General features: G+C 52.6%; 368 protein-coding genes, 9 tRNA genes, 3 rRNA genes, 129 pseudogenes and 1 other annotated feature (1 of these 510 only partly in view). Of the genes and pseudogenes, 279 read left to right on the forward strand and 230 right to left on the reverse strand.

Annotated elements, in window-relative coordinates; genetic code table 11:
- Positions 1 to 168: 168 nt before the first annotated feature.
- The 5 genes and pseudogenes from ACWWJF_RS15025 to ACWWJF_RS15045 all read right to left on the reverse strand — a co-directional run.
- Positions 169 to 1905, reverse strand: coding sequence for a SmdB family multidrug efflux ABC transporter permease/ATP-binding protein (locus ACWWJF_RS15025; RefSeq protein WP_455869887.1), 1737 nt, complete (start codon positions 1903 to 1905; stop codon positions 169 to 171).
- Complete coding sequence (locus tag ACWWJF_RS15030; protein WP_455869888.1) at positions 1898 to 3667, reverse strand: SmdA family multidrug ABC transporter permease/ATP-binding protein; 1770 nt, start codon at positions 3665 to 3667, stop codon at positions 1898 to 1900. The genes ACWWJF_RS15025 and ACWWJF_RS15030 overlap by 8 nt, the downstream gene beginning before the upstream one ends.
- A gap of 174 nt (positions 3668 to 3841) precedes the next feature.
- Positions 3842 to 4189, reverse strand: a pseudogene (locus tag ACWWJF_RS15035) (Lrp/AsnC family transcriptional regulator); the annotation flags it as partial.
- A 9-nt stretch (positions 4190 to 4198) separates the two neighbouring features.
- A protein-coding gene (locus tag ACWWJF_RS15040; protein WP_455868696.1) for an IS3 family transposase occupies positions 4199 to 5367 on the reverse strand; the annotation gives its coding sequence in 2 pieces (ribosomal slippage) (positions 4199 to 5112 and positions 5112 to 5367; 1170 coding nt in all).
- A gap of 72 nt (positions 5368 to 5439) precedes the next feature.
- Positions 5440 to 5929: pseudogene (locus ACWWJF_RS15045) on the reverse strand (ABC transporter ATP-binding protein); the annotation flags it as partial.
- A 114-nt stretch (positions 5930 to 6043) separates the two neighbouring features.
- On the opposite strand from ACWWJF_RS15045, the gene can reads away from it, so the two are divergent.
- A complete protein-coding gene (can, locus tag ACWWJF_RS15050; RefSeq protein ID WP_455869889.1) occupies positions 6044 to 6685 on the forward strand; it encodes a carbonate dehydratase in 642 nt (213 codons plus the stop codon).
- Between the two features lie 43 nt (positions 6686 to 6728).
- Here can and hpt read toward each other — a convergent pair whose 3' ends face one another.
- On the reverse strand, positions 6729 to 7265 hold the full coding sequence (gene hpt / locus ACWWJF_RS15055; RefSeq protein ID WP_455869890.1) for a hypoxanthine phosphoribosyltransferase: 537 nt from the start codon (positions 7263 to 7265) through the stop codon (positions 6729 to 6731).
- A gap of 277 nt (positions 7266 to 7542) precedes the next feature.
- Here hpt and ACWWJF_RS15060 point away from each other — a divergent pair, with 277 nt between their 5' ends.
- Together ACWWJF_RS15060 and ACWWJF_RS15065 are read left to right on the forward strand one after the other, a co-directional pair.
- Entirely contained in the window at positions 7543 to 7893 is a 351-nt protein-coding gene (locus ACWWJF_RS15060) for a hypothetical protein (RefSeq protein WP_455869891.1), read from the forward strand.
- Between the two features lie 33 nt (positions 7894 to 7926).
- On the forward strand, positions 7927 to 8166 hold the full coding sequence (locus tag ACWWJF_RS15065) for a hypothetical protein (RefSeq protein WP_455868475.1): 240 nt from the start codon (positions 7927 to 7929) through the stop codon (positions 8164 to 8166).
- On the opposite strand, the pseudogene ACWWJF_RS15070 reads toward ACWWJF_RS15065, so the two are convergent.
- A pseudogene (locus ACWWJF_RS15070) lies at positions 8113 to 8502 on the reverse strand (transposase); the annotation flags it as partial. The gene ACWWJF_RS15065 and the pseudogene ACWWJF_RS15070 sit on opposite strands and share 54 nt — an antisense overlap.
- 22 nt (positions 8503 to 8524) lie before the next feature.
- Positions 8525 to 8904 (reverse strand): annotated as a pseudogene (locus tag ACWWJF_RS15075) (IS630 family transposase); the annotation flags it as partial.
- Between the two features lie 75 nt (positions 8905 to 8979).
- On the opposite strand from ACWWJF_RS15075, the gene ACWWJF_RS15080 reads away from it, so the two are divergent.
- Positions 8980 to 10148, forward strand: a protein-coding gene (locus ACWWJF_RS15080; RefSeq protein ID WP_455868400.1) for an IS3 family transposase whose coding sequence is annotated in 2 segments (ribosomal slippage) — positions 8980 to 9235 and positions 9235 to 10148 — 1170 coding nt in all. Because the reading frame shifts where the segments join, the coding sequence is not laid out codon by codon here.
- A 142-nt stretch (positions 10149 to 10290) separates the two neighbouring features.
- On the opposite strand, the gene ACWWJF_RS15085 is transcribed toward ACWWJF_RS15080, so the two are convergent.
- The 10 genes from ACWWJF_RS15085 to nnr form a co-directional block, all read right to left on the reverse strand.
- Positions 10291 to 11295, reverse strand: coding sequence for an IS110 family RNA-guided transposase (locus ACWWJF_RS15085; protein ID WP_455869464.1), 1005 nt, complete (start codon positions 11293 to 11295; stop codon positions 10291 to 10293).
- Between the two features lie 116 nt (positions 11296 to 11411).
- Positions 11412 to 12401: a protease modulator HflC gene (gene hflC / locus ACWWJF_RS15090; RefSeq protein WP_455869892.1), complete on the reverse strand. Its 990-nt coding sequence runs from the start codon at positions 12399 to 12401 to the stop codon at positions 11412 to 11414.
- A gap of 2 nt (positions 12402 to 12403) precedes the next feature.
- Entirely contained in the window at positions 12404 to 13651 is a 1248-nt protein-coding gene (hflK, locus tag ACWWJF_RS15095) for an FtsH protease activity modulator HflK (protein ID WP_455869893.1), read from the reverse strand.
- A gap of 91 nt (positions 13652 to 13742) precedes the next feature.
- Positions 13743 to 15023, reverse strand: a complete 1281-nt coding sequence (gene hflX, locus ACWWJF_RS15100; protein ID WP_455869894.1) for a ribosome rescue GTPase HflX — start codon at positions 15021 to 15023, stop codon at positions 13743 to 13745.
- 92 nt (positions 15024 to 15115) lie between these two features.
- Positions 15116 to 15415 (reverse strand): RNA chaperone Hfq, encoded by a 300-nt coding sequence (gene hfq / locus ACWWJF_RS15105; protein ID WP_252321358.1) that lies wholly within the window; start codon positions 15413 to 15415, stop codon positions 15116 to 15118.
- 149 nt (positions 15416 to 15564) lie between these two features.
- Complete coding sequence (miaA, locus tag ACWWJF_RS15110; protein ID WP_455869895.1) at positions 15565 to 16509, reverse strand: tRNA (adenosine(37)-N6)-dimethylallyltransferase MiaA; 945 nt, start codon at positions 16507 to 16509, stop codon at positions 15565 to 15567.
- Complete coding sequence (mutL, locus tag ACWWJF_RS15115) at positions 16506 to 18419, reverse strand: DNA mismatch repair endonuclease MutL (RefSeq protein WP_455869896.1); 1914 nt, start codon at positions 18417 to 18419, stop codon at positions 16506 to 16508. The genes miaA and mutL overlap by 4 nt, the downstream gene beginning before the upstream one ends.
- A 42-nt stretch (positions 18420 to 18461) precedes the next feature.
- Positions 18462 to 20141, reverse strand: coding sequence for an N-acetylmuramoyl-L-alanine amidase AmiB (amiB, locus tag ACWWJF_RS15120; protein ID WP_455869897.1), 1680 nt, complete (start codon positions 20139 to 20141; stop codon positions 18462 to 18464).
- Positions 20138 to 20620: a tRNA (adenosine(37)-N6)-threonylcarbamoyltransferase complex ATPase subunit type 1 TsaE gene (gene tsaE / locus ACWWJF_RS15125; RefSeq protein ID WP_455869898.1), complete on the reverse strand. Its 483-nt coding sequence runs from the start codon at positions 20618 to 20620 to the stop codon at positions 20138 to 20140. Before tsaE ends, amiB begins: the two co-directional genes overlap by 4 nt.
- Positions 20617 to 22143: a bifunctional ADP-dependent NAD(P)H-hydrate dehydratase/NAD(P)H-hydrate epimerase gene (nnr, locus tag ACWWJF_RS15130; RefSeq protein WP_455871109.1), complete on the reverse strand. Its 1527-nt coding sequence runs from the start codon at positions 22141 to 22143 to the stop codon at positions 20617 to 20619. Before nnr ends, tsaE begins: the two co-directional genes overlap by 4 nt.
- A 203-nt stretch (positions 22144 to 22346) precedes the next feature.
- Here nnr and queG point away from each other — a divergent pair.
- The 3 genes and pseudogenes from queG to ACWWJF_RS15145 form a co-directional block, all read left to right on the forward strand.
- Positions 22347 to 23321 (forward strand): annotated as a pseudogene (queG, locus tag ACWWJF_RS15135) (tRNA epoxyqueuosine(34) reductase QueG); the annotation flags it as partial.
- A 60-nt stretch (positions 23322 to 23381) separates the two neighbouring features.
- Positions 23382 to 24226 (forward strand): IS5 family transposase gene (locus ACWWJF_RS15140; protein WP_455869899.1). Its coding sequence is split into 2 segments (ribosomal slippage): positions 23382 to 23727 and positions 23727 to 24226, totalling 846 coding nucleotides; the frame shifts between segments, so codons are not numbered across the junction.
- A gap of 10 nt (positions 24227 to 24236) precedes the next feature.
- Positions 24237 to 24404: pseudogene (locus tag ACWWJF_RS15145) on the forward strand (tRNA epoxyqueuosine(34) reductase QueG); the annotation flags it as partial.
- A 429-nt stretch (positions 24405 to 24833) separates the two neighbouring features.
- Here ACWWJF_RS15145 and ACWWJF_RS15150 read toward each other — a convergent pair.
- The 3 genes and pseudogenes from ACWWJF_RS15150 to ACWWJF_RS15160 all read right to left on the reverse strand — a co-directional run.
- Positions 24834 to 25504: pseudogene (locus tag ACWWJF_RS15150) on the reverse strand (methionine ABC transporter permease).
- Positions 25489 to 26283 (reverse strand): methionine ABC transporter ATP-binding protein, encoded by a 795-nt coding sequence (locus ACWWJF_RS15155; protein WP_455869900.1) that lies wholly within the window; start codon positions 26281 to 26283, stop codon positions 25489 to 25491. Before ACWWJF_RS15155 ends, ACWWJF_RS15150 begins: the two are co-directional and overlap by 16 nt.
- A pseudogene (locus ACWWJF_RS15160) lies at positions 26280 to 26441 on the reverse strand (MetQ/NlpA family ABC transporter substrate-binding protein); the annotation flags it as partial. The gene ACWWJF_RS15155 and the pseudogene ACWWJF_RS15160, both read right to left, overlap by 4 nt.
- Positions 26442 to 26565: 124 nt before the next feature.
- Between ACWWJF_RS15160 and ACWWJF_RS15165 the strand changes: the two are divergent.
- Positions 26566 to 27897 carry an IS4 family transposase gene (locus ACWWJF_RS15165; protein ID WP_455869047.1) on the forward strand — a complete coding sequence of 444 codons (1332 nt, stop codon included), beginning with the start codon at positions 26566 to 26568 and terminating at the stop codon, positions 27895 to 27897.
- 5 nt (positions 27898 to 27902) lie between these two features.
- Here the strand turns inward: ACWWJF_RS15165 and ACWWJF_RS15170 are convergent.
- The 3 genes and pseudogenes from ACWWJF_RS15170 to ACWWJF_RS15180 form a co-directional block, all read right to left on the reverse strand.
- Positions 27903 to 28565: pseudogene (locus ACWWJF_RS15170) on the reverse strand (MetQ/NlpA family ABC transporter substrate-binding protein); the annotation flags it as partial.
- 73 nt (positions 28566 to 28638) lie between these two features.
- Entirely contained in the window at positions 28639 to 29670 is a 1032-nt protein-coding gene (locus tag ACWWJF_RS15175) for an isopenicillin N synthase family dioxygenase (RefSeq protein ID WP_455871110.1), read from the reverse strand.
- A gap of 333 nt (positions 29671 to 30003) precedes the next feature.
- Positions 30004 to 30570 (reverse strand): TetR/AcrR family transcriptional regulator, encoded by a 567-nt coding sequence (locus ACWWJF_RS15180; RefSeq protein WP_455869901.1) that lies wholly within the window; start codon positions 30568 to 30570, stop codon positions 30004 to 30006.
- Between the two features lie 83 nt (positions 30571 to 30653).
- Here ACWWJF_RS15180 and ACWWJF_RS15185 point away from each other — a divergent pair, with 83 nt between their 5' ends.
- Positions 30654 to 31406: an MFS transporter gene (locus tag ACWWJF_RS15185; protein ID WP_455869902.1), complete on the forward strand. Its 753-nt coding sequence runs from the start codon at positions 30654 to 30656 to the stop codon at positions 31404 to 31406.
- Here ACWWJF_RS15185 and ACWWJF_RS15190 read toward each other — a convergent pair.
- Positions 31400 to 32608, reverse strand: a pseudogene (locus tag ACWWJF_RS15190) (IS256 family transposase). The gene ACWWJF_RS15185 and the pseudogene ACWWJF_RS15190 sit on opposite strands and share 7 nt — an antisense overlap.
- 72 nt (positions 32609 to 32680) lie before the next feature.
- On the opposite strand from ACWWJF_RS15190, the gene ACWWJF_RS15195 reads away from it, so the two are divergent.
- Positions 32681 to 32926 carry a hypothetical protein gene (locus ACWWJF_RS15195; RefSeq protein WP_455869903.1) on the forward strand — a complete coding sequence of 82 codons (246 nt, stop codon included), beginning with the start codon at positions 32681 to 32683 and terminating at the stop codon, positions 32924 to 32926.
- On the opposite strand, the gene ACWWJF_RS15200 is transcribed toward ACWWJF_RS15195, so the two are convergent.
- Positions 32891 to 34222 carry an IS4 family transposase gene (locus ACWWJF_RS15200; RefSeq protein ID WP_455869904.1) on the reverse strand — a complete coding sequence of 444 codons (1332 nt, stop codon included), beginning with the start codon at positions 34220 to 34222 and terminating at the stop codon, positions 32891 to 32893. The two genes, ACWWJF_RS15195 and ACWWJF_RS15200, sit on opposite strands and share 36 nt — an antisense overlap.
- Positions 34223 to 34566: 344 nt before the next feature.
- Between ACWWJF_RS15200 and argO the strand changes: the two are divergent.
- Both argO and ACWWJF_RS15210 read left to right on the forward strand, forming a co-directional pair.
- Positions 34567 to 35180: pseudogene (gene argO, locus ACWWJF_RS15205) on the forward strand (arginine exporter ArgO).
- Between the two features lie 190 nt (positions 35181 to 35370).
- On the forward strand, positions 35371 to 36096 hold the full coding sequence (locus ACWWJF_RS15210; protein WP_455869905.1) for an oxidative stress defense protein: 726 nt from the start codon (positions 35371 to 35373) through the stop codon (positions 36094 to 36096).
- A gap of 17 nt (positions 36097 to 36113) precedes the next feature.
- Here the strand turns inward: ACWWJF_RS15210 and ACWWJF_RS15215 are convergent, their stop codons facing one another.
- Positions 36114 to 37007, reverse strand: coding sequence for a LysR family transcriptional regulator ArgP (locus ACWWJF_RS15215; protein WP_455869906.1), 894 nt, complete (start codon positions 37005 to 37007; stop codon positions 36114 to 36116).
- Positions 37008 to 37210: 203 nt separating this feature from the next.
- On the opposite strand from ACWWJF_RS15215, the gene rpiA reads away from it, so the two are divergent.
- On the forward strand, positions 37211 to 37867 hold the full coding sequence (gene rpiA, locus ACWWJF_RS15220; RefSeq protein WP_264644488.1) for a ribose-5-phosphate isomerase RpiA: 657 nt from the start codon (positions 37211 to 37213) through the stop codon (positions 37865 to 37867).
- Positions 37868 to 38002: 135 nt separating this feature from the next.
- Here rpiA and ACWWJF_RS15225 read toward each other — a convergent pair.
- A protein-coding gene (locus ACWWJF_RS15225) for an IS3 family transposase (protein WP_455869907.1) occupies positions 38003 to 39171 on the reverse strand; the annotation gives its coding sequence in 2 pieces (ribosomal slippage) (positions 38003 to 38916 and positions 38916 to 39171; 1170 coding nt in all).
- A 257-nt stretch (positions 39172 to 39428) separates the two neighbouring features.
- Between ACWWJF_RS15225 and serA the strand changes: the two genes are divergently transcribed.
- Positions 39429 to 40658 (forward strand): phosphoglycerate dehydrogenase, encoded by a 1230-nt coding sequence (serA, locus tag ACWWJF_RS15230; protein ID WP_455869908.1) that lies wholly within the window; start codon positions 39429 to 39431, stop codon positions 40656 to 40658.
- 150 nt (positions 40659 to 40808) lie between these two features.
- Here serA and ACWWJF_RS15235 read toward each other — a convergent pair whose 3' ends face one another.
- Entirely contained in the window at positions 40809 to 41810 is a 1002-nt protein-coding gene (locus tag ACWWJF_RS15235; protein WP_455869909.1) for a zinc-binding alcohol dehydrogenase family protein, read from the reverse strand.
- Between the two features lie 116 nt (positions 41811 to 41926).
- Between ACWWJF_RS15235 and ACWWJF_RS15240 the strand changes: the two are divergent.
- Positions 41927 to 42838, forward strand: a pseudogene (locus tag ACWWJF_RS15240) (LysR family transcriptional regulator).
- A 225-nt stretch (positions 42839 to 43063) separates the two neighbouring features.
- Positions 43064 to 44781, forward strand: a pseudogene (locus ACWWJF_RS15245) (methyl-accepting chemotaxis protein).
- Between the two features lie 96 nt (positions 44782 to 44877).
- On the opposite strand, the gene ettA reads toward ACWWJF_RS15245, so the two are convergent.
- Positions 44878 to 46545 (reverse strand): energy-dependent translational throttle protein EttA, encoded by a 1668-nt coding sequence (gene ettA, locus ACWWJF_RS15250; protein ID WP_455869910.1) that lies wholly within the window; start codon positions 46543 to 46545, stop codon positions 44878 to 44880.
- A 457-nt stretch (positions 46546 to 47002) separates the two neighbouring features.
- Between ettA and sltY the strand changes: the two genes are divergently transcribed.
- Positions 47003 to 48916 carry a murein transglycosylase gene (gene sltY / locus ACWWJF_RS15255; protein WP_455871111.1) on the forward strand — a complete coding sequence of 638 codons (1914 nt, stop codon included), beginning with the start codon at positions 47003 to 47005 and terminating at the stop codon, positions 48914 to 48916.
- A 98-nt stretch (positions 48917 to 49014) separates the two neighbouring features.
- Positions 49015 to 49344: a trp operon repressor gene (gene trpR, locus ACWWJF_RS15260; RefSeq protein WP_455869911.1), complete on the forward strand. Its 330-nt coding sequence runs from the start codon at positions 49015 to 49017 to the stop codon at positions 49342 to 49344.
- A 72-nt stretch (positions 49345 to 49416) separates the two neighbouring features.
- Here trpR and ACWWJF_RS15265 read toward each other — a convergent pair whose 3' ends face one another.
- A complete protein-coding gene (locus ACWWJF_RS15265; protein WP_455869912.1) occupies positions 49417 to 50448 on the reverse strand; it encodes an IS630 family transposase in 1032 nt (343 codons plus the stop codon).
- A 99-nt stretch (positions 50449 to 50547) separates the two neighbouring features.
- On the reverse strand, positions 50548 to 51072 hold the full coding sequence (yjjX, locus tag ACWWJF_RS15270; protein WP_455869913.1) for an inosine/xanthosine triphosphatase: 525 nt from the start codon (positions 51070 to 51072) through the stop codon (positions 50548 to 50550).
- Positions 51073 to 51123: 51 nt separating this feature from the next.
- Between yjjX and gpmB the strand changes: the two genes are divergently transcribed.
- Positions 51124 to 51774, forward strand: coding sequence for a 2,3-diphosphoglycerate-dependent phosphoglycerate mutase GpmB (gpmB, locus tag ACWWJF_RS15275; protein WP_455869914.1), 651 nt, complete (start codon positions 51124 to 51126; stop codon positions 51772 to 51774).
- Positions 51775 to 51786: 12 nt separating this feature from the next.
- Here the strand turns inward: gpmB and robA are convergent, their stop codons facing one another.
- Positions 51787 to 52653 (reverse strand): MDR efflux pump AcrAB transcriptional activator RobA, encoded by an 867-nt coding sequence (gene robA / locus ACWWJF_RS15280; protein WP_455869915.1) that lies wholly within the window; start codon positions 52651 to 52653, stop codon positions 51787 to 51789.
- Between the two features lie 208 nt (positions 52654 to 52861).
- Between robA and ACWWJF_RS15285 the strand changes: the two genes are divergently transcribed.
- Together ACWWJF_RS15285 and ACWWJF_RS15290 are read left to right on the forward strand one after the other, a co-directional pair.
- Positions 52862 to 53137, forward strand: a complete 276-nt coding sequence (locus tag ACWWJF_RS15285) for a CreA family protein (RefSeq protein ID WP_455869916.1) — start codon at positions 52862 to 52864, stop codon at positions 53135 to 53137.
- Positions 53138 to 53244: 107 nt separating this feature from the next.
- Positions 53245 to 53526, forward strand: a pseudogene (locus tag ACWWJF_RS15290) (CreA family protein); the annotation flags it as partial.
- 84 nt (positions 53527 to 53610) lie between these two features.
- Here ACWWJF_RS15290 and arcA read toward each other — a convergent pair.
- A complete protein-coding gene (arcA, locus tag ACWWJF_RS15295) occupies positions 53611 to 54327 on the reverse strand; it encodes a two-component system response regulator ArcA (RefSeq protein ID WP_455869917.1) in 717 nt (238 codons plus the stop codon).
- Between the two features lie 773 nt (positions 54328 to 55100).
- Between arcA and ACWWJF_RS15300 the strand changes: the two genes are divergently transcribed.
- The 5 genes from ACWWJF_RS15300 to thrC all read left to right on the forward strand — a co-directional run bounded on the left by ACWWJF_RS15300 (position 55101) and on the right by thrC (position 60781).
- The gene (locus ACWWJF_RS15300) at positions 55101 to 55784 is read left to right on the forward strand and encodes a tRNA/rRNA methyltransferase (RefSeq protein ID WP_455869918.1); all 684 of its coding nucleotides are present in this window, start codon (positions 55101 to 55103) and stop codon (positions 55782 to 55784) included.
- A gap of 91 nt (positions 55785 to 55875) precedes the next feature.
- Complete coding sequence (gene thrL / locus ACWWJF_RS15305) at positions 55876 to 55944, forward strand: thr operon leader peptide (protein WP_455871112.1); 69 nt, start codon at positions 55876 to 55878, stop codon at positions 55942 to 55944.
- Positions 55883 to 55999 (forward strand) — a sequence feature (Thr leader region). It overlaps the preceding gene by 62 nt.
- A 97-nt stretch (positions 56000 to 56096) precedes the next feature.
- On the forward strand, positions 56097 to 58556 hold the full coding sequence (thrA, locus tag ACWWJF_RS15310; RefSeq protein ID WP_455869919.1) for a bifunctional aspartate kinase/homoserine dehydrogenase I: 2460 nt from the start codon (positions 56097 to 56099) through the stop codon (positions 58554 to 58556).
- Positions 58557 to 58558: 2 nt separating this feature from the next.
- Positions 58559 to 59488 (forward strand): homoserine kinase, encoded by a 930-nt coding sequence (gene thrB / locus ACWWJF_RS15315; RefSeq protein ID WP_455871113.1) that lies wholly within the window; start codon positions 58559 to 58561, stop codon positions 59486 to 59488.
- Positions 59489 to 59491: 3 nt separating this feature from the next.
- On the forward strand, positions 59492 to 60781 hold the full coding sequence (gene thrC / locus ACWWJF_RS15320) for a threonine synthase (protein ID WP_455869920.1): 1290 nt from the start codon (positions 59492 to 59494) through the stop codon (positions 60779 to 60781).
- 91 nt (positions 60782 to 60872) lie between these two features.
- Here the strand turns inward: thrC and yaaA are convergent, their stop codons facing one another.
- On the reverse strand, positions 60873 to 61646 hold the full coding sequence (gene yaaA, locus ACWWJF_RS15325) for a peroxide stress protein YaaA (RefSeq protein WP_455869921.1): 774 nt from the start codon (positions 61644 to 61646) through the stop codon (positions 60873 to 60875).
- A 183-nt stretch (positions 61647 to 61829) separates the two neighbouring features.
- Between yaaA and tal the strand changes: the two genes are divergently transcribed.
- Positions 61830 to 62783 carry a transaldolase gene (gene tal / locus ACWWJF_RS15330; RefSeq protein ID WP_455869922.1) on the forward strand — a complete coding sequence of 318 codons (954 nt, stop codon included), beginning with the start codon at positions 61830 to 61832 and terminating at the stop codon, positions 62781 to 62783.
- A gap of 203 nt (positions 62784 to 62986) precedes the next feature.
- Here the strand turns inward: tal and ACWWJF_RS15335 are convergent, their stop codons facing one another.
- Entirely contained in the window at positions 62987 to 63184 is a 198-nt protein-coding gene (locus ACWWJF_RS15335; protein ID WP_455869923.1) for a diguanylate cyclase domain-containing protein, read from the reverse strand.
- A 129-nt stretch (positions 63185 to 63313) separates the two neighbouring features.
- Positions 63314 to 64222, reverse strand: a complete 909-nt coding sequence (locus tag ACWWJF_RS15340; protein ID WP_455869924.1) for a GGDEF domain-containing protein — start codon at positions 64220 to 64222, stop codon at positions 63314 to 63316.
- A 190-nt stretch (positions 64223 to 64412) separates the two neighbouring features.
- Here ACWWJF_RS15340 and mog point away from each other — a divergent pair, with 190 nt between their 5' ends.
- Positions 64413 to 65000 (forward strand): molybdopterin adenylyltransferase, encoded by a 588-nt coding sequence (gene mog / locus ACWWJF_RS15345; protein ID WP_455869925.1) that lies wholly within the window; start codon positions 64413 to 64415, stop codon positions 64998 to 65000.
- An 87-nt stretch (positions 65001 to 65087) separates the two neighbouring features.
- Here mog and ACWWJF_RS15350 read toward each other — a convergent pair.
- Positions 65088 to 66256, reverse strand: a protein-coding gene (locus ACWWJF_RS15350; protein ID WP_455869926.1) for an IS3 family transposase whose coding sequence is annotated in 2 segments (ribosomal slippage) — positions 65088 to 66001 and positions 66001 to 66256 — 1170 coding nt in all. Because the reading frame shifts where the segments join, the coding sequence is not laid out codon by codon here.
- 205 nt (positions 66257 to 66461) lie between these two features.
- Here ACWWJF_RS15350 and ACWWJF_RS15355 point away from each other — a divergent pair.
- The 3 genes from ACWWJF_RS15355 to ACWWJF_RS15365 all read left to right on the forward strand — a co-directional run bounded on the left by ACWWJF_RS15355 (position 66462) and on the right by ACWWJF_RS15365 (position 69623).
- Positions 66462 to 67535 carry a PLP-dependent cysteine synthase family protein gene (locus ACWWJF_RS15355; RefSeq protein ID WP_455871114.1) on the forward strand — a complete coding sequence of 358 codons (1074 nt, stop codon included), beginning with the start codon at positions 66462 to 66464 and terminating at the stop codon, positions 67533 to 67535.
- 95 nt (positions 67536 to 67630) lie between these two features.
- Entirely contained in the window at positions 67631 to 68329 is a 699-nt protein-coding gene (gene queC, locus ACWWJF_RS15360) for a 7-cyano-7-deazaguanine synthase QueC (RefSeq protein ID WP_455869927.1), read from the forward strand.
- Positions 68330 to 68454: 125 nt separating this feature from the next.
- Positions 68455 to 69623 (forward strand): IS3 family transposase gene (locus tag ACWWJF_RS15365; protein WP_455869928.1). Its coding sequence is split into 2 segments (ribosomal slippage): positions 68455 to 68710 and positions 68710 to 69623, totalling 1170 coding nucleotides; the frame shifts between segments, so codons are not numbered across the junction.
- Between the two features lie 8 nt (positions 69624 to 69631).
- On the opposite strand, the gene ACWWJF_RS15370 is transcribed toward ACWWJF_RS15365, so the two are convergent.
- The 9 genes from ACWWJF_RS15370 to bolA all read right to left on the reverse strand — a co-directional run bounded on the left by ACWWJF_RS15370 (position 69632) and on the right by bolA (position 80309).
- Positions 69632 to 70060 carry an acyl-CoA thioesterase gene (locus ACWWJF_RS15370; protein WP_455869929.1) on the reverse strand — a complete coding sequence of 143 codons (429 nt, stop codon included), beginning with the start codon at positions 70058 to 70060 and terminating at the stop codon, positions 69632 to 69634.
- 139 nt (positions 70061 to 70199) lie between these two features.
- Positions 70200 to 70523 (reverse strand): ComEA family DNA-binding protein, encoded by a 324-nt coding sequence (locus ACWWJF_RS15375; protein ID WP_455869930.1) that lies wholly within the window; start codon positions 70521 to 70523, stop codon positions 70200 to 70202.
- Between the two features lie 154 nt (positions 70524 to 70677).
- Positions 70678 to 72564, reverse strand: coding sequence for a peptidylprolyl isomerase (gene ppiD, locus ACWWJF_RS15380; RefSeq protein ID WP_455871115.1), 1887 nt, complete (start codon positions 72562 to 72564; stop codon positions 70678 to 70680).
- A 290-nt stretch (positions 72565 to 72854) separates the two neighbouring features.
- On the reverse strand, positions 72855 to 73127 hold the full coding sequence (gene hupB, locus ACWWJF_RS15385) for a nucleoid-associated protein HU-beta (protein WP_195315237.1): 273 nt from the start codon (positions 73125 to 73127) through the stop codon (positions 72855 to 72857).
- 196 nt (positions 73128 to 73323) lie between these two features.
- Entirely contained in the window at positions 73324 to 75711 is a 2388-nt protein-coding gene (gene lon, locus ACWWJF_RS15390) for an endopeptidase La (protein WP_455871116.1), read from the reverse strand.
- 213 nt (positions 75712 to 75924) lie between these two features.
- Positions 75925 to 77199: an ATP-dependent protease ATP-binding subunit ClpX gene (clpX, locus tag ACWWJF_RS15395; protein ID WP_455871117.1), complete on the reverse strand. Its 1275-nt coding sequence runs from the start codon at positions 77197 to 77199 to the stop codon at positions 75925 to 75927.
- 113 nt (positions 77200 to 77312) lie between these two features.
- Positions 77313 to 77936 carry an ATP-dependent Clp endopeptidase proteolytic subunit ClpP gene (clpP, locus tag ACWWJF_RS15400; RefSeq protein ID WP_195315240.1) on the reverse strand — a complete coding sequence of 208 codons (624 nt, stop codon included), beginning with the start codon at positions 77934 to 77936 and terminating at the stop codon, positions 77313 to 77315.
- Between the two features lie 469 nt (positions 77937 to 78405).
- Positions 78406 to 79710 carry a trigger factor gene (gene tig, locus ACWWJF_RS15405; protein ID WP_455869931.1) on the reverse strand — a complete coding sequence of 435 codons (1305 nt, stop codon included), beginning with the start codon at positions 79708 to 79710 and terminating at the stop codon, positions 78406 to 78408.
- 287 nt (positions 79711 to 79997) lie between these two features.
- A complete protein-coding gene (gene bolA, locus ACWWJF_RS15410; RefSeq protein WP_455871118.1) occupies positions 79998 to 80309 on the reverse strand; it encodes a transcriptional regulator BolA in 312 nt (103 codons plus the stop codon).
- 239 nt (positions 80310 to 80548) lie between these two features.
- Between bolA and ACWWJF_RS15415 the strand changes: the two genes are divergently transcribed.
- The 9 genes and pseudogenes from ACWWJF_RS15415 to ACWWJF_RS15455 all read left to right on the forward strand — a co-directional run bounded on the left by ACWWJF_RS15415 (position 80549) and on the right by ACWWJF_RS15455 (position 90344).
- Positions 80549 to 81127 carry a lipoprotein gene (locus tag ACWWJF_RS15415; RefSeq protein WP_222159884.1) on the forward strand — a complete coding sequence of 193 codons (579 nt, stop codon included), beginning with the start codon at positions 80549 to 80551 and terminating at the stop codon, positions 81125 to 81127.
- A 54-nt stretch (positions 81128 to 81181) separates the two neighbouring features.
- Positions 81182 to 82659, forward strand: a pseudogene (gene ampG / locus ACWWJF_RS15420) (muropeptide MFS transporter AmpG).
- Positions 82660 to 82773: 114 nt separating this feature from the next.
- Positions 82774 to 83617: pseudogene (locus tag ACWWJF_RS15425) on the forward strand (IS5 family transposase).
- A gap of 386 nt (positions 83618 to 84003) precedes the next feature.
- On the forward strand, positions 84004 to 84936 hold the full coding sequence (gene cyoA, locus ACWWJF_RS15430) for a cytochrome o ubiquinol oxidase subunit II (protein ID WP_455871119.1): 933 nt from the start codon (positions 84004 to 84006) through the stop codon (positions 84934 to 84936).
- 4 nt (positions 84937 to 84940) lie between these two features.
- Positions 84941 to 86932, forward strand: coding sequence for a cytochrome o ubiquinol oxidase subunit I (gene cyoB, locus ACWWJF_RS15435; protein ID WP_455869932.1), 1992 nt, complete (start codon positions 84941 to 84943; stop codon positions 86930 to 86932).
- A complete protein-coding gene (locus ACWWJF_RS15440; protein WP_455869933.1) occupies positions 86922 to 87545 on the forward strand; it encodes a cytochrome o ubiquinol oxidase subunit III in 624 nt (207 codons plus the stop codon). Before cyoB ends, ACWWJF_RS15440 begins: the two co-directional genes overlap by 11 nt.
- Positions 87545 to 87874: a cytochrome o ubiquinol oxidase subunit IV gene (locus tag ACWWJF_RS15445; protein ID WP_455869934.1), complete on the forward strand. Its 330-nt coding sequence runs from the start codon at positions 87545 to 87547 to the stop codon at positions 87872 to 87874. Before ACWWJF_RS15440 ends, ACWWJF_RS15445 begins: the two co-directional genes overlap by 1 nt.
- 14 nt (positions 87875 to 87888) lie before the next feature.
- On the forward strand, positions 87889 to 88779 hold the full coding sequence (gene cyoE / locus ACWWJF_RS15450; protein ID WP_455869935.1) for a heme o synthase: 891 nt from the start codon (positions 87889 to 87891) through the stop codon (positions 88777 to 88779).
- A gap of 185 nt (positions 88780 to 88964) precedes the next feature.
- Positions 88965 to 90344, forward strand: coding sequence for an MFS transporter (locus ACWWJF_RS15455; RefSeq protein ID WP_455869936.1), 1380 nt, complete (start codon positions 88965 to 88967; stop codon positions 90342 to 90344).
- A 34-nt stretch (positions 90345 to 90378) separates the two neighbouring features.
- On the opposite strand, the gene ACWWJF_RS15460 is transcribed toward ACWWJF_RS15455, so the two are convergent.
- Positions 90379 to 90870, reverse strand: a complete 492-nt coding sequence (locus ACWWJF_RS15460; RefSeq protein WP_455869937.1) for a YajQ family cyclic di-GMP-binding protein — start codon at positions 90868 to 90870, stop codon at positions 90379 to 90381.
- Between the two features lie 210 nt (positions 90871 to 91080).
- Here ACWWJF_RS15460 and ACWWJF_RS15465 point away from each other — a divergent pair.
- The 3 genes and pseudogenes from ACWWJF_RS15465 to ACWWJF_RS15475 all read left to right on the forward strand — a co-directional run.
- Positions 91081 to 91170: pseudogene (locus tag ACWWJF_RS15465) on the forward strand (2-dehydropantoate 2-reductase N-terminal domain-containing protein); the annotation flags it as partial.
- 72 nt (positions 91171 to 91242) lie between these two features.
- Positions 91243 to 92411 (forward strand): IS3 family transposase gene (locus ACWWJF_RS15470; RefSeq protein ID WP_455868696.1). Its coding sequence is split into 2 segments (ribosomal slippage): positions 91243 to 91498 and positions 91498 to 92411, totalling 1170 coding nucleotides; the frame shifts between segments, so codons are not numbered across the junction.
- Positions 92412 to 92417: 6 nt separating this feature from the next.
- A pseudogene (locus ACWWJF_RS15475) lies at positions 92418 to 92666 on the forward strand (DJ-1/PfpI family protein); the annotation flags it as partial.
- Between the two features lie 61 nt (positions 92667 to 92727).
- Here ACWWJF_RS15475 and thiI read toward each other — a convergent pair.
- A complete protein-coding gene (gene thiI / locus ACWWJF_RS15480) occupies positions 92728 to 94176 on the reverse strand; it encodes a tRNA uracil 4-sulfurtransferase ThiI (RefSeq protein ID WP_455869938.1) in 1449 nt (482 codons plus the stop codon).
- A gap of 234 nt (positions 94177 to 94410) precedes the next feature.
- On the opposite strand from thiI, the gene xseB reads away from it, so the two are divergent.
- The 3 genes from xseB to dxs all read left to right on the forward strand — a co-directional run bounded on the left by xseB (position 94411) and on the right by dxs (position 97602).
- Positions 94411 to 94719, forward strand: coding sequence for an exodeoxyribonuclease VII small subunit (gene xseB, locus ACWWJF_RS15485; protein ID WP_455869939.1), 309 nt, complete (start codon positions 94411 to 94413; stop codon positions 94717 to 94719).
- Positions 94716 to 95627, forward strand: coding sequence for a (2E,6E)-farnesyl diphosphate synthase (ispA, locus tag ACWWJF_RS15490; RefSeq protein WP_455869940.1), 912 nt, complete (start codon positions 94716 to 94718; stop codon positions 95625 to 95627). The genes xseB and ispA overlap by 4 nt, the downstream gene beginning before the upstream one ends.
- Before the next feature lie 112 nt (positions 95628 to 95739).
- Positions 95740 to 97602: a 1-deoxy-D-xylulose-5-phosphate synthase gene (gene dxs, locus ACWWJF_RS15495; RefSeq protein ID WP_455869941.1), complete on the forward strand. Its 1863-nt coding sequence runs from the start codon at positions 95740 to 95742 to the stop codon at positions 97600 to 97602.
- A gap of 50 nt (positions 97603 to 97652) precedes the next feature.
- Here the strand turns inward: dxs and pgpA are convergent, their stop codons facing one another.
- From pgpA to nrdR, 6 genes are all read right to left on the reverse strand, one after another.
- Complete coding sequence (gene pgpA, locus ACWWJF_RS15500) at positions 97653 to 98174, reverse strand: phosphatidylglycerophosphatase A (RefSeq protein ID WP_455869942.1); 522 nt, start codon at positions 98172 to 98174, stop codon at positions 97653 to 97655.
- Complete coding sequence (gene thiL, locus ACWWJF_RS15505) at positions 98155 to 99144, reverse strand: thiamine-phosphate kinase (RefSeq protein WP_455871120.1); 990 nt, start codon at positions 99142 to 99144, stop codon at positions 98155 to 98157. The genes pgpA and thiL overlap by 20 nt, the downstream gene beginning before the upstream one ends.
- A gap of 54 nt (positions 99145 to 99198) precedes the next feature.
- The gene (gene nusB, locus ACWWJF_RS15510) at positions 99199 to 99618 is read right to left on the reverse strand and encodes a transcription antitermination factor NusB (protein ID WP_455869943.1); all 420 of its coding nucleotides are present in this window, start codon (positions 99616 to 99618) and stop codon (positions 99199 to 99201) included.
- Positions 99619 to 99642: 24 nt separating this feature from the next.
- Positions 99643 to 100107, reverse strand: coding sequence for a 6,7-dimethyl-8-ribityllumazine synthase (gene ribH / locus ACWWJF_RS15515; RefSeq protein ID WP_455869944.1), 465 nt, complete (start codon positions 100105 to 100107; stop codon positions 99643 to 99645).
- Between the two features lie 138 nt (positions 100108 to 100245).
- On the reverse strand, positions 100246 to 101361 hold the full coding sequence (ribD, locus tag ACWWJF_RS15520; protein WP_455869945.1) for a bifunctional diaminohydroxyphosphoribosylaminopyrimidine deaminase/5-amino-6-(5-phosphoribosylamino)uracil reductase RibD: 1116 nt from the start codon (positions 101359 to 101361) through the stop codon (positions 100246 to 100248).
- 4 nt (positions 101362 to 101365) lie between these two features.
- Complete coding sequence (nrdR, locus tag ACWWJF_RS15525) at positions 101366 to 101815, reverse strand: transcriptional regulator NrdR (protein ID WP_222158287.1); 450 nt, start codon at positions 101813 to 101815, stop codon at positions 101366 to 101368.
- 206 nt (positions 101816 to 102021) lie between these two features.
- Here nrdR and ACWWJF_RS15530 point away from each other — a divergent pair, with 206 nt between their 5' ends.
- The gene (locus ACWWJF_RS15530; RefSeq protein WP_455869946.1) at positions 102022 to 102555 is read left to right on the forward strand and encodes a DUF3251 domain-containing protein; all 534 of its coding nucleotides are present in this window, start codon (positions 102022 to 102024) and stop codon (positions 102553 to 102555) included.
- A gap of 55 nt (positions 102556 to 102610) precedes the next feature.
- Here the strand turns inward: ACWWJF_RS15530 and secF are convergent, their stop codons facing one another.
- From secF to ACWWJF_RS15555, 5 genes are all read right to left on the reverse strand, one after another.
- Positions 102611 to 103579 carry a protein translocase subunit SecF gene (gene secF / locus ACWWJF_RS15535; RefSeq protein WP_455869947.1) on the reverse strand — a complete coding sequence of 323 codons (969 nt, stop codon included), beginning with the start codon at positions 103577 to 103579 and terminating at the stop codon, positions 102611 to 102613.
- A gap of 10 nt (positions 103580 to 103589) precedes the next feature.
- Positions 103590 to 105440, reverse strand: coding sequence for a protein translocase subunit SecD (gene secD, locus ACWWJF_RS15540; protein WP_455869948.1), 1851 nt, complete (start codon positions 105438 to 105440; stop codon positions 103590 to 103592).
- A gap of 27 nt (positions 105441 to 105467) precedes the next feature.
- Positions 105468 to 105797 carry a preprotein translocase subunit YajC gene (gene yajC / locus ACWWJF_RS15545; protein WP_222158291.1) on the reverse strand — a complete coding sequence of 110 codons (330 nt, stop codon included), beginning with the start codon at positions 105795 to 105797 and terminating at the stop codon, positions 105468 to 105470.
- A gap of 114 nt (positions 105798 to 105911) precedes the next feature.
- Positions 105912 to 107057 (reverse strand): tRNA guanosine(34) transglycosylase Tgt, encoded by a 1146-nt coding sequence (tgt, locus tag ACWWJF_RS15550; protein WP_455869949.1) that lies wholly within the window; start codon positions 107055 to 107057, stop codon positions 105912 to 105914.
- Positions 107058 to 107510: 453 nt separating this feature from the next.
- Positions 107511 to 108842 carry an IS4 family transposase gene (locus tag ACWWJF_RS15555; RefSeq protein ID WP_455869047.1) on the reverse strand — a complete coding sequence of 444 codons (1332 nt, stop codon included), beginning with the start codon at positions 108840 to 108842 and terminating at the stop codon, positions 107511 to 107513.
- Positions 108843 to 108966: 124 nt separating this feature from the next.
- On the opposite strand from ACWWJF_RS15555, the pseudogene ACWWJF_RS15560 reads away from it, so the two are divergent.
- Both ACWWJF_RS15560 and ACWWJF_RS15565 read left to right on the forward strand, forming a co-directional pair.
- A pseudogene (locus tag ACWWJF_RS15560) lies at positions 108967 to 109389 on the forward strand (ABC transporter permease); the annotation flags it as partial.
- Positions 109361 to 109570: pseudogene (locus tag ACWWJF_RS15565) on the forward strand (ABC transporter ATP-binding protein); the annotation flags it as partial. The pseudogenes ACWWJF_RS15560 and ACWWJF_RS15565, both read left to right, overlap by 29 nt.
- A 78-nt stretch (positions 109571 to 109648) precedes the next feature.
- On the opposite strand, the gene ACWWJF_RS15570 reads toward ACWWJF_RS15565, so the two are convergent.
- The 10 genes from ACWWJF_RS15570 to ACWWJF_RS15615 all read right to left on the reverse strand — a co-directional run bounded on the left by ACWWJF_RS15570 (position 109649) and on the right by ACWWJF_RS15615 (position 114922).
- Positions 109649 to 110716, reverse strand: coding sequence for a phage integrase Arm DNA-binding domain-containing protein (locus tag ACWWJF_RS15570; protein WP_455869950.1), 1068 nt, complete (start codon positions 110714 to 110716; stop codon positions 109649 to 109651).
- Positions 110694 to 110933 carry an excisionase gene (locus ACWWJF_RS15575; protein ID WP_455869951.1) on the reverse strand — a complete coding sequence of 80 codons (240 nt, stop codon included), beginning with the start codon at positions 110931 to 110933 and terminating at the stop codon, positions 110694 to 110696. Before ACWWJF_RS15575 ends, ACWWJF_RS15570 begins: the two co-directional genes overlap by 23 nt.
- Before the next feature lie 147 nt (positions 110934 to 111080).
- On the reverse strand, positions 111081 to 111242 hold the full coding sequence (locus tag ACWWJF_RS15580) for a protease FtsH-inhibitory lysogeny factor CIII (RefSeq protein ID WP_455869952.1): 162 nt from the start codon (positions 111240 to 111242) through the stop codon (positions 111081 to 111083).
- A 13-nt stretch (positions 111243 to 111255) separates the two neighbouring features.
- Positions 111256 to 111465, reverse strand: coding sequence for a ParE family toxin-like protein (locus ACWWJF_RS15585; protein WP_455869953.1), 210 nt, complete (start codon positions 111463 to 111465; stop codon positions 111256 to 111258).
- Positions 111455 to 111691: a hypothetical protein gene (locus ACWWJF_RS15590; RefSeq protein ID WP_455869954.1), complete on the reverse strand. Its 237-nt coding sequence runs from the start codon at positions 111689 to 111691 to the stop codon at positions 111455 to 111457. The genes ACWWJF_RS15585 and ACWWJF_RS15590 overlap by 11 nt, the downstream gene beginning before the upstream one ends.
- The gene (locus ACWWJF_RS15595) at positions 111684 to 112010 is read right to left on the reverse strand and encodes a hypothetical protein (RefSeq protein ID WP_455869955.1); all 327 of its coding nucleotides are present in this window, start codon (positions 112008 to 112010) and stop codon (positions 111684 to 111686) included. Before ACWWJF_RS15595 ends, ACWWJF_RS15590 begins: the two co-directional genes overlap by 8 nt.
- Positions 112011 to 112019: 9 nt before the next feature.
- Positions 112020 to 112772 (reverse strand): Rha family transcriptional regulator, encoded by a 753-nt coding sequence (locus ACWWJF_RS15600; protein WP_455869956.1) that lies wholly within the window; start codon positions 112770 to 112772, stop codon positions 112020 to 112022.
- Positions 112773 to 112842: 70 nt separating this feature from the next.
- A complete protein-coding gene (locus tag ACWWJF_RS15605) occupies positions 112843 to 113637 on the reverse strand; it encodes a BRO-N domain-containing protein (RefSeq protein WP_455869957.1) in 795 nt (264 codons plus the stop codon).
- A gap of 282 nt (positions 113638 to 113919) precedes the next feature.
- Entirely contained in the window at positions 113920 to 114117 is a 198-nt protein-coding gene (locus ACWWJF_RS15610; RefSeq protein WP_455869958.1) for a DUF1187 family protein, read from the reverse strand.
- A gap of 19 nt (positions 114118 to 114136) precedes the next feature.
- Complete coding sequence (locus ACWWJF_RS15615; protein ID WP_455869959.1) at positions 114137 to 114922, reverse strand: KilA-N domain-containing protein; 786 nt, start codon at positions 114920 to 114922, stop codon at positions 114137 to 114139.
- A gap of 110 nt (positions 114923 to 115032) precedes the next feature.
- Between ACWWJF_RS15615 and ACWWJF_RS15620 the strand changes: the two genes are divergently transcribed.
- Positions 115033 to 115485 carry a coiled-coil domain-containing protein gene (locus tag ACWWJF_RS15620; protein ID WP_455871121.1) on the forward strand — a complete coding sequence of 151 codons (453 nt, stop codon included), beginning with the start codon at positions 115033 to 115035 and terminating at the stop codon, positions 115483 to 115485.
- A gap of 16 nt (positions 115486 to 115501) precedes the next feature.
- Positions 115502 to 115579 (forward strand) — tRNA-Gly (locus tag ACWWJF_RS15625).
- A gap of 59 nt (positions 115580 to 115638) precedes the next feature.
- Here ACWWJF_RS15625 and ACWWJF_RS15630 read toward each other — a convergent pair.
- The 8 genes from ACWWJF_RS15630 to ACWWJF_RS15665 form a co-directional block, all read right to left on the reverse strand.
- Positions 115639 to 116262 carry a lambda exonuclease family protein gene (locus ACWWJF_RS15630; protein WP_455869960.1) on the reverse strand — a complete coding sequence of 208 codons (624 nt, stop codon included), beginning with the start codon at positions 116260 to 116262 and terminating at the stop codon, positions 115639 to 115641.
- Positions 116249 to 116986: a recombinase RecT gene (locus ACWWJF_RS15635; protein ID WP_455869961.1), complete on the reverse strand. Its 738-nt coding sequence runs from the start codon at positions 116984 to 116986 to the stop codon at positions 116249 to 116251. Before ACWWJF_RS15635 ends, ACWWJF_RS15630 begins: the two co-directional genes overlap by 14 nt.
- On the reverse strand, positions 116983 to 117330 hold the full coding sequence (locus ACWWJF_RS15640) for a hypothetical protein (protein ID WP_455869962.1): 348 nt from the start codon (positions 117328 to 117330) through the stop codon (positions 116983 to 116985). The genes ACWWJF_RS15635 and ACWWJF_RS15640 overlap by 4 nt, the downstream gene beginning before the upstream one ends.
- Before the next feature lie 70 nt (positions 117331 to 117400).
- Entirely contained in the window at positions 117401 to 117529 is a 129-nt protein-coding gene (locus ACWWJF_RS15645) for a protease FtsH-inhibitory lysogeny factor CIII (protein WP_222159407.1), read from the reverse strand.
- A 145-nt stretch (positions 117530 to 117674) separates the two neighbouring features.
- Positions 117675 to 117911 carry a hypothetical protein gene (locus ACWWJF_RS15650; RefSeq protein ID WP_455869963.1) on the reverse strand — a complete coding sequence of 79 codons (237 nt, stop codon included), beginning with the start codon at positions 117909 to 117911 and terminating at the stop codon, positions 117675 to 117677.
- Between the two features lie 218 nt (positions 117912 to 118129).
- Positions 118130 to 118405, reverse strand: coding sequence for a hypothetical protein (locus ACWWJF_RS15655; protein WP_455869964.1), 276 nt, complete (start codon positions 118403 to 118405; stop codon positions 118130 to 118132).
- 101 nt (positions 118406 to 118506) lie between these two features.
- Positions 118507 to 118902, reverse strand: a complete 396-nt coding sequence (locus ACWWJF_RS15660; RefSeq protein ID WP_455869965.1) for a hypothetical protein — start codon at positions 118900 to 118902, stop codon at positions 118507 to 118509.
- A gap of 105 nt (positions 118903 to 119007) precedes the next feature.
- Positions 119008 to 119852, reverse strand: a protein-coding gene (locus tag ACWWJF_RS15665; RefSeq protein WP_455869966.1) for an IS5 family transposase whose coding sequence is annotated in 2 segments (ribosomal slippage) — positions 119008 to 119507 and positions 119507 to 119852 — 846 coding nt in all. Because the reading frame shifts where the segments join, the coding sequence is not laid out codon by codon here.
- A 98-nt stretch (positions 119853 to 119950) separates the two neighbouring features.
- Here ACWWJF_RS15665 and ACWWJF_RS15670 point away from each other — a divergent pair.
- Complete coding sequence (locus ACWWJF_RS15670; protein WP_455869967.1) at positions 119951 to 120472, forward strand: hypothetical protein; 522 nt, start codon at positions 119951 to 119953, stop codon at positions 120470 to 120472.
- A gap of 61 nt (positions 120473 to 120533) precedes the next feature.
- Here the strand turns inward: ACWWJF_RS15670 and ACWWJF_RS15675 are convergent, their stop codons facing one another.
- The gene (locus ACWWJF_RS15675; protein ID WP_455871122.1) at positions 120534 to 120581 is read right to left on the reverse strand and encodes a hypothetical protein; all 48 of its coding nucleotides are present in this window, start codon (positions 120579 to 120581) and stop codon (positions 120534 to 120536) included.
- A gap of 37 nt (positions 120582 to 120618) precedes the next feature.
- Positions 120619 to 120990: an antitermination protein gene (locus ACWWJF_RS15680; protein WP_455869968.1), complete on the reverse strand. Its 372-nt coding sequence runs from the start codon at positions 120988 to 120990 to the stop codon at positions 120619 to 120621.
- Positions 120991 to 121281: 291 nt separating this feature from the next.
- Between ACWWJF_RS15680 and ACWWJF_RS15685 the strand changes: the two genes are divergently transcribed.
- On the forward strand, positions 121282 to 121803 hold the full coding sequence (locus tag ACWWJF_RS15685; RefSeq protein ID WP_455869969.1) for an ECs1072 family phage-associated protein: 522 nt from the start codon (positions 121282 to 121284) through the stop codon (positions 121801 to 121803).
- Positions 121804 to 122300: 497 nt separating this feature from the next.
- Here ACWWJF_RS15685 and ACWWJF_RS15690 read toward each other — a convergent pair whose 3' ends face one another.
- Positions 122301 to 122999: a LexA family transcriptional regulator gene (locus ACWWJF_RS15690; protein ID WP_455869970.1), complete on the reverse strand. Its 699-nt coding sequence runs from the start codon at positions 122997 to 122999 to the stop codon at positions 122301 to 122303.
- A 102-nt stretch (positions 123000 to 123101) separates the two neighbouring features.
- Between ACWWJF_RS15690 and ACWWJF_RS15695 the strand changes: the two genes are divergently transcribed.
- The 5 genes from ACWWJF_RS15695 to ACWWJF_RS15715 all read left to right on the forward strand — a co-directional run bounded on the left by ACWWJF_RS15695 (position 123102) and on the right by ACWWJF_RS15715 (position 126730).
- Entirely contained in the window at positions 123102 to 123308 is a 207-nt protein-coding gene (locus ACWWJF_RS15695) for a Cro/CI family transcriptional regulator (RefSeq protein WP_455869971.1), read from the forward strand.
- 203 nt (positions 123309 to 123511) lie between these two features.
- A complete protein-coding gene (locus tag ACWWJF_RS15700; protein ID WP_455869972.1) occupies positions 123512 to 123790 on the forward strand; it encodes a CII family transcriptional regulator in 279 nt (92 codons plus the stop codon).
- 33 nt (positions 123791 to 123823) lie between these two features.
- Positions 123824 to 123988, forward strand: coding sequence for a hypothetical protein (locus ACWWJF_RS15705; protein WP_455869973.1), 165 nt, complete (start codon positions 123824 to 123826; stop codon positions 123986 to 123988).
- Positions 123985 to 124755: a helix-turn-helix domain-containing protein gene (locus ACWWJF_RS15710; protein ID WP_455869974.1), complete on the forward strand. Its 771-nt coding sequence runs from the start codon at positions 123985 to 123987 to the stop codon at positions 124753 to 124755. The genes ACWWJF_RS15705 and ACWWJF_RS15710 overlap by 4 nt, the downstream gene beginning before the upstream one ends.
- Before the next feature lie 100 nt (positions 124756 to 124855).
- Positions 124856 to 126730 carry a toprim domain-containing protein gene (locus ACWWJF_RS15715; protein WP_455869975.1) on the forward strand — a complete coding sequence of 625 codons (1875 nt, stop codon included), beginning with the start codon at positions 124856 to 124858 and terminating at the stop codon, positions 126728 to 126730.
- A gap of 208 nt (positions 126731 to 126938) precedes the next feature.
- On the opposite strand, the gene ACWWJF_RS15720 is transcribed toward ACWWJF_RS15715, so the two are convergent.
- A complete protein-coding gene (locus ACWWJF_RS15720) occupies positions 126939 to 127598 on the reverse strand; it encodes a DUF4145 domain-containing protein (RefSeq protein ID WP_455869976.1) in 660 nt (219 codons plus the stop codon).
- A 185-nt stretch (positions 127599 to 127783) separates the two neighbouring features.
- On the opposite strand from ACWWJF_RS15720, the gene ACWWJF_RS15725 reads away from it, so the two are divergent.
- The 5 genes from ACWWJF_RS15725 to ACWWJF_RS15745 all read left to right on the forward strand — a co-directional run bounded on the left by ACWWJF_RS15725 (position 127784) and on the right by ACWWJF_RS15745 (position 129912).
- The gene (locus ACWWJF_RS15725; RefSeq protein WP_455869977.1) at positions 127784 to 128221 is read left to right on the forward strand and encodes a recombination protein NinB; all 438 of its coding nucleotides are present in this window, start codon (positions 127784 to 127786) and stop codon (positions 128219 to 128221) included.
- Positions 128222 to 128420: 199 nt separating this feature from the next.
- A complete protein-coding gene (locus tag ACWWJF_RS15730; protein ID WP_455869978.1) occupies positions 128421 to 128711 on the forward strand; it encodes a DUF1364 domain-containing protein in 291 nt (96 codons plus the stop codon).
- The gene (locus tag ACWWJF_RS15735; RefSeq protein ID WP_455869979.1) at positions 128708 to 129070 is read left to right on the forward strand and encodes a RusA family crossover junction endodeoxyribonuclease; all 363 of its coding nucleotides are present in this window, start codon (positions 128708 to 128710) and stop codon (positions 129068 to 129070) included. The genes ACWWJF_RS15730 and ACWWJF_RS15735 overlap by 4 nt, the downstream gene beginning before the upstream one ends.
- Before the next feature lie 214 nt (positions 129071 to 129284).
- Entirely contained in the window at positions 129285 to 129419 is a 135-nt protein-coding gene (locus tag ACWWJF_RS15740) for a hypothetical protein (RefSeq protein WP_455869980.1), read from the forward strand.
- A 103-nt stretch (positions 129420 to 129522) separates the two neighbouring features.
- Positions 129523 to 129912, forward strand: coding sequence for an antiterminator Q family protein (locus ACWWJF_RS15745; RefSeq protein ID WP_455869981.1), 390 nt, complete (start codon positions 129523 to 129525; stop codon positions 129910 to 129912).
- A gap of 103 nt (positions 129913 to 130015) precedes the next feature.
- Here the strand turns inward: ACWWJF_RS15745 and ACWWJF_RS15750 are convergent, their stop codons facing one another.
- Complete coding sequence (locus ACWWJF_RS15750) at positions 130016 to 130318, reverse strand: Arc family DNA-binding protein (protein WP_455869982.1); 303 nt, start codon at positions 130316 to 130318, stop codon at positions 130016 to 130018.
- Positions 130319 to 130411: 93 nt separating this feature from the next.
- Here ACWWJF_RS15750 and ACWWJF_RS15755 point away from each other — a divergent pair, with 93 nt between their 5' ends.
- The 40 genes from ACWWJF_RS15755 to ACWWJF_RS15950 all read left to right on the forward strand — a co-directional run bounded on the left by ACWWJF_RS15755 (position 130412) and on the right by ACWWJF_RS15950 (position 163661).
- A complete protein-coding gene (locus tag ACWWJF_RS15755; RefSeq protein ID WP_455871123.1) occupies positions 130412 to 130603 on the forward strand; it encodes an Arc family DNA-binding protein in 192 nt (63 codons plus the stop codon).
- A 20-nt stretch (positions 130604 to 130623) separates the two neighbouring features.
- Positions 130624 to 131406, forward strand: a complete 783-nt coding sequence (locus tag ACWWJF_RS15760; protein ID WP_455869983.1) for a BRO-N domain-containing protein — start codon at positions 130624 to 130626, stop codon at positions 131404 to 131406.
- A gap of 226 nt (positions 131407 to 131632) precedes the next feature.
- Positions 131633 to 131707, forward strand: a tRNA-Asn gene (locus ACWWJF_RS15765).
- Between the two features lie 82 nt (positions 131708 to 131789).
- A complete protein-coding gene (locus ACWWJF_RS15770) occupies positions 131790 to 132044 on the forward strand; it encodes an HP1 family phage holin (RefSeq protein WP_455869984.1) in 255 nt (84 codons plus the stop codon).
- The gene (locus tag ACWWJF_RS15775; RefSeq protein ID WP_455869985.1) at positions 132041 to 132523 is read left to right on the forward strand and encodes a lysozyme; all 483 of its coding nucleotides are present in this window, start codon (positions 132041 to 132043) and stop codon (positions 132521 to 132523) included. The genes ACWWJF_RS15770 and ACWWJF_RS15775 overlap by 4 nt, the downstream gene beginning before the upstream one ends.
- A gap of 153 nt (positions 132524 to 132676) precedes the next feature.
- The gene (locus ACWWJF_RS15780) at positions 132677 to 133888 is read left to right on the forward strand and encodes a tyrosine-type recombinase/integrase (protein ID WP_455869986.1); all 1212 of its coding nucleotides are present in this window, start codon (positions 132677 to 132679) and stop codon (positions 133886 to 133888) included.
- A gap of 50 nt (positions 133889 to 133938) precedes the next feature.
- Positions 133939 to 134349, forward strand: coding sequence for a helix-turn-helix transcriptional regulator (locus ACWWJF_RS15785; protein WP_455869987.1), 411 nt, complete (start codon positions 133939 to 133941; stop codon positions 134347 to 134349).
- A 16-nt stretch (positions 134350 to 134365) separates the two neighbouring features.
- Positions 134366 to 135409, forward strand: coding sequence for a hypothetical protein (locus ACWWJF_RS15790; RefSeq protein ID WP_455869988.1), 1044 nt, complete (start codon positions 134366 to 134368; stop codon positions 135407 to 135409).
- Positions 135402 to 136004 carry an ORF6N domain-containing protein gene (locus ACWWJF_RS15795; protein WP_455869191.1) on the forward strand — a complete coding sequence of 201 codons (603 nt, stop codon included), beginning with the start codon at positions 135402 to 135404 and terminating at the stop codon, positions 136002 to 136004. Before ACWWJF_RS15790 ends, ACWWJF_RS15795 begins: the two co-directional genes overlap by 8 nt.
- Positions 136005 to 136187: 183 nt before the next feature.
- Positions 136188 to 136766: a hypothetical protein gene (locus ACWWJF_RS15800; protein WP_455869989.1), complete on the forward strand. Its 579-nt coding sequence runs from the start codon at positions 136188 to 136190 to the stop codon at positions 136764 to 136766.
- 15 nt (positions 136767 to 136781) lie between these two features.
- Positions 136782 to 137114 carry a hypothetical protein gene (locus ACWWJF_RS15805; RefSeq protein WP_455871124.1) on the forward strand — a complete coding sequence of 111 codons (333 nt, stop codon included), beginning with the start codon at positions 136782 to 136784 and terminating at the stop codon, positions 137112 to 137114.
- Positions 137111 to 139807, forward strand: a complete 2697-nt coding sequence (locus ACWWJF_RS15810; protein ID WP_455869990.1) for a DUF927 domain-containing protein — start codon at positions 137111 to 137113, stop codon at positions 139805 to 139807. The genes ACWWJF_RS15805 and ACWWJF_RS15810 overlap by 4 nt, the downstream gene beginning before the upstream one ends.
- A gap of 569 nt (positions 139808 to 140376) precedes the next feature.
- The gene (locus ACWWJF_RS15815; protein WP_455869991.1) at positions 140377 to 140556 is read left to right on the forward strand and encodes a hypothetical protein; all 180 of its coding nucleotides are present in this window, start codon (positions 140377 to 140379) and stop codon (positions 140554 to 140556) included.
- A 44-nt stretch (positions 140557 to 140600) separates the two neighbouring features.
- Positions 140601 to 140996, forward strand: a complete 396-nt coding sequence (locus ACWWJF_RS15820) for an antiterminator Q family protein (protein ID WP_455869992.1) — start codon at positions 140601 to 140603, stop codon at positions 140994 to 140996.
- 252 nt (positions 140997 to 141248) lie between these two features.
- The gene (locus ACWWJF_RS15825; RefSeq protein ID WP_455869993.1) at positions 141249 to 142439 is read left to right on the forward strand and encodes a phage major capsid protein; all 1191 of its coding nucleotides are present in this window, start codon (positions 141249 to 141251) and stop codon (positions 142437 to 142439) included.
- A gap of 14 nt (positions 142440 to 142453) precedes the next feature.
- Positions 142454 to 143005: an HK97 family phage prohead protease gene (locus tag ACWWJF_RS15830; protein WP_455869196.1), complete on the forward strand. Its 552-nt coding sequence runs from the start codon at positions 142454 to 142456 to the stop codon at positions 143003 to 143005.
- Positions 142990 to 144216 carry a phage portal protein gene (locus ACWWJF_RS15835; RefSeq protein WP_455869994.1) on the forward strand — a complete coding sequence of 409 codons (1227 nt, stop codon included), beginning with the start codon at positions 142990 to 142992 and terminating at the stop codon, positions 144214 to 144216. Before ACWWJF_RS15830 ends, ACWWJF_RS15835 begins: the two co-directional genes overlap by 16 nt.
- Positions 144213 to 144554: a phage head closure protein gene (locus ACWWJF_RS15840; protein ID WP_455869198.1), complete on the forward strand. Its 342-nt coding sequence runs from the start codon at positions 144213 to 144215 to the stop codon at positions 144552 to 144554. Before ACWWJF_RS15835 ends, ACWWJF_RS15840 begins: the two co-directional genes overlap by 4 nt.
- Positions 144547 to 144843 carry a head-tail connector protein gene (locus tag ACWWJF_RS15845; protein ID WP_455869199.1) on the forward strand — a complete coding sequence of 99 codons (297 nt, stop codon included), beginning with the start codon at positions 144547 to 144549 and terminating at the stop codon, positions 144841 to 144843. Before ACWWJF_RS15840 ends, ACWWJF_RS15845 begins: the two co-directional genes overlap by 8 nt.
- Complete coding sequence (locus tag ACWWJF_RS15850; protein WP_455869995.1) at positions 144844 to 145302, forward strand: HNH endonuclease; 459 nt, start codon at positions 144844 to 144846, stop codon at positions 145300 to 145302. It begins immediately after the preceding gene.
- 143 nt (positions 145303 to 145445) lie between these two features.
- Positions 145446 to 145823, forward strand: a complete 378-nt coding sequence (locus ACWWJF_RS15855; protein ID WP_455869996.1) for a phage terminase small subunit P27 family — start codon at positions 145446 to 145448, stop codon at positions 145821 to 145823.
- The gene (locus ACWWJF_RS15860) at positions 145801 to 147468 is read left to right on the forward strand and encodes a terminase large subunit (RefSeq protein WP_455869997.1); all 1668 of its coding nucleotides are present in this window, start codon (positions 145801 to 145803) and stop codon (positions 147466 to 147468) included. The genes ACWWJF_RS15855 and ACWWJF_RS15860 overlap by 23 nt, the downstream gene beginning before the upstream one ends.
- 912 nt (positions 147469 to 148380) lie before the next feature.
- Positions 148381 to 148755: a hypothetical protein gene (locus ACWWJF_RS15865; RefSeq protein WP_455869998.1), complete on the forward strand. Its 375-nt coding sequence runs from the start codon at positions 148381 to 148383 to the stop codon at positions 148753 to 148755.
- Positions 148727 to 148918 carry an Rz1-like lysis system protein LysC gene (gene lysC / locus ACWWJF_RS15870; protein ID WP_455869999.1) on the forward strand — a complete coding sequence of 64 codons (192 nt, stop codon included), beginning with the start codon at positions 148727 to 148729 and terminating at the stop codon, positions 148916 to 148918. Before ACWWJF_RS15865 ends, lysC begins: the two co-directional genes overlap by 29 nt.
- Before the next feature lie 213 nt (positions 148919 to 149131).
- On the forward strand, positions 149132 to 149821 hold the full coding sequence (locus ACWWJF_RS15875) for a Rha family transcriptional regulator (RefSeq protein ID WP_455870000.1): 690 nt from the start codon (positions 149132 to 149134) through the stop codon (positions 149819 to 149821).
- Between the two features lies 1 nt (position 149822).
- Complete coding sequence (locus ACWWJF_RS15880) at positions 149823 to 150002, forward strand: hypothetical protein (RefSeq protein WP_455870001.1); 180 nt, start codon at positions 149823 to 149825, stop codon at positions 150000 to 150002.
- A gap of 80 nt (positions 150003 to 150082) precedes the next feature.
- Positions 150083 to 150316, forward strand: coding sequence for a DUF2560 family protein (locus ACWWJF_RS15885; RefSeq protein ID WP_455870002.1), 234 nt, complete (start codon positions 150083 to 150085; stop codon positions 150314 to 150316).
- A gap of 10 nt (positions 150317 to 150326) precedes the next feature.
- Positions 150327 to 150752 carry a terminase small subunit-like protein gene (locus ACWWJF_RS15890; RefSeq protein WP_455871125.1) on the forward strand — a complete coding sequence of 142 codons (426 nt, stop codon included), beginning with the start codon at positions 150327 to 150329 and terminating at the stop codon, positions 150750 to 150752.
- Positions 150749 to 152167, forward strand: coding sequence for a PBSX family phage terminase large subunit (locus ACWWJF_RS15895; protein ID WP_455870003.1), 1419 nt, complete (start codon positions 150749 to 150751; stop codon positions 152165 to 152167). The genes ACWWJF_RS15890 and ACWWJF_RS15895 overlap by 4 nt, the downstream gene beginning before the upstream one ends.
- 1 nt (position 152168) lies before the next feature.
- On the forward strand, positions 152169 to 154382 hold the full coding sequence (locus tag ACWWJF_RS15900) for a portal protein (protein WP_455870004.1): 2214 nt from the start codon (positions 152169 to 152171) through the stop codon (positions 154380 to 154382).
- A gap of 94 nt (positions 154383 to 154476) precedes the next feature.
- On the forward strand, positions 154477 to 155343 hold the full coding sequence (locus tag ACWWJF_RS15905; protein WP_455870005.1) for a scaffolding protein: 867 nt from the start codon (positions 154477 to 154479) through the stop codon (positions 155341 to 155343).
- Between the two features lie 20 nt (positions 155344 to 155363).
- Positions 155364 to 156614: a P22 phage major capsid protein family protein gene (locus ACWWJF_RS15910; RefSeq protein ID WP_455870006.1), complete on the forward strand. Its 1251-nt coding sequence runs from the start codon at positions 155364 to 155366 to the stop codon at positions 156612 to 156614.
- 38 nt (positions 156615 to 156652) lie between these two features.
- Positions 156653 to 156865, forward strand: a complete 213-nt coding sequence (locus ACWWJF_RS15915; RefSeq protein WP_455870007.1) for a hypothetical protein — start codon at positions 156653 to 156655, stop codon at positions 156863 to 156865.
- The gene (locus tag ACWWJF_RS15920) at positions 156846 to 157307 is read left to right on the forward strand and encodes a packaged DNA stabilization gp4 family protein (protein ID WP_455870008.1); all 462 of its coding nucleotides are present in this window, start codon (positions 156846 to 156848) and stop codon (positions 157305 to 157307) included. The genes ACWWJF_RS15915 and ACWWJF_RS15920 overlap by 20 nt, the downstream gene beginning before the upstream one ends.
- A gap of 8 nt (positions 157308 to 157315) precedes the next feature.
- A complete protein-coding gene (locus tag ACWWJF_RS15925) occupies positions 157316 to 158737 on the forward strand; it encodes a packaged DNA stabilization protein (RefSeq protein ID WP_455870009.1) in 1422 nt (473 codons plus the stop codon).
- Positions 158734 to 159237: a hypothetical protein gene (locus ACWWJF_RS15930; RefSeq protein WP_455870010.1), complete on the forward strand. Its 504-nt coding sequence runs from the start codon at positions 158734 to 158736 to the stop codon at positions 159235 to 159237. Before ACWWJF_RS15925 ends, ACWWJF_RS15930 begins: the two co-directional genes overlap by 4 nt.
- Positions 159238 to 159245: 8 nt before the next feature.
- Complete coding sequence (locus ACWWJF_RS15935; protein ID WP_455870011.1) at positions 159246 to 159692, forward strand: DUF2824 family protein; 447 nt, start codon at positions 159246 to 159248, stop codon at positions 159690 to 159692.
- Positions 159679 to 160284, forward strand: coding sequence for a DNA transfer protein (locus tag ACWWJF_RS15940; protein ID WP_455870012.1), 606 nt, complete (start codon positions 159679 to 159681; stop codon positions 160282 to 160284). The genes ACWWJF_RS15935 and ACWWJF_RS15940 overlap by 14 nt, the downstream gene beginning before the upstream one ends.
- Positions 160285 to 160293: 9 nt before the next feature.
- A complete protein-coding gene (locus tag ACWWJF_RS15945) occupies positions 160294 to 161649 on the forward strand; it encodes a phage DNA ejection protein (RefSeq protein ID WP_455870013.1) in 1356 nt (451 codons plus the stop codon).
- 269 nt (positions 161650 to 161918) lie between these two features.
- Complete coding sequence (locus tag ACWWJF_RS15950; protein ID WP_455871126.1) at positions 161919 to 163661, forward strand: injection protein; 1743 nt, start codon at positions 161919 to 161921, stop codon at positions 163659 to 163661.
- Between the two features lie 17 nt (positions 163662 to 163678).
- Here the strand turns inward: ACWWJF_RS15950 and ACWWJF_RS15955 are convergent.
- Positions 163679 to 163927 (reverse strand): annotated as a pseudogene (locus tag ACWWJF_RS15955) (hypothetical protein); the annotation flags it as partial.
- Positions 163928 to 164014: 87 nt separating this feature from the next.
- Entirely contained in the window at positions 164015 to 164398 is a 384-nt protein-coding gene (locus ACWWJF_RS15960) for a hypothetical protein (protein WP_455870014.1), read from the reverse strand.
- A 132-nt stretch (positions 164399 to 164530) separates the two neighbouring features.
- Between ACWWJF_RS15960 and ACWWJF_RS15965 the strand changes: the two genes are divergently transcribed.
- Positions 164531 to 164896, forward strand: coding sequence for a hypothetical protein (locus ACWWJF_RS15965; protein ID WP_455870015.1), 366 nt, complete (start codon positions 164531 to 164533; stop codon positions 164894 to 164896).
- Positions 164897 to 164909: 13 nt separating this feature from the next.
- Here ACWWJF_RS15965 and ACWWJF_RS15970 read toward each other — a convergent pair whose 3' ends face one another.
- Positions 164910 to 165089: a hypothetical protein gene (locus ACWWJF_RS15970; protein ID WP_455870016.1), complete on the reverse strand. Its 180-nt coding sequence runs from the start codon at positions 165087 to 165089 to the stop codon at positions 164910 to 164912.
- A 101-nt stretch (positions 165090 to 165190) separates the two neighbouring features.
- Here ACWWJF_RS15970 and ACWWJF_RS15975 point away from each other — a divergent pair, with 101 nt between their 5' ends.
- From ACWWJF_RS15975 to ppiA, 4 genes and pseudogenes are all read left to right on the forward strand, one after another.
- The gene (locus ACWWJF_RS15975; RefSeq protein ID WP_455870017.1) at positions 165191 to 166423 is read left to right on the forward strand and encodes a phage tailspike protein; all 1233 of its coding nucleotides are present in this window, start codon (positions 165191 to 165193) and stop codon (positions 166421 to 166423) included.
- Positions 166424 to 166730: 307 nt separating this feature from the next.
- Positions 166731 to 167411, forward strand: a pseudogene (locus tag ACWWJF_RS15980) (ABC transporter ATP-binding protein); the annotation flags it as partial.
- A gap of 33 nt (positions 167412 to 167444) precedes the next feature.
- Positions 167445 to 168221: an ABC transporter ATP-binding protein gene (locus tag ACWWJF_RS15985; protein ID WP_455871127.1), complete on the forward strand. Its 777-nt coding sequence runs from the start codon at positions 167445 to 167447 to the stop codon at positions 168219 to 168221.
- A gap of 216 nt (positions 168222 to 168437) precedes the next feature.
- Positions 168438 to 169028, forward strand: coding sequence for a peptidylprolyl isomerase A (gene ppiA, locus ACWWJF_RS15990; protein ID WP_455870018.1), 591 nt, complete (start codon positions 168438 to 168440; stop codon positions 169026 to 169028).
- Positions 169029 to 169102: 74 nt separating this feature from the next.
- Here the strand turns inward: ppiA and ACWWJF_RS15995 are convergent, their stop codons facing one another.
- Together ACWWJF_RS15995 and ACWWJF_RS16000 are read right to left on the reverse strand one after the other, a co-directional pair.
- On the reverse strand, positions 169103 to 170227 hold the full coding sequence (locus ACWWJF_RS15995) for a polysaccharide lyase (protein ID WP_455870019.1): 1125 nt from the start codon (positions 170225 to 170227) through the stop codon (positions 169103 to 169105).
- 46 nt (positions 170228 to 170273) lie between these two features.
- A protein-coding gene (locus ACWWJF_RS16000) for an IS1 family transposase (protein ID WP_455870020.1) occupies positions 170274 to 170968 on the reverse strand; the annotation gives its coding sequence in 2 pieces (ribosomal slippage) (positions 170274 to 170725 and positions 170725 to 170968; 696 coding nt in all).
- A 193-nt stretch (positions 170969 to 171161) separates the two neighbouring features.
- Between ACWWJF_RS16000 and ACWWJF_RS16005 the strand changes: the two genes are divergently transcribed.
- The 4 genes and pseudogenes from ACWWJF_RS16005 (at position 171162) to ACWWJF_RS16020 (ending at position 175487) form a co-directional block, all read left to right on the forward strand.
- A complete protein-coding gene (locus tag ACWWJF_RS16005) occupies positions 171162 to 171284 on the forward strand; it encodes an IS4/Tn5 family transposase DNA-binding protein (RefSeq protein WP_455870021.1) in 123 nt (40 codons plus the stop codon).
- Positions 171285 to 171352: 68 nt separating this feature from the next.
- Positions 171353 to 172521, forward strand: a protein-coding gene (locus tag ACWWJF_RS16010; protein WP_455870022.1) for an IS3 family transposase whose coding sequence is annotated in 2 segments (ribosomal slippage) — positions 171353 to 171608 and positions 171608 to 172521 — 1170 coding nt in all. Because the reading frame shifts where the segments join, the coding sequence is not laid out codon by codon here.
- 10 nt (positions 172522 to 172531) lie between these two features.
- A pseudogene (locus ACWWJF_RS16015) lies at positions 172532 to 173746 on the forward strand (IS4 family transposase); the annotation flags it as partial.
- An 817-nt stretch (positions 173747 to 174563) separates the two neighbouring features.
- Entirely contained in the window at positions 174564 to 175487 is a 924-nt protein-coding gene (locus tag ACWWJF_RS16020) for an IS5 family transposase (protein WP_455868634.1), read from the forward strand.
- A 69-nt stretch (positions 175488 to 175556) separates the two neighbouring features.
- On the opposite strand, the pseudogene ACWWJF_RS16025 reads toward ACWWJF_RS16020, so the two are convergent.
- Positions 175557 to 175967 (reverse strand): annotated as a pseudogene (locus ACWWJF_RS16025) (DDE-type integrase/transposase/recombinase); the annotation flags it as partial.
- Between the two features lie 189 nt (positions 175968 to 176156).
- Here ACWWJF_RS16025 and istA (ACWWJF_RS16030) point away from each other — a divergent pair.
- Together istA (ACWWJF_RS16030) and istB (ACWWJF_RS16035) are read left to right on the forward strand one after the other, a co-directional pair.
- A complete protein-coding gene (gene istA / locus ACWWJF_RS16030) occupies positions 176157 to 177686 on the forward strand; it encodes an IS21 family transposase (RefSeq protein ID WP_455870023.1) in 1530 nt (509 codons plus the stop codon).
- A gap of 14 nt (positions 177687 to 177700) precedes the next feature.
- A complete protein-coding gene (gene istB, locus ACWWJF_RS16035) occupies positions 177701 to 178456 on the forward strand; it encodes an IS21-like element helper ATPase IstB (protein WP_455868472.1) in 756 nt (251 codons plus the stop codon).
- Between the two features lie 98 nt (positions 178457 to 178554).
- On the opposite strand, the pseudogene ACWWJF_RS16040 reads toward istB (ACWWJF_RS16035), so the two are convergent.
- Positions 178555 to 179315, reverse strand: a pseudogene (locus ACWWJF_RS16040) (IS3 family transposase); the annotation flags it as partial.
- A gap of 9 nt (positions 179316 to 179324) precedes the next feature.
- Here ACWWJF_RS16040 and ACWWJF_RS16045 point away from each other — a divergent pair.
- Positions 179325 to 180287: pseudogene (locus ACWWJF_RS16045) on the forward strand (IS481 family transposase); the annotation flags it as partial.
- A 140-nt stretch (positions 180288 to 180427) separates the two neighbouring features.
- Here the strand turns inward: ACWWJF_RS16045 and ACWWJF_RS16050 are convergent.
- Together ACWWJF_RS16050 and acnB are read right to left on the reverse strand one after the other, a co-directional pair.
- Positions 180428 to 181815, reverse strand: a pseudogene (locus tag ACWWJF_RS16050) (IS3 family transposase).
- A gap of 198 nt (positions 181816 to 182013) precedes the next feature.
- Positions 182014 to 184611, reverse strand: a complete 2598-nt coding sequence (acnB, locus tag ACWWJF_RS16055) for a bifunctional aconitate hydratase 2/2-methylisocitrate dehydratase (RefSeq protein WP_455871128.1) — start codon at positions 184609 to 184611, stop codon at positions 182014 to 182016.
- 443 nt (positions 184612 to 185054) lie between these two features.
- Between acnB and ACWWJF_RS16060 the strand changes: the two genes are divergently transcribed.
- The 4 genes and pseudogenes from ACWWJF_RS16060 to ACWWJF_RS16075 form a co-directional block, all read left to right on the forward strand.
- Positions 185055 to 185615, forward strand: coding sequence for a Tar ligand binding domain-containing protein (locus ACWWJF_RS16060; RefSeq protein ID WP_455870024.1), 561 nt, complete (start codon positions 185055 to 185057; stop codon positions 185613 to 185615).
- A 51-nt stretch (positions 185616 to 185666) separates the two neighbouring features.
- Positions 185667 to 186632, forward strand: a complete 966-nt coding sequence (locus tag ACWWJF_RS16065) for a methyl-accepting chemotaxis protein (protein WP_455870025.1) — start codon at positions 185667 to 185669, stop codon at positions 186630 to 186632.
- Between the two features lie 369 nt (positions 186633 to 187001).
- A pseudogene (locus tag ACWWJF_RS16070) lies at positions 187002 to 187205 on the forward strand (transposase); the annotation flags it as partial.
- Positions 187206 to 187272: 67 nt separating this feature from the next.
- Positions 187273 to 187881, forward strand: a pseudogene (locus tag ACWWJF_RS16075) (IS110 family RNA-guided transposase); the annotation flags it as partial.
- A 26-nt stretch (positions 187882 to 187907) separates the two neighbouring features.
- Here ACWWJF_RS16075 and ACWWJF_RS16080 read toward each other — a convergent pair.
- Positions 187908 to 188939 (reverse strand): annotated as a pseudogene (locus ACWWJF_RS16080) (IS630 family transposase).
- A 102-nt stretch (positions 188940 to 189041) separates the two neighbouring features.
- On the opposite strand from ACWWJF_RS16080, the pseudogene ACWWJF_RS16085 reads away from it, so the two are divergent.
- A pseudogene (locus tag ACWWJF_RS16085) lies at positions 189042 to 189431 on the forward strand (transposase); the annotation flags it as partial.
- Here ACWWJF_RS16085 and ACWWJF_RS16090 read toward each other — a convergent pair.
- On the reverse strand, positions 189378 to 189617 hold the full coding sequence (locus ACWWJF_RS16090) for a hypothetical protein (RefSeq protein WP_455870026.1): 240 nt from the start codon (positions 189615 to 189617) through the stop codon (positions 189378 to 189380). The pseudogene ACWWJF_RS16085 and the gene ACWWJF_RS16090 overlap by 54 nt on opposite strands.
- A gap of 58 nt (positions 189618 to 189675) precedes the next feature.
- Here ACWWJF_RS16090 and ACWWJF_RS16095 point away from each other — a divergent pair, with 58 nt between their 5' ends.
- The 5 genes from ACWWJF_RS16095 (at position 189676) to ACWWJF_RS16115 (ending at position 194414) form a co-directional block, all read left to right on the forward strand.
- A complete protein-coding gene (locus tag ACWWJF_RS16095; protein WP_455870027.1) occupies positions 189676 to 189900 on the forward strand; it encodes a DUF3053 family protein in 225 nt (74 codons plus the stop codon).
- Between the two features lie 192 nt (positions 189901 to 190092).
- Positions 190093 to 190398, forward strand: coding sequence for a DUF3053 family protein (locus ACWWJF_RS16100; RefSeq protein ID WP_455871129.1), 306 nt, complete (start codon positions 190093 to 190095; stop codon positions 190396 to 190398).
- Positions 190399 to 190740: 342 nt separating this feature from the next.
- The gene (locus ACWWJF_RS16105) at positions 190741 to 192642 is read left to right on the forward strand and encodes a PTS mannitol transporter subunit IICBA (RefSeq protein ID WP_455870028.1); all 1902 of its coding nucleotides are present in this window, start codon (positions 190741 to 190743) and stop codon (positions 192640 to 192642) included.
- Between the two features lie 65 nt (positions 192643 to 192707).
- Complete coding sequence (locus tag ACWWJF_RS16110; RefSeq protein ID WP_455870029.1) at positions 192708 to 193856, forward strand: mannitol-1-phosphate 5-dehydrogenase; 1149 nt, start codon at positions 192708 to 192710, stop codon at positions 193854 to 193856.
- 24 nt (positions 193857 to 193880) lie between these two features.
- On the forward strand, positions 193881 to 194414 hold the full coding sequence (locus ACWWJF_RS16115; protein WP_455870030.1) for an MltR family transcriptional regulator: 534 nt from the start codon (positions 193881 to 193883) through the stop codon (positions 194412 to 194414).
- Between the two features lie 117 nt (positions 194415 to 194531).
- Here the strand turns inward: ACWWJF_RS16115 and ACWWJF_RS16120 are convergent.
- Positions 194532 to 196277 (reverse strand): annotated as a pseudogene (locus ACWWJF_RS16120) (methyl-accepting chemotaxis protein); the annotation flags it as partial.
- 105 nt (positions 196278 to 196382) lie between these two features.
- On the opposite strand from ACWWJF_RS16120, the gene ACWWJF_RS16125 reads away from it, so the two are divergent.
- Positions 196383 to 197423, forward strand: a complete 1041-nt coding sequence (locus ACWWJF_RS16125; protein WP_455870031.1) for an IS481 family transposase — start codon at positions 196383 to 196385, stop codon at positions 197421 to 197423.
- Positions 197424 to 197774: 351 nt separating this feature from the next.
- Here ACWWJF_RS16125 and ACWWJF_RS16130 read toward each other — a convergent pair.
- Positions 197775 to 198293 (reverse strand): annotated as a pseudogene (locus tag ACWWJF_RS16130) (helix-turn-helix domain-containing protein); the annotation flags it as partial.
- A 103-nt stretch (positions 198294 to 198396) separates the two neighbouring features.
- A pseudogene (locus tag ACWWJF_RS16135) lies at positions 198397 to 199523 on the reverse strand (IS3 family transposase); the annotation flags it as partial.
- 93 nt (positions 199524 to 199616) lie between these two features.
- On the opposite strand from ACWWJF_RS16135, the pseudogene ACWWJF_RS16140 reads away from it, so the two are divergent.
- Positions 199617 to 200162, forward strand: a pseudogene (locus tag ACWWJF_RS16140) (integrase core domain-containing protein); the annotation flags it as partial.
- Positions 200163 to 200212: 50 nt separating this feature from the next.
- Here ACWWJF_RS16140 and ACWWJF_RS16145 read toward each other — a convergent pair.
- The 4 genes from ACWWJF_RS16145 to fdhD form a co-directional block, all read right to left on the reverse strand.
- On the reverse strand, positions 200213 to 200362 hold the full coding sequence (locus tag ACWWJF_RS16145) for a hypothetical protein (RefSeq protein ID WP_455871278.1): 150 nt from the start codon (positions 200360 to 200362) through the stop codon (positions 200213 to 200215).
- 98 nt (positions 200363 to 200460) lie between these two features.
- Positions 200461 to 201792 (reverse strand): IS4 family transposase, encoded by a 1332-nt coding sequence (locus ACWWJF_RS16150; protein WP_455869047.1) that lies wholly within the window; start codon positions 201790 to 201792, stop codon positions 200461 to 200463.
- Positions 201793 to 202485: 693 nt separating this feature from the next.
- Entirely contained in the window at positions 202486 to 203109 is a 624-nt protein-coding gene (gene sodA / locus ACWWJF_RS16155) for a superoxide dismutase [Mn] (RefSeq protein ID WP_455871130.1), read from the reverse strand.
- Between the two features lie 285 nt (positions 203110 to 203394).
- On the reverse strand, positions 203395 to 204192 hold the full coding sequence (gene fdhD / locus ACWWJF_RS16160) for a formate dehydrogenase accessory sulfurtransferase FdhD (protein WP_455870032.1): 798 nt from the start codon (positions 204190 to 204192) through the stop codon (positions 203395 to 203397).
- 286 nt (positions 204193 to 204478) lie between these two features.
- Between fdhD and ACWWJF_RS16165 the strand changes: the two are divergent.
- The 3 genes and pseudogenes from ACWWJF_RS16165 (at position 204479) to ACWWJF_RS16175 (ending at position 207746) form a co-directional block, all read left to right on the forward strand.
- Positions 204479 to 205848, forward strand: a pseudogene (locus tag ACWWJF_RS16165) (aldehyde dehydrogenase family protein).
- Between the two features lie 352 nt (positions 205849 to 206200).
- A complete protein-coding gene (locus tag ACWWJF_RS16170) occupies positions 206201 to 206653 on the forward strand; it encodes a GNAT family N-acetyltransferase (RefSeq protein ID WP_455870033.1) in 453 nt (150 codons plus the stop codon).
- A 100-nt stretch (positions 206654 to 206753) separates the two neighbouring features.
- Positions 206754 to 207746 (forward strand): acyltransferase, encoded by a 993-nt coding sequence (locus ACWWJF_RS16175; protein ID WP_455870034.1) that lies wholly within the window; start codon positions 206754 to 206756, stop codon positions 207744 to 207746.
- On the opposite strand, the pseudogene ACWWJF_RS16180 reads toward ACWWJF_RS16175, so the two are convergent.
- A pseudogene (locus ACWWJF_RS16180) lies at positions 207743 to 208043 on the reverse strand (FGGY-family carbohydrate kinase); the annotation flags it as partial. The gene ACWWJF_RS16175 and the pseudogene ACWWJF_RS16180 overlap by 4 nt on opposite strands.
- Before the next feature lie 21 nt (positions 208044 to 208064).
- Positions 208065 to 208403: pseudogene (locus tag ACWWJF_RS16185) on the reverse strand (transposase); the annotation flags it as partial.
- A gap of 74 nt (positions 208404 to 208477) precedes the next feature.
- Between ACWWJF_RS16185 and ACWWJF_RS16190 the strand changes: the two are divergent.
- Positions 208478 to 209646 (forward strand): IS3 family transposase gene (locus ACWWJF_RS16190; RefSeq protein WP_455869907.1). Its coding sequence is split into 2 segments (ribosomal slippage): positions 208478 to 208733 and positions 208733 to 209646, totalling 1170 coding nucleotides; the frame shifts between segments, so codons are not numbered across the junction.
- Positions 209647 to 209653: 7 nt separating this feature from the next.
- Here the strand turns inward: ACWWJF_RS16190 and ACWWJF_RS16195 are convergent.
- From ACWWJF_RS16195 to xylA, 7 genes and pseudogenes are all read right to left on the reverse strand, one after another.
- Positions 209654 to 210349 (reverse strand): annotated as a pseudogene (locus ACWWJF_RS16195) (IS630 family transposase); the annotation flags it as partial.
- A 104-nt stretch (positions 210350 to 210453) separates the two neighbouring features.
- A pseudogene (gene xylB, locus ACWWJF_RS16200) lies at positions 210454 to 211608 on the reverse strand (xylulokinase); the annotation flags it as partial.
- A gap of 62 nt (positions 211609 to 211670) precedes the next feature.
- A pseudogene (locus tag ACWWJF_RS16205) lies at positions 211671 to 212712 on the reverse strand (IS481 family transposase).
- Positions 212713 to 212923: 211 nt separating this feature from the next.
- Positions 212924 to 213265: pseudogene (locus ACWWJF_RS16210) on the reverse strand (xylose isomerase); the annotation flags it as partial.
- An 8-nt stretch (positions 213266 to 213273) separates the two neighbouring features.
- Entirely contained in the window at positions 213274 to 214605 is a 1332-nt protein-coding gene (locus ACWWJF_RS16215; RefSeq protein ID WP_455870035.1) for an IS4 family transposase, read from the reverse strand.
- Positions 214606 to 214666: 61 nt separating this feature from the next.
- Positions 214667 to 215996, reverse strand: a pseudogene (locus ACWWJF_RS16220) (IS4 family transposase).
- A gap of 109 nt (positions 215997 to 216105) precedes the next feature.
- Positions 216106 to 217074, reverse strand: a pseudogene (gene xylA, locus ACWWJF_RS16225) (xylose isomerase); the annotation flags it as partial.
- A 57-nt stretch (positions 217075 to 217131) separates the two neighbouring features.
- On the opposite strand from xylA, the gene ACWWJF_RS16230 reads away from it, so the two are divergent.
- The 5 genes and pseudogenes from ACWWJF_RS16230 to xylR all read left to right on the forward strand — a co-directional run bounded on the left by ACWWJF_RS16230 (position 217132) and on the right by xylR (position 222923).
- A protein-coding gene (locus ACWWJF_RS16230; RefSeq protein ID WP_455870036.1) for an IS1 family transposase occupies positions 217132 to 217826 on the forward strand; the annotation gives its coding sequence in 2 pieces (ribosomal slippage) (positions 217132 to 217375 and positions 217375 to 217826; 696 coding nt in all).
- 8 nt (positions 217827 to 217834) lie between these two features.
- A pseudogene (gene xylF, locus ACWWJF_RS16235) lies at positions 217835 to 218823 on the forward strand (D-xylose ABC transporter substrate-binding protein).
- Between the two features lie 85 nt (positions 218824 to 218908).
- A pseudogene (locus ACWWJF_RS16240) lies at positions 218909 to 220448 on the forward strand (xylose ABC transporter ATP-binding protein).
- A pseudogene (gene xylH, locus ACWWJF_RS16245) lies at positions 220426 to 221614 on the forward strand (xylose ABC transporter permease XylH). Before ACWWJF_RS16240 ends, xylH begins: the two co-directional pseudogenes overlap by 23 nt.
- A 130-nt stretch (positions 221615 to 221744) precedes the next feature.
- A pseudogene (gene xylR, locus ACWWJF_RS16250) lies at positions 221745 to 222923 on the forward strand (D-xylose utilization transcriptional activator XylR).
- Positions 222924 to 222963: 40 nt separating this feature from the next.
- Here the strand turns inward: xylR and ACWWJF_RS16255 are convergent.
- On the reverse strand, positions 222964 to 223539 hold the full coding sequence (locus ACWWJF_RS16255; protein WP_455871131.1) for a DJ-1/PfpI family protein: 576 nt from the start codon (positions 223537 to 223539) through the stop codon (positions 222964 to 222966).
- A gap of 488 nt (positions 223540 to 224027) precedes the next feature.
- Between ACWWJF_RS16255 and ACWWJF_RS16260 the strand changes: the two are divergent.
- The 12 genes and pseudogenes from ACWWJF_RS16260 to ACWWJF_RS16315 all read left to right on the forward strand — a co-directional run.
- A pseudogene (locus tag ACWWJF_RS16260) lies at positions 224028 to 224324 on the forward strand (argininosuccinate synthase domain-containing protein); the annotation flags it as partial.
- Between the two features lie 180 nt (positions 224325 to 224504).
- Positions 224505 to 225564 (forward strand): annotated as a pseudogene (argG, locus tag ACWWJF_RS16265) (argininosuccinate synthase); the annotation flags it as partial.
- Between the two features lie 286 nt (positions 225565 to 225850).
- Positions 225851 to 226854 (forward strand): annotated as a pseudogene (locus ACWWJF_RS16270) (IS110 family RNA-guided transposase).
- 280 nt (positions 226855 to 227134) lie between these two features.
- Positions 227135 to 227578: pseudogene (locus tag ACWWJF_RS16275) on the forward strand (YigZ family protein); the annotation flags it as partial.
- Between the two features lie 44 nt (positions 227579 to 227622).
- Positions 227623 to 229074 (forward strand): Trk system potassium transporter TrkH, encoded by a 1452-nt coding sequence (gene trkH, locus ACWWJF_RS16280; RefSeq protein WP_455870037.1) that lies wholly within the window; start codon positions 227623 to 227625, stop codon positions 229072 to 229074.
- 31 nt (positions 229075 to 229105) lie between these two features.
- On the forward strand, positions 229106 to 229645 hold the full coding sequence (gene hemG / locus ACWWJF_RS16285) for a menaquinone-dependent protoporphyrinogen IX dehydrogenase (RefSeq protein ID WP_455870038.1): 540 nt from the start codon (positions 229106 to 229108) through the stop codon (positions 229643 to 229645).
- 401 nt (positions 229646 to 230046) lie between these two features.
- Positions 230047 to 231588 (forward strand): 16S ribosomal RNA (locus ACWWJF_RS16290).
- A gap of 138 nt (positions 231589 to 231726) precedes the next feature.
- A tRNA-Glu gene (locus tag ACWWJF_RS16295) sits at positions 231727 to 231802 on the forward strand.
- Between the two features lie 197 nt (positions 231803 to 231999).
- Positions 232000 to 234906, forward strand: a 23S ribosomal RNA gene (locus ACWWJF_RS16300).
- A gap of 188 nt (positions 234907 to 235094) precedes the next feature.
- Positions 235095 to 235210: ribosomal RNA gene (gene rrf / locus ACWWJF_RS16305) — 5S ribosomal RNA — on the forward strand.
- The 16S, 23S and 5S rRNA genes sit together here with 3 tRNA genes alongside, the layout of an rRNA operon.
- A gap of 47 nt (positions 235211 to 235257) precedes the next feature.
- Positions 235258 to 235334 (forward strand) — tRNA-Asp (locus ACWWJF_RS16310).
- Between the two features lie 8 nt (positions 235335 to 235342).
- Positions 235343 to 235418 (forward strand) — tRNA-Trp (locus ACWWJF_RS16315).
- 79 nt (positions 235419 to 235497) lie between these two features.
- Here the strand turns inward: ACWWJF_RS16315 and ACWWJF_RS16320 are convergent.
- Positions 235498 to 235974, reverse strand: a pseudogene (locus tag ACWWJF_RS16320) (tyrosine-type recombinase/integrase); the annotation flags it as partial.
- A gap of 92 nt (positions 235975 to 236066) precedes the next feature.
- On the opposite strand from ACWWJF_RS16320, the pseudogene ACWWJF_RS16325 reads away from it, so the two are divergent.
- A pseudogene (locus tag ACWWJF_RS16325) lies at positions 236067 to 237025 on the forward strand (IS3 family transposase); the annotation flags it as partial.
- Positions 237026 to 237033: 8 nt separating this feature from the next.
- On the opposite strand, the gene ACWWJF_RS16330 reads toward ACWWJF_RS16325, so the two are convergent.
- A protein-coding gene (locus tag ACWWJF_RS16330; protein WP_455868400.1) for an IS3 family transposase occupies positions 237034 to 238202 on the reverse strand; the annotation gives its coding sequence in 2 pieces (ribosomal slippage) (positions 237034 to 237947 and positions 237947 to 238202; 1170 coding nt in all).
- A 74-nt stretch (positions 238203 to 238276) separates the two neighbouring features.
- Here ACWWJF_RS16330 and ACWWJF_RS16335 point away from each other — a divergent pair.
- The 3 genes and pseudogenes from ACWWJF_RS16335 to epmA form a co-directional block, all read left to right on the forward strand.
- Positions 238277 to 238729: pseudogene (locus ACWWJF_RS16335) on the forward strand (IS5 family transposase); the annotation flags it as partial.
- A gap of 51 nt (positions 238730 to 238780) precedes the next feature.
- Positions 238781 to 238957: pseudogene (locus ACWWJF_RS16340) on the forward strand (IS1 family transposase); the annotation flags it as partial.
- 139 nt (positions 238958 to 239096) lie between these two features.
- A complete protein-coding gene (gene epmA / locus ACWWJF_RS16345; RefSeq protein ID WP_455870039.1) occupies positions 239097 to 240074 on the forward strand; it encodes an elongation factor P--(R)-beta-lysine ligase in 978 nt (325 codons plus the stop codon).
- A 54-nt stretch (positions 240075 to 240128) separates the two neighbouring features.
- Here epmA and mscM read toward each other — a convergent pair whose 3' ends face one another.
- The 3 genes from mscM to rsgA form a co-directional block, all read right to left on the reverse strand.
- Positions 240129 to 243446, reverse strand: coding sequence for a miniconductance mechanosensitive channel MscM (mscM, locus tag ACWWJF_RS16350; protein ID WP_455871132.1), 3318 nt, complete (start codon positions 243444 to 243446; stop codon positions 240129 to 240131).
- A gap of 45 nt (positions 243447 to 243491) precedes the next feature.
- The gene (gene asd / locus ACWWJF_RS16355) at positions 243492 to 244445 is read right to left on the reverse strand and encodes an archaetidylserine decarboxylase (protein ID WP_455870040.1); all 954 of its coding nucleotides are present in this window, start codon (positions 244443 to 244445) and stop codon (positions 243492 to 243494) included.
- Between the two features lie 69 nt (positions 244446 to 244514).
- Entirely contained in the window at positions 244515 to 245570 is a 1056-nt protein-coding gene (gene rsgA / locus ACWWJF_RS16360) for a small ribosomal subunit biogenesis GTPase RsgA (protein WP_455870041.1), read from the reverse strand.
- A gap of 130 nt (positions 245571 to 245700) precedes the next feature.
- Here rsgA and orn point away from each other — a divergent pair, with 130 nt between their 5' ends.
- From orn to ACWWJF_RS16375, 3 genes are all read left to right on the forward strand, one after another.
- A complete protein-coding gene (gene orn / locus ACWWJF_RS16365; protein ID WP_455871133.1) occupies positions 245701 to 246261 on the forward strand; it encodes an oligoribonuclease in 561 nt (186 codons plus the stop codon).
- A 163-nt stretch (positions 246262 to 246424) separates the two neighbouring features.
- Positions 246425 to 246500, forward strand: a tRNA-Gly gene (locus ACWWJF_RS16370).
- An 80-nt stretch (positions 246501 to 246580) separates the two neighbouring features.
- Positions 246581 to 246973, forward strand: coding sequence for an AAA family ATPase (locus tag ACWWJF_RS16375; protein ID WP_455870042.1), 393 nt, complete (start codon positions 246581 to 246583; stop codon positions 246971 to 246973).
- Between the two features lie 281 nt (positions 246974 to 247254).
- Here the strand turns inward: ACWWJF_RS16375 and ACWWJF_RS16380 are convergent.
- The 3 genes and pseudogenes from ACWWJF_RS16380 to ACWWJF_RS16390 all read right to left on the reverse strand — a co-directional run.
- Positions 247255 to 247713 (reverse strand): annotated as a pseudogene (locus ACWWJF_RS16380) (substrate binding domain-containing protein); the annotation flags it as partial.
- 18 nt (positions 247714 to 247731) lie between these two features.
- A protein-coding gene (locus ACWWJF_RS16385; RefSeq protein ID WP_455870043.1) for an IS5 family transposase occupies positions 247732 to 248576 on the reverse strand; the annotation gives its coding sequence in 2 pieces (ribosomal slippage) (positions 247732 to 248231 and positions 248231 to 248576; 846 coding nt in all).
- A gap of 37 nt (positions 248577 to 248613) precedes the next feature.
- Entirely contained in the window at positions 248614 to 248994 is a 381-nt protein-coding gene (locus tag ACWWJF_RS16390; RefSeq protein ID WP_455870044.1) for a LysR family transcriptional regulator, read from the reverse strand.
- A gap of 113 nt (positions 248995 to 249107) precedes the next feature.
- Between ACWWJF_RS16390 and ACWWJF_RS16395 the strand changes: the two are divergent.
- The 3 pseudogenes from ACWWJF_RS16395 to ACWWJF_RS16405 all read left to right on the forward strand — a co-directional run.
- Positions 249108 to 249650: pseudogene (locus ACWWJF_RS16395) on the forward strand (MBL fold metallo-hydrolase); the annotation flags it as partial.
- Positions 249651 to 249774: 124 nt separating this feature from the next.
- Positions 249775 to 251106: pseudogene (locus ACWWJF_RS16400) on the forward strand (IS4 family transposase).
- Positions 251037 to 251576, forward strand: a pseudogene (locus ACWWJF_RS16405) (hypothetical protein); the annotation flags it as partial. The pseudogenes ACWWJF_RS16400 and ACWWJF_RS16405, both read left to right, overlap by 70 nt.
- A 138-nt stretch (positions 251577 to 251714) precedes the next feature.
- On the opposite strand, the gene ACWWJF_RS16410 reads toward ACWWJF_RS16405, so the two are convergent.
- Positions 251715 to 252755, reverse strand: coding sequence for an IS481 family transposase (locus tag ACWWJF_RS16410; protein ID WP_455870045.1), 1041 nt, complete (start codon positions 252753 to 252755; stop codon positions 251715 to 251717).
- A 261-nt stretch (positions 252756 to 253016) separates the two neighbouring features.
- Here ACWWJF_RS16410 and ACWWJF_RS16415 point away from each other — a divergent pair, with 261 nt between their 5' ends.
- The gene (locus ACWWJF_RS16415) at positions 253017 to 253652 is read left to right on the forward strand and encodes a YbhB/YbcL family Raf kinase inhibitor-like protein (protein ID WP_455870046.1); all 636 of its coding nucleotides are present in this window, start codon (positions 253017 to 253019) and stop codon (positions 253650 to 253652) included.
- A gap of 23 nt (positions 253653 to 253675) precedes the next feature.
- Positions 253676 to 254527, forward strand: coding sequence for a helix-turn-helix transcriptional regulator (locus ACWWJF_RS16420; protein WP_455871134.1), 852 nt, complete (start codon positions 253676 to 253678; stop codon positions 254525 to 254527).
- A gap of 23 nt (positions 254528 to 254550) precedes the next feature.
- Here ACWWJF_RS16420 and darE read toward each other — a convergent pair whose 3' ends face one another.
- The 7 genes from darE to ACWWJF_RS16455 all read right to left on the reverse strand — a co-directional run bounded on the left by darE (position 254551) and on the right by ACWWJF_RS16455 (position 265350).
- A complete protein-coding gene (gene darE, locus ACWWJF_RS16425; protein WP_455870047.1) occupies positions 254551 to 255900 on the reverse strand; it encodes a darobactin maturation radical SAM/SPASM protein DarE in 1350 nt (449 codons plus the stop codon).
- 19 nt (positions 255901 to 255919) lie between these two features.
- On the reverse strand, positions 255920 to 256579 hold the full coding sequence (locus ACWWJF_RS16430) for an ATP-binding cassette domain-containing protein (protein WP_455871135.1): 660 nt from the start codon (positions 256577 to 256579) through the stop codon (positions 255920 to 255922).
- Position 256580: 1 nt separating this feature from the next.
- On the reverse strand, positions 256581 to 257777 hold the full coding sequence (darC, locus tag ACWWJF_RS16435) for a darobactin export ABC transporter periplasmic adaptor subunit (protein WP_455870048.1): 1197 nt from the start codon (positions 257775 to 257777) through the stop codon (positions 256581 to 256583).
- A 66-nt stretch (positions 257778 to 257843) separates the two neighbouring features.
- Positions 257844 to 260171: a darobactin export ABC transporter permease subunit gene (gene darB, locus ACWWJF_RS16440; protein ID WP_455870049.1), complete on the reverse strand. Its 2328-nt coding sequence runs from the start codon at positions 260169 to 260171 to the stop codon at positions 257844 to 257846.
- A gap of 247 nt (positions 260172 to 260418) precedes the next feature.
- Positions 260419 to 260694: a hypothetical protein gene (locus tag ACWWJF_RS16445; protein ID WP_455870050.1), complete on the reverse strand. Its 276-nt coding sequence runs from the start codon at positions 260692 to 260694 to the stop codon at positions 260419 to 260421.
- 219 nt (positions 260695 to 260913) lie between these two features.
- On the reverse strand, positions 260914 to 264261 hold the full coding sequence (locus ACWWJF_RS16450; protein WP_455870051.1) for an ankyrin repeat domain-containing protein: 3348 nt from the start codon (positions 264259 to 264261) through the stop codon (positions 260914 to 260916).
- Between the two features lie 72 nt (positions 264262 to 264333).
- Complete coding sequence (locus tag ACWWJF_RS16455) at positions 264334 to 265350, reverse strand: LacI family DNA-binding transcriptional regulator (protein WP_455870052.1); 1017 nt, start codon at positions 265348 to 265350, stop codon at positions 264334 to 264336.
- Positions 265351 to 265576: 226 nt separating this feature from the next.
- Between ACWWJF_RS16455 and ACWWJF_RS16460 the strand changes: the two are divergent.
- The 9 genes and pseudogenes from ACWWJF_RS16460 to ACWWJF_RS16500 all read left to right on the forward strand — a co-directional run.
- A pseudogene (locus ACWWJF_RS16460) lies at positions 265577 to 266613 on the forward strand (PTS transporter subunit EIIC); the annotation flags it as partial.
- A gap of 100 nt (positions 266614 to 266713) precedes the next feature.
- Positions 266714 to 267745 carry an IS630 family transposase gene (locus ACWWJF_RS16465; protein WP_455870053.1) on the forward strand — a complete coding sequence of 344 codons (1032 nt, stop codon included), beginning with the start codon at positions 266714 to 266716 and terminating at the stop codon, positions 267743 to 267745.
- A 13-nt stretch (positions 267746 to 267758) separates the two neighbouring features.
- Positions 267759 to 268181, forward strand: a pseudogene (locus ACWWJF_RS16470) (PTS cellobiose/arbutin/salicin transporter subunit IIBC); the annotation flags it as partial.
- A 29-nt stretch (positions 268182 to 268210) separates the two neighbouring features.
- A complete protein-coding gene (locus ACWWJF_RS16475; protein WP_455870054.1) occupies positions 268211 to 269641 on the forward strand; it encodes a 6-phospho-beta-glucosidase in 1431 nt (476 codons plus the stop codon).
- A 205-nt stretch (positions 269642 to 269846) separates the two neighbouring features.
- Positions 269847 to 270794 (forward strand): VirK/YbjX family protein, encoded by a 948-nt coding sequence (locus tag ACWWJF_RS16480; RefSeq protein WP_455870055.1) that lies wholly within the window; start codon positions 269847 to 269849, stop codon positions 270792 to 270794.
- Between the two features lie 140 nt (positions 270795 to 270934).
- The gene (locus tag ACWWJF_RS16485) at positions 270935 to 271942 is read left to right on the forward strand and encodes a cation diffusion facilitator family transporter (RefSeq protein ID WP_455870056.1); all 1008 of its coding nucleotides are present in this window, start codon (positions 270935 to 270937) and stop codon (positions 271940 to 271942) included.
- Positions 271943 to 271953: 11 nt separating this feature from the next.
- Entirely contained in the window at positions 271954 to 272256 is a 303-nt protein-coding gene (locus ACWWJF_RS16490; RefSeq protein WP_455870057.1) for an ArsR/SmtB family transcription factor, read from the forward strand.
- A gap of 112 nt (positions 272257 to 272368) precedes the next feature.
- Positions 272369 to 273296 (forward strand): annotated as a pseudogene (locus ACWWJF_RS16495) (D-2-hydroxyacid dehydrogenase).
- 171 nt (positions 273297 to 273467) lie between these two features.
- A tRNA-Gly gene (locus tag ACWWJF_RS16500) sits at positions 273468 to 273543 on the forward strand.
- Between the two features lie 166 nt (positions 273544 to 273709).
- On the opposite strand, the gene ACWWJF_RS16505 is transcribed toward ACWWJF_RS16500, so the two are convergent.
- Together ACWWJF_RS16505 and ACWWJF_RS16510 are read right to left on the reverse strand one after the other, a co-directional pair.
- Complete coding sequence (locus ACWWJF_RS16505) at positions 273710 to 274750, reverse strand: IS481 family transposase (RefSeq protein ID WP_455868673.1); 1041 nt, start codon at positions 274748 to 274750, stop codon at positions 273710 to 273712.
- 132 nt (positions 274751 to 274882) lie between these two features.
- Positions 274883 to 275629, reverse strand: a pseudogene (locus ACWWJF_RS16510) (IS4 family transposase); the annotation flags it as partial.
- A gap of 98 nt (positions 275630 to 275727) precedes the next feature.
- On the opposite strand from ACWWJF_RS16510, the pseudogene ACWWJF_RS16515 reads away from it, so the two are divergent.
- Together ACWWJF_RS16515 and ACWWJF_RS16520 are read left to right on the forward strand one after the other, a co-directional pair.
- Positions 275728 to 276854: pseudogene (locus tag ACWWJF_RS16515) on the forward strand (IS3 family transposase); the annotation flags it as partial.
- Positions 276855 to 276957: 103 nt separating this feature from the next.
- Positions 276958 to 277998 carry an IS481 family transposase gene (locus ACWWJF_RS16520; protein ID WP_455868660.1) on the forward strand — a complete coding sequence of 347 codons (1041 nt, stop codon included), beginning with the start codon at positions 276958 to 276960 and terminating at the stop codon, positions 277996 to 277998.
- A gap of 197 nt (positions 277999 to 278195) precedes the next feature.
- On the opposite strand, the pseudogene ACWWJF_RS16525 reads toward ACWWJF_RS16520, so the two are convergent.
- A pseudogene (locus ACWWJF_RS16525) lies at positions 278196 to 278462 on the reverse strand (IS4 family transposase); the annotation flags it as partial.
- 189 nt (positions 278463 to 278651) lie between these two features.
- Positions 278652 to 278954, reverse strand: coding sequence for an IS4/Tn5 family transposase DNA-binding protein (locus ACWWJF_RS16530; RefSeq protein ID WP_455870058.1), 303 nt, complete (start codon positions 278952 to 278954; stop codon positions 278652 to 278654).
- Positions 278955 to 279081: 127 nt separating this feature from the next.
- On the opposite strand from ACWWJF_RS16530, the pseudogene ACWWJF_RS16535 reads away from it, so the two are divergent.
- The 5 genes and pseudogenes from ACWWJF_RS16535 to ACWWJF_RS16555 all read left to right on the forward strand — a co-directional run.
- A pseudogene (locus ACWWJF_RS16535) lies at positions 279082 to 279258 on the forward strand (ABC transporter ATP-binding protein); the annotation flags it as partial.
- Positions 279255 to 279668, forward strand: a pseudogene (locus ACWWJF_RS16540) (serine hydrolase); the annotation flags it as partial. The pseudogenes ACWWJF_RS16535 and ACWWJF_RS16540, both read left to right, overlap by 4 nt.
- Positions 279669 to 279768: 100 nt before the next feature.
- Positions 279769 to 280800: pseudogene (locus ACWWJF_RS16545) on the forward strand (IS630 family transposase).
- 68 nt (positions 280801 to 280868) lie between these two features.
- A protein-coding gene (locus ACWWJF_RS16550) for an IS5 family transposase (protein ID WP_455870059.1) occupies positions 280869 to 281713 on the forward strand; the annotation gives its coding sequence in 2 pieces (ribosomal slippage) (positions 280869 to 281214 and positions 281214 to 281713; 846 coding nt in all).
- 15 nt (positions 281714 to 281728) lie between these two features.
- Positions 281729 to 282835, forward strand: a pseudogene (locus ACWWJF_RS16555) (serine hydrolase domain-containing protein); the annotation flags it as partial.
- 46 nt (positions 282836 to 282881) lie between these two features.
- Here the strand turns inward: ACWWJF_RS16555 and ACWWJF_RS16560 are convergent.
- Positions 282882 to 283705 (reverse strand): annotated as a pseudogene (locus ACWWJF_RS16560) (isoaspartyl peptidase/L-asparaginase family protein); the annotation flags it as partial.
- Between the two features lie 50 nt (positions 283706 to 283755).
- Here ACWWJF_RS16560 and ACWWJF_RS16565 point away from each other — a divergent pair.
- Positions 283756 to 284600 (forward strand): IS5 family transposase gene (locus ACWWJF_RS16565; RefSeq protein WP_455870060.1). Its coding sequence is split into 2 segments (ribosomal slippage): positions 283756 to 284101 and positions 284101 to 284600, totalling 846 coding nucleotides; the frame shifts between segments, so codons are not numbered across the junction.
- 2 nt (positions 284601 to 284602) lie between these two features.
- Here ACWWJF_RS16565 and ACWWJF_RS16570 read toward each other — a convergent pair.
- The 10 genes and pseudogenes from ACWWJF_RS16570 to ACWWJF_RS16615 all read right to left on the reverse strand — a co-directional run.
- A pseudogene (locus ACWWJF_RS16570) lies at positions 284603 to 284761 on the reverse strand (isoaspartyl peptidase/L-asparaginase); the annotation flags it as partial.
- Between the two features lie 14 nt (positions 284762 to 284775).
- Complete coding sequence (locus ACWWJF_RS16575) at positions 284776 to 285597, reverse strand: M55 family metallopeptidase (RefSeq protein ID WP_455871136.1); 822 nt, start codon at positions 285595 to 285597, stop codon at positions 284776 to 284778.
- A 279-nt stretch (positions 285598 to 285876) separates the two neighbouring features.
- A complete protein-coding gene (locus ACWWJF_RS16580) occupies positions 285877 to 286896 on the reverse strand; it encodes an IS110 family RNA-guided transposase (RefSeq protein WP_455869238.1) in 1020 nt (339 codons plus the stop codon).
- Positions 286897 to 287049: 153 nt separating this feature from the next.
- Entirely contained in the window at positions 287050 to 288108 is a 1059-nt protein-coding gene (locus ACWWJF_RS16585) for a DmpA family aminopeptidase (protein ID WP_455870061.1), read from the reverse strand.
- Between the two features lie 7 nt (positions 288109 to 288115).
- Positions 288116 to 289018 carry an ABC transporter permease subunit gene (locus ACWWJF_RS16590; RefSeq protein ID WP_455870062.1) on the reverse strand — a complete coding sequence of 301 codons (903 nt, stop codon included), beginning with the start codon at positions 289016 to 289018 and terminating at the stop codon, positions 288116 to 288118.
- 8 nt (positions 289019 to 289026) lie between these two features.
- A pseudogene (locus ACWWJF_RS16595) lies at positions 289027 to 289458 on the reverse strand (ABC transporter permease subunit); the annotation flags it as partial.
- Between the two features lie 285 nt (positions 289459 to 289743).
- Positions 289744 to 290748, reverse strand: coding sequence for an IS110 family RNA-guided transposase (locus tag ACWWJF_RS16600; protein ID WP_455870063.1), 1005 nt, complete (start codon positions 290746 to 290748; stop codon positions 289744 to 289746).
- Between the two features lie 73 nt (positions 290749 to 290821).
- Positions 290822 to 291238 (reverse strand): annotated as a pseudogene (locus ACWWJF_RS16605) (ABC transporter permease); the annotation flags it as partial.
- 10 nt (positions 291239 to 291248) lie between these two features.
- A protein-coding gene (locus tag ACWWJF_RS16610) for an IS5 family transposase (protein ID WP_455870064.1) occupies positions 291249 to 292093 on the reverse strand; the annotation gives its coding sequence in 2 pieces (ribosomal slippage) (positions 291249 to 291748 and positions 291748 to 292093; 846 coding nt in all).
- A gap of 292 nt (positions 292094 to 292385) precedes the next feature.
- Positions 292386 to 292847: an SRPBCC domain-containing protein gene (locus ACWWJF_RS16615; protein WP_455870065.1), complete on the reverse strand. Its 462-nt coding sequence runs from the start codon at positions 292845 to 292847 to the stop codon at positions 292386 to 292388.
- Between the two features lie 255 nt (positions 292848 to 293102).
- Here ACWWJF_RS16615 and ACWWJF_RS16620 point away from each other — a divergent pair, with 255 nt between their 5' ends.
- From ACWWJF_RS16620 to ACWWJF_RS16630, 3 genes are all read left to right on the forward strand, one after another.
- Positions 293103 to 294122 (forward strand): IS110 family RNA-guided transposase, encoded by a 1020-nt coding sequence (locus tag ACWWJF_RS16620; RefSeq protein WP_455870066.1) that lies wholly within the window; start codon positions 293103 to 293105, stop codon positions 294120 to 294122.
- Between the two features lie 277 nt (positions 294123 to 294399).
- Positions 294400 to 294531, forward strand: a complete 132-nt coding sequence (locus ACWWJF_RS16625) for an entericidin A/B family lipoprotein (RefSeq protein WP_195316105.1) — start codon at positions 294400 to 294402, stop codon at positions 294529 to 294531.
- A 170-nt stretch (positions 294532 to 294701) separates the two neighbouring features.
- The gene (locus ACWWJF_RS16630; protein ID WP_222159796.1) at positions 294702 to 295055 is read left to right on the forward strand and encodes a DMT family protein; all 354 of its coding nucleotides are present in this window, start codon (positions 294702 to 294704) and stop codon (positions 295053 to 295055) included.
- A 58-nt stretch (positions 295056 to 295113) separates the two neighbouring features.
- On the opposite strand, the gene ACWWJF_RS16635 is transcribed toward ACWWJF_RS16630, so the two are convergent.
- On the reverse strand, positions 295114 to 295560 hold the full coding sequence (locus ACWWJF_RS16635; protein WP_455870067.1) for a winged helix-turn-helix transcriptional regulator: 447 nt from the start codon (positions 295558 to 295560) through the stop codon (positions 295114 to 295116).
- 110 nt (positions 295561 to 295670) lie between these two features.
- On the opposite strand from ACWWJF_RS16635, the gene ACWWJF_RS16640 reads away from it, so the two are divergent.
- Positions 295671 to 296897, forward strand: coding sequence for an MFS transporter (locus ACWWJF_RS16640; RefSeq protein WP_455871137.1), 1227 nt, complete (start codon positions 295671 to 295673; stop codon positions 296895 to 296897).
- Positions 296898 to 296944: 47 nt separating this feature from the next.
- On the opposite strand, the gene frdD is transcribed toward ACWWJF_RS16640, so the two are convergent.
- From frdD to ACWWJF_RS16660, 4 genes and pseudogenes are all read right to left on the reverse strand, one after another.
- Positions 296945 to 297301: a fumarate reductase subunit FrdD gene (gene frdD, locus ACWWJF_RS16645; RefSeq protein WP_455871138.1), complete on the reverse strand. Its 357-nt coding sequence runs from the start codon at positions 297299 to 297301 to the stop codon at positions 296945 to 296947.
- 15 nt (positions 297302 to 297316) lie between these two features.
- On the reverse strand, positions 297317 to 297712 hold the full coding sequence (frdC, locus tag ACWWJF_RS16650; RefSeq protein WP_264644411.1) for a fumarate reductase subunit FrdC: 396 nt from the start codon (positions 297710 to 297712) through the stop codon (positions 297317 to 297319).
- An 11-nt stretch (positions 297713 to 297723) separates the two neighbouring features.
- Positions 297724 to 298461 carry a succinate dehydrogenase/fumarate reductase iron-sulfur subunit gene (locus ACWWJF_RS16655; protein ID WP_455870068.1) on the reverse strand — a complete coding sequence of 246 codons (738 nt, stop codon included), beginning with the start codon at positions 298459 to 298461 and terminating at the stop codon, positions 297724 to 297726.
- Positions 298454 to 298789 (reverse strand): annotated as a pseudogene (locus tag ACWWJF_RS16660) (succinate dehydrogenase/fumarate reductase flavoprotein subunit); the annotation flags it as partial. The pseudogene ACWWJF_RS16660 and the gene ACWWJF_RS16655, both read right to left, overlap by 8 nt.
- Positions 298790 to 298867: 78 nt before the next feature.
- Here ACWWJF_RS16660 and ACWWJF_RS16665 point away from each other — a divergent pair.
- Positions 298868 to 299071 (forward strand): annotated as a pseudogene (locus ACWWJF_RS16665) (transposase); the annotation flags it as partial.
- Positions 299072 to 299138: 67 nt separating this feature from the next.
- Positions 299139 to 299648, forward strand: a pseudogene (locus ACWWJF_RS16670) (IS110 family RNA-guided transposase); the annotation flags it as partial.
- Positions 299649 to 299654: 6 nt separating this feature from the next.
- Here the strand turns inward: ACWWJF_RS16670 and ACWWJF_RS16675 are convergent.
- A protein-coding gene (locus ACWWJF_RS16675; protein ID WP_455868740.1) for an IS3 family transposase occupies positions 299655 to 300823 on the reverse strand; the annotation gives its coding sequence in 2 pieces (ribosomal slippage) (positions 299655 to 300568 and positions 300568 to 300823; 1170 coding nt in all).
- Between the two features lie 64 nt (positions 300824 to 300887).
- On the opposite strand from ACWWJF_RS16675, the pseudogene ACWWJF_RS16680 reads away from it, so the two are divergent.
- Positions 300888 to 301973 (forward strand): annotated as a pseudogene (locus ACWWJF_RS16680) (IS4 family transposase); the annotation flags it as partial.
- 8 nt (positions 301974 to 301981) lie between these two features.
- Positions 301982 to 302554, forward strand: a pseudogene (locus ACWWJF_RS16685) (D-serine ammonia-lyase); the annotation flags it as partial.
- A 21-nt stretch (positions 302555 to 302575) separates the two neighbouring features.
- Here ACWWJF_RS16685 and ACWWJF_RS16690 read toward each other — a convergent pair.
- From ACWWJF_RS16690 to ACWWJF_RS16700, 3 genes are read right to left on the reverse strand one after another with little or no spacing between them, the layout of a single operon-like run.
- A complete protein-coding gene (locus tag ACWWJF_RS16690) occupies positions 302576 to 303454 on the reverse strand; it encodes a metal ABC transporter substrate-binding protein (protein ID WP_455870069.1) in 879 nt (292 codons plus the stop codon).
- A gap of 30 nt (positions 303455 to 303484) precedes the next feature.
- Positions 303485 to 304336 (reverse strand): metal ABC transporter permease, encoded by an 852-nt coding sequence (locus tag ACWWJF_RS16695; protein WP_455870070.1) that lies wholly within the window; start codon positions 304334 to 304336, stop codon positions 303485 to 303487.
- A 1-nt stretch (position 304337) separates the two neighbouring features.
- Positions 304338 to 305033 (reverse strand): metal ABC transporter ATP-binding protein, encoded by a 696-nt coding sequence (locus ACWWJF_RS16700; RefSeq protein ID WP_455871139.1) that lies wholly within the window; start codon positions 305031 to 305033, stop codon positions 304338 to 304340.
- A 302-nt stretch (positions 305034 to 305335) separates the two neighbouring features.
- Between ACWWJF_RS16700 and ACWWJF_RS16705 the strand changes: the two genes are divergently transcribed.
- Positions 305336 to 306504, forward strand: a protein-coding gene (locus ACWWJF_RS16705; RefSeq protein WP_455870071.1) for an IS3 family transposase whose coding sequence is annotated in 2 segments (ribosomal slippage) — positions 305336 to 305591 and positions 305591 to 306504 — 1170 coding nt in all. Because the reading frame shifts where the segments join, the coding sequence is not laid out codon by codon here.
- A gap of 7 nt (positions 306505 to 306511) precedes the next feature.
- A pseudogene (locus tag ACWWJF_RS16710) lies at positions 306512 to 306673 on the forward strand (FtsX-like permease family protein); the annotation flags it as partial.
- A gap of 114 nt (positions 306674 to 306787) precedes the next feature.
- Here the strand turns inward: ACWWJF_RS16710 and ACWWJF_RS16715 are convergent.
- Positions 306788 to 307504 (reverse strand): annotated as a pseudogene (locus tag ACWWJF_RS16715) (IS5 family transposase); the annotation flags it as partial.
- A gap of 79 nt (positions 307505 to 307583) precedes the next feature.
- Between ACWWJF_RS16715 and ACWWJF_RS16720 the strand changes: the two are divergent.
- The gene (locus ACWWJF_RS16720; protein ID WP_455870072.1) at positions 307584 to 307823 is read left to right on the forward strand and encodes a hypothetical protein; all 240 of its coding nucleotides are present in this window, start codon (positions 307584 to 307586) and stop codon (positions 307821 to 307823) included.
- On the opposite strand, the pseudogene ACWWJF_RS16725 reads toward ACWWJF_RS16720, so the two are convergent.
- The 4 pseudogenes from ACWWJF_RS16725 to ACWWJF_RS16740 all read right to left on the reverse strand — a co-directional run.
- A pseudogene (locus ACWWJF_RS16725) lies at positions 307770 to 308159 on the reverse strand (transposase); the annotation flags it as partial. The gene ACWWJF_RS16720 and the pseudogene ACWWJF_RS16725 sit on opposite strands and share 54 nt — an antisense overlap.
- 22 nt (positions 308160 to 308181) lie before the next feature.
- A pseudogene (locus tag ACWWJF_RS16730) lies at positions 308182 to 309212 on the reverse strand (IS630 family transposase).
- 106 nt (positions 309213 to 309318) lie between these two features.
- Positions 309319 to 309927, reverse strand: a pseudogene (locus ACWWJF_RS16735) (IS110 family RNA-guided transposase); the annotation flags it as partial.
- Positions 309928 to 309994: 67 nt separating this feature from the next.
- Positions 309995 to 310198 (reverse strand): annotated as a pseudogene (locus ACWWJF_RS16740) (transposase); the annotation flags it as partial.
- A gap of 583 nt (positions 310199 to 310781) precedes the next feature.
- Here ACWWJF_RS16740 and ACWWJF_RS16745 point away from each other — a divergent pair.
- From ACWWJF_RS16745 to ACWWJF_RS16780, 8 genes and pseudogenes are all read left to right on the forward strand, one after another.
- On the forward strand, positions 310782 to 311129 hold the full coding sequence (locus ACWWJF_RS16745) for a YqcC family protein (protein WP_455870073.1): 348 nt from the start codon (positions 310782 to 310784) through the stop codon (positions 311127 to 311129).
- A pseudogene (locus ACWWJF_RS16750) lies at positions 311122 to 311565 on the forward strand (pseudouridine synthase); the annotation flags it as partial. The gene ACWWJF_RS16745 and the pseudogene ACWWJF_RS16750, both read left to right, overlap by 8 nt.
- Before the next feature lie 180 nt (positions 311566 to 311745).
- Positions 311746 to 312093, forward strand: a pseudogene (locus tag ACWWJF_RS16755) (tRNA pseudouridine(65) synthase TruC); the annotation flags it as partial.
- A gap of 55 nt (positions 312094 to 312148) precedes the next feature.
- A pseudogene (locus ACWWJF_RS16760) lies at positions 312149 to 312604 on the forward strand (flavodoxin).
- Between the two features lie 95 nt (positions 312605 to 312699).
- A complete protein-coding gene (locus ACWWJF_RS16765; protein ID WP_455870074.1) occupies positions 312700 to 312891 on the forward strand; it encodes an AbrB/MazE/SpoVT family DNA-binding domain-containing protein in 192 nt (63 codons plus the stop codon).
- Between the two features lie 96 nt (positions 312892 to 312987).
- Positions 312988 to 313110 carry a hypothetical protein gene (locus tag ACWWJF_RS16770; RefSeq protein WP_455870075.1) on the forward strand — a complete coding sequence of 41 codons (123 nt, stop codon included), beginning with the start codon at positions 312988 to 312990 and terminating at the stop codon, positions 313108 to 313110.
- Complete coding sequence (locus ACWWJF_RS16775; RefSeq protein WP_455870076.1) at positions 313107 to 313523, forward strand: type II toxin-antitoxin system VapC family toxin; 417 nt, start codon at positions 313107 to 313109, stop codon at positions 313521 to 313523. The genes ACWWJF_RS16770 and ACWWJF_RS16775 overlap by 4 nt, the downstream gene beginning before the upstream one ends.
- A 135-nt stretch (positions 313524 to 313658) precedes the next feature.
- A protein-coding gene (locus tag ACWWJF_RS16780) for an IS3 family transposase (RefSeq protein ID WP_455871140.1) occupies positions 313659 to 314866 on the forward strand; the annotation gives its coding sequence in 2 pieces (ribosomal slippage) (positions 313659 to 313980 and positions 313980 to 314866; 1209 coding nt in all).
- 109 nt (positions 314867 to 314975) lie between these two features.
- Here the strand turns inward: ACWWJF_RS16780 and ACWWJF_RS16785 are convergent.
- From ACWWJF_RS16785 to map, 4 genes are all read right to left on the reverse strand, one after another.
- Positions 314976 to 315365 (reverse strand): DUF3461 family protein, encoded by a 390-nt coding sequence (locus tag ACWWJF_RS16785; RefSeq protein ID WP_455870077.1) that lies wholly within the window; start codon positions 315363 to 315365, stop codon positions 314976 to 314978.
- Between the two features lie 56 nt (positions 315366 to 315421).
- Complete coding sequence (dapD, locus tag ACWWJF_RS16790) at positions 315422 to 316246, reverse strand: 2,3,4,5-tetrahydropyridine-2,6-dicarboxylate N-succinyltransferase (protein ID WP_455870078.1); 825 nt, start codon at positions 316244 to 316246, stop codon at positions 315422 to 315424.
- Positions 316247 to 316278: 32 nt separating this feature from the next.
- Positions 316279 to 318960 (reverse strand): bifunctional uridylyltransferase/uridylyl-removing protein GlnD, encoded by a 2682-nt coding sequence (gene glnD / locus ACWWJF_RS16795; protein WP_455870079.1) that lies wholly within the window; start codon positions 318958 to 318960, stop codon positions 316279 to 316281.
- A 109-nt stretch (positions 318961 to 319069) separates the two neighbouring features.
- Entirely contained in the window at positions 319070 to 319864 is a 795-nt protein-coding gene (map, locus tag ACWWJF_RS16800; protein WP_455870080.1) for a type I methionyl aminopeptidase, read from the reverse strand.
- A gap of 373 nt (positions 319865 to 320237) precedes the next feature.
- On the opposite strand from map, the gene rpsB reads away from it, so the two are divergent.
- The 20 genes from rpsB (at position 320238) to ACWWJF_RS16900 (ending at position 342696) form a co-directional block, all read left to right on the forward strand.
- A complete protein-coding gene (gene rpsB, locus ACWWJF_RS16805) occupies positions 320238 to 320963 on the forward strand; it encodes a 30S ribosomal protein S2 (RefSeq protein WP_455870081.1) in 726 nt (241 codons plus the stop codon).
- A gap of 110 nt (positions 320964 to 321073) precedes the next feature.
- Complete coding sequence (tsf, locus tag ACWWJF_RS16810; protein WP_455870082.1) at positions 321074 to 321931, forward strand: translation elongation factor Ts; 858 nt, start codon at positions 321074 to 321076, stop codon at positions 321929 to 321931.
- A gap of 309 nt (positions 321932 to 322240) precedes the next feature.
- Positions 322241 to 322966: a UMP kinase gene (pyrH, locus tag ACWWJF_RS16815; RefSeq protein WP_196905961.1), complete on the forward strand. Its 726-nt coding sequence runs from the start codon at positions 322241 to 322243 to the stop codon at positions 322964 to 322966.
- 223 nt (positions 322967 to 323189) lie between these two features.
- The gene (frr, locus tag ACWWJF_RS16820) at positions 323190 to 323747 is read left to right on the forward strand and encodes a ribosome recycling factor (protein ID WP_455871141.1); all 558 of its coding nucleotides are present in this window, start codon (positions 323190 to 323192) and stop codon (positions 323745 to 323747) included.
- 69 nt (positions 323748 to 323816) lie between these two features.
- A complete protein-coding gene (gene ispC / locus ACWWJF_RS16825) occupies positions 323817 to 325010 on the forward strand; it encodes a 1-deoxy-D-xylulose-5-phosphate reductoisomerase (RefSeq protein ID WP_455870083.1) in 1194 nt (397 codons plus the stop codon).
- 204 nt (positions 325011 to 325214) lie between these two features.
- Positions 325215 to 325976 carry a (2E,6E)-farnesyl-diphosphate-specific ditrans,polycis-undecaprenyl-diphosphate synthase gene (gene ispU / locus ACWWJF_RS16830; RefSeq protein ID WP_455870084.1) on the forward strand — a complete coding sequence of 254 codons (762 nt, stop codon included), beginning with the start codon at positions 325215 to 325217 and terminating at the stop codon, positions 325974 to 325976.
- 9 nt (positions 325977 to 325985) lie between these two features.
- Positions 325986 to 326843 (forward strand): phosphatidate cytidylyltransferase, encoded by an 858-nt coding sequence (gene cdsA, locus ACWWJF_RS16835; protein ID WP_455870085.1) that lies wholly within the window; start codon positions 325986 to 325988, stop codon positions 326841 to 326843.
- 13 nt (positions 326844 to 326856) lie between these two features.
- Entirely contained in the window at positions 326857 to 328209 is a 1353-nt protein-coding gene (gene rseP, locus ACWWJF_RS16840) for a sigma E protease regulator RseP (RefSeq protein WP_455870086.1), read from the forward strand.
- Positions 328210 to 328244: 35 nt separating this feature from the next.
- Entirely contained in the window at positions 328245 to 330671 is a 2427-nt protein-coding gene (gene bamA / locus ACWWJF_RS16845; RefSeq protein WP_455870087.1) for an outer membrane protein assembly factor BamA, read from the forward strand.
- A gap of 122 nt (positions 330672 to 330793) precedes the next feature.
- Positions 330794 to 331291 (forward strand): molecular chaperone Skp, encoded by a 498-nt coding sequence (gene skp / locus ACWWJF_RS16850; protein ID WP_455870088.1) that lies wholly within the window; start codon positions 330794 to 330796, stop codon positions 331289 to 331291.
- Between the two features lie 3 nt (positions 331292 to 331294).
- Positions 331295 to 332317 carry a UDP-3-O-(3-hydroxymyristoyl)glucosamine N-acyltransferase gene (lpxD, locus tag ACWWJF_RS16855; protein ID WP_455870089.1) on the forward strand — a complete coding sequence of 341 codons (1023 nt, stop codon included), beginning with the start codon at positions 331295 to 331297 and terminating at the stop codon, positions 332315 to 332317.
- 190 nt (positions 332318 to 332507) lie between these two features.
- A complete protein-coding gene (gene fabZ / locus ACWWJF_RS16860) occupies positions 332508 to 332963 on the forward strand; it encodes a 3-hydroxyacyl-ACP dehydratase FabZ (RefSeq protein WP_195315614.1) in 456 nt (151 codons plus the stop codon).
- 4 nt (positions 332964 to 332967) lie between these two features.
- Positions 332968 to 333756 carry an acyl-ACP--UDP-N-acetylglucosamine O-acyltransferase gene (lpxA, locus tag ACWWJF_RS16865; RefSeq protein WP_455870090.1) on the forward strand — a complete coding sequence of 263 codons (789 nt, stop codon included), beginning with the start codon at positions 332968 to 332970 and terminating at the stop codon, positions 333754 to 333756.
- A 3-nt stretch (positions 333757 to 333759) separates the two neighbouring features.
- Positions 333760 to 334923, forward strand: a complete 1164-nt coding sequence (gene lpxB, locus ACWWJF_RS16870) for a lipid-A-disaccharide synthase (RefSeq protein WP_455870091.1) — start codon at positions 333760 to 333762, stop codon at positions 334921 to 334923.
- Complete coding sequence (rnhB, locus tag ACWWJF_RS16875; protein WP_455870092.1) at positions 334916 to 335512, forward strand: ribonuclease HII; 597 nt, start codon at positions 334916 to 334918, stop codon at positions 335510 to 335512. The genes lpxB and rnhB overlap by 8 nt, the downstream gene beginning before the upstream one ends.
- Before the next feature lie 82 nt (positions 335513 to 335594).
- A complete protein-coding gene (gene dnaE, locus ACWWJF_RS16880) occupies positions 335595 to 339077 on the forward strand; it encodes a DNA polymerase III subunit alpha (RefSeq protein ID WP_455870093.1) in 3483 nt (1160 codons plus the stop codon).
- Positions 339078 to 339089: 12 nt separating this feature from the next.
- A complete protein-coding gene (gene accA / locus ACWWJF_RS16885) occupies positions 339090 to 340049 on the forward strand; it encodes an acetyl-CoA carboxylase carboxyl transferase subunit alpha (protein ID WP_455870094.1) in 960 nt (319 codons plus the stop codon).
- Between the two features lie 105 nt (positions 340050 to 340154).
- Positions 340155 to 340544 (forward strand): VOC family protein, encoded by a 390-nt coding sequence (locus tag ACWWJF_RS16890; protein WP_455870095.1) that lies wholly within the window; start codon positions 340155 to 340157, stop codon positions 340542 to 340544.
- Complete coding sequence (gene tilS / locus ACWWJF_RS16895) at positions 340471 to 341862, forward strand: tRNA lysidine(34) synthetase TilS (RefSeq protein WP_455870096.1); 1392 nt, start codon at positions 340471 to 340473, stop codon at positions 341860 to 341862. Before ACWWJF_RS16890 ends, tilS begins: the two co-directional genes overlap by 74 nt.
- Positions 341863 to 342001: 139 nt before the next feature.
- Positions 342002 to 342696, forward strand: a protein-coding gene (locus tag ACWWJF_RS16900; RefSeq protein ID WP_455870097.1) for an IS1 family transposase whose coding sequence is annotated in 2 segments (ribosomal slippage) — positions 342002 to 342245 and positions 342245 to 342696 — 696 coding nt in all. Because the reading frame shifts where the segments join, the coding sequence is not laid out codon by codon here.
- A 100-nt stretch (positions 342697 to 342796) separates the two neighbouring features.
- On the opposite strand, the pseudogene ACWWJF_RS16905 reads toward ACWWJF_RS16900, so the two are convergent.
- Positions 342797 to 344002: pseudogene (locus ACWWJF_RS16905) on the reverse strand (IS3 family transposase).
- 39 nt (positions 344003 to 344041) lie between these two features.
- Positions 344042 to 344869, reverse strand: a pseudogene (locus ACWWJF_RS16910) (alpha/beta fold hydrolase); the annotation flags it as partial.
- Between the two features lie 378 nt (positions 344870 to 345247).
- Between ACWWJF_RS16910 and ACWWJF_RS16915 the strand changes: the two are divergent.
- Positions 345248 to 345751, forward strand: coding sequence for a GNAT family N-acetyltransferase (locus tag ACWWJF_RS16915; protein WP_455870098.1), 504 nt, complete (start codon positions 345248 to 345250; stop codon positions 345749 to 345751).
- A gap of 49 nt (positions 345752 to 345800) precedes the next feature.
- Here ACWWJF_RS16915 and ACWWJF_RS16920 read toward each other — a convergent pair.
- The 3 genes and pseudogenes from ACWWJF_RS16920 to ACWWJF_RS16930 form a co-directional block, all read right to left on the reverse strand.
- Positions 345801 to 346850, reverse strand: a pseudogene (locus ACWWJF_RS16920) (IS256 family transposase); the annotation flags it as partial.
- An 8-nt stretch (positions 346851 to 346858) separates the two neighbouring features.
- Positions 346859 to 348190 (reverse strand): IS4 family transposase, encoded by a 1332-nt coding sequence (locus ACWWJF_RS16925; protein WP_455870099.1) that lies wholly within the window; start codon positions 348188 to 348190, stop codon positions 346859 to 346861.
- A gap of 70 nt (positions 348191 to 348260) precedes the next feature.
- Positions 348261 to 349120 (reverse strand): IS5 family transposase gene (locus ACWWJF_RS16930; protein ID WP_455870100.1). Its coding sequence is split into 2 segments (ribosomal slippage): positions 348261 to 348775 and positions 348775 to 349120, totalling 861 coding nucleotides; the frame shifts between segments, so codons are not numbered across the junction.
- A gap of 68 nt (positions 349121 to 349188) precedes the next feature.
- Between ACWWJF_RS16930 and ACWWJF_RS16935 the strand changes: the two are divergent.
- The 3 pseudogenes from ACWWJF_RS16935 to ACWWJF_RS16945 all read left to right on the forward strand — a co-directional run.
- A pseudogene (locus ACWWJF_RS16935) lies at positions 349189 to 349533 on the forward strand (DNA-binding protein); the annotation flags it as partial.
- Between the two features lie 123 nt (positions 349534 to 349656).
- A pseudogene (locus ACWWJF_RS16940) lies at positions 349657 to 349791 on the forward strand (hypothetical protein); the annotation flags it as partial.
- 180 nt (positions 349792 to 349971) lie between these two features.
- A pseudogene (locus tag ACWWJF_RS16945) lies at positions 349972 to 350958 on the forward strand (Mu transposase C-terminal domain-containing protein); the annotation flags it as partial.
- Between the two features lie 6 nt (positions 350959 to 350964).
- Here the strand turns inward: ACWWJF_RS16945 and ACWWJF_RS16950 are convergent.
- Positions 350965 to 352296 (reverse strand): IS4 family transposase, encoded by a 1332-nt coding sequence (locus tag ACWWJF_RS16950; protein WP_455870101.1) that lies wholly within the window; start codon positions 352294 to 352296, stop codon positions 350965 to 350967.
- 129 nt (positions 352297 to 352425) lie between these two features.
- Between ACWWJF_RS16950 and ACWWJF_RS16955 the strand changes: the two genes are divergently transcribed.
- From ACWWJF_RS16955 to ACWWJF_RS16990, 8 genes are all read left to right on the forward strand, one after another.
- Positions 352426 to 352902: a Mu transposase C-terminal domain-containing protein gene (locus ACWWJF_RS16955; RefSeq protein ID WP_455870102.1), complete on the forward strand. Its 477-nt coding sequence runs from the start codon at positions 352426 to 352428 to the stop codon at positions 352900 to 352902.
- 72 nt (positions 352903 to 352974) lie between these two features.
- A complete protein-coding gene (locus ACWWJF_RS16960; RefSeq protein ID WP_455870103.1) occupies positions 352975 to 354018 on the forward strand; it encodes an AAA family ATPase in 1044 nt (347 codons plus the stop codon).
- 147 nt (positions 354019 to 354165) lie between these two features.
- Positions 354166 to 354528: a hypothetical protein gene (locus tag ACWWJF_RS16965; RefSeq protein WP_455870104.1), complete on the forward strand. Its 363-nt coding sequence runs from the start codon at positions 354166 to 354168 to the stop codon at positions 354526 to 354528.
- Positions 354525 to 354764: a hypothetical protein gene (locus tag ACWWJF_RS16970; protein ID WP_334469530.1), complete on the forward strand. Its 240-nt coding sequence runs from the start codon at positions 354525 to 354527 to the stop codon at positions 354762 to 354764. Before ACWWJF_RS16965 ends, ACWWJF_RS16970 begins: the two co-directional genes overlap by 4 nt.
- Positions 354751 to 355275 (forward strand): DUF3164 family protein, encoded by a 525-nt coding sequence (locus tag ACWWJF_RS16975; RefSeq protein WP_455870105.1) that lies wholly within the window; start codon positions 354751 to 354753, stop codon positions 355273 to 355275. Before ACWWJF_RS16970 ends, ACWWJF_RS16975 begins: the two co-directional genes overlap by 14 nt.
- Before the next feature lie 111 nt (positions 355276 to 355386).
- Complete coding sequence (istA, locus tag ACWWJF_RS16980; RefSeq protein WP_455868672.1) at positions 355387 to 356916, forward strand: IS21 family transposase; 1530 nt, start codon at positions 355387 to 355389, stop codon at positions 356914 to 356916.
- 14 nt (positions 356917 to 356930) lie between these two features.
- Positions 356931 to 357686, forward strand: a complete 756-nt coding sequence (istB, locus tag ACWWJF_RS16985) for an IS21-like element helper ATPase IstB (RefSeq protein ID WP_455868472.1) — start codon at positions 356931 to 356933, stop codon at positions 357684 to 357686.
- 126 nt (positions 357687 to 357812) lie between these two features.
- A protein-coding gene (locus ACWWJF_RS16990; protein ID WP_455868400.1) for an IS3 family transposase occupies positions 357813 to 358981 on the forward strand; the annotation gives its coding sequence in 2 pieces (ribosomal slippage) (positions 357813 to 358068 and positions 358068 to 358981; 1170 coding nt in all).
- A gap of 319 nt (positions 358982 to 359300) precedes the next feature.
- Here the strand turns inward: ACWWJF_RS16990 and ACWWJF_RS16995 are convergent.
- A protein-coding gene (locus ACWWJF_RS16995) for an IS3 family transposase (protein ID WP_455870981.1) occupies positions 359301 to 360508 on the reverse strand; the annotation gives its coding sequence in 2 pieces (ribosomal slippage) (positions 359301 to 360187 and positions 360187 to 360508; 1209 coding nt in all).
- A 97-nt stretch (positions 360509 to 360605) separates the two neighbouring features.
- Here ACWWJF_RS16995 and ACWWJF_RS17000 point away from each other — a divergent pair.
- From ACWWJF_RS17000 to recD, 6 genes are all read left to right on the forward strand, one after another.
- Positions 360606 to 360710 carry a DUF2509 family protein gene (locus ACWWJF_RS17000; RefSeq protein ID WP_455870106.1) on the forward strand — a complete coding sequence of 35 codons (105 nt, stop codon included), beginning with the start codon at positions 360606 to 360608 and terminating at the stop codon, positions 360708 to 360710.
- A 58-nt stretch (positions 360711 to 360768) separates the two neighbouring features.
- A complete protein-coding gene (locus ACWWJF_RS17005) occupies positions 360769 to 361119 on the forward strand; it encodes a prepilin-type N-terminal cleavage/methylation domain-containing protein (protein ID WP_455870107.1) in 351 nt (116 codons plus the stop codon).
- A gap of 39 nt (positions 361120 to 361158) precedes the next feature.
- Positions 361159 to 364545, forward strand: coding sequence for an exodeoxyribonuclease V subunit gamma (recC, locus tag ACWWJF_RS17010; protein ID WP_455870108.1), 3387 nt, complete (start codon positions 361159 to 361161; stop codon positions 364543 to 364545).
- Positions 364546 to 364607: 62 nt separating this feature from the next.
- The gene (gene ptrA, locus ACWWJF_RS17015) at positions 364608 to 367607 is read left to right on the forward strand and encodes a pitrilysin (protein WP_455870109.1); all 3000 of its coding nucleotides are present in this window, start codon (positions 364608 to 364610) and stop codon (positions 367605 to 367607) included.
- Positions 367604 to 371209, forward strand: coding sequence for an exodeoxyribonuclease V subunit beta (recB, locus tag ACWWJF_RS17020; protein ID WP_455870110.1), 3606 nt, complete (start codon positions 367604 to 367606; stop codon positions 371207 to 371209). Before ptrA ends, recB begins: the two co-directional genes overlap by 4 nt.
- Positions 371206 to 373059: an exodeoxyribonuclease V subunit alpha gene (gene recD, locus ACWWJF_RS17025; protein ID WP_455870111.1), complete on the forward strand. Its 1854-nt coding sequence runs from the start codon at positions 371206 to 371208 to the stop codon at positions 373057 to 373059. The genes recB and recD overlap by 4 nt, the downstream gene beginning before the upstream one ends.
- On the opposite strand, the gene ACWWJF_RS17030 is transcribed toward recD, so the two are convergent.
- From ACWWJF_RS17030 to argA, 3 genes are all read right to left on the reverse strand, one after another.
- Positions 373022 to 373300 (reverse strand): hypothetical protein, encoded by a 279-nt coding sequence (locus ACWWJF_RS17030; RefSeq protein ID WP_455870112.1) that lies wholly within the window; start codon positions 373298 to 373300, stop codon positions 373022 to 373024. The genes recD and ACWWJF_RS17030 overlap by 38 nt on opposite strands.
- Positions 373301 to 373609: 309 nt before the next feature.
- Complete coding sequence (locus ACWWJF_RS17035) at positions 373610 to 374476, reverse strand: SUMF1/EgtB/PvdO family nonheme iron enzyme (RefSeq protein WP_455870113.1); 867 nt, start codon at positions 374474 to 374476, stop codon at positions 373610 to 373612.
- A gap of 174 nt (positions 374477 to 374650) precedes the next feature.
- Entirely contained in the window at positions 374651 to 375976 is a 1326-nt protein-coding gene (gene argA, locus ACWWJF_RS17040) for an amino-acid N-acetyltransferase (RefSeq protein ID WP_455870114.1), read from the reverse strand.
- 400 nt (positions 375977 to 376376) lie between these two features.
- Between argA and amiC the strand changes: the two genes are divergently transcribed.
- On the forward strand, positions 376377 to 377621 hold the full coding sequence (gene amiC / locus ACWWJF_RS17045; RefSeq protein WP_455870115.1) for an N-acetylmuramoyl-L-alanine amidase AmiC: 1245 nt from the start codon (positions 376377 to 376379) through the stop codon (positions 377619 to 377621).
- An 83-nt stretch (positions 377622 to 377704) separates the two neighbouring features.
- On the opposite strand, the gene ACWWJF_RS17050 is transcribed toward amiC, so the two are convergent.
- Together ACWWJF_RS17050 and ACWWJF_RS17055 are read right to left on the reverse strand one after the other, a co-directional pair.
- Positions 377705 to 377777, reverse strand: a tRNA-Met gene (locus ACWWJF_RS17050).
- 46 nt (positions 377778 to 377823) lie between these two features.
- Positions 377824 to 377900 (reverse strand) — tRNA-Met (locus ACWWJF_RS17055).
- Between the two features lie 215 nt (positions 377901 to 378115).
- Between ACWWJF_RS17055 and mltA the strand changes: the two are divergent.
- From mltA to ACWWJF_RS17075, 4 genes and pseudogenes are all read left to right on the forward strand, one after another.
- A pseudogene (gene mltA / locus ACWWJF_RS17060) lies at positions 378116 to 378454 on the forward strand (murein transglycosylase A); the annotation flags it as partial.
- A 75-nt stretch (positions 378455 to 378529) separates the two neighbouring features.
- A pseudogene (locus ACWWJF_RS17065) lies at positions 378530 to 378733 on the forward strand (transposase); the annotation flags it as partial.
- Between the two features lie 67 nt (positions 378734 to 378800).
- Positions 378801 to 379346 (forward strand): annotated as a pseudogene (locus ACWWJF_RS17070) (IS110 family RNA-guided transposase); the annotation flags it as partial.
- A 77-nt stretch (positions 379347 to 379423) separates the two neighbouring features.
- A protein-coding gene (locus tag ACWWJF_RS17075) for an IS3 family transposase (protein WP_455868400.1) occupies positions 379424 to 380592 on the forward strand; the annotation gives its coding sequence in 2 pieces (ribosomal slippage) (positions 379424 to 379679 and positions 379679 to 380592; 1170 coding nt in all).
- An 8-nt stretch (positions 380593 to 380600) separates the two neighbouring features.
- On the opposite strand, the pseudogene ACWWJF_RS17080 reads toward ACWWJF_RS17075, so the two are convergent.
- The 17 genes and pseudogenes from ACWWJF_RS17080 to ACWWJF_RS17160 form a co-directional block, all read right to left on the reverse strand.
- Positions 380601 to 381518, reverse strand: a pseudogene (locus ACWWJF_RS17080) (IS110 family RNA-guided transposase); the annotation flags it as partial.
- Positions 381519 to 381671: 153 nt separating this feature from the next.
- Positions 381672 to 381947, reverse strand: a complete 276-nt coding sequence (locus ACWWJF_RS17085; RefSeq protein WP_455871142.1) for an SDR family oxidoreductase — start codon at positions 381945 to 381947, stop codon at positions 381672 to 381674.
- Positions 381948 to 382599: 652 nt separating this feature from the next.
- Positions 382600 to 384267 carry a terminase large subunit gene (locus ACWWJF_RS17090; protein WP_455869997.1) on the reverse strand — a complete coding sequence of 556 codons (1668 nt, stop codon included), beginning with the start codon at positions 384265 to 384267 and terminating at the stop codon, positions 382600 to 382602.
- Positions 384245 to 384622 (reverse strand): phage terminase small subunit P27 family, encoded by a 378-nt coding sequence (locus ACWWJF_RS17095; RefSeq protein WP_455869996.1) that lies wholly within the window; start codon positions 384620 to 384622, stop codon positions 384245 to 384247. The genes ACWWJF_RS17090 and ACWWJF_RS17095 overlap by 23 nt, the downstream gene beginning before the upstream one ends.
- 143 nt (positions 384623 to 384765) lie before the next feature.
- On the reverse strand, positions 384766 to 385224 hold the full coding sequence (locus ACWWJF_RS17100; RefSeq protein ID WP_455869995.1) for an HNH endonuclease: 459 nt from the start codon (positions 385222 to 385224) through the stop codon (positions 384766 to 384768).
- Positions 385225 to 385521, reverse strand: a complete 297-nt coding sequence (locus tag ACWWJF_RS17105; RefSeq protein ID WP_455869199.1) for a head-tail connector protein — start codon at positions 385519 to 385521, stop codon at positions 385225 to 385227.
- Positions 385514 to 385855 (reverse strand): phage head closure protein, encoded by a 342-nt coding sequence (locus ACWWJF_RS17110; protein WP_455869198.1) that lies wholly within the window; start codon positions 385853 to 385855, stop codon positions 385514 to 385516. Before ACWWJF_RS17110 ends, ACWWJF_RS17105 begins: the two co-directional genes overlap by 8 nt.
- Positions 385852 to 387078, reverse strand: a complete 1227-nt coding sequence (locus tag ACWWJF_RS17115) for a phage portal protein (RefSeq protein WP_455869994.1) — start codon at positions 387076 to 387078, stop codon at positions 385852 to 385854. The genes ACWWJF_RS17110 and ACWWJF_RS17115 overlap by 4 nt, the downstream gene beginning before the upstream one ends.
- Entirely contained in the window at positions 387063 to 387614 is a 552-nt protein-coding gene (locus ACWWJF_RS17120) for an HK97 family phage prohead protease (protein WP_455869196.1), read from the reverse strand. Before ACWWJF_RS17120 ends, ACWWJF_RS17115 begins: the two co-directional genes overlap by 16 nt.
- Positions 387615 to 387628: 14 nt before the next feature.
- A complete protein-coding gene (locus ACWWJF_RS17125; protein WP_455869993.1) occupies positions 387629 to 388819 on the reverse strand; it encodes a phage major capsid protein in 1191 nt (396 codons plus the stop codon).
- A gap of 252 nt (positions 388820 to 389071) precedes the next feature.
- Positions 389072 to 389467, reverse strand: a complete 396-nt coding sequence (locus ACWWJF_RS17130; RefSeq protein ID WP_455870116.1) for an antiterminator Q family protein — start codon at positions 389465 to 389467, stop codon at positions 389072 to 389074.
- Positions 389468 to 389511: 44 nt separating this feature from the next.
- Positions 389512 to 389721: a hypothetical protein gene (locus ACWWJF_RS17135; protein ID WP_455869478.1), complete on the reverse strand. Its 210-nt coding sequence runs from the start codon at positions 389719 to 389721 to the stop codon at positions 389512 to 389514.
- 460 nt (positions 389722 to 390181) lie between these two features.
- Positions 390182 to 392893 carry a DUF927 domain-containing protein gene (locus ACWWJF_RS17140; RefSeq protein ID WP_455871143.1) on the reverse strand — a complete coding sequence of 904 codons (2712 nt, stop codon included), beginning with the start codon at positions 392891 to 392893 and terminating at the stop codon, positions 390182 to 390184.
- Entirely contained in the window at positions 392874 to 393221 is a 348-nt protein-coding gene (locus ACWWJF_RS17145; protein WP_455871144.1) for a hypothetical protein, read from the reverse strand. Before ACWWJF_RS17145 ends, ACWWJF_RS17140 begins: the two co-directional genes overlap by 20 nt.
- 15 nt (positions 393222 to 393236) lie before the next feature.
- A complete protein-coding gene (locus ACWWJF_RS17150; protein WP_455870117.1) occupies positions 393237 to 393815 on the reverse strand; it encodes a hypothetical protein in 579 nt (192 codons plus the stop codon).
- Entirely contained in the window at positions 393812 to 394006 is a 195-nt protein-coding gene (locus tag ACWWJF_RS17155; RefSeq protein ID WP_455870118.1) for a hypothetical protein, read from the reverse strand. The genes ACWWJF_RS17150 and ACWWJF_RS17155 overlap by 4 nt, the downstream gene beginning before the upstream one ends.
- A complete protein-coding gene (locus ACWWJF_RS17160) occupies positions 393999 to 394253 on the reverse strand; it encodes a hypothetical protein (protein ID WP_455870119.1) in 255 nt (84 codons plus the stop codon). Before ACWWJF_RS17160 ends, ACWWJF_RS17155 begins: the two co-directional genes overlap by 8 nt.
- A 136-nt stretch (positions 394254 to 394389) precedes the next feature.
- Here ACWWJF_RS17160 and ACWWJF_RS17165 point away from each other — a divergent pair, with 136 nt between their 5' ends.
- Positions 394390 to 394581, forward strand: coding sequence for a toxin-antitoxin system HicB family antitoxin (locus ACWWJF_RS17165; RefSeq protein WP_455871145.1), 192 nt, complete (start codon positions 394390 to 394392; stop codon positions 394579 to 394581).
- A gap of 570 nt (positions 394582 to 395151) precedes the next feature.
- Here the strand turns inward: ACWWJF_RS17165 and ACWWJF_RS17170 are convergent.
- The 4 genes and pseudogenes from ACWWJF_RS17170 to ACWWJF_RS17185 form a co-directional block, all read right to left on the reverse strand.
- Positions 395152 to 395562 carry a helix-turn-helix transcriptional regulator gene (locus ACWWJF_RS17170; protein WP_455869987.1) on the reverse strand — a complete coding sequence of 137 codons (411 nt, stop codon included), beginning with the start codon at positions 395560 to 395562 and terminating at the stop codon, positions 395152 to 395154.
- Positions 395563 to 395612: 50 nt separating this feature from the next.
- On the reverse strand, positions 395613 to 396824 hold the full coding sequence (locus ACWWJF_RS17175; protein WP_455869986.1) for a tyrosine-type recombinase/integrase: 1212 nt from the start codon (positions 396822 to 396824) through the stop codon (positions 395613 to 395615).
- A 153-nt stretch (positions 396825 to 396977) separates the two neighbouring features.
- Positions 396978 to 397541: an SDR family NAD(P)-dependent oxidoreductase gene (locus ACWWJF_RS17180; RefSeq protein ID WP_455870120.1), complete on the reverse strand. Its 564-nt coding sequence runs from the start codon at positions 397539 to 397541 to the stop codon at positions 396978 to 396980.
- Positions 397538 to 398976: pseudogene (locus ACWWJF_RS17185) on the reverse strand (dipeptide ABC transporter ATP-binding protein); the annotation flags it as partial. The gene ACWWJF_RS17180 and the pseudogene ACWWJF_RS17185, both read right to left, overlap by 4 nt.
- Before the next feature lie 404 nt (positions 398977 to 399380).
- Between ACWWJF_RS17185 and ACWWJF_RS17190 the strand changes: the two are divergent.
- A complete protein-coding gene (locus ACWWJF_RS17190; RefSeq protein ID WP_455870121.1) occupies positions 399381 to 401633 on the forward strand; it encodes a molybdopterin-dependent oxidoreductase in 2253 nt (750 codons plus the stop codon).
- Between the two features lie 91 nt (positions 401634 to 401724).
- Positions 401725 to 402546, forward strand: a complete 822-nt coding sequence (gene tcdA, locus ACWWJF_RS17195; protein ID WP_455870122.1) for a tRNA cyclic N6-threonylcarbamoyladenosine(37) synthase TcdA — start codon at positions 401725 to 401727, stop codon at positions 402544 to 402546.
- 122 nt (positions 402547 to 402668) lie between these two features.
- Here the strand turns inward: tcdA and csdE are convergent, their stop codons facing one another.
- Positions 402669 to 403106 carry a cysteine desulfurase sulfur acceptor subunit CsdE gene (gene csdE / locus ACWWJF_RS17200; RefSeq protein ID WP_455871146.1) on the reverse strand — a complete coding sequence of 146 codons (438 nt, stop codon included), beginning with the start codon at positions 403104 to 403106 and terminating at the stop codon, positions 402669 to 402671.
- Positions 403107 to 403149: 43 nt separating this feature from the next.
- Complete coding sequence (csdA, locus tag ACWWJF_RS17205) at positions 403150 to 404355, reverse strand: cysteine desulfurase CsdA (protein ID WP_455870123.1); 1206 nt, start codon at positions 404353 to 404355, stop codon at positions 403150 to 403152.
- Positions 404356 to 404528: 173 nt separating this feature from the next.
- On the opposite strand from csdA, the gene ACWWJF_RS17210 reads away from it, so the two are divergent.
- The 4 genes from ACWWJF_RS17210 (at position 404529) to rlmM (ending at position 407667) form a co-directional block, all read left to right on the forward strand.
- On the forward strand, positions 404529 to 404750 hold the full coding sequence (locus ACWWJF_RS17210) for a YgdI/YgdR family lipoprotein (RefSeq protein WP_455870124.1): 222 nt from the start codon (positions 404529 to 404531) through the stop codon (positions 404748 to 404750).
- Between the two features lie 456 nt (positions 404751 to 405206).
- Positions 405207 to 406130: a transcriptional regulator GcvA gene (locus tag ACWWJF_RS17215; RefSeq protein WP_455870125.1), complete on the forward strand. Its 924-nt coding sequence runs from the start codon at positions 405207 to 405209 to the stop codon at positions 406128 to 406130.
- Between the two features lie 48 nt (positions 406131 to 406178).
- On the forward strand, positions 406179 to 406574 hold the full coding sequence (locus ACWWJF_RS17220) for a DUF423 domain-containing protein (protein WP_455871147.1): 396 nt from the start codon (positions 406179 to 406181) through the stop codon (positions 406572 to 406574).
- Entirely contained in the window at positions 406567 to 407667 is a 1101-nt protein-coding gene (gene rlmM, locus ACWWJF_RS17225; RefSeq protein WP_455870126.1) for a 23S rRNA (cytidine(2498)-2'-O)-methyltransferase RlmM, read from the forward strand. The genes ACWWJF_RS17220 and rlmM overlap by 8 nt, the downstream gene beginning before the upstream one ends.
- A 177-nt stretch (positions 407668 to 407844) precedes the next feature.
- On the opposite strand, the gene xni is transcribed toward rlmM, so the two are convergent.
- The 3 genes from xni to queF form a co-directional block, all read right to left on the reverse strand.
- Positions 407845 to 408606 carry a flap endonuclease Xni gene (xni, locus tag ACWWJF_RS17230; RefSeq protein ID WP_455870127.1) on the reverse strand — a complete coding sequence of 254 codons (762 nt, stop codon included), beginning with the start codon at positions 408604 to 408606 and terminating at the stop codon, positions 407845 to 407847.
- 66 nt (positions 408607 to 408672) lie between these two features.
- Positions 408673 to 410037, reverse strand: a complete 1365-nt coding sequence (gene ppnN, locus ACWWJF_RS17235) for a nucleotide 5'-monophosphate nucleosidase PpnN (RefSeq protein WP_455870128.1) — start codon at positions 410035 to 410037, stop codon at positions 408673 to 408675.
- Positions 410038 to 410211: 174 nt separating this feature from the next.
- On the reverse strand, positions 410212 to 411063 hold the full coding sequence (queF, locus tag ACWWJF_RS17240; protein ID WP_455870129.1) for an NADPH-dependent 7-cyano-7-deazaguanine reductase QueF: 852 nt from the start codon (positions 411061 to 411063) through the stop codon (positions 410212 to 410214).
- 69 nt (positions 411064 to 411132) lie between these two features.
- Between queF and ACWWJF_RS17245 the strand changes: the two genes are divergently transcribed.
- Positions 411133 to 411483 carry a SecY-interacting protein Syd gene (locus tag ACWWJF_RS17245; RefSeq protein WP_455870130.1) on the forward strand — a complete coding sequence of 117 codons (351 nt, stop codon included), beginning with the start codon at positions 411133 to 411135 and terminating at the stop codon, positions 411481 to 411483.
- On the opposite strand, the gene ACWWJF_RS17250 is transcribed toward ACWWJF_RS17245, so the two are convergent.
- Positions 411475 to 412682, reverse strand: a protein-coding gene (locus tag ACWWJF_RS17250; protein WP_455871034.1) for an IS3 family transposase whose coding sequence is annotated in 2 segments (ribosomal slippage) — positions 411475 to 412361 and positions 412361 to 412682 — 1209 coding nt in all. Because the reading frame shifts where the segments join, the coding sequence is not laid out codon by codon here. The two genes, ACWWJF_RS17245 and ACWWJF_RS17250, sit on opposite strands and share 9 nt — an antisense overlap.
- Positions 412683 to 412774: 92 nt before the next feature.
- Here ACWWJF_RS17250 and ACWWJF_RS17255 point away from each other — a divergent pair.
- Positions 412775 to 413029, forward strand: a pseudogene (locus ACWWJF_RS17255) (SecY-interacting protein Syd); the annotation flags it as partial.
- Between the two features lie 213 nt (positions 413030 to 413242).
- On the opposite strand, the pseudogene ACWWJF_RS17260 reads toward ACWWJF_RS17255, so the two are convergent.
- A pseudogene (locus tag ACWWJF_RS17260) lies at positions 413243 to 413788 on the reverse strand (IS5 family transposase); the annotation flags it as partial.
- Positions 413789 to 413840: 52 nt separating this feature from the next.
- Here ACWWJF_RS17260 and ACWWJF_RS17265 point away from each other — a divergent pair.
- A protein-coding gene (locus tag ACWWJF_RS17265) for an IS1 family transposase (RefSeq protein WP_455870131.1) occupies positions 413841 to 414535 on the forward strand; the annotation gives its coding sequence in 2 pieces (ribosomal slippage) (positions 413841 to 414084 and positions 414084 to 414535; 696 coding nt in all).
- 13 nt (positions 414536 to 414548) lie between these two features.
- Here the strand turns inward: ACWWJF_RS17265 and ACWWJF_RS17270 are convergent.
- A pseudogene (locus ACWWJF_RS17270) lies at positions 414549 to 414734 on the reverse strand (transposase); the annotation flags it as partial.
- Between the two features lie 79 nt (positions 414735 to 414813).
- On the opposite strand from ACWWJF_RS17270, the gene ACWWJF_RS17275 reads away from it, so the two are divergent.
- Positions 414814 to 415053, forward strand: coding sequence for a hypothetical protein (locus ACWWJF_RS17275; RefSeq protein ID WP_455870132.1), 240 nt, complete (start codon positions 414814 to 414816; stop codon positions 415051 to 415053).
- Here ACWWJF_RS17275 and ACWWJF_RS17280 read toward each other — a convergent pair.
- Positions 415000 to 415389: pseudogene (locus ACWWJF_RS17280) on the reverse strand (transposase); the annotation flags it as partial. The gene ACWWJF_RS17275 and the pseudogene ACWWJF_RS17280 sit on opposite strands and share 54 nt — an antisense overlap.
- Positions 415390 to 415491: 102 nt before the next feature.
- On the opposite strand from ACWWJF_RS17280, the pseudogene ACWWJF_RS17285 reads away from it, so the two are divergent.
- The 3 genes and pseudogenes from ACWWJF_RS17285 to ACWWJF_RS17295 form a co-directional block, all read left to right on the forward strand.
- Positions 415492 to 416148, forward strand: a pseudogene (locus ACWWJF_RS17285) (IS630 family transposase); the annotation flags it as partial.
- 74 nt (positions 416149 to 416222) lie between these two features.
- A protein-coding gene (locus ACWWJF_RS17290; protein WP_455870133.1) for an IS3 family transposase occupies positions 416223 to 417391 on the forward strand; the annotation gives its coding sequence in 2 pieces (ribosomal slippage) (positions 416223 to 416478 and positions 416478 to 417391; 1170 coding nt in all).
- A 9-nt stretch (positions 417392 to 417400) separates the two neighbouring features.
- A pseudogene (locus ACWWJF_RS17295) lies at positions 417401 to 417664 on the forward strand (transposase); the annotation flags it as partial.
- A 26-nt stretch (positions 417665 to 417690) separates the two neighbouring features.
- On the opposite strand, the pseudogene ACWWJF_RS17300 reads toward ACWWJF_RS17295, so the two are convergent.
- The 3 pseudogenes from ACWWJF_RS17300 to dctP all read right to left on the reverse strand — a co-directional run.
- A pseudogene (locus ACWWJF_RS17300) lies at positions 417691 to 418299 on the reverse strand (IS110 family RNA-guided transposase); the annotation flags it as partial.
- Positions 418300 to 418366: 67 nt separating this feature from the next.
- Positions 418367 to 418570, reverse strand: a pseudogene (locus ACWWJF_RS17305) (transposase); the annotation flags it as partial.
- 59 nt (positions 418571 to 418629) lie between these two features.
- Positions 418630 to 418953, reverse strand: a pseudogene (dctP, locus tag ACWWJF_RS17310) (TRAP transporter substrate-binding protein DctP); the annotation flags it as partial.
- 148 nt (positions 418954 to 419101) lie between these two features.
- Between dctP and ACWWJF_RS17315 the strand changes: the two are divergent.
- From ACWWJF_RS17315 to ACWWJF_RS17340, 6 genes and pseudogenes are all read left to right on the forward strand, one after another.
- Positions 419102 to 420272, forward strand: a pseudogene (locus tag ACWWJF_RS17315) (IS4 family transposase); the annotation flags it as partial.
- Positions 420273 to 420461: 189 nt separating this feature from the next.
- Positions 420462 to 420614: pseudogene (locus ACWWJF_RS17320) on the forward strand (IS4 family transposase); the annotation flags it as partial.
- An 800-nt stretch (positions 420615 to 421414) separates the two neighbouring features.
- Complete coding sequence (exbB, locus tag ACWWJF_RS17325) at positions 421415 to 422449, forward strand: tol-pal system-associated acyl-CoA thioesterase (protein WP_455870134.1); 1035 nt, start codon at positions 421415 to 421417, stop codon at positions 422447 to 422449.
- A gap of 3 nt (positions 422450 to 422452) precedes the next feature.
- Entirely contained in the window at positions 422453 to 422875 is a 423-nt protein-coding gene (gene exbD / locus ACWWJF_RS17330; protein ID WP_455870135.1) for a TonB system transport protein ExbD, read from the forward strand.
- Between the two features lie 463 nt (positions 422876 to 423338).
- Positions 423339 to 423788 carry a YhbP family protein gene (locus ACWWJF_RS17335; RefSeq protein WP_455870136.1) on the forward strand — a complete coding sequence of 150 codons (450 nt, stop codon included), beginning with the start codon at positions 423339 to 423341 and terminating at the stop codon, positions 423786 to 423788.
- Positions 423789 to 423816: 28 nt separating this feature from the next.
- Positions 423817 to 424482, forward strand: a complete 666-nt coding sequence (locus tag ACWWJF_RS17340; RefSeq protein ID WP_455871148.1) for an NAD(P)H-binding protein — start codon at positions 423817 to 423819, stop codon at positions 424480 to 424482.
- Positions 424483 to 424493: 11 nt separating this feature from the next.
- Here ACWWJF_RS17340 and nrdG read toward each other — a convergent pair whose 3' ends face one another.
- The 3 genes and pseudogenes from nrdG to ACWWJF_RS17355 form a co-directional block, all read right to left on the reverse strand.
- Positions 424494 to 424958, reverse strand: a complete 465-nt coding sequence (gene nrdG, locus ACWWJF_RS17345) for an anaerobic ribonucleoside-triphosphate reductase-activating protein (RefSeq protein ID WP_455870137.1) — start codon at positions 424956 to 424958, stop codon at positions 424494 to 424496.
- A 134-nt stretch (positions 424959 to 425092) separates the two neighbouring features.
- Positions 425093 to 426997: pseudogene (gene nrdD / locus ACWWJF_RS17350) on the reverse strand (anaerobic ribonucleoside-triphosphate reductase); the annotation flags it as partial.
- Positions 426998 to 427784, reverse strand: a pseudogene (locus ACWWJF_RS17355) (IS4 family transposase); the annotation flags it as partial.
- Positions 427785 to 427888: 104 nt separating this feature from the next.
- Between ACWWJF_RS17355 and ACWWJF_RS17360 the strand changes: the two are divergent.
- Positions 427889 to 428929, forward strand: a complete 1041-nt coding sequence (locus ACWWJF_RS17360) for an IS481 family transposase (protein ID WP_455868660.1) — start codon at positions 427889 to 427891, stop codon at positions 428927 to 428929.
- A gap of 57 nt (positions 428930 to 428986) precedes the next feature.
- Here the strand turns inward: ACWWJF_RS17360 and ACWWJF_RS17365 are convergent.
- From ACWWJF_RS17365 to pyrB, 5 genes and pseudogenes are all read right to left on the reverse strand, one after another.
- A pseudogene (locus ACWWJF_RS17365) lies at positions 428987 to 429535 on the reverse strand (IS4/Tn5 family transposase DNA-binding protein); the annotation flags it as partial.
- 126 nt (positions 429536 to 429661) lie between these two features.
- Positions 429662 to 429911, reverse strand: a pseudogene (locus ACWWJF_RS17370) (ATP cone domain-containing protein); the annotation flags it as partial.
- A 471-nt stretch (positions 429912 to 430382) separates the two neighbouring features.
- Positions 430383 to 430769: a 2-iminobutanoate/2-iminopropanoate deaminase gene (ridA, locus tag ACWWJF_RS17375; RefSeq protein ID WP_455870138.1), complete on the reverse strand. Its 387-nt coding sequence runs from the start codon at positions 430767 to 430769 to the stop codon at positions 430383 to 430385.
- Positions 430770 to 430912: 143 nt separating this feature from the next.
- Positions 430913 to 431377 (reverse strand): aspartate carbamoyltransferase regulatory subunit, encoded by a 465-nt coding sequence (gene pyrI, locus ACWWJF_RS17380; RefSeq protein ID WP_195314358.1) that lies wholly within the window; start codon positions 431375 to 431377, stop codon positions 430913 to 430915.
- A gap of 14 nt (positions 431378 to 431391) precedes the next feature.
- The gene (pyrB, locus tag ACWWJF_RS17385) at positions 431392 to 432327 is read right to left on the reverse strand and encodes an aspartate carbamoyltransferase (RefSeq protein WP_455870139.1); all 936 of its coding nucleotides are present in this window, start codon (positions 432325 to 432327) and stop codon (positions 431392 to 431394) included.
- A gap of 165 nt (positions 432328 to 432492) precedes the next feature.
- Here pyrB and ACWWJF_RS17390 point away from each other — a divergent pair, with 165 nt between their 5' ends.
- On the forward strand, positions 432493 to 432732 hold the full coding sequence (locus tag ACWWJF_RS17390) for a hypothetical protein (protein ID WP_455870140.1): 240 nt from the start codon (positions 432493 to 432495) through the stop codon (positions 432730 to 432732).
- Here the strand turns inward: ACWWJF_RS17390 and ACWWJF_RS17395 are convergent.
- Positions 432679 to 433683, reverse strand: a pseudogene (locus tag ACWWJF_RS17395) (IS110 family RNA-guided transposase). The gene ACWWJF_RS17390 and the pseudogene ACWWJF_RS17395 overlap by 54 nt on opposite strands.
- Positions 433684 to 434117: 434 nt before the next feature.
- Here ACWWJF_RS17395 and ACWWJF_RS17400 point away from each other — a divergent pair.
- Together ACWWJF_RS17400 and ACWWJF_RS17405 are read left to right on the forward strand one after the other, a co-directional pair.
- Positions 434118 to 434585 carry a YhcH/YjgK/YiaL family protein gene (locus ACWWJF_RS17400; RefSeq protein WP_455870141.1) on the forward strand — a complete coding sequence of 156 codons (468 nt, stop codon included), beginning with the start codon at positions 434118 to 434120 and terminating at the stop codon, positions 434583 to 434585.
- 243 nt (positions 434586 to 434828) lie between these two features.
- Positions 434829 to 435837 (forward strand): annotated as a pseudogene (locus ACWWJF_RS17405) (LacI family DNA-binding transcriptional regulator).
- A 21-nt stretch (positions 435838 to 435858) separates the two neighbouring features.
- Here the strand turns inward: ACWWJF_RS17405 and ACWWJF_RS17410 are convergent.
- From ACWWJF_RS17410 to argL, 3 genes and pseudogenes are all read right to left on the reverse strand, one after another.
- A pseudogene (locus tag ACWWJF_RS17410) lies at positions 435859 to 436116 on the reverse strand (ornithine carbamoyltransferase); the annotation flags it as partial.
- Between the two features lie 180 nt (positions 436117 to 436296).
- A pseudogene (gene argF / locus ACWWJF_RS17415) lies at positions 436297 to 437046 on the reverse strand (ornithine carbamoyltransferase); the annotation flags it as partial.
- Positions 437047 to 437056: 10 nt separating this feature from the next.
- Positions 437057 to 437122, reverse strand: coding sequence for a putative translational regulatory protein ArgL (gene argL, locus ACWWJF_RS17420; RefSeq protein ID WP_455871149.1), 66 nt, complete (start codon positions 437120 to 437122; stop codon positions 437057 to 437059).
- A gap of 87 nt (positions 437123 to 437209) precedes the next feature.
- Here argL and rraB point away from each other — a divergent pair, with 87 nt between their 5' ends.
- The 3 genes and pseudogenes from rraB to ACWWJF_RS17435 all read left to right on the forward strand — a co-directional run bounded on the left by rraB (position 437210) and on the right by ACWWJF_RS17435 (position 439372).
- Positions 437210 to 437635 (forward strand): ribonuclease E inhibitor RraB, encoded by a 426-nt coding sequence (rraB, locus tag ACWWJF_RS17425; RefSeq protein ID WP_455870142.1) that lies wholly within the window; start codon positions 437210 to 437212, stop codon positions 437633 to 437635.
- A gap of 113 nt (positions 437636 to 437748) precedes the next feature.
- Positions 437749 to 437916: pseudogene (locus ACWWJF_RS17430) on the forward strand (IS256 family transposase); the annotation flags it as partial.
- Between the two features lie 124 nt (positions 437917 to 438040).
- Positions 438041 to 439372 carry an IS4 family transposase gene (locus tag ACWWJF_RS17435; protein WP_455870143.1) on the forward strand — a complete coding sequence of 444 codons (1332 nt, stop codon included), beginning with the start codon at positions 438041 to 438043 and terminating at the stop codon, positions 439370 to 439372.
- Between the two features lie 93 nt (positions 439373 to 439465).
- Here the strand turns inward: ACWWJF_RS17435 and ACWWJF_RS17440 are convergent, their stop codons facing one another.
- Positions 439466 to 439705 carry a helix-turn-helix domain-containing protein gene (locus ACWWJF_RS17440; protein WP_455870144.1) on the reverse strand — a complete coding sequence of 80 codons (240 nt, stop codon included), beginning with the start codon at positions 439703 to 439705 and terminating at the stop codon, positions 439466 to 439468.
- Positions 439706 to 439868: 163 nt separating this feature from the next.
- On the opposite strand from ACWWJF_RS17440, the gene ACWWJF_RS17445 reads away from it, so the two are divergent.
- From ACWWJF_RS17445 to ACWWJF_RS17455, 3 genes and pseudogenes are all read left to right on the forward strand, one after another.
- Positions 439869 to 440435, forward strand: coding sequence for a helix-turn-helix domain-containing protein (locus ACWWJF_RS17445; RefSeq protein ID WP_455870145.1), 567 nt, complete (start codon positions 439869 to 439871; stop codon positions 440433 to 440435).
- A 68-nt stretch (positions 440436 to 440503) separates the two neighbouring features.
- Entirely contained in the window at positions 440504 to 440803 is a 300-nt protein-coding gene (locus ACWWJF_RS17450) for a transposase (RefSeq protein ID WP_455869719.1), read from the forward strand.
- Positions 440804 to 441311: 508 nt separating this feature from the next.
- Positions 441312 to 441662: pseudogene (locus ACWWJF_RS17455) on the forward strand (integrase core domain-containing protein); the annotation flags it as partial.
- A 38-nt stretch (positions 441663 to 441700) separates the two neighbouring features.
- Here ACWWJF_RS17455 and ACWWJF_RS17460 read toward each other — a convergent pair.
- Both ACWWJF_RS17460 and ACWWJF_RS17465 read right to left on the reverse strand, forming a co-directional pair.
- Positions 441701 to 442795, reverse strand: a pseudogene (locus ACWWJF_RS17460) (ATP-binding cassette domain-containing protein); the annotation flags it as partial.
- 94 nt (positions 442796 to 442889) lie between these two features.
- Positions 442890 to 443852: pseudogene (locus ACWWJF_RS17465) on the reverse strand (dipeptide epimerase).
- 402 nt (positions 443853 to 444254) lie between these two features.
- Here ACWWJF_RS17465 and rph point away from each other — a divergent pair.
- Together rph and pyrE are read left to right on the forward strand one after the other, a co-directional pair.
- Positions 444255 to 444992, forward strand: coding sequence for a ribonuclease PH (rph, locus tag ACWWJF_RS17470; RefSeq protein WP_455870146.1), 738 nt, complete (start codon positions 444255 to 444257; stop codon positions 444990 to 444992).
- Between the two features lie 148 nt (positions 444993 to 445140).
- Positions 445141 to 445788, forward strand: coding sequence for an orotate phosphoribosyltransferase (gene pyrE / locus ACWWJF_RS17475; RefSeq protein ID WP_455870147.1), 648 nt, complete (start codon positions 445141 to 445143; stop codon positions 445786 to 445788).
- A gap of 104 nt (positions 445789 to 445892) precedes the next feature.
- Here pyrE and slmA read toward each other — a convergent pair whose 3' ends face one another.
- From slmA to coaBC, 3 genes are all read right to left on the reverse strand, one after another.
- The gene (gene slmA / locus ACWWJF_RS17480; protein ID WP_438814994.1) at positions 445893 to 446489 is read right to left on the reverse strand and encodes a nucleoid occlusion factor SlmA; all 597 of its coding nucleotides are present in this window, start codon (positions 446487 to 446489) and stop codon (positions 445893 to 445895) included.
- Between the two features lie 130 nt (positions 446490 to 446619).
- Positions 446620 to 447078, reverse strand: a complete 459-nt coding sequence (gene dut, locus ACWWJF_RS17485) for a dUTP diphosphatase (protein ID WP_455870148.1) — start codon at positions 447076 to 447078, stop codon at positions 446620 to 446622.
- The gene (coaBC, locus tag ACWWJF_RS17490; protein ID WP_455870149.1) at positions 447047 to 448291 is read right to left on the reverse strand and encodes a bifunctional phosphopantothenoylcysteine decarboxylase/phosphopantothenate--cysteine ligase CoaBC; all 1245 of its coding nucleotides are present in this window, start codon (positions 448289 to 448291) and stop codon (positions 447047 to 447049) included. Before coaBC ends, dut begins: the two co-directional genes overlap by 32 nt.
- Positions 448292 to 448455: 164 nt before the next feature.
- On the opposite strand from coaBC, the pseudogene radC reads away from it, so the two are divergent.
- The 6 genes and pseudogenes from radC (at position 448456) to ACWWJF_RS17520 (ending at position 452738) form a co-directional block, all read left to right on the forward strand.
- Positions 448456 to 449155: pseudogene (gene radC, locus ACWWJF_RS17495) on the forward strand (RadC family protein).
- Positions 449156 to 449393: 238 nt separating this feature from the next.
- Positions 449394 to 449630, forward strand: coding sequence for a 50S ribosomal protein L28 (gene rpmB, locus ACWWJF_RS17500; protein ID WP_455870150.1), 237 nt, complete (start codon positions 449394 to 449396; stop codon positions 449628 to 449630).
- Between the two features lie 11 nt (positions 449631 to 449641).
- Positions 449642 to 449809 carry a 50S ribosomal protein L33 gene (rpmG, locus tag ACWWJF_RS17505; RefSeq protein WP_026738454.1) on the forward strand — a complete coding sequence of 56 codons (168 nt, stop codon included), beginning with the start codon at positions 449642 to 449644 and terminating at the stop codon, positions 449807 to 449809.
- 82 nt (positions 449810 to 449891) lie between these two features.
- Positions 449892 to 450701, forward strand: coding sequence for a bifunctional DNA-formamidopyrimidine glycosylase/DNA-(apurinic or apyrimidinic site) lyase (mutM, locus tag ACWWJF_RS17510; protein WP_455870151.1), 810 nt, complete (start codon positions 449892 to 449894; stop codon positions 450699 to 450701).
- An 89-nt stretch (positions 450702 to 450790) separates the two neighbouring features.
- A pseudogene (locus ACWWJF_RS17515) lies at positions 450791 to 451714 on the forward strand (IS5 family transposase).
- A gap of 226 nt (positions 451715 to 451940) precedes the next feature.
- Positions 451941 to 452738 carry a glycosyltransferase gene (locus ACWWJF_RS17520; protein ID WP_455871150.1) on the forward strand — a complete coding sequence of 266 codons (798 nt, stop codon included), beginning with the start codon at positions 451941 to 451943 and terminating at the stop codon, positions 452736 to 452738.
- Positions 452739 to 452790: 52 nt separating this feature from the next.
- Here ACWWJF_RS17520 and coaD read toward each other — a convergent pair whose 3' ends face one another.
- The 4 genes and pseudogenes from coaD to ACWWJF_RS17540 form a co-directional block, all read right to left on the reverse strand.
- Complete coding sequence (gene coaD, locus ACWWJF_RS17525) at positions 452791 to 453279, reverse strand: pantetheine-phosphate adenylyltransferase (RefSeq protein WP_455870152.1); 489 nt, start codon at positions 453277 to 453279, stop codon at positions 452791 to 452793.
- A gap of 22 nt (positions 453280 to 453301) precedes the next feature.
- Positions 453302 to 454588, reverse strand: a complete 1287-nt coding sequence (waaA, locus tag ACWWJF_RS17530; RefSeq protein ID WP_455870153.1) for a lipid IV(A) 3-deoxy-D-manno-octulosonic acid transferase — start codon at positions 454586 to 454588, stop codon at positions 453302 to 453304.
- Positions 454589 to 455026: 438 nt separating this feature from the next.
- Positions 455027 to 455788: pseudogene (locus tag ACWWJF_RS17535) on the reverse strand (IS3 family transposase); the annotation flags it as partial.
- 296 nt (positions 455789 to 456084) lie between these two features.
- Complete coding sequence (locus tag ACWWJF_RS17540; protein ID WP_455869719.1) at positions 456085 to 456384, reverse strand: transposase; 300 nt, start codon at positions 456382 to 456384, stop codon at positions 456085 to 456087.
- 98 nt (positions 456385 to 456482) lie between these two features.
- On the opposite strand from ACWWJF_RS17540, the pseudogene ACWWJF_RS17545 reads away from it, so the two are divergent.
- Positions 456483 to 457111 (forward strand): annotated as a pseudogene (locus tag ACWWJF_RS17545) (transposase); the annotation flags it as partial.
- A 309-nt stretch (positions 457112 to 457420) separates the two neighbouring features.
- Positions 457421 to 457969 (forward strand): annotated as a pseudogene (locus tag ACWWJF_RS17550) (IS4/Tn5 family transposase DNA-binding protein); the annotation flags it as partial.
- Positions 457970 to 458026: 57 nt separating this feature from the next.
- Here ACWWJF_RS17550 and ACWWJF_RS17555 read toward each other — a convergent pair.
- From ACWWJF_RS17555 to ACWWJF_RS17565, 3 genes and pseudogenes are all read right to left on the reverse strand, one after another.
- Positions 458027 to 459067, reverse strand: coding sequence for an IS481 family transposase (locus ACWWJF_RS17555; protein WP_455868673.1), 1041 nt, complete (start codon positions 459065 to 459067; stop codon positions 458027 to 458029).
- 146 nt (positions 459068 to 459213) lie between these two features.
- Positions 459214 to 460008 (reverse strand): annotated as a pseudogene (locus ACWWJF_RS17560) (IS4 family transposase); the annotation flags it as partial.
- Between the two features lie 126 nt (positions 460009 to 460134).
- Positions 460135 to 461373, reverse strand: a pseudogene (locus tag ACWWJF_RS17565) (mechanosensitive channel MscK); its annotated part runs 1663 nt beyond the window's last position; the annotation flags it as partial.

Genomic DNA, 461373 nt, shown 5'->3' on the forward strand with positions numbered 1-461373 from the left:
GCACACGCAATGCATCAATTTGGTGCATTGCGCGTAATTGCGGTGCATAGGACGGAAAAATGAAAATCATCTGCCTGTTGATGGTGCGCGGATAAAAATCCAGCGCAACAGGCAGTGTGCCCGTGGTCAGATGGCAGAAATGGGTTCATCCTCGCTGGCAGCCAGTTCCTACCCCGCCAGTTGCAGTTGATACATCTGGTAGTAACGCCCCCGACGTTGCAATAATTGCTCGTGCGTACCCTGCTCCACCGTTTCACCATGATGTAGCACCAATATGTTATCAGCCTCGACCACAGTGGAAAGACGGTGCGCAATCACCACCAACGTGGTGTGGCGACGGATAAGACGCAATGCGCGCTGAACCGCTTGCTCGGTACCGGAATCAATGTTGGCCGTCGCCTCGTCGAGAATCAGTATTTTGGGCGGTTTCACCAGCACACGGGCCAGAGAAAGAAGCTGCTTCTGTCCCACAGAAAGCGTATTGCCTTGCTCGCCAATGGTGCTATGTATTCCTTCGGGCAGTGCCGTTGCCAGCGCCGTGAGTTGTACAATCTCCAGCACGCGCCACACTTCATCTTCAGGAATATCACGCCCCAGCGTAACGTTGGCATAAAGTGAATCAGCCAGTACCATGGGGTCTTGTTGCACCATTGCGACATTTTGTCGTAATGCCTGATGGGATAGCGACGTCAGCGGACGGTCATCCAATCGAATAATCCCTTCATCCGGCTGATAATACCCCATCAGCAAACTCGCTAACGTACTCTTGCCGCTGCCGGTGTGCCCCACCAGAGCCACAAAGCCGCGCGCCGGCACCTGAACGCTGATATGGTTCAGGACGCGCTGATTATCCCGATAGGCAAAAGAAACGTTGTCCATCTCAATGCTGCCCGCCGCTAACGGACGTGAATCATAGCCGTAGGACTGCTGCACCGCATCCATCAGTTCAAAGATACGCTCACCGGCCACCACAGCCTGCTGCAACATGGACTGCTGGGTGGTCAGCGCAATCAGCGGCTCGTTAAGACGCCCCAGATAGCTGATAAAGGCATAGAGCACGCCAACGCCTACCGTTCCCACCGAACTAAAACCAAACTGAATCAACAGCCCACACAGCACCATAGCGGAAAACATGCTCAATAGCGGACGCAACAGCACGCCATCCAGACGCAGCGTCTGCATCCGCGCCTGAAAATGCGCACGGCTTGAAGCACCCAGCTTCTCACCAAATCGCGACTGTTGGCGAAATTGCTGGATCACGGACATCCCCGAGATCGCTTCATTAAAACGATCGTTAATATCTGCCAGATAACGGCGCAGACGCCGCACAATCGGCGTACTGAAATGCTGATAGATCGCCATCACAATAGCCACTGCAGGGAAGATCATCACGGCAATCAGCGCCATGCGCCAATCGAGTGTAAACATGGCTACCAGCATGGCACCGATCAGCGCCGTGCTGCGCAGCACGGTGGAAACCACGGTGACATACAGATCGCGCACCACCTCGGTATCGTTGGTAACACGGGAAATCAGTTGTCCCACCGGCTGCGTATCAAAGGTACTCAGCGGTTGACGCAACGCAGCATCCATCACATCAATACGCAATTGTTGCACCACCCCTACCGCAACGCGGTTGAACAACAGCGATTGCACGTAATGCAATAGTGCGGCGGACAATTGCAGCAGGATATAAACCGCCGCCAAGCCCCCTGCCAGAGCCAGAGGAACATTGCCTTTTGCCACCAGGTTATCGATGAAATAGCTTACCAGTGCGGGCCCAGCCACTTCGGCAGCGGCCGCCATCCAGAGCATCACCACGCCCAACATCAGGGATTTCCGCCAGGGGGAACCATACGCCAATAGCCGCTTTAACGTCGGCCATAACCGCTTTGCGTTAGTCAATTGTCATCTCTCCCTTGACCGGCTCTTCATCCAGCGCCGCCTCTAACTGCTGATAGCGAAACATGTCGCGATACCATCCGACTTGCGACGCTAATGCGCCGTGGCTACCGCGCTGCGCCACGCTACCCTGCTGTAAAACCAGAATTTCGTCGGCTTCAGTGAGGGCCGAAAGCCGGTGCGCGCTGATAATCAGGGTGCGTTTTTCTCCCCAACGTTTCAGGTTTTGCAGAATATGGTGCTCAGTGCGCCCATCAACCGCCGAGAGCGCATCATCAAGAACCAATATCTCCGCGTCCAACAGCAGCGCGCGCGCAATGGCAATACGCTGTTTTTGTCCACCGGAGAGCATCACGCCGCGTTCCCCCACTTGGGTTTCATAACCTTGTGGTAAGCGCGTAATGTCGTCATGGACGCTGGCCAGACGCGCAGCATGTTGAATCTGCGCCAGCGTGGCGCTGGGGTTCCCGAGTGCAATATTGTTCGCCACGGTGTCGGAGAATAAAAAGGGCGTTTGCCCGACCACCGCAAAACGTTGGCGAAGGCTATCCAGATTCAGCGTCGCAAGCGGAAGCCCATGAAAGCGAATCTCGCCGTCATCGAGATCGTAATGGCGCAGGATCAAGGCCAACAGCGTGCTTTTACCGGAACCGGTGGGGCCACACAGTCCCAGCATGTTGCCCGGTGCAAGCGAGAACGCCACCCGGTCAAGTACCGGGCGCGATTGTTGCGGATAAGCAAAGGCGCGAATATCAACATCAAGGCTACCGCGGCCCTGAGGCAGAAATGCATCGCCGTCTGCCACCACCGGTACTTCATTCAACAGTTGGCGAATACGCCCATAAGCCGCACTCCCGAGCTCCACGATGTTGAACATCCATGCCAGCGCCAGCATCGGCCAAATCATCAGGCCCAGATACATCACGAAACTGGTCAGTTGCCCTAACGTCAACGTCCCCTGAATAATCATCCAACTGCCGCCGCCAACGGCAAGCAAATGCGAGAAACCGACAGCGATATAAATCGTCGGATCGAAACGCGCATCTACTCGGGCCACGTGCATGTTTTTTTGCCCCGCATCCTCAGCCACTGCCGCAAACCGGTTCGACTGATAATCCTCCAACCCAAAGGCCTTAATCATGCGAATGCTGGTCAGGCTTTCTTGCGCCTGATCGTTAAGCGAAGAGAATGCCGCCTGTGCACCCTTAAAACGCTGATGCAACTGCGTACCATAGTGTTTGATCACCAACGCCATGATGGGCATCGGCAACAGCGCCAACAGCGTAAGCTGCCAACTGATTTGGGTACTCATCACCACCAACACCGCACATCCCATTACCATGGAATCCACCAGCGTCAACACGCCTTCACCAGCAGCAAACACCACACGATCGACATCGTTGGTTGCTCGAGCAATCAGATCGCCGGTGCGATGGCGCAGATAAAAGGCAGGATGCTGGCGGCTCAACTGGCGGTAGAAATCGTCGCGCAACTCCACAGCCAACTGGTATGAAGCACCAAACAAAAAGATGCGCCACACATAGCGCAACAGATACACCATAACCGCGATCAGCAGCATCACGCCGATCCATTTCATCACCGTCGCCGCGGGCATCACGTCGCGCGTAACACCATCCACAATCACCCCAACCAGCTTGGGTGGTAGCAGTTGCAGGATGGCGATGATAATAAGAAGAACCACGGCCCCGAGGTATCGCCGCCATTCTCGACGAAAATACCAGGCCAATTGAGCAAAAAGTCGCACGCTGTTGTTATTCCATTTTTCAGAAAGGGCTGCGAAACATCACAGGGCCATTATACAGAAAGCTTATGCGCGTCATCATTTATACCCGAAATAATTCGGGTTGCAGGACAAAACCTTAACGTTTTGAACAGCGCTTGCTCTGGCCCGAAAGCAGAATCTCAGAGAGGAGATCCATCATGGCACGATCGGGAGTGCGGTGGTGTGCTTTATCCGCTCCATGGCAAAGCTGGAGGTCACATCAATCAGGCCAGGAATGCCGCTGACCAGACGTTTGTAAAAATTATCATAGCTTTTCATGTAGGCGACCTGAACCTGCATCAGGTAATCGTACTCTCCCGCCATGCGATAAAATGACAATACTTCGGGCATATCCGACACCACCTGGGAAAATTTTTCATACCAGGCACTGTTGTGTTGCTGCGTTTTTAATAACACAAAAGCCGTCAACCCAAGCCCCAGACGTTCGTTATCCAGCAGCGCAACGCGAGCACGGATGTAGCCCTCTTCTTCAAGACGTTTTAGGTGTAGTGGTCAACTAATATTGGCCACCGCATTAGACTGTATGTAGAACAGTCGCTCAGATTCGTTTGGAGTTAAGCCGCCGTTATACCAGTGAGGCCGGATAGCGCTGTAATACCCCGTGATGTAGCGGATAATCGCGTCCTGGGCTTCGCTGAAGCTGTTGTAACCCTTTGTCGGCACCCATTCTGTCTTCAGGCTGCGGAAGAACCGCTCCATTGGCGCATTATCCCAGCAGTTACCCCGCCGACTCATACTCTGCTTTATCCGGCAGCGCCACAGGGCTTGCCGGTATTGACGGCTGGTATAGTGGCTGCCCTGGTCGCTGTGGAACATGACTCCTGTTGGTTGTCCCCGGAGTTCCCAGGCCATCTGCAACGCTTTAACTGTCAGCGCCGAGTCCGGCGACGTCGACATGGCCCAGCCCACCGGTTTGCGGGCGAACAGATCTAGCACCACCGCAAGGTAAGCCCAGCATTTGCCCGTCCAGATGTAGGTCACATCGCCGCACCAGACCTGATCCGGCGCGGTAACCGCGAACTGGCGGTTGAGATAGTTCGGTATTTCAACGAGTTCATTGCCGCCGCGTTTGTATTTGTGAGCCGGTCGCTGGCAGCTGGCGATACCCAGCTCCTTCATCAGCTTGCCAGCCAGCCAGCGCCCCATTTTGACACCGGAGCTGCCGGTGACGATGGTCGCGATACTTCGAGCGCCGGCAGAGCCGCCGCTGGCGTTCCAGGCTTCCATGACGCGGCTACACTTAACCACGCGCTCACCGTCGGGTTCATTAGCGGAAGCCTGCCAGTGCCTGTAGCTGCTGCGATGTACCTCAAAAGTTTGGCACAACGCCGTGACCGGGTATCGCGCCCTCAGCCTGTCGACTACCGTGAACCGTTGAGTGAGTCCGACATTAAGAGCGCCGTAGCCTTTTTTAGGATTTCGTTCTCCATTTCAAGGCATTGGACTTTTTTCTTCATCTCACGCAGCTCGAGCTGTTCAGGGGTAAGAGGAAGTCCCGTTGGCGTTTTTCCCTGTCGTTCAAGGCGAAGCTTATTGACCCAGCGACTAATGGCAGAATGGCTGACATTAACCGCCTCTGCGGCCTTAACGTATGTGTAGCCGTGGTCGACAACCAGCTTTGCGGCTTCGAGCTTAAATTCCGCCGTAAAATGTTTACCCATGAGGTCACCTGTCGTGTTGATGAGGTGAGCATATCACCTCCGATCAGGTGGCCAGTATCAGTGTGCCACTACAGTTGGCTCATCAAGGATCAACAGTTTGGGTTCATGCATCAGGGCGCGCGCAATCATCAAACGGCGCTTCATCCCATCGGAAAGCATGCGTGCCTTTTCCTGACGTTTCTCACAGATCGAGCTGCTTGAGATATTTCTCCGCCCGTTGCAGGGCGTCCTGGCGCGACACACCATAGTACCCGGCCTTATGGGTAACGATTTGCAGCACCGTTTCAAACGGGTTGAAGTTAAACTCTTGAGGCACCAGCCCGAGTTGGCGCTTGGCGTTAACGATATCGCGCTCCAAATCGTAGCCGAAAACGCGCACCTTACCGGAAGATTTGTTTACCAGTGAGCTGATGATACCAATCGTGGTCGATTTCCCTGCGCCGTTCAGTCCCAGCAGCGCATAAAAATCCCCAGCCTCCACGCGCAGATCGATACCGCGCACTGCCTTGACGCCCCCTGGGTACGTTTTGGTCAGTTTCTCCAGTTCCAGTGCATATGTCATAACAAGTTAACTAGCCCTATTATCAATGAGTGACTCAGTTTCGATTTTAAAACATTCACGCTTGCCTTATATTACCTTTCACTGCCCTTTTTTTGTCACAGGCCATTTACTTTCATGAAAGATATTGAAACGCTCATCGCCAACAACCAGCGTTGGTCCAACACCATGGTTGAAGAAGATCCGGGTTACTTTGAACGCCTGGCGTTGGCACAAAAACCCCGTTTTTTGTGGATTGGCTGCTCTGACAGTCGCGTACCCGCTGAAAGCCTGACCAGCCTTGCACCCGGCGAACTGTTCGTTCACCGCAATGTGGCAAACCTGGTTATCCATACCGATTTAAACTGCCTTTCCGTGGTGCAGTATGCCGTTGAAGTGCTCGAAGTCGAACACATCATCATTTGTGGGCATTACGGTTGCGGCGGCGTGCAGGCGGCGGTAGAAAACACTGAATTGGGGCTTATCAACAACTGGCTGCTGCACATCCGTGATTTGTGGTACAAGCATAGCTCGCTGTTGGGAGAATTGCCGCCCGAAGAGCGCTTTAACAAACTTTGTGAAATCAATGTTGTAGAACAAGTCTACAACCTGGGCCACTCCACCATCATGCAATCCGCCTGGAAGCGAGGCCAAAAGGTCACGATTCACGGCTGGGTGTATGGCATCAAGGACGGTTTGTTAAGCGATCTGGAAGTTACCGCTACTAGCCGCGAAACGCTGGAACAGCGCTATCGCCGCGCCATCTCTTCCCTGATATGATTTTATAGGGGCACCTTATTGCCCCTCTATCTGGCGCGACAACTTATTCCTGCGGAATCACCTTGCCAATATAAGGCAAATGCCGATAGTGCTGTGCGTAGTCGATGCCGTATCCCACCACAAATTCGTCAGGAATAGAAAAACCGACCCACTCCACTTTCACATCAACTTCCCGACGCTCCGGCTTATCCAGCAGCGTACAGATAGCCAGCGACTCAGGCTCACGCAGACGCAGAATTTCGCGTACTTTGCTCAGGGTGTTTCCGGAATCGATGATGTCTTCCACGATCAGCACATGTTTACCACGGATGTCTTCATCCAGATCTTTGAGGATCTTGACGTCTCGCGTAGAACTGGTACCGCTGCCGTAGCTGGATGCCGTCATAAAGTCCACTTCGTGGGAGACATCGATAGCACGGCATAAATCGGCCATGAAAATAAACGAACCGTGCAGCAGCCCGACTAACACCAGATCGCTGTCACTGCCACGATAGTGCTGGCTGATTTCCTGACCTAATGCGCTCACACGCGCGCGAACGTCCGCTTCGGCAATCATGACGTCCACAGTATGTTTCATCATACACATCACTCGTTTTAAAAAAGGGCGACACCACAGCGCTACGCGGCTTATTCGCAGCCTGTTCACGGTCTCTTTGAGGCGCGCAGTATAACGCCACAGCACAGGGTTCTCAATGACACAGGAAAAGGCTTATGCGCCTCTCATTGCCAGACGATCGCAAAATGACAGGAGTGTAAGTGAAGCGTTATCGCAGCATAAAACTGGGTAAAACACATTGCGCCTCCCTGCCAGAGCGGCTTTGATAAGGCCTGAATTCAGCCAGCGAGAAAGGTCTTTTATGAACATAACGCACCCGCACCCTACTCTTTTGCTTGCCCTGCTGTTAGGGCTCTCTTGGATAGCGCAGGCCGCACCAGACACACCACGGCCACTGCCTATAGGTGCCCCTCACTTTGCCAAAGGCGAACTCTCGCCTCCGCCCCCTGTACCACCGCTGTACGAGGCGTCGATGCAAACCCACCAGCCCGCAGAAGCGCTTGGTAAGCTGATTGCCAATGCCCCACAGGCGGAGAACAAAAACTATGAAGTGAGAGTGATGATTCGCGAGCTGCCAGCGCCACCGGCGGAAGTGAGCAAAGCCGACAAATCTATGGTCACCCCCATTTTTGCAACACTGATCTTTGATTAATGGTGGGCTTGCTTAAATCTATCCGGCGTCTTTATGGCCAAGGATGCCCGCGCCACGATGAGTTTCGCACCTGATATTCCTAAAAAGGCCATCGGCTTCATTGAGCCATTTTCATTTTTTGGTTTTATATCAGGCCGTCAGGCCGTTCATGTCATCAATAATCAGTCTTCGCAAAACCAGATGGGTAACTTCGTTAAATTGCTGACTGTTAGACCAGCATTACTGTTCAAACACGGTATTTCGTGTCGTTATTGCCCAAGCTATTCGAGCTAATTTATTTGCTAATGCACAGCACACAACGCAAGAATGTTTCCTGCCCAACTGAGACCTTACCCAATCAGCTAATCTCCCTGATTGATGGTCAATTCTTAGGATAAATACCCGCGCACATTGAACAAGCAATCGGCGAAGGTTTTTATCTCCACGCTTGCTAATACCCAGCCGAGTATTCTTCCCTCCAGTATTGTATTGGCGGGGTACAAGACCGGTGGAAGCGGCAAAATTACGACTGTTTTCATATTGCTTGCCATCGCCTAACTGTGATGACAAAACGCTGGCTGTTATCGGTCCAACACCAGGGATGGTCATTAAATGCTGGCCAGTTTCATCTAAATAGCTGTTCCTAATACCGCTACACTTTTGCCTGTCCATGTTTTCCACTGGGAAACGGGCTGACGGTTTCCATGAAGCGGCGAACCTTGTTCAGTAACTGCCACATTGAACAGCATTGATGATTGCGGGTAATGGTTTCATGCAACGCCTGCCATAACCGCTCTACATGATTTACCCATGGTGAGTACACCGGCTGATAAATAACCCTGAATTTCGGGTTTTCTTCCAGCCAGCGCTGCGTCTCCCGGCTTTTGTGAATAATGTAGTTATCAACTATCAGCGTGAGCGTTTTTGCCCGTCTGTACGTTGTTCTCAGATGCTCTAACATACTGATAAAAAACACGAACTTTTACTGTTTCCTCCAACATAGCTGACTTTTCCCGTCCCGCTGTGTAATGCACTGTAGTGGCACACTGATACTGGCCACCTGAGCGGAGGTGATATGCTCACCTCATCAACACGACAGGTGACCTCATGGGTAAACATTTTACGGCGGAATTTAAGCTCGAAGCCGCAAAGCTGGTTGTCGACCACGGCTACACATACGTTAAGGCCGCAGAGGCGGTTAATGTCAGCCATTCTGCCATTAGTCGCTGGGTCAATAAGCTTCGCCTTGAACGACAGGGAAAAACGCCAACGGGACTTCCTCTTACCCCTGAACAGCTCGAGCTGCGTGAGATGAAGAAAAAAGTCCAATGCCTTGAAATGGAGAACGAAATCCTAAAAAAGGCTACGGCGCTCTTAATGTCGGACTCACTCAACGGTTCACGGTAGTCGACAGGCTGAGGGCGCGATACCCGGTCACGGCGTTGTGCCAAACTTTTGAGGTACATCGCAGCAGCTACAGGCACTGGCAGGCTTCCGCTAATGAACCCGACGGTGAGCGCGTGGTTAAGTGTAGCCGCGTCATGGAAGCCTGGAACGCCAGCGGCGGCTCTGCCGGCGCTCGAAGTATCGCGACCATCGTCACCGGCAGCTCCGGTGTCAAAATGGGGCGCTGGCTGGCTGGCAAGCTGATGAAGGAGCTGGGTATCGCCAGCTGCCAGCGACCGGCTCACAAATACAAACGCGGCGGCAATGAACACGTTGAAATACCGAACTATCTCAACCGCCAGTTCGCGGTTACCGCGCCGGATCAGGTCTGGTGCGGCGATGTGACCTACATCTGGACGGGCAAATGCTGGGCTTACCTTGCGGTGGTGCTAGATCTGTTCGCCCGCAAACCGGTGGGCTGGGCCATGTCGACGTCGCCGGACTCGGCGCTGACAGTTAAAGCGTTGCAGATGGCCTGGGAACTCCGGGGACAACCAACAGGAGTCATGTTCCACAGCGACCAGGGCAGCCACTATACCAGCCGTCAATACCGGCAAGCCCTGTGGCGCTGCCGGATAAAGCAGAGTATGAGTCGGCGGGGTAACTGCTGGGATAATGCGCCAATGGAGCGGTTCTTCCGCAGCCTGAAGACAGAATGGGTGCCGACAAAGGGTTACAACAGCTTCAGCGAAGCCCAGGACGCGATTATCCGCTACATCACGGGGTATTACAGCGCTATCCGGCCTCACTGGTATAACGGCGGCTTAACTCCAAACGAATCTGAGCGACTGTTCTACATACAGTCTAATGCGGTGGCCAATATTAGTTGACCACTACACATGATGGTCACGACTTGTTTGGTGAAGATTCCTTAACTTTTTTTTCTGCTCTTCAGTGGGATGAATGTTCATAACCATGAAATGGGTATTGTTCATGGAAAATCAAGCATCTTCAATGATTACGAGTATAACATCAGGCCTGATATTCATTGTGATTAGTTGTGATTGACCAGGCTATTCGCGCCAGTTTGTTTGCCAGAGCACAGGCGACAATATTTGAATGTTTGTTATCGAGTTGCCCCCGAACCCATTCAGCAAGCCTGCCCTGCTGATATTCAAGTCGCATCATGAACGAGCGGGCACATTGAACCAGAAGTTTGCGTAAATTTTTATCACCTCGTTTGCTTATCCCCAGCAGAGTCGGTTTGCCTCCTGTGCTGTATTGTCGCGGTACAAGCCCTGTGGAAGCCGCAAAATCCCTGCTACATGAAAATTGTTTTCCATCGCCGAACTGTGATGAAAGTAAGCTGGCAGTAATCGGACCGACGCCTGGAATTGTCATAATTCGCTGTGCAGTATCATCAGCTTTGATTGACTGATTTAATTCTGATTCCAGCGCTGTTATTTGCTCGACAAGGTAAAGATAGTGGGCATGTAACTTCATCAGCAGACGGCTCAGGTATGCGGGGATTTCGTGCTCAGCCAGCACCAGAGACAGTCGCTTTATTACCGCCTCGCCGATTGGCAGGCTTATCCCAAACTCCAGCAGAAAACCGTGGATCTGGTTAGTGGTTTTTACTTTATCTCTGATAAGAGATTCCCTGACCCGATGCAGTGCTCGCATCGCCTGCTGAACCTCCGTTTTCGGCTGAACAAAACGCATTGACGGCCGGGATGCGGCTTCACATATCGCCTCTGCATCAACAAAATCATTTTTATTGCCCTTGACAAACGGGCGCACAAATTGCGGAGAGATAAGTTTTGCTTCATGGCCGCTATCATTGATACGCCGCGCCATAAAGTGTGCACCGGCACAAGCTTCCATAACAACAACCGAGGGCGGGCACGTCGCCAAAAACTGCATTAGCTTTGTGCGCGTAAACTTCTTACGCAGAAGCGCTTTACCTGACTTATCCTGGCAATGAATATGAAAAGAATGTTTACCGAGATCGATACCAATAAGAGTAACGTTTTCCATGATGGCCTCTCCTGAAAGAAAAACACCCTGCCAGCGTACCGCTCACAGAGTGGGGGTGACCATATCATTAAGCCCGTATAACCATACGGGCTTTTGGTGAAAAACGTTAAAGCTAATCAGCGTGCAAGCGACGTCGTTGGCGAACGCATATAGCGGAAGAAATCGCTATCCGGGCTCAATACCATCACGTCCTGATTGTCGTTGAAGCTGGCTTCATAGGCACGCAGGCTACGGATAAAGGTATAGAAGTTCGGGTCTTCGCTAAAGGCATTAGCAAACAGCCGGGCTGCTTCCGCATCCCCTTCACCGCGCATGATCAGCGCTTCACGTTCCGCTTCAGCCAGAGTGCGCGTCACCAAATAATCTGCCGCCGCTTTCAGTTTCTCCGCCTGTTCCTGACCTTGAGAACGGTGACGACGGGCAACCGCTTCACGTTCTGCACGCATACGGGCGAAGATAGCATCCGACACTTCCGTCGGCAAGTTGATCTGCTTGATACGCACATCGATCACTTCAATACCGAGAGCCGCCATACTGTTCGGGTTGATATGCGGCTGCGCACCCTTGGTCTCTTGCTCCACGCGTGCGGCAGCAGAGGCAATGGCGCTATCAGCTTCGGTGGTTTCACCGGTACCGGTATTCAGCGCATCACGCACATCCAACATCAGTCGGCCGCGGGAATCGGTAACAATACCGCGCACGTCCAAACGACCGATTTCAGAACGCAAGCGGTCGCTAAACTTACGTTTGAGCAGCACTTCTGCCTGATAAATGTCACCACCGCCCGTCGCCAGGTAGTAGCGGCTGAAATCACTGATACGCCATTTGATATACGAATCCACGATCAGGTCTTTCTGCTCCGAGGTGATGAAGCGATCGGCCTGGTTTTCCATGGTCTGAATGCGCGCATCCAGCATCTTCACGGTATCAATAAACGGTACTTTAAACTGCAAACCTGGCACGTAGATAACAGGCTTGTTCTCATCATCGCGCAATACTTTGCCGAAGCGCATCACAATGCCGCGCTGGCCTTCCTGCACCACGAACACTGAGGCATACAGCGCCATCAGCACCAGGACGAGGATAAAAACGATAGGCTTACGCATTATTATTCTCTCCCAAAATCACGCTGCGCGTTTGCACGGCGCTGGTCCATGACGGTTCCACCCGTGCTGGTACGGGTTTGTCCGGTGGTTGCTCCGTTGTTGTTCGGTGCAGAGGGCAGACGCATCGGCGCAGCCGTGGTGTTACTGGTCGCGTTACCGCTGGCATTGCCTGTCTGACCGCGCATCAGTTGATCCAACGGCAGCACCATCAGGCTATTGCCTTTGTCATTAACCAACACTTTCCGGGTATGTCCCAGTACGCGCTCCATGCTTTCGATATAGAGACGTTCGCGGGTAATTTCTGGCGCGGCTTTGTATTCCGGCAGAATCTTGGCGAAACGCGCCACTTCACCCTGCGCTTCAAGCGTGATACGAGCGCGATAAGCACGTGCCTCTTCCAGCACACGCTGTGCCTGACCGTTCGCACGCGGCTGCACTTCGTTCGCATAGGCTTCTGCTTCACGAATGTATTGCTGTTCGTTCTCGCGTGCCGCGATAGCGTCATCAAACGCGGCTTTCACTTCCTCTGGCGGACGCGCCGCCTGGAAGTTAACGTCCAACAGAGTTAACCCCATGTTGTACGGACGAATGGTTTCTTCCAATACGTGTTGCGTGTCAGTACGCACGATGGAACGCCCCTCAGTGAGGATTTTGTCCATGGTGTATTTACCGATAACGCCGCGCAGGGCGCTGTCAGTCGCCTGACGCAAACTGTCGTCGGCATTGGTAACGCTAAATAGATAGCGCTCAGGCTCCGTCACACGATACTGAACGTTCATCTCCACGCGCACCACGTTTTCATCCGACGTCAACATCACGCCAGAGGTGGCCAATTCACGCACAGATTCCACGTTTACCGCACGAACAGAGTCGATAAATGTCGGTTTCCAGTTCAGACCTGGACCTACCAGGTGGCTGAACTTGCCAAAGCGTGTCACTACGCCGCGCTCGGCTTCTCGGATGGTGTAAAAGCCGCTCGCGGCCCAAATCACCACGGCCGCTACTGCGACAATACCCACGACCCGACCACCCAGACCGCTGCCAGAGGTGCCGCCGCCATTACCTGAATTTCTGCTTCCGCCCAGTTCGCCCAGCTTTTTGCTCAGCTTGCGGAAGATATCATCCAGATCGGGAGGACCTTGATCCCGGACGCCTTTATTATTGTTTCCGCCAGAGTTGCCGCCTTGATTATTGCTGCTCCCCCACGGGTCGCGGTCCTGTCCGTTATTACCGGGCTGATTCCACGCCATGTTTTAGCTCCATTCTTTTATGATTGGTGTTCTTCAGGTTCAATATCCCAGAGTCCGCAGAACAATGCCGAGATCGACCAACATGTCAGTCTCAAACCACATAATCTGCGAGTTCTTGCTCTTGTTTGCAAAGACGACGCCAGTCCACCATCGGCATACGCACGATAAGACCCACGCGACCGTCTTCCTCAATCCATTCTTTTTCTATTGCCTGAAGCTGGTAAAAACGACTACGAAGGCGTCCTGCCTGCGGAGGAAGGCTCAGAGAATAATGTGCGATGTCCTCTGATAGCCGCTCCGTCAATACCTGAAATAACAAAGAAATACCGTCACCCGTCTGGGCAGAAAGCCATACCCTGACCGGCACATTCTCTTCGTTGCGATCGATACGCGGAACGAAACCGTCCAGCATGTCGATTTTGTTCATCACGAGCAGCACAGGAATTTCATCAGCCTCGATTTCTGCCAGCACTTCGTTTACCGCTGCAATATTCTCGTCGATACGAGGATCGGCAGCATCCACCAAGTGTAACAACAACGACGCCTGACGTGTTTCCTGCAATGTCGCTTTAAACGCCGCCACCAAATCGTGCGGCAAGTGACGAATAAACCCCACGGTGTCAGCCAACACCGTGTCCCCAACATCCACAACATTAATCCGTCGCAACGTAGGGTCCAGTGTGGCAAACAGCTGATCGGCAGCATAAACGCCTGCCGCTGTCATTTCGTTAAACAGGGTAGATTTTCCGGCGTTGGTGTAGCCCACCAGCGCAACCGTAGGCACGCCCGCACGTGTTCTGGCTCGACGCCCTTGTTCACGCTGCTTCTCCACGCGCTCAAGGCGAGAGAGGATTTGGCTGATACGGTTACGCAACAAGCGACGGTCGGTTTCGAGCTGGGTTTCACCCGGCCCACGCAGGCCAATCCCCCCTTTCTGGCGCTCGAGGTGCGTCCATCCCCTTACCAGACGCGTGGCAAGGTGACGCAACTGCGCCAGTTCAACCTGCAATTTCCCCTCGTGAGTACGCGCACGCTGGGCAAAAATATCCAGAATCAATCCGGTTCTGTCGATAACACGGCATTCGCACAAACGCTCAAGGTTACGCTCCTGAGCAGGCGTCAACGCATGATTCAACAACACAACAAAGGCATCGGTAGCTTTCACCGCCTGTGCAATTTCTTCCGCCTTGCCTTCACCCACAAAATATTTGGAGTGCGGTGCCTTGCGGCTACCGGTGATCACCTGCAATGACTCGATACCGGCGGAGGAAACCAGAGATTCAAACTCCAGCAAATTGTCCGTATCTTTGTCTTGCGAAAAATAAATATGAACCAATATGGCCCGTTCACCGGCTTCATAACGGTCAAACAAACGTGCGACCTCTCAAACGAACGAAAAAAACCCTGGTGGCAAGCGCTAGCGATTTGTACAGGCTCCCCACCGGGGTGAAAGCGCAATAAGCGTTATTCCGCGTCATCACTTTCCTGCGCCGACGACTGCTGATTTGCAGACGAACCACCATGGTAGTTGCTGGTGCCAGGGTTATTGCTGTGATGAGAAACCGGACGAGACGGCACCACGGTGGAGATAGCATGCTTATACACCATCTGGCTAACAGTGTTTTTCAACAAGATAACGAACTGATCGAAAGACTCGATCTGGCCCTGCAACTTGATACCATTCACCAAATAAATAGAAACCGGAACACGTTCGCGACGCAGCGCGTTCAGGAACGGGTCTTGCAAAGATTGCCCCTTAGCCATTCTATATTTTCCTTATTTGCTTGTTGTTTGTAACAAAGAACCCCAAGGCTCTAAAATAATGATGTAAAAAAATTGTGCGCTGAGACTCGCCAATTGTACACAATCGGCCACCCTATGCACTAACTATGCGCGTATAATAAACCCGCATATCAAGGTGCCTGTACCACCGCCATCACACGTTCAAACGCATCCTGCGGTTTTTCACTGTCCAACCAATGAACGCCGTCCCACCCGCGCAGCCAGGTCATTTGACGTTTCGCCAACTGACGTGTCGCGCAGATACCACGGAACACCATCTCATCGTAATCACACTCGCCGGATAAATATGACCACATCTGGCGATAACCAACGCAACGAACAGACGGCAAATCCTGATGCAAATCGCCCCGGGCAAAGAGCGAACGGACTTCCGTCTCAAATCCTGCCGCCAGCATCTGCTGAAAACGCAGCGCGACGCGTTCGTGCAACAGCTCACGCGTTACCGGTGCAATGGCAAACTGATGCACACGGTAAGGCAACGCCTCACCCGCTGTTTTTGTCAGCTCTGTTAAAGTGTTACCTGAAACGAAAAAAACTTCCAGTGCCCGGCACAGTCTCTGCGGATCATTTGGATGAATCCGAGTCGCTGCAACGGGATCAATCTCACACAATTGGCGGTGAAGCGCTTCCCACCCCTGCTCACGCGCCTGCGCTTCGATGTGCTGGCGCACGGCCATATCGGCTGACGGCAGCGGTGACAACCCCTCCAGCAGCGCCTTGAAGTACAGCATGGTTCCCCCGACCAGCAAGGGAATACGCCCTGCAGCGGTAATATCCGCCATCTCCCGCAACGCATCGCGGCGAAAATCCGCGGCGGAATAAGCCTGCGTCGGATCGAGAATATTGATCAAACGGTGTGGAGCCTGAGCCAGTTCCTCAGCGCTGGGTTTGGCGCTGCCGATATCCATTTCTTTATAGATAAGGGCGGAGTCCACACTAATCAACTCAACGGGCAACGATTGTCGCAACGTCATCGCCAGCGCGGTTTTTCCTGACGCTGTCGGCCCCATGATAAAAATCGCTGGAGGAAGGATTGCGCTCGATAATTCACTCATACTTTCAAAGCCTTAATGGCATCTTCCACGCTAACCCGCTGCAACAGCGACGCGGGCGGCTGTTTCGGCAGTTCCGGACAAAGTCGCTCTATTTCCGTCAACAGTTGTATCGCCTGCGCCTGGCTCCAACGTTCGTGGTCACTGTGCAGCTGTTCCGACAACCAGGTCGCCAGTTGCTCAGGCGTGCACGCAGGTTGCAACGCAAGATAGCCTAACAGTTCAGAGATCAAGTTTTGTAAATTTTGTTGGCACAATGGTAAAGGTACAGCACGCAGTAGCGCCCTCTGGGACTCCAGCGAGATATCAATACCAAACTGCGCCAATAGCGCCTGATGATGCAGCAGCGCTTCGCGTTCATTTTTTTCCACGTTCAAACGTTGTGGAATCAATAATGGCCGGGGACGTAACCCTTGTTCCTGCGGCAACAACTGCGCACGCTTGAGGTAGCGCTCGGCGTGCGTCAGTGACACCATCGCCAACCCGTGTTGATACTCCACCAGTGCGAAACTGGGCGGAAACACGGTTAACAGACGGCCGAAACCTTGGGCCACGCTGACCGGTTCCAAATCTGGCACAGACGCTGACACGGCGGTGTCGAGGGGGTCTTGAACCGCCTCCGCTATCGACGCGGGTTTTAATAAAGTCTGGTAAAGCTCACCCTGTTTTTTCTGGTAGGGTGCGCCAGCAAGGGGCATCGGCCCTCGCCCTTGTGTTTGAGAAGCGCGTGGCTGATAGGCCGGGGCACTCTCCTTCATCTGGCGTGCCGGAACGTCTGCCGCTTTCGGCGGCGCGTGCTCCACCGGCCGTGCAGGTTGCGCAAACTGGTTTTCCCCTGCAGCGATGCGATTTTCCGGCTGCCACGCAATGGCTTCTCCTGCCACATCGGAGGCCACGGCCGCCAACGGCAACTCAGACGCCTGCTGTAATACGCTCACCACCGCCTGATAGATAAAATCGTGCACCAAACGCGACTCATGGAAACGCACTTCGTGCTTCGCCGGGTGTACGTTGACGTCAACCTGGTGCGGATCCACTTCAAGAAACAGCAGGTAGGCAGGCTGCTGCTCACTGTGCAAACTGTCTTGGTAAGCCTGGCGGATAGCGTGATTAATCAGCCGATCGCGCATCATGCGTTGATTGACGTAGCAATACTGCATGTCGGTCAGTTGCTTTGCGCCCTCGGGATCGACCACCCAGCCGTGGATGGACAAATCGCCGTGCTGCCACGAAATACGCAGCGCGTGTTGCAAAAACAGCGGCCCACAAATACTGCCAACACGGCGTTCATGCTGTGAGGCATCCGGCGCGGCGCGGTATTGGCGGATCGTTTTACCATTATGGTTAAGGGTAAACGTCACATCGAAGCGCGCCAGCGCGATGCGGCGCACCACTTCATCAATATGCGCGAATTCTGTCTTTTCTGTGCGCATGAATTTGCGCCGCGCAGGGGTGTTGTAGAACAGATCGAGCACTTCCAGCGTGGTACCCACCGGATGCGCCGCCGGTTTTACCGTCACCGCCATATCACGGCCTTCCGCATAGGCTTGCCACGCTTCATTCTGCTCCGCCGTACGGGACGTCAGCGTTAAGCGCGAAACTGAACTGATACTCGCCAGCGCCTCACCGCGAAAACCCAGGCTGATAATCGCTTCGAGATCGTCCAGCGTGGCAATTTTGCTGGTTGCATGACGCGCCAGTGCTAAGGCCAGATCGGCTTTGCCAATTCCAGTGCCGTTATCACGAATCCGAATACGTTTTGCCCCGCCGCGATCGATATCGATATCAATTCGGGTCGCCCCGGCATCGAGACTGTTCTCCACCAGTTCCTTCACCACTGAAGCGGGGCGTTCCACCACTTCTCCGGCGGCAATCTGGTTAGCCAGTTGGGGAGGCAAAACCTGAATCGGCATGCGAGTTCCTCTGTTATTGACGCACGCGCGTCGCGAACGGCATCAGGCAGACGGGATAATCAGCGTCTGCCCAAGTTGTACCGTGCCGGACGTCATGTCATTGGCACGTTGGATCTCCTTCATACTTACACCATATCGCATGGCGATGGCACTCAGGCTATCTCCTTTTACCACTTTATGTTTGACCGGAACGGCGGTACGCGGCACCGGAGCCGATGCAGTCGAAGTGCGAGCCCCCGCAGGAATGCGCAATTTCTGCCCCACCCAGACGCCATCTTTTTTCAGATTATTCTCACTGCGCAACGCCGCCATACTGACGCCGTAACGCGCCGCGATACCTGAAAGAGACTCACCACGCGCTACGGTATGGCGCGTGGTCGCTGTACTACTGGATGCCGTGGTCGTGGGCGTTGTAGCCTTACGGTTGACCGGCTGTATGACCGGTCGGTTTTCCTGCTTTGGGACGGATTGTACTGGATGCGCCTGGAAATAGCTGTGCAACCCCCGGTAGATCGCCGTGGCGATTTTATCCTGATAATCGCTGCTTCCCAGCAAACGCTCTTCGGTCAGGTTGCTGATAAAGCCCGTTTCCACCAACAACGAGGGAATATCCGGTGAACGCAGTACGCCCAGGCTGGCGTGTTCCGGACGGCGTTTGTGCAACGACCCGACGCGCTGCATTTCCTGCAACACTTTGACCGCCACGTCATAACCGACGCGCTGAGAGTGACCAAACTGCAAATCCAGCACCGCCTGACTCAGGTAAGGATCGGCACTGTTGTTTGCCAGCAGATCCCCTGCGCCCCCCAACAGTTCCGACTGCTTCTCGTGCTGTTCCAGCCAGTTGGCCATTTCACTATTAGCACGCCGATTGGAGAGCACCCATACGGAAGCACCGGAAGCCCAACGGTTTGGCGCGGCATCCGCGTGAATAGAAACCAGCAGATTGGCGCCTTGCTTACGTGCCACATCGGAGCGCCCCATGACAGAGATGAAGTAATCACCGTCACGCGTCATCACGCCTTTAAAATTAGGATCGCTATTAAGCAAAGTATGCAATTTGCGCCCAATCGCCAGCGTCACGTTTTTCTCGCGCAAGCCAGAAGGCCCTATAGCACCGGGGTCCTGCCCACCGTGTCCGGCATCAATGGCGACGATAACCGGTTCGCTGGCACCGCCAGAGCGCGACGTTGCCGCACGTGCGGAGGCATTGCTGTTCACCACCACGGTAGGTTTGTTGTTAAACGGATTGCCACCCGATTCAACCGGTGCCGTGTTACGGGTTTCGCGCGTAACGGCAGTCGCTGGCGGTGCTTTTGTCACCTTCGCTTTCTGCTGCCCAGCAACGGTAAACACCACGTTAAACCCTGCGCCAGCTTTCTGTGTCGCGGCGCGCGTTTTGGCGGGCTGGGTCAAATCCAGCACAAGTCGCAGGCTCTGTGCATCCTTCGCCTGACTGGTACGAATGCGTTTGATAATGTTTTGCCCACTAAACTCCAGCGGCAGCCCTTGAATCACCCCCGTCTGCCGGATGTCGATCACCACCCTATCCGGGTTGTTAAGCGGGAAAAAGGCATAGATCGGTTGTCCGCTGAAATTCAGGCTGACCGTCGCCTGATTATCACCGTTTTCCACCTTGATATCAGAGAAATTGGCGGCCCAACCCGTACTGGCCAGCAGCAGCCCAGCCCACATCACCAGAGCGAGCATGCGTTTCATCATGGCGTTTCACTCTCCGGCAGGGGAGATATCTGCGCCAAAATACGCTCACCCAGCGCCGATATGGCGATCAACTGCGCGTGCCGCCCTTGCGCTTCATAGTTCAGATGCACTTCAAGATCGGCGCTAGGGAGAATGCCTTCACCCTGCTGCGGCCATTCAATCAGACAGATGGCATCCTGCGTCACGTAGTCGCGGATCCCCATAAATTCCAGCTCTTCTGGATCGGCCAGACGGTAAAGGTCAAAATGATACACCGCCAGCGGTGACAGCGCGTAAGGCTCCACCAGCGTATACGTGGGGCTTTTCACGTTGCCCTGATGGCCACGCGCCTGGAGGAAGCCGCGGCTGAACGTGGTTTTACCTGCACCCAGATCGCCAAAAAGATAAATACTGCATGCGCTGTCGCAGGCCTGCGCCAACGATGCTCCTAATGCGATGGTAGCTGCCTCATCCGGCAGCGGAAAATCTACTTTTTTCATTCTGTCTTTTCTAAGGGTATCCACTCAGGATTAACATAGCGGGACAATACTGGCATCAGATCGGTAGCCAACATCCCTCGCGTGCCGCGATGCTCGGCCAGCGCATCGGCCGCTGCGCCGTGCACCACACAGCCAGCGCAAGCCGCTGCGTAGCGTGACAATTTTTGTCCAAGCAATGCGCCGATAATACCAGATAACACGTCGCCCATGCCGCCGCTCGCCATGCCAGGATTGCCGACATCAACCAGAGCCAACGCATCAGACTCATCGGCAATCACGGTACCCGCCCCTTTTAGCACGACCGTGCCGCCATAGCGTTGTACCAGTTTCTGGGCAGCAAGTAAGCGATCACTTTCAATCTCCGCCACTCGGCAATTCAGCAGACGGGCCGCTTCCCCCGGATGTGGGGTTAAAATACGATTTTGACGTTTAAAAGGGCTCATTGCCAGCAGGTTTAGCGCATCTGCGTCCCACAGCATGGGTTTGTTACAATTTTCCACGGCGCGCAGTGCGCTTTTCGCCCAGCCATCTTGCCCCAGGCCCGGCCCAATCACCACCACGTCGGCCCAGTCAAGCCCTTCGCGGAGGGTGGCATCACTCAGGGCTTGCACCATCAGTTCTGGGCGAGCCATCAGCAACGCCGCATCGTATTGCATGTGAGTGAGCACTCGCACCAATCCCGCGCCACTGCGCAATGCGGCTTCTCCTGCCATCGCAATAGCGCCCCCCATTCCGACATTACCTCCCACCAACAGCAATCGGCCATGATCGCCTTTGTGCGCCAGCGGCGAACGAGGCGTCAGCCAGCCTGGTATATGTTCACGGGATAAACGCCACATCGGCGCGGGATGCTGCTGCAACCAGCCTGAAAGCCCCAAATCCGCACAGTGTAACGCGCCGACACAAGCGCGCGCCCTGCCCGTCAGCAGCCCCGGTTTTAGCGCAATAAAGGTAACGGTACAGGCAGCGACGATCGCCTCTCCTGCACAGGCGCCGGTTTGCGCATTCAACCCGGAGGGAATATCCAGCGCCAGCACTGGCGCTGCGTGAGCGTTAGCGCGAGCGATCAGCGCATCATAGGGAGCACGCGGCACGGAGGATAACCCAGTCCCCAGCAGGCCGTCGATAATCAAATCAATTCCATCAGGCCACGGGGCGTCGGGCGTCAATGCTACATCCCCCGCTTTCTGCCATGTCGCGTAGGCACACTGTGCTTCCTCTGGCAGAGGGCGTGCAGCCTTGCACGCGACCACGGTGGTTTCAATCCCTGCGGCACGCGCAAGCGTAGCCACCACATAGCCATCGCCACCGTTGTTGCCATGCCCGCACAGCACCAGCCAACGGCGCGCATTGGGGTAGCAGCAACGGGCATGTTGGTAAGCCGCTTCTCCGGCACGTTGCATCAACGCATAAAGCGTGATTCCCGTTTGCCGCGCGGCGTCAGGCTCTTCACGGCGCAGCCAGTCGGGTGGATAAACGCCGTCTGGTAGCCTTCGCTGATGAGCAGGTACGGTATGGGGCATGAGTTCCTCCCGGGCAACATAAGCGTTTGTAGCAAAAACGGATAACGCATGGTTATCTTTATGTCTCAACTTAGCAAGGTCTGAAACCGGCTGCCAGAAACCTATCAGGGTAAATGTCGCATGGCGACGGTGCCTTCAGCACACAGACGTCCGTCAGACGATGTGATAAAATGAGAACGTTTATTTCTCCCAAATGGTTCCTCATGACTTATCCCTACGACCTTAACCAACTCGCCCAGAACATCAAACAGTGGGGATACGAATTGGGCTTTCAGCAGGTAGGGATCTGCGATACCGACCTTTCCCATGAAGAGCCGCGGCTTCAGGTGTGGCTGGATAAGCAGTATCACGGTGAAATGGAGTGGATGGCGCACCACGGTATGCTGCGTGCCCGTCCGCATGAACTGTTGCCCGGCACGCTGCGCGTTATCAGCGTGCGTATGAACTATCTGCCCGCTAAAGCGGCCTTCGCCAAAACCCTGAATAACCCGACGCTCGGTTATGTTAGCCGTTACGCGCTAGGGCGTGATTACCACAAGCTGTTGCGTCAGCGGCTGAAAAAGTTGGGTGACCGGATACAGGAACATTGCGGCAACCTGCAATTCCGCCCCTTCGTCGATTCTGCACCGATTATGGAGCGCCCGCTGGCGGCCAAGGCCGGATTAGGTTGGGTGGGTAAACACTCGCTGATCCTCAATCGGGAAGCGGGCTCCTGGTTTTTCCTTGGGGAACTGCTGATCGACCTGCCGTTACCCGTCGATCAACCGTTGGAAGAGCAGTGCGGACGCTGTGTCGCATGCATGACAACCTGCCCTACCGAGGCCATCGTTGCGCCTTACACCGTGGATGCCCTACGTTGTATCTCCTACCTTACCATTGAACTGGAAGGTGCCATTCCCGAAGCGTTGCGTCCGCTGATGGGCAACCGTATTTACGGCTGTGATGATTGCCAACTGATTTGCCCCTGGAACCGTTTTTCCCAGCTTACCGATGAAGATGATTTTAGCCCGCGCGCCGCGCTGCATACGCCTGCGTTGCTGGACCTGTTTCAGTGGGATGAAGCAAAATTTCTGCGCATCACGGAAGGCTCAGCCATCCGCCGCATCGGTCACCAGCGTTGGTTACGTAATATCGCTGTGGCGCTGGGGAATGCCCCCTACGAGGAAAGTGTTGTGCTAGGCTGTGTCCCTTAATCCCATGAGTTATACTAACTGTTTGTTTCTAAATCATTTTTAACTATGGCTCGCTACGACCTTCCCGATGAAGCATGGGCTATCATCCAGCCCTTACTCCCTGCTGAACCAGCAACACCACAGGCCGGACGCCCATGGGCTGAGCATCGCATGATTATCAATGGCATGTTCTGGAGGCTGTGCTCTGGTGCCCCATGGCGTGATTTACCTGAGCGATACGGTCCATGGAAAACCGTTTATAACCGCTTTAACCGATGGTCAAAATCGGGAGTCATTAACATTATTTTTAATAAGTTACTTTCATCACTTGATGCCCATGGCCTCGTGGACTGGTCAGCGACTGCGCTGGATGGTAGCAATATCAGGGCGCTGAAATGTGCTGCCGGTGCTCAAAAAAACATCCCGATATCACCGGAGATAATGGGCTGGGTCGCTCTCGAGGTGGTTTTGGCACCAAAATCCATATGGCTACAGACGGAAGTGGTCTTCCGTTAAACATCGTGTTGAGCCCCGGTCAGGCTCATGAAAGTCAGTTTGCACTACATCTTTTGGACGGTATTGGTGTTCAACGCCAGAACGGCAGTATGAAACGCCGTGGTCATGCGGTACTCGCTGACAAGGCGTACTCCGGGCATGTATTACGTAACGAGCTGAAAAACAGAGGTATAAAAACTGTCATCCCCCGAAAATCCACTGAAAAAATGGCGGTGGATGGTCGTTCAAAGCTCGATCGTGACGCCTACCGCAATCGGAACGTTGTTGAGCGGTGCTTTGGCCGTCTGAAAGAATACCGTCGCATTGCGACACGTTACGACAAAACGGCGAGGAATTATCTGGCAATGTTGAAACTGGGCTGCATCCGCCTGTTTTACCAGAGGTTATGTAATTAAGGGACACAGCCTAGCCTTACAAGCGCGACTCGGGCAGAGCGCACTGATCGATGAGCATATTCGCTGGGCAATTGAGCAACAATTGGCACGCCGTGCCGCTCAGTCTATCGACGTGCAGTTGCCGCAGAAAAAACGGCTTATTCGTGCTATTGAAAAAGGATTACCGCGCGATGCCTGAGGTGTTGCCAGGCGGTCATATCATCCTGGCCCGCCCTGTGCATAAATATAAAACTCCTTGCCAATCAATCCGTGAAGAAAGTGCAAGTGATCGCCTTAACATTTTGATAAGTTATTTTTATCAATAAATATCAGTAAGATATAAAGATACCTTTGACAATCTTGCCAAAGATCATTTTACGCAGGCAAAGAGAAACCTGTGGATAAGTCTGTTAAGAAAATTATGAGATTTTATATTACATGAAACGCAAAAGAGAGGAGTAAGCACTTCGATACCCGAAAACACGCTGCATAAAAAATAGCCTACTGCGCGAGCGGGACGCAATTGTGGACTGGTTAGTCTCGGAGCACAAGCGATTTATCTTTCATCTGCGATTGAACGCCTAAAATATAATCACAGAAACGATCTTGTTCCACACCAACGATCGGATCATCGTCGATGGGCCAACGCGCGTACCAAACGATCGCCGATCGATTGCACGCCCTGAACTAAAATCACCAGAACCACTACCGTACCCGCCATCACCTGATCGTTAAAACGCTGATAGCCGTAGCGGATCGCCAGATCCCCCAGACCACCACCGCCGATCACACCTGCCATGGAAGATAATCCAATCAACAACACCACCGTTAACGTCACGCCTGCCAGGATCGTTGGCAGCGCTTCTGGCAGCAACACTTTGCCGATCACGTGCCAGAGCGATCGCCCCATTGACTGGATCTCCTCAATACGCCCGCGTTCAACCTCATCCAACGCATTTTCCACTACGCGGGAAAAAAAGGAAAAGCCCCGATAGTGATCGGTACGATCGCCGCCGTACTTCCAAGTGTGGTGCCCACGATCAGACGGGTCAACGGGATCAGCGCAATCAACAACACCACAAACGGTAGCGATCGGCCAACGTTGATCAGCGCGCCCAGCCCCCGGTTTAACCAAGGTAAAGGCGCAACCCCGTCAGATCGCGTGATAAACAACACTACACCCAGCGGCAGGCCAATCAGCACGGTAAACAGCGCTGCCAGCCCCACCATGTACCCCGTCTCTAATGTGGCATTCCACATCAGCGCAATAAACTCATCCCAGCTCAGGCGACCTTGCATAAGGCACTACCCTCAATGACGCCGTGACGGCGAAGAAACGCCTGCTCTGCCGCATAATCGGGCAACAACGCTCTGCGTAGCTGCGAATCAGGCGTTGCAAGCAGCGTCGACAGCGCCCCGCTTTCCACGATCTGACCATGCGCCATCAGCGCGGCGTGATCGCAAATGGCTTTTACCACCGACAGTTCGTGCGTGATCAACACGATCGTCACACCTAACTGAAGGTTGATGTCTGCCAGCAGCGCCAACACCGATGCTGTGGTTTCAGGATCGAGCGCGCTGGTCGCCTCGTCACACAGTAAATACCTCGGCTTCGCCGCCAACGCACGCGCAATGCCGACACGCTGCTGCTGCCCACCGAATAACTGCGAAGGGAAGGCGCGCGCTTTATCACTGAGCCCCACCCATTCCAACAACGCGCTGACTCGCGCTTCACGCTCGTGACGCGCAACCCTAGCTATCTCAAGCGGCACGGCAACGTTGTCCTGCACATTACGCGCATGCAGCAGGTTGAAGTGCTGAAAAATCATGCTGGTGCGCTGCCGGTGCTGACGCAACGCCCGTGAAGAGAGTGCGGTAATCTCTTCACCATCCACCACAATCCGGCCCGATGAGGGCCGTTCCAGCAGGTTAAGACAGCGCAGCAGCGAGCTTTTACCCGCACCGCTGCGCCCCAAAATGCCATAAACAGAACCCGCGGGAATAGTCAGCGACACGTCATCCAATGTCGGGCGATCGCACCCTGGGTAACGTTTTCCCACGTGTTCGATGACGATCATGGTTGCTGGCTCGCCACCGGGATCACCGAGCCGTTATAGCGCTGCGCAATAAAATCGGCGATCGCTTTGGATTCCAGATCGGCGGCCAGCTTTTTAATGCGCGGATCGTTTTGCAGGGCGGGCGTCGTCACCAATATGTTGGCATAGGGGTTATGCTCACCTCGTTATACACAAGTCCGCAACGCCTTATATGCCAAGGGTTAGGGGGCTGAAATAGGCAGCCGGTGGGGTTGTAAATGAAGTGAAACCGACGTGTACTATCGCCATTTACGGCGCTGAAAAATGACACGGGATTCAGATGGCTGGGCACACCAAGAACTGGAAGGGGTAAATCTTGGTGACACGAGGCTCAATAAGCGTGCCAAAGGGCTTTTGATACGGCTGGCTGAGAATCCGCAAGCCAGCATTCCGCATGCGTGCCTCGGATGGTCTGAGACGCTGGGTGCTTACCGCTTCATGGAGAACCAAGCATTCGAATGGCGAGACATTCTGCAACCTCACTGGCAGCGTACGCAGGAAAGGATCCGAGAACACGAGGTTGTGCTGTGTATCCAAGACACTACCGAGCTTGACTTCAACGGGCAGCAAATCCAAGGCTTGGGTCCCTTGAACTACGAAGCCAGGCGTGGTCTGTACCTGCATCCGACCTACGCGGTCAGTCCGGATCGCGTGGGGTTGGGCGTACTGGATGCGTGGATGTGGGCAAGAGAGCCGAAGGATGCAGACGGAAAACGCGATGGGCTCAAGGAGAGTACGCGCTGGCTCGAGGGATACGAGCGAGTTGCTGAACTCGCCTCGGAGTTGCCAAACACACGTCTGGTGTACTTAGCCGATCGCGAAGCGGATATCAAGGCGTTGATGCAGCTCGCTGATGACCTTGGCACTCCGGCTGACTGGTTGATCCGCTCGACTCATAATCGCAGTCTGGACTGTAATGAGAAGCTTTGGCAGAAGGTTGGAAAGACCGTGCCGGTGGGAGAAATCCAATTCGTTATGGCGGCTCGCGCGGGGCAGAAGGCGCGTACGGTGAAACAGGCGCTGCGCGTGAAGCGAGTGTCGCTGCGTTGCGGGTTGGCAGTGACTTGTGTGATAGCCAAGGAAATTGAGCCGCCAGCAGGCGTGAAGCCGGTCGAGTGGCGGTTGCTGAGCAATCGCGTACCTGAAGGACGAGAAGATATCGTGGAGCTGATCGACTGGTATCGGGCTAGATGGGAAATCGAGATGTTCTTCAATGTGCTGAAGAACGGCTGCTGTGTCGAAGCGTTACAGTTATCGACCGTGGATCGCATTGAGCGGGCATTGGCGCTGTTCATGATCGTGGCATGGCGCATCGCCTATTTAATGCGTATGGGACGAACCTGTCCAGAGCTGGACGCAATGTTGTTCTTTGATTCCGACGAGACTCATGGCGCTTACCTACTGATGAACAAGCGTATGCCCAAGGGCCGCCCTAAGCTAAACGAAGTATTGCGCTTAGTTGCGCAACTGGGAGGCTTTCTTGCTCGAAAAGGCGACGGTGAACCAGGCGCAAAAACTATCTGGAAAGGCTTGCAGAAAGTCATGACGGCCGCCGAAACGCTACGCGCGCTCAGGCACGAACAGAGATGTGTATAACGAGGTGGGTTATGCTCTGCGCGTTCTAACCCCAGCGCATCTTTGGCCGGAACCAGCCCCGCTTCCAGCGCATAGTTGCCGTTGATCACCGCCAGATCGACATCGTCCAGCGAGCGCGGGATCTGCGCCGCTTCAACTTCCTTGATCTTCAACTTCTTCGGGTTTTCAGCGATATCTTTCGGTGTTGCCTGATCCTTGGCCGGATCGCTTTAGCCTGGTTTCAGCTTCACCAGCCCCTGGCTCTGTAATAAATACAGTGCACGGCTGAGGTTGGTGACATTGTTCGGTACGGCCACCGTGCCGCCTTCCGGCACCTCGCTAAAGCTTTTGTGCTTACGTGAGTAAATACCTAACGGTTCCACATGCACGGTAGCGGCGACTACAAACTGTTTCCCCAACGCTTTTTCCTGATCCCGCAGATAGGGCACGTGTTGGAAATAGTTGGCATCCACATCGCCATGCGCCAGCAGCTCGTTGGCGTTTACACCGCTGGTCAGTTCGATCACTTTCAAGGCGTTCTGTGGATCAATTTTCTGCACCTGTGCCAGGATCTCACTGTGAGGCACTGGATCGGCAGCTACGCGCAGCGCTTGCGACGCGGATGCAGAGAAGGTCACGCTAACGGCTAATGCAACACTGCTGACAAAAAATGCGACACGCTTATTCATACAGGCTTCCTTTTATTGCTTCGTTTTAGGTATTAGGGTTTATGTCTGCCACAAAGGCAGAGACAGAAAAGCGTCAGTGAGCGGCGTGTTCCGCTTTCGCTACCACATCGGCGTAATAACGCTGTGCAACATCAGGATGCGAGCGCAGCCGTCCTTTCAGGTAGTTCCAACCCACATCACGCAACAAGGGATTGTGCGGATCGCTGGTAGGCCCCTGCGCCAGACGCGCCACCTGTGGAGGCAGTTGATACACCGGCACCACCGCATCCAACTGTGCACCGAGGAAAAAGGCGATGGAGAGGCGCTCCTGCCCGGCTGGCGGTGAGACCACACGGTGCACCGTGGCACGCAAATAGCCATTGGTCGCCAGTTCCAGCAGTTCACCGATATTCACGACAAAGGAGCCCGGCAGCGGCGGCGCATCAATCCAACGATCGGGGGCCACCTCGACCTGTAAACCAGCCTGATCATCCTGCAACAGGAAGCTCAGGAAACCTGAATCCTTGTGCGCCCCCACGCCTTGCTGGCTACTCTGCGCCGATTGACCCGGATAACGAATCAGCTTGATATGTTCGTTAGGCTTCTCACCGTACAGTGCATCAAAGGTGTGTGGCGCTAACACCAGCACCTCAGCAAAAGCACGCAACAGTTGCTGGGCCATGGCGGTCATCGCTTGTTGCCAGGTCAGCAGCGTGGTTTTCAGTGCAGGCTGCGCTTCCGGCCACAAATTAGGACCTTGTAACTGCCACCAACGGGGGGATTGCGGTATCAATTGCAGGGCGGTGCGTTCAGCGCCAATGTCAAACTGCTCACACCAGTCGGGTTGGTTGCGCGTCAACTCGGCCCCAGCACGGTTGTAGCCGCGAAAGTGAGGAGAATGGATCATGGCAACGCGCTGTTTTTCCTCATCAGGCAAGGCAAAGAAAGCGCGAGCCTGCTGCTGCAACTGCTGCTGTAGCGTTTCGGGAATACCGTGGTGGGTGAGATAAAAGAAACCGACATCGCGGGCGGCTTCATTGAGCGAGGTTAAAAACGCCCGCCGCTGCTCGGGGTTACCGTGCAGGTGTGATAAATCAAGGAGAGGTAGTCTGTTTATGGTACTCATTGCGTACTCCATCAATTATTCCATGCTCAAACGGAAAATAAATGCAGGAGCCGCAACAACAACGATAGCACGTCATGGTTCACCTCGTCAGGAAGCGGAGTGGTTTCAGAGCGTTCACCTTTATCAGCGCAAAACCCCTACCAGCACAAAGTAAAGAAACCGATGTTTTTCGACATCTGATGCTATTAATCCTGAATTACAGCGACGGGTAAAATACAAAGAGTGGCATAGTTAAGCAGCGCTTTAGCTATGCTACCAACTTTGTCGTTGTGACGAAGGTGATAACCACATGTGACCGGGCGCTATGGGGAGATAACGCCCGATCGTATAGGACTACACGTGTTCTGACGACGTAGCCAGCGCCACCAACAATCGCTGGATATCCTGCGGCGTGGGTGTCTCACGGGTAAATAAAATGCGGTACATCAAGGGGGCAATAATGCGCTCAATGATCTGTTGCGCACTGGCAGGTGCTTCCTGTCGCGCCAGGGCGCGCTCACGAATCACCTCCAACTGCTGCGTGGTGAAACCGGCACACTTGCCCGAACTTTCATGTCCCGGCGTGCCCAACACATCGCGCAGCATCGCCCGGCCCGGCTCCGAGGCCATATCTTCGATGTAAGTATTCAGCCAGATCTCAAGATCGCCGGTGAAAGAACCGGTGTCCTGCGGCTCGGCATCCGGACGCAGTTTTTCCACCGCTACATCGGCCAGCAGTTGGGGCAGATCCCCCCAGCGCCGATAAAGCGTAGACGGTGTCACCCCCGCGCGTGTCGCAATGGCGGGAATGGTGAGCGCCTGGCGCCCCATCTCCTGTTCCAATTCGCGGACCGCCCGCTGAATCGCCGCCTGCACTCGCGCACTGCGTCCCCCCGGCCGCACACCCTGTGTGATCGCCATCTGATACTCCCTGGTCGAACAAAAAACGTTTATTGACACCACTAAAGCAAAATATTTGCTTTAGTGGTGAAATCGCTGTAGCGTTGTTAACGCATAATCTTAGCTTTTATACCACAGGACACGCCATGACGGTTATCAGCAATACCGTGATACGCGCCACACCCCGGCGCAATGCATTCACACTCGCACTACATAGCCTCACGCTGATAGCCTTTATGGCGGTCTCTAGCGTGCCGACACCGCTCTATCAGCTGTATCAGCACGATTGGGGATTTTCCGCGACGCTGCTTACTATTATCTTCGCCGCCTATGCCTTTGCCCTGCTGTGCGCCCTGCTGATCGCCGGTCGACTTTCCGACCACGTGGGGCGACGTCCGGTGATTGCTGCGGCGCTACTGCTTAACATAGTCGCCATGTTCTGTTTTCTCTTTGCATCGCATCCTTATGGGCTTGTCATTGCGCGCATCGTGCAGGGCTTTGCGACCGGACTGGCAACCGTTGCGGTGGGTGCCGCTCTGCTGGATGTGCATCCCGAACGCGTTTCGCTGGTCAATAGCATTGCGCCGCTAACCGGTATGGCCGCTGGTGCGATGTTGAGCTGTGCCCTGCTGGCGTATCAACTGGCACCACTTCACAGCGGCTATCTGCTGCTGCTCGGCGTATTTGTGCTGCTGTTGATCGGTCTGGCGTGTACGCCGGAAACCGGACTGCTCCGCAACGGTGCATGGGCCAGCCTGCGTCCCAGCGTTGCCGTACCCCCGCAGGCCAGAACGGCATTTTGGCGTGTGATGCCGGGGACCCTGTACATGATTCTGTGTAAATGCCTTTCTCAGTAGTGACCGTCCAGGCGGTCACCGAACTCGATAATAAAACGGCTCATTGCCATACGCCAGTCCCGCAGTGGCATCGTCCATTTCTGTGAGGCCGACTGGATTGCCAGTCACACCACCTTTTTCACTGCGTCGTCAGTCGGGAACACCTTGCGTTTTTTAATCGCATGCCGGATCACACTGTTCAGCGACTCGATGGCGTTGGTTGTGTAGATGACTTTGCGGATATCAGCCGGGTAAGCGAAGAACGTTGCCAGATTGCTCCAGTTCGTCTGCCAGCTCCGGCTTATCTGTGGATAGCGGCTGTCCCATGCGCTGGCGAATGCTTCCAGCCCCTGCTGGCCTGCTTCTTCCGTAGCGGCCTGATAGATGGCTTTCAGGTCGCGTGTGACGGCTTTGTAGTCCTTCCAAGAGACGAACCTCAGGCTGTTGCGTACCATGTGCACGATGCACAGCTGGATGCGGGCTTCCGGAGACACCGTGTTGATGGCGTCCGGGAAGCCTTTCAGACCGTCGACACAGGCGATGAGGATATCGTTCAGGCCGCGGTTTTTTAGTTCTGTCAGCACATTGAGCCAGAACTTCGCGCCCTCGTTTTCGGCCAGCCACATACCCAGCAGTTCTTTCTGGCCCTCGATGTTGATACCCAGTGCCAGGAACACGGATTTATTGATGACACGACTGTCCTGCCGGACCTTCAGGATGATACAGTCAAGGTAAACAATGGGATAGACTGCATCCAGTGGACGATTTTGCCATTCAGTAACCTGTTCCATCACGGCGTCGGTGACCTTCGAGACCAGCGCCGGTGAGACATCCGCGTCATACAGCTCTTTGAACGCAGACGCTATCTCGCGGGTGGTCATCCCTCTGGCGTACAGGGACAGGATTTGGTTATCCATCCCGGTGATCCGGGTCTGGTTTTTCTTCACCAGTTGTGGTTCGAAGGAGCCATCACGATCGCGCGGAGTACGTAGTTCCAGAGGGCCATCGCCGGTGGTCACGGTGTTTGTGGAATAGCCGTTGCGGGAGTTGGCCCCCGGTTTGGGCTGATTTTTATCGTAGCCCAGATGGTGGGACATTTCGGCGTTGAGAGCAGCCTCAACGCTGATTTTCTTCAGCAGGCGATCGAATTGTCTGAGAGCGTCAGGGGTTTTGAGATTTTTGGCCAGTTCGTTAGCCAGAGCCTGCAACTGTTTTTCGTCCATAAATTAACCTGTTTTTGATGTTGGATTGAACATATCAAAATCAGGCAATTACACAAATTTATGTACAGGCTCGTGACGGCCTGTGCGCTGCTGTTGCCCGTGATTCATCGAGAGGTTATTCGCCGTTTCCGGCAAGAAAGCCTGCCGGTGTGGGATATCCTATTATTGGTGCTCTATTTCGTTATCGTCGATACCATCGAACACCACCGCTTATTCGCCTTTCTCTTTGTCTACGACACTGCGCGTACGGATTTGCTGGAAGAGCTGTTTGAACTCACCTCGTTATACACATCTCTGTTCGTGCCTGAGTGCGCGTAGCGTTTCGGCGGCCGTCATGACTTTCTGCAAGCCTTTCCAGATAGTTTTTGCGCCTGGTTCACCGTCGCCTTTTCGAGCAAGAAAGCCTCCGAGTTGCGCAACTAAGCGCAATACTTCGTTTAGCTTAGGGCGGCCCTTGGGCATACGCTTGTTCATCAGTAGGTAAGCGCCATGAGTCTCGTCGGAATCAAAGAACAACATTGCGTCTAGCTCTGGACAGGTTCGTCCCATACGCATTAAATAGGCGATGCGCCATGCCACGATCATGAACAGCGCCAATGCCCGCTCAATGCGATCCACGGTCGATAACTGTAACGCTTCGACACAGCAGCCGTTCTTCAGCACATTGAAGAACATCTCGATTTCCCATCTAGCCCGATACCAGTCGATCAGCTCCACGATATCTTCTCGTCCTTCAGGTACGCGATTGCTCAGCAACCGCCACTCGACCGGCTTCACGCCTGCTGGCGGCTCAATTTCCTTGGCTATCACACAAGTCACTGCCAACCCGCAACGCAGCGACACTCGCTTCACGCGCAGCGCCTGTTTCACCGTACGCGCCTTCTGCCCCGCGCGAGCCGCCATAACGAATTGGATTTCTCCCACCGGCACGGTCTTTCCAACCTTCTGCCAACGCTTCTCATTACAGTCCAGACTGCGATTATGAGTCGAGCGGATCAACCAGTCAGCCGGAGTGCCAAGGTCATCAGCGAGCTGCATCAACGCCTTGATATCCGCTTCGCGATCGGCTAAGTACACCAGACGTGTGTTTGGCAACTCCGAGGCGAGTTCAGCAACTCGCTCGTATCCCTCGAGCCAGCGCGTACTCTCCTTGATCCCATAGCGTTTTCCGTCTGCATCCTTCGGCTCTCTTGCCCACATCCACGCATCCAGTACGCCCAACCCCACGCGATCCGGACTGACCGCGTAGGTCGGATGCAGATACAGACCACGCCTGGCTTCGTAGTTCAAGGGACCCAAGCCTTGGATTTGCTGCCCGTTGAAGTCAAGCTCGGTAGTGTCTTGGATACACAGCACAACCTCGTGTTCTCGGATCCTTTCCTGCGTACGCTGCCAGTGAGGTTGCAGAATGTCTCGCCATTCGAATGCTTGGTTCTCCATGAAGCGGTAAGCACCCAGCGTCTCAGACCATCCGAGGCACGCATGCGGAATGCTGGCTTGCGGATTCTCAGCCAGCCGTATCAAAAGCCCTTTGGCACGCTTATTGAGCCTCGTGTCACCAAGATTTACCCCTTCCAGTTCTTGGTGTGCCCAGCCATCTGAATCCCGTGTCATTTTTCAGCGCCGTAAATGGCGATAGTACACGTCGGTTTCTCTTCATTTACAACCCCACTGGCTGCCTATTTCAGCCCGCTAACCCTTGGCATATAAGGCGTTGCGGACTTGTGTATAACGAGGTGGTTTGAACTGCCCTTTATGTTTTCGCTGTTTGCCATTGCGTTCTTACTGCAACGTAATGAAAAGCAGACCGGAACCAAAACAGTGTCAATTTCACATTCTGCATTGCATGATATTCGAAATTAGATTTCCTAATGAATAATTAGAATCTTCAATTTCAATTAATGAAAAAACCGCCTTACACTCCCTCGAATTGTTCATTCGGGAGAGTGTAGGGAACCATGTTTGGTATGTATTGGCAGGGATTTTTTCTGGGCGCGGCGATGATTTTGCCTCTGGGGCCGCAAAACGCTTACGTGATGAATCAGGGGATTCGGCGTCAGTATCACCTGATGATTGCCTTGCTGTGTGCATTGAGCGATGTCATCTTGATTTGTGCTGGCATTTTGGCGGCAGCGCGTTGCTGAGTCAGTCATCGCTGTTGCTGTCATTGATCACCTGGGGTGGTGTGGCGTTTCTGCTTTGGTATGGCTGGCGCGCGTTTAACGTGGTCTTCAAGCGTCAACTCGACGTGGTGAGCGTGGATATCGTACGGCAAAGCCGCTGGCGTGTTATCGCTACGGTGTTGGCTGTCACCTGGCTGAATCCGCACGTGTATCTGGATACTTTTGTCGTGCAAGGCAGCATTGGCGGGCAAATGGCACCCGATGCGCGCAGTTGGTTTGCATTGGGCTCCATTACGGCTTCGTTCCTGTGGTTCTTTGCATTGGCGTTGCTGGCATCCTGGCTGGCAGCGTGGCTGAACACGCCAAAAGCACAGCGCGTGATTAATGTCTTTGTTGGCGTCATCATGTGGAGTATTGCGCTGCAACTCGCACATTCCGGTATGCAATAGTGTTGTAAGTTGACGTTTTTTTACGGGATTCCGGAATTCACCTATAGTTAAGCCAAGCCAGCCTGTGCACTATATTTATCAATAACACCATGTTTATCTATAGCCGTAGGCATATTCATTGCACCGGCGCACCGCCGTCATCGCGGCGTGCAACGGCGCACTATTAAATGGAATCAGGAGAAACGACACTGTGAAGCTAAAAGCACTGGCGATAGCCGCCCTGTTAGGATTAAGCACGCTTCCACTGTCCGGTCAGGCCGCTGAATTGCCGAACGGATCGCATATCGTGACATCGGGAAAAGCGAGCGTGGATGCCACGCCGGATATTGCAAATCTGGCGATTGAGGTCAGCGTTTCATCGAAAGACGTGGCTGATGCTAAAAAGCAGGTGGACGACCGCGTGGCGCAATATTTTGCCTATCTGGAAAAACACGGTATTGAGAGAAAAGATATCAGCGCCGCCAACCTGCGTACCCATCCTGAATACGATTTTCTGAAAGATGGTCGTTCTGAACTGAAAGGGTATCGTGCGGTGCGACAGGTGGCGGTAACTGTACGCCAACTGGATCAGCTAAATGCCTTGCTGGATGGCGCACTGCGCGGGGGGTTGACGGAAATCCGCGGCGTGGAGTTGGGGGTAGCCAACCCGGAAGCCTATCGCGATCAGGCACGTCAGCGGGCAATCGAAACGGCGACCAGCCAGGCGAAAGCATTGGCAACCGGATTCAACGCCAAACTGGGACCGATTTACAGCATCCGCTATCAGGTTGCCAACTATCAGCCCGTTCCCATGGCTCGGATGTTTAAAGCGGCGGGCGTCGCGGCAGAGGCCGATGTGGCGCAGACTTACGAGCAGCAAAGCATCCAGTTTGACGATCAGGTTGACGTGGTGTTCGAACTGCAACCTAATCAGTAACGCCTGACTAACGCGCGTCAGGACTGGCGCAATACGCGATGCCCGTGCGAGAGCAGGGCATCCGTCACCTTTCTCATCATCCGACTTTCTGGCGCGAAGCGGTGCCAATAAAGCATACGGCGCTGAAACAGGCCCGGCGTCAGATCGACCAACTCGCTGTTTGCCAATTCTCTCTCGATTTGCAGGTGCGGGATCATACAGCAGGTGGTGCCCTGTCGTACCAGTTGTACGAACGCTTCTGACGAGTTAATGATATGGCAGGGAACGCTGCCGGGCGAGAGATCGAAATTCTGCTGCAAAAACGCCTGATGCATATCATCCAGATGATCAAAGGCAACCGCAGGGGCGCGCAGCAACGCGGAACGGGTCACGCCGTTCGGGAAGTAGCGTGCGGCAAAATCCGGTGAGGCAACAAACAGATAGTCTAACGCACCGAGCTTATCCACCAAACAACTCGGCAACGGCTGCGGCTGGATACTGACGGCACCAACCACTTCACCACGGCGCAAGCGTTCTTGCGTACGGGTTTCATCTTCCACTTGCAGATTGAGACGAATGGGGGAATCGACCAGTACCGGTTGCAACGCAGGTAACAGCCAGGTTGCGAGACTGTCGGCGTTGACCGCCAGCGACAGCAACAGCGGGATATCGCTGCTGGCATCGTTGCCCAGCCACTCTTCTTCCAGCAACTCCACTTGGTGCAACAGCGCCAGCAATTTTTGCCCTTGTTCGGTGGGACGCGGTGGTATGGTTCTGACCAACAGCGGCTGTCCGAACAGGTTCTCCAACTGCTTGATGCGTTGTGAAACGGCGGATTGCGTGATGCACAATTTTTGCGCGGCGCGTTCAAATCCGCGCTCACGAATGACGGCATCGAGAGCCTGAAGTGTGCGATAGTCCGGTCGTTTCATGAAGGTGCCATTTCCTATGGATAAAACTTGGTCTTTGCACTATGCCACATTTTTCCGACGGAACACGCTAAAAATCTGTCCCATTTCACACTGATGGCCGAAAATAATCGAAGGACGCTCGGCGATTGGCGTCGTTTCCGGTGGCGCTTGCTCTATAATACCCCTCTCTCTTCTCACTGTAATTTGCAGGCACGATACAGACCATGACACAAGATGAACTGAAAAAGGCAGTCGGCTGGGCCGCGTTGGATTATGTCCGCCCGGATACTATTGTTGGGGTGGGGACGGGCTCAACGGCAGCGCACTTCATTGACGCGCTGGGTTCCATCAAACACCAGATTAAAGGCGCAGTATCCAGCTCCGTGGCGTCTACCGAAAAGCTCAAAAGCTTAGGCATTACGGTGTTCGACAGCAACGAGGTTGATGAACTGGATATCTATGTGGACGGTGCTGATGAGATCAACCCGCACATGCAAATGATTAAAGGCGGAGGTGCTGCGCTGACGCGTGAGAAGATCATTGCTGCCATCGCACGTCAGTTTATCTGTATTGTCGATGCCTCCAAGCAGGTGGATATTCTGGGCACATTCCCGCTGCCGGTGGAAGTGATTCCCATGGCCCGGGCGTACGTGGCGCGTGAGCTGGTGAAACTGGGCGGCCAGCCGGTCTATCGTCAGGGCGTAGTCACCGACAACGGCAATGTCATTCTGGATGTGCACAACCTCGATATCTCAGATGCCATTGCCGTAGAAAACCGTATCAATGGGATTGCGGGCGTGGTGACCGTCGGTCTGTTCGCCAACCGTGGCGCTGACGTTGCGTTGGTCGGTACCGCGGACGGTGTAAAAACCCTGAAGTAATTTCTCCCCTGCGCATCGGACGTTGGCATTGAAGGTGCTAACGTCCGATTTTTTTGCTTAAAAACCCCACCATTGTTAAAGTCTCACTTTTGGTACTTAATATCACTTTTTCTTATTTTGTTCCCTTTGTAGTGGTCAACTAATATTGGCCACCGCATTAGACTGTATGTAGAACAGTCGCTCAGATTCGTTTGGAGTTAAGCCGCCGTTATACCAGTGAGGCCGGATAGCGCTGTAATACCCCGTGATGTAGCGGATAATCGCGTCCTGGGCTTCGCTGAAGCTGTTGTAACCCTTTGTCGGCACCCATTCTGTCTTCAGGCTGCGGAAGAACCGCTCCATTGGCGCATTATCCCAGCAGTTACCCCGCCGACTCATACTCTGCTTTATCCGGCAGCGCCACAGGGCTTGCCGGTATTGACGGCTGGTATAGTGGCTGCCCTGGTCGCTGTGGAACATGACTCCTGTTGGTTGTCCCCGGAGTTCCCAGACCATCTGCAACGCTTTAACTGTCAGCGCCGAGTCCGGCGACGTCGACATGGCCCAGCCCACCGGTTTGCGGGCGAACAGATCTAGCACCACCGCAAGGTAAGCCCAGCATTTGCCCGTCCAGATGTAGGTCACATCGCCGCACCAGACCTGATCCGGCGCGGTAACCGCGAACTGGCGGTTGAGATAGTTCGGTATTTCAACGTGTTCATTGCCGCCGCGTTTGTATTTGTGAGCCGGTCGCTGGCAGCTGGCGATACCCAGCTCCTTCATCAGCTTGCCAGCCAGCCAGCGCCCCATTTTGACACCGGAGCTGCCGGTGACGATGGTCGCGATACTTCGAGCGCCGGCAGAGCCGCCGCTGGCGTTCCAGGCTTCCATGACGCGGCTACACTTAACCACGCGCTCACCGTCGGGTTCATTAGCGGAAGCCTGCCAGTGCCTGTAGCTGCTGCGATGTACCTCAAAAGTTTGGCACAACGCCGTGACCGGGTATCGCGCCCTCAGCCTGTCGACTACCGTGAACCGTTGAGTGAGTCCGACATTAAGAGCGCCGTAGCCTTTTTTAGGATTTCGTTCTCCATTTCAAGGCATTGGACTTTTTTCTTCATCTCACGCAGCTCGAGCTGTTCAGGGGTAAGAGGAAGTCCCGTTGGCGTTTTTCCCTGTCGTTCAAGGCGAAGCTTATTGACCCAGCGACTAATGGCAGAATGGCTGACATTAACCGCCTCTGCGGCCTTAACGTATGTGTAGCCGTGGTCGACAACCAGCTTTGCGGCTTCGAGCTTAAATTCCGCCGTAAAATGTTTACCCATGAGGTCACCTGTCGTGTTGATGAGGTGAGCATATCACCTCCGCTCAGGTGGCCAGTATCAGTGTGCCACTACACTTGGCATCTGGCAAGGCGACGCGTTATCCCTATTTTTTACTGTAAAAGGGAGTTTGTGACGCCGTTGGCAGCATCGGGGAAGCAATCGATTGTCTTGCTGCTGGCGTAATTTTTGTTATGTTGGCAGAGGCTGTTTGGCAAATGGGTTCATTGGCATCTGAAGTCTGAAAATAAGGTCGGGAAATGGCAAAGGTATCACTGGAAAAAGACAAGATTAAATTCCTCCTGGTGGAAGGGGTTCACCAGAGCGCGTTGGGAAACCTGCGCGCAGCGGGTTACACCAACATTGAATACCATAAAGGTGCGTTGGATACGGAAGCGTTGAAAGCCTCCATCCGTGACGCGCATTTCGTCGGTTTGCGTTCCCGTACTCATCTGACGGAAGAAGTGTTTGCTGCCGCAGAAAAGCTGGTTGCCGTGGGCTGTTTTTGCATCGGTACCAATCAGGTTGAATTGCCTTCTGCCACCAAGCGCGGCATCCCGGTGTTCAACGCTCCCTTCTCCAATACTCGCAGCGTAGCGGAACTGGTGATTGGCGAAATGCTGCTGTTGCTGCGCGGCGTTCCTACTGCCAATGCCAAAGCGCACCGTGGCGTGTGGCACAAACAGGCTGTGGGCTCATTTGAAGCGCGCGGCAAAAAACTGGGTATCATTGGCTACGGCCACATTGGCACCCAGTTGGGTATCCTGGCCGAAAGCCTGGGGATGCATGTTTACTTTTACGACATCGAGAGCAAACTGCCGTTAGGTAATGCTCAGCAGGTGCGTCATCTGTCCGAATTGCTGAACATGAGCGACGTGGTCAGCCTGCACGTACCGGAAACGGCGAGCACCCAGAACATGATGGGCGCGGATGAGCTGGCGCTGTTGAAGCCGGGTTCTATCCTGATCAACGCCTCACGCGGTACGGTCGTCGATATCCCAGCTCTGTGTGAAGTGCTGCGTAGCCAACACATTGCCGGTGCTGCGATTGACGTATTCCCACAAGAACCAGCAACCAATACTGACCCGTTTGTGTCTCCGCTGCTGGAGTTCGACAACGTATTGCTGACGCCGCACATTGGTGGTTCCACGCAGGAAGCGCAGGAGAACATCGGTACGGAAGTGGCCGGTAAACTGGCGAAGTACTCTGACAACGGTTCGACGCTGTCTGCTGTTAACTTCCCGGAAGTTTCCCTGCCAGTGCAGAGCGATCGCGCACGTTTGCTGCACATTCACGAAAATCGCCCGGGCGTACTGACGGCAATCAACACCATTTTCGCCGAGCAAGGTATCAACATTGCTGCCCAATATCTGCAAACCAGCGCGGATATCGGCTATGTGGTAATCGATGTGGAAACGGATGCAGCGAATACCGCGCTGCAACTGATGAAGGCGATTCCCGGCACCATTCGTGCCCGCCTGTTGTTCTAAGTGCTCGTCGAGCGTTTAATGTCGTGACGCACCTACTTAAAATCGTCATTTCCGGCTTTCGCCGAGGATGACGAGAGGTAAAGTGGCCTTGTCATCAGTCAAACAGCCCCTTTGGGGCTGTTTGCTTAAAGAGGCTGACAACGCGAGGGTTTATAACGCGATAGTCACCTTGCCGCGCATATGCCCTTCCTGCACCTTGGCGTGAGCCTGTTGCAGCGTTTCAACATTTAACCCGTTCAATACTTCACTGGCGGTGCCTTGCAGTTTGCCCGCGTCCACCAGGTGTGCTACTTCTTGCAGAATTCTCCCTTGCTGTTCCATATCCGGCGTTTGGCACATGCTGCGGGTAAACATGAATTCCCAATGCAGCGAGGCACTTTTGCGCTTCAGTTCGTTCTGATCCAGAGGACGTTCGTTTTCCACAATAGTGCAAATCTTGCCCTGCGGGGCGATCAAGGTGCCTATCGCGCTCCAGTGGCCGTCGGTGTCGTTCAGGCAGAAAATATAATCCACTTGGGTGATGCCTGCTTTTTTCAGTTCCTCGACTAAATCGCGATAATCAACCACGAGATCGGCACCGCGCTGACGGCACCAGTCTGCCGAATCAGGACGGGATGCCGTGGCGATGACATTGACCTTGCTGCGCAGTGCCGCCAGTGAAATAGCCAGAGAGCCAACGCCGCCCGCGCCGCCGATAATCAGCAGGTTTTTCCCTGCGTCAGCGTCCTGAATCTCAAGGTGTTCAAACAGTCCTTCCCAGGCGGTGAGCGCGGTCAGTGGCAGCGCAGCGGCGGTGGCCCAGTCAAGGGATACCGGTTTGTGCGCCACAATCCGTGCATCAATGAGTTGATGCGAGCTGTTGCTGCCAGCGCGTGTGATATCGCCGGCATACCACACTTCATCGCCCACCTGAAAACCGCTGACGCGATCGCCAATGGCAAGTACGGTACCACTAGCATCCCAGCCTAAAACGCGCGGCTCAGCCAACCCGTTTTTCCGCAAACCGGCATGGACTTTGGTATCGACAGGATTGATGGATACCGCTTTTACCTCAACCAGCAGATCGTGTGGGCCGGGTTGCGGCTGCTCTTGGGTAATGGCGATAAAACGTTCGGGATGTTGGGGGTCAACGGCAATAGCATGTACGGTCATGATCTGTTCCTCATTGTTTCGATGAGAAAAGTGTAGAACGAACTCATCGTGCTGATAAGATGGACAATCATTAACGAAGTGTTTGTTATAGGCGAACAGTTATGTTTAAACCCTCCATGTTCAGGCAGTGGCAAGATATGGCGCTGTTTGCGCTGGTAGCCGAATGTGGCAGTGTGACACAGGCCGCGCTCAAGGCTGGCATGGCCAAATCCAGCCTCAGCTTGCGTATCAGTCAGCTCGAACAGCAGCTTGGGTTACGGTTGCTAAACCGCACTACGCGCAAGATCAGCCTGACGTTTGCTGGCGAGCGCTATCTGATCCATTGCCAGGAGATGATGCAGGCCAGTGAGCGGGCCGATCTCGCTATTCAACATTTACGTGATAATCCGAGCGGGCGGCTTCGCATCACCAGCCCGGCTGGTTTCGGTGCCACTCTGCTGGCGCGCTTGACTACAGAGTTTCAGCGCCGCTTTCCCGCCGTATCTCTGGAAATTGCCATCTCTGACACGCTGGTGGATTTAGTTGATGAAGGGTTTGACGTGGCATTTCGCACCGGCAAGCCGCTGGATTCGTCTCTGATTGGCAGACCGTTGGGTGTGACGCCGCGTTATCTGGTGGCATCGCCGCACTATGTGGCGGGCCACCCGGCATTGGTGCATCCGCAGCAGCTTCAGTCTCACCAATGCATTGCCCATCGTGCCTGGGCGGAGTGATCATTGCAGCTCGGCAGCGAGGATTATCGCTGGCTGCTTCCGCTGACGCACACCACGGACAATCTGCTGTATGCCCGTGAATGTGCGATGGCGGGCGCTGGCATTACTCTGTTGCCCGCGTTTCTTGTCGATGGCGTCGATCTGCCCCGACCATTGGTACGCGTGTTGCCTGAATGGAGTGCAGAACCTAATGAACTCTATTTGGTTTATCCCAGCAGGAAACTTAATTCTCCCGCAATGGCCTGCTTTATCGAATTTGTGCTGCAACATGATGCGCTGGCGGAATATGTCACGCTGACCACACCTTTATCCTGATAGTGTGACGCGTTATATAATGTGAAAAATCATTTCTTATTTTTAGAAATATAACACCACTTTATTTGAAATGTGATTGTGATCACGACTTAAAGATGGATGTTTTCACGCCATTGCCGATAAAACATGAATCTGACGATGTTTTTTTAGCAACGCCAATGCTGTTCATGGTGCGTTGCGGAAGGGATATCCATACCAGCCGTTGTCGAAGTGAGAAAAACAGTCATGTCCGAATTAAAAGGAAATTCAGGTTATATCAACAAAATCAGACTTGTTACGCTATTTATTAGTCTGTTAACGATTATTTTATTACTGTTCGCTATCTCCATCGGTACGGCGAGTTATTTTCTTAGAACAGAGTAATGATGCATTAGATCGGGCCAACCTGGTTTCTGATGTGCGTGCTGGCATCAGCAGCAGCATGGATCAGTTGCGCGTTGCTCGCCAACTGTTAGTTCAGGCGGCGGCAACTCAACGCGTTGGTGATGCAGAGGGCTATAAAAGCGCACTGACACTGGCGGAAAACCGGGTAAAAAGCTCACAAAAAACGCTTCGATGAATATCTGGCCCGGCCGGATAAATTCAACGCACCCGCTGGATTGGATGATGAACTCGCCGTTAACTACGCGGCGTACCGCGATAACGCGGTCAAACTGATCATCGAGGCGGTGAAGCGAGGCGAATTTGAAGAAGTCATTTCACTGGAAAGCGATGAATCGCGCAAACTGGACGAAAACTACGCGCAATCGGTGCGTAAAGCGGTGCGTTATCTGACAGATAACGCTACGCAAATCAAACAGCACGCCGAGGCCAATTCGCGCCGGGGCTTTATGCTGATGGCGCTCTCCTTTGTGGCTTCCATTGTGATGGCTGCGATCATCTACGTGATTATCCGCAATGCATTACTGGCTCCGCTAGATCGGTTGGTGATGCGCATTCAACGTATTGCCGCCGGGGATTTAACTCAAAGTGCTAGTGAGATGGGGCGTAACGAAATCGGTATTCTGGGACAGAATGTCCAGAACATGCAGGCCGCATTGGCAGAAACGGTTAGTGTGGTGCGCGAAGGGGCAACGGCGATTCATCTGGGGGCCACGGAAATTTCTGCGGGTAACATCGATCTCTCCTCACGCACGGAGCAGCAGGCCGCCGCGCTAGAAGAGACTGCCGCCAGTATGGAACAACTGACGGCTACGGTGAAACAAAACTCCGATAACGCTCACCATGCCAGCCAACTGGCGAAAAATGCCTCAACCAAAGCGGAGAAGGGCGGTGATATCGTGAATAACGTGGTGACCACCATGAGCGATATTTCTACCAGTTCACGCAAGATTGCGGACATTACCTCCGTGATTAACAGCATTGCTTTCCAGACCAACATTCTGGCGCTGAATGCCGCCGTTGAAGCCGCCCGTGCTGGTGAGCAAGGGCGCGGGTTTGCCGTGGTGGCCGGTGAAGTGCGCAGCCTGGCGCAGCGCAGTGCACAGGCGGCAAAAGAGATTGAATCCCTGATCGGTGAATCAGGTCGCCTCGTTGATACCGGCGCGCATCTGGTGTCACAGGCGGGAGAAACCATTGGTGAGATCGTTCAGGCGGTCACCAGCGTGACCTACATCATGGGGGAAATCGCCTCCGCGTCTGATGAACAGAGCCGGGGTATCAGCCAAGTGAGTCAGGCGGTGTCGGAAATGGATAGTGCAGTGCAGCAGAATGCGGCGTTGGTACAGGAGGCCTCTGCGGCGGCGGTATCGCTGGAGGATCAGGCTGGGCGTTTGACGCAGGCGGTTGCGGTATTCCAGATAGCTTCGCCAGCGTCCCCGCGCGCGCTGGCAGCCTCGACGGGCGCTGCTGTTCCAACGTCAGTGCAGAGCAAACCTGCGCTGCCTGCGGCAGGTACAAAACGGGTCAAGCCGGATTACAATCAGAATTGGGAATCCTTTTGATCGCTATTGAGCGGCAATCACCATAAAAAAACGACCCGGCAATAACCGGGGCGTTTGATATGACGAGATATTTTACTACCTTGCGCTAACAGCTCATTACTTCGCGATACGCTTGTACTTGATGCGGTGAGGTTCCAGTGCGTCTGCGCCCAACGTGCGTTTCTTGTACTCTTCGTACTCGGTGAAGTTACCTTCGAAGAACTCCACCTTGCCTTCATCCTGGTAATCCAGAATGTGGGTAGCAATACGGTCAAGGAACCAACGGTCGTGGGAAATGACCATGGCGCAGCCGGGGAACTCCAGCAGGGCGTTTTCCAGCGCGCGCAAGGTTTCAATATCCAGGTCGTTGGTCGGTTCATCAAGCAGAAGCACGTTCCCACCGACTTGCAGCAGCTTCGCCAGATGCAGACGACCGCGCTCACCGCCGGACAGTTCGCCGACGCGTTTGCCCTGATCGGTACCTTTAAAGTTAAAGCGGCCAACATAGGCGCGGCTTGGCATCTCGGTGGTGCCAACACGCATGATGTCCAGCCCGCCAGAGACTTCTTCCCACACGGTTTTGCTGTTGTCCATGCTGTCACGGAACTGATCGACCGACGCTAGTTTTACCGTTTCGCCCAGTTCGATAGTACCGGAATCGGGCTGCTCTTGGCCGGACATCATACGGAACAGCGTTGATTTACCAGCACCGTTCGGACCGATAATCCCAACAATCGCCCCTTTGGGCACCGCGAACGACAGGCCATCAATCAGTTGGCGCTCACCGTAGGCCTTACTCAGGTTGGTGACTTCCACCACTTTGTCGCCCAGACGGGGACCTGGTGGAATGAACAGTTCGTTGGTTTCGTTACGCTTCTGGTATTCGGTGCTGTTGAGCTCTTCAAAGCGAGCCAAACGGGCTTTGCCCTTGGCCTGACGGCCTTTGGCACCCTGGCGCACCCACTCCAGCTCTTTCTCAATGGATTTACGGCGAGCCGCTTCCTGAGAGGCTTCTTGCGCCAGACGTTGATCTTTTTGCTCCAGCCAGGAAGAGTAGTTGCCTTCCCACGGAATGCCTTCGCCGCGGTCCAGTTCCAGAATCCAGCCAGCCACGTTATCAAGGAAGTAACGGTCGTGGGTGATGGCTACCACGGTGCCTTCGAAGTCGTGCAGGAAGCGTTCCAACCAGGCTACGGACTCCGCATCCAGGTGGTTGGTCGGTTCGTCGAGCAGCAGCATGTCTGGTTTTTCCAACAGCAGACGACACAGCGCCACGCGACGGCGCTCGCCCCCGGACAGTTTGGCGATTTTTGCATCCCATTCCGGCAGGCGCAGCGCATCGGCAGCGCGTTCTAACTGGTTATCCAGATTATGGCCATCGTGCGCCTGAATGATCTCTTCCAGCTTACCCTGTTCCGCTGCCAGCTTGTCGAAGTCGGCATCCGGATCGGCGTACAGTGCATACACTTCATCCAGACGTTTGAGCGCACCGACCACTTCCGATACCGCTTCTTCGACGGATTCACGTACTGTGTGTTCCGGGTTGAGCTGCGGCTCCTGTGGCAAATAGCCTATTTTGATGCCGGGTTGCGGGAGCGCTTCCCCTTCGATGTCTTTATCGATCCCAGCCATGATACGCAGCAGGGTGGATTTCCCTGCGCCGTTCAGACCCAGCACGCTAATTTTTGCGCCCGGGAAGAAGCTGAGGGAGATATTCTTTAAAATATGGCGCTTCGGCGGAACCACTTTGCCGACGTGGTGCATGGTATAGACGTATTGAGCCACGTTGCGACTTCGCCTCTCTATGGGTTAAAGGATGCAGTGCGTAGCCCGCGCTGCATCGAGGTTAACGATGAAGGTGGGGCGTCGCCCTCTTCGATTTATCGTTATGCTGATGCGGAGTGTAGCTGGTTTTGCTGTGCGATCCCAGCCATCATCCCTTACTGTCTGTCACTCTGTGAAATGGCTCTAAGGGCTGCGTTTTGGCGCACAGCGTCCTACCCGGAATTTATAAACGGTTATCCTTACGTTGCTTGACATTTTATTCCCTTTTGCGACATATCGCCGCCGCGCATCCTGTGCCACACTGGAGGGCAGCAAATGTCGTCTGGATGATGCAAATTTCGCTGATGCGAACACCCTGTTTGCACCGACGGCGGCATTCTGAGGCGAAATGTATCAGTGATGTGCACATTGCATGTCGATAACCGTTTGGGATGAGGTGGTTTGGATGAAGGGTAACATGGGGCGCTGGGCGCGCATTGCCATCCAGTGTCTGGCGGGGGTTACAAGCTCAGCCATGGCGGATACGCTGGATGCTCAACGCCAGATTTATCAGCAGGTTAAGCAGGCATGGGACAGTAATCAAATGGATACCGTGCAGGCGTTGATGCCAACTTTGCGCGATTACCCGCTTTATCCTTATCTGGAATACCGCGCGTTAACACAATCGCTGGGGCAGGTGAGCAGCAGCGACGTCAGCGCATTCTCGGCGCGTTATCCAACATTACCGCCTGCGCGTAACCTGAAATCCCTGTTTGTGAATGAACTGGCGCGCCGCGAGGATTGGGCGGGCTTGCTGGCCTTTGCGCCCACCTCACCCAAACCGGTTGCGGCGCACTGTAATCACCTCTATGCCCGTTTCGCTACGGGGCAGCGTCAGGGCGTGTGGGATGAAGCAAAGGCCATTTGGCTGACCGGCCGTTCGCTGCCTACCACTTGCGATAAGCTGTTTGCCGTTTGGGAAGCCGCTGGTGAAAAAACGCCGATCGCCGTACTGGAGCGCATTCGGCTGGCAATGAACGAAGGCAGCACCGGGCTGGTTAACTATCTGGTGAAACAGCTTCCGCCTGATTACCGTACCATCAGCGATGCGTTGATTAAGTTACAGAATGACCCCAAAACCGTAGAGCGCTTTGCACGCAGCGTGGGGCCAACCGATTTTACGCGCAATGCCACTCTGGTTGCCTTCCGCCAACTGGTTCGACAGGATGAAGAGGGTGCCCGTGCGCTTATCAGCGTATTGGTGCGGCTGCAAAAAATGAGCGAAGCCGATCGCCGCGAGATGGAAGAAGCGGTGGCTTGGCGTTGGATGGGAACCGGTGCGATGCCAGAACAGGCCGCCTGGCGTGATGCTGTTACGCAGCGCAGCCAATCCACCAGCCTGATTGAACGCAGGGTACGTATGACGCTCGGAGAGGGGGATAAAGCGGGGCTGCGCTTCTGGCTCGCGAAACTTCCGACTGAGGCGTTACAAAAAGATGAGTGGCGCTACTGGCAAGCGATGTTGCTGTTAGATAACGGGCAGCGTCAGGATGGGGAAGTCATACTGCGATCGCTGATGCAGGGACGGGGTTTCTACCCGATGGTTGCCGCGCAGAAGCTCGGTATCCCTTATTCGTTGACCATTACCTCGTCCATCCCGGATAAGACATTGGCACAACGGCCGGAAATTGCGCGCGTGCGCGAATTGATGTACTGGAACATGGACAATCTGGCGCGTAGCGAATGGGGGGAACTGGTGGCGAACAGCGATAAGCCGCGTCAGGGAGCGTTAGCGCGTTACGCGTTTGATCAATGCTGGGCTGACCTCAGCGTGCAGGCGACCATTGTAGCTAAGCTGTGGGACAATCTGGAAGAACGTTTCCCGCTGGCATGGCGCGACACCTTCCAGCGAATGACCCAAGGGCGTGCCATTCAACAGAGCTATGCGATGGCGATTGCCCGCCAGGAAAGCGCCTGGAACCCGCAAGCGCGCTCTCCGGTCGGTGCCTCTGGCCTGATGCAACTGATGCCGGCCACCGCGCAGCATACCGCGAAAAAGGGCAACCTGAGCGGCTATGTCAACAGCAGCCAACTGTTCGATCCCGAAACCAATATTCTGTTGGGCACCACTTATCTGGATGATGTCTATCAGACCTTCAATAACAACCGTATCCTTGCCAGTGCAGCCTATAACGCCGGTCCTTCGCGCGTGAATACCTGGCTGAAAAACAGCGCAGGGCGTCTCGATCCGGTTGCCTTTATTGAAAGCATTCCATTTACCGAAACACGTGGCTATGTGAAAAACGTGCTGGCCTACGATGCTTTCTATCGCTACTTCCTGCATCAGAATGACAGCGTATTGACGTCAGCAGAGTGGGGACAGCGTTACTAGGTGTTGCGTTACCGATGCGATTTTTCGCGCACGATATCGGTGATTTCTCAATGATTATGCTATGCTGCTGTACTCGTCAACGAGTATGGCAGCCCGCTATGACCCCTTTATCACATACCGATCCCGCGTTTTCCGAACACGGCAATGAAGATTGGCTCAAGTTTGTTGAGCTATTGAAGCTCTCCGTGGCGGAGGATCTGCATCACCCTCTATTGCAACTGTTGTTGACGCCGGACGAACGCACGGCGCTTGCTACGCGTGTGCGCATTATTCAGGAGCTGATGCGAGGAGAGATGAGCCAGCGTGAATTGAAAAACGAATTGGGTGCCGGTATTGCTACCATCACGCGAGGATCTAACAGTTTAAAAGCGGCACCGCCTGCACTGAAACAGTGGCTGGACGCACAACTGCTGCCTGAGGGCAAATAGGTCTGTGGGATGTCGTAGAGATTAAGGGGCATCGCGCCCCTTAAACGGGCTAAATAGCTGTACCTAATATCGCTACACTTTTGCCTGTCCATGTTTTCCACTGGGAAACGGGCTGACGGTTTCCATGAAGCGACGAACCTTGTTCAGTAACTGCCACATTGAACAGCATTGATGATTGCGGGTAATGGTTTCATGCAACGCCTGCCATAACCGCTCTACATGATTTACCCATGGTGAGTACACCGGCTGATAAATAACCCTGAATTTCGGGTTTTCTTCCAGCCAGCGCTGCGTCTCCCGGCTTTTGTGAATAATGTAGTTATCAACTATCAGCGTGAGCGTTTTTGCCAGTCTGTACGTTGCTCTCAGATGCTCTAACATACTGATAAACAAACACGATCTTTTACTGCTTCCTCCAACATCGCTGACTTTCCCCGTCCCGCTGTGTAATGCACCCGCCAGATAATATTTCTCGTTCTGGCCCGGCGTCACGATACGTTTCTGCTTCCCGCGAACCTGCCAGTCCGCGCCAATTTTGGGATTCAGATGAATATCCACTTCGTCTTCGTAAAAGACGGGATGTTCCGCGCTGCATTGTTCCAGCGCCATCGCGATGGCCTCCATTTTTTCTTCATTATGCGGGTCGCGGATACGCAGCGTAGGAGCTGCGCGTCGCCACACCAGACCGGCAGAAGGCAACCAACGGCGCACCGTGGAAGCATGCAACTGGCAACCGGTTATCTCATTGATTTTTATCGCTAGCAGTTCCGTGCTCCAGCGCGAACGCTGATAGCCAAAATCATGAGGGGAACGCTTTACGAGCTGGATTAACAGTGCGCAGATCTGTTCAAACGGCCAGCGACGGCCACGACCGGGCCGCAGAGATTTGAGGCCTTCAATGCCGTACAGGGTGAGCCAGTTAATCCATCTGCCGATTGACGAACGGGCGCAGCAAAGCATTCTGGCGACATCGCTCACGCGCTCGCCCCGGTGCAACATCAGGATGGCGGTCAGCCTGCGGGCGTGATTCTTGTCACGCGTTTTATGGAGAGTTTTCTTCATCAGGCGTCGTTCGTTACGGGGTATCGGTGCTATGCTCGACATCGCTCAGTCCGGTTGATGATTTGGGATCTTTATCGATTGATCAGATCGCTCTACTCGGACTGAGTTCCCTTCAGGTGATCTACTATTCGGAACAGTTATTTAGCTCGGCTGGCTGTAAATGGGGTTGTGGAAGGGCACCAAAGCTAACAACAGTGCCTGATAGTAGACGCAGGTGCGCGTCAGTTTACCGTCGGTGAACACGCCAATCGCACCGCCCTGATGTTTAATGTCCTGAATGCCGGTCAAACGTGCCATTTCGTCTCCCAGCTCTCTTCCTTCCTTGATTCCTTGTAATATACTTTCCGGCAGCACCAGGCTGGCGGAGCGTGATTCACCACGCAGATGTGGGTTTTCGATCACCATCCAGGCGAACGTCATGCTCTCTTCAATGCCAGCTTCGACGCCGACCCAGAAATTGGCCTCGGGCCGAACCTGGCGGGTGCGCATAACGCGGTTGCGGGCTCCGGTACGCGTTTCGGTGGAACCCAAGGGCTGATGAGAAACGCCGCTGTCGACATCAACACCTTCGATGCGACAGTTTTCTTCGCCAAAGACATCCGTGAATGCGAGTGTAATAGCCTTAATTTTTGCCGGGTTGGTAGTGGCAGCGACAACATGGTACATAACGGTTCATACTCTTTTAGTTAATTTGACGCAGTATAATGGAAAAAAGCGATGTTACAGGTATATCTTGTTCGCCACGGTGAAACGGAATGGAACGTGGCTCGGCGTATTCAGGGACAATCCGACAGCCCGTTGACCGCACAAGGCGAACAGCAGGCCTATCAGGTTGCGAACCGTGTTAAAACGCTAGGCATCACGCATATCTTTACCAGCGATTTAGGGAGGACGCGCCGCACTACCGAGATTATTGCGCAGTCTTGCCACCACTGTGAAGTGGTTGAAGACCCTAATTTGCGTGAGCTGAATATGGGCGTGCTGGAAATGCGTGACATAGACACGCTCAGTCCGCAGGAGGAAACCTGGCGCAAGCAACTGGTGGACGGTACGCCAGATGGCCGCATTCCCAAAGGGGAATCCATGGCGGAGATGGCAATGCGTATGCATCAGGTGCTCGATCGCTGTCTGGCGCTGCCGCCTGGCAGTCGTCCGCTGCTGGTCAGTCATGGTATGGCCCTCGGCTGCTTGTTAAGCACCATACTTGGGCTGCCTGCCAGCGCGGAACGCCGTTTGCGGTTGCGTAACTGCTCGCTCTCCCGCATCGATTATCAGCAGAGCCCGTGGTTGGCGTCCGGTTGGGTCGTGGAAACCGCCGGGGATGTTTCTCATCTTGATACCCCGGCATTGGATGAACTCCAGCGTTAACGGTGTGCGCGCTTAGCGACGGATAGGGATCAGGTATTCGCAGCGGATCACTTTCGGTGGTCCGTCTTCTTTCGTCCCATTCGGGGTAAAACGCTCTGCGTCACAGCCATCGCGACGCGTCAGCTCGAAGGTGGGCAGACAGGTATCGTACAGGCTGATAATAAAATCCTGTAGCGCATCCGTGGGGCCTTCATAGACGAACAAAGCATACTCGCCGCCGGGGAGCGTAATCGGTTCGCCGGGGTGAACCCCTTCAGAAACGTGCTTCGGCTCCACCGCAGTGGTATAGAGCACATCATGCTCGTCTTCTTTATCCTTGCTCGGACGGGTGTGGTGCAAGCCGTACAGCAAGGGGGGAATGCACTTGGCCTCGCCCAGATACTGCCGCCAGAAGTGCACGCGCATTTCCGTGCGGAAATTACAGATCTGCTCCAGAGAACAGTTGCAGTTTTGCGTGACACCCACAAGTTGCGTATCTGGCAGTGTGACAAATTCGGGCTGCGGCAGCGTAAATTCATCCAGGCGCAACGGGGGGCGAATACCATAGGTATTCCACTCTTCGGCACGGCGGTAAGAGGCTGGCGTCTGTGCAAACTGCTTTTTAAAAGCGCGGGTGAACGTTTGCTGTGAATCGAAGCGGTATTGCAGCGCGATATCAAGGATCGGTCTGCCGGTCATACACAGTGCCATCGCGGCTTTGGTCAACCGGCGTGCACGAATGTACGCGCCGATAGCGTGCCCAGTGACATCTTTGAACATACGTTGCAGGTGCCATTTGGAGTAGCCGGCTTTTGCTGCCACGTTATCCAGGGACAGTGGCTGGTCAAGATGGTTTTCCAGCCAATTGAGCAGGTCACGTATGATACTGGCTTGATCCATAGAACATCCTCGATAGAACACACAAAGCACGAAGCGCATAGAGATCAGTCATCATAGCAACTTTTTGCTGTTGTCACCGCTTAAGATTTTTGAATAATTTATACAAACAATCAGGTGAAATTTGCATGCTTTAGCCCTATATCTAGTAACAGCCTCGTCAGAGGGGGAAAAGCCCCTGTAACTTGTTTCCAGACAGAGAGAAATATTGATGAAAAACGCATTAATCATGGGAGCCTGTTTCGCGTTGTTGGGCGTAGTTTGCGTCGCCAAGGCGGAACAGATTGGTTCTGTAGATACGGTTTTCAAACTGCTGGGGCCAGACCATAAAATTGTGGTGGAAGCCTTTGATGATCCTGATGTTGCGAACGTTACCTGCTATTTGAGCCGTGCTAAAACCGGAGGTATCAAAGGGGGGTTAGGTCATATCGTTATACACATCTTTTGGCCATTTTTTGAACAGGATGCTCAGAACCCCGTGAATTAAGGCATTCAAGCCATCCCATTGGCTTTTTGAGGTTCAAAATGCCACTCTGAGATAAACCCGTAACTCATTGATTAAACAGTGCGTTAGAAAGATGTGTATAACGATATGGGGGGTTAGGTTTGGCAGAAGATACCTCCGATGCCGCCATTTCCTGCCAGCAGGTTGGGCCGATTACGCTGTCGGATAAGATAAAGAAAAGTGATGATAGTGGCACGGTGGTGTTCCAAAAACGCACGTCACTGGTGTTCAAAAAACTTCAGGTGGTCCGTTTCTACGATGAAAAACGCAACGCGCTGGTCTACCTGACCTACTCCGATCGTTTGGTCGACGGCTCGCCAAAAAACGCCTTGAGCGCGGTGCCGATCATTCCCTGGGGCAAGAGCGAGTAGTGTCTTAGGGAATAATCGGTGCTGATATAGAAAAAAGGCCGAAACCAGCAGGTTTCGGCCTTTTTAAGTAACGGGTGGCGTGCGTTAGTCTTCCAGATCGCCGCAGAAACGGTAGCCTTCGCCGTGAATGGTGGCGATGATTTCCGGCGTATCGGCTGTAGATTCGAAATGCTTACGAATGCGGCGAATCGTCACGTCCACGGTGCGGTCGTACGGTTTCAGCTCGCTGCCGGTCATTTTCTTCAACAGCTCGGCACGGGTCTGAATCTTGCCGGGGTTTTCGCAGAAGTGCAGCATCGCACGGAACTCGCTGCGCGGCAGTTTGTACTGCTCACCCGCTGGGCTAATCAGCGAACGGCTGTTGATGTCCAGTTCCCAACCATTAAAACGGTAGCTTTCTACCAGATGACGCTCTTCGCTCACACCGCCCAAATTCATGGTACGGGACAGCAAATTACGTGCACGGATAGTCAACTCACGTGGGTTAAACGGTTTGGTGATGTAATCATCAGCACCGATTTCCAGGCCGAGGATCTTATCCACTTCGTTATCGCGCCCGGTCAGGAACATCAGCGCGACGCTAGCCTGTTCACGCAGTTCGCGTGCCAACAGCAGGCCATTTTTGCCGGGCAGATTGATGTCCATGATCACCAGATTGATATCATGTTCGGACAGGATATGGTGCATCTCAGCGCCGTCAGTGACTTCGTGAACGACATATCCTTCAGCCTCAAAGATGCTCTTGAGGGTGTTGCGAGTTACCAACTCGTCTTCGACAATAAGAATGTGCGGGGTCTGCATGTTTGCTACCTAAAATTGCCAACTAATTATAGAATTCGGAAGTACAGAAGTCGCCATCGGTCTTTTCGTGCCCGCACGCCTGGTGCGAGATTATAGGGCTCTTACCGGAGCTTGAGGCGCAAAGAACACGCTCACTCTCGCAATGTAGACTAAAGTACGCAAATACCTTCCTGGTGCATGCCTGACTTCACCCGATGCGGCACGTTGCTACAGCAACGACATCTCCGCGTATCGGTTGCCTGACGCTGACAAAATTCCGCGTGAATCAGTTGCGCGGGCAGCGCCAGTGCTTTCTACGTGATAACCGGCGATATCAGATGATAATCAGGCTAACTCAACTACGCCTAAAGTGGTGCATAGTTTAACCTTATTAACAGCAACATAACAGTAAGCGCCTATTTTGATCGCTCACAAATCTACGGTTCCGTTGACATATATCAAATTTAATTGTAGCACGTTAACTATTTTGTGAAAAATACTTATAAGATTGACAGCTTAAGTCACAATCTGCCTGATTTGGATACGATTCAGCAGCGCAAGCGACCGCAACGAACACGGAACGCCATCTCGCGATGGTCATTATATAATGCATTGATATTAAGGCATATGTAATGAATTTTTTGGTTTTTATCCCTTTTTAAGCCTGACCCGCATTTTTTACCGTAAGGTGACGCTCGAATGTTTCATTTATGTTAAATTAAACGACGGCGTGGGGGACGGCGCATGCCGGGTATCGCACGTTCGTCAGCCATTTTCTCTTCTTTGGAGGTTTTGTGCAGTTTTTTATTGTGCTGGTCGAGCCAGCTCGCCCAGAGAACGTGGGGGCGGCAGCCAACGCCATGAAAACCATGGGATTTCATTCACTGCGTATTGTTGACAGTCAGGCGCACCTTGAGCCAGGTGCACGCCGCGTGGCGCACGGGGCCGGTGATATTCTGGATAATGTGACCTGCTACCCTACGCTTGCTGACGCGTTGGCCGATGTGGATTTTACCGTCGCGACGACAGCGCGCTCGCGAGCCAGGTTTCACTATTACTGCACGCCGACAGAGTTGCTTGGGTTGATGCAGGAGAAACAGCAGTGGGTCGGTTCGGCAGCGCTGGTGTTTGGCCGTGAAGATTCTGGCCTCACCAACGACGAGTTGGCGCTGGCGGATATATTGACGGGTGTGCCGATGCAGGCAGACTACCCGTCACTGAATTTAGGGCAGGCCGTCATGGTCTATTGTTACCAGTTGGCGCAACTGATGCAGGTGCAGGCAGAGACTGCCGAAGTCGCTCAAGCCGGGCAGTTGGTGGCGCTGCGTCATCGGCTGGAAAAGCTGTTGGTGACGTTGCAGGTAGACGATGACGAGAAACTGCGATATTGGCTACTGCAACGCATCGGGTTGTTACAGCAGCGGGATACCGCCATGCTGCATACGCTGCTGCACGATATTGAGAAGGCACTGAAGTGAGATGAAAAAAAGAAATCCATTGACTTCATGTCTCGATTGCCTTAACTAATAGAGGATAGAAACCGATTTGTTGATCGAGAGTCCTTTACGCATGCGTCAAATCAGCCTGACCACCACCATTATTACCACCACCATTACTACCAGTAACGGTGCGGGCTGACGCGTAGAAAAGAATCTGAAAAAGCCCGCACCTAAACAGTGCGGGCTTTTTTTTACGGCGAAGAGCAGGTTCCGCCGACCCTTGCCGCCAGCGGCGGCAGCCAAAAGCGCACGGCGTGTTTTGGTGACTGAAACTCAGGAGAAGAGATAAAAATGCGAGTGTTGAAATTTGGCGGGGCTTCCGTGGCGAATGCGGCGCGTTTTGCGCGCGTTGCCGATATCATCGAGAGCAATGCGCGTCAGGGACAGGTTGCCACCGTGCTGTCTGCCCCGGCGAAAATCACCAATCACCTGGTGGCGATGATTGATAAAACCGTTGCGGGCCAAGATATTCTGCCGCATATCAATGATGCCGAAACTATCTTTTCTTCTCTGCTAAAAGGGCTGGCAGAATCCCAGCCGGGTTTCCCGTATGAGCGCTTGTCCACGCTGGTACAACAAGAACTGGGCCAGTTGAAACAGGTTCTGCACGGCATTTCACTGTTGAGGCAATGCCCGGACAGCGTCAACGCCAGCATTATCTGCCGTGGCGAGAAGCTCTCTATTGCTATCATGGAAGCGGTATTTCAGGCCTGTGGTTATAAGGTCTCGGTTATCGACCCGGTAAAACGCCTGCTGGCACAGGGGCATTATCTGGAATCTACCGTGGATATCGCGGAATCCACGCGCCGTATCGCCGAGCAAGGCATTCCTTCCGATCACGTGATTCTGATGGCGGGATTCACGGCGGGTAATGATAAAGGGGAACTGGTGGTACTGGGCCGCAACGGCTCTGATTATTCTGCCGCCGTGTTGGCCGCCTGTTTACGCGCTGACTGTTGTGAAATCTGGACTGACGTGGACGGTGTCTACACCTGCGACCCGCGTCAGGTGCCTGATGCGAGACTGCTGAAGTCGATGTCGTATCAGGAAGCGATGGAGCTCTCCTACTTCGGTGCCAAAGTACTTCACCCCCGTACCATCGCTCCCATCGCCCAGTTCCAAATTCCCTGCCTGATTAAAAATACCGAAAATCCCCAAGCGCCCGGCACTCTGATTGGTTTAGACAGCACCGATACCCAATATCCGGTAAAAGGCATCACCAACCTGAACAATATGGCGATGTTTAACGTCTCCGGCCCCGGCATGAAAGGCATGGTGGGGATGGCCGCGCGCGTGTTTGCGGCGATGTCCCGTGCGGGCATTTCGGTGGTGCTGATCACGCAGTCCTCTTCCGAGTACAGCATCAGCTTCTGCATGTCGCAAAGCGAACTGGCGCGTTCCAAGAAAACGCTGGAAGATGAATTCTATCTGGAACTGAAAGACGGTGTGCTGGAGCCGCTGGATATCACCGAACGTCTGGCGATCATTTCCGTGGTGGGCGACGGTATGCGCACGCTGCGCGGCCTTTCTGCCCGTCTGTTCTCCGCATTGGCCAGTGCCAATATCAATATCATCGCGATTGCGCAGGGTTCCTCTGAGCGCTCCATCTCTGTGGTGGTGGATAACGACGTGGCGGTGACTGGCGTGCGTGTGGCGCACCAGATGCTGTTTAATACCGATCAAGTGATCGATGTGTTCGTTATCGGTGTAGGCGGTGTAGGCGGCGCTTTGCTGGAGCAAATTCACCGCCAGCAGCCGTGGCTGAAGCAGAAACATATCGATCTGCGCGTCTGTGGTATTGCCAACTCCAAAGCCTTGCTGACCAATATTAACGGCATTGCGCTGGATTCATGGCGTGAAGCGCTGAATGAGGCACGCGAACCCTTTAATCTGGGTCGTCTGATTCGTCTGGTGAAAGAGTATCATCTGCTTAACCCGGTTATCGTGGACTGTACCTCTAATCAGGTGGTGGCAGATCAGTATGCTGACTTTCTGGCCGATGGCTTCCATGTCGTCACGCCCAACAAAAAGGCTAACACCGGTTCCATGAGCTATTACCAGCAACTGCGCAGCGTAGCCGGTAAATCACGCCGTAAGTTCCTGTATGACACCAACGTTGGCGCCGGGCTTCCGGTGATTGAAAACTTGCAAAACCTGTTGAATGCCGGGGATGAGTTGCTGCGTTTCACCGGGATCCTCTCGGGGTCGCTCTCCTTTATCTTCGGTAAGCTGGATGAAGGCATGAGCTTGTCGCAGGCGACGTTGCAGGCGAAAGCCAATGGTTACACCGAACCCGATCCGCGTGACGATCTGTCCGGCATGGATGTGGCGCGCAAACTGTTGATTCTGGCGCGTGAAGCGGGCTATAAGCTGGAACTGGCCGATATCGACGTAGAGTCGGTGCTGCCGCCGTCCTTTGATGCTTCAGGCGATGTCGAAACCTTTATGGCGCGTTTGCCAGAGCTGGATGCGCAATTCAGTGAAAAAGTGGCGCAAGCGCTGGAAGCAGGTAAAGTGTTGCGTTATGTCGGCGTGATTGAAGAAGGGCGCTGCAAAGTGCAAATTAGCGCAGTGGGCGGTAACGATCCGCTGTTCAAAGTAAAAGACGGTGAGAATGCGCTGGCGTTCTATAGCCAGTATTACCAGCCATTGCCGCTGGTGCTGCGCGGTTATGGCGCGGGTAATGATGTGACAGCGGCCGGTGTGTTTGCCGATCTGTTGCGCACGCTGTCATGGAAGTCAGGAGTATAATGATGGTTAAAATTTATGCGCCCGCGTCGATCGGCAACGTCAGCGTTGGGTTTGATGTACTGGGCGCGGCGGTTACGCCTGTTGATGGCTCACTGTTGGGCGATTGCGTGACCGTAACGGCTGCTGAGAGCTTCAGCTTACGTAATGAAGGCCGTTTTGTCGGCAAACTGCCGAGTGAACAGAAAGAGAATATTGTCTACCAGTGTTGGGAGCGGTTTTGTCAGGAAGTGGGGAAAACCATTCCTGTCGCTATGACGCTGGAAAAGAACATGCCGATCGGCTCGGGTCTGGGGTCCAGTGCTTGTTCCGTGGTTGCCGGTCTGATGGCGATGAACGAATTTTGTGGCAAACCGCTGGATGATACGCGTTTGCTGGCGCTGATGGGTGAACTGGAAGGGCGTATTTCTGGCAGCGTGCACTACGATAATGTTGCGCCGTGCTTCCTGGGCGGTATTCAACTGATGATCGAGCAAAATGGCATCATCAGTCAGCCAGTGCCTGCGTTTGACGATTGGCTGTGGGTTATGGCCTATCCGGGGATCAAAGTGTCAACTGCGGAAGCGCGTGCCATTCTGCCCGCGCAGTATAGCCGCCAGGATTGCATCAGCCATGGCCGTTATCTGGCGGGCTTTATTCACGCTTGCCACACCCGCCAGCCTACGCTGGCGGCGGCGTTGATGCAGGATGTGATCGCCGAGCCGTACCGTACGCGCCTGCTGCCTGGGTTTGCCGAGGCGCGTCAGGCGGCAAAAGATATCGGTGCGCTGGCGTGCGGTATCTCCGGTTCTGGGCCGACGCTGTTTTCCGTATGCGACGATATGGAAAAGGCGCAGCGTCTGGCCAGTTGGCTGCAAGATAACTATTTGCAGAACGATGAAGGGTTTGTTCATATTTGCCGTCTGGACACGACAGGCGCACGTCAATTGGGATAAGGCATGAAACTTTACAACTTAAAAGATCACAACGAGCAGGTCAGCTTCGCGCAGGCGATCAAACAGGGACTTGGACGCCAGCAAGGGCTGTTCTTCCCGCTGGAATTGCCTGAGTTCAGTTCGACGGAAATCGATGACCTGCTGGAACTGGATCTGGTTACGCGCAGCAGCCGCATTCTTTCTGCCTATCTGGGTGATGAGATTGCGCCGGAAACCGTTTATCAAAGTGTTAAAGCGGCATTTACCTTCCCGGCTCCGGTTGCCACGGTCTCTGAAGACATTGCCTCTCTGGAGCTGTTCCACGGCCCGACGCTGGCGTTTAAGGATTTTGGCGGGCGCTTTATGGCGCAAATGCTGGCACAGGTCTCCAACGGAGAAAAAGTCACCATTTTGACGGCAACCTCCGGTGATACCGGTGCCGCGGTCGCGCACGCGTTTTACGGTCTGGAGAACGTGCGTGTGGTGATTCTGTATCCACGCGGCAAAATCAGCTCGTTGCAGGAGAAGCTGTTCTGTACGCTGGGGGGCAATATCCATACCATCGCGATCGACAGCGATTTCGATGCGTGCCAGGCGCTGGTGAAGCAGGCGTTTGACGATGAAGAATTGAAACAGGCTATTGGCTTGAACTCAGCCAACTCCATCAATATCAGCCGCTTGCTGGCACAAATCTGCTATTACTTTGAAGTCGTGGCGCAGTTGCCTGCCGCCGCGCGTCAGCAACTGGTTGTGTCGGTGCCGAGTGGCAACTTCGGTGATTTGACGGCTGGTCTGTTGGCAAAATCCCTCGGCTTACCGATCAAGCGCTTTATCGCTGCCACCAATGCCAATGACACCGTGCCACGTTATCTCAGCAACGGCGAATGGGCGCCTAACCCGACAGTAGCAACGCTGTCTAACGCCATGGATGTCAGCCAACCGAACAACTGGCCGCGCGTCGAGGAACTGTTCCGTCGTAAAAACTGGGCGCTGCCAACGCTGGGATTTGGTGCGGTGAGTGATGACGTGACCAAAGCGACCATGCATGAACTGGAAGCGCTGGGCTATACCTCTGAACCCCATGCGGCGATTGCTTATCGTCTGCTGCGCGACCAACTTCAGCCGGGCGAGTTCGGCTTGTTCCTGGGGACGGCGCATCCGGCGAAATTCAAAGAGAGCGTAGAAGACATTCTGGGTAAAACCCTGGATCTGCCGGAAGCGCTGGCGCAGCGTGCGGATCTGGAATTGCTCTCGCACAACTTTGCACCCGATTTCGCGCAACTGCGTCAGTTCCTGATGGCGTTGCCGGAATAACCCCTGTTGTTATAAGCGTTGTTGTTATAGCCGTCGATGTTATAACAGTCGATGCTCATCGTTCCCCGCGCCGTGCGGGGAACGGTAACCTTCACTGCGCGTGGCGCTTAAAGACAAGCTCGTTCTGGGTCGCGCCATATTCCGCAAAGAAGTAACCTTCCAGATTGAAATCTCGTAGCTGCTCAACCTGCGTCAGCCGGTTTTTGATAATAAAACGGCTCATCAAACCGCGCGCCTTTTTGGCGTAGAAGCTGATCACCTTGAACTTGCCGTTTTTCTCATCCAGAAACACCGGTTTTATCAGCGTAGCGTTGAGCTTTTTGACATTGACGGATTTGAAGTATTCATCTGACGCCAGATTGACGAGAATATCATCCCCCTGCGCCTGTAGTGCCTGATTGAGGTGCTGCGTGATGGTATCACCCCAGAAGTGATAAAGATCTTTGCCAGCCTTGTTCTCCAGCCGCGTGCCCATTTCCAGACGATAGGGTTGCATCAGATCCAGCGGACGTAGTACGCCATACAGCCCGGATAACATGCGCAGATGCTGCTGGGCAAAATCGAAATCCGCCTCGCTGAAATCTTCTGCGGCAAGCCCGGTATACACGTCGCCTTTGAAGGCCAACAGGGCCTGGCGTGCATTGTCGGGGGGGAAATGGGGCTGCCATTCGCTAAAACGTCCCGCGTTGAGATCCGCCAGTTTGTCACTGATGCCCATCAACGAGGCGATCTGTGCCGGTGTGAGCCGTTTACACTGGGCGATCAGTTCGCTGGCGTGGTCCAGCAACGCGGGTTGCGTGTAACGCTCGGTGGCTAACGGGCTGGTGTAATCCAGCGTTTTCGCTGGCGAAATGGTGATCAACATGGCATGGCTCCCCTGTTTTTGTTGCAAGTACTGTAGCAAAAAACACGGAAAAAAGGGGCGATGGCTGCAACAGGAAAAGGCTGTCTTGCGCGGGGGGCGGTGCGTGTTATTATCGAAACATAAGTAATTTATAAGTGCGAAACACAAGACGACGTTCATATACCCACAACGAGATATGCCAACATGACGGATAAACTGACTTCCTTACGCCAACTGACCACGGTCGTGGCTGATACCGGTGATATCGCCGCGATGAAGCTCTACAAACCGCAGGATGCTACCACCAACCCTTCCCTGATTCTGAACGCGGCGCAAATTCCTGAATACCGCTCTTTGATTGAAGACGCGGTGAAATGGGCGCGTGAGCAGAGCAGCAAACGGGAACAGCAGCTTGTCGATGCCACGGACAAACTGGCCGTCAATATTGGTCTGGAAATCCTGAAACTGATCCCTGGACGTATCTCCACGGAAGTGGATGCACGCCTCTCTTATGACACCGAAGCGAGCGTTGCCAAAGCTAAACATCTGATTAAGCTCTATAACTATGCGGGCATCAGTAACGATCGCATCCTGATTAAGTTGGCTTCAACCTGGCAGGGCATTCGTGCCGCCGAGCAGTTGGAAAAAGAAGGCATCAACTGTAACCTGACACTGCTGTTCTCTTTTGCGCAAGCGCGTGCCTGTGCGGAAGCCGGTGTCTTCCTGATTTCTCCGTTTGTGGGCCGTATTCTGGATTGGTACAAAGCCAACACGGATAAGAAAGAGTATGCGCCGCAGGAAGATCCGGGCGTTATCTCCGTTACTGAAATCTATGAGTACTACAAAGCGCACGGTTACGAGACCGTGGTGATGGGTGCCAGCTTCCGTAACAGCGGCGAAATTCTAGAGCTGGCAGGCTGCGATCGCCTGACCATTGCGCCAGCATTGCTGAAAGAATTGTCGGAATCCACCGGCGATGTGCCGCGCAAACTGGCTTATAGCGGTGAGATTAAAGCGCGTCCGGCGAAAATGACTGAAGCCGAGTTCTACTGGCAGCACAATCAGGACCCGATGGCCGTTGATAAACTGGCAGACGGTATCCGCAAGTTTGCTATCGATCAGGGCAAACTGGAAAAAATGATTGAAGGTCTGCTGTAATTAACGTAGAAGGCCGGGTTTTCTCCGGGGGAGCCTTTCCCCTTCGTCATCCTCGGCGAAAGCCGGGGATCTCTGGCAGAAGAAACCGTGTAATCTGTAGGAGATTCCTGCCTGCGTGGGAATGACGGTGAGCGTAGGTCAGTTTGGCAGTAACCTCAAAAGCCGGGTTTCCCCGGCCTTTTTGTTGTTACCGTTTGGTCTGGTTATAGCGCAACGCGGTTACGCTCACGTTTCGCCAGATAGAGTTTCTCATCGGCACGTTTCATCACCTGGGTAAGATCTTCCTGCGCGATGTGATATTCCACCAAACCGATACTCACGGAGAGCTTCATCTTCTGGCCCGAAGACGAGGCGCTGGTGGCGTTGCTCACAGCTACTCTAGCCCATATCGTTATACACATCTTTTGGCCATTTTTTGAACAGGATGCTCAGAACCCCGTGAATTAAGGCATTCAAGCCATCCCATTGGCTTTTTGAGGTTCAAAATGCCACTCTGAGATAAACCCGTAACTCATTGATTAAACAGTGCGTTAGAACGATGTGTATAACGATATGACTCTAGCCCGTTCAGCGACCCAGTAAGCGTCATCCAGCGCGATATTGGGTAGAACGATAGCGAATTCATCGCCGCCGTCGTGGCCCAAGGTATCGTTTACGTTTTTAAAGTGATCGATATCGATCAGGATGACGCAGGTGGGGCGCCGGGTCACATTGGCGATTTGCAGCACCTTGTTGGCCGCATGGTAAAAGGCATCGCGGCGCAGGTAGCCTGTCAAATCGTCGTAGCGGGCGGTGGTGGGCAACTCAATCAGGTATTTTTTTGCAAACAGCGAGAGCACGCTGCCCAGCATGGCAGCGAGTAACGCCATAAATGCGGCAATGAGCAGAAACGAGAACGATATTACGGTCTTATAGAATTTCGGTTCACTCAATACACCAGTTGTGCGTATGATAACGCCGTGCAGCTCGTCCAGCGGCGACATCAGCGGAAAAATGGTGGTGTAGGTTCCTTTGCCGGCATATTGTCCCATCGCGGGCAGCTTGTCTTTGCACAGGCGCAGGATGGTCATGTCATTGAAGGTCAAATCCAATTGTGACAGGTGGGTGATGCATTCCGACTGTGTGTCGCGCGTGTTGAAGCCCAACGTTCTGACGCGCACCTGGGTAAAATCGCCGGTCAAAAAACGAATGTCACTGTCTTTGACTTCGCCGCCGGTGTTATAGGATTGATAAATATTAATAATACTATCAAGGTTATGTCGCTGAGTATCCCATTCAGCCTGACGATCGTGATAGATGACGAACAGGGCGGCAGAAAAAACCACGGAACCAAAGAAGAAGAACGCAGATACCGGATGAGCGATGAGTTTGAGTAATTGATATTTCAGACCGGCCATGAACGTTTCCTTGGTACTCGCGCGTACAGCTGCCGCCAGCAATGCGCTAACATACTCAGTGTCGGCGCTAAGTGGCCGTGACTTTAAATATAAACGCAAACTTTTCCCTTTGGCGGCATAAAAACCCGCTTATTTCACATTATTGCTGATAACCTAGTGCCTTAAACGATGTGCTGCTCTCATGCATGAAAAAGATTGTTAAAATGAGATTTTAACTGACAGAGATGTTGTTATGAATGGATTGCGAATTGGCCTGTTATCCATCTCCGACCGCGCTTCAAGCGGCATATATCAGGATAAAGGCATCCCTGCATTACAGGAGTGGCTTGCTGCTGCGCTGACGACACCCTTTGACGTGGAATCCCGTCTGATTCCCGATGAGCAGCCGTTAATTGAACAGGCTTTGTGTGAGTTAGTCGATGAGCGTCAGTGCCATCTGGTGCTGACAACCGGAGGTACGGGACCGGCACGGCGGGATGTCACGCCGGATGCCACGCTGGCGGTGGCCGATCGAGAAATGCCGGGTTTCGGCGAACAGATGCGCCAGATCAGCTTGCGCTTTGTGCCTACGGCGATTTTATCGCGTCAGGTGGGGGTTATTCGTAAACAGGCATTAATCCTGAACCTGCCGGGTCAACCCAAATCCATCAAAGAGACGCTGGAAGGGCTGAAAGACGATGCGGGAAATGTGGTGGTGCCAGGGATTTTTGCCAGTGTACCGTATTGTATACAGTTGCTGGAAGGACCTTATGTCGAAACCGATCCGCAAGTGATAGCAGCATTTCGCCCCAAGAGTGCAATCCGCGACACAAAAAGCTAAAATTGGGCCATTTTAAACATAAGCTACAGTTTCTCTGGAGTGTAAAAATTTAGCCGTTATAATAATCTTAGCTTTACACTGTAGTGGTCAACTAATATTGGCCACCGCATTAGACTGTATGTAGAACAGTCGCTCAGATTCGTTTGGAGTTAAGCCGCCGTTATACCAGTGAGGCCGGATAGCGCTGTAATACCCCGTGATGTAGCGGATAATCGCGTCCTGGGCTTCGCTGAAGCTGTTGTAACCCTTTGTCGGCACCCATTCTGTCTTCAGGCTGCGGAAGAACCGCTCCATTGGCGCATTATCCCAGCAGTTACCCCGCCGACTCATACTCTGCTTTATCCGGCAGCGCCACAGGGCTTGCCGGTATTGACGGCTGGTATAGTGGCTGCCCTGGTCGCTGTGGAACATGACTCCTGTTGGTTGTCCCCGGAGTTCCCAGACCATCTGCAACGCTTTAACTGTCAGCGCCGAGTCCGGCGACGTCGACATGGCCCAGCCCACCGGTTTGCGGGCGAACAGCTCTAGCACCACCGCAAGGTAAGCCCAGCATTTGCCCGTCCAGATGTAGGTCACATCGCCGCACCAGACCTGATCCGGCGCGGTAACCGCGAACTGGCGGTTGAGATAGTTCGGTATTTCAACGTGTTCATTGCCGCCGCGTTTGTATTTGTGAGCCGGTCGCTGGCAGCTGGCGATACCCAGCTCCTTCATCAGCTTGCCAGCCAGCCAGCGCCCCATTTTGACACCGGAGCTGCCGGTGACGATGGTCGCGATACTTCGAGCGCCGGCAGAGCCGCCGCTGGCGTTCCAGGCTTCCATGACGCGGCTACACTTAACCACGCGCTCACCGTCGGGTTCATTAGCGGAAGCCTGCCAGTGCCTGTAGCTGCTGCGATGTACCTCAAAAGTTTGGCACAACGCCGTGACCGGGTATCGCGCCCTCAGCCTGTCGACTACCGTGAACCGTTGAGTGAGTCCGACATTAAGAGCGCCGTAGCCTTTTTTAGGATTTCGTTCTCCATTTCAAGGCATTGGACTTTTTTCTTCATCTCACGCAGCTCGAGCTGTTCAGGGGTAAGAGGAAGTCCCGTTGGCGTTTTTCCCTGTCGTTCAAGGCGAAGCTTATTGACCCAGCGACTAATGGCAGAATGGCTGACATTAACCGCCTCTGCGGCCTTAACGTATGTGTAGCCGTGGTCGACAACCAGCTTTGCGGCTTCGAGCTTAAATTCCGCCGTAAAATGTTTACCCATGAGGTCACCTGTCGTGTTGATGAGGTGAGCATATCACCTCCGCTCAGGTGGCCAGTATCAGTGTGCCACTACACCCCCAATAAAGAAATTAAAAAGAAAAAAACACCCTTTCAACCATCAATTGAAGTTAAAAAAACAATCCTTTTTTCCGCAAAACCAGATAGGCTATCCCTATAAATGCAAAACAGGTAAAGAGAGCAATATCATGACAACGGCATGGGTGAAACAGGCCATTAGCGCGATAGAAGCGGATTTTCAGCGTTCAGCCGATACCCATCTGATTAGCCTGACGTTACCGCACTATCCTGGGATTTACTTCTATCTCAAAGATGAAAGCACGCACCCAAGCGGCAGCCTGAAACATCGTCTGGCACGATCGCTGTTTCTTTATGGCTTGTGCAACGGCTGGATTAAGGAAGGCACCCCCATTATTGAAGCGTCTTCCGGCAGCACCGCCATCTCGGAAGCCTATTTTGCTCGTCTGTTAGGCCTGCCTTTTATTGCCGTTATGCCCAGTTGTACAGCCAAGCGCAAAGTGGAACAGATTGCCTTCTACGGTGGACACTGCCACTTCGTTGAGCAATCCAGCCAGATCTATGCGGCATCGGAACAACTGGCTCGTGAACTGAACGGACACTATATGGATCAGTTTACCTACGCCGAACGCGCTACCGATTGGCGCGGCAATAACAATATTGCTGACAGTATTTTCCGCCAGATGGCGCGTGAACCCTATCCGGTTCCCGATTACATAGTGATGAGTGCGGGTACTGGCGGCACTTCTGCCACTTTAGGTCGCTATATTCGCTATCAGGGTATCGACTCACAGTTGATGGTGGTCGATCCGCAGAACTCGGTGTTTTTTGATTACTATCATCAACGCGACCGCACCCTGACGGGACACTGTGGCAGTAAAATTGAGGGAATTGGTCGCCCACGCGCAGAACCCTCTTTTATTCCTGATGTGATCGACAGCATGATGCAGGTACCGGATGCAGCCAGCATTGCCACACTGTATTGGCTGGAGAGTATTCTGGGACGCAAGGTCGGCGCATCCACTGGCACTAACGTCTGGGGCATGTTGCAACTGGCTAATCAGATGCGTACTCAGGGTAAACAAGGGGCGATTGTCACCTTGCTGTGTGACAGCGGGGAGCGCTATCTGGATACCTATTACAATGCCGAATGGGTAGCGCAAAACATCGGCGATATCAGCCCTTATCTGGCGCAACTCAACGCGGGGCAATCACAGAATCAACGAGAGCTGATTTTGGCCTGATACCGAGTTAACGCTGAAAACGACGCATTTTTGCTATAGCATGTACCTCTTATGTCACACTGGGCATATCGCCCTTGAGCATCAAAGGTAGAGCAATGACAAAACGCGCGGTTGTCGTTTTCAGCGGCGGACAGGATTCCACCACCTGTCTGATTCAGGCACTCAGCCTGTATGATGAAGTGCACTGTGTCACATTCGACTACGGTCAACGCCATCGGGCGGAAATCGATATTGCGCGCGCGCTTGCAAACCAATTGGGTGCCAAAGCACACAAAGTGCTGGATGTCGGTTTACTCAATGAATTGGCTGTCAGTAGCCTGACGCGCGACAATATTGCCGTACCCGATTACGACGCCTCTGCGTCCGGTATTCCGAGCACGTTCGTGCCCGGACGCAATATTCTGTTTCTTACGCTGGCAGCCATTTATGCCTATCAAGTCGGCGTTGAAGCGGCGATCACTGGCGTCTGTGAGACCGACTTTTCGGGCTACCCAGACTGCCGCGATGAGTTTGTCAAAGCCCTGAATCACGCTATCGTTCTCGGCATCGCCCGTGATATTCAGTTTATTACACCGCTCATGTGGCTCAACAAGGCGGAAACCTGGGCGTTAGCTGACCATTACCACCATCTTGATACGGTACGCAGCCAAACGCTGACCTGCTACAACGGGATTCAGGGCGACGGTTGCGGCCACTGCGCCGCATGTCATTTGCGTGCAAATGGCTTAACGCAGTATCAGCAGGATCGGGTCGGAGTGATGGCATCAATGAAACGTAAAACCGGTTTGCAATAAGGTCAACCGAATAGCGGGGTGAGCGGGCTCACCTCTCCCCCGGCATTCACTATGTAGTGGCACACTGATACTGGCCACCTGAGCGGAGGTGATATGCTCACCTCATCAACACGACAGGTGACCTCATGGGTAAACATTTTACGGCGGAATTTAAGCTCGAAGCCGCAAAGCTGGTTGTCAACCACGGCTACACATACGTTAAGGCCGCAGAGGCGGTTAATGTCAGCCATTCTGCCATTAGTCGCTGGGTCAATAAGCTTCGCCTTGAACGACAGGGAAAAACGCCAACGGGACTTCCTCTTACCCCTGAACAGCTCGAGCTGCGTGAGATGAAGAAAAAAGTCCAATGCCTTGAAATGGAGAACGAAATTCTAAAAAAGGCTACGGCGCTCTTAATGTCGGACTCACTCAACGGTTCACGGTAGTCGACAGGCTGAGGGCGCGATACCCGGTCACGGCGTTGTGCCAAACTTTTGAGGTACATCGCAGCAGCTACAGGCACTGGCAGGCTTCCGCTAATGAACCCGACGGTGAGCGCGTGGTTAAGTGTAGCCGCGTCATGGAAGCCTGGAACGCCAGCGGCGGCTCTGCCGGCGCTCGAAGTATCGCGACCATCGTCACCGGCAGCTCCGGTGTCAAAATGGGGCGCTGGCTGGCTGGCAAGCTGATGAAGGAGCTGGGTATCGCCAGCTGCCAGCGACCGGCTCACAAATACAAACGCGGCGGCAATGAACTCGTTGAAATACCGAACTATCTCAACCGCCAGTTCGCGGTTACCGCGCCGGATCAGGTCTGGTGCGGCGATGTGACCTACATCTGGACGGGCAAATGCTGGGCTTACCTTGCGGTGGTGCTAGATCTGTTCGCCCGCAAACCGGTGGGCTGGGCCATGTCGACGTCGCCGGACTCGGCGCTGACAGTTAAAGCGTTGCAGATGGCCTGGGAACTCCGGGGACAACCAACAGGAGTCATGTTCCACAGCGACCAGGGCAGCCACTATACCAGCCGTCAATACCGGCAAGCCCTGTGGCGCAGCCGGATAAAGCAGAGTATGAGTCGGCGGGGTAACTGCTGGGATAATGCGCCAATGGAGCGGTTCTTCCGCAGCCTGAAGACAGAATGGGTGCCGACAAAGGGTTACAACAGCTTCAGCGAAGCCCAGGACGCGATTATCCGCTACATCACGGGGTATTACAGCGCTATCCGGCCTCACTGGTATAACGGCGGCTTAACTCCAAACGAATCTGAGCGACTGTTCTACATACAGTCTAATGCGGTGGCCAATATTAGTTGACCACTACACTAGGCTAGCGGTGAATCATCGTATGATGGTGGCTGCATAAACGCCTGCAAATGCAACAACAGCTCACCCTCCAGCGGCAATGCCTTTTGCGTCGTCAGATCGATACATACAAAGGTTAAGGTAGCATCGGCCACCGCAGCCTCATCCGTAGTACGCACCATCTTTTGGCTAATCACCCCACTTTTGGCATTCAGGTGCAACAACGCACTTTCGATACGTAACACGTCCCCTAATACCGCCGGGGTACGATAATTGATGTTGATATTGACCACTATAAACGCAATGCCGTGCTGTTGCATCCACTGGAAAGCGGGCAAATTCTCCAGCCATTGCCAACGCACCTCCTCCATAAACTCCAGATAGCGCGCGTTATTAACATGCTGATAGACATCGATATGAAAGCCACGAACGGTAATGAAGGCATGCACCACGTAATGACTCCTAAACAGATTAACGCCACAAACTGGTTGGACCTGATACTAAGATTAGCAGAAAATAACGGCAGTGAATAACCTCACTGCCGCGCAGGTATCGCCCCAGAGAGCTGGATTAGAACGCATCGGACGCTTACAGTGCGAGGCGTGCTCGATTATTATCAATCAGCGTCGGCCCGATGCCAGGCACCTCCTGCAACTGTGCTATGTCGGTAAAAGGACCATTCTCATCGCGATATTGAACTATCGCCTCCGCTCTGCGCGCGCCTATCCCTTGTAGCTGGGTCAATTGTTGTACGGTAGCCGTATTGATATTCACCGTTTCCTGTGCCGAATCCGTTGCCTGTGACGGCGGCGATGAGGCACCACCGTTTGTTACCACCTCTCCCGTTTGCGCCAGCATCCCTGCGGTGAAAGTGGATAAGCCCAGGGCCAGACACAAACACAGCGCAGACATTCCTTTCCTTTTCATACGGTATCTCCCTATTGATTAATTGGCAGGTATAGGGTGCCGAAATAAGGGAGATCGTACAAACCACAGTGTTGAAATGTGGAAAAGGCCGCGAAAGCGGCCTTTTGTTATTACAGCGGATTACAAATTAATGCATAGCTTATTGAGGTTGCTGCTCCTGAGCGGTGGCACCTAATTTGATGGTCGCTTCGGTGCGCAAGCTGGAAACCAAAGTATCAAACAGCGTTGTTACCGCACTCTGCTCAACCTGGCTGGTAAACTGTGCTTTCTGCTCATCAGTGATGGCGTGTGGTTTCACGCCATCCAGCGCAACCAGCACCACATTGCCCGCCTGATCGCGCGTAACACCGTAGCTTACTTTGTCCTGTTGCGGCACAGGCAGGGCAAACACGCTTTCTGCCAATACATTGCCCTGAGAAACCGAGGAGAGCGTCTCTGGCGCGCCAAAGCTGAGGTTGGCCGCTTTCAGCGAGTCATCTTTACCTTGTTTCAGGTCAACCAGGATTTTTTCAGCCTGTAGGTTAGCCTGCTGCTGCGCTTTCTGCACTTTCAGCACCTGTACAATCTCGTCACGCACCTGATCCAGAGGGCGCGGCGTTTCTGCACGGTGATCGGTGATACGCAGCACGATCGCACGATCGCCATCGACGCCGATCACATCGGAGTTGCTGCCCAGTGCACCGTTATCGCCTAACAGGGTACCGCCGAAAATAGCCTGCGTCACCTGCGGGAAGTTCAGTTCAGCAGGCACTTGATCGTGACTAAACCAAGCCGTCTCAGTGGCTTTTTGACCCGCCACCTCTTCGGCTGATGCTAACGACTCATTGTCGTTGCTTGCCGCTTCGCTGATTTTACGTTGCAGGGCAAAGAATTCATCCAGCGCTTTTTCACGTTTTGCTCTGACAGCGATGTCATCACGCACCGCGCTCAACGGTTTAACCTGCGCGGCCTGAATGTCATCCAGACGTACAATCAGATAACCCACAGAGGATTTTACCGGCTCGGAGAGTTGGCCTTTTTCGGTCAGATTTGCCTGCTTCAATTCATCGACCGTGGCATTGGCATCCATCCAGCCCAGATCGCCACCGTTACGGCGCGATACCACATCCTGCGATTTTTCTTTTGCCAGCGCGGCAAAATCGGCACCGTTTTTCAGTTCATCCAACACGGTACGGGCGTCCGCCTCGGTTTTGAGCTGAATCACGCTAAAGCGCTTGCGCTCAGGTTGAGTAAACTCTTGCTTATTCTTCTCGTAAAACGCCGCGATATCAGCATCAGTGATTTTCACACTGTTCATAACGCGTGCGGCATCCAGCAGCAGATAACTGACTTTGAAGGCTTCCGGGTCGATAAAACGGCCTTTGTTGCTGTCGTAATAGCCCTTGACCTCTTCATCCGTCACGTTCAGCGTTTTGGCAATCGCCGCCACGTCAATCGTTGCCGTTCTCACCACACGATCCTGAGCGGCCTGCGCCACCAGACTGTCGATCTCTTTTGGCAGCGAGAATTGCGTCGCGCCCAGCCCCTGAATCAGTTGCTGTGTGACCAGTTGCTTACGCAGCAACTCCGCATAGCGATCCGGTGTCAGGCCCAAACGACGTACCTGATCCAGGTACTTTTCGTTATCGAACTGGTTGTTAGTCTGGAACGCGGGAACAGCGAATATGGCATGTTTGATCTGTGCATCGCTGATGTTAAGCCCAAGCTTACGGGCGTATTGGTCAATCAGCGCCTCATCGATCAGCTGCGAGAGCACCTGCTGACGCATCTGCTGCATATAGCCGTCATTGCCTGCCAGCACGGAAAAGTTTTCTCCCAACTGTTCCTGCATGCGGCTACGCTCGTTTTGCACCGCTTGTTCAAACTGCGCGCGACCTATTTCCTGCCCGTTGACTTTGGCGGCGTAATCTTTAGAGCCGCCGATAAGGTAATAACCCACGCCCGTCAATACGAAGGAGGCGACGATCAAGCCCAGAATAATTTTCAGCACGACGTTATTAGCGGCCGCGCGTAAATTGTCCATCATAATGTGACAACACTCCGCTGTAGTATGAATAACACGCCCTGCGTTGGCTAAAACCACGCTTCCCTGCGCGTCTGGCAAACCGTAAGCCAGAACATGAACTGCCAGAGAGGGAAGCGGTAAAGACGTTACGCCGCAACGCGAGGCCCCGCAGGGTGATGGGCAGTGTTCGCCCGTCATAAAAAAGGCACATCATAAAATGATGCGCCCCTTATCTTACCTTACCGACACCGTGGCGTCAGGTAATGTTTGGTAATGTACTCGGATTACAGCACAAACCTGTGACGAGATAATCAGTTAACGGCGTCTTTCAGCGATTTACCGGCACGGAAGCCCGGTACTTTTGCTGCTGGAATGCTGATTTCCTTGCCCGTTTGCGGATTGCGCCCAGTGCGAGCTGCACGCTCACGCACGGAGAACGTTCCAAATCCTACCAGTGCAACGTCATCCCCTGCTTTCAGAGAATCGGTAACAGAACCAATAATTGCATCTAACACACGCCCTGCTGCCGCTTTGGAAATATCAGCATCTGCGGCAATTTTGTCGATCAATTGTGACTTGTTCACTCTCTCATCCCCTCTGAAATCCTGTTGTCACGCTGAATATCCCAAAACGCGACACGTAGCTTTTTTCAATCCTGTCAAACCTTAGCACAGCGTACTGGCTAAGACTAACAGTGTCATAACTTAGCGGTACAAAAAAACGCTGGCAAGCGCCATTTCTGCTGCCAGCGTGATTTTTCTCAAGGTTTTTTGCGATAGGTCACTCTTTCACGGCCTTAGCGGGCACCGCTTTCGCCTTGGCAGGCTCCGGCTGCATACCGTCTGGCGGGTTTTGTAACGCTAACGCAAGCACTTCCTCGATACGTTTGACCGGGTGAATCTCCAGGTCCGCAATCACATTCGCCGGAATCTCTTCCAAATCGCGTTTGTTTTCGTCAGGAATCAATACCGTCTTAATGCCACCGCGATGGGCTGCCAACAGTTTCTCTTTCAAGCCCCCGATCGGCAATACTAAGCCCCGCAGCGTGATTTCCCCGGTCATCGCGACATCGGCACGCACCGGGTTACCCGTCAGGCAGGAAACCAGCGCAGTACACATGGCGATCCCGGCGCTTGGGCCATCTTTGGGCGTTGCCCCTTCCGGCACATGCACGTGGATATCACGTTTTTCATGGAAATCGGCATTGATACCCAGTCGTTCAGCACGAGCACGCACCACGGTGAGCGCCGCCTGGATAGACTCCTGCATCACTTCCCCGAGTGAACCGGTGTAGGTCAATTTTCCCTTGCCCGGCACGCACGCGGTTTCAATGGTCAGCAAATCACCGCCAACTTCCGTCCAGGCCAACCCAGTGACCTGCCCAACGCGGTTTTCTTCATCCGCGCGGCCGTAGTCAAAGCGCTGAACGCCAAGGAAATCTTTAAGGTTATCGCCCGTAATCTCAATATGCTTAACGGTTTTATCCATCAGCAGCGTTTTTACCGCTTTACGGCACAATTTGGAGATTTCACGCTCCAGACTGCGCACGCCAGCTTCACGCGTGTAGTAACGGATGATCCCGGAGATAGCACTGTCATCAACGGTCAACTCACCTTTCTTCAGTGCATTGCGCTCAATCTGCTTCGGCAGCAAATGGCGCTTGGCAATATTGAGCTTCTCATCCTCGGTGTAGCCAGACAGGCGAATCACTTCCATACGGTCCAGCAACGGCGCAGGAATGTTCATCGAGTTAGAGGTCGCAACAAACATCACATCGGACAGATCGTAATCCATTTCCAGATAGTGGTCGTTGAAGGTGACGTTCTGCTCGGGATCCAATACCTCAAGCAGTGCCGACGCCGGATCGCCACGCATGTCAGAGGACATCTTGTCGATCTCATCCAACAGTAACAGCGGGTTTTTTACCCCAACCTTGGCCATCTTCTGGATCAGTTTGCCCGGCAGTGAGCCGATGTAAGTACGACGGTGACCGCGAATTTCCGCTTCATCACGTACGCCGCCGAGCGCCATACGCACGTACTCACGCCCCGTTGCCTTGGAAATGGACTGCCCCAGTGAGGTTTTCCCCACCCCCGGCGGCCCGACCAGGCACAGAATCGGCCCTTTGATTTTGCTGACACGACTTTGTACCGCGAGATATTCAAGAATACGCTCTTTGACGCGATCCAGACCGTAGTGGTCGGTATCCAGGGTTTCCTGCGCTTTGACCAGGTCTTTTTTCACCTTGCTGCGCGCATTCCACGGCACCTGAACCATCCAGTCGATGTAGCTGCGCACCACTGTCGCCTCAGCGGACATCGGTGACATCATCTTCAGTTTTTGCAGTTCTGCTTCGGCTTTTTCCCGCGCTTCTTTCGGCATCTTGGCCGCTTCAATCTTGCGTTTCAGCGCTTCATGTTCATCCGGAGCGTCATCCATCTCACCGAGCTCTTTCTGAATCGCTTTCATCTGCTCGTTGAGGTAGTACTCGCGCTGGCTTTTCTCCATCTGCTTTTTCACGCGACTGCGAATACGTTTTTCCACCTGCAACAGGTCGATTTCCGATTCCATCATCGCCATCAGATATTCGAGGAGTTCCGTAATATCAGACATTTCCAGCACGGACTGTTTATCAGCCAGTTTCAGCGGCATGTGAGCGGCAATGGTATCCGCCAGACGTGCTGCATCTTCAATGCTGTTCAGTGAGGTCAACACTTCCGGCGGTATTTTCTTGTTCAGTTTGATGTATCCCTCGAACTGATTGACCGCCGTGCGCATCAGGACTTCCTGCTCACGCTCTTCAATCGCTGGTGACGAGAGATATTCCGCCTGGGCAGCAAAATGTTCACCACCGTCAGACAGCGTGGTGATACGCGCACGCTGCAACCCTTCGACCAGCACTTTAACCGTGCCGTCCGGCAGTTTCAGCATTTGCAGAATGGAGGCGACCGTTCCTACCGAGAAAAGATCGTTAATACTGGGTTCATCCGTTGAAGCCTCTTTTTGTGCCACCAACATGATCTTTTTATCGTGATCCATCGCGGCTTCAAGGCAACGAATCGATTTCTCCCGGCCAACAAACAACGGAATGACCATGTGCGGATAAACCACCACATCGCGCAACGGCAATACGGGGATTTCAATGCGTTCGGAACGCTCAGGGTTCATAGAGCTCTCTCTTAGTTTCGTTTCCGCCAGGTTAAAGGAATCTCGTGAAACGCGGATGTCACGGGTTTTGCCAACAAGTATTGGAGTATATGGGGATAAATATTCGACATTCAACGACCAGAACATGCGAAAAAAAGTGGGAGATAAAATCTCCCATTTCAGACTGGTGACAACGACCCTTTAGGTACGTTTGTCAGGTGTGCAATTGACGATTTATTCGCCAGAAGCTTGCTGCGCTTCAGGTTTGCCGTAGATCAGCATGGGCTCAGATTGACCGGCAATCACCGACTCATCAATCACCACCTTATCGACGCTCTCCATGGAGGGCAGGTCGTACATGGTGTCCAACAGCGCCGCTTCCACGATGGAGCGCAAACCGCGTGCACCAGTTTTGCGCGCCATGGCTTTCTTGGCAATCGCTGTCAACGCTTCTTCACGGAATTCCAGCTCAACCCCTTCAAGATTGAACAGCGCCTGATACTGTTTGGTCAGCGCGTTTTTCGGTTCACGCAGGATCTGGATCAGCGCATCTTCGCTCAGTTCTCTCAGCGTCGCAACCACCGGTAAACGGCCAATAAATTCAGGGATCAGACCGAACTTGATCAAATCGCCCGGTTCTACCTGGCCCAGCAATTCGCCTTCGGTAGCCTTTTGTGCCGCACCCTTCACCGTTGCGGCAAAACCAATACCGTGACCAGTATCGACACGTTGCTCGATCACTTTATCCAGACCGGCAAATGCCCCACCGCAGATGAACAGGATCTTGGAGGTATCAACCTGCAAAAACTCCTGTTGCGGGTGTTTGCGCCCACCTTGCGGCGGTACCGCAGCGATGGTGCCTTCAATCAGCTTCAGCAGAGCCTGCTGCACCCCTTCGCCCGACACGTCTCGGGTGATGGAGGGGTTATCGGACTTACGTGAAATCTTGTCAATTTCGTCGATGTACACAATGCCGCGCTGGGATTTCTGTACGTCGTAATCGCATTTTTGCAGCAGCTTATGGATGATGTTTTCTACATCTTCACCCACGTAACCCGCTTCGGTCAGCGTGGTGGCATCCGCCATGGTGAAAGGCACATCCAGGAAACGGGCCAGCGTTTCAGCCAACAGGGTTTTACCGCTTCCTGTCGGGCCAATCAGCAGAATGTTACTCTTGCCCAGTTCGATGCCGTTGCAGCTGTCGCCATTACGTAAGCGCTTGTAGTGATTGTAAACCGCAACCGCCAGAACCTTTTTCGCCTGCTCCTGACCAATCACATAATCATCCAGGTGACGGCAAATTTCATGGGGCGTGGGTAACGCACTGCGTTCACGATGCGGAGTCACTTCCTTGATCTCTTCGCGAATGATGTCATTGCACAGATCGACACATTCATCGCAGATATACACTGACGGCCCGGCAATCAGCTTACGGACATCATGCTGGCTTTTGCCGCAGAAAGAACAGTACAGCAACTTCCCTGAACCGTCTTTGCGCTTATCTGTCATCAGTAAACCTCTTCTTTTATCTCTTGCCCGCAGGCCCAACAGCGATATCACTTCAACCTGAATCACGCGCAAGCGCGCATTCGTGAACCACAGGTACGCTATGGCCGGCGACGTTATTCGCGGTGTGTCATCACGGCGTCAACCAATCCATACTCTACTGCTTCATGGGCAGAGAGGAAACGGTCACGCTCAGTGTCACTCTCTATCACTTCGAGAGGTTTGCCCGTATGTTCAGCCATCAGCTCATTCATACGTTGCTTCACTTTCAGTATTTCACGCGCATGGATTTCGATATCCGTTGCCTGCCCCTGGAATCCTCCCAGCGGCTGGTGAATCATCACGCGCGAATTCGGCAGGCAGAAACGCTTGCCCTTGGCACCGGCAGTGAGCAGGAAAGCCCCCATAGAGCAGGCTTGTCCCATACAGATGGTGCTGACATCCGGTTTAATGAATTTCATGGTGTCGTAAATCGACATCCCTGCGGTAATCACACCACCCGGAGAGTTGATGTACAGATAAATATCTTTTTCCGGGTTTTCAGCTTCCAGGAAAAGCATCTGAGCAACGATCAGGTTGGCCATGTGATCTTCCACCTGACCCGTCAGGAAGATGATGCGTTCTTTAAGCAGTCGGGAAAAAATATCGTAAGAACGTTCCCCGCGCGAAGTCTGTTCTACCACCATCGGCACCAAAGCCATTTGGGGTGCTAATTTTTCTTGTTCGCCACTGTATAACATTCACCTCTCCTCGATAAAATGCTTTTGGTGCCATGTATCAGATTCTACTTGAGATAACGACGGTTGACTATCACGGTCACCCCGACGTCCCCCTTAAGAACGACACCGACTCGCCAAAATCCATGGCCACGCGCCTCTGTTTCTTCTAGTTGGGGCATTGCGCGCTATTTCAAGCTTATACTATCCTTTATTTTAGATTAAAGGGTTATAATGCCCACCGCGTTTACAATGCTTTGCATAGCAAACCGCGTTTTGCATAGAAAATAATATGTCGCACGCCCAAGAAATAATACGGATTTTATCACTCGCGAAACGTTTCAATGCCACACCCACACAGTTTTATCATAGTGCAATCTGGCACATCCGTGGCGATAGCTCTTTTCAAACGTAAATCAGTGATAACAAAAAGCCCACGCCAGAGGCGCGGGCTTTTTTTGGCAAAGATAACCGACCGAAGCCAGACAGCGAATTACGCCGTAGCAGGCTGGTTCATCAGATCGTTGAAGCTGACGGCTTTCTCGACCACTTTCGCCTTAGACAACACCACTTCAACCGCTTGCTCTTCCAGAGCAACGTTGCGCATGTTGTTCATCAGCTCTTTGTTTTTGCTGTAGTAAGCAACCACTTCCTGCGGATCTTCGTAGGCAGAAGCCATCTCTTCGATCAGCGCATTAACGCGATCATCGTCCGCTTTCAGTTCGTTGGTGCTGATCACTTCGCCCAGCAGCAGACCCACGACAACGCGACGTTTAGCTTGCTCTTCAAACAGTTCACGCGGCAGTTCAGCCGCTTGCTTGGCGTTGCCACCAAAGCGTTGTGCCGCTTGTTGACGCAGAACGTCAATTTCGCCGTCGATCAGCGCAGCAGGAACGTCGATATCATTGGCTTTCACCAGACCGTCGATCACCTGAGACTTGATACGGTTACGCACTGCGCCTTTCAGCTCACGCTCCATGTTTTTACGCACTTCAGCGCGCAGACCTTCAACAGAACCATCCGCCACGCCGAAACGTGCGATGAATTCTGCGGTCAGTTCAGGCAGTTCACGCTCTTCCACTTTCTTCAGGACGATAGCGAACTGCGCTGCTTTCCCTTTCAGGTTTTCAGCGTAGTAGTCTTCTGGGAAGGTCACGTCGATAGTGAACTCTTCACCGACTTTGCGACCCACCAGACCTTCTTCAAAGCCTGGGATCATGCGGCCCTGGCCCATAGCCAGAACGAAATCAGACGCTTTACCGCCATCAAACACTTCGCCGTCGATAGTGCCAGTAAAGTCCACGGTTACGCGATCTTCTGCACCAGCGGCAGCATCGGTACCTTTCCAGGTGGCTTGTTGCTTGCGCAGCGTTTCCAGCATGGCATCAACGTCAGCATCAACCACATCAACCAGCGGTTTTTCAACTTCGATGGTGTCCAGGCCTTTCAGCTCTACTTCCGGATAGACTTCAAACTCTACCGCGTAGGTGAAATCGGCATTCAGCTTGTATTCGCCCGGCACATAGTTCGGTGCACCAACGGGATTGATTTTTTCTTTAATGATGGCGTCAACGAAATGACGCTGCATCAGATCGCCCAACACGTCTTGACGCACGGAAGCGCCATAACGCTGAGCGATAACGTTCATCGGCACTTTGCCTTTACGAAAACCGTCAACGCGCGCTTTTTTAGCAACGTTAACCAGCTCTTTTTTTACCGCTTCTTCAATGCTATCAGCAGTGACGGTAATTGTTACGCGGCGACCAAGGCCTTGGGTGGTTTCAACTGAAACTTGCATCTTGTTACCTCAAAAAATCACAGTGCTCGGTCAGCTCCAAAACCATATACGCATGGGTGTCGGTTTGGACATAACCCCCACAGAACCGGGACAGCAACAGCTGGTATCTGAACCCTGTTCCTTGTCGTCAGAAGCGTCCCGATGACATTTCCGGAAAATAAGACGCGGCATTATAGCGGCATAGAGGGAGTGAGTCGAGAAAAGCGCGCAGACTATTATGACAAGATAAGCGCGCTTTGATGTCGGTCACCTCTTATGCGTCTCTTTTTATGCGGCGTTGGCATCTATCAGGCGTCAATGCCAGCACCGCCACAGGCAGGTGATTTCGGGGCCAGGCCCTGCGCATCGGACCACTCTTGCGGCGTGTAAGTATGCAGCGCCAGCGCGTGCAGGCCATTTTCCAATTCAGTCGCTAGCGTGGCATAAACCGCGCGATGACGGCCAATGGTGCGCTGTCCGGTAAAGGTTTCACTCACCAATACCACCTTAAAATGGCTTTGCGAACCGGCAGGCACGCGATGTTGATGGCTTTCATTGATCACATCCAGATGCGTGGGGGCAAAAGCTGCGCGCAATTTCGCCTCAATGGTGGCATGCATGACGTCGTCCTTTGTTACTTGTTGATCTTGCCAGACAGTATATTCCACTGGCAGCAAAATGAGGTGAACACACTATCTGTCAATCCGGCGATCGCGATATCTCACCGCATCGCGCCGAAAAAATGGCCATTTCCAGAGTATTTCCCCTGAATTCGTCCTTTCACCCGCTGCCGGCAATGGTATGATAACGGTAATTTTTTACCAGCGAACCACCCTAATCATTACTGAGAAAATACACAATGTTAAAAAAACTGTTTTTTCCCGTATTGGCCGTGCTGATGCTCGCCGGATGCGCCAATCAAAGCAATACGCTTGATGTCTCTCCTAAAATTAACGTGCCAGCGCAAGACCCAACCCTGATGGGCGTCACTGTCAGCATCAACGGGGCCGATCAGCGTGCCGATCAGGCATTAGCCAAAATCAACCGCGACGGACAACTAATCGTGCTGACTCCTTCACGCGACCTGCGTTTCCTGTTGCAAGAAGCGCTGGAAAAACAGATGTCTGCACGCGGTTACATGATCGGAACCGGTGGCCCGGTTGCGCTGCAAATCGTGGTAAACCAACTGTATGCTGACGTTTCAGAAGGCAACCTGCGTCATAATATCACCGCACGCGCGGATATTTCGATCATCTCTCAGGCGGCCAACGGCAACAAGCAGGTCAAAAATTACCGCTCAACCTATAACGTTCAGGGCGCGTTGACCGCGACCAACGAAAAAATCACCAACGCTGTCAATACGGTATTGGGCGATGTCATCAATGACATGGCACAAGACACCACTGTCAGCAGCTTCATTAAGGCTAACGCCCGATAATTCCCACGCTGTTTTCCTCTATCCTGTTCTGTGGGATAGAGGAAAGGATCTACCATGCTACATCACTTTTTTACCCTTTTTCGTCAGCCGTATTCGCTGTCGCTGCTGCTACTGGGTTTTGCGTCCGGGCTGGCGCTGACCTCTGGTACGTTGCAGGCATGGATGACGGTCGCTAACGTCGATTTGAAAACCATCGGTTTCTTCTCCCTGGTGGGACAAGCCTATGTTTTCAAGTTTATGTGGGCACCGATGATGGACCGTTACACCCCGCCCTTCCTCGGCCGTCGCCGTGGCTGGCTACTGGTCAGTCAGGTGCTGCTGATCGGATTGATTGCCTCAATGGCGCTGCTGGAACCTGGTAAGCATCTGTGGTGGTTAGCCGCGATTGCGGTTTTGGTGGCATTTTGTTCCGCCTCGCAGGATATCGTGTTTGACGCCTACAAAACGGACCTGTTACCCGCCGATCAGCGCGGCTCGGGCGCTGCCATTTCCGTATTGGGTTACCGTCTGGCCATGCTGGTTTCGGGTGGATTGGCGCTGTGGCTGGCCGATAGTTATCTCGGTTGACACGCCACCTATGTGCTGATGGCGCTGCTGCTCTTGCCGGGCATCATTGCCACCTTGCGCGCGCCTGAACCAGTGTTGGATGCTCCGGCACCACGCACCCTTGAACAGGCAATGTTTGCCCCACTGCGCGACTTCTTTTCGCGCAATAACGCCTGGCTGATTTTATTGCTGATCGTGCTGTATAAGTTGGGTGACGCCTTTGCGATGAGCCTGAGTACCCCGTTCCTGATTCGCGGCGTAGGTTTCAATGCGGGCGACGTCGGACTGGTCAATAAAACGTTGGGGTTACTCGCCACCATTATTGGTGCCTTGTACGTCGGGTTGTTAATGCAACGTATGACCTTGTTCCGTGCGTTGCTGCTATTCGGCATCTTGCAGGTCATCTCTAACGCAGGCTACTGGCTGCTGGCGATCACTACCAAACATCTGGTCAGCATGGCAGGGGTTATCTTTCTGGAAAACCTGTGCGGCGGGATGGGCACAGCGGCGTTCGTGGCGTTACTGATGACCTTATGCAACACGTCGTTTTCCGCTACCCAGTTTGCGCTGCTTTCCGCACTCTCTGCCGTGGGGCGCGTCTACGTTGGCCCGATCGCAGGCTGGTTTGTAGAGACCCATGGTTGGGCCTGGTTCTATTTATTTACCATTGCGATCTCGGTGCCGGGATTAGCCCTGCTATTAGTATGCAGGCAAACCCTGGAGTACACCCAGCGTACCGGCACATTTATGGTACGTATGACCTATCCCCGCTATTACCGCTCCGCGCTGCGTTTACTGGCCGCCGGGTGTGCGCTGTTATTCATCTGGCTAACCTTGACCATCGCCCACGCGTTGGGTGCCAATGCAGTTGAAAAAATCGATGATAACCTTCTGATGCCAGGGGTATTTTTGTGATTTCGGGGGCGCTTTTAGGTTGCGTGCTCGACTATTTATCGCTGCGTAATTCACCGTCATCTGAAGCCTGAAAATAGCGATAAACCTGCGTGGTTATCACCGCATCGTATTATTTTTTTTCACTAGGCTGTGTCCCTTAATCCCATGAGTTATACTAACTGTTTGTTTCTACATCATTTTTAACTATGGCTCGCTACGACCTTCCCGATGAAGCATGGGCTATCATCCAGCCCTTACTCCCTGCTGAACCAGCAACACCACAGGCCGGACGCCCATGGGCTGAGCATCGCATGATTATCAATGGCATGTTCTGGGTGCTGTGCCTGGTGCCCCATGGCGTGATTTACCTGAGCGATACGGCCCATGGAAAACCGTTTATAACCGCTTTAACCGATGGTCAAAATCGGGAGTCATTAACATTATTTTCAATAAGTTACTTTCATCACTTGATGCCCATGGCCTCCTGGACTGGTCAACGACTGCGCTGGATGGTAGCAATATCAGGGCGCTGAAATGTGCTGCCGGCGCTCAAAAAAACATCCCGATATCACCGGAGATAATGGGCTGGGTCGCTCTCGAGGTGGTTTTGGCACCAAAATCCATATGGCTACAGACGGAAGTGGTCTTCCGTTAAACATCGTGTTGAGCCCCGGTCAGGCTCATGAAAGTCAGTTTGCACTACGTCTTTTGGACGGTATTGGTGTTCAACGCCAGAACGGCAGTATGAAACGCCGTGGTCATGCGGTACTCGCTGACAAGGCGTACTCCGGGCATGTATTACGTAACGAGCTGAAAAACAGAGGTATAAAAACAGTCATCCCCCGAAAATCCACTGAAAAAATGGCGGTGGATGGTCGTTCAAAGCTCGATCGTGACGCCTACCGCAATCGGAACGTTGTTGAGCGGTGCTTTGGCCGTCTGAAAGAATACCGTCGCATTGCGACACGTTACGACAAAACGGCGAGGAATTATCTGGCAATGTTGAAACTGGGCTGCATCCGCCTGTTTTACCAGAGGTTATGTAATTAAGGGACACAGCCTAGTCTGCTATCAGCCAACGTTATTTTTTTACGTTGGCTCACTTTTTTCTGGCTATTTAATTGTTGGGAAAATGTGTGAGAGGCAATCATGTTGGTTCGATGGAAAATTCCTCTTCAGGCGGGTTGTAATTTTTTTATCCATCCATACCTCTCTACGGGATAAATTTTAATTCACTGTTTTTAATAAATTTTTCCTAACGACAAGGTAATTGTGACATTCAGGGCAAAAATCAGCAACAAAGCGCTGACATAACCTTAATCATGTTTACAGTGCAGTGACCTTACCGTAAAATGCCCGCTCGCATGAAATGACAATAGAGCCCTTGTTATTGAGGTCGCTAGATGAGACTCAGGAAATACAATAAAATTTTTGGGATGTTGTCTTTATTCGCTGCCGCAGCACTACTGAGCGGTTGTGATATGGCATTGATGAATCCCAAAGGACAGGTCGGGTTGGAGCAACGGTCGTTGATTCTGACGGCACTCGGGTTGATGTTGATCGTGGTTATTCCGGTAATCGTGATGACCATCGCTTTTGCCTGGAAGTTTCGCGCTTCCAACACCAAAGCGAAATACACCCCGAACTGGTCACACTCCAACAAGATTGAAGCGGTGGTATGGACAGTTCCCATCATCATCATTCTTATTCTGGGTACCATTACCTGGAAAACCACCCATTCACTGGATCCGTATAAGCCGTTGGTCTCCGAGGCCAAGCCGATTACCGTCGAAGTGATTTCACTCGACTGGAAATGGCTGTTTGTTTACCCGGAATTAGGTATCGCCACGGTCAACGAGTTAGCGTTCCCAACCAATGTGCCGGTGAATTTCAAAATCACCTCCGATACCGTAATGAACTCTTTCTTCATTCCGCGTCTGGGTGGGCAGATTTACGCGATGGCGGGCATGCAAACCAAACTGCATCTTATCGCCAACGAGCCGGGTAAATATGGCGGTATTTCTGGTGGTTACAGCGGGAAAGGCTTCTCCGGCATGAAATTTACTGCCATTGCCACGCCAAGCCAGCAGGAATTCGACCAGTGGGTTGCCACCGTACGTGCCTCCAACAAAACGCTGAACAGCACGGAGGAATTCAATGCTCTGGCCAAACCCAGCGAATTCCACCCGATAGAGTACTTCTCCAGCGTGCAACCTGAGCTGTTTGAAAACCTGATTCGCAAATTCACGCAAAGCGGCGGTGCGCCTGCGCATCACCACGCTGAAGGCGAAACGCAGCAAGGTGGCATGCAACATGGTGACAATATGAACATGAGCGAGCACGCCTCGCACCAAGGCGCCGAGGGATAAGACGATGTTCGGAAAACTAACTCTTGATGCGGTTCCGTATCATGAACCCATTATTATGATTACGGTGGCCGGCATCATCGTCGGCGGCCTCGCCCTTTTGGCGGCCATCACTTATTTAGGTAAATGGAAGTGGCTGTGGGCTGAATGGTTTACCTCGGTAGACCACAAACGCATCGGCACCATGTATATGATCGTTGCGTTTATCATGATGATTCGTGGCTTTGCCGATGCCATCATGATGCGTGGTCAGCAGGTCTTGGCGTCTGCCGGTGAGGCAGGCTTCCTTAATGCCCACCACTACGATCAGATATTTACCGCGCACGGCGTGATCATGATTTTCTTCGTGGCAACGCCGTTTGTGGTCGGTTTGATGAACCTGGCGGTGCCGCTGCAAATCGGCGCACGCGACGTGGCCTTCCCTTTCCTTAACTCGCTCAGCTTCTGGCTATTCGTGGTAGGGGTTGTCCTGATCAACTTGTCGCTGGGTATCGGTGAGTTTGCGCAAACCGGTTGGGTGGCCTATCCGCCGCTTTCCGGCAAGGAGTACAGTCCCGGCGTAGGGGTGGATTACTGGATATGGAGTCTACAGATCTCCGGTCTGGGTACTACGCTGACTGGCGTCAACTTCTTCGCGACCATTATCCGTATGCGTGCACCGGGCATGACGCTGATGAAAATGCCGGTCTTTACCTGGACGGCACTGTGCACCAACGTGCTGATCATCGCCGCCTTCCCGATTTTGACCGTCACCATCGCCTTACTCACTCTGGATCGCTATCTGGGCACCCATTTCTTTACCAACGATATGGGCGGCAACATGATGATGTACATCAACCTCATCTGGGCCTGGGGCCATCCTGAGGTGTACATTCTGGTTCTGCCCATTTTCGGCGTTTACTCCGAAGTGGTTGCCACCTTCTGTAAGAAGCGTCTGTTCGGTTACACCTCGCTGGTGTGGGCGACCATCGCCATTACCGTACTGTCGTTTATCGTCTGGCTGCACCACTTCTTCACCATGGGGTCTGGCGCGAACGTTAACGCCTTCTTTGGTATCGCCACCATGATCATTTCCATCCCGACCGGGGTGAAAATCTTCAACTGGCTGTTCACCATGTATCAGGGCCGAATCCAGCCGAACTCTGCCATGTTGTGGACTACTGGTTTTATCATCACCTTTACCATCGGTGGGATGACCGGGGTGCTGTTGGCGGTGCCGGGTGCCAACTTTGTACTGCACAACAGCCTGTTCCTGATTGCGCACTTCCATAACGTCATTATCGGTGGCGTGGTGTTTGGTATTTTTGCCGGTATTACCTACTGGTTCCCGAAAGCGTTTGGCTTCACGCTGAACGAAACCTGGGGCAAACGCGCGTTCTGGTTCTGGATTATCGGCTTCTTCACCGCTTTTATGCCGCTGTATGTACTGGGCTTTATGGGCATGACCCGTCGCCTCAGCCAACAGATTGATCCGCAATTCCACTCACTGCTGGTCGTTGCCTCTGTCGGTGCCGCACTGATTGGCCTTGGCGTACTGTGCCAATTGATGCAGTTCTATGTCAGTATCCGCGATCGCGACCAAAACCGTGATTTGACCGGTGACCCGTGGGGTGGCCGCACGCTGGAGTGGGCAACCTCTTCCCCGCCGCCTTTCTATAACTTCGCCATCGTGCCGAACGTTCAGGAACGCGATGCCTTCTGGGAACAGAAAGAGCGCGGTGAAGCCTACAAAAAACCGGTCAGCTATGAAGAAATTCATATGCCGAAAAACACCGGCGCTGGCGTGATTATCTCAGCGTTCAGTATGGTGTTCGGCTTCGCCATGATCTGGCATATCTGGTGGATGGCGATTGCCGGTTTCGTCGGCATGATCGTGACCTGGATTGTGCACAGTTTTAACCGAGATGTGGATTACTACGTTCCGGTCAAACAAATCGAAGAGATTGAGAACCAGCACTTCGACAATATCAGCAAAGCAGGTGTGAAACATGACAACTGAAACTCTGACGCATCATCACGCTGCTCATGACGCCCATGCAGAGCATGGGCACCACGACGCCAGCGGCACCAAGGTGCTGGGGTTCTGGGTTTACCTCATGAGCGATTTGATCATTTTCGGCTCATTGTTCGCCACCTATGCCGTGCTGGTAACTGGCACGGCGGGCGGTCCGTCGGGAAAAGATCTGTTTGATCTCAAGTTTGTGCTGGTCGAAACCTTCGCGTTGCTGTTGAGCAGTATCACCTTCGGCATGGCGATGATCGCCATGTACAAATGCAACGTGGCGCGCATCAACACCTGGCTGGCCATCACGTTCCTGTTCGGTCTGGTGTTTATCGGGATGGAAATCTATGAATTCCATCACCTGATCGCAGAAGGATACGGCCCGGATCGCAGCGCGTTCCTGTCGGCCTTTTTCGCGCTAGTCGGCACCCACGGAGTTCACGTAACTTCAGGCCTTATCTGGCTTGTGGTGATGATGATTCAGGTCTCACGCTGGGGCATCACCCCTACCGTGAAAACCCGTTTGATGTGTCTGAGCCTGTTCTGGCACTTCCTTGACGTGGTATGGATTTGTGTCTTTACCGTAGTTTATCTGATGGGGGCGATGTAATGAGTCATTCAACGACCGATCACGGCGCCAGCCACGGTAGCGTACAGTCTTATGTCATCGGCTTTGTAATGTCAGTCATTCTGACCGTGATCCCTTTTGGTCTGGTGATGGCAGGTGCCGCTTCCCCAAGCGTGATTATGGCCGTTGTGGTTGGCTGCGCCGTGGTACAGATACTGGTTCACCTGGTCTACTTCCTGCACCTGAACAGTTCTTCTGAGCAGCGCTGGAACGTGGTAGCGTTGGTGTTCGCCATTCTGATTATCGCTATCGTGGTAGTAGGATCCATCTGGATTATGCTGAGCGCGCACCACAATATGATGATTCCGTAATCGAGCCAGACATGATGATTAAGCAATACCTACAAGTCACAAAACCAGGGATCATTTTTGGCAACCTGATTTCTGTTATCGGGGGATTTCTGCTGGCGTCCAAAGGCAGCATTGATTACCCCCTCTTTATCGCTACCCTGTTTGGGGTGTCGTTAGTGGTTGCGTCCGGTTGCGTCTTCAACAACGTAATCGACCGTGACATTGACAAAAAGATGGAGAGAACCAAAAACAGAGTGATGGTGAAGGGGCTGATTTCGGTCAAGGTGTCACTGAGTTATGCGGCTGCGTTAGGTATTGCCGGTTTTGCGTTGCTCTACGTGGCGGCAAACCCGCTAGCCATGTGGCTTTCAGCAATGGGCTTTGCGGTATACGTTGGCGTCTACAGTCTGTATATGAAACGCCACTCGGTATACGGCACGCTGATCGGCAGCCTGTCCGGTGCTGCACCGCCGGTGATCGGGTATTGTGCCGTAAGCAACCAGTTCGATGCGGGTGCGTTGATCCTGCTGTTGATCTTCAGCCTGTGGCAAATGCCGCACTCCTACTCTATCGCCATTTTCCGTTTCAAGGATTATCAGGCCGCCAACATTCCGGTACTGCCGGTGGTGAAAGGCATTTCCGTGGCTAAAAACCATATTACGCTGTATATCGTGGCGTTTATGGTGGCTACGCTGATGCTGTCGCTGGGTGGCTATGCCGGGTATAAATATCTGGTGGTAGCAGCCTCTGTAAGTATCTGGTGGTTAGGCATGGCACTGTCGGGCTACAAAAAATCCAATGATGACAAAGTATGGGCGCGCAAACTGTTTGTGTTCTCGATCGTTGCCATCACATCATTGAGCGTGATGATGTCTGTAGACTCAATGACGCCGATGCAGGACGTGCTGCTCACCGCACTGCGCTAACGTTTCACCGTTCGCACGTTGAAAAAACAGACGATCCCCATCGTCTGTTTTTTTTCGCCCTTTCCCACATTTGCTGCATTTACTATGTCATTTTATGACCGTGCGCCAAATCAAGTAACAATGCTGCCATTTACGACCCGATGAGTAAGGCACTACAATAGCGCCAACGCGAATTTGAGGTTTTCATGAACGATACATCCCTCACAGACAATATCATGACGCCGCGCGAACGGCGCGCAACCTGGGGCTTAGGTGCGGTTTTTTCCCTGCGGATGCTCGGCATGTTTATGGTGTTGCCAGTGCTAACAACCTACGGCATGGCACTACAAGGAGCCAGCGAATCGCTGATTGGTCTCGCAATTGGTATCTATGGTCTGATGCAAGCGCTGTTTCAGGTGCCTTTTGGTTTACTTTCCGATCGCGTCGGGCGTAAACCGCTCATCGTCATCGGCCTGCTCATGTTTGTGCTCGGCAGCGTGATTGCCGCCCTCAGCGCCACGATCTGGGGCATTATTCTCGGACGTGCGTTACAAGGAGCAGGTGCGATCTCCGCCGCCGTTATGGCGCTGTTGTCCGATCTCACTCGCGAACAAAATCGCACCAAAGCAATGGCTTTTATCGGCATCAGTTTCGGCGTGACCTTTGCCATCGCCATGGTGCTTGGGCCGATCGTTGCGCACGCCTGGGGATTACAGTCGCTGTTCTGGTGCATGGCCCTGCTCGCATCGCTCGGAATTGTAATAACCCTGACGCTGATCCCTAATGCTGCTAGCCATGCCCTCAATCGGGAATCCGCCATTGTGCGCGGTAGCATTCGCCAGGTGCTCGGTAACAGCCGTCTGGTAAAACTCAATATCGGAATTATGTGCCTGCATATCCTGCTGATGTCGAGTTTTGTCGCCCTGCCGCGCGTGCTGGAACAGGCAGGTCTGCCAGCAGAATCACACTGGAAGGTCTATCTGTACACTATGCTGATTTCCTTTGTCTGCGTGCTGCCCTTTATCATTTATGCTGAAGTGAAAAGGCAGATGAAGCGGGTTTTTGTGGGCTGTATCGTAGTGCTGTTAGCCGCAGAGGTGGTTTTATGGATGGCAGGCAGCCAATTGTGGCCTATTGTGGCAGGCATTCAGCTGTTTTTTCTGGCGTTTAATATTATGGAAGCGCTGCTGCCCTCACTTATCAGCAAAGAGGCACCGGCGGGTTACAAAGGCACCGCAATGGGGGTCTACTCCACCACCCAATTTATCGGCGTTGCTATCGGCGGCGGCATGGGCGGCGCACTGTTTCAATTCCACGGTGCAGCCTGGGTGTTTGCAGCAGGAGCGCTGCTCTGCGCGTTATGGCTGATTATCGGCGTCAGCATGAAGGAGCCGCCTTATCTCAGCAGCTTGCGCATTGCACTGCCCGATGACGCATTGGACGACTCCGCGCTAGCACAAAAGATACGCATACACCCTGGCGTAGCAGAAGCCATCGTGGTACCGGAAGAGCGCAGCGCCTATGTCAAAATCGATCGTCAGAAGACCAACCGTCAACAGCTTGAAGCGCTGATCGGACAAGCGTGAGTCACATAGGGCCAGCATCGCTGGCCCTTTACGATTAATCGCGGAAATTGGTGAACTGGAAGGGTTGCCCCAAATTGGCTCCGCGAATCAACGCCATGACGCTTTGCAAATCGTCACGCGCTTTGCCGGTTACGCGCAGTTGCTCACCCTGAATCTGGGTTTGCACTTTCAGCTTACTGTCTTTGATCAGCTTGACGATTTTTTTCGCCTGTTCAGGCTCAATGCCCTGCTTCAGTTTGGCGTTAACGCTGTACGTCTTGCCGCTGTGTTCCATCTCTTCTGGAACCTCCAACGCGCCTGCTTCGATACCGCGTTTCACCAGTTTTTCGCGCAGGATATCAACCAGTTGCTGTACCTGAAAATCTGACTCGCTGGCCACTTTGATCTGTTCGTTTTTCTCATTCAGCTCAAAGCTCGCCGGTACGTTACGAAAATCCCAGCGATTAGTCAGTTCGCGTGACGCATTCTCAACCGCGTTGCGGATTTCCTGCATATCGATTTCGGATACAATATCGAAAGATGGCATAATCAATTCTCCCTGATTTATGCGTAGGAATAGGGTTATGTGGCATGCATGATACCTGTTCTCCGCAGAGAAACAACATCCGCCCGCCTTGGCGCTTGCAGTCCCTTTCTCACGCGCCATAATACGTAATTGTCAGGCAGAATGAATCAATCAAAAGATAACCGCCGCCGTCACACTGCGTACCACGCGCATCGATAAAGGAAACCTCAGATGAAAATTACCGTGCTGGGTTGCGGCGCACTGGGTCAGCTTTGGCTTGCCGCATTACATCAGCAAGGCCAGGACGTTCAGGGATGGATTGTAGTGGCACACTGATACTGGCCACCTGAGCGGAGGTGATATGCTCACCTCATCAACACGACAGGTGACCTCATGGGTAAACATTTTACGGCGGAATTTAAGCTCGAAGCCGCAAAGCTGGTTGTCGACCACGGCTACACATACGTTAAGGCCGCAGAGGCGGTTAATGTCAGCCATTCTGCCATTAGTCGCTGGGTCAATAAGCTTCGCCTTGAACGACAGGGAAAAACGCCAACGGGACTTCCTCTTACCCCTGAACAGCTCGAGCTGCGTGAGATGAAGAAAAAAGTCCAATGCCTTGAAATGGAGAACGAAATCCTAAAAAAGGCTACGGCGCTCTTAATGTCGGACTCACTCAACGGTTCACGGTAGTCGACAGGCTGAGGGCGCGATACCCGGTCACGGCGTTGTGCCAAACTTTTGAGGTACATCGCAGCAGCTACAGGCACTGGCAGGCTTCCGCTAATGAACCCGACGGTGAGCGCGTGGTTAAGTGTAGCCGCGTCATGGAAGCCTGGAACGCCAGCGGCGGCTCTGCCGGCGCTCGAAGTATCGCGACCATCGTCACCGGCAGCTCCGGTGTCAAAATGGGGCGCTGGCTGGCTGGCAAGCTGATGAAGGAGCTGGGTATCGCCAGCTGCCAGCGACCGGCTCACAAATACAAACGCGGCGGCAATGAACTCGTTGAAATACCGAACTATCTCAACCGCCAGTTCGCGGTTACCGCGCCGGATCAGGTCTGGTGCGGCGATGTGACCTACATCTGGACGGGCAAATGCTGGGCTTACCTTGCGGTGGTGCTAGATCTGTTCGCCCGCAAACCGGTGGGCTGGGCCATGTCGACGTCGCCGGACTCGGCGCTGACAGTTAAAGCGTTGCAGATGGCCTGGGAACTCCGGGGACAACCAACAGGAGTCATGTTCCACAGCGACCAGGGCAGCCACTATACCAGCCGTCAATACCGGCAAGCCCTGTGGCGCTGCCGGATAAAGCAGAGTATGAGTCGGCGGGGTAACTGCTGGGATAATGCGCCAATGGAGCGGTTCTTCCGCAGCCTGAAGACAGAATGGGTGCCGACAAAGGGTTACAACAGCTTCAGCGAAGCCCAGGACGCGATTATCCGCTACATCACGGGGTATTACAGCGCTATCCGGCCTCACTGGTATAACGGCGGCTTAACTCCAAACGAATCTGAGCGACTGTTCTACATACAGTCTAATGCGGTGGCCAATATTAGTTGACCACTACACCACCAGCTGTTTCCGGTCGGCAACATGACAGGATAACCCACGCTAAAAGAGAAAATCGCACCAGAAAAATGGATGGATAAGCGCGTGGTATTCGATCCACGCGTTAATCTGCTGACCAGCCAGGGCCCCGGCACCAGCATGGATTTTGCCTTGAAGCTGATTGATTTACTGTCCGGGCGTGCCAAAGAGGCGGAAGTGGCAGCGCAGTTGGTGCTGCCACCGGGCATTTATGATTATCGGGATTGATGCCATCAAACCTCTGTGATTCAGTCATCCTCCGCTCGCACGGAGGATGATGAGCGCGAGGTTAAGGCCGATAGACCTTCACGTTAGTGAACCCCTGCTCACGCAGATACAGCGCCTGCAAACGGCTCATCACACCGCGTTCACAGTACAGCAGATAGGTCTTACCCTGATCAAGATCGCCAAACTGCGTGCTGAGCTTGTAGAACGGCAGCGATTTGATTTCAACACCGGTGAGCGCAAGCGGACGATCGTCTTGCTCATCCACCGAGCGAATATCCAGCAGAATATTGTCAGCAGAAAGCGACGCCACGGTTTCAATTTCCGTGATCTCTTGCGAGGTCTGGGTGGCGATATCGCGGATATCTATATTGCGCGCTTCAAAAATAACCCTGTCCAGAATCTCAAAATCGAACTTGCCTTCTTCCTCTTCGATTTTGGATTTGACCGCTTTTACTGTCGGGCTCTTGGAAATGACCCCGCAATACTCAGGCATGGTCTTGGCAAAATCTTCCGTGCCTAAATGGCGTGCCAGCTTGATGATGTGCTCTTTATCGTGTGAAATCAGCGGGCGCAGAATCAGCGTATCAGACGCATTATCGATGAGACGCAGGTTGGTCAACGTTTGACTGGAAACCTGACCTAACGCTTCGCCGGTTACCAACGCCTGAACGCCATAACGCTCTGCAATGCGCGATGCGGCATGCACCATCATACGTTTAAGCACGACGCCCATCTGGCCGTCATCCACTTTTTCCAGGATCTCGCCCACCACGGGTTCAAAATCAATAGCGACAAAGCGCACGCGATGCGAGCTGCCAAAGCGTTTCCACAAATAGTGTGCGGCCTGTTTAACACCAATTTCATGCGCTGCGCCGCCCAGATTGAAAAAGCAGTAATGCACGCGACAGCCACGGCGGATAAGCATATAGCTAGACACGCCAGAATCGAACCCGCCGGAAATCAGTGACAGTACATTTTCTTGCGTACCGATAGGGAAACCACCGATGCCTTCATAACGCCCTTTAATCAGCAGCAAACGATCCTGTTCAATCTCCAGATGAACCGTGACCTGCGGCGTGGTAAGGTTAACGCGCGCACTGTCGATGTGCTGATTAAGTCCACCGCCCACATAACGCTCTACATCCTGCGATGAGAAGTCGTGCTTGCCGCGCCGTTTCACGCGTACACAGAAGCTTTTTCCTTCTAGCTGTGGACGATACAGCGCCAACGTTTGTTCAAAAATGTCGTGCACGTCGGTGTAAGCGTGGTCTTCAACGTCCAGAATATGATGAATGCCGGGAATACGGGTTAACGCATCGCGAATCTCTTCGCGTTGGCTTTCCTCTTTGGCGCGGACTTCGATATGATCCCAATGACGGACGACGGCCAGTTGGTCGTCATACTGCTTAAGCACGTTACGAATGTTACCGGTAAGTATCTTAATAAAGCGCAACCGCACAGATTGACTCTTGATGGTGATTTCCGGGAACAATTTAATGATAAACTTCATGATGGCTGTCGTTACTTGGTCAAATGGGCGTAAGTGTTAACCCGAGTGCTAGATTCACGTTATCGGTAAACTCGTTCCATAGGGTGATTTTACCAATAGCATCCAGGGCGCGGAGTATATCATCTTCTCGCATGCTGCGCGCAGGAAGGATGTGCTTATCTGTGCGATGGACCAGTAACGATTAACGACACTAAAAGAACAGCATAACTTAGCGATCAGGATGTAAAATAGGTCATGCCTGCAAAAAAAACGTCGCCTCACTCGGAGGCAAACAGCGAAACGCTGAACACCGCTGACTCAGCGCTGAGTTTTGAAGATGCGCTACAACAGCTGGAACAGATTGTCACCCGCCTTGAGTCGGGCGATTTGCCGTTGGAAGCCGCGCTGAGCGCTTTTGAAAATGGCATTCAGTTAGCGCGTCAGGGACAGTTGCAGTTGCAACAAGCAGAGCAACGCGTACAAATCCTGCTAAGCGATGAACCGGATGCCGCGCTGTCCCCTTTCGCTCAGGGCACGACAACCCCGAACAGTAAACCACTATGACGGAATTCGCTGAGCAATTGCGCGCCCATGCTGATCGCGTTAATCAGGCATTGAACCGTTTTATCACCGACTTGCCGTTTCAGGGTAGTCCGCTGGTTGACGCCATGGCCTACGGTGCGCTGCTGGGAGGCAAACGCCTTCGGCCTTTTTTGGTTTATACCTCCGGGCAACTTTTCGGCATTCCGCTGAGCAGTCTGGATACGCCGGCTGCCGCAGTGGAATCTATCCACGCTTATTCGCTGATTCATGACGATTTGCCTGCCATGGACGATGATGACCTGCGCCGTGGTCAACCGACCTGTCACATTAAATTTGGCGAAGCCACAGCGGTTCTGGCCGGGGATGCGCTTCAAACGTTAGCCTTCTCCATTCTGGCTGACGGCTCCATGCCTGAAGTCAGCGACCGCGATCGCCTCTCAATGGTTGCAGAACTGGCGTACGCCAGCGGCGTAGCAGGCATGTGCGGCGGGCAAGCGCTGGATTTGGCGGCAGAGGGTAAGCAAGTCGATCTCACCGCACTGGAGCAAATTCATCGCCACAAAACCGGCGCATTGATTCGCACATCAGTCAGGCTCGGCGCGCTCAGTGCTGGTACTGCGGGTCGGGCGGCACTGCCACACCTCGATCGCTATGCCAATGCTATCGGTCTGGCCTTTCAGGTGCAGGATGACATCCTTGATGTGGTTAGTGACAGCGCCACCACCGGTAAGCGACAAGGGGCCGATCAGCAACTGGGCAAAAGTACCTATCCCGGCTTGCTCGGGCTTGACAGTGCACGGGCAAAGGCGTGCGATCTCTATCAGGAATCACTGGCAGCATTGGATGAACTGCAAGCGGCCAGCGCAACGCCGCTCGATACTACGTTACTACGGGCATTGGCGAATTATATCGTCGAGCGAGATAAATAATTTCAACATCACCCAGTGAATTTCAAGCGTGTCGTACGGTGGCAACGCCCGGATGGATACTGCATTCGCCGCTTGAGAGAGAACGGGGATTACACCTCAGAATGAGTCGCAAATGAGTTTTGATATTGCAAAGTACCCGACACTGGCTTTAGTGGAAACACCTGACGAACTGCGCATGCTGCCGCGTGACAGCCTGCCTAAACTGTGCGATGAACTTCGTCAATATCTGCTGGACAGCGTTAGCCGCTCCAGCGGCCACTTTGCTTCAGGGCTCGGCACCGTTGAACTCACCGTGGCGCTGCACTATGTCTACAACACGCCATTTGACCATCTGGTGTGGGATGTCGGCCATCAAGCCTATCCTCACAAAATCATCACCGGTCGCCGCGATCGCATTTCCACCATCCGCCAGAAAGGCGGCCTACACCCCTTCCCCTGGCGCGGCGAGAGTGAATACGATGTGTTAAGCGTCGGTCACTCCTCCACATCGATAAGCGCCGGGCTGGGCATGGCGGTTGCCGCCGAACGAGAAGGCAAAGGACGCCGTACCGTGTGCGTTATCGGCGACGGCGCACTGACCGCGGGAATGGCATTTGAAGCCATGAACCACGCGGGCGATATTCGTTCCGATCTGCTGGTGGTGTTGAACGACAACGAGATGTCCATTTCCGAAAACGTCGGTGCGCTCAACAATCACTTGGCACAACTGTTATCCGGTAAACTCTACTCCACCCTGCGCGAAGGCGGTAAGAAAGTGCTGTCTGGCATCCCGCCGATCAAAGAGCTGGTCAAACGCACGGAAGAACATCTGAAAGGCATGGTGGTACCCGGAACGCTGTTTGAAGAACTCGGCTTTAACTATATCGGACCTGTCGACGGTCATGATGTGGTCGGGCTGGCGCAAACCCTGAAAAATATGCGTAGCCTGAAGGGTCCGCAGTTGCTGCATATCATGACCAAAAAAGGTCGTGGCTATGCTCCAGCAGAGCAAGATCCTATCAGTTGGCATGCCGTGCCCAAGTTTGATCCGGCCAGCGGTACCTTTCCCAAAAGCAAGGCGAGCCTTCCCAGCTACTCGGCCATTTTCGGTGATTGGCTGTGTGAAATCGCCGCCAAAGACAGCAAGCTGATGGCAGTGACGCCAGCGATGCGCGAAGGTTCTGGCATGGTGCGCTTCTCTCGTGACTACCCACAACAATATTTCGATGTTGCCATTGCCGAGCAGCACGCCGTCACCTTTGCCGCCGGTTTAGCGCTGGGCGGGTACAAACCGGTGGTGGCGATCTACTCCACCTTTTTACAACGCGCCTACGATCAGGTGATTCACGACGTCGCCATTCAGAATCTGCCGGTACTGTTCGCTATCGATCGCGGCGGTATTGTGGGCGCGGACGGCCAAACGCATCAGGGGGCGTTTGACTTGTCCTTCCTGCGTTGCATCCCCGATCTGATTATCATGGCACCGAGCGATGAGAACGAATGTCGCCAGATGTTGTTTACCGGCTACCGTTATCAAGACGGCCCTTGCGCCGTGCGTTACCCACGCGGTACCGGTACTGGAGCCACGCTTGAGCCGTTGCAAGAATTGCAGATCGGTAAAGGGGTGGTACGACGCACGGGCGAAAAAGTCGCCATCCTCAATTTCGGCACACTGCTGCCGGAAGCACAGCAGGTTGCCGAAAAGCGCAATGCGACATTGGTCGACATGCGCTTCGTCAAACCGCTGGATGAAACGCTAATCACTGAGCTGGCAAAAAGCCACGATCTGCTGGTGACGCTGGAAGAGAATGCATTGATGGGCGGTGCGGGCAGCGGCGTGAATGAAGTGGTGATGGCGCAGCGTCTGGGCATTCCGGTGTTAAATCTGGGGCTACCGGACAGCTTTATTCCCCAAGGGACACAGGAAGAAGTACGTCACGCTCTGGGGTTGGATGCGGTGGGCATCGAACGTCGCATTGATGAATGGCTGCAATGATAGTTGTTTCGACCGGGGCGGTCGCCCCGGTCAGCCACCGCACAGGCTGTTTAAGAAAATAGCGGCCAGTGGTGCCCAATCCAGTAGATAATGCCCGCAGAGATAACCCCTGCCACAATATCGTCAATCATGATACCCATGCCGCCGTGCACGTTGCGATCGAACCAGCGTATCGGCCAGGGTTTGAAAATATCCAGAATACGAAACACCACAAACCCTGCCAGCACCCACTGCCACTGTTCATTCGGGATCGCCATCAGCGTGATCCACATCCCGACAAATTCATCCCAGACGATGCTGCCGTGATCGTGTACGCCCATGTCTTTAGCCGTTTGATTACACAGATAAACGCCGATGCAAATGCTGAACATGATAATCAGTGAATACAGTTGCCAGGGCAGGAAGGAGAGCAGATACCACACCGGGATCGCCGCCAGCGATCCCGCCGTACCCGGCATCCAGGGAGAGAGGCCACTGCCAAACCCGGTTGCCAGCAGATGCCAGGGATTGCTCAGGCGCAAACGCTGCTTAGCGGTGCGCTTTGTTTCTCGGTCATTGGCTGAAGTGGTCATAGCCCTTCCAGTTCAGTTCCACTGCGTTATCACCACGGAAAAAGCGCAGCCCTTCGGACGACGGAGCTATCTGACCAATGCAGGTATAGCCTACGCCGAGTTGGCCCAGCGCCATGTCGATCGCCCCGCGATTAATTTCCGGCACGGTAAAGCACAGTTCATAATCTTCCCCGCCAGACAGCGCCCAACGCAGCGCCTGATCGGGATCAACGTGTTGCATCATTGCCGATGAATAAGGGACAGCATCAAGCTGCACGCGCGCGCCGCAATCGCTGGCGGCCAAAATATGGCGTAAATCCGAGATCAGCCCATCCGACAGATCAATAGCCGCACTGGCAAGCGTGCGCAACGCCTGGCCTTGCAGAATGCGCGGCTGCGGACGCAAATGGCGTTGCACCAATGACTGGCGCGCCGCGCTGTCACTCACCTGCAAACGTTGTTGCAAAATAGCAAGCCCGGCGGCGCTGTCACCCAGTGTTCCGGTCACGTAGATCCAATCGCCAATGCGGGCACCGGCACGGGTAAGCGCACGACCGGCAGGCACCAGCCCGTGAATAGTCAACGTAAGGCTCAGCGGACCGCGCGTGGTATCGCCGCCAATCAGCTGCATGCCATAGTAATCCAGCAGCGTGAACAGGCTATCGCTGTAGGCTGCCAACCACGCGCTGTTGATTTCGGGCAAGGTAATGGCGAGAGAGAGCCAGGCGGGATCGGCCCCCATGGCGGCCAGATCGCTTAAGTTAACGGCTAGCGATTTGTAACCCAAATCAGCAGGATCGATAGTCAGTAGGAAATGCACACCAGACACCAGCGTGTCGGTACTGACGGCTAAAAGCTGCTTTTCTGCCACTGTGAGCAACGCACAATCGTCGCCAATCCCCAATTCCACATCACGACGCGGATTTCCCGCCTTGTAGGCGTTCGCACGATTGAAATAGCGGGTAATCAGATCAAACTCACCGTAAACCATAACCGTTTCCGTCAAAAACAATCGCGAACAGGGCCGGTATTCCGGCCCTGAGCGTTACTTCTTGGTTTGGCGCACCGTTGGAGCGACTTTATCCAATACGCCGTTGACAAACTTGTGGCTATCTTCCGCACCGAACAATTTCGCCAGTTCAATGGCTTCGTTGATGGCAACCTTGTAAGGGACGTCGTCGCGCTTGCTCAGTTCGAACAGTGCAATACGCAGCACGGCGCGCTCCACCTGCCCCAACTCTTCGAGCTGACGTGACAGGTAGGGTGCCATCAATGCATCCAGTTTTTCTGCCTGCATGGCGACGCCCGCCAGCAACTCACGAAAGTAGCTGATGTCGACATCTTTGACATCCTGCTCACTCAGGAATTGCAGTTCAATATCGGCAATGTCATTCTTTGACAATTGCCAGGAATACAGCGCTTGAACCGCACATTCACGAGCGCGGCGACGAGCAGCAGGTTTCACGGAATACCCCTTTCTTAATCAAAATTATTTGATATTTTTCAATACGTTAATCATTTCCAGCGCGGTCAGCGCAGCTTCTGCACCCTTATTGCCCGCTTTGGTACCAGCGCGTTCAATCGCCTGCTCGATGCTTTCTGTCGTCAAAACGCCAAACGTCACAGGAATATCGCTGTTCATGGCAACATGAGCCAACCCGGAGCTACATTCACCCGCAACATATTCAAAATGTGCAGTACCGCCACGGATAACCGTTCCCAGTGCCACGACGGCGTCATAGCCATTTTTTGCCAGCGCGCGCGCGGTCATCGGCAGCTCATAGGCACCGGGTACCCACACGACGGTAATGTTTTCATCTTTGACCTGGCCAATACGTTTCAGCGCATCGATAGCGCCTTCAAGCAGGCTATCGTTGATAAAATTGTTGAAACGGGCAATCGCAATCGCGACGCGGGCATCAGGGGTGGCAACAACACCTTCAATGACGTTCATAGCGTTCCTTATAATCATAATCGCATGCTAATACCCCGCAGGGGGGCGGCTTCTATCACATTCTTGCGACGGCGTATCCGGTTTTGTCTGCCACACCCCATTGAGGCCAGAGCAAACCAAAAACGCAGGATATCGACGTCAGGATTGCGGTATCAAACGCAGACGGAGATCGGGGCCAATCTGGCACACCTCCGTCAGCGTAAATGAAGGCGCTTGCGCCAACTGCGTCAACCCCGGCAACACACACAGGGCCCGGGCATCATGCCCTAACAGTTTCGGGGCCATATACACGATCAGCTCATCGACCACGCCCGCATTCAACAGCGCGCCTGCCAACGTAGCACCGGCTTCAACCCAAACCGAATTAATCTGGCGCTTGCCGAGCGTCATCATTAGCGCAACCAAATCGACACCGCCACCGTGAGCGGGCAGAGTAAGGTGTGTCACGCTTTCAGGCCATGCGCTGTCATTGTTTGGTTGGGTACTCGCCAGCCAGGTTTGGCCCGGTTGATGGACCAGTTGATGCTGAGGCGTTACGCGTCCATGGCTGTCGACGATCACGCGCACGGGTTGAGGAAGCACTACATCGGGAAGCTGTTGTTGCGTAGCGGCATCCAACGTCTCCCAACGTACCATCAACAGCGGATCGTCCGCCAACACGGTAGCACTGCTGCTAAGGATCGCGGCGCTTTGTGCACGAAAGCGTTGCACATCCTGACGCGCCTCGGGAGAGGTGATCCACTTGCTTTCTCCGGACGCCATCGCCGTGCGGCCATCCAGAGAAGCAGCCACTTTAAGACGGACATACGGAACGCCGGTGCGCATCCGTTTCAGAAAACCCAGATTGACCTGCTCGGCATCTTGCATCATCAGGCCATGGCTGACGGCGATACCCGCCTGCTGTAAACGGTGCAAACCACGCCCGGCCACCTGAGGGTTGGGATCTTGCATCGCCGCCACGACGCGCGCCACGCCTGCCGCAATCAGCGCATCCGCACAGGGCGGCGTGCGCCCATGGTGACTGCACGGCTCCAGCGTCACATAGGCTGTTGCTCCCCGGGCCTGTTCACCCGCCATGCGCAGCGCATGTACTTCCGCATGCGGCTCACCGGCGCGCAAGTGATAACCTTCACCGACCATTTCACCGTCGCGCACAATCACACAACCAACGTTAGGGTTTGGAGACGTAGTGAAACGCCCGCGCCGCGCTAATTCAAGCGCGCGCGCCATCCAGAATTCATCTTGCCGTTCCATATGACTAATCCTGTAACCGAGCAATCTCTTCGCCAAACTCCCGAATATCCTCGAAACTACGGTATACGGAGGCAAAACGAATATAAGCGACTTTGTCCAGACGCTTCAGGGCATCCATCACCAGATTGCCGATCATCTTGGCGGTGACTTCACGCTCCCCCGTAGCACGCAGTTGAGATTTGATATGATTGAGGGCGTTTTCAACGTCATCCGCACTGACCGGCCGCTTTTCCAGCGCTTTCAGCATCCCTTTACGCAATTTTTCTTCGTTGAAGGGCTCGCGAACGTCATTACTCTTGATCACCCGGGGCATCACTAGCTCCGCCACTTCAAAGGTGGTAAAGCGCTCATTGCACACCAGACACTGACGGCGACGCCGTACCTGCGTGCCTTCGCCGACCAGACGAGAATCAATAACTTTGGTATCAACAGCGGAGCAGAATGGGCAGTGCATAACATATCCCGATGATTAGCTTGTCTTACGCCTAGTTTACCCTGATTTGATTGACTAACCCAAATATCCAGCGCTTACAGACCAATATTTGCATAGGTACCAGCATAAACGCAGCATGATTTAACTCTCATTCGCCACTACGCTTATATACTTGCCACGTAAAGACGATACGAGAAAAGGCATAATGCAATGAGGGAAATACCTGAATGAATAACTATTATCGTGCATCTGGTCTCTTGATGCTGGCGCTGACGGGCTGTTCAGCGCCTCCGCAAACGCCTACGCTGCAACGGGAAGTGGGGCAGTTTAACCGGCAATTACAAACACTGACGGCACAGGCGTTAGCCCTGGAGCAGCAAAATAGCTTAAACAGTCACTCTACCCACGGTGTGTACCTGCTACCCAGCGCGAAAAATAGCGCAATTTTAGAAAGCAATATTGGCAAACTGAGCATTTCCCTGAGCCATATTGAACCCGAGGCGAATGGCACCCAGGCGCTGTTGCATGTTCGGCTACTGGAAGGTACAGCACTGCATGCGTTTCACGCGCAACTCGACTGGGGTCAGCTCGATCCGGTCAGCAGCAAGCCGTTGCCAAGCGAAACTCACACCCAGCAGCTGATGCTCAACGCCCCCCTATTGCCCAAAACCGAAGCCATATTTGGCGTGCGGCTAAGTGGTGTCACACCGGAGCAGCTCGGGTTTATACGCCTGCATCAAGTTGAAACCAGCCGCCCCTGATACATAGAGAAATCCCTGCCGTAGCAGGGATTTCTCTCAACGTTATCAAACGGCCTTAAGGCAAGATGGAGGGTTGATCCGCCCCTTCCTTCTCGACTTTCTGCACCAGCAGGTGTTCGCGCCTCATCCCAAGCTTCAGCGCCAGCGCTGAGGCCACGTAGATGGAGGAGATGGTACCGATAGACACCCCGATCAGCATTGCCAGCGAGAAACCTTCCAGCATCGCGCCGCCAAAAATGTAGAGCATCAATACCACACCCAGCGTGGTGCCGGAGGTCATCAAAGTACGGCTCAACGTCTGTGTCAGCGACACGTTCATGATTTCGTAAGGCGTACCGCGGCGAATCTTGCGGAAGTTTTCACGAATACGGTCAGATACCACGATGCTATCGTTCAACGAGTAACCGATAACCGACATCAGCGATGCCACGATGGTCAAATCTATTTCGATTTGAAACAGCGAGAACACCCCCATGGTGATGATCACGTCGTGCGCCAATGCCAGCACCGCCCCCAACGCCAGACGCCATTCAAAACGGAATCCTACGTAGATCAAGATGCAGATCAACGCCGCCAACAATGCCATAGCACCGTCTTGCGCCAAATCGTTACCCACACTCGGCCCAACAAACTCGATGCGCTTCACCGTTGCACTCTGTTCCGTGCCCTGGTTAATCACGCTAACCACTTTGTTACCCAGTTCCTGACCTGACGTGCCCACGCTTGGCGGCATGCGCACCATAACATCACGGCTGCTACCGAAGTTCTGAATAAACGGATCGGCAAAACCGGCTTTTTCCAGAGAGTCACGAATGAGATCCAGATCGGCCGGTTTTTCCAGGTTGATTTCAATCACCGTACCACCGGTGAAATCCAACCCCCAGTTAAACCCGCGCACACCCATAACAATCAGTGACAGGATTAACAAAGTGCCCGAAATGACGAACGCGACGTTATCCCAACGCATAAAGTCATAGACTTTACGACCGTAGTTGAGCTGTTCAACAGTATATTCCTGTGCCACGACGCACTCCTCAAATAGACAGCTTGTTAACGCGTTTGCCGCCGTAAACCAGGTTCACAATCGCACGGGTGCCGACAATAGCGGTAAACATCGAGGTCGCAACCCCAATCGCTGTCGTAATGGCAAAGCCTTTGATTGAACCGGTCCCCACAGCGTACAGAATCACTGCCGTGATCATCGTTGTCAGGTTGGCATCGACGATACTGGAGAACGCACCTTTATACCCTTCATGAATGGCTTGCTGAACTGTGCGCCCGTTCCTTAATTCTTCTTTGATACGTTCGTTAATCAGTACGTTGGCATCTACTGCCACCGCCAGCGTCAACACGATACCGGCAATCCCCGGCATGGTGAGCGTCGCCCCCGGCAACAGTGACATCACCCCGACGATCAGCACCAGGTTAGCCACCAACGCAGTGGTCGCAATGACACCAAACCCTTTGTAGAACACCACCATAAACAGGATGGATGCCACCAGCCCCCACAAGCAGGCCTCAAGCCCTTGGGTGATGTTTTGCATCCCCAGCGTTGGCCCGATGGTACGCTCTTCAACAATCTGAATCGGGGCAATCAACGCACCGGCACGCAGCAACAGAGAGAGCTGACGCGCTTCGTTCGGGTTATCGATACCGGTTATACGGAAGCTGTTACCCAGACGCGACTGAATGGTCGCGACGTTGATCACTTCTTCGTGTTTTTCCAGAATGGAACGACCCGACGTGGCATCTTTCTGACCGCTGTCCTTGTACTCCACAAACAAGGTTGCCATCGGTTTACCGATGCTGTCCTTGGTGAAATTGGACATGGCGTTACCGCCCGCGCTATCCAGCGAGATGTTCACCTGCGGACGACCGTATTCGTCGGCACCCGAGGTAGAATCGGTAATGTGGTCACCGGTGAGGATCACACGCTTGTACAGCACCACCGGGGTGCCATCACGCATGTTTTTTACTTCGGAATCAACCGGAACACGGCTATTGGCTGCTGCCGTCACGTCCGCAGAACTGTTTACCAGACGGAATTCCAGCGTTGCCGTCGCACCCAGAATTTCTTTGGCTCGCGCGGTGTCTTGAATACCGGGCAACTCAACCACGATGCGATCCGCACCCTGGCGCTGTACCAGCGGCTCGGCCACACCCAGTTGGTTAACACGGTTACGCAGGATATTGATGTTTTGCTGGACGGCGTATTCGCGCGCTTCACGCAGGCGCTCGGCGCTCATCATCGCACGCATCAGGTTATCGCCGCTGGCGTTAAACACCAGATCGCGGTGACGGGTGGTGAGATACGAAATAGCGTCGTTACGCGTTGCCGCATCGCGGAAACGGATCTCTACGGTATTGTCATCGGCTTTACGCACCGAGGCATAAGGGATGCCCTTTTCACGCAGATCGCTGCGCAGGGAATCCATGGTCTGCTCTTGCAGTTTACCTAACGCCGTTTCCATATCCACTTCCATCAGGAAGTGTACGCCGCCGCGCAGGTCCAGACCCAGTTTCATGGGTTCCGCACGCAGCATGCGCAGCCAGTTTGGCGTAGCGGGGGCCAGGTTCAAGGCCACGACATACTTCTCACCCAATGCATTCACCAGCGCTTCACGAGCGCGCAGTTGAATATCTGGAGTGGAGAAACGGGCAAGGATCGCACCACTTTCTAACGCGAGCGATTTGCTGGTGATCTGCTGTTCTTGTAATACATTCTGGACTTGGATCAGCGTTGACTCACTGGCGGCGATGCCTCGCGCGCCAGTGATTTGTACCGCCGGATCCTCACCATACAGGTTAGGAAGTGCATAAAGTAGGCCGATGACTAATGCCACGACCAGCATCAGGTACTTCCACAAAGGATAACGGTTTAACACGGCAGTTCCCTTCGGGAAAATCAAAAATTACAGGGCTTTGATGGTGCCCTTTGGCAATACGGCAGCCACAAAATCACGTTTGATAACCACTTCATTGGTGTCGTTCAGCGCGATAGCGATGTACCCGGTCTCAGAGACTTTCGTCACGCGACCCACCAGACCGCCAGTCGTCAGCACTTCATCCCCTTTGGAAATAGAGTCCATCAGTTTCTTGTGATCTTTAGCGCGCTTTTGCTGAGGACGCAGAATCATGAAGTAAAAAATCAGGCCAAAAACAGCCAGCATAATCACCAGAGAGTACGGACTTTGTGCCGGAGCGCCAGTTGCAGCTACAGCATCAGAAATGAAAAAACTCATTTAACTATCCTCTTTGTTATCAAACCAAACGTGTGCAAAAGTATATGAAATCCAAATGTGCCTAAAACGCTTCAACCGTACACATCACGCGCAGCAGGTACGAAAATCGCGTCGTCAGTCGTGTTGACCTGCCGCCGTTTCAGCAAGGGACGGCGCCGGCTTGCCAATCCGTTGGTAAAAATCTGCCACAAAGTGCTCTAATTTACCCTCTTCTATGGCCTGACGTAAACCCGCCATCAACCGTTGATAATACCGCAAGTTGTGGATGGTATTGAGGCGCGCGCCGAGTATTTCGTTGCAACGGTCAAGATGATGCAAGTAAGCGCGGCTATAATTGCGACACGTGTAGCAATCACAGTGCTCATCCAACGGACGAGTATCATCCTTGTGTACCGCATTGCGGATTTTTACCACACCGTCGGTGACAAACAGGTGGCCGTTGCGCGCATTGCGCGTTGGCATCACACAGTCAAACATGTCAATGCCGCGTCGCACGCCTTCCACCAGATCCTCAGGCTTGCCGACTCCCATCAGATAACGGGGTTTATCCGCCGGGATCTGCGGGCAAACATGCTCCAGAATGCGGTGCATATCCGCCTTCGGCTCCCCTACTGCCAGGCCGCCCACAGCGTACCCATCAAAGCCAATATCTACCAGCCCTTTTACTGAGACATCGCGTAAATCTTCGTAAACACTTCCCTGAATGATACCAAATAACGCGTTGTTGTTATTGAGTTCATCAAAACGATCGCGGCTGCGCTTCGCCCAACGCAACGACATTTCCATCGAGCGTTTGGCATAATCCCAATCGGCAGGATAAGGAGTACACTCATCGAAAATCATCACGATATCAGAGCCGAGATCGTACTGGATTTCCATCGATTTTTCTGGGTTGAGGAAAATGGGGTCGCCGTTGATCGGATTACGGAAGTGCACACCCTCTTCGGTGATTTTGCGGATGTCACCCAGGCTGAATACTTGAAATCCGCCGGAATCGGTCAGGATCGGGCCATGCCACTGCATGAAATCATGCAAATCACCATGCAGCTTCATGATCTCCTGGCCTGGACGCAGCCACAGGTGGAAGGTGTTACCCAGCAGGATTTGCGCGCCGGTTTCTTTCACTTCCTCGGGCGTCATGCCCTTTACCGTGCCGTAAGTGCCAACCGGCATAAACGCCGGGGTTTCCACCACGCCACGTTCAAAAATAAGACGGCCACGGCGTGCGCGAACATCGGTTTGCAACAATTCGTATTTCACTTTGCCTCCAGCACCGGAAAAACAGTCCGATGAATTGCAAAAAAGAGGCGCATTCTAACAACCACAAACCCCGCGCCACAAGCCAGCCAGCTTAAATAGCGCCTATTTTAATTTGTCAATCCTTGCCGATTTGTGCCAATTTTATGACACAAATTTGGCACACTCGATATGCGTAAAATTCATCGGCACTCCGATGAGTCATTGGCGTTGGTTGGGTAGGATAGCCATCCTTGGCATTCACAGTCACAACCTGGCACAGTACGACACGCCAGCATCGCGCCTCTATAAAGCTAGCTAACAGTTATCTCGCCATTTATGGATATGGTTGCCCCCGTAGCGACATGTGATGCAGCATCAAAAACTCTGTTCCCATACACTTGCTGGTAAACAACAATCTGATCAGTAACGTTTGAGTCTTGATATGCTCTCAATACACCAGTTAACCCCACCTCGTTATACACATCTCTGTTCGTGCCTGAGCGCGCGTAGCGTTTCGGCGGCCGTCATGACTTTCTGCAAGCCTTTCCAGATAGTTTTTGCGCCTGGTTCACCGTCGCCTTTTCGAGCAAGAAAGCCTCCGAGTTGCGCAACTAAGCGCAATACTTCGTTTAGCTTAGGGCGGCCCTTGGGCATACGCTTGTTCATCAGTAGGTAAGCGCCATGAGTCTCGTCGGAATCAAAGAACAACATTGCGTCCAGCTCTGGACAGGTTCGTCCCATACGCATTAAATAGGCGATGCGCCATGCCACGATCATGAACAGCGCCAATGCCCGCTCAATGCGATCCACGGTCGATAACTGTAACGCTTCGACACAGCAGCCGTTCTTCAGCACATTGAAGAACATCTCGATTTCCCATCTAGCCCGATACCAGTCGATCAGCTCCACGATATCTTCTCGTCCTTCAGGTACGCGATTGCTCAGCAACCGCCACTCGACCGGCTTCACGCCTGCTGGCGGCTCAATTTCCTTGGCTATCACACAAGTCACTGCCAACCCGCAACGCAGCGACACTCGCTTCACGCGCAGCGCCTGTTTCACCGTACGCGCCTTCTGCCCCGCGCGAGCCGCCATAACGAATTGGATTTCTCCCACCGGCACGGTCTTTCCAACCTTCTGCCAAAGCTTCTCATTACAGTCCAGACTGCGATTATGAGTCGAGCGGATCAACCAGTCAGCCGGAGTGCCAAGGTCATCAGCGAGCTGCATCAACGCCTTGATATCCGCTTCGCGATCGGCTAAGTACACCAGACGTGTGTTTGGCAACTCCGAGGCGAGTTCAGCAACTCGCTCGTATCCCTCGAGCCAGCGCGTACTCTCCTTGAGCCCATCGCGTTTTCCGTCTGCATCCTTCGGCTCTCTTGCCCACATCCACGCATCCAGTACGCCCAACCCCACGCGATCCGGACTGACCGCGTAGGTCGGATGCAGGTACAGACCACGCCTGGCTTCGTAGTTCAAGGGACCCAAGCCTTGGATTTGCTGCCCGTTGAAGTCAAGCTCGGTAGTGTCTTGGATACACAGCACAACCTCGTGTTCTCGGATCCTTTCCTGCGTACGCTGCCAGTGAGGTTGCAGAATGTCTCGCCATTCGAATGCTTGGTTCTCCATGAAGCGGTAAGCACCCAGCGTCTCAGACCATCCGAGGCACGCATGCGGAATGCTGGCTTGCGGATTCTCAGCCAGCCGTATCAAAAGCCCTTTGGCGCGCTTATTGAGCCTCGTGTCACCAAGATTTACCCCTTCCAGTTCTTGATGTGCCCAGCCATCTGAATCCCGTGTCATTTTTCAGCGCCGTAAATGGCGATAGTACACGTCGGTTTCACTTCATTTACAACCCCACCGGCTGCCTATTTCAGCCCGCTAACCCTTGGCATATAAGGCGTTGCGGACTTGTGTATAACGAGGTGGGTTAGAGCATGTGGTGATTGCCATTACCCTCACTGCCTGGCCGCCTATCGCACGTCTGGCTCGTGCTGAAGCGCTGTCACTGCGTCAGGCGGATTTCGTTTCTGCGGTAAAACTGCAAGGCGCATCGTCGCTGCGCATTCTGGTGCATCACATTGTGCCGTTGTGTCTGCCTTCAGTGATTATTCGTATCACCATGAACATGGCGGGCATCATTCTGACCGCTGCTGGGCTTGGCTTCTTGGGATTGGGTGGTCAGCCGCCCGATCCTGAATGGGGGGCCATGATCTCTGCCGGTCGTCGCTACATGATGGAGTGCTGGTGGTTAGTCACCATTCCTGGGTTGGCTATTCTGATGAACAGCCTGGCGTTTAACTTTCTTGGAGACGGCCTACGTGACATCCTCGATCCTCGCACCGAATAAGGGTGCAACTCAGGGCGCGCCGCTGCTGGCGGTGGAAAACCTCAAGGTGAGCTTCGTGAACCACGGCGCAGTGACAGATGCTGTGCGCGGCGTCTCCTTTAACCTGGGCTGCGAGAAGCTAGCGATAGTCGGTGAATCCGGCTCGGGTAAATCAACGGTCGGGCGTGCGCTGCTGCATCTGCAGCGGGATGAAAATTATGGCATTTAGATTCAGAGAGTTACAAGCGATCGATCGAAATTACTCGAAATTCGATCGAAACTATTCAATCTCGGCCCACTCCGACCCTCTTACATCGCGGTACTTATCGGTCATCTCGGATGACTTATGTCCTAGCAGTTTTTGCGCATAATCCCTCCCTTTCTCATCAGTGTAGAGACGCGCGGCAAGGCTCCTGATTTCGTGAAATGAAGGCGCTTTTCCTTGCCACGTTAGTCCTGATAATCGACGTGCTTTCAAAAATGCTCTGGAAATCGTGTCCTGAGAAAATTGCTCGTGTTTGGCATCTGCGACAAGATGTGCTCCACCGTTGTTTAATGCCCTAAACTGTTTTAACACATCAGAAAGGCATAAGTTGAGGCAGTCGATTCGGGTTGTCTCGGAGAATGCAATCATCATGCCTGTTTTCGCTTGCTTGATGTAAAGGCGTCCGTCTTTGAAATCCCCCCAGCGTAGCGCCTGTATGTCGCCCAGTCGTTGACCTGTAACCAGAGCAAGGTCAAGACAGGGGCTAACCCATGCAGGTAATTTCTCCGCTGCCTTTCGGATGACCTTCCATTCTCCAAGAGTTATGCGTTCACGCTGGATTTCTACACGCTGATTCCGGGTGGCCTCGGCGGGGTTGTGCGACACTATCCCATCTGCTATTGCCTCACGAAATAAATCAATAACTTCCTTCCTCAATTTATTCGCCATCGTTGCTTTTCCGGCTTTGACCCACAGATTCAGGAAAGCAGCAACATCTTTTGTTTGCACCTGGTGAATAGTAAACTCTCCGAGATGTTCATTGATGGCTTTTAAATATTTTTTATGCTCAGTAATAGTTTTCGGCTTGAGTTTCCGGCCTTCGAGTATCGTCAGATAGCGTTCAGTCCATTCACTCACTGTAGTCACCTGTGTGCCGTTGATGCGGTCAACGAGCGGTGATTGTTTTGATGAGCCATAAATTGCCATATTAGCGGCGATGGCTTGCGTAATGGCCTCCTGTCGATGGCGGCCCAGGCCATACTCTTTTCCTGTGCGTGGGTCACGGTAGCAAAAATAGCCGCCATTGCGCGGTTGCAGGTTTGGCGGCAAGTCGCGGTTCTTATGACTTCTCCGGCGTGCCATGTCTTATCCTCGATAACAGGGCGGGATGAAGGTAACTTGATGAGCGAAGGTTTTTGTTCTGGGTGAGCTTGCAGGCATTTTCCTCAACCAGATACTCGCGCCCATCTCGTATCGGTGCGGGAAAAATCATTCCGTTCCTGACCAGTCGCCTAACGGTTTCCATACAACGCGGACGGGGTTGCCGCCGATTCCACTCGGATAAGGTGATGTATGCCATTATTTACCTCTGCTAAAATTAAGCCGCTGCGCCATTTGTCATGGCGGTGAGCTGGCGGTAGGATTTAAAAATCGTAGAAATGGGGGCGTGAACGTGGCACACAGGGTGTGCGGTGATGCAGGTGATTTCAGGCTGTAACAGCCTTGATTAAGGTGCCGGCGCAGGTCGTAGAGGTTTGCCAGCCTGTTCGAGGATATCGATAAGCTTTCGGTATCCGTTTCTCAGCCATTGAACCCATTTATCCAGTTGGGTTTCTTCCGGGTGATAGCTCCCCATGAGGGCAGCATGACCCGCGAATGCATAATTCATGGGGCTCCTGTTATTATATTGCTATTTGTGTATCGTATTTGGCGTGGCTCATGGTCTTCCAGCTCTGGCCGTTATCTTTGGATAACATGCGCCAGTAGAGGGAGAGTCGTATTGATAAATAACCGGTTCGTTGGATGCGTCTTGCATGGATAAGTCCTTCACGGTATAAGCGCTTAAATCGCTTCTCACGCTCTCTTATCCTGTTAGGTATTTTAGGTTTCATGGGTCTTCTCCAGTTGAGTGAGAATCTTGCTAAGCGTTTCTGCCTGTACAAATTGCACAGCAATAAATTCCAAAAATAACCGACTAAAAACTAACGCTATTGCTGAGAATATAACTGTTGTTGGCTCTGCATTCATGATGCCAATGACAGTGGTTATCCATGCAGCTATCCATGCCATAATTGAAATGGCGTTAATGATTTTCAGTGTCCAGAAGGTGTTAAACATGGTCGGTTTCCTTCTCCATTTGATATTTGATTAATGCCTGAGTGGCGCGACTGTGGCGACGACGGGCATTATGCAGTTCACGTTTTTTCTTGAGGAGGGCGATAAAATAAGGGTCAGTATATTTGATGACACCCGCATATTCCGGTTTGTCCGGGCTAAGTCGACCGCCATCAATACTGGGGTCACCATGCTCGCGGAAATATTGGCGCAGGGCGGTACGATAAATATCTTTCAGCGTCACCATTGCCTTTTCGCACGCGAAAATATCTTTAGATGCTGCGATAATGCGGGCAACGATAACTTCTTGTGATTGCTTCATGATTTTTCCTCATGCGACCTGAAGATATTTATCGTGGGTAAATTCACCGTTCCAGCCTTTCTTCATCGGAAGCTCGCCTTTCAGATAGTGGCGATACAGCCATTTGGCACCTTCTTTTAAAAGAATGACTTCATAAAATTGCTTCTTGCCCTTTTCGGTGTTAACGGTGACCGTTTTTTCGGTGAAATATTTATCGCGCGCATAAGCCTTTACACGCCACTCATAAGGTTTGTTTTCTTCTTTCTGTCCGTCGTAGAGGAAATTACGCTCTGCCAGAAACAGATTTACCCCCATAATATTCACCCCATTTAGTTGCTTGCAGAACTGGACGGGCGTCATTCCTACTTGGAAGAGGTTTTGCAAGCAATGAATCTCTTCTTCTTGCTTCTTGTTGACCAATGCCAGACGTTGCTTTTCCTCTGCTAATTCGGCAGCGAGGCGCAGTGCATCGGGGTATGTTTGCGGAATAGCTGGTTTCTTGGCTTGCTCTTCCAGCTCACGCCAGCGCTTGGCGACTTTATGGCGAAGCTCAATGCTGTACCCCATGACGAGCGTCATCGTTAGGTCTTGGTCGAGTAAAGCCTCTTGGTAAATGCGTCCTGATGAGTCTTGGTAATCTCCCCAGATTTGGGGAGATTGAATATTGAGCGCTTCAAGCATCTTTCGACAGTCCCTTAAAACATGGTCGTGACGCTTACCGGTCAACTCCGCAATCTCGCGGCTGGACATGGTTAACGTTTGTGCAATGGTTAAATTTTGCATGAGTAAAGTCCTCGTTAGTAAAAACGATGAAGATGTAACCCCGGTGTATTACCGGGGCAGGAAGGAAATTTTAGTGACGTTGCAGGAACTGGCTAACGTTTGCTTGTTGCCACTTAGGCAGCGCTTGGGACATAACACTGGAGTGCTGTTGGCTACTATCCTCGATCATCCTTTGCATCTCGCCAAGTACAATATTTGCGTCTTCTTGCTGGCGGAATACACGCTTTATGGCTTGCCTTTCTGCCTCGAATATTGTTTGCTTTAGCTGAGTGGTCATAGAGTAGATACGGCTGCACTCTTCGGCTAATAACGGTATCTGTCGAACTTCAAAGTGCTGTGGCGATGGTACGCCGGTGACGAGCCGTAGAGCATGCCAGATCCCTTGAGTCCATGCTTTCTCAAAACGGAAGCCGTTAGCCATGCTCCAAACGAGATGAGTTAATCTACGAAGATCATCGTCGGTGAATAGTTCGGCGGCTTGAGGTTTATACTGTGGATTATCGTACCTGCCGGTCTTGCGGATTGATGGAAGCACCTCACTCGTTACCCACTTGCGGAAGCGATGGGGCAGGGTGCCTTGCTTCACTGCATCACGGCAACGTAGTACCAAGGTGAACATGCCGGATTCGGAGATGATATTTATCTCCCTCGCCATTTTGTCTATTTTTTGTGCCTCGGTTAAACCGAGGTACAATTTTTCATCATCATCGAGTTTATAAAGGGCATCGCTGACATTGGATATTTTTAAAGCGGAGCAAACATCAGAAGCAATGAACCATGGCTCACCATTAATAATAACGGTGCGGACTTCATGATTCTCAAAAGAGAACGGAGTAACAGCTAATACGGTCATGGTGACCTCCAACGGTGTACGCGGTTATCGCTACCACCTTCGAGGTCAATCTTGGGTGGTAGCCCAGACAGGGTTGACCTTACCGGTACACCACCGGCGAGCCTTATGGCTCCCCCACCTGAGCTACCATTGATATGTGCTTAGGCGATGACCATAAAAAAACACGCTCGCGGCGTGTCGTTATGGTCGCGGTGTAAACGGCAGGAGGTCAATCCCGACACCTGAATTTGCAGATGCAGATTGACTATAGCGCATGGGTTCTCCTTGCGTCAATGGGATGGTTTATTGTGCTATTTACCACGTGTCCCTGTTTTTCACCTTGACGCAGCGGAAGTCCTCCAGTTTCACCTTATCGCCGAACGATTTACCTGCCTTCTTAGGCTTAAAGAGCAGTTTTTCGCATTCTGACATGGTGAGTTTCACCTTCGAGAACCGTAGCCACTGAACATCCAGCCCGCCGGGTTTTTTGATCGTTGCCGTTATTTTGTACATTAAGTATCTCCGGGGCTGTTTATGCCGCTATACCGTTCATCATGACGCTTAACAGCCGTGGAAACAGGCTGTCGTAGAAGTGTGGCTGCGTCTGGCGCGGATTATTCGGGTCAGTCAGGTTCTTACCAAACTGCAAGCCTTTTTCTGTTAGCGACCAGAATAGTTTCTCTTTGTCGGGATGCTTGCTGCTGGGACGTGACTTGCGCTCAGCGAGTCCAAGCAATTGCAGGCGCTTGAAACCAGACTGTGCGGTGTAGGGCTTGCCGTGAAGCATCAGCAGTTCGGTTAGGGAATGCGTGACTTCACTTGAGCCGGTTACGCTGCCCTCCGGGGCATCTACGGCGTAGGCTGGCAGGATATCCGGCATGCCGAGGGAAGATTGCAGTTGCTGCAGCGAACCCAGCACAGCAGACGGCGCAAGGCGGAATTCCTGTTTAGCGAAACTGAGCAGTGCCAATCCTGCCTGAAGCTGGTCTGTCAATGGTTGCTCGGGCGCAGAGATGGCTTTATCAAACGTGCGGATGACCTTGAGATTGAAAGCGGCGCTGATCCACATGGCGTAGGCGAAAACCAGTTCTTTGGCAACATATGTTCCCTGTTCGGGGCCACCACGGATAACCGATACCGGAATTCCGTCCTCGATCAAAAATTGAGCAATCAGTTCTTGGGTCTGTTTATTTGCCAGCCAGTACGCAGGACTATCTTTTTTAATATCGCCGGCGGCACGATGTAAATCATTCAGGCAGTAACGCCCGAAAGCGTCCTGACGGACGACGGTATTTTCAATGACAACTAATTTAGACATAACGATTTCTCCATAATTAAACGGATGTGGTTATCAGAGGGCTAACTTGTAAAATTTTGCAGATGGGCGGTCAGATCGCTTACACTTGGCTTAACACAGGAGGATCCGCTATGGGCCAGGTTGCATTTGATACATTGCAGGCGTCAGAAGAGCTTGAGACTGCTGGCATCTCTAGAGAACAGGCTAGGGCTATTTCGCTCGTCGTACGCAAGTCTCATGAGGTGGCAGATGTGGCTACCAAGCGTGACCTTGAGGACGTGCGTAAAGAAATCGACGCCAGATTCGATAAGACAGACGCTCATATAGCTGATATCCGCAAAGATATGGACGCTCGTTTCGAGAAGCACGAAGCTCAGATGCAGGCTCGCTTCGAGAAAACTGAAGCTCAGATAGCCGATGTCCGCAAGGATATGACGACTCAAATATCCTTGGTTCGAAAGGATTTACAGCTTGAAATGGCGGGTATCCGCTCAGAGCAGAAGTTAATTCGCTGGATGCTGAGCGCTGGAGTTTTGGGTATTCTCTCTCTGGTTGTGAAAGCTTTTCTCGTTACAGCCCTTTAATCAATTCTGCAACCTTGGGTCGGTAGCTTAGTGTGGAAGAGCGTACGTGTTCCCCAACCGTAAGATGCAGGTTCGATTCCTGCCCGACCCACCATACTACCCCTTGGGTCAGGTGGAACCTGATTGTGTAGCCGCCTGACGACATGCATGGACTCATGCCGCTACCTTGGATAATTTCCTGATAACCTCAAGTTCTCTTTCAAGCTCAGCCAGAAACTGCCTTAACGCCTCCTGTATTTCAGTAACCAGTTTATCGTCCTGATGAATTCTCAACTGGTAATAGGCAAGGTCTGGCGGTAGCCTGTCGTCATAGCTGACAAAATCACACCATTTCCTGCCCGTACACATCATTTGGGCGTGCATCTGTAGGAGGTATTGGTTTTTCGGCTTACCGGTCTTGATGGTCTCTAAATGCGTCCATGTATTGGGGCACTTGATTTCAATCAGACCATCATCCCCCACAAGACCATCAGGTGATGCGCCAAATCCTACGATATCGGGGTGAAGAATAAACCCGACTTCCGTCACTTCCGCATCGAACTGGTTAAGCAAATACATCTCCCGCGCTACCGGTTCAAGTTCAGTGCCGCGCTGCATGGCGGCGTTTGAGTAACTTTCTTCGAGCTTTCCGGTCAGGCGCTGGCAGATAAGCTCTGCCATGTAGTTCTGGCGGCTGGCGGAATAGCCCGATTTGGTTTTCGCCATCACGTCAGATAAGCGACTGGCGGTCACGTTGCCACAACGGGCGGCAAACCATTCATCACTACGCTGTTGCATGATCCACCTCGCTATATTCCGCATCGACGGGAATGCTTTTCTTGATGCGCTCCTTCTCGGTATTGCCGATAATCTGGCGCTCTTCCTGCGTGAGGCTCTTCCATGTTTCAGCGAAGACTTCCATGCTTAGCTGTGCCGCTTCTTCGCACCGGGCAATGAGTGCAGGGCGGCGCTCGTCTGTTTGTTGTCCAACAACAACGCTTGCCGGGCTGCTTTCGATGATCCGCTCTGCTTCGTCGCTGTCGTAAATTCCCGCGAAGCCAAATGCCATGCGTGCACACTGAATAAGTGACTTGTGGCGCAGCATACGGGTGGGGTGTGATTGCCACGGCTGGGTATTGCGCTTACACTCGCCCATGTATTCGGTTACTACAGTAGGGTGTTTGCGGTCTTTGCGGTAAATCTTGCAGGTGCAAGCCCCCTCTTCCTTGTCGTAGCCGAATTCCATTCCGTCGAACTGAGGATGTTCGTTAATGATCCGCGCCCATCCATCGACACCAACAACCGGGACAATCCCGCCCTTGTCAGGAAAGGCATAAATTTCTTTTGTCCACGGGTTGAGTCCGTACTGGTTGGCAACAATAAGCAGGGCGGTAAATTGCTCGTCCGTGACGTTACCCCCCTTGAACGCCGTATTCTTAAGGGTATTCATCAAGTCCGTACCTGGCTCCATACCGAGACGCTCAGCCAGCTTCCCTGCCATTGTTGCTAATGCTGTGCTCATGCTGCATCCTCCGTGCTGTTCTGCCTGTCGTAAATCCAGAGCGCCCGCTCAACCTTCACGCGGTGAAAAATGGCGTCGAATACTCGCTGACTCTCGGCTTCCTGATAATCAACATCGCTGTCTTCCATGTACTCACAGGCTTGCTCTGTGTAAGCATCAGGCCAGTGCTTTCTAAGCGGATCACGAAACCTTTCGATAGACTTCTCCGCCAATTGCTCAGCCTCTGCGTAACAGTCCTCAATTACCTCATCCGGCATCTCTTCCATGATTTTTCGAATTGCTGATAACTTGGTTAGGCTAAGCATGTTTTCGCCCTCCGCAATAATTTCATAGCTGAAATCCATTTCTCTTTGTTTGCGTAAAGAACGGCTTCCCGGCAGAGTTCTTGTGCTTTGATAAAATACGGATTAGATTTCACGGCTCACCTCGTTGGTTTAACGTGTCTTTAAGCCATTTAGCAGCGGCTTTAATGATGTTAATAATTCGGTCTAACTGTGTTTCCGAGCGGCCAGCAATAGGCCACCCTGCAAAGGCATATTGCATGGCGTTCTCCGTTTAACTATTTGGATTGATGTACAATTTTGCCGACGAATATCGGCGCGGGTATAAAGAGGCAGTTCAGTGTTATCTATTATTAGTGTGATGTTGATTGCGGCGATAAGCGGATGATGGGAATGCTGAAAGTGTTTCAGTCATACACTGGCGTTAATTTTTTCACTTGCTTTTTAAGCCACTTATTTTCTTCCGTCAGATAGAAAATAGTTGACTTATATACTCTTGTCTCATTGTCATCACAAGGGAGGATGTCAATGCTCATCAAATAATGTGAATCATTAATATTATTGCTGCCGTTGGTGACAGCGACCATGTTACCGAAATCAGGATGATTGAAGGTCGTGATATGAGGTTTATTAAGTTGCATCATTCAATTCTCCGTTGGCTATCAAAATATTTTCGCTTTCCCCAATCTTCCCGACATTCTTTGCAGCAGAAATTACCCTCGGTTGGCTCTTCGCAATTATAGCAGCGCCCGTTAACCGGTAATTCCTTCTCTCGATGATTGGTGATCAGGTGTTGGCGAAAGGTTTCTTCGTTCTGGCTGGCTATATCTACATTATCTGCCATAACGCTATTCCATGCTCCTCAATCGTTTAATAACTTCCGGGTATTGTCCGTGAGTTGTGCTTGATATTTCTCAACCATCCTCGCGGCATAAGCGAGTGCGTCCTCGCGCTCGGAGAAGTCGCCGATGGCTTGTAGTAAGCCGTCGATGCCACGGATATAGATGCTGAAAAAGTCAGGATTATCATTTTCTTGCATTATATCGCCGCAGTCGTCTACAACGCCCGACAGGATGATTTCAGTCACAATCGTCCCCGGCGCTATCAGGTGGTCGAATTCGTCAATGAGCTTTTGCATGGTGGTCTCCGTGTTCAGTGCCTGCTTTGGTGACCCTCTCAGGCGGCGAGGGTTTCCCCGCTTTCCACAGACAAAGGAACCTGATAAATTGGTTAAATGTATTACCAATTGCCGGCGCTCATGCCTTTAACGGCTAAAACGTTTTTAAGATAAGAAATCTGTTCAGATAATTCTCTTTGTTGACGTGAAATAGTTTCTAGCTGCTTAATTAAGTACTCTCCCTGCTTTCGGCTGAAGTATTCTGTCGATTCGGTTTGCGGGCTGGTTGCCTGCGCTCCTGTGCCTCCAACGGCCTCTGGCTTACCCTTTGGCGGCTTTTTTTGTTCCATTTCTTCTAAATCACCAACAAGCTTAGAAAGCGGAACATGAATTAAAAAAGTCTCCCCCGACACCATTACGGCTAACGTCTCGTCTGGGTTCTCATCTTTGCGGAAAATAGCCGCGATAAGATCATAATTAAAGGCAAATCCTTGGTCTAAGTTAACATTAAATTTCATACCTACCTCGATGCTATGTTATCTGTGTAATGCCTGTTTTTACCGTGTCAGGCTCACGTGCCCGCCATACCCCTACAGCGAGATTTTTGTGCTAGGCTGTGTCCCTTAATTGCATAACTTGTTGTAAAAGAGGCGGATGCAGCCCAGTTTAACCATCGACAGATAATTCCTCGCCGTTTTGTCATAACGTGTGGCAATACGGCGGTATTCTTTTAATCGGCCAAAACATCTTTCCACTACATTGCGATGACGGTAAGCGTCACTGGCGAACCGTGAGCGCCCGTCCGAAGCCATTTTTTCATTCGTTTTTCGGGGGATGACTGCCTTTATCCCCTTTCGTTTCAGCTCGTTGCGTAGTGCATGCCCTGAATAAGCTTTGTCAGCCAGCACCGCATAACCACGACGCTTCATGCTGCCATTCTGGCGCTGAACACCAATACCGTCCAGAAGACGTAATGCGAACTGGCTTTCGTGAGCCTGTCCGGGGCTCAGCAGGATGTTTAACGGGAGACCACTTCCGTCTGTTGCCAGATGGATTTTGGTGCCAAAACCACCGCGAGAGCGACCCAGACCGTTATCTCCGGCGATATCGGGATGTTTTTTTGAGCACCGGCAGCACATTTCAGCGCCCGGATATTACTGCCATCCAGCGCCGTGGCAGACCAGTCAACGAGACCATGCGCATCAAGAGCAGAAAGTAACCTGTTGAAAATAATGTTAATCACACCCGATTTTGACCATCGATTAAAGCGGTTATATACGGTTTTCCACGGACCATATCGCTCAGGTAAATCACGCCATGGAGCACCTGAGCACAGAATCCAGAACATACCATTGATGATTTTACGATGTTCTGCCCATGGACGTCCGGCACGTGGTATTGCTGGTTCAGCAGGCAGTAAAGACTGGATGATCATCCATGCTTCATCGGGAAGGTCGTAGCGAGCCATAATTCAATATACTGTGGAAACATACGGTTACTATAACTCAGGCAATTAAGGGACACAGCCTAGAATCTCGATACCCCTACAGTTTTGCGAGTTTCAAAATGCCCGATTTAATCCCTGCATGGCTTTCCAATCTTATTGGGAAAGAGCCTACGGTTAAGATTATGTTTACATTGGTAATTTTTTTATTGCTGATAACATTTGTACCACTTGATTTGTTCCCTAATCACCCAATGCCAGCATTCGGCTTTTACCCGGGAATGTTTGCTATAGGGTTTTTGACTTCTCATTTCGGCATGATTTTTGTGAAAAATTCAGTAGATAAATATGCTCACAAAAAGGAAAAGAGACTAAAAGCAAAAAGCGATAAGGGGTACAGAATTGCTTTAGACGAACTTTTTGGTTCTTTAACGGGTTCAGAGAAAGATCATCTTGCCATGGCTGTTGATTCTGGGGAGTATTCAATCCATATAAGAAATGATAATGAAATTGTAAAAAGCCTTATTGATAAGGGGTTTATCGGAAATTACCAGCATTTAAAAAATGGAATGATTAGGTTGTATATTAGAGATGATTTAACTCACGAATGTTTCGTGAGGCTCGCCGGACATTTCAATAGGTGACTGCTCCCCGCCGTAAACGGCGAGGCTTCCCACTTCTCAGGCCGCAACCGTCTGTCTAATCTTACCTCGCAGTAACCGAGCCTGATTTTCTATGGCCTGCGGAATACATCGCTACATCTGCTAGGCAGCGCGACCCCTACTCAAATTCAATGAACGGGCCGCGATGTATGAGTCTGCCTTGCTCTGGCGGTAATGCCATACTCCGTTTTCGGTTTGCTGTACCAGATGCGATGGTTAAGACGTCTGGTAATATCGTACTTTTCAGCGAAACGGTTAATTTGCTCTCTGAACTTGTCCAGTAAGCCGAAATTAATCCGTGGTGCACGTTTGCGCTTGAAGGCCAATTCGATTCGGGTAAGCGCTTTGCGTTTTTCTGGCTTCTGCCCCAATGCTTTGTCGATACGGGATGTCACCAGTTCACGCCGGATGGCTTCTGCCTTGCGTCTCGCATGACGGCGAATAGCGGCGTTGGTTTTGTTAACAGGATTAACGGATTTACGGTAAATGATAGTAGCCATGCTCCCCTCCAATAGATGGTTTTGGTGGTGTGGTGGCCGGTGCTGAACTACCTCCGGCATTAGGTGCAGCCGCTTAGAGCCTCTGACGATCACCTATCACGGCAAGCGAGAAATGCGGCCGCATCCGCTTGTCACTCAGTTTATGGCTAGCGCATCAGCCTGCGCATTCACCACACCCCAAAAACATCTGGGTAAAGGTTCGGCACGTTGTCGGTGCCTTCCGTAGAGCACGAGGCTCGTTGTAAAAAGAGCGGTTAAAACAGAGCAGACTCATTAATCTGCTGTGGTTTAATGCCTGGTTTATTCTCCACCTCAGGCGGCAGTGGTATCTTGGGAGCTCTCACACAACCAAGAAGGTTTTCTATGACTGACTACTACAAGCTTTACCGTGCATTAGAACCAGGACTCATCAAGTTTTACGGCACCACTAGTGACGATGTCAGAAATAATCTAAATACACTGAAAGATTTTAAGTGTCGCACTCACATACATCATTTGCTTTTAATCGAAATGATTTTGAATAATCATAGGGATAAATATAAAAAATCAATTTCTGATCTTTCTGGTATTAAAGCGCTGTACCACATGGTTTTTTTAAAAACCAACTGGAAACCAGAAGAAATAAGATCTACTTCAATTCATGACCTACTTTTTATTCTTCAGGAAGAAATGAATTCTGAATTTCTGCCCGAAGAGGAGCGCAAGTATCTAAAAATGCTTTTAAACTACGACAATCCGCCAAAAATTGACTTAGCAAGTTACGCTGGTTGGTCGATAGGTGAAGGCGATCGGTATTTAAGGTCTGATCAGTAACAGCCTCAGCTTCTGCTATGCGCATCTTCAGTGAAGAAATCCCCTGGACTACGCTGCAAATGGCTGAATACTGAGATTCAGCCATTCCGAGTTGTGCACGGTACTTATCTTTCAATTCGTCAAGCAATGAGCCCGTAGTGTTGATTGAGTCTTTATCAAAGCGCAGGGTCTCGAGGGCGCCATTTGTATTTGTTACCATCTTCCATCTCCTCTCTCGTTAGCTACCCCAACCGCCGTCATGTTCGTGTGCCTCGGGCTGGCTACTTACGCTCAGGCAATCGGCGGGTAACTCGAGGTCTTGCCTGCCGGGATATTGCCTTTGCGGGTTGGTGGTCCACCGTCTGGCTGGAGCCTGTCTGGTGGGTTGATGGAATTTAGATTACTCTAAGTGATTTTAATGGTCAATACTTGAAGTGATTATTTCCCTGGGGTTAATTTAATGCATTGAATTTTATGAAAAAAATAAAATACCGATTTTAAGCCAGTATAGATGATTTTTATTTGGGGATGTATCTTGGGGACTTGATGACACCAAGGATAAAGTGAACAAAATCAACATTTTGCTTAGAAATTGTTATTGGTTTATCATCTTGATTTATAGATATAAATTGGTATTCATGCTGATGAACATATCCAATCTGCCTGATCATTATTTGACCATTCTTGTCTTTCAGAAAAACCTCATCTCCGGCATGACAAACTGAATTAGGTTCAATCAAAACAAATTCACCAGATTTAATCCTAGGCCACAAATCATCACCACGAAGGCAAACTGCATATGCATCGGGATCATCGCTGTGTATTGCAACCCATCCTGAGTGATCTTCAGACATTTTTATCATGCCCTTAGCTCCTAGTATGGCCTCCCCAATCACTGGAATTAGGCCCGGCTTCAATTTTCCAACATACTCAAACTTATCGTTTGAAGTGCCGTATGTAAGCTGTTTAATGTCAGCCGCGAGCGATGGACTAAAACTTTCGATAGGAACTTTAAGTATTTTTGAAAATTTTGATGCGTGATTGATATTAATGACATTTTTACCAGTTAGTAACTGATTTACTGCGCTTTGCCCAATACCCATATCATGGGCTATCGTGTATTGAGATATCCCAAGAGATTTCTTTTTTTGCTCATAAATTGCCTTAAGCCTACGGCAATCCTCAAGCTGTTCTTTGGTTAACGGTGTTTTTTTCATGATCCTATTTTATTACGTGTGGGGATTTTTTAAAAACACTCCAAGTATTGACATTTAGATGACTCTGAGTAATCATGCATTTGATAACCATAGTGAGGGATTATGAAGAGATATCACCTATTAGAATTTGCGAAAAAGTTTGGGCAAGGACAAACGGCAAAAAAATTAGGTATCTACCAAAGTGCAGTTAGCAAAGCGCTTCGCACAGAAAGAAACATTACCGTTCTTGTTCATGATGATGGCCGTGTGGAGGCTGAAGAAATAAAGCCATTCCCGAATCAACGCCATCAGGCAAATTTCGCAGCCTAACCCGCAGCACCGCTCTTTACAACGGACACTCGTCCTACGGAAGCCACCGACAACGTGGCGAACTCAACATCCCACAGTAACAAACTCACTGTGACTGGCTCACGGCTTCGTCACGTCTGTTGATTACCACATTACACCACAGGTGCCGTGTCTCTGCATGCGCATCCGATAACCTATTTTTTTCAACAAGGAAAGTATCACACATGAACCACGCAACACAAAGCAAGAAAGCCGCTCACATCGAGTCGGCATTACTCAACAAGTTAGCCCTGATGGGACAGAAAGCCTTTGCCGCTGCCATGAACGTACCAGAGTACCAGGTTAGTCGCTGGAAGAACGGTCTGTTTCGACAGGTCAGCCTGATGCTGGCCGTGCTGAACTACGGTATTGCCGATGATGAAATGGCTGAGTTAGCCAAGCGGCTGGCGGGGTATTTGACCAAAGAAAAAGCCGAACAGTGCGCGAACACTTTTCCGGCTTAAAACTGCAACAACAAATTGAATTCAGGAGGAATTATGGCACGAAACAGCCGGAATTTCAAGCAAAAGGGCACGTATCGCCCTCATCCTGAACCCCAAACATTAATGCCTGAGAATGCGGCGAAGAAATTCGCCGAACTCTTTCGCCTGCAACAACAACTTTACCTAGCTCAGCATGAGTCCGAGGAGAAACGCAAATGAGCAGAATAGCAACTGACTGGGCCTGGAGTCTGAATTTACCCTCATCACAAAAACTGTTGCTCCTGTCTCTTGCTGACCGAGCCGACGAACAGCACTGCTGTTACCCCAGCATACAAAGGCTTGTCAGTGACACCGGATTGGAAAGAAAAACCATTGGGAAAGGCATCAATCAGATGATCGAAGAGGGTCTGATTCGCGATACCGGCGAGAGAAAAGGCCCGACAAAACGGGTTCGGGTATTACAGCTAAATATCGGCAGTAAATTTACCCAAAAACGGAATGATACCGAAAACGGTAATGTTACCAAAAACGGAACGTTAAATGATCCCAATATTGGGACTTTGAATGATCCCAAAAACGGGATTTTGAATGATCCCAAAATTGGGACACAGAATCAGTCATTAGAACCCAACATAGAACCAGAAAAGAATATCCCCTTACCCTTTACCGACACGAAAACCAAATTTGACCCGCTAACCGAAAAACCGTCGAACGTGTCGGCAGAGGTTTGGGCCGATTGGGTGAGCCACCGCAAAGAAATTCGTCACCCGTTGACCCCGACCACCTGCAAGCGCATCAGGTCGATGCTGGAAAACCATGTCAACCCCGATGCGGTGATTGGCTTGTCCATCGAGCGCGGTTGGCAGGGCTTGTTCCCCGAAAAAATCACCGAGCCAGCCAATACCACGCCCGCGTTCGATGTCTCCCGGTTGACCGAGGAGCAGCGGCGTGAACTGGCCCTGTATGAACTTCTGGAGGGGCGATGAAATCATGGCTGAAACGGGTTTTGATTGCCGGTTACTGCCACGGGGTTATGCCGATATCGGCAGTGACGCTGGGCTTTAAGATTTTTCGATTGGAGGCAGTATGACTATCCAGGAATTATCCGGCCTGTTGTGGCAGCGGGTTGAGCAGGTGGTGGCGCACTTGCTCCCCAACGGTCGTCGCGTCAATGGGGAGTGGGTTGTCGGTGATTTGGACGGCAACAAGGGGCAATCGCTCAAGGTCAATCTCACCGGCAAGCAGGTCTGGTGCGAGTTCAACGGCGGACAGGGTGGCGACTTGCTGGACTTGTGGGTATCGGTACGGCATACCCAACTCCATCAGGCCATGCAGGAGGCCAAAGCGTTTCTGGGTGTCAAGGACGAGGACAGCGCCTTTCTGCCTAAACCGGCAAAAATCTTCAAGAAACCTGAGCGCAAGGGCGTCAAAGGCTCCCGCGACTGTTTCGCGTATCTGGCCTCAAGGGGGATCTCCCACGAGACGGCACAAGCGTTCAAAGTGACCGACGCGGTGATATTCAACCACGAGACCAAGCAGGAAGTCCCTGCCATTGCTTTCCCCTACCTGCGCGACGGTGCGTTGAAACAAATCAAGCGGTTGGGGATTGAGCGTCATGACGGTAAAAAAATCATCATGGCGGAGTCCGATTGTGAGCCCTGTCTGTTTGGCTGGCAGGCCATCAACCCCAAAGAGCGCAATCTGGTGGTGATTTGTGAAGGCGAAATTGACGCGATGAGCATCCACCAGTACGGCCTCCCGGCACTGTCGGTTCCCTTCGGTGGCGGAACGGGGGCCAAGCAGCAGTGGATTGAGCATGAGTACGAAAATCTGTCACGTTTCGAAGAGATATTCCTGTGCATGGACATGGATGCCGCCGGGCAATCCGCCGCCAAGGAAATTGCTACCCGGCTGGGGATCCATCGTTGCAGCTTTGTGAAGCTCCCTCACAAGGACGCTAACGAATGCCTGGTCAATAATATTTCAGTGGAGCAGTTTCAACGGCTCTTCATGGACGCTGAGACGTTCGACCCCACAGAACTCAAGCGAGCGGGCGAATTCCGTCAGGAAGTCCATGCGGCTTTTTTTTCACCCGCTCCCGGTCTGTTCACCAGTCCGTGGCCCACGCTGGAGCAGAATTTCAGATTCAGGACGCACGAACTGACCCTGGTCAACGGCGTTAACGGTCACGGCAAATCGCAGTTTGTGGGGCATCTGGCGCTTGAGGCGACGTATCAGGGGGTGTCTGCCTGCATCGCCTCCATGGAGCTACGGCCCGCTATCCTGCTAAAACGGATGATTCGACAAGCCGTATGTACGGGGAATACGTCACCGGAGGATGTAGACCGGATGATGGACCTGCTCGATGCGCGGATGTGGTTGTTCAATGTGACAGGTAAAGCCAAGGGAGACCGGATTTTGTCCGTGTTCAAATATGCGCACAAGCGCTATGGCGTCAAGCTGTTTGTCGTAGACTCGCTGATGATGTGCGGACTCAATGAGGATGATTACAACGGCCAGAAGGCGTTTATGGAAGCCTTATGCGAGTTCAAGCTGACTTACCCGGTGCATGTGCTGTTGGTAACTCATCCCCGAAAAGGCGAAAACGAAGAAAAGCCGGTCGGCAAGATGGATGTCAAGGGAAGCGGCGCTATCACGGATTTGACCGACAACCTGCTCACCGTTTGGCGCAACAAGGCGCGTGAAGCCGTGGTAGAGAAAGCGAGGAAATTTGGTAACGAAGCTTTATCGGAGAAAGAGCAAAAGTTACTGGAGGCCCCCGGGACGCTGTTATTGCTCGACAAGCAGCGTAATGGCGAGGGCTGGATGGGAAAAATTCCCTTGGTGTTCAACCTGCTGAGTAATCAGTTTCTGGCCGACAAAAAGAGTATTCCGTTTAACTACGCACGGGGGGAGTCGCAAAGTGCGGTGATATCTGAAATGCGCCGTATGGCGGTTTAACGAAAACAGCGAGGGAAATAGGCATGACCGCATATCTAACAGAATGCATCGTGGGGCTGCTGGCAATGGCAGCCCTTTTTGTTTGGGTGGGGACATCCTCAACTTGGTTGACAAAATAGAAAAAATGCGAAAATACATGGTTTACGAATCCTAAAAAAAGCGAAAATTAAGATGAGTGAGCGGGGCAAGCATAGCCAGCCCACAATCATTATTGCTGTTCGTGGGATTGTTTTTTTGCCTCAACCATCGCTGGGAGGGTAAACGCATAAAGCAGGAAGACTTCAGTGAATCCGAGCATTTCTTCGGCCTCTTCCTGGGTGAAATATTCATCGGAGTGAACAGCGCCGTTTGAATCAAATCGGACGATGTGAGCCCAGTCTTTCATCTGTTCTGTGATTAACCCCTTGCCATGAAGCATGGATATTCTTTGTGAAAGTTTCTCTTTATTTGAATCTTCTCCGAGAATATCTCTGGTGGCAATGTCAATAACCTTTCTGCATAGCATTACCGAAGTTTCAAAATTACCCTTCTGTAGGTTATTTTTTGATTCTGTATAGAACTTCGCTGCTCTATCTGGGGTTTTGTTCGGTGCTGTGTTCGATTCTATTCTGGGATAAATCTCAGTAATTGAATAATTTCCCTCCCTGTCCGGCACCATGAGGTTACCTCCGCCTTTTTGTGAAAAATATAAAGGCCCGTTACCTGAGAGAGCCCGCACGACAGCTATACCTGACTTGTTACAAGTATTGCAACGGAATTGTACGTCATAAATATTGGTATTAATTCTATTTGATTCATTCAAGCCAATTAAAACCGCGTTCTCTCTTAAGCAGTGAGGACAGGTTGTATCGAAGGAAAGCATACCCATGAATAATTTAACTCCCTATTTGAATGATATATCCACGATATTGAGTAACGCGGATAGGCCTGAGGTGACGTTGTTACAACGCTATGAGATAACCTCAAGCGAGCAAAAAATCAACTTCATTCTATCACTTATTGGAAAGTTGATAGAGCAGGACAGAATGCTTCGCGCCAGAAGCGGAGGGTGACATGGATAAAACACGCTTCCTGCTGCGTGATGAACGAATACGAAAAAACTTGAAAGCGTTTATTGATTCCCTGCCCACCGACGAACACCGCCCCCTCGAAATCACCATCAACGACAGCAAAAGAAATTTGCAGCAAAACAGTTTGTTCCATGTGTTATGCACCGATGTCTCGCAGCAGGTGTTGTGGGCAGATAAACCGCGCCCGCTGATGGACTGGAAGGCGTTGTTTGTCTCGGGACATGCCATCGCTACAGGCAGGCCGGGAGAGGTGGTTACGGGGCTGGAGGGGGAGTTTTGCAGCATCCGCGAGAGCACGGCTCAGATGGGCGTAAAGCGCATGAACAGTTTGATTGAGTACGCCCAGGCCTGGTCGGTCGGCAACGGTGTCAGGCTGCGCGAGGTGCGTTATTCAGGGGATTATTTTGGGAGAGTGGGATGAAGAACATGCCTTTCAAGTACGATGGGTTAACCCCTGAAGAAGCTGAACATCTAATCAAGCACTACGAAGACAAGGGTTATCGCGCTGTCAGGTCACTGAGCAGCGACCCGAAATACTGGGATGTCGTCGTCACCCTTTCTGAACAGAAATACCTCAAACCAACGCCACGCTCAATGGTTAACAAGATGTGGAGGTAGATATGGCAAAGCTTCGCAAGGCAGCACAAGGCCGGGAATGCAGGGTGAAAATACCCGGCATATGCAACGGCAACAGTGGAACCGTGGTTCTGGCCCATTACCGCATGGCGGGATTGTGTGGAACGGGAATGAAGCCTGACGACCTTTTTGGCGCATGGGCCTGTTCGGGGTGTCACGACGAAATAGACCGCCGCACGCGTATCACCGATGCTGAATATGCCCGACTGCATCATCTTGAGGGCATTATCAGGACGCAGTCCGTTTTGCTAGAGGAGGGGAAGATTAAGCGATGACCGAATATCACCTGAAACTGCCGTGGCCTCCCAGCCTGAACACCTACTGGCGGCACGCACGACATCGGCACTACATCAGCGAGAAAGGCAAAGCATACCGACAAAGCATCATCCAGATGATCCAGCAGCAACACCTCGATATCAAGACTCCCGCAAGACTGAAAATTTCCATCATCGCCAACGCTCCAGACAAACGACGCCGTGACCTCGACAACCTGCAAAAGGCGGTTTTCGATTCGCTCACGCATGCGGGCTTCATGCTGGACGACGAACAGATAGATGATTTCAGGGTAAAGCGTGGTGAGCGGGTGAAGGGGGGAAGTCTGGATATCGTCATCACGGAATTGGAGGCAGCCTGATGTTTACCAATATCAACGCAGCGATAAATCACGCCAGAGAACGGCATGATGCAGCAATTCAAAAACACATTAACGGAAAGCGCTGGCCATCTCACTTTGTCGTTACGCAGTTCCGTCACCGGCTACATGTGCTGCGTGAAGATAAAGCAAAAGGAGAGGTCACGTATACCACACGGCAGGACAGGTTCGGCACGGTAAACACAGGGGGTGACGCATGATTATCATCGCGGTGGTTATTTACTCATTCATGGCAGGAATGATGTCGGGATGGATTCACACAAAGCTTAAAGATTGCGCCATCTTCTGGGGCTGCCTGTGGCCGGTGACGTTGTGGAGGATGATTGCATGAAGCTGATCAACTACATCCTCAACCGCTTCACCCCAATCACCCATCAAGTACAGCCAACCAGCTATCAGAGTTGGGATGCAGCTCCAACGCGGAGGAAAGCCAAATGAGAGATATACAGCAGGTTATGGAGCGCTGGGGGGCATGGGCGGCAGATAATCGGGAGGATGTTTACTGGCCTCCTATCGCCGCTGGCTTTTCCGGCCTAATTCCGTCAAGAGTTCGCAGCCGCATTCAGTGTTGCGATGAAGATGGGCTGATTATTTCTAACGTAATGGCTGGGTTACGCACTAAGCATCCAGTGACCCATAACCTGTTGTTCGATTACTACGTCTTTGGGAAAACATTTATGCAATTGGCTCACGAGCATCATTGCTCTGATACGCATATAGGCAAGAAGCTACAAAACGCTGAGGGGGTCATTGACGGCTATCTCATGGCGCTGGATATCCGACTGGAAATGGACAAATACGTCAGGCGTGAGGCCGTAGCTTGACGATGAAGGGTATCCGGGGCAATATGTGTGCATTGCAACCGCAAAATCGGTTGTCGCGATTGGAACCCGGGATATCAACAGACACATAGCTGCGTTGGTGGTCTTAAAGGTCATCTGGTTTCCGATATTTGTAATTTTTCTCCAACTCGGTAAGCCTCTCCATCATTTCTTTGTGCATTTTTTCTTGTTTTTCGGTATGCCTCTTAAATTCATATTCTAGTGAAAAATCGACTTCTTTTTCTGTTAAATTCCAAGGTTCCTTTCTTTCTATGGCGCGGTGAATAGCAGCTTCAATAGCTGCCACAGCCTCGGCATTAACCGATCTTTTGTTCTCCTTTGCTAGAGAATGGAGCTGATCTTTCAACTCCAAGGAAAGCCTGATGTGTATTGTAGGTTCTCTTTTCATGGAAAAATTCCTGTCAATATTTTGTTGACACTATAGCCATTGGCTACTAAATTAACAATGGTAGCCAATGGCTATTATTTTAAAGGGGGAACCATGCAAAATGAAGTCAGGCCGCCGCAAGTAAATGTCCGTATGCCAGAAATCTTACGCGATACGATCAGAAAATTGGCTTGTTTAAATGGAAGATCTATGAACTCAGAGATTGTGCAAGTTCTTAAGGAACATGCCCACAAAAATAGTGAAGTCCTAACTGCGCTAACAGCTAGGACTCTTAATTTGCCCTAATCCACACAAGGATAAAAGACATGTCGATTTTAGCAAGGGCAGTGACTGAATGCACGCCAAAAAACGCAAATATTAATTTCACTTTTGAAGATTATCAGATAAGAACCATTATGAAAGATGGAAATCTATGGTTTGTTGCATCTGATGTTTGCAGGGCTGTCGAACTAGATAACACGTCTATTCGCAAGTTAGACGATGATGAAAAGGATCTGCATTCAATGCAGACCCCGGGAGGAATGCAGGACATATCAGTAATATCAGAATCTGGTCTATACACCCTTATTCTTCGCTGCCGGGATGCGGTAAAGCAGGGAACCTTACCGTGGCGTTTCCGTAAGTGGGTAACAAACGAAGTCCTGCCAACGATCCGTAAGACTGGTAGCTACGAGAGAAACTCAGTAGTAGAACCGTTGTCACCTAACGATATGAGCAACCTTACTCGCCTTGTCTGGCTAATGACCAAGGGCATGAAGTTCGAGAGGGCGTGGAATGCTGGTGTATGGCATTGCCTGCGCTCTGTAACCGGTAGACCATCACCGGAACCCTTCTCAGTAGATGATTTGCCAGCCCTCGGTGAAGAATGCCGCAGACTGTTGAAAGTGACATCGAGATTTAACTCGGTAGTCTACGACTTCGAGAAAGAGGTTATCCGCTCGGTAGTTAGGCGGCGTGGCAACATGGAGTCGATGATCGAAAAGATGAAAGGCCAAATGCTGGAATTTCAGGACAATGAACGCGACGGCATGCTCGCGCTGGATAAGTTATGCGAGTCCGGTGTAAAAGATTTACTTTATCGCCAATAAGGTCTTTACGATCGTAAAAAAAGCAATATTATGGTAAGGATGCCATCAAGGCATCAAGCTTACTAGCCTCAACTCCCTCAGGTGGTTGGGGCTTTTGTCTATTGACAGCGACTGATTGCTGAATAAAATCATTACGTCGCCCATCTAGCTTGTTGTTTCCTCCCTATCAGTTTGGCCAAGATGTGCGATAAGGCCCCGGTTAATCACCGGGGTTTTTTTCATTTCAGGGGCAGAAGCACAGCGGTTGTGCGTTCGGCTGTTAACTGAAGGGTCGAAGGTTCGAATCCTTCCTGTCCCGCCAATTTTCAGGCTGCGCTTCGGCGTGGCCTTTTTTTATCCCCCCTCAATCACACTGCGCCATCCGAAAAATCGGAGGTGAGGCTATGACACGAATGAGCACTCTCTACAGCAGGCTTTCATACGGAAGCGGAACGGGCTTAATGGGCCTTGGTGCATCAGCCAGAGCCTACGCCCAGGCAACAAAAGAAAGCCTATGGTTGCTTGCAAACAAAATGGCCGGGTTAACGCTCGGTGATTGGGCGATCATCGTCGGCATGGTCTGCACTATCGGCACTTTTGCAATTAACTGGTACTACCGCAGGAAGGAATACCAGTTGAGGGAAAAAGGCGGGGTATGAGGCGTAGGAGTAAAAGAGAAATTGCAGCCGGTGTAGTGTGCTCTGTCGGAGTGATCATCGGAATAGTGATGAACAACGGCCAGGTGCGAACCAACAAAGCTGGCCTGGAGCTTATCGGCAATGCTGAATCATGTCGCCGTGACCCTTACCTATGCCCAGCCGGTATGTTGACTGATGGCATTGGCAATACGCATGGCGTTGTCGATGGCACCCGTAAGACGGACGGGCAAATCGCAGCGGACTGGCAGAAAAACATCCTTGAGGCTGAAAGTTGCGTTGATAAATACGCAGGTGGTAAGAAATTGCCGGATAACGCATTCAGCGCAGCAGTGAGCATTGCTTTTAATGCTGGCTGTCCAAAGATTCAGGCTTCAACCCTGTTTCAGTTATTCCGTGCAGGAAAAATTCAGGCGGCGTGTGAGCAGTTCCCGCGTTGGGTATATAGCGGCGGTAAAGTTCTTCCTGGGGTTATTATTTAGCGTTTATACTCGTTTCCATATGCTCACTGCTAGAGGGCAAAAGCTCTGATTAATAATCTTTTTTTAGGTTTAACTCTTCATATTCGTTTCCTTTCATTCACTCTCTTACAGTAAAATGTGTATAAACTTTCGCGTAAAACATTGAGGTGTGTAGTGGGCGGAGATCTGAACAAACTGTCTGACAAGCGGCTTAAAAATCTGATGGGGACGACTCGTGATAAGCCTGAGTTCTTTGCTGATGGAGCAGGCCTTAGCGTGAGAGTGTCACCAGTCGGCGGCATTAGCTGGACATTCACCTATCGCAACAATGGGGTACTTCAGCGCGTGACGTTGGGGCGCTATCCCGATATGAGTCTGAAGAAGGCGAGGGAGAAGCGCGACGAGTGCCGGACATGGCTATCTGATGGCAAAGACCCGAAGCGGCAGCTTAAGCTTAAGAAACAGGAATCACTCAAGCCAGTAACGGTTAGGGATGCAATTGAGTATTGGGTAAAACATTATGCTATGGGAAGAGTGAGTAGCATTAATAATAAGATGCAACTATTAAAAAAGCATATTTATCCCTACATAGGGAATATGGCTGTATCCGATTGTGAAACTCGTTATTGGTTAGAGTGTTTTGACCGTATGAAACACATTCCGGTAACAGCGGGGAAAGTGTTTCAGATATGTAGACAAGCGTTAAAGTTCTGTCGGGTTCGTCGATATGCGCCAAACAATGCGTTAGATGATCTAACTATAGCTGATGTGGGTAAAACATCAGGAAAAAGAGATAGAGTGTTAACTGATACAGAAATCGGTCAGCTATGGTTATTCATAAACAATAATAATTCATTACTGCCTTACTATTCCGTATGGTTGAAAATATTAATGGTTTTTGGCTGTCGAAGCGGAGAGGCTAGATTATCCCGTTGGGATGAATGGGATTTAGATAACGGGTTATGGACTGTTCCTAAAGAGCATAGCAAAACTGAGACGCCTATAATTAGACCTATACCCGAAAAGATACGACCATGTATTGAGATATTGCGCGCCCATAACTTACGAACCGGGTATTTTCTTGGAGAAATAAAGAAGGATTGCACGGTAGCCGCATTTGGCGGGAAAATATGTAAAAAACTCGGCCACGATAAACACTGGACGCCTCACGACCTGCGCCGGACGCTGGCAACCAAGCTGAATGACATGGGGGTAATGCCGCATGTGGTAGAGCAGCTTCTAGGCCATGCTATGCCGGGAGTCATGGGTATCTACAACCGGAGTCAGTACTTGCCGGAGAAACTGGACGCGCTAAATCGGTGGATGGACAGACTTGATGAACTGGCAGAAAAGAGTGTGCTACCGGATGGATTAATTAAACGGTAGCCAAACGTAATTTTATTTATTGAAAATATTTCCATGTCAAAAATAAATGGATGGAAATAGAGAGAAATAAATCTGAATGTCCTATTCCAGTGTGGAGAAGAATAACCGCTTCTCCGCCCTGTTTACTTTCTTATCTAACTCTGAAAACATACTTAAAAATACTGAAGCATGGAGATGATAGCGTGGCTCATAAATACGTTTACCCCACGGATGAAGAACGCCGAAAGTTGCTTAATTCCGTCAACGAACCCTACGAACGTTTTATTCGTGAAGATGAAAGGCATAAGCTTACCGCGATAGGAAAAATCAGTGCGTGGAAATGGGAACAGGAAGGACGATTTCCCAAACGTATTAAGCTTGGCGCAACCTCGAATGCGTGGCGCTTGAGCGAAGTGTTGCACTGGATGCAAGATCCGCCTGTCAGGGATTTAAGCAAAAACAAGCAATCTAGCACCAATTAACAAATAAGGTCTAACCATGTTAACGATAATTTCCGGTAATAACCGGAACGGGTATCCCTACGCCTTAAATAAAGTGGGCGATATATTTCAGTGCGGCATTCCTCCGTTTCAAACGGAGGGATTAATTGACTTGGGGAAGGCCAGCCAGAAAGAAGCCTTCTCCTTGGCTGGCTCATTGAGCTTAATATTTAGCTCAATCAAAGCGACAGCAACGGGCAGCGCCGGGGTCACTGTATCGATGACCTCTGAGGATTCAGCGGGTTATGCCAATTTGAGCTCGCCAAAATCGGCGAGTGCAAAATCTCGCCACCACCAGATCCCCATGCCGGAGGTCACTGTGACCTCTCGCAATACAATCAATGGTTTAGCTTCCGCTCATATGGTGGGGGTATGTGCAGATAACCATCTGAATGAAAAAGCAAATTCTGGATTTGTGCAGACGGCAGGCAAAGAAAAAGGGCCACGTCCGGCCCTTCGAGTCATGCAGTTGCTCACTTGTGAGGAAGCGAACGAATTACACCACAATTTGCCCTTGCAAGCTACTAGCAATCTGTCCTATAGTCGTAGCGTTGCCCGTCAATGGGCAGCCGGGTTTAGCATCCTGAATACAGAAGCGGACATAAGCCGCTTCAAAGTGCGGTTTTTTTGCGTCCGAAACCTGCGTTGCGCCCCTATAATGGTGGGACGTAACGGGGGAGCCTTCGGGCTCGCTGGTTTCTTCTGTGCCGGTATGCTAACCCCGATACGTCTCGCCACCTCGTTTAGCATCGAGGCGGTGAGGTTGCAAAACCTTACAGAAGAGGCCACCGCTATGGTTGCTACCACCCAAACTCGCCCCGAGTTTATTGATACCTACTGGATTATCCCCGAATACGAGACCACGCCCTACGGCAAAGTGTCGTTCACCCGCCAAGATCGCCGCACTTTCATCGCCCTGTTCAAAGACAGCCGCATAATCTGGGCCGGGCGTCAACCCGTGCAAGGAAGGGTCAACATCACCCCACCTTCAACCTCAACCATAACGGAAATCGTTACAGTTCAGGGGGTGGCACATGTCTAACTTCGTCGCCATCCAGAACACCGCTATGCCGGTAGTCGAGTACCAAGGTAAGCGCGTCGTCACCTTCGCCATGATTGATAAGGCGCATGGGCGCAAGAAGGGAGCCGCGAAACGGACATTCAACCGCAATAAATCCCGCTTTGTTGAGGGAAAAGACTTCTTCGAGCTCACTTGGGGTCTTAAAGACCCCGAGTCGCTGAAAGGTGTATTTCCGCCTCGCACACCGAAGGGGATCCTCATTACAGAACCCGGTTATTTATTACTGGTGAAACCTTTCGGTGATGACCTCTCTTGGGATGTACAGCGCCAGATGGTAGATGCCTACTTCCGCCGCAACACCTTAGGCGAACTCCGCCACGTAGAGATCCCCAGCCTCGAAGAGTTGCGCGAGATGCCACCGGAGAAAGCCCAGCACATCGTTGCCAAGGCCGAGAAAGAATCTTCCTTCGGTCACGGTAAGCCCGGAAGTGCTGCCATGACATTACGCCGCAAGGAATTAAAGCAGATACGTCCGGCAATCAGGACATTAATTGACCTGCATCAGATATCTATCTGTGATTTGGGCGACTTTGCCAAGGAGGTGGCACATGCGTAACGCTCCTATCCCTCTCGATACCGCCGCATACCGGGCAAGTGCGGCATGTTCACTGTATGAAGTCATTCTTGATAAGGCTAATGATGAGAAAGTATCTCCGGTTCTTATCGACTTACTCAGTATAGCGTGTGACCTCAACTGCGAAGTTAGCCGCTCCTTGGCTGCTGTGATGGAGGATGACGCATGAGTCGCTATCACGTCGAGAATATCCCGGACGGTATCAACATCTCGCAACACACCGCTGAGCGCCTGTACGGACATGTAGACCTCATACCCTACGCCGATGCCATGACGCGCCTAGACGCTGGTGAGTGGGATGACGACCTAAATTTGGCGTTTGAGATTGCCCGCAAATGGGGGCAGTCCGACTACGACTATACCCACCATGACGCGCTGCTGCTCTGGCGCTGGGTGATTGCCTTCGCCTTTAACCATGAGCAGCGTGTGGCCAACGGCACCGTTACCGTTGAGTGGAGACCGGGCGAGTTCCGCGAATGTGCGGTTTATCAGGGCGAATATGGCGCGATGAACCTTTATCTGTCCGCTGAACGCTTCGCGATGGCTAACAACATCGAGGGGGCGCTGATTGAAAAATACGGCCCTGAACAAGGAATGATGAACGCCATTCAGTTCTACACCGCCATGCGTGGTGAACGTGGCGGCCTCTCTGATATGGGGCGCGAGGTGCTATGCGAGTTGCACGATAGCTTTATCAAAACGCTGAACGACTCCGGGATGCCGGAAGCGCCAACGGCGCATTGAGGGGGAAATATGGCACTGATAACAAAAAACTTCCGCCTTAATGCGCTGGCTAACCAGTATTCGGCGGTGCTGTATGACCATCTGACCACGACCAATGGTGGGGAGCACTTTGTGATTAAAACTGTATCCCCCATTGAAGTTCAGATAGCTGGTGGGGTGAAAGGCGTCCGTGACCTCGTGGATAGCTATTTTCTGGAAGCCTTGCAGCAGAACTACAGGCTATGGGAGGACGCTGCCATACGGTTGTTGGAAAAGTGCGTCACCGAGCAGGGATTGACGGCCTACGGTGCTGAAATCTGGCAGTCGATGGTGGCGGATATGACATCAACGCTCGGAGGTGGGGTATGACTACTTTTGTCGATGAAGTCCGCCTCAAGGCTAACGGGCATTGGGAGCCAATTCTGGAGCGCCTCGGCATATCGACCAACCGCAAGGAGGGCGAATGCCCCCACTGTGGTGGTAAGACCCGTTATCGCTTTGACGACTTAGAGGGGCGTGGTACCTATCTATGCTCGCACTGTGGCGCAGGAACGGGGCTGGATTTGGTGATGAAAGTCAAGCAATGCACTGCACCCGAGGCTGCCACAATGGTGGCTGAGGTGATGTCTATGCCGCTACCGGAGAAGCAGCCAGCCAAAGAGAAGCCTCTACGCCCGATAGCTGAACGTGTGGAGGAATTGATGAAAACTACCCATATGGGCGAGTCCGTCTATCTCAACAATAAGGGGCTGAAAGGCCCCCACACGTTGCTCAAGGATGGTTCGTTGCTGCTAGTACTCCGCACGATGGCGGGTACGGTGACCGGCGCTCAGACTATACGGCCCACGGGAGAAAAGCGCCTACTCGCGGGCACGAAAAAGAAAGGGGCCTTTATTCCGGTTGGCGATATTCCCGAGAACCCCGACAGCGTGGTGATCACCGAGGGCTATGCCACAGCGTTAAGTCTGGCTGTGTGTGGCGCTGAGGTCATACTGGCGGCCATTGATGCGGGCAATCTGCTATCTGTCGCTCAGGCGGTGCGGGAGCGCTGGCCCCAAACGCCGATCATCATAGCCGGAGATAACGATGTGACCCCGGAGGGTGAGAACGTCGGTAAGCATGCTGCCGAGGAAGCTGCACGTGCCGCTTCTTGCCTGTTTGCCGTGCCGCCAACTGACCATAAGGCCGACTGGAATGATTACCGCCAGCAGAACGGCGTAGAGGCGCTACAGCGGACTTTTGTGGCAAGTACAACGGTGCCAGAAATACTGATGGCGGAGGAAGTCGAGCAGATTGAGGAGAAGATGGTGGCATCAACAACTTTAACCGTCATTGAAGGCGGAAAGAAAGCGAAGAAAACGCCTGACCCGCTGAAGCCCCGGATTGAAAGCCGTGAGGAGGGCGTGTATTGGGTCGAGCCAAAAATGGATAAAGATACCGGTGAAATAGTTAATAAGGAGCAATGGTTATGCTCCGCTATCAACGTTATCGGTAAGGGCGAGGATGAAAAAGAGCGTTACCTGATTCTGGAGTGGAGCAAAGGTAAGAAAAAAGCAATTACACGAAAGGCAATCCGTGCTGCCGACATTGGCGAGCGTGAAGGATGGCGCATTCTAAAGGCAGGCGGCGTCGATGTGACGACCAAATCAGGATTGCGGGCAACGCTGGGCGACTGGCTGCAACGTTCAGCAGGAAAAGAGATGTGGAGCATAACTCCGCGCTCTGGCTGGCATAAAGGGGCCTATATCATGCCCGATGGGTCAATCATCGGTGAGCCAGAACAGCCGATTATGTTTAACGGAGGAACCGCAGCCGCAGAAGCCTACAGCGTCGAGGGAACGGCGGAAAGCTGGCGGGATAATGTGGCGCGTCTGGCTGAGGGGAATCCTTTCCAAATGCTAACCGTGGGTGTTGCCCTTGCTGCCCCCATGCTGCCATTGGTGGGGGCTGATGGGTTCGGCGTTCATTTGTATGCACAGTCTACCGCCGGTAAGACGACCGCTGAAGATTTAGCAGCCAGCCTGTACGGTGAGCCTGAGCGTCAGAGGCTGACGTGGTACGGCACTGCGCTTGGTGTGGCTAACGAGGCGGAGGCGCATAACCACGGTTTGTTATCGCTCGATGAAGTAGACCAGGGGGCCGCACCCAAGCACGTGTACACCGCTGCCTATACGCTGTTCAACGGTAAGGGGAAATTGCAGGGTTCCCCGGAAGGCGGCAACCGTGAGCAAAAATACTGGAAAACCGCGGTAATAAGTACCGGAGAGCGTGATCTGGAAACCTACCTGAAAAGTGCAGGTATCAAGGTTAACGCCGGGCAACTGGTGCGTTTGCTCAATATCCCGGTCACACGTCCAACCCAGTTACACGGGCATGAAAGTGGTAAGGCACATGCGGATGCGTTGAAAGACGCGTGGAAGCAGCATCACGGGGCCGCGGGCCGGGAGTGGATCCAATACCTCTCAACCCGCAAGCAAGAGGCTATCGAAGCGTACCAGGAGGCTAAACGCCGCTGGCAGTCACTTATCCCGGAAAGCTACGGTGAACAGGTGCATCGTGTGACCGACCGTTTCGCCGTCATCGAAGCCGCATTGATCATGGGAAAAGTCATAACCGGGTGGGAAGCTCAAGGTTGCCGCGATGCATTACAGCATATTTTTAATATTTGGGTGGCCACCTTTGGTACGGGCAATAAAGAGATTGAGCAAATAAAGCAGCAGGTAGAGGCATTTTTAAATAATTACGGGTTTAGTCGTTACCTGCCTTACCCCAACCCAGACCCTAGAGATCTTCCTGTACATAAGTTAGCTGGCTACCGTACTGGAAAAGCGTTTGAAGAGGGAGCATCTTTCCGGTTCTACACATTCCCCAATGTCTTTGAGGAAGAGATTGCCAATGGATTCGAGTACAAAGAGTTTGCTCGGGTACTCGCAGAACTTGGCATGCTGGAAACGGGAGGGGATCGCTACAAGAAGAAAGCGCTTAATAAGATTGGTGGTAAACAACATGTTTTCTATGTGCTGATGTTTGGACCAGAAGAACCAGACCAGCCAAAAGAATAATTCAAACGCGCGCGAAAATGTGGAGATATTGACGGGTTACGAGAGTAGATATCACATTAAACCACTGAAATATAATAAATAACATAACCCGTAAAATACTATATATAACCCGTAAATATCAATTTGTAACCCGTAGATTGGGTATTGTAACCCGTGAAACGCCGTTTCTAACCCGTGAGTCACTTCCTGTAATTATATTAAGGCGGGATTGCTGTACGGGTTATTGGAGCAGATTTTACGGGTTATGATTGGGGTTTTACGGGTTACGATTTTCTGATTAAAAAATATTATAATATTGATTATTAAGGAAAATAAAAGCTTATCGCCCTATGATAACCCGGTAACCCGTGTAACCCGTGGCTTTTTTTACTTTTTACAAAACGCGTTTAGCAAAGAGATGTTTATCTACCGTTGATGCTGGCACGTCAGCTAAGCCAACACGCCAGCCAAAGGAAAAGCCTCTTCTCTGGCTGGCCTACCCAGCTCACGCCTTACGCCGGGATACATGATTAGGCACCTCAGTAACAGGAGATACGGACATGCCATTATCAGCACGAGAAATACAGCATATGCAGGCAGACTGTCAGACGCTAATTAATAGCGGCGTCGAACCCGAGCATGTTTATCAGGTGTTGACGCTTATCGAGTTACAGCGCATTCGCAGCGGAATAGAGAATCAGGAGGTGCTGCTTGAATCGATATTCGAGGTCACCAGAAAGATAGAGGACTCGCTGCCGATATACGAATAGCCATGTTAAAATACCCCATCCTCTTCTGACATTAAGGCCCTATTATGCGGGATATTCAACTTGTGCTTGAAAGGTGGGGAGCGTGGGCGGCGGATGAGGGTATTGATGGAAAATGGAAGACGACATCGATATTTATGAAGGGGGTTATTCCTTCCAGTAAAAAATCACTACCCAGTTGCTGTGATGATGACGGTATAAAGATAGATGCGGCTATTAGACGGCTAAAGCATTACAACAGCTATTACCATCAATTTATCCATCTGCATTACTTAAAACGCCAGTCAGTGAGCACCATTGCTAACCGTCTCGGCATTTCAAGGGTGTTGGTTATCAAGCGGCTACAGGCTGCTGAAGGCTTTGTCGAGGGCTGTCTTGCAATGGCTGATATCACCCTTGAGATGGATAAACTCGTACAAAAAGAGAATATTTACCAGCGCTGACAATAAAAATAATTGCCTCTGGATAAATAAATGCTTTTCATATTCGTTCGTGGCCGTTTATTTTCGTTCACGTTAAATCAGAGCATCATTGATTATATTTATTTCTTCATTCGGCAGGTGTAAAATATCTCCAGTTCAGACATAACTAAATCCTTGCAATACTTTTTGTGGTAGCGGCGGTTATCCTTCACACAGTAACCGCTGCGCTTTTTTATGGTGTTGCAGGTTTATTCCCAAACAGACAGAGATGCCATGAAAAAATTAATTGAATTACGCCAGCAAAAAACGGCTATTGCTGAACAGATGCGAACCCTATTAACGCAATCTGAACAGGAAAAACGCAGCCTGAATGACGAAGAAGCGAAACAGTTTGATGAATTACGTTCACAGGCTGATTCCCTGAATACCGATATTTCCCGCTATGAAGCCATTGTCGAGGAAACACGCGCCAAGACTGATATCACTCCCCCGGCGAGCCAGCCGCTTACCAACGCAGAATTACGCCACTATGTGATGACCGGTGATACTCGTTCATTATCAACCAGCGTTTCAGACGATGGCGGCTACACGGTTATCCCCGAACTCGACAAACAGATTATGCGTCGTCTGACGGATAACTCCGAGATGCGTCAGATTTGTACCGTGAAGCGGGTTCACAGCAACGAATATAAAAAACTGGTGTCGCTGGGTGGGGCTACTGTCACGCACGGCGTAGAGGGCACTGCACATGCAGAAACGAATACCTCAAAGTTAGCCGATGTCAGCATCAAGCTCTTCCCAATCTATGCCTACCCCAAGACCACGCAGGAAATTCTTGATTTTAGCGACGTCGATATTCTCTCCTGGCTGACCGAGGAAATCGCCGACACCTTTACCGAGACCGAAGAAACAGATTTGGTTACGGGGGATGGCGACAAGAAAGCTAAAGGCTTTCTGGCCTATACCCGTGAAGCCAAAAACGATAAAGACAGAGAGTTTGGCAAGCTGGAAAAGCTGGTCACTGCCGGCGCTGCACCAACGGCTGACGAGTTAATCGACCTGATATTCAAGCTGAAGAAGCAATACCGCAAAAATGCCGTATGGGTAATGAATTCCAATACCGCCGCGACGCTGCAAAAGCTGAAAAACAGCAACGGCGATTACATTTGGCGCGACCGGATGCAGGCAGGCGACCCTGATATGTTGTTAGGTCATCCCGTGCATTACCTTGAGTACATGCCGGATGCGGCAGCGGGCAAGGCGGTATTGGCGGTAGGCGACTTCAAGCGCGGCTATACCATCGTTGACCACGAGACCGGCACCCGTACCCGTCCAGATGCGATCACCGAGCCGAACTTCTTCAAGCTGCATACCAGCAAGTACCTCGGCGGCGGGCTGGTTGACTCCAACGCTATCAAAGTGCTGGAAATCAAAGCGGCAGGAAGCGGCGGAACGGGTGGTTAAGGGTGACTCACTCAATGAATACCCATGATATCGAAATCCGCACAGCCACCCTTACCCGGAAAGACCAAGCGTTGACCGGGTATGCGGTGAAGTGGAATAGCTGTTCACATGTGCTGTTCGATGAATTTGTTGAACAGTTCGCCCCCTATGCCTTCCGTGACCATCTGGCGGCGGGTCAGGATGTCTTGGCGCTCTGGGAGCATGACCCCAAGAGCTTATTGGGCAGAACGGCTTCCGGCACGCTGGCATTGCATGAAGATGAAACCGGGCTGCACTTCGCCCTGAATCCCCCGGATACGCAGTTAGGCCGGGATGTGCTGACGATGGTAGAGCGTGGTGACATTACTGGGATGAGCTTTGGCTTTCGTGCGCTAAAAGACTATTGGAATATTGCCCGTAAACCCCACGTGAGAACCGTGCAACGCGCTGAGCTAAAGGAAATTACTATAACCAGCCTCCCCGCCTATCCTGAAAGCGCCGTTGAGATAGCCAGAAGGTCACTGCATCAATCAGCTAAAAATGTAGCCGATAACCGCCGCCGCTGGCTGCAATGGGTGGCGGTGTGAACATGTGGCCCTTCAAACGTAAGAGCGAAGCCCGCAGTCTGACGATAGATGAGTTTCTCTCTCTGGCCGGTGTTCCTAACTCTGCTTCCGGGGAATATGTATCGCCGACAACGGCTGAATCGCTACCCGCTGTGATGAATGCCGTGACGGTGATTAGCGAAGCCGTCGCAGCCATGCCCTGCTACCTGTACCGGGTCACGCACCATGACGGGCAGGAGGCGCGGGAATGGCTCAGTGACCACCCGGTTGATCACCTGCTGAACGAAGCCCCCAACGACTGCCAGACGGCCTACCAGTTCAAGCGGACGCTGATGCGCCACTGTCTGCTGAACGGTAACGCCTATGCCGTCATTGAGTGGGGAAAGGACGGACAGCCCAAAAGCTTACACCCTTACCCGCCGCAAGCCGTGACGGTGAACCAGATTGGCGACCATCGTTACGCCTATACCGTTACAGAGCCATATAGCGGTAAGTCGAGAACTTACTTACAACATGAAGTACTGCACCTCAGGTATGCCACTGATGACGGCTTTATGGGGCGCTCACCCATAACACAATGCAGGGAAACGCTGGGGCTTGGACTGGCCCAACAGCGCCACGGTGCCAGCATCATGAAAGATGGGATGATGGCGGCGGGGATTATCAAATCGGGTGACTGGCTCGACGGCGTTAAAGGCGTCAAGGCGCTTGAGGCGCTGGAGCGCTACAAGGGGGCGAGGAATGCGGGTAAAACGCCCATTCTCGAAGGCAACATGCAGTACGAAAAACTGGGCATGAGCAATCAGGATGCGGAATGGCTTGCCTCCCGTCGCATGACGATTGAGGACGTCGGGCGCATGTTCAATGTGAGTCCTATTTTTCTGCAAGAGTACAGCAACAGCACCTACAGCAACTTTAGCGAAGCCAGCCGTGCCTTTCTGACCATGACAATCCGCCCGTGGCTGACCAACTTTGAGCAGCAAATCAAGGCGGCGCTACTGGTGGAGTCCAGCATACCCCATGTGCGCTATCAAATTGAATTTGATTCTGCTGACCTGCTGCGCTCGAACCCGCAAGAACGATTTCAAAGTTACGAGACCGCGATTAAATCCGGGGTGATGAGTCCCAATGAAGCCCGTGAGCGTGAAGGGTTATCACCTCGTGAAGGTGGCGATGAGTTCAGTCAGGCATGGCAGCAGGAAGTGAAGGTGAAGCAGGAGACGACCCCATGAGAGCGGGCGGATTACGTCACCGGGTGACAATTCAACATTTTACCTCCTATCGGGATGCGGGCGGTCAGCCCATTAAAACGTGGCGTGATACAGCTACGGTATGGGCGCAGGTAACAGGTATTAACGGGCGTGAACGTGTAGCGGCAGGCGCGGTATCTGCCGAGGCGACAATACGTGTGTGGATGCGTCACCGCCGTGATGTATCTGCAGCGTCACGATTGCTGTGCCTAACCGGGCCGTTTGCCGGAAAAATGCTGGATATTATCGGTCCGCCGATCCCAGACGATAAAGGCACCCGTCTTGAGTTGCTGTGTAAGGGAGGCGTGAAACGTGGCTGAACTGATTACGCTGGCAGAAGTGAAACTGCACTGTCGCATTGATAAAGACGACGAAGACCCCCTGATACAAGGGTATATCGAGGCCGCGCTAGATGTCTGCCAGAAGCATATCGGCAAGCAGTTCAGCGATGGGATGAAATTTACTCCGGCGCTAAAGGTGGGATGCCTTCTACTGATAGGCTTCTGGTACGAGAACCGGGAAGCAGTGAGAGCAGGCGACAAAGCCAGCGAGTTACCGTTTACCACAAAGAGCCTATGGAATTATTACCGTGACGTAGGAATTTATTGAATGCCATACCAACCATTAAGAAGATGCACAGAGCCGGGCTGCTTTAAGCGTGTGAAGTCTGGCAAGTGTGAGCTGCATAAGCAGGCAGCCAGACGCCTACAGGATAAGCGCCGGGGAACGCATACCCAGCGTGGCTACTCCAGCCAATGGGCGAAGTACCGATTGATATATCTCAAAGAGCATCCGCTTTGTGTGATGTGCGAGAGCAAAGGGATTTATACCCCCGCGAAGATAGTTGACCATATCATTCCGGTCGATGGTGGCAGTGATGTGCTGTTCTGGTGGAAAGATAACCATCAGGCGCTATGCATGAGTTGCCACTCCCGCAAGACAATGACGAAAGACCCGCAGACCAAAGCACAGCGCAAGGCGGGCATGTTCCGCGAACAGGAAGAGAAGGCCGCCCATCGTAATGACTGGATACACGAGTATAACCTTAATGGCATTAAAAATAATTAGATCAAATGCTTATAAATATAAAATAGATAGGTGGGGGGAGTTTTGAGGACAAGGCCCCTACCGTTCTGGGACCACCCGCCTCCTCAAATTTTTATGCGCGGCCATTTTTTGAAATACAGAAATTTTATAGGAAACAGTAGATTATGAAGAGAGCACCTAAAGCTCCGGATTATCTCGACGAGATAGCCGCTACAGAGTGGAAAGCCAAAGCAAAATTCATGGCAGAACGAGGAGATTTGAACCCGGCTGACTGGAACAGTCTTGAATTATATTGCGTCAACTATTCCATTTACCGTAAAGCGATAGCGGACATTGCTGAGCGTGGTTTTTCGGTTGAAGGCAGCCGTGGCGCGGAGTCCCGCAATCCATCGTTGGCAGCAAAGGCCGATGCCGAACGCATCATGATAAAAATGGCCTCCCTGCTGGGCTTTGACCCCGTATCTCGTCGCCGTAATCCGGTAGAAATTGAGGAAGAAGATGACATTGAGAAATTATTGAATGCCAGAAAATGCATGGCATAAATACGCCGAGGGGGTCAGAAATGGCAATATTCCCGCCTGTACGCGCCTGAAACAGACGGTTGACCGCTATGTTAACGACCTGAATAACCCCCTTTACCGCTTCGATACAGAGGCTGTAGGGCGCTTTATCGCGTTTGCTGCTCTTTGCCCCCATGTCAAGGGGCCGCTTCGGGGTCAACCGATTCATCTTGCGCCGTGGCAGCAATTTGCCCTCGCCAATATCCTTGGCTTCAAGGATGCAGAGACGGGAAGGCGTAAGTATCGTAGCGCCTACATTCAAGTACCGCGCAAGAATGCTAAATCGACACTGGCAGCAATACTGGCTAACTACTTCCTCGTCATGGAGCCGGGGCAGCACGATATCTACACGGCGGCGGTGAGCCGAGACCAAGCCCGGATTGTGTTTGACGATGCTCGTCAGATGAGTCTGATTTCCCCGGCACTGAGAAAGCGGCTTACTATCCAGCAGCATAAACTGATTTACCCGAAATCAAATAGTCTGCTTAAGCCGCTGGCTGCCAAGGCCGCCACCATCGAGGGAACGAACCCAAGCCTCGCTATCGTGGATGAATACCACCTCCACCCGGATAACGCCGTTTATTCAGCCCTTGAGTTGGGTATGGGTGCACGCCCCGAGGGGCTGCTGTTCGCTATCACCACCGCCGGAAGCAATGTGGTTTCCGCCTGTAAGCAGCACTACGACTACTGTTGCCAGATATTGGCGGGCGAAGAAACGAATGAATCCCTGTTTGCGCTGATTTATGAACTCGACGACGAAAACGAAGTAGGCGATCCGGATCAATGGATAAAGGCCAATCCCAATCTGGGCGTGTCCGTCGATAAGGCGGCGCTGGTTGACACCATACAGAAAGCGCGTGGCATCCCCTCGCAGTGGGTGGAGATGCTGACCAAGCGTTTTAATCTCTGGTGCCAAGGGGCGACGCCGTGGATGGGGACGGGCGCATGGGACGCCTGTAAAGCCGATCACAGCGGCGAAGACCTCAAAGGGCGGGATTGCTATGCCGGACTGGATTTGTCCTCCACAGGCGATATTACCAGCGTGTGCTACGCCTTCCCCGGTGAAAATGAAATCTTGCTACTGACTCGCCATTACCTGCCAGAGGCGCAGCTTGAGAACATCGCCAACAAGAACCGCAGTTTATACCGCTTGTGGAAATCACAAGGCTGGATACGCACCACGCCGGGGGACTGCATCGACTATGACCGCATACGCGATGACATCCTCAAGGACAGCGAGCTATTCACTATCCGGCTGATTGGCTTTGATACATGGAACGCTACCCACCTGAGAACCCAGCTACAGGGCGCGGGGCTGGACGTGGAGCCATTCCCACAAACCTACATGCGATTCAGTCCAGTAGCCAAGTCAGCAGAGGTATTCGTTAACCGCCAGATTATCCGGCACAACGGGGATCCGGTGCTGGCATGGGCAATGGGAAATGTGGTGATGGAGAGCGATGCTAACGCCAATATCAAGCCGAACAAGAAGAAGTCTGCCAACAAGATAGATCCGGCGATCGCGTTCCTGATGGCGTTCGGTACGCTACAGGCAGAGCATGAAGAGTTTGCCTACTCGTTGAGTGATGAGCAGAAGCACCGGCTTGAAGCGTTTAGTGGGGTGTGAGGAACAGGATTCATGGAAATCATGATCCCTAGGCAAGGTGGTCGACCTAAGCTATTTCCGTAGCTTAGAGGATAACTACGAAACTTTCGTAGTTCAGGATGGTGGCAGAATTCAGCGGGGTGTGAGGGGCTTAAACTCATATCGTTATACACATCTTTTGGCCATTTTTTGAACAGGATGCTCAGAACCCCGTGAATTAAGGCATTCAAGCCATCCCATTGGCTTTTTGAGGTTCAAAATGCCACTCTGAGATAAACCCGTAACTCATTGATTAAACAGTGCGTTAGAACGATGTGTATAACGATATGGCTTAAACTACGGGAAAATCCCGGTGTTTATACCGGTGCGACGATTATCGCATCGCCGACACACACTTGAAATGCGCGTGGGGTTGTGCAGATAACCTATTGAATATTAATGCTGATTACGGATTTGTGCAGCGGCATAGCATGTCAGTTAATTTTCCCCCGTTTCGGGGAAAACTGGTCAATAAGCAACCAACCCTCTTTTAGTCAGTCACCTGCATCTAACCGTATGACTTAAAGTCACGTGGTTCTTTGTGCTGATAAGCTCACCCACATTTAGTGGGTAAGTCCCCGTCCATGTTGCCGGGATAGCCAGCCAAGAAGAAAGCTTTTTCTCTGGCTGGCCTCTTCTCGTCGGTGTCCATCTGGTCGCCGATGTGCCAGAAAATCCCCTATCCCTGATTTTAACCCTCCTCAAGGCTGATTTAGGCATTCAGATTCGTTCACTTATCTTCATGTTTGTTCAGGGCGTTTTGGATAAAACTATGTATAACATATTTAGAATTTTTGAATTTTAAATTAAATAAATTACTATTTTTAATCTATTTTTTTATATTTATGATAACCTTCCTGGCCTCGTTGCTCGGCGCGAGAAGGAGCGTGAACTATGTCTATCAGGGCTACAGTGATCGCCGCTCTCGTTGCTCTCATTACCGCACTGTCATTCGGCGTCTACTACTACCACGACAAATACAGTGATAAAGCGAAAGAACTCGAAGCCGCAGAGCGGAAACAACAGCAGGCCGAAACCATCGCTGGAAATGTGATCCAGTCAATGCGTATCTTCAACGCCATCACGCGGGCCAATCACGATGAAAAACAGCAGATACAGCGGCGGTCTGAAACTACCGTGGTTTACATTCGAGAAAAGTTATCGACTGATGAGTGTGCTAGTCGGCCTGTTCCTGATGATGTCGTTAGCAAGCTGCGAGAGCACGCGGACAGAATTCGTAATGGCTCCAGTAGTCCCCATCCCCGCTGAACTTTTACAGGACTGTCCAGCACCAAAAATTCCGTATCAAATGAACTACGGCAAGAGTGTAGCGCTGAATGAAGAACTGCTGACCGTTATTGAGAAGTGTAACGCCGACAAACGCAGCATTCGGCAAATCGAAGGATCCCGGAAGAATTTACCTGCCAAGTAGCTGTGCAACTCTGTGAAGAAGTGGCAAGGCTGCGAAACCAAACAATGATCCTCGGCACCGTCCGGGTTTTTTTTTCGCCTGCGCATCCTCGTGCGCATAAAACCAAGAGTCTTTCGGGATATGAGCCTGAGACAGAGTGGCGGTTTCATCGCTAACCACTCTTGGGCCACTCATGTCTACGAGGCAGGCTCTATCACCAAAAGGAAATAAGCGATGCAATTAGTGGAAATAAAGAAACTTGATCTTGTAGCGAATACTATGGCGATTGCTGAGGGTGTTGAGAAAGATCATGACACCATTATCAAGCTTGTTGACCGTAACAAAGCTGATCTGGAAGAGTTTGGGCCACTCGGATTTGAAATCCGTATGGTTGGAAGAAGTCAAGGCGGTGGCAAGCCTCTTCGTGTTGCATTTCTCAACGAGCAGCAAACTACACTCTTAATTACCTACATGCGCAATAATGATGCCGTTCGTGTATTCAAGAAGAAGCTGGTTTCCGAGTTCTTCCGTATGCGCAAGGCATTGGCGGGCAAGAAGATGGATCGCAATATTGCCAGGCTTGAGTACAAGCCAATGACTGATGCTATCAAGCATGAGCGCGAGGCTCAGGGAAAGCAGATTGCCCCACACCATTTCAGCAACGAGGCCGACCTGATTAACCGGATAGCACTTGATATGACGGCGGCTAAATTCCGTGTTCATCACGAAATAGGTAAGAAAGAGTCCATCCGTGACTATCTGACGCCAGAGCAGATCCATTGCGTTACCGAACTGCAACGCGCCAACACAGTATTCATTGGCATGGGCTGGGACTTTGAGCAACGCAAGGCCACGCTGATGGGAATATTCAACAAAAACCATCGCCAGCCATTGATTGAAGAACAACACAGATTGGCGGCATAGCATGACAAAGAGTGAAAGAGAAACGCTGAAGATCATTCATCGCTATCTTCAGGATGGATATGGATACCTTTCTGATGGCAGAGTTCAGGCGGGGGTTGGGCTTACAGAAAAAGCGTTAGCCTCCATCATCGCACTTCTCTATGCCAAACGCGGTAGAAAAGCACATGAATCACTGCATTGACAGAATTTTATATAGGTTTCATCCCATGCCAGTATCCTGATCTACCGGGCTGGCATTTTTTATTCAGAGGATTGTTCTAAATGACCACAATCACCGAATTAACAGACGTTCAGCAAATGAATCTTGAACTGCTGCGACTGGTTCAATCTGACACCGCAGCGGCAGAAAAGGCCATTGAATTTGTTGCTGCCGTTAAGCTGAATTACGAGCTGTTCAAAGACCAGTATACACTCGCAGCCGCCGAACAAACCCCGCTTGCTCGCACTGAAAAAGCTATCCGCGAGGCAAAAGAAGCGCTGACGCTGTTTGGATGAGGGAATGATTATGGCGACTGAAAAAAACAAAGGCGGTCGCCCGTCTGATTATCTACCAGAGGTAGCCGCCGACATATGCTCAAGGCTTTCTGAAGGTGAAAGCATTCGCTCCATTTGCAAGCGTCCAGGCATGCCTGCAAAAGCAACTATCTTTCGCTGGATAGCAGAACATTCTGAGTTTAGAGACCAATACGCGAAAGCCACTGAGAGTCGGGCTGATGCCATCTTTGAAGAGATGATGGATATCGCTGACACGGTGGTTGAGGAAAGTGCTGCTGTTTCTAAAGCAAGACTTCAGGTCGATACGCGCAAATGGATCCTCTCAAGGATGGCTCCGAAGAAATATGGCGACAAGATCACCAATGAAATTGTCGGAAAGGACGGCGGCGCTATCCAGATTGAAACCTCACCAATGAGTACACTATTCGGAAAATGACAACAATTAACCCTATCTTTCAACCGTTCATCCAGGCGCATCGCTACAAAGTCGCTAAGGGCGGTCGAGGTAGCGGTAAGTCATGGGCGATAGCGCGGCTTCTTATCGAGGCTACACGGCGTCAATCAATCCGCATTCTGTGCGCGCGTGAATTACAGAACAGCATCAGCGATTCAGTTATCCGCTTGCTTGAGGATACGATAGAACGCGAAGGATATTCGGAAGAGTTCGAGATACAGCGTTCGATGATTCGGCACCTTGGCACTAGCGCTGAGTTTATGTTCTACGGCATCAAGAACAACCCGACGAAGATTAAATCTCTCGAAGGGATAGATATCTGCTGGGTTGAGGAAGCAGAGGCCGTAACTAAGGAGTCATGGGACATTTTAGTCCCGACAATCCGAAAGCCAGGCTCTGAAATATGGGTGAGTTTCAACCCGAAAAACATTCTCGATGACACCTATCAGCGGTTTGTTGTCACTCCGCCTGATGATATCTGTCTGCTTACTGTCAACTACACAGACAACCCGCACTTTCCACAGGTTCTCAGGCTGGAAATGGATGAATGCCAGCGGAGAAACCCAACCCTTTATCGTCACATCTGGCTAGGTGAGCCGGTAAGCGCAAGCGAAATGGCAATCATCAAACGTGAATGGCTGGAAGCTGCTACCGACGCACACATTAAGCTGGGGTGGAAAGCTAAAGGCGCTGTTATCTCCGCTCATGACCCATCAGATACCGGGCCTGATGACAAAGGCTATGCAATGCGTCATGGCTCAGTGGTTAAGCGTATTTCATCACCTCCTGAGCCTCTTGATGTTAACGAAGGTGCTGATTGGGCCACCGAGTTAGCAATGAGTGATGGCGCAGATCACTTCCTGTGGGATGGTGATGGATTAGGTGCTGGCCTACGCAGGCAGGTTACGGATGCATTTGCTGGCAAGAAAATCACCGCGACCATGTTCAAAGGCAGCGAATCCCCATTCGATGAAGACGCTCCGTACCAGTCTGGTGCGTGGTCAGATGAAGTTGTTGATGGTGACAACATCCGAACCATCGGCGACGTGTTCCGCAACAAGCGAGCGCAGTTCTATTACACGCTGGCTGACAGGCTTTATCTGACATATCGAGCGGTAGTGCATGGTGAATATTCAAACCCTGACGACATGCTGAGCTTCGATAAAGAGGCGATAGGCGATCATATGCTTGAAAAACTATTCGCTGAACTGACTCAGATACAGCGCAAGTTCAACGGAAACGGAAAGCTGGAGCTTATGACGAAAGTTGATATGAAATTGAAACTAGGCATCCCGTCGCCGAACTTAGCTGACTCACTGATGATGTGCATGCATTGCCCATCTGTAGCGATAGAACCGGACTATTCAAACTATTCAATCCCCTGCGGGGTAGGCTGATATGGCAGATAAAAAACAATCAACTGACAAATTGGCTAAGTGGCACGTTCAGGCCAGAACTAACTTTGATAAAGCGTGGTCTGGCAGTCAGAAAGTTCGCGAGAAGATTGTCGAAGCGCAACGGTTTGTCCGTGTCGCAGGCGCACAGTGGGAAGGCTCGACGGATGCCGGATATTCATTTGAAGAAGGACGATTCGAGCACTACCCACGGTTTGAACTTAACAAGGTTGCGCGAGAGTGCGACCGCATCATTGGCGAGTACCGACAGAACCGTATCAGTGTCAGATTCAGGCCTAAAGATGGTCAAGCGTCGGAAGAGTTAGCAGAGAAAATGAACGGTAAGTTCCGCGCCGACTACATGGAAACATCCGGCAGCGAAGCGTGTGACAATGCATTTGATGATGCAGTGGTTGGCGGGTTCGGTTGTTTCCGCATGTGTGCTGACTATGAAGACGAAATGGATCCGTCAAACGAGCAGCGCCGTATTAGTTTATTGCCTGTTTACGACGCGGCGACGTGCGTGTTCTTTGACCTAGACAGCAAGCAGTATGACCGTAGTGATGCAATGTGGGCGCTTGAGATGTTCTCGATGACGCCAGCGGCATTCAAGGCTGAGTACCCAAAAGCCATGATGGCAAGCATGGATAGGAGCGACACAGGTACGCAGTTTGACTGGTGTACGCCTGATGCTATCTATGTTGCGCGTTACTATGAGGTGCGCATTGAGAAAGTCACGCTGAGCGCATACCGTAACCCGATCACAAACGAAACAGCAACATACGATAGTGACCAGATAGCCGATGTTATTGACGAACTGGCAGAAGGTGGATTTGAGGAAATCGGCAAGCGTGAGGTTAAGAAGCGTCGCGTTTACTGTGGTTTGATGGACGGCGCGGAATGGTTGGAAGAGCCTAAGCGCATACCCGGTGAACACATCCCACTAATCCCTGTTTATGGGCGTCGCTCATTCGTTGACAACATGGAACGCATCGAAGGCCACGCCGCTAAAGCGATGGATGCTCAGCGGCTGGAAAACCTGATGGTGTCGATGATTGCTGATAACGCTACCCAAGCTGGCGGTGATGGCATTCCTATCGTCGATGTTGAATTCATTCCCGGCCCATTAAAGGATAGTTGGGGCGAGCGAAATAAGAGGCGACCAGCGTTTCTCCCAATGAAGAGCATGCGCACTAAAGATGGTCAGGTGGTCGCACAGGCCGAGGTAAGCGGATACACACCGCCCACTCAGATGCCTCCAGCGCTGGCTGGCTTGCTCCAGTACACCGGAACAGCCATCCAGCAAATCACAGGCGCGAATCAGATGGAGAACATGCCGAGCAACGTGGCCTCGGAAACCGTCGATTCTATTTTCAATCGCATGGACACGCAGTCATACGTCTACATGGACAACATGGCTAAGTCTATGCGTCGTGCTGGCGTGGTCTGGCTCAGTATGGCTCGCGAGGTGTACGGAAGCGACGCGCCGATGCGTGTCGTCAATGAAGACGGTAGCGACGATATGGTGCTACTGAATGGTTCGGTAGTTGACCGTCAGTCAGGTAGAGAGGTGGCGCTGAACGACCTGTCGCAAGGGAAGTACGAGGTCACTGTTGATGTCGGGCAGTCGTTCGCCACGCGTCGTGATGCAACGGTGAAATCGTTACTCGATATGCTGCAACTCCTTCCACCCGGCACTCCCAAGCACGACATCGTTACCAGTATGATTCTGGATAACATGGACGGCGAAGGAATTAGCGACCTGAAAGCGTTCAACCGCAATCAGATGTTGCTGTCTGGCGTGATCAAACCGAAAACGCCGGAAGAAGAGCAAATGGTTGCTCAAGCGCAACAGGCTCAGCAACAGCAGCCAGATCCAGCAATGGTTCAGGCTCAAGGTGTTCTCATGCAAGGACAAGCCGAATTGCAGAAAGCACAGAATGAGCAGATGGCGATTCAGGTTAAGGCATTCCAAGCACAGACTGACGCTCAGGTTGCCGCCGCCAATGTCGTTAAGATCCTCGCTTCTGCTGATAGCCAGCAGAAACAGGATATTCGTGAAGCGCTCAAGATGCTTTCAGATTTCCAGAACAAACAAGGAGACAATGCCCGTGCTGACGCTGAATTAGTCCTGAAAGGTCAGGCACAAGGCCATCAACAGCAGATGGACGTAACCAACGTGTTACGGTCTGCACAACCGCAACAACCTCAGCAGTAAATCAACCCAAATCACCACGCTAAGCCGTCAATACGAGGCACGGCACGCTATTGCCTTCCGATGGGCATAACAATCGAGTAAATCAGGGGTAATCATGGAACAACAGGCAGAAAACCAATCACCAGAAGTGGAAATCGAAGAGCAATCACCTGAGCAAATTCCAGATGATGCAGGTCAGCAACCCGAAGAGGATGTCGAGCAAGCTCAAAGCACCGAGCCGCAGACAGACGATGACGGCGATGACGAAGAAGAGTTCTATTTCGGCGATGAAAAACTGGAGTCGCCTACCAGTGAAGAAAAGGATCCGGCATTAGTTCGGCATCTGCGTAACACCATCAAGGAGAAGGAGCGCGAGCTAAAAGCGTTGCGCACCAAATCTCCACAACAGCAGCAAGCCCCAACGCAGGCTCCGCGTATGCCTCAGTTGTCTGATGATGGCATTGACTATGACGAGGCTGTTTTTCAGCAGAAGCTCAGCGCATGGTCAGAAGAAAATGCCAAATATCACACAGCATTGGCACAGCAGCAGCAAGCGCAACAGGTCGCACAGCAGCAGTATCAACAGCGCCTCCAGCAGTATCAGGAGCGCGTAAAAACAGTGAAGGTTCCCAACTACCAACAGGCAGAAAAGCTAGTGATTGATGAAGTTCCTGAAGCTATTCAGGCCGCTGTCATTCAGTACGCAGAGAAGCCAGAAATGGTGGTTATTGCCCTCGCTCGCAACCCCGAGTTACGCAAACAGTTTGCCGACGCTACTGACCCCGTAGAGTTAGGCCGACAAATCGGCATCATCGAATCAAAGGCCAAAACCATGCCGAAAGCAAAACCAACCGCTGGCACCGTTCCAGCCGTCAAGGGTAGTAACGGCGCTGAGTTGAACAGTCTCGAAAAGCTCAAAGAAGAAGCGCGCAAATCTTGCGACTGGAGCGCCTATTTTGCTGCTAAAAGAGCTAAAAAATAACCTATCGGAGCAATATATAAATGGCTAACCAATTAGCGAAAGACCTAGAAGTCCTGTTTGAAGAGTATGTGGAATCATTCGAAGCGTCCTGCGTAGTTTCCCGTAACGCAAAGAAATTCCGCCCCGGCGACACAGCGATGCAGCGAGCTGGCGATGTGCTTTACCGTCCGCAACATTACCACATGAACATTGAAGAAGGGTTAGACCTGACGGGCAAAACGCCGACCGATCTGGTTCAACGTCTTGTCCCGTCTGTGTTCAAAGAGCCAAAGAACATACTGTATACGCTGGATGCGCGTGAAATGCGCGACCCTGAGCATAAAACGGAAGCAGGTCGCGCCGCGGGTCAACGTCTGGCGGCACAGGTTGACTCTGACCTGATCACTACCGCATCACTACGCGCAACCAACGTTGCTACCATTACCGCAGCATCAACTAACAAAGGGAAAGACCTGTGGGATGCAGCGGCGCAGATTGACGCGACGATGACGGCTATCGGTGTGCCGCAGGGTATCAACCGCCGCAGTTTCTGGAACCCCTTTGACTACAAAGACATTGCCAGTGAGTTGGGTGGTCGCGCCTACGTTCAGGGCGTAACCCTGTCAGCGTATGAAAAAGCGCAGATCCCAGCAGTGGCATCGTTTGACAGCTACAAAACGGATATCTCAGGGCGTGTACCTAACGGCACCGCAACCGCGTTAACGCTTGCTGCCGCCCCGGCTCACAAGGTGACAGCTAAAGACGCTAACGACATGCCAGTCGATAACCGTCAAGGCGTGATCACTTTGTCTGCTGCTGGCTTGCAGGTTGGTGATGCTTTCACTATCGCTGGCGTGAATTCCGTTCACAACATCACTAAGGATGATACGGATCAGTTGCAGGTGTTCCGTGTGCTGGCTGTTAGTGGTGTTACTGCAACGATCACCCCGCAGATCCTGCCGCCGAACAACGCAGACGTGCCAAGCCGTCCATACGCGAACGTTAAGGCAAACGCGGCGAACGGCGCAGCCATCACCATCCTGAATGCTAACGCAGCGCCAACCAACATCTTTTGGGCTGACGGTTCCGTTGAACTGATGTACGGCAAGCTGGCATTCCCTACTGGTCAGGGTCCGCAGGTGATGACCGCAACGACTGAGCAGGGCGCTACGCTCATCATGTCGTATGCGTTCGACCACATCAAAGGCACTACTACCGCACGTTTCACCACGCTGTACGGTTGCTCTGTGCTGGTTCCTGAGTATGTCGGGATCGTGTTTGGCAAACAGTAACAGACAGGGGCTTCGGCCCCTGTTTTTTGGGGGTAATAATGTCTGAAGTGATGCTTTACAAGCGCGGTTCGATAATAAAGTGCGGACCTTATTCGCTGGACTACATCATCGTTGGCGAAGAAGAAATTGAGGATAAATTAGCTCTTGGCTGGGTAAAGACGCCTGCCGAAACTGAATCTCCAGAGCCAGAGCAGCGCAAGAAACCGGGGCCTAAACCAAAGGTGGCGCAAGATGGCGAGAACAAAGGGTGATTTAGTCCTTAAAGCATTGCGTAAGGCTGGGCTGTACTCCAACACCACGCTAACGGACGCTGAGCCTCAAGCCGTTGAGGATTCAATTCAAGACCTCGAAGACATGATGGCTCAGTGGCTGGCTGTGGGTATTGACCTTGGCTATCTGTTTGCTGATGTGGAAAACGACGAGTTACCGCTACCCGATGACGATGCCGGCATTCCGGCATGGTCCTATGACGGAGTATCGCTGAAACTAGCCGTTCAAATCTGCATGGATAATGTCATTCAGCCATCAGACGCATTGCTTACTGCTGCCGATACCGCATATCAATCAATCTGCATCGCCCTAACCACGATCCCCCCATTGCAACGACGAAACGATATGCCAGTAGGTGAGGGAAACCGATCCGCATTTACGTGGGGGCGTTTCTACATCGAGAAAAACACGCCGAATAAGTAGGGTGAATCATGCCAATCCAACAGTTTCCGCTGATTAAAGGCACCGGTAAAAACTTCCGCGATGCCGATTATGTTGATCTCCTGCCGGTAAACATGTTGGCCGTTCAGAAGCCCGTTCTGAATGCCGGCGGATATCTGCGTTCATTCCCGGGATTGCGCAGGCTTCGTGATTCAGATGGCCCTTCCCGGGGGGTGATGTTCAACCCGCACAACCGGGTAGTTTATCGGGTAATGGGCGGAAAAGTGTATAAAGAAAATACAATAGTCGGTACCGCACGGGGCCATGGGCGGGTGTCGATGTCAGGGAGCGGGAGCAGCCAGGGCGTTGCCATTGATGGTGAGCTGGTGCTTTTCCGGTATGACGGACAAGTAAAATGGCTGGCAAACTGGGATGTGGCCACCGGGTTCGAGCAATATGATATCGGGTCTGTGAGGGATATATGTCATGTGGGTGGGCGTTATGTCTGGGTGAAAGACGGCACTGCCACGTTTGGCATTACGGATCTGGAAGATGAGTCAAAACCTGACCGCTACCGGGCCTTCTACAGCGCCACTGCGCAGTCGGATGTGATTGAAGGCATTGGTGAGTGGAGGGGCTCGGTGGTCTGCTTTGGCTCGTCATCGATTGAGTTTTTCTACCTGACGGGGGCGACGGATACGGCTTCACCCGTTTACGCACCGAATGCCTCCATGACCATCCCTGTTGGCATAGCGGGTGTTCACTGCAAGACGCGTTTCATGAACAGCTATGCGTTTATCAGCGGGGCCTCATCCGGCCCTCCGTCTGTATGGCTGATGGATATCGGAAAGGCGCAACCGCTTTCCATCCCCACCGTCGATGCGGTGCTGCTGGAGTACACCGCCGCTGAGCTGGCAACGGCATTCATGGAATCACTGACGTTTAAGTCGCATGTGCTTTTAATCATCCACCTGCCCCGTCATACCCTGGTTTACGATGCCTCTGTCAGTGCAGGTGGTCCAGCCTGGTCGGTACTGAAGTCCGGTGTGGCTGACGATATTTATTGCGGGTGCGATTTTATGTTTGATGGTGAACGTATAACGGTGGGTGACAAGCAGCGGGGGCTTCTCGGTGTGGTGGATTTTTCTCTGTCCTCGCTTTACGACGAGATGACCGAGCATATTCTGTTCACCCCGTTGATATCGGCCGACAATGCCCGGCTGTTTGATTTGAGTCTGGGATCCTCTTCCGGACTTTCTTCAGTGACGGGGACCCTGTTTGTTTCCGCCACGCCGGACGGGATTAATTTTGGCCGTGAGTGTCTGGTGGTGCTTGATAAACCTGCCGTGTATGACATGCGTGTCCTTGTGCGCAAAGTCGGGCGCGTTCGCCGGAACATCGGTTTCAGACTCCGCATCGTGAGTTCTGCCCCGGTGACGCTGTCCGGCCTGACCGTGAGGGTTGAGTCATGAGCGATGAACTGAACACGCCGCTCCAGGGTTCACCCGGAATTGACCCGCTCTCCATTCCTGATGCGCTGGGTCCCGTATTCAAGTTGCAGTTGATTGCGCTGATAAACCATATCGGGATGATTGCTCAGCGGGCAAGCCGCGCCGGGCAGACAGCCTTCAGCGGTCAGGAAGAAATTAAATCTATAAAACAGATAGTTGCAGTGGTAGAGCGCGATTATCTTTCGACAGCGCGGGACACACCGCAGGCTCTGCTCTCATCGCTGGGTATCGTCACGAAACTGCTGATTGACAACAAGCAGGTGGTGGGTCCCCGTGAAACAGGATGGACAGCGGCAACGGGAACGGCGAACAAGGGCACTTTCAATGCCGACCTGACATTTCCCGTCAGTGACCCACCAACGCAATCCGAAATACAGGCTATTGCTAACGCCCTAGTTGCTGAAAGGCAGCGAACAAAGGCGCTGGAAGATGCTCTACGGGCGCACGGCCTGATTAACTGAGGTTCCTCATGATTAGCTTCACTCCCACTAGGAACATTGATGTTATCGAGACGGTGGCTAATGAGCCTGATATTCAGGCCGGAACAGCCAACGGAAATCACTTTTCATACAACCCTAACGAGCTTTATTTTGAAGTCGGCGTGTATCACAACTTCGCCGGGATCGTTCGGGCTATCGAGGTTCAGCCTAAATCGTACGAGTGCCACGCCATGTTTTTAGAGCATATGCGCGGGTTCAGTAAAGATATCGGGCTGGCCTTCTGGAAATACTTTTTCACCCACTACGACGTCGAGTGTGTCCTGTCTATGGCCTCTGACAAGTTCAGAAAAGGCAAGTTTTACTGTGCGTCAATCGGGTTAAAGCGCCGGGGAGTAATCCCTAAATTCTTTGACGGCATAACTGACGTAACAATCTATTCAGCAACACGCGAGGAGCTAGGCTATGGGCGGCGGTAAAAATAAGGGTGCGGCGGCACAAGCTGATGCCATGAACCGCGCCACTGCATTACAGCGCGAGCAGTGGCAGACGGTGATGAATAATCTTTCGCCATTCACGCCACTGGCTCAGCAATACGTGACGCAGTTGCAGGATTTGTCCTCACTCAGTGGTCAAAACTCAGCGCTGGACAGCTATTACCATTCTGACCAGTACAAACAGCTTGCGGATCAGGTCCGCTATCAGAGTCTTGCAGCTGCTGAGGCAAACGGGGGGCTTGGCTCCACCGCAACCGGAAACCAGCTTGCCGCCATCGCGCCTACGCTTGGTCAGAACTGGCTTTCAGGCCAGATGAACAACTACCAGAACCTTGCGAATATCGGTCTTGGGGCTTTGACCGGTCAGGCCAACGCTGGTCAGACCCATGCCAACAACACAGGGCAGTTATTGCAGCAGAATGCGGCCTTCGCAGCGGCAAATGCTAATCGCCCATCAGCCTTACAGCAAGGTATCGGTGGGGCATTGGGCGGCGCGTCTCTTGGTATGAAGATTGGTGGGCCGTGGGGGGCTGCGATTGGTGGCGGCCTTAGCCTGCTTGGTTCACTGATCTAAGGGGTGATCATGGCTACGTGGAACCAAAACATTAATTCTGGCGGCTTTCTGGCTGGTATCGGCGGAATGAACGAAAACGCCCCACGCGCCAGCGATGTTAACGCCACTCTCGGCATGATTCGTGATAACAACGACTTTGCCCGCGCAGGTGGTAACAACGTTGGATTGCAGGCATTACAAGGGCTTGGCGGTTTGGCTGATGCATACAAGCAGAACCAGCAGGCAGAGCGTCAGAAAGCATTCCAGCAGGAGTACGGCAACGCCTTTAAATCTGGCGACCGTAATGCTATGCGTGATTTGGCAGCAAAATACCCTGACCAGTTCGAGAATGTGCAGAAAGGCATGGGATTCATTGACGATGACCATCGTACAACGATGGGTGATCTGGCGATGAATGCGCAGGTGGCAGCAGGGCAAGGGCCGGAAGCATTCGACAACTTCCTGAAAACCAATGCTGACGAGCTTAACCGTATCGGCGTAAATCCGGCTGATGTTGGTCAGACCTACCAGCAAGACCCGAAAGGTGCATCTGACCTGTTCGGCAATCTGGCTATGTTCTCGCTGGGGCCAAAGGGGTATCTGGAGGCTCTTGATGCTAGAGAGAAAAACAAGTTAACCGCGCGAGGTCAGGACATCACGGCTCGCGGTCAGGATCTGGATAACGCCAGAGGGTGGGCCAACATAAATAACACCACTCTTGATCGTGCTCAGCGGGCACAATTCCATTCCGATAATGTTGGGTTAAAGCTTCAGGAGCTATCAGCTAAACAAGCCGAGTTGGGTAAAATTGACCCTAAGCTAGTGCGAGATCTGAATAGCGACATTAACGGCTATTCAAAAAACTACTCGGCAATGCGCAGCGCGGCGGAAAACCTTCAGGCATTAGGGAAAAGGAACACGCCCGCGGCGCAATTGGGGATGATATTTAACTACATGAAATCTCTAGACCCTCAATCTGTAGTGCGCGAGGGTGAGCAAGTGCAGGTAAAAAGAACTGACGGGATTTATGGCACGCTAGGTAATTATGTAAGCCAGTTATCGAGTGGGAAAATGCTAAATGATAGTCAGGTTGCAGACCTGATTAACACATCAAAACTCATGGCAAATACCGAAGGAAGTAAATTCAATCAGCAGATGGACGATTACCTTTCATCGTATGGAAGCTCTCTCCCCAATGGTCTAGTAAACCAATTACAGTCGAGAAAGGCTAAGTTTTTTGATGACGTTCCGGGTTCGCAAGGGTCCGCTGGTGGTGGCACTACTGTAAACCCACCGCCCGGATCAATAAGCGAGGGGGCTACGGCAACTAATCCTAGCACTGGTCAGAAGATTATATTCAGGGGTGGACAATGGCAACCAATGTAGGATTACCGGAAGGGTTTGAATTAGATTCTCCACCAAGTAATGCTGGTCTGCCTCAAGGATTCGTGTTGGATTCATCTCCTAACCAAGCTCATGCACCAAGATCGCCAACGCTGGCGGATAACGTAGAGCAAGCAGCCCGGGGATTAGTAAACATTCCTTTTGACATTTTGCAGGGTGGCGCAAACCTTTCTCAATCCCGCGCCAAAGACGAAGCAGAGGCTAAGGGGTTTCTTGATCGCGTTATTGACGCAGTTACGGGAGAAAGCCGCATGACACCCGCAATGGAGAATTTGCAGCCAGTAGGGAATGCGCCAGAACTTAATGAATTTACAGGCAATGCCTTTCGTGCTGGTTTGTCTCAACTGTTCGGCTCTGATGCGTCACAAGAGAAAATATTCCAAAGCATGGGCGGAATACTTAGCCAAGATGAAAAGGGTAACGTGATTGTTTCCCTCCCATCTGGCGACTATGCTATGAATAAGCCCGGAGTTTCTCCGCAGGATATTACGTCATTTGCGGCTAACGCACTGGCGTTTACCCCTGCCGCTCGTGCCGCCTCAGTTCTTGGAGCTATGGGTAAATCAGCCGCCACTGACATAGCCTTGCAGGGTGGTGTTCAGGCAGCTGGCGGTGAAAATATTGACCCGGTGCGAGCTGGTCTATCTGCTGGTATTGGTGGTGCGGCGAAGAGTATAGAAAATGCTGTCAGCGCAGCTGCGAGATCGTCATTAGGTAGCATGTCACCTGAAGCAAGGGCGTCGGTTGAGTTTGCCGAACAAAATAAAGTTCCCCTGATGACAACTGACTTGCTTAAGCCGGGAACCAATGTCGGAGCACAAGCAAGAACGCTAGCTGAGCGTGTGCCATATGCAGGGACTGGCGGTCTGAGGGCAAAACAACAAGAGGCTAGAGAGGGGCTGATTAAAACCTTTAGTGATGGTGTGGGTGGGATTTCAGATGCAGAACTGTACAGATCTGCATCAAGGGGGCAGCAGCAGTTTATTGACGCTGCCGGGAAGAGGTACGATCGCATAATTAATGCCATGGGGGATACCCCCGTGGACATCACTAATACCGTAAAGGCCATCGACACCGAAATAGCTGAATTAACTCGACCAGGAGTATCGCAGGACAGATCTGCGGTTAATGTTCTCCAGCAATTCAAGGATGACATAACCAGCGGAGCAAATAACCTGCAATTAGCCCGAGAAAACCGCACCAACCTACGCAAGCGCTTTATGGCTGCCCCTGACGAAGTGGACAGGGATACATTGGAAAAGGCCGCTCAATCGGTTTACAGCGCTTATACTACCGATATGAAGAAAGCTGTTGCCAATACGCTCGGGCCGCAGGAAGCGATGAACATGGCTCGCGCAGATAGGTCATGGGCTAAATTCAATGACATGATGAGCAACACTCGTGTTCAGAAAGCGATACAGACTGGAAGAACAACACCGGAAGACATGACAAAGCTGATTTTCAGCCAAAGTCCGGCTGAGCGATCTCAACTGTACAGATTGCTTGATGATAAGGGCAGGCAAAATGCCCGCGGCGCTATCGTTCAGCATGCAATGGACAAAGCCACAGACGCATCAGGAAATTTAAGCGTTGAAAAATTCATCAACGATATGCACCGGAATAGGAAGCAAGCAGAATCATTCTTTAGGGGTGAAAATGCGAAGCAGCTAGACGGGATGATGAAATATCTTAATGATACTCGACACGCACCAGTTGCAGCAGCAAACCCAATGACAGGGCAACTCGCTAGCCCTACGGCGGCCTTAGCTGCCTTTGGCTCACTCACTAATCCAATGATTGCTAAGGCTGTTGCTGTAGCTGCTGGCTTTGGGCTGTCAGGACGAGCATATGAATCAAAAATAGCCCGTAACGCATTACTTCGCTTGGCTAACACTCCAAAGGGAAGCACGGCTTACGATAGAGCAATCAGTCGTGTTTCTGAGGCAATTACGCCGATAATTCAGACATCGGCGCAGGAAGTTACAAATAGGTAATCGTGAGCCATGGATGGCTAACACTTACTTTTGACTTTACCAACGAAAGCCTTAACCGAGTCGAACTCACCAAATCCAGTTACGGTTTTTGACATGAGAACTTTACCATCAGGTTGAATTACCCATGAGTCAACCACGCGCTTTGTATCTCCCTCAGAACTTAGGCCAATAATTGATGTTGGGGACAGCGCGTGATATACGACGCCACCAGCGTCAGACCCCGAGTATTTTACAGCAGCCAGGTCGCCATTAATGGAAAGCATGAATTGTATTAGCTCAGACCTGAACTGACAGCTACCGGTTATTTGTATTAGTCGCGACTAATACAATTGGTATGTAGCCACGGATGGCCGCTATCTAATGTTGCTGCTGCTATTGCAGTTTACGGTATTACCAAAACCAGAAGTGCAGTTTGTAGACGTGTCAATGCTAGTAGGGTATGACTGCTGAATGACTGGCTGCTTGGCTTTTTGCTCGATGGCCTGCATAGTGTTCATGGTTTGGTATCCAAGAAGAGCCTGCTGGAATGCCTGACCTCTAGCGGCTTCATCGGCTTTCTCTTGGCGCTGCATATTTACATAAAGATTCTGCAATTCAAGGCGTGCTTGTGCGTCGCTAATCTCTCCGATATCTACTTTCTGACCTAAGAACTTGGCAGCCAGAACGTACATTTTTGGCGTCGGTTCAGAGGACATACGAGAATCATTTTTAATGCTGATATCGAGACAGGTTGCCATGTCGCTAAGCTTGGAATAACGCTGTTCACAACCGGTCTGATAATCACTAACTTTCGCGCATCAGACCAGCAACATTGGCAGCGCAGCAATAACGTACTTCATCCCAACCTCCTTAGTTTTAGTCAGGATAGCATGAAAAAACTCAACATCGTCAGACTGCCGAAAATGAATGTTCCGCTATTCGACAGCGGCATAGTCGTGTTCTGCCGTGACTTTGAATCATGGCAAGACATTCACCGAAAACTTGGCGTAGAGCAGCATGACAATAACAGCAATGGTCTATCTCATACTATGACCAGTACCAACGGAACGTTGCACATTATCGGCGTATTCAATGGGAAATTGTCAACGCTGGCGCACGAATGCGCACATATGGCCTTTGATATCTGTTCTCGCGTCGGCGTTGAGGTTGAGCCGGGTAAAGCCAACGAAACCTATTGCTACCTGATAAGCCGCCTCGTTGAGTTCTGTGAGCGCCATATCAAAAAGCCGGAGTGACCCGGCTTGAGCATTACTTCTTGCTGTTAGGCGTACGCTTATCTAAAACCCATTCGTTACCGGGCTTTGTGGTCGGTGGCAATTTCTCGTTGTCTTTAACAGTGGCAAAGTTATCTTTCTTGCCGCCGCGAGGGCCAACCTCTTGATAGATGCCGCCGTCTTTACCCGTGTTCTCACCCGGTTTCTTGCTCATTATGCACCTCGATATTAGCCCGACATTGGGCGATTAAATATCGACCTAGGTTGTTTATTAGTCAACTGCGAATACGCAGACTACTCAAGCCCGGAGAGCCCATGTCAGATATTAATGCTAACGTCGCGGTCCGCATACCGTCTTCGCTGTTCGTCATGCCGCGCAGTTTTAAACCCATCCCGAACGGGAAAATTTACATCGGTCGTCCTAGTACCGACCCGACCCAGCCCAGCAATCAGATCCCGGTTTATTATGCGAACGAATCCGGCGTGATGGTGCAGGTGGCGCAACCTCTGGTGATAAACAACGCCGGTTATCCGGTGTACAACGGCGTGGTGACCGACTTTCTCACAGAAGGTCCCTATGCGATGGCCGTTTATAACACGAGTGGTGTGCAGGAATTTTATTTCAGCAACATCATGCCGTCGATCGCCGGCGGGCAGGCCATTAACCTGAAGAAATTCCTGACCGTCCCGGAAACCAGCGTTGAAGCGCTGCCGGATGTGAATATGCGCAAGAATAAACTGCTGGGCTTTGATGCTTATGGCGATCCGATAGCAATAGCCAACCAGACGGGCCAGTACAATCCGGTGGAAATTGCACTGACCACACCCCCCGCCCCTGAAGATAAGCAGGTATACCTGTTGATTGGGGGCTATAAGGTTCCGGCATGGCCGACGCGCGAGAACACACACATGGTTGGTTACCCGACGACCCCGCGCATTGTGTCGCCGGTTTTCAGCTTCCGGGCGGCGGTGAATCACAATTACCGCATCCCGTTTGCAATACTGAATGCGGAGCTGTCAGCTGCATTACAGGTCACGGCAGACAAGCCGGAGAGATTTACCACCTTAAAAGCCTCACGTCTGACACAAAGCAGCGGTGTGATTGACATGACCACGAATTATTCGGGGCGAGATGATGAGAGGTCGGTGATTACGCTGACTGATACTTTAAGCGGAACGATGCAAAGTTTTACCGTGTTACACAGCTATACGCCGCTGGACTCACTGACCGTCTCGGTCTCTACGGTCAGTGATGGTACAATCCATATGGAATATAATCCACAAAGTTTGCCACAAAACACCCACCGGTACGCCGCGGTCATTAAGCCAGAGGTGACTATCAGTCCCGACATCAGCCACCGGGTTGCCCACTCGCTAAATTATTTTAATGAAGCCGTTGCGGTAAGAACTAACTCGGTATTTACCCCGTTTGTGACAGAGATAACCCTGGAGGCACCGTATAAAGGAAGTCTTGAGGTGATACTGAAAGATTCGCTGAACGGATTAACGGTCTCGAAATTCGTGGATGTGGATTTTGCGGGACGGTAAGAAAGATTCGCTCCGGGCGTTACAGGGTTTCGTTGACTCGATTTTTAAACTGATGGGGTTGTCTTGTGCCGCCCACGTGCCGCACTGTACAGATTTGTGACGTAATGTGCCGTGTTATGGCGTAAAAATGCGGTGTGAATGTGATTTGTCACGCCTAAGGAAGGGCGTCGGCAAGTCGAAATGAGCGGTAAGTTATTGATAAAAATGTTGTGTATTGTCGTGCTTTGTTGTGTTTTGTTGCCTGTTTTTTGAGCGATAAAGTCAGTCAATGTATTGATATTAATAGTTTTTATGTATTTTAACTCCGCTACTGCATCAGCACCCGCGCAGCGCAAGGGTAATGGTCGACAGACTGCGCTTCGGCCAGACTGACTTGCTCAATATTTCTGAAGCACAGATGCGCCAGATCCGCGGTAAGCGTATTTCCATGATCATGCAAGATCCTAAGTATTCGCTGAATCCGGTGGTATGTGTTGGCGATCAGATTGCTGAAGCCTATCTGGCGCACCACAAGGTGCCAGCGCGCGTGGCGAAAGAGAAAGTCATGGCGATGCTGGATGTGGTACGCATTCGCCAGCCGGAACGCGTGTACGCACTTTATCCGCACGAAGTCTCCGGCGGTCAGGGACAGCGCATCATGATCGCCATGATGTTGATCACTGAGCCTGAAATCGTCATCGCCGACGAGCCAACCTCCGCGCTTGATGTGTCGGTGCGTTTACAGGTGCTTTCGATGCTGGATGATTTTGTGTCGGAGCGCGGATTGGGGCTGATCTTTATCAGCCACGATATCAATCTGGTGCGCAGCTTCTGCGACCGGGTGCTGGTGATGTACGCCGGACGCATCGTGGAGTCCATCGCGGCGTGCGATCTCGATAACGCGCAGCATACTTACACGCGTGGACTGCTCAATGCGTTGCCGGACATCGATCATCCTCGTGTGCGTCTGCCGGTCATGCAGCGCGATCCAGCCTGGCTGAGTGAATAAGGAGTGACTATGGGCGCACAAAATACCGCGACGATGATCGAGGTGAAAAACCTCAACCTCTCTTTTGGTCAGGGGAACCAGCACAACCATGTGTTGTTTGATGTCAATCTGGCGGTGCGCGGTGGCGAAATCTTTGGTTTGGTGGGGGAGTCGGGCTCGGGAAAAACCACGGTGCTGAAATGTCTGGCAGGGTTGTTCAACCACTGGCAGGGTGAGCTGTGCATCGATGGTCAACCGCTGGCGCACCGTATTGACAGAGCACGCTGTCGTCAGGTGCAGATGGTGTTTCAGGATCCCTACGGATCGCTGCATCCACGCCATACGGTTGAGACCATATTGGAGGAGCCGTTGCTGATCCATCGCATTGAGCAGCGCGATCGGCGTATTGATACCTTGCTGGAGAAAGTGGGGCTGGGGCCCCAGTTCCGTCGCCGCTACCCGCACCAGCTCTCCGGCGGGCTGCGCCAACGCGTTGCTATCGCGCGCGCGCTGATTCTCGAACCACGAGTTCTGTTGCTGGATGAACCCACTTCAGCGCTGGACGTGTCGGTGCAGGCAGAAATCCTCAATTTGCTGGCAGAACTGCAACAGCAGGACAACCTGACCTACCTGATGGTGACGCACGATTTGGGCGTGATTGCTCATTTATGCCACCGCGTGGCGGTGATGCAGTACGGCCGTATTCTGGAAACGCTGGAGACGGCGGAACTGACACGTTCGACGGAGAAAACGGCCTACACCACAATGCTGGTGGATGCCAGCCGACAATACAGCCGCGATTTGGCCGTGCGTTCGGAGCGAATGGGTTAATAGTTCGGGTAAAAGCCGCATTATGTGCTAACAAAACGGGTTATTTACCCGTTTTTTTTTACGATCGTCGCCGATACCGCACTGGTATGCTATACCTAATGGCCGTAACGTTGTGGCCTACCCTTAAGTAAAAAAAAGTAAAAGGGTAGCGTTAAGGAGTGTGGGTATTTACAATCGTTACGCTTTCTTGTAGCCCCCGATCAAAAAGGAATTCTCATGTTCAAACGTACTCTGGTTGCTGCGGCAGCCCTGGTTTCACTGACAATGTTTTCATCTTCGGTCATGGTGTCGTCGGCGATCGCGGCCCCTGCCGCCACCACGCGCGTCTTGCTAACCACGTCTGAAGGCAACATCGAGTTAGCGCTGGATAACCAGAAATCGCCTGTGTCAGTGAAAAACTTCGTCGAGTACGTTAATAGTGGCTTCTACAATGGCACCACCTTTCACCGCGTGATCCCTGGTTTTATGGTGCAGGGTGGCGGTTTTGTGGATGAAATGAAGCAAAAAGCCACTAACCCACCGATCAAAAATGAAGCGGACAACGGTTTACGCAACGTGCGTGGCACCATCGCCATGGCGCGCACCGCTGAAAAAGACAGCGCCACCAGTCAGTTCTTTATTAATGTCGCGGATAACGCTTTTCTCGATCACGGTCAGCGTGATTTTGGCTATGCGGTATTTGGCAAAGTGCTAAAAGGGATGGATGTTGCCGACAAAATCTCCCAAGTGCAAACCAGCAACGTTGGCCCTTACCAGAATGTACCAAGTAAACCGATCGTTATTAAATCGGCGAAAGTGCTGCCGTAAACGTTGTTGAGAATTTCTGGGTTTGATATCAAGGCCACATTGCGTGGCCTTGATGGTTTCTACAGGTAGTAGCTTTAGTTACACGCGGCCGTCGTCAGCACTGCCAGGCCTTTTCCCTGACCGGCGAACTGTGCCAGCTTCGCTTTTACGCACTGGGCGCTGACTGGTGAATAGCTGTATGGCAGCGATGGGAAGGTGCCAGTAGACGTCCAATCTTGAGCGTTAACATAAGCTTTGGAATCGCTGGTCCAGGTAATGTTATAAGTGGCGTTTTGAGAAGCGCTGCTGACGTTTTTATCACGCAGAACCCAGGTGCCAAAGTTGGAGCCGTCATAGAGTGACGTCACGGGGTTGACGGCATTTTCGAACCAGTTACGTTCGATCAGCGCGAGCCCATTCTGACGTACGTTTATCCCTGAGCTGGTAATGCCGGAATAAAGGTTGTTATAGGCGTGCACTTGCCCCCCACGCTGCAACGGCAAGCGGGCGTTCTCATCGCTGTAAACGTTATGATGGTAAGTCAGGTTACGGCCCGTATCGCTGCTGCTAGAGCCGCTTAATCCTACTTTTTTAATACCATGGATGTAGTTATAAGATACCGTTACGTTCGTCGATGCTTTCTTGATATCGACGGCAGATTCAAACGTGGTATCGCCATCCGGTGTGCCGGCGCACTCGTAGTTTTTGGCATAAATCTCATTATGGTCAACCCAGACGTTCGGCGTGTTATCTACGCGGATGGCATCGCCATCACTCGCGCCACCCGGCATATAGCCGAAACGCATATTACGAATCACCACATCGGAAGATTTCACTAACCAGAGACCAAAGTTGGCGGAAGAGCCGTTGGTGCCGAGTATTGTTATCCCTTTGGTTAATTCCTTGATTTCAACCCCGCGTGCGGGCTTGCTCCATTGGCTGCAAATATCGGCAGCCGCCGCATTGATCAGCGCATCTTCGTTGCCGTCATAGGTGATCACCAGTGGATATGCACCGGTTTTCACTTTCTTGGCGCTGCTGTCCACGCGCGCGGCTTCAATGATATCAATGATATCCTGCATGGAATGGGCGGTTTTTTTAACGGCACCAGAGATATCGCCGCCATCGTTGGTCGCATAGCCGCCGGTATTCGCGGCGAACGCGCTTTGTACGGTTAACGTCAGCAGTCCTGCGGTAAGTGAAAGTAAGACGTGTTTCATTCCTGTCGTCTCCTGAGGGAGTTATGGTTTTGGGTAATGACTCCAATTAGTAGAACATGTGTTTTTCGATGAAGGCTCCGATGACTTTTTCGTGGATCTCGACGGAGCGCGAGAAGCAAATCGTTTTACGCGCCAGTCGTTTAATGCGGGTACGGAGCGTCAGGTTATTGCGCTCTATGCGTTGCGTGAAGATCTTGCCAGTCAGATCTTTCTGCTTCGGAACCTCTCTTGCATAGCTGCCCCAGTTGTCACTGGTAATCATGCCGATGTTGAACGGTGTCAACAGAGCCAGCAATTCACAGCAGGTCTCATCGGTTCGGGGGCCAAAAGTGTAGGCCAGAACACCGCCTGTTTTGGTATTGTAAGCGTACCAGAGCCAGTGCTGTAGCGCCTTACTGCCAACGAAGCTCCATTGCTCATCAAGTTCACAGATAAGGGCGACGTCGGCGTGAGCAACGGGAGAAGACGTTATCCTGCGGGGCGAGAGCTTTTTAAAGCCCGGATGACCGTATTGATGCCTATTTTCAACGTTCTGGCGGTATCGCGAACACCGGCACCGTTGAAGGCCATATCAACGATCTGCTCTTTGACTCCCGGCTTTCGCGCTTCATAGCGGTAGGTAAGCTGGAATACACGGCGACAGCAGTGACACCGGAAGCGTTCGCGCTTAGTTGGACTAAGGCCATGTCGATAAACTTTATCTGAATGGCAGCGAGGGCAATGAACAAAAACAGTAACCACGTGGAAACCTCAAATAGCGGCAGAATATCACAAAAGCCAACTATTTGAAGGCATTACCTGGTTTTGCTCACCTCGTTATACACAAGTCCGCAACGCCTTATATGCCAAGGGTTAGCGGGCTGAAATAGGCAGCCGGTGGGGTTGTAAATGAAGTGAAACCGACGTGTACTATCGCCATTTACGGCGCTGAAAAATGACACGGGATTCAGATGGCTGGGCACACCAAGAACTGGAAGGGGTAAATCTTGGTGACACGAGGCTCAATAAGCGTGCCAAAGGGCTTTTGATACGGCTGGCTGAGAATCCGCAAGTGTAGTGGCACACTGATACTGGCCACCTGATCGGAGGTGATATGCTCACCTCATCAACACGACAGGTGACCTCATGGGTAAACATTTGACGGCGGAATTTAAGCTCGAAGCCGCAAAGCTGGTTGTCGACCACGGCTACACATACGTTAAGGCCGCAGAGGCGGTTAATGTCAGCCATTCTGCCATTAGTCGCTGGGTCAATAAGCTTCGCCTTGAACGACAGGGAAAAACGCCAACGGGACTTCCTCTTACCCCTGAACAGCTCGAGCTGCGTGAGATGAAGAAAAAAGTCCAATGCCTTGAAATGGAGAACGAAATCCTAAAAAAGGCTACGGCGCTCTTAATGTCGGACTCACTCAACGGTTCACGGTAGTCGACAGGCTGAGGGCGCGATACCCGGTCACGGCGTTGTGCCAAACTTTTGAGGTACATCGCAGCAGCTACAGGCACTGGCAGGCTTCCGCTAATGAACCCGACGGTGAGCGCGTGGTTAAGTGTAGTCGCGTCATGGAAGCCTGGAACGCCAGCGGCGGCTCTGCCGGCGCTCGAAGTATCGCGACCATCGTCACCGGCAGCTCTGGTGTCAAAATGGGGCGCTGGCTGGCTGGCAAGCTGATGAAGGAGCTGGGTATCGCCAGCTGCCAGCGACCGGCTCACAAATACAAACGCGGCGGCAATGAACACGTTGAAATACCGAACTATCTCAACCGCCAGTTCGCGGTTACCGCGCCGGATCAGGTCTGGTGCGGCGATGTGACCTACATCTGGACGGGCAAATGCTGGGCTTACCTTGCGGTGGTGCTAGACCTGTTCGCCCGCAAACCGGTGGGCTGGGCCATGTCGACGTCGCCGGACTCGGCGCTGACAGTTAAAGCGTTGCAGATGGCCTGGGAACTCCGGGGACAACCAACAGGAGTCATGTTCCACAGCGACCAGGGCAGCCACTATACCAGCCGTCAATACCGGCAAGCCCTGTGGCGCTGCCGGATAAAGCAGAGTATGAGTCGGCGGGGTAACTGCTGGGATAATGCGCCAATGGAGCGGTTCTTCCGCAGCCTGAAGACAGAATGGGTGCCGACAAAGGGTTACAACAGCTTCAGCGAAGCCCAGGACGCGATTATCCGCTACATCACGGGGTATTACAGCGCTATCCGGCCTCACTGGTATAACGGCGGCTTAACTCCAAACGAATCTGAGCGACTGTTCTACATACAGTCTAATGCGGTGGCCAATATTAGTTGACCACTACAAAGCCAGCATTCCGCATGCGTGCCTCGGATGGTCTGAGACGCTGGGTGCTTACCGCTTCATGGAGAACCAAGCATTCGAATGGCGAGACATTCTGCAACCTCACTGGCAGCGTACGCAGGAAAGGATCCGAGAACACGAGGTTGTGCTGTGTATCCAAGACACTACCGAGCTTGACTTCAACGGGCAGCAAATCCAAGGCTTGGGTCCCTTGAACTACGAAGCCAGGCGTGGTCTGTATCTGCATCCGACCTACGCGGTCAGTCCGGATCGCGTGGGGTTGGGCGTACTGGATGCGTGGATGTGGGCAAGAGAGCCGAAGGATGCAGACGGAAAACGCGATGGGATCAAGGAGAGTACGCGCTGGCTCGAGGGATACGAGCGAGTTGCTGAACTCGCCTCGGAGTTGCCAAACACACGTCTGGTGTACTTAGCCGATCGCGAAGCGGATATCAAGGCGTTGATGCAGCTCGCTGATGACCTTGGCACTCAGGCTGACTGGTTGATCCGCTCGACTCATAATCGCAGTCTGGACTGTAATGAGAAGCTTTGGCAGAAGGTTGGAAAGACCGTGCCGGTGGGAGAAATCCAATTCGTTATGGCGGCTCGCGCGGGGCAGAAGGCGCGTACGGTGAAACAGGCGCTGCGCGTGAAGCGAGTGTCGCTGCGTTGCGGGTTGGCAGTGACTTGTGTGATAGCCAAGGAAATTGAGCCGCCAGCAGGTGTGAAGCCGGTCGAGTGGCGGTTGCTGAGCAATCGCGTACCTGAAGGACGAGAAGATATCGTGGAGCTGATCGACTGGTATCGGGCTAGATGGGAAATCGAGATGTTCTTCAATGTGCTGAAGAACGGCTGCTGTGTCGAAGCGTTACAGTTATCGACCGTGGATCGCATTGAGCGGGCATTGGCGCTGTTCATGATCGTGGCATGGCGCATCGCCTATTTAATGCGTATGGGACGAACCTGTCCAGAGCTGGACGCAATGTTGTTCTTTGATTCCGACGAGACTCATGGCGCTTACCTACTGATGAACAAGCGTATGCCCAAGGGCCGCCCTAAGCTAAACGAAGTATTGCGCTTAGTTGCGCAACTGGGAGGCTTTCTTGCTCGAAAAGGCGACGGTGAACCAGGCGCAAAAACTATCAGGAAAGGCTTGCAGAAAGTCATGACGGCCGCCGAAACGCTACGCGCGCTCAGGCACGAACAGAGATGTGTATAACGAGGTGGGTTTTGCTCCGGCATAATGATCCTTATGCCGATGGTAGGATGTATATTTGTTTCAATAAAAATGAAAAGCGCTTTTACTGTGTTGCGGTATCATTTAAGCAAAAAATGAGAGAAAAACAAATAAAAGGTAATTATTGAGAGAGAAATGATTTCTTGGCATTTTAATTATTTTTACAGGTCGTTCCTATTTTAATGAAAAAGAAAAAGTTATTTATATTCATGGGGTTGTTTTTTTCTATTGCAGGTAATGAGCCACGTGTGCGGACAATGGCATTTTTTAATTGGACAACTGGCATTAAGCGCAATTTTTTTATCAGCGCCCCTGTGATTTTAATTCTAAAATTTTAATCTAAGTCACATTTTTTTGTATGTTGACTGACATAAATAATTAGTGATGTTATTAATTTTATGGCTAAGCAATATTTATTGCATGACGTTTTTTGTTTTTTATTAACTCGCTGTTTTGTTTTGAAAAAAAGAAAAATGATAACTCATTAATAAATAACTTATCTTCCTTTAGGATTTTGCTGACAGGTGGTGATTTATTTGGTGCCATTCAGATAAAACAATTGCTTATGGTGTGTTTTATCAGAGGGGATTGTGTGTTTTCGTAAAACTTACAATAATGGAAACCAAAAAAAATATTATTTTCTTTAAAATAGACTAATATCATCATTGTGATTTTTCAATTACATTTTTTACTCAATATACTAATCATTAGTTAGCCAATCATTGGCTTTGTTGAATAAATAGAAAGTTTGGGTAATCATCGGATCAGATCACCATAGTTGTTTCAACATCAGGTCTCCATGGCAAAACAAAATTTTAAAATCACTAACTGGCCCTCCTATAACAAGGCCCTCAAGCAGCGCGGTTCTCTAACCGTATGGCTAGATGAATCAGCCATTGCTGCATGGACGGAAAAAACGACTACTGAACGGCGTGGACGACCGCTCCACTACTCAGATATGGCCATCACCACAGTCCTGATGATGAAACGCGTGTTTGGCCTTTCATTGAGGGCTTTACAGGGTTTTGTTGACTCGATTTTTAAACTGATTAAATTGTCGCTGCATTGTCCAGACTATTCGCTGCTCAGCAAGCGAGCAAAGACAGTGAACATCAGCATAAAAACGCCAACCCGTGGTGAAATCTCACATCTGGTCATTGATGGAACCGGCCTGAAGGTCTTTGGCGAAGGCGAATGGAAAGTCCGGCAGCATGGTGCCGACAGACGCAGGGTGTGGCGTAAGCTGCATCTGGCAGTAGACAGTGCGACGCATGAGATTATCTGTGCGGATTTGTCGCTCAGTGGTACGACTGATGCCCAGGCTCTACCGGCACTGATAAACCAGACCCACCGGAAAATCAGAGAGGCATCGGCTGACGGCGCTTACGATACAGGTTACTGCCATGATGCTCTGCTGAGGAAGAAAATAAGGCCGCTTATCCCGCCGCGAAGGGGGGCGCAATATTGGCCGGACCACTACCACGAGCGTAACCACGCTGTTGCAAATCAGCGCCTGAGCGGCAGCAACGATACCTGGAAAAAGAAAGTGGGCTATCACCGACGCTCAGTGGCTGAAACGGCCATGTTCCGGTTCAAAACGCTTCTGGGTGGTCATCTAAGTCTGCGTGACTACGATGCTCAGGTGGGTGAAGCCATGGCGATGGTCAAAGCGCTTAACCGGATCACGCTATTAGGAATGCCGAACAGTATTCGCATCACGTAACAATCGACCTGGGGCACAGTCGTTACAAGTTCTGATTTATTCAACAAAGCCCCAATCATTATGTAGTGGTCAACTAATATTGGCCACCGCATTAGACTGTATGTAGAACAGTCGCTCAGATTCGTTTGGAGTTAAGCCGCCGTTATACCAGTGAGGCCGGATAGCGCTGTAATACCCCGTGATGTAGCGGATAATCGCGTCCTGGGCTTCGCTGAAGCTGTTGTAACCCTTTGTCGGCACCCATTCTGTCTTCAGGCTGCGGAAGAACCGCTCCATTGGCGCATTATCCCAGCAGTTACCCCGCCGACTCATACTCTGCTTTATCCGGCAGCGCCACAGGGCTTGCCGGTATTGACGGCTGGTATAGTGGCTGCCCTGGTCGCTGTGGAACATGACTCCTGTTGGTTGTCCCCGGAGTTCCCAGGCCATCTGCAACGCTTTAACTGTCAGCGCCGAGTCCGGCGACGTCGACATGGCCCAGCTGCATATTCGCATCGTGATCGATCAGTGATTCGCATGACAATCGATCACGATTTCGCATCTAAGGTCGATCACTGATTCGCGTCGTATCGATCACTCCGGGACTTAACTCTTCTAACCTCCTCTCCGTTCGCAGTTTCTACTGAAATGGAGATAACGATGGCCAGAAAGAGAAAAAGCAGGAGTCCCATGGAGACTTGTCTTCAGATCTTCAAACTCAAATTTGAGTGCAACCAGTCTAATCGCACCATCGCCGCTGCTCTTAGGGTCAGCCCTTCCACAGTTTATGAGGTGCTCTCCCGTTTTACCGCCGCATCGCTGTCGTGGCCATTGCCTGATGCGCTCTTGCCAGAAAAACTGGAAAAGATGCTGTTCCCCACCCGCAGAATGCGCACCTCGGAGCTTATCGCGCCAGACTGGCTGTATATCGATACCGAGCTAAGACGGCCAGGGGTTACCAGGCAGCTGTTGTGGATAGAATACAGCACCGAAACCGGAGAAATGGCGCTGGGCTACTCTCAGTTCTGCCGTTGTTATCGCCAATGGAAGAAATGCCAGAAACGCTCGATGCGCCAGACCCACCGTGCCGGTGAGAAGCTGTTCATCGACTTCTGCGGGCCCACGGTGCCGGTATCCGACCCCGATACGGGAAATGTGCGCCGGGTCGCCATCTTCGTCGCTGTCATGGGAGCGTCAAATTATACCTATGCAGAAGCCTGCCCCGGTCAGGACATGATGAGCTGGCTGAATGCTAACAGCCACTGCCTGACCTTCCTCGGCGGCGTTCCAGCCCTGCTGGTACCCGATAATCTGCGTAGCGCGGTGAGCAAAGCAGATCGCTACGAGCCGGTCATCAACGACAGCTATCAGTCTTTGGCCTCGCATTACAGCACGGTAGTGATGCCAGCCAGACCCTACAAACCGAAAGACAAGGCCAAAGTGGAAAACGGCGTCCTGCTGGTCGAAAGGTGGCTCCTGGCGCGAATACGCAATGAAACCTTCCATACGATGCATGCGCTCAACGTCAGGCTCAGTGAGCTGATGATCGAGCTGAATAACCGGCCAATGAAAGGTTATGGGGGCCAGAGCCGAGCGCAGCGCTTTGCGCTGCTCGATGCGCCGTGCCTGCAGCCGTTGCCAGCCATGCCCTATGAATACACCGAATACCGTGCGGTGAAGGTCGCTCCTGACTATCACGTCGAATACGACCGCCACTGGTACTCCGTTCCCCATGAGCTGGTTGGTGAAAGGCTGTCGGTAAAAGCGGGTCAGACGTTGGTCCAGGTCTGGCATAAGGGCCGCTGCGTGGCTCAGCACCCTCGCAGCGATCGGCAGTACAGCCACAGCACGAATCCGGCACACATGCCGGTCAATCACCGCGGGCACAGCAGCTGGACACCTGAAAAGCTGCTGGATAATGCCGCGAGAACCGGCAAGGCGACCCGGCAGGTGGTGGAAGCGATGCTAAACGCGAAGAATCATCCTGAGCAGGCTTATCGGGCTGTTCTCGGCCTACTGTCGCTCCAGAAAAAATACGGTGCCGAACGGCTGGAAAAAGCCTGTGACAAGGCCTGCGGGCTGAACCATCCGGAAAGGCGTTTTATCGAGAATCAGCTGCGTCACAACAGGGAGGGCATCGGAGAAACAGCTAAAGGAAATAGAGAGTTACAGCTTCCACTGGAGCACGAGAATCTGCGTGGTCCAAAATATTACCACTGAAAAAGGGAGTCGTTATGACTGATGACCTGCTAACCAAACTTAGAACGCTGAAGCTGTCGGCAATGGCCGATGGCATGATACGCCAGCGTGAGGCACCTGGTACATACAATGAGCTGGGGTTCGCAGAACGCCTGGGGTTACTTGTCGAAGAAGAGCTACTGAATCGTGAAAACAGCCGTGTTGGGCGGTTGAGAAAGCAGGCACGGTTGCGCCACGGTGCAACCCCTGAGGGTATGTACTATCCGGTCTCCCGAGGGTTAAAGGCCGAACAGATGCGCGAGCTTCTGAACGGGCATTACATCACCCACAGCAAGAATATCCTGATAACAGGGCCAACTGGCAGCGGAAAAAGCTGGGTAGGTTGTGCCCTGGGCGAGCAGGCGTGCCGGCAAAAGAGAAGCGTTCAATACTGGCGCATGGGTCGGCTGCTGGATCAGCTTGAGCAGGGCCGACTGGACGGCAGCTGGCTTAAGCAACTGAAACAGCTTCAAAAAATAGAGTTTCTTATCTTGGACGACCTTGGTCTTGAAGTTATCACAACGCGGCAATGCAATGACTTGCTGGAAATAACGGAAGAGCGATATGGGCAAACCAGCACGATCCTTATCAGCCAGTTGCCGGTGGAGCAATGGTACGGAGTGATGGAAAACCCGACGGCGGCAGATGCCTTCCTGGATCGGCTGATCCACAACTCTCACAGAGTGGAGCTTCAGGGAGAATCATTAAGGAAAAATAGCCTGGCAGTGGAAAGCGCAGAAGAAACACGCTAAAACGATAAAAAAGTTAGGTTCCCGGGTGATCGATTACGATGCGAAAACGTGATCGACCTTAGATGCGAATCGATGATCGATCGCATGCGAATACGCACCCAGCCCACCGGTTTGCGGGCGAACAGATCTAGCACCACCGCAAGGTAAGCCCAGCATTTGCCCGTCCAGATGTAGGTCACATCGCTGCACCAGACCTGATCCGGCGCGGTAACCGCGAACTGGCGGTTGAGATAGTTCGGTATTTCAACGTGTTCATTGCCGCCGCGTTTGTATTTGTGAGCCGGTCGCTGGCAGCTGGCGATACCCAGCTCCTTCATCAGCTTGCCAGCCAGCCAGCGCCCCATTTTGACACCGGAGCTGCCGGTGACGATGGTCGCGATACTTCGAGCGCCGGCAGAGCCGCCGCTGGCGTTCCAGGCTTCCATGACGCGGCTACACTTAACCACGCGCTCACCGTCGGGTTCATTAGCGGAAGCCTGCCAGTGCCTGTAGCTGCTGCGATGTACCTCAAAAGTTTGGCACAACGCCGTGACCGGGTATCGCGCCCTCAGCCTGTCGACTACCGTGAACCGTTGAGTGAGTCCGACATTAAGAGCGCCGTAGCCTTTTTTAGGATTTCGTTCTCCATTTCAAGGCATTGGACTTTTTTCTTCATCTCACGCAGCTCGAGCTGTTCAGGGGTAAGAGGAAGTCCCGTTGGCGTTTTTCCCTGTCGTTCAAGGCGAAGCTTATTGACCCAGCGACTAATGGCAGAATGGCTGACATTAACCGCCTCTGCGGCCTTAACGTATGTGTAGCCGTGGTCGACAACCAGCTTTGCGGCTTCGAGCTTAAATTCCGCCGTAAAATGTTTACCCATGAGGTCACCTGTCGTGTTGATGAGGTGAGCATATCACCTCCGATCAGGTGGCCAGTATCAGTGTGCCACTACAGCATTGACGCTCTGGTTAACCAAAACCGCCGGGTTCCCAACCTGAAAAACCGTGCTGATGAAGCCACTGAACGTGCGGTTGTTGATTACGCCATTGAGTTCCCGGCTCATGGCCAGCACCGGACCAGTAATGAGCTGCGTAAAAAAGGCGTCTTCATTTCTGGCAGCGGTGTGCGCTCCATCTGGCAACGACACGATCTGGAAAACTTTCGTAAGCGCCTGAAGGCACTTGAGGAAAAAGTTGCCAGAGAAGGCATCGTACTTACTGATGCTCAAATCGCTGCACTGGAGAAGAAGGCGCACGACGACGAAGCCTGTGGTGAAATAGAGACTGCTCACCCGGGTTATCTGGGGTCGCAGGACACCTTCTACGTGGGTAATCTGAAAGGTGTTGGCCGTATCTACCAGCAGACGTTCGTGGATACGTACTCGAAAGTGGCGCACTGCAAGCTTTACACGAGTAAAGCACCGATCTCTGCCGCCGACCTGCTCAATGATCGCGTGCTGCCGTTCTACGAAGCTCAGGGGCTGCCAATGCTAAGAATACTGACGGACAGGGGGGGGGGGACGGAGTACTGCGGTAAAGTGGAACAACATGACTATCAGCTGTACTTGGCTATCAACGATATAGACCATACGAAAACGAAAGCGATGTCTCCGCAGACAAACGGTATCTGCGAGCGCTTCCATAAAACTATTTTGCAGGATTTTTATCAGGTTGCGTTCCGTAAGAAGTTATACGAGGACCTAGAAAGTCTACAAAAGGATCTGGACAACTGGTTGTGGCATTACAATAATGAGCGAACTCATCAGGGTAAAATGTGCTGCGGGCGTACGCCAATGGCCACGTTACTTGATGGTAAACGAGTCTGGGCAGAAAAAAATCTGAACCAGATTTAATCTGACAGACACCTGTATAAATAACCGGTAACTGTCAGATCAGGTCTGAGCTAATACAGATAAACGCATGCTGGACACACTGTTTAAGCGTTGCATCGGCCATTGATCTTGACCCACCATCTCCGGACAGCTTTTGTCTCTTAAGTTAACGATGCCCGCTGGCGCCGATATTCTCTTGGGGAGTTGTATCCCAGCGCACTGTGCGGATGGTTTTCATTGTAATGATTGAACGCCGCTGCAAGGTTCTTCAGCGCTGTTCGCACATCGGGTTTTGGCATGAAGGCGATGTAATCTTCCTTCATCGTCTTCACGAACCGTTCTGCCATGCCGTTACTCTGTGGACTGCTCACTGCTGTTGTGCAAGGCTCCAGATTCAGTTCTCTGGCGAACTTCCGCGTTTCATGCGCTGTGTACGCTGAACCATTATCCGTCAGCCATTGCACTGGTTTATCCGGCAGCGCGCTACCGAAGCGTTTTTCCACCGACCTCAGCATCACATCCTGCACGGTTGAACTGTCATAACCCCTGGTGCTCGCTGCCCAGTCTATGGCCTCCCGGTCGCAGCAGTCCAGTGCGAACGTCACCCGCAGCTTCTCGCCGTTGTCACAACCGAACTCGAAGCCATCTGAGCACCAGCGCATATCGCTCTCTGCTACCGCGATTTTGCCTTTATGCTCCCGCTTCGGACGTTCAGTTTTATCATGCAACAACAGCAGGTTATGCTCATATCGTTATACACATCTTTTGGCCATTTTTTGAACAGGATGCTCAGAACCCCGTGAATTAAGGCATTCAAGCCATCCCATTGGCTTTTTGAGGTTCAAAATGCCACTCTGAGATAAACCCGTAACTCATTGATTAAACAGTGCGTTAGAAAGATGTGTATAACGATATGGGTTATGCTCGCTCATTATCCTGTAAAGCCGTTTGGCGTTCACCGGTGGAAGTCCCTCTGCACGACGTTGCTTACGCAGGATACCCCACACTCGGCGGTAACCGTAACTGGGCATGTCGCTGATGATACGGAGGATGTCCGATAATATCTCAGTATCAGCTTCGTCATTACGCCGGTTGCTGCGCCTGTCCAGCCAGTCGGCAGAACGGTTAACCCGCAGTGACAGCTGCGCACGCGACACGCTCATGGCGCGGCTGACCAGAGCTATTCCCCGTCCTTTGGCAACAAGGGCGCGTGCGCTATCCATTTTCGCGACTGGCGGTACTCCACTGCTTCTTTGAGGATCTCAACTTCCATCGTCTTCTTACCCAGAAGGCGCTGTAGCTCCCGGACCTGCTTGAGGGCAGTCGCCAGCGCCGAAGTTGGAACCACTTTTTCTCCGGCCGCAACGGCGGTGAGGCTTCCTTCCTGGTATTGCTTCTTCCACTTAAACAAAAGGCTGGGCTGGATGCCATGCAGGCGGGCTACATGGGAGACGTTCATCCCCGGCTCCATTGTCTGCTGAATGATGGCGATTTTCTCTTGCGGAGTTTTACGCTTACGGACTTCTTGCCCTAACAGGATCCCGGTCATTTCAAAATTAGCATGATTGTTAGACATATATCTAAGCCTATCTCTTATCTAGAGATACAGCTACTGTCTGGTGTTACAGGGGGCTACATCAGCGTTGCATCGGCCATGCAGAGGCCTACTTGCGTGCTCAAGGGCGATCGGCCAAAAAAAAGAGCCCATATCATCATGGGCTCTTGTCTTATTCATCACATACAGAAACTAGACAGCGCTTTGGAAAATCACCCCGTCCGCTTTCGCCGTATACTGATCCAGCCGATCGAAATTCAGGTAGCGATAAGTATCCTGCGCGGTTTTATCCACCTGAGCCATCGCAGCAAGATATTCATCAGGCGTCGGCAGTTTGCCCAACAACGACGCTACCGCCGCCAGTTCCGCAGACGCCAGATAGACATTAGCGCCAGTACCCAAGCGGTTCGGGAAGTTACGGGTAGAAGTCGACACCACCGTTGCACCATCAGCTACTCGCGCCTGATTGCCCATGCACAAGGAGCAGCCAGGGATCTCGACGCGCGCACCGCTCTTGCCAAACACGCTGTAATAGCCCTCTTCCGTCAGTTGCGCGGCGTCCATCTTGGTCGGTGGCGCAACCCATAAACGCGTCGGCAGTTGGCCTTTGTGCTGATCCAGCAGCTTACCCGCAGCACGGAAGTGGCCGATATTGGTCATGCAGGAGCCGATAAACACTTCGTCAATCTTCTCACCCTGCAAATCCGACAGCCAGCGCGCATCGTCCGGATCGTTCGGCGCACACAGGATGGGCTCCTTGATGTCAGCCAGATCGATATCGATCACTGCGGCGTATTCCGCATCGGGATCGGCTTCCAGCAGTTGCGGATCGGCCAGCCATTTTTCCATGCCCTGCACGCGACGCTCCAGCGTACGACGATCGCCGTAGCCTTCGGCGATCATCCACTTGAGCAGCACGATGTTAGAGTTCAGGTACTCGATAATCGGGTCTTTATCCAGCTTGATGGTACACCCAGCGGCAGAACGCTCTGCTGAGGCATCGGTCAGTTCAAATGCCTGCTCCACTTTCAGATCGGGCAACCCTTCAATTTCCAGAATGCGGCCAGAGAAGATGTTCTTCTTGCCTTTCTTCTCAACCGTCAACAAGCCCTGTTTGATGGCATACAGCGGGATGGCATGCACCAGATCGCGCAGGGTAATCCCCGGTTGCATCTTGCCTTTGAAGCGCACCAGCACCGACTCCGGCATGTCCAGCGGCATCACGCCCGTGGCGGCAGCAAACGCCACCAGTCCGGAGCCTGCCGGGAAGGAGATACCGATCGGGAAACGGGTATGGGAGTCACCGCCGGTGCCTACAGTATCCGGCAGCAGCATGCGGTTGAGCCAGGAGTGGATAACGCCATCGCCTGGACGTAAGGAAACACCACCACGGTTCATGATAAAGTCCGGCAGCGTGTGATGCGTGGTGACGTCAACCGGCTTCGGATAGGCGGCCGTGTGACAGAATGACTGCATCACCAGGTCAGCAGAAAAGCCAAGGCAGGCAAGGTCTTTCAGTTCGTCACGGGTCATCGGACCGGTGGTGTCCTGAGAACCGACGGAGGTCATCTTGGGTTCGCAATACTGATCCGGACGAATCCCAGCAACACCACAGGCGCGGCCCACCATCTTCTGCGCCAGCGAGAAGCCGCGCGTACTCTGCGCCACATCCTTCGCCTGACGGAAGACATCGCTCGCAGGAAGGCCCAGCGCTTCACGCGCTTTGGTGGTCAGACCGCGGCCAATGATCAGCGGAATACGACCGCCCGCACGCACTTCATCGAGCAGTACGTCGGTTTTCAGAGCAAACGTTGCCAGCACGGTATCGCTGTCGTGCAGGCGCACTTCACCTTTGTAGGGGTAAATGTCGATCACATCGCCCATGTTTAATTCGTTCACATCGACTTCGATCGGCAACGCGCCCGCATCTTCCATGGTGTTGAAGAAGATAGGCGCAATTTTGCCGCCCAGCACCACACCACCACCGCGCTTGTTCGGCACGTGCGGGATATCTTCCCCCATAAACCACAGCACCGAGTTGGTGGCGGATTTACGCGAAGAACCGGTTCCTACCACGTCACCCACGTAGGCCAGGGGGTATCCTTTCTGGCTAAGCGCTTCGATCTGTTTGATCGGGCCAACGGCACCGGGTTGATCCGGCGTAATGCCATCGCGGGCGTTTTTCAACATCGCCAACGCATGCAGTGGGATATCAGGGCGAGACCAGGCATCGGGTGCCGGAGAAAGATCATCGGTATTGGTTTCACCGGTGACTTTGAAAACGGTGACAGTAATTTTCTCTGCCAGTTTAGGGCGAGACAGGAACCATTCGGCATCAGCCCAGGATTGTACTACGCGTTTGGCGTGTACGTTACCGGCTTTGGCCTTCTCTTCCACATCGTAGAAGTTATCGAACATCAGCAGTGTATGCGACAGCGCATCGGCAGCGATGGGAGCCAATGCCTCATTGTCCAGCGCTTCAATCAGCGGATGAATGTTGTAACCGCCTTGCATGGTGCCAAGCAGTTCAACGGCTTTTTCCGGGCTGACCAACGGAGAATGGGCTTCCCCTTTCGCGACAGCCGCCAGAAAACCGGCTTTAACATAGGCGGCTTCGTCAACACCCGGCGGCACGCGGTTTACCAGCAGATCCAGCAACACTTCTTCTTCGCCAACAGGCGGTTTCTTCAGCGCATCCACCAGCGCTGCCATCTGTGAAGCGTCTAACGGCTTAGGTACGATGCCCTGTGCAGCCCGGTCGGCCACGTGCTTGCGATATTCTTCTAGCACGATTCTCTCCTCGCTCTCATTGTCTTCGTTATGTCCGGCGCTCTCGCTCCCGGTTGTGATGTCCATACCCGATTACGCGTCAGGCGATGTGTCCTCCGCCTGTGAAAATGTAGGGTGGCGTACCCGGCAGTAAGATCGTCATGCACTCCAGCATATCAATTTTTGAACGTTTTGTTAATTCCGTTTACATAAAAGCAACATAAATAACGCAACATTGCCTAGCCGCGCAAAGGCACACGCCCTGTAGACCATGATGGGAATAAACGTTTTTTACTTGAGCATACCACGAGCGCCCCTCGTCGACATATCCCCTGTACGCGATTGGGGTTTACATTGGGTAACTTTCAACAATTTCAGTTTGTTATACTGCCCTCGACCTATAAAAAGACGTATGTAAGAATTCCCATATCTTGCCGTAGCTTAACATCACCAGGGGTTGGAAAATGGATAGGTATCATCATGTCTTTTTTACGCAATATGACCATCAGAAAGGTGCTGCTGATGGTGTTGACGCTGTTTCTTTTGCTGTGTGGGGGGGTGTGGCGTGGTTTACGCTCTCTGCCCTTAATCAGGCAACGCACTATTTGATCGTGGGTAACACCCAGGTGGAAGGACTGAACACGCTGACCAAAGGCGCGAACCAATCCATGAACACCGCAATCCGCCTGAATCAGGTGGTAACGCTAATGCAAAGCGGCAAATTGACCGATGTCGATGCCACGCTGGCGCAAGCTGTTGACGAATACAAAAACAGTGCCGCCAGCCTGGAGGCCTTCAAAGTCATGCCTCACCCGCAGGTTGCTCAGCAAACGGTCGATGAAACCGTGCAAAACTGGCAGAACGTCCTGCAACAGGGTCTGCAACCGATGATGAGCGCGCTGCAAGAGAAAAAGTTTGCTGAATATCGGCGCGTATTCCGCGATGACTTTCATCCGTTGAATGAAAAGTTTATTGCTGCCGTCAATGGTTATCAGGCGGTCGCCGCCGATAACCAGACAGTGTAAACCATCGATCGTCTGGTGTCATGGTGCAAAAACATCCTGATGGTAGCACTGTTGGCTGGCGCGGTGATCCTGCTGCTCACCGATCGCTATCTGGTCGGTTGCGTCATCAAGCCTCTCACCGCGATCCGCCACCACTTCCGCACCCTGACCGAAGGCAAACTGGAGAAGAATCTGGATGGCTTTGGCCGCAACGATGCCGGACAGTTAGTGCCCTATTTACGGGAAATGCAAGACAGCCTGAAGGCGACCGTCATTGCCATTAGCGGCAGCGCCGATGCCATCTACGTGGGGACGTCAGAGATCTATGCGGGCAATAACGATCTCTCCAACCGTACCGAGCAGCAGGCGGCGGCACTGCAACAAACGGCAGCCAGCATGGAACAACTGGGTACCACGCTCAAGCACAACACCGACAATGTCCATCAGGCCACGTGTCTGGCAGAAAAAGCCACCGGCGTGGCGAAACAGGGCTGGGAAATGGGCAAAGAGTTGGGTGGTATTATGGACAGCATCGCCGCCAGCTCGCATAAAATCACTGACATCACCAGCATGATCAACAGCATCGCGTTCCAGACCAATATTCTCGCGCTGAACGCGGCGGTCGAAGCGGCACGCGCCGGCGAGCAAGGACGCGGGTTTGCCGTGGTTGTCAGTGAAGTGCGCAATCTGGCACAAAAAAGCGCGCAGGCCGCCAAAGATATCGAAACCCTGATTGCCGAATCCGTTGAGCGCGTCGATGCCGGCGCGCGTCACGTAACCCGCACCGGCGATGTGATGGATAGCATTATTGAGGCCATCGGTCAGGTAAATGCGTTGATCGAAGAGATCGCCACCGCATCCGATGAACAAAGTCAGGGCATCCATCAGGTAAGTCAGGCGATTAATGATATCGATGGCGTTACGCAACAAAACGCTGCATTGGTGCAACAATCCGCTGCCGCAGCGGCTTTACTGGAAGAACAAGCACGCCAGCTCACGCAGGCGGTGGCGATTTTCCAAGTCAACGGGCTTTGTTGAATAAACAGATTTTATGCTACCAGCCCAGTAAAACGATTGTTTCCAGCAATGTAAAATCATGCAGTTAAGCATCATGAGAAAACGGAATGCCTGAGGTGATAAGCATTTTCTACCAAAATGGGCATAGTAAAACAGCACGATTTACTATTATTCAACAAGGCCAAGTCAACGATGTACCACGCTATCAGGAACAGGCAACGACATTTATTCCCCGTCTGGCGGCCTCTTCCTGAGCAAATGACGGTGGAGACAGCGGGCGTTGCACACGACCGGTATGCGTTACACAGGCGAACGGGCTTTGTTGAATAAATAGAAAGTTTGGGTAATCATCGGATCAGATCACCATAGTTGTTTCAACATCAGGTCTCCATGGCAAAACAAAATTTTAAAATCACTAACTGGCCCTCCTATAACAAGGCCCTCAAGCAGCGCGGTTCTCTAACCGTATGGCTAGATGAATCAGCCATTGCTGCATGGACGGAAAAAACGACTACTGAACGGCGTGGACGACCGCTCCACTACTCAGATATGGCCATCACCACAGTCCTGATGATGAAACGCGTGTTTGGCCTAATGAGATGGTCACCCCCACCCTGTGAGCGGTACGCTGACAGGGTGTTTCTTTATGGAGAAGGCCATCATGCAAAACGTCACGCTTATTGGTATCGATCTCGGCAAACATTCTTTTCACATTCATTGTCAGGATAAATCAGGCAAGGCATTACTGCGGAAAAAGTTTACCCGAACCAAACTCATCGAGTTTCTGGCTACGTGTACACCTACTACCGTTGTAATGGAAGCCTGCGCCGGTGCCCATTTTATGGCTCGTCGGATCAGTGAGCTGGGGCATGAAGTAAAGTTGATCTCTCCGCAGTTTGTCCGCCCTTTTGTCAAGAGCAACAAGAACGATTTCGTTGATGCCGAAGCAATATGCGAAGCCGGATCACGCCCTTCCATGCGGTTTGTGCAGCCAAGAACTGAGGCTCAGCAGGCTATGCGAGCCTTGCATCGCGTCAGGGAGTCGTTGGTCAGATACAACGTTAAAACGACTAACCAAATGCATGCTTTTTTACTGGAGTTTGGTATCAGCATGCCGAAAGGTATTGCGGTAATCAAAAGGCTTTCAGCTGTTCTGGCTGATAATGACTTGCCACCTTATCTGGCACAGTTGCTGCTTCGATTACACGATCATTACCAATATTTGGTTGGGCAGATAGCAAAGCTCGAAAGAGAACTTGGGCAGGCACTCTCTCTAAATAGCTGTTCCTAATACCGCTACACTTTTGCCTGTCCATATTTTCCACTGGGAAACGGACTGACGGTTTCCATGAAGCGGCGAACCTTGTTCAGTCACTGCCACATTGAACAGCATTGATGATTGCGGGTAATGGTTTCATGCAACGCCTGCCATAACCGCTCTACATGATTTACCCATGGTGAGTACACCGGCTGATAAATAACCCTGAATTTCGGGTTTTCTTCCAGCCAGCGCTGCGTCTCCCGGCTTTTGTGAATAATGTAGTTATCAACTATCAGCGTGAGCGTTTTTGCCCGTCTGTACGTTGCTCTCAGATGCTCTAACATACTGATAAACAAACACGAACTTTTACTGTTTCCTCCAACATCGCTGACTTTTCCCGTCCCGCTGTGTAATGCACCCGCCAGATAATATTTCTCGTTCTTGCCCGGCGTCACGATGCGTTTCTGCTTCCCGCGAACCTGCCAGTCCGCGCCAATTTTGGGATTCAGATGAATATCCACTTCGTCTTCGTAAAAGACGGGATGTTCCGCGCTGCATTGTTCCAGCGCCATCGCGATGGCCTCCATTTTTTCTTCCTTATGCGGGTCGCGGATACGCAGCGTAGGAGCTGCGCGTCGCCACACCAGACTGGCAGAAGGCCGCCAACGGCGCACCGTGGAAGCATGCAACTGGCAACCGGTTATCTCATTGATTTTTATCGCTAGCAGTTCCGTGCTCCAGCGCGAACGCTGATAGCCAAAATCATGAGGGGAACGCTTTACGAGCTGGATTAACAGTGCGCAGATCTGTTCAAACGGCCAGCGACGGCCACGACCGGGCCGCAGAGATTTGAGGCCTTCAATGCCGTACAGGGTGAGCCAGTTAATCCATCTGCCGATTGACGAACGGGCGCAGCAAAGCATTCTGGCGACATCGCTCACGCGCTCGCCCCGGTGCAACATCAGGATGGCGGTCAGCCTGCGGGCGTGATTCTTGTCACGCGTTTTATGGAGAGTTTTCTTCATCAGGCGTCGTTCGTTACGGGGTATCGGTGCTATGCTCGACATCGCTCAGTCCGGTTGATGATTTGGGATCTTTATCGATTGATCAGATCGCTCTACTCGGACTGAGTTCCCTTCAGGTGATCTACTATTCGGAACAGTTATTTAGATGAAACTGGCCAGCATTTAATGACCATCCCTGGTGTTGGACCGATAACAGCCAGCGTTTTGTCATCACAGTTAGGCGATGGCAAGCAATATGAAAACAGTCGTAATTTTGCCGCTTCCACCGGTCTTGTACCCCGCCAATACAGTACTGGAGGGAAGAATACTCGGCTGGGTATTAGCAAGCGTGGAGATAAAAACCTTCGCCGATTGCTTGTTCAATGTGCGCGGGTATTTATCCTAAGAATTGACCATCAATCAGGGAGATTAGCTGATTGGGTAAGGTCTCAGTTGGGCAGGAAACATTCTTGCGTTGTGTGCTGTGCATTAGCAAATAAATTAGCTCGAATAGCTTGGGCAATAACGACACGAAATACCGTGTTTGAACAGTAATGCTGATCTAACAGTCAGCAATTTAACGAAGTTACCCATCTGGTTTTGCGAAGACTGATTATTGATGACATGAACGACCTGACGGCCTGATATAAAACCAAAAAATGAAAATGGCTCAATGAAGCCGATGGCCTTTTTAGGAATATCAGGTGCGAAACTCATCGTGGCACGGGCATCCTTGGCCATAAAGACGCCGGATAGATTTAAGCAAGCCCACCATTAATCAAAGATCAGTGTTGCAAAAATGGGGGTGACCATAGATTTTGCCAACGATTACGCCATCTTAACCACCTTTTCCCAGCAGTTGCAGCAAAGCATGGCGGTGAGCCTCAAACCGTTATTGGAGCACGTTTCTCAGATTCGTGTGCCACAGGATTATTTGACGCAACGCGACGGCGTGCGTAGCGCTGTTGGGGCAATAAACCTGTTGGGGCAGCAGGTGCAGGCGGCAAAAACCCAGGCAGATTAAGCCATATCGTTATACACATCTTTTGGCCATTTTTTGAACAGGATGCTCAGAACCCCGTGAATTAAGGCATTCAAGCCATCCCATTGGCTTTTTGAGGTTCAAAATGCCACTCTGAGATAAACCCGTAACTCATTGATTAAACAGTGCGTTAGAAAGATGTGTATAACGATATGAGATTAAGCCCGCCGTAACCTGAGCCAGCCGCAAGAGGTGCAAGTGCTGTATGAGCGCGTTTACTCGCAAGTGGTTGCCCAACCGGCGGCGGCATTGGAGAACGTGGTACCAACCGCCGCCACGCTGGCACAGCAGTTGGCGCAGGTGGGCGACTTCCTTCAGGCTCAGGGCAAGCAGGTCACTTTTGTGGTAAATCAGGTGCAGTTTGAAATGGCACAGCAGGCGGCGCGTTACAACGCGCTTATTACGCCTCTGGCAACACAGCAGCGCGATTTGATGAACGGATTACCACCACTTTTACCGTTGTTGAAACCATCGCTATAGGGCAATAACGTGAGGTGGTGATGATATTTAGTGATTTTAATCACATAATCAAAACAAAATTACGGTGTTGTAATGTGATTAAGGTCACATTGTGCTGCCGTTGATGCGGATGATGATGCGTCGAATTGACCGTATTCGGTGATTTTATGTGAACTCAATCACTAAAATGTAGCAATGATGTGGGGATTATGTGTGATTTTTGTCACATATGGCCGTGAGGTTGCGGTATCAAACCGACGTGCTAGAGTCCGCACGATCTCTACCGACGGAAGGCAGTCACACCGTCTCACGATAATGACCACACGCGCTTGCGATCGCGCGTTTGAATAGGGGTGTGTTTTTATGCTCACTGCAGATACAAAGGTCAAAGTTCAGAATTTTGGCCGCTTCCTGAGCAACATGGTAATGCCTAATATCGGGGCGTTTATCGCTTGGGGCCTGATTACCGCGTTGTTTATTCCAACCGGCTGGCTGCCGAATGCAACGCTCGCCAAGCTGGTGGGACCGATGATCACCTATCTGCTGCCGCTGCTTATCGGTTACACCGGCGGCCGTTTGGTGGCGGGCGATCGCGGTGGCGTGGTCGGTGCTATCACCACGATGGGGGTGATCGTCGGTGTGGATATGCCGATGTTCCTCGGCGCAATGATCGTTGGCCCGTTGGGCGGATGGGCCATCAAACGTTTTGACCGCGCTGTTGATGGTAAAATTAAAAGCGGTTTTGAAATGCTGGTCAACAACTTCTCGGCCGGTATTATCGGCATGTTGTTGGCTATGCTGGCGTTTTGGGCTATTGGTCCGCTCGTCGAAGGGTTGTCGAAAATTCTGGCGGCGGGTGTAAACCTGATGGTGCAGACCAACCTGTTGCCGTTGGCCTCCATCTTTGTCGAACCGGCCAAAATACTGTTCCTGAATAACGCCATTAACCACGGTATCTTCTCGCCGCTGGGTATCCAACAGGCGACGGAAACCGGTAAGTCTATTTTCTTCCTGATTGAAGCCAACCCTGGTCCGGGCATGGGTGTGCTGATGGCCTACATGTTCTTTGGCCGCGGTAATGCTAAAGAGTCCGCACCGGGTGCCGCCGTCATTCACTTCCTGGGCGGTATCCACGAAATCTATTTCCCGTATGTTCTGATGAATCCGCGTCTGCTGATTGCGGTGATTCTGGGCGGTATGACCGGCGTGTTCACGCTGAACTTGCTGGGTGGTGGTCTGGTTTCTCCGGCTTCTCCGGGCTCTATTCTGGCCGTGTTGGCAATGACGCCGAAAGGGGCTTATTTTGCCAATATCGTGGCGATTGCTGCTGCGTTTGCCGTCTCCTTCGTGCTGTCAGCGATTCTGCTGAAAAGCACCAAGGTAAAAGAGGGTGACGATCTCGATGAAGCCACACGCCGTGTGCAAGAGATGAAAGCAGCTTCCAAAGGCGGTTCAGTGCCCACTGGCATCAGCGGCGATCTGAGCACCGTGCGCAAAATCATTGTGGCCTGTGATGCTGGCATGGGCTCCAGCGCCATGGGGGCTGGCGTATTGCGCAAGAAAGTGCAGGATGCCGGGCTGACGCAAATTTCTGTCACCAATAGCGCCATCAACAGCTTGCCTGAGGATGTCGATCTGGTGATTACGCATCGTGATTTGACCGAGCGCGCCCTGCGCCATGCACCACAAGCACAGCATATTTCGCTGACCAACTTCCTCGACAGCCAGTTGTACAGCGATCTGGTGAGCCGTCTGGCCGCCGCTCAACCTGCGGGTGGTAGCGTTGCCGCTGCGCCGGTTTCTGAGCCGCAAGCCACCACCTTGTTCCAACTGGGCGCTGCTAACGTGTTCTTGAACTTGCAGGCGAGCGATAAAGAGCAGGCGATTCGCTTTGCCGGTGAGCAACTGGTGAAAGGTGGCTATGTCGAGCCGGAATATGTGGATGCGATGCTGGCGCGTGAAAAGCTGACCTCAACTTATCTGGGCGAATCCATCGCTGTGCCGCATGGCACCATTGAAGCCAAAGATCGCGTGCTGAAAACCGGCATCGTCTTCTGCCAATATCCGCAGGGGGTGCGCTTCGGTGATGATGAGGATGACGTCGCAAAATTGGTGATCGGTATCGCGGCGCGTAATAACGAACATATTGCGGTGATCACCCGCCTGACCAATGCGCTGGACGATGACACCGTGATTGCCCGTTTAGCGCAGACCCAGGATGTGCAGGAAGTGCTAGATCTGCTCTCCGAGAAAAAGAGTGCCTGATGCATCGGCAGCGCCGCCTTCGGGCGGCCTCTTTTTTTGCCATTGTTTTTAAAGGTTAACGCATGATGAAAGCTTTACATTTTGGTGCCGGAAATATCGGACGCGGGTTTATCGGAAAACTGCTGGCAGATGCCAACATCGAACTCACCTTTGCAGATGTGAACCTGCCGTTGCTGGATGCCATCAACAGCCGTAAGCAGTATCAGGTGAAAGTGGTCGGCGAGCAGGCACAGTTGGAAACGGTCAGCAACGTCAGCGCGGTGGACAGCGCAAGCCCGGAAGCCGTGGCGTTGATTGCCGAGGCCGATGTGGTGACGACGGCGGTAGGGCCGCAAATTCTCGAAAAAATCGCGGGCGCCATTGCTCAGGGGTTGGTGAAGCGCCATGCGCAGGGCAATACGCGCCCACTGAATATCATTGCTTGTGAAAATATGGTGCGCGGCACCACGCAGTTAAAACAAAACGTGTGGAAGCATCTGCCGGAGAACGAGCAGGCATGGGTCAACGAGCACGTAGGTTTTGTTGATTCGGCAGTAGACCGCATTGTTCCACCGGTGGAAGCGAGCCAGGACGATCCCTTGGCCGTGACGGTAGAAACTTTCAGTGAATGGATTGTCGACCAAACCCAATTCGTCGGGCCTTTACCGCAGATCGCGGGCATGGAATTAACCGACAATCTGATGGCATTTGTTGAACGTAAGCTGTTTACACTCAATACCGGCCATGCCATTACTGCGTATCTTGGGCAGCAGGCTCGTCATCAGACGATCCGCGATGCCATTCTGGATACCGAGGTGCGCGTTGTCGTGCGCGGTGCGATGGAAGAGAGTGGAGCCGTGCTGATTAAGCGTTATGGCTTTGATGCCGAGAAGCATGCTGCCTACATCAACAAGATTTTAAGCCGCTTCGAAAACCCCTATCTGCATGACGATGTTGAGCGGGTCGGGCGTCAGCCGCTGCGTAAACTTAGCGCTGGCGATCGCCTGATCAAACCGCTGCTGGGCACGCTGGAGTATCAATTGCCCAATGACAACCTGATTATCGGTATCGCGTCGGCGATGCATTATCGCAGCGAGCAGGACCCGCAGGCGCAGGAACTGGCGGCGTTGTTGGATAAACTGGGGCCGCAGGCTGCGTTGGCGCAAATTTCTGGTCTGGATGTGCAGAGCAAGGTTGTGGAGCAAGCAGTGAGTGTGTATAACGCCATGCAATAATTCGCGCCGTTCTGCAGGGACGTTATGATGGAAGAAACTCAAGCCTTTGAGAATCGCGTGCTGGAATCCCTCAATGCGGCGAAAACGGTGCGCAGCTTTATGCTGAAAGCGGTTGAGCTGTTGGCGGAAGCCGTGAGTATTCTCACGCTGCAAATCTTCCGTAAAGACGATTATGCGGTGAAATACGCGGTAGAGCCGTTAATGACTGGCAGTGGTCCGTTAGGGGATCTCTCGGTACGTTTAAAGCTGATTTACGGTCTGGGTATGATCAGCCGTAAAGAGTATGAAGATGCCGAGTTGGTGATGGCGTTAGGGGAAGAGTTATTCCACGACGAAAACGACTATCGTTTTACCGATGATGAGATTCTCGGGCCGATTACCGAACTACACTGTGTCACCGCGTTGCCGCATCCTCCTGAACGGCTAATGGGAGGGGAGCCTGCCGATCCCTTGCTGATCCCGATGCAGCAGCAGCGTTATCAGCAGGTGGTACGTTCCACGCTGGTGCTCTCTCTGACGGCATTAATCTCGCAGATTAGCCTTAAAAAAGCCTTTTAGGTTGCGGTTCAGAACGTCGACGGGCGGTGCGTTTTTGATAGCGCACCGCCCATTTTTTTACGACGCGGAATGTTATATTAACCTTATCTCTGGTCGGTTGTTGCTTACCGCGGCTATTTACCGCTGATAGTCGAACTGTGCCGGACGTTCGCCATAGCCGAGGGCGGCAGTAGCCCCATCTGCGGCTTGTGTAAGGCGAAATACCGCTTCCGTCAACACCTGCGTTTGCTCTTCCAGTGAGTTAGCGGCGGCGGCGGATTGCTCTACCAACGCGGCGTTCTGCTGCGTGGTGCCATCCATTTCCGCAATCGCCTGACTGACCTGAGTAATACCACGGCTCTGCTCTTCAGACGCGGTGGCGATTTCACCCATGATATCGTGCAGCTGCGTTACCGATTTCACAATGTTATCCATGGTCTTGCCCGCGTTGGTGACCAGATTGGCACCCTGGCTGATTTGCGTGACGGATTCACTGATAAGCCCTTCGATCTCTTTGGCGGCTTGTGAGCTGCGCTGTGCCAGATTGCGCACTTCCCCTGCAACCACAGCAAAACCACGCCCTTATTCCCCGGCGCGCGCTGCTTCAACCCCTGCGTTCAGTGCCAGAATGTTGGTCTGGAAGGCAATGCTGTTGATAACCGACGTGATTTCGGCAATGCGCTTGGAACTTTGTTCGATATCCACCATGGTTTGCACCACATGGACTACCTGTTCGCCACCCTGTTTAGCAGTTTGCGAGGCATTCACCACCAGCTTGTTGGCATGGTTGGCGTTATCCGCATTTTGCTTCACGGTGGCGGTCAGTTGCTCCATGCTGGCCGCCGTTTGCCCAACGGCTGCTGCTTGCTGCTCGGTGCGAGAAGAGAGATCGGTGTTACCAGCGACGATTTCGCTGGCAGCGGTAGAGATTTGACCGACGCCAACGCGGATATCATCAATCATTTGGTGCAGATTACCGTTCATTTTTGCCATGGCGTTCAATAACTGGCCCAGTTCATCACGGCGCGAGGTCGACATGTTCATGGTCAGATCCCCCGTGGCAATGCGCTCAGCGATGGTGAGCGTATGGTTGAGCGGCGCGGTGATTTGTCGCGAAATAAACCAGGCAATCAACAGCCCAGCCAGCAGGGTGATTAGGGCCGTTACGGTCAACTGGATTTCTGAGGTGCGCACGTTGTGGTCGGTTTGCTGTAGCTGTGCGTGCAGCAGCTCGGTGATGCGATCGCTCAGCGTTACGGCGATGTCGTTCATCTGCGTGACGCTCTCCATCTCCTTCTGGTAAGCCGGCATGTAAGAGAGCACCTGCTCCTCATAATGGTTCATGGTGCTCAGAACCGGGTCCAGCGTTTCCCGCTGTTCGACGGAAAGGCTCTGGCTCAGGAAGGTCAATGCTGTCTGCGCTTCATTGATGGAGTCGGTCAGCGTTTCTTCTGCTGCCTTGGTGCGTTCCAGCAGCAAATTGTCCAGATGGAAGCGCTCTGTCATCAGCTTGGTTTTGAAATCAGCCAGCAGCAGTTGTTGTGATTGGCTATCGCCCGTCGCGCGCAGCTGGTCGTCAAGCTTGCTCATCGTCTGATCGGTGACGTCCAGGCTCCAGCTTTTTCTGACGTTATCTTTGGTGGTAACAGCATCCAGATAGTTTTGGCGCTGCTGCTTGTAACTATTGATCGTGGTCGTGATGCTATCGAGCGTTTTGCTATCCTGAGCAGACCAGCTTAGCGTCTTGGCCTGGGCGAGCAGCGTATTGATGTTGTCGATATGAATACTGTTTTGTTTGATGTCGTTCAGATCGTAATTGGCACCAAAGCGGGCACGATAATATTTAGCCTGATTCACCTCGGTATTAATCTGATTGCTCAAATTAGCTGTATTAGTCGCGACTTGATCTGACACTGGACCTTGAAAGGTTGAGAGTTACCGGTTTTGATATGGGTGTCGAATCCTTATACAAAACACGAGGTAACTCTCATGCTTCATACTAACAATCCCATCATCAAACACAAAGCCGGCCTGCTCAATCTCGCCGAAGAACTCGGTAACGTATCAAAAGCCTGTAAAATAATGGGTGTGTCACGCGACACGTTTTATCGCTATCAGGAACTGGCGGTAGAAGGCGGCATTGACGCTCTGGTTAACCAAAACCGCCGGGTTCCCAACCTGAAAAACCGTGCTGATGAAGCCACTGAACGTGCGGTTGTTGATTACGCCATTGAGTTCCCGGCTCATGGCCAGCACCGGACCAGTAATGAGCTGCGTAAAAAAGGCGTCTTCATTTCTGGCAGCGGTGTGCGCTCCATCTGGCAACGACACGATCTGGAAAACTTTCGTAAGCGCCTGAAGGCACTTGAGGAAAAAGTTGCCAGAGAAGGCATCGTACTTACTGATGCTCAAATCGCTGCACTGGAGAAGAAGGCGCACGACGACGAAGCCTGTGGTGAAATAGAGACTGCTCACCCGGGTTATCTGGGGTCGCAGGACACCTTCTACGTGGGTAATCTGAAAGGTGTTGGCCGTATCTACCAGCAGACGTTCGTGGATACGTACTCGAAAGTGGCGCACTGCAAGCTTTACACGAGTAAAGCACCGATCTCTGCCGCCGACCTGCTCAATGATCGCGTGCTGCCGTTCTACGAAGCTCAGGGGCTGCCAATGCTAAGAATACTGACGGACAGGGGGACGGAGTACTGCGGTAAAGTGGAACAACATGACTATCAGCTGTACTTGGCTATCAACGATATAGACCATACGAAAACGAAAGCGATGTCTCCGCAGACAAACGGTATCTGCGAGCGCTTCCATAAAACTATTTTGCAGGATTTTTATCAGGTTGCGTTCCGTAAGACGTTATACGAGGACCTAGAAAGTCTACAAAAGGATCTGGACAACTGGTTGTGGCATTACAATAATGAGCGAACTCATCAGGGTAAAATGTGCTGCGGGCGTACGCCAATGGCCACGTTACTTGATGGTAAACGAGTCTGGGCAGAAAAAAATCTGAACCAGATTTAATCTGACAGACACCTGTATAAATAACCGGTAACTGTCAGATCAGGTCTGAGCTAATACAAATCATTACAATGAAAACCATCCGCACAGTGCGCTGGGATACAACTCCCCAAGAGAATATCGGCGCCAGCGGGCATCGTTAACTTAAGATACAAAAGCTGTCCGGAGATGGTGGGTCAAGATCACCTGCGACCCCAGATAACCCCATATCGTTATACACATCTTTCTAACGCACTGTTTAATCAATGAGTTACGGGTTTATCTCAGAGTGGCATTTTGAACCTCAAAAAGCCAATGGGATGGCTTGAATGCCTTAATTCACGGGATTCTGAGCATCCTGTTCAAAAAATGGCCAAAAGATGTGTATAACGATATGAGATAACCCGGGTGAGCAGTCTCTATTTCACCACAGGCTTCGTCGTCGTGCGCCTTCTTCTCCAGTGCAGCGATTTGAGCATCAGTAAGTACGATGCCTTCTCTGGCAACTTTTTCCTCAAGTGCCTTCAGGCGCTTACGAAAGTTTTCCAGATCGTGTCGTTGCCAGATGGAGCGCACACCGCTGCCAGAAATGAAGACGCCTTTTTTACGCAGCTCATTACTGGTCCGGTGCTGGCCATGAGCCGGGAACTCAATGGCGTAATCAACAACCGCACGTTCAGTGGCTTCATCAGCACGGTTTTTCAGGTTGGGAACCCGGCGGTTTTGGTTAACCAGAGCGTCAATGCCGCCTTCTACCGCCAGTTCCTGATAGCGATAAAACGTGTCGCGTGACACACCCATTATTTTACAGGCTTTTGATACGTTACCGAGTTCTTCGGCGAGATTGAGCAGGCCGGCTTTGTGTTTGATGATGGGATTGTTAGTATGAAGCATGAGAGTTACCTCGTGTTTTGTATAAGGATTCGACACCCATATCAAAACCGGTAACTCTCAACCTTTCAAGGTCCAGTGTCAGATCAAGTCGCGACTAATACAAATGATTGAACGCCGCTGCAAGATTCTTCAGCGCTGTTCGCACATCGGGTTTTGGCATGAAGGCGATGTAATCTTCCTTCATCGTCTTCACGAACCGTTCTGCCATGCCGTTACTCTGTGGACTGCTCACTGCTGTTGTGCAGGGCTCCAGATTCAGTTCTCTGGCGAACTTCCGCGTTTCATGCGCTGTGTACGCTGAACCATTATCCGTCAGCCATTGCACTGGTTTATCCGGCAGCACGCTACCGAAGCGTTTTTCCACCGACCTCAGCATCACATCCTGCACGGTTGAACTGTCATAACCCCTGGTGCTCGCTGCCCAGTCTATGGCCTCCCGGTCGCAGCAGTCCAGTGCGAACGTCACCCGCAGCTTCTCGCCGTTGTCACAACCGAACTCGAAGCCATCTGAGCACCAGCGCATATCGCTCTCTGCTACCGCGATTTTGCCTTTATGCTCCCGCTTCGGACGTTCAGTTTTATCATGCAACAACAGCAGGTTATGCTCGCTCATTATCCTGTAAAGCCGTTTGGCGTTCACCGGTGGAAGTCCCTCTGCACGACGTTGCTTACGCAGGATACCCCACACTCGGCGGTAACCGTAACTGGGCATGTCGCTGATGATACGGAGGATGTCCGATAATATCTCAGCATCAGCTTCGTCATTACGCCGGTTGCTGCGCCTGTCCAGCCAGTCGGCAGAACGGTTAACCCGCAGTGACAGCTGCGCACGCGACACGCTCATGGCGCGGCTGACCAGAGCTATTCCCCGTCCTTTGGCAACAAGGGCGCGTGCGCTATCCATTTTCGCGACTGGCGGTACTCCACTGCTTCTTTGAGGATCTCAACTTCCATCGTCTTCTTACCCAGAAGGCGCTGTAGCTCCCGGACCTGCTTGAGGGCAGTCGCCAGCGCCGAAGCTGGAACCACTTCTTCTCCGGCCGCAACGGCGGTGAGGCTTCCTTCCTGGTATTGCTTCTTCCACTTAAACAAAAGGCTGGGCTGGATGCCATGCAGGCGGGCTACATGGGAGACGTTCATCCCCGGCTCCATTGTCTGCTGAATGATGGCGATTTTCTCTTGCGGAGTTTTACGCTTACGGACTTCTTGCCCTAACAGGATCCCGGTCATTTCAAAATTAGCATGATTGTTAGACATATATCTAAGCCTATCTCTTATCTGGAGATACAGCTACTGTCTGGTGTTACAGGGGGCTACATCAATCTGGGGTCGCAGGACACCTTCTACGTGGGTAATCTGAAAGGTGTTGGCCGTATCTACCAGCAGACGTTCGTGGATACGTACTCGAAAGTGGCGCACTGCAAGCTTTACACGAGTAAAGCACCGATCTCTGCCGCCGACCTGTTCAATGATCGCGTGCTGCCGTTCTACGAAGCTCAGGGGCTGCCAATGCTAAGAATACTGACCGACAGGGGGACGGAGTACTGCGGTAAAGTGGAACAACATGACTATCAGCTGTACTTGGCTATCAACGATATAGACCATACGAAAACGAAAGCGATGTCTCCGCAGACAAACGGTATCTGCGAGCGCTTCCATAAAACTATTTTGCAGGATTTTTATCAGGTTGCGTTCCGTAAGACGTTATACGAGGACCTAGAAAGTCTACAAAAGGATCTGGACAACTGGTTGTGGCATTACAATAATGAGCGAACTCATCAGGGTAAAATGTGCTGCGGGCGTACGCCAATGGCCACGTTACTTGATGGTAAACGAGTCTGGGCAGAAAAAAATCTGAACCAGATTTAATCTGACAGACACCTGTATAAATAACCGGTAACTGTCAGATCAGGTCTGAGCTAATACAAATTAGCTTTTTGAATACTCTCTTGTAACGACTCAATGTAGCTAATTCCTCGGCCCGCAATCAGTGCGGTTAACAGCAATACCAAAAAGAACCCCAGCCCTAATTTCTTACCGACGTTGATATTTTCAAACTTGATAGCCATTCTGTTTTCCACTGTGTGTGAAGCCAAACAATGGCGTCTATCCGGGGAGCGCACAAGCTTACGCTGTGCGATGGGGTGTCAGACTGAAGGCCACCTCGTTATACACATCTCTGTTCGTGCCTGAGCGCGCGTAGCGTTTCGGCGGCCGTCATGACTTTCTGCAAGCCTTTCCAGATAGTTTTTGCGCCTGGTTCACCGTCGCCTTTTCGAGCAAGAAAGCCTCCGAGTTGCGCAACTAAGCGCAATACTTCGTTTAGCTTAGGGCGGCCCTTGGGCATACGCTTGTTCATCAGTAGGTAAGCTCCATGAGTCTCGTCGGAATCAAAGAACAACATTGCGTCCAGCTCTGGACAGGTTCGTCCCATACGCATTAAATAGGCGATGCGCCATGCCACGATCATGAACAGCGCCAATGCCCGCTCAATGCGATCCACGGTCGATAACTGTAACGCTTCGACACAGCAGCCGTTCTTCAGCACATTGAAGAACATCTCGATTTCCCATCTAGCCCGATACCAGTCGATCAGCTCCACGATATCTTCTCGTCCTTCAGGTACGCGATTGCTCAGCAACCGCCACTCGACCGGCTTCACGCCTGCTGGCGGCTCAATTTCCTTGGCTATCACACAAGTCACTGCCAACCCGCAACGCAGCGACACTCGCTTCACGCGCAGCGCCTGTTTCACCGTACGCGCCTTCTGCCCCGCGCGAGCCGCCATAACGAATTGGATTTCTCCCACCGGCACGGTCTTTCCAACCTTCTGCCAAAGCTTCTCATTACAGTCCAGACTGCGATTATGAGTCGAGCGGATCAACCAGTCAGCCGGAGTGCCAAGGTCATCAGCGAGCTGCATCAACGCCTTGATATCCGCTTCGCGATCGGCTAAGTACACCAGACGTGTGTTTGGCAACTCCGAGGCGAGTTCAGCAACTCGCTCGTATCCCTCGAGCCAGCGCGTACTCTCCTTGAGCCCATCGCGTTTTCCGTCTGCATCCTTCGGCTCTCTTGCCCACATCCACGCATCCAGTACGCCCAACCCCACGCGATCCGGACTGACCGCGTAGGTCGGATGCAGGTACAGACCACGCCTGGCTTCGTAGTTCAAGGGACCCAAGCCTTGGATTTGCTGCCCGTTGAAGTCAAGCTCGGTAGTGTCTTGGATACACAGCACAACCTCGTGTTCTCGGATCCTTTCCTGCGTACGCTGCCAGTGAGGTTGCAGAATGTCTCGCCATTCGAATGCTTGGTTCTCCATGAAGCGGTAAGCACCCAGCGTCTCAGACCATCCGAGGCACGCATGCGGAATGCTGGCTTGCGGATTCTCAGCCAGCCGTATCAAAAGCCCTTTGGCACGCTTATTGAGCCTCGTGTCACCAAGATTTACCCCTTCCAGTTCTTGGTGTGCCCAGCCATCTGAATCCCGTGTCATTTTTCAGCGCCGTAAATGGCGATAGTACACGTCGGTTTCACTTCATTTACAACCCCACCGGCTGCCTATTTCAGCCCGCTAACCCTTGGCATATAAGGCGTTGCGGACTTGTGTATAACGAGGTGACTGAAGGCACGTCAGGAAAGCAAGACAAGCTCCGTGTCAGCGTGTGGCTATGTACCGTATTGCACCGTACAAACCGTATTCACCTTCCCATGGTAAAAATCCGGATGGGATAGACTGCCTACTTCAGACCATATCGTTATACACATCTTTTGGCCATTTTTTGAACAGGATGCTCAGAACCCCGTGAATTAAGGCATTCAAGCCATCCCATTGGCTTTTTGAGGTTCAAAATGCCACTCTGAGATAAACCCGTAACTCATTGATTAAACAGTGCGTTAGAAAGATGTGTATAACGATATGACTTCAGACAGCAGGGACTGCCATCTGATGCGGTGTTAATCGCCATAATCTGGGTACAAGGCATCGTGTGCCGCAAAGGGGGCAGCACAAAACATAGCATGATTTCGGCGAGTTAACCCCGGCAGCATAAATGAAAAATGCGCCTTTAAAAAATTTTTAATTGTTTAAATGTAAGAAAGATGAATCGAGTCAGCGGGTGAAAAGCAAAAAAAACCGAAATAACATTTTGTTATTTCGGTTTTATGCGTTTTATGTCGTCAGGACAAATTATTTGGCAGCAGCAAAACGTGCAGCCGCTTCATCCCAGTTCACCACGTTCCAGAACGCTTTGATGTAATCCGGGCGACGGTTTTGATACTTCAGGTAGTAAGCGTGTTCCCACACGTCAAGTGCGACGATCGGGTAACCGGAAGCGCCAGAAATAGCTTCACCCATTAGCGGGCTATCCTGGTTAGCGGTAGAAACCACGGCCAGTTTGCCGTCTTCTTTCAATACCAGCCACGCCCAGCCTGAACCGAAACGGGTTGCAGCAGCTTGCTCAAATTTTTCTTTGAATGCATCAACGCTGCCGAAATCGCGTTCAATAGCCGCTTTCAGATCGCCGCCCAGCGTGGTGCCCAGTTTCAGTTCTTTCCAGAACAGGCTGTGGTTAGCGTGGCCGCCGGCGTTGTTACGCAGTACCGCTTTTTTCTCGGCCGGTACTTTATCCAGTTTGGCGATCAGCTCTTCTGCGGAGAGGCTAGCGAATTCTGGCAGACTTTCCAGCGCTGCGTTAGCGTTATTGACGTAAGCCTGGTGGTGCTTGGAGTGATGGATTACCATCGTTTGTTTGTCGAAATGCGGTTCCAGCGCGTCATAAGCGTAAGGCAGGGATGGCAGTGAATAACTCATATTTATCATCTCCATAGTTGTACTACTAAATAATCGCGAGCGTGCTTGATCTCGGTTGTGGCGCGCGCGTGATAGTCAGGTACGGCACGCCTCAAGCGGTAGTGGTTAACAAACAACCGTTTGTTCGCGTCGCGTAATCATGAAGTTCATTATAGTTAATTAAATGATCTTGAAAACGATTATTCGCGTCGCCATCGCACGGAGTTCGAGCGTTTACCCTCGGAAAACAAACGGTTATATCATTGTTGCCTAAGCTAAAAACAGATTAATCTATCCGCAGTGGCCTCATGCGTTGTCGAGCAGACGCTGCGGATGGGTATAAACGGTTGCCCGGCCTGGGCGGCAAAAGCCCGCCAGCGTCAGGTTACAACGCTCAGCCACATCAATGGCGAGCGACGTTGCCGCTGAAACGGCAAACAGGATCTCGACGCCGCACATAGCAGCTTTTTGCACCATCTCATAGCTGGCACGGCTAGAAACCAACACGGCACCCGAGTGCCAGGGTCGCGTAGCGCGCACGCCCAGCAGTTTATCGAGTGCCACGTGGCGGCCAACATCTTCGCAACCGCCCAAAATAGTCCCTTCACCGGAAAGCCAGGCCGCCGCATGGGTAGAACCGGTCAATTGGCCGATGTGCTGCACGTCTTTGAGTTGCTTTAATGCACCGTCCAGGTGATTCAGCGAGAAAGTCTGCGTAAAGGGCAGCGGTGTGACCGGCTTGCCGATTTCTTCCAACTGTTCGACACCACACACGCCGCAACCGGTGCGGCCGCGTTCTTTTAGCCCGGCAAAGCGGCGGCTGGAGAGTTCAATCTGGACTTCAATATCATTGCAGACCGGCTGCACGTCCATGCCGTAAATCTCTTGTGGTGACGTGATGATGCCTTCCGACAGGGAAAAACCTAACGCAAAGGCTTCCAGATCTTTTGGCGTAGCCATCATCACCACATGGGAAATGCCGTTGTACACCAGCGCGACGGGCACTTCTTCCGCCAGCCAGTCCGTTTTGGCCTGAGACAAGCTGCCTTGATTGCGTACCGTTCGCTGGCATGCGCCCTCGAGCGCAGGGATCGCTTCTTCCACGTGTTATCCCCATAAGATATTCATTCTGGAATAGAAAGCCATTATTTCACCCCACCGGGTGTGATGCGAGTTTTATCGTGGCACGCGGTGTTTTGCCTGCGGTTCAGGGCACAAAAAGGGGGCAAAGTGTGCGTTTCCTCGAAGAGTCGCTAAACAGCGCGGCAGGAAAGCCGATTTGTGTATACACTTGGTAGACCGTCCTTGATGTTAGCAATTTTTTGCATATTGGCTCTGTTTTCATCGCGGCCTGGCCGCGTAACCCTACGGCGAAGAACAGGAGACCGCAATGGCACATCACACTGCTGAAGACCGGGTCGCGCCCGGCACCTATGCTCATCCCCTCAATCTGAAAAAGCTCTATGACAACTTTATTGGTGGCACCTGGGTGCCTCCGGTCAGTGGCGACTATTTCATTAACCTGACACCTGTCACCGGGCAACCCCTGTGTGAAGTCGCCAGCTCCGGCATGCGCGATGTCGGTACAGGATCGCGCCTTGCTGCTGAACCGGAGGATTGCGGATCGCATGGAGGAGAACGTGGAACTGCTGGCGTATGCGGAAACCTGGGATAACGGGAAACCGATTCGTGAAACCATAGGGGCTGACGTGCCGCTGGCGATCGACCATTTCCGCTACTTTGCCGCCTGTGCCCGCGCGCAGGAAGGGGCGATCAGCGAAATCGACAAGGATACGGTCGCTTACCATTTTCACGAACCGCTGTCCGTGCTGATGCTGATGGAACTGATTCAGGATTTATTACCGCCGGGCGTGGTCAACGTGGTAAATGGCTCTGGCAGTGAGATTGGTGAGTATCTGGCGACGTCGCCGCGCATCGCGAAAGTGGCGTTTACCGGCTCCACTGAAGTCGGGCAGCAAATCATGAGCTATGCGGCGCGCAATGTGGTGCCCGTGACGCTGGAATTGGGTGGGAAATCTCCCAATATTTTTTTTTGCTGACGTGATGGACAAAGAAGACAGCTATTTCGACAAAGTGTTGGAGGGCTTCACGCTGTTTGCCTTTAATCAGGGGGAAGTCTGTACCTGTCCAAGCCGGGCATTGATTCAGGAATCTATCTACGACCGTTTTATGGAACGGGCAATAAAACGGGTTGAAGCCATCCGCATTGGTAACCCACTGGACAGCCAGACCATGATGGGGGCACAGGTATCGGAAGGCCAGTTGAAAACCATCCTAGATTATATTGAGGTGGGTAAGCAGGAGGGCGCACGGATCCTGACCGGCGGGCGGCGCAAAGCGTTGCCAGACGCATTGACGCAGGGCTACTATCTGGAGCCGACCGTGTTGTTCGGAAAGAACAGCATGCGTGTGTTTCAGGAGGAAATTTTTGGTCCGGTGCTCGCGGTCACCACGTTTAAAACCATGGATGATGCGCTGGAGATCGCTAACGATACCCACTATGGATTGGGGGTAGGGGTGTGGAGCCGTAACAGCAACATCGCCTATCGTATGGGACGCGGTATTCAGGCTGGGCGCGTATGGACCAACTGCTACCACGCCTATCCGGCACATGCGGCTTTTGGTGGCTATAAACAGTCAGGCATTGGCCGTGAAAATCACAAGATGATGCTGGAGCACTACCAGCAAACCAAGTGCTTGTTGGTGAGTTACTCCGACAAACCGCTCGGGTTGTTCTGATGGTGTGTCGTTATCGAGCTGGTGGTTGCTGACAAACAGTCCCACTGCCACCGTCATTCCTGCGAAGCCGGGAATCTCTTGCAGATGAAACGCATTTCTTCTGACAGAGATTCCGACTTTCGTCGAGGATGGCTAAGTTCGTTGTTAGGTGAAGTTCGGCGGTAGGGTCGTAGCGGCGTAAGCCGCCGACAAATTTGCCTGGAGTAAATTTGAACAGCGTGCGCGCTTGCCCATAATGGCCCCTCGTCGTTATTCACCGGGCAACACGGACATGCCGAAGAGGTTTTGTCATTCGTCTGAACGCCCGTCTACGACGGGCGTTGTATTTTGTTCTATCACGAAGGAACGTTGTGTGAAGATAATTTCTGTGCGTGAAACACCGCGCTGGGCGGCAGAAGCTACGGCTTATTTTCAGGAGCAATGGGCATCCGAAGAGACAATGATGTTGTATCAGGATGCGATTGAACGCTCGCTGACGGCACATAATCCGTTGCCACAATGGTACCTGCTGGTTGAAGACGAGCGGATTGTTGGCTGTGCCGGACTGATTACCAATGATTTTATCAGTCGGATGGAGCTTTACCCGTGGCTGTGTGCGCTTTATGTAGAACCTGACTTTCGTTCTCGTGGTCTCGCTCGCCAATTGATGCGTCATGTCGCCGATGAAGCGAAAAAACACGGCTTTTCCCACCTGCATCTGTGTACCGATCTGGTCGGATTCTATGAGCAAGCGGGATTTGTCTATGCCGGAGAGGGCTATCATCCGTGGGGGGAATCATCGCGCGTCTACTCATTAGCGTTGTGATGTCAGTCGATCGCCATAACAGCATTTCCTGAAGCCCTGCCATTGAGGCATACCCGTATGGGGGCTACCCTTATGTTGTTAAAAACAAAAGGGGAGCCTCATGTCGGACAAGATAGGCTGGGTCAATAATTTACGCGCCGTCGCCTGCCTGATGGTGGTGTTGATCCATAGCACCACCTATTACATTACGGCGGCAGGTATGCCGGGCGAGCGCCATTGGGATGTGGCAAACTTGCTAAATTCCGCGTGCCGGGTGGGGGTTCCGCTGTTCTTTATGATTTCCGGCTACCTGTTTTTTGGCGAGCGGCGGGCGGAAAAAAAACACATGCTGCGTATTGGCTTCTGCCTGCTGTTTTACAGCGCGGTGGCCTTGGCGTATATGGCATTGCTGACACCTATTCATGCAGGCAACGCGCTACGGCTGTTTTGGCAAAAGCCGGTCTTTTATCATCTGTGGTTTTTCTATGCCATTCTGGTTATCTATCTGCTATCGCCGCTAATACGGGTTCCCCCGGTATCAGGACGTTATCTTGCCGTAGTCGTATTGATTCTAGCCGTTGTCGCCAATCCCAATACGCCTGAACTGACGATAGGGCATACCCCGTTGTTACCCATCAACGTGTATATTGTGAGCGACACGTTTTACTACCTGCTGTATGCGCTAGTGGGGCGCGCTTTGGGGACGTTAACGCCCACGCGTTGGGTCACGCTGGGAGCAGTGCCGTTGTTTGTTGTCTCCGTGCTGCTGATTGCGATGGGCACCTCGCAGCAGACGTTAGCAAACGACAACTTTAACCAAACGTTCTACCTCTATGCCAACCCGTTGGTGTTTATTGCGGCGGTATGCCTGATGATCCTGTTCAAAGCGGCAGCGCTGAGCGCACCTTTGCCCGGATTTTCGTTTATCTCCCGGCATTCTCTGGCTATTTATGGCTTCCATGCCCTGATTATTCATTTTATTCGTACTCGCGATTTGGCCCTGAAAGGTTGGCCGATACTGGATATCTTTTACGTTTTTTTCTGCGCAGTGGTATGCAGCATGCTGCTTTCCCTGTTGGTGCAGCGATGCGACATCCGGCGTTGGGTTAGTTAATGGATATCGTTCATCAATGGGCGCAACTGCTGGTAGAGCATACGAAACGTTTCTCGTTGCTGCGCATAGCGGGCGTGCTGTGCGGCATCGGGCTGGTGAATCTGTTCCAGAGGCAGCGGTGGCAACAGGTCGGCCAGAGAGATAGCGGGATTCACGGCGCTTTGTGCCAGCCGCGCCGCCCCCAGAGCCGGGGCCGACATCGCCGCCAGTGCGGTACTCCAGCGTCTGTCCGCTGATATCCGCCAGCATTTGACGCCAGTACGCGCTGCGTGCACCACCGCCAATCAAGGTGATACTAAATAGCTGTTCCTAATACCGCTACACTTTTGCCTGTCCATGTTTTCCACTGGGAAAAGGGCTGACGGTTTCCATGAAGCGGCGAACCTTGTTCAGTAACTGCCACATTGAACAGCATTGATGATTGCGGGTAATGGTTTCATGCAACGCCTGCCATAACCGCTCTACATGATTTACCCATGGTGAGTACACCGGCTGATAAATAACCCTGAATTTCGGGTTTTCTTCCAGCCAGCGCTGCGTCTCCCGGCTTTTGTGAATAATGTAGTTATCAACTATCAGCGTGAGCGTTTTTGCCCGTCTGTACGTTGCTCTCAGATGCTCTAACATACTGATAAACAAACACGAACTTTTACTGTTTTGTAGTGGCACACTGATACTGGCCACCTGATCGGAGGTGATATGCTCACCTCATCAACACGACAGGTGACCTCATGGGTAAACATTTTACGGCGGAATTTAAGCTCGAAGCCGCAAAGCTGGTTGTCGACCACGGCTACACATACGTTAAGGCCGCAGAGGCGGTTAATGTCAGCCATTCTGCCATTAGTCGCTGGGTCAATAAGCTTCGCCTTGAACGACAGGGAAAAACGCCAACGGGACTTCCTCTTACCCCTGAACAGCTCGAGCTGCGTGAGATGAAGAAAAAAGTCCAATGCCTTGAAATGGAGAACGAAATCCTAAAAAAGGCTACGGCGCTCTTAATGTCGGACTCACTCAACGGTTCACGGTAGTCGACAGGCTGAGGGCGCGATACCCGGTCACGGCGTTGTGCCAAACTTTTGAGGTACATCGCAGCAGCTACAGGCACTGGCAGGCTTCCGCTAATGAACCCGACGGTGAGCGCGTGGTTAAGTGTAGCCGCGTCATGGAAGCCTGGAACGCCAGCGGCGGCTCTGCCGGCGCTCGAAGTATCGCGACCATCGTCACCGGCAGCTCTGGTGTCAAAATGGGGCGCTGGCTGGCTGGCAAGCTGATGAAGGAGCTGGGTATCGCCAGCTGCCAGCGACCGGCTCACAAATACAAACGCGGCGGCAATGAACACGTTGAAATACCGAACTATCTCAACCGCCAGTTCGCGGTTACCGCACCGGATCAGGTCTGGTGCGGCGATGTGACCTACATCTGGACGGGCAAATGCTGGGCTTACCTTGCGGTGGTGCTAGATCTGTTCGCCCGCAAACCGGTGGGCTGGGCCATGTCGACGTCGCCGGACTCGGCGCTGACAGTTAAAGCGTTGCAGATGGTCTGGGAACTCCGGGGACAACCAACAGGAGTCATGTTCCACAGCGACCAGGGCAGCCACTATACCAGCCGTCAATACCGGCAAGCCCTGTGGCGCTGCCGGATAAAGCAGAGTATGAGTCGGCGGGGTAACTGCTGGGATAATGCGCCAATGGAGCGGTTCTTCCGCAGCCTGAAGACAGAATGGGTGCCGACAAAGGGTTACAACAGCTTCAGCGAAGCCCAGGACGCGATTATCCGCTACATCACGGGGTATTACAGCGCTATCCGGCCTCACTGGTATAACGGCGGCTTAACTCCAAACGAATCTGAGCGACTGTTCTACATACAGTCTAATGCGGTGGCCAATATTAGTTGACCACTACATTTCCTTCAACATAGCTGACTTTTCCCGTTCCGCTGTGTAATGCACCCGCCAGATAATATTTCTCGTTCTGGCCCGGCGTCACGATGCGTTTCTGCTTCCCGCGAACCTGCCAGTCCGCGCCAATTTTGGGATTCAGATGAATATCCACTTCGTCTTCGTAAAAGACGGGATGTTCCGCGCTGCATTGTTCCAGCGCCATCGCGATGGCCTCCATTTTTTCTTCCTTATGCGGGTCGCGGATACGCAGCGTAGGAGCTGCGCGTCGCCACACCAGACCGGCAGAAGGCAGCCAACGGCGCACCGTGGAAGCATGCAACTGGCAACCGGTTATCTCATTGATTTTTATCGCTAGCAGTTCCGTGCTCCAGCGCGAACGCTGATAGCCAAAATCATGAGGGGAACGCTTTACGAGCTGGATTAACAGTGCGCAGATCTGTTCAAACGGCCAGCGACGGCCACGACCGGGCCGCAGAGATTTGAGGCCTTCAATGCCGTACAGGGTGAGCCAGTTAATCCATCTGCCGATTGACGAACGGGCGCAGCAAAGCATCCTGGCGACATCGCTCACGCGCTCGCCCCGGTGCAACATCAGGATGGCGGTCAGCCTGCGGGCGTGATTCTTGTCACGCGTTTTATGGAGAGTTTTCTTCATCAGGCGTCGTTCGTTACGGGGTATCGGTGCTATGCTCGACATCGCTCAGTCCGGTTGATGATTTGGGATCTTTATCGATTGATCAGATCGCTCAACTCGGACTGAGTTCCCTTCAGGTGATCTACTATTCGGAACAGTTATTTAGAGGGGCGCAGCCCGGTCATGTGCAGCACGTCCATGCCATCGGCAAGCGCGAACCCAACGCCTTCCAGCACGGCGCGCGCCAGTTCTGCCCGGCCGTGCTGGTGGGTTAATCCCCAAAAAGCGCCTTTTGCCTGCGGATTATTGTGCGGGGTACGCTCGCCTGAAAGGTAGGGGAGGAACCAAACAGGCGGTACGCTGGTGCTGACAGTGGCTTGTGCCACTTCTTCCAGTAATTGCGATACGCTTTCGGCATGGGTCAGTCGGGCTACCCAGTCCAGACACGATGCCGCGCTCAACATCACCGACATCAAATGCCAGGTGCCCGGTAAGGCATGGCATAAGCTGTGCACCGCATGCTGCGGGTTGCTGAGAAAACCATCGCTGACCGCAAAGTAGACGCCGGATGTTCCCAGTGACAGCATGGCTTGCCCCGCTTGCCACAGGCCTACCCCTGCGTTATCGCCGCCACCGGCGACCACTGGGACGCTATTCATGTTCCAGCGCTGTGCCAGTGCATCGGAAAGGTAGCCGGTTATCTGATTGCCTTCAAACAAGTCAGGCATTGCCTCGCGATCGAGCGAACAGGCAGCGAGCAGCGTATCACTCCAATCCCGTTTACCGACATCCAACCACATCGTACCGGCGGCATCCTACATGTCGCTGGCAAATTCGCCCGTCATACGCCAGCGTAGGTAGTCTTTGGGTAACAGAACCTTATCAATCTGCCGAAAGCATGTGGGCTCATGTTCCTGAACCCATTTCAGTTTAGGAGCCGTGAAGCCCGGCATCATCAGATTACCCGTAATCTGGCGAGAATCCGGCACCTGTTGTTCCAATGTGTGGCATTGGGCGGCACTGCGGCCATCGTTCCACAGCATCGCGGGGCGTAACACCCGATGCTGTTTGTCGAGCAAGGTAGCGCCATGCATTTGCCCTGTCAGGCCGATAGCCTTAACGGCATGTAAATTGTACTGTGTTGCCAGCGCTTGTACCGTGGCATCGGTGGCTGTCCACCACGCCTCGGGAGATTGCTCAGACCAGAGCGGATGGGGGCGGGATACCGTTAACGGTGCGCTTTGCGCGGCAATGACGCAGCCTTCCTCATTCAGCAGAAGGGTCTTTACGCCCGACGTGCCGAGATCGATACCCATATACATAATGTGTATTAGCTCAGACCTGATCTGACAGTTACCGGTTATTTATACAGGTGTCTGTCAGATTAAATCTGGTTCAGATTTTTTTCTGCCCAGACTCGTTTACCATCAAGTAACGTGGCCATTGGCGTACGCCCGCAGCACATTTTACCCTGATGAGTTCGCTCATTATTGTAATGCCACAACCAGTTGTCCAGATCCTTTTGTAGACTTTCTAGGTCCTCGTATAACGTCTTACGGAACGCAACCTGATAAAAATCCTGCAAAATAATTTTATGGAAGCGCTCGCAGATACCGTTTGTCTGCGGAGACATCGCTTTCGTTTTCGTATGGTCTATATCGTTGATAGCCAAGTACAGCTGATAGTCATGTTGTTCCACTTTACCGCAGTACTCCGTCCCCCCTGTCCGTCAGTATTCTTAGCATTGGCAGCCCCTGAGCTTCGTAGAACGGCAGCACGCGATCATTGAGCAGGTCGGCGGCAGAGATCGGTGCTTTACTCGTGTAAAGCTTGCAGTGCGCCACTTTCGAGTACGTATCCACGAACGTCTGCTGGTAGATACGGCCAACACCTTTCAGATTACCCACGTAGAAGGTGTCCTGCGACCCCAGATAACCCGGGTGAGCAGTCTCTATTTCACCACAGGCTTCGTCGTCGTGCGCCTTCTTCTCCAGTGCAGCGATTTGAGCATCAGTAAGTACGATGCCTTCTCTGGCAACTTTTTCCTCAAGTGCCTTCAGGCGCTTACGAAAGTTTTCCAGATCGTGTCGTTGCCAGATGGAGCGCACACCGCTGCCAGAAATGAAGACGCCTTTTTTACGCAGCTCATTACTGGTCCGGTGCTGGCCATGAGCCGGGAACTCAATGGCGTAATCAACAACCGCACGTTCAGTGGCTTCATCAGCACGGTTTTTCAGGTTGGGAACCCGGCGGTTTTGGTTAACCAGAGCGTCAATGCCGCCTTCTGCCGCCAGTTCCTGATAGCGATAAAACGTGTCGCGTGACACCCCCATGATTTTACAGGCTTTTGATACGTTACCGAGTTCTTCGGCGAGATTGAGCAGGCCGGCTTTGTGTTTGATGATGGGATTGTTAGTATGAAGCATGAGAGTTACCTCGTGTTTTGTATAAGGATTCGACACCCATATCAAAACCGGTAACTCTCAACCTTTCAAGGTCCAGTGTCAGATCAAGTCGCGACTAATACACATAATGTGAGATCCTTATTTAGACCTGCCGATACCGCTGTAATTCCCACCGCGTTATTCCCACGAATAAGTCGCAACATCCGTGAGAATAGGCGACTTTTAACCGTTACTAATACAGGTAGTTGTTGATCAAATTCTCCAACATTTCCTGATGCCCGCTTTGGTGTTTCGGTGCGAGTTGTTTTGTGTGGACGTATTTTGCCAACTGTTCGAGGGAAAGTTTACCTTGCAGGATTTGCTGCCCGAGTTCGCCGTTCCAGCCCGCATAGCGTTTAGCAACCCATTGGTTCAACTTGTCATCTTCCAGCATCCGGGCTGCGACTTTTAGCGACAACGCCAGCGTATCCATGGCACCTATATGGGCATGGAACAGATCGTAGCGATCGGTGCTTTGGCGACGCACTTTGGCGTCAAAATTCAGTCCACCGGTTGTGAAGCCACCCGCTTTGAGGCACCTCGTTATACACATCTCTGTTCGTGCCTGAGCGCGCGTAGCGTTTCGGCGGCCATCATGACTTTCTGCAAGCCTTTCCAGATAGTTTTTGCGCCTGGTTCACCGTCGCCTTTTCGAGCAAGAAAGCCTCCCAGTTGCGCAACTAAGCGCAATACTTCGTTTAGCTTAGGGCGGCCCTTGGGCATACGCTTGTTCATCAGTAGGTAAGCTCCATGAGTCTCGTCGGAATCAAAGAACAACATTGCGTCCAGCTCTGGACAGGTTCGTCCCATACGCATTAAATAGGCGATGCGCCATGCCACGATCATGAACAGCGCCAATGCCCGCTCAATGCGATCCACGGTCGATAACTGTAACGCTTCGACACAGCAGCCGTTCTTCAGCACATTGAAGAACATCTCGATTTCCCATCTAGCCCGATACCAGTCGATCAGCTCCACGATATCTTCTCGTCCTTCAGGTACGCGATTGCTCAGCAACCGCCACTCGACCGGCTTCACGCCTGCTGGCGGCTCAATTTCCTTGGCTATCACACAAGTCACTGCCAACCCGCAACGCAGCGACACTCGCTTCACGCGCAGCGCCTGTTTCACCGTACGCGCCTTCTGCCCCGCGCGAGCCGCCATAACGAATTGGATTTCTCCCACCGGCACGGTCTTTCCAACCTTCTGCCAAAGCTTCTCATTACAGTCCAGACTGCGATTATGAGTCGAGCGGATCAACCAGTCAGCCTGAGTGCCAAGGTCATCAGCGAGCTGCATCAACGCCTTGATATCCGCTTCGCGATCGGCTAAGTACACCAGACGTGTGTTTGGCAACTCCGAGGCGAGTTCAGCAACTCGCTCGTATCCCTCGAGCCAGCGCGTACTCTCCTTGAGCCCATCGCGTTTTCCGTCTGCATCCTTCGGCTCTCTTGCCCACATCCACGCATCCAGTACGCCCAACCCCACGCGATCCGGACTGACCGCGTAGGTCGGATGCAGGTACAGACCACGCCTGGCTTCGTAGTTCAAGGGACCCAAGCCTTGGATTTGCTGCCCGTTGAAGTCAAGCTCGGTAGTGTCTTGGATACACAGCACAACCTCGTGTTCTCGGATCCTTTCCTGCGTACGCTGCCAGTGAGGTTGCAGAATGTCTCGCCATTCGAATGCTTGGTTCTCCATGAAGCGGTAAGCACCCAGCGTCTCAGACCATCCGAGGCACGCATGCGGAATGCTGGCTTGCGGATTCTCAGCCAGCCGTATCAAAAGCCCTTTGGCGCGCTTATTGAGCCTCGTGTCACCAAGATTTACCCCTTCCAGTTCTTGGTGTGCCCAGCCATCTGAATCCCGTGTCATTTTTCAGCGCCGTAAATGGCGATAGTACACGTCGGTTTCACTTCATTTACAACCCACCTCGTTATACACATCTCTGTTCGTGCCTGAGCGCGCGTAGCGTTTCGGCGGCCGTCATGACTTTCTGCAAGCCTTTCCAGATAGTTTTTGCGTCTGGTTCACCGTCGCCTTTTCGAGCAAGAAAGCCTCCCAGTTGTGCAACTAAGCGCAATACTTCGTTTAGCTTAGGCGGCCCTTGGGCATACGCTTGTTCATCAGTAGGTAAGCTCCATGAGTCTCGTCGGAATCAAAGAACAACATTGCGTCCAGCTCTGGACAGGTTCGTCCCATACGCATTAAATAGGCGATGCGCCATGCCACGATCATGAACAGCGCCAATGCCCGCTCAATGCGATCCACGGTCGATAACTGTAACGCTTCGACACAGCAGCCGTTCTTCAGCACATTGAAGAACATCTCGATTTCCCATCTAGCCCGATACCAGTCGATCAGCTCCACGATATCTTCTCGTCCTTCAGGTACGCGATTGCTCAGCAACCGCCACTCGACCGGCTTCACGCCTGCTGGCGGCTCAATTTCCTTGGCTATCACACAAGTCACTGCCAACCCGCAACGCAGCGACACTCGCTTCACGCGCAGCGCCTGTTTCACCGTACGCGCCTTCTGCCCCGCGCGAGCCGCCATAACGAATTGGATTTCTCCCACCGGCACGGTCTTTCCAACCTTCTGCCAAAGCTTCTCATTAGAGTCCAGACTGCGATTATGAGTCGAGCGGATCAACCAGTCAGCCGGAGTGCCAAGGTCATCAGCGAGCTGCATCAACGCCTTGATATCCGCTTCGCGATCGGCTAAGTACACCAGACGTGTGTTTGGCAACTCCGAGGCGAGTTCAGCAACTCGCTCGTATCCCTCGAGCCAGCGCGTACTCTCCTTGATCCCATCGCGTTTTCCGTCTGCATCCTTCGGCTCTCTTGCCCACATCCACGCATCCAGTACGCCCAACCCCACGCGATCCGGACTGACCGCGTAGGTCGGATGCAGGTACAGACCACGCCTGGCTTCGTAGTTCAAGGGACCCAAGCCTTGGATTTGCTGCCCGTTGAAGTCAAGCTCGGTAGTGTCTGGATACACAGCACAACCTCGTGTTCTCGGATCCTTTCCTGCGTACGCTGCCAGTGAGGTTGCAGAATGTCTCGCCATTCGAATGCTTGGTTCTCCATGAAGCGGTAAGCACCCAGCGTCTCAGACCATCCGAGGCACGCATGCGGAATGCTGGCTTGCGGATTCTCAGCCAGCCGTATCAAAAGCCCTTTGGCACGCTTATTGAGCCTCGTGTCACCAAGATTTACCCCTTCCAGTTCTTGGTGTGCCCAGCCATCTGAATCCCGTGTCATTTTTCAGCGCCGTAAATGGCGATAGTACACGTCGGTTTCACTTCATTTACAACCCCACCGGCTGCCTATTTCAGCCCGCTAACCCTTGGCATATAAGGCGTTGCGGACTTGTGTATAACGAGGTGGCTTTGAGGATCTCATACATGATTAAGGCATTCTCTTCCACGCTGTTCGGGAACTGATCGGTATCCCAGCCCAACTGTGGGTCGCCACGGTTGGCATCAACCGAACCAAAAATCCCCAGCGCGATGGCAGTGGCGATTTCATGGTGGAACGTGTGTCCTGCCAGCGTAGCGTGGTTTGCTTCAATATTAACCTTGATCTCTTTTTCTAAACCGAACTGTTTCAGGAAACCATAAACGGTTGCCACATCGTAATCGTACTGATGCTTGGTCGGCTCCTGCGGTTTCGGTTCGATAAGCCGCGTGCCCTGAAAACCGATTTTATGCTTATGCTCTACCACCATCTGCATAAAGCGGCCAATCTGTTCCCGTTCCTGACGCAAATCGGTATTTAGCAAGGTTTCATAGCCTTCGCGCCCGCCCCACAGCACGTAGTTTTCTCCTCCGAGCTTCTGAGTGGCGTTCATAGCAGAAAAGACCTGTGTCGCTGCCCAGGCAAAAATTTCCGGATCTGGGTTGGTGGCAGCACCGGCAGCATAACGAGGGTGTGTAAAGCAGTTGGCGGTTCCCCAGAGCAGTTTTACCCCTGTTTGCTGCTGCTTTTCGGCAAGTTTGTCGACAATTGTTTGGAAATTATACAGATAGTCATTCAATGAACTGCCTTCCGGTGCGATATCCACGTCGTGGAAGCAGTAGTAAGGCACGTTCAATTTTTGGAAAAACTCAAAGGCAATATCGGCTTTTTGTTTTGCCAATTCCAGGGGCTCCCCTGCCGCTTGCCAAGGGCGTTCAAAGGAGCCAACGCCAAACATATCGGCACCGTTCCAACAGAAGGTGTGCCAGTAGGCGACGGCGAAACGCAAATGCTCTGACATCCGTTTTCCCAAAATTTCCTGTTCGGGATTGTAATGGCGGAAAGCGAAGGGATTTGTGGTGCCGCGGCCTTCATAACGAAGGTAATGCCTTCAAATAGTTGGCTTTTGTGATATTCTGCCGCTATTTGAGGTTTCCACGTGGTTACTGTTTTTGTTCATTGCCCTCGCTGCCATTCAGATAAAGTTTATCGACATGGCCTTAGTCCAACTAAGCGCGAACGCTTCCGGTGTCAGTGCTGTCGCCGTTTATTCCAGCTTACCTACCGCTATGAAGCGCGGAAGCCGGGAGTCAAAGAGCAGATCGTTGATATGGCCTTCAACGGTGCCGGTGTTCGCGATACCGCCAGAACGTTGAAAATCGGCATCAATACGGTCATCCGGGCTTTAAAAAGCTCTCGCCCCGCAGGATAACGTCTTCTCCCGTTGCTCACGCCGACGTCGCCCTTATCTGTGAACTTGATGAACAATGGAGCTTCGTTGGCAGTAAGGCGCTACAGCACTGGCTCTGGTACGCTTACAATACCAAAACGGGCGGTGTTCTGGCCTACACTTTTGGCCCCCGAACCGGTGAGACCTGCCGTGAATTGCTGGCTCTGTTGACACCGTTCAACATCGGCATGATTACCAGTGACAACTGGGGCAGCTATGCAAGAGAGGTTCCGAAGCAGAAACATCTGACTGGCAAGATCTTCACGCAACGCATAGAGCGCAATAACCTGACGCTCCGTACCCGCATTAAACGACTGGCGCGTAAAACGATTTGCTTCTCGCGCTCCGTCGAGATCCACGAAAAAGTCATCGGAGCCTTCATCGAAAAACACATGTTCTACTAATTGGAGTCATTACCCACTTTTTACTGTCAGCCTGTGCCGCACTTGCGTTAATAAGCCATGCCGGATTTGCCAAAGAGGTAAAATTGGTATGGCAATCGATGACTTGCGTTTGGAACGCTGGCAGAAAGATCGCGATCTCTTCGTTGCCAAGGCGCAAGCGCAGGGGGCGACGGTGTTCGTTCAGTCTTCGAACGGCAATGAGGAAACCCAGATTTCTCAAATAGAAAACATGATAAATCGCGGCGTCGATGTCCTGGTTATTATTCCTTATAACGGCCAGGTGCTTAGCAATGTGATTGCAGAAGCAAAACGCGAAGGTCTCAAGGTCTTAGCCTATGACCGCATGATCAATAACGCGGATGTGGATTTTTACATCTCGTTTGATAATGAAAAGGTGGGAGAGCTACAGGCGAAATATTTGATTGACAAAGTGCCACAAGGTAATTATTTCCTGATGGGTGGTTCACCGGTGGACAATAATGCAAAACTGTTCCGTAAGGGACAAATGAACGTATTAAAACCCTTGATTGACTCTGGGAAAATAAAAGTCGTTGGCGATCAATGGGTCGATGCGTGGTTGGCAGAAAATGCCTTGAAAATTATGGAAAATGCACTAACGGCAAACAATAACAATATTCAGGCTGTCGTCGCCTCCAATGATGCCACGGCGGGCGGTGCGATTCAGGCTTTGGCCGCTCAAGGCTTGGCGGGCAAGGTGGCGATTTCCGGGCAGGATGCGGATTTGGCGGCGATAAAACGCATTATCGCTGGCACGCAAACCATGACGGTGTACAAACCGATCACCAAGCTGGCAACGGAAGCCGCTGATATTGCCGTTGCGTTAGGGGCGGGAAAAGCCCCCAAATCCAACGCCTCGCTGGAGAATGGATTAAAAGCGGTGCCATCGTATCTGTTAGCGCCGGTGCCGGTTGATAAATCCAACATTGAAACCACCGTGATTGCCGATGGGTTCCATAAAGCCGCCGATCTGAAGTGATTAACTGGCCCCGAGTGTCCTCTGACACCGGGGCTTCGGTTGGCTGCGTTACCGGGTGTGCGGCGAGGGAACTATGGAGGCGAGAATGCCGTTCTTGTTGGAAATGAAAAACATCACCAAGGTGTTTGGCAGCGTAAAGGCGGTGGATAACGTCAGCCTGGCGTTGGAAGCCGGACAAGTATTATCGCTGTGCGGTGAGAATGGTTCGGGTAAATCGACGCTGATGAAAGTGCTTTGCGCCATTTATCCCTTCGGCAGCTATGGCGGGGATATCCTCTTCGCTGGCGATCCGCTGCACGCCAGCCATATTCGTGATACTGAGCAGAAGGGTATCGCCATCATTCATCAGGAACTGGCGCTGGTCAAAGAGATGAGCGTATTGGAGAACATCTTCCTGGGTAATGAGTGGACGGCACGCGACATATTAGACAGTGATTCGATGTTTTTGCGCTGCCAGACCATGCTGGCGCGCGTCAAGCTTGAGGTCGATCCTCATACCCGAGTCGGTGAACTGGGTCTTGGCCAACAGCAACTGGTGGAGATTGCCAAGGCACTTAACAAGCAGGTGCGGCTGTTGGTATTGGACGAACCGACTGCCTCACTGACTGAGCGGGAAACCGCGATTTTGCTGGATATCATTCGTGATTTGCGCAATCACGGTATCGCCTGTATCTACATTTCCCACAAGCTAAATGAAGTCAAAGCCATTTCGGACGTCATCTGTGTGATTCGCGATGGCAAGCATATCGGTACCCATCCTGCCGACTCGCTTAGTGAAGAGCAGATCATCGCCATGATGGTGGGGCGGGAGCTAACCGAGCTTTACCCCTCTGAAGCGCATGACATTGGCGAGGAGATCCTGCGCGTCGAACACCTGATGGCGTGGCATCCGGTTAACCGCCATATTCGTCGCGTCAATGATGTTTCCTTCGCGCTGCGTCGGGGGGAAATTCTGGGCGTCGCGGGGCTGGTTGGCTCCGGCCGGACCGAAACGGTGCAATGTCTGTTTGGTGCTTACCGTGGACGCTGGCAGGGCAATATTGTGCTCAAGGGGCAGCCTGTAGCGATTAACGATTGCCAACAGGCGATGGCGCTGGGTATCGCGATGGTGCCGGAAGACCGCAAAAAGGATGGCATTGTTCCGGTGATGAGCGTGGCGCAAAACATTACGCTGGCGGCACTCGATCGCTTTTCCGGGCTGTTTCTTCGCTGGATGACACGCGCGAACAGGATGTGATTCGCCAGTCGATTGCCCATCTTAAAGTGAAAACGGCCAGTCAGGATTTAGCCATTGCCCGCCTGAGCGGCGGGAACCAGCAAAAAGCGGTTTGGCAAAATGCCTGTTGTTAAACCCCGATGTTTTGATCCTCGATGAGCCTACGCGCGGTATCGATATCGGCGCAAAATATGAAATATGTAAACTTATTAATTAGTTAGCCAAAAAAGGGATGGCGATTATTGTCATTTCATCCGAGCTGCCGGAGGTGCTGGGACTGAGCGATCGTGTCCTGGTGATGCATGAAGGGCGTGTAAAAGCCGATTTGGTTAATCACGATTTGACACAAGAGCAGGTTATGGAAGCCGCGCTGAGGAGTGAACAACATGTTGAAAACGCCACCGTCTAATGCCTCTGCCGATACCCTGGCACCCAAACAACCGGCACCAGCCGGCGAGGCCGTGCGCTGGTTCAGGCAGGTAAATCTTCAGGTGTTTGTCATGATTGCTGTCATTATCGCGATTATGCTGTTTTTCACCTTGATGACCGATGGCTCCTATCTCAGCGCGCGTAATGTGTCTAACCTGCTGCGCCAGACGGCCATCACCGGCATTTTGGCGGTGGGGATGGTGTTTGTCATCGTCTCGCCGAAATTGATCTCTCGGTAGGCTCCATGATGGGGTTACTGGGCGGATTGGCCGCCATCTTTGACGTGTGGTTAGGATGGCCGCTGCCGTTGTGGTGACGCTGCTTCTGGGGCTGTTATTGGGTGCCTGGAACGGCTAGTGGGTAGCGTACCGTAAAGTGCCCTCATTTATTGTTACCTTGGCGGGAATGCTGGCTTTTCGCGGTATTCTCATCGGCATTACTAACGGTACCACCGTCTCTCCGACCAGTAGCGCCATGGCACAGATCGGCCAAAGCTATCTGCCTGCGGGTGTAGGATTTACGCTTAGGGTAGCGGGGTTACTGACATTTATTGCCTGGCAATGGCGTCGGCGGCAAAAACGGGCCAGTCTGGGGCTGACCGTAACGCGTCCAGTCAGTGACATTGGCCGGCAGGCCGTTATGGCGGTGCTGGGCGCGATTTACCTGCTGAATGACTATAGTGGTGTGCCAACGCCGGTGCTGATTTTGACGCTGCTGATGCTGGGCGGGATTTTTATGGCAACGCGCACGGCGTTTGGGCGTCGCATTTATGCCATTGGTGGCAATATCGAGGCGGCCCGTTTGTCGGGTATCAATGTTGCACGCAGCAAGCTGGCGGTTTTTGCCATTAATGGGCTGATGGTGGCGGTTGCAGGGTTGATATTAAGTTCGCGTTTGGGGGCGGGCTCACCTTCTGCGGGCAACATTGCCGAGTTGGATGCCATCGCTGCGTGCGTGATCGGTGGCACCAGTTTGGCCGGTGGTGTTGGCAGCGTAGCCGGGGCGGTCATGGGGGCGTTTATCATGGCCTCGTTAGATAATGGAATGAGCATGCTGGATGTTCCAACTTTTTGGCAGTACATCGTCAAAGGCGGCATTTTGCTGTTGGCGGTGTGGATGGATACGGCCACCAAGCGCAAGGGCTGACCGTCTCTGATGACATGATGTCAGCGGGTCTCAGGAAACAGGCTGCGGCTCGCATTAATCAGCAAAATATTTTTGCTCATCGTGGGGGTGTGCTATTGAGAAAGGCATGTCCACGGCTGGAGCAGTGAATATGTTTGAAAAACGCTATCGTATTACGCTGTTGTTTAATGCCAATAAAGTCTACGACCGGCAAGTGGTGGAGGGCGTGGGCGAGTACTTGCAGGCCTCTCAATGCGGTTGGGATATTTTTATTGAAGAGGATTTCCGCTGCCGTATTGATAATGTGAAATACTGGCTGGGCGATGGCGTGATTGCTGATTTTGACGATCGGGAAATTGTTCAGTCGTTGCAGAATGTCGGCGTGCCATTGGTGGGCGTTGGCGGCTCTTATCACGATCCTGATGACTATCCTCCTGTGCATTACATCGCGACCGATAATCATGCCCTGGTGCAATGTGCGTTTATACATCTGAAAGAGAAAGGGCTTAATCGCTTTGCCTTTTATGGATTGCCGCCTTCGGGTGGCAAAGGGTGGGCGCAGGAGCGCGAGTACGCTTTTCGTCAACTGGTCGCATCGGAGCAATATCAGGGCGTGGTGTATCAGGGGATGGAAACCGCGCCGGACAACTGGCAATACGCACCGTCTGGCAGACTGGGTGCAAGCCTTACCGCCACAAACCGGCATTATCGCCGTTACGGATGCTCGAGCCCGCCATTTGTTGCAGGTGTGCGAATATTTGAACATCGCGGTGCCGGAAAAACTCTGTGTCATCGGTATCGATAATGAAGAGCTGACGCGTTATCTGTCTCGGGTGGCGCTCTCATCTGTTGCGCAGGGTACACGGCAGATGGGCTATCGCGCCGCCAAATCGCTGCATCAGTTGTTACACCATCCGGTAGTACTACCGCTTCAGCGTATTTTGGTTCCTCCCGTGCGGGTGGTAGGGTGCAGTTCCACCGATTACCGTTCGGTGCACGACCCGGCAGTATTCAGGCCATGCACTATATTCGCTGCTATGCCTGTAAGGGTATTAAAGTCGAGCAGGTGCTGGATGCCGTCGGCATGTCGCGCTCCAATCTGGAAAAGCGCTTTAAAGATGAAATGGGGCAGACCATTCACGGTGTCATTCACGCAGAAAAACTGGAGCGCGCGCGCAATCTGCTGGTGTCAACGTCACTGTCGATCAACGAGATCTCGGTGATGTGCGGTTACCCGTCGCTGCCCTATTTTTATGCGGTGTTCAGGAAAGAGTATGATTTGACGCCGAAAGAGTATCGCGATCGTTTCGGTGAAGATATGAATCGGTGAAATGCCCGGCCTCGTTCACGATAGCCGGGTTAGCGGTTTTTTAGGCCGGTACGCGCCAGTGATCGTAATAGATATGCTCGATCTGGAAGTTGGTGTCTTCAACATCGCCGGTCAAACTGCAGGCAATAGTGCCCGCGAAGTCGAAGGCAACACCCAACCCTTTGCCGCTGATCAGATTGCCATCTTCTACCACGTTCTGATCGACATAGACGCCGTCCGTGACATCCTTCCAAAGATCGCCAGAACAGACATAGCGTCGGCATTTTAGCAGTTTGTTGCCGCCCAGCACGCGCGCTGCCGCAGAACAGATCGGACAGATCAGTTTCCCTGCGTCGTCATGACGGCGAATAAACTCGGTGACTAGCGGGTTTGCTGCCAGACTCAGCGTACCTTGCAAGCCGCCTGGGATGACCACCGCATCGAACAGTTCATCCATACTTCTTTCCAACAGCGCATTAGCAAACATGCGAATATTGTGGTAGCTGCGCAGTTCCAGCATGTCTTGGCAGGACAGCATTTTCACGCCGATCTTCATACGGTGCAGGATATCTATCACCATAACCGCCTCTGCTTCTTCAAAGCCTGGCGCCAGCAGGACGGCGACTTTCTTAGACATAACATCTCCAGCAAATAGGCAAGGGAAACCATAGTTCGCCGAGAATAACAAAGATTTATCCTTTAAATGAAACATTGTTTTATTATTTGGTTTCCCGTCGCGTAAATCGATTTTAGCCGCTGGATTGGCAGTGAAATGGCGGTATAATTGCCTGCTGAGTTTGTTTACTCTCCGAGCTGTTCTTCATTGCATATTCTCTGTGGTTGAAATCCATAGATACCGTTACATTCAAAGGTGGCTTAGCGACATTGACGGTTTTTTGCAGAAATCATCACTGGGCTCTTCCTGTCGCGGCAAAAAGATGTTTAAATTATAACTCATTTATTTTGCATAAATATGCATTTGTTGGGTGACGAACAGTATCGGTACATGCGCGTGCCGCCACGCGTATAACGATCTGATTTTTTCTCATCAATGCATGGCGTAACATAATCGTGGTGTGGCTGTTAAGCTTCTCTCCATAAGTCTATCGAGCAGGGATTTATTTTATGACGACGATTCTCAAGCACCTTCCGGCAGGTCAGCGTATTGGCATTGCGTTCTCCGGAGGCCTGGATACCAGTGCAGCGTTGCTGTGGATGCGTAAAAAAGGGGCGGTTCCTTATGCTTACACCGCAAACCTGGGACAACCGGATGAGGATGACTATAAAGAGATCCCTCGCCGCGCAATGGAGTATGGCGCAGAAAATGCCCGTCTTATTGACTGCCGCAAGCAGTTGGTTGCGGAAGGCATTGCCGCGATTCAGTGCGGTGCTTTTCATAACACCACGGGTGGCCTGACCTACTTTAACACATATCGTTATACACATCTTTCTAACGCACTGTTTAATCAATGAGTTACGGGTTTATCTCAGAGTGGCATTTTGAACCTCAAAAAGCCAATGGGATGGCTTGAATGCCTTAATTCACGGGGTTCTGAGCATCCTGTTCAAAAAATGGCCAAAAGATGTGTATAACGATATGACTTTAACACTACCCCGCTGGGCCGTGCGGTAACCGGCACCATGCTGGTCGCGGCCATGAAAGAAGATGGCGTGAATATCTGGGGGGACGGTAGTACTTATAAAGGTAACGATATCGAGCGTTTCTACCGCTACGGCCTGCTGACCAATGCTGAACTGAAAATCTATAAGCCGTGGCTGGATAAGGATTTTATTGATGAACTGGGCGGCCGTCAGGAGATGTCCGAGTTTATGGTGCAGTCTGGCTTCAACTATAAGATGTCCGCAGAATAAGGCCTACTCGACCGACTCCAACATGCTGGGCGCAACGCACGAAGCGAAAGATTTGGAATTCCTGAACTCCAGCGTGAAGATCGTTAACCCGATCATGGGCGTCAAGTTCTGGGATGAGAACGTCAAGATTGCGGCAGAAGAAATCACGGTACGTTTTGAACGCGGCTATCCGGTGGCGCTGAACGGCAAAACTTTTGCCGATGATGTGGAACTGATGCTGGAAGCCAACCGCATTGGCGGTCGTCACTGTTTAGGCATTAGCGATCAGATTGAAAACCGTATTATCGAAGCGAAGAGCCGTGGCATCTATGAAGCCCCCGGCATGGCGCTGCTGCACATTGCCTACGAGCGTTTGGTTACCGGTATTCATAATGAAGATACCATTGAGCAATACCATGCGCACGGTCGTAAGTTGGGCCGTCTGCTGTATCAGGGGCGTTGGTTCGATCCGCAAGCACTGATGCTGCGTGATGGGTTGCAACGCTGGGTGGCCAGTGCGGTCACCGGTGAAGTGACGCTGGAACTGCGTCGCGGCAATGACTATTCCATCCTGAATACAGTGTCGGATAACCTGACCTACAAGCCGGAACGTCTGACGATGGAAAAAGGCGACTCGGTGTTCTCACCGGATGACCGTATTGGTCAGTTGACGATGCGTAACCTGGATATCATTGATACGCGTGAAAAACTGTTCAACTACGTCGAAACCGGGTTGCTGTCCTCCTCTGCGACGACAGGCTTGCCGCAAATGGAAAGCGTGGAACAGTTGCAGGATAAGAGCAGCAAATAACGCGCTGCTGGTTGCATTCCTTTTCAAGAGGGCACCTACGGGTGCCCTCAGCTTGATGGCAAAGTTACTACCCCTTGTCATCCTCGGCTGCCCTTTCGCCATCCTCTGCTCCCCTTTCGTAACCCTCGGCAAAAGCCGGGGATCTTTGTAAGAATAATCGCGTTTCTTCAGCAAGAGATTCCTGCCTTCGCTGGAATGACGGTGGGAGTTGGGCCCTAATGAGATGGTCACCCCCACTCTGTGAGCGGTACGCTGGCAGGGTGTTTTTCTTTCAGGAGAGGCCATCATGGAAAACGTTACTCTTATTGGTATCGATCTCGGTAAACATTCTTTTCATATTCATTGCCAGGATAAGTCAGGTAAAGCGCTTCTGCGTAAGAAGTTTACGCGCACAAAGCTAATGCAGTTTTTGGCGACGTGCCCGCCCTCGGTTGTTGTTATGGAAGCTTGTGCCGGTGCACACTTTATGGCGCGGCGTATCAATGATAGCGGCCATGAAGCAAAACTTATCTCTCCGCAATTTGTGCGCCCGTTTGTCAAGGGCAATAAAAATGATTTTGTTGATGCAGAGGCGATATGTGAAGCCGCATCCCGGCCGTCAATGCGTTTTGTTCAGCCGAAAACGGAGGTTCAGCAGGCGATGCGAGCACTGCATCAGGTCAGGGAATCTCTTATCAGAGATAAAGTAAAAACCACTAACCAGATCCACGGTTTTCTGCTGGAGTTTGGGATAAGCCTGCCAATCGGCGAGGCGGTAATAAAGCGACTGTCTCTGGTGCTGGCTGAGCACGAAATCCCCGCATACCTGAGCCGTCTGCTGATGAAGTTACATGCCCACTATCTTTACCTTGTCGAGCAAATAACAGCGCTGGAATCAGAATTAAATCAGTCAATCAAAGCTGATGATACTGCACAGCGAATTATGACAATTCCAGGCGTCGGTCCGATTACTGCCAGCTTACTTTCATCATAGTTCGGCGATGGAAAACAATTTTCATGTAGCAGGGATTTTGCGGCTTCCACAGGGCTTGTACCGCGACAATACAGCACAGGAGGCAAACCGACTCTGCTGGGGATAAGCAAACGAGGTGATAAAAATTTACGCAAACTTCTGGTTCAATGTGCCCGCTCGTTCATGATGCGACTTGAATATCAGCAGGGCAGGCTTGCTGAATGGGTTCGGGGCAACTCGATAACAAACATTCAAATATTGTCGCCTGTGCTCTGGCAAACAAACTGGCGCGAATAGCCTGGTCAATCACAACTAATCACAATGAATATCAGGCCTGATGTTATGTAGAACTAAATCAACAGACTGATTATTAAGTAATTAAACAGCAGTTACCTATCTGGTTTTGCGAAGACTGATTATTGATGACATGAACGGCATATCGGCCTGCTGAAAAACCTGACGACAAAAATGGCTCACTGAAGCCGAGGGCCTTTTCAGGTTCACCAGGCGCGGAACTCATCGAGGCGCGGGCATCTCGCCCACAGAGACGCCGGATAGATTGAAGCAAGCCCACCATTAGTCAAAAATCAGTGTTGCAAAAATGGGGGTGACCATAGATTTGTTGCCGGGGCACCGGATGATTCGCAACAGCTTGGCTTTTCGGATGATGGTGAGCCTTCAGGAACGGCGGGAAAACCCATGCTGGCGCAGCTGATGGGGAGCGGAATCGGTGAGATAACCGCTGTCTCGGTGCGTTACTATGGCGGCATTCCGCTAGGTACTGGGGGATTGGTCAAGGTGTATGGCGGCGGTGTCCAGCACGCATTGAAGCACATGGAAACGCTGGAAAAAGTGCTGCGCTCGGCGTATCGGCTACAATGCGACTATACCTTACATGCGCCCGTTAGCGCGTTGATTAGGCAGATGGTCGGTGAAGTGAATCACTGCGATTATGGTGCGGAAGTGACGTTGCAGGTGGCGATCCCTGACAGTGCTTACCAAGAAACGGTGCGCCGTTTGTGCGATATAAGCAGGGGAACGTTGCAAATATCCATTATATGATAATAATTCAGCGCTGTTTGATGACTCGTTAAGGATGTTTCTCCATGCACCTGCGCGCCATTACCCGCATTGTAGGGTTACTGGTTATTCTGTTTTCCGGGACCATGTTTATCCCTGGCCTGGTTGCTCTGATTTATCGTGACGGCGCAGGACGGGCATTCACGCAAACCTTTCTGGTTGCCCTGTTTATCGGCAGCGCGCTCTGGTTTCCCAATCGTAAACACAAGCATGAGCTGGCCTCGCGAGAAGGCTTCTTGATTGTGGTGCTGTTTTGGACCGTGCTGGGTAGCGTGGGGGCATTGCCCTTTATCTTCTCTGAACATCCAAACCTTAGCGTCACCGATGCCTTTTTCGAATCATTCTCCGGCTTGACCACCACGGGCGCGACCACACTGGTCGGGTTGGATTCTTTGCCAAGGGCCATTCTGTTTTACCGGCAGATGTTACAGTGGTTCGGTGGGATAGGGATCATCGTATTAGCGGTGGCGATTCTGCCTATCCTCGGCGTTGGGGGTATGCAGCTCTACCGTGCTGAGATGCCTGGGCCATTGAAAGATAATAAAATGCGGCCTCGCATCGCAGAAACCGCGAAAACATTATGGATGATCTATGTGCTGCTTACCGTGGCCTGTGCGGTAGCGCTGTGGTTGGCGGGGATGTCACTGTTTGATGCTATCGGACACAGCTTTTCCACCATTGCCATCGGCGGCTTTTCAACCCATGACGCCAGCATCGGCTATTTCAACAGCCCTACTATCAATACCATCATTGCGGTGTTTCTGCTGATTTCTGGCTGTAATTACGGTTTGCACTTTGCCATGCTGAGTGGCAGAAGTCTCAAGGTGTACGGTCGCGATCCGGAATTTCGCATGTTCATCTTTGTTCAGATGTCGCTGGTGGCGGTGTGCACGCTGGTGCTGTGGTTCCATAATGTTTATGACAGCGGTATCCAGACGCTGAATCAGGCGTTTTTCCAGGTGGTGTCCATGGCGACCACCGCAGGGTTTACTACCAGCAGTTTTGCCGCCTGGCCGCTATTCTTGCCTGTTTTGCTGTTGTGCTCTGCTTTTATCGGCGGGTGCGCGGGGTCGACGGGCGGTGGCTTAAAGGTGATTCGTATCCTGCTGTTGTTCTTGCAAGGACACCGCGAGCTCAAACGATTGGTGCACCCTAACGCGGTCTATACCATCAAGCTTGGACGTCGTGCCTTGCCGGAGCGGATCCTCGAAGCGGTATGGGGCTTTTTCTCCGCCTATGCGTTGGTGTTTATTGTCAGTATGCTGGCAGTTATAGCCACCGGTGTGGATGATTTTTCTGCTTTTGCCGCTGTCACGGCGACGTTAAACAATCTGGGGCCGGGATTAGGGGTAGTGGCCGATAACTTCACCACCATGAATGACGCAGCGAAATGGATTCTGATTTCAACCATGCTGTTCGGGCGTCTTGAGGTGTTTACCTTGCTGGTGTTGTTTACACCTACGTTCTGGCGCGCATAACCTAAAACAAAAAGCCAAAGAGCAATGACCTATGAAAGCGTTGATACTTTTTTCCAGTAAGGATGGTCAAACCAAGGCTATCGCCTCTTATATCGCGACGGTGCTAAAGGCTAAGGTCGAGTGCGATGTGGTGAACATCACGGCCGCTGACAATATCGAACCCGCGCATTACGATCGCATTCTGATCGGTGCTTCGGTACGTTATGGTCATTTCCAGCCCGAGGTTTATGCTTTTATCAAACAACACTTGGGGGAATTGCAGCGTCTGCCAAATGCCTTCTTCTCTGTGAATCTGACCGCGCGTAAGCCAGAAAAGCGCACGGCACAAACCAATCCCTACACCCGGAAGTTTTTGCTGAACTCCCCGTGGCAGCCAGCACTGTGCGGTGTGTTTGCCGGTGCACTGCGCTATCCGCGCTATGGTTGGCTCGACCGGGTGATGATTCAGCTTATTATGAGAATGACCGGTGGTGAGACGGACAGCAGTAAAGAGATTGAATACACCGATTGGCAACAGGTTGAGCATTTCGCACATGAATTTGCTCAGCTTGGTGCAAAAAAACGCGTTTAATGCTGATGTTTAGTACGCTCTGCCGAAAAAACACCCACTCGGAAATAAAATTGAAATTAGCCCTTGTCAGGGCGCGAGAAGTGTCTATACTGCGCCTCCACTGACACGGCAACAGCGACACGCGGTTGCGGTAACAGTCGGAAAGTTAAACGCGAAATTGAAAAATTAACGTTGACTTTTCAGCGGTGCAGCGTAATATACGCCTCCCGCGCCACGGTAGATGTGGCAACGCTCTTTAACAATTAATCAGACAATCTGTGTGGGCACTCACAGGACTTTATCGTAAAGCCTCAGGGCTTAAAAAATAAAAGTCTTGAAGAGTGAACAACAGTTAATTCATTACGAACTAACAGTAATAATTCTTTGAGCATCGCTTCTCGAGTAGAAGCAAATCAAACTTTAAATTGAAGAGTTTGATCATGGCTCAGATTGAACGCTGGCGGCAGGCCTAACACATGCAAGTCGAGCGGTAGCACAAGGGAGCTTGCTCCCCGGGTGACGAGCGGCGGACGGGTGAGTAGTGTCTGGGAAACTGCCTGATGGAGGGGGATAACTACTGGAAACGGTAGCTAATACCGCATAACGTCGCAAGACCAAAGTGGGGGACCTTCGGGCCTCACGCCATCAGATGTGCCCAGATGGGATTAGCTAGTAGGTGGGGTAACGGCTCACCTAGGCGACGATCCCTAGCTGGTCTGAGAGGATGACCAGCCACACTGGAACTGAGACACGGTCCAGACTCCTACGGGAGGCAGCAGTGGGGAATATTGCACAATGGGCGCAAGCCTGATGCAGCCATGCCGCGTGTGTGAAGAAGGCCTTCGGGTTGTAAAGCACTTTCAGCGAGGAGGAAGGCAGTAAGGTTAATAACCTTGCTGATTGACGTTACTCGCAGAAGAAGCACCGGCTAACTCCGTGCCAGCAGCCGCGGTAATACGGAGGGTGCAAGCGTTAATCGGAATGACTGGGCGTAAAGCGCACGCAGGCGGTTTGTTAAGTTGGATGTGAAATCCCCGGGCTTAACCTGGGAACTGCATTCAAAACTGGCAAGCTAGAGTCTCGTAGAGGGGGGTAGAATTCCAGGTGTAGCGGTGAAATGCGTAGAGATCTGGAGGAATACCGGTGGCGAAGGCGGCCCCCTGGACGAAGACTGACGCTCAGGTGCGAAAGCGTGGGGAGCAAACAGGATTAGATACCCTGGTAGTCCACGCTGTAAACGATGTCGATTTGGAGGTTGTGCCCTTGAGGCGTGGCTTCCGGAGCTAACGCGTTAAATCGACCGCCTGGGGAGTACGGCCGCAAGGTTAAAACTCAAATGAATTGACGGGGGCCCGCACAAGCGGTGGAGCATGTGGTTTAATTCGATGCAACGCGAAGAACCTTACCTACTCTTGACATCCAGAGAATTTAGCAGAGATGCTTTAGTGCCTTCGGGAACTCTGAGACAGGTGCTGCATGGCTGTCGTCAGCTCGTGTTGTGAAATGTTGGGTTAAGTCCCGCAACGAGCGCAACCCTTATGCTTTGTTGCCAGCGATTCGGTCGGGAACTCAAAGGAGACTGCCAGTGATAAACTGGAGGAAGGTGGGGATGACGTCAAGTCATCATGGCCCTTACGAGTAGGGCTACACACGTGCTACAATGGCGTATACAAAGAGAAGCGACCTCGCGAGAGCAAGCGGACCTCATAAAGTACGTCGTAGTCCGGATTGGAGTCTGCAACTCGACTCCATGAAGTCGGAATCGCTAGTAATCGTAGATCAGAATGCTACGGTGAATACGTTCCCGGGCCTTGTACACACCGCCCGTCACACCATGGGAGTGGGTTGCAAAAGAAGTAGGTAGCTTAACCTTCGGGAGGGCGCTTACCACTTTGTGATTCATGACTGGGGTGAAGTCGTAACAAGGTAACCGTAGGGGAACCTGCGGTTGGATCACCTCCTTACCTAATGATACTGATTCTGTGAAGTGTTCACACAGATTGTCTGATGAAAATGCTGAGCAAAAGCACCTGTTGATGAATGAGTCTCTGACTCATGCTGATACGAACCTATTAGAGCAGTTGAGTTAATCGGGTTTTCGTGTCCCCATCGTCTAGAGGCCCAGGACACTGCCCTTTCACGGCTGTAACAGGGGTTCGAATCCCCTTGGGGACGCCATACCGATAATGAGTGAAAGACATTATCACCGGTTCTGTGGAACCGACAATAACGTAAAGATGACTTACGAGTCGTGTTTACGATATTTGCTCTTTAACAATCTGGAACAAGCTGAAAATTGAAACGAGCAATATTGGCTCACTACCAATATTGTGATTCTCTCAAGCTTTCACACCCGAGACATTTTCGGGTTGTGAGGTTAAGTGAATAAGCGTACACGGTGGATGCCTAGGCAGTCAGAGGCGATGAAGGGCGTGCTAATCTGCGAAAAGCGTCGGCAAGCTGATATGAAGCGTTACAACCGACGATACCCGAATGGGGAAACCCAGTGCAATTCGTTGCACTATCATGTCATGAATACATAGTGGCATGAGGCGAACCGGGGGAACTGAAACATCTCAGTACCCCGAGGAAAAGAAATCAACCGAGATTCCCCCAGTAGCGGCGAGCGAACGGGGAAGAGCCCAGAGTCTGAATCAGCTTGTGTGTCAGTGGAAGCGTCTGGAAAGTCGCACAGTAAAGGGTGATAGTCCCGTACACGAAGACGCACAGGTTGTGAGCTCGATGAGTAGGGCGGGACACGTGTTATCCTGTCTGAATATGGGGGGACCATCCTCCAAGGCTAAATACTCCTGACTGACCGATAGTGAACCAGTACCGTGAGGGAAAGGCGAAAAGAACCCCGGCGAGGGGAGTGAAATAGAACCTGAAACCGTGTACGTACAAGCAGTGGGAGCATCCTTCGGGGTGTGACTGCGTACCTTTTGTATAATGGGTCAGCGACTTATATTCTGTAGCAAGGTTAACCGCATAGGGGAGCCGCAGGGAAACCGAGTCTTAACTGGGCGTTAAGTTGCAGGGTATAGACCCGAAACCCGGTGATCTAGCCATGGGCAGGTTGAAGGTTGGGTAACACTAACTGGAGGACCGAACCGACTAATGTTGAAAAATTAGCGGATGACTTGTGGCTGGGGGTGAAAGGCCAATCAAACCGGGAGATAGCTGGTTCTCCCCGAAAGCTATTTAGGTAGCGCCTCGTGAATCCATCTTCGGGGGTAGAGCACTGTTTCGGCTAGGGGGTCATCCCGACTTACCAACCCGATGCAAACTACGAATACCGAAGAATGTTATCACGGGAGACACACGGCGGGTGCTAACGTTCGTCGTGAAGAGGGAAACAACCCAGACCGCCAGCTAAGGTCCCAAAGTCATGGTTAAGTGGGAAACGATGTGGGAAGGCATAGACAGCCAGGATGTTGGCTTAGAAGCAGCCATCATTTAAAGAAAGCGTAATAGCTCACTGGTCGAGTCGGCCTGCGCGGAAGATGTAACGGGGCTAAACCATGCACCGAAGCTGCGGCAGCGACGCTTAGGCGTTGTTGGGTAGGGGAGCGTTCTGTAAGCCGTTGAAGGTGAACTGTGAGGTTTGCTGGAGGTATCAGAAGTGCGAATGCTGACATAAGTAACGATAAAGCGGGTGAAAAGCCCGCTCGCCGGAAGACCAAGGGTTCCTGTCCAACGTTAATCGGGGCAGGGTGAGTCGACCCCTAAGGCGAGGCCGAAAGGCGTAGTCGATGGGAAACAGGTTAATATTCCTGTACTTGGTGTTACTGCGAAGGGGGGACGGAGAAGGCTATGTCATCCGGGCGACGGTTGTCCCGGTTTAAGCGTGTAGGTGGGTGACTTTGGTAAATCCGGGTCACTGTTAACACTGAGGCGTGATGACGAGGTACTACGGTACTGAAGTGACAGATGCCCAGCTTCCAGGAAAAGCCTCTAAGCATCAGGTAACATTGAATCGTACCCCAAACCGACACAGGTGGTCAGGTAGAGAATACCAAGGCGCTTGAGAGAACTCGGGTGAAGGAACTAGGCAAAATGGTGCCGTAACTTCGGGAGAAGGCACGCTGTGCGAGGTGTAGGGATTTGCTCCTGAAGCTTTGCGCAGTCGCAGATACCAGCTGGCTGCAACTGTTTAATAAAAACACAGCACTGTGCAAACACGAAAGTGGACGTATACGGTGTGACGCCTGCCCGGTGCTGGAAGGTTAATTGATGGGGTTATCCGTAAGGAGAAGCTCTTGCTCGAAGCCCCAGTAAACGGCGGCCGTAACTATAACGGTCCTAAGGTAGCGAAATTCCTTGTCGGGTAAGTTCCGACCTGCACGAATGGCGTAATGATGGCCAGGCTGTCTCCACCCGAGACTCAGTGAAATTGAACTCGCTGTGAAGATGCAGTGTACCCGCGGCAAGACGGAAAGACCCCGTGAACCTTTACTATAGCTTGACACTGAACCTTGAGCCTTGATGTGTAGGATAGGTGGGAGGCTTTGAAGTGTGGACGCTAGTCTGCATGGAGCCAACCTTGAAATACCACCCTTTAATGTTTGATGTTCTAACCTGGGCCCATAATCTGGGCTGGGGACAGTGTCTGGTGGGTAGTTTGACTGGGGCGGTCTCCTCCCAAAGAGTAACGGAGGAGCACGAAGGTTAGCTAATCCTGGTCGGACATCAGGAGGTTAGTGCAAAGGCATAAGCTAGCTTGACTGCGAGAGTGACGGCTCGAGCAGGTACGAAAGTAGGTCTTAGTGATCCGGTGGTTCTGAATGGAAGGGCCATCGCTCAACGGATAAAAGGTACTCCGGGGATAACAGGCTGATACCGCCCAAGAGTTCATATCGACGGCGGTGTTTGGCACCTCGATGTCGGCTCATCACATCCTGGGGCTGAAGTAGGTCCCAAGGGTATGGCTGTTCGCCATTTAAAGTGGTACGCGAGCTGGGTTTAGAACGTCGTGAGACAGTTCGGTCCCTATCTGCCGTGGGCGTTGGAGAATTGAGGGGGGTTGCTCCTAGTACGAGAGGACCGGAGTGAACGGACCACTGGTGTTCGGGTTGTCATGCCAATGGCATTGCCCGGTAGCTACGTGCGGAAGAGATAAGTGCTGAAAGCATCTAAGCACGAAACTTGCCCCGAGATGAGTTCTCCCTTGTCCCTAGAGGACGCTGAAAGGCCGTTGAAGACGACGACGTAGATAGGTTGGGTGTGTAAGTGCAGCGATGCATTGAGCTAACCAGTACTAATGACCTGTGAGGCTTAACCTTACAACGCCGAAGATGTTTTGGTGTTTATTGAGAGAGAAAATCGTGTGGAACGATTTTGAACAGCGCGGAGCGCTGGCCCCGAAGGGGTGAGTATCAGGATGATACGAACAATCACGTGCTCGTTAAATTCAGCTTGTTGACAGATTGGCATTCATGGCTGAGAGGCGGTGGATGTGAAACAGAATATGCCTGGCGGCGATAGCGCGGTGGTCCCACCTGACCCCATGCCGAACTCAGAAGTGAAACGCCGTAGCGCCGATGGTAGTGTGGGGCTTCCCCATGTGAGAGTAGGGAACTGCCAGGTTTTTATATAGATTATCAGACGGTGTCTGGTAATGAAAAAGTATCGGTGGAGCGGTAGTTCAGTCGGTTAGAATACCTGCCTGTCACGCAGGTGGTCGCGGGTTCGAGTCCCGTCCGTTCCGCCACCCTATTTAGGGGCGTAGTTCAATTGGTAGAGCACCGGTCTCCAAAACCGGGTGTTGGGAGTTCGAGTCTCTCCGCCCCTGCCATATTTATCAATGGGTTACTTCACCTCTATAGGTGCCGAAAACGCCACTTAGCGTATTGCTAGCGTATTTTGTTAGCGTATTATCGCTTCTCTGACTTAATCTCAGGTACATCTAAAGAGGGGGTAAGCCCTACTTTCCTATCGTATACTAAGACTTGGCTTTCAGATTTGTGTCCACTGAATAGCTGCTTATCCTTTGTGCTACCCATGTAATCCGAGATACCTTTAGCCTTCAAATCATGAAATGTACAATCAAGATCGTAACCAAGTTGAATGGATGCTCTTGACCATGCATCACGCCATCGGTTACTGAAACCGCTTTTTGTGTAGTGATCTTGATGTTGTCCGATGACGACAGGATCATTGGCTTGCATACTTGCAGAAATAGATTTGGCTAAATCTATAGCATTGCTCAGTCTGGGTGTCCAAGCCTTAATTTGCCTTATACCTGTTTTTTCTTGCTGAATAAATACTCCTTCCTTCGTAATTTGTTTCCATTTCATTCCCAACACATCTGATAGACGTGCCGCGCAGAGATAGGCTATCTCCATTGCAACTTGATGTAGCCCCCTGTAACACCAGACAGTAGCTGTATCTCCAGATAAGAGATAGGCTTAGATATATGTCTAACAATCATGCTAATTTTGAAATGACCGGGATCCTGTTAGGGCAAGAAGTCCGTAAGCGTAAAACTCCGCAAGAGAAAATCGCCATCATTCAGCAGACAATGGAGCCGGGGATGAACGTCTCCCATGTAGCCCGCCTGCATGGCATCCAGCCCAGCCTTTTGTTTAAGTGGAAGAAGCAATACCAGGAAGGAAGCCTCACCGCCGTTGCGGCCGGAGAAGAAGTGGTTCCAGCTTCGGCGCTGGCGACTGCCCTCAAGCAGGTCCGGGAGCTACAGCGCCTTCTGGGTAAGAAGACGATGGAAGTTGAGATCCTCAAAGAAGCAGTGGAGTACCGCCAGTCGCGAAAATGGATAGCGCACGCGCCCTTGTTGCCAAAGGACGGGGAATAGCTCTGGTCAGCCGCGCCATGAGCGTGTCGCGTGCGCAGCTGTCACTGCGGGTTAACCGTTCTGACGACTGACTGGACAGGCGCAGCAACCGGCGTAATGACGAAGCTGATGCTGAGATATTATCGGACATCCTCCGTATCATCAGCGACATGCCCAGTTACGGTTACCGCCGAGTGTGGGGTATCCTGCGTAAGCAACGTCGTGCAGAGGGACTTCCACCGGTGAACGCCAAACGGCTTTACAGGATAATGAGCGAGCATAACCTGCTGTTGTTGCATGATAAAACTGAACATCCGAAGCGGGAGCATAAAGGCAAAATCGCGGTAGCAGAGAGCGATATGCGCTGGTGCTCAGATGGCTTCGAGTTCGGTTTTGACAACGGCGAGAAGCTGCGGATGACGTTCGCACTGGACTGCTGCGACCGGGAGGCCATAGACTGGGCAGCGAGCACCAGGGGTTATGACAGTTCAACCGTGCAGGATGTGATGCTGAGGTCGGTGGAAAAACGCTTCGGTAGCGCGCTGCCGGATAAACCAGTGCAATGGCTGACGGATAATGGTTCAGCGTACACAGCGCATGAAACGCGGAAGTGTAGTGGTCAACTAATATTGGCCACCGCATTAGACTGTATGTAGAACAGTCGCTCAGATTCGTTTGGAGTTAAGCCGCCGTTATACCAGTGAGGCCGGATAGCGCTGTAATACCCCGTGATGTAGCGGATAATCGCGTCCTGGGCTTCGCTGAAGCTGTTGTAACCCTTTGTCGGCACCCATTCTGTCTTCAGGCTGCGGAAGAACCGCTCCATTGGCGCATTATCCCAGCAGTTACCCCGCCGACTCATACTCTGCTTTATCCGGCAGCGCCACAGGGCTTGCCGGTATTGACGGCTGGTATAGTGGCTGCCCTGGTCGCTGTGGAACATGACTCCTGTTGGTTGTCCCCGGAGTTCCCAGGCCATCTGCAACGCTTTAACTGTCAGCGCCGAGTCCGGCGAGGTCGACATGGCCCAGCCCACCGGTTTGCGGGCGAACAGGTCTAGCACCACCGCAAGGTAAGCCCAGCATTTGCCCGTCCAGATGTAGGTCACATCGCCGCACCAGACCTGATCCGGCGCGGTAACCGCGAACTGGCGGTTGAGATAGTTCGGTATTTCAACGTGTTCATTGCCGCCGCGTTTGTATTTGTGAGCCGGTCGCTGGCAGCTGGCGATACCCAGCTCCTTCATCAGCTTGCCAGCCAGCCAGCGCCCCATTTTGACACCGGAGCTGCCGGTGACGATGGTCGCGATACTTCGAGCGCCGGCAGAGCCGCCGCTGGCGTTCCAGGCTTCCATGACGCGACTACACTTAACCACGCGCTCACCGTCGGGTTCATTAGCGGAAGCCTGCCAGTGCCTGTAGCTGCTGCGATGTACCTCAAAAGTTTGGCACAACGCCGTGACCGGGTATCGCGCCCTCAGCCTGTCGACTACCGTGAACCGTTGAGTGAGTCCGACATTAAGAGCGCCGTAGCCTTTTTTAGGATTTCGTTCTCCATTTCAAGGCATTGGACTTTTTTCTTCATCTCACGCAGCTCGAGCTGTTCAGGGGTAAGAGGAAGTCCCGTTGGCGTTTTTCCCTGTCGTTCAAGGCGAAGCTTATTGACCCAGCGACTAATGGCAGAATGGCTGACATTAACCGCCTCTGCGGCCTTAACGTATGTGTAGCCGTGGTCGACAACCAGCTTTGCGGCTTCGAGCTTAAATTCCGCCGTAAAATGTTTACCCATGAGGTCACCTGTCGTGTTGATGAGGTGAGCATATCACCTCCGATCAGGTGGCCAGTATCAGTGTGCCACTACAGCATGAGATTATCTGTGCGGATTTGTCGCTCAGTGGTACGACTGATGCCCAGGCTCTACCGGCACTGATAAACCAGACCCACCGGAAAATCAGAGAGGCATCGGCTGACGGCGCTTACGATACAGGTTACTGCCATGATGCTCTGCTGAGGAAGAAAATAAGGCCGCTTATCCCGCCGCGAAGGGGGGCGCAATATTGGCCGGACCACTACCACGAGCGTAACCACGCTGTTGCAAATCAGCGCCTGAGCGGCAGCAACGATACCTGGAAAAAGAAAGTGGGCTATCACCGACGCTCAGTGGCTGAAACGGCCATGTTCCGGTTCAAAACGCTTCTGGGTGGTCATCTAAGTCTGCGTGACTACGATGCTCAGGTGGGTGAAGCCATGGCGATGGTCAAAGCGCTTAACCGGATCACGCTATTAGGAATGCCGAACAGTATTCGCATCACGTAACAATCGACTTGGGGCACAGTCGTTACAAGTTCTGATTTATTCAACAAAGCCGTTCCGAAGCAGAAACATCTGACTGGCAAGATCTTCACGCAACGCATAGAGCGCAATAACCTGACGCTCCGTACCCGCATTAAACGACTGGCGCGTAAAACGATTTGCTTCTCGCGCTCCGTCGAGATCCACGAAAAAGTCATCGGAGCCTTCATCGAAAAACACATGTTCTACTAATTGGAGTCATTACCCAGGAGGGAAACCTGAGCACGAGAAACAGCGGGAGAGACAGGGCGTGATTGTAGCGGCGTTGAATTGTTTGCAGGCGAATATACGGGTAGACTGCATCCCCTGTTTGCGTTAGGAGTAAAGAAACATGTGCGAAGGCGCACTCTGGCAGCCCACCGCCACCATTGAAAACTTATTGAAACGTGCAGCCATCGTCTCAGAAATTCGACGATTTTTCTCCGATCGCGGCGTATTGGAAGTGGAAACACCGGCCATGAGTCAGGCAACGGTGACGGATGTACATATGGTCCCGTTCCAGACGCTTTTTGTCGGACCAGGCGTATCTGAAGGGATGACGCTCTACCTGATGACCAGCCCTGAATACCATATGAAGCGCTTGCTCGCCGCAGGCAGCGGACCTGTCTTTCAACTGTGCCGTAGTTTCCGTAATGAAGAGTCTGGACGATACCATAATCCCGAGTTCACTATGCTTGAGTGGTATCGCCCCCACTACGATATGTATCGCTTGATGGACGAAGTGGACGATTTATTACAGCAAGTACTGGAGTGTGAAAGCGCAGAGCGTCTCTCATATCAGCAGGCTTTTCAGCGTCATCTTGACGTGGACCCGCTTTCTGCGGATAAGGCGCAATTGCGAGAGGCGGCGGATAAGCTCGGCATGGGCGATCTCGCCAGCCGTGAAGAGGATCGTGACACGCTGTTGCAAATGCTATTTACCTTCGGCGTGGAACCGCATATTGGGCACGACAAACCAGCTTTTGTGTATCACTTCCCGGCGTCACAGGCTTCGCTGGCTGAAATCAGCTCTGAAGATCACCGGGTAGCGGAGCGCTTCGAGGCCTATTTCAAAGGTATTGAGCTGGCAAACGGTTTTCGCGAATTGACGGACAGCGATGAGCAGCGCCAACGTTTTGAGCAGGATAACCGCAAACGTGCCGCTAGCGGGCTTTCTCAGCAACCGATTGATGAATATCTGCTGGCGGCGTTGAAACAGGGAATGCCTGCCTGTTCTGGCGTCGCGTTAGGGGTGGATCGTCTGATTATGCTGGCGTTAAAAGCGGAAACCATTGGTGAGGTGATGGCCTTCACCGTCGGGCGTTCGTAATCATCAAATCACCGTTCCTCCGCGTGTTTGGTTCTCTCTGAGGCTATCTGCCTGTTACAACCCACCTTCTGGCCGGTTGGCTGAACTCGGGCTGCGTCCATCAATACGCACGGAACTCATCTGCACCTGGAACGGCGGGAACGGCATCTCCATGTTGTTCTCGCGGTAGGCTTCCAGAATCAACTGGTGAATCTCATGACGCAGCGGCATGCGGTGCCCCATTTCTGCGGCAAAGATACGCAATTCGAAAATCTGGATACCCTGACGTAAATCCACCAGAAAGGCTTCTGGCGGCGGGTTTTCCAATACCAACGGGCAGCGTTTCACTGCATTGAGCAACAGTTCGGTCACTTTTTGGCTATCGGCATCGACTGGTGCTGGAATGGTCAGCACCACGCGCGTCACCGAATCCGACAGCGACCAGTTGATAAACTGTTCGGTGATAAAGGCCTTGTTGGGCACGATGATCTCTTTTCTGTCCCAATCGGTAATTGTGGTGGCTCGGGTATTGATGCGCATAATGCTGCCGGTGAGATCGCGAATGGTCACGGTGTCGCCAATGCGGATCGGTTTTTCAAACAGAATGATCAGGCCGGAGATAAAGTTGGCGAAGATCTCCTGCAAACCAAAGCCAAGGCCTACGGTCAGGGCCGCAACCAGCCACTGGAGTTGTGACCATTCAATCCCGATAAACGAGAACCCCACCAGGCAGCCAATCAGCATCAGCATGTATTTGCTGACGGTGATAATGGCATAGCCAGAACCGGGGGAGAGATCGAGGTGCTGAAGCAATGCCAGCTCAAGCAGCGCGGGCAGGTTGCGCACCACCTGCGTCGTGATGCTGAAAATCAGAATCGAAATTAGCACCGCTCCAAGTGTAATCGGCTGTACCTTATCGACCCCTTTCACCGTACTGGTGACTTCCCACAGATTGATGTTTTCTAAAAAGCTGAATGCGGAGTGGATTTCTGACCACAGGACAATCACTGACACCAGTGCGATCAGTGTCAGAATGGATCGCACCAGTTGCAGCGATTTGGCGCTGATGGTATCCAGATCGACCACTGGCTCTTCGATGGTGTCTGAGGTGATTTCCACTAAGATACCCGACTCTTCTTCACCACGGGCACGCTGCGCCAATATTTCGGCGCGCCGCTGTTTGGCCCTATCAAACGCGATGCGTCGGCGTTGGATCAGCATCCAGCGCCGTATCACGTGGTAAACCACCAGCAGGAAGAACCAGATAGCGACCGAGGTTTCCAACCGCGCCAGCAAGGCTTTCGACGTGGCCAGATAGCCAACACCCGATGCCAGCGCCGCAATCAGGGGCGCACTGATCATCAGGTTCCACAGCGCACGGTTGATGGTGTTTTCTCCTGAGCCTTCCTTGTTCAGGTAGAGCGGAATACAGGCTCGTTTCAGGCTGGTGGTCACCAGACTCAACGCCAGACACAGCAAAATAAAGCACAGTCGCCCCAGCGTGCTGGAAAACTCGCGTTCGTTGAGGTTTTCAAACGTGATGATCGCCATGATCAGCGGAACAATAAAGGCAATCGACAATCGGTAGTAGCGCATGGCGCGCGCGACGCGCTCGGGTGACCAGCGTAAGTGGGCAATAAACAGCCCATTTGAATGGGCGAAGGAGGCGCTGACCATCACCAGCCACATCAGCGGGACGGTGGCGGTCACGCTATCACCGATCGCGACGGCGATGGGATAAGGCCAGGCGTTTTGCAAGCCGTACCCCAATGCGGCCCACAGCACGGGCAGCGGGAGCGCAATCAGTAGCGAATAGAACAGAGTACGCAGCGTCAGCGAAAAATGATCGAGGGTAACTTTACCGATACGGCTGCTGGCTCGCTCTAAAAAGGCGTTGTAGTGACGGCGCGAACTGATACCGAAGCCGACTAAAATCAGCGCGCCCATCAGCGGGAACGCGGTTTCCCGACTGGTCACCACCATGATGACGGCGCTGCTGAGCTGAGTAAAGGTATCCAGCGAGAGCAGATGGTAAAGCGCCTGCACCACCTGTACCGGGAAGGCGAAGGAAATAGGATTCACATCGGCAACCCAGAACAGATAGCGGTGAACCGCCTCGCGGATTTCCAGCAGCGCTTCTTCCAGTTGGCTGGTCGTCACTTTGAGCTTGGTCAGTTCAAGGATCTGCGCATCGGTGCCGGAAATCAGCGATGTGAGTAAGTCACGCTGGGTACGAATGTGATCGCCAAGCACGCATTGCTGACTGTTACTTTTGGGCGTGCAGTTCTCTTGTCTCGGGCGTTCTGAGGTACGGGCAGCACTGAGCAGGTTTTCATAGCGTAACCGTTGTACGCGCAACTGGGCCATGTCGGTGTCCAGCCGTTGCGGTTGCGGCATGTCCGGCAGGCGAGCCACCTGCGCGCGCAGTGCTTCACCCAGTACGGTAGATGCCCCAATCCACTGCGCTTGCTCACGCAACGTGCTGAGTGCTTGCCGCACTTGCTGCGTTTGGGTGGTTGCCTGACGCTGCTGTGAGGCGATCAAATCAAGATGCTGTGCCTGCTGATTGAGTTCCTGAGACAGTTCGCGGTTAAGCTGTAGCTTTTCGCTGATGACCGCGGGCAAATCATCACCGCGTTCCACCAACTGCTCGGTGCGTTCGAGCACTTTCTCCGCTTCACGCTGGCGTAAGTTGTTGATGCTGGAACGTAATGCTTGTAGTTGTTGATCCAGCCTGTCGTGGCGCAACTGGTAGAGTTCCACGCGTAAGCGGGAGAGCTCCTGGCGATTACTGGCGGAAAGCTGGGCCAGTTCCAATTCATCAACTCGGCTTTGGCGCAACGCCTGCTGGGCTTGCAATAACACTAACTGCGCCTGGACCAGCGGTGTGACCGGATTGCCTAACGATTGGATTTGACGATCAATTTCGTTTAATACCCGGCTGGCTTCGGTTTGCTGCCGCGGCAGTTGGGCCAGAGAATCGATCACTTCACGCAGTCGCTCTCGTTCCTGTTGCAGTTGGCGTGATTGATCCAGCAGTTGGCTGCTGGTTTGCACCACTTTTTGCTCCAAATCGACAACCGAGAGTTTGTCGCTAATGGCGGTGGTTTTATTTTCTTCAGCTGCCAGCAGGCGGCGCAATTCCTGCGTCAGTTTGGGGAAATCATCAATAACGTGTTGATATTGCTCTGTGCGTGCCAGTGACTCTTTGCGTTCCTGCAAGATGTTTAACGCAAGACGAAACTGTTCGACGATATCAGCCTGATCGGGGGTGTTTTTATTGGCTTCAGCCTGTTCCAACTGTTGGCGCACCAGCGCCTCGTTAGGCACCGGGGCTGCCAGCGAGGTGACAGAGAGCAAAACAGCAGCAAAGAAAATCACGAGTTGACGCACGATGGTTCTCCCTCTCTCACGCAGGTTCGCTGGCATACAGGTTACTTAAGGCGTGTGGTGCATTGCGTCATCGCCATGGTCCGTCGCATCCGGCACAGATTCTGCGGCAACGGGTGCTTCTTCTGTGGAATCCACCATTTTTGCTTCTGCAAAGGGTTCGCCCACACGGGTAACACTCAGCGGATTAAGGTGCGCGGCAAACTGAAGCGTATTGGGCGCAAACAGATTGATTACCGTAGAGCCCAGTTTGAAACGGCCCATTTCCTCGCCTTTTTGCAGGGCGATGGCACCTTGCTCATCCGCCGCAGGATAGGTCCAACGCTTGATGATGCCTTCGCGTGGCGGCGTCACGGTGCCAGACCAGACGGTCTCAATGCTACCGACAATAGTCGCGCCCACCAGAATTTGTACCATCGGGCCAAAATCGGTATCAAACAGGCAGATAACGCGCTCGTTGCGGGCAAAAAGATTGGGTACGTTGTCAGCGGTAAACAGATTGACGGAAAACAGGTCGCCCGGTACGTAGATCATTTCACGCAGCACGCCGTCGCAAGGCATATGCACACGGTGGTAATCGCGCGGCGAGAGGTAGGTAGTGGCGAACAGGCCATCGCGAAAGCGATCGGCCATCACGTAATTGCCTGCCAGCAGCGCTTCCAGCGAGTAGTCGTGGCCTTTGGCCTGAATCAACTTACCGTCGACAATGGGGCCCATTTGCGATAATACGCCATCAGCCGGCTGCACCACGCGGTGTGCGTGCGGATCAATCGGGCGCACGTCCGGACGCAGCGGGCGCACGAAAAAGTCATTGAACGTCCGGTAGGCAGCGGTATCCGGGTGCTGCGCTTCCTGCATGTTCACTTTGTAGTAGCGAACGAAAAGATCGATAACCCCTTTGGTAAGCCTGCCGGCCTGCTTGTCTGCACCCCAGCCTGCTAACCGCGTCAGTGCGATTTTCGGTAGCCAGTGTTGTAAGGCGATTTTCAGTTTATCCAGCACAGTGAGCCCCTTAGGTTTTTATGCGCCCATCTAAAAAGGGGCGCATTGTAGCGATGGATGCGGTAAAAGTCAGCGGTCCGTATCAGAATCAGAGAAGGTTTTACGCGTTTTTACCTGCGCCATGCTCTCCAGAATACGGTGATAGTTATCGAAACGTTCTTCGGCTATGTCGCCGCGCTCCACGGCAGCGCGCAGCGCACAACCGGGATCGTTATCGTGGCGGCAATCGCGGAATTTACAGGTGCCGAGGTAGGGCCGGAAATCGATAAAGCCCTGTGTAACTTGCTCCGGCTCCAGATGCCATAAGCCAAATTCACGCACGCCGGGGGAATCAATCACATGGCCACCGTGCGGGAAGTGATACAACCGTGCCGCCGTGGTGGTGTGTTGGCCCAAACCGGACACATCGGACACGTCGTTGACCAGAATCTTGGCGGCGTCAGGGTAGAGTAATGCGTTCAGCAAGCTGGATTTTCCCACCCCGGATTGGCCGGCAAAAATGCTGATCCTGTCCGTTAAGGCATGCTCCAGCGTCTCCATCCCTTGCTGCGTGTGGCTTGATACCATGATGACCGGATAGTGCAGCGCACGATAAATGTCCATCAGCCCATCGACAAACGCGCGGCCTTCATCATCCAGCAGGTCGATTTTGTTCAGCACGATCAGGGGGGCGACCTCCAGGGTTTCGCAGGCCACCAGATAGCGGTCAATGATGTTCAGTGACAGCTCAGGCAAAATCGCGGAAACGATCACCACCTGATCGATATTGGCGGCGATAGGTTTAACGCCGTCATAAAAGTCCGGGCGTGTCAGCACCGACTCGCGCGGGTGCACCGCCTCAACGATACCGCTGATCCCGGCCTGCATCTCTTTACCGGCACGCCACACCACGCGATCGCCGGTGACCAGAGATTTGATGGTACGACGAATATTACACCGGTGGATAATTCCATCCTGCGCTTCCACATCCGCATGCATACCAAAACGGCTGATAATGATACCTTCTTGCGGCTCTTCCAACTGGTTGTCATCCCACTCGATTTTGCTTTCTCTGTGCTTAAGACGACGTTGGTGGTTCGCTGTAACTCGACGTTGCTGTCCTTTGGACAGTTTATTTTTGCTCACTGAGCCTCGCTTGAACTGTGGTTATCGCCCACACTGGCTGAAGAGACTATAATACACGCTATTTGATTTTAATTAACTGATGCCTGTTATTCCCGCTTCTCTGGGGATGGTTGGAAAAGGAAGTAAATGTATGTCCGTTGAAAATAGTCAGGTAAGCGAAAACAATCTTATTTGGATAGACTTGGAAATGACGGGGCTGGACCCGGAGCAGGATCGCATTATTGAAATCGCAACGCTGGTAACCGATGCCAATCTTAATGTGTTGGCCGAGGGACCGACGATCGCGGTACACCAATCCGATGCCCAGTTAGCGCTGATGGATGACTGGAACGTGCGTACCCACGGTGCCAGCGGCCTGACAGAACGAGTTAAAGCCAGTGCCTATGATGAACGTGCGGCTGAAGCAGAAACCATTGCTTTTTTGCAGCAGTGGGTGCCTGCTGGGAAATCTCCGATTTGCGGTAACAGCATTGGTCAGGATCGCCGTTTCCTGTTTCGTTATATGCCTGCGCTTGAAGCCTATTTTCATTACCGTTATCTGGATGTCAGCACGCTGAAAGAGCTGGCGCGCCGTTGGAAACCCGAGATTATGGGCGGGCTGAAAAAACAGGGTACGCATCAGGCGATGGATGATATTCGTGACTCTGTGGCAGAGCTGGCCTACTACCGCGAGCATTTTATCCGTCTGTAGCCGTTATGGGCGGTTTTTTGCTCGACCGATGGCGAAATTGCTGTTTTTATCGGCAGTCAGTCATTTTTTCGTGGTAAGGGGCTTGCGGCGGCAACGATTTCTCGTATAATTCGTGCCCCGTACCGCAGCAGAATTTGTGGTGCGAGTGAAGATGGTTATTCCTGCGGGAATAGCTCAGTTGGTAGAGCACGACCTTGCCAAGGTCGGGGTCGCGAGTTCGAGCCTCGTTTCGCGCTCCAAATTTCTCTTCTGTTTGTCTCATTATATTCTGTTTTTCCTCATTATTTTTTCATGTTTCATATTGCCTATGAGGCGCCCTGTGGATCGTTTCGTTATCCTTTCCGGGTGTTCTGGCGGTGGCAAAACCACGCTGCTGGCAGAGTTGCACAGGCGTGGCTATACCGTTGTTGAGGAGCCCGGCCAACGCATCGTGCGTGAAGCAATGTCTTCGAGCGGTGATGCTGTGCCGTGGAAGAACATGGAAGCATTTTTACGTCGGGCGATAACGCTTGCAGCGAATGACTATGCTCTGGCGAACGCTCAAAGTCCGTCATGGGTATTTTTTGATCGCGGGTTAATCGATGCGGCGGCAGCACTTCAGGCAGTTACCGGTGAACCAGTGCTTACCGCGCTCGCGTCATGCTATCGTTATCACTCACGCGTGTTTCTTGTTCCCCCCTGGCCTGAGATCTATCAGCAGAACAGCGAGTGACTCCACAGTATCGATGCCGCGGTAGCTGAATTTGAGCGATTACAAAAGGTCTACCCGGCATTGGGGTATAGAGTGTCACTGTTGCCTAAAGCCTGCGTGAATGCGCGAGCTGATGCAGTCTTAAACACGTTGAGGATAAGCGGCCTTTAGTATGAACCCGCTGGTGGATTGTCGTGTGGGGGCATCACGTGCCGCCGCTATGACGGATCATCCACACACTGGGTTTCCGACATGTCATCCACTAAAAAGTCCAACAGGGTCCGTGTGTTGCGTGAACTGTATTACGCATAAATACCCAGTGCGGGCAACGTGTAGTCGGCAAATAAACGCACCAATGCACCGGAACGAAGATAGGCTTGCGTTGTAAACGTCGGTAAATGGACAATGCCATCGCCCGCCAATGCGGCATGCAGCAGCACCATACTGTCATTGGCGGAAAAATTCCCGCTCACCTCGACCTCATCAAACGTCGTTTCTGTGCCGTTGGCCGAAGTGTGGCGAAAATGCCAGTTTTTGCCAAAGCGGGTGTGGTTTAAGCAATTATGTTCACTCAGTGCTTCCGGCCGCTGGGGAACACCCCTGCGTGCCAGGTAATCGGGAGCGGCACATACCACCGACGTACAGCGGGAAAGTTGCCGTGAGATAACTCCCAGCTCCAATTTATCGCCTACCTGAATGGCAAGATCGAGCCGTTGTTCCACCAGATTGATCGACTGGTTTTTCAGTACCATTTCAACAGAAACGCTAGGCTGTGTCCCTTAATTACATAACCTCTGGTAAAACAGGCGGATGCAGCCCAGTTTCAACATTGCCAGATAATTCCTCGCCGTTTTGTCGTAACGTGTCGCAATGCGACGGTATTCTTTCAGACGGCCAAAGCACCGCTCAACAACGTTCTGATTGCGGTAGGCGTCACGATCGAGCTTTGAACGACCATCCACCGCCATTTTTTCAGTGGATTTTCGGGGGATGATAGTTTTTATACCTCTGTTTTTCAGCTCGTTACGTAATACATGCCCGGAGTACGCCTTGTCAGCGAGTACCGCATGACCACGGCGTTTCATACTGCCGTTCTGGCGTTGAATATCAATACCGTCCAAAAGACGTAGTGCAAACTGACTTTCATGAGCCTGACCGGGGCTCAACACGATGTTTAACGGAAGACCACTTCCGTCTGTAGCCATATGGATTTTGGTGCCAAAACCACCTCGAGAGCGACCCAGCCCATTATCTCCGGTGATATCGGGATGTTTTTTTGAGCACCGGCAGCACATTTCAGCGCCCTGATATTGCTACCATCCAGCGCAGTCGCTGACCAGTCCACGAGGCCATGGGCATCAAGTGATGAAAGTAACTTATTAAAAATAATGTTAATGACTCCCGATTTTGACCATCGGTTAAAGCGGTTATAAACGGTTTTCCATGGGCCGTATCGCTCAGGTAAATCACGCCATGGGGCACCAGAGCACAGCACCCAGAACATGCCATTGATAATCATGCGATGCTCAGCCCATGGGCGTCCGGCCTGTGGTGTTGCTGGTTCAGCAGGGAGTAAGGGCTGGATGATAGCCCATGCTTCATCGGGAAGGTCGTAGCGAGCCATAGTTAAAAATGATGTAGAAACAAACAGTTAGTATAACTCATGGGATTAAGGGACACAGCCTAGGATGCAATGTTGCATAGCGTCTCATTGCCTCAGCCAGATAGGATTGGCCAAATGAGAGGCTACTTGCTATACGGATCAGACCGTGCGGTTCAGTACGTTTACTGCCAATCACGGCCCCAATATCCTCATTCAACGCCAGAATCTGGCGGCAATAGGACAGAATTTCGCTGTCTGTGCCCGTTAGCCCCAAGCTGCGACTGGTACGGTGCAGGAGTCGAGTGCCAAACGCTTTTTCCAGTGAGGCAATATAGCGTGTCGCCATGGCCCGAGAGATATCCAGTTTGTTCGCTGCGGCCGTTAGGCTTCCCAGATCAACCACATCAACAAAGACGCGCATGACAATAAAGCGATCCATCATGGTGCTCCTAATGTACGGAATGTGCAACAATGGTTTGCAGTCTACCGTATTTATTCGTTCTGTTTGAGCAATTACAGTTTGCCCAACAACGTTAAATAAAGAGACGAAAAATGCACATTAAACGCCTGACGGCTTCCGCCCTCTGTATGTTGCTTGCCGGCACTGCCGGTGCTGCTCCATTGAATAGCACGCCTTCTGTTCCATTAACCGGATGCGGTCCCTCATCAACGATTAACGCGTATTTCGACCAGTTCGGGAATAGCGGCAAGATGCCTGACGAACTCGGGCGTTGGCTGAATGATGTCAACGCTCAAACGGTTGAGCCCTATCAGGCGTTTGATAACGTCTACTATGTGGGGCTTTGCTGGGTCTCGGCATGGCTTATCAAAACCAGCGATGGGCCAGTGCTTATTGATTCGTTATATGGCGAATTTACCGATCGACTCATTGAGAATATCAAGCACGTTGGCGTAGACCCGGCGGATATCAAAATGGTGTTGTTGACGCACGGACATTTCGATCATGTGGGGTGCGTCGCCAAACTGAAAAATGTGTTAACCAATGCCCGTTTTGTGATGGCGGAGCAAGGGTGGAAAGAAGCGCAGGAGGATGCAAAAAAAACGCAGGGAAAACCCAATGCATGGGTAATGCCCACCTCGTTATACACAAGTCCGCAACGCCTTATATGCCAAGGGTTAGCGGGCTGAAATAGGCAGCCGGTGGGGTTGTAAATGAAGTGAAACCGACGTGTACTATCGCCATTTACGGCGCTGAAAAATGACACGGGATTCAGATGGCTGGGCACACCAAGAACTGGAAGGGGTAAATCTTGGTGACACGAAGCTCAATAAGCGTGCCAAAGGGCTTTTGATACGGCTGGCTGAGAATCCGCAAGCCAGCATTCCGCATACGTGCCTCGGATGGTCTGAGACGCTGGGTGCTTAGCGCTTCATGGAGAGCCAAGCATTCGAATGGCGAGACATTCTGCAACCTCACTGGCAGCGTACGCAGGAAAGGATCCGAGAACACGAGGTTGTGCTGTGTATCCAAGACACTACCGAGCTTGACTTCAACGGGCAGCAAATCCAAGGCTTGGGTCCCTTGAACTACGAAGCCAGGCGTGGTCTGTACCTGCATCCGACCTACGCGGTCAGTCCGGATCGCGTGGGGTTGGGCGTACTGGATGCGTGGATGTGGGCAAGAGAGCCGAAGGATGCAGACGGAAAACGCGATGGGCTCAAGGAGAGTACGCGCTGGCTCGAGGGATACGAGCGAGTTGCTGAACTCGCCTCGGAGTTGCCAAACACACGTCTGGTGTACTTAGCCGATCGCGAAGCGGATATCAAGGCGTTGATGCAGCTCGCTGATGACCTTGGCACTCCGGCTGACTGGTTGATCCGCTCGACTCATAATCGCAGTCTGGACTGTAATGAGAAGCTTTGGCAGAAGGTTGGAAAAACCGTGCCGGTGGGAGAAATCCAATTCGTTATGGCGGCTCGCGCGGGGCAGAAGGCGCGTACGGTGAAACAGGCGCTGCGCGTGAAGCGAGTGTCGCTGCGTTGCGGGTTGGCAGTGACTTGTGTGATAGCCAAGGAAATTGAGCCGCCAGCAGGCGTGAAGCCGGTCGAGTGGCGGTTGCTGAGCAATCGCGTACCTGAAGGACGAGAAGATATCGTGGAGCTGATCGACTGGTATCGGGCTAGATGGGAAATCGAGATGTTCTTCAATGTGCTGAAGAACGGCTGCTGTGTCGAAGCGTTACAGTTATCGACCGTGGATCGCATTGAGCGGGCATTGGCGCTGTTCATGATCGTGGCATGGCGCATCGCCTATTTAATGCGTATGGGACGAACCTGTCCAGAGCTGGACGCAATGTTGTTCTTTGATTCCGACGAGACTCATGGCGCTTACCTACTGATGAACAAGCGTATGCCCAAGGGCCGCCCTAAGCTAAACGAAGTATTGCGCTTAGTTGCGCAACTGGGAGGCTTTCTTGCTCGAAAAGGCGACGGTGAACCAGGCGCAAAAACTATCTGGAAAGGCTTGCAGAAAGTCATGACGGCCGCCGAAACGCTACGCGCGCTCAGGCACGAACAGAGATGTGTATAACGAGGTGGGTAATGCCCGCTCCTGCGCCGAATGACTTGATTGTCAAAGACGGCGAAGCGATTTCTATGGGCGACACGACTTTTTACGCCTACATCACACCGGGCCATACATGGGGAACCACGTCTTATGTGATGGACGTGAAAGAAGGTAAAAACACCTACCGCGCGATTACCATTGGCGGTTTGGGATTAAATGCGATCGATGGTCCGGAACAGGTTGAGGCTTACATCAGTAGCGTCGATCGCATCAAGAGAATGGTGAATGATGCTCAACACCCCATCAGTGTGCACCTAACCGCGCATCCCTTCAGTAATGGGCTGATTGAAGCGAGCGAGCGGCTCAAAACGCGTCAGCCTGGTCAGGTAAACCCGCTTGTGGATGCTAAAAGTCTTCTCGAACAGCTGGATGCACTGCGTGCTGGGGCGGTGAAGCGATTGGAACGGGAACACGTTCAGATGGGCTCTCATTAACCGATGACGCTCATCTTTGCCGCGATCCTTTTCTCATTGCGCCCCGTTAGTAGTGGAGGAATTAAACAGATCTATTAAATTGTATTAGCTCAGACCTGATCTGACAGTTACCGGTTATTTATACAGGTGTCTGTCAGATTAAATCTGGTTCAGATTTTTTTCTGCCCAGACTCGTTTACCATCAAGTAACGTGGCCATTGGCGTACGCCCGCAGCACATTTTACCCTGATGAGTTCGCTCATTATTGTAATGCCACAACCAGTTGTCCAGATCCTTTTGTAGACTTTCTAGGTCCTCGTATAACGTCTTACGGAACGCAACCTGATAAAAATCCTGCAAAATAGTTTTATGGAAGCGCTCGCAGATACCGTTTGTCTGCGGAGACATCGCTTTCGTTTTCGTATGGTCTATATCGTTGATAGCCAAGTACAGCTGATAGTCATGTTGTTCCACTTTACCGCAGTACTCCGTCCCCCTGTCCGTCAGTATTCTTAGCATTGGCAGCCCCTGAGCTTCGTAGAACGGCAGCACGCGATCATTGAGCAGGTCGGCGGCAGAGATCGGTGCTTTACTCGTGTAAAGCTTGCAGTGCGCCACTTTCGAGTACGTATCCACGAACGTCTGCTGGTAGATACGGCCAACACCTTTCAGATTACCCACGTAGAAGGTGTCCTGCGACCCCAGATAACCCGGGTGAGCAGTCTCTATTTCACCACAGGCTTCGTCGTCGTGCGCCTTCTTCTCCAGTGCAGCGATTTGAGCATCAGTAAGTACGATGCCTTCTCTGGCAACTTTTTCCTCAAGTGCCTTCAGGCGCTTACGAAAGTTTTCCAGATCGTGTCGTTGCCAGATGGAGCGCACACCGCTGCCAGAAATGAAGACGCCTTTTTTACGCAGCTCATTACTGGTCCGGTGCTGGCCATGAGCCGGGAACTCAATGGCGTAATCAACAACCGCACGTTCAGTGGCTTCATCAGCACGGTTTTTCAGGTTGGGAACCCGGCGATTTTGGTTAACCAGAGCGTCAATGCCGCCTTCTGCCGCCAGTTCCTGATAGCGATAAAACGTGTCGCGTGACACCCCCATGATTTTACGGGCTTTTGATACGTTACCGAGTTCTTCGGCGAGATTGAGCAGGCCGGCTTTGTGTTTGATGATGGGATTGTTAGTATGAAGCATGAGAGTTACCTCGTGTTTTGTATAAGCATTCGACACCCATATCAAAACCGGTAACTCTCAACCTTTCAAGGTCCAGTGTCAGATCAAGTCGCGACTAATACAATTAAATAATAATCCGAAGCCAATCATTTTGATTGATTTCGTCAGTCTTTTGATTGGATATGGCACCTCGGGGGCAACCAAATCCACTATTATGATCTTACTGCGTACCGGTATAGTGGCCGGGGCGGCATTTCATTACTCCACAGGACGAGGTTTTCCATGCAACTCATCAGTCAAAGCTTTCAGGATGGTCAGGCGATACCGGGTGAATTTGCGTTTGCCGTGCCAGACGGCGCTGCACACGTTGCTCTGTCATCTAACTGCAACCCGCATCTTGCCTGGCGCGATGTTCCACCGGGCACGCAATCCTTCGTGATTGTGTGTCACGATCCTGATGTGCCGAGTAAAGGCGATGATGTGAATCAGGAAGGTCGAGAAGTGCCGGCAACCTTGCCGCGCGTCGATTTTTTCCACTGGTTGCTGCTTGATGTTCCGCCAACCCTGACGGAGATTGCTGCGGGGGCGCATTCAAACGGCGTTACGCCGCGTGGAAAATCGGTCCCTGCCGCACCTGATGACAGCCGACACGGTATTAATGATTACACGGCCTGGTTTGCCGGGGATGAACAAATGAAGGGCGATTATTACGGTTATGACGGCCCGTGCCCGCCGTGGAATGATGCGTTAGTGCATCACTATATTTTCACCGTTTACGCACTGGCGGTTCCTGCATTGGCCGTGAATGGACCGCTGGATGGCGCGAACGTGCGCGCAGCGCTGGCGACGGCGCCGGTATTCGCGAAAGCCAGCCTGACTGGGCTTTACAGTTTGAATCCAGCGGTGCTTGTGGCGTGAACCACGTCGGGCAAGCGTTGACAGTGCCGGTGTTGCACGGCGAGGGAGGAGAGCGCTGGCGGTTGCCCTCGTCCTCGCCCGTGGTGCGACATGGCTTGTGCGCACTGGCTCAACCTTGCCTGCGGCAACCGCAACAAACCGCACGTTTCCAGTTTCATGAGGCAACCGTGTTACTGGTGGTATCAGGGCAGATGCGTTTAGCGTTCGCAGAACATGAGGTCTTGGTCGATGCCACGCGGCCTGCGTTGGTGCTGGTCGACGCAGGCTCCTGTGTGGACATCGTGAAAATCCCAGGAGGGACTGAGCGCTATTTCCGTTCGGTTTTTATGACAATCGCGAGCGCGCTGTTGGAAAGTCACTCCGCGGCCTCTTCTCTTGTGGGGGGCGTTGAACGTATCGCTGCTGGGCCTGTTCAGGTGATGCCATTGGATGACGATTTGGCATCAACGTTATGGCATCTGATTGAAAGCGTCGAGATCAGGCCCGTGAGCGATGAGCGACTTACCTACCGGTTACTGGAACTGCTGAGCGCCCTGGCTGAGCGTGGTCATGTATTCTGCCAACCACGGCACAATGAAACGGTAGCTCGTCTGCAAGCGCTGATGGGGCGCACACCGCATCGTCACTGGACCGCACGCGAAGCGGGTCGAGAACTGGCAATGAGCGAAGCCACGCTACGGCGACGTCTTGCCGCAGAGCAAGAGCGCTTTGAAACGATCCTAAGCGATATTCGTATGCACCACGGCATGATGCTGTTGCAAACCACCGCCTGGAACATTCCGCGTATCGCTGAGGCCTGCGGATATCAATCGCGGGCGCGCTTTTCTGAACGCTTTCGCTCCCGTTTTGGCTGCTTGCCTTCCGCCATTCGCTGAGGACGCTATGATTACGCGAAACCCTAATGCGAGGGCGGGTTATCCTCCGTTGTCGAGGTAGCACGACGTTCCTTTTTCAGGCAGCTTTCGATGGTCGCCAACAGTTTACCCGTACCGCAGCAATTATCCTGGTAACCCGCCACGTGTCGGCGATTAATCACACGATCGTGCGGGCATCCCCCATGACAGAGGGAAAACCAGCGACACTGGCGCATTTTATTGAAGGCTTCCTGCTCCTCACGCTTTGCCGCCTGGTTATGTGCCGAATAGGCCAATAGCTCTGCCAAATCCGTTTTCATCAACGAGCCGTAATGACTACCCGCATCGCCTACATATTTATCGCACGGTGAAACGTCTCCATTGGGTTCAAGGGTAATGACCTCCTGGGAACAGTTTTCTGACCAATAGCAGGCGGCCAGTCGAGTGCCTGGATTGTTGATGGCTAGAATAAAATCGCTGAATTGTGGAATATGTAAAACAGCCTGATATTCTTCCCACCAAAGCGTGAATGCCCGATTCAGAAACGCGATAAACTCGGCATAAGTGATGTAATTTCCGTCGACCTTTCCTCCGGCAGGGATGCGATTATCAGGAACAATGTTGAGAAATTCGATGTCATTGAGACCTATCTTATCGAAATAATCGAACATTTCTCGGAGATCCGTTTGATAGACATGGCGGTCAACAACGATAAGTGCCCCGTAGGGGATAGAATGTTGTTTAAGCCTTTTGAGTCCCTCAGCGACGCGTTGCGCTGTTCCTCGACCTCGGTAATCGACGCGACGTGAGTCATGAACGGCAGGAATGCCATCTAGACTAATACCAACATGCATTCCGATCCCTTTAATAAAGGCTAACCATTCATCCGAGATATTTACCGCGTTTGATTGCATTGAGTTGGTAATATGCTGTTCTGGTTGTTTGAATTGTTGTTGTAGCCAGAGTAGCTTTTGAAAAAAAAGAGGTTTAAGTAGCGTCACCTCACCACCGTGCCACACGAATTCAAAGCGTTTAATGTTGGGAATAGCTAATATTTTACGAATAGTTCGAACCAATACATTAAACCGCATCGTTTGGTTTGGCCCCTCAGCCCAAGAGTGGCAATAAGTGCAACGTAAGTTACACAGGCGAGTGGCTTTCAATACCACTACCAACTTTTTGGCTGCCACGGGGTGGGCGGTGACGGCTTGCTGTTGCTCGGTGTGGAAAATATGCAGTTCTTCGGTACTGAGCAACGCTTGTGCCGGAATTTTGCCAATCAGATAGGCGCTCATCTGTCGGTAGTCTTGCGTGGCGATTTTTTCGAGATCGTTGGTGCTGAGTGCTGATGTTATATCAGTATCAATCTGAACAATTGGTATGATTCCGTTCATGATTTCTCTCCTTGCTATGTCATGTGAGATAACCGTCCTTCATCATTAAGTGTCGTTTGGCATACTTTGAGGCTTCGGGGGAATGCGTAACCATGACAACGGTGGTACCGGCCTGATTAATGTCTTCTAGCTGCTTCAATACGGTATTGCTGTTATTACTGTCCAGGTTGCCCGTTGGCTCATCGGTCAAAATCAATGCTGGCCGTGAAATCATGGCGCGAGCGATGGCAACCCGCTGTTGCTGACCGCCTGAAAGCTGGGCTGGGTAGTGTGCGCTTCTGCCTGATAGTCCAAACTGCTCAAGGGTTTGTTTAACGCGAGCTTTTCGTTCAGCTTTGGGTACATTGCGGTACTTGAGTGGTAACTCGATATTTTCATATACCGACATAAAATCGATCAGATTGAATGACTGAAATACGTAACCGATCAGTTGGCGGCGCAGCGCTACTTTTTGGCCGTGTTGCATCCGTGTAATGTCGTGCTGCGCCAGCTGCAATCGGCCAGCATCAAGCGTTTCAAACATGCCGAGTACGTTGAGCAGCGTGGTTTTTCCCGAACCTGATGGCCCCATAATGGAGACAAATTCCCCCGCCGTGATACGAAGATTGATGTCACGCAGCGCCAGCGTTTTCAGGGTTCGAGTGGTGTAAAATTTTTCTGCGCTTTCCAGTTGTATCATCTTATTCAAACTCGATAATGTTGGATTTTTCAACGTTGCTGCCTGTAAGGACCACAACCTGTTGCCCGGCAGACAACCCACTCAGTACTTGCGATTGCGTTTCCCCCTGACGTTGAATCACCACGGGTGTTTTAACCGCGCGATGATGTTTTTCATCATAGCGGTATACCCACGTCTCATCGGTCTCGAAAAAGACGGCTTTCGCGGGAATGAGTAATGCATCGGGTTGGGTTCCGAGTGAAACGCGCAGATCGAGGGATTGACCACGTTTCAACGAGAGTTGTTGTGGATGAGCGAGTGTTAATTTGGCAAGGAACTTACCGTTTTCCACCACGGAAGAGACGGAGGCGATGATCAGTGGGATATCAATGCCTGCATAGTTTGCCGTGACACGATCGTGCGGCCGGATTTTATCCAGATAATATTCGCTGAAGGAGGCTTCAAAATAGTAGGTATGCGGATTGTCTACGTTAGCAACTTTTTCTCCGGGTTTAATTTGTTGGCCCATCTTGATCGTCAGCGGTGACAGAATGCCGTCAATCGGGGCAGTAATAACCAGCTTATCCAGACCGCTCTCAATTAACCGGGTCAATGTATCCAGATGCTTGACCGAAGCCGCGATTTCAGCAAGCTCGATCAGTAGCATACGATCTTGCCGTTCCTGATACGTTGTTAAAATAGCGTAGCGTGTTTTCCAATGCGCCAATTCATCCAGCAGCTGTTCATAGGTGGCTTTTTCCAGAATGCCGCGCTCGTATAATGTCTTTTTACGCGCCGTTTCTTTATCGATTTTCTCCAGATGAAAACGTGAATCTTGCCGTGCCAGACGCGTATCAAGGTCATCCTTCTCGAGTAATCTGCGTATGTTGCGCAGGTTGTTGGTCTGTTCAGTCACATCGGCAATACGCGAGGTGACCTGCAAAACGAAGTCGTCGTTCGACAATCGGGCAATGATATCTCCCTTTTTCACATCGTTGGATGCATTCTGGCGCACCTCAATGACCGTCCCGCCGCGTTCAGAGGCGATAATCACGCTTTCATTCGGGATAGCCACCGCGCGTGTCACCAGCGTATCGGTAAATGTGCCGCGCTGGGCAACGTGCAACGTCACCTGGGTAAACTGCATTTGCGTTACTTTTTCTGCGGTGGCCACGTTGATAAGCCACAGACACAACAGGCCGAAAATCACCAGAGCCATGCCGACTATCCATTTGGCAACGCGATGTCGAGTGGATTTCGGGTCTAATTGAATGTCCATAACGGCTTATCCTCGCCTTAACCGCGGGCGAGCTACCCTGCCATCGTGCAATACCAGTGACAGTGCCATAATGGCTACCACTATGAGCCCCAGCAACAGCAGTGCCGCAAACGCATTGACATAAACCAGTTCGGCAACGGTGTCATACTGCTGTAGCCAGCGCCTTAACAGCAAACATCCCAAGGTCAGTGACGCCAGTAAAGAGAACAGCATGGGTAGCACATGTTGTTGCAGGAAAAACACTACGTTTGTCGCAAGAGAACCCCCCACCGCTTCCATGATTTTCAGTGTGCTGTCTAACCGCTGAGCGTCTGACAGGCTGATCACCAAGGTGCTGATAACCATTAATATCAACGCCAAACTCGCGGTGGATGTAATAACGTTGAGCATCATAGAATCGTTATGAAAATGACGGTTATGAAGCTCTTGTACCGTTTGCAGCGTTAAGTCAGGTGGACCATGCCGTTTAATCTGTGCGGCAATAGAGGCCTCCTGTTGATCGTTCGAATACGCGACCGTCGCGAATTTTTCCAGGCGGTCATTGATGAAGATGATCAAAGGTTGGGGCGACGAGAGGTGTTCTCCAAGGTCGATATTTTCCACTATCCGTAACACCCGAAGTGTTTTTTGTCCTTCCGGCAATGGAATGTAATAGCGGGTATTCAGCACCTCATCGACGGTTTTCTGCCCCATGGCATCAATGAATGCGCGGGTAACGATGGCGTGGCATACACCGTCATCTGTGCTGGCTCTCAGCGTATTCTCTTGGCCTGCCACTGTTTTTAATCCCCAGACCTCCGCAAAGTATTTGTCGGCAGAAAGAGTATTGATAAGGGTAAATTGGTCTTGTACCTGTTGTTGCGCGTGCTGCACGTTGAGGATGTGACGCGACATGTCAAAAGGTTGCCAACTGCTCAAACTGAAAGCCGACGTGCCTGCGGTTTCCTGGAGCCGATGTTGTAATTCACGCACGCTACTGAGTGTATAAAATCCTTCATCAAGCACGAATGTCAGGCGGTGTTCTTTCTGGTAACCCACCTCTGCATGCATCGCCCTGTGGTGTTGCGTCATCACTCCGGCCCACAGATAAACGGTAGTGCCGGCGACCAGGAGTTGCACCACCATCACCATGCTGTTGAAGTAATAAAAACTCTGTTTTTCATAGCGATTTGGGGTCTGTGAAGCCGGATTGGCAAACAAGAAGAAAGAGAGACTCAGCAGGTGAGAGAGTAGCATCATCAAGCCAATGAACAGGGTGACACCCAAAAATACCGTCAGCAGGCGTGCCATTGGGTGTTGGAGGAGCAATTCGCTTACGTCTGCCGACAAAGGGAACAGGGCGCAAAGCAGTAAGGTTGCCAACGTTACCGTTGTCAGGAACTGCGGCAAGAATAGGCTCAGCGATTCTGCCAGAATTTGCGCAGTTGAAGCACCGAGACTGCGCTTGATATGCAGGCTGGGGCGTCTGGCGGCATTGAGAATACCGTTGATGTTGAAAAAATTGGCCACGGTGGTGAATAGAACAAACAGTGCTGCGGTGTATAGCGTATGAAGCAATGATTTTTCACGCGTCTTGACGAATTCATCGGCATAGCCATCGCCATAGTGCATATCAAGGATATTTTTGGCGCTGAACGTCAGAAACGAAGAAGGTGTAAAAGGTGCTCCGGGTATCTGTGGCCCATTATTGGCGACGATGCTAGCCAGCAGTTGTTGATCAAAATGCGAGTGGGAGGGAGGGAGGAGAGCGAAGGCATAGACATGGCTGTCGTACCAGTCCAGGCGTTTATCGGGGTATCCCGCTATCCGTTCTGGGGTGAAGGCGACCGTGGCGGGCAGGTGCAGACTGCTGTCAGGGTGAGGCTCCACGATAGCCTTGATGGTGAACTGGCCGTTTTCCCCCAAATCCACTAATTTGCCCAGTGGGTCATCTAATCCAAGATAGTGGCGGTTAAAATCGGCCGTGATGTAGATGTCATGGGGGCCGGGTGCTGGCAAATCTTCACGAAAAGGGTGCAGTTGTGCCATGAACGTTGGGGTGACGGCAAATACGGTAACGCGGGGAATAACTCTGCCTTGACGGTGCAGGTGAGTATGCAGCCGGTAAGCGTATCCGACGTTTTCTATATCGGGATGTTTCTGTAATGCCTCCACCAGCGGAAAAGGGATCTGCGCTGAGCGAACAATATCGCCATTAGGGAGATTGAATTGACTTTCAATGCGATATAAACGTTGATGCTCCGGCAACGACCTGTCTATATCCATATCGTTATACACATCTTTTGGCCATTTTTTGAACAGGATGCTCAGAACCCCGTGAATTAAGGCATTCAAGCCATCCCATTGGCTTTTTGAGGTTCAAAATGCCACTCTGAGATAAACCCGTAATTCATTGATTAAACAGTGCGTTAGAAAGATGTGTATAACGATATGGGTTAAAGCGTTATCTGGCATATGTGTTAATCAAATCAATGACTATCATCTGTTCATCAAAATTAGTGAACCTCATCCATGAGGTTCACTGTGTAGGCTTAAATATACTATTCAACGGTTTTCCAGTATAGAATGACGAGTCGCTCTATCATTGTGGCTTGTAGTTGAACCCTTTCGACCAATTCCACGCAAGTGCCATGGGGGAAATAGTTAACTGTAATATATCATTGACGTGTGTGGTTGAAATGTCAGGAATTATTCCTTTTACACTTTTGCTTAACGCCATTAAATTTTCATGTAACTGTATGGATGGCGTTATTACTCTTTCATCAGCGATTGCATGCATAAAACCTCCGGTTTTTTCATAAGGCATGATTAAAGTATATATGACAAATTGCATATCACTGCAGTGTGCAATCACCACTTTAAAGTTGATTTAATTTTCGTCAATCCCATTTTGTTTTATTTTAGGTTTTATTTATGTATTGTTTTGCTTTTTGATTAGGCGTTCGTCATTTTAAATGTAACTTTAATTGTAAGTATATAATATTTCGATAGTAATTAAAATAATATTTCTACCGGCGATATCTGCGTTCATTAGCGCTGATATCGCCGTTATTTTATTATCTGCCAACCGTTGATGTCACGATAACCTCTGCGCAGCCGCACCGAACCCGTGGAGGGTTGCCGTCATCATGCTCATCATGCTCATCAGCGAGACGCAATCGGTCAGATTGCGGCGTGAAGCGATCATCAGCGGGGTTTCCCCGGCGGCATTGGCTCTATTTGGGTCAGCGCCCGCGGTGAGCAGGCTGGTGACCATCTGGATAACCTCATCCTCTTCAACCTCGTCTTCATCGAAAAATAACGCGGTATGCAGTGGCGTATTCTCACCGTCATCTGGTGCATTGACGTCAAACCCTTGCTCACAGCAGAGTGTCACGATGGCCTGATGCCCGAGATAGCAGGCATAGTGCAGCGGTGTGATACGCCGATCGTTAGCTTGATAGGCAACCTCTCCGTGTAGCAGCGCCGTTCTGAACTGGGCTTCCGCCGTATCGCTATGACGCCGCAGGCAGATGGCGTGCAGCAGGTTGTCGCCGTTATTGGCGCACTGGTGGCGGATTTTTGATGTGGATTGGCGCGCCCACAGCAGGTCGAAATAAGGAGCGGCGCAATATTGTGCGGCCAGCATCAACGGCGTTCGGCCAAGTTTATCAGGCTGTTGCGCGTCGGCGCCGCGCTCCAGCAGCAGGTGGACAATAGATTCCCGGTTGGCGCGTAGTGCAAAGATCAGCGGTGTATCGCCATCCTCATCCGCGGCATTGATATCCGCGCCATGATCGAGCAGACGTTTGACGATCTCGCCTTTTAGTTCCGGATCGAAGCTGTGCTCTGCCTCCGTCTCTTCGTCATCGGGGTAGGTGTCGTAACTGTAAGCGCGTGCTATCGCCTCATGCAGAGCGGTGCGCCCTTGTGCATTCGCCTGACGGGTGTCAACGCCGTGTGCCAACAGCGCCTCTAGCCCGGCCAGACTCCCGTACCCGGCAGCGCACATCAAGGGATAGTCGCCATAGGGATCGATCCAGTGACAGTCGGCTCCGGCCGCTAACAGCAGTTCTACGGTTTCGCGGCGCGAGACTTTATCGACCCACCCCCAATTGCTCAGGGCGCGGTGCAAGGCGGCGGAGTTATCGAACCCGCCGACGGCGTTAGGGTTTGCGCCACGTTCGACGAAATAACGCACCAACGGCGTTTGGCATTTGGACACCGCCATCAACAGCGGCGTCGCCTCGGTGCCGCTTCTCGTTTCAAGGTCCAACAGCCCGCGCCGTTCCAGCTCATCAAGGTACGGGGTCACGGTCGATTCCGGTCTGCCGCTCAGACGGGTGCAGGCAAAATGGACAAACTGCTCTTGTTTGATACAGGTGCGGCAAGCCGGATCGGCACCGTGATCCAGCAGCAGGGTAAAGATGTCGAAGTACTCCTGCATGATGGCCCATTCAAGCGCGCTGTTTTCCAAACGTGTCACCCCGTTGCGATGATCGAACTCCGGCTTGAAGCGGCGCGTCGAGGTGCAGTTGAGATCGGCCTCCGCGCTCAACAGCATGTTGCACACGGCATACGCATACTCTGGCGTAATTTTATCACGGTCCCCACTCACACGATCCATGGTGTAGATCAGCAGCGGTTGTTCAACATAGACGATGCTATCGCCTTTGATCTTCCTGCCAATAATCCGATTCGGATCGTTACCGACGATCAGACGTTGGACGGTTTCCAGCGACATGCGGGAACCGATGGCGCGCTGTAGCGGATCGCCAGAGATCTCACTGATAACATCGAGGGGTTCCGGCAGGGTATCGAGCAGCGGGCTGATATCCTCACCGGCTTTTGCGTAGTCCAGGTAATAGGCGATCATGTTGCCGTTGAAATGTTCGTCTCTAATCTCGGCATTCAGCGGCCAACCGATATCCAGCAGGGTGCGAGCCAATGGAATAAAATACTCTGCATCGTACAGCGCAATGCACGCCGCAAGCGTATGGGTGGTGCTCAGTGGCGCATAGTCATGCTGGTTATAATGAAACGGCTCTGCGAGCGGTAATGGCAGCCCTTTGCTGCGGTAGATCCCCTGTAAACGGCGCAGCACAGCGGATACCTTGCTCAGGCGCATCCGTTCTCCGTGGGGGTTCTGAGTGAAAAGGTAAGAGAACACCGTACCCTGTTTACAATCGATCCAGGTGAGATTGGCACCGCGCGTTGCCAGCAAATTGGCGGTCTCCATGTGGCCAAACAACACAGCCAGATAAAACGCTGACAGACCATGACATTCAATGGCTGCACCGCGCTCCAGCAACCAGGTCAGCAGAGCCTGACTATGTTCCACATCGTCGGGCCAACCGACGACGGTGTGCAGGACGCTGATCTCGAAATGAGACCAGGCACCCGACGTATTGATGTCAGCGCCTTTGTCCAGAAGGGTGCCCAACAGGGAGAGTTTTTCATCCCGGCGAAGACCGGTTGCGGTGGCGATATCGATAAACAGGGTATTGATATTGGGGGCATCGTGCGGCAATTCGTCAATGATCTGCCGGATGGTACGCGAATCATGGATCAGGATACTGAGGGGAAGCTCATGCCCTTGGCTCTGGTTCAACTCGAAAATCAGTTTTACCTGCTTGGGCCGGAAGTTTTTGCTGGTGAGATAATCGATGATTTCCCCTTTCTCATCAGCAGGAATGCTGATCCCGGCTTGCAGCAGCCGGATAAAACCGGCGAAGTGCCCGCGTTTGAGCGCTTCCAGCCCGATACTGGCATAATGGCAACTGTCCAAATCCAGATCGTGTTGCAGCCCGCTTTTTTCCAACTCATCCAGCACGCTGGTGAAGGTGGTAATACTGAGTTTGTCCTCAGTGTTGTACAGCGTTCCGTTGGTCAGCGCGGAATAGAGCGGCGTTGCCCACGGCTGTTCTGCCCGGATGACGTCAGCGCCCAGGCGGATAAGCCAACGCAGACGCAGGGTATCAATGGTGATGTGTTCCTGGCTCAGATAGTAGGCTAGCAGTGTTTTACCGCTGGCCCGGGTATCGATCGCGTTCAGATCCAAGCCCTGCTGTAGAAAGAACGCAACGTGTTTCTCTTTCAGATCTTTACGTTGCACCAAATGGTGTAGCAGCGGTAAGCCATCGATATATTCCGGCAGGAAGATACCGGAATCGAGAAACGCTTCAATAAGCGGCAAACAAAGGGAATTGACGACCTCGTTTATCGCGGGGAGATGTCTGCCCTGTTCACCGAACACTGGCTCACTCCCCTGCGACAGCAGGTAGCGTGCAATCTTCGCTTCGCGGTAGATGACGGCATAGTGCAGCGGCGCGTAGCCGTGCTCATCAGGTTGATTGCAGTTGGCAGCATCGATGCGCTGCTGGATTTTTCTGAGGCTACCTGATTTGATCAGGTCGCCGAGGGTCTTGGGGCGGCTGAAAAACATCGATTTGATTTCGCGTATCCTTACGTAACCGCATGATATCACGACATCGTTGACACCGCATCGGTGAAAAAACTAGCGATAAAACGGTCCCGTCGTCACCGAATCGCGCAGGATCAATGATGCCGGATAGGCCTTGCGTTGACTCAACGTCCCACCATCCAGCATGGACAGCAGTCGGTTGATGATCTCTTGAATCATCTCGCCCAACGGCATTTTCACGCTGGAGAGCGAAGGGATGGTAAACGCCGCCGTGGGCAAGTCATCAAAACCAATTACCGATACTTGCTCGGGCACACCAACGCCGAGCGTATAGAGCTGTTTGAGCGCACCAATAGCCATGTCATCATTGCTGGCGACCAACGCGGAGAAACTGATCTGATTGTCTAGCAGTTTGTTGACGGCCTCAACACCATTGGTGAGTGCCCACTTACCGAGAACGATACGGCGTTCATCCACGGGAATTGTGTGCTCTTCCAATGCGGCTTTGTAGCCTGCGAGGCGTTCCATGCCTGTGGGCGAATCCAGTGCGCCGGTGATAAAGGCAATTTCACGATGCCCTTGCTCGATAAGGTGGTTGACGGCATTGCGGCTGGATTCATGCTGATCGGAGTAAATGCAGTAGCTGTCATTCACCCGTAACCGGCGGTTCAGTAACATGATGGGCTGTTTATGCTGGCTGATGATCTGATCCATCTCATCAATGGTAAGAAAACGCGGATAGATGATGATGGCATCGCAGCGTAAATCGATCAGGAATTGAATCGCGGCGCGCTCTTCTTCAGCGCTGTGTTTGCCATCCACCAGCAGCAGTTGGCGGCCGTGCGCCTCGGTCATTTTTGCCGCTTGAAACAGCAGCTCACTGAAGTAAGTATCGTGATACAGGGTATTGGTGATCACCAGCCCAATGGTTTGTGATTTTTGCGCAGCGAGGTTACGCGCCAGCAGATTGGGGCGATAGCCGCTCTCTGCTATCGCTTTGAATACACGATCTTTTGTTTCCTGGCTGACGTAACCGTTACCTGACAACACTCGCGATACCGTCGATTTGGCGACCTCGGCCTTCTTTGCCACCTCAAGAATGGTTGTCATGTACTGTTACCCGCTAAATAGTCATCTTGCGGCAGTCTACCCATTTTGCCGTTTTTTTTCAGTAGCTTCGTTGAAGCGGTCATGTTAACGGCAGGTGATCGTTATCACGAAAAGGAAAATTAATGGTTTTCCTCTCTTGTTTGGCGCTGTGAAACGTTTCATGATTTTGTGGAACCGGTCCCCTATGGCGATTTTTTCCGCACCGACACCAAGAGATAACCCACTTATGTCCAAGAATTATGAAACTGTCTCTCGCGCTATTGTGGATGCGCTGGGAGGACTGGAAAACATTGAAGCGGTGACGCACTGCATGACGCGTTTGCGCTTCGTGGTAAAAGATAAAACGCAGGTAGACAACCCGACGCTCAAAGCCATCAGCGGAGTGATGGGCGTGGTAAACACGGAAACGCAGTGTCAGGTGATTATTGGCAACAACGTGGCGAAAGCCTATCAGGAAGTGTTGAAGCTCGGCCCGGTGGGAGCTGCGGGCACGCTGCCCGATGCCAAACGAAAAATCACCTTAAAAAGCATTGGCGCAGGCATTCTGGACGCACTGATTGGCACCATGTCGCCGCTGATCCCGGCGATTATCGGCGGCTCGATGGTGAAACTGCTGGCGATGATCCTCGACATGTTCGGCCTGTTCGAGAAGTGCTCCTCTACGCTGGTGATCCTGAATGTGATCGGCGACGGCGCGTTCTTCTTCCTGCCTATCATGGTGGCGGCCTCGGCGGCACTTAAATTCAAAACCAATATGTCGCTGGCTATTGCCATTGCGGGCGTGTTAGTGCATCCCAACTTTATCGACCTGATGGCAAAAGCGGCACAAGGGCAGGTGGTCGAGCTGGCGTTTATTCCGGTCACGGCGGTGAAATATACCTATACGGTGATTCCGGCGCTGTGCATGACCTGGATTCTGTCGTACATCGAAAAAGGCATCGATCGCATTACGCCGGCAGTGACGAAAAACTTCCTGAAACCGATGCTTATCGTGCTGGTCTCTGCACCGATCGCCATTGTGATTATCGCCCGTTGGGCATCTGGATCGGTAGCGGCATCTCTTCCATCGTTTACACCATCCATGGCTATCTGGACTGGTTATCGGTGGCGATCATGGGGGCGCTGTGGCCGCTGTTGGTAATGACCGGTATGCACCGCGTATTTACCCCGACCATCATTCAAACCATTGCGGAAACCGGTAAAGAGGGCATGGTGATGCCTTCAGAAATCGGTGCCAACCTGTCGCTCGGTGGCTCCTCGCTAACTAACTGTTCCGAATAGTAGATCACCTGAAGGGAACTCAGTCCGAGTAGAGCGATCTGATCAATCGATAAAGCTCCCAAATCATCAACCGGACTGAGCGATGTCGAGCATAGCACCGATACCCCGTAACGAACGACGCCTGATGAAGAAAACTCTCCATAAAACGCGTGACAAGAATCACGCCCGCAGGCTGACCGCCATCCTGATGTTGCACCGGGGCGAGCGCGTGAGCGATGTCGCCAGAATGCTTTGCTGCGCCCGTTCGTCAATCGGCAGATGGATTAACTGGCTCACCCTGTACGGCATTGAAGGCCTCAAATCTCTGCGGCCCGGTCGTGGCCGTCGCTGGTCGTTTGAACAGATCTGCGCACTGTTAATCCAGCTCGTAAAGCGTTCCCCTCATGATTTTGGCTATCAGCGTTCGCGCTGGAGCACGGAACTGCTAGCGATAAAAATCAATGAGATAACCGGTTGCCAGTTGCATGCTTCCACGGTGCGCCGTTGGCGGCCTTCTGCCGGTCTGGTGTGGCGACGCGCAGCTCCTACGCTGCGTATCCGCGACCCGCATAAGGAAGAAAAAATGGAAGCCATCGCGATGGCGCTGGAACAATGCAGCGCGGAACATCCCGTCTTTTACGAAGACGAAGTGGATATTCATCTGAATCCCAAAATTGGCGCGGACTGGCAGGTTCGCGGGAAGCAGAAACGCATCGTGACGCCGGGCCAGAACGAGAAATATTATCTGGCGGGTGCATTACACAGCGGGACGGGAAAAGTCAGCGATGTTGGAGGAAGCAGTAAAAGTTCGTGTTTGTTTATCAGTATGTTAGAGCATCTTAGAGCAACGTACAGACGGGCAAAAACGCTCACGCTGATAGTTGATAACTACATTATTCACAAAAGCCGGGAGACGCAGCGCTGGCTGGAAGAAAACCCGAAATTCAGGGTTATTTATCAGCCGGTGTACTCACCATGGGTAAATCATGTAGAGCGGTTATGGCAGGCGTTGCATGAAACCATCACCCGCAATCATCAATGCTGTTCAATGTGGCAGTTACTGAACAAGGTTCGCCGCTTCATGGAAACCGTCAGCCCGTTTCCCAGTGGAAAACATGGACAGGCAAAAGTGTAGCGGTATTAGGAACAGCTATTTAGCGGTGGCGTTCCGTACCAAAAACCGCGAGCTGCGTCAGACTGCGTTGGCGGCAGCGGCATCCGCCATTGTGGCCGGGATCTCCGAACCTGCGCTGTACGGCGTGGCGGTGCGGCTGAAACGTCCGCTGATTGCAAGCCTGATCAGCGGTTTTATTTGCGGCGCGGTAGCCGGAATTGGTGGCCTTGCAAGTCACTCCATGGCGTCACCCGGGCTGTTTACCAGTGTGCAGTTTTTCGATCCGGCCAACCCGATGAGCATTGTCTGGGTGGTGGCAGTGATGATTTTGGCGGTGGTGTTGTCGTTTGTACTGACACTTATTCTCGGCTTTGAGGATGTTCCTGAAACCGAAGAGGAAGCGCAGCCAACCAAAGCCAAAACAAGTGAACCCGTGCAGGCCACAAGCGTTAGTTAATTGATATTGGTACAAAGAGAAGGTGATTCATGTCAGCAGCGACATTTCCAGACGGATTTTTATGGGGGGGCGCCCTGGCGGCAAACCAGTCAGAAGGCGCTTATCGGGAAGGTGGCAAAGGGCTGACCACCGTGGATATGATCCCTCACGGTCCCGCCCGTTTGCCGGTAAAGCTGGGGCAGGAGAAGCGTTTTACACTGCGTGACGACGAGTTCTATCCCAGCCATCAGGCGATCGATTTCTATCATAGCTACAAGGAAGATATCGCGCTGATGGCCGAGATGGGGTTTACCGTGTTCCGCACCTCTATCGCCTGGAGCCGTCTCTACCCGAAGGGTGACGAAATGATGCCGAACCCGGAAGGTATCGCCTTTTATCATGCGGTGTTCAGTGAATGCCGCAAATACGGTATCGAACCGCTGGTCACGCTGTGCCATTTCGATGTGCCGATGCATCTGGTCACCGAGTATGGCTCATGGCGCAACCGCAAGATGGTGGAATTTTTCACCCGCTATGCACGCACCTGCTTCGAAGCGTTCGACGGCCTGGTGAAATACTGGCTGACATTCAACGAGATCAATATCCTGCTGCACAGCCCGTTCTCTGGTGCTGGCCTGGTGTTCGAACCGGGTGAAAATCAGGATCAGGTGAAGTATCAGGCTACGCACCATGAGCTGATCGCCAGTGCGCTGGCGACCCGGATCGCGCACGAGATCAATCCTGAAAATCAGGTGGGCTGCATGCTGGCGGGAGGAAACTTTTATCCTTGGTCTTGTAAGCCAGAAGATGTGTGGGCGGCACTGGAAAAAGATCGGGAAAACCTGTTCTTTATCGATGTGCAGGCGCGCGGCGCTTACCCGTCCTATTCCGCACGGGTGTTCCGTGAGAAAGATGTTCATATCGAGATGCAGGATGGCGATGCTGACATTCTGAAACACACCGTCGATTTTGTCTCTTTCAGCTACTACGCCTCACGCTGTGCCTCGGCGGAGATGAATGAGCACAACAGCAGTGCAGCCAATATCGTTAAATCTCTTACCAATCCGCATATTATCCGCAGTGAATGGGGCTGGGGCATCGATCCACTCGGCTTGCGTATCACCATGAACATGATGTACGACCGTTACCAGAAGCCGTTGTTTCTGGTGGAAAACGGTCTGGGGGCACGCGATGAGATCAATGCCAAAGGCGAGATCGAAGACGATTACCGCATCAGCTATTTGCGTGAACACATCCGCGCCATGGGCGATGCGATCGATGACGGTATCCCAGTCATCGGTTACACCACCTGGGGCTGCATCGATCTGGTCGCGGCGTCAACCGGGGAAATGAGCAAACGCTACGGTTTTGTGTATGTCGATCGTGACGATCTTGGCAACGGCACGCTGGAACGACGCAAGAAAAAATCCTTTGCCTGGTACCAGAAAGTGATCGCCAGCAACGGTCAGGATCTGGATTAACCAAGAAACGCTATCATTGGTGTATCGCATCAGATTCTGTAAAAAGGCCGATCCCGACGTTAACCGTTTCGGGATTGGCTTTTTAATAAACAAATCATAAACAAATATGGGGTTGGGTTGCTTACTGAAAGATGATTGCATAACGGTTTAGTAAACGGCTGATAGAGATAGGGGTCTGTTTCCGAATCAACACTATTATCTCTATATGGCACTTGCAACTTTTGATGAAATATCATCCCCGATGAGCCGCTGGCAGTTACTGAGCCATCTGCTTCGCGGGGATATTCACCCTGATGAGAAGAGCGTTTGGCTAAAGCCCGCCTACCGTCTTAAATTTCTGGCGCGCTCGTTCCTTCACCCTGTTTTGACGCTGAACTGGCTCCACTACATTGCCAGTCATCCGCAGCGGGCGCAGATGCTGTATGCCCAAATGGCGCTGCCCGATAAACTTCAACGACCATACCTCTCTAGCCGTTTTTCTGCCCGCAACGCTTTGGCCGCTCTTTGTTATCACTATGATGCCGTGGCCTGCGCGAATCCAAGGTTACGTCGCCTGATGCTGACACCTGGCGGTGTACCGATCGTCAATTTTCAGGGTAAAAGCGGTGCTGCTTACGCGTTGCTGTTTGGTTCCCACTCCTCACTGGATAAAGAGGGAGAGATAACGCTTCAGTTGTGTACTGAAGGGATGCCGCTGGCGCGCATGACCATGACCGTGGTGCAGTTCGAAGGACAGAGAGCGTTATTTATCGGCGGATTACAAGGGCCGACGCGGCACTTGCAACAACAGAAGGCGCGCATTTCGCAGGTAACGCGTGATTGCCATGGATTGTTCCCTAAACGGCTGGTGCTGGAAGCGGCCTGCGTACTGGGCGAGCTGTTAGGGATTGAGTGCATGATAGCGGTGGGAAATCATACTCATGTTTATCAGAATTGGCGCTACTGGCATAAAAAGAAAACCAGTTTTCATGCCGATTATGAGAGCTTTTGGCTCTCCGTGGGGGGGCAATTGCGACCCGATGGCGTGTGTCAGTTGCCGCTGCATATTGCGCGCAAAAGTCTCGACGACGTTGCCAGTAAAAAACGAGCAGAGTATCAGCGCGCCAACGGCGTGTTGGCGGAGATCCATCATCAGCTGCATGCCTTGAAATGAGATCTTGATGCCTGTCTGACATGAGAATAATGCGGATGAGCACGGCGATCGTTGCGGCCGGTAACCTGTTTGCATTTCTTGAATTTTAATATATAAATATCAATTCATGTATTAAACCATCTAAAGGCAGGAGAGGTACAATGTCCCATTCTCACCACGATCATGCTCACGACCATGCGCCGACGGTAACGCGGTCAAATGAACGTAAGGTACTGATCGCTTTTGTGATTACTTTTACCTTTATGTTGGTAGAAGTCTTGGGCGGTGTGCTTTCCGGTTCGTTGACGTTGCTGGCGGATGCGGGACATATGCTGACGGATGCCGCAGCACTGGCGTTGTCCTATGCCGCCTTTCGTTTTGGTCGTCGTAATGCAGACACCAAGCGCACCTTTGGCTATTTGCGTTTCGAAGTCATTGCCGGGTTTATCAATGCGCTGACGCTGTTTGCTATCGTCATCTGGATAGCCTACGAAGCGTGGCTGCGTTTTCGCCAGCCGCATGAGGTGCTGGCAGGGCCGATGCTGGTCGTAGCGGCGATCGGGCTGCTGGTGAATATTGTGGTGTTTTGGATATTGACGCGCGGCGGCAGCGAGCATGTCAATATCAAGGGTGCCGCACTGCATGTGATTGGCGATCTACTGGGTTCCATCGGTGCTATCGCGGCGGCCATTGTGGTCTATTTTACCGGCTGGACCCCCATCGACCCTATCCTGTCGTTGGTAGTGTCCGTGCTGATCTTGCGCAGCGCATGGGCGTTATTGAAAAAATCGCTGCACATACTCTTGGAAGGGGCACCCGCCAATGCCATGCCGCAAGAGATTGAACGCTACCTTAAAGAGAGCGTAACGGGAGTGGCAGATATCCACCATGTGCACGTGTGGATGATCACGTCGGGGCGCACCCTGGCCACATTGCATGTACGCGCCAAAGAGGGGGCGGACGTGCGTCAGGTGGTTCGGCAGGTAGAGCGAGAGCTTTATGACCGTTTTCACTTAGAACACGCAACGGTTGCCATTGACTGGGGTGATGAAGATGAGGCGACCTGTAGGTGCAGCCTGTCACCCCTTAAGGAAATACATCAACATCATGACGATCATTCCCATCATCATGATACGGACATATCTGTTACGCGAGGGCACGCACATTGAGTCGTCATGCCATGCTTTCTCTGCATGAAACTACCATCCTGTCAGAAACGTTTCGTCTGATGGGCGATCCTACCCGTTTGCGCATTTTGCATTTCAGCCTGACGGGGCCACATGCTGTCGGTGACATTGCGCAAAACCTTGCGCTTTCACCGTCGCTGGTGAGTCACCATTTACGCCTGCTACGCGGCGCACGTTTGGTGAAGCGGGAACGCCGGTCACGTCAGATTTTTTATACCGTGGCGGATCACCATGTCACCACTATGTTGCTAGACATGGTGAACCACATTGGCGAATCACAAGAAGAAGAAGAGTGACGTCTGTCAGAAAACGGGCCTGCATGCTGAAAGGGTTGCCACAGGCTTCTCGCTACGAGTAGGGTAGTTGTGGTTTTTTTTACGGCTACCGTTGATAACGCGAGGGGGAGAAATGGGGGCGATTCTTTTATTGGAATCTCGAGCTGAGGAACTGCGTGCGCTGTTAAGCACAAAAGCATCGGGGTTGGACTATTGCCTTCCTGATGACGGAGAAGACGCCGTCGCGCGCTGTGACATTTGGCTTGGTGAGCCGGACCGGGCGGTACCGCTGCTGACCGCTGGGCATCGCCCTGCATGGCTGCAATCTACCTGGGCTGGCTTCAAGCCGTTGCTTGCAGCGGGCCTCCCGCAAGATTACCGTTTGAGTCGCGCTGTAGGGGTGTTTGGGCAGCCGATTGCACAATACATCCTGGCGCATTTGTTGGCGCATGAGCAGCGTTTGTTCGCATTGCAAGAACAGCAGCAACGTCAGGAGTGGGATCGCCACCTGTCCGGGCTGTTGACGGGCAAAACTTTATTGATCGTTGGCGCGGGTGATATTGGCGCTGAGGTGGCAGCCATGTTGCGGTCATTTGGCGTAACGCTACACGGGATTGTTAATACACCGCGGGCGTTGCCCGGTTTTGCGTGCGTGTCGGGGATTGATGCGCTGGCGCACGATGTGGCGCAGGCCGACTATGTGGTGAACTTGTTGCCGGATACGCCGAAAACGCAGAATCTGTACAACGCAGATTTGTTCGCATGCATGAAACCCTCCACGGTATTTATCAACGTGGGGCGCGGCACGTCCGTGGTGGATGACGATCTGGTGGCGGCGTTGCGAGCAGGAAAATTGGCGAGAGCGGTGCTGGATGTTTTTCCGTCAGGAGCCGCTGCCACCAGAACACCCTTTCTGGCTAACGCCTCGGTTGACCTTGACGCCGCATATTGCCGGTCCGATGGTGCCAGCGCTGATGGCGGACCTGTTCCTGGACAACTTGCAACGTTACTCCCAGGGGGCGGCGCTGCGCTGCGAGGTTGATTTTTCACGCGAGTATTGAGTTTGCAGGTATTGAGCACCAGCGCGCAGGGAATGACCACTTGCGCGCATTTTCACTGAAAAGGGCTTGCCAGCCTGAAATGATTGGTACATAATGATCACCGCTAACACAAAGTGTTGAATAAATTTAGTATATTCAATATGTTACCGTTAGCCGAATTACACTTCCTAAGCGGGAATAGCTCAGTTGGTAGAGCACGACCTTGCCAAGGTCGGGGTCGCGAGTTCGAGTCTCGTTTCCCGCTCCAAAATGTGATGTATTGAATGCTCAATGATTCTGCAACGCATTAAAAAATAGACCGAAAGGTCTTTTTTTTTGTCCGCGATCCTGACATCAGCAATCCACTACCATGATGTGTATTAGCTCAGACCTGATCTGACAGTTACCGGTTATTTATACAGGTGTCTGTCAGATTAAATCTGGTTCAGATTTTTTTCTGCCCAGACTCGTTTACCATCAAGTAACGTGGCCATTGGCGTACGCCCGCAGCACATTTTACCCTGATGAGTTCGCTCATTATTGTAATGCCACAACCAGTTGTCCAGATCCTTTTGTAGACTTTCTAGGTCCTCGTATAACGTCTTACGGAACGCAACCTGATAAAAATCCTGCAAAATAGTTTTATGGAAGCGCTCGCAGATACCGTTTGTCTGCGGAGACATCGCTTTCGTTTTCGTATGGTCTATATCGTTGATAGCCAAGTACAGCTGATAGTCATGTTGTTCCACTTTACCGCAGTACTCCGTCCCCCTGTCCGTCAGTATTCTTAGCATTGGCAGCCCCTGAGCTTCGTAGAACGGCAGCACGCGATCATTGAGCAGGTCGGCGGCAGAGATCGGTGCTTTACTCGTGTAAAGCTTGCAGTGCGCCACTTTCGAGTACGTATCCACGAACGTCTGCTGGTAGATACGGCCAACACCTTTCAGATTACCCACGTAGAAGGTGTCCTGCGACCCCAGATAACCCGGGTGAGCAGTCTCTATTTCACCACAGGCTTCGTCGTCGTGCGCCTTCTTCTCCAGTGCAGCGATTTGAGCATCAGTAAGTACGATGCCTTCTCTGGCAACTTTTTCCTCAAGTGCCTTCAGGCGCTTACGAAAGTTTTCCAGATCGTGTCGTTGCCAGATGGAGCGCACACCGCTGCCAGAAATGAAGACGCCTTTTTTACGCAGCTGATTACTGGTCCGGTGCTGGCCATGAGCCGGGAACTCAATGGCGTAATCAACAACCGCACGTTCAGTGGCTTCATCAGCACGGTTTTTCAGGTTGGGAACCCGGCGGTTTTGGTTAACCAGAGCGTCAATGCCGCCTTCTGCCGCCAGTTCCTGATAGCGATAAAACGTGTCGCGTGACACCCCCATGATTTTACAGGCTTTTGATACGTTACCGAGTTCTTCGGCGAGATTGAGCAGGCCGGCTTTGTGTTTGATGATGGGATTGTTAGTATGAAGCATGAGAGTTACCTCGTGTTTTGTATAAGGATTCGACACCCATATCAAAACCGGTAACTCTCAACCTTTCAAGGTCCAGTGTCAGAGCAAGTCGCGACTAATACACGTAAGCTGACCTACCTGATAGTCACCTAGTTATACACATCTCTGTTCGTGCCTGAGCGCGCGTAGCGTTTCGGCGGCCGTCATGACTTTCTGCAAGCCTTTCCAGATAGTTTTTGCGCCTAGTTCACCGTCGCCTTTTCGAGCAAGAAAGCCTCCGAGTTGCGCAACTAAGCGCAATACTTCGTTTAGCTTAGGGCGGCCCTTGGGCATACGCTTGTTCATCAGTAGGTAAGCTCCATGAGTCTCGTCGGAATCAAAGAACAACATTGCGTCCAGCTCTGGACAGGTTCGTCCCATACGCATTAAATAGGCGATGCGCCATGCCACGATCATGAACAGCGCCAATGCCCGCTCAATGCGATCCACGGTCGATAACTGTAACGCTTCGACACAGCAGCCGTTCTTCAGCACATTGAAGAACATCTCGATTTCCCATCTAGCCCGATACCAGTCGATCAGCTCCACGATATCTTCTCGTCCTTCAGGTACGCGATTGCTCAGCAACCGCCACTCGACCGGCTTCACGCCTGCTGGCGGCTCAATTTCCTTGGCTATCACACAAGTCACTGCCAACCCGCAACGCAGCGACACTCGCTTCACGCGCAGCGCCTGTTTCACCGTACGCGCCTTCTGCCCCGCGCGAGCCGCCATAACGAATTGGATTTCTCCCACCGGCACGGTCTTTCCAACCTTCTGCCAAAGCTTCTCATTACAGTCCAGACTGCGATTATGAGTCGAGCGGATCAACCAGTCAGCCGGAGTGCCAAGGTCATCAGCGAGCTGCTGATGTAGCCCCCTGTAACACCAGACAGTAGCTGTATCTCCAGATAAGAGATAGGCTTAGATATATGTCTAACAATCATGCTAATTTTGAAATGACCGGGATCCTGTTAGGGCAAGAAGTCCGTAAGCGTAAAACTCCGCAAGAGAAAATCGCCATCATTCAGCAGACAATGGAGCCGGGGATGAACGTCTCCCATGTAGCCCGCCTGCATGGCATCCAGCCCAGCCTTTTGTTTAAGTGGAAGAAGCAATACCAGGAAGGAAGCCTCACCGCCGTTGCGGCCAGAGAAGAAGTGGTTCCAGCTTCGGCGCTGGCGACTGCCCTCAAGCAGGTCCGGGAGCTACAGCGCCTTCTGGGTAAGAAGACGATGGAAGTTGAGATCCTCAAAGAAGCAGTGGAGTACCGCCAGTCGCGAAAATGGATAGCGCACGCGCCCTTGTTGCCAAAGGACGGGGAATAGCTCTGGTCAGCCGCGCCATGAGCGTGTCGCGTGCGCAGCTGTCACTGCGGGTTAACCGTTCTGCCGACTGGCTGGACAGGCGCAGCAACCGGCGTAATGACGAAGCTGATGCTGAGATATTATCGGACATCCTCCGTATCATCAGCGACATGCCCAGTTACGGTTACCGCCGAGTGTGGGGTATCCTGCGTAAGCAACGTCGTGCAGAGGGACTTCCACCGGTGAACGCCAAACGGCTTTACAGGATAATGAGCGAGCATAACCTGCTGTTGTTGCATGATAAAACTGAACGTCCGAAGCGGGAGCATAAAGGCAAAATCGCGGTAGCAGAGAGCGATATGCGCTGGTGCTCAGATGGCTTCGAGTTCGGTTGTGACAACGGCGAGAAGCTGCGGGTGACGTTCGCACTGGACTGCTGCGACCGGGAGGCCATAGACTGGGCAGCGAGCACCAGGGGTTATGACAGTTCAACCGTGCAGGATGTGATGCTGAGGTCGGTGGAAAAACGCTTCGGTAGCGCGCTGCCGGATAAACCAGTGCAATGGCTGACGGATAATGGTTCAGCGTACACAGCGCATGAAACGCGGAAGTTCGCCAGAGAACTGAATCTGGAGCCCTGCACAACAGCAGTGAGCAGTCCACAGAGTAACGGCATGGCAGAACGATTCGTGAAGACGATGAAGGAAGATTACATCGCCTTCATGCCAAAACCCGATGTGCGAACAGCGCTGAAGAATCTTGCAGCGGCGTTCAATCATTTGTATTAGTCGCGACTTGATCTGACACTGGACCTTGAAAGGTTGAGAGTTACCGGTTTTGATATGGGTGTCGAATACTTATACAAAACACGAGGTAACTCTCATGCTTCATACTAACAATCCCATCATCAAACACAAAGCCGGCCTGCTCAATCTCGCCGAAGAACTCGGTAACGTATCAAAAGCCTGTAAAATCATGGGGGTGTCACGCGACACGTTTTATCGCTATCAGGAACTGGCGGCAGAAGGCGGCATTGACGCTCTGGTTAACCAAAACCGCCGGGTTCCCAACCTGAAAAACCGTGCTGATGAAGCCACTGAACGTGCGGTTGTTGATTACGCCATTGAGTTCCCTGCTCATGGCCAGCACCGGACCAGTAATGAGCTGCGTAAAAAAGGCGTCTTCATTTCTGGCAGCGGTGTGCGCTCCATCTGGCAACGACACGATCTGGAAAACTTTCGTAAGCGCCTGAAGGCACTTGAGGAAAAAGTTGCCAGAGAAGGCATCGTACTTACTGATGCTCAAATCGCTGCACTGGAGAAGAAGGCGCACGACGACGAAGCCTGTGGTGAAATAGAGACTGCTCACCCGGGTTATCTGGGGTCGCAGGACACCTTCTACGTGGGTAATCTGAAAGGTGTTGGCCGTATCTACCAGCAGACGTTCGTGGATACGTACTCGAAAGTGGCGCACTGCAAGCTTTACACGAGTAAAGCACCGATCTCTGCCGCCGACCTGCTCAATGATCGCGTGCTGCCGTTCTACGAAGCTCAGGGGCTGCCAATGCTAAGAATACTGACGGACAGGGGGACGGAGTACTGCGGTAAAGTGGAACAACATGACTATCAGCTGTACTTGGCTATCAACGATATAGACCATACGAAAACGAAAGCGATGTCTCCGCAGACAAACGGTATCTGCGAGCGCTTCCATAAAACTATTTTGCAGGATTTTTATCAGGTTGCGTTCCGTAAGACGTTATACGAGGACCTAGAAAGTCTACAAAAGGATCTGGACAACTGGTTGTGGCATTACAATAATGAGCGAACTCATCAGGGTAAAATGTGCTGCGGGCGTACGCCAATGGCCACGTTACTTGATGGTAAACGAGTCTGGGCAGAAAAAAATTTGAACCAGATTTAATCTGACAGACACCTGTATAAATAACCGGTAACTGTCAGATCAGGTCTGAGCTAATACAAATCATTACAATGAAAACCATCCGCACAGTGCGCTGGGATACAACTCCCCAAGAGAATATCGGCGCCAGCGGGCATCGTTAACTTAAGATACAAAAGCTGTCCGGAGATGGTGGGTCAAGATCAGTCATCAGCGAGCTGCATCAACGCCTTGATATCCGCTTCGCGATCGGCTAAGTACACCAGACGTGTGTTTGGCAACTCCGAGGCGAGTTCAGCAACTCGCTCGTATCCCTCGAGCCAGCGCGTACTCTCCTTGATCCCATCGCGTTTTCCGTCTGCATCCTTCGGCTCTCTTGCCCACATCCACGCATCCAGTACGCCCAACCCCACGCGATCCGGACTGACCGCGTAGGTCGGATGCAGGTACAGACCACGCCTGGCTTCGTAGTTCAAGGGACCCAAGCCCATATCGTTATACACATCTTTTGGCCATTTTTTGAACAGGATGCTCAGAACCCCGTGAATTAAGGCATTCAAGCCATCCCATTGGCTTTTTGAGGTTCAAAATGCCACTCTGAGATAAACCCGTAACTCATTGATTAAACAGTGCGTTAGAAAGATGTGTATAACGATATGACCCAAGCCTTGGATTTGCTACCCGTTGAAGTCAAGCTCGGTAGTGTCTTGGATACACAGCACAACCTCGTGTTCTCGGATCCTTTCCTGCGTACGCTGCCAGTGAGGTTGCAGAATGTCTCGCCATTCGAATGCTTGGTTCTCCATGAAGCGGTAAGCACCCAGCGTCTCAGACCATCCGAGGCACGCATGCGGAATGCTGGCTTGCGGATTCTCAGCCAGCCGTATCAAAAGCCCTTTGGCACGCTTATTGAGCCTCGTGTCACCAAGATTTACCCCTTCCAGTTCTTGGTGTGCCCAGCCATCTGAATCCCGTGTCATTTTTCAGCGCCGTAAATGGCGATAGTACACGTCGGTTTCACTTCATTTACAACCCCACCGGCTGCCTATTTCAGCCCGCTAACCCTTGGCATATAAGGCGTTGCGGACTTGTGTATAACGAGGTGACCTGATGGTGAGCCATAATCTGGCCGTGGTGACCCACTTGTGCGAGTAGGTGGGGGTTATGCAGCAAGGAGAGATGGTGGAAATCTTGAGCTCGGAGCAGTTACGTGCCGGGCTGATTCAACATCCTCACACCGCTGAGTTGTATGCATTGAGTATCGCATTGGAGGAACCCGCATGACGCTTGATTGGCAGCGGGCGACGGAGGTGGCGCAGTCCATCACGGCGCAGTGGCAGGGAGAGGGGCAGCCCGGCGGCGCAATTGCGCTGTTTGATAGCAATCAGTTACGGGCATTAAGCTGCGGTGGTCTGGCGGATTTGGTGCAAGGCACGCCGTTTAGCTCGGATAGCGTGGTGCGTTTTGCCTCGGTAACCAAACATTTATTTGCTTCGCTGGTCACCGGGCCGTTAGCGGACGTTATCGCGCTCGACGACCGATTGGCACAGCATCTGCCCCAACTGCGCGGCCCTAGCGGGCAGGTTACCGTTGGACAGGCGTTGGATATGACGGCCGGGCTGCACGATTTGCGTGAAACGCTATCGTTGCTCGGGCTATCGGTCTACAACGCCACGCAGTCTGATGATTTACTAAATAACTGTTCCGAATAGTAGATCACCTGAAGGGAACTCAGTCCGAGTTGAGCGATCTGATCAATCGATAAAGCTCCCAAATCATCAACCGGACTGAGCGATGTCGAGCATAGCACCGATACCCCGTAACGAACGACGCCTGATGAAGAAAACTCTCCATAAAACGCGTGACAAGAATCACGCCCGCAGGCTGACCGCCATCCTGATGTTGCACCGGGGCGAGCGCGTGAGCGATGTCGCCAGAATGCTTTGCTGCGCCCGTTCGTCAATCGGCAGATGGATTAACTGGCTCACCCTGTACGGCATTGAAGGCCTCAAATCTCTGCGGCCCGGTCGTGGCCGTCGCTGGCCGTTTGAACAGATCTGCGCACTGTTAATCCAGCTCGTAAAGCGTTCCCCTCATGATTTTGGCTATCAGCGTTCGCGCTGGAGCACGGAACTGCTAGCGATAAAAATCAATGAGATAACCGGTTGCCAGTTGCATGCTTCCACGGTGCGCCGTTGGCGGCCTTCTGCCGGTCTGGTGTGGCGACGCGCAGCTCCTACGCTGCGTATCCGCGACCCGCATAAGGAAGAAAAAATGGAGGCCATCGCGATGGCGCTGGAACAATGCAGCGCGGAACATCCCGTCTTTTACGAAGACGAAGTGGATATTCATCTGAATCCCAAAATTGGCGCGGACTGGCAGGTTCGCGGGAAGCAGAAACGCATCGTGACGCCGGGCCAGAACGAGAAATATTATCTGGCGGGTGCATTACACAGCGGGACGGGAAAAGTCAGCGATGTTGGAGGAAGCAGTAAAAGTTCGTGTTTGTTTATCAGTATGTTAGAGCATCTTAGAGCAACGTACAGACGGGCAAAAACGCTCACGCTGATAGTTGATAACTACATTATTCACAAAAGCCGGGAGACGCAGCGCTGGCTGGAAGAAAACCCGAAATTCAGGGTTATTTATCAGCCGGTGTACTCACCATGGGTAAATCATGTAGAGTGGTTATGGCAGGCGTTAGATGAAACCATTACCCGCAATCATCAATGCTGTTCAATGTGGCAGTGACTGAACAAGGTTCGCCGCTTCATGGAAACCGTCAGCCCGTTTCCCAGTGGAAAACATGGACAGGCAAAAGTGTAGCGGTATTAGGCTGTGTCCCTTAATCCCATGAGTTATACTAACTGTTTGTTTCTACATCATTTTGAACTATGGCTCGCTACGACCTTCCCGATGAAGCATGGGCTATCATCCAGCCCTTACTCCCTGCTGAACCAGCAACACCACAGGTCGGACGCCCATGGGCTGAGCATCGCATGATTATCAATGGCTTGTTCTGGGTGCTGTGCTCTGGTGCCCCATGGCGTGATTTACCTGAGCGATACGGCCCATGGAAAACCGTTTATAACCGCTTTAACCGATGGTCAAAATCGGGAGTCATTAACATTATTTTCAATAAGTTACTTTCATCACTTGATGCCCATGGCCTCGTGGACTGGTCAACGACTGCGCTGGATGGTAGCAATATCAGGGCGCTGAAATGTGCTGCCGGTGCTCAAAAAAACATTCCGATATCACCGGAGATAATAGGCTGGGTCGCTCTCGAGGTGGTTTTGGCACCAAAATCCATATGGCTACAGACGGAAGTGGTCTTCCGTTAAACATCGTGTTGAGCCCCGGTCAGGCTCATGAAAGTCAGTTTGCACTACGTCTTTTGGACGGTATTGGTGTTCAACGCCAGAACGGCAGTATGAAACGCCGTGGTCATGCGGTGCTGGCTGACAAGGCGTACTCCGGGCATGTATTACGTAACGAGCTGAAAAACAGAGGTATAAAAACTGTCATCCCCCGAAAATTCACTGAAAAAATGGCGGTGGATGGTCGTTCAAAGCTCGATCGTGACGCCTACCGCAATCGGAACGTTGTTGAGCGGTGCTTTGGCCGTCTGAAAGAATACCGTCGCATTGCGACACGTTACGACAAAACGGCGAGGAATTATCTGGCAATGTTGAAACTGGGCTGCATCCGCCTGTTTTACCAGAGGTTATGTAATTAAGGGACACAGCCTAGGAACAGCTATTTAGCGTTTGTTGCCGCACTGGATAAATTAAACTATCCGGCAGGCAGTGAGATTTCCTATTCCAATACCGGCTATCGGCTGGTGGAGGAGGCGCTGAAAGCCAAGGGCATTTTGTTTGCTGAACGCTTGCAGCAGCACATTTGCCAGCCATTGGATATTCACCTGTGGGCACCCGAAACCTGGTTCGATATTGTGCCTGGGTTAGTGCCGGGGTATTGGCACAGCGACAGCTGTTGGCAACTGGCGAGTGCCGGGCTGCATCTGTCCGCGTCCGGCAGCGTGCGTGATTTGAGCACCTGGCTGCAAACGCTGTTGCGCGATGAGGGGCCGAGGCGCGGGGTATTGGCGCGCCTGACCGCACCGCGACAGCTAACGGATGGTCGCGTGACCGGCTATGGTTTAGGGGTTGCCCATTCACGCTTTGGTGATGCGCATTGGCTCGGCCACGGCGGTTCTCATGCGGGTTACAAGAGCTATTTTCTTCTCGATCCGCAGCGGGGCATCGGGTTGGCGTTGGTCGCAAACCGTGAGGACGTATCCACCTATGACAGTGCACTGCGCATCATGGCGGCGTTGACCGGGCAAGAGTTACCGCAGCCGGGTCATGCGCTGATGCCAGGGCTGTATGTGGCGGAAAACAGCAGCGAGTGGCTGGAAATCAGTGGCAACAACGCCTGCTGGTTGGGCGCAACCGAAACGCTATATCCGTCAGGAGAAGGAGCGATATCGCTCTCCAGCCATTTGCCGATGCAGTTGCGTCAGAAGGGGACAGTGATTGAAGGTGAAATAGGCCACGCCGCCAAACGCTTTGTGCTGCCACATCGCGATGATTCTCTCGCCCAAGCGCAAGGCCGTTGGTTCTGCCCGGAATGGCGCAGTGAATGGCTGATTGAAGGCGACCGCCTGGCGATGGGGATTGGACTCTCGGCGCCGGTTGCTTCGCTGGAGTGTCTGGGTCAAGGTCGGCTGTTAGCGACCGTGCAGGATGGCCCGTGGGAGAAACGTTTTGCGTTGCATATCGAAGGCAATAACATGACGTTTTTGCTTAACCGCAGCCGGGTGGTTACGGCGCGACGCGGTGAAGTGAACTGGGCGTAAGCTGAATACGCGGAATGCCAGCACAGGGCATTCCGCTACCTGTACATTAGCGGTAAATGCCAACCCACGGAGCTTGGCCTACATAGCCATAACCGCGATACATCCCTTCACTGTTGAACGGCAAAGCGATATTTCCCGCTTTATCGACGGCGATCAGGCCGCCGCTGCCATCGAGAGGCAGCAGCTTTTCCATCACAACGCGCTCGCCAGCCTGCCCAGCGTCAGCCCGGCATACTCCATTAACGCAGAGACATCATAGGCCGCTACGCAGCGGATAAACACTTAATCTGTGCCGGTACAAGAGACAGCGACGGTATTGTTGTTGGCGTAGCAGCCTGCGCCAACGATAGGGCTATCACCTACGCGTCCGGCCTGCTTGTTGGTCATGCCGCCGGTTGATGTGGCGGCGGCGAGATTGCCTGCGCTGTCCAATGCCACGGCACCGACGGTGCCATATTTGCGTTCCGGATCAATTGGGTCACCTTGAGCCACATCGCGCTGACCATCGTGATCCAGCACAACACGACCTTCTCCCGCTTGTGCGTGATGTAACTGTTCACGCCGGGCATCGGTTGAGAAGAAGTCGGGTTCGACCATCTCCAGTCCCTGCTTACGTGCGAACGCTTCTGCACCCGCCGCGGTAAACATCACGTGCTGGCTCTGCTCCATGACGGCCCTTGCGGCCAATACCGGGTTGCGGATATGGCTGACGCAACTAATGGCACCAGCATCCCGTGTGCGGCCGTCCATGATGCTGGCATCGAGTTCATGGGTTTCATCGTGCGTAAAGACTGAACCGTGCCCGGCATTAAACAACGGACACTCTTCCAACAGCCGTACCGCTTCGGTGACGGCATCTAGGCTGTGTCCCTTAATCCCATGAGTTATACTAACTGTTTGTTTCTACATCATTTTGAACTATGGCTCGCTACGACCTTCCCGATGAAGCATGGGCTATCATCCAGCCCTTACTCCCTGCTGAACCAGCAACACCACAGGTCGGACGCCCATGGGCTGAGCATCGCATGATTATCAATGGCTTGTTCTGGGTGCTGTGCTCTGGTGCCCCATGGCGTGATTTATCTGAGCGATACGGCCCATGGAAAACCGTTTATAACCGCTTTAACCGATGGTCAAAATCGGGAGTCATTAACATTATTTTCAATAAGTTACTTTCATCACTTGATGCCCATGGCCTCGTGGACCGGTCAGCGACTGCGCTGGATGGTAGCAATATCAGGGCGCTGAAATGTGCTGCCGGTGCTCAAAAAAACATCCCGATATCACCGGATATAATGGGCTGGGTCGCTCTCGAGGTGGTTTTGGCACCAAAATCCATATGGCTACAGACGGAAGTGGTCTTCCGTTAAACATCGTGTTGAGCCCCGGTCAGGCTCATGAAAGTCAGTTTGCACTACGTCTTTTGGACGGTATTGGTGTTCAACGCCAGAACGGCAGTATGAAACGCCGTGGTCATGCGGTACTCGCTGACAAGGCGTACTCCGGGCATGTATTACGTAACGAGCTGAAAAAAAGAGGTATAAAAACTGTCATCCCCCGAAAATCCACTGAAAAAATGGCGGTGGATGGTCGTTCAAAGCTCGATCGTGACGCCTACCGCAATCGGAACGTTGTTGAGCGGTGCTTTGGCCGTCTGAAAGAATACCGTCGCATTGCGACACGTTACGACAAAACGGCGAGGAATTATCTGGCAATGTTGAAACAGGGCTGCATCTGCCTATTTTACCAGAGGTTATGTAATTAAGGGACACAGCCTAACGCACTGCCGCCCTGGCTGAGAATCTGCTGGCCGCTGGCCACAATCGTGTTTAATGCTTCGCGGTAGGCTTGCTCTTTTTCTGCGCTCATGGCGGAGCGGGTTAATGCCCCCGCCCCTCCGTGGATCACAATGACTGGCTTGACCATGTCATCTCCCTTTATTAGTTCTGTGTGGTAGCCAGATACGAAAAAGTGCTTAGCAAGCGAACGATATCTGTCATGGTGGGTGCGGTGTAGTGTACCGCCACCGCATCAATGCGTTCCACCCCAGGGATCAGGCAAAACAGATCCGCCAGCACCGGTTTTGCGGTCATCAGTTCCAGATGATAGGGCGCAGCGATACGCGACGTTCTTTCACGGTGTGCGCGCTGCACGGCCTGCTGTGCCTGTGTGCGAATTAACTGCTGCGCTGCTGGTGGGCTGAGCGATTCCGCCGAAGTTTGTGAAATGGAGCGTTTGACGCAGGCGTAACCCGTTTGGGGATAATAGCGGGCTATCCACTGTTGCAGGATACTATCGCCGCTGACCAGCCACAGCGGGGTACCCTTTTCGGCACCGGCGGCGGCATAGATATCGCTCTCACCCATCACTTCATCATTGATTTTCACCCGATAAAAGGCGCGGCCATTGATGGTGTGTGCCAGCACGCCGTGCTCTCCAGCAGCGCTGTGGTAGCCAATGAACATCAGGCCATCAAACGCCTGCTGCTCCAGTCCGTCCACCATCGACAATACGCGCGGTTTTCCCTGAACCAGACGGGCGCGGGCATAAATGTTCTCTGCCCGCAGATTGGTCATGGCTGCGTGGCTGTCGGCCACAACCACTTCCGTTGCGCCACCGGCGAAAGAGCCGTCAATGGCGGCGTTCACTTCCTGCTCCATCAGCCCGCGAGCCAGTTGATACTCGGCTTGTCCGGGGCTGCATTGTTCCGGTCGCATCACGCCGGCGATCCCTTCGATGTCGGCAGAAATAAACACTTTCATGGTTATGTTATATGAACGCATCCCGTTTGCAAGGCATCCATTATTTTGACATTGACGGGTAGGTTGCAGCTTTATATCCGGCTTTTTTGCAGCCATAAAGCTGCGAGCCCCTATGTAATCCGCTGACTCACGCCTCATTTCCTTAGCGAGCTTTAAGCTCAAAAAATCATTCAGGTTTAGCGAGTCCCGGTCTTACCTGTCTTTGTCATCACGCTGGCCACCAGAGCAACCTTTTTGCATTCACCCTTTTTAAGAGTAAATAGTTATCGGTATCAGCGATTAATAGGGCCTGATACTGACATGATTTTTATCGTACTTACGCTCATGGGCGGCTAGCGCCCACACAGTTCGCGCCAGCTTATTTGCCATCGCCACGATAGCCACACCGGTCGGACGCCGTTTTTTAAGTTCCGTTATCCATGGCCCAGGCTCTTTAGCAACTAACGAAGCGGCTCTTGCCCCATGGATAAACAGCGTTCGCAGATAGGTGTCACCACGTTTGCTTATCCCCAGCAGCCGAACTTTCCCCCCGGAACCCGTCTGCTTCGGCACCAGACCGACATAAGCAGCGAACTGTCTGCCGGATTTAAACGCTGAGGCTTCCCCCATGGTGGCAACTGCCGCTGTGGCGATTAACGGCCCCACGCCGGGAATTTCCATCAGCCGTTTACAGGTTTCGTTCTGCCGGGCCACGCTGTTAAGCTGTTTTTCAAGGCCATCTATCAGCATGTCCAGCTCATTCAGTCTGTTGTACTGGTCTTCCAGCACGGTGATGAGATACGGCGGCAGCTTCGTTTTCAGCCGCTCCAGTGCAGCCGGTAGCTCCCTGTCCATCGCTGCCCGACCTTTATGGATGGTTTCGCCAAACTCCAGTAATGTTCCGTGCAGCGCGTTAATCTGTGCAGTTCTGAACTTCACCAGTTGTCTGCGTGAACGGTGCAGAACCAGTACCGATTGCTGTTCTTCCGTTTTTACGGCTATCGCCTTGCCTGGCTGCTGTACCGCCATCCAGATAGCGCGGGCATCCATGACATCATTCTTGTTGCCCATGACGAACGCCTTGACGAACCGTCCCTGCATCAGCCGGACTTTATGCCCCAGCTTTTCCAGTTCCCGGGCCCAGTGCTGAGAGCCTCCACAGGCCTCCATGCCAATCAGGCAAGGCTCCCGGTTACTGAAGAACGTCAGAAAATCCTTGCTGCGCAGCTGCTTGTCCACCACTTCACCTGTGTGCTCATTGACGAAGTGAACCTGAATCAGATGCTTTGCGATATCAACGCCAACCGGTGTATATTTCATGCTGTGGAGTCTCCAGTCTGAGGGAGCTTTATGCATCCCGTATTGGGCACCATGATGCCGGAAATCTGCGAGGCTCCACACCTGCCGACTTCACTCTTTCAACCATCATTCTGCTCCGCGCTTAAAGAGGTGGGATGCGTTCATTACATTTCCTTACGCTAAAACGTGTTGTGCAAGACGGTCTAACACCTGTCGCAACGCCGGACGATGGTGGCCGCGAAAACCGGTCACCGCGTCGGCGCAGAGCAGGGCATCCAGTACGGCATGTTCCGTGGCATCGGCGGCGGCGCATAGCATCGATTCCAGTTTTGCTTCTTCTGGCGGCTGTGGCGTGGGCTGGGTGGAAAACGCGACGGCGATGTCGCCTGAGCCGTGGCCCCAATAGCTGCCCAGACGCCCCAGTCCAGCACCGGCTCGTTTGGCGATGCGTCCAAGCTGGCGCGCATCTAGCGGTGCATTGGTTGCCATAATGATGATAATCGACCCCGCATCGCGTTGTGGTGCCAGCTCGGGCAGCAGCGGTTCAATAAAGGGGCCGATGTGCAGTCCGTCCAGTGTGAACGATGCCAGCGTACCAAAATTGGCCAGCACCAGCACACCCAGCGTGGCATTCAGTTCGGGAATCAGACGAGATGCGGTACCGATACCGCCTTTCAGGCCGAAGCAGCTCATACCGCGCCCGACACCGACGCTACCGCGTGTAAAGTGGGTGTCTGCTTTGCTCAGTGCGGCCTGCGCCATGGCTTCAGTCACCGCCAATGCCTGAATGTCGTTCAGCCAGCCGTCATTGCATTCCAGCGCCAGTGGGTTCACCGTGGGCAGCGAGCGCCCGAGTTCAGGATTTTTGGCAATGGCGTCGCGCACCAGTGTGGTAAACAGTGTGCCGACAGCAAGCGTATTACTCAGCAGGATCGGGGTTTGCAGTTGTCCCAGCTCTTCCATCTGCACCAGTCCAACCGGTTTGGCAAAACCGTTCAGGACGGCGGCACCGCACGGCAGCGGCTGCGTAAACAGGTTGTCACCGGGCGGCACAATAGCGGTAACGCCGGTTTGTACTTCGCCCTGCGCCAGCGTTTCGTGCCCGACGCGCACGCCAGGCACATCGCACAGACTGTTGCCGGGGCCGCTGGGCATGCGTGGTACGCCGACTTGCTGGTGGTCACGCCAGCGCTGCAATAGGGCGTGCAGCTGCGCCTGTTGAAAAGCCATCATAGGATTCTCATGCATTCTTCAGTTTCGGATCCAGCGTATCGCGCAAGGCGTCGCCTAACAAATTGAATGACAGCACGGTGAAGAAAATCGCCAGACCGGGGAAGACGCTGACGTGCCATTGACCGGCCATCATCATGCTACGGCTCATTGCGAGGATATTACCCCACTCCGGCACGTCCGGCTCTGGGCCAAGACCGATAAAGCTCAGGCTGGCCGCAGTGAGAATACTGGTGCCAATACTCATGGTGAAATAGACGATCACGTTCGGCAAGGTGGCAGGCAGAATATGGCGGATCAGCAAGATGCGATCCGGTGCGCCGGCGCTGCGCACCGCTTCCACGTAGGCGGCTTGTTTCAGGGTTAAGGCGGAGGCGCGCACAATACGTGCGAACACCGGCACGCTGAACACCGCGACGGCGATAATCACGTTATTCAAGCCCGGGCCGAGAATAGCAACCACCGCGATAGCCAACAGCATACCGGGGAAGGCGAACAGCACATCGGCGCTGCGCATGATCAGCATATCAATCCAGCGGCCATAAAATCCTGCCAGCAGGCCCAGCACAATGCCGACCACCATGCCGAGCGTGACGGAAAACAGGCCAATATATAAGGAGATACGCGAACCGTAGATAATACGGCTCATCACATCGCGTCCCAGATCGTCGGTGCCCATCCAATGGGTAGCGGAAGGCGGTGCGGACAGTGCCATCCAATCCGGGTCCATCGGATTAAAAGGGGCTAACCAAGGGGCGAAGGCCGCGACCAGCACCAAGAGCAGAATAAATCCGCCGGACACCAGCGCCAGCGGGTTTTGGATAAAAGCCTGCCAAAAATCACGCATCGGTGAGCGAATGGCGTCGTTATCCTGCGCAGCGGCGGTCATAGTAGGCTCGGTAGAGTGGCTCATGATCGCTCCTAGCGTAAACGAATGGCTGGGTTAACCACGGCGTAGAGCAGGTCGACCAGCAGGTTGATAACAATAAATTCGAACACGAACAGCATGACCAGCGCCTGAATTACCGGTTGGTCCTGTGTCTTGATCGATTCAATCAGCAGTCAGCCCAGACCGGGCCAATTGAAGACGCTTTCCACCACAATCGACCCGCCCAGCAGAAAACCAAATTGCAAGCCGAGCATAGTGATAATGGGGATCAGCGCGTTGCGCATGATGTGTTTCCAGGTGATCAGCCGTTGGCGTAATCCTTTGGATCGCGCGGTGCGTACATAATCTTCCTGTGCCACTTCAAGGAAGGCGGATCGGGTGAAGCGCGCCATTACGGCCGCCACGGAAGCTCCCAATGTCAGAGCGGGTAACACAATATCGCTCGGCTGGTTAAAACCGCTGACGAAAATCTATGGTCACCCCCATTTTTGCAACACTGATTTTTGACTAATGGTGGGCTTGCTTCAATCTATCCGGCGTCTCTGTGGGCGAGATGCCCGCGCCTCGATGAGTTCCGCGCCTGGTGAACCTGAAAAGGCCCTCGGCTTCATTGAGCCATTTTTGTCGTCAGGTTTTTCAGCAGGCCGATATGCCGTTCATGTCATCAATAATCAGTCTTCGCAAAACCAGATAGGTAACTGCTGTTTAATTACTTAATAATCAGTCTGTTGATTTAGTTCTACATAACATCAGGCCTGATATTCATTGTGATTAGTTGTGATTGACCAGGCTATTCGCGCCAGTTTGTTTGCCAGAGCACAGGCGACAATATTTGAATGTTTGTTATCGAGTTGCCCCCGAACCCATTCAGCAAGCCTGCCCTGCTGATATTCAAGTCGCATCATGAACGAGCGGGCACATTGAACCAGAAGTTTGCGTAAATTTTTATCACCTCGTTTGCTTATCCCCAGCAGAGTCGGTTTGCCTCCTGTGCTGTATTGTCGCGGTACAAGCCCTGTGGAAGCCGCAAAATCCCTGCTACATGAAAATTGTTTTCCATCGCCGAACTGTGATGAAAGTAAGCTGGCAGTAATAGGACCGACGCCTGGAATTGTCATAATTCGCTGTGCAGTATCATCAGCTTTGATTGACTGATTTAATTCTGATTCCAGCGCTGTTATTTGCTCGACAAGGTAAAGATAGTGGGCATGTAACTTCATCAGCAGACGGCTCAGGTATGCGGGGATTTCGTGCTCAGCCAGCACCAGAGACAGTCGCTTTATTACCGCCCCGCCGATTGGCAGGCTTATCCCAAACTCCAGCAGAAAACCGTGGATCTGGTTAGTGGTTTTTACTTTATCTCTGATAAGAGATTCCCTGACCCGATGCAGTGCTCGCATCGCCTGCTGAACCTCCGTTTTCGGCTGAACAAAACGCATTGACGGCCGGGATGCGGCTTCACATATCGCCTCTGCATCAACAAAATCATTTTTATTGCCCTTGACAAACGGGCGCACAAATTGCGGAGAGATAAGTTTTGCTTCATGGCCGCTATCATTGATACGCCGCGCCATAAAGTGTGCACCGGCACAAGCTTCCATAACAACAACCGAGGGCGGGCACGTCGCCAAAAACTGCATTAGCTTTGTGTGCGTAAACTTCTTACGCAGAAGCGCTTTACCTGACTTATCCTGGCAATGAATATGAAAAGAATGTTTACCGAGATCGATACCAATAAGAGTAACGTTTTCCATGATGGCCTCTCCTGAAAGAAAAACACCCTGCCAGCGTACCGCTCACAGAGTGGGGGTGACCATCTCATTAGGCCCCGAACGGCATCGCCACAAACTGGATCAGCAGCAATCCGAGCCAGAAAGGCGGCATAGAGATACCGCCGACTGCGGTGCTCATCAGCGTCCAATCCTGCCACTTTCCGCGTTTTAATCCCGATACCACGCCAATCAACAGGCCGAGTATCACTGACCAGGCGAAGCCTGCCAGCGCCAGCCACATGGTGGGCATGAAGCTTTTGGCGATCACATCCATCACCGGTTGCTGCGTGCGATAGGTGATCCCCAGATCGCCGCGTAAAAAGCCACCCAACCAACGAACATACTGCTGTGGCAACGGATCGTTGAGCCCTAACAGTTGGCGAGCGGCCTCCACGGCGGCAATCGGGGCATCCGGCCCGGCATAAATCCGTGCCGGATCGCCGGGTAACAGCTTGATAAAACCGAACACTAGGCTGTGTCCCTTAATTACATAACCTCTGGTAAAACAGGCGGATGCAGCCCAGTTTCAACATTGCCAGATAATTCCTCGCCGTTTTGTCGTAACGTGTCGCAATGCGACGGTATTCTTTCAGACGGCCAAAGCACCGCTCAACAACGTTCCGATTGCGGTAGGCGTCACGATCGAGCTTTGAACGACCATCCACCGCCATTTTTTCAGTGGATTTTCGGGGGATGACAGTTTTTATACCTCTGTTTTTCAGCTCGTTACGTAATACATGCCCGGAGTACGCCTTGTCAGCGAGTACCGCATGACCACGGCGTTTCATACTGCCGTTCTGGCGTTGAACACCAATACCGTCCAAAAGATGTAGTGCAAACTGACTTTCATGAGCCTGACCGGGGCTCAACACGATGTTTAACGGAAGACCACTTCCGTCTGTAGCCATATGGATTTTGGTGCCAAAACCACCTCGAGAGCGACCCAGCCCATTATCTCCGGTGATATCGGGATGTTTTTTTGAGCACCGGCAGCACATTTCAGCGCCCTGATATTGCTACCATCCAGCGCAGTCGCTGACCAGTCCACGAGGCCATGGGCATCAAGTGATGAAAGTAACTTATTAAAAATAATGTTAATGACTCCCGATTTTGACCATCGGTTAAAGCGGTTATAAACGGTTTTCCATGGACCGTATCGCTCAGGTAAATCACGCCATGGGGCACCAGAGCACAGCCTCCAGAACATGCCATTGATAATCATGCGATGCTCAGCCCATGGGCGTCCGGCCTGTGGTGTTGCTGGTTCAACAGGGAGTAAGGGCTGGATGATAGCCCATGCTTCATCGGGAAGGTCGTAGCGAGCCATAGTTAAAAATGATGTAGAAACAAACAGTTAGTATAACTCATGGGATTAAGGGACACAGCCTAGTGTGATCAGGATTAACGCCCACTCCTGGGGGTTGATGCCCAGTATAGGGTGGGATATGGCAGAAAAGTCACGTTGCATTGCAGGTTCAGACAAAAGAGATCAGCTTGCCATCATAGGGGGAATGTTGTCGATAAGCCATCCCCCTCGTCGGCTAGCGTAGTGTACAGGCAACCTCCTCCAATTGGCTGATAACAGTGTTCCATCCTTCAAAAAAGCCTGATTTTTCATGTTATTCACGTGAGGCTTCGTCCTGATGGATAACCTGAACGGTATAACAGCTGCCTAGCGCGTAATCAGACAACGAAATGAGCGTAGTAAAGGCTAATTCGGGGATGGCAGGCCGCCAGCCTGCGGTCAGCATCGACGTGAACACGATACGGGCGTGGGGAATCACCTCCAAAAAGCACCCGATGTGTTCACTGCGATCGTCGCCCGTCCCCTGAATCCGGGTATGAAATGCCCCGCCGGGTTGCAGATCGAGGGCGATAACCTCAGTGGTGCCCGGTTTGGGGCTCCACCAGACTTTGATCCATTCTGGGTCTGACCAGGCACGCCATATTGCATGTCGCGGGGCGTCCAGCACTCGGGTAATCACAAGATTGCGGGTATCCGCAGGTTGGGGTATTGACAGTGTCATGGCGTGACTCCAGATAAGCGTGAACACCAGTGTGCCGCCTATTTTCAGTGACACCGGAACAAAAAACGCTTATCGCGGCAGGATTGACTACGCTTACTGAAGGCGGTGGAGATCGCCTAGGTAGTATTACTTTCCCTTTTACCTCTCCCTTGAGAAGGAAATGTAATGAACGCATCCCACCTCTTTAAGCGCGGAGCAGAATGATGGTTGAAAGAGTGAAGTCGGCAGGTGTGGAGCCTCGCAGATTTCCGGCATCATGGTGCCCAATACGGGATGCATAAAGCTCCCTCAGACTGGAGACTCCACAGCATGAAATATACACCGGTTGGCGTTGATATCGCAAAGCATCTGATTCAGGTTCACTTCGTCAATGAGCACACAGGTGAAGTGGTGGACAAGCAGCTGCGCAGCAAGGATTTTCTGACGTTCTTCAGTAACCGGGAGCCTTGCCTGATTGGCATGGAGGCCTGTGGAGGCTCTCAGCACTGGGCCCGGGAACTGGAAAAGCTGGGGCATAAAGTCCGGCTGATGCAGGGACGGTTCGTCAAGGCGTTCGTCATGGGCAACAAGAATGATGTCATGGATGCCCGCGCTATCTGGATGGCGGTACAGCAGCCAGGCAAGGCGATAGCCGTAAAAACGGAAGAACAGCAATCGGTACTGGTTCTGCACCGTTCACGCAGACAACTGGTGAAGTTCAGAACTGCACAGATTAACGCGCTGCACGGAACATTACTGGAGTTTGGCGAAACCATCCATAAAGGTCGGGCAGCGATGGACAGGGAGCTACCGGCTGCACTGGAGCGGCTGAAAACGAAGCTGCCGCCGTATCTCATCACCGTGCTGGAAGACCAGTACAACAGACTGAATGAGCTGGACATGCTGATAGATGGCCTTGAAAAACAGCTTAACAGCGTGGCCCGGCAGAACGAAACCTGTAAACGGCTGATGGAAATTCCCGGCGTGGGGCCGTTAATCGCCACAGCGGCAGTTGCCACCATAGGGGAAGCCTCAGCGTTTAAATCCGGCAGACAGTTCGCTGCTTATGTCGGTCTGGTGCCGAAGCAGACGGGTTCCGGGGGGAAAGTTCGGCTGCTGGGGATAAGCAAACGTGGTGACACCTATCTGCGAACGCTGTTTATCCATGGGGCAAGAGCCGCTTCGTTAGTTGCTAAAGAGCCTGGGCCATGGATAACGGAACTTAAAAAACGGCGTCCGACCGGTGTGGCTATCGTGGCGATGGCAAATAAGCTGGCGCGAACTGTGTGGGCGCTAGCCGCCCATGAGCGTAAGTACGATAAAAATCATGTCAGTATCAGGCCCTATTAATCGCTGATACCGATAACTATTTACTCTTAAAAAGGGTGAATGCAAAAAGGTTGCTCTGGTGGCCAGCGTGATGACAAAGACAGGTAAGACCGGGACTCGCTAAACCTGAATGATTTTTTGAGCTTAAAGCTCGCTAAGGAAATGAGGCGTGAGTCAGCGGATTACATAGGGGCTCGCAGCTTTATGGCTGCAAAAAAGCCGGATATAAAGCTGCAACCTACCCGTCAATGTCAAAATAATGGATGCCTTGCAAACGGGATGCGTTCATATAATAACCATGTTCAAAAAAAGCGTGCTTATTCTTGCCTCATTGTTGATGCTCTCTGCGTTGACAGCTTGTAATACCACCCGAGGTATTGGGCAGGATGTCGAAGCGGGTGGGAAAGCCATTCAACGCAGTGCGCAGTAGTCAATAAACTGCCCGAACATTGCACTACATGGCGATGAAAGGACGCTGAGCGGCCTAATCCTATAGACACCTGCCCGCCGCAGTGATATATCTGTGATCTTTCTTCACGCCACTCTCGTGGCCGGTTGAAAAACAGGTATTTTGCGTAGCGGAATGGATGGAGAAGTACGATGTCGCCGTTGTTTATTACTGTAGGCATGCTGACCCTGAGCAATGTGTTTATGACGTTCGCCTGGTATGGTCATTTGCGTTATTTCAGTGGACGTACCTGGCTGATTGCCGCACTGGTCAGTTGGGGAATTGCATTGTTTGAATACCTGTTGCAGGTGCCGGCCAACCGCATCGGCTATCAGGTGGCCTCTGCGGGGCAACTAAAGATTTTGCAGGAAGTGATCAGTCTGACGGTATTTATTCCGTTCTCAATGATCATTCTGAAAGAGCCGTTCCGTACCGATTTCATCTGGGCCGGTCTCTGCTTGTTGGGCGCGGTATTTTTCATGTTCAAAGATAAGATTCTGGGTTAATGGTTGCTGCATTTCCCCTATCGCTACGGCTGGCTTGTGTAACCAGCCGTATTTTACCTTAGGCTAATTTCCGCACGACAGCCGTTGCTGGCATTAATACAGAACCATCCTCGGCATGCGGCACCATGTAGGGAATCGGGTTGCCCGTGCGCGTATCAATCAGATCTGAGTGTCGCTTACCGGGCTTGAACCGGTGTCGTTCTCCCCATTGTCGTAGCGCCACTATCACCGGAAACAGCTTTTCTCCCTCAGATGTCAGTACGTACTCCTGATAAGCCGTACCGTCTGAGGCGTCCTGCATCTCTAGAATGCCTGCATTAACCAGCTTGCGCAGACGATCGGAAAGGATGTTGCGCGCCACGCTCAGGCTGCGTTGAAAATCACCGAAACGGCGCACGCCATCAAAGGCATCACGCACAATGAGCAGTGACCAACGATCGCCAACCACATCGACACAGCGTGCAACTGGACAAGGTTCGTTGTTTATGGTTTCACGGTTTGGCATGGCATTTCCTGGCCGTTTGGTGTGGAACAGCAATCAAGTTGCATTTTAAAACCAGATAACTTAGCATTCAATCGGTTTTATTTTGCAACTGGATTGTATGGCGTTATGTGATGAAGCGTTCCCTCCCATTACCGTTGAGTCAAAACAGCTCGCTGGCCCAGCCATCTGATATGCCCCGCAGGCTGATGATGCTGTTCGCTATTTCCAGTGGCTTGAGCGTGGCAAATGTCTATTACGCCCAGCCTCTGCTTGATGCGCTGGCGGTGAATTTTGGTATCAGTCAGGCCACGGTCGGCGGTGTGGTCACGGCGACTCAGGTTGGCTGTGCCCTGGCACTGTTACTGCTGGTGCCATTAGGCGATCGCGTTGAACGTCGTCTCTTGATGATCGTGCAACTCGCCGCGCTGGTGACAGCCTTGCTCATCGTTAGCATGACATCGTCTACACCCGTGCTATTGGTGGGGATGCTGGCGATTGGACTGCTGGGAACCGCGATGACACAGGGGTTAATCGCCTATGCTGCCAGCACTGCTTCTTCCCATGAACGGGGACGCGTTGTTGGCGCAACACAAGGCGGTGTGTTTATAGGCCTGTTGCTGGCGCGGGTGTTTGCGGGAGGCGTAAGCGATGTTGCGGGTTGGCGAGGCGTTTACTGCGGTGCTGCGCTGCTGATGGGAGCGACGGCGCTCCCGTTATGGCTACGGTTACCGGTTTTGCCTCCCTCACCGCAACGCATGAGCTATCCACAACTGATTGCGTCGATGTTGATGTTACTGCGACAGGAGAGTGTGCTGAAAGTCCGTGGTATGTTGGCATTGCTGATGTTTGCCGCCTTCAACATTTTCTGGAGTGCGCTAGTGTTGCCCTTGAGCGCGCCGCCTTATGGGTTCTCGCACACAGTGATTGGTGCTTTTGGGCTGGTGGGTGTGGCTGGCGCGCTGGCTGCCTCGCGCGCCGGACGATGGGCGGATCGGGGATATGCTCAACATACCAGTGCGTTTGCGCTGCTGGCATTACTGCTGGCATGGTGGCCTCTGTCGCTGATGGATGCATCGCTGTGGGCGCTGGTTGTGGGGATTGTGCTGCTCGATCTGGGCGGGCAGGCGCTGCACGTAACCAACCAAAGCCTGATATTTCGTGCCCGGCCTGAGGCTCATATCCGTTTGGTCGCTCTCTATATGCTGTTTTACGTGCTGGGCAGCGGGATGGGCGCGTTTAGCACTACCCTGACGTATGCGCATGTGGGGTGGCAGGGTGTGTGTATGCTGGGGGCGGCTGTTAGTCTGCTGGCGTTGTTGTTATGGTGGATCACGCGGCGGGTTGCTACGCCAGAATAAAAAACGGCCCGCAATGCGGGCCGTAGCAGATGACAGCGGATGGTGTGTTACAGAGTGACGACACCGATCACGGTGACCATACTCAGGATGGCTGCCAAACCGTAGAACACCCATTTTCCTGCCGGAACGTGAATTTTCAGACCATGCATCAGGTGATGCAGACGGTGCAAACCACACCAGATAGGCAGAATGATCATCAGCAGCAGAAACAGCCGCCCTATAAGGCTATGGGAGAAAGCGGCGATGCGCTCATAGCTCAGCGCGTCGGGGAACATCCCCAGCGGCAGCAGCACCCCGACCAGTAGGATAATCACGGGTGAGAAAATGGCGGTCCACATCCCACCGGCACCGAACAGTCCCCAGAAGGGAGGCTCATCGGAACGTTTTAGCGTTGGATTAATCACGTTGTTCCCCTCCAATCAGAATAGTAACGCGATGGCGAGAATAGCCAGCGTGACGATGACGGTTACAGCCCACAGCCCTTTGATAACCGGCTCTGGCCCCATTTTTTCATCTTTTACGATGATGATGCTGGCTTTGGGCGCCAGTTCAAACCAGGATTTGGTATGAATAGCTGCCGCCACCAGTGCGATGATGTTAATCAGCAGCACCAGCGGGTTTTGCAGGAAGCCGACAAATCCGGCCCAGCCTTCTGCGCCGTGTTTCAACGAAAACACGCCATAGATCAGCACAATGCTGAACCATACCGCAGGAGCGGCGGTCATTTCTCGCAGCATGTAAAAGCGATAGAACCCGAGCCGTTGCCACCAGCTTGCAGGCATGCTACGAACGTATGCTTTACGCTTGGTTGTCATTGTTGCCTCTCTCATTGCGGTTTCAGCATAGCGATCATGAAGTCCTTGGCGCTTTCGACCTTACCTTGCTGAATGGCAGCGGCAGGATCGACATGCTTCGGACACACTTCTGAGCAGTAACCGACAAAGGTACAACTCCAGACACCGTTTTTACCGTTCAGTTGCGGCATGCGCTCTTTCTTGCCGTGGTCGCGGTTATCCAGGTTGTAACGGTGTGCCAGCGTGATGGCAGCCGGTCCGATAAACTCAGGATTAAGGCCAAACTGCAGGCACGCGGCGTAGCACAGGCCACAGTTGATGCAGCCGGAGAACTGATGGTATTTCGCCATTTGCGCCGGTGTCTGCTTGTTGGCGCCGTCAGCCGGCGTTTTGTTGTTGCCGATGATGTAAGGCTTGATGGCTTCCAGACTCTCGATAAAGTGGGTAATATCGACCACCAGATCGCGCTCGATCGGGAAGTTGCCCAGCGCTTCCACCTTCATACCGCTGGTCGCGTAGTCGCGCAAAAAGGTTTTGCACGCCAGCTTCGGCACGTTATTCACCATCATGCCGCAGGAGCCACAGATAGCCATACGGCAGGACCAACGGTAAGAGAGGTCCGGTGCCAGGTTATCTTTGATGTAACCCAGCGCATCCAGCAGGGACGTTTCCCGGCTGTAAGGCACGTCGAAGGTCTCGGCGTGCGGTGCCTTATCGGTTTCCGGGTTATAGCGCATGACTTCCATTTTCAGGGTAGCTAACTCAGCCATTCGCTTGCTCCTTCTTGCTCTTTTCCTGGGCTTCCGCTTCGGCACCGTACACGCGTTTTGCCGGTGGCAGAGTGGTGATCTTCACGTCGCCATAGGCCAGACGCGGTGCGCCGTTCGGGTTGTAATACGCCAGCGTATGCTTCAGGAAATTAACGTCATCGCGCTCAGTGCAACCTTCGTCCAGACGTTGGTGTGCGCCGCGTGATTCTTTACGGTTGATAGCAGAGTGTGCCATACATTCAGCGACATCCAGGCTGTGGTCCAGTTCGATGTTGTAAAGCAGGTCGGTATTGAACACGCTGGAATGGTCGTGAATCTTCACCCGCTTGACGGCTTTGTTGAATAAATAGAAAGTTTGGGTAATCATCGGATCAGATCACCATAGTTGTTTCAACATCAGGTCTCCATGGCAAAACAAAATTTTAAAATCACTAACTGGCCCTCCTATAACAAGGCCCTCAAGCAGCGCGGTTCTCTAACCGTATGGCTAGATGAATCAGCCATTGCTGCATGGACGGAAAAAACGACTACTGAACGGCGTGGACGACCGCTCCACTACTCAGATATGGCCATCACCACAGTCCTGATGATGAAACGCGTGTTTGGCCTAATGAGATGGTCACCCCCACCCTGTGAGCGGTACGCTGACAGGGTGTTTCTTTATGGAGAAGGCCATCATGCAAAACGTCACGCTTATTGGTATCGATCTCGGCAAACATTCTTTTCACATTCATTGTCAGGATAAATCAGGCAAGGCATTACTGCGGAAAAAGTTTACCTGCACCAAACTCATCGAGTTTCTGGCTACGTGTATACCTACTACCGTTGCAATGGAAGCCTGCGCCGGTGCCCATTTTATGGCTCGTCGGATCAGTGAGCTGGGGCATGAAGTAAAGTTGATCTCTCCGCAGTTTGTCCGCCCTTTTGTCAAGAGCAACAAGAACGATTTCGTTGATGCCGAAGCAATATGCGAAGCCGGATCACGCCCTTCCATGCGGTTTGTGCAGCCAAGAACTGAGGCTCAGCAGGCTATGCGAGCCTTGCATCGCGTCAGGGAGTCGTTGGTCAGAGATAACGTTAAAACGACTAACCAAATGCATGCTTTTTTACTGGAGTTTGGTATCAGCATGCCGAAAGGTATTGCGGTAATCAAAAGGCTTTCAGCTGTTCTGGCTGATAATGACTTGTAGTGGTCAACTAATATTGGCCACCGCATTAGACTGTATGTAGAACAGTCGCTCAGATTCGTTTGGAGTTAAGCCGCCGTTATACCAGTGAGGCCGGATAGCGCTGTAATACCCCGTGATGTAGCGGATAATCGCGTCCTGGGCTTCGCTGAAGCTGTTGTAACCCTTTGTCGGCACCCATTCTGTCTTCAGGCTGCGGAAGAACCGCTCCATTGGCGCATTATCCCAGCAGTTACCCCGCCGACTCATACTCTGCTTTATCCGGCAGCGCCACAGGGCTTGCCGGTATTGACGGCTGGTATAGTGGCTGCCCTGGTCGCTGTGGAACATGACTCCTGTTGGTTGTCCCCGGAGTTCCCAGGCCATCTGCAACGCTTTAACTGTCAGCGCCGAGTCCGGCGACGTCGACATGGCCCAGCCCACCGGTTTGCGGGCGAACAGGTCTAGCACCACCGCAAGGTAAGCGCAGCATTTGCCCGTCCAGATGTAGGTCACATCGCCGCACCAGACCTGATCCGGCGCGGTAACCGCGAACTGGCGGTTGAGATAGTTCGGTATTTCAACGTGTTCATTGCCGCCGCGTTTGTATTTGTGAGCCGGTCGCTGGCAGCTGGCGATACCCAGCTCCTTCATCAGCTTGCCAGCCAGCCAGCGCCCCATTTTGACACCGGAGCTGCCGGTGACGATGGTCGCGATACTTCGAGCGCCGGCAGAGCCGCCGCTGGCGTTCCAGGCTTCCATGACGCGACTACACTTAACCACGCGCTCACCGTCGGGTTCATTAGCGGAAGCCTGCCAGTGCCTGTAGCTGCTGCGATGTACCTCAAAAGTTTGGCACAACGCCGTGACCGGGTATCGCGCCCTCAGCCTGTCGACTACCGTGAACCGTTGAGTGAGTCCGACATTAAGAGCGCCGTAGCCTTTTTTAGGATTTCGTTCTCCATTTCAAGGCATTGGACTTTTTTCTTCATCTCACGCAGCTCGAGCTGTTCAGGGGTAAGAGGAAGTCCCGTTGGCGTTTTTCCCTGTCGTTCAAGGCGAAGCTTATTGACCCAGCGACTAATGGCAGAATGGCTGACATTAACCGCCTCTGCGGCCTTAACGTATGTGTAGCCGTGGTCGACAACCAGCTTTGCGGCTTCGAGCTTAAATTCCGCCGTAAAATGTTTACCCATGAGGTCACCTGTCGTGTTGATGAGGTGAGCATATCACCTCCGATCAGGTGGCCAGTATCAGTGTGCCACTACAGTTGTGCTGTGTATCCAAGACACTACCGAGCTTGACTTCAACGGGCAGCAAATCCAAGGCTTGGGTCCTTTGAACTACGAAGCCAGGCGTGGTCTGTACCTGCATCCGACCTACGCGGTCAGTCCGGATCGCGTGGGGTTGGGCGTACTGGATGCGTGGATGTGGGCAAGAGAGCCGAAGGATGCAGACGGAAAACGCGATGGGATCAAGGAGAGTACGCGCTGGCTCGAGGGATACGAGCGAGTTGCTGAACTCGCCTCGGAGTTGCCAAACACACGTCTGGTGTACTTAGCCGATCGCGAAGCGGATATCAAGGCGTTGATGCAGCTCGCTGATGACCTTGGCACTCCGGCTGACTGGTTGATCCGCTCGACTCATAATCGCAGTCTGGACTGTAATGAGAAGCTTTGGCAGAAGGTTGGAAAGACCGTGCCGGTGGGAGAAATCCAATTCGTTATGGCGGCTCGCGCGGGGCAGAAGGCGCGTACGGTGAAACAGGCGCTGCGCGTGAAGCGAGTGTCGCTGCGTTGCGGGTTGGCAGTGACTTGTGTGATAGCCAAGGAAATTGAGCCGCCAGCAGGCGTGAAGCCGGTCGAGTGGCGGTTGCTGAGCAATCGCGTACCTGAAGGACGAGAAGATATCGTGGAGCTGATCGACTGGTATCGGGCTAGATGGGAAATCGAGATGTTCTTCAATGTGCTGAAGAACGGCTGCTGTGTCGAAGCGTTACAGTTATCGACCGTGGATCGCATTGAGCGGGCATTGGCGCTGTTCATGATCGTGGCATGGCGCATCGCCTATTTAATGCGTATGGGACGAACCTGTCCAGAGCTGGACGCAATGTTGTTCTTTGATTCCGACGAGACTCATGGCGCTTACCTACTGATGAACAAGCGTATGCCCAAGGGCCGCCCTAAGCTAAACGAAGTATTGCGCTTAGTTGCGCAACTCGGAGGCTTTCTTGCTCGAAAAGGCGACGGTGAACCAGGCGCAAAAACTATCTGGAAAGGCTTGCAGAAAGTCATGACGGCCGCCGAAACGCTACGCGCGCTCAGGCACGAACAGAGATGTGTATAACGAGGTGGCTCAAAGCCCAGTTTGCTGAGCGTGGCATGGTGGTAGACGCGGAACACCCCTTGTTTGTCTACTTGCCGTGCGGCGTAGGCGGTGGGCCGGGCGGGGTGGCGTTCGGTCTGAAGCTGGCGTTTGGCGATCACGTGCACTGTATTTTTGCTGAGCCAACGCACTCGCCCTGTATGCTGCTGGGCGTGTATACCGGCTTGCACGACGGTATTGCGGTGCAGGATTTGGGCATCGATAACCTGACGGCGGCCGATGGATTGGCGGTGGGACGTCGTCCATCCGGTTTTGTTGTACGAGCCATGGCGCGGTTGATTGACGGTTATTACACGCTGAGCGATGACGAAATGTATCGCTTGCTGGCGATGCTGGCGCAAACCGAAGCACTCTGTCTTGAGCCCTCGGCGTTGGCTGGAATGGCCGGGCCGTGGCGCGTGGCAGGCAACGCGGAATACCTGTCGCGTTTGTCGTTATCTGCTTCGGCGATGCAACAGGCAACGCATCTGGTGTGGGCGACGGGCGGTGGCATGGTGCCGGACGCGGAGATGCAGAAATATCTGGCGCACGGGGCGAAATAACCCGCTCGCTAGATGTTCCGTTTACTTCATGCTGGCGGCAAGGGTGTCCACATTGTGTTTGAATGCAGCGGTGTAGCTGGCGGCCGGGCCATTGCTGTCAGTTAACGCTTCCGGGTAGAGTTCACCGCCCGATTGTGCGCCGCTGGCGTTAGATATCTGTTTCACCAAACGAGGATCGGTCTGGTTCTCGATAAAGTAGCTGGCGACCTTCTCTTGTTTGATCTGGCGAATAAGCTCAGCAACCTGTTTGCTGCTGGCCTCCGTTTCCGTTGAATAACCCAGCGGTGCCAGGAAGGTTACGCCATAGGCCTGGCTGAAATAGCCAAACGCATCGTGGCTGGTCAGCACTTTGCGTTTTTCTGGCGCAATGGCAGAGAAGGTTTTCTTGGCATAATTATCCAGCGCCTGAAGTTGCTGAATATAGGCTTTTCCCTGCTGACGAAAATAGTCAGCATCCTGCGGTGCCGCGCTGGCTAGCGCATCGATGATATTCTGCGCGTAGATAACCCCATTCGCTGCGCTGTTCCAGGCGTGCGGATCGGTCTGAGTTTTTCCCTCTTCTTCCATTGCCAGCGAGTGGATGCCCTGCGAGGCGGTCACCACTTTCCCTTGAAAACCGGAAGCGGATACCAGACGCGTTAACCAGCCCTCCAGGCCCAGCCCGTTAACAACAACCAGATCCGCACCCGCCAACGTTTTGCTGTCTTGCGGCGAGGGTTCGAATTCATGGGGATCGCCGTTGGGCTTGACCAAATCGGTGACGACGATGCGCTCGCCGCCAATGTGGCTGACCATATCGCCTAAAACGGAAAAGCTAGCGACAACCTGCAACGGCTTCGCCATCGCAAACGTGCTGAATAACAGGCTGGAAAGTGCCAGTGCGATAACAGGATCTTTCATGATGTCCTCATTGATGACATGTGGATGATATTAGCGGCGCAGGCGAAGCATGCCGCCATCAGCGCCGAAGGCGACCGAGAACGCGAAAAACAGCGTGGCGGTCAGGATGATGGCAGGCCCGGCGGGCAGTGAGGCATAGTAGGACCACAGCAGGCCGATAAGGCTGGACGCGATGCCCACCAGCACTGAGACCGCCAGCATGACGGGCAAGCGAGCTGTCCAGAAACGGGCGCAGGTCGCGGGTAGCATCATCATGCCGACCGTCATCAGCGTGCCCAGTAGTTGAAACCCTGCCACCAGATTGAGCACCACCAGTGCGAGAAATAATGCGTGGATCAGCGTACGTCCTCGCGGTGAGGCGAGCTGCATAAAGGTGGTATCAAATGATTCGATCACCAGCGCACGATAGAGACATGCCAACAGCAGTATCGAGACCGAACAGATCAGGCCGATATCGATCAACGCGCCGCGATCGACCGCCAAAATTGATCCAAACAGCACGTGTAGCAGATCAACGCTGGAACCGCGCAGTGACACTAACGTCACTCCGAGCGCTAGCGAACCCAAATAGAGCCCGGCGAAGCTGGCGTCCTCTTTTAACGCCGTGTTAAGACTAACAAAACCGGAAAGCAGCGCCACGATCAGCCCGGCGATAAACCCGCCGGTCCCCATTGCCAACAGCGATATGCCGGAGAGCAGATACCCAATGGCGACGCCGGGCAGCACCGCGTGCGATAGCGCATCGCCGATCAAACTCATGCGGCGTAGCAACAAAAAGCAACCTAGCGGCGTGGCACTGAGCGTGAGCGCGATACATCCCACCAGTGCGCGCCGCATAAACCCGAACTCCACCAGCGGTGAAAGGAGACTTGTTGTCATCATACTACCGCCCTGATCCGCGCCTGCGTGCCGTGGGGTGTGCCGAGGTGAATATATCGTGGGTTGCACCCCAGCGATGACCAGCGGCGCTGAGCTGTAGCACCAGCGGAAAATGGCGGTCGACAATGTCACGATCGTGCAGCACCGCCAGAACGGTGCATCCTTGCTCATGACGTTGGTGCATCAAGGCCAGCAGAGCCTGTGTTGTTTCGGCATCAACACCAGTAAACGGCTCATCGAGCAGCAGCACCGGTGCGTCCATCAACAGCAAGCGTGCAAACAGGACGCGCTGTAGCTGGCCTCCCGATAAATGGCCGATAGGACGGGTGGCGAACGCGGTCATCGTAACTGCCTCCAACGCGGCATATGCGTTACGCCGCCAGAGGCTATTGAGGCCACCGAACAGGCCGCGCTGCGGCAGGCTGCCCATCAACACCAAATCCATGACGCTCAACGGAAACTGGCGATCGAACTCCGACAGCTGTGGCAAATAGCCAATGCGCGGTACGGCGTTGCCATCGTGTGTCAACGAGCCCGCTAAGGGAGGAATTAGTCCTGCAAGGGTTTTTAACAGCGTCGATTTTCCACTGCCGTTTTCACCGACAATGGCCGTCAGTGAACCCGCGCTGAAGCTGCCGCTCAGCGTGCCAAGCGGTGAAGATGCGGTGTAGCCGAATGTGAGGTTGTGCAGTGCGATCATGGTAGCGATACCGCCCAGGCGACCAGCGCCCATAACAATGCCAACAGCGCCAGCGCAATGCTGATACGCGCCCAGACGGAAAGAGAATAGAAGCTCACTCGCGAGTGCCATACAGAGAGAAATTAATTGTTATGTTATAATGTAACAATTTAAATGCCAGCAGAAAGACGTAAGAGAATGTGACATGGCGGCTTTGGCCCTTGTCTGCGTGCAAATGTTCTTATGGTTGTGTAGTGGCACACTGATACTGGCCACCTGATCGGAGGTGATATGCTCACCTCATCAACACGACAGGTGACCTCATGGGTAAACATTTTACGGCGGAATTTAAGCTCGAAGCCGCAAAGCTGGTTGTCGACCACGGCTACACATACGTTAAGGCCGCAGAGGCGGTTAATGTCAGCCATTCTGCCATTAGTCGCTGGGTCAATAAGCTTCGCCTTGAACGACAGGGAAAAACGCCAACGGGACTTCCTCTTACCCCTGAACAGCTCGAGCTGCGTGAGATGAAGAAAAAAGTCCAATGCCTTGAAATGGAGAACGAAATCCTAAAAAAGGCTACGGCGCTCTTAATGTCGGACTCACTCAACGGTTCACGGTAGTCGACAGGCTGAGGGCGCGATACCCGGTCACGGCGTTGTGCCAAACTTTTGAGGTACATCGCAGCAGCTACAGGCACTGGCAGGCTTCCGCTAATGAACCCGACGGTGAGCGCGTGGTTAAGTGTAGTCGCGTCATGGAAGCCTGGAACGCCAGCGGCGGCTCTGCCGGCGCTCGAAGTATCGCGACCATCGTCACCGGCAGCTCCGGTGTCAAAATGGGGCGCTGGCTGGCTGGCAAGCTGATGAAGGAGCTGGGTATCGCCAGCTGCCAGCGACCGGCTCACAAATACAAACGCGGCGGCAATGAACACGTTGAAATACCGAACTATCTCAACCGCCAGTTCGCGGTTACCGCGCCGGATCAGGTCTGGTGCGGCGATGTGACCTACATCTGGACGGGCAAATGCTGGGCTTACCTTGCGGTGGTGCTAGATCTGTTCGCCCGCAAACCGGTGGGCTGGGCCATGTCGACGTCGCCGGACTCGGCGCTGACAGTTAAAGCGTTGCAGATGGCCTGGGAACTCCGGGGACAACCAACAGGAGTCATGTTCCACAGCGACCAGGGCAGCCACTATACCAGCCGTCAATACCGGCAAGCCCTGTGGCGCTGCCGGATAAAGCAGAGTATGAGTCGGCGGGGTAACTGCTGGGATAATGCGCCAATGGAGCGGTTCTTCCGCAGCCTGAAGACAGAATGGGTGCCGACAAAGGTTTACAACAGCTTCAGCGAAGCCCAGGACGCGATTATCCGCTACATCACGGGGTATTACAGCGCTATCCGGCCTCACTGGTATAACGGCGGCTTAACTCCAAACGAATCTGAGCGACTGTTCTACATACAGTCTAATGCGGTGGCCAATATTAGTTGACCACTACATTGTCATGAGTGAAAAGAGTGGCTTTGTCTTGCCGATTACATTGGGCGAAGACGATCTGTGGTTCGTGCTGTTACTGCTGGCCGTGGCTGCCGTCGTGCTGACGCTTCCTGCCGTGCTCTCCTATCGACAGTCTCCTGCGGCGGCATTGCGCGGGGAATAATGGACATATACCCTAAATAATTCGAGTTGCAGGAAGTCGGCAAGCGAATGACAAATCTGCCGGGGCTTTGTTGAATAAATCAGAACTTGTAACGACTGTGCCCCAGGTCGATTGTTACGTGATGCGAATACTGTTCGGCATTCCTAATAGCGTGATCCGGTTAAGCGCTTTGACCATCGCCATGGCTTCACCCACCTGAGCATCGTAGTCACGCAGACTTAGATGACCACCCAGAAGCGTTTTGAACCGGAACATGGCCGTTTCAGCCACTGAGCGTCGGTGATAGCCCACTTTCTTTTTCCAGGTATCGTTGCTGCCGCTCAGGCGCTGATTTGCAACAGCGTGGTTACGCTCGTGGTAGTGGTCCGGCCAATATTGCGCCCCCCTTCGCGGCGGGATAAGCGGCCTTATTTTCTTCCTCAGCAGAGCATCATGGCAGTAACCTGTATCGTAAGCGCCGTCAGCCGATGCCTCTCTGATTTTCCGGTGGGTCTGGTTTATCAGTGCCGGTAGAGCCTGGGCATCAGTCGTACCACTGAGCGACAAATCCGCACAGATAATCTCATGCGTCGCACTGTCTACTGCCAGATGCAGCTTACGCCACACCCTGCGTCTGTCGGCACCATGCTGCCGGACTTTCCATTCGCCTTCGCCAAAGACCTTCAGGCCGGTTCCATCAATGACCAGATGTGAGATTTCACCACGGGTTGGCGTTTTTATGCTGATGTTCACTGTCTTTGCTCGCTTGCTGAGCAGCGAATAGTCTGGACAATGCAGCGACAATTTAATCAGTTTAAAAATCGAGTCAACAAAACCCTGTAAAGCCCTCAATGAATCTATGGTCACCCCCATTTTTGCAACACTGATCTTTGATTAATGGAGGGCTTGCTTAAATCTATCCGGCGTCTTTATGGCCAAGGATGCCCGCGCCACGATGAGTTTCGCACCTGATATTCCTAAAAAGGCCATCGGCTTCATTGAGCCATTTTCATTTTTTGGTTTTATATCAGGCCGTCAGGCCGTTCATGTCATCAATAATCAGTCTTCGCAAAACCAGATGGGTAACTTCGTTAAATTGCTGACTGTTATACCAGCATTACTGTTCAAACACGGTATTTCGTGTCGTTATTGCCCAAGCTATTCGAGCTAATTTATTTGCTAATGCACAGCACACAACGCAAGAATGTTTCCTACCCAACTGAGACCTTACCCAATCAGCTAATCTCCCTGATTGATGGTCAATTCTTAGGATAAATACCCGCGCACATTGAACAAGCAATCGGCGAAGGTTTTTATCTCCACGCTTGCTAATACCCAGCAGAGTATTCTTCCCTCCAGTACTGTATTGGCGGGGTACAAGACCGGTGGAAGCGGCAAAATTACGACTGTTTTCATATTGCTTGCCATCGCCTAACTGTGATGACAAAACGCTGGCTGTTATCGGTCCAACACCTGGGATGGTCATTAAATGCTGGCCAGTTTCATCTAAATAGCTGTTCCTAATATCGCTACACTTTTGCCTGTCCATGTTTTCCACTGGGAAACGGGCTGACGGTTTCCATGAAGCGGCGAACCTTGTTCAGTCACTGCCACATTGAACAGCATTGATGATTGCGGGTAATGGTTTCATGCAACGCCTGCCATAACCGCTCTACATGATTTACCCATGGTGAGTACACCGGCTGATAAATAACCCTGAATTTCGGGTTTTCTTCCAGCCAGCGCTGCGTCTCCCGGCTTTTGTGAATAATGTAGTTATCAACTATCAGCGTGAGCGTTTTTGCCCGTCTGTACGTTGCTCTCAGATGTTCTAACATACTGATAAAAAACACGAACTTTTACTGATTCCTCCAACATCGCTGACTTTTCCCGTCCCGCTGTGTAATGCACCCGCCAGATAATATTTCTCGTTCTGGCCCGGCGTCACGATGCGTTTCTGCTTCCCGCGAACCTGCCAGTCCGCGCCAATTTTGGGATTCAGATGAATATCCACTTCGTCTTCGTAAAAGACGGGATGTTCCGCGCTGCATTGTTCCAGCGCCATCGCGATGGCCTCCATTTTTTCTTCCTTATGCGGGTCGCGGATACGCAGCGTAGGAGCTGCGCGTCGCCACACCAGACCGGCAGAAGGCAGCCAACGGCGCACCGTGGAAGCATGCAACTGGCAACCGGTTATCTCATTGATTTTTATCGCTAGCAGTTCCGTGCTCCAGCGCGAACGCTGATAGCCAAAATCATGAGGGGAACGCTTTACGAGCTGGATTAACAGTGCGCAGATCTGTTCAAACGGCCAGCGACGGCCACGACCGGGCCGCAGAGATTTGAGGCCTTCAATGCCGTACAGGGTGAGCCAGTTAATCCATCTGCCGATTGACGAACGGGCGCAGCAAAGCATTCTGGCGACATCGCTCACGCGCTCGCCCCGGTGCAACATCAGGATGGCGGTCAGCCTGCGGGCGTGATTCTTGTCACGCGTTTTATGGAGAGTTTTCTTCATCAGGCGTCGTTCGTTACGGGGTATCGGTGCTATGCTCGACATCGCTCAGTCCGGTTGATGATTTGGGATCTTTATCGATTGATCAGATCGCTCAACTCGGACTGAGTTCCCTTCAGGTGATCTACTATTCGGAACAGTTATTTAGAGAGAGTGCCTGCCCAAGTTCTCTTTCGAGCTCTGCTATCTGCCCAACCAAATATTGGTAATGATCGTGTAATCGAAGCAGCAACTGTGCCAGATAAGGTGGCAAGTCATTATCAGCCAGAACAGCTGAAAGCCTTTTGATTACCGCAATACCTTTCGGCATGCTGATACCAAACTCCAGTAAAAAAGCATGCATTTGGTTAGTCGTTTTAACGTTGTCTCTGACCAACGACTCCCTGACGCGATGCAAGGCTCGCATAGCCTGCTGAGCCTCAGTTCTTGGCTGCACAAACCGCATGGAAGGGCGTGATCCGGCTTCGCATATTGCTTCGGCATCAACGAAATCGTTCTTGTTGCTCTTGACAAAAGGGCGGACAAACTGCGGAGAGATCAACTTTACTTCATGCCCCAGCTCACTGATCCGACGAGCCATAAAATGGGCACCGGCGCAGGCTTCCATTACAACGGTAGTAGGTGTACACGTAGCCAGAAACTCGATGAGTTTGGTGCGGGTAAACTTTTTCCGCAGTAATGCCTTGCCTGATTTATCCTGACAATGAGTGTGAAAAGAATGTTTGCCGAGATCGATACCAATAAGCGTGACGTTTTGCATGATGGGCTTCTCCATAAAGAAACACCCTGTCAGCGTACCGCTCACAGGGTGGGGGTGACCATCTCATTAGGCCAAACACGCGTTTCATCATCAGGACTGTGGTGATGGCCATATCTGAGTAGTGGAGCGGTCGTCCACGCCGTTCAGTAGTCGTTTTTTCCGTCCATGCAGCAATGGCTGATTCATCTAGCCATACGGTTAGAGAACCGCGCTGCTTGAGGGCCTTGTTATAGGAGGGCCAGTTAGTGATTTTAAAATTTTGTTTTGCCATGGAGACCTGATGTTGAAACAACTATGGTGATCTGATCCGATGATTACCCAAACTTTCTATTTATTCAACAAAGCCCGTAAATATAAGAAAAAATCTGATCAGGGTCTTGCTGTTCGTCGCCTTTTAATACATCTTAGTAACCGGTTACAGAATGTATCACTTTATCGCTAAATATGGTGAAGAAGGATAACGGCTTCAGGATGAAACCAAGGACACCTCCAGGAAGGAGATTGAGAGCCGTTACGGAGTGGCGGTGGGGCAGGAGCCTAAAGGGAATATCTTCACGGAAGATGCAGGAAGAACGGTCAGGACGAAAGTTGGACGCTTGCACGGAGAGCTGGTTAGGATAACCGCAAAGGAAAAGTTTTCACGGATGAGCAGGGACGCAGTGGTATAGCGGGAAAGCTATAAAACGAACCGGGGGCACTGAATATCAGTGCCCCCAACTTTTTTGTCGCAGAGTATCCGTTCACGCTTTGCAGAAGCGGCCCGCTATTGCGTTGCCACCGCAGTCCTGCGCCTGTAGGGCTCCTCCTGCTTCAATGATATGCTTTGCCGTCCACGCAGCCGGTGAGAGAAAAGCATGACGCACCAAGACCACATTCGACACGCCTTATGGGAAATTGAACGCACGCTACGCGACAGCGTGTTTTGGCAATCCGCCCCGCCGCAGGCAAGTGCGTTTACCAGCACAGAACCTTTCTGCATTGACACCATGAGCGCCGAACAGTGGTTGCAATGGGTACTGTTGCCGCGACTGCATGCGATGCAGGATGGCGGCGTTCCCTTACCCCAGGCGCTCGCGATCACCCCCTATTTTGAAGAGGCCCTGACTGGGGATATCAAAGACATCGCGCCGTTGTTGGAACAACTGCGCGCGTTGGATGCACTGTTTGTGCCTGCCGATGCGCAGGGAGATCTGGATGCTTGAAATTCTGTATCAGGATGAGCATCTGATCGCCATTAATAAACCGGCTGGGTTGTTGGTTCACCGCAGTTGGCTGGATCGCAAAGAAAAAGTAGTGATCATGCAGACTCTACGGGATCAAATTGGTCAACATGTTTTCACGGTCCATCGTCTGGACAGGCCAACGTCAGGCGTGCTGCTGCTGGGGCTTTCCAGCGACATTGCGCGCCTGCTTTCGCAGCAGTTCGAGCAGCACCAGATTCAGAAAACCTATCATGCGGTCGTGCGTGGTTACCTTTCTGGCAGCGATACCATCGACTATGCGCTGATTGAAGAGCTGGACAAAGTGGCTGACAAGCTTGCCCAGCGCGATAAACAACCTCAGACGGCTATCACTCACTACCGTTCTCTGGCACAGGTGGAGCAACCGATAGCAGTAGGGCGCTATCCTACCGCCCGATACAGCCCATATCGTTATACACATCTTTTGGCCATTTTTTGAACAGGATGCTCAGAACCCCGTGAATTAAGGCATTCAAGCCATCCCATTGGCTTTTTGAGGTTCAAAATGCCACTCTGAGATAAACCCGTAACTCATTGATTAAACAGTGCGTTAGAAAGATGTGTATAACGATATGGATACAGCCTGGTTGAGCTGATGCCGCAGACGGGACGCAAACATCAGTTGCGCCGTCATATGGTGCATTTGCGGCATCCCATTTTGGGTGATTCAAAGCACGGTGATTTGCGTCAGAATCGCGCGATGGCCGCGCATTTTGGTTGTGGACGCTTGATGTTACATGCCAGTCAGCTGACGCTGTGCCATCCTGTAACAGGGGAGCCCTTGGTATTACGTGCCGGGTTGGATATGGCATGGATGCGCGTAATGACGCAATTTGGCTGGCTGGGCAGTCTCCCTGATGTTGAAAGGGTTGAGTTTCCGCCTGACTCGGGGCAGGATAACGGCCTTTCCAGTACTGCCGAATAGCGCAGATACGGCGTTATCGGGCACGCAGCGATACATTACACGTGGAGTCATCATCATGGCGCAAATTGGTATTTTTGTTGGCACGGTTTATGGAAACGCATTGCTGGTTGCAGAAAAGGCGGAGAATCTGCTGAGTGAGCGCGGCCATCAGGTCAAGGTGTTTGAAGATGCCGAGCTGTCATCCTGGCTGGCGTATCGCGAGCAATATGTGCTGGTGGTAACGTCCACCACCGGACAAGGGGATCTGCCGGATTCCATCGCCCCCTTGTTTGCTGCGCTGCGTGAAAAAGGTGGTCATCAGCCAGCGCTGCGCTATGGTGTCATTGCACTGGGCGACAGCAGTTACCCCCATTTTTGAGGCGCGAGCCAGCAGTTTGATGCGTTGTTGCAAGAGATGGGGGCTCAGCGTGTGGGAGATGTGCTTCAGATTGACGCGACAGAATGCCCGGAGCCAGAAGTGCTTTCCTGCCCGTGGGTAGAGCAGTGGGCGGGGTTGGTGGAAGCAGGCTGATAACCACGCATGGGCTATGCATATGCCACGCATCTGCATATACTTGGGATATGCATTTGCAAGCATAAAGGCCGAACGGCCAGTGAGGTATAACCATGCGTATTGTTTCTGTCTTCAAAAATGGCAATAACCGGGCTATCCGCCTGCCTCGCGATATGGATTTTGAAGGCGTCACTGAACTGGAGATCGTGCGAGAGGGCGATACGCTGATCCTGCGCCGGGTCAAACCCATATCGTTATACACATCTTTTGGCCATTTTTTGAACAGGATGCTCAGAACCCCGTGAATTAAGGCATTCAAGCCATCCCATTGGCTTTTTGAGGTTCAAAATGCCACTCTGAGATAAACCCGTAACTCATTGATTAAACAGTGCGTTAGAAAGATGTGTATAACGATATGGGTCAAACCCAGTTGGGGCTCCTTTCTGCAAGAAGCAAAGGCGGATGCCGATTTCCTGACAGAACGTGAAAACGTTGTCTGCGATGAGGGCCGCTTTCAGCTATGAGCAACCTGTACATGCTGGACACCAATATCTGCTCTTTCATCATGCGAGAGCATCCTGAGACAGTTATTCGCCGTCTGGAACAGGCTGTTTTACGCCGCCACCGTGTTGTGGTGTCGGCGATCACTTATGCCGAAATGCGTTTCGGCGCTATTGGTAAGAAAGCCTCCCCACGTCATATCTCGTTGGTTGATGCGTTTTGTCTTCGCCTTGATGCCATCTTGCCTTGGGATAAGGCTGCCGTTGATGCAACGACCGATATTAAGACGGCGATGGCGGCAGCGGGAATGCCCATCGGACCAAATGATACTGCGATCGCCGGTCATGCCGTGGCTGCGGGCGCGATTCTGGTCACCAACAATGTGCGGGAATTTGAACGCGTACCCGCGTTGATGCTGGAAGATTGGGTACACTGATACCACGTCAGTGACGTAGAGATCTGTGACAGTAAAAACAAAACTGATGTAGCCCCCTGTAACACCAGACAGTAGCTGTATCTCCAGATAAGAGATAGGCTTAGATATATGTCTAACAATCATGCTAATTTTGAAATGACCGGGATCCTGTTAGGGCAAGAAGTCCGTAAGCGTAAAACTCCGCAAGAGAAAATCGCCATCATTCAGCAGACAATGGAGCCGGGGATGAACGTCTCCCATGTAGCCCGCCTGCATGGCATCCAGCCCAGCCTTTTGTTTAAGTGGAAGAAGCAATACCAGGAAGGAAGCCTCACCGCCGTTGCGGCCGCAGAAGAAGTGGTTCCAGCTTCGGCGCTGGCGACTGCCCTCAAGCAGGTCCGGGAGCTACAGCGCCTTCTGGGTAAGAAGACGATGGAAGTTGAGATCCTCAAAGAAGCAGTGGAGTACCGCCAGTCGCGAAAATGGATAGCGCACGCGCCCTTGTTGCCAAAGGACGGGGAATAGCTCTGGTCAGCCGCGCCATGAGCGTGTCGCGTGCGCAGCTGTCACTGCGGGTTAACCGTTCTGCCGACTGGCTGGACAGGCGCAGCAACCGGCGTAATGACGAAGCTGATGCTGAGATATTATCGGACATCCTCCGTATCATCAGCGACATGCCCAGTTACGGTTACCGCCGAGTGTGGGGTATCCTGCGTAAGCAACGTCGTGCAGAGGGACTTCCACCGGTGAACGCCAAACGGCTTTACAGGATAATGAGCGAGCATAACCTGCTGTTGTTGCATGATAAAACTGAACGTCCGAATCGGGAGCATAAAGGCAAAATCGCGGTAGCAGAGAGCGATATGCGCTGGTGCTCAGATGGCTTCGAGTTCGGTTGTGACAACGGCGAGAAGCTGCGGGTGACGTTCGCACTGGACTGCTGCGACCGGGAGGCCATAGACTGGGCAGCGAGCACCAGGGGTTATGACAGTTCAACCGTGCAGGATGTGATGCTGAGGTCGGTGGAAAAACGCTTCGGTAGCGCGCTGCCGGATAAACCAGTGCAATGGCTGACGGATAATGGTTCAGCGTACACAGCGCATGAAACGCGGAAGTTCGCCAGAGAACTGAATCTGGAGCCCTGCACAACAGCAGTGAGCAGTCCACAGAGTAACGGCATGGCAGAACGGTTCGTGAAGACGATGAAGGAAGATTACATCGCCTTCATGCCAAAACCCGATGTGCGAACAGCGCTGAAGAATCTTGCAGCGGCGTTCAATCATTACAATGAAAACCATCCGCACAGTGCGCTGGGATACAACTCCCCAAGAGAATATCGGCGCCAGCGGGCATCGTTAACTTAAGATACAAAAGCTGTCCGGAGATGGTGGGTCAAGATCACAGTAAAAACAAAACCCCACGGCAACGCATGGGGCTTGTCAGCAGCAATAAAAGAACTAGACGTGCAGCGTATTAACGCCCTTTGGTCAGTTTCTCCAGATCGGATTCGATCTCATTAATCTTGTTTGCCACCACGCTTTCCAGATGACGCAAATCATCAAGGATTTTGCGTTTCAGATCGACTTCCACCTGATCGCGTTGGCAAATCTGGTCGAGCTCATCAATGACATAGCGCAGATTGGGGCTGATCTCATTGATCTCTTTAAAGCCTTGCCCGCTGTTATCCGCAACGATGGTTTTACGCTGGCGCGGATATTTAAATTTTACGCTTTTGGCGAAAAACTCCCCTTTATCCTTACGAAAATAGATTTTCAGGATGTCGTTGCTGGCCTCCTGGCGCAGGCTATAGCGATCAATTTCATCGGGATTGGAGATACCCAGGCTTTTTAGATTGTCATACATGGCGCCACCTTTTGGGGAGTGATAAAGAAAAGGCGGGTAAACCCGCCTTGTTCAGTTTAGTCGATGGTACGGATCAACTCATTGATACCCACTTTACCGCGGGTTTTCGCATCCACTTTTTTCACGATCACGGCGCAGTACAGGCTGTAGCTGCCATCTTTCGACGGCAGGTTGCCGGAAACGACGACCGAGCCTGCCGGTACGCGACCGTAATGCACCTCACCGGTTTCGCGATCGTAGATTTTAGTGCTTTGGCCGATAAACACGCCCATGGAGATGACGGAGCCTTCTTCCACGATCACACCTTCTACCACTTCAGAGCGGGCACCGATAAAGCAGTTGTCTTCAATGATGGTCGGGTTAGCCTGCAACGGCTCAAGTACGCCACCGATGCCGACACCGCCGGACAGGTGAACGTTCTTCCCGATCTGTGCGCAAGAGCCGACGGTCGCCCAGGTATCAACCATGGTGCCTTCGTCAACGTAAGCACCGATGTTGACATAAGACGGCATCAGTACCGTGTTGCGGGCGATAAATGCGCCCTGACGCACGCTGGCAGGGGGTACTACGCGGAAACCTTCGCGTTGGAAACGCGCTTCATCGTAACCGGCGAATTTCATCGGCACTTTGTCGTAGTAGCGGGTTTCAGTCCCTTCCATCAGTTGGTTGTCATTGATACGGAAAGAGAGCAGCACCGCTTTTTTCAACCATTGGTGCGTCACCCACTCTCCATTGATTTTTTCCGCCACGCGCAGTGCGCCGCTGTCCAATAAGCCAATTACTTGATTAACGGCTTCACGGGTTACGCTGTCCACGGAGGTCGGCGTAATGTCGGCACGGCGTTCAAAGGCGGTTTCGATAACGTTTTGTAATTGATGCATCCTGTTTCTCTTTCTGTGCTGTCAGTCAATGGTTAATTCAGGGTTACTTTATCGTTTGGGTCGAGGGCTTCTGTCAACCGTTGTTGCAAGATAAGGCGCAATTCCGGAGATAATGCGCGTCTGTCTTTGTCTGCAAGGATAAAAAGGTCTTCTACCCGCTCGCCAATCGTGGAAATGCGCGCACCGTGTAACGACACGTTGAGATCGGCGAACACTTTACCCAGGCGCGCCAGCAGGCCCGGTTGATCGAGTGCGCTCAACTCCATGTAGCTGCGTCTGTCCGTATGTGTCGGTAGGAAGCTGATTTCCGTGGGCACACTGAAATGGCGTAATTTGGAGGAAGCGCGGCGCGGGCGCGGGTGTTGGTAATCGCGCTGCGTGAGCGCCTGAACCAGCGCCTGGCGAATAAACTCGTGGCGATCCGGTGCGACCGGGCTGCCGTCGGGTTCCAGTACGATAAAGGTGTCCATTGCCATACCATCGCGGCTGGTGAAAATTTGCGCATCATGCACGCTCAGGTTGCGACGGTCGAGTTCGCCTGCCACAGCGGCGAACAGATAAGGGCGATCTGGGCTCCAGATGAAAATTTCTGTGCCGCCGCGGCTAGCCTGGTGGCTGATAAGCACCAATGGCTTATGTAAATCATGCTCAACCAGATGGCGTGCGTGCCAGGCAAGCTGATTCGGCGAATGGCGCAGAAAATAATCTGCGCGGCAGCGGCTCCAGATAGCGTGCAGCGCTTCTTCATCGATATTGTCCATGCGCAGCAGCGCCAAGGCCTGAAGGCGATGATGGCGTACGCGATCGCGCACATCCGGCGTATTTTGCATCCCGCGGCGCAGCTGTTTCTCGGTGGCGAAATAAAGTTCGCGCAGCAGGCTCTGTTTCCAACTGTTCCACAAGGTTTCGTTGGTCGCGCAGATATCGGCAACCGTGAGGCTGACCAGGTAGCGCAGGCGGGTTTCGCTTTTCACTTCAGCGGCGAACTGCTGGATAACCGCCGGATCCTGAATGTCGCGACGCTGTGCGGTAACCGACATCAGCAGGTGGCAGCGCACCAGCCAGGCAACCAGTTGCGTTTCGCGTGAATTAAGCTGGTGCAGCGCGGCAAACTCAACGACATCTTGCGCCCCCAGTTCCGAGTGATCGCCGCCGCGTCCTTTAGCAATGTCATGAAACAGCGCCGCAAGTAGTAGCAATTCCGACTGCGGCAGGCGCGGACACAGCTCCACGCACAGTGGATGCTGGGCGCGCGTCTCTTCGTCGGCAAAGCTTTCCAGTTTGAGCAGCACACGCAGCGTGTGCTCATCCACGGTATAGGCATGAAACAGATCGAACTGCATCTGCCCGACAATATTGCTCCATAACGGTGTATAAGCTTCCAATACGCTATGACGATGCATCGGCAGTAGGGCACGGTTTACCGCGTGTGGATGGCGCAAAATAGCCATAAAAAGGTGCCGCGCTTCAGGAATTGCGCATAGCGGTTGGGCCAGATGGCGACGTGCATGACGCAATTGGCGCAGCGTGGTGGAATAGATGCCAGTAATCTCATCGTTGCGCACCATGGTGCTAAACATGCGCATAATGGCTTCCGGCTTGTGCATGAACAGCGTCTCATCACGCAGGTCGATCAGATTGCCACGCAGTTGGAATTCATCATCTATCGCGCGGGGTTTTTCACTGGCATCCAACGCCAGGATGGCCTCATCGAACAGTTGCAGCAGCATATGATTAAGCTCGCTGACGCGGCGCGTCGCGCGATAGAAATCTTTCATCATGTGCTCAACCGGCGCATTACCCTCACCACGGTAATTTAGCAACTGTGCCACGTTGAGCTGGCGGTCAAACAGCAAACGGTTGTCGTAACGCGATAGAATCAGATGCAAGGCAAAGCGAATGCGCCATAGGAAGCTCTGACATTCATTGAGCTCGTTGCGCTCGGCTTCGGTGAGAAAACCAAATCCGACCATTTCGTTGAGCGACGTGGCACCAAAATGGCGCCGGGCAACCCAGAGCAAGGTGTGAATATCGCGCAACCCACCGGGGCTACTTTTTATATCCGGTTCAAGATTGTAGCTGGTGCTGTGGTAACGCTGATGCCGTTCTTGCTGTTCGGTGATTTTGGCCGGGAAAAAGGTGGAGGAGGGCCAAAAATCTTCGCTAAAAATCTGTTTTTGTAAGGAGAGAAACAGTGCCACATCGCCGCAGAGCAGGCGCGATTCGATAAGGTTTGTCGCCACGGAAATATCCGCTCTGCCTTCTTGCAGGCACTCATCCAGCGTGCGCACGCTATGACCGACTTCAAGCTTGAGGTCCCACAGCAGCGTGATAAACGCGCCCACCTGTTGAGATTGATGGGCGCTGAGCGACTGCCCGCTGAGCACCAGCACATCAATATCCGACAGTGGGTGCAACTCACCGCGCCCGTATCCACCAACGGCCACCAGCGCCGTTTGTGCAGCAGATTCGAAACCGTAAAACGCCCACAGACGTTGCAGCAGATGGTCGATAAAAAAGGTTCTGGCGGTAATCAACGTTTCGGCGGCTACCCCGGCGCGAAATTCAGCGCCTAACCACGTCTGAAAACGCTCCATGGACAGTTTGAGCGCTGAGCAATCCAATTCGCTGTCGCTGTAGGTTAATGGGGAGGCGGGGGGCTGTATGTCAGCGGTGAACACGTCGGCGGAGTGAGAAGCGTTGTTGTCATTCATAAATTCACAGCCCTTAAGCGTTGCCTGGCAAACGCCATAAAAGAGACGCCAGCCCTGTTAACTGTATCCCTGGCCGCCGCCGAAAGATAACCGTCGGGCTGGCGCACCATTATGCCGGGTGCGAAATGATGTTGGGGATGGTGTCGTCTTTCCTCAGTGTCATAATTTCGCAACCGTTTTCGGTTACCACAATAGTATGCTCGTATTGCGCCGACAAGCTGCGATCTTTGGTTTTTACCGTCCAACCGTCTTTCATGGTGCGGATACGGAAATCGCCTGCGTTAAGCATCGGTTCAATGGTGAATGCCATGCCCGCTTGCAGCACTACGCCGCCGTCATCGGCATCGTAATGCAGCACTTGAGGTTCTTCATGGAAACCGCGACCAATACCGTGGCCGCAATATTCGCGTACCACGGAGAAATCATTGCTTTCCGCGAATACCTGTATGGCTTTACCCAGGGCACGCAGCCGGATGCCTGGATTGACCATTTTCAGCGCCAGATAGAGACTTTCCTTTGTGATACGGCACAGACGTTCGCCCAGAATGGTGGGTTTACCGGCGATGAACATCTTGGAGGTGTCACCGTGGAAGCCGTCTTTGATGACCGTGACGTCGATATTGACGATGTCACCGTCTTTCAGCAGACGCTCATCGCTGGGAATGCCGTGGCATACCACTTCGTTGATAGAGATACACACCGATTTCGGAAAACCGTGATAACCGAGACTGGCAGAAATGGCCTGCTGCTTGTTGGTAATATGGTCGTGGCAGATGCGATCGAGTTCGCCAGTGCTGACACCGGGAACCACATACGGTTCGATGATTTCCAGCACTTCCGCCGCGAGGCGGCCAGCGACGCGCATTTTCTCGATGTCTTCAGGGGTTTTTATTGATATAGCCATGCAAAATTGTCCGCAGGTGTCGAAGCAGTCGACGAATTTAAGGTTACTCACTAACCACTTATGTTATCAGCCCTGACGGATGGTGCCAAATCCCCATTTGGATTCAATGGCGGTACGTCAGGAGAAAATCGAGTGAAGGGTGCAACAAAAGTTGGTGTCGGTGGGGACTTTATGGTATAAAGCGCGCCGGTGAGCTGACTGGGTCTGGCTAACAGGTTCAGCGGAATTCACTAAACTCATATGTGTAAATAACACACACATGTCGACACGTTCACCGGGGTGCTCGAAGGTCAATGTCTTATGACGTGGCTGAAGGGTCGGTGTAATGGGACACGTGGAGGCTTAACCCCATACTCAATTTATAGAGGTAATCATGGCAACTGTTTCCATGCGCGATATGCTCAAGGCTGGCGTACACTTCGGTCACAAGACCCGTTACTGGAACCCGAAAATGAAACCTTTCATTTTTGGTGCGCGTAACAAAGTTCACATCATCAACCTTGAAAAAACCGTTCCGATGTTCAACGATGCATTGGCTGAGCTGAGCAAAATCTCTTCTCGCAAAGGCAAAATCCTGTTCGTTGGTACGAAACGCGCTGCAAGCGAAGCGGTAAAAGACGCTGCAAACAACTGCGACCAGTTCTTCGTGAACCATCGCTGGTTGGGCGGTATGCTGACTAACTGGAAAACCGTTCGTCAGTCCATCAAGCGTTTGAAAGATCTGGAAACCCAATCTCAAGACGGTACCTTCGACAAGCTGACCAAAAAAGAAGCTCTGATGCGTACTCGTGAACTGGACAAGCTGGAAAACAGCCTGGGCGGTATCAAAGATATGGGCGGCCTGCCAGATGCTCTGTTTGTGGTTGACGCCGACCATGAACACATCGCGATCAAAGAAGCAAACAACCTGGGTATCCCGGTATTTGCTGTGGTTGATACCAACTCCGATCCGGATGGCGTTGACTTCATCATCCCTGGCAACGACGACGCCATCCGTGCAGTAACCCTGTACCTGAGCGCTGTTGCTACCGCTGTTCGTGAAGGCCGTTCTCAAGATCTGGCTTTTCAAGCGGAAGAAGGCTTGGTAGAAGCTGAATAATAAGACTGGCTCCGTCGAGCCCTTATTAACCAGGTATTGAATATGTTGGTTAGGGGGGCCTTAATGGCCCCCTTTTACTTATCTCTCACGAGATAACCGAGGAAAAGATAATGGCTGAAATTACCGCTGCCCTGGTAAAAGAACTGCGCGAGCGTACTGGCGCTGGCATGATGGAATGCAAGAAAGCGCTGGTCGAAGCTAACGGTGATATCGAACTTGCTATCGATAACATGCGTAAGTCTGGCCAGGCTAAAGCTGCGAAAAAAGCAGGCCGTGTTGCTGCTGAAGGTGTGATTCTGACCAAGATCGCGGCTGACGGCAAATATGGCGTTATCGTTGAGCTGAACTGCGAAACTGACTTCGTTGCTAAAGATGCTGGCTTCAAAGCTTTTGGCGAAGAAGTTGCAACGGCTGCGCTGGACGAACGCATCACCGACGTTGACGTTCTGAAAGCGAAATTCGAAGAGCAGCGTACTACGCTGGTCGCGAAAATTGGTGAAAACATCAATATTCGTCGTATCGCTATTCAGGAAGGTGACGTGCTGGGTGCTTACCTGCACGGCGCACGCATTGGCGTACTGGTTGCCGCTACCGGTGCTGACGAAGAACTGGTTAAGCACGTTGCTATGCACATTGCTGCCAGCAAACCTGAGTACGTGAAAGCAGAAGACGTTCCGGCTGATGTGGTTGCGCGTGAGCACCAGATCCAGTTGGACATTGCAATGCAATCTGGCAAACCGCGTGAAATCGCAGAAAAAATGGTCGAAGGCCGTATGCGTAAATTCACCGGCGAAATCTCTCTGACCGGTCAACACTTCGTGATGGATCCCAACAAAACCGTTGGCGATCTGCTGAAAGAGCACAAAGCTGACGTCATCAGCTTCATCCGTTTCGAAGTGGGTGAAGGCATTGAGAAAGCGGAAATTGACTTCGCTGCTGAAGTCGCCGCGATGAGCAAGCAGTCTTAAGATGCAAAAAAGGAGCCGCCAGTTGGCGGTTCCTTTTTATACCCGTAATACTTCATGTACAGCGGCGTTGGCGAGGTTCACTCGGCGCATTTCTGAGTAAACCGACGCACAACACTTATGGGTAATACCCTCGGGGCATACCCACTGGCCATTCGCATGAAGCCGGGTATATCCAGCCAAAATTTTCAACACGTTTTACTGCCACTGCGCATTTATGCGTCGGTTCAATGACGCGCGCGGTATGAGGGACTAAAGCGTGACAGTAATAACATTCCCATTATGATGATAGCCCGTTAGGACAACAACACCATGGCAACCAACGCAAAACCCGTATATCAACGTATCCTGCTTAAGCTCAGTGGCGAAGCATTACAAGGGGCCGAAGGTTTTGGTATCGATGCGAGCATTCTGGATCGCATGGCTCAGGAAATTAAAGAACTGGTTGAGCTGGGCATTCAGGTCGGCGTTGTTATCGGTGGTGGCAACCTGTTCCGCGGTGCTGGCCTGGCACAGGCTGGTATGAATCGCGTGGTGGGCGATCACATGGGGATGTTGGCCACCGTAATGAACGGCCTGGCAATGCGCGATGCGCTGCACCGTGCTTATGTCAACGCGCGCTTGATGTCAGCCATTCCGCTCAACGGTGTGTGCGACAATTACAGCTGGGCTGAGGCTATCAGCCTGCTGCGTAACAATCGCGTGGTGATTTTCTCCGCTGGTACCGGCAACCCCTTCTTCACTACCGATTCTGCCGCTTGTCTGCGCGGTATCGAGATTGAAGCTGACGTGGTGCTGAAAGCCACCAAAGTGGATGGTGTTTTTTCTGCGGATCCGGTTAAAGATCCCACTGCGACGCTTCATGAAACGCTAACCTATCAGGATGTTCTCGAACGGGAACTGAAAGTGATGGATTTGGCGGCCTTTACGCTGGCTCGCGATCATAATTTACCGATCCGCGTTTTCAACATGAACAAACCCGGAGCATTGCGCCGCGTAGTCATGGGTGAAAAAGAAGGCACCTTGATCACGAAGTAATAACGGGTGTACTGAAAAATAAGGTACTATCCTGATCTTGGTGGTACTGCTTTATTTTCGTAATACCAATAGATAACGCGCTGCGTCGGCATCCCGGCGCAAGCATCAATGATTTACCGGGTTTGCTGTATGCATCCCTGTCTGCTTGTATCATGCGCGTTGGTTTCATGATAAAGCACAGGGAAAGAACCTGTCCGGCAACCAGTATTCAAGGGTCCGCAACGTGATTAATGACATCAGAAAAGATGCTGATACACGCATGGAAAAGTGTGTAGAAGCGTTTAAGCACCAAATTAGCAGAGTTCGTACTGGCCGCGCTTCACCGAGCCTGCTGGATGGCATCCAGGTAGAATATTACGGTTCTGCCACGCCGCTGCGCCAAGTGGCAAACATTGTGGTTGAAGACACGCGCACGCTGGCGATCACGGTGTTTGACCGCACCTTGGGCCCGGCCGTTGAAAAAGCGATCATGGCCTCCGATCTGGGGTTAAACCCGTCCTCTGCGGGCGCGGTAATCCGTGTCCCATTGCCTCCGTTGACAGAAGAGCGCCGCAAAGATTTGACCAAAGTAGTGCGCGGTGAAGCGGAACAAGGGCGTGTTTCCGTGCGTAACGTGCGCCGTGATGCGAACGACAAGCTGAAAGCGCTGTTGAAAGATAAAGCGATCAGTGAAGATGAAGAACGCCGCGCGCAGGATGAGGTGCAAAAACTGACTGACGCCTATATCAAGAAAGTTGATGTCGCGCTGGCAGAAAAAGAAAATGAGCTGATGGAGTTTTAATCGGCTTCCAAAATAAAAGCGCCAGCCAGTACACCCACTGGCGGCGCTTTATTTTTTTAGAGCAATTTCATGAAGCAACTGACGATCCTCGGTTCAACCGGTTCGATTGGCGTTAGTACGCTGGCTGTAGTGAAAGCCAATCCGGATAAATTCGCCGTTACTGCCTTAGCCGCTGGGCGGAACGTTGATGTGATGCTGGCGCAATGCCTGCAATTCCAACCTGCCTATGCCTCCATGTCCGATCCCCAGGCTGCAACATTGTTACGTGAACGACTGATGGACGCAGGCTGCCGTACCGAAGTGCTGGCGGGTGAGCAGGCTGCTTGTGAGTTGGCTGCGCTCGATGGCGTCGATCAAGTGATGGCGGCAATCGTGGGGGCCGCAGGATTATTGCCAACGCTCGCAGCCATCAAAGCGGGTAAACAAGTGCTGTTGGCGAATAAAGAATCTTTGGTCACCTGTGGCCGACTGTTTATGAACGCTGTTGCACAATACGGTGCGCAATTGCTGCCGATAGACAGTGAACACAACGCCATTTTTCAGAGTTTACCTGAGCACATTCAACGCCAATTGGGTTACGCTTCATTAACTGAACATGGGGTGGAACGTATTGTTCTGACCGGTTCGGGTGGCCCATTTCGAGAAACGCCGTTGGCCGCATTGGCGGCGATGACGCCCGATCAGGCATGTGCTCACCCCAACTGGTCCATGGGCCGCAAGATTTCCGTGGACTCCGCCACCATGATGAACAAGGGGCTGGAGTACATTGAGGCGCGTTGGTTGTTTAATGCGTCAGCGGCGCAGATGGAAGTGATTATCCATCCGCAGTCCGTTATTCACTCCATGGTGCGCTATCGTGATGGCAGCGTTTTGGCACAACTTGGCACACCGGATATGCGTACGCCGATCGCGCACGCAATGGCCTATCCGCAGCGCGTGGTATCGAACGTGGCACCGCTGGATTTTATGCGTATTGGCCCACTCACGTTCAGCGAGCCGGACATGACGCTTTATCCCTGCTTGCAGTTAGCGATTGCTGCGTGCAATCAGGGCCAGGCGGCAACGACTGCGCTGAATGGGGCTAACGAAGTTGCCGTCGACGCCTTTTTGCACGGTGAGATTCGCTTTACCGATATTGCGTCGTTGAATCAGCGCGTGATGGAGCAGCTTTCCTGCGCTGAGCCAGAGTCCGTTGACGATGTCCTGGCTATTGACCGTTGGGCTCGCGAGAAAGGCCGGGAGGCGTTACGCGGTTTCCACTGAGAACGTGCGCTTGCGGACGCGATCGTCGCGGCACAATTTGTTCGTGCGGGATCAAGGTGATATAGTCTGCGCCATTCGCGTCGAGGTCAGTGCGAAAACGCTAGCGAAGGAAGTACAGCCGTACTCGTTCACGTCTTTTTTGTGCTAACGGGTCTGATGTTAGAGATGGATTGTTTTCTTACTTGAGGAAATTAAGTTCGCGTTATGCCGTCTGATAATCAACAAACACCCATTACGCCACCCGAAAGCGGGCCAAGGCATGTCGCAATCATCATGGATGGTAATGGCCGTTGGGCGAAAAACCGTGGCAAGCTGCGCGTTTTTGGCCATCAGGCTGGTGTGAAGGCGGTGCGGCGTGCGGTGAGCTTTGCGGTAAGCCATCGGCTCGATGCCTTGACCTTATATGCCTTCAGTAGCGAAAACTGGAACCGTCCGGCGCAAGAAGTGAAAGCGCTGATGGAACTGTTTGTTCGGGCGCTGGACAGCGAGGTCAAAAGCCTGCATAAACACGGTGTTCAGTTGCGTATTATCGGTGATATCAGCCGTTTCAGCCTGCGTCTACAAGAGCGCATTCGCCGCTCTGAAGCACTGACAAAAAATAATCCAGGGTTAATACTGAATATTGCCGCGAATTATGGCGGACGTTGGGATATTATTCAGAGCGTCAGACAATTGGCTGAGCAGGTGCAGGAAGGCACGCTCCGCCCGGACACGATCGACGAAGATACCTTATCCCACGCCCTGTGTTTGAGCGATCAAACGCCGGTCGATTTGGTCATCAGGACGGGGGGAGAACACCGCATCAGTAATTTTTTGCTGTGGCAGATTGCTTATGCTGAGCTTTACTTTACCGATGTCCTTTGGCCTGATTTCGATGAACACAATTTTGAAGGTGCGATGAATGCATTTGCGCAACGCGAACGGCGTTTCGGTGGAACTGCACCTTCCGATGCTGACGCATCATAGGGGGAAGGTGTGCTGAAGTATCGATTGATAACTGCCTTGATTTTAATCCCGCTGGTCATTGCGGCATTGTTTCTGCTGCCACCGAAGGGATTTGCACTAGTAACGCTCGGCGTTTGCATGCTGGCCGCCTGGGAGTGGGGGCAATTCGCCGGATTAGGCTCTTCTGCCCAGCGTTTGTCTCTTGCCTTTATGTGTGGCGCACTGCTGGCGTTGATGACACTATCATTGCTCAACTATCACTATTCGGTTCATCTGCTGCCTATTCGCGTTTCGCTATGGGTATCACTGGTGTGGTGGTGTGGCGCACTGCTGTTGGTGCTGTCGTACCCCAGTTCTGCCGGATTTTGGCGCGGTTCAAAAGCGTTGCGCCTGCTGTTTGGCGTGTTGACCATCGTGCCTTTCTTCTGGGGGATGGTGGCGTTACGCCAGCACCATTATGATAGCGATCCCTTCTTCGGTGCCTGGTGGTTGCTCTACGTGATGTTGCTGGTGTGGGGCGCAGACAGTGGCGCGTACATGTTTGGTAAACTGTTTGGCAAGCATAAACTCGCACCCAAAGTATCTCCGGGGAAAACCTGGGAGGGCTTTGTCGGTGGGTTAGCCACCTCCGCGATTATCTCTCTGCTGTTTAGTGTTTATGCGCCTTTGGGCGTTGCGCCATTTACACTGTTCATCTGTTCGGTGATTGCGGCGCTGGCATCCGTACTGGGCGATTTGACAGAAAGCATGTTTAAACGGGAAGCCGGTATTAAAGACAGCAGCCACCTGATTCCCGGTCATGGCGGCGTGCTTGACCGCATCGATAGCCTGACGGCGGCGATCCCGGTATTTGCCTGCCTGATGTTTTTAGTGTTTAAAACGGTTTAGGATGACCTGACAGATGATGAATGTCCTTTGGAGTTTGGCTGCATTTGTTGTTGCACTGGGCGTATTGATTACGGTGCATGAATTTGTCCACTTCTGGGTTGCTCGTCGCTGTGGGGTTAAGGTTGAGCGTTTTTCTGTCGGATTTGGCAAGGCGCTATGGCGTTGGCGCGATCGGCGGGGGACTGAGTTTGTCATTGCCCTAATTCCACTGGGTGGCTATGTCAAAATGCTCGACGAGCGTGTGGATACCGTCTCGCCGGAACAGCATCATCTCTCTTTTAACCGTAAAACCGTATGGCAACGAGCTGCTATCGTGAGTGCGGGTCCGATTGCCAATTTCCTGTTTGCGATTGCCGCCTACTGGCTGGTGTTTATTATTGGCGTGCCGGGTGTACGGCCGGTGGTTGGCGAAATAGTACCCAACTCCATTGCTGCCATGGCGCAAATGTCGCCGGGGATGGAACTAAAAGCGGTAGATGGTATCGAAACGCCTGACTGGGACACGGCGCGTTTAACGCTGATCGGCAAGATTGGCGATAACGAGGTAACGCTTGACGTTTCGCCGCTTGGTTCTTCGTCCGTGGTGCGTAAGACGCTGGATTTGCGTGACTGGCAGTTCAACCCAGAAAGGCAGGATCCCGCCGCCTCATTGGGCATGGTGCCGCGTATGCCGCAAATCGATGCGGTGCTGACGCAGGTACAGGATGGGTCGGCAGCGCAAAAAGCCGGTTTGCAAGTCGGAGACAGGATCGTTAAAGTCGATGGGCAACCGCTGACGCGCTGGTCGCTGTTTGCCAGTACGGTGCGTGACAAGCCGGATGCAGATATTGCGCTGGACATTGAACGAAACGGTGAGACCCACTCTCTAATCTTGACGCCGGACAGCAAAACGACCGGTGGCAGGGTGGAAGGGTTTGCCGGGGTGGTGCCAAAAGTCATCCCGCTGCCCGAAGAGTACCGGACGGTGCGGCAATACGGGCCGTTCAGTGCGATTTATCAAGCTGCGGATAAAACCTGGCAACTGATGCGGTTAACCGTCAGTATGCTGGGAAAACTGATAACAGGCGATGTTAAGCTCAATAATCTGAGCGGGCCAATCTCTATCGCTCAGGGGGCCGGCATGTCGGCCGACTATGGGCTGATTTACTACCTGATGTTTTTGGCATTGATCAGTGTAAATCTGGGCATTATCAATTTGTTCCCGCTACCGGTTTTGGATGGCGGACACCTGCTCTTTCTGCTGGTTGAAAAACTGAAAGGCAGGCCGGTTTCTGAGCGTGTGCAAGACTTTTGTTATCGTATCGGCACGGTGGTGCTGATGCTGTTAATGGGGCTCGCACTTTTTAATGATTTCTCTCGCCTTTAGACGGGGGAGTAGGTTAGGAAAAACGCATAACAACGATGGCGATGAAAAAGTTGCTCATAGCGTCGCTGCTGTTCAGCAGCGCCACCGTATACGGTGCAGACGGATTCGTAGTGAAGGATATTCATTTCGAGGGCTTGCAGCGTGTTGCTGTCGGTGCGGCACTACTCAGCATGCCTGTCCGTGTGGGTGATACCGTCAGTGATGACGATATCGGGAATACCATCCGTGCACTGTTCGCGACCGGAAACTTCGAGGATGTCCGGGTACTGCGTGACGGTGAAACCTTGATTGTGCAGGTGAAAGAACGGCCTACCATCGCCAGCATCACATTCTCCGGCAATAAAGCGGTCAAGGATGAGATGCTGAAAGAAAACATGGAAGCGTCCAGTGTGCGCGTTGGCGAAGCGTTAGATCGCACGACACTCTCTTCTATTGAGAAGGGCCTGGAGGATTTCTACTACAGCGTCGGTAAATACAGCGCCTCTGTGAAGGCGGTGGTGATACCGTTGCCGCGCAACCGTGTTGACCTCAAACTGGTGTTTACCGAAGGGGTTTCAGCGCAAATCCAGCAGATCAACATCGTTGGCAACAAAGCTTTCACCTCTGATGAATTGATAGCCCAATTCCAACTGCGCGATGACGTGCCGTGGTGGAACGTCATGGGCGATCGTAAATACCAGAAACAGAAACTCTCTGGCGACTTGGAGACGTTGCGCAGCTTCTATCTCGATCGCGGCTACGCGCGTTTCACGATTGACTCCACTCAGGTGAGCTTGACGCCAGACAAAAAGGGCATCTATATCACCATCAACATCACGGAAGGCGATCAGTACAAGCTGTCCGGGGTGACGGTGCGCGGTAATCTGGCGGGGCACTCTGCCGAGATTGAAGGACTGACGAAAGTGAATCCTGGCGAGTTGTATAACGGCGCCAAAGTGACACGCATGGAAGAGGATATCAAAAAGCTGCTGGGCCGTTACGGCTACGCTTATCCGCGCGTGGTGACACAGCCTGAAATCAGCGACGGGGACAAAACCGTCAAGCTCAACATCAACATTGATGCCGGTAACCGCTTCTCGGTGCGCCGTATACGCTTCGAGGGCAATGATACCTCCAAAGATTCCGTGCTGCGTCGCGAAATGCGCCAGATGGAAGGGGCGTGGTTGGGTAACGATTTGGTGGAGCAGGGTAAAGAGCGCCTCAACCGTCTTGGCTACTTTGAAAGCGTTGACGTAGAAACTCAGCGCGTGCCGGGCACCGCCGATCAGGTAGACGTCACCTATAAAGTGAAAGAGCGTAACACCGGTACGTTGAACTTCGGCGTCGGCTTCGGTACTGAGAGTGGTGTCAGCTTCCAGGCAGGGGTTCAGCAAGACAACTGGCTGGGCACTGGTAATTCAGTGGACATCAGTGGGACTAAAAACAGCTACCAGACCTATGTCGAGCTGTCGATGACCAACCCCTACTTTACGGTAGACGGCGTCAGCCTCGGCGGTCGTATTTTCTATAACGACTTTAAAGCCTACGATGCTGAACTTTCTGACTATACCAACCGCAGCTATGGCATAGGCACAAAGTTAGGTTTCCCGATCAACGAGAACAACTCATTGCGTCTGGGTCTGGACTACGTACATAACGATGTGTCAGATATGTCACCGCAGGTGGCGATGTGGCGTTATCTTAATTCGGTAGGTGTTAACCCGCCGGTTGTAGAATTGGGTAATCACTCCAGCGCCGATTTTAACGCCAACGATTTCTTCCTCAACGCCGGATGGGTCTACAATAGTCTGGACCGTGGCTTCTTCCCGACGGAAGGGAGCCGTGCCAGCTTCAACGCCAAGGTCACTGTGCCGGGTTCCGACAACGAATACTATAAGCTGACCTTTGATTCAGCGACTTACTATCCGTTGAGTGAAAACCACCACTGGGTGTTGATGGGCCGCGCGCGCGCGGGCTACGCGGACGGTATTGGCAGCAAAGATGTGCCGTTCTACGACAACGTCTATGCCGGTGGTTCCAGTACGGTACGTGGCTTCCAGTCGAATACCATTGGTCCTAAAGCGGCTTACTATCGGTGTGAAAAGCCGTTACCAAACAGTTACTCGACTTGCCGTGTGGACAATTCGGATGATGCTGTGGGCGGTAACGCCATGGCGGTGGCCAGTGCGGAACTGATTCTGCCGACGCCATTTGCCAGCGATAAGTATGCCAGTTCGCTGCGCACCTCGTTGTTTGTGGATACCGGTACGGTATGGGATACCAACTGGAAGAACACGGACAAAACCCTGGCGGCAGGTGTGCCAGACTACAGCGAACCGGGCAATATTCGTGTGTCCACCGGTCTTGCGGTGCAGTGGATGTCACCGCTTGGGCCATTGGTGTTCTCCTATGCCCAGCCAGTCAAGAAAATTGACGGAGACAAGTCGGAACAGTTCCAGTTTAACATTGGTAAAACGTGGTAGTGTAACGCAAACACGTTGTCTCTATATGAAGTATAGGGCTCTGGTAACGCGCTATGTGCGCTGACCCAGATCTTTGTGCACGTTAATGTGTGATAAAAAAGATCAGGTTGAGGAGTAATAACGTGAAAAATTGGTTGTGTGCCGCAGGTCTCGGTTTAGCTCTGGCAGCGTCTGCCAGCGTTCAAGCGGCCGACAAAATTGCCGTTGTCAACGTTGCCAGCATTTTCCAGCAGTTGCCGCAGCGTGAAAACGTTGCCAAGCAGTTGGAAAACGAGTTTAAAGGTCGTGCATCTGAATTGCAGAAAATGGAAAGCGATCTGCAAACCAAAATGCAAAAATTGCAGCGTGATGGTTCTACCATGAAAGCCAGCGACCGCAGCAAATCTGAAAACGATCTGATGGCGCAGCGTGAGCAGTTCTCTAACAAGGCTCAGGCGTTTGAACAAGACAATCGCCGTCGCCAGATGGAAGAACGTAACAAGATCCTGAGCCGTATTCAGGATGCCATCAAAAGCGTTGCCAGCAAAGATGGTTACGATATCGTGATTGATGCCAACGCGGTTGCCTATGTCGGTAACGCGAAAGACATCACGGCTGATGTGCTGAAACAGGTTAAATAACTCATGGTTTCAATTCGACTGGACGCCTTGGCAGCACAGTTGGATGCGCAATTACACGGTGATGGCGATATCGTCATCACCGGTGTTGCTTCTATGCATTCGGCACGCTCTGGACAAATCACCTTTCTTTCAGACAGCCGCTATCGTGAGCAACTGACCACGACACAGGCATCCGCCGTGATAGTGACAGAAGCTGACCTGCTTTACTGCAAGGCAGCTGCGTTGGTGGTGAAAAACCCGTATCTGACTTATGCGCGTATGGCGCAATTGATGGATACCACGCCGCAACCTGCGCAGGATATCGCACCCAGTGCGGTGATTGCCGATGATGCCGTGCTAGGGCGCAATGTCGCCATCGGTGCGAATGCGGTTATCGAGTCAGGCGCAGAGTTAGGCGATGGTGTGGTGATTGGTGCCGGTTGTTTTGTCGGGAAACACGCCAGGATTGGCGCGGGCTCTCGTCTGTGGGCCAATGTGACGGTCTATCATCGGGTTGAATTGGGGGCACAATGCCTGATTCAATCTGGTGCTGTGATTGGTTCCGATGGTTTTGGCTATGCCAACGAGCGTGGCAATTGGGTCAAGATCCCGCAGTTAGGAACGGTACGCATCGGCGATCGTGTTGAGATTGGTGCTAACACCACCATTGACCGCGGTGCACTGGACGACACCATTATTGGTGACGGCGTTATCATTGATAACCAATGCCAGATTGCACACAACGTCGTGATTGGCGACAATACAGCAGTCGCTGGTGGCGTTATCATGGCTGGCAGCCTGAAAATTGGCCGTTACTGCATGATTGGCGGTGCCAGTGTGATCAATGGCCATATGGAAATTTGCGATAAGGTTACGGTTACCGGCATGGGGATGGTAATGAGACCTATCACCGAACCCGGCGTATACTCATCGGGAATTCCGTTACAGCCAAACAAAACGTGGCGTAAAACCGCAGCGCTGGTGATGAGTATTGATGATATGAGCAAACGGCTGAAAGCCGTTGAGCGTAAAGTCAACCAGGATTGATATCTGTGCCAGCCTCGCCAAAACAGTGGCGGCGGCTTGATGGAGACGGGTTTATACGCGTTGGTTGTTGTGGATTGCCTGCTTAGTCTGGCGTAAAAATCCTTATTTGCGGCCTGCCAGATGATCCTCCTTTTGGGATCTCGCAGGCCGTGTTGTTGACGGCATCAGTTTTACGGACAGGAAGAGTATTTTGACTACTAACACTCATACTCTGCATATTGAAGAGATTTTAGAACTACTACCGCACCGCTTCCCCTTTTTGCTGGTGGACCGTGTATTGGATTTCGAAGAAGGGAAATTCCTGCGTGCGGTGAAAAACGTCTCTTTCAACGAACCCTTCTTTCAGGGACACTTCCCCGGTAAGCCCATTTTCCCCGGCGTGCTGATTCTGGAAGCCATGGCCCAGGCTACGGGCATTCTGGCATTTAAAAGCGTGGGTAAGCTGGAACCGGGTGAACTTTACTACTTCGCGGCTGTGGACGAGGCGCGTTTCAAACGTCCGGTGCAGCCAGGGGATCAGATGATTCTTGAAGTTGAATTCATTAAAGAGCGCCGTGGTGTTGCACGTTTCAAAGGCGTCGCCAAAGTGGATGGCGAAGTGGCTTGTGAAGCGTCCATGATGTGTGCTCGTCGTCGGGAGGCCTGATAACGTGATTGATCAAACCGCCTTTATTCATCCCAGCGCTATTGTTGAAGACTGTGGCATTATTGGTGCGCGTGTACACATTGGCCCGTTCTGCTATGTCGGTTCTCACGTTGAGATCGGCGAAGGCACGGTATTAAAATCCCATGTTGTGGTAAATGGGATCACTAAAATCGGCCGTGATAATGAGATCTACCAATTTTCCTCCATTGGTGAGGTAAATCAGGATCTGAAATACGCGGGTGAACCGACTCGCGTAGAGATCGGCGATCGTAACCGTATTCGTGAAAGTGTCACGATTCATCGTGGTACGGAACAAGGTGGTGGATTGACTAAAGTCGGCAGCGATAATCTGCTGATGATCAACACGCATATCGCCCATGACTGCGTCATTGGTAACCGCTGCATTCTGGCGAACAATGCCACGCTGGGTGGACACGTAGAAGTCGATGATTTTGCTATCATCGGCGGCATGACAGCGGTGCACCAGTTCTGTGTCATCGGTGCACACGTTATGGTCGGAGGCTGTTCCGGCGTGGCGCAAGATGTGCCGCCCTACGTCATTGCTCAAGGTAACCATGCGACGCCGTTTGGCCTCAACATTGAGGGGCTGAAACGCCGCGGGTTCGAAAAAGAGACCCAGCAGGCGATTCGTAACGCCTACAAGCTGCTGTATCGCAGTGGGAGAACGTTGGAAGAGGTGAAACCGGAAATCGAAGCGCTGGCGAAAGATCATCCTGCGGTTCAAGCATTTATCGATTTCTTTGCCCGTTCTACCCGCGGCATTATCCGGTAATTCATGTCAACGCGTCCCCTTGTGATTGGTATCGTCGCCGGAGAAACCTCCGGCGACATTCTTGGTGCAGGCCTGATCCGAGCGCTGAAAAGCCAGATGCCTGACGCTCGCTTTGTCGGCGTAGCTGGGCCACGTATGCAGGAAGCCGGGTGTGAAACCTGGTATGAGATGGAAGAGCTTGCAGTGATGGGGATCGTCGAGGTGTTAGGGCGTTTGCCGCGCCTGCTGTCGATCCGCCGTGATCTTACGCAGCGTTTCACCGAGCTTGCGCCCGACGTTTTTGTTGGCATTGATGCGCCCGATTTTAATATCACTCTCGAAGGCCGCCTCAAAGCGCGCGGTATCCGCACCATTCATTACGTCAGCCCCTCCGTATGGGCCTGGCGCCAGAAACGCGTTTTCAAAATTGGGCGTGCCACCAATCTGGTGTTGGCGTTTCTTCCCTTTGAAAAAGCGTTTTACGACAAATTCAACGTGCCTTGCCGCTTTATCGGCCACACCATGGCCGATGCCATGCCGTTACAGCCGGATAAACTGGCGGCGCGCGTACATTTAGGCATCGCGCCTGAGCGCCATTGCCTGGCGCTGCTGCCGGGTAGTCGCGGGGCTGAGGTGGAGATGCTGAGCGCCGATTTTTTACGCAGCGCGCAGCTATTACGCCAACGCTATCCTGATTTAGCCGTGTTGGTGCCGTTGGTGAATGCCAAGCGGCGTGAGCAATTTGAACGCATTAAGCAAGAAACGGCCCCCGAGCTGGATGTGCATATGTTGGATGGTCAGGCGCGTGAAGCGATGATCGCCAGCGATGCGGCGCTGCTGGCGTCCGGCACCGCAGCGTTGGAGTGCATGCTGGCAAAATGCCCGATGGTCGTGGGCTATCGCATGAAGCCCTTTACGTTCTGGCTGGCAAAGCGGTTGGTAAAAACCCCCTGGGTGTCGTTACCGAATTTGCTAGCAGGGCGCGAATTGGTAAAAGAGTTGCTGCAAGAAGATTGCACGCCAGACAAGCTGGCGGCGGCGTTGCTTCCTTGGCTGGAAGGCGCGGAAGACGTGAAACAGTTGCACGAGACCTTTTTGGCGCTGCACCAACAGATTCGTTGTGATGCGGATACGCAGGCGGCACAGGCTGTAATGGAATTGGCCCGAGGTGAAGTGAACCATGTATGATGTTTTTGTCTATCCAGATGCGACGCGCATAGCTGGTGTAGATGAAGTGGGGCGCGGCCCGTTGGTGGGGGCGGTTGTCACCGCCGCGGTGATTCTCGATCCGCAGCGTCCAATCGTTGGATTGGCTGATTCAAAACAGCTCAGTGAAAAACGCCGCCTGGCGCTTTATGATGAGATCAAAGACAAAGCGCTGTCATGGAGTTTGGGGCGCGCCGAGCCCGAAGAGATTGACCAATTGAATATCCTGCATGCCACGATGCTGGCGATGCAGCGTGCCGTTGCAGGGCTGCACCTGGCACCCGATTATGTGCTGATAGACGGCAATCGCTGCCCGCTGTTGCCCATGCCTGCATTGGCGGTGGTGAAGGGCGACAGCCGGGTTGCCGAGATCAGTGCCGCATCGATTATCGCTAAAGTGACGCGAGACCGGGAAATGGTCGAGTTGGATGCCCGTTTCCCTGAATATGGCTTTGCGCAGCACAAGGGTTACCCGACGGCTTATCACCTTGAAAAACTCGCTCTGCTAGGTGCTACTGAGTACCACCGGCGCAGTTTCGCCCCCGTAAAACGCGTATTAGGGTTGGCATAGCCCGTCAACCGCGCGCAATCAGGTAATATCGGTGCCCTGCTCGTAACGCGGGGCTGTTTTCGACAACGTCTAGGATCTGGATATGGCCGAACCACGTTTTGTCCATCTGCGTGTGCACAGTGACTATTCCATGACCGATGGGTTGGCAAAAGTCGGGCCGCTGGTAAAAAAGGCGGCCGCGCTGGGCATGCCAGCACTGGCGATCACGGATTTCACCAACCTGTGCGGGTTAGTGAAATTTTACGGCGGCGCACACGGTGCGGGCGTTAAACCCATTGTCGGTGCGGATGTTCTGGTAAGCAGCGATGTGCTGGGCGATGAACTTGCACAGCTCACCCTGCTCGCCATGGACAACGAGGGCTATCAAAACCTCACGCTGCTGATTTCCCATGCTTATCAGCGCGGCTACGGTGCCGAAGGCCCCACCATCGAACGCGACTGGTTGATCGAGTACGGTAAAGGCTTACTGCTGATTTCAGGTGCCCGACAGGGCGACGTCGGCAAATTTATCCTGCGTGGCAATCAGGCGTTGGTCGAGCAAAGCCTGGCCTTTTATCAAGAGCACTTTCCTGGCCGTTATTATCTGGAACTGATTCGCACCGGTCGCCCGGATGAAGAGAGCTATCTTCACGCGGCGATTGAATTAGCCATGAAGCACCATCTACCGGTGGTAGCGACCAACGATGTTCGATTCATCAACGCCGATGAGTTCGATGCCCATGAAATTCGCGTTGCTATCCACGATGGCTATACGCTTGATGACGCAAAGCGCCCACGTAACTACAGTGCGCAGCAATATATGCGCAGCGAAGACGAGATGTGTGAGCTGTTTGCCGACATCCCGGAAGCACTGGTGAACAGCGTCGAGATAGCCAAACGTTGTAATGTCACCATCCGTCTGGGGGAGTATTTCCTGCCCCAATTTCCGACCGGTGATATGTCCACCGAAGATTTTCTGGTTAAACAGGCCCGTGAAGGACTGGAAGAGCGTCTCGCGTTCCTGTTCCCTGACGAAGAGGTGCGTAAGCAGCGTCGCCCGGAATACGACGAGCGTTTGGAAATCGAACTCAACGTTATCAACCATATGGGGTTCCCTGGCTACTTCCTGATCGTGATGGAGTTTATCCAGTGGTCAAAAGACAACGATGTCCCGGTAGGTCCGGGGCGCGGTTCGGGTGCAGGCTCGCTGGTGGCCTACTCTCTGAAAATCACCGATCTCGATCCGCTTGAATTTGACCTGCTATTCGAACGTTTCCTCAACCCGGAACGTGTGTCGATGCCTGACTTTGACGTCGACTTCTGTATGGAAAAGCGTGACCGGGTTATCGATCACGTTGCTGAGATGTACGGGCGCGATGCGGTATCGCAGATCATTACCTTTGGTACCATGGCAGCCAAAGCGGTTATTCGCGACGTAGGTCGCGTGCTCGGACACCCTTACGGTTTTGTCGACCGCATCTCCAAGTTGGTTCCGCCGGATCCGGGCATGACGCTGGAAAAAGCCTTTGCTGCTGAACCGCAGCTACAGGAAATTTACGACGCCGACGAAGAAGTCAAAGCGCTTATCGATATGGCGCGCAAACTGGAAGGGGTGACGCGCAACGCGGGTAAACACGCCGGTGGGGTGGTAATATCGCCGACCAAAATCACCGATTTCGCACCGCTCTATTGCGATTCGGAAGGAAATCATCCGGTTACCCAGTTTGACAAGAACGACGTGGAATATGCCGGGTTGGTGAAGTTTGACTTCCTGGGGCTGCGCACGCTGACTATTATCGACTGGGCGCTGGAGATGATTAATGCCCGTCGTGCCAGGCAGGGGCTGGAGCCGATTGATATCGCGGCCATCCCGCTCGACGATAAAAAAAGTTTCGACATGCTGCAACGTTCGGAAACCACAGCGGTGTTCCAGCTTGAATCGCGCGGTATGAAAGACCTGATCAAACGTCTGAAGCCGGACTGCTTTGAAGACATGATCGCTCTGGTGGCGTTGTTCCGTCCGGGGCCTTTGCAGTCAGGGATGGTGGATAACTTTATCGACCGTAAACACGGACGTGAGGAAATATCCTATCCTGATATACAGTGGCAGCATGAATCGCTGAAGCCGGTGCTGGAGCCAACCTATGGTATCATCCTGTATCAGGAACAGGTGATGCAGATAGCCCAGGTGCTTTCCGGCTATACGCTGGGCGGTGCAGACATGCTGCGCCGCGCCATGGGTAAGAAAAAACCAGAAGAAATGGCCAAGCAGCGCTCCGTGTTTGAGGACGGCGCGAAGAAGATGGGCGTCGACGGCGAATTGTCGATGAAGATCTTTGACCTGGTAGAAAAATTTGCCGGGTATGGGTTTAACAAATCGCACTCAGCCGCCTACGCACTGGTGTCGTATCAAACGCTGTGGCTCAAGGCGCATTATCCTGCCGAATTCATGGCCGCTGTGATGACGGCGGACATGGATAACACTGATAAAGTGGTGGGGCTGGTGGATGAGTGCTGGCGTATGGGGCTAAAAATCCTGCCGCCGGATATCAACAGCGGGCTGTACCATTTTCACGTCAATAATGACGGGGAAATTGTTTATGGTATCGGCGCGATCAAGGGCGTCGGTGAAGGGCCGATAGAAGCTATCATCGACGCGCGAAATCAGGGCGGGTATTTCCGCGAGTTGTTCGATCTCTGTGCTCGTACTGATATCAAGAAACTGAATCGCCGCGTGCTGGAAAAGCTTATCATGTCCGGTGCGTTTGATCGGCTGGGACCGCATCGCGCGGCGTTGATGAATTCGCTCAACGATGCGTTGAAGGCCGCCGATCAGCATGCCAAGGCCGAAGCTATCGGTCAGGCAGATATGTTTGGTGTTCTGGCGGAAGCGCCGGAGCAGGTAGAGCAGTCCTACAGCACGGTAGCTCCCTGGCCGGAGCAGGTGGTGTTGGACGGTGAGCGGGAAACGTTAGGGCTTTATCTGACGGGCCATCCGATCACGCAGTATCTCAAGGAAATTGAACGCTATGCTGCCGGTTTGCGTTTGAAGGACATGCACCCGACGGATCGGGGCAAAGTAACAACGGCGGTCGGCCTGGTGCTGGCTGCCCGCGTAATGGTCACTAAGCGAGGTAATCGCATTGGCGTGTGTACACTGGACGATCGTTCCGGCCGTTTGGAAGTGATGCTGTTTACTGAAGCGTTGGAAAAGTATCAGCATCTGCTTGAAAAAGACCGAATTCTGATCGTCAGTGGACAGGTCAGCTTTGATGACTTTAGCGGGGGCCTTAAAATGATGGCCCGAGAGGTCATGGATATCAGTGAAGCGCGTGAAAAATATGCGCGCGGGCTTGCTATCTCGCTGACTGACAGGCAAATTGATGACCAGCTATTAAACCGTCTCCGTCAATCGTTGGAACCTCATCGATCGGGGACGATCCCGGTACACCTTTACTACCAGCGAGAGGATGCCTGCGCCCGGTTACGTTTTGGCGCGGCATGGCGTGTGACGCCAACCGATGTGCTGCTTAATGACCTGCGCACACTGCTGGGGAACACCCAGGTGGAACTGGAATTTGACTAAAATAGGAATACTATGAGTCTGAATTTTCTTGATTTTGAGCAGCCGATTGCAGAGTTGGAAGCGAAAATTGACTCGCTGACCTCAGTCAGCCGTCAAGATGAAAAATTGGATATTAATCTGGACGAAGAGATCCAGCGACTGCGGGAAAAAAGCGTTGAACTGACGCGCAAGATTTTTGCCGATCTGGGTGCCTGGCAGATTGCACAATTGGCTCGTCACCCGCAGCGTCCCTACACGCTGGACTATGTCAGCCATATTTTCACCGACTTTGATGAGTTGGCGGGCGATCGCGCCTATGCTGATGACAAAGCTATTGTGGGCGGCATCGCGCGTTTGGATGGGCGTCCGGTAATGATCATTGGTCACCAGAAAGGGCGCGAAACCAAAGAGAAAATTCGCCGCAATTTCGGTATGCCTGCGCCTGAAGGCTACCGTAAAGCGCTGCGCCTCATGGAGATGGCAGAGCGTTTTAACCTGCCGATCATCACCTTTATCGACACTCCGGGCGCGTACCCGGGCGTTGGTGCCGAAGAGCGCGGCCAGTCGGAAGCCATTGCGCGCAACCTGCGTGAGATGTCCGGCCTGAGCGTACCGATTATCTGCACGGTGATTGGAGAGGGTGGTTCCGGTGGTGCATTGGCGATTGGTGTGGGTGACAAGGTCAACATGCTGCAATACAGCACCTATTCTGTGATTTCACCAGAAGGCTGTGCCTCTATCCTGTGGAAAAGCGCCGATAAAGCGCCGCTGGCGGCGGAAGCGATGGGGATCATCGCCCCGCGTCTCAAAGAGCTGAATTTGATTGATGCCATCATTCCTGAACCGCTCGGTTCTGCGCACCGTGATGTGGAAACCATGGCGGCGTCGCTGAAAGCACAACTGCTGTCAGACTTGCGTGAGCTGGATGAATTGGGTAAAGACGCGCTGCTTGATCGCCGTTACCACCGTTTGATGAACTACGGTTACTGCTGATCTCAGACCTATCGCGCTGAATAAAGTCCGCTTTCCGCAAGGAGGCGGACTTTTTGCTATTATGCGGCTATTTCCATTATCACCTTGCCACAACAAGGAGTACGCATGCTGGCGTTAACGGCGATTCACCATATTGCTATTATTGCCTCTGACTACCGGCGCAGTAAGGCATTTTATTGCGATGTCCTTGGGTTTGAGCTGTTGGCGGAAACCTATCGGGCAGAGCGCGACTCATGGAAAGGCGATCTGGCGTTAAAGGGGCAGTACGTTATCGAATTGTTCTCGTTTCCCTCGCCACCGCCACGACCTACTCAGCCTGAATCCTGTGGCCTGCGCCATCTTGCTTTTGCGGTAGCTGACATTGACGAGGCGTGCGACGCACTGCAACGTGCAGGTGTTGCCTGTGAAGCGGTGCGGGTGGATGAATTTACCCAGCGTCGCTTCACTTTCTTACGCGATCCAGATGGATTACCGTTGGAGCTTTATGAGCAGTGAGCGAATCGACGTGGCTGCGCTACTGGAAAACGTAGCGGTGCAACTCTCTGGCTGTCAGCGTGTGCTGGTGGCTTATAGTGGCGGGCTGGATTCCAGCGTGCTGCTGCATATGCTGTATCAATTGATGCAGCAGCGCTCGGATATTGTTGTGCGTGCCGCCTATGTGCACCATGGGTTAAGTACTCACGCGGAGCGTTGGGCGCAGCACTGCATGCATACCTGCCAGCAATGGGATATTACCTGTTCGGTGCTGCCTGTTACGGTGGATGCGCGTGAGCGTGGTGTTGAAGCGGCAGCGCGCGAAGCGCGTTACCAGGCATTACGCCAACATCTGTTACTTGAAGAGGTGCTGCTTACCGCACAGCATCTCGACGATCAGAGCGAAACGTTCCTGTTAGCGCTCAAACGTGGCAGCGGGCCAGCCGGGCTTTCAGCGATGGGGGCTACGGGGCAGTTGGGTGCTAATCGCTTGCTACGTCCATTGCTGGGCGTAGCGCGAGCGCAACTTGAAGATTATGCCCATCATTATCGACTCACGTGGGAGGAAGATGAGAGCAATTGCGACGCGCGTTACGATCGCAACTTTCTCCGTTTGCAGGTATTACCGCAACTAAAACAGCGCTGGCCGTCATTTTCAGAAGCAGTGGCGCGCAGCGCGCGACTGTGTGCCGAGCAGGAACAACTGTTGAATGAATTGCTGGCGCCATTGCTTCAGTCGGCCTGTGACGCGAAAGGCGCGTTGGCGATTGATGCTTTGCTCCCCCTGAGCGAACCGCACCGTTTTGCGCTGTTGCGGCGTTGGCTGAGAGTGCACGAGGTGGCGATGCCTTCACGCGAACAATTGCTGCATCTGTGGCAGGATGTGGCTCTGAGCCGCCAGGATGCAGAACCGTTGTTACAATTGGGAACCGTACAGATTCGCCGCTTTCGTCAGCGTTTATACTGTGTTGCCGAGCGTGTAAACGTCGTTGACCTGGTGTTACCCTGGCAACCTGAGCAAGGCAAACTAATACTTCCGCACCGGTTGGGTTATCTGTCCTTGGACGAACAAGGTATGCGTATCCGACGCCCGCGTCCTGATGAGCAAGTGAGCGTGGGTTTTGGCCTGAAAGGGAAACTGCATATTATTGGGCGCAGTGGCGGACGCTCTGCGAAAAAACTGTGGCAGGAATATGCGATTCCTCCCTGGATGCGTGAACAAATTCCTATTCTGTATTACAACGAATACCCTATCGCAGCCGTTGGCGTTTTTGTGATGCAGGAAGGAGAGGCTCATGATGATACTGCGGCGTGGCAGGTGGCGTGGAGTATGGCGTAGCGCTGATAACAGAATATATCAGCGCTAATCGAGTAACGCCAAGAATGTAATATGGCAGCTAAAATGGTTATCTAAACAACTGGTAATGCCTTCAAATAGTTGGCTTTTGTGATATTCTGCCGCTATTTGAGGTTTCCACGTGGTTACTGTTTTTGTTCATTGCCCTCGCTGCCATTCAGATAAAGTTTATCGACATGGTCTTAGTCCAACTAAGCGCGAACGCTTCCGGTGTCACTGCTGTCGCCGTGTATTCCAGCTTACCTACCGCTATGAAGCGCGAAAGCCGGGAGTCAAAGAGCAGATCATTGATATGGCCTTCAACGGTGCCGGTGTTCGCGATACCGCCAGAACGTTGAAAATCGGCATCAATACGGTCATCCGGGCTTTAAAAAGCTCTCGCCCCGCAGGATAACGTCTTCTCCCGTTGCTCACGCCGACGTCGCCCTTATCTGTGAACTTGATGAGCAATGGAGCTTCGTTGGCAGTAAGGCGCTACAGCACTGGCTCTGGTACGCTTACAATACCAAAACGGGCGGTGTTCTGGCCTACACTTTTGGCCCCCGAACCGATGAGACCTGCCGTGAATTGCTGGCTCTGTTGACACCGTTCAACATCGGCATGATTACCAGTGACAACTGGGGCAGCTATGCAAGAGAGGTTCCGAAGCAGAAACATCTGACTGGCAAGATCTTCACGCAACGCATAGAGCGCAATAACCTGACGCTCCGTACCCGCATTAAACGACTGGCGCGTAAAACGATTTGCTTCTCGCGCTCCGTCGAGATCCACGAAAAAGTCATCGGAGCCTTCATCGAAAAACACATGTTCTACTAATTGGAGTCATTACCAATTTTTTTTACATTTGATAAATACATCGATATAAAGATGAATTATGCACTGCGATAAATCTGATAAATCCGGAAAAGTGTAGTGGTCAACTAATATTGGCCACCGCATTAGACTGTATGTAGAACAGTCGCTCAGATTCGTTTGGAGTTAAGCCGCCGTTATACCAGTGAGGCCGGATAGCGCTGTAATACCCCGTGATGTAGCGGATAATCGCGTCCTGGGCTTCGCTGAAGCTGTTGTAACCCTTTGTCGGCACCCATTCTGTCTTCAGGCTGCGGAAGAACCGCTCCATTGGCGCATTATCCCAGCAGTTACCCCGCCGACTCATACTCTGCTTTATCCGGCAGCGCCACAGGGCTTGCCGGTATTGACGGCTGGTATAGTGGCTGCCCTGGTCGCTGTGGAACATGACTCCTGTTGGTTGTCCCCGGAGTTCCCAGGCCATCTGCAACGCTTTAACTGTCAGCGCCGAGTCCGGCGACGTCGACATGGCCCAGCCCACCGGTTTGCGGGCGAACAGGTCTAGCACCACCGCAAGGTAAGCCCAGCATTTGCCCGTCCAGATGTAGGTCACATCGCCGCACCAGACCTGATCCGGCGCGGTAACCGCGAACTGGCGGTTGAGATAGTTCGGTATTTCAACGTGTTCATTGCCGCCGCGTTTGTATTTGTGAGCCGGTCGCTGGCAGCTGGCGATACCCAGCTCCTTCATCAGCTTGCCAGCCAGCCAGCGCCCCATTTTGACACCGGAGCTGCCGGTGACGATGGTCGCGATACTTCGAGCGCCGGCAGAGCCGCCGCTGGCGTTCCAGGCTTCCATGACGCGACTACACTTAACCACGCGCTCACCGTCGGGTTCATTAGCGGAAGCCTGCCAGTGCCTGTAGCTGCTGCGATGTACCTCAAAAGTTTGGCACAACGCCGTGACCGGGTATCGCGCCCTCAGCCTGTCGACTACCGTGAACCGTTGAGTGAGTCCGACATTAAGAGCGCCGTAGCCTTTTTTAGGATTTCGTTCTCCATTTCAAGGCATTGGACTTTTTTCTTCATCTCACGCAGCTCGAGCTGTTCAGGGGTAAGAGGAAGTCCCGTTGGCGTTTTTCCCTGTCGTTCAAGGCGAAGCTTATTGACCCAGCGACTAATGGCAGAATGGCTGACATTAACCGCCTCTGCGGCCTTAACGTATGTGTAGCCGTGGTCGACAACCAGCTTTGCGGCTTCGAGCTTAAATTCCGCCGTAAAATGTTTACCCATGAGGTCACCTGTCGTGTTGATGAGGTGAGCATATCACCTCCGATCAGGTGGCCAGTATCAGTGTGCCACTACACATCGCGTTGTAATCCGCAGAGGAATTCCAGATATAGATGAAGTCATTGGCATCACTGATCACAGGAGCCGCCAATCGCGCATCCACCATCTTATCCGCCAGCTCACGCGTTGGTGCTTTACTCTGGTAAGCGAGAGTACCGCCCGTTGTGGCGATACTGAACATGATATTGGCGGTCTGCAATGCAGGTGGCTGAGTCTGATAATTACCGTTTTTCCAGGCCGGATCGCGTTTGATTGATTCGATCAACATGCGGCGCAGCATCCAGTTACGACCTGACAGCGCATTGGGTTGTGATGCCATCGGCACCAGCGCATCCATCATGTCCGGGTATTTTTGCCCCCACAGCCAGGTGTGCATTCCTCCCATGGAGTAACCCATAACCAGACGCAAATGTTTGATACCCAACGCTTCCGTCACCAGTCGATATTGTGCCAGCACCATATCATCGTAGTTATATTGCGGGAATTGCGTGCGCAAACCGTCAGAAGGTTTGGAGGATTTTCCCGATCCGATACTTTCGGGGATGATAATAAAGTGTTTCGTCACATCCAGCGGTTGGCCCGGCCCAAACAGCTCGCCGCCAAATCCATCCGCCAGCAGTGCGCTCACCGGCTGGTTGGTACCGTGCAGCAACAGCACCGCAGGCTTACTGCGGTCACCTAACGTGTAATAGTGCAGGCGGAGGTCGTTACGCGTTTCACCGGTATGAAAACGAAACTCAGCAGGCCGCCAGTCGCCTTCCTGAGGCTGCAAGGGTTGTGCGTAAGCGAGGGGAGATAAAAACAGTAAAAACAGGCTAATCCAGCCTGACAACATGCGATGGGCCATACTACTCGTCATCCATAAGGGTAAATGGATTTCAATAATAATGTGTCCCGGGTCACATCCCAATATGGATTGCAGACTAACCATTAAATAACAATAATATATTGTCATAAGGTAAATTTCTGGCGCATCCTATATAATTAGATAATAATCATAATGTTATGATTAAATAACGGGCTAAACGGCCATATCCTTACGATAAATGTGCCTAATCCATTAGACAAGAAAAAATGAGCGGACAAAAAATCAACATAAGGGATTGCATCGTGGTGAGGCTGCCCATGGCCAACGCCTGTTAATCCGGTATTGCACAAAAACCCCGTTCAATGCTATTACAGCGTAAGAAAATGTAATTAGCCCCTATCAGTAAGAGTAAGCACCATGACTATCGCCCTTTCCCTTTCTTTGCGGATGCGCCGCATTACCGCACAGGACAATGCTGCCATTGCGGCAGTGATCCGCCGTGTGTCTGCGGAATTTGGCCTGACGGCAGATAAGGGATATACCGTTTCTGACCCCAACCTGGATAACCTGTTTCAGTTGTATAATCAGCCGAATAGCGCTTATTGGGTCATTGAATACGACGGCGAAGTGGTGGGCGGCGGCGGTATCGCCCCCTTACAGGAGAGGGAAGCGGACGTGTGTGAACTGCAAAAGATGTATTTTTTGCCGATCTTGCGTGGTAAAGGGTTGGCGCGCCAACTTGCGCTGCAAGCGCTCGATTTTGCTCGCCAGAAGGGATTCCGGCGCTGCTATCTGGAAACCACCAGCACGTTGACACAGGCGATTGTGCTGTATCGTAAACTGGGGTTTGAACACATTCCGCACGCGATGGGCAACACCGGCCACGGAGACTGTGAAGTCACCATGCTCAAGCAACTCTAAAACAGCATGCCGAAGGGACCCTGTACATGATTCTGTGTAAATGCCTTTCTCAGTAGTGACCGTCCAGGCGGTCACCGAACTCGATAATAAAACGGCTCATTGCCATACGCCAGTCCCGCAGTGGCATCGTCCATTTCTGTGAGGCCGACTGGATTGCCAGCCATACCACCTTTTTCACTGCGTCGTCAGTCGAGAACACCTTGCGTTTTTTAATCGCATGCCGGATCACACTGTTCAGCGACTCGATGGCGTTGGTTGTGTCGATGACTTTGCGGATATCTGCCGGGTAAGCGAAGAACGTTGCCAGATTGCTCCAGTTCGTCTGCCAGCTCCGGCTTATCTGTGGATAGCGGCTGTCCCATGCGCTGGCGAATGCTTCCAGCGCCTGCTGGCCTGCTTCTTCCGTAGCGGCCTGATAGATGGCTTTCAGGTCGCGTGTGACGGCTTTGTAGTCCTTCCAAGAGACGACCCTCAGGCTGTTGCGTACCATGTGCACGATGCACAGCTGGATGCGGGCTTCCGGATACACCGCGTTGATGGCATCCGGGAAGCCTTTCAGACCGTCGACACAGGCGATGAGGATATCGTTCAGGCCGCGGTTTTTTAGTTCTGTCAGCACATTGAGCCAGAACTTCGCGCCCTCGTTTTCGGCCAGCCACATACCCAGCAGTTCTTTCTGGCCCTCGATGTTGATACCCAGTGCCAGGAACACGGATTTATTGATGACGCGACTGTCCTGCCGGACCTTCAGGATGATAAAGTCAAGGTAAACAATGGAATAGACTGCATCCAGTGGACGATTTTGCCATTCAGTAACCTGTTCCATCACGGCGTCGGTGACCTTCGAGACCAGCGCCAGTGAGACATCCGCGTCATACAGCTCGTTGAACGCAGACGCTATCTCGCGGGTGGTCATCCCTCTGGCGTACAGGGACAGGATTTGGTTATCCATCCCGGTGATCCGGGTCTGGTTTTTCTTCACCAGTTGTGGTTCGAAGGAGCCATCACGATCGCGCGGAGTACGTAGTTCCAGAGGGCCATCGCCGGTGGCCACGGTGTTTGTGGAATAGCCGTTGCGGGAGTTGGCCCCCGGTTTGGGCCACCTCGTTATACACATCTCTGTTCGTGCCTGAGCGCGCGTAGCGTTTCGGCGGCCGTCATGACTTTCTGCAAGCCTTTCCAGATAGTTTTTGCGCCTGGTTCACCGTCGCCTTTTCGAGCAAGAAAGCCTCCCAGTTGCGCAACTAAGCGCAATACTTCGTTTAGCTTAGGGCGGCCCTTGGGCATACGCTTGTTCATCAGTAGGTAAGCTCCATGAGTCTCGTCGGAATCAAAGAACAACATTGCGTCCAGCTCTGGACAGGTTCGTCCCATACGCATTAAATAGGCGATGCGCCATGCCACGATCATGAACAGCGCCAATGCCCGCTCAATGCGATCCACGGTCGATAACTGTAACGCTTCGACACAGCAGCCGTTCTTCAGCACATTGAAGAACATCTCGATTTCCCATCTAGCCCGATACCAGTCGATCAGCTCCACGATATCTTCTCGTCCTTCAGGTACGCGATTGCTCAGCAACCGCCACTCGACCGGCTTCACGCCTGCTGGCGGCTCAATTTCCTTGGCTATCATACAAGTCACTGCCAACCCGCAACGCAGCGACACTCGCTTCACGCGCAGCGCCTGTTTCACCGTACGTGCCTTCTGCCCCGCGCGAGCCGCCATAACGAATTGGATTTCTCCCACCGGCACGGTCTTTCCAACCTTCTGCCAAAGCTTCTCATTACAGTCCAGACTGCGATTATGAGTCGAGCGGATCAACCAGTCAGCCGGAGTGCCAAGGTCATCAGCGAGCTGCATCAACGCCTTGATATCCGCTTCGCGATCGGCTAAGTACACCAGACGTGTGTTTGGCAACTCCGAGGCGAGTTCAGCAACTTGCTCGTATCCCTCGAGCCAGCGCGTACTCTCCTTGATCCCATCGCGTTTTCCGTCTGCATCCTTCGGCTCTCTTGCCCACATCCACGCATCCAGTACGCCCAACCCCACGCGATCCGGACTGACCGCGTAGGTCGGATGCAGGTACAGACCACGCCTGGCTTCGTAGTTCAAGGGACCCAAGCCTTGGATTTGCTGCCCGTTGAAGTCAAGCTCGGTAGTGTCTTGGATACACAGCACAACCTCGTGTTCTCGGATCCTTTCCTGCGTACGCTGCCAGTGAGGTTGCAGAATGTCTCGCCATTCGAATGCTTGGTTCTCCATGAAGCGGTAAGCACCCAGCGTCTCAGACCATCCGAGGCACGCATGCGGAATGCTGGCTTGCGGATTCTCAGCCAGTCGTATCAAAAGCCCTTTGGCGCGCTTATTGAGCCTCGTGTCACCAAGATTTACCCCTTCCAGTTCTTGGTGTGCCCAGCCATCTGAATCCCGTGTCATTTTTCAGCGCCGTAAATGGCGATAGTACACGTCGGTTTCACTTCATTTACAACCCCACCGGCTGCCTATTTCAGCCCGCTAACCCTTGGCATATAAGGCGTTGCGGACTTGTGTATAACGAGGTGAGTTTAACCATCGACAGATAATTCCTCGCCGTTTTGTCATAACGTGTGGCAATACGGCGGTATTCTTTTAATCGGCCAAAACATCTTTCCACTACATTGCGATGACGGTAAGCGCCACTGGCGAACCGTGAGCGCCCGTCCGAAGCCATTTTTTCATTCGTTTTTCGGGGGATGACTGCCTTTATCCCCTTTCGTTTCAGCTCGTTGCGTAGTACATGCCCTGAATAAGCTTTGTCAGCCAGCACCGCATAACCACGACGCTTCATGCTGCCATTCTGGCGCTGAACACCAATACCGTCCAGAAGACGTAATGCGAACTGGCTTTCGTGAGCCTGTCCGGGGCTCAGCAGGATGTTTAACGGGAGACCACTTCCGTCTGTTGCCAGATGGATTTTGGTGCCAAAACCACCGCGAGAGCGACCCAGACCGTTATCTCCGGCGATATCGGGATGTTTTTTTGAGCACCGGCAGCACATTTCAGCGCCCGGATATTACTGCCATCCAGCGCCGTGGCAGACCAGTCAACGAGACCATGCGCATCAAGAGCAGAAAGTAACCTGTTGAAAATAATGTTAATCACACCCGATTTTGACCACCGATTAAAGCGGTTATATACGGTTTTCCACGGACCATATCGCTCAGGTAAATCACGCCATGGAGCACCTGAGCACAGAATCCAGAACATACCATTGATGATTTTACGATGTTCTGCCCATGGACGTCCGGCACGTGGTATTGCTGGTTCAGCAGGCAGTAAAGACTGGATGATCATCCATGCTTCATCGGGAAGGTCGTAGCGAGCCATAGTTCAATATACTGTGGAAACATACGGTTACTATAACTCAGGTAATTAAGGGACACAGCCTAATTGGGATCCCAGGATTGCCTGTGACAGTACAGGGGCTACGGTTAGCACTGAATAAGTGGGCACGTGACTCTGAATCGATGAAACGCAAACGTCCAGGCACCAAGGCTTACGAGTACCACATTGATTGTTTGCCCATTGAAGCCCAATGCGCGATCCGGGAGCGTCATCTTCAACAACTGATGATCGCTGCGCCGGTGGATGATGCAGGCAAAAAAACCACCGTATCAAAGGTCAACACCGATCCGGAGAAGCCTGGCAAGCTCGAGGTTTACCGCCGTTGCCCAGCATTGGTTGGCAATAAACTGGCCGACCTAACGGATAAACAGCGCCAGATTGCCGATGCACGCATGTTATTGGTGCAGCATATCCTCACCATAGGGCAACAACCCCGTTATAGCTGCGCGCAGGCGATCCGCTTTATTGTCCAGCAGGCGAAAAAAGGCCAGTTGCCCGAGAGCATCGCGCAAGCGGCACAGGTGGCTAATGCCAAGAAGGGCAAAAGCCGTCAACTCAGTGAAATCACCCTTAAGCGCTGGCTGGCCGACTACAGAAAGGCCACTACCCCCGCCGAACGTCTGATAGTGCTGGCACCGGGTAAGCGCGAGGTGGTTAAACCCATATCGTTATACACATCTTTTGGCCATTTTTTGAACAGGATGCTCAGAACCCCGTGAATTAAGGCATTCAAGCCATCCCATTGGCTTTTTGAGGTTCAAAATGCCACTCTGAGATAAACCCGTAACTCATTGATTAAACAGTGCGTTAGAAAGATGTGTATAACGATATGGGTTAAACCGGAGCAAATCGCCTGGTTACATGACTATCTGGCGCACTATCGCAAGCCGAACGGGTGCAGCATGAAAGAGGCGTATGCGGATTTTTGCGCCGAGTGGCAACAACGCTATGCCGATGAGCCGCTGATGTTGGCCGCGCAGCCGTCCTATGATGCGGTGCTGTATGCAATGGAGAAACTCCCCGAAATAGTCAAACAGCGCGGGCGCAAAACCGGCAGCGAATATCGCCAGCTGGAAGGGTTTGTCCGCCGAGACTGGACCAGTTTACCGGTTAACTACGTCTGGATTGGCGACGGTCACGGCATGAAGATGAAAGTCGCCCATCCCGACCACGGTCAACCCTTTTCGCCGGAAGTGACCTTTATTCTCGATGGCAGCTGCCGCTATATCACCGGCTGGAGCCTGTCGCTCTCTGAAAACGTGATTGCCGTCACCGATGCCCTGCGTTATGGCATTGCCACTCACGGCAAGCCGTTTCTCTATTACTCGGATAACGGCAGTGGTGAAACCAATCTCACCCTGGATGCAGACGTGACCGGCATTCTACGGCGGCTCGAGATTGACCACCCGACCGGTATCGCCGGCAATCCCCAGGGGCGCGGCATTATCGAACGCCTTAACCGTACCTTGCCCATGTACATTGCCCGCCGCTTTGCCACTTATTACGGTACCGGCGCTGACCGGGAAACCGTGCGCAAGACCGGCAAGGCGCTTAAATCCGCCTTAAACGCTCAATCAAAAGGCGCTGAACTAACCGTCGCCCAGCAGACCACGCTGCGCAAGCTGCCCTCCTGGGAGATGCTGATTGATGAAATCAAGGCCGGCGTCGAGTGGTACAACGCCCGCCCGCACAGTGAATTACCCAAACGCCCCGATGGCCAGCATTACAGTCCGGCCGAGTTTCGCCGCTGGAAACTGGAGCACGACGGCACTGAGCTGGAATGGCTAACACAGTTTGAACTGCGCGACCTGTTTATGCCCACCTCGTTATACACATCTCTGTTCGTGCCTGAGCGCGCGTAGCGTTTCGGCGGCCGTCATGACTTTCTGCAAGCCTTTCCAGATAGTTTTTGCGCCTGGTTCACCGTCGCCTTTTCGAGCAAGAAAGCCTCCCAGTTGCGCAACTAAGCGCAATACTTCGTTTAGCTTAGGGCGGCCCTTGGGCATACGCTTGTTCATCAGTAGGTAAGCGCCATGAGTCTCGTCGGAATCAAAGAACAACATTGCGTCCAGCTCTGGACAGGTTCGTCCCATACGCATTAAATAGGCGATGCGCCATGCCACGATCATGAACAGCGCCAATGCCCGCTCAATGCGATCCACGGTCGATAACTGTAACGCTTCGACACAGCAGCCGTTCTTCAGCACATTGAAGAACATCTCGATTTCCCATCTAGCCCGATACCAGTCGATCAGCTCCACGATATCTTCTCGTCCTTCAGGTACGCGATTGCTCAGCAACCGCCACTCGACCGGCTTCACGCCTGCTGGCGGCTCAATTTCCTTGGCTATCACACAAGTCACTGCCAACCCGCAACGCAGCGACACTCGCTTCACGCGCAGCGCCTGTTTCACCGTACGCGCCTTCTGCCCCGCGCGAGCCGCCATAACGAATTGGATTTCTCCCACCGGCACGGTCTTTCCAACCTTCTGCCAAAGCTTCTCATTACAGTCCAGACTGCGATTATGAGTCGAGTGGATCAACCAGTCAGCCGGAGTGCCAAGGTCATCAGCGAGCTGCATCAACGCCTTGATATCCGCTTCGCGATCGGCTAAGTACACCAGACGTGTGTTTGGCAACTCCGAGGCGAGTTCAGCAACTCGCTCGTATCCCTCGAGCCAGCGCGTACTCTCCTTGATCCCATCGCGTTTTCCGTCTGCATCCTTCGGCTCTCTTGCCCACATCCACGCATCCAGTACGCCCAACCCCACGCGATCCGGACTGACCGCGTAGGTCGGATGCAGGTACAGACCACGCCTGGCTTCGTAGTTCAAAGGACCCAAGCCTTGGATTTGCTGCCCGTTGAAGTCAAGCTCGGTAGTGTCTTGGATACACAGCACAACCTCGTGTTCTCGGATCCTTTCCTGCGTACGCTGCCAGTGAGGTTGCAGAATGTCTCGCCATTCGAATGCTTGGTTCTCCATGAAGCGGTAAGCACCCAGCGTCTCAGACCATCCGAGGCACGCATGCGGAATGCTGGCTTGCGGATTCTCAGCCAGCCGTATCAAAAGCCCTTTGGCACGCTTATTGAGCCTCGTGTCACCAAGATTTACCCCTTCCAGTTCTTGGTGTGCCCAGCCATCTGAATCCCGTGTCATTTTTCAGCGCCGTAAATGGCGATAGTACACGTCGGTTTCACTTCATTTACAACCCCACCGGCTGCCTATTTCAGCCCGCTAACCCTTGGCATATAAGGCGTTGCGGACTTGTGTATAACGAGGTGGTTTATGCCACAGACCGAGCGCACGGTCAGGCGCTGTGAAATCCGTTTCCTTAACAATATTTACTATGCCGCCAAACTGGCCGATGAGCACGACCGCAAGGTGCTGGTGAGTTACGACATTCACGATGCCAGCAAGGTTATCGTGCGCCGCATGGACGGCACTTACCTCTGTGAAGCCTTGTGGGACGGCAATAAACAGCTGGCCTTCCCGGTAACGGCGGAATACCACAACCGGCAGCAACGTATCAAAGGGATGCGTAAGCGGGGTGAGGAGAAAGTGGCATTAGCAGAGGCAGAAAATACCCTGACGTTGCCGGGTGAAAAAGTCAATAACCTCGGCTTACCGGTCAATGTTTATCGACAAAGGGGGAATGCGGCATTACAGGCTGAGGTTGAAGAACAAAACGACCTTGATGCGGAAGCCGCGTTACAACGGGGATTGGCATTACTGGAAGCACAACAGATAGATCCATTGTTGTAAAAAAGCCATCTGGTCTGCCAACCGAATGGCCCAGCGAAAAACAACGCTTTTATCTTTAAGGAGGTAGCTATCATGACTGAAAAACCAGCGCTTATCAAGCAGCTGCAACCGTTAATCGATACGGGCCAGGTCACCCAGGCGCAGATTGCCCGCGAAACCGGCCAGTCGAGCGCGGTGATATCCAGCTTTATCAACGGCAGTTATAACGGCAATAACCAGCGGGTCGGTGAACTGTTAACCCGCTGGTTGACCGATTATCAGCAAAAAAAGACTTTGCCCGCGCCGCCGCAGTTTGTGGAAACGGCCACGGTTAAGGAGATATGGGCGGTGTTCCAGTTTGTCCGGTTAGCGCAGTGCATGAATGTGATTGTCGGGGTGCCGGGGGTGGGTAAAACATTTGCGGCCCGCCAGTACTGCCAGCATGCCAATACCTGGATGGTGACGCTTTCCCCGGCCCACGCCAGCATCACCGAGTGTCTGCTGGAGCTGGCCGAGGCACTGGGCCTGAGCGACCAGCCCCGTAACAAGGGGACGCTGGCGCGCGCGATACGGCGGCGGCTGACCGGCACTAACGGGCTGGTGATTGTCGATGAGGCTGACCACCTGGGCATTGACGGGCTGGAGCAGCTGCGGGCCATTCAGGATGCAACCGGGGTCGGCATGGTGCTGATTGGTAACCCGCGCGGCCTGTCGAAATCGGCCCGCTCAACCCAGGGGGCGGATGACCTGGCCCGGTTGTACAGCCGTATCGCCCGCTCTAAACGGCTGTTAAAGGCCAAAAAAGCCGATGTGGCCGCGATTGCTGCTGCCTGGGGCATTACCGGCGAAAGTGAGCTGACGCTGGTACAGGCCATTGCCCAGAAAGCCGGTGCCTTGCGGGTGTTGTCGCACACCCTGCGCCAGGCATGGCTAATGGCCAGCGGTGATGCACAGGCCCAGCTGGGGGAAAAATACATCAAGGCGGCGTTCAGGGAGGTGTATACCGAGACCGACCTGCTGCCGGCAAGGGGGTGGGCATGGGCGGTGTCCTCTTTACCGACAGTGCCGGACGCCAGGTGCTGCTCAATACCCGGCGGGTGGTGTCCGTCTCGCTGGAATCCTCACACAGCCTGTTAGTGTCGTTTGGCAACCGGGGAGACGCGCTCTATGTGCTGCCGGATGCGCAGGAGGTGGTGATGCAGGTATGTCATGACATGAACCAATTACTCAGGAGAGCCAATGATAAATAACCCTTTACGCCATGAAATCCGCGCCCTGCGGCGCATGGCCCGCTACGCACGCTATAACGTTGATGGCAGTATCCGGCCCAATATCACCCTGTCACGCGGGGCAACGCCGTACCTCTGGCTGGACCGGTATGAGATGGCGGCGACGACCTTGCCCCCGGCGCAGCAACGCTATTACCGGTGGCAGGGATTTGATGTGGATATTTGGGAAGCGCTGCAACTGGGCTGTTATCTCTCTGGCCCAAGCCGGCGTCAGGCGTGGTACGCCGCCTGGGGCACCTTACGGGCATTGCTGTCCGGGCGGGCCGTGCCGTCCGAATCGGGGCCGGTTTTACTGAGCCAGCCACTGTGTGAGGCTCGGTTATCAATGAAAAGGCTGAATAAGGAAAAGTCATCATGATGAACATGTTTGATGCGATGAATAGCGTGCGTTATCAGTTACGCGCGGTCGGCAGCGACATTCTGTCCGCCCGGCGTTATCGGCAGCGCCCGTTTATAAAAATTATCCCGCCGGCGGGTCAGCCGACGGCGTCCGATGCGGTGACGGCCATTACCTTGTATTACCAGGGCCAGCGGCGTCAGGTCTACGCCAAACCGTTATCAGGCTGCTTGGTCTATTGGGATGCGCAGGACTAAATGCGCCGCCGTTATCCACTCTTTTCGCGAGGAAACACAAAATATGCATTATCACCCTGAAAAATCTTCCCTAACCCCCCCCCCTGACGGCTATCGCATTAATGCGTTAGGGCATATCGTGCCGGTCAGTCATATTAAGCCGATTGACCTGTTACGCGATGAATTGATTGACAGCCTGTTTACCGAGGCGCGGCAGCTCCGGCGTCAACTGGCCGAATTTAAATTGCGCGCTTTACAACGTATTCGGGATTTTGTCGATTTATCCGCCGCCGAATATGGCGTCAATTACGGGGCCGCTAAAGGCAATGTCACCCTGACCAGCTTTGACGGGCAGTATCGTCTTGTTCGGGCGGTGGGCGAACACCGTATTTTTGATGAACGTATCCAGGCGGCGAAAGAAAAAATCGAGGCCTGCATTACCAAATGGTCAGATGGTGCATATTCGCATCGTGATCGATCAGTGATTCGCATGACAATCGATCACGATTTCGCATCTAAGGTCGATCACTGATTCGCGTCGTATCGATCACTCCGGGACTTAACTCTTCTAACCTCCTCTCCGTTCGCAGTTTCTACTGAAATGGAGATAACGATGGCCAGAAAGAGAAAAAGCAGGAGTCCCATGGAGACTTGTCTTCAGATCTTCAAACTCAAATTTGAGTGCAACCAGTCTAATCGCACCATCGCCGCTGCTCTTAGGGTCAGCCCTTCCACAGTTTATGAGGTGCTCTCCCGTTTTACCGCCGCATCGCTGTCGTGGCCATTGCCTGATGCGCTCTTGCCAGAAAAACTGGAAAAGATGCTGTTCCCCACCCGCAGAATGCGCACCTCGGAGCTTATCGCGCCAGACTGGCTGTATATCGATACCGAGCTAAGACGGCCAGGGGTTACCAGGCAGCTGTTGTGGATAGAATACAGCACCGAAACCGGAGAAATGGCGCTGGGCTACTCTCAGTTCTGCCGTTGTTATCGCCAATGGAAGAAATGCCAGAAACGCTCGATGCGCCAGACCCACCGTGCCGGTGAGAAGCTGTTCATCGACTTCTGCGGGCCCACGGTGCCGGTATCCGACCCCGATACGGGAAATGTGCGCCGGGTCGCCATCTTCGTCGCTGTCATGGGAGCGTCAAATTATACCTATGCAGAAGCCTGCCCCGGTCAGGACATGATGAGCTGGCTGAATGCTAACAGCCACTGCCTGACCTTCCTCGGCGGCGTTCCAGCCCTGCTGGTACCCGATAATCTGCGTAGCGCGGTGAGCAAAGCAGATCGCTACGAGCCGGTCATCAACGACAGCTATCAGTCTTTGGCCTCGCATTACAGCACGGTAGTGATGCCAGCCAGACCCTACAAACCGAAAGACAAGGCCAAAGTGGAAAACGGCGTCCTGCTGGTCGAAAGGTGGCTCCTGGCGCGAATACGCAATGAAACCTTCCATACGATGCATGCGCTCAACGTCAGGCTCAGTGAGCTGATGACCGAGCTGAATAACCGGCCAATGAAAGGTTATGGGGGCCAGAGCCGAGCGCAGCGCTTTGCGCTGCTCGATGCGCCGTGCCTGCAGCCGTTGCCAGCCATGCCCTATGAATACACCGAATACCGTGCGGTGAAGGTCGCTCCTGACTATCACGTCGAATACGACCGCCACTGGTACTCCGTTCCCCATGAGCTGGTTGGTGAAAGGCTGTCGGTAAAAGCGGGTCAGACGTTGGTCCAGGTCTGGCATAAGGGCCGCTGCGTGGCTCAGCACCCTCGCAGCGATCGGCAGTACAGCCACAGCACGAATCCGGCACACATGCCGGTCAATCACCGCGGGCACAGCAGCTGGACACCTGAAAAGCTGCTGGATAATGCCGCGAGAACCGGCAAGGCGACCCGGCAGGTGGTGGAAGCGATGCTAAACGCGAAGAATCATCCTGAGCAGGCTTATCGGGCTGTTCTCGGCCTACTGTCGCTCCAGAAAAAATACGGTGCCGAACGGCTGGAAAAAGCCTGTGACAAGGCCTGCGGGCTGAACCATCCGGAAAGGCGTTTTATCGAGAATCAGCTGCGTCACAACAGGGAGGGCATCGGAGAAACAGTTAAAGGAAATAGAGAGTTACAGCTTCCACTGGAGCACGAGAATCTGCGTGGTCCAAAATATTACCACTGAAAAAGGGAGTCGTTATGACTGATGACCTGCTAACCAAACTTAGAACGCTGAAGCTGTCGGCAATGGCCGATGGCATGATACGCCAGCGTGAGGCACCTGGTACATACAATGAGCTGGGGTTCGCAGAACGCCTGGGGTTACTTGTCGAAGAAGAGCTACTGAATCGTGAAAACAGCCGTGTTGGGCGGTTGAGAAAGCAGGCACGGTTGCGCCACGGTGCAACCCCTGAGGGTATGTACTATCCGGTCTCCCGAGGGTTAAAGGCCGAACAGATGCGCGAGCTTCTGAACGGGCATTACATCACCCACAGCAAGAATATCCTGATAACAGGGCCAACTGGCAGCGGAAAAAGCTGGGTAGGTTGTGCCCTGGGCGAGCAGGCGTGCCGGCAAAAGAGAAGCGTTCAATACTGGCGCATGGGTCGGCTGCTGGATCAGCTTGAGCAGGGCCGACTGGACGGCAGCTGGCTTAAGCAACTGAAACAGCTTCAAAAAATAGAGTTTCTTATCTTGGACGACCTTGGTCTTGAAGTTATCACAACGCGGCAATGCAATGACTTGCTGGAAATAACGGAAGAGCGATATGGGCAAACCAGCACGATCCTTATCAGCCAGTTGCCGGTGGAGCAATGGTACGGAGTGATGGAAAACCCGACGGCGGCAGATGCCTTCCTGGATCGGCTGATCCACAACTCTCACAGAGTGGAGCTTCAGGGAGAATCATTAAGGAAAAATAGCCTGGCAGTGGAAAGCGCAGAAGAAACACGCTAAAACGATAAAAAAGTTAGGTTCCCGGGTGATCGATTACGATGCGAAAACGTGATTGTAGTGGCACACTGATACTGGCCACCTGAGCGGAGGTGATATGCTCACCTCATCAACACGACAGGTGACCTCATGGGTAAACATTTTACGGCGGAATTTAAGCTCGAAGCCGCAAAGCTGGTTGTCGACCACGGCTACACATACGTTAAGGCCGCAGAGGCGGTTAATGTCAGCCATTCTGCCATTAGTCGCTGGGTCAATAAGCTTCGCCTTGAACGACAGGGAAAAACGCCAACGGGACTTCCTCTTACCCCTGAACAGCTCGAGCTGCGTGAGATGAAGAAAAAAGTCCAATGCCTTGAAATGGAGAACGAAATCCTAAAAAAGGCTACGGCGCTCTTAATGTCGGACTCACTCAACGGTTCACGGTAGTCGACAGGCTGAGGGCGCGATACCCGGTCACGGCGTTGTGCCAAACTTTTGAGGTACATCGCAGCAGCTACAGGCACTGGCAGGCTTCCGCTAATGAACCCGACGGTGAGCGCGTGGTTAAGTGTAGTCGCGTCATGGAAGCCTGGAACGCCAGCGGCGGCTCTGCCGGCGCTCGAAGTATCGCGACCATCGTCACCGGCAGCTCTGGTGTCAAAATGGGGCGCTGGCTGGCTGGCAAGCTGATGAAGGAGCTGGGTATCGCCAGCTGCCAGCGACCGGCTCACAAATACAAACGCGGCGGCAATGAACACGTTGAAATACCGAACTATCTCAACCGCCAGTTCGCGGTTACCGCGCCGGATCAGGTCTGGTGCGGCGATGTGACCTACATCTGGACGGGCAAATGCTGGGCTTACCTTGCGGTGGTGCTAGATCTGTTCGCCCGCAAACCGGTGGGCTGGGCCATGTCGACGTCGCCGGACTCGGCGCTGACAGTTAAAGCGTTGCAGATGGCCTGGGAACTCCGGGGACAACCAACAGGAGTCATGTTCCACAGCGACCAGGGCAGCCACTATACCAGCCGTCAATACCGGCAAGCCCTGTGGCGCTGCCGGATAAAGCAGAGTATGAGTCGGCGGGGTAACTGCTGGGATAATGCGCCAATGGAGCGGTTCTTCCGCAGCCTGAAGACAGAATGGGTGCCGACAAAGGGTTACAACAGCTTCAGCGAAGCCCAGGACGCGATTATCCGCTACATCACGGGGTATTACAGCGCTATCCGGCCTCACTGGTATAACGGCGGCTTAACTCCAAACGAATCTGAGCGACTGTTCTACATACAGTCTAATGCGGTGGCCAATATTAGTTGACCACTACAGCGCGAGAAGGAGCGTGAACTATGTCTATCAGGTGTATTAGCTCAGACCTGATCTGACAGACACCTGTATAAATAACCGGTAACTGTCAGATCAGGTCTGAGCTAATACACATAATGGTACGACACCGCCCGCCATCCACTATTTTACCATTCCTCCGTTATACAACTCATCGCCCCTTCCTGAATTAATCATTTCTTCAATATACTGCCGACGCTCAGAGCGCGCTCTCGCACTCTTCGCTCGATTTTCCAAATATTGTTCTTCTCGTTCGCGTGATCTTGACCCACCATCTCCGGACAGCTTTTGTATCTTAAGTTAACGATGCCCGCTGGCGCCGATATTCTCTTGGGGAGTTGTATCCCAGCGCACTGTGCGGATGGTTTTCATTGTAATGATTGAACGCCGCTGCAAGATTCTTCAGCGCTGTTCGCACATCGGGTTTTGGCATGAAGGCGATGTAATCTTCCTTCATCGTCTTCACGAACCGTTCTGCCATGCCGTTACTCTGTGGACGGCTCACTGCTGTTGTGCAGGGCTCCAGATTCAGTTCTCTGGCGAACTTCCGCGTTTCATGCGCTGTGTACGCTGAACCATTATCCGTCAGCCATTGCACTGGTTTATCCGGCAGCGCGCTACCGAAGCGTTTTTCCACCGACCTCAGCATCACATCCTGCACGGTTGAACTGTCATAACCCCTGGTGCTCGCTGCCCAGTCTATGGCCTCCCGGTCGCAGCAGTCCAGTGCGAACGTCACCCGCAGCTTCTCGCCGTTGTCACAACCGAACTCGAAGCCATCTGAGCACCAGCGCATATCGCTCTCTGCTACCGCGATTTTGCCTTTATGCTCCCGCTTCGGACGTTCAGTTTTATCATGCAACAACAGCAGGTTATGCTCGCTCATTATCCTGTAAAGCCGTTTGGCGTTCACCGGTGGAAGTCCCTCTGCACGACGTTGCTTACGCAGGATACCCCACACTCGGCGGTAACCGTAACTGGGCATGTCGCTGATGATACGGAGGATGTCCGATAATATCTCAGCATCAGCTTCGTCATTACGCCGGTTGCTGCGCCTGTTCAGCCAGTCGGCAGAACGGTTAACCCGCAGTGACAGCTGCGCACGCGACACGCTCATGGCGCGGCTGACCAGAGCTATTCCCCGTCCTTTGGCAACAAGGGCGCGTGCGCTATCCATTTTCGCGACTGGCGGTACTCCACTGCTTCTTTGAGGATCTCAACTTCCATCGTCTTCTTACCCAGAAGGCGCTGTAGCTCCCGGACCTGCTTGAGGGCAGTCGCCAGCGCCGAAGCTGGAACCACTTCTTCTGCGGCCGCAACGGCGGTGAGGCTTCCTTCCTGGTATTGCTTCTTCCACTTAAACAAAAGGCTGGGCTGGATGCCATGCAGGCGGGCTACATGGGAGACGTTCATCCCCGGCTCCATTGTCTGCTGAATGATGGCGATTTTCTCTTGCGGAGTTTTACGCTTACGGACTTCTTGCCCTAACAGGATCCCGGTCATTTCAAAATTAGCATGATTGTTAGACATATATCTAAGCCTATCTCTTATCTGGAGATACAGCGACTGTCTGGTGTTACAGGGGGCTACATCACAGCGCGTGGTACCCATTGAGTCTGACGGTGATACCAGCCCGTTGAAGCCCATCGCGGGGGGCTGGTTGGATTTTTGTCCCGAAAGGCAGGAGGCCATTTGTGGCGGATAGTCTGAGAATCCCTTCTGGAGGATGTCGACGACGACAACGTCAACAAGGGAGTGGGTTGGTGGAAACCGCCATCGCCGCGCTGTTTTTTGCCATATCGGTGTTAGGATTACTGCAATATCATCAGCGGTTGCAGCAAGCCTTTGTACATCAATGGCAGCAACGGCAAGCATGGCATCTGGCATATCAGCAGCTTGCCATTTATACTGCCGGTCGGGGAGGGGAGGCATCGGCGTTGCTTGAACACAACCTTCCTCCAGGATGGCAGTTACATTTGACGGAGCAGTTCCAGACGGCAGCGTGTTTGCGTGTCTCCTCGACGGTGACAACGCCACAGCATTATCAGGCATGCTTGTACCGTTGGTTTTGTTTTACTGATACGAATCGGCGAACCGTGCCTGAGGGCAATTGACGGTGGGCGGGGTTTGCGGGCACCGAAACGGGAATCATCATGTTCAGGGTTTATCACTCAAATCAGTTAGATATTTTGAAAACGCTGATGGTGACGCTGATAGCGCGCCAACCGTTACAGGACCCTTTTCAGCCTGAAACGATCCTGGTTCAAAGCCCTGGAATGGCGCAATGGTTACAGATTGAACTTGCTACTCACTTTGGTATTGCTGCCAATCTGGATTTTCCTTTGCCAGGCGTTTTTCTGTGGGACATGTGTTGGCGCGTGTTGCCGGATATCCCGGCGGAAAACACCTTCAGCAAGGAAGCGATGACCTGGAAGTTAATGTATATTCTGCCTCAGCAGCAGGATAACACATCATTCTTGTCGTTGAGTCACTACTTGCAAGACGACGCCGATAAACGCAAGCTGCATCAACTGGCAGGGCGGGTTGCGGATCTGTTCGATCAATACCTGATTTATCGGCCTGAGTGGATCAAACAGTGGCAAGCCGGTGCGCTGGTGGACGAATTGGGGGATGCGCAGGTGTGGCAAGCCGAACTGTGGCGTGCGCTTTTGCAATACAGCGCGCAACTTGAACAGAAAGAGTGGCACCACGCTCGTCTTTATCAGCGCTTTATCGAGACGTTGGAGCAGGCCACTACTTGTCCACAAGGGTTACCGCCGCGCGTGTTTATCTGCGGTATTTCAGCGCTACCGCCGGTATATTTGCATGCGCTGCGTGCATTGGCAAAGCATATTGATGTGCATCTGCTGTTTACTAACCCATGCCGGGATTACTGGAGTGATATTCAGGATCGCCATTTCTTGGCGAAGCTGAAAAGTCGTCAGCGTCGCTTGCACAGCAACAGCGCGGAGGAGCAATACCGTCCGCTGTTTCGCGATCCCGCCAATATCGATGGGTTATTCAACGATGAGGGGGAACAGCGCATTGTCAATCCGCTGCTGGCCAGCTGGGGAAAACTGGGGCGTGACCATCTCTATCAGTTGGCGCAGATCGACGAGGTCGATGATATTGAAGCCTTTGTCGAACTTGATGGTACAACGCTATTGCAACAAGTGCAGCGCGATATTCTGGAGCTTGAAGACGGCAGCGTGATTGCCGATAGCGCACAAGCGCAGGCCAGCAGTGAGCGCAAGCGCTTGCTTACGCCGCAGGATGCTTCTCTCACCTTTCACGCCTGCCACAGTCCGCAGCGTGAGGTTGAAGTATTGCACGACCAACTGCTGGCGATGATGGCGGAGGATGAAACACTCACGCCGCGTGATGTTATTGTTATGATGGCGGACATTGATAGCTATACGCCTTTCATTCAGGCGGTGTTTGGTAATGCGCCGACAGCGCGCTATTTGCCTTTTGCTATCTCTGACCAGCGAGCCCGCCATGCTCATCCGGTTCTGCCAGCGTTTCTCAGCTTGCTGGAATTGCCACACAGTCGTTTTACCGCCGAGCAGGTGCTTTCACTGCTTGAAGTCCCGGCGCTTTCTGCCCGTTTTGGTATCGATGAAGAAGGGCTTCGCCGTTTGCGGCTGTGGGTGATGGAATCTGGCGTGCGCTGGGGGCTTGATGATGACAACGTGCGCGATCTTGATTTGCCGGTTACCGGCCAGCACACCTGGCGCTTTGGCCTGACACGCATGCTGTTGGGCTATGCGATGAACAGCTGCGCGGGGGCCTGGCAGGGCGTGTTGCCCTACGATGAATCGAGTGGGTTGATTGCCCAATTGGTGGGGCAACTGGCGGAGTTGTTGGCGCAACTCACTCAATGGCGTCAGCGTTTACGGGTAGCGCGCACGCCAGCAGAATGGTTACCGTTATGTCGGCAATTGTTGGACGATCTCTTCATTGCGGATAGCGACAGCGATGCTGCGCTGTCTCTGATTGAGCAGCAGTGGCAGGCGATGCTGGGAGCGGCAGTCGCCAATGCGTTTGAGGAAACGATCCCGGTGGCGCTGTTGCATGACGACTTGGCCCAGCGTCTGGATCGGGAAAAACTGAGCCAGCGCTTTCTCGCTGGTGCCATTAACTTCTGTACGCTGATGCCCATGCGTTCGATTCCCTTCAAGGTGGTCTGCCTGCTGGGGATGAACGACGGTGTTTATCCGCGCACGCTGCCTCGGCTGGGGTTTGACCTGATGGCGCAGAAGGGACAGCGCGGTGACCGCAGCCGTCGTGATGATGACCGCTATTTGTTTCTGGAAGCGCTGATCTCGGCGCAACAGCGGCTCTATATCAGTTACATCGGTCGTGCCATTCAGGACAATACGCAGCGTTATCCCTCTGTGCTGGTGAGCGAACTGATGGAGTATTTGGCGCAAAGCTACCATTTGCCCGGGGATGACGAGCAGGATCTGGATACCAGCGCGGCACGCGTTTGTGCGCATCTGTGTCGCGAACATACCCGTATGCCGTTTGACAAGGATAACTTCCTTGAACACGCTCAGCCGTGCAGCTTCGCCAGCGAATGGCTGGCTGCCGCCGGGCGCACCGGATTGCCGCAGCCGCTGTTTGATACGCCACTGGAGCCTGTCATTTATCCCGAGATTACGCTGGATGCGTTGAAACGTTTTTATCGTCATCCTGTCAAAACCTTTTTCCAGGCGCGTCTGGGCGTGAACTTTGTCGTGCAGAACGATGAACTGCTTGATGAGGAGCCGTTCGCTTTAGATAACCTCAGTCGCTATCAGTTGAATGCGCAATTACTGAATACTCTGATTACGCAGGGGGATGCCGATGAACTGCTACAGCGTGCCCGTGCGGCGGGCGAGCTTCCCTATGGTGCTTTCGGTGAGTTGTATTGGCAAAAACAGCGCCAGGAGATGCAAGCGCTGGCTGACAGCGTCAGCGCGGAGCGTGATGCGGCGGGAATGACCAGCCTGGAATTGGACATGACGCTAGACGGTGTGCGCCTTAGTGGCTGGGTGATGCAGGTACAGCGCGATGGGTTGTTGCGCTGGCGACCGGCGCGATTAGGGATGAAAGATGGCGTGGCCCTGTGGTTGGATCATCTGGCGTACTGCCTGGCGGGCGGTACGGGAGAGAGCCGCATGTATGGCCGTGAAGAGACGGTCTGGCGCTTTGCGGCGGTTTCTGTGGAGGAGGCACAACGCCAGATGGCGCATATGATTCAAGGATATCAACAAGGCATGAACGCTCCACTATTATTACTGCATCAGAGCGGCGGGGCCTGGCTACAAGCGTGCTACGATGCATCAAGCGGCACGCTGAACGATGCACCTGATGTGGTTCAGAAGGCGTTGAACAAGCTACAACAAAGCTGGGTTGGCAACATGATGTCGCCCGGTGAAGGCGATGATTTCTATTTGCAGCGTATCGTGCCGGAACTGGATGAAGCCCGCATTGAGGCGATTGTTACAGCGGCAAAAACCTGGCTGTTGCCGATCCTGCGCGCCAATCAGGCATAAGCGAACGGATGTAATGGCAGTGAATCAAGAACGGCGAGATTGACGTGAGAGAAAGGACGGTAATGAAGATAGAATGGCGTAAACAGTTTGCCTGTTGTATCGGCATGATGATGTTGCTGCTGAGTGGTGTGTCCGCAGCGTGGGCGCAAACCGCAGGGTGGCGTCCTTTGGAACAGGTTATTCGCAAGGGAGAAAACGATCCGCGTAATTATCAGGCGATCACGTTGGATAACGGCATGACGGTATTGCTGGTGTCCGATCCTCAGGCAACTCGTTCGTTAGCATCGCTGGCGCTGCCTATCGGTTCACTCGACGATCCCAACAGCCAATTGGGATTGGCCCACTATCTGGAACACATGGTTCTGATGGGGTCAAAACGCTATCCGCAGGCGGATGCGTTAGCTGAATTCCTTAAAAAACACGGTGGTAGCCACAATGCGAGTACTGCGCCGTACCGTACTGCCTATTACCTGGAGGTCGAAAATGCAGCATTACAGCCCGCGCTCGATCGCCTGGCGGATGCCATTGCTGAGCCGTTGCTCGATCCGATAAATGCCGATCGCGAACGCAATGCTGTCAATGCTGAATTAACAATGGCGCGCTCGCGCGATGGGCACCGCATGGTACAGGTGGGTGCAGAAACCTTAAACTCGGCGCATCCGGCATCACGTTTTTCTGGTGGGAATCTGGAAACGCTTAAGGACAAGCCTGGCAGCAAGTTACATGACGAACTGTTGGCGTTCTATCAGCGTTACTACTCGGCGAACTTGATGAAAGGCGTGATTTACAGCAATCAACCCTTGCCGGAATTGGCGAAAATGGCGGTAGAGACCTTCGGGCGCATCGCCAACCGTCAGGCTAAGGTGCCTGTTATCACTGCGCCGTCAGTGACGGACGATCAGCGCGGTATCATGATTCATTACGTGCCGGCGCAGTCGCGCAAGCAATTGCGTATCGAGTTTCGCGGCGATGTCATGGAACAGACCGATCCTACCAGTCAGGCATTCCGCAGCCAAACCAATACCTATATCAGCTATTTGATTGGCAATCGCAGCCAAAATACCCTATCGGACTGGCTGCAAAAGCAAGGGTTGATAGAGTCTTTGGGCACGGGCGCGGACCCTATTCTCGATCGTAACGGCGGGCTGTTTGCCATCTCTGCCACTCTGACCGATAAAGGCCTTGAGCAGTATGACGTGGTGGTGGCTGCCATTTTCCATTATCTGCAATTGTTGCAGCAGGAAGGCATCCAGCAGCGCTATTTTGATGAAATTTCCCGCGTGATGGCGCTCGATTTCCGCTATCAGTCCGTTAAGCGCGACATGGGCTATATCGAATGGCTGGTGGATACCATGATGCGCGTGCCAGTTGAACATACGCTGGATGCCGCCTATCTGGCCGATCGCTTTAATCCCGATGCGATTAAGCAACGTTTGGCCAGCATGACGCCGGAGCGTGCGCGTATCTGGCTGATAAGCCCTGATGCGCCTCACAACAAGGAGGCTTATTTTGTTAATGCGCCGTATCAGGTGGACAAAATAGCCCCGGAGCGATTTACCCGCTGGCAAACGTTGGGCGAAAAAATGGCACTCTCGCTGCCGACGCCAAATCCGTATATCCCCACGGATTTCTCGCTGATCAAGCGCGGCGAAGTGCAGAACTACCCGAAAATGGTGTTACAGCAGCCGGGGCTGCGTGTGCTCTATATGCCGAGTCGCTATTTTGCCGATGAACCGAAAGCAAACGTCACGGTGTTGTTGCGTAACCCGTTGGCGCAGGATACGGCGCGCCATCAGGTGATGTTCCAGCTTAATGACTATCTGGCAGGTTTAGCGCTGGATGAGCTGAGCTATCAAGCTTCAGTCGGGGGGATCAGTTTCTCTACCCGTGGGAACGATGGGATAACGATCAACGCCAATGGCTATACGCAACATTTGCCCAAGCTGATGCTGGCGCTGGTTGAGGGGTATGCAAGCTATACGGCGACGCCTGCACAGTTGGAGCAGGCCAAATCCTGGTATATCCAGCAGTTGGACGCCGCTGAAAATGCCAAAGCGTATGAGCAGGCGCTGGAGCCTATTCAGGCGATCTCTTCGCTGCCTTATACCGAGCGAGAAGAGCGGCGCGCTCTGCTTAAAGATATTTCGCTGGACGATGTCATGGCCTTCCGTGATGCGTTGTTGCGTGATGCCGCACCGGAAATGCTGGCAGTCGGTAACCTCACCGAAGGTCAGGTGACGAAACTGGCGCAGGATATCAAAGCGCGTCTGACCTGTTCAGGGCAAATCTGGTGGCGTTCCCCGAGTGTGGAAGTCGCGCGTACCCAGCTTGCCAACCTGCAACGTGCGAGGAGCAGCACCGATTCTGCGTTAGCTGCGGTGTATATCCCCACCGGTTACGGTGAAGTGCAGGGCATGGCGTACAGTTCGCTGCTCAATCAGATCATTCAGCCCTGGTTCTATAACCAACTGAGAACGGAAGAGCAGCTTGGCTATGCGGTGTTCTCCTTCCCGACCATTGTTGGCCGCCAGTTCGGTATAGGATTCTTGCTGCAAAGCAACAGCCAGCAGCCTGCTTACCTGTATCTGCGTTATCTGGATTTCTTCCAGAAAGCCAAGCCGCGCCTGCGTGCCATCAAAGCCGATGAGTTTGAGCAGTACAAGCAGGCGTTGATTACCGAACTGAGTCAGCGTCCACAAACGATGAACGAAGAGGTCGGTCGGTTGCGTAACGATGTCGATCGTGAAAACTTTGCCTTCAACACTCGTGAAAAACTGATTGAGGCGCTTAAACCGCTGACGGTTGAGCAACTTGCACGCTTCTTCGAACAGGCTCTGGCACCACAGGGGCTGGCGGTGTTGTCGCAAATCTCGGGCAGCCACCACGGTAAGGCTGATTACGCTGCGCCGAAAGGTTGGACGCTTTATCCCAATGCTTCAACGCTGCAGCAGACATTGCCAGTCAAACAACGGGTGATTGATAAACCGCGTAGCGGTGTGTTGTCTGCCGAAAAAGTCTCGGCGGTTGAGAAAAAAAACGTGGTTGAGAAGGTTGCTCCATGAGTCAGGATACGCCGCATACGCTTGATGTGCTCACGCTCCCTCTGTTTGGGGAGCGGTTGATAGAAGCGTCTGCCGGTACGGGTAAAACCTATACGCTGGCGGGGCTCTATCTGCGCCTGTTACTGGGGCTGGGCGGCGAGGCGGCGTATCCTAAACCACTGTTGGTGGAAGAGATCCTGGTGGTGACCTTTACGGAGGCGGCCACAGAGGAACTGCGCGATCGTATTCGCGCCAACATTCATGCATTGCGTCTGGCTTGCCTGTGTGGCAAAAGTGACGATGCGCTTTTTTCGGCGTTGCTGGCGCTACTGCCTGATAAGCCGTCGGCAGCACAACTGTTGCTCGATGCTGAGCGACAAATGGATGAAGCCGCCATCTACACTATCCATGGCTTTTGTCAACGTATACTCGGAAGCCATGCCTTTGAGTCCGGTTCGCTGTTTGATCAAGAGCTGATCGAAGATGAACAGCTTCTTACACGGCAGGCCTGTGCCGATTTCTGGCGGCGTTACTGTTATCCCTTGCCGTTCGATGTAGTCAGCGTTATTTGTCAACTCTGGAGTGGGCCGGATGCGTTACAGCGCGAACTTGCCCCCTATTTACAGGGCGAAGCACCACAACTGCATAACCCACCCGCACCAGATGAGACGTTGTTACAGCGTCATCAGCAGATTCTGGCGCGCATTGATGCTATCAAGCAGCAGTGGCGGCAGGTGGCAGCGCAGGTGGAGAAGTGCATTCTCGAATCGGATGTAGACAAGCGCAGCTACAGTAACCGTTATCTACCGGGCTGGGTAGAAAGCGTTAGCTTTTGGGCCGAAGCGCAAACCACCGACTATGCCTTGCCAAAAGCGCTGGAGCGGTTCGCACAATCTACGTTGAACGAGAAAACCAAAAAGGGTGCACCCCCTGTGCTTCCGGTGTTTTCGGCCATTGAAACGCTGCTTTCCACGCCGTTGTCGCTACGCGATATTGTTATCGATCGGGCGTTGCATGATATTCGCGCAACGGTGCGTAGAGAAAAATTGCGCCGCGCAGCCTTGGGATTTGACGACCTGCTGAGCCGTCTGGATGAGGCGCTGCGCCAGCCGCTGGGTGAGCAACTGGCAGCCGCGATACGTCAGCGCCATCCGGTGGCGATGATCGATGAGTTCCAGGATACCGACCCGCAGCAGTATCGTATTTTCCGCGCCATCTATGGTGAACAGCCCGACAGCGGCATGTTGCTGATCGGCGATCCGAAGCAAGCTATCTACGCGTTTCGCGGTGCGGATATTTTCACTTATATGCGGGCGCGTGCCGATGTTAAGGCACACTACACGTTGGAAACCAACTGGCGTTCTTCCCATGAGATGGTCAGCGGTGTGAACCGCCTGTTTCAATGCGTCGATAATCCATTTATTTTTTCGGCGATCCCTTTTCTGCCAGTTAAGCCCGCACCGAATAAACAGGGGCTGCATTTTGAGCTGGACGGTGTGTCGCAGCCCGCACTGCAATTTTCTCTGTCGGGTTCTGTGGTATTGGGGACGGGAGAGTATCAGCACCTGATGGCACAGCAGTGCGCCATGCAAATTCGCGACTGGTTGCAAGCAGGTCAACGCCGTACTGCCTGGCTGGATAATGGTCGCGAGCGTTCTCCTGTGCAGGCATCGGATATTTGTGTTTTGGTACGCAGCCGTCATGAAGCCGCATTGGTGCGTGATGCGCTGCGCCGTCTTGCCATTCCTTCCGTCTATCTCTCCAACCGTGACAGCGTATTTACCACCCCAGAGGCACGTGAGGTGCTGTGGTTGTTACAAGCCGTGCTGGCTCCAGAACAGGAACGCACGTTGCGCAGCGCGTTGGCGACCGCATTACTGGGATTCAGCGCGCAGCAGATTGATGCGCTAAACCAGAGTGAGGCTGAGTGGGATGCGCAGGTTGATACCTTTGCCGCGTTTCGTGATCTTTGGTTACGACGGGGCGTGCTCCCGATGCTGCGCTCGCTCATGTCGCATTATCGTTTGGCGGAAAATCTACTGGCTAGCCGTGAGGGTGAACGCCGGTTAACCGATTTCTTGCACCTGGGCGAGCTGCTGCAACACGCCGGAGCCACGCTCCAAAGCGAGCATGCGCTGGTGCGATGGTTGTCGCAGCAGATTTTGCAGCCCAATCCACAGGCTGACAACCAGCAACTGCGGTTAGAGAGCGATCGCCATCTGGTGCAAATTGTCACCATCCATAAATCCAAAGGGCTGGAATATCCGCTGGTTTGGTTGCCGTTTATTTGTCACTTTCGCCCTCAGCCTGATGGCATTTATCATGACAGGCGTACCTTTCAGGCTCTGCTCGACGTCAATAGTGGGGAAGAAAGCCAGCAGTTGGCTGAGGAAGAGCGACTGGCGGAAGATTTACGGCTGTTGTACGTGGCGCTGACGCGGTCGATTTACCACTGTAGCGTTGGGGTGGCACCGCTACAGCGCACCCGACGCAAAAGTGAAACGACTGACATGCACCTCAATGCGCTCGGCTATTTGCTGCAACGCGGCAAGGAGGCGGATGCGGATACCCTGGTTGCTGCACTGCATGCCTTGGAGGGCGATGGCGTGGCGATAAACGCTGTGCGTGAATGGGATGGCATTCCCTGGCAAGATAAGGTGGACAAGCCAGCAATACTGCGCGCCAGTGAATGTAAGCGCCTGCTTACTAATAATTGGCGAGTGACCAGCTATTCGGGTTTACAACAGCATGGCGCTCAACAACACCCTCTACAACTGAGTGGGACAATGGGGCAAGAGCTGTTTCCCCGCCTGGACGTTGATGCTGCGTTGGACCCGCGCAACCTTGTCCCTGAAGAGAGTGCGCAAGCGCTCACCCCGCATACCTACCCCAAAGGTGCAGGGCTGGGAACCTTTTTGCATAGTCTGTTTGAGACATTGGATTTTACCCAACCCGTCAGCGTTGAATGGCTGGAAGAGCATTTGATAGCGCATGGCATGGCAAGTGAGTGGGCACCTACATTGCAGGTGTGGTTTTCGGCTCTACTGCATGCACCGCTGAATGCGGATATGACCGCTTCTGACGCCCCATTGACGTTGGCAAGCGTACCCACACAGCAGCGAATTGCCGAGCTGGCTTTTTATCTGCCAATAGATGTCCCGCTACAGGCAACCGCGCTGGATGCTCTGGCAAAACGTTACGATCCGCTGTCAGCGAATTGCCCGCCACTCTCCTTTCAGCAGGTGCAGGGGATGTTAAAAGGCTTTATCGATCTGGTTTTTTGCTGGCAGGGACGCTATTACCTGCTGGATTATAAGTCGAACTGGCTGGGAGAAAGTGCCAGTGCTTACACGCAGCCAGCCATGCAAGCGGCAATGATGGCGCATCGCTATGATTTGCAGTATCAGCTTTATACGCTGGCTCTGCATCGCTATCTGCGCCATCGGGTGCCGGATTATGATTACGACCGCTACATTGGTGGCGCTATCTACCTGTTTTTGCGCGGTGTCGATTCGGTTTTCCCCTCGAATGGTATTTTCACCCAGCGTCTGCCGCGAGCCTTTGTAGAGCACCTCGATCGTTTGTTCAGCGGTGAAGTGGCACTGTCAGGAGAACGTCTATGATGGGGGTGCTGGCAACGGCGATGGAGCGCCAACTGCTGCGCCCGCTGGATGTACAGTTCGCGCGTATGCTGGCCGATGGACAGCCCGCACCGGTGCAACTGGCTACGGCGTTGGTGAGTGCGGCGGCGGGTGCGGGCAACGTCTGTTTACCGTTGATGGAATTGCACCCTGATTTCCTGTTTGATGGTCGCGATCCTGCACTGGCGCACGCGTTGTGGGATCTCGCAGGACTACCGGACAGCGCGGCGTGGCAGCAAGGCCTGCTGGCTTCACCCGCCGTGGGCGATGGCCGTGAGACAACGCCGCTGGTATTGCAGTACCAACGGCTTTATTTGCAACGCAATTGGCTGAGTGAAGTGCAGGTAGCGGCCTTTTTTGCCGGAAATCATGTCGTCGATATTCACACCGATTCCCTTGCCGTACGTCGCGTGTTAGACCGCTTGTTTTCACCGCTTGATGCCGAGGTAGATTGGCAAAAAGTGGCTGCCGCCGTAGCGCTGACGCGTCGTGTCTCGGTGATTTCCGGCGGGCCGGGCACGGGAAAAACCACGACGGTAGCCAAACTGCTAGCCGCCATGCTGTTGCTGCATGAAGGGGACAAACCGTTGCGCATTCAACTGGCAGCCCCGACGGGAAAAGCAGCCGCGCGTTTGACGGAATCGCTGCGCAGTGCGTTAAGCAAACTGCCGCTGGAAGAGGCGCAGCAGCATCATTTGCCGCGGGAAGCGACCACGCTGCACCGCCTGTTGGGCGCAGTGCCTGACAGTCAACGCTTGCGTTATCACCAGGGCAATCCGCTCCATCTCGATGTGCTGGTGGTGGATGAAGCCTCGATGGTGGATCTGCCGATGATGGCAAATCTGGTATTGGCACTGCCAGCTACGGCACAGGTGATTTTCCTGGGCGATCGCGATCAACTGGCCTCCGTTGAGGCCGGGGCGGTATTGGGCGATATTTGTCGCTTTGCCGCTCGGGGCTATAGCGCTCAGCGGGTTGAGGAACTCGAACAACTGACGGGCTACCGGTTGGTAGCGTCATCCGACGTGAGTCCTGCGGTGGCAGACAGTTTGTGCCTGCTGCAAAAGAGCTACCGATTCGATCAGCACTCTGGCATTGGCATCGTGGCGCGAGCAGTAAACAGTGGTGAGAAACGTCAGGTTCGACAGGTGTTGCAGGATGAACATGGCGATCTGCACTGCCTGCCGTTGGCGCTGGAAGAGGATTACCAGAAGATGTTGGCGCAGTGTGTGGCGGGGTATAGCGACTATTTGCAGGCTGTAGCACAGGGGCTGGATGCTTCACAGGTGCTGGCGGCATTTAACCGTTTTCGTTTATTGTGCGCGTTGCGTGACGGCCCGTTTGGCGTCGCCGGTTTGAATGGGCGTATTGAGCAGGCGCTGCAACAAGCCGGGTTGATTCATCGAAGCCGTAATTCGACGAATCCTTGGTACTCCGGCCGACCGGTAATGATTGCACGTAATGATGCGTTGCTTGGCGTGTTTAACGGCGACATCGGGATCGCCATGCCAAATGAGGCGGGCGAACTGCGCGTTTACTTCCAACTGCCCGATGGGCAGATGAAACCGGTCAGCCCGAGTCGCTTGCCACCGCATGAAACCGCCTACGCCATGACGGTGCATAAATCTCAAGGATCGGAGTTCGATCATACCGCACTGGTATTGCCGAACGCCTTTCTGCCGGTGTTGACGCGCGAGTTGGTGTACACCGCAGTTACGCGCGCGCGTACGCAACTGTCACTCTACGCGGAGATAAGCATCTTGTGTCGCGCGGTGAGAACGCCAACGCGTCGCTTCAGCGGTCTGGAAACACGTATCCTCGCCGGTGGCTAAAATCCAGCTCTACCGGAATTGGCGGGCTATGAAGCATCAGCTTGCCCTGCTTGGTTATGCGAAACGTGGCGGAATAACGCGTTTTGGTACTGCCAGCGATCAGGTTGTCCGCTTCGCTAAAGGCAAAGCGCAGCGAAGCATTGTTGGCCCAAGGTGCTAGCTGGGTTAATCGGTAGGTGAAATAGACCGCATTTATCCCCTGTGCGACGGGCTCAACCGTGATGCTGCTGTCAAGTTCCATGCGGCAAAGCAGAGATCGCCTGCGGTGCGCCACATTGGTTCGGCCTCCTGCGTTAACTGATAGACAATGTTCTCTCCCTGGCGAGTCTCCCGTGCCAATCCCGCATCTACGAGTGCCTGCATGCGCCCGGTGATCCAGGGCGCATCCTGGGCGTGGCTATATACTGGCCATTGCTTTACGCCGAGGCAATGCGCAGGCTCTGCGGAAAAATAGTCACGTAATGCCCGCTGATAGTCACTGTTTGTCGGCTGGGCCCAGAGGTTGCTTGGGAACAGTGCAACCCAGGACAATAAAAGGAGCAGCGCGTATTTAAGGTTCATGCAGTGTCCTTACCAGGCGAAAACCGATATCTGACATCATAAAACCCGGCGTATGTGCATCACACCCGCTGCGCAGATTTCCCTGTGTCATATAGCTCCCGCCACAGAACAGGTAGAACGTTTTACCGCCTTCAATCGCAACGGTATCGTTAAGCCACTGAGACACATTACCGCTCATGTCATACAGCCCGAGAGCATTAGGACGTTTTGATGCGACGGGGCGAGTACCGAACGTGGTAGCCTCCTGAGAGGCAAAATGGGCAACGGTCTCTGGCGTATTACTGCCAGCATAATAGAAGCCATAGGTTCCGTTCGCCAAACCGGGAGCGCCGCCTCTGGCCGCCACCTCCCATTCATTGCGTGATGGCAAACGGTAGCCTGAGGCATGAGGATCGGTGCGAATGGTCTGTTCTGCGTCTGGCTCAGGCTGCTGTTTAAGCGGTTGCCCATCGCTGGCTAAATAGTAGGGCGTTAATCCCTGGCGAATACTCAAGGCATTGGCAAAAATAATGACATCCCACCAGGAGACATTGGTGACAGGATGTTTGCCACCGTCTTGTTCGGGGGCGAGACAATCTTCGACGTGTGCGCCGTTGCATCCACCATCAATCATGTAGCCTTGCTCTGTCGCCCATGCCAGCAGATCGTGATAGAAGAGATAGGTGACTGCGGTAGTCATGATGTTATAAGCGGCAAGCGAGATGTTGGCGTGCTCGGCGTAGGCGTGCTGACCAAAAACCGGACCAACGTAATAGTGGCCTGTTTTGACAGTAATTTCGTCAATGTACAGCGGCCTGGCGCAAGCGGCCTGAAACATCAGCCCCATGCCGAGCAGCATAAAGAGTGCTTTGCTCATGGTATTCCTGTACCGGTGTTGCTGTCCTGTATGCCCATTGTGGTGGCCGGGTAGTGACGTGCATTACGCGAGCATTCTACGCGCTGAGGCGCGATAAGTCTCTGCACGATTGCTCTGGGGGGGAGATAATGGCAACGCCGGTATACCGTTGCATACCGGCGTGATACGAGAGGATTACAGGTCGATCACCAGGATCTTGGAACGGCGCTGGTAGTTATACAGTTCCTGCTTGCGTTTAGGTAGCATCTCCACCTCGGCGGGCTGAAAGCCGCGCTCCTGGAACAAATGGATGCTGTGCGTGGTGAGAACGAACAGTTTCTTCAGCTCCTGCTGACGTGCCTGTGCCGCAACGCGTTGTAGTAACATGTCTCCGCGCGAGGAACTGCGATAGTCAGGATGTACCGCGACGCAGGCCATTTCTCCGATGCTCTCTTCAGGGAACGGGTACAACGCGGCGCAGGCGATGGTCAGGTTATCGCGGACCACCACGGTAAACTTATCGATCTCCATTTCCAACTGCTCACGTGAGCGGCGCACCAGAATCCCCTGTTGCTCCAGCGGACGGATCAGCTCGAGAATGCCGCCAATATCGTTGATGGTGGCTCGGCGCACTTGCTCCGCACTCTCCATGACGATCTGCGTACCGATTCCGTCACGAGAAAACAGTTCTTGCACCAGTACCCCGTCTTCCTGATAGCTGATCAGGTGACTACGGCGCACGCCGCTCCGGCATGCGCGCACGGCACCACGCAGGAAGCGCACGGTTCCCGAGTTATAATCTCCATCGGCTTCACGCTCTTCAATGCAGCGCTGGGCGTCGTCGGGAAACAGTTCAGAAATGATAGTGCCATCCTGCGTGGTAACCCCTTGGGACGAACAGAAGCCAATCATTTTCTCGGCTTTCAGTTTGATCGCCAACTGGGTCGCTACTTCCTCAGACGTCAGATTGAAACTCTCGCCTGTGACAGATACAGCTACCGGGCCAAGCACCACAATGGCGCCGCTGTCTAACTGGCGATGTATCGCCGCTTCATCAATACGCCGGATGCGACCGCTGTGGCAGTAGTCCACGCCATCATCGACCCCTAACGGCTGGGCAATAATAAAGTTACCGCTCACCACGTTGATGTGCGCGCCCTGTAGCGGCGTGTTATTCAAACTCATGGAAAGACGCGCGGTGATATCCAGTTGCAGCATGCCTGCGGCCTGTTTCACCAGATCCAGTGTGTTGCTGTCGGTGACACGGGTATGCTTATGATAACGCGGCTCGAAATGGTGTGTGGTCAGGCTGGCATCAATCTGCGGGCGGGCACCATAGACCACCACCAGCTTGATACCGAGGCTATGCAGCAGGCCAATATCGTTGACGATGTTGGCGAAGTTTTCATGTTCAATAGCTTCACCGCCCAGCATGATGACAAAGGTTTTGCCGCGATGCGCGTTGATATAAGGAACCGAATGGCGGAAGCCTTGGACCAGTTCTGTACTACGTTCCTTCACTGCGAGCCTCTCTGAGTGAATTTTTATTCGTAATTTGTGTATTTTTATTCTAATTGAACGAAAAGGCAAGGAGTAAGTCTCACAATTCGGTCGTGTTCAGCGCTATTACCCTCTTTCTCAGTGCTGTGTTGATTTCCGTTCTGAATGACTGACTTGCTCTCCGGCCGTTTATACGCCGATACGATGATTTTTACATGACAGAGGTGGGAAGATTCGTTAAATTTTTCACATTGTTAATACTGACTTTATCTTTTTCGCGTAATATCGCGGCAAATTACCTGTTGGTCTGTGTTTTTTCTACCTGATATCACCGTTTGAGCACTCGCGCCAGTGCCTGCATGCGACAGCATCACAATGACTACAGCACCACAATAACGACAGCATAACGAATTGGAGTGGAATGTCTTATTCGAATCACAATCAGACTCGCCGCCGCCTCTTGCAAGGCGCGGCGGCAACCTGGTTATTGAGCGTCAGCGGCGCCGGATGGGCTGCTGCCGCCCAGGTGATCGCCGTTCGCGTCTGGCCTTCTTCAGCCTATACCCGCGTCACGTTAGAGTCTAACCGCACGCTAAAATACAAACACTTTATGTTAACCGACCCCAACAGGCTGGTTGTGGATATCGAAGATATCCAACTCAACAGTGTGTTGAAAACGGTTTCGCAGCAGTTTCAGTCTGACGACCCGCTGATCAAAGAAGCCCGCATTGGACAGTTTGACCCCAAAACGGTGCGTCTGGTTTTAGAGCTGAAGCAAGCCACCAATCCGAAAGTCTTTACCCTCGATCCTATTGCAGAGTTTAAACACCGCCTGGTGTTGGATCTCTACCCAGCGGTAGGGCGCTATGACAATGCCGACGATCCGCTTCTGGCGCTGCTGGAAGATTACAACAAGGGCGATCTGGAGAGTAAATTACCACCAGAAGCGCCGTTGCCGGGTAAAGCAGGGCGCGATCGTCCGTTGGTTATCATGCTCGATCCCGGGCATGGCGGTGAAGATCCTGGAGCCATCGGTAAAAACCGCACGCGCGAGAAAGATATTGTGCTACAGATTGCGCGGCGGTTACTCAGCCTGATTGAGCGTGAACCCAATATGAAGGCGTATATGACGCGCAATGAGGATGTGTTTATCCCTTTGCGCGTGCGGGTGGCGAAAGCTCGTAAGCAGCGTGCCGATCTGTTTGTTTCGATTCACGCGGATGCTTTCACCAACCGTGCGGCGCGCGGTTCTTCGGTGTTTGCGCTGTCAAAGAAAGGTGCAACCAGCACTGCAGCGCGTTTTTTGGCGGAAACGCAAAACGAATCCGATCTGATTGGTGGCGTGGGCATGAGTGGCGATCGTTACCTCGACCATACGTTATTTGATTTGGTACAGACCGCGACCATCAGCGATAGTCTGAAATTTGGCGGCGAAATCCTTAAGCGGCTTGGCAAAGTGAATAAGCTGCACAAGAACAAAGTCGATCAGGCCGGGTTTGCGGTGTTAAAAGCGCCCGATATTCCCTCGATTCTGGTAGAAACGGCGTTTATCAGCAATCTGGAAGAAGAGCGTAAATTGCGCACCAGCCACTTTCAGCAGCAAATTGCGGAATCTATTCTGGCGGGGATTAAGGCGTACTTTGCCAGCGTGGGCAATCGTAAGTGAGTCGTTTACAGTATTGATTGGCTAAAAACAAAAAAACACCCGTCAGGGTGTTTATTGTTGGTAAGCTTCTTGAATCAAGAAGTTGGTTGCGGGGGCATTGAACCGACGACCTTCGGGTTATGAGCCCGACGAGCTACCAGGCTGCTCCACCCCGCGTCCGTCTTACACTTCATCTGATTTTATTTGATGTCTTGGCATCAATTGGTTGCGGGGGCCGGATTTGAACCGACGACCTTCGGGTTATGAGCCCGACGAGCTACCAGGCTGCTCCACCCCGCGTCCGTGGATGCGCACTATACTCTCCATTGACGGGTATGCAACCCCTATTTGAAAAAAAGTGGAAGTTACCTGCACGTCTGACGGTTTTATCTGCACTTTGATTGATTTTTATTCACCTTCATCCACTTATGAAGATTGGCGCGTTTTCTTATAGATGTGCCTTTGTTATTGTGCGGGCACTGATTTGGCAGGCTGTAATGAGAGCGAAAGAGAAAATGAGAGGATGTTGGGGTAAATATGTGCTGATCGCCATTCTGGCCGGATGTCAGTCCAGGCCGACCGACCGTGGGCAGCAGTATAAAGATGGGCGACTTGAGCAGCCGCTTGCGCTCGTTAATGAACCTAACGCCACCGGAAAGTCGGTTAATGCAGGCGATTTCGTTAACCAGGTGACAGAGATTAAGAATGCCTCCCCCGCGCTGTATGCCCGTAATCAGGACATCTTTCAGGCCATTCAACGTTGGATGCAGGCCGGTGCCGATACGCGTAACCTGAGCCAGTTTGGGCTTAATGCCTGGCAAATGGAGGGCGTGGATAATTTTGGTAACGTGCAAGGCTTTGTTGAATAAATAGAAAGTTTGGTTAATCATCGGATCAGATCACCATAGTTGTTTCAACATCAGGTCTCCATGGCAAAACAAAATTTTAAAATCACTAACTGGCCCTCCTATAACAAGGCCCTCAAGCAGCGCGGTTCTCTAACCGTATGGCTAGATGAATCAGCCATTGCTGCATGGACGGAAAAAACGACTACTGAACGGCGTGGACGACCGCTCCACTACTCAGATATGGCCATCACCACAGTCCTGATGATGAAACGCGTGTTTGGCCTAATGAGATGGTCACCCCCACCCTGTGAGCGGTACGCTGACAGGGTGTTTCTTTATGGAGAAGGCCATCATGCAAAACGTCACGCTTATTGGTATCGATCTCGGCAAACATTCTTTTCACATTCATTGTCAGGATAAATCAGGCAAGGCATTACTGCGGAAAAAGTTTACCCGCACCAAACTCATCGAGTTTCTGGCTACGTGTACACCTACTACCGTTGTAATGGAAGCCTGCGCCGGTGCCCATTTTATGGCTCGTCGGATCAGTGAGCTGGGGCATGAAGTAAAGTTGATCTCTCCGCAGTTTGTCCGCCCTTTTGTCAAGAGCAACAAGAACGATTTCGTTGATGCCGAAGCAATATGCGAAGCCGGATCACGCCCTTCCATGCGGTTTGTGCAGCCAAGAACTGAGGCTCAGCAGGCTATGCGAGCCTTGCATCGGGTCAGGGAGTCGTTGGTCAGAGACAACGTTAAAACGACTAACCAAATGCATGCTTTTTTACTGGAGTTTGGTCTCAGCATGCCGAAAGGTATTGCGGTAATCAAAAGGCTTTCAGCTGTTCTGGCTGATAATGACTTGCCACCTTATCTGGCACAGTTGCTGCTTCGATTACACGATCTGTAGTGGCACACTGATACTGGCCACCTGATCGGAGGTGATATGCTCACCTCATCAACACGACAGGTGACCTCATGGGTAAACATTTTACGGCGGAATTTAAGCTCGAAGCCGCAAAGCTGGTTGTCGACCACGGCTACACATACGTTAAGGCCGCAGAGGCGGTTAATGTCAGCCATTCTGCCATTAGTCGCTGGGTCAATAAGCTTCGCCTTGAACGACAGGGAAAAACGCCAACGGGACTTCCTCTTACCCCTGAACAGCTCGAGCTGCGTGAGATGAAGAAAAAAGTCCAATGCCTTGAAATGGAGAACGAAATCCTAAAAAAGGCTACGGCGCTCTTAATGTCGGACTCACTCAACGGTTCACGGTAGTCGACAGGCTGAGGGCGCGATACCCGGTCACGGCGTTGTGCCAAACTTTTGAGGTACATCGCAGCAGCTACAGGCACTGGCAGGCTTCCGCTAATGAACCCGACGGTGAGCGCGTGGTTAAGTGTAGTCGCGTCATGGAAGCCTGGAACGCCAGCGGCGGCTCTGCCGGCGCTCGAAGTATCGCGACCATCGTCACCGGCAGCTCTGGTGTCAAAATGGGGCGCTGGCTGGCTGGCAAGCTGATGAAGGAGCTGGGTATCGCCAGCTGCCAGCGACCGGCTCACAAATACAAACGCGGCGGCAATGAACACGTTGAAATACCGAACTATCTCAACCGCCAGTTCGCGGTTACCGCGCCGGATCAGGTCTGGTGCGGCGATGTGACCTACATCTGGACGGGCAAATGCTGGGCTTACCTTGCGGTGGTGCTAGACCTGTTCGCCCGCAAACCGGTGGGCTGGGCCATGTCGACGTCGCCGGACTCGGCGCTGACAGTTAAAGCGTTGCAGATGGCCTGGGAACTCCGGGGACAACCAACAGGAGTCATGTTCCACAGCGACCAGGGCAGCCACTATACCAGCCGTCAATACCGGCAAGCCCTGTGGCGCTGCCGGATAAAGCAGAGTATGAGTCGGCGGGGTAACTGCTGGGATAATGCGCCAATGGAGCGGTTCTTCCGCAGCCTGAAGACAGAATGGGTGCCGACAAAGGGTTACAACAGCTTCAGCGAAGCCCAGGACGCGATTATCCGCTACATCACGGGGTATTACAGCGCTATCCGGCCTCACTGGTATAACGGCGGCTTAACTCCAAACGAATCTGAGCGACTGTTCTACATACAGTCTAATGCGGTGGCCAATATTAGTTGACCACTACACACACCGGTCGGACGCCGTTTTTTAAGTTCCGTTATCCATGGCCCAGGCTCTTTAGCAACTAACGAAGCGGCTCTTGCCCCATGGATAAACAGCGTTCGCAGATAGGTGTCACCACGTTTGCTTATCCCCAGCAGCCGAACTTTCCCCCCGGAACCCGTCTGCTTCGGCACCAGACCGACATAAGCAGCGAACTGTCTGCCGGATTTAAACGCTGAGGCTTCCCCCATGGTGGCAACTGCCGCTGTGGCGATTAACGGCCCCACGCCGGGAATTTCCATCAGCCGTTTACAGGTTTCGTTCTGCCGGGCCACGCTGTTAAGCTGTTTTTCAAGGCCATCTATCAGCATGTCCAGCTCATTCAGTCTGTTGTACTGGTCTTCCAGCACGGTGATGAGATACGGCGGCAGCTTCGTTTTCAGCCGCTCCAGTGCAGCCGGTAGCTCCCTGTCCATCGCTGCCCGACCTTTATGGATGGTTTCGCCAAACTCCAGTAATGTTCCGTGCAGCGCGTTAATCTGTGCAGTTCTGAACTTCACCAGTTGTCTGCGTGAACGGTGCAGAACCAGTACCGATTGCTGTTCTTCCGTTTTTACGGCTATCGCCTTGCCTGGCTGCTGTACCGCCATCCAGATAGCGCGGGCATCCATGACATCATTCTTGTTGCCCATGACGAACGCCTTGACGAACCGTCCCTGCATCAGCCGGACTTTATGCCCCAGCTTTTCCAGTTCCCGGGCCCAGTGCTGAGAGCCTCCACAGGCCTCCATGCCAATCAGGCAAGGCTCCCGGTTACTGAAGAACGTCAGAAAATCCTTGCTGCGCAGCTGCTTGTCCACCACTTCACCTGTGTGCTCATTGACGAAGTGAACCTGAATCAGATGCTTTGCGATATCAACGCCAACCGGTGTATATTTCATGCTGTGGAGTCTCCAGTCTGAGGGAGCTTTATGCATCCCGTATTGGGCACCATGATGCCGGAAATCTGCGAGGCTCCACACCTGCCGACTTCACTCTTTCAACCATCATTCTGCTCCGCGCTTAAAGAGGTGGGATGCGTTCATTACATTTCCTTAAAAAGTGCCGGGATAGCTGCCGCCATCAATCAACAGGTTTTGTCCGGTGATAAACCCAGCCTGCTGCGAGCAGAGAAACGCACAGGTGGCACCAAACTCTTCGGGCTGACCATAGCGTTGAACCGGGTTAGCCGCCGCCCGCTCCTTGTTGATTGCGGAAAAATCACGCCCGGTTTGTTCGCTCAGCGACTGGATATGGTGCCATTGGCCTTCGGTATCAAAGATGCCAGGCAGGTTATCATAAATATAAAAAAATAGATTAAAAATAGTAATTTATTTAATTTAAAATTCAAAAATTCTAAATATGTTATACATAGTTTTATCCAAAACGCCCTGAACAAACATGAAGATAAGTGAACGAATCTGAATGCCTAAATCAGCCTTGAGGAGGGTTAAAATCAGGGATAGGGGATTTTCTGGCACATCGGCGACCAGATGGACACCGACGAGAAGAGGCCAGCCAGAGAAAAAGCTTTCTTCTTGGCTGGCTATCCCGGCAACATGGACGGGGACTTACCCACTAAATGTGGGTGAGCTTATCAGCACAAAGAACCACGTGACTTTAAGTCATACGGTTAGATGCAGGTGACTGACTAAAAGAGGGTTGGTTGCTTATTGACCAGTTTTCCCCGAAACGGGGGAAAATTAACTGACATGCTATGCCGCTGCACAAATCCGTAATCAGCATTAATATTCAATAGGTTATCTGCACAACCCCACGCGCATTTCAAGTGTGTGTCGGCGATGCGATAATCGTCGCACCGGTATAAACACCGGGATTTTCCCGTAGTTTAAGCCCCTCACACCCCGCTGAATTCTGCCACCATCCTGAACTACGAAAGTTTCGTAGTTATCCTCTAAGCTACGGAAATAGCTTAGGTCGACCACCTTGCCTAGGGATCATGATTTCCATGAATCCTGTTCCTCACACCCCACTAAACGCTTCAAGCCGGTGCTTCTGCTCATCACTCAACGAGTAGGCAAACTCTTCATGCTCTGCCTGTAGCGTACCGAACGCCATCAGGAACGCGATCGCCGGATCTATCTTGTTGGCAGACTTCTTCTTGTTCGGCTTGATATTGGCGTTAGCATCGCTCTCCATCACCACATTTCCCATTGCCCATGCCAGCACCGGATCCCCGTTGTGCCGGATAATCTGGCGGTTAACGAATACCTCTGCTGACTTGGCTACTGGACTGAATCGCATGTAGGTTTGTGGGAATGGCTCCACGTCCAGCCCCGCGCCCTGTAGCTGGGTTCTCAGGTGGGTAGCGTTCCATGTATCAAAGCCAATCAGCCGGATAGTGAATAGCTCGCTGTCCTTGAGGATGTCATCGCGTATGCGGTCATAGTCGATGCAGTCCCCCGGCGTGGTGCGTATCCAGCCTTGTGATTTCCACAAGCGGTATAAACTGCGGTTCTTGTTGGCGATGTTCTCAAGCTGCGCCTCTGGCAGGTAATGGCGAGTCAGTAGCAAGATTTCATTTTCACCGGGGAAGGCGTAGCACACGCTGGTAATATCGCCTGTGGAGGACAAATCCAGTCCGGCATAGCAATCCCGCCCTTTGAGGTCTTCGCCGCTGTGATCGGCTTTACAGGCGTCCCATGCGCCCGTCCCCATCCACGGCGTCGCCCCTTGGCACCAGAGATTAAAACGCTTGGTCAGCATCTCCACCCACTGCGAGGGGATGCCACGCGCTTTCTGTATGGTGTCAACCAGCGCCGCCTTATCGACGGACACGCCCAGATTGGGATTGGCCTTTATCCATTGATCCGGATCGCCTACTTCGTTTTCGTCGTCGAGTTCATAAATCAGCGCAAACAGGGATTCATTCGTTTCTTCGCCCGCCAATATCTGGCAACAGTAGTCGTAGTGCTGCTTACAGGCGGAAACCACATTGCTTCCGGCGGTGGTGATAGCGAACAGCAGCCCCTCGGGGCGTGCACCCATACCCAACTCAAGGGCTGAATAAACGGCGTTATCCGGGTGGAGGTGGTATTCATCCACGATAGCGAGGCTTGGGTTCGTTCCCTCGATGGTGGCGGCCTTGGCAGCCAGCGGCTTAAGCAGACTATTTGATTTCGGGTAAATCAGTTTATGCTGCTGGATAGTAAGCCGCTTTCTCAGTGCCGGGGAAATCAGACTCATCTGACGAGCATCGTCAAACACAATCCGGGCTTGGTCTCGGCTCACCGCCGCCGTGTAGATATCGTGCTGCCCCGGCTCCATGACGAGGAAGTAGTTAGCCAGTATTGCTGCCAGTGTCGATTTAGCATTCTTGCGCGGTACTTGAATGTAGGCGCTACGATACTTACGCCTTCCCGTCTCTGCATCCTTGAAGCCAAGGATATTGGCGAGGGCAAATTGCTGCCACGGCGCAAGATGAATCGGTTGACCCCGAAGCGGCCCCTTGACATGGGGGCAAAGAGCAGCAAACGCGATAAAGCGCCCTACAGCCTCTGTATCGAAGCGGTAAAGGGGGTTATTCAGGTCGTTAACATAGCGGTCAACCGTCTGTTTCAGGCGCGTACAGGCGGGAATATTGCCATTTCTGACCCCCTCGGCGTATTTATGCCATGCATTTTCTGGCATTCAATAATTTCTCAATGTCATCTTCTTCCTCAATTTCTACCGGATTACGGCGACGAGATACGGGGTCAAAGCCCAGCAGGGAGGCCATTTTTATCATGATGCGTTCGGCATCGGCCTTTGCTGCCAACGATGGATTGCGGGACTCCGCGCCACGGCTGCCTTCAACCGAAAAACCACGCTCAGCAATGTCCGCTATCGCTTTACGGTAAATGGAATAGTTGACGCAATATAATTCAAGACTGTTCCAGTCAGCCGGGTTCAAATCTCCTCGTTCTGCCATGAATTTTGCTTTGGCTTTCCACTCTGTAGCGGCTATCTCGTCGAGATAATCCGGAGCTTTAGGTGCTCTCTTCATAATCTACTGTTTCCTATAAAATTTCTGTATTTCAAAAAATGGCCGCGCATAAAAATTTGAGGAGGCGGGTGGTCCCAGAACGGTAGGGGCCTTGTCCTCAAAACTCCCCCCACCTATCTATTTTATATTTATAAGCATTTGATCTAATTATTTTTAATGCCATTAAGGTTATACTCGTGTATCCAGTCATTACGATGGGCGGCCTTCTCTTCCTGTTCGCGGAACATGCCCGCCTTGCGCTGTGCTTTGGTCTGCGGGTCTTTCGTCATTGTCTTGCGGGAGTGGCAACTCATGCATAGCGCCTGATGGTTATCTTTCCACCAGAACAGCACATCACTGCCACCATCGACCGGAATGATATGGTCAACTATCTTCGCGGGGGTATAAATCCCTTTGCTCTCGCACATCACACAAAGCGGATGCTCTTTGAGATATATCAATCGGTACTTCGCCCATTGGCTGGAGTAGCCACGCTGGGTATGCGTTCCCCGGCGCTTATCCTGTAGGCGTCTGGCTGCCTGCTTATGCAGCTCACACTTGCCAGACTTCACACGCTTAAAGCAGCCCGGCTCTGTGCATCTTCTTAATGGTTGGTATGGCATTCAATAAATTCCTACGTCACGGTAATAATTCCATAGGCTCTTTGTGGTAAACGGTAACTCGCTGGCTTTGTCGCCTGCTCTCACTGCTTCCCGGTTCTCGTACCAGAAGCCTATCAGTAGAAGGCATCCCACCTTTAGCGCCGGAGTAAATTTCATCCCATCGCTGAACTGCTTGCCGATATGCTTCTGGCAGACATCTAGCGCGGCCTCGATATACCCTTGTATCAGGGGGTCTTCGTCGTCTTTATCAATGCGACAGTGCAGTTTCACTTCTGCCAGCGTAATCAGTTCAGCCACGTTTCACGCCTCCCTTACACAGCAACTCAAGACGGGTGCCTTTATCGTCTGGGATCGGCGGACCGATAATATCCAGCATTTTTCCGGCAAACGGCCCGGTTAGGCACAGCAATCGTGACGCTGCAGATACATCACGGCGGTGACGCATCCACACACGTATTGTCGCCTCGGCAGATACCGCGCCTGCCGCTACACGTTCACGCCCGTTAATACCTGTTACCTGCGCCCATACCGTAGCTGTATCACGCCACGTTTTAATGGGCTGACCGCCCGCATCCCGATAGGAGGTAAAATGTTGAATTGTCACCCGGTGACGTAATCCGCCCGCTCTCATGGGGTCGTCTCCTGCTTCACCTTCACTTCCTGCTGCCATGCCTGACTGAACTCATCGCCACCTTCACGAGGTGATAACCCTTCACGCTCACGGGCTTCATTGGGACTCATCACCCCGGATTTAATCGCGGTCTCGTAACTTTGAAATCGTTCTTGCGGGTTCGAGCGCAGCAGGTCAGCAGAATCAAATTCAATTTGATAGCGCACATGGGGTATGCTGGACTCCACCAGTAGCGCCGCCTTGATTTGCTGCTCAAAGTTGGTCAGCCACGGGCGGATTGTCATGGTCAGAAAGGCACGGCTGGCTTCGCTAAAGTTGCTGTAGGTGCTGTTGCTGTACTCTTGCAGAAAAATAGGACTCACATTGAACATGCGCCCGACGTCCTCAATCGTCATGCGACGGGAGGCAAGCCATTCCGCATCCTGATTGCTCATGCCCAGTTTTTCGTACTGCATGTTGCCTTCGAGAATGGGCGTTTTACCCGCATTCCTCGCCCCCTTGTAGCGCTCCAGCGCCTCAAGCGCCTTGACGCCTTTAACGCCGTCGAGCCAGTCACCCGATTTGATAATCCCCGCCGCCATCATCCCATCTTTCATGATGCTGGCACCGTGGCGCTGTTGGGCCAGTCCAAGCCCCAGCGTTTCCCTGCATTGTGTTATGGGTGAGCGCCCCATAAAGCCGTCATCAGTGGCATACCTGAGGTGCAGTACTTCATGTTGTAAGTAAGTTCTCGACTTACCGCTATATGGCTCTGTAACGGTATAGGCGTAACGATGGTCGCCAATCTGGTTCACCGTCACGGCTTGCGGCGGGTAAGGGTGTAAGCTTTTGGGCTGTCCGTCCTTTCCCCACTCAATGACGGCATAGGCGTTACCGTTCAGCAGACAGTGGCGCATCAGCGTCCGCTTGAACTGGTAGGCCGTCTGGCAGTCGTTGGGGGCTTCGTTCAGCAGGTGATCAACCGGGTGGTCACTGAGCCATTCCCGCGCCTCCTGCCCGTCATGGTGCGTGACCCGGTACAGGTAGCAGGGCATGGCTGCGACGGCTTCGCTAATCACCGTCACGGCATTCATCACAGCGGGTAGCGATTCAGCCGTTGTCGGCGATACATATTCCCCGGAAGCAGAGTTAGGAACACCGGCCAGAGAGAGAAACTCATCTATCGTCAGACTGCGGGCTTCGCTCTTACGTTTGAAGGGCCACATGTTCACACCGCCACCCATTGCAGCCAGCGGCGGCGGTTATCGGCTACATTTTTAGCTGATTGATGCAGTGACCTTCTGGCTATCTCAACGGCGCTTTCAGGATAGGCGGGGAGGCTGGTTATAGTAATTTCCTTTAGCTCAGCGCGTTGCACGGTTCTCACGTGGGGTTTACGGGCAATATTCCAATAGTCTTTTAGCGCACGAAAGCCAAAGCTCATCCCAGTAATGTCACCACGCTCTACCATCGTCAGCACATCCCGGCCTAACTGCGTATCCGGGGGATTCAGGGCGAAGTGCAGCCCGGTTTCATCTTCATGCAATGCCAGCGTGCCGGAAGCCGTTCTGCCCAATAAGCTCTTGGGGTCATGCTCCCAGAGCGCCAAGACATCCTGACCCGCCGCCAGATGGTCACGGAAGGCATAGGGGGCGAACTGTTCAACAAATTCATCGAACAGCACATGTGAACAGCTATTCCACTTCACCGCATACCCGGTCAACGCTTGGTCTTTCCGGGTAAGGGTGGCTGTGCGGATTTCGATATCATGGGTATTCATTGAGTGAGTCACCCTTAACCACCCGTTCCGCCGCTTCCTGCCGCTTTGATTTCCAGCACTTTGATAGCGTTGGAGTCAACCAGCCCGCCGCCGAGGTACTTGCTGGTATGCAGCTTGAAGAAGTTCGGCTCGGTGATCGCATCTGGACGGGTACGGGTGCCGGTCTCGTGGTCAACGATGGTATAGCCGCGCTTGAAGTCGCCTACCGCCAATACCGCCTTGCCCGCTGCCGCATCCGGCATGTACTCAAGGTAATGCACGGGATGACCTAACAACATATCAGGGTCGCCTGCCTGCATCCGGTCGCGCCAAATGTAATCGCCGTTGCTGTTTTTCAGCTTTTGCAGCGTCGCGGCGGTATTGGAATTCATTACCCATACGGCATTTTTGCGGTATTGCTTCTTCAGCTTGAATATCAGGTCGATTAACTCGTCAGCCGTTGGTGCAGCGCCGGCAGTGACCAGCTTTTCCAGCTTGCCAAACTCTCTGTCTTTATCGTTTTTGGCTTCACGGGTATAGGCCAGAAAGCCTTTAGCTTTCTTGTCGCCATCCCCCGTAACCAAATCTGTTTCTTCGGTCTCGGTAAAGGTGTCGGCGATTTCCTCGGTCAGCCAGGAGAGAATATCGACGTCGCTAAAATCAAGAATTTCCTGCGTGGTCTTGGGGTAGGCATAGATTGGGAAGAGCTTGATGCTGACATCGGCTAACTTTGAGGTATTCGTTTCTGCATGTGCAGTGCCCTCTACGCCGTGCGTGACAGTAGCCCCACCCAGCGACACCAGTTTTTTATATTCGTTGCTGTGAACCCGCTTCACGGTACAAATCTGACGCATCTCGGAGTTATCCGTCAGACGACGCATAATCTGTTTGTCGAGTTCGGGGATAACCGTGTAGCCGCCATCGTCTGAAACGCTGGTTGATAATGAACGAGTATCACCGGTCATCACATAGTGGCGTAATTCTGCGTTGGTAAGCGGCTGGCTCGCCGGGGGAGTGATATCAGTCTTGGCGCGTGTTTCCTCGACAATGGCTTCATAGCGGGAAATATCGGTATTCAGGGAATCAGCCTGTGAACGTAATTCATCAAACTGTTTCGCTTCTTCGTCATTCAGGCTGCGTTTTTCCTGTTCAGATTGCGTTAATAGGGTTCGCATCTGTTCAGCAATAGCCGTTTTTTGCTGGCGTAATTCAATTAATTTTTTCATGGCATCTCTGTCTGTTTGGGAATAAACCTGCAACACCATAAAAAAGCGCAGCGGTTACTGTGTGAAGGATAACCGCCGCTACCACAAAAAGTATTGCAAGAACTTAGTTATGTCTGAACAGGAAATATTTTACACCTGTAGAATGCAGAAATAAATATAATCACTGATGCTCTTCTTTAAAGTGAACGAAAATAAACGGCCACGAACGAATATAAAAAGTATTTATTTATCCAGATACGATTATTTTTATCGTCAGCGCTGGTAAATATTTTCCCTTTGTACGGATTTATCCATTTCAAGGGTGATATCAGCCATCGCAAGACAGCCTTCAACAAAACCCTCAGCAGCCTGTAGACGTTTGATAACCAACACCCTTGAAATGCCGAGACGGTTAGCAATGGTGCTCACTGACTGGCGCTTTAAGTAATGCAGATGGATAAGTTGATGGTAATAGCTGTTGTAATGCTTTAGCCGTCTAATAGCCGCATCTATCTTTATACCGTCATCATCACAGCAACTGGGTAGTGATTTTTTACTGGAAGGAATAACGCCCTTCATAAATATCGATGTCGTCTTCCATTTTCCATCAATACCCTCATCCGCCGCCCACGCTCCCCACCTTTCAAGCACAAGCTGAATATCCCGCATAATAGGGCCTTAATGTCAGAAGAGGATGGGGTATTTTAACATGACTATCTGTATATCGGCAGCGAGTCCTCTATCTTTCTGGTGACCTCGAATATCGATTCAAGCAGCACCTCCTGATTCTCTATTCCGCTGCGGATACGCTGTAACTCGATAAGCGTCAATACCTGATAAACATGCTCGGGTTCGACGCCGCTATTAATCAACGCCTGACGGTCGGTCTTAATATGCTGTATTTCTCGTGCTAATAATGGCATGTCCGTATCTCCTATTAGTGAGGTGCTCAAGCATTTATCCCTGCGTCGTTTGTAAGCTGGGTAGGCCAGCCAGAGAAGAAGCTTTTCCTTTGGCTGGCGTGTTGGCTTAGGTGACGTACCGAGGCATTGAAAAAATGCTCTTTACTCATGCAAAAACTACCGGGACAACTGGGATATCGGGACAGATTTAAAATAACCATTAAAATTCAATTGAATATATGAAAATCCTTGTCCCAGAGTTGTCCCATTCTCATATCTTCTTCGTCCCAGCTTCATGATAAATACTCTGCTAGCTAGAAAAATCCATTTGCTCCAACACTGTCTTGAACTTTACCGGGATAAGTTGGGACATGGTGGGACAGATAAATAACACCTAATAAACTGATTTATATATATTTATCTAAGGTTGTCCCGCTTGCCCCGGTTGTCCCAGTGTTCTTTAGTCACGTGCGGAGTTTTATTAATCTTTTCCTTGCTCATCAAGTAACACATAAAACCGCTGGCGAGTTCCGTTGATAGAAATAGTTTTGTTCATTAAACGATCTTTCTCTGCCCGTACTAACATCCCAGCTTCGTGGAGTGCTGCAACACCAACTTTTGCTTGAATACCACACAGTATTTCATCTTCAAATACCGATGGAATGATATGATATTCAAGGCGACCATCCGTGCGACGGCCACTCACCAGATACCCTGCAAGGTCGTTAATCCGTGCCGCGTGGTTTGTATCCATCTCCCCGTTGTGCTTGCCGTGGGTGTATGGCTGAAAACGAGACATGCCGAAACGCTGAATGAAATCCCGTGCACGAGTAATAACCTGATGCTTCTCGCGGTTGCCCAGTCCGTAATCTTCCAGCCAGTCGCTAAAACTCCGCTTGATGGCTGCCGTGCATTCCTGCGGCTCCCAGCCGGTAATATGTCCGGCTAGCTCTCCGGCTGCATCCATTAGGGCAAAACGGCTAGCGACACGGCGTACTTGCGGAGAAGCTTCTTCCGGCAGACTGGCTAACCACTCGTTTTCTACATCGGCAACCGTTTTGATTGAGAGTTCCTTGTTTTCGGTCAGCCAGCGTATCCACTCTCGACCCGCTGCCCCGCAATGTAACTGTGACTCGCGCTTGATAGCTCTTGAATGTGCGTCACCATCTTCCAGCCCATTAAATGCCTCAGTATCGATAAAAGGCACACTCAACAGACGGACAAGTTGACCTGCTTTTGGCTGAATGTTGTTGGTGATGAGATATGTCTCGAAATCCACCTCACCAGTACTCAGCGCGGCTATCTTCCAGCGCAGGATGGAACGATTCCCACCTTCACGCGCCCCCTGCACCTTACCCACACCATTGAAGAGGTTATAGGCACTATCAGCGGCGGCCTGCACTTTGCCACCCTGACCGATTTCGTCAATGGGCAAGAAGCCGTCATTGCGTGATGCTGCCTCAACTGTCAATCCGTAAGTGGTCGCGAACCAGCTCAGTTTTAGCATTTCTGGCACACCATAAAGACTACTCGCGGCCTCCACCGTTGTTGTTTTACCCGCTGATGATTGGGCGAACAGATGCACACCAAAACAGCCTCCGCCAACGAGGGAATTTAGCGGTGCAGCCAAAGCAACCATGACACCCAGCATCATTGAGTGATTGCCATGTATCAGCGGGGCAACATGTTCACGCCAGCTTTCCGCCGTCCCTCTGACGATATAGCCGGAGATAGCAGACGTTCCGCCACAAAAAGCAATCGGAATGTCTGGCTTACCTATAATCTCGCCATCCGGCATCACATAAGCGCCACAATGCCAACCCGCCGTTTGGGTAATTTCCCATTTTTGCCGGTTTCCTTCCCGTTGCAAATAATCAGCCAGCAGAATGAGATAGGCAGATTTAGCGGTGAGATTAAATTGGCGTGAACGCAAACGCGCCCATCCAGCCTGTAGCCCTAATTCACGGCGGGGCATGGCTTCATAAATATGCTTACCCGTCCCTTCCTGAAGGATCTTGATTACGATATATCCCTCTTTTCCATCACTCCCAATACCGACGGTTTCCATCTCATCAGAAAGCCAAATTTCTCTCTCTTCGATTTCTTCGGTTATCTCATTTTGTTGGCGCTCAACAAGATAAAGCCTGCCGCGCCGCTTATCGATATAAGATCCCAGCTTGGTGAGTTTCTTCTTTTTGGGGGCGTCACTGATTAGCATCAGCTTTGCGCCCTTTGTTTTTTTCATCTCAACTACATTGTCTTCTGTTTGCACAACTTCCTCCGCAATCTTCATTTCCGGCAGCACGGTACTTGCCACAAAAGCCCGTTGTAGCGCCTCTACGCCGTTATGCTGGCGGTAATCATTCCAGTCGGCCTTATGGTCAGTTGGCGGCACGGCAAACAGGCAAGAAGCGGCACGTGCGGCTTCCTCGGCAGCATGCTTACCCACGTTCTTACCCTCCGGGGTTACATCGTTATCTCCGGCTATGATGATTGGCGTTTGGGGCCAGCGCTCGCGCACGGCTTGAGCAACAGAAAGCAAATTGCCCGCATCAATGGCTGCCAGTATTACTTCAGCGCCGCACACAGCCAGACTCAACGCTGTTGCATAGCCCTCGGTGATCACCACGCTATCGGGGTTCTCGGGGATATCACCCACAGGAATAAAGGCCCCTTTCTTTTTCGTACCCGCGAGTAGGCGCTTCTCTCCAGTGGGCCGTATGGTCTGAGCACCTGTTACCGTACCCGCCATCGTGCGCAGTACCAGCAGTAGCGAACCATCCTTGAGCAACGGGTGGGGGCCTTGCAGCCCCTTATTGTTGAGGTAGACGGACTCGCCCATATGGGTAGCTTTCATCAAAGCCGCCACCCGTTCAGCTATCGGGCGCAGAGGCTTCTCTTTGGCTGGCTTCTTCTCCGGCAGCGGTAGCGCCATCTCTTCGGCTACCATCGTAGCGGCCTCGAGTGCGGTGCATTGCTTGACCTTCATCACCAAATCCAGCCCCGTTCCTGCGCCACAGTGCGAACACAGGTAAGTTCCGCGGCCCTCCAAATTGTCGAAGCGGTAGCGGGTTTCCCCGCCGCAGCTAGGACATTCGCTTTCCTTGCGGTTGGTCGATATGCCGAGGCGTTCCAGAATTGGCTCCCAATGCCCGTTAGCCTTGAGGCGGATATCATCGACAAAAGTAGTCATACCCACCTCCGAGCGTTGACGTCATATCTGTCACCATCGACTGCCAGATTTCAGCACCGTAGGCCGTCAATCCGCACTCGGTGACGCACTTTTCCAACAACCGTATGGCAGCGTCCTCCCATAGCCTGTAGTTCTGCTGCAAGGCTTCCAGAAAATAGCTATCCACGAGGTCACGGACGCCTTTCACCCCACCAACTATCTGAACTTCAATGGGGGATACAGTTTTAATCACAAAGTGCTCCCCACCATTGGTCGTGGTCAGATGGTCATACAGCACCGCCGAATACTGGTTAGCCAGCGCATTAAGGCGGAAATTTTTTGTTACCAGTGTCATATTTCCCCCTCAGTGTGCGGTTGGCGCTTCCGGCATCCCGGATTTGTTGATTTGCTGAATGAAGCCATCATGCAACTCGGATAGCACCTCACGCCCCATATCGGAGAGGCCACCGTTTTCATCCCGCATGGCGGAATAGAACTGGATAGCGTTTATCGTTCCCTGTTCTGCGCCGTATTTCTTAATCAGCGCCCCCTCAATGTTGTTAGCCATCGCGAAACGTTCAGTGGACAGATAAAGGTTCATCGCGCCATATTCGCCCTGATAAACCGCACATTCACGGAACTCGCCCGGTCTCCACTCAACGGTAACGGTGCCGTTGGCCACACGCTGCTCATGGTTAAAGGCGAAGGCAATCACCCAGCGCCAGAGCAGCAGCGCGTCATGGTTGGTGTAGTCGTAGTCGGACTGCTCCCATTTGCGGGCAATCTCAAACGCCAAATTTAGGTCGTCATCCCACTCACCAGCGTCAAGGCGCGTCATGGCATCGGCGTAGGGGATGAGGTCTACATGCTCGTACAGGCGCTCAGCGGTGTGTTGCGAGATGTTGATACCGTCCGGGGTATTCTCGACGTGATAGCGACTCATGCGGCGTCCTCCATCACAGCAGCCAACGTGCGGCTAACTTCGCAGTTGAGGTCACACGCTATACTGAGTAAGTCGATAAGAACCGGAGATACTTTTTCATCATTAGCCTTATCAAGAATGACTTCATACAGTGAACAGGCTGCACTTGCACGGAATGCTGCGGTATCGAGAGGGATTGGTGTGTTACGCATGTGCCACCTCCTGAACTGTAACGATTTCCGTTATGGTTGAGGTTGAAGGTGGGGTGATGTTGACCCTTCCTTGCACAGGTTGACGACCAGCCCATATCAGGCGGCTGTCTTTGAACATGGCGATGAAGGTACGGCGGTCTCGGCGTGTGAACGACACTTTGCCGTAGGGCGTGGTCGAATAGCACGGGACGATCCAGTATGTTTCTAGAAATTCAGGGCGAGTTTGGGTATGCTGATGCTCAGCCATAACTGTTACTCCAACTAACGGTTTGGTTAGCCCTTGTTTGGTGCTGGTAACACCTTTCAAGGGCGGATTAGAAACAGGTTTTACCATGCTTAGGTACGTACCCATTAAATTTAATCCTAAACCTGTAGGTACGTGCATGTCAACTATCAAACGCGATAAAAAAACTTCTAAAGATGGAAAAGCGCCAACATTCCAGATCAGGATACCCCCCGAGTTAAAAGAACAATTCGAGGCTGCGGCGCTTGAATCCGGTATGAGCTTGGGTAACTGGTTTAAAACTCTTGGGCGCAAAGAATTACAGTCACGAGGCATTGAACCCAAAGCCTGACTAGTCTGTTGGTATGGAGCGAAGCCAGTAGCTTGCAAGTGCGAATTGTGGTGTAATTCGTTCGCTTCCTCACAAGTGAGCAACTGCATGATTCGAAGGGCCGGACGTGGCCCTTTTTCTTTGCCTGCCGTCTGCACAAATCCAGAATTTGCTTTTTCATTCAGATGGTTATCTGCACATACCCCCACCATATGAGCGGAAGCTAAACCATTGATTGTATTGCGAGAGGTCACAGTGACCTCCGGCATGGGGATCTGGTGGTGGCGAGATTTTGCACTCGCCGATTTTGGCGAGCTCAAATTGGCATAACCCGCTGAATCCTCAGAGGTCATCGATACAGTGACCCCGGCGCTGCCCGTTGCTGTCGCTTTGATTGAGCTAAATATTAAGCTCAATGAGCCAGCCAAGGAGAAGGCTTCTTTCTGGCTGGCCTTCCCCAAGTCAATTAATCCCTCCGTTTGAAACGGAGGAATGCCGCACTGAAATATATCGCCCACTTTATTTAAGGCGTAGGGATACCCGTTCCGGTTATTACCGGAAATTATCGTTAACATGGTTAGACCTTATTTGTTAATTGGTGCTAGATTGCTTGTTTTTGCTTAAATCCCTGACAGGCGGATCTTGCATCCAGTGCAACACTTCGCTCAAGCGCCACGCATTCGAGGTTGCGCCAAGCTTAATACGTTTGGGAAATCGTCCTTCCTGTTCCCATTTCCACGCACTGATTTTTCCTATCGCGGTAAGCTTATGCCTTTCATCTTCACGAATAAAACGTTCGTAGGGTTCGTTGACGGAATTAAGCAACTTTCGGCGTTCTTCATCCGTGGGGTAAACGTATTTATGAGCCACGCTATCATCTCCATGCTTCAGTATTTTTAAGTATGTTTTCAGAGTTAGATAAGAAAGTAAACAGGGCGGAGAAGCGGTTATTCTTCTCCACACTGGAATAGGACATTCAGATTTATTTCTCTCTATTTCCATCCATTTATTTTTGACATGGAAATATTTTCAATAAATAAAATTACGTTTGGCTACCGTTTAATTAATCCATCCGGTAGCACACTCTTTTCTGCCAGTTCATCAAGTCTGTCCATCCACCGATTTAGCGCGTCCAGTTTCTCCGGCAAGTACTGACTCCGGTTGTAGATACCCATGACTCCCGGCATAGCATGGCCTAGAAGCTGCTCTACCACATGCGGCATTACCCCCATGTCATTCAGCTTGGTTGCCAGCGTCCGGCGCAGGTCGTGAGGCGTCCAGTGTTTATCGTGGCCGAGTTTTTTACATATTTTCCCGCCAAATGCGGCTACCGTGCAATCCTTCTTTATTTCTCCAAGAAAATACCCGGTTCGTAAGTTATGGGCGCGCAATATCTCAATACATGGTCGTATCTTTTCGGGTATAGGTCTAATTATAGGCGTCTCAGTTTTGCTATGCTCTTTAGGAACAGTCCATAACCCGTTATCTAAATCCCATTCATCCCAACGGGATAATCTAGCCTCTCCGCTTCGACAGCCAAAAACCATTAATATTTTCAACCATACGGAATAGTAAGGCAGTAATGAATTATTATTGTTTATGAATAACCATAGCTGACCGATTTCTGTATCAGTTAACACTCTATCTCTTTTTCCTGATGTTTTACCCACATCAGCTATAGTTAGATCATCTAACGCATTGTTTGGCGCATATCGACGAACCCGACAGAACTTTAACGCTTGTCTACATATCTGAAACACTTTCCCCGCTGTTACCGGAATGTGTTTCATACGGTCAAAACACTCTAACCAATAACGAGTTTCACAATCGGATACAGCCATATTCCCTATGTAGGGATAAATATGCTTTTTTAATAGTTGCATCTTATTATTAATGCTACTCACTCTTCCCATAGCATAATGTTTTACCCAATACTCAATTGCATCCCTAACCGTTACTGGCTTGAGTGATTCCTGTTTCTTAAGCTTAAGCTGCCGCTTCGGGTCTTTGCCATCAGATAGCCATGTCCGGCACTCGTCGCGCTTCTCCCTCGCCTTCTTCAGACTCATATCGGGATAGCGCCCCAACGTCACGCGCTGAAGTACCCCATTGTTGCGATAGGTGAATGTCCAGCTAATGCCGCCGACTGGTGACACTCTCACGCTAAGGCCTGCTCCATCAGCAAAGAACTCAGGCTTATCACGAGTCGTCCCCATCAGATTTTTAAGCCGCTTGTCAGACAGTTTGTTCAGATCTCCGCCCACTACACACCTCAATGTTTTACGCGAAAGTTTATACACATTTTACTGTAAGAGAGTGAATGAAAGGAAACGAATATGAAGAGTTAAACCTAAAAAAAGATTATTAATCAGAGCTTTTGCCCTCTAGCAGTGAGCATATGGAAACGAGTATAAACGCTAAATAATAACCCCAGGCAGAATGTTGTTGATCGTCACGTTGCGGTGCACTTGCGTACGCGCCAACCCGGCGACAAAGCCCGTCAGGCCTGAGCGTGCACTATTGGACAAGCCGAGTTCCAGTTGTGGGATCTTGACGCTGCGCGAGGTGATATTGATGATGCGGCCAAAACCACGCTCTGCCATGCCATCTACCGTGAGGCGTATTATGGCAATCGGGCCGAGCATCATGCTGTCGAGAGCATCGAGCCAATCCTGTCTCTGCCATTCGCGAAAATCACCCGGCGTTGGGCCGCTGGCGTTATTGATCAGAATGTCGGGAGTAGGGCAGGCGTCAATGGCCGCTTGTCGGCCTGCTTCTGTGGTGATATCCGCCACAACGGCATGCGGACGCACGCCGGTTTGCAGCAAAATGCTCTCTTGAGCTTCGTGCAATGCCTGTGCTGTGCGTGACAGTAAGGTGACCTCAACGCCTTCCTGGGTCAGTTGCAGCGCTGCCGCTTTTCCCAGACCACGACTGGCTCCCCACACCAATGCTTTTTTTCCTTGAATGCCCAAATTCATGCCGTTTGTCTCTCTGTCAGGTGAACGGTTGGGTGAGTGACCGCAGGGATATTTTGTGCGGTACGCGGCGTCGCGCCCGGTACTGCATCGATGAGTTCGGGTATAAGGGTGTTGCGGCTGATGCCAGATACGGTAACTGTCGCCTTGTTCTACGCAGTTGCCGTTGTGCATCACCATCACGTTATCGGCGATATAGCACACCACGGCCAAATCGTGTGAGATAAACAGCAGCGCCAGCCCCATGTCGTTTTTCAGTTCCACCAGCAGGTTGAGAATTTGTGCCTGAATGTACACATCCAGCGCAGAGACCGGCTCATCGCAGATCACCAGCGAAGGTTTGATCACCAGCGCGCGGGCAATCCCAATGCGTTGGCGCTGTCCACCAGAAAATTCGTGCGGGTAACGCTCCAGACTTTGTTGTGGTAGCCCGACCTTATCAAGGATATCGCGCACGGCACGTTGACGCTCGGCCCGCGAACCCATGCCGTGCACCACCAGTGGGGTTTCCAGAATGTGCTGAATGCTGTGGCGTGGGTTAAGCGATGCGTAAGGATCCTGAAATATCATCTGCACACGCTGACGCAGTGACGCCAGACGTGACGCGTTGTGGTGGGTGATATCCTCACCGTCAAAAATGATGTTGCCCTGTGAGGTGGGTAGCAGGCGCAGGATGGTTTTTGACAGGGTCGATTTTCCACAGCCGGATTCGCCGACCAGCCCCCAGGGTTTCTCCCGGATGGATATCCAGTGATACGCCATTTACCGCGCTGACTTTCCCTTGTGCGGTCTGGTATTCGGTGTGGACATCGCGCAGTGACAGCAGCGGCTGTTGATCGGTCTGGCGCGGGCTATGCACCAACGGCGGCGGTGTAATCAACGTGAAAGTAGAACCTTGCGCGTCAGGCTGATGGTGGATTTCCGGCAGGCGCGAATCCCGGTAATGCATGTCCTGATCCATATGCAGCGAGGTGCCGAGCAGCCCGCGCGTGTAGGGGTGCTGCGGTGTGTTAAACAGTTGCGTAGTGGCAGCCTCTTCGACCTTTTGACCGGCATACATTACCGCCACGCGATCGGCCCACTGAGACACCAAACCGAGATCGTGCGTGATCAGCAGCAGCCCCATCGACAATTCTCGTCTCAGCCTGTCCAGCAGCGCCAGAATTTGGGCTTGAATGGTGACATCAAGTGCCGTGGTGGATTCATCGGCAATCAACAAGCGTGGTTGGCAGGCAACCGCCATGGCGATCATCACGCGCTGGCGCTGTCCGCCGGAGAGGTTATGTGGGTAATCATCAACGCGACGGGCCGGCTCGGGGATCCGCACCAGATCCAGCAATTCAATGGCTCGCTTGCGCGCAGCGACCGGGGTTAATTGCTGGTGCACATGCAGCGTTTCCGCGATTTGCTGGCCAATGCTCAACACCGGGTTTAGCGCACCTCGTTATACACATCTTTCTAACGCACTGTTTAATCAATGAGTTACGGGTTTATCTCAGAGTGGCATTTTGAACCTCAAAAAGCCAATGGGATGGCTTGAATGCCTTAATTCACGGGGTTCTGAGCATCCTGTTCAAAAAATGGCCAAAAGATGTGTATAACGATATGGGTTAAACCCTATCCTAACGTGCGTTTTAAACAAACGTTTAAATCTGCATAAGCAAAGCTATATTCCGCATAACCCGCATACTTGAAGTGTCTGGGGTATTTCTTTTATAACTGTGGCATTGTTTTTTGTGGCAATGTTTTTACGATTTTTTAACGTCGTTTTTGGCGTTGTTTCTTACCAGGACTGCGTTGTCGCGCTATTCAGGGTGGCACGAGAAAGAATTGAGGTTGCGAATGGCTATTCAGCGTTATCCACATCTGGCGCATTGGGGCGCTTTTACCGCCGTCGTGGAGGACGGAAAACTGATCCGCTGCGAGCCGTTTGCCAGCGATCCTGCCCCTTCCGCGATGCTTGATTCTATCGTGCCGCTGGTCTATTCCGACAAGCTTATCCGCCGCCCGGCCGTGCGTGGTTCCTGGTTACAAAAGCGTGAACACAGCGATGGCACGCTGCGCGGCAAAGAAGATTTTGTTGAGGTAGATTGGGATGTCGCACTCGATCTGGTGGCGCAGGAGAACCAGTGCGTACGCGATCGTTACGGTGCGGATGGCCTGTTCGCCGGATCCTACGGTTGGTCTTCTGCGGGGCGCTTTCACCATGCGCGTTCTCAGGTGCGACGTTTCTATTTCTCCGGCGGAGGTGCCGTTGATCAACAGGGCAACTACAGTTGGGGCGCAGCGCAATTCTTTTTACCCTACGTTATCGGCACTTTTCAGCCGCTAACCGGCAAGGTGACGGAGTGGCGCAGCATGCTAGAACACTGCAATATTTTCCTCACGTTTGGCGGGTTGGCGCTGAAAAACGCGCAGGTGGCTTCCGGTGGGGCGGGATATCACAGTCTGGAACCGGCATTGCGTCAACTGACTGAGAAAAAGATCCCGGTTATCAACATCAGTCCGATGCGTGACGACTGTCCAGCCTTTCTCGGTGCCGAGTGGATCCCGATTCGTCCAAATACCGATGTGGCGTTGATGCTGGCGCTCGGTTACGAAATTCAGCGGCTGGGCGCGGATGACACCGATTTTCTGCGGCGTTATTGCGTGGGCTATGATGCGCTACGCAATTATCTGACCGGTGAACGCGATGGCACGCCGAAGACGCCGGAGTGGGCCAGCGCCATCACCGGCATTCCCGCCGAGCGCATTCGTCGTCTGGCGCACCAACTGATTGGCGTGCGCAGTTTCATCACCTGCGCCTATTCGGTGCAGCGCGCCCATCGCGGAGAGCAGCCATATTGGATGATGATCGCGCTGTCAGCCATGCTGGGCCAAATCGGCCTGCCGGGTGGTGGTTTCTCCTTTGGTCACGGCTCCATGAACGGTGTCGGTAATGAGCGTATCGCTACGCCCGCACCAGAATCTCCCTCGGTGAAAAACCCTGGGCGTGCCATTCCTGTAGCGCGTATTGCGGATATGCTGCTGAATCCCGGCCAACCCTATACCTTCAAGGGCGAAACCCATCGCTACCCTGAGATCCATCTGATTCACTGGGCTGGTGGCAACCCGTTTCACCATCACCAGCAGCTTAACCGTCTGGTTGAAGGCTGGTGCAGGCCCGAGACGGTTATCGTACAGGATATCGTCTGGACGCCCGCCGCGCAGATGGCCGATATCGTGCTGCCGGTGACCACCACGCTTGAACGTAACGATCTGGGCGGATCGTCGCGCGATCGCCATCTGTTTGCCATGCATCAGGCGATTGCGCCGCAACATCAGGCGCGTAATGACTATGATATTTTCAGCGAACTGGCGGAACGACTGGGTTATGGCGATGCCTTTACCCAGGGGCCTGATGAGCAGGCATGGCTAGAAGCGCTGTATGAAGAGTGTCGTGGGCGTCAGCAGGGTGTGGAATGGCCTGAATTCGAGCAGTTTTGGCAGCGTGGGCATCTGGATGTGCCGCAGGGTGAAAAACCGTTTGTGTTCTTTGATGCGTTCCGCAATAGCCCTGAACAGCACACGCTGCAAACGCCGAGCGGCAAGATCGAACTGTACAGCGATACTATCGCCCGTTACGGCTATAAGGATTTCGCCCTGCATCCAGAGTGGCGTCCGCCTGTCGAGTGGCTTGGCGCCGAAACCGCAGAACGCTGGCCGCTGCATTTTATTTCCATTCAGCCATCGGATCGGTTGCATAGCCAACTGGCCGCAACACCGCAGGTGGCGGCGAATAAAACCGCAGGCAAAGAGACACTCTACATGCACCCGCAGGATGCAAACGCGCGCGGCATTGTTGATGAGCAGCAAGTGGAAGTCTTTAACGCGCGTGGTCGTATTTATGCCGGTGTCCGCGTGACCGAAGGGGTGGCTCCTGGCGTAGTGATCATGTCTACCGGTGCCTGGTTCGAGCCGGGTTTCGGTCAGAAAGAGTGGCACGCGGTGGAACAGTCCGGCAATGCCAACGTGCTGACGCTGGATATTGGCACCTCACCGCTCACGCTGGGGCCTAATGCCATGAGCTGCCTGGTGGACGTAGCAGCAGCCTGATTTTCATCACACCAGTAGCGCAACAGGCCCGATCGCTTTATGATCGGGCCTGTTTTTTTACAGCAGTTATCAGAGTTAAGGGTTGGTGGTCATGAGTGGTACGTTATCCGAAGCCTATCTGCAACGCTTCGGCGGCACAGCGCGGTTATACGGTCAGCAGGCGTTGGCGCTGTTCGCACAGGCGCACGTGTGCGTTATTGGCATTGGCGGCGTAGGCTCCTGGGCCGCAGAGGCGCTGGCGCGTACCGGCATTGGTGCGATTACGCTGATTGATATGGATGACGTCTGTGTCAGCAACACCAACCGGCAGATTCACGCGCTGCGCGAACATACCGGACAGGCGAAAACGGAAGTGATGGCGGAGCGTATCCGTGCCATTAACCCTGAATGTCAGGTTACCTGCGTGGATGATTTCGTCACGGTGGATAACGTGGCGGAATATCTCAACCGTGGCTTCAGCTATGTGATTGATGCGATTGACAGCGTGCGCCCGAAAGCGGCACTGCTGGCATACTGTCGACGTTATAAAATTCCGGTCGTGACGACCGGCGGGGCTGGTGGGCAAATCGATCCGACACGCATCAGCGTGGTGGATCTCGCCAAAACCATTCAGGACCCGCTGGCGGCCAAGCTGCGTGAGCGACTTAAACACGATTTCAACGTGGTCAAGAACAGCAAAGGCCGCTTAGGCATTGACTGCGTATTTTCCGATGAGCCGCTGGTGTACCCGCAGGCCGATGGATCGGTGTGCGCATCGCGCAGCACGGCGGAAGGGGTAAAACGTATGGATTGCGCCTCTGGCTTTGGGGCTGCCACCATGGTGACCGCGACCTTTGGTTTTGTTGCGGTATCCCACGCGTTAAAGAAAATGATGGCGAAGGCGGTGCGCGAAGCGCAGCAGGTTGGTTCCTGAGCGGTGTTTTTCCATGTCCACATACCCGCGCTTATCCGTCATTCCCGCGTAGGCGGGAATCCCCCACGGGCTAAACGTGTTCCTGCTGTGTAGGAGCCCCGGCTTACGCCGAGAATAATAGGCTAGGCCTGTGCGGCTATGGTTTGAATACGCTGTGCCAGTGCGGATAATCCGCTGGCGCGTGAGGCGCTGAGCTGCGCGCGCAGGCCGAGCTGGTCAAACAGGGACAATGGATCTTGTCCTCGCAAATCGGCAGCCTGTTTGCCTTCTACCGCCGTGAGCAGTACAGCCAGCAAACCGCGCACAATACGCCCGTCGCTGTCACCGTAAAAGTGCAATCGACCATCCTGTTGTTTCTCATAGCCCAACCAGACGCGATTTTCACAGCCAGACAGGGCGATAGTGTCATTTTTCAACGCGTCCGGCAGGGCCGGAAGCTGTTTAGCCAGCAGGATCAATTGCCGATAACGCTCTTCCCACGAGCGGCAGGCATCGAAGGTGTGCTGTAAGGTCTCTGCCGTGATGGCACGGCCAAAAGGATGAGCGGTGTGCTCTGTCATGGGATGTTCTGTCATGGTGTAGGCCAGTTCCATTGTTCGTCAATCAATCTCGCAGCAAATCCAACGCATTGCCAACAGCCGTCACCAGCGCGGTGACATCATGCTCGTTATTATAGGGCGCGAAAGAGGCTCGTACTGCGCCATCGAATCCAAGTGCCGCGAATAACGGTTGAGCGCAATGGTGTCCGGCGCGAACGGCAATCTGTTGCTCTGCAAGAAGCGTTGCCAGATCGTTCGGATGTACATCGGTCAGGGTAAACGACAGAATGGTCGCGTTGGGACTGCGCAATGAGTGAAAACCGGGGAAACGAGCCAACTGCTGTTCAGCCAACTGGGCCAACCCTTTGCTATATTGCTCCGCAGCGCGCCAGTCATAGCCTTGCATCCACGTCAGCGCAGCCCCTAACCCGAGCACTTCGGCAATAGCGGGGGTGCCCGCTTCAAATCGCTGAGGAATGGCCTGCGGTGTAAACCCATCAAAAGAGACCGCGCTCATCATTTTCCCTCCACCGTGCCAGGGCGGTATGGATTCCAGCAGGTCAGCTTTGCCGTACAACACGCCAATACCGGTCGGGCCAAAAAGTTTGTGGCCGGAGAAGGCGTAAAAATCGATATCCAGTGCCTGTACATCAGGTGCGCTGTGCACAATGCCTTGCGCGCCGTCGACCATCACCACAGCACCTGCCTGATGCGCCAGCGCGATCGCTTTCGCCAGATCGGGTTGTCCCCCTGTCACATTAGACATCTGGCCCAGTGCCAGCAGGCGCGTGCGTGGGGTGATCAGATCGGCTAATGCTTCCAGGTTAGGCCGTGCATCCGCGCCAATCGGCAGCTTGGCGACGCGTGCACCGGTTTGCTGTGCCACCATCAGCCAGGGAATGAGGTTGGCGTGGTGCTCCGCTTCGCTGACGATGATTTCATCACCCGGCTGCAAACGAGGGCGTGCATAGCTTTGCGCCACCAGATTAATGGCTTCTGTCGTACCGCGAGTCCACACGATGCAACGTGGATCGTCGGCGTTAAGCAGGGCGGCTACCGCGCATCGAACCTGCTCGAATCGCTCTGTCACCTGCTGTGCGTGAGCATGTTGGCTGCGGTGAACGTTGCCGGTCTCGGAGGTGTAATACTGCGAGATGGCATCAATGACCGGCTGGGGTTTGAGCGCCGTTGCCGCGCTGTCCAGATAAATGCCGGATCGCGCGAGTGCAGGGAAATCATTACGAAAGGTTGCGGGATTGAATGCTGTCATGGTGTTCCTCTTCTGGCAGACGATCCTGTCGCATTTTTTACGGGGAAACAAGTTTTAGGACGATCCTTAAACGCATATTGAAATGATTTTGCTAGTTTTAACATTGTTGAAAAACGGAACTATCGTTCGGTAGTAGCGAAATAAGTAACCTAAAAATTTACTTGGAGTACACTATGAAGAATAAAATAGCAATTATTGCCATTGCGATGGCTGCACTCTCTTTGACTGCCTGTTCGAGTAATTATGTGCTGCATACCAACGACGGGCGCAGCATTGTCGCTGAAGGGAAACCGAAAGTGGATGAGGATACCGGAATGATCAGCTACGTCGATGCCTACGGCCACGAGCAGCAGATCAACCGTGATAACATGAAGGAAATAGTGGAAGCCAAATAGTTTTCCCTCGGGTGTAACCTGTGTCTCGATTCCCGCACTGCCATTTCGTTGCTTACTCGTTCGGTAAGGCGAGTCTGAAATGTCAGCGCGGGAATTGTCATTTCTGGCACACGGAGATTTGCCGCCTGTCAGGCAAAAAAAGCACCGCTAAAAAGCGGTGCCACATAAAAATCACTATGGACAGACAGGGTAAATGTACAGGAAGTGAAAGGTAGCCTTGGCTACCATGTCTGAAAAGCAGACAATAAATAGCAAACACAACATCACAGCCACAAGCCAAAAGCACTTCAGGAAACGCCTGCCGCACCTTTCGTTCCGGCTCAAGGAAGTGGCGCTAATATAGGTATTTGCTGGTGCATCCTCAACGGAAAAATTATAATGTCTCGGATAAAAAAACTAATGGCTGGAACGGTGCTGCCTCCGTGCACCTCTTAGGAAAAAGAAGAAAATTACCCTATGTCAAAGCGACTCCCTCCGCTCAATGCGTTGCGTGTATTTGATTCTGCCGCCCGCCACCTCAGCTTCACCAAAGCGGCGGAGGAACTGTTTGTCACACAGGCTGCTGTCAGTCATCAAATCAAGTCATTAGAAGATTTTTTGGGGCTCAAGCTGTTTCGTCGCCGCAATCGCTCTTTGCTGCTGACAGAAGAGGGGAAAAGCTACTATCTTGATATAAAAGAGATCTTCTCTTCACTCAATGAAGCGACGCGCAAGTTACAGTCACGCAGTGCCAAAGGGGCATTGACGGTCAGCCTGTTACCCAGTTTCGCCATCAATTGGCTGGTACCGCGATTATCGAGTTTCAATGCGGAGTTTCCGGGGATTGATGTGCGAATTCAGGCGTTAGACCGCCAGGAAGATCGTCTGTCAGATGATGTGGATGTGGCGATTTTTTACGGCCGTGGCAACTGGCATGGGTTGCGCGTTGAAAAGCTCTATGCTGAGTATCTGTTGCCTGTCTGTTCTCCGGTATTGCTAACGGGCAAGCATCCGCTAAAAACCCCGCAGGATCTGGTAGGGCATACCTTGTTGCATGATGCGTCTCGCCGCGACTGGTTGGCCTACACCCGGCAGCTTGGCGTGCAGATCAACGTGCAACAAGGGCCGATATTCAGCCACAGTGCGATGGTGTTGCAGGCGGCGATTCACGGACAGGGGGTCGCTTTGGCAAATAACGTGATGGCTCAGACCGAGATTGAAGCGGGTCGGTTAGTATGCCCATTTAACGACGTATTGGTCAGTAAAAATGCTTTTTATCTGGTTTGTCATGACAGTCAGGCTGAACTGGGTAAAATAGCCGCCTTTCGCCACTGGATTTTGGCGCGCGCGGCAAGCGAGCAAGGGAAGTTTCGTTTCTGCTATGACAACGCCGCACGTTGATATGTGGCGTTCGGATAATATTTGAATCGATTTACTGTGGAAAATACGATGAACAGTCGTTTTATGCTGATGTTTTCCGCGATCAGCGGGTTTGTGTTTGTAGCGTTGGGTGCCTTTGGTGCGCACGTGCTCAGCAAATCGCTGGGCGCTGCCGAGATGGCCTGGCTAAAAACCGGGCTTGAATATCAGGCGTTTCATACGCTGGCGATTTTGGCGCTGTCGGTATTGATGCGCCAGCGCCGTAATCTGTGGTTTTATTGGAGCAGCATTGCGTTGGCACTTGGCACCGTGCTGTTTAGCGGCAGTCTTTATTGTCTGGCGCTGTCGCACCTACGGTTTTGGGCGTTTGCCACGCCGGTTGGCGGTCTTTTCTTCCTGACCGGATGGGTTTTGATGTTGATTGGCGTGCTGCGCCAGACAAGAAAGGCGAAAAGTAATGAATAAGGTAATTTTATATTGCCGCCCCGGTTTCGAAAAAGAGTGTGCGGCAGAGATAACGGAAAAAGCCACCGCACATGAGGTTTTTGGCTTCGCCAGGGTTAAAGAAAATTGTGGCTATGTGATGTATGAATGCTATCAGCATGAAGATGCCGATCGCTTAATCAAAACATTGTCGTTTGATTCGCTGGTTTTTGCCCGTCAATGGTTCGTGTGCGGTGAGCTGTTGCGGGATTTGCCGCCGGAAGATCGCATTACCCCGATCGTCGGCATGCTGACTGGTGCGATTGAACGGGCTGGAGAACTGCGCGTTGAAGTACCGGACACCAATGAAAGCAAAGAACTGCTGAAGTTTTGCCGCAAGTTCACCGTGCCTTTGCGCGCCGCCCTGAAGGAAAACGGCATTCTGCTGTCGTATGAAAAAGCATCTCGTCCTGTTATCCATGTGTTGTTTATTGCCCCGGGGCATTGCTATGTGGGCTATTCCTACAGCAATAACCACTCGCCGTTTTACATGGGTATCCCGCGTCTGAAATTCCCTTCTGATGCGCCAAGCCGTTCGACATTAAAACTAGAAGAGGCGTTCCATGTATTCATCCCGGCTGATGAGTGGGATGAGCGTTTGGCAAGCGGCATGTACGCGGTGGATTTGGGGGCGTGCCCCGGCGGTTGGACCTATCAACTGGTGAAGCGCAGCATGATGGTGCATGCCGTGGATAACGGTACCATGGCGCAAAGCCTGATGGATACTGGTCAGGTGACACACCATGCCGCCGATGGTTTTCGTTTTGAGCCACCGCGCAACAATATCACTTGGTTGGTGTGCGATATGGTGGAGAAACCAGCGCGGGTGGCTAACCTGATGGCCAATTGGCTGGTGAAGGGCTGGTGCCGGGAAGTGATATTCAACCTCAAGTTGCCGATGAAAAAACGCTATGAGGAAGTGACGCAAAATCTGGCGCTGCTGAGCGAGCGCTTGAGTGAGAATGGTATCAACTACGAACTCCGTGCTCGCCAACTGTACCACGATCGCGAAGAGGTAACGGTACACGCGCGGCGTATATGGGGCGCGGTGCCGGGGCGGCGCGACGAGCGTTAAGCGTAACGGGCTTTTCTATTCGTCATCCTCGGAAAAAGCTGGGGATCTCTGCCAGAAGAAACGCGCTACATCTGCAAGAGATTCCCGCTTTCGCGGTAATGACGGGTTGGGAGCGGGAATGACTTTTCTAGTGGGTTTGTCTGCAATCTTACGCGTCGTTCGGGAAGAACGTCGCGTTTATTTCCCCGCCGTCAGCCGTAACTGTTGTAAATTCCCTTCCAGTGCCAAATCCGTGCGTAACGTCGCTACCTGACGGCTGATAAAGGCCAGTTCGCGCTGCGATTCCAGTTTGCGTCGCCATTTTTCTGGCACCTCATCCAATTGCTGGTAGAGCGGTTCCAAGGTTCCGGCTTGGGCAAGCAGCTGACTTGCGCTTTTAGGACCAATTCCCACCACGCCGGGTATTTTGCTGCTGCTGATGCCTGCCAGCCCCCAAAAATCAGGCAATTGTTGCGGTGAAACGCCAAACTCCTGTGCGATAAAAGGCACATCCAACCAGCGCTTTTGAAAATAATCACGAATCTGAATAGTGGGGGCTAGCAGTTGGCAGTAGCCCTTGTCGGTTGAGACAATCGTTGCCTGATGACCGGCGTGTGCGATTTTTGTGGCGAGCGTTGCCGCCAAATCATCGGCTTCATTGCCTGGTGTATGCCAACAGGGGATGCCCATTGATACCAGCGCTTGCCGTATTTGCGGCAGTTCAAGCGTCAGATTCTCAGGCATAGGAGGGCGGCCCGCTTTATAGTCGGGCAATAACTGGTGCCGCCAACTGTCAGCGCGCTGTTCATCATCAAACACCGCGACGGCGTGCGTCGGCTGACTATGCTGTAGCAGTTGGGTAACGGCGTGCTGACAGGCCGACGCGCAGGGAGATCCTTGCACGGCATGGATACGACGAATCAGGTTTAATGCATCGATAATCAGCAAATGTACAGGCATCAGGCGGTCCCGGCGAGAAGCGTGGTGAAGGTGGCGGGAAAATCCGGTTTTCCCGCCAGTATGGCATCAGGTACAGATTTCATAGCAAGGGATGTAGGCGCTGCCCGGCAGCTTCATCCTTTGCTGCGCAACGACCCCTTGCAGCAGTTTATCCATGCTTTGCATCAGTTGTGCATCGCCGTGGATCTTGTACGGGCCGTGCTCTTCAATCGCCTGAATGCCGACCTCTTTGACGTTGCCCGCCACAATGCCAGAAAAAGCCTTGCGCAGCGCTGAGGCCAGCGCTTCCGGTGCTTGATTGGGGTGCAGATTGAGGTTTGCCATATTCTCGTGAGTGGGCTCAAACGGCAATTGCAGATCGGGTGCGATGCGCAATGACCAGTTAAAGCTGTAGGCGTCACCGGTATGACGGCGATGTTCCTTCACCTGCGGCATCGCTTTCTTCATCTGCCGCGCCACTTCCGCTGCATCATCAATGATGATGGAGTAGTAACGGCGCGCCTGACGGCCCAGGGTCGTGATGATAAATTCATCCAGAACATGGAAATAGTCGGCGCTTTCCTCCGGCCCGGTCAGGATGATAGGCAGCACCTGTTCTCTGTTTTTCGGATTCATCATGATGCTCAGCAGGTAGAGGAACTCTTCCGCCGTGCCGACCCCGCCGGGGAAAATAATGATACCGTGCCCGATGCGTACGAAGGCTTCGAGGCGTTTTTCGATATCGGGCATGATGATAAGTTCATTCACCAGCGGGTTAGGCGGCTCGGCGGCGATGATGGACGGTTCCGTCATGCCAATAAAGCGACCTTCTTTATAGCGCTGCTGTGCGTGGCCGACGGCGGCACCTTTCATCGGTGCTTCCATGGCGCCGGGGCCGCAGCCGGTGCAGATGTTCAGTTCACGCAGCCCTAATTGGCTACCGACTTTTCGTCCGTAGAGATATTCAGTTTCATTAATGGAGTGGCCGCCCCAGCACACCACCATGTTGGGCTCTTCCCCGACGTGCAGTGCACGCGCATTGCGCAAAATAGAAAATACCAGATTGGTAATGTGGGCGCTGTTTTCCAGATTCAGGTTCTGATAGCGCTCTGCCGAGGTGATTTGCCCGTTCACAAACAGAATGTCGCGCAGTACGGCGAACAGGTTGGCCTGCAACGAACGGATAATGTCGCCATCGACGAAAGCGTCTTCCGGAGGATTGACCAGTTCCAGCTTCACGCCGCGTTCACGGCGCAACACATTGATATCGAAATCTTCGTAGCGGGATAGCAGCTCTTTGCTGTTATCGGTTTGGCTGCCGGAATTCAGCACGGCAAGCGAACAGTTGCGGAATAAACGGTAAAGATCGCTGCTGGCCGTGCTTTTCAACATGTCCACTTCCAACTGCGATAACAAATCCATAGACCCTAACGGGCTGATATGTGTAATCAATTTTACTCCTTGAGAACGCAGTGTATAACAACAAAATTTCCAGGCTATCCTTTGTCGCCACTGGGGTGGCAAGACGCATAACACTGATTTTATGTATTGATCCACCTTAACCTGATGGTATCAGTTTTTCCAATAATGCCGTTTCTGAATGACGATATTGTATCGTATCCCGCACTATTGCCGGGGTAAGCGACCAGTGTTTGCAATAAAGTCGGTGTTGCTACGCCAGGGATTGATGTCCAGCCCGCCGCGGCGTGTATAGCGCGCGTAAACGGTCAAGACTTCTGGCTGGCAAAAACGCATCAGGTCGTTGAAGATACGCTCCACGCACTGCTCATGGAACTCATTGTGGTGCCGAAAGGAGACGATGTAGCGCAGCAGGGCTTCTCTGTCGATACGTTTGCCCCGGTAGCGAATTTGTACCGAGCCCCAATCCGGCTGGTGAGTGATCAGGCAGTTGGATTTGAGCACATGGCTCACCAATGTTTCTTCAACAACGGGGCTCTGTGCGTGGCAGGCCTTGGCGAGATGGTCGGCATTGAACGCATAATCCGTGATCTGAACATCCAGTCCGTCAATACATTCTCCTTGGAATTGGCCCAGCGTCTGTCCCTGAAAGGCATCCAGCGAAAACAGCGCCACGCTAACCTCACCCTGCGCACAGGCGGCCAGATCGCGCGTTAGTGTCTCTTGTACCCGTTGCCAATTTTCAAAAACCGTCTGATTGAAGCTGTTCAGGTAGAGTTTGAAGCTTTTGGATTCGATAAGGTTTGGGCTATCTGCCTGCAAATGCATTTCGCCTACGGCAACCTGCGGCACTCCGTTGGGCGCAAGCCAAGAGAGTTCGTATAATGTCCAGATATCTTCACCGTGAAACGGCAAATGCGCGGCATCAATGCCCAAAGGGTCGCGGTTTAAACTGCGTGGAACCGCTTGTAATAAGCCGGCATCGTAGCTGTCGTGGTAAGATGTCGGTTTTCCCAACGGTAACGCACTGAGCGCATCCTGTTTGTCAATAGTGGACATAACATGCCTTTGCAAAGTAAAAACTATATGCAGTAGTGTAACCGACTCGCCCAGTGAAGAGAAAAAAGTATGGATGACAATGTGCAGCACGCACTCCAGGGATTTACCCAGCGCTATATGGCAGCCTGGCAGCAAGCCTATGACCATTTGCCTGCCAGTGAGGCGTTGTACGGCGCTGCTTCACCCTGCGTAGTGGAAAATGACGGCGAGCGGGTATTTTGGACTCCTCAGCCTGTGGCCGAGGGCGCGGCACTTGACGGCGTGTCGCGTGCGCTGACAATTGCGCTGCATCCTGATGCTGAAGCCTTTTTTACCACGCAGTATGCCGGGGATATGGAAGCGCGCTTTGCCGATATTGATTGCCTGCTACTGCATGATCTTGACCCACCATCTCCGGACAGCTTTTGTATCTTAAGTTAACGATGCCCGCTGGCGCCGATATTCTCTTGGGGAGTTGTATCCCAGCGCACTGTGCGGATGGTTTTCATTGTAATGATTGAACGCCGCTGCAAGATTCTTCAGCGCTGTTCGCACATCGGGTTTTGGCATGAAGGCGATGTAATCTTCCTTCATCGTCTTCACGAACCGTTCTGCCATGCCGTTACTCTGTGGACTGCTCACTGCTGTTGTGCAGGGCTCCAGATTCAGTTCTCTGGCGAACTTCCGCGTTTCATGCGCTGTGTACGCTGAACCATTATCCGTCAGCCATTGCACTGGTTTATCCGGCAGCGCGCTACCGAAGCGTTTTTCCACCGACCTCAGCATCACATCCTGCACGGTTGAACTGTCATAACCCCTGGTGCTCGCTGCCCAGTCTATGGCCTCCCGGTCGCAGCAGTCCAGTGCGAACGTCACCCGCAGCTTCTCGCCGTTGTCACAACCGAACTCGAAGCCATCTGAGCACCAGCGCATATCGCTCTCTGCTACCGCGATTTTGCCTTTATGCTCCCGCTTCGGACGTTCAGTTTTATCATGCAACAACAGCAGGTTATGCTCGCTCATTATCCTGTAAAGCCGTTTGGCGTTCACCGGTGGAAGTCCCTCTGCACGACGTTGCTTACGCAGGATACCCCACACTCGGCGGTAACCGTAACTGGGCATGTCGCTGATGATACGGAGGATGTCCGATAATATCTCAGCATCAGCTTCGTCATTACGCCGGTTGCTGCGCCTGTCCAGCCAGTCGGCAGAACGGTTAACCCGCAGTGACAGCTGCGCACGCGACACGCTCATGGCGCGGCTGACCAGAGCTATTCCCCGTCCTTTGGCAACAAGGGCGCGTGCGCTATCCATTTTCGCGACTGGCGGTACTCCACTGCTTCTTTGAGGATCTCAACTTCCATCGTCTTCTTACCCAGAAGGCGCTGTAGCTCCCGGACCTGCTTGAGGGCAGTCGCCAGCGCCGAAGCTGGAACCACTTCTTCTCCGGCCGCAACGGCGGTGAGGCTTCCTTCCTGGTATTGCTTCTTCCACTTAAACAAAAGGCTGGGCTGGATGCCATGCAGGCGGGCTACATGGGAGACGTTCATCCCCGGCTCCATTGTCTGCTGAATGATGGCGATTTTCTCTTGCGGAGTTTTACGCTTACGGACTTCTTGCCCTAACAGGATCCCGGTCATTTCAAAATTAGCGTGATTGTTAGACATATATCTAAGCCTATCTCTTATCTGGAGATACAGCTACTGTCTGGTGTTACAGGGGGCTACATCATTGCCTGCTACTGCAATCGTGGAGCGAGGATGATTTTGTGCGTATGCAAGAAAATCTGATCGGGCATTTGCTGACGCAAAAGCGACTCAAGTTGCCGCCGACGCTGTTTTTAGCCACGACGGAATCAGAAATGGCGCTGATTTCGTTATCCAATGTTAGCGGTGAAGTATGGCTTGAAACCTTTGGTACACGTGAACATCGGGTGTTGGCTCCCTCTTTGTCTGTGTTCCTGCAACAGTTGCAACCGAGAGTATGATGATGGCTACCTGCGTTATCTGGCCGATATGCGTGTAAGAGATATCTTACATTTATTGTGAGACATCTCTGTGTTTTCCTCGTTTCATGCACTTTTTTTGTTTTTTTCTTTTTAATTAATGGATTATATTTTTCTTTGCATTAGGGGTTTCAGCGTAAATATGGCTTTGTTGAATAAATCAGAACTTGTAACGACTGTGCCCCAGGTCGATTGTTACGTGATGCGAATACTGTTCGGCATTCCTAATAGCGTGATCCGGTTAAGCGCTTTGACCATCGCCATGGCTTCACCCACCTGAGCATCGTAGTCACGCAGACTTAGATGACCACCCAGAAGCGTTTTGAACCGGAACATGGCCGTTTCAGCCACTGAGCGTCGGTGATAGCCCACTTTCTTTTTCCAGGTATCGTTGCTGCCGCTCAGGCGCTGATTTGCAACAGCGTGGTTACGCTCGTGGTAGTGGTCCGGCCAATATTGCGCCCCCCTTCACGGCGGGATAAGCGGCCTTATTTTCTTCCTCAGCAGAGCATCATGGCAGTAACCTGTATCGTAAGCGCCGTCAGCCGATGCCTCTCTGATTTTCCGGTGGGTCTGGTTTATCAGTGCCGGTAGAGCCTGGGCATCAGTCGTACCACTGAGCGACAAATCCGCACAGATAATCTCATGCGTCGCACTGTCTACTGCCAGATGCAGCTTACGCCACACCCTGCGTCTGTCGGCACCATGCTGCCGGACTTTCCATTCGCCTTCGCCGGTAATGCCTTAAAATAGTTGGCTTTTGTGATATTCTGCCGCTATTTGAGGTTTCCACGTGGTTACTGTTTTTGTTCATTGCCCTCGCTGCCATTCAGATAAAGTTTATCGACATGGCCTTAGTCCAACTAAGCGCGAACGCTTCCGGTGTCAGTGCTGTCGCCGTGTATTCCAGCTTACCTACCGCTATGAAGCGCGAAAGCCGGGAGTCAAAGAGCAGATCGTTGATATGGCCTTCAACGGTGCCGGTGTTCGCGATACCGCCAGAACGTTGAAAATCGGCATCAATACGGTCATCCGGGCTTTAAAAAGCTCTCGCCCCGCAGGATAACGTCTTCTCCCGTTGCTCACGCCGACGTCGCCCTTATCTGTGAACTTGATGAGCAATGGAGCTTCGTTGGCAGTCAGGCGCTACAGCACTGGCTCTGGTACGCTTACAATACCAAAACGGGCAGTGTTCTGGCCTACACTTTTGGCCCCCGAACCGATGAGACCTGCCGTGAATTGCTGGCTCTGTTGACACCGTTCAACATCGGCATGATTACCAGTGACAACTGGGGCAGCTATGCAAGAGAGGTTCCGAAGCAGAAACATCTGACTGGCAAGATCTTCACGCAACGCATAGAGCGCAATAACCTGACGCTCCGTACCCGCATTAAACGACTGGCGCGTAAAACGATTTGCTTCTCGCGCTCCGTCGAGATCCACGAAAAAGTCATCGGAGCCTTCATCGAAAAACACATGTTCTACTAATTGGAGTCATTACCCCTTCGCCAAAGACCTTCAGGCCGGTTCCATCAATGACCAGATGTGAGATTTCACCACGGGTTGGCGTTTTTATGCTGATGTTCACTGTCTTTGCTCGCTTGCTGAGCAGCGAATAGTCTGGACAATGCAGCGACAATTTAATCAGTTTAAAAATCGAGTCAACAAAACCCTGTAAAGCCCTCAATGAATCTATGGTCACCCCCATTTTTGCAACACTGATCTTTGATTAATGGTGGGCTTGCTTAAATCTATCCGGCGTCTTTATGGCCAAGGATGCCCGCGCCACGATGAGTTTCGCACCTGATATTCCTAAAAAGGCCATCGGCTTCATTGAGCCATTTTCATTTTTTGGTTTTATATCAGGCCGTCAGGCCGTTCATGTCATCAATAATCAGTCTTCGCAAAACCAGATGGGTAACTTCGTTAAATTGCTGACTGTTAGACCAGCATTACTGTTCAAACACGGTATTTCGTGTCGTTATTGCCCAAGCTATTCGAACTAATTTATTTGCTAATGCACAGCACACAACGCAAGAATGTTTCCTGCCCAACTGAGACCTTACCCAATCAGCTAATCTCCCTGATTGATGGTCAATTCTTAGGATAAATACCCGCGCACATTGAACAAGCAATCGGCGAAGGTTTTTATCTCCACGCTTGCTAATACCCAGCAGAGTATTCTTCCCTCCAGTACTGTATTGGCGGGGTACAAGACCGGTGGAAGCGGCAAAATTACGACTGTTTTCATATTGCTTGCCATCGCCTAACTGTGATGACAAAACGCTGGCTGTTATCGGTCCAACACCTGGGATGGTCATTAAATGCTGGCCAGTTTCATCTAAATAACTGTTCCGAATAGTAGATCACCTGAAGGGAACTCAGTCCAAGTAGAGCGATCTGATCAATCGATAAAGATCCCAAATCATCAACCGGACTGAGCGATGTCGAGCATAGCACCGATACCCCGTAACGAACGACGCCTGATGAAGAAAACTCTCCATAAAACGCGTGACAAGAATCACGCCCGCAGGCTGACCGCCATCCTGATGTTGCACCGGGGCGAGCGCGTGAGCGATGTCGCCAGAATGCTTTGCTGCGCCCGTTCGTCAATCGGCAGATGGATTAACTGGCTCACCCTGTACGGCATTGAAGGCCTCAAATCTCTGCGGCCCGGTCGTGGCCGTCGCTGGCCGTTTGAACAGATCTGCGCACTGTTAATCCAGCTCGTAAAGCGTTCCCCTCATGATTTTGGCTATCAGCGTTCGCGCTGGAGCACGGAACTGCTAGCGATAAAAATCAATGATATAACCGGTTGCCAGTTGCATGCTTCCACGGTGCGCCGTTGGCGGCCTTCTGCCGGTCTGGTGTGGCGACGCGCAGCTCCTACGCTGCGTATCCGCGACCCGCATAAGGAAGAAAAAATGGAGGCCATCGCGATGGCGCTGGAACAATGCAGCGCGGAACATCCCGTCTTTTACGAAGACGAAGTGGATATTCATCTGAATCCCAAAATTGGCGCGGACTGGCAGGTTCGCGGGAAGCAGAAACGCATCGTGACGCCGGGCCAGAACGAGAAATATTATCTGGCGGGTGCATTACTGTAGTGGCACACTGATACTGGCCACCTGAGCGGAGGTGATATGCTCACCTCATCAACACGACAGGTGACCTCATGGGTAAACATTTTACGGCGGAATTTAAGCTCGAAGCCGCAAAGCTGGTTGTCGACCACGGCTACACATACGTTAAGGCCGCAGAGGCGGTTAATGTCAGCCATTCTGCCATTAGTCGCTGGGTCAATAAGCTTCGCCTTGAACGACAGGGAAAAACGCCAACGGGACTTCCTCTTACCCCTGAACAGCTCGAGCTGCGTGAGATGAAGAAAAAAGTCCAATGCCTTGAAATGGAGAACGAAATCCTAAAAAAGGCTACGGCGCTCTTAATGTCGGACTCACTCAACGGTTCACGGTAGTCGACAGGCTGAGGGCGCGATACCCGGTCACGGCGTTGTGCCAAACTTTTGAGGTACATCGCAGCAGCTACAGGCACTGGCAGGCTTCCGCTAATGAACCCGACGGTGAGCGCGTGGTTAAGTGTAGTCGCGTCATGGAAGCCTGGAACGCCAGCGGCGGCTCTGCCGGCTCTCGAAGTATCGCGACCATCGTCACCGGCAGCTCTGGTGTCAAAATGGGGCGCTGGCTGGCTGGCAAGCTGATGAAGGAGCTGGGTATCGCCAGCTGCCAGCGACCGGCTCACAAATACAAACGCGGCGGCAATGAACACGTTGAAATACCGAACTATCTCAACCGCCAGTTCGCGGTTACCGCGCCGGATCAGGTCTGGTGCGGCGATGTGACCTACATCTGGACGGGCAAATGCTGGGCTTACCTTGCGGTGGTGCTAGACCTGTTCGCCCGCAAACCGGTGGGCTGGGCCATGTCGACGTCGCCGGACTCGGCGCTGACAGTTAAAGCGTTGCAGATGGCCTGGGAACTCCGGGGACAACCAACAGGAGTCATGTTCCACAGCGACCAGGGCAGCCACTATACCAGCCGTCAATACCGGCAAGCCCTGTGGCGCTGCCGGATAAAGCAGAGTATGAGTCGGCGGGGTAACTGCTGGGATAATGCGCCAATGGAGCGGTTCTTCCGCAGCCTGAAGACAGAATGGGTGCCGACAAAGGGTTACAACAGCTTCAGCGAAGCCCAGGACGCGATTATCCGCTACATCACGGGGTATTACAGCGCTATCCGGCCTCACTGGTATAACGGCGGCTTAACTCCAAACGAATCTGAGCGACTGTTCTACATACAGTCTAATGCGGTGGCCAATATTAGTTGACCACTACACACGCTGATAGTTGATAACTACATTATTCACAAAAGCCGGGAGACGCAGCGCTGGCTGGAAGAAAACCCGAAATTCAGGGTTATTTATCAGCCGGTGTACTCACCATGGGTAAATCATGTAGAGCGGTTATGGCAGGCGTTGCATGAAACCATTACCCGCAATCATCAATGCTGTTCAATGTGGCAGTGACTGAACAAGGTTCGCCGCTTCATGGAAACCGTCAGCCCGTTTCCCAGTGGAAAACATGGACAGGCAAAAGTGTAGCGGTATTAGGAACAGCTATTTAGAGAGAGTGCCTGCCCAAGTTCTCTTTCGAGCTCTGCTATCTGCCCAACCAAATATTGGTAATGATCGTGTAATCGAAGCAGCAACTGTGCCAGATAAGGTGGCAAGTCATTATCAGCCAGAACAGCTTAAAGCCTTTTGATTACCGCAATACCTTTCGGCATGCTGATACCAAACTCCAGTAAAAAAGCATGCATTTGGTTAGTCGTTTTAACGTTGTCTCTGACCAACGACTCCCTGACGCGATGCAAGGCTCGCATAGCCTGCTGAGCCTCAGTTCTTGGCTGCACAAACCGCGTGGAAGGGCGTGATCCGGCTTCGCATATTGCTTCGGCATCAACGAAATCGTTCTTGTTGCTCTTGACAAAAGGGCGGACAAACTGCGGAGAGATCAACTTTACTTCATGCCCCAGCTCACTGATCCGACGAGCCATAAAATGGGCACCGGCGCAGGCTTCCATTACAACGGTAGTAGGTGTACACGTAGCCAGAAACTCGATGAGTTTGGTGCGGGTAAACTTTTTCCGCAGTAATGCCTTGCCTGATTTATCCTGACAATGAATGTGAAAAGAATGTTTGCCGAGATCGATACCAATAAGCGTGACGTTTTGCATGATGGCCTTCTCCATAAAGAAACACCCTGTCAGCGTACCGCTCACAGGGTGGGGGTGACCATCTCATTAGGCCAAACACGCGTTTCATCATCAGGACTGTGGTGATGGCCATATCTGAGTAGTGGAGCGGTCGTCCACGCCGTTCAGTAATCGTATTTTCCGTCCATGCAGCAATGGCTGATTCATCTAGCCATACGGTTAGAGAACCGCGCTGCTTGAGGGCCTTGTTATAGGAGGGCCAGTTAGTGATTTTAAAATTTTGTTTTGCCATGGAGACCTGATGTTGAAACAACTATGGTGATCTGATCCGATGATTACCCAAACTTTCTATTTATTCAACAAAGCCTCCAGCACTTTGTGCATATGATCTTCATCACGGAAAATATAGGGCAGGGTAAACACTTCGATTTCTGGCAAAATGGCGGCAACGGGGGTCATGGATACACGAATAATATCGATGGCACCCAATTGCGCCTGCTCAATCATTTGCTTCTCATCGCCTAATACCCCGCCTGGAAAGGTTTTTATTTCCAGTTTTCCATCCGTGGCGGCTTTTAATTTTTCTCCCATTTTTTGTACGGCTACCACATTGGGATAGCCTTCGGGGTGGACATCGGATGCTTTGATTTGTAATGCACTGACTGAATAACTCATCAACAGCGTGGCGGAGCTTAGGCCACCTCGTTATACACAAGTCCGCAACGCCTTATATGCCAAGGGTTAGCGGGCTGAAATAGGCAGCCAGTGGGGTTGTAAATGAAGTGAAACCGACGTGTACTATCGCCATTTACGGCGCTGAAAAATGACACGGGATTCAGATGGCTGGGCACACCAAGAACTGGAAGGGGTAAATCTTGGTGACACGAGGCTCAATAAGCGTGCCAAAGGGCTTTTGATACGGCTGGCTGAGAATCCGCAAGCCAGCATTCCGCATGCGTGCCTCGGATGGTCTGAGACGCTGGGTGCTTACCGCTTCATGGAGAACCAAGCATTCGAATGGCGAGACATTCTGCAACCTCACTGGCAGCGTACGCAGGAAAGGATCCGAGAACACGAGGTTGTGCTGTGTATCCAAGACACTACCGAGCTTGACTTCAACGGGCAGCAAATCCAAGGCTTGGGTCCCTTGAACTACGAAGCCAGGCGTGGTCTGTATCTGCATCCGACCTACGCGGTCAGTCCGGATCGCGTGGGGTTGGGCGTACTGGATGCGTGGATGTGGGCAAGAGAGCCGAAGGATGCAGACGGAAAACGCGATGGGATCAAGGAGAGTACGCGCTGGCTCGAGGGATACGAGCGAGTTGCTGAACTCGCCTCGGAGTTGCCAAACACACGTCTGGTGTACTTAGCCGATCGCGAAGCGGATATCAAGGCGTTGATGCAGCTCGCTGATGACCTTGGCACTCCGGCTGACTGGTTGATCCGCTCGACTCATAATCGCAGTCTGGACTGTAATGAGAAGCTTTGGCAGAAGGTTGGAAAGACCGTGCCGGTGGGAGAAATCGAATTCGTTATGGCGGCTCGCGCGGGGCAGAAGGCGCGTACGGTGAAACAGGCGCTGCGCGTGAAGCGAGTGTCGCTGCGTTGCGGGTTGGCAGTGACTTGTGTGATAGCCAAGGAAATTGAGCCGCCAGCAGGCGTGAAGCCGGTCGAGTGGCGGTTGCTGAGCAATCCGCGTACCTGAAGGACGAGAAGATATCGTGGAGCTGATCGACTGGTATCGGGCTAGATGGGAAATCGAGATGTTCTTCAATGTGCTGAAGAACGGCTGCTGTGTCGAAGCGTTACAGTTATCGACCGTGGATCGCATTGAGCGGGCATTGGCGCTGTTCATGATCGTGGCATGGCGCATCGCCTATTTAATGCGTATGGGACGAACCTGTCCAGAGCTAGACGCAATGTTGTTCTTTGATTCCGACGAGACTCATGGAGCTTACCTACTGATGAACAAGCGTATGCCCAAGGGCCGCCCTAAGCCATATCGTTATACACATCTTTCTAACGCACTGTTTAATCAATGAGTTACGGGTTTATCTCAGAGTGGCATTTTGAACCTCAAAAAGCCAATGGGATGGCTTGAATGCCTTAATTCACGGGGTTCTGAGCATCCTGTTCAAAAAATGGCCAAAAGATGTGTATAACGATATGGCCCTAAGCTAAACGAAGTATTGCGCTTAGTTGCGCAACTCGGAGGCTTTCTTGCTCGAAAAGGCGACGGTGAACCAGGCGCAAAAACTATCTGGAAAGGCTTGCAGAAAGTCATGACGGCCGCCGAAACGCTACGCGCGCTCAGGCACGAACAGAGATGTGTATAACTGAGGTGAGCTTAGGCAGATGCCTATCAGTGTTTTGGATAGCTTCATTCGGGTCTCCAGAAATCTCGAGGATATATTCGCGGTACGACTATTATTGTTCTATAAATAAAACCCGGTGCGTAATGAAGGGAATTAAAAAATTAAGTCAAAATAATTTCCCCTCATATTCAGGGGTAAACTAACCTATTGTACCACTTTGCGGAATGACTCGTATCACAAAAGCGCAATATGGGTAACTGAATGAAACAATTGGTGGTAATTGATTTCTATGACATCATGTTAATGTCTATAGTATTGTTTTTAGTGCTATTAATTATTGCTGATAAGCTTTTCCTGTAAGACAACTTATCGCCGTTTACTCAACAATGGTGTAATAACGGCTTTGTTGAATAATAGGGAATCGTGCTGTTTTACTATGTCCATTTTGGTAGAAAATGCTTATCACCTCAGGCATTCCGTTTTCTCATGATGCTTAACTGCATGATTTTACGTTGCTGGAAACAATCGTTTTACTGGGCTGGTAGCATAAAATCTGTTTATTCAACAAAGCCTGTAATAACTTAAAGTCGATCACAGAACGCGACTTTTGTTGTTCCTGGGCTGGAAAATTGGCCGTTTCTGGAAGACGTCATGGTAAATCAGTGTTTTAACTTATGGATATTAGGGTTTTTTGTGCTCAAAAAGCATAAATAATAATGAGAACTACTATCAATTCGTGCTCAGTTTGATATCATTTCTTGTCGATTCGATGCACTACTCATTGGTGTTGTACTATTCATTGGTATAGGTGGAGGCACAGCGTGAAAACGGCTGTCGGTCATATTTCTTCCCAGGCATTGCCCGCCTGGCTTACACAACGCGGCGCGTTCAGCGCATTTTCCCGTAGCATGTTGACGGCTCTGTTTTTAACGGCGGGACTGGTCACGTCAGCAGGACTAAGTGGAAATGCGTTCGCAGCACCTGCTTCTACACCAGTTGCCAACACCGCTGCCGCCAGTGCACCAGAAGCTGCTGTTGCGGCATCGACGCCTGCGGCGGCTGACCCTGCCGTCGCTGATGATGCTGCGGTGCCTGCATCGCCGTTGGCGCTGCCGCAAGGTAGTGCAGGCAATATCATGAAAACCGACCTTTCCGTTTGGGGCATGTATCAGCATGCGGATCTGGTGGTGAAATCCGTCATGATCGGTTTGCTGCTGGCCTCCGTGATTACCTGGGCGATCTTTTTTGGTAAAAGCGTCGAACTGGTGGGGGCCAAACGTCGCCTGCGTCGTGAATATGCGGCGTTGGAGCAGGCGCGCACCTTAGATGATGCGGCAGATATCGTTGAGACCTTTAAAGCCGATAGCACAGCGGCGATATTACTGGCCGATGCGCAAAATGAATTAACCCTTTCCGCCCGTTCTGATGACAATAATGGCATCAAAGATCGTACCGCCTTCCGTCTGGAGCGTCGTGTGGCCGCTGCCGGTCGCCAAATGGGGCGCGGTAACGGCTATCTGGCAACGGTTGGGGCGGTGGCCCCCTTCGTTGGGCTGTTCGGGACGGTCTGGGGTATCATGAACAGCTTTATCGGTATTGCTCAAACGCAAACCACCAACCTGGCCGTCGTCGCGCCGGGGATCGCCGAGGCGCTGTTGGCCACTGCGATTGGTTTGGTCGCTGCTATCCCGGCGGTGGTGATTTACAACGTGTTCGCTCGCGGAATTGGCAGCTATAAAGCGCTGATGGGTGATGTGGCGGCACAGGTGCTTTTGCTGGTGAGCCGCGATTTGGATGTGGCTGCGAGTAACGGTAACCGTTTGACTGCGGCTAATCAAAAACTGCGGGTGGGTTAAGTTATGGCGATGCATTTGCACGATGATACGAGCGGTGACAGCGAGATGTATGACATTAACGTCACGCCGTTCATTGACGTGATGCTGGTGCTGCTGATCATCTTTATGGTGGGAGCGCCGCTGGCGACTGTCGATATTCGTGTCGACTTGCCGGCGTCCACGGCGGTGCCACAACCTCGTCCGGAAAAACCGGTGTATTTGACGGTGAAGGCGGACAAACAGCTGTATGTGGGGGATATTGCCGTGAATGAGACAGGTCTCACCAACCTGCTGGATGAGCAAACGGGCGCCAACAAAGAGACCACCATTTTCTTCCAGGCAGATAAAACCGTCGATTATGAAACCATGATGCGTGTTATGGATACCTTGCGCAAGGCGGGCTATCTGAAGGCCGGATTGGTGGGTATTGAATCAGCGGGTAAATAAGTGCCTGTACCGTCCCGCTCTTCTGGCGAGACGTCCTGTCATACTGTGCGTTCAGGTAAAACGCGTATATTGCCCCTTTGCCTACGGCGTTCCCCTATAACCCCATCAATGTCAAACTCTCTCCCCAACGCATCGTGTAAAGTGTGCCGTCAGCAACGCGCATCCGTCATTCGCGATTTCACAGTGGCTTTTTACCCATGAAGACATGGCCTGCGCTTTCGGCAGCGGTGACGCTGCCTGTTTGCATTACAACACGGCGTAATGATTACAACAGGTTGATTTTTCACCGCCATGACGCATTATGAGAGGTTACGAGTAACTTATCGAACTACGATAAGGTTTTACCGTGCAATCACACATAGCACAGGGTATATAGCGATGGAATCGGTAATGCGTAATATTCTGATTTTTGTTTTAACGCGCGCGGGTGTGTCATGCGTGTCATAGTACCAGGAGAGGCCTGATGAGCAACGGAAATGAGCTGTCTATTATTTCCCGCTATATGAAAAAGCTGCATGTGTTGACGCTATGCGTAGGGGGAAATTCGGAATTATGGTGTGCGAGCTGCTTCTATACTTATGACGAAAATGAGGTCGCTTTCTACATCATGACAGAAACCTCGACGCGCCATGGTGAAATGATGCTGCGCTACCCGGCGATTGCCGGGACGATTGCCGGCCAACCTAAAACCGTTATGCTGATCAAAGGCGTGCAGTTCAGCGGTCAGGCATTACTGCTACAGGGTGAAGAGGCGGTTTCGGCCCGCGAGCGCTACACGCAGAGTTTTCCTATCGCCCGGGGGGCGACCTCACCCGTTTGGCGCTTGCGGATCGATACCCTGAAGATGACGGACAATACGCTGGGTTTTGGTACCAAACGCCATTGGCACCGCGATGAGGAAAACGACGGATAACTGAATGCATCTGGCAACAGGAGGAGCCATGAGTCGAGTATTGCTGCTAGGCGCGACAGGATTGATTGGGCAGGAATTGCTGAAGCTGCTGCAAGCCAATAGCCGGGTAGAGGTTATCTATGCGCCTACGCGCAGACCACCGCCCGCTCAGGATAAACTGGTCAATCCTTGTCATGAGGACGTGCGCGTTGCGCTGGCGCAATTGCATGAGCCGGTCGATATTGTGTTTTGCTGCCTGGGGACCACGCGCAAGCTGGCGGGCAGTAAGCTGGCGTTTCGCTTTGTGGATTATACGCTGGTGGTCGACAGTGCCGCGCGGGCCAAGGCGCTGGGCGCTACACACCTGCTCACGGTGAGTGCGATGAGTGCCAGTGCTACGTCACCGTTTTTCTATTCACGCATCAAAGGTGAGATGGAAGCAGCGTTGCGTCAGCAAGGATGGCGACATTTGACACTGGTACGCCCTTCACTGCTGTTGGGCGAACGGACAACGCGACGGCCGCTGGAGCACTTTTCCGCACCGCTGCTCAAGTGGATGCCTGCTAAATGGCGAGCGATTGAAGGAAAGGCCGTGGCCCGTGCACTGATGAATCACGCCTTTTCACCCGAACCAAAAGCCAGTGTGACGGTGCTCGATGCCGAGGAACTGCGCGCCTGGGGCAGCCCGCCGCTTGCGCCGGAGCTACACGGTTAAGTCTGCGGCTGTCATCGCAAACGATGGACAACCTGATTGCTGCTGCCGTGCCAGATTAACGCAGGATCTTTGAGATCCTGTACAAATTTACCGTCTACCAGTACGTTGATAAGTGCCACAACCTGTTGTTGTGCGGGCGTAAGCTCAGCGAGCAGGTAGCCTGTCCACATCCAGATGTCTTTTCCGGGGTATTCGGCATGAATGCGCTCCACCAAACGTAGCACATCCGATACGTTTTGCGGATGGAGCGGATCGCCACCGGAGAGCGTCAAGCCTTGGCGCGGAATCTGCGTATCCTGCAAATCGGCAATAATCTGGTCTTCCAGCGCCTGAGTAAAAGGCTGGCCGGAATTGAGCCGCCAGGTGCTTTTATTGTAGCTACCTGGGCATTGATGCACGCAGCCGGAAACAAACAGCGTACAGCGCGTGCCGGGCCCGTTGACCACGTCAACCGGGTAATACTGATGATAATTCATGGTATGGCATTGTTTGCTGGATAATGGTTTTCTGAGTAATGGTTTACGAAGCAGAGATATCCGGCGTCCGTTGACGCCGGTAAACGTGCAAAGCTGGCCGCATCCTTGCGACCATCAGGCACGGCGCGGGCTGTTTAGCCCAGTTGACCATTGCCGAGGTGCTTGATCCGGCGTTTGACCTCTTCCTGCTTCCCGGCGTTAAACGGACGTGCATCCGGGCTGCCCAGATAGCCACATACCCGACGCGTCACAGATACGCGTGCGGAGTCGTGATTGCCACATTTCGGGCAGGTGAAGCCTTTGCTGGTGCACTCAAACTCACCGGTGAAGCCACACTCATAGCACTCATCGATCGGCGTATTGGTGCCGTAATAGGGCACACGGCTATAGCTGTAATCCCAGACATCTTCCAGCGCTTTAAGGTTATGTTGCAGGTTCGGATACTCGCCGTAGCAAATGAAGCCTCCGTTTGCCAGCGGCAGGTAGGGCAGTTCAAAGTCGATTTTCTGGTAAGGATTCACCTTCTTCTCCACGTCCAAGTTGAAGCTGTTGGTGTAGTAACCCTTATCGGTCACGCCTGGTACCACGCCGAATTCAGCGGTGTCGATACGGCAAAAACGGTCACACAGGTTTTCACTTGGCGTACTGTAAAGGCTGAAACCGTAGCCGGTTTCTTCTTTACACTGCTCGGTCGCGGCTTTCAGTCGTGCGACGATGGCGACCGCCTTTTCACGCAGTTGCTCATTGTCGAACACGTGTGTCTGGTTGCCAAACAGCGCGTTAATGGTCTCATGAACCCCAATATAGCCCAATGAGATCGATGCCCGACCGTTTTTGAAGATCTCAGCGACGTTGTTGTCCGCTTTCAGGCGTACACCACAGGCACCTTCCATATACATGATTGGTGCGACACGGGCTTTGACGTTTTCCAAACGTGCGATGCGCGTCATCAACGCTTTTTTCGCCAGTTGCAGACGATTATCCAACAAGTTCCAGAAACGCTCTTCGTTATGTTCCGCTTCCAGCGCGATGCGCGGCAGGTTAAGGCTGATTACCCCGAGGTTGTTGCGACCATCGTGGATCTGCTTGTCCTCTTCCTCATACACGCCAAGGAAGCTGCGGCAGCCCATAGGCGTCTTAAACGAGCCGGTAACCTTAACCACCTGATCGTAATTGAGGATATCCGGGTACATCCGCTTGCTGGCGCAATCCAGTGCCAGTTGCTTGATGTCATAGTTCGGATCGGTAGTCTTGTGATTGACACCGTCGCGGATAGCGAACACCAGTTTGGGGAACACCGCGGTTTTACGGCTTTTGCCCAGACCGGCAATGCGGTTGCGCAGGATGGATTGCTGAATCAGGCGCGATTCCCAACTGGTGCCGAGACCGAAACCAAAGGTGACAAACGGTGTCTGACCATTGGCGGTGTGCAGCGTATTTACTTCATATTCCAGCGACTTGAAGGCGTCGTAGCACTCTTTTTCGGCACGAGACAGTGCATAGGCCTCCGCATCGGGAATGTGCCACTCATCAGCGGTTTCCCGGTGCTTTTTATGTCTGGCGGTGACGAACGGTGCCAGAATTTCATCGATACGGTTAATGGTGGTGCCGCCGTATATGTGACTTGCCACCTGCGCGATGATTTGGGCCGTCACTGCTGTCGCGGTTGAGATGGATTTTGGCGGCTCAATCTCCGCGTTACCCATCTTGAACCCTTTGGTCAACATGCCTTCAAGGTCGATCAGCATACAGTTGAACATCGGGAAGAACGGGGAGTAGTCCAGATCGTGGTAGTGAATTTCACCGCGTTCATGAGCAAGCACTACGTCGCGCGGCAGGATATGTTGCTTGGCGTAGTGCTTGGCAACGATACCGACCAGCAGGTCGCGCTGGGTAGGGATCACTTTACTGTCTTTGTTGGCGTTCTCGTTGAGCAGGGCCATGTTGCTCTGTTCAACCAGACCACGAATTTCCTGATTCAAACGGCCGCGTTGTTCGCGGGCGACATCACGATCGTGACGGTACTCAATGTCACCTCGTTATACACATCTCTGTTCGTGCCTGAGCGCGCGTAGCGTTTCGGCGGCCGTCATGACTTTCTGCAAGCCTTTCCAGATAGTTTTTGCGCCTGGTTCACCGTCGCCTTTTCGAGCAAGAAAGCCTCCGAGTTGCGCAACTAAGCGCAATACTTCGTTTAGCTTAGGGCGGCCCTTGGGCATACGCTTGTTCATCAGTAGGTAAGCTCCATGAGTCTCGTCGGAATCAAAGAACAACATTGCGTCCAGCTCTGGACAAGTTCGTCCCATACGCATTAAATAGGCGATGCACCATCACGATCATGAACAGCGCCAATGCCCGCTCAATGCGATCCACGGTCGATAACTGTAACGCTTCGACACAGCAGCCGTTCTTCAGCACATTGAAGAACATCTCGATTTCCCATCTAGCCCGATACCAGTCGATCAGCTCCACGATATCTTCTCGTCCTTCAGGTATGCGATTGCTCAGCAACCGCCACTCGAACGGCTTCACGCCTGCTGGCGGCTCAATTTCCTTGGCTATCACACAAGTCACTGCCAACCCGCAACGCAGCGACACTCGCTTCACGCGCAGCGCCTGTTTCACCGTACGCGCCTTCTGCCCCGCGCGAGCCGCCATAACGAATTGGATTTCTCCCACCGGCACGGTCTTTCCAACCTTCTGCCAAAGCTTCTCATTACAGTCCAGACTGCGATTATGAGTCGAGCGGATCAACCAGTCAGCCGGAGTGCCAAGGTCATCAGCGAGCTGCATCAACGCCTTGATATCCGCTTCGCGATCGGCTAAGTTGTATTAGCCGCGACTTGATCTGACACTGGACCTTGAAAGGTTGAGAGTTACCGGTTTTGATATGGGTGTCGAATCCTTATACAAAACACGAGGTAACTCTCATGCTTCATACTAACAATCCCATCATCAAACACAAAGCCGGCCTGCTCAATCTCGCCGAAGAACTCGGTAACGTATCAAAAGCCTGTAAAATCATGGGTGTGTCACGCGACACGTTTTATCGCTATCAGGAACTGGCGGCAGAAGGCGGCATTGACGCTCTGGTTAACCAAAACCGCCGGGTTCCCAACCTGAAAAACCGTGCTGATGAAGCCACTGAACGTGCGGTTGTTGATTACGCCATTGAGTTCCCGGCTCATGGCCAGCACCGGACCAGTAATGAGCTGCGTAAAAAAGGCGTCTTCATTTCTGGCAGCGGTGTGCGCTCCATCTGGCAACGACACGATCTGGAAAACTTTCGTAAGCGCCTGAAGGCACTTGAGGAAAAAGTTGCCAGAGAAGGCATTGTACTTACTGATGCTCAAATCGCTGCACTGGAGAAGAAGGCGCACGACGACGAAGCCTGTGGTGAAATAGAGACTGCTCACCCGGGTTATCTGGGGTCGCAGGACACCTTCTACGTGGGTAATCTGAAAGGTGTTGGCCGTATCTACCAGCAGACGTTCGTGGATACGTACTCGAAAGTGGCGCACTGCAAGCTTTACACGAGTAAAGCACCGATCTCTGCCGCCGACCTGCTCAATGATCGCGTGCTGCCGTTCTACGAAGCTCAGGGGCTGCCAATGCTAAGAATACTGACGGACAGGGGGACGGAGTACTGCGGTAAAGTGGAACAACATGACTATCAGCTGTACTTGGCTATCAACGATATAGACCATACGAAAACGAAAGCGATGTCTCCGCAGACAAACGGTATCTGCGAGCGCTTCCATAAAACTATTTTGCAGGATTTTTATCAGGTTGCGTTCCGTAAGACGTTATACGAGGACCTAGAAAGTCTACAAAAGGATCTGGACAACTGGTTGTGGCATTACAATAATGAGCGAACTCATCAGGGTAAAATGTGCTGCGGGCGTACGCCAATGGCCACGTTACTTGATGGTAAACGAGTCTGGGCAGAAAAAAATCTGAACCAGATTTAATCTGACAGACACCTGTATAAATAACCGGTAACTGTCAGATCAGGTCTGAGCTAATACAGCTAAGTACACCAGACGTGTGTTTGGCAACTCCGAGGCGAGTTCAGCAACTCGCTCGTATCCCTCGAGCCAGCGCGTACTCTCCTTGAGCCCATCGCGCTTTCCGTCTGCATCCTTCGGCTCTCTTGCCCACATCCACGCATCCAGTACGCCCAACCCCACGCGATCCGGACTGACCGCGTAGGTCGGATGCAGGTACAGACCACGCCTGGCTTCGTAGTTCAAGGGACCCAAGCCTTGGATTTGCTGCCCGTTGAAGTCAAGCTCGGTAGTGTCTTGGATACACAGCACAACCTCGTGTTCTCGGATCCTTTCCTGCGTACGCTGCCAGTGAGGTTGCAGAATGTCTCGCCATTCGAATGCTTGGTTCTCCATGAAGCGGTAAGCACCCAGCGTCTCAGACCATCCGAGGCACGCATGCGGAATGCTGGCTTGCGGATTCTCAGCCAGCCGTATCAAAAGCCCTTTGGCACGCTTATTGAGCCTCGTGTCACCAAGATTTACCCCTTCCAGTTCTTGGTGTGCCCAGCCATCTGAATCCCGTGTCATTTTTCAGCGCCGTAAATGGCGATAGTACACGTCGGTTTCACTTCATTTACAACCCCACCGGCTGCCTATTTCAGCCCGCTAACCCTTGGCATATAAGGCGTTGCGGACTTGTGTATAACGAGGTGACTCAATGTAGGTACGTGCAAGCTGCTTATACTGGCCAGACATCAGCAGGTTTTCAACGGCGTTCTGGATATCACGGATATCCACACGTGCTTTCCCTTGCATTTGTTGAGCGACCGCACAGGCCACGGTTGCACAGTAATCTGTATCATCAACTCCTGCTGCATGCGCAGCACGTTCGACCGCCTGCTTGATGAGCATCTCATCAAAAGGCACCTGGCAAACCGTCCCGTTTAATCACTACTGGTTTCAACGTTCGTTCCTCAGAGTTGTCCACAAGCGGAATCCGCAGCGGACAAGGGCTGCGGGGGGTTGTGGATGATATTGTGGATAAGTACTACATGTAGTGTTTGTATTTATGATAGACACTATATGTAGTTTTGGGTGAAAAGAAATTCTCGATTTATTGACCTGGGACAAAGAATTTCGAGCAGCGTAGAAAGGGTGTGCAATGGCGTTGCGCAAAATAAAAATAATGTATTGATTTGATTAGTGGTTTTTTATCTCTGCGCCATAAGGCAAATTACGAACAAAAAAGCATAATAAACGTAGGGAAATAATAATAAGCGAGGCAATAATATTGCTGGGTGTGCCCGTGTTTCCCGGTGAATCACGACGAGGGGCGCTCCGGCGGCTTACGCCGCTACGACCCCATCGCCGCACTTCACCTAGCAACGAGCTTTGTCATCAGTCTGACGGGGCGAGGGTATCGCCCCGAGTGCGCTTAGCGGCGTACCGCGATGGCTTCGATTTCGATCTTCACATCTTTTGGCAGACGCGCCACTTCCACACAGGAGCGCGCCGGAAACGGTGCCTGATGCTGAGTAAAGAAGGCTTCGTAAGTAGCGTTAACGGTGGCAAAGTCTTGCAGGTCTTTCACAAATACCGTGGTTTTCACGATGTCGGCGACTTTCAGGCCCACCGCTTCCACAATGGCCTGCACGTTTTCAAGAGACTGACGCGTTTGTGCGACGATGTCCTCGGCAATCAGGCCGCTTTTCGGGTTTACTGGGATCTGACCGGAAGTGATGATCATGCTGCCCAGATCGACACCTTGTACATAAGGGCCGATAGCGGCTGGGGCGTGTTCCGTGCTGATGCTACGTGACATGGCTTCTCCTGGATTTCGACGTGGCTATTTTCGAAGGGACAATTCCCGCCGGGCCTGCGCCGGGCGGGATACAACTTACCATTATTCAGAAAAGCGCGGCGCAGGCAATGGCATTGATGACCCTGCACACGCCGCACAGCGGATTAGCGATCAGCCAGCACGGCCTGACGTTCAAACTCTTTCTCGCAGTATTTGCACTTGAGGTGCGCATCGCCATCGCGTTGCTTGACGCTGAACGACGAGGTGACTGGTTCACTGCGGCTGATACAGTTGCTGTTCGGGCAGGTTAGCACGCCATCAATACGTTCTGGCAGGCTGGGCACCAGCTTGCGTACCACCGCGTAGTCATCAATCTGGTTAACGGTGGCCTGCGGGGCGTAGATCGCTAACTGGTTAGCCTGCTGCTCTGTCAGGAAGATGTTTTCTATCTTGATCAGATCCTTGCGTCCCAGATGATTGGAAGGCAGGTTCAGCCCGATGGTGATGCGCTGGTCGGTGGCGGTCAGCTTGAACAGCGTCAGCAGTTTGAAGCCAACCTGCGCTGGGATATGGTCGATAACGGTGCCGCGTTTGATGGCTTCAACCTGTAATTTGTTATCCTGAGTCATGATGCTTTCCCCTCTCACAGAACCAGTTCGCGATTTAATACCAACGCCAGCAGCGCCTGACGTGCAAAGATGCCGTTGCCTGCCTGTTGGAAGTAATAGGCGTAAGGCGTGCTGTCGACATCCGTCGTTATCTCATCCACGCGCGGCAGCGGATGCAGCACTTTCAGGTTGTCGCGGGCAGCATTCAGATCGGCCGCGCGTAGCACAAACTGTGATTTGATATTGATGTACTCGGATGGGTCCAGGCGCTCTTTCTGTACGCGCGTCATGTACAGAATATCCAGCTCCGACACCACCTCTTCAATGCTGGTGTGCAGGCTGTAGGTGATGTTTTTCTCTTCCAGCATCGCCAGAATGTAATCCGGCATCGCCAGTGCGTCGGGAGCGATAAAGTAAAAGCGGTTACCGTCGAATTTCGCCAGCGCCTGCGTCAGGGAGTGCACGGTACGGCCATATTTCAGGTCACCAACCATGGCGATATTGATGTTATTCAAACGTCCCTGGGTTTCCTGAATGGTGAACAGGTCGAGCAGGGTTTGCGTCGGATGCTGGTTAGCACCGTCTCCGGCGTTGAGCACCGGAATGCCGCCGGAGAACTCGGTGGCAAGACGCGCGGCGCCTTCCTGCGGGTGGCGCATCACGATGGCATCCACATAGTGGCCGATAACCGAAATGGTATCTGCCAGCGTCTCGCCTTTCTTGCCGAGCGACGTGTTGTTACTGTCAGCAAAACCGACCACGGAAGCGCCCAGACGGTGCATCGCGGTTTCAAAAGAGAGCCGGGTGCGCGTCGAGGCCTCAAAGAAACAGCTGGCGATCACTTTATGTTTTAACAACTCCGGCTGTGGTCTGGCCTTCAGGCTGGCGGCCACCTGCAACGCCAACTCCAAATCTTCACGGGTGAGGTCGTTAATTGAGATGATGTGTTTTTGATAAAGCGGATTGACCATGTTTGCTTTTCTCCCAACGGTTAGCCCTGAAACATTTTTCTCTCGCTCGGCCAGTCGGCAGGCGAGGTTCGCCCGGTATGACAGGCAAAATCTATGGTCACTCCCATTTTTGCAACACTGATCTTTGATTAATGGTGGGCTTGCTTAAATCTATCCGGCGTCTTTATGGCCAAGGATGCCCGCGCCACGATGAGTTTCTCACCTGATATTCCTAAAAAGGCCATCGGCTTCATTGAGCCATTTTCATTTTTTGGTTTTATATCAGGCCGTCAGGCCGTTCATGTCATCAATAATCAGTCTTCGCAAAACCAGATGGGTAACTTCGTTAAATTGCTGACTGTTAGACCAGCATTACTGTTCAAACACGGTATTTCGTGTCGTTATTGCCCAAGCTATTCGAGCTAATTTATTTGCTAATGCACAGCACACAACGCAAGAATGTTTCCTGCCCAACTGAGACCTTACCCAATCAGCTAATCTCCCTGATTGATGGTCAATTCTTAGGATAAATACCCGCGCACATTGAACAAGCAATCGGCGAAGGTTTTTATCTCCACGCTTGCTAATACCCAGCCGAGTATTCTTCCCTCCAGTACTGTATTGGCGGGGTACAAGACCGGTGGAAGCGGCAAAATTACGACTGTTTTCATATTGCTTGCCATCGCCTAACTGTGATGACAAAACGCTGGCTGTTATCGGTCCAACACCAGGGATGGTCATTAAATGCTGGCCAGTTTCATCTAGAGAGAGTACCTGCCCAAGTTCTCTTTCGAGCTCTGCTATCTGCCCAACCAAATATTGGTAATGATCGTGTAATCGAAGCAGCAACTGTGCCAGATAAGGTGGCAAGTCATTATCAGCCAGAACAGCTGAAAGCCTTTTGATTACCGCAATACCTTTCGGCATGCTGATACCAAACTCCAGTAAAAAAGCATGCATTTGGTTAGTCGTTTTAACGTTGTCTCTGACCAACGACTCCCTGACGCGATGCAAGGCTCGCATAGCCTGCTGAGTCTCAGTTCTTGGCTGCACAAACCGCATGGAAGGGCGTGATCCGGCTTAGCATATTGCTTCGGCATCAACGAAATCGTTCTTGTTGCTCTTGACAAAAGGGCGGACAAACTGCGGAGAGATCAACTTTACTTCATGCCCCAGCTCACTGATCCGACGAGCCATAAAATGGGCACCGGCGCAGGCTTCCATTACAACGGTAGTAGGTGTACACGTAGCCAGAAACTCGATGAGTTTGGTGCGGGTAAACTTTTTCCGCAGTAATGCGTTGCCTGATTTATCCTGACAATGAATGTGAAAAGAATGTTTGCCGAGATCGATACCAATAAGCGTGACGTTTTGCATGATGGCCTTCTCCATAAAGAAACACCCTGTCAGCGTACCGCTCACAGGGTGGGGGTGACCATCTCATTAAGCCCCTTCAACGAGGGGCTTTTTTTAAACGATCGGTTATTGCCGGAAAAGAGGCGGCACGCTGACGAAAAAAGGGGTCAGCAGCGTGATAAATACAGCATGTGGTGATGCAAGCGCACATGGTTCCTCCTGGCAAATTGTGGCGCATTATACGCGCGCGATTTGCTATTTCAAGCGCTAATTGATGCGCAATAATCGCATTTTTAGGTATTGGCAATCGGTTGCTTAGAGAAAACCTTACGCGTTCGACCAATGAAAATAAAGGGGATAGGTAGCACTTTTGCCACTGTAGACTAGCGGGAATGCCTATGGAGGAGTATAAAGTTCGCTAAAACGACGTTTTACTTTTCACGAGAGGACTTACTATGATCACCGGGAATATCCACCAGCTTGAATTGGTTCCTTATCTGCCTGCCAAACTGCGCGAAGCGATCGAGTACGTAAAAGCCAACATTACGGTCGATACTCCGCTGGGCAAGCACGATGTCGATGGCAACAACGTGTTTGTGCTGGTTTCCAATGACAGCACTGAAGCGTTTGAACAACGTCGCGCCGAATACCATGCCAAATATCTGGATATTCAGATTGTGCTCAACGGCGTTGAAGGTATGACCTTCAGCAACCTGCCGGCAGGCACACCTGACACGGACTGGTTGGCGGATAAAGACATCGCATTTTTGTCTGCCGGTGAGCAGGAAAAAACCTTTGTCATGCAATCGGGTGACTTTGTTGTCTTCTTCCCGGGCGAAGTGCACAAGCCGCTGTGTGCCGTGGGTGAACCTGCACGCGTACGCAAAGCCGTCGTGAAGATCGACGCTTCTCTGGTGCTGTAATCTTGCTACCGTGCGCGACGCCGAAGACGTTCGGTTCCGCGCACGGCGCGCGCCATCGGGATAATTGATCCTCCTTCATATATTTATCCATAATCACCTATACAGATATTAATGTCGTCCCGTTCAGCGGTGCAGCGGTTTGTGCTTATCGCGTAATGATGGGGAGCGTGGTTGTGCTGCCTCCTCGCTGACAGTTGATGATGGCCTCGCCGTGACTGCGCGCGCCCTAAGGAAGGAGTAAAAATGGTTACGATACAGGATGTGGCGAAAAAGGCGGGCGTCTCTAAAGCGACGGTATCTCGCGTACTTAACGGCAAAAACGTGGTACGTGAAGATATGCGGCAGCGCGTGTTTCGCGCCATCAAGGAAACCGGATTCAGTCCAAACCTGCTTGCCCGCCAGTTAGCCACCCGCAAAACCAACTCGATTGGTTTGGTTATCACCAACTCGTTGTATCAGGTGCCATTTTTTTCGGAAATGACCTATCAGGCGGCGTCATGCAGTGAAAAGCATCTGCGCCAATTGATTCTGGCGGATGGCAAAAACAGTGCGCAGGATGAGCGCAATGCCATCGGTATGCTGCTGGCATTGCGTTGCGAAGCCATTATTGTGTATCCCAAATTCTTATCGGCAGAGGCGTTGGAAACGCTGATCGAGCAGCACGAGACGCCGATCATCGTGATTAATCGTAAGCTGCCCCATCACCAGAATCACGCGGTCTATATCGAGCACTATCACAGCAGCCAACTGATGACGCAATATCTGCTCGATCAGGGGCATACGCGCATCGCTTTTATTGCCCGGGCTGCCCGGTTCCCCGTCTGGTGAACAGCGGCTTGCGGGATTCCTTGATACGCTGAAAGCGGCGGGTATCGCACATGATGAGGCGCTACGTCTGGAAGGGGACTGGATGCCGGAGAGCGGCTATCGCGCCGCCCAAACGCTGCTAGGGCGCAATGTGGACTTCACCTGTGTGCTGGCGGCCAATGACGATATGGCAATTGGCGCGGCGAAGGTGTTTCTTGATGCCGGAAAGCGGGTGCCGCAGGATATATCGTTGGCGGGGTTCGATGACATGCTGATTGGGCGCTACTTTTCTCCCGCCTTAACGACGGTGCATGTGCCGATTGCTGCCATGATTCAGGATGCGATTGGTCGCCTGGTGGCGGCGTCACAAGGCGATGCCATGCCGACACCGCCTTGCCATCATCAAGGACGTTTGGTTATCCGAGAGTCCGTCGCCAGACGCTGAGCATAGCGCGCAGCGCGGCCCTTATTCCTGGCCGAGCGTGGCGACCATCACCGCTTTGATGGTGTGCATGCGGTTTTCTGCCTGATCGAACACAATGCTGTGCGCTGATTCAAACACCTCGTCGGTCACTTCCATGCCGCCGTGCAAACCGTACTGCTGGGCCATCTGCTTGCCGATGGTGGTTTGATCGTCATGGAACGCTGGCAGGCAGTGCAGGAATTTCACCTGCGGGTTACCGGTGGCGGCAAGCATCGCCATATTGACCTGATAGGGTTTTAGCCATATCGTTATACACATCTTTTGGCCATTTTTTGAACAGGATGCTCAGAACCCCGTGAATTAAGGCATTCAAGCCATCCCATTGGCTTTTTGAGGTTCAAAATGCCACTCTGAGATAAACCCGTAACTCATTGATTAAACAGTGCGTTAGAAAGATGTGTATAACGATATGGGTTTTAGCAGCGCAATCCGCTCCTGCCACACCTCTTTGGCCTCTCCCATGGACACCCATACATCGGTGTAGATGAAATCCGCACCAGCCACGCCTGCGGCGATGTCTTCCGTCAGCGTGATTTTTCCGCCAGTCAACTCGGCAGCTGCTCGGCATTCGGCCACCAGGTTGGCATCGGGCCAGCAGGCTTTGGGGGCGACCAGACGCAGATCCAAACCGGTCAACGCAGCGGCTTCCAGCATGGTATTACCCATGTTGTTGCGCGCATCGCCTGCGTAGACCAGCGTAATGTCGCTAAAAGCGCGCTCAGGCAGATGCTCTTGCATGGTCAGTAAATCCGCCAGCAGTTGTGTGGGGTGGAATTCGTTAGTCAGCCCATTCCATACCGGTACACCGGCATACTCCGCCAGCATTTCCACCAGTGCTTGACCGTAACCACGGTATTGGATGCCATCATAAATTCTGCCCAGTACACGGGCGGTATCCTTCATCGACTCTTTATGGCCGATCTGGCTGCCGCTCGGGCCGAGATACGTGACGCGTGCTCCCTGATCGTATGCAGCAACTTCGAAAGAGCAACGAGTGCGGGTCGAATCTTTTTCGAAGATGAGTGCGATGTTTTTATTTTGCAGGTAGCGTTTTTCTGTGCCGTTCTTTTTGTCGGCTTTCAGTTGGGCAGATAAGGTTAACAGTGCGCCGATCTCAGCCGGGGAAAAATCCATTAATCTTAAGAAGTGACGCTGGTGAAACGAGTTCATTGTAGTTATCTCAATGTGGCTCAACGCTGTCGGTTGAATTAAAATTCACTTTATATGTGTAATTATTCAATTTCAAGGGGCGGCGTCAAACTTTATGGTGGAGAGGGCGTCGGGGGTGTGGGAGAATACGGCAATAACGTAGAGATTAACGGGGGACAGACTCATGGCAAACCGCGATTTACTGGACGAACAACGGGAAGAAACGCGCCTGATCATCGAAGAACTGCTGGATGATGGTAGCGATCCGGACGCACTGTATACTATCGAACACCACTTTTCGGCGGAAAACTTTGACGCGTTGGAAAAGGTCGCTGTTGATGCCTTTAAAATGGGCTACGAAGTGACGGATGCGGAAGAGCTGGAAGTGGAAGAGGGCAAACTGTTGATGTGCTGCGATGCCATCAGCGAAGTAGCACTCAATGCTGAGCTGATCGATGAGCAGGTCGAGCAGTTAATCGAACTGGCTGCACTCCACAACGTCAATTACGACGGGTGGGGCACCTACTTCGAAGATCCGGATGGTGAAGACGGCGAAGAAGGTGGAGACGACGATTTTTATGATGAGGATGATGACGGCAAACGTCATTAATGCCTCAGGGCATCACGGGCATGCCGAAGTGACCTTCGGCAGACCCTGTACATAAATTTGTGTAATTGCCTGATTTTGATATGTTCAATCCAACATCAAAAACAGGTTAATTTATGGACGAAAAACAGTTGCAGGCTCTGGCTAACGAACTGGCCAAAAATCTCAAAACCCCTGACGATCTCAGCCAATTCGATCGCCTGCTGAAGAAAATCAGCGTTGAGGCTGCTCTCAACGCCGAAATGTCCCACCATCTGGGCTACGATAAAAATCAGCCCAAACCCACCTCGTTATACACAAGTCCGCAACGCCTTATATGCCAAGGGTTAGCGGGCTGAAATAGGCAGCCGGTGGGGTTGTAAATGAAGTGAAACCGACGTGTACTATCGCCATTTACGGCGCTGAAAAATGACACGGGATTCAGATGGCTGGGCACACCAAGAACTGGAAGGGGTAAATCTTGGTGACACGAGGCTCAATAAGCGTGCCAAAGGGCTTTTGATACGGCTGGCTGAGAATCCGCAAGCCAGCATTCCGCATGCGTGCCTCGGATGGTCTGAGACGCTGGGTGCTTACCGCTTCATGGAGAACCAAGCATTCGAATGGCGAGACATTCTGCAACCTCACTGGCAGCGTACGCAGGAAAGGATCCGAGAACACGAGGTTGTGCTGTGTATCCAAGACACTACCGAGCTTGACTTCAACGGGCAGCAAATCCAAGGCTTGGGTCCTTTGAACTACGAAGCCAGGCGTGGTCTGTACCTGCATCCGACCTACGCGGTCAGTCCGGATCGCGTGGGGTTGGGCGTACTGGATGCGTGGATGTGGGCAAGAGAGCCGAAGGATGCAGACGGAAAACGCGATGGGCTCAAGGAGAGTACGCGCTGGCTCGAGGGATACGAGCGAGTTGCTGAACTCGCCTCGGAGTTGCCAAACACACGTCTGGTGTACTTAGCCGATCGCGAAGCGGATATCAAGGCGTTGATGCAGCTCGCTGATGACCTTGGCACTCAGGCTGGCTGGTTGATCCGCTCGACTCATAATCGCAGTCTGGACTGTAATGAGAAGCTTTGGCAGAAGGTTGGAAAGACCGTGCCGGTGGGAGAAATCCAATTCGTTATGGCGGCTCGCGCGGGGCAGAAGGCGCGTACGGTGAAACAGGCGCTGCGCGTGAAGCGAGTGTCGCTGCGTTGCGGGTTGGCAGTGACTTGTGTGATAGCCAAGGAAATTGAGCCGCCAGCAGGCGTGAAGCCGGTCGAGTGGCGGTTGCTGAGCAATCGCGTACCTGAAGGACGAGAAGATATCGTGGAGCTGATCGACTGGTATCGGGCTAGATGGGAAATCGAGATGTTCTTCAATGTGCTGAAGAACGGCTGCTGTGTCGAAGCGTTACAGTTATCGACCGTGGATCGCATTGAGCGGGCATTGGCGCTGTTCATGATCGTGGCATGGCGCATCGCCTATTTAATGCGTATGGGACGAACCTGTCCAGAGCTGGACGCAATGTTGTTCTTTGATTCCGACGAGACTCATGGCGCTTACCTACTGATGAACAAGCGTATGCCCAAGGGCCGCCCTAAGCTAAACGAAGTATTGCGCTTAGTTGCGCAACTGGGAGGCTTTCTTGCTCGAAAAGGCGACGGTGAACCAGGCGCAAAAACTATCTGGAAAGGCTTGCAGAAAGTCATGACGGCCGCCGAAACGCTACGCGCGCTCAGGCACGAACAGAGATGTGTATAACGAGGTGGGTTAAACTGGGCTGCATCCGCCTCTTTTACAAGAAGTTATGCAATTAAGGGACACAGCCTAGTTCAGTTGCTGATAGAAACATGATCAAGCGACCTCACGGGAATGAGGATACCGACTTGGCCAAATTTCTTCAGGAGCAACACCGATCGCTTGAGCAATAATGCGTTCGTATTTTTTACAAGGGCGATCAAGCACATTTTTCAGTGAATCAGGTTTCAGACCTGCTCGGATCGATAATTGACGCAGTGTGAATCCTTTTACATGCACCGCAGCCACAATATGTTGGCGGTGCCAATCACGGTTTAAAACTTCATTTCTAAGCATAATTAGATTACCCTAAAAGATTATCTGTATAGATGATGCTATGAGTTTATCTTTAGAGATCATTATGAGAACAAAAAAAGAAAATATGTCAAGTCCATTAAGTTTCTTTTGTAAAAAAGAAACTTAATGGATAATTTAATTAAAAATCAAAAGGTTGTCATGAATGGAAACAAAAAATGATAAAAACCACAGGGTTTCTTTTCTGGTAGGGCAAAAAGAAACTTTCTTAAGCAGGCTTCGTGAGCTTGTGGCAGGTAGAGCGCTACAGCAAGCGGCTGATGACTGGGACATACCAAAATCAACGCTCAGTAACTATTTTTACCGAGGCTCTAATCCGAGGATTGCTAGCGTTAAAAAAATAGCCCAAAAAGAAAACGTAGACTTTGATTGGCTTACTGGCCATTCAGATAAGAAACCAGAAAGAAATCTTCAGACACAGCAGACACAGCAGGCTTTATCGTCAGAGTTTGAGCATGATATGCAAGCTATTGTGGCGATTTTAGCGACCTTGGAACCTGGGGAACGTTCTCAACTGGTTAAATTACTTGGCCGTAGAGGATCAATGTATCTATTAGGTTTACTTGATCATGATAATCAGGTTCTTTTGGATCTAAGAGAAGATAGGAAACGTGCAGCTTTACGCATGGAATCTATGTCAGAAGAACAATTTAGAGAGATTTTATCCAAAATTGAAATCAGTACCGGAGAAACCATTTCAGAAGTAGTGTAGTGGCACACTGATACTGGCCACCTGAGCGGAGGTGATATGCTCACCTCATCAACACGACAGGTGACCTCATGGGTAAACATTTTACGGCGGAATTTAAGCTCGAAGCCGCAAAGCTGGTTGTCGACCACGGCTACACATACGTTAAGGCCGCAGAGGCGGTTAATGTCAGCCATTCTGCCATTAGTCGCTGGGTCAATAAGCTTCGCCTTGAACGACAGGGAAAAACGCCAACGGGACTTCCTCTTACCCCTGAACAGCTCGAGCTGCGTGAGATGAAGAAAAAAGTCCAATGCCTTGAAATGGAGAACGAAATCCTAAAAAAGGCTACGGCGCTCTTAATGTCGGACTCACTCAACGGTTCACGGTAGTCGACAGGCTGAGGGCGCGATACCCGGTCACGGCGTTGTGCCAAACTTTTGAGGTACATCGCAGCAGCTACAGGCACTGGCAGGCTTCCGCTAATGAACCCGACGGTGAGCGCGTGGTTAAGTCATATCGTTATACACATCGTTCTAACGCACTGTTTAATCAATGAGTTACGGGTTTATCTCAGAGTGGCATTTTGAACCTCAAAAAGCCAATGGGATGGCTTGAATGCCTTAATTCACGGGGTTCTGAGCATCCTGTTCAAAAAATGGCCAAAAGATGTGTATAACGATATGGCCTTGGCCCAGTAAAGCTGTTTTAATAAATACGATTTAAAGGACATTAAAGCTTGTTTGTAGTGGTATCAAATATTTTACTTCTAGGCGAGAAATTGTTTATTTTTTAAGCATTGGTATCAAATCAGAAAATTGCTTCTAACCTCAAGAAATTCCATGAGTTCCCGCCAATTCCCGGCTATTCCCAAAAGTATCAAATAAATTACTTCTCTATATGAGGTCGGTGGAAAAACGCTTCGGTAGCGCGCTGCCGGATAAACCAGTGCAATGGCTGACGGATAATGGTTCAGCGTACACAGCGCATGAAACGCGGAAGTTCGCCAGAGAACTGAATCTGGAGCCCTGCACAACAGCAGTGAGCAGTCCACAGAGTAACGGCATGGCAGAACGATTCGTGAAGACGATGAAGGAAGATTACATCGCCTTCATGCCAAAACCCGATGTGCGAACAGCGCTGAAGAACCTTGCAGCGGCGTTCAATCATTACAATGAAAACCATCCGCACAGTGCGCTGGGATACAACTCCCCAAGAGAATATCGGCGCCAGCGGGCATCGTTAACTTAAGATACAAAAGCTGTCCGGAGATGGTGGGTCAAGATCACTGATTCGCTTTGAATCAGGCGCAGCAGTGCGCGCCCGGTGGTGGATTTTCCGCAACCACTCTCCCCGACAATCGCCAGGGTTTCACCAGGCCACACGCAAAAATCAATTTGCTCGACCGCGTGTACACGGTGCGTGACAGCGGAGAAAATGCCGCTGCGGATCGGGTAGTAGACGCGCAATCCACGGATATCCAGCAGCGGATCGGCGTCATAGCGCGCGGTTTTCTGTTCGCTATCGCTGGACTGTTGTTGTCCCAGCAGCGGAAAACGACGCGGCCAGGCGCTGTCGCGCATATCGCCCAGCTTTGGCACTGCGGCTAACAAGGCTTGAGTGTATGGGTGTTCCGGATGTGCGAAAATTTGCTCGACCGTACCTTGTTCCACCACTTCACCCCGGTACATCACCACAACGCGATCGGCGATTTCAGCCACTACGCCCATGTCGTGGGTAATAAACAGAACGGCAGTATCACTTTGCTGCTGGAGATCGCGCAGGATGTGCAGAATGCGCGCTTGCACGGTGACATCCAGCGCTTTGGTGGGTTCATCAGCAATCAGCAACTGTGGTTCACATACCAGCGCCTGCGCAATCATGACACGTTGGCGCATACCACCGGAGAGCGAGGCTGGGTAGCTTTTCATCACGCGATCCACATCGGCGATGCGCACTTTACGCAGTAGCTCGCGCGCTTTTTTATCCGCCGTGGCGGCATCGCAAAGCAGGTGATCGCGCAGCGCTTCCGTTAACTGATCGCCCACCTTCAACACCGGATTGAGTGAGGTCATCGGTTCCTGAAAGATCATCGCCATATCGCGCCCGCGCAGTTGACGGCGATCGTCCTCTTTCATATTCAGCAGATCGTGGCGTTGTCCGTGGCGGGAATGGAAATGGATGCTGCCGCGCTCAATGGCCGCCGAGTTGGCCAACAGACCCATCGCGGTTAACGACGTAACGGATTTTCCTGAGCCGCTTTCACCCACAATGGCGACGATTTCCCCCTTGTTGACGGAAAACGAGACGCTTTTCAGGGCGATATGTTTACCCGACCTACCGCTGAAGCTGACGCTCAGGTCATCGATCTCCAGCACCGGCATGGCGGTTTGTGGGGGGGGGCCGACGCCGGGGGCGGGGTGGCCTGTGCGAGTTGCGTCATGTGGACTCCGGTTAACAGTGTGGACTCTTGCTGTGTCATAGCCAGATACGTCCGTGGTGATAAGTCAGATAGGGTGAACTGTCAGCGGCTAGCCAGAGTGGGCCATCCAGATCGACATAGTCGGCGGCGGCGACCGGTAGTGCGACTTCCATCGCCGGTGAAGAGCCAACCAGGCAACCGACCATCAGTTTTAGCCCGTGCAGTCGCGCCTCACGCACCATTGCCAGTGCCTCTGTCAATCCGCCACATTTATCCAACTTGATGTTGATCATCTCGTAACGGCGGCGGATACCTGGAATATCGCCAGCGTGGCGGCAGCTTTCATCGGCGCAAAGTGGAATAGGGTGCGAAAAACGCAGTAACTCCTGATCCTTGCCTGCCGGTAACGGTTGCTCAATCAGCGCGATGTTATAGGGAAGCAGTGCGTGACACAGGCTGAGTAAATTGAGCCCAGCCCAGCTTTCCGTGGCATCGACCATCAGAGTGGCTCGTGGCGCGGCGTGGCGCACTGCGGCGATTTTCTCAACGATGTCGCTGCGATCCAGCTTGAGCTTTATCACCTGCGCGCCGCGTGATATCGCATCGCAGGTCGCCGCCACCGTGTTTTCCAATGACGCAATGCTCAGCGTTTCCGTGGTGATCAAAGAGGCGGGCGGTTGTATTCCCACCTGCTGCCATACGGTTTGTTTATGCAAGGCGGCATTTTAGCGCCACAGTGCGCAATCGAGTGCGTTACGTGCTGCACCAGGAGGGAGCAGCGTTTGGATTTCATCCCTTGACGCACCGCGCGTTACCGCACCACGTACGGCGTCAAGTTAGCGGCAAACACTGGCGGCAGACTCTTGATATTCAAACGCAGGCGTACATTCGCCTAAACCGATAAATCCCTGTTCTTCAAAGGTAATCCTGACTACGCTTACGGCATTGCGCAGTTCCTGCGCACGCTTGCACGCGCGTGCCAGAGAGAGTTTGACGGTCTCAACTTGCATCTGGCGCATCTCGTGTATCCCTGTGGTGAATGAATAATCAAAACTATTTCATGCAGGGGAATGACTGACGAATACTTGTTTGTCGGGAGGGTATAACCTCAGACTATACCCTGATGCAGACACCAACACTCCCCTGCCGATATCGCGAAACGCGCGGCAGCTAAAGTCATATCGTTATACACATCTTTCTAACGCACTGTTTAATCAATGAGTTACGGGTTTATCTCAGAGTGGCATTTTGAACCTCAAAAAGCCAATGGGATGGCTTGAATGCCTTAATTCACGGGGTTCTGAGCATCCTGTTCAAAAAATGGCCAAAAGATGTGTATAACGATATGAGCTAAAGTAGGAATTGTTGTCCGAAGGCCGTATAATGCGCGCCAATCAACAGAGCATAACCCGGAGAATCTCATGCGTCCGTCAGGCCGAAGTGCACAACAGGTGCGTCCCATCACGCTAACGCGTGGCTATACCAAGCATGCGGAAGGTTCCGTGTTAGTGGCGTTTGGCGACACGAAAGTGCTGTGTAACGCGACGGTAGAAGAAGGCGTGCCGCGCTTCCTGAAAGGGCAGGGGAAAGGCTGGGTGACCGCTGAATACGGCATGCTGCCGCGTGCGACCCATAGCCGCAATGCGCGTGAAGCCGCCAAGGGAAAACAGGGCGGAAGAACGCTGGAAATCCAGCGCCTTATCGCGCGTTCTCTGCGCGCTGCCGTTGATCTGGAAAAGCTCGGTGAATACACCATTACGCTGGATTGCGATGTGTTGCAGGCTGATGGTGGCACGCGCACTGCTTCTATTACCGGCGCTTGTGTGGCACTGGCGGATGCGTTCAACCGCATGGTGGCAAAAGGCCAGCTCAAAGCCAGCCCGCTCAAGGGCATGGTAGCGGCGGTTTCCGTGGGGATCGTTGCCGGTGAAGCCGTGTGCGATCTTGAGTACGTGGAAGACTCTGCGGCGGAAACGGACATGAACGTGGTCATGACCGAAGATAGCCGCATGATTGAGGTGCAAGGTACCGCCGAAGGCGAGCCGTTCAGTCACGAAGAGTTGTTGGCGCTGCTCGCTCTGGCGCGTGGTGGCATTGATACTATCGTCGAGGCGCAGAAAGCGGCGTTGACGCAAGCGCCAGTCGCGGACTTCAAGTAAGCATGACTGGCATAAACCGCCTGTCATTTCATCAGCCGTTGCCTGGCAGCGGCGTTATCCATTTTTGCAAAGCGACCTCGGCGTCGCTTTTTTTATGGCTGGTATTCCAACCATAACCATACTCACTGTGATACGAGGAGATGCCGTAATGAAAGCCTATCAGCGCCAATTTATTGAATTCGCACTTAGCAAGCAGGTATTAAAATTCGGCGAATTCACATTGAAATCCGGGCGTGTCAGCCCCTATTTCTTCAATGCCGGGCTGTTCAATACCGGGCGCGACCTGGCACTTTTGGGCCGTTTTTATGCTGAAGCGTTGGTGGATGCCAGTATTACCTTTGATGTGCTGTTCGGGCCCGCTTACAAAGGGATTCCGATCGCCACGACCACAGCGGTGGCGCTGGCTGAACACCACGAAACCGATGTGCCTTACTGCTTTAACCGTAAAGAAGCCAAAGATCACGGGGAAGGAGGCAATCTGGTCGGCAGCGCGCTGCAAGGCCGTATCATGCTGGTTGATGACGTGATTACCGCAGGTACTGCCATTCGTGAATCCATGGGCATTATCGCAGCAAATGGCGCGACGCTCGCCGGGGTGTTGATTGCACTGGATCGCCAGGAACGCGGTACAGGAGCCATTTCTGCCATTCAGGAAGTGGAACGCGATTATCAGTGTCAGGTGATTTTTATCATCGCGCTGCAAGATCTGATCAGCTTTTTGGCAGAAAAACCAGAGATGGCCGTGCATCTGGATGCGGTGAAGGCCTATCGCGATCGGTATGGTATTACTGCGTAGTCACCTGTGCATAGGCGCTTATGTTGCCTGAGAGATTTCTGGCCAGCCTGTTGCTGTGTGAACAGGCCTTGGTGCAGAGGCTCTTAGGCAAAAGCGGGGCGATGTTAATAGAGTTGGGCGGCAAGCAGTGGCCAACGTGTCTCAAAATCCTGTGTAGGCCGAAAGCGAAATTCTGAGCGAACATAGCGTGACAGCATCCCTTCGCAGAAGGCGAGTAGTTGGCTGGCAAGCAGTGATTCGTCATGGGTAAGGGCTTTCCCCTCTCGCAGTTTGTGCTCGCGCAACACCTGCTTAAGCTGCGATTCAATGCGTTCAAACAGCTGGTTGATGCGTCCTTGCAGACGATCCTGTTCGAACATCAGCGCATGGCCGGTCAGGATGCGCGTCAGGCCGGGGTTGCGTTCAGCAAAACCCAACATGAGCAACAAAATCAACCGCACACGTTGGAACGTATCTTTCTCATCTTGCAGAATCAGATTGATACGTGTTGTCAGCGAATCCTCAATAAACTCGATAAGGCTGTCAAACATCCGTGTTTTGCTGGGAAAGTGCCTATAGAGTGCGGCTTCGGAAACCCCGACCATTGCGGCAAGCTTTGCGGTAGTGATGCGTTGGCTGCCATCGCTGGATTCCAGCATTTGCGCCAACGCTTGCAAGATTTCCTCGCGACGATTCCTTTTCGTATTCTCTTTCTCTGCCATGTCAGAAAAGACCCTTGATCAAAAAGAAGCTGACAACCATTTAGAATTGGTAATGACCTGGATAAACACAACAAAGACACGCGATTGACCGCGTGTCCAAGGCGTAACTCAGGGTATACCTATTTTCGGATCAACGACGGCCAGAATGGCCGAAACCGCCTTCTCCCCGCTCTGTTCCTACAAAATCATCGACAATGTTGAATTCAGCCTGAACTACGGGAACAAACACCATCTGTGCGAGGCGTTCACCGGGCTCGATAGTGAAGGCTTGCTGGCTACGATTCCAAACGGAAACCATCAGTTGTCCCTGATAATCAGAGTCGATAAGCCCAACCAAATTACCTAATACCACACCGTGCTTATGCCCCAACCCTGAGCGGGGGAGAATAACAGCAGCCAGGCTGGGATCGGCGATATGGATAGCGATACCCGTTGGCACCAGTATCGTCTCCCCTGCGGCTAGCGCGATCCCTTCATCAGTACAAGCTCGAAGGTCAAGGCCGGCCGAGCCTGCGGTGGCATAGGTCGGTAACGGAAACTGTTGACCAATGCGTGCATCAAGAATTTTTACGTCGATTTTTTTCATCATAGCGGCGGACAATCTCATCGATTAAATGTTGGCCAAGGAGGCGCTTTTCGCACAGAGGTAAACGGGTGTCACCCTCCGGCCAAAACAGCTGCAACTCGTTGGTGTCACTGTTTAATCCCTGCCCTGAAAGGGAAACATCATTTGCGCAAATCAGATCCAGATTTTTACGCGTCAATTTTTGACGCGCGTATTCTCCCACATTCTGGGTTTCGGCAGCAAATCCAACGACGAATGGGCGAGACGCTGACATGGCTGCAACCCCTGCAATAATATCTGGGTTTTTAACCAGTGTGATACTGATTTCATCGCCCTGTTTTTTTATCTTGTCGCTGGCTATCTGTTTAGCCCGGTAATCAGCCACGGCGGCACAGCCGATGACAATCTGCTGTTGTGCCGCATGAGACATCACCGCCTGCTGCATGTCCAACGCGCTGGTCACGTCAATGCGCCGAACGCCTGCGGGTGTTGGTAATGACACGGGCCCGGCGACCAGCGTCACGTGAGCGCCACGCTCCGCCGCAGCTTGCGCGATGGCAAATCCCATCTTGCCCGAACTGTGATTGGTGATGAAACGTACAGGATCAAGCGCCTCACGCGTGGGTCCCGCGGTGATCATAATGTTGAGATGTTGCAGATCGTTGACGCGCGTAAAATAGCCTTCGGCAAGCTCAACGATCGCCGACGGATCAATCATTCTACCAGGACCCACATCACCGCAGGCCTGACTGCCGCTGTCGGGGCCCCAAACCAGGCAACCGCGCCGTGCCAACGTGGCAAGATTATCCTGTGTTGGCGTCGCGCGATACATCTGCTGATTCATGGCAGGTGCAATAGCGACGGGGGCAGCCGTTGCCAGACAAAGCGTGGTAAGCAGGTCGTTAGCCATGCCAGCAGCTAAACGTGCGATCACATCCGCCGTTGCGGGCGCAAGAATAACCAGGTCAGCCCATTTTCCCAGCTCAATGTGCCCCATTGACGCTTCGGCGGCAGGATCGAGCAGATCGTCTGATACTGGGTATCCTGAAACCGCCTGAAGCGTAAGCGGTGTAATAAATGCCTTCGCGGCAGGAGTCATTACCACGCGGACTTCTGCGCCGCGATCGCGTAGACGCCTGACAATTTCTGGGCACTTGTAAGCGGCAATACCGCCGCTGATGCCGAGCACGATTTTTTTACCGGAGAGCCCGGGCTGATTGGAAAATCCCGTCATCATCTTTGTCCGATTAACGCCTAAGAGGAAACATTTTATCATAACCTTGCCAGATGAGCGGAATCTTGCTCGCGTTTGTCTATGCTCATGAGGCTTTGTTGCAGGTGTCTTGCGTGCAGTTATGCAGGGGCTCGCTTGCGTTCTCGCCCCGCTACCGTGAGCCTGCCATGATAGAGCAACGATGGAAAGGAGGGATAACGGTGTGGATTGACGATCAGGCTCCGCGTGAAAAGCTTATTACCTCGGGGGCCGAAGCGCTTACGGATGTGGAGCTGTTGGCTATCTTTCTGCGCACTGGGTTGCCGGGGGTTCACGTGATGGCATTGTCGGAGCAATTGCTGCGTCATTTTGGTTCCCTTTACCATGTCATGACGGCCGAGCAACAAACATTTTGCGCCGTGAAAGGGATGGGGGTGGTTAAATTTGTGCAATTTCAGGCGGTAGCGGAGCTAGCGCGGCGGCTGTACGCCACGCGCTTGGTGAAGGAAAAAGCGATGCTGAATCCCGATCTGACCCTACAGTACCTGCAATCGGCGTTGGCACATCAGGCGCGAGAAATTTTTACCGTGCTGTTTCTTGATAATCAGCACCGCGTGATTCGACATCAAGAGATGTTTGCAGGTACGATCGATTGCCAGCGTCGAGGTACACCCGAGAGAAATTGTGCGTGAAGCGTTAAAAGCCAATGCGGCTGCGCTCATTCTGGCGCATAATCACCCTTCCGGGGATGCAGAGCCGAGTAGCGCCGATCGCATGATAACGACGCATATTATTCAGGCATGTGCATTGATGGACATTCGTGTCCTCGATCACCTGGTAATTGGGCGTGGTGAGTACGTATCATTTGCCGAGCGAGGCTGGATTTAGCATATTTTCAGCGATCCTTAGAGATCTTTCGCTGCTCGGGACTTGAGCACATCCGCGCTAGAGCGTATACTACGCCACCTTTGAGAATCTTGGGTGTGGCGTTAAGAGCCTATCTCAGCAGGTTTACCCTGATGACAGTATCTTTACTTGTAAAGCTGCTGAGATGGGCTCTAAAGCCTGACGAGGCGGCCAACATCCTCTACGAAGCTCTAGCTGATTTGATTTTTGGAGAATAGACATGTCCCGAGTCTGCCAAGTTACTGGCAAGCGTCCGGTGACCGGTAATAACCGTTCCCACGCACTGAATGCGACCAAACGCCGTTTTCTGCCGAACCTGCATTCCCATCGTTTCTGGGTTGAAGGCGAAAAACGCTTTGTAACGCTGCGCGTATCTGCTAAAGGTATGCGTGTTATCGATAAGAAGAGTATCGAAGCGGTCCTGGCCGATCTGCGTACCCGTGGTGAAAAGTACTAAGGAACTGAATCATGGCTAAAGGTGTTCGCGAGAAGATCAAGCTGGTTTCTTCTGCCGGTACTGGTCATTACTACACGACGACGAAGAACAAGCGCACTAAGCCGGAAAAACTGGAACTGAAGAAATTCGATCCGGTTGTCCGTCAGCATGTGATCTATAAAGAAGCTAAAATCAAGTAATTTTAGTGGACTTATTAAAAACCCGGCCAAGGCCGGGTTTTTTTTATGCTACGTTAGCCGCGGGAGCGTTCAGGAGGAGAAAATGCCGGAATTACCAGAGGTTGAAACGAGCCGCCGCGGGATATCACCCTATCTTGTCGGACACACCATACTGCACGTTGACGTGCGTAATCCCCGCTTCCGTTGGCCGGTGTCCAGCGAGATCCTTGCGTTGAGTGACCAGCCTATTTTGAGCATAGCGCGTCGGGCAAAATACCTGCTGTTTGCGCTACCCGGCGGCTGGATTATTGTGCATTTGGGCATGTCTGGCAGCTTGCGCATTCTGCCGGAATATCTCCCTCCTGATAAGCATGATCATGTGGATATGGTCATGGACAACGGCCATGTGCTGCGTTATACCGATCCCCGACGTTTTGGTGCTTGGCTGTGGACGACGGACCTTGAAACAAGCAGCGTACTTGCACACCTTGGCCCGGAACCTTTGAGTGAGGCATTCTCTCCCGACTATCTCTATCAGCGTTCGCGCGGTAAGCACACGGCTATTAAGCAGTGGGTGATGGATAACAAGGTGGTGGTCGGCGTAGGAAACATTTATGCCAGCGAATCCCTGTTTATGGCGGGTATTCATCCCGATCGTGCAGCAGGCTCGCTGAGCGAATCAGAATCTGCTCGTTTCGTTCAGTCGATAAAGCAGGTGCTACAGCGCTCGATTGAGCAAGGCGGCACGACGTTAAGGGATTTCTTACAGTCAGATGGTAAACCGGGGTATTTTGCGCAGGAATTGCAGGTTTATGGTCGGGCGGGGGAGCTTTGCCGCGTATGCGGAACGCCGTTGTTAACGAAAAAACATGGGCAGCGTAGTACATTTTATTGTCGTTGCTGCCAGAAATAATGCTGGATAAATAAGGCTTTGTTGAATAAATAGAAAGTTTGGGTAATCATCGGATCAGATCACCATAGTTGTTTCAACATCAGGTCTCCATGGCAAAACAAAATTTTAAAATCACTAACTGGCCCTCCTATAACAAGGCCCTCAAGCAGCGCGGTTCTCTAACCGTATGGCTAGATGGATCAGCCATTGCTGCATGGACGGAAAATACGACTACTGAACGGCGTGGACGACCGCTCCACTACTCAGATATGGCCATCACCACAGTCCTGATGATGAAACGCGTGTTTGGCCTTTCATTGAGGGCTTTACAGGGTTTTGTTGACTCGATTTTTAAACTGATTAAATTGTCGCTGCATTGTCCAGACTATTCGCTGCTCAGCAAGCGAGCAAAGACAGTGAACATCAGCATAAAAACGCCAACCCGTGGTGAAATCTCACATCTGGTCATTGATGGAACCGGCCTGAAGGTCTTTGGCGAAGGCGAATGGAAAGTCCGGTAGCATGGTGCCGACAGACGCAGGGTGTGGCGTAAGCTGCATCTGGCAGTAGACAGTGCGACGCATGAGATTATCTGTGCGGATTTGTCGCTCAGTGGTACGACTGATGCCCAGGCTCTACCGGCACTGATAAACCAGACCCACCGGAAAATCAGAGAGGCATCGGCTGACGGCGCTTACGATACAGGTTACTGCCATAATGCTCTGCTGAGGAAGAAAATAAGGCCGCTTATCCCGCCGCGAAGGGGGGCGCAATATTGGCCGGACCACTACCACGAGCGTAACCACGCTGTTGCAAATCAGCGCCTGAGCGGCAGCAACGATACCTGGAAAAAGAAAGTGGGCTATCACCGACGCTCAGTGGCTGAAACGGCCATGTTCCGGTTCAAAACGCTTCTGGGTGGTCATCTAAGTCTGCGTGACTACGATGCTCAGGTGGGTGAAGCCATGGCGATGGTCAAAGCGCTTAACCGGATCACTCTATTAGGAATGCCGAACAGTATTCGCATCACGTAACAATCGACCTGGGGCACAGTCGTTACAAGTTCTGATTTATTCAACAAAGCCGATAAATAACGCCAGACTGCCGTTTGAAGGGCGAATCTGGAAAAGCATCAACGAGCTTACAAAACTGAGGATTTTATCGGTGAACCACGAGTACTCTTCTGCCGCACGGCATCCGCTTGATAAGCAGCATATAAAGTTAACCTACGTTACGCACTTTTACTGCAATCAGGACAATATGGATTCCGTATTTTCGTTGCTGCGGCTGTATGAGCAGCTGCCGGAAGATATCAGAACTGCGGTAGAGTTCGTTATTGTTGATGACGGTTCACCGATTAAGTACGACATTGGCACTTTCGACCTGAATATCACCTGGCTGCGTATTAATGAGGATATTCCATGGAATCAGGCTGGCGCGCGCAATTTAGGGGTGACTTATGCCAAGTCTGACAAAATTTTTATCACCGATCTTGACCACGAATTGCCGGAATCCTCATTCCGCTATTTGATCAATTGCCGTAACCCCGGCCGCAATTTTTATAAAATCTATCGGGAAAGCCGTGAAAACGGCGTCAAAAAACGCGGAAAAGTGTGTAACGTTGGCGACAGGTATTATGGCCATCCGAACACGTTCTTTATGTCGCGTGCGCGCTTTATGGGTTTCTTTGGCTATGACGAGGAGTTTGCCGGGAATTATGGCTCAGAAGATTTCCGCTTCGTTAAATACCAAAAATACCAAGGGTCGCGCCAACATTATTTGCCGAAGAGCATCCGCTGTTTTGAACGGGAAGTGGACCGGGAAGAGAGTTACCATACGTTACAGCGCGACCTTTCCGCCAATACGCCGATTGATAAGCGCAAGAAGCAAGAGTGCAGCTTGTTCGGTTATGAGTATGGGCAGAGCCGTATTTTCCTCAACTTTACCTGGGAAATTAAATACCGTAACAACATAATGCCAGCGACCTTGCCCCCGCTAAAAACATGGTGGCGTCCACTGTGGTGGTTCCGTTATCTATGCGGTACATTGGCGCGTTAATCGCATCGCGATTTTCCGGCGGAGGAGGCCTATCTATCCGCCGGGTTATATCTTACTTACCCTGCGCCAGTTTTTGCTTAAGCGCCGAGCCAATCGCATCGGGAAGAAAGTGTGAGACATCGCCACCGTGTCGGGCGATCTCTTTGACCAAAGAGGAAGAGATAAATGACCATTCTTCCGATGGCATCAGGAACACGCTCTCCAGGGTTGGCATTAAGTGAGTATTCATTTTTGCCAACTGAAGCTCATATTCAAAGTCGGATACAGCCCGCAGCCCGCGAATTAACACATTCGCTTGCTGCTGCTGGGCGAAATGCACCATAAGATCGGAAAATCCCACCACCTCAACATTGGTCAAATGTTGCGTTGCCTGCCGTGCTAATGCGACACGCTCGTCCAAACTGAACATCGTATTTTTACTGGGACTGGCGGCAATGGCTAACACGAGATGATCGAACAGACGTGAAGCGCGGGTGAGCAGATCCAGATGCCCATTGGTTAAGGGATCGAAGGTACCTGGGTAGATTGCTTTGGTCGCCATGGGAATCCTTAACACCAGAGGGTCAGATAGACGAGTTTGCACGTGGTGGAAGATAGGGCTCCAGCAGTGTCAGCAAGCGCTGAAGCGCTCCCTGATTCTGGTGCAGTACTTCTACCGCGTGTCGCCCATAATAGAGCCGGTAATCTTCATCCGTCAGCAGGCTGTTCACTTCTTTGACAATACTGTCAGCATCTTTAACGGTGATCAAACCGCCTGCTTCTGACAATTTAAGGCAAATATCTTTGAAGTTAAAGGTGTGCGGACCCATCAATACCGGGATGGCATGTGCAGCAGGTTCCAAAGGATTATGTCCTCCCCGTTCCACCAGGCTTCCACCGACAAAAGCGATGTCGGCGATGCCATACAGCATCATCAGTTCGCCCATGGTATCGCCAATCACCACTTGGGTATCAGTCGCCGGAACTTCGCCACTGCTGCGCAGGGTGTAACTAAAACCCAGGCTCTGGGTAAGTGCCTGAGTTGTCGGGAAACGCTCAGGGTGGCGAGGTACCAGAATCAACAGCAAATTGGGAAACCGGTTCAGCAATTCACGGTGCGCGGCCAAAATAATCGCTTCTTCACCTTCATGAGTGCTGGTTGCAATCCACACCGGGCGTCGAGATGCCCACTGACGCCGTAGTGCTACGGCTCTCGCAGCTAATTCCGGTGTGACAGAAATATCGAATTTCAGACTGCCAGTGACTGCTAAGTGTGAGCGCTGTAAACCGAGATCGATAAAGCGCTCACCATCTTCTTGATTTTGAGCGGCGATCAAGGTGGTGCGGCGCAGAATGCTACGAGTTAGGGAGCCAATTTTTTTATAGCCTGCCGCTGAGTGTTCAGAAAGCCGTGCGTTGGCAATAACCAACGGAATATTACGGCGGTGAAGTTCAGTGATAAGGTTTGGCCACAGTTCGGTCTCCATGATGATCACCAGTTTTGGGTTCACCTGATCAAAGAAGCGCTTAAGGGCACAAGGAAGATCGTAGGGGAGATAAACGTGGTAGACATCATTGCCGAAGGCAGACCGTACTCGCTCTGAACCGGTCGGCGTCATGGTGGTTACTGTAATCGGCAAAGAAGGGTAACGGTGGCGAAGCGCTCTTACCAAGGGAATGGCTGCCAATGTTTCGCCAACAGAGACCGAATGCAGCATGATACCGTTGGGTTTGACTTTCTCCGCACAGAATCCATAGCGTTCACTCCAGCGGCTACGGTAGGCAGGCGCTTTGCGTCCTCTTAGCCAAAGACGGAGCCAGATTAATGGTTGAATGAGGTAAAGCAAGATGGTGTAAAGGGTTTGCAGCATCGGTATTGGCTATTTTAGAGTTATCGCTGAAAATATTTTAGCTTTTTTGTTAAGGAATAACTATGGCACTGGCTATTAATTTTTTTGTTTAAGTTCCTGACTCGCTAAAATTTTTTTCGAGTATAAGGAGTTCTTTTTCTCTATCTCTAATTTTTTTGCTGGACAGCCAAAGTACATTCCCCATTCATTTAAATCTTTGGTGACGAGAGACTGTGCTCCGACGGATACTCACTCTTCAAGCGTTATATTAGGAAGAACAACAGTGCCAGAGCCGATGATAACATGTTTCTCGAGGGTAACTGTACCTTTTATCACACCTGTGTACTCTTCACTTATTGTTGGATTAGTCAGTTTCTTTCCTGAGTAGTCATCAGACTTGCTGTAAATTTTGACACCTTGTGAAAGGCCACAAAAATCTTTGATGATTATTTGTAGTGGTCAACTAATATTGGCCACCGCATTAGACTGTATGTAGAACAGTCGCTCAGATTCGTTTGGAGTTAAGCCGCCGTTATACCAGTGAGGCCGGATAGCGCTGTAATACCCCGTGATGTAGCGGATAATCGCGTCCAGGGCTTCGCTGAAGCTGTTGTAACCCTTTGTCGGCACCCATTCTGTCTTCAGGCTGCGGAAGAACCGCTCCATTGGCGCATTATCCCAGCAGTTACCCCGCCGACTCATACTCTGCTTTATCCGGCAGCGCCACAGGGCTTGCCGGTATTGACGGCTGGTATAGTGGCTGCCCTGGTCGCTGTGGAACATGACTCCTGTTGGTTGTCCCCGGAGTTCCCAGGCCATCTGCAACGCTTTAACTGTCAGCGCCGAGTCCGGCGACGTCGACATGGCCCAGCCCACCGGTTTGCGGGCGAACAGATCTAGCACCACCGCAAGGTAAGCCCAGCATTTGCCCGTCCAGATGTAGGTCACATCGCCGCACCAGACCTGATCCGGCGCGGTAACCGCGAACTGGCGGTTGAGATAGTTCGGTATTTCAACGTGTTCATTGCCGCCGCGTTTGTATTTGTGAGCCGGTCGCTGGCAGCTGGCGATACCCAGCTCCTTCATCAGCTTGCCAGCCAGCCAGCGCCCCATTTTGACACCGGAGCTGCCGGTGACGATGGTCGCGATACTTCGAGCGCCGGCAGAGCCGCCGCTGGCGTTCCAGGCTTCCATGACGCGGCTACACTTAACCACGCGCTCACCATATCGTTATACACATCTTTTGGCCATTTTTTGAACAGGATGCTCAGAACCCCGTGAATTAAGGCATTCAAGCCATCCCATTGGCTTTTTGAGGTTCAAAATGCCACTCTGAGATAAACCCGTAACTCATTGATTAAACAGTGCGTTAGAACGATGTGTATAACGATATGACTTAACCACGCGCTCACCGTCGGGTTCATTAGCGGAAGCCTGCCAGTGCCTGTAGCTGCTGCGATGTACCTCAAAAGTTTGGCACAACGCCGTGACCGGGTATCGCGCCCTCAGCCTGTCGACTACCGTGAACCGTTGAGTGAGTCCGACATTAAGAGCGCCGTAGCCTTTTTTAGGATTTCGTTCTCCATTTCAAGGCATTGGACTTTTTTCTTCATCTCACGCAGCTCGAGCTGTTCAGGGGTAAGAGGAAGTCCCGTTGGCGTTTTTCCCTGTCGTTCAAGGCGAAGCTTATTGACCCAGCGACTAATGGCAGAATGGCTGACATTAACCGCCTCTGCGGCCTTAACGTATGTGTAGCCGTGGTCGACAACCAGCTTTGCGGCTTCGAGCTTAAATTCCGCCGTAAAATGTTTACCCATGAGGTCACCTGTCGTGTTGATGAGGTGAGCATATCACCTCCGCTCAGGTGGCCAGTATCAGTGTGCCACTACAGTCTAACAATCATGCTAATTTTGAAATGACCGGGATCCTGTTAGGGCAAGAAGTCCGTAAGCGTAAAACTCCGCAAGAGAAAATCGCCATCATTCAGCAGACAATGGAGCCGGGGATGAACGTCTCCCATGTAGCCCGCCTGCATGGCATCCAGCCCAGCCTTTTGTTTAAGTGGAAGAAGCAATACCAGGAAGGAAGCCTCACCGCCGTTGCGGCCGGAGAAAAAGTGGTTCCAGCTTCGGCGCTGGCGACTGCCCTCAAGCAGGTCCGGGAGCTACAGCGCCTTCTGGGTAAGAAGACGATGGAAGTTGAGATCCTCAAAGAAGCAGTGGAGTACCGCCAGTCGCGAAAATGGATAGCGCACGCGCCCTTGTTGCCAAAGGACGGGGAATAGCTCTGGTCAGCCGCGCCATGAGCGTGTCGCGTGCGCAGCTGTCACTGCGGGTTAACCGTTCTGCCGACTGGCTGGACAGGCGCAGCAACCGGCGTAATGACGAAGCTGATGCTGAGATATTATCGGACATCCTCCGTATCATCAGCGACATGCCCAGTTACGGTTACCGCCGAGTGTGGGGTATCCTGCGTAAGCAACGTCGTGCAGAGGGACTTCCACCGGTGAACGCCAAACGGCTTTACAGGATAATGAGCGAGCATAACCCATATCGTTATACACATCTTTTGGCCATTTTTTGAACAGGATGCTCAGAACCCCGTGAATTAAGGCATTCAAGCCATCCCATTGGCTTTTTGAGGTTCAAAATGCCACTCTGAGATAAACCCGTAACTCATTGATTAAACAGTGCGTTAGAAAGATGTGTATAACGATATGAGCATAACCCACCTCGTTATACACAAGTCCGCAACGCCTTATATGCCAAGGGTTAGCGGGCTGAAATAGGCAGCCGGTGGGGTTGTAAATGAAGTGAAACCGACGTGTACTATCGCCATTTACGGCGCTGAAAAATGACACGGGATTCAGATAGCTGGGCACACCAAGAACTGGAAGGGGTAAATCTTGGTGACACGAGGCTCAATAAGCGCGCCAAAGGGCTTTTGATACGGCTGGCTGAGAATCCGCAAGCCAGCATTCCGCATGCGTGCCTCGGATGGTCTGAGACGCTGGGTGCTTACCGCTTCATGGAGAACCAAGCATTCGAATGGCGAGACATTCTGCAACCTCACTGGCAGCGTACGCAGGAAAGGATCCGAGAACACGAGGTTGTGCTGTGTATCCAAGACACTACCGAGCTTGACTTCAACGGGCAGCAAATCCAAGGCTTGGGTCCCTTGAACTACGAAGTCAGGCGTGGTCTGTACCTGCATCCGACCTACGCGGTCAGTCCGGATCGCGTGGGGTTGGGCGTACTGGATGCGTGGATGTGGGCAAGAGAGCCGAAGGATGCAGACGGAAAACGCGATGGGATCAAGGAGAGTACGCGCTGGCTCGAGGGATACGAGCGAGTTGCTGAACTCGCCTCGGAGTTGCCAAACACACGTCTGGTGTACTTAGCTGTATTAGCTCAGACCTGATCTGACAGTTACCGGTTATTTATACAGGTGTCTGTCAGATTAAATCTGGTTCAGATTTTTTTCTGCCCAGACTCGTTTACCATCAAGTAACGTGGCCATTGGCGTACGCCCGCAGCACATTTTACCCTGATGAGTTCGCTCATTATTGTAATGCCACAACCAGTTGTCCAGATCCTTTTGTAGACTTTCTAGGTCCTCGTATAACGTCTTACGGAACGCAACCTGATAAAAATCCTGCAAAATAGTTTTATGGAAGCGCTCGCAGATACCGTTTGTCTGCGGAGACATCGCTTTCGTTTTCGTATGGTCTATATCGTTGATAGCCAAGTACAGCTGATAGTCATGTTGTTCCACTTTACCGCAGTACTCCGTCCCCCTGTCCGTCAGTATTCTTAGCATTGGCAGCCCCTGAGCTTCGTAGAACGGCAGCACGCGATCATTGAGCAGGTCGGCGGCAGAGATCGGTGCTTTACTCGTGTAAAGCTTGCAGTGCGCCACTTTCGAGTACGTATCCACGAACGTCTGCTGGTAGATACGGCCAACACCTTTCAGATTACCCACGTAGAAGGTGTCCTGCGACCCCAGATAACCCGGGTGAGCAGTCTCTATTTCACCACAGGCTTCGTCGTCGTGCGCCTTCTTCTCCAGTGCAGCGATTTGAGCATCAGTAAGTACGATGCCTTCTCTGGCAACTTTTTCCTCAAGTGCCTTCAGGCGCTTACGAAAGTTTTCCAGATCGTGTCGTTGCCAGATGGAGCGCACACCGCTGCCAGAAATGAAGACGCCTTTTTTACGCAGCTGATTACTGGTCCGGTGCTGGCCATGAGCCGGGAACTCAATGGCGTAATCAACAACCGCACGTTCAGTGGCTTCATCAGCACGGTTTTTCAGGTTTGGAACCCGGCGGTTTTGGTTAACCAGAGCGTCAATGCCGCCTTCTGCCGCCAGTTCCTGATAGCGATAAAACGTGTCGCGTGACACCCCCATGATTTTACAGGCTTTTGATACGTTACCGAGTTCTTCGGCGAGATTGAGCAGGCCGGCTTTGTGTTTGATGATGGGATTGTTAGTATGAAGCATGAGAGTTACCTAGTGTTTTGTATAAGGATTCGACACCCATATCAAAACCGGTAACTCTCAACCTTTCAAGGTCCAGTGTCAGATCAAGTCGCGACTAATACAACTTAAGATACAAAAGCTGTCCGGAGATTGTGGGTCAAGATCACTGCCAACCCGCAACGCAGCGACACTCGCTTCACGCGCAGCGCCTGTTTCACCGTACGCGCCTTCTGCCCCGCGCGAGCCGCCATAACGAATTGGATTTCTCCCACCGGCACGGTCTTTCCAACCTTCTGCCAAAGCTTCTCATTACAGTCCAGACTGCGATTATGAGTCGAGCGGATCAACCAGTCAGCCGGAGTGCCAAGGTCATCAGCGAGCTGCATCAACGCCTTGATATCCGCTTCGCGATCGGCTAAGTACACCAGACGTGTGTTTGGCAACTCCGAGGCGAGTTCAGCAACTCGCTCGTATCCCTCGAACCAGCGCGTACTCTCCTTGAGCCCATCGCGTTTTCCGTCTGCATCCTTCGGCTCTCTTGCCCACATCCACGCATCCAGTACGCCCAACCCCACGCGATCCGGACTGACCGCGTAGGTCGGATGCAGGTACAGACCACGCCTGGCTTCGTAGTTCAAAGGACCCAAGCCTTGGATTTGCTGCCCGTTGAAGTCAAGCTCGGTAGTGTCTTGGATACACAGCACAACCTCGTGTTCTCGGATCCTTTCCTGCGTACGCTGCCAGTGAGGTTGCAGAATGTCTCGCCATTCGAATGCTTGGTTCTCCATGAAGCGGTAAGCACCCAGCGTCTCAGACCATCCGAGGCACGCATGCGGAATGCTGGCTTGCGGATTCTCAGCCAGCCGTATCAAAAGCCCTTTGGCACGCTTATTGAGCCTCGTGTCACCAAGATTTACCCCTTCCAGTTCTTGGTGTGCCCAGCCATCTGAATCCCGTGTCATTTTTCAGCGCCGTAAATGGCGATAGTACACGTCGGTTTCACTTCATTTACAACCCCACCGGCTGCCTATTTCAGCCCGCTAACCCTTGGCATATAAGGCGTTGCGGACTTGTGTATAACGAGGTGACCCTAACCCCACCAACAACGCGGTAACCAGCCACTGCAACTTGTCCCATGACACCCCGATAGAACTGAGCGAGGTGGTGGTGCCCACCTCCATGATCAGGTAGCTCAACATGGTGGTAATGGCGTAAGAGGTGCCCTGACGCAACTGCAAACGCGACAATACCAGCACTTCCAGCAAGCCCGGCAAGTTGCGCATTAACACATAGGCCACCACCGCGACGATGATCGACAGCATCAGATTGCCCAGCGTCACCGCCTGCAATACGGCATTGCCCGCCACGGTCGCGTTGTAATGCCACAGCATAATGCTGTCCAGGTAGGACATCACCGTGACCAAATCGGACCAAATCCAGTAGAGCACGCCGGAGAAAATCAGCAGCAACACCATGGTGGTCAAACGCAACGATTGCTGACCAATCTGATCCAGCGCCAACGGCGGTTCTGGTGCAGGTTCGCTGCCCTCTGCCCCTTCTTTATTCAGGTTCTGACGACGCGCCACTGCACGACGGTATGCCAATCGACGCGCCGCAACGCTCAAACCACGGATAGTGGTCAGATAAACCAGGTTCCACACCAGTAACAAATACAGACTTTCCACCCAACGCCCCAGCAGTCGCAGCGTGGTATAGAAGTAGCCGCACACCATGAATCCCAGTAAGACCAACGGAAGGATCGCCATCACGGTAATCACGATCAACCTGATAGTGTGTGTCTCTTTTTCCCGCCAACTGTCACGACAGAGCGGGAACACCAGAATGCCCAACAGGATCAGGTTGCAGAAAATCACAATCTGCCCGATCACGTCATCCACCAGATAGAGCGGTGCTTTCTCGCCGATAACCGACCAGAAGATCAACGGCAGCAGCGCTCCACCCAACCGCAGCGCCTGACGGCGGTAGTGGGCTGCCAGTGAAACGCTAAAATTGAAGTGCCGCTCACCGATACCGCCGGGTTTCATCGCCCGATAGAGCAAACCGAACACCAGCCACAGCAGCGCAAACTGCTGACTCATGCCCCACACGGCATCCCCGGCAGCACCATCACGGTTTCCAATAACAAGGCTTGCGGCGTGTGGCGCTGCGAATCCCGTTTTAGCTGCCCGACATCATTCGACAAGCGCTCGATATAACCGGCGATAAGACGCCGCCGCCAATAGATCAGCCCGCTCACCAGCAGCATCGGTACAATAAAAATTAGCGCCCGTAACGCTCCCTGACGCCAGTCATCCCACTGGAAAGCC

It is taken from the genome of Symbiopectobacterium sp. Eva_TO, assembly GCF_053848865.1.

What these genes read in the sequence shown, in the direction of transcription:
- pyrB (WP_455870139.1), bottom strand. Translation starts at nt 432,327, where the DNA reads ATGGTCAATCCGCTTTATCAAAAACACATCATCTCAATTAACGACCTC.
- ACWWJF_RS17035 (WP_455870113.1), bottom strand. Translation starts at nt 374,476, where the DNA reads ATGAGCAAAGCACTCTTTATGCTGCTCGGCATGGGGCTGATGTTTCAG.
- sodA (WP_455871130.1), bottom strand. Translation starts at nt 203,109, where the DNA reads ATGAGTTATTCACTGCCATCCCTGCCTTACGCTTATGACGCGCTGGAA.
- trkH (WP_455870037.1), top strand. Translation starts at nt 227,623, where the DNA reads ATGCACCTGCGCGCCATTACCCGCATTGTAGGGTTACTGGTTATTCTG.
- ptrA (WP_455870109.1), top strand. Translation starts at nt 364,608, where the DNA reads ATGAAGATAGAATGGCGTAAACAGTTTGCCTGTTGTATCGGCATGATG.
- rpiA (WP_264644488.1), top strand. Translation starts at nt 37,211, where the DNA reads ATGACACAAGATGAACTGAAAAAGGCAGTCGGCTGGGCCGCGTTGGAT.
- trpR (WP_455869911.1), top strand. Translation starts at nt 49,015, where the DNA reads ATGACCCCTTTATCACATACCGATCCCGCGTTTTCCGAACACGGCAAT.
- hpt (WP_455869890.1), bottom strand. Translation starts at nt 7,265, where the DNA reads ATGATGAAACATACTGTGGACGTCATGATTGCCGAAGCGGACGTTCGC.
- istB (WP_455868472.1), top strand. Translation starts at nt 177,701, where the DNA reads ATGACTGATGACCTGCTAACCAAACTTAGAACGCTGAAGCTGTCGGCA.
- ACWWJF_RS15950 (WP_455871126.1), top strand. Translation starts at nt 161,919, where the DNA reads ATGACACCCGCAATGGAGAATTTGCAGCCAGTAGGGAATGCGCCAGAA.
- ACWWJF_RS15165 (WP_455869047.1), top strand. Translation starts at nt 26,566, where the DNA reads ATGACACGGGATTCAGATGGCTGGGCACACCAAGAACTGGAAGGGGTA.
- ACWWJF_RS15840 (WP_455869198.1), top strand. Translation starts at nt 144,213, where the DNA reads ATGAGAGCGGGCGGATTACGTCACCGGGTGACAATTCAACATTTTACC.
- ACWWJF_RS15725 (WP_455869977.1), top strand. Translation starts at nt 127,784, where the DNA reads ATGGATAAAACACGCTTCCTGCTGCGTGATGAACGAATACGAAAAAAC.
- lon (WP_455871116.1), bottom strand. Translation starts at nt 75,711, where the DNA reads ATGAACCCTGAGCGTTCCGAACGCATTGAAATCCCCGTATTGCCGTTG.
- ACWWJF_RS17160 (WP_455870119.1), bottom strand. Translation starts at nt 394,253, where the DNA reads ATGGCTGAGCATCAGCATACCCAAACTCGCCCTGAATTTCTAGAAACA.
- ACWWJF_RS17445 (WP_455870145.1), top strand. Translation starts at nt 439,869, where the DNA reads ATGGAAACAAAAAATGATAAAAACCACAGGGTTTCTTTTCTGGTAGGG.
- ACWWJF_RS16125 (WP_455870031.1), top strand. Translation starts at nt 196,383, where the DNA reads ATGCTTCATACTAACAATCCCATCATCAAACACAAAGCCGGCCTGCTC.
- ppiD (WP_455871115.1), bottom strand. Translation starts at nt 72,564, where the DNA reads ATGATGGACAATTTACGCGCGGCCGCTAATAACGTCGTGCTGAAAATT.
- ACWWJF_RS16975 (WP_455870105.1), top strand. Translation starts at nt 354,751, where the DNA reads ATGCGCAGGACTAAATGCGCCGCCGTTATCCACTCTTTTCGCGAGGAA.
- xseB (WP_455869939.1), top strand. Translation starts at nt 94,411, where the DNA reads ATGCCTGCAAAAAAAACGTCGCCTCACTCGGAGGCAAACAGCGAAACG.
- ACWWJF_RS16005 (WP_455870021.1), top strand. Translation starts at nt 171,162, where the DNA reads ATGACACGGGATTCAGATGGCTGGGCACACCAAGAACTGGAAGGGGTA.
- ACWWJF_RS15180 (WP_455869901.1), bottom strand. Translation starts at nt 30,570, where the DNA reads ATGGCGATCACACAGGGTGTGCGGCCGGGGGGACGCAGTGCGCGAGTG.
- ribH (WP_455869944.1), bottom strand. Translation starts at nt 100,107, where the DNA reads ATGAACGTCATTGAAGGTGTTGTTGCCACCCCTGATGCCCGCGTCGCG.
- ACWWJF_RS15900 (WP_455870004.1), top strand. Translation starts at nt 152,169, where the DNA reads ATGGCAGATAAAAAACAATCAACTGACAAATTGGCTAAGTGGCACGTT.
- ACWWJF_RS15970 (WP_455870016.1), bottom strand. Translation starts at nt 165,089, where the DNA reads ATGAGCAAGAAACCGGGTGAGAACACGGGTAAAGACGGCGGCATCTAT.
- ACWWJF_RS15575 (WP_455869951.1), bottom strand. Translation starts at nt 110,933, where the DNA reads ATGGCATACATCACCTTATCCGAGTGGAATCGGCGGCAACCCCGTCCG.
- ACWWJF_RS15730 (WP_455869978.1), top strand. Translation starts at nt 128,421, where the DNA reads ATGGCAAAGCTTCGCAAGGCAGCACAAGGCCGGGAATGCAGGGTGAAA.
- ACWWJF_RS16925 (WP_455870099.1), bottom strand. Translation starts at nt 348,190, where the DNA reads ATGACACGGGATTCAGATGGCTGGGCACACCAAGAACTGGAAGGGGTA.
- ACWWJF_RS16255 (WP_455871131.1), bottom strand. Translation starts at nt 223,539, where the DNA reads ATGTCTAAGAAAGTCGCCGTCCTGCTGGCGCCAGGCTTTGAAGAAGCA.
- ispU (WP_455870084.1), top strand. Translation starts at nt 325,215, where the DNA reads ATGCCGTCTGATAATCAACAAACACCCATTACGCCACCCGAAAGCGGG.
- ACWWJF_RS16720 (WP_455870072.1), top strand. Translation starts at nt 307,584, where the DNA reads ATGGCCAAGGATGCCCGCGCCACGATGAGTTTCGCACCTGATATTCCT.
- ACWWJF_RS16215 (WP_455870035.1), bottom strand. Translation starts at nt 214,605, where the DNA reads ATGACACGGGATTCAGATGGCTGGGCACACCAAGAACTGGAAGGGGTA.
- ACWWJF_RS17400 (WP_455870141.1), top strand. Translation starts at nt 434,118, where the DNA reads ATGATCACCGGGAATATCCACCAGCTTGAATTGGTTCCTTATCTGCCT.
- ACWWJF_RS16630 (WP_222159796.1), top strand. Translation starts at nt 294,702, where the DNA reads ATGTCGCCGTTGTTTATTACTGTAGGCATGCTGACCCTGAGCAATGTG.
- hfq (WP_252321358.1), bottom strand. Translation starts at nt 15,415, where the DNA reads ATGGCTAAGGGGCAATCTTTGCAAGACCCGTTCCTGAACGCGCTGCGT.
- ACWWJF_RS15910 (WP_455870006.1), top strand. Translation starts at nt 155,364, where the DNA reads ATGGCTAACCAATTAGCGAAAGACCTAGAAGTCCTGTTTGAAGAGTAT.
- ACWWJF_RS16475 (WP_455870054.1), top strand. Translation starts at nt 268,211, where the DNA reads ATGTCAGCAGCGACATTTCCAGACGGATTTTTATGGGGGGGCGCCCTG.
- ACWWJF_RS15855 (WP_455869996.1), top strand. Translation starts at nt 145,446, where the DNA reads ATGAAGAGAGCACCTAAAGCTCCGGATTATCTCGACGAGATAGCCGCT.
- ACWWJF_RS17165 (WP_455871145.1), top strand. Translation starts at nt 394,390, where the DNA reads ATGTCAACTATCAAACGCGATAAAAAAACTTCTAAAGATGGAAAAGCG.
- waaA (WP_455870153.1), bottom strand. Translation starts at nt 454,588, where the DNA reads ATGCTGCAAACCCTTTACACCATCTTGCTTTACCTCATTCAACCATTA.
- ACWWJF_RS15835 (WP_455869994.1), top strand. Translation starts at nt 142,990, where the DNA reads ATGGGTGGCGGTGTGAACATGTGGCCCTTCAAACGTAAGAGCGAAGCC.
- accA (WP_455870094.1), top strand. Translation starts at nt 339,090, where the DNA reads ATGAGTCTGAATTTTCTTGATTTTGAGCAGCCGATTGCAGAGTTGGAA.
- dapD (WP_455870078.1), bottom strand. Translation starts at nt 316,246, where the DNA reads ATGCATCAATTACAAAACGTTATCGAAACCGCCTTTGAACGCCGTGCC.
- yaaA (WP_455869921.1), bottom strand. Translation starts at nt 61,646, where the DNA reads ATGTTGATCACCATTTCGCCAGCGAAAACGCTGGATTACACCAGCCCG.
- ACWWJF_RS16175 (WP_455870034.1), top strand. Translation starts at nt 206,754, where the DNA reads ATGTCGGACAAGATAGGCTGGGTCAATAATTTACGCGCCGTCGCCTGC.
- ACWWJF_RS15355 (WP_455871114.1), top strand. Translation starts at nt 66,462, where the DNA reads ATGACAACGGCATGGGTGAAACAGGCCATTAGCGCGATAGAAGCGGAT.
- ACWWJF_RS17390 (WP_455870140.1), top strand. Translation starts at nt 432,493, where the DNA reads ATGGCCAAGGATGCCCGCGCCACGATGAGTTTCTCACCTGATATTCCT.
- ACWWJF_RS17170 (WP_455869987.1), bottom strand. Translation starts at nt 395,562, where the DNA reads ATGGAAATAGAGAGAAATAAATCTGAATGTCCTATTCCAGTGTGGAGA.
- ACWWJF_RS15945 (WP_455870013.1), top strand. Translation starts at nt 160,294, where the DNA reads ATGGCTACGTGGAACCAAAACATTAATTCTGGCGGCTTTCTGGCTGGT.
- ACWWJF_RS16770 (WP_455870075.1), top strand. Translation starts at nt 312,988, where the DNA reads ATGTGTATAACGATATGGGTCAAACCCAGTTGGGGCTCCTTTCTGCAA.
- exbD (WP_455870135.1), top strand. Translation starts at nt 422,453, where the DNA reads ATGGCGATGCATTTGCACGATGATACGAGCGGTGACAGCGAGATGTAT.
- ACWWJF_RS16530 (WP_455870058.1), bottom strand. Translation starts at nt 278,954, where the DNA reads ATGACACGGGATTCAGATGGCTGGGCACACCAAGAACTGGAAGGGGTA.
- mutM (WP_455870151.1), top strand. Translation starts at nt 449,892, where the DNA reads ATGCCGGAATTACCAGAGGTTGAAACGAGCCGCCGCGGGATATCACCC.
- dut (WP_455870148.1), bottom strand. Translation starts at nt 447,078, where the DNA reads ATGATGAAAAAAATCGACGTAAAAATTCTTGATGCACGCATTGGTCAA.
- clpX (WP_455871117.1), bottom strand. Translation starts at nt 77,199, where the DNA reads ATGACAGATAAGCGCAAAGACGGTTCAGGGAAGTTGCTGTACTGTTCT.
- ACWWJF_RS15660 (WP_455869965.1), bottom strand. Translation starts at nt 118,902, where the DNA reads ATGAAATTTAATGTTAACTTAGACCAAGGATTTGCCTTTAATTATGAT.
- istA (WP_455868672.1), top strand. Translation starts at nt 355,387, where the DNA reads ATGGAGACTTGTCTTCAGATCTTCAAACTCAAATTTGAGTGCAACCAG.
- ACWWJF_RS15265 (WP_455869912.1), bottom strand. Translation starts at nt 50,448, where the DNA reads ATGTCGAGCATAGCACCGATACCCCGTAACGAACGACGCCTGATGAAG.
- ACWWJF_RS16505 (WP_455868673.1), bottom strand. Translation starts at nt 274,750, where the DNA reads ATGCTTCATACTAACAATCCCATCATCAAACACAAAGCCGGCCTGCTC.
- ACWWJF_RS15750 (WP_455869982.1), bottom strand. Translation starts at nt 130,318, where the DNA reads ATGAAAAGAGAACCTACAATACACATCAGGCTTTCCTTGGAGTTGAAA.
- amiC (WP_455870115.1), top strand. Translation starts at nt 376,377, where the DNA reads ATGTCTTATTCGAATCACAATCAGACTCGCCGCCGCCTCTTGCAAGGC.
- ACWWJF_RS15890 (WP_455871125.1), top strand. Translation starts at nt 150,327, where the DNA reads ATGGCGACTGAAAAAAACAAAGGCGGTCGCCCGTCTGATTATCTACCA.
- ACWWJF_RS15590 (WP_455869954.1), bottom strand. Translation starts at nt 111,691, where the DNA reads ATGTTTAACACCTTCTGGACACTGAAAATCATTAACGCCATTTCAATT.
- ACWWJF_RS15925 (WP_455870009.1), top strand. Translation starts at nt 157,316, where the DNA reads ATGCCAATCCAACAGTTTCCGCTGATTAAAGGCACCGGTAAAAACTTC.
- ACWWJF_RS16485 (WP_455870056.1), top strand. Translation starts at nt 270,935, where the DNA reads ATGTCCCATTCTCACCACGATCATGCTCACGACCATGCGCCGACGGTA.
- ACWWJF_RS16950 (WP_455870101.1), bottom strand. Translation starts at nt 352,296, where the DNA reads ATGACACGGGATTCAGATGGCTGGGCACACCAAGAACTGGAAGGGGTA.
- ACWWJF_RS15795 (WP_455869191.1), top strand. Translation starts at nt 135,402, where the DNA reads ATGTCTAACTTCGTCGCCATCCAGAACACCGCTATGCCGGTAGTCGAG.
- ACWWJF_RS16700 (WP_455871139.1), bottom strand. Translation starts at nt 305,033, where the DNA reads ATGATCGCACTGCACAACCTCACATTCGGCTACACCGCATCTTCACCG.
- ACWWJF_RS17190 (WP_455870121.1), top strand. Translation starts at nt 399,381, where the DNA reads ATGGCTATTCAGCGTTATCCACATCTGGCGCATTGGGGCGCTTTTACC.
- hemG (WP_455870038.1), top strand. Translation starts at nt 229,106, where the DNA reads ATGAAAGCGTTGATACTTTTTTCCAGTAAGGATGGTCAAACCAAGGCT.
- thiI (WP_455869938.1), bottom strand. Translation starts at nt 94,176, where the DNA reads ATGAAGTTTATCATTAAATTGTTCCCGGAAATCACCATCAAGAGTCAA.
- ACWWJF_RS15755 (WP_455871123.1), top strand. Translation starts at nt 130,412, where the DNA reads ATGCAAAATGAAGTCAGGCCGCCGCAAGTAAATGTCCGTATGCCAGAA.
- gpmB (WP_455869914.1), top strand. Translation starts at nt 51,124, where the DNA reads ATGTTACAGGTATATCTTGTTCGCCACGGTGAAACGGAATGGAACGTG.
- ACWWJF_RS17540 (WP_455869719.1), bottom strand. Translation starts at nt 456,384, where the DNA reads ATGGGTAAACATTTTACGGCGGAATTTAAGCTCGAAGCCGCAAAGCTG.
- lysC (WP_455869999.1), top strand. Translation starts at nt 148,727, where the DNA reads ATGGCTCCAGTAGTCCCCATCCCCGCTGAACTTTTACAGGACTGTCCA.
- thrA (WP_455869919.1), top strand. Translation starts at nt 56,097, where the DNA reads ATGCGAGTGTTGAAATTTGGCGGGGCTTCCGTGGCGAATGCGGCGCGT.
- can (WP_455869889.1), top strand. Translation starts at nt 6,044, where the DNA reads ATGAAAGATATTGAAACGCTCATCGCCAACAACCAGCGTTGGTCCAAC.
- ACWWJF_RS16580 (WP_455869238.1), bottom strand. Translation starts at nt 286,896, where the DNA reads ATGAAATATACACCGGTTGGCGTTGATATCGCAAAGCATCTGATTCAG.
- ACWWJF_RS15235 (WP_455869909.1), bottom strand. Translation starts at nt 41,810, where the DNA reads ATGACCGTACATGCTATTGCCGTTGACCCCCAACATCCCGAACGTTTT.
- serA (WP_455869908.1), top strand. Translation starts at nt 39,429, where the DNA reads ATGGCAAAGGTATCACTGGAAAAAGACAAGATTAAATTCCTCCTGGTG.
- ACWWJF_RS17140 (WP_455871143.1), bottom strand. Translation starts at nt 392,893, where the DNA reads ATGACTACTTTTGTCGATGATATCCGCCTCAAGGCTAACGGGCATTGG.
- ACWWJF_RS16965 (WP_455870104.1), top strand. Translation starts at nt 354,166, where the DNA reads ATGGCCCGCTACGCACGCTATAACGTTGATGGCAGTATCCGGCCCAAT.
- ACWWJF_RS16765 (WP_455870074.1), top strand. Translation starts at nt 312,700, where the DNA reads ATGCGTATTGTTTCTGTCTTCAAAAATGGCAATAACCGGGCTATCCGC.
- ACWWJF_RS15715 (WP_455869975.1), top strand. Translation starts at nt 124,856, where the DNA reads ATGACTATCCAGGAATTATCCGGCCTGTTGTGGCAGCGGGTTGAGCAG.
- ACWWJF_RS15615 (WP_455869959.1), bottom strand. Translation starts at nt 114,922, where the DNA reads ATGTCTAAATTAGTTGTCATTGAAAATACCGTCGTCCGTCAGGACGCT.
- ACWWJF_RS16390 (WP_455870044.1), bottom strand. Translation starts at nt 248,994, where the DNA reads ATGGATCGCTTTATTGTCATGCGCGTCTTTGTTGATGTGGTTGATCTG.
- ACWWJF_RS15785 (WP_455869987.1), top strand. Translation starts at nt 133,939, where the DNA reads ATGGAAATAGAGAGAAATAAATCTGAATGTCCTATTCCAGTGTGGAGA.
- ACWWJF_RS17275 (WP_455870132.1), top strand. Translation starts at nt 414,814, where the DNA reads ATGGCCAAGGATGCCCGCGCCACGATGAGTTTCGCACCTGATATTCCT.
- ACWWJF_RS15620 (WP_455871121.1), top strand. Translation starts at nt 115,033, where the DNA reads ATGGGCCAGGTTGCATTTGATACATTGCAGGCGTCAGAAGAGCTTGAG.
- clpP (WP_195315240.1), bottom strand. Translation starts at nt 77,936, where the DNA reads ATGTTATACAGTGGCGAACAAGAAAAATTAGCACCCCAAATGGCTTTG.
- arcA (WP_455869917.1), bottom strand. Translation starts at nt 54,327, where the DNA reads ATGCAGACCCCGCACATTCTTATTGTCGAAGACGAGTTGGTAACTCGC.
- yajC (WP_222158291.1), bottom strand. Translation starts at nt 105,797, where the DNA reads ATGAGTTTTTTCATTTCTGATGCTGTAGCTGCAACTGGCGCTCCGGCA.
- ACWWJF_RS15705 (WP_455869973.1), top strand. Translation starts at nt 123,824, where the DNA reads ATGGCACGAAACAGCCGGAATTTCAAGCAAAAGGGCACGTATCGCCCT.
- ACWWJF_RS16575 (WP_455871136.1), bottom strand. Translation starts at nt 285,597, where the DNA reads ATGAAAGTGTTTATTTCTGCCGACATCGAAGGGATCGCCGGCGTGATG.
- dxs (WP_455869941.1), top strand. Translation starts at nt 95,740, where the DNA reads ATGAGTTTTGATATTGCAAAGTACCCGACACTGGCTTTAGTGGAAACA.
- rraB (WP_455870142.1), top strand. Translation starts at nt 437,210, where the DNA reads ATGGCAAACCGCGATTTACTGGACGAACAACGGGAAGAAACGCGCCTG.
- ACWWJF_RS15965 (WP_455870015.1), top strand. Translation starts at nt 164,531, where the DNA reads ATGAAAAAACTCAACATCGTCAGACTGCCGAAAATGAATGTTCCGCTA.
- ACWWJF_RS17115 (WP_455869994.1), bottom strand. Translation starts at nt 387,078, where the DNA reads ATGGGTGGCGGTGTGAACATGTGGCCCTTCAAACGTAAGAGCGAAGCC.
- ACWWJF_RS15445 (WP_455869934.1), top strand. Translation starts at nt 87,545, where the DNA reads ATGAGTCATTCAACGACCGATCACGGCGCCAGCCACGGTAGCGTACAG.
- epmA (WP_455870039.1), top strand. Translation starts at nt 239,097, where the DNA reads ATGTGCGAAGGCGCACTCTGGCAGCCCACCGCCACCATTGAAAACTTA.
- darE (WP_455870047.1), bottom strand. Translation starts at nt 255,900, where the DNA reads ATGAACGGAATCATACCAATTGTTCAGATTGATACTGATATAACATCA.
- ACWWJF_RS15875 (WP_455870000.1), top strand. Translation starts at nt 149,132, where the DNA reads ATGCAATTAGTGGAAATAAAGAAACTTGATCTTGTAGCGAATACTATG.
- ACWWJF_RS17245 (WP_455870130.1), top strand. Translation starts at nt 411,133, where the DNA reads ATGGATGACAATGTGCAGCACGCACTCCAGGGATTTACCCAGCGCTAT.
- ACWWJF_RS16640 (WP_455871137.1), top strand. Translation starts at nt 295,671, where the DNA reads ATGAAGCGTTCCCTCCCATTACCGTTGAGTCAAAACAGCTCGCTGGCC.
- ACWWJF_RS16620 (WP_455870066.1), top strand. Translation starts at nt 293,103, where the DNA reads ATGAAATATACACCGGTTGGCGTTGATATCGCAAAGCATCTGATTCAG.
- ACWWJF_RS15460 (WP_455869937.1), bottom strand. Translation starts at nt 90,870, where the DNA reads ATGCCATCTTTCGATATTGTATCCGAAATCGATATGCAGGAAATCCGC.
- ribD (WP_455869945.1), bottom strand. Translation starts at nt 101,361, where the DNA reads ATGGAACGGCAAGATGAATTCTGGATGGCGCGCGCGCTTGAATTAGCG.
- ACWWJF_RS15215 (WP_455869906.1), bottom strand. Translation starts at nt 37,007, where the DNA reads ATGAAACGACCGGACTATCGCACACTTCAGGCTCTCGATGCCGTCATT.
- rph (WP_455870146.1), top strand. Translation starts at nt 444,255, where the DNA reads ATGCGTCCGTCAGGCCGAAGTGCACAACAGGTGCGTCCCATCACGCTA.
- ACWWJF_RS17215 (WP_455870125.1), top strand. Translation starts at nt 405,207, where the DNA reads ATGTCAAAGCGACTCCCTCCGCTCAATGCGTTGCGTGTATTTGATTCT.
- darC (WP_455870048.1), bottom strand. Translation starts at nt 257,777, where the DNA reads ATGGCTCTGGTGATTTTCGGCCTGTTGTGTCTGTGGCTTATCAACGTG.
- ACWWJF_RS15585 (WP_455869953.1), bottom strand. Translation starts at nt 111,465, where the DNA reads ATGAAACCTAAAATACCTAACAGGATAAGAGAGCGTGAGAAGCGATTT.
- map (WP_455870080.1), bottom strand. Translation starts at nt 319,864, where the DNA reads ATGGCTATATCAATAAAAACCCCTGAAGACATCGAGAAAATGCGCGTC.
- cyoB (WP_455869932.1), top strand. Translation starts at nt 84,941, where the DNA reads ATGTTCGGAAAACTAACTCTTGATGCGGTTCCGTATCATGAACCCATT.
- mog (WP_455869925.1), top strand. Translation starts at nt 64,413, where the DNA reads ATGAATGGATTGCGAATTGGCCTGTTATCCATCTCCGACCGCGCTTCA.
- ACWWJF_RS15670 (WP_455869967.1), top strand. Translation starts at nt 119,951, where the DNA reads ATGCCCGATTTAATCCCTGCATGGCTTTCCAATCTTATTGGGAAAGAG.
- ACWWJF_RS15995 (WP_455870019.1), bottom strand. Translation starts at nt 170,227, where the DNA reads ATGAAACACGTCTTACTTTCACTTACCGCAGGACTGCTGACGTTAACC.
- hflK (WP_455869893.1), bottom strand. Translation starts at nt 13,651, where the DNA reads ATGGCGTGGAATCAGCCCGGTAATAACGGACAGGACCGCGACCCGTGG.
- ACWWJF_RS16115 (WP_455870030.1), top strand. Translation starts at nt 193,881, where the DNA reads ATGATGGAAGAAACTCAAGCCTTTGAGAATCGCGTGCTGGAATCCCTC.
- ACWWJF_RS15680 (WP_455869968.1), bottom strand. Translation starts at nt 120,990, where the DNA reads ATGGCTACTATCATTTACCGTAAATCCGTTAATCCTGTTAACAAAACC.
- ispC (WP_455870083.1), top strand. Translation starts at nt 323,817, where the DNA reads ATGAAGCAACTGACGATCCTCGGTTCAACCGGTTCGATTGGCGTTAGT.
- coaBC (WP_455870149.1), bottom strand. Translation starts at nt 448,291, where the DNA reads ATGATGACGGGATTTTCCAATCAGCCCGGGCTCTCCGGTAAAAAAATC.
- ACWWJF_RS17440 (WP_455870144.1), bottom strand. Translation starts at nt 439,705, where the DNA reads ATGCTTAGAAATGAAGTTTTAAACCGTGATTGGCACCGCCAACATATT.
- ACWWJF_RS16150 (WP_455869047.1), bottom strand. Translation starts at nt 201,792, where the DNA reads ATGACACGGGATTCAGATGGCTGGGCACACCAAGAACTGGAAGGGGTA.
- ACWWJF_RS15930 (WP_455870010.1), top strand. Translation starts at nt 158,734, where the DNA reads ATGAGCGATGAACTGAACACGCCGCTCCAGGGTTCACCCGGAATTGAC.
- rpsB (WP_455870081.1), top strand. Translation starts at nt 320,238, where the DNA reads ATGGCAACTGTTTCCATGCGCGATATGCTCAAGGCTGGCGTACACTTC.
- tal (WP_455869922.1), top strand. Translation starts at nt 61,830, where the DNA reads ATGACGGATAAACTGACTTCCTTACGCCAACTGACCACGGTCGTGGCT.
- ACWWJF_RS16775 (WP_455870076.1), top strand. Translation starts at nt 313,107, where the DNA reads ATGAGCAACCTGTACATGCTGGACACCAATATCTGCTCTTTCATCATG.
- ACWWJF_RS16625 (WP_195316105.1), top strand. Translation starts at nt 294,400, where the DNA reads ATGTTCAAAAAAAGCGTGCTTATTCTTGCCTCATTGTTGATGCTCTCT.
- ACWWJF_RS15685 (WP_455869969.1), top strand. Translation starts at nt 121,282, where the DNA reads ATGCCTGGTTTATTCTCCACCTCAGGCGGCAGTGGTATCTTGGGAGCT.
- ACWWJF_RS15895 (WP_455870003.1), top strand. Translation starts at nt 150,749, where the DNA reads ATGACAACAATTAACCCTATCTTTCAACCGTTCATCCAGGCGCATCGC.
- csdA (WP_455870123.1), bottom strand. Translation starts at nt 404,355, where the DNA reads ATGACAGCATTCAATCCCGCAACCTTTCGTAATGATTTCCCTGCACTC.
- ACWWJF_RS15850 (WP_455869995.1), top strand. Translation starts at nt 144,844, where the DNA reads ATGCCATACCAACCATTAAGAAGATGCACAGAGCCGGGCTGCTTTAAG.
- ACWWJF_RS17520 (WP_455871150.1), top strand. Translation starts at nt 451,941, where the DNA reads ATGGATTCCGTATTTTCGTTGCTGCGGCTGTATGAGCAGCTGCCGGAA.
- bamA (WP_455870087.1), top strand. Translation starts at nt 328,245, where the DNA reads ATGGCGATGAAAAAGTTGCTCATAGCGTCGCTGCTGTTCAGCAGCGCC.
- csdE (WP_455871146.1), bottom strand. Translation starts at nt 403,106, where the DNA reads ATGACAGAGCACACCGCTCATCCTTTTGGCCGTGCCATCACGGCAGAG.
- ACWWJF_RS17360 (WP_455868660.1), top strand. Translation starts at nt 427,889, where the DNA reads ATGCTTCATACTAACAATCCCATCATCAAACACAAAGCCGGCCTGCTC.
- nnr (WP_455871109.1), bottom strand. Translation starts at nt 22,143, where the DNA reads ATGCCCCATACCGTACCTGCTCATCAGCGAAGGCTACCAGACGGCGTT.
- ACWWJF_RS15800 (WP_455869989.1), top strand. Translation starts at nt 136,188, where the DNA reads ATGAGTCGCTATCACGTCGAGAATATCCCGGACGGTATCAACATCTCG.
- ACWWJF_RS17435 (WP_455870143.1), top strand. Translation starts at nt 438,041, where the DNA reads ATGACACGGGATTCAGATGGCTGGGCACACCAAGAACTGGAAGGGGTA.
- ACWWJF_RS16020 (WP_455868634.1), top strand. Translation starts at nt 174,564, where the DNA reads ATGGCAAAACAAAATTTTAAAATCACTAACTGGCCCTCCTATAACAAG.
- ACWWJF_RS15580 (WP_455869952.1), bottom strand. Translation starts at nt 111,242, where the DNA reads ATGAATTATGCATTCGCGGGTCATGCTGCCCTCATGGGGAGCTATCAC.
- lpxD (WP_455870089.1), top strand. Translation starts at nt 331,295, where the DNA reads ATGGTTTCAATTCGACTGGACGCCTTGGCAGCACAGTTGGATGCGCAA.
- ACWWJF_RS15695 (WP_455869971.1), top strand. Translation starts at nt 123,102, where the DNA reads ATGAAGAGATATCACCTATTAGAATTTGCGAAAAAGTTTGGGCAAGGA.
- ACWWJF_RS17450 (WP_455869719.1), top strand. Translation starts at nt 440,504, where the DNA reads ATGGGTAAACATTTTACGGCGGAATTTAAGCTCGAAGCCGCAAAGCTG.
- ACWWJF_RS15815 (WP_455869991.1), top strand. Translation starts at nt 140,377, where the DNA reads ATGCAGGCAGACTGTCAGACGCTAATTAATAGCGGCGTCGAACCCGAG.
- amiB (WP_455869897.1), bottom strand. Translation starts at nt 20,141, where the DNA reads ATGATGAAACGCATGCTCGCTCTGGTGATGTGGGCTGGGCTGCTGCTG.
- ACWWJF_RS15710 (WP_455869974.1), top strand. Translation starts at nt 123,985, where the DNA reads ATGAGCAGAATAGCAACTGACTGGGCCTGGAGTCTGAATTTACCCTCA.
- ACWWJF_RS15630 (WP_455869960.1), bottom strand. Translation starts at nt 116,262, where the DNA reads ATGCAACAGCGTAGTGATGAATGGTTTGCCGCCCGTTGTGGCAACGTG.
- ACWWJF_RS16090 (WP_455870026.1), bottom strand. Translation starts at nt 189,617, where the DNA reads ATGGCCAAGGATGCCCGTGCCACGATGAGTTTCGCACCTGATATTCCT.
- pyrH (WP_196905961.1), top strand. Translation starts at nt 322,241, where the DNA reads ATGGCAACCAACGCAAAACCCGTATATCAACGTATCCTGCTTAAGCTC.
- yjjX (WP_455869913.1), bottom strand. Translation starts at nt 51,072, where the DNA reads ATGTACCATGTTGTCGCTGCCACTACCAACCCGGCAAAAATTAAGGCT.
- ACWWJF_RS15645 (WP_222159407.1), bottom strand. Translation starts at nt 117,529, where the DNA reads ATGCAATATGCCTTTGCAGGGTGGCCTATTGCTGGCCGCTCGGAAACA.
- ACWWJF_RS15985 (WP_455871127.1), top strand. Translation starts at nt 167,445, where the DNA reads ATGATCGAGGTGAAAAACCTCAACCTCTCTTTTGGTCAGGGGAACCAG.
- ACWWJF_RS15335 (WP_455869923.1), bottom strand. Translation starts at nt 63,184, where the DNA reads ATGTGTATAACGATATGGGCTAGAGTAGCTGTGAGCAACGCCACCAGC.
- ACWWJF_RS17210 (WP_455870124.1), top strand. Translation starts at nt 404,529, where the DNA reads ATGAAGAATAAAATAGCAATTATTGCCATTGCGATGGCTGCACTCTCT.
- ACWWJF_RS17095 (WP_455869996.1), bottom strand. Translation starts at nt 384,622, where the DNA reads ATGAAGAGAGCACCTAAAGCTCCGGATTATCTCGACGAGATAGCCGCT.
- slmA (WP_438814994.1), bottom strand. Translation starts at nt 446,489, where the DNA reads ATGGCAGAGAAAGAGAATACGAAAAGGAATCGTCGCGAGGAAATCTTG.
- ACWWJF_RS16415 (WP_455870046.1), top strand. Translation starts at nt 253,017, where the DNA reads ATGCAACTCATCAGTCAAAGCTTTCAGGATGGTCAGGCGATACCGGGT.
- ACWWJF_RS16095 (WP_455870027.1), top strand. Translation starts at nt 189,676, where the DNA reads ATGGGGGTGACCATAGATTTTGCCAACGATTACGCCATCTTAACCACC.
- miaA (WP_455869895.1), bottom strand. Translation starts at nt 16,509, where the DNA reads ATGAGTGAATTATCGAGCGCAATCCTTCCTCCAGCGATTTTTATCATG.
- ACWWJF_RS15860 (WP_455869997.1), top strand. Translation starts at nt 145,801, where the DNA reads ATGCCAGAAAATGCATGGCATAAATACGCCGAGGGGGTCAGAAATGGC.
- ACWWJF_RS15285 (WP_455869916.1), top strand. Translation starts at nt 52,862, where the DNA reads ATGAAAAACGCATTAATCATGGGAGCCTGTTTCGCGTTGTTGGGCGTA.
- ACWWJF_RS15760 (WP_455869983.1), top strand. Translation starts at nt 130,624, where the DNA reads ATGTCGATTTTAGCAAGGGCAGTGACTGAATGCACGCCAAAAAACGCA.
- xni (WP_455870127.1), bottom strand. Translation starts at nt 408,606, where the DNA reads ATGCCTGTACATTTGCTGATTATCGATGCATTAAACCTGATTCGTCGT.
- ACWWJF_RS15775 (WP_455869985.1), top strand. Translation starts at nt 132,041, where the DNA reads ATGAGGCGTAGGAGTAAAAGAGAAATTGCAGCCGGTGTAGTGTGCTCT.
- ACWWJF_RS17090 (WP_455869997.1), bottom strand. Translation starts at nt 384,267, where the DNA reads ATGCCAGAAAATGCATGGCATAAATACGCCGAGGGGGTCAGAAATGGC.
- ACWWJF_RS15065 (WP_455868475.1), top strand. Translation starts at nt 7,927, where the DNA reads ATGGCCAAGGATGCCCGCGCCACGATGAGTTTCGCACCTGATATTCCT.
- ACWWJF_RS15600 (WP_455869956.1), bottom strand. Translation starts at nt 112,772, where the DNA reads ATGCAAAATTTAACCATTGCACAAACGTTAACCATGTCCAGCCGCGAG.
- nrdR (WP_222158287.1), bottom strand. Translation starts at nt 101,815, where the DNA reads ATGCACTGCCCATTCTGCTCCGCTGTTGATACCAAAGTTATTGATTCT.
- ACWWJF_RS15610 (WP_455869958.1), bottom strand. Translation starts at nt 114,117, where the DNA reads ATGTACAAAATAACGGCAACGATCAAAAAACCCGGCGGGCTGGATGTT.
- pyrE (WP_455870147.1), top strand. Translation starts at nt 445,141, where the DNA reads ATGAAAGCCTATCAGCGCCAATTTATTGAATTCGCACTTAGCAAGCAG.
- ACWWJF_RS17180 (WP_455870120.1), bottom strand. Translation starts at nt 397,541, where the DNA reads ATGAATTTGGGCATTCAAGGAAAAAAAGCATTGGTGTGGGGAGCCAGT.
- thiL (WP_455871120.1), bottom strand. Translation starts at nt 99,144, where the DNA reads ATGGTTTACGGTGAGTTTGATCTGATTACCCGCTATTTCAATCGTGCG.
- ACWWJF_RS16600 (WP_455870063.1), bottom strand. Translation starts at nt 290,748, where the DNA reads ATGGAAAACGTTACTCTTATTGGTATCGATCTCGGTAAACATTCTTTT.
- ACWWJF_RS15770 (WP_455869984.1), top strand. Translation starts at nt 131,790, where the DNA reads ATGACACGAATGAGCACTCTCTACAGCAGGCTTTCATACGGAAGCGGA.
- ACWWJF_RS15975 (WP_455870017.1), top strand. Translation starts at nt 165,191, where the DNA reads ATGTCAGATATTAATGCTAACGTCGCGGTCCGCATACCGTCTTCGCTG.
- ACWWJF_RS16060 (WP_455870024.1), top strand. Translation starts at nt 185,055, where the DNA reads ATGGATAGGTATCATCATGTCTTTTTTACGCAATATGACCATCAGAAA.
- recB (WP_455870110.1), top strand. Translation starts at nt 367,604, where the DNA reads ATGAGTCAGGATACGCCGCATACGCTTGATGTGCTCACGCTCCCTCTG.
- ACWWJF_RS15830 (WP_455869196.1), top strand. Translation starts at nt 142,454, where the DNA reads ATGAATACCCATGATATCGAAATCCGCACAGCCACCCTTACCCGGAAA.
- ACWWJF_RS16145 (WP_455871278.1), bottom strand. Translation starts at nt 200,362, where the DNA reads ATGGCTATCAAGTTTGAAAATATCAACGTCGGTAAGAAATTAGGGCTG.
- pgpA (WP_455869942.1), bottom strand. Translation starts at nt 98,174, where the DNA reads ATGACCACTTCAGCCAATGACCGAGAAACAAAGCGCACCGCTAAGCAG.
- ACWWJF_RS15655 (WP_455869964.1), bottom strand. Translation starts at nt 118,405, where the DNA reads ATGCAAAAGCTCATTGACGAATTCGACCACCTGATAGCGCCGGGGACG.
- ACWWJF_RS17100 (WP_455869995.1), bottom strand. Translation starts at nt 385,224, where the DNA reads ATGCCATACCAACCATTAAGAAGATGCACAGAGCCGGGCTGCTTTAAG.
- ACWWJF_RS15640 (WP_455869962.1), bottom strand. Translation starts at nt 117,330, where the DNA reads ATGGATTTCAGCTATGAAATTATTGCGGAGGGCGAAAACATGCTTAGC.
- tig (WP_455869931.1), bottom strand. Translation starts at nt 79,710, where the DNA reads ATGCAAGTTTCAGTTGAAACCACCCAAGGCCTTGGTCGCCGCGTAACA.
- ACWWJF_RS15650 (WP_455869963.1), bottom strand. Translation starts at nt 117,911, where the DNA reads ATGATGCAACTTAATAAACCTCATATCACGACCTTCAATCATCCTGAT.
- cyoE (WP_455869935.1), top strand. Translation starts at nt 87,889, where the DNA reads ATGATTAAGCAATACCTACAAGTCACAAAACCAGGGATCATTTTTGGC.
- ACWWJF_RS17125 (WP_455869993.1), bottom strand. Translation starts at nt 388,819, where the DNA reads ATGAAAAAATTAATTGAATTACGCCAGCAAAAAACGGCTATTGCTGAA.
- ACWWJF_RS15200 (WP_455869904.1), bottom strand. Translation starts at nt 34,222, where the DNA reads ATGACACGGGATTCAGATGGCTGGGCACACCAAGAACTGGAAGGGGTA.
- orn (WP_455871133.1), top strand. Translation starts at nt 245,701, where the DNA reads ATGTCCGTTGAAAATAGTCAGGTAAGCGAAAACAATCTTATTTGGATA.
- ACWWJF_RS15735 (WP_455869979.1), top strand. Translation starts at nt 128,708, where the DNA reads ATGACCGAATATCACCTGAAACTGCCGTGGCCTCCCAGCCTGAACACC.
- thrB (WP_455871113.1), top strand. Translation starts at nt 58,559, where the DNA reads ATGGTTAAAATTTATGCGCCCGCGTCGATCGGCAACGTCAGCGTTGGG.
- frdC (WP_264644411.1), bottom strand. Translation starts at nt 297,712, where the DNA reads ATGACAACCAAGCGTAAAGCATACGTTCGTAGCATGCCTGCAAGCTGG.
- ACWWJF_RS15960 (WP_455870014.1), bottom strand. Translation starts at nt 164,398, where the DNA reads ATGGCAACCTGTCTCGATATCAGCATTAAAAATGATTCTCGTATGTCC.
- tilS (WP_455870096.1), top strand. Translation starts at nt 340,471, where the DNA reads ATGAATTTACCCAGCGTCGCTTCACTTTCTTACGCGATCCAGATGGAT.
- ppiA (WP_455870018.1), top strand. Translation starts at nt 168,438, where the DNA reads ATGTTCAAACGTACTCTGGTTGCTGCGGCAGCCCTGGTTTCACTGACA.
- ACWWJF_RS15935 (WP_455870011.1), top strand. Translation starts at nt 159,246, where the DNA reads ATGATTAGCTTCACTCCCACTAGGAACATTGATGTTATCGAGACGGTG.
- ACWWJF_RS16110 (WP_455870029.1), top strand. Translation starts at nt 192,708, where the DNA reads ATGAAAGCTTTACATTTTGGTGCCGGAAATATCGGACGCGGGTTTATC.
- ACWWJF_RS17030 (WP_455870112.1), bottom strand. Translation starts at nt 373,300, where the DNA reads ATGGAACTTGACAGCAGCATCACGGTTGAGCCCGTCGCACAGGGGATA.
- ACWWJF_RS15635 (WP_455869961.1), bottom strand. Translation starts at nt 116,986, where the DNA reads ATGAGCACAGCATTAGCAACAATGGCAGGGAAGCTGGCTGAGCGTCTC.
- ACWWJF_RS17335 (WP_455870136.1), top strand. Translation starts at nt 423,339, where the DNA reads ATGAGCAACGGAAATGAGCTGTCTATTATTTCCCGCTATATGAAAAAG.
- dnaE (WP_455870093.1), top strand. Translation starts at nt 335,595, where the DNA reads ATGGCCGAACCACGTTTTGTCCATCTGCGTGTGCACAGTGACTATTCC.
- ACWWJF_RS15880 (WP_455870001.1), top strand. Translation starts at nt 149,823, where the DNA reads ATGACAAAGAGTGAAAGAGAAACGCTGAAGATCATTCATCGCTATCTT.
- ACWWJF_RS15085 (WP_455869464.1), bottom strand. Translation starts at nt 11,295, where the DNA reads ATGGAAAACGTTACTCTTATTGGTATCGATCTCGGTAAACATTCTTTT.
- ACWWJF_RS17220 (WP_455871147.1), top strand. Translation starts at nt 406,179, where the DNA reads ATGAACAGTCGTTTTATGCTGATGTTTTCCGCGATCAGCGGGTTTGTG.
- ACWWJF_RS15375 (WP_455869930.1), bottom strand. Translation starts at nt 70,523, where the DNA reads ATGTCTGCGCTGTGTTTGTGTCTGGCCCTGGGCTTATCCACTTTCACC.
- ACWWJF_RS15790 (WP_455869988.1), top strand. Translation starts at nt 134,366, where the DNA reads ATGTTAACGATAATTTCCGGTAATAACCGGAACGGGTATCCCTACGCC.
- ACWWJF_RS15825 (WP_455869993.1), top strand. Translation starts at nt 141,249, where the DNA reads ATGAAAAAATTAATTGAATTACGCCAGCAAAAAACGGCTATTGCTGAA.
- ACWWJF_RS15415 (WP_222159884.1), top strand. Translation starts at nt 80,549, where the DNA reads ATGTTAAAAAAACTGTTTTTTCCCGTATTGGCCGTGCTGATGCTCGCC.
- ACWWJF_RS15570 (WP_455869950.1), bottom strand. Translation starts at nt 110,716, where the DNA reads ATGGCACGCCGGAGAAGTCATAAGAACCGCGACTTGCCGCCAAACCTG.
- ACWWJF_RS15905 (WP_455870005.1), top strand. Translation starts at nt 154,477, where the DNA reads ATGGAACAACAGGCAGAAAACCAATCACCAGAAGTGGAAATCGAAGAG.
- ACWWJF_RS16430 (WP_455871135.1), bottom strand. Translation starts at nt 256,579, where the DNA reads ATGATACAACTGGAAAGCGCAGAAAAATTTTACACCACTCGAACCCTG.
- ACWWJF_RS17120 (WP_455869196.1), bottom strand. Translation starts at nt 387,614, where the DNA reads ATGAATACCCATGATATCGAAATCCGCACAGCCACCCTTACCCGGAAA.
- lpxB (WP_455870091.1), top strand. Translation starts at nt 333,760, where the DNA reads ATGTCAACGCGTCCCCTTGTGATTGGTATCGTCGCCGGAGAAACCTCC.
- ACWWJF_RS15745 (WP_455869981.1), top strand. Translation starts at nt 129,523, where the DNA reads ATGAGAGATATACAGCAGGTTATGGAGCGCTGGGGGGCATGGGCGGCA.
- ACWWJF_RS16490 (WP_455870057.1), top strand. Translation starts at nt 271,954, where the DNA reads ATGCTTTCTCTGCATGAAACTACCATCCTGTCAGAAACGTTTCGTCTG.
- cyoA (WP_455871119.1), top strand. Translation starts at nt 84,004, where the DNA reads ATGTTGTCTTTATTCGCTGCCGCAGCACTACTGAGCGGTTGTGATATG.
- ACWWJF_RS15915 (WP_455870007.1), top strand. Translation starts at nt 156,653, where the DNA reads ATGTCTGAAGTGATGCTTTACAAGCGCGGTTCGATAATAAAGTGCGGA.
- ACWWJF_RS16890 (WP_455870095.1), top strand. Translation starts at nt 340,155, where the DNA reads ATGCTGGCGTTAACGGCGATTCACCATATTGCTATTATTGCCTCTGAC.
- hflC (WP_455869892.1), bottom strand. Translation starts at nt 12,401, where the DNA reads ATGCGTAAGCCTATCGTTTTTATCCTCGTCCTGGTGCTGATGGCGCTG.
- recC (WP_455870108.1), top strand. Translation starts at nt 361,159, where the DNA reads ATGTTCAGGGTTTATCACTCAAATCAGTTAGATATTTTGAAAACGCTG.
- ACWWJF_RS16970 (WP_334469530.1), top strand. Translation starts at nt 354,525, where the DNA reads ATGATGAACATGTTTGATGCGATGAATAGCGTGCGTTATCAGTTACGC.
- rnhB (WP_455870092.1), top strand. Translation starts at nt 334,916, where the DNA reads ATGTATGATGTTTTTGTCTATCCAGATGCGACGCGCATAGCTGGTGTA.
- ACWWJF_RS15175 (WP_455871110.1), bottom strand. Translation starts at nt 29,670, where the DNA reads ATGAGTACCATAAACAGACTACCTCTCCTTGATTTATCACACCTGCAC.
- rpmG (WP_026738454.1), top strand. Translation starts at nt 449,642, where the DNA reads ATGGCTAAAGGTGTTCGCGAGAAGATCAAGCTGGTTTCTTCTGCCGGT.
- ACWWJF_RS17555 (WP_455868673.1), bottom strand. Translation starts at nt 459,067, where the DNA reads ATGCTTCATACTAACAATCCCATCATCAAACACAAAGCCGGCCTGCTC.
- pyrI (WP_195314358.1), bottom strand. Translation starts at nt 431,377, where the DNA reads ATGACTCAGGATAACAAATTACAGGTTGAAGCCATCAAACGCGGCACC.
- ridA (WP_455870138.1), bottom strand. Translation starts at nt 430,769, where the DNA reads ATGTCACGTAGCATCAGCACGGAACACGCCCCAGCCGCTATCGGCCCT.
- ACWWJF_RS16690 (WP_455870069.1), bottom strand. Translation starts at nt 303,454, where the DNA reads ATGAAAGATCCTGTTATCGCACTGGCACTTTCCAGCCTGTTATTCAGC.
- ACWWJF_RS16105 (WP_455870028.1), top strand. Translation starts at nt 190,741, where the DNA reads ATGCTCACTGCAGATACAAAGGTCAAAGTTCAGAATTTTGGCCGCTTC.
- ACWWJF_RS16635 (WP_455870067.1), bottom strand. Translation starts at nt 295,560, where the DNA reads ATGCCAAACCGTGAAACCATAAACAACGAACCTTGTCCAGTTGCACGC.
- ACWWJF_RS15530 (WP_455869946.1), top strand. Translation starts at nt 102,022, where the DNA reads ATGAATAACTATTATCGTGCATCTGGTCTCTTGATGCTGGCGCTGACG.
- ACWWJF_RS15700 (WP_455869972.1), top strand. Translation starts at nt 123,512, where the DNA reads ATGAACCACGCAACACAAAGCAAGAAAGCCGCTCACATCGAGTCGGCA.
- rlmM (WP_455870126.1), top strand. Translation starts at nt 406,567, where the DNA reads ATGAATAAGGTAATTTTATATTGCCGCCCCGGTTTCGAAAAAGAGTGT.
- mutL (WP_455869896.1), bottom strand. Translation starts at nt 18,419, where the DNA reads ATGCCGATTCAGGTTTTGCCTCCCCAACTGGCTAACCAGATTGCCGCC.
- tsf (WP_455870082.1), top strand. Translation starts at nt 321,074, where the DNA reads ATGGCTGAAATTACCGCTGCCCTGGTAAAAGAACTGCGCGAGCGTACT.
- coaD (WP_455870152.1), bottom strand. Translation starts at nt 453,279, where the DNA reads ATGGCGACCAAAGCAATCTACCCAGGTACCTTCGATCCCTTAACCAAT.
- bolA (WP_455871118.1), bottom strand. Translation starts at nt 80,309, where the DNA reads ATGCATGCCACCATTGAGGCGAAATTGCGCGCAGCTTTTGCCCCCACG.
- ACWWJF_RS16955 (WP_455870102.1), top strand. Translation starts at nt 352,426, where the DNA reads ATGCCACAGACCGAGCGCACGGTCAGGCGCTGTGAAATCCGTTTCCTT.
- ACWWJF_RS15060 (WP_455869891.1), top strand. Translation starts at nt 7,543, where the DNA reads ATGAACATAACGCACCCGCACCCTACTCTTTTGCTTGCCCTGCTGTTA.
- ACWWJF_RS15920 (WP_455870008.1), top strand. Translation starts at nt 156,846, where the DNA reads ATGGCGAGAACAAAGGGTGATTTAGTCCTTAAAGCATTGCGTAAGGCT.
- ACWWJF_RS15720 (WP_455869976.1), bottom strand. Translation starts at nt 127,598, where the DNA reads ATGGGTATGCTTTCCTTCGATACAACCTGTCCTCACTGCTTAAGAGAG.
- ACWWJF_RS15820 (WP_455869992.1), top strand. Translation starts at nt 140,601, where the DNA reads ATGCGGGATATTCAACTTGTGCTTGAAAGGTGGGGAGCGTGGGCGGCG.
- rpmB (WP_455870150.1), top strand. Translation starts at nt 449,394, where the DNA reads ATGTCCCGAGTCTGCCAAGTTACTGGCAAGCGTCCGGTGACCGGTAAT.
- ACWWJF_RS17340 (WP_455871148.1), top strand. Translation starts at nt 423,817, where the DNA reads ATGAGTCGAGTATTGCTGCTAGGCGCGACAGGATTGATTGGGCAGGAA.
- ACWWJF_RS15455 (WP_455869936.1), top strand. Translation starts at nt 88,965, where the DNA reads ATGAACGATACATCCCTCACAGACAATATCATGACGCCGCGCGAACGG.
- queC (WP_455869927.1), top strand. Translation starts at nt 67,631, where the DNA reads ATGACAAAACGCGCGGTTGTCGTTTTCAGCGGCGGACAGGATTCCACC.
- ACWWJF_RS17110 (WP_455869198.1), bottom strand. Translation starts at nt 385,855, where the DNA reads ATGAGAGCGGGCGGATTACGTCACCGGGTGACAATTCAACATTTTACC.
- ACWWJF_RS15885 (WP_455870002.1), top strand. Translation starts at nt 150,083, where the DNA reads ATGACCACAATCACCGAATTAACAGACGTTCAGCAAATGAATCTTGAA.
- thrC (WP_455869920.1), top strand. Translation starts at nt 59,492, where the DNA reads ATGAAACTTTACAACTTAAAAGATCACAACGAGCAGGTCAGCTTCGCG.
- ACWWJF_RS15555 (WP_455869047.1), bottom strand. Translation starts at nt 108,842, where the DNA reads ATGACACGGGATTCAGATGGCTGGGCACATCAAGAACTGGAAGGGGTA.
- sltY (WP_455871111.1), top strand. Translation starts at nt 47,003, where the DNA reads ATGGGGCGCTGGGCGCGCATTGCCATCCAGTGTCTGGCGGGGGTTACA.
- recD (WP_455870111.1), top strand. Translation starts at nt 371,206, where the DNA reads ATGATGGGGGTGCTGGCAACGGCGATGGAGCGCCAACTGCTGCGCCCG.
- ACWWJF_RS17155 (WP_455870118.1), bottom strand. Translation starts at nt 394,006, where the DNA reads ATGCGTAACACACCAATCCCTCTCGATACCGCAGCATTCCGTGCAAGT.
- ACWWJF_RS15155 (WP_455869900.1), bottom strand. Translation starts at nt 26,283, where the DNA reads ATGATCGTCATCGAACACGTGGGAAAACGTTACCCAGGGTGCGATCGC.
- ACWWJF_RS15940 (WP_455870012.1), top strand. Translation starts at nt 159,679, where the DNA reads ATGGGCGGCGGTAAAAATAAGGGTGCGGCGGCACAAGCTGATGCCATG.
- robA (WP_455869915.1), bottom strand. Translation starts at nt 52,653, where the DNA reads ATGGATCAAGCCAGTATCATACGTGACCTGCTCAATTGGCTGGAAAAC.
- ACWWJF_RS16745 (WP_455870073.1), top strand. Translation starts at nt 310,782, where the DNA reads ATGACGCACCAAGACCACATTCGACACGCCTTATGGGAAATTGAACGC.
- ACWWJF_RS15690 (WP_455869970.1), bottom strand. Translation starts at nt 122,999, where the DNA reads ATGAAAAAAACACCGTTAACCAAAGAACAGCTTGAGGATTGCCGTAGG.
- ACWWJF_RS16915 (WP_455870098.1), top strand. Translation starts at nt 345,248, where the DNA reads ATGACTATCGCCCTTTCCCTTTCTTTGCGGATGCGCCGCATTACCGCA.
- ACWWJF_RS16655 (WP_455870068.1), bottom strand. Translation starts at nt 298,461, where the DNA reads ATGGCTGAGTTAGCTACCCTGAAAATGGAAGTCATGCGCTATAACCCG.
- ACWWJF_RS16590 (WP_455870062.1), bottom strand. Translation starts at nt 289,018, where the DNA reads ATGAGCCACTCTACCGAGCCTACTATGACCGCCGCTGCGCAGGATAAC.
- ACWWJF_RS15595 (WP_455869955.1), bottom strand. Translation starts at nt 112,010, where the DNA reads ATGAAGCAATCACAAGAAGTTATCGTTGCCCGCATTATCGCAGCATCT.
- ispA (WP_455869940.1), top strand. Translation starts at nt 94,716, where the DNA reads ATGACGGAATTCGCTGAGCAATTGCGCGCCCATGCTGATCGCGTTAAT.
- queF (WP_455870129.1), bottom strand. Translation starts at nt 411,063, where the DNA reads ATGTCCACTATTGACAAACAGGATGCGCTCAGTGCGTTACCGTTGGGA.
- ACWWJF_RS15865 (WP_455869998.1), top strand. Translation starts at nt 148,381, where the DNA reads ATGTCTATCAGGGCTACAGTGATCGCCGCTCTCGTTGCTCTCATTACC.
- nrdG (WP_455870137.1), bottom strand. Translation starts at nt 424,958, where the DNA reads ATGAATTATCATCAGTATTACCCGGTTGACGTGGTCAACGGGCCCGGC.
- ACWWJF_RS16480 (WP_455870055.1), top strand. Translation starts at nt 269,847, where the DNA reads ATGGCACTTGCAACTTTTGATGAAATATCATCCCCGATGAGCCGCTGG.
- ACWWJF_RS15810 (WP_455869990.1), top strand. Translation starts at nt 137,111, where the DNA reads ATGACTACTTTTGTCGATGAAGTCCGCCTCAAGGCTAACGGGCATTGG.
- ACWWJF_RS15440 (WP_455869933.1), top strand. Translation starts at nt 86,922, where the DNA reads ATGACAACTGAAACTCTGACGCATCATCACGCTGCTCATGACGCCCAT.
- ACWWJF_RS16465 (WP_455870053.1), top strand. Translation starts at nt 266,714, where the DNA reads ATGTCGAGCATAGCACCGATACCCCGTAACGAACGACGCCTGATGAAG.
- ACWWJF_RS16410 (WP_455870045.1), bottom strand. Translation starts at nt 252,755, where the DNA reads ATGCTTCATACTAACAATCCCATCATCAAACACAAAGCCGGCCTGCTC.
- istB (WP_455868472.1), top strand. Translation starts at nt 356,931, where the DNA reads ATGACTGATGACCTGCTAACCAAACTTAGAACGCTGAAGCTGTCGGCA.
- ACWWJF_RS16450 (WP_455870051.1), bottom strand. Translation starts at nt 264,261, where the DNA reads ATGTTTTTCAGCCGCCCCAAGACCCTCGGCGACCTGATCAAATCAGGT.
- ACWWJF_RS16585 (WP_455870061.1), bottom strand. Translation starts at nt 288,108, where the DNA reads ATGATGGCTTTTCAACAGGCGCAGCTGCACGCCCTATTGCAGCGCTGG.
- tcdA (WP_455870122.1), top strand. Translation starts at nt 401,725, where the DNA reads ATGAGTGGTACGTTATCCGAAGCCTATCTGCAACGCTTCGGCGGCACA.
- ACWWJF_RS17135 (WP_455869478.1), bottom strand. Translation starts at nt 389,721, where the DNA reads ATGCCATTATTAGCACGAGAAATACAGCATATTAAGACCGACCGTCAG.
- ACWWJF_RS16695 (WP_455870070.1), bottom strand. Translation starts at nt 304,336, where the DNA reads ATGATGACAACAAGTCTCCTTTCACCGCTGGTGGAGTTCGGGTTTATG.
- ACWWJF_RS17150 (WP_455870117.1), bottom strand. Translation starts at nt 393,815, where the DNA reads ATGAGTCGCTATCACGTCGAGAATACCCCGGACGGTATCAACATCTCG.
- ACWWJF_RS16960 (WP_455870103.1), top strand. Translation starts at nt 352,975, where the DNA reads ATGACTGAAAAACCAGCGCTTATCAAGCAGCTGCAACCGTTAATCGAT.
- ACWWJF_RS17130 (WP_455870116.1), bottom strand. Translation starts at nt 389,467, where the DNA reads ATGCGGGATATTCAGCTTGTGCTTGAAAGGTGGGGAGCGTGGGCGGCG.
- ACWWJF_RS16520 (WP_455868660.1), top strand. Translation starts at nt 276,958, where the DNA reads ATGCTTCATACTAACAATCCCATCATCAAACACAAAGCCGGCCTGCTC.
- glnD (WP_455870079.1), bottom strand. Translation starts at nt 318,960, where the DNA reads ATGAATGACAACAACGCTTCTCACTCCGCCGACGTGTTCACCGCTGAC.
- istA (WP_455870023.1), top strand. Translation starts at nt 176,157, where the DNA reads ATGGAGACTTGTCTTCAGATCTTCAAACTCAAATTTGAGTGCAACCAG.
- tsaE (WP_455869898.1), bottom strand. Translation starts at nt 20,620, where the DNA reads ATGAAAAAAGTAGATTTTCCGCTGCCGGATGAGGCAGCTACCATCGCA.
- rseP (WP_455870086.1), top strand. Translation starts at nt 326,857, where the DNA reads ATGATGAATGTCCTTTGGAGTTTGGCTGCATTTGTTGTTGCACTGGGC.
- ACWWJF_RS16455 (WP_455870052.1), bottom strand. Translation starts at nt 265,350, where the DNA reads ATGACAACCATTCTTGAGGTGGCAAAGAAGGCCGAGGTCGCCAAATCG.
- ACWWJF_RS16785 (WP_455870077.1), bottom strand. Translation starts at nt 315,365, where the DNA reads ATGTATGACAATCTAAAAAGCCTGGGTATCTCCAATCCCGATGAAATT.
- ACWWJF_RS15740 (WP_455869980.1), top strand. Translation starts at nt 129,285, where the DNA reads ATGATTATCATCGCGGTGGTTATTTACTCATTCATGGCAGGAATGATG.